Here is a 461,373-nt window from a genome sequence, read left to right on the forward strand (position 1 = left end):
TAACAACCGCCGACCTCGAAGAGGTCGCATATTTGTAGAAAGGAAAAGGCCCTGCCAAACCCGACCTCGAAGAGGTCGCACATGATAATGTAATATCCTTTCAACCAATAAATAAAATCAAGAAATCATTTTTTAAAATTCCAGCGGAACTGTGAATTTTTTTCAAGAACTATTTATGAATAGGAAACCACTTTCAAATTAGCAACTTTCTTAACAACCGCCGACCTCGAAGAGGTCGCACACTTGCAGAAAGGAAAAAACTCTGCAGAGCCCGACCTCGAAGAGGTCGCACATGATAACGTAATATCCTTTCATCCAATAAATAAAATCAAGAAGTCATTTTTTAAAATTCCAGCGGAACTGTGAATTTTTTTCAAGAACTATTAATGAATAGGAAACCACTTTCAAATTAGCAACTTTCTTAACAACCGCCGACCTCGAAGAGGTCGCACATTTGTAGAAAGGAAAAAGCCCAACCGAACCCGACCTCGAAGAGGTCGCACATGATAATGTAATATCCTTTCATCTAATAAATAAAATCAAGAAATCATTTTTTACAATTCCAGCGGAACTGTGAATTTTTTCCTAGAACTTTTATGAATAGGAAACCACTTTCAAATTAGCAACTTTCTTAACAACCGCCGACCTCGAAGAGGTCGCATATTTGTAGAAAGGAAAAGGCCCTGCTAAACCCGACCTCGAAGAGGTCGCACATGATAACGTAATATCCTTTCATCTTAGAAATAAAATCAAGAAATCAATCTTTACAAAGAGAATTAAAGTTAATTTCACCCATGCATTACAACATCCTCTTCGACCGCGTCCAAAACCTCATCCAGTCATACGATTTCTCACAACCATTTTCTCTTTACCTCAAAGAAATATTCAGGAATAATCCCAAGATGGGTGCTCGCGACAGGCGAGAGACCCGTGATTATTGCTATCATTTTTTACGTTTAGGAAGAAATCTGGAGAATGAAAATTTTAAAACCAAATTAGCTGTTGCAAGTTTTATTTGCTCTTCAACAACAAGCCAATCACTGGAAACGTTGCTGACTGAAAATTCAAAATTGTCTGTGAACTGATCTGGGCTCAGATACAAATGAAAAAATCGAAATTGTAAAAAAGCAATTTCCGGAATTCAGTATAGAAAAGATTTTCGCAGATATGGATTTGCTGAGTGATGATATAGACAAAAATGCATTCGCTCTTTCATTTCTAATTCAACCAAGGGTCTATATTCGCATTCGCAGAAATTTTATTAAAGAAGTTGTTGCTGAATTAGAAGAACTAAAAATACCTTTCGAAAAAACATCAACTGAAACTGTTTTATCTTTTGCACCAATGCAAAAGTTAGAACACATGAAGACTTACATAGAAGGGTATTTTGAAATTCAGGATATCAACTCGCAACGGATCACAGATTTTTACTCGCCACAAAAAGATGAGAAGTGGTGGGATGCATGTGCAGCAAGCGGTGGGAAAAGTCTGGCTCTGATCGATAAGGAAGAAGCAGTATTTTTACTCGCCACTGATCTGCGGGAAAATATCCTGAAGAATTATTCCATGCGAATGAAGAAAGTTGGCTTCAAGGGATTTAATACTCAAGCAATTGATCTTACCAAAAATTCTATCGATCCAAGTGACCGGTTTGATGGGATTTTAGCCGATGTTCCATGCTCCGGATCCGGGACTTGGTCAAGAAGTCCGGAAAACCTGCACAAAAATCCTAAAACAAAGGTTAAGGAAGTCTATCAGCCGCTTCAGCGAAAGATCGTTGCAAATTGTGTTAAGAACTTACGACTTGGCGGGACATTGGTTTATAGCACCTGTTCAGTCTTTAGTGCTGAAAACCAAGACAATATTGCATATTTTCAGGAAAAACTTCCATTGAAATTAATTGAAAGTGCACTGATTTCTGGTTATGAAATGAAGGCCGATAGTCTTTTCGTGGCCAGATTCGAGAAAGTTTCAGATAAATGATTTAATTTCTCAAATTTGCCGGCCCTTAACGGGTGTATTCCGGAAACAAAAAAGGCTTTTTCGGAGTATAATTATATTAATAAAGCAACAAAAAGTGAATCACCCATACGTCGGAAAATTTTTCCGGCTTCTCCTGTTATCTTTTCTTATATGTTTTTCAGTAACTGCCCAACAATCAGCTTCTTCTGAAGATGAATTGAAGAAGCAGGCTGAGAAAGCGTTCGTTGCCGAAAATTATGAAGAAGCACTATCCCCTTATTCGCAGTTATTAAGTCTTTATCCGAGAAACGCTACTTACAATTATCGTTATGGTGTTGCTTTACTCAAAGCAGGAAAAATAAGACAAATGCAGTAAGTTATCTTGAAGCCGCTGCTAAAGATGCTACCAATCCGGAAGAAGTCTGGATCTATCTCGGACAAGCCTACATGATCATCGGAAAGTTTGATGATGCTTTGGGAAGTTTTCGAAAATTTGAAGCAATTGTCAATTCGACTAAACTGAAGAAATTTAATTCAGAAGAACTTAAGGCGAATTGTATGAATGCAATCGAACTTTTGAAAACGAGAAAGAATATTGTTATAGTTAGTTCGAAAGAAGTTTCGGTAAATGAATTCTATAAATTTTTCAGCTGGACAAATGCAAATGGAAAAATTGTTCCTGCGGCAGAACAATTTTTAACCTCTATGGACAAGGATAAACAAAAGGATCCTGTCATGTTCATTGCAAACGATAAGCAAACGATCTATCTATCGAGCTATGGTAAGAAAGGGGAGAATGGAAAAGATCTTTACATCGTCAGAAAAATGCCGAATGGTCAATGGTCGGAACCTGAAAATTTAGGACCGACAATTAATTCGGAGACGAATGAAGATTTTCCTTATCTCGACCGTGATGGAAGAACTTTATATTTTTCTGCAAAGTCAAAAAAGAGTATCGGTGGCTATGATATTTTCAAATCAAACTTTGATTTTAATTCCGGAAAATGGTCTGCACCCGAAAATTTAGGCTGGCCGATCAATACTATCAGCGATGATTACTTGTATGTTCCAATTATCGGAACACAGGATGCATATTATGCAACAGGAATCAACACATCTAAAAATGAAATTGAGATCCGGAGAATTCAATTACCGGATCAGGGTGAAGCTCTTGTAACGATTACCGGATATTATGCACCGACAGATCAAAAAGTTCGGCGTGATGCAAGGATCACCATCTTGCGCGGCGATGGTGAAGGCATTGTTACTTCAGTTTATACTGATCCTTTCACGGGAAAGTATGATGTTACATTAGAGCCCGGACAAGATTATATCATCGTTGTAGAAGGGGGCGGATATTTACCGCATTCGGAAAGTTTTTCACTACCGTCGCAACTGAACAATTCAGAGCTCAAGCAAATTGTAAAGGTTACACGTGAAAACACGAATGAGAATCTGACGCTTGAAAATTATTTTTATCCTGCAACTGCTGTCCGTGATGTTCCTTCTGAAGTTAAGTCTGCAACTTATGATGTAAATGCGGATACGTCTTCAATGATGGCAGTTCAGATAAACAATCAGACTGTAATGGTTACTAAACCAGGCTCAGGAAAACCGGAAGAACAAACTGATGTAGAGTCGGCGAAAGGCGAGAATCTGGTAACTATCGAGAAGAAGGATGAATATGATCCAACTCTTGAGAAAGGTCCAACAGCTGATGAAATAAAACAAAAAAGTGAAGAAGAAGCAAGAGCGAAAGATCTTGTCAATGATTCAAAGAAGTCTGATAATTACGATATCACAATTGGGAATGAAGAATTGGCAGCCATAGCAATTATGGATGCTAAATCAGCGCGGGCAGAAGCAGATAGTTTATTGTTAGAAGTAGAGCGATTGAAGATAGGTGCCATTGAAAGAGACAGTCTTTCTGCTCAGGCAATGTCAAAGGCAGAAACGGCAAGCGAACAGGATAAGCCAACGTATCTTAATGAAGCTTATACCATGAAAGCTGATGCAGATAATATGCGTCGCCAGGCTTCTGATCTGACGATTGCTGCTATAGCAAAGGATACTGAAGCAAAAGCTTCTGAAGAAGATGCAGGTGAGTTGTTAGCTACAATTGGTGGTGATAAAGGAAAAAAGGATTCGAAAGTTATTGCTAAAAATGAAAATAAATCTGATCCGGCAAAGTCAAATCAGGAAAAAGCAGGTCAGGAGAAATCAGATTCCGGTTTAGCTCAAAATATTAATTCAAAAACGAATGCTTCATCGGAAGAAATAAAAGAACTTTCTCCTTCGTAACGATCAGAATTCAACTACAAAATCTTCTGAAGAACAGGTAAATCAGGTTTCAGAATCGAATGAAAAAAGTAAAGTTGAGGAGAAAACAAATTCTGAGCAAATAGCAAAACAGGAAACTAATTCTGAGAAAGAAGTTGCTACTTCGGAAGGATCACAGAAGAAAAGTGACGGTCAGACATCACCTGCTCTTGCAATTCAGGATTCAGTAAAATTAACTGCTGATGAAAAGATTCAACAGTCCGCTCAGGGATCAACGACAAATCCGGATTCAGAACTTGCAGAAACTCAAAATGAAAAAAGTAAGGAAGATAAATCAGCAGATGAAGTAGCAGCTTCACAGACTATTGCAGAAACTGCAGACAACAAAGCTGGGATTCAGAATTCTGATTCTATTCGTAATGAAGTTGCAATAAAAGAAAATACGGCAAAGGAAAGTCCGGCGAATATTAGTACGGAAAAAACTTCCGATGATAGTCAAAAACCAGTAGTCGAAAATAACAATGCTGAAGACTCATCCAATCAGAGTGATCAGGTCGCAGCGAATGATAGAGCTGAAAGCATAGATAATGCAAAGGGAGCTCTAAAAATTAATACACAAGAGCAGGTTGCAGAAGATAAGAAAACTGAAACTCCTGCGAATACTACAGCTCCGGAAAATTCAATTGCTGAAAAAAAATCATCAATAGAATCTACGAAATCTGAAACAGAACAAACAGCAAAAGTTGAGACTGATGAAACGATTACTTCAAAAGATACTGTTCCGGATTTTGTAAAAGAGAATATAACTTCAGATGATGTTGCTTCCGCTGCTTCTGAAAACAAGCCAAATGAAGAGATCGCTGAAGATGTAAAAACACAAGTGATCGATTCATCAAATGCACAATCGTCAAAAAGCAATAGTCAGGAACCAATCGTTGTTGACAATGCAAATAAGAAATCTACTGATATAGCTCCGACTCAGGAAAGTGTTGATGAGAAAATTGCAATAAATTCAATTGACAATTCAAAGAACACAAATTCAGATTCAACTGTTTCAGATAATAGTACATCAACTGAGCACACATCGAAAGTTGAATTAAAACCACCTTTTAAAGTTCCTGTTGAAGAAGAAAAACCTTTTCCACCGGATATAAACAATTTGAAAGTTAATCCTGTAAATGAAGAAGCAAGAATTGCATATCAGGCATTCAAAACGAAATACAGAAATGCAAAACAACTTTCTGATCAATCTGTAGAATTGCAGAATAGAATTGTTAATTCCAATGATTCTCCGGAGAAGGACAGTCTGATCTACATTTCAAACAATCTTACAGAACAATCTACATTAATCTATGCTGAAGCGCAGGATCAATTAAAAGCTGCACAAGCTATCGATCCTGATGTGAAGAATAAAATGGAAGTCAATGAGCAGATCATTGCTTACAATTCTTCTATGCCAACTAACAATGCAAATAACAGCACCAGCCCGACATTAAATGCACCGGATCAACAGAAGCCTGATACAAAATCCAAAATTGAAACCGTTACCGGAACAGAAGTTCACTGTAACAGGAACTGTAACAGGAACTGATACAGTAACAGATAACTCAGCTATAACAGAAACGAAATCGGGTAAAGAAGACCAACCTGTTGTAAGTACAACTGCTGAAACTTCAGGAGATGTAGTTGAAAAGGCTCCAGAAGAAGTTGTTGCTGAAAAACCGGCAGACAATCTTGCTGTAGTTGCACCGGTAGTTAATGAATATGAACTGACTCCGGAAGAAGCAAAAGCAGTTGATGAAGCAACGACTTTTACAGTTGAAACTCCAAATGGAAAAGAAGTTGTGAAAATTGATACTGTTGGTATCAATACACGTCATCCCGAATTTCAGAAATATGTAGAAGTAAATAAAGAGATCACAAATAAGCAAGTCGAAACTATCGATGTGTTTGCAGATGCAGTCAATCAGCAGAAACTTGCTGTTGAACAAAAGCAGGAGCAGAATAAGTTGATGGACAAAGCAGAAGTAGAGCAGGACCGTCCAACGAAAGCTCAGATTTTTATTAAGGCCGATGCTTATCGCGATTCATCGAAGAAGAATGAAGCAGAAGCAGCAGAAAAATTTGCAATTGCGCAAAGTAAAACTTCCGAAGTAAAGAACAAGACTGCAGAAATGCAGGAGATCCGTCAACGGATTGCGATTCCGGGAAGAGAGTTACCAAAGCAGGCAACAAATTCAAAGATCAATCCACAAGGGTTAACGCAGGAAGAATTGACTGCTATGTCGCAACCGAAAGCGGACGATGTACCTGCGAATACATCTGAAAGTAACAATAGAACTTCAACTGAGTCTTCAAGCAATGTTACACGTCAGTCAACAGCGGTATCAACACCGGCTACAACTTTCGCTCCTGAAAAAGTTCAGGAATTTGCAAAGCAATCGTTTAGTATTGCAAGCGCTCCGGTTTACAATAAAGAGAATCCGATTCCTATGAATCCGCCGATACCTGATGGACTTGTCTTCAAAGTACAGATCGGAGCATTCAGAAATGAAATTCCTGCGGAGAAATTCCAGGGAGTTCAGCCGATCACTGCTGAAACAACTCGTCCGGGTTGGGTTCGTTATTGTGTAGGATTGTTCCAGACATTTGAACCTGCTGTAGTAGTTAAGAAAGAAATGCAACAACGTGGATTTAAAGATGCATTTGTTGTTGCGTATCTGAATGGAAAACGAATCGGACTCGATGAAGCGTATGCAATGATCGCAAAGAACAAATCGAAACCTGATAATAATTATGTTGCCAGTTCACAAACTGAAATGGCGTTACTGAGAGCAAACAATATTCGTCCTGAGAACATTTCATCTATCAGAAATAATGTGATGGATACCGATGAAAAAACTTTCTATGGTGAAAATGCTTCGAGTGTCAAGAAATCACTTGCTGTTGTAGAATATGCAGTTCAGGTTGGAGTCTATAAAACGCAAACAACACCACGCGGATTGCAAACGCTTACTCCATTATTTACTGAGAAGATCAGAAACAATCTATATCGTTTCACGAGTGATCACTTTGTAAGTTATGCATCTGCTGATTCAATGAAACGAATTGCAAGAAGAGAAGGAGTAAAGGATGCATTTATTGTTGTGTATAGAAACGGTGTTCAGTCTGCTTTATCATCTGTTCCGGTAGCGGAAAGAAGAACAACGCCTTCATCTGCATTACCTGTGAGAACAACTCCAAGTCAACCGGCAGAAACAACACCAGTTGTTTCAAATCCTGTCGTTAGTCCGAAGTCAACATTGCCAACAGCTGTTGAAGGTGGAGAAAAAATAATTTATCGCGTTCAATTGGGAGCATTCAAAAATAACATTCCATTTACTGCTGTCGTTTCATTCCTGAATGTTGCTGATAAAGGTATCACCCAACAAACAGACGATCGTGGATTGCATATTTTCTATGCAGGAACATTCGGTAAATTCTCTGAAGCAGCGGCACTAAAAGCTGAGATCGTATCGAAAGGGGTTGCTGATGCTTTTGTTGTGGCATTGCAAGGTGGGAAAAGAGTAGTGCTCACGGATGCTATGAAGAATGAAGAGAAATGAAGTAGAATGAAGTGAAATGAAGTGGAATGAAGTGAAAAGTGGAAAGTGAAAAGTGAAAAGTTGCTTTGCCGCAAATCAATTGTAACGATAAGCGCTAACATCCGAAAGACGGAAAAAGAAAAAAGAAAAAAGAAAAAAGCAAAAAGCAAGAAGCAAAAAGTTTCCTACTTAATCACTGCTGAAAGTCCACGGTCAATAAGCGCATCTTTCATTGGTTTCAGATTTGCAAATGAATCAGACTTTACTGTGCATTGGCCGTTGTAGTGAATGATGTAGGTACATTGTTCAGCCTGGATGATATCATGTTTGCAGATCTCCACCAGACATTCAATTACAAAATCGAAAGTATTTTCATCGTCATTATAAAGTATCAGATCACGAACACGGGCTTCTTTGACCTCTTCAATTACAACTTCTTCTGCTTCCGGGTTGAGGGTGTTAAATAGCGATTTCATTTTCTTTTCTGAATTATTCCTTTACAGGTACAAAAGTAGGAATTATTTTGTTCCCAAGCAGGGGATTTTTAGCTAGTTTTTTAGGGATTAGGGGTTTACAGGCGATTTTCAGGTCCTTTTTTTAGTCTAAGGGTAAATTAAACACAAGGACACTAAGGTCACAATAAGAACACGGAAATCTTAGTGGTCTTCTTGTGAACTTAGTGCCCTTTGTGTTAAAAAAAAATCAGGGAAAATTGTTTCCACCATTTCCTTACCCTTTCCTAAGCACAAAAATTCCCCCGAAAAACCATTACATTTGGCACGATATTTCACCACACAAATTCTATGAGAACACATAAAATCAAGGCACTCAGTATAGCATTGCTCTTTACTGCCTGCAGCACAGTTCCAATTTCGAACAGAAAACAAATGAACCTTTTGCCTGAAAGCCAAATGGTATCGATGAGTTTAACGAGTTACCAGGATTTCTTAAAACAGCATCCGCCGGTTACAGGCACACCGGAAGCGCAAATGGTTAAAAACATTGGTGCGAAAATTCAGTCTGCTGTTGTTACTTACCTTGGACAACACAAAATGGGTGACCGTGTTGCCGGATATAAATGGGAATACAATCTGGTAAATTCTCCGGAAGTAAATGCATGGTGTATGCCGGGTGGCAAGGTTGTCGTTTATTCAGGCATCTTACCGCTCACACAAGATGAAGCAAGTCTGGCAATAGTTATGGGTCATGAAATTGCTCACGCTGTGGCTCGCCACGGAAACGAACGGATGAGTCAGATGTTGATGCAACAAGCCGGAGGAATGGCATTGGATGTGGCACTTTCAACAAAGACTGCCGAAACAAAGAACATGTTCATGACAGCCTACGGAGCCGGTTCCACTTTAGGAATTCTGAAATACTCCCGTACTCATGAAACAGAAGCCGATAAATTAGGTTTGATCTTCGCAGCAATGGCCGGTTACGATCCACAAAAGCAGTTTCATTCTGGCAAAGAATGGGTCAGCAAGGCGGTTCGAAGCCACCGGAGTTTTTAAGTACCCATCCAAGTGATGCGACACGAATCAAAGACCTTCAGTCATTTATGCCTACAGCCTTAAAGTATTACAAAGGCAAGAAATAATCGCTTCACAAATCCTTTGCAGGAATCATTTTTAATCTATCTTTGCGGCCTCGTTTTTGAATCAAAACAGCGATTCTAAGCGTTTCTAAAATATTATTGCACCCGTAGCTTAACTGGATAGAGCATCTGACTACGGATCAGAAGGTTAGGGGTTCGACTCCCTTCGGGTGCACTTGGAGTGTCAGTCACAGTTTCAGAGTCAGTTGCCAGTTTTACTGCAGACTGACTTTGGTATTCTGAGTGACACTTTTTTATTTCACAGAAGTTTATTTTTTGTTTCTTTAGAAATACTTTCTACTCAGATTTTATATGAAAATTATCTTTCTGATCTTTCTTTACTCTGTGGCTAGGTTTTCAACTCAAGCTCAAACTTCCATTTATCATGAGTTTCCGGATTCAAATGCTGTTTGGAATATTGACGAAAGTGCATATTGTTTTATGTTGCCGTTTGCTACTCTCAGATATTCAATTGTTATGGATGGTGATACGCTAATTGGAGGAAGTAATTATCATAAACTCAATATTCCTTACGTAGATACTACTTCAGCTCCTTGTTATACGGGTTATCCTCAGTATGCTGGTTCGATACGTGAAGATGTTGCGCTGAAAATGGTTTACATCATTCCACCGGATGACTCGGTTGAACAAGTGCTTTATGATTTCAATTTAGAAGTTGGTGATACTGTTCACGGATATCTGGGGTCTTGGTTGTTTCCGAATAATCTTGATACAGTAACTGCAATCGATTCAATTCTGGTAGGAAACAGTTATCGAAAGCGATGGTCCATTTGTCCGAATTATGATATTTTTATAATCGAAGGAGTAGGGTCAACTTTTGGTTTAATTGAATATTCACCCGGTTCTATGTCTGCTGATTTTACTCAATACACCGTAAGGTGTTTCAAACAAAACGACACTTTGCTTTATCCTTACTGGAATACAACTTGTGATTTGATCAATACTGCTGATAAAATCAATCAATCCGCTTTTAAAACTTCGGTTTTTCCAAATCCTTTTACAATGGAATCAACACTCACAATCGATCCTTCAATAGAATTATCAGATCTAAATCTATCAATATATAATTCACTTGGAATCTTGACCCGCAATCATAAAATTGTCGACCATTCTACAACTATCCGGAAAGATGACCTGCCAAATGGGTTATATTATTTAAAAATTTTGAAGGATGGATTAATCATCGGAAGCGGAAAAATAATTATTAAATAAAACTATTCGATAAAGTGACATATCTGCCTAATAAGTCTTCTGTTATACTAAGTATTATTTGTGTTTTAATAATTTGCGCTTGTTTTTATCTTGCAGAAATAATAAAGTTAGAAATTGTCAGAACTATATTGTACATAATAATTTTTTGTGTTATTTATTATTTGAGAAGCAAACTAAAAGTCAGAGTATGATCTTAACATCCGAAAACTCTAATAGATATTACTCACTTAATCACCACAAACTTCTCCTGATAAACCACATCCGGATTTTTCACAACCAATAAATATACTCCATTCATTAAAGAACTCACATCAAGTTTTGTGAAGCTTTCTTTTGTGGTAAGTTTTATTTTTTCTTTTCCTTGCAGGTCTACAACCATTATTTCCGAGACTGAATTTTTCGAAAGAGAAATGTTCAATTCATTTGATGTTGGGTTAGGGGAAATAGATAATGATGAAATATGATTTTCAATAATGCCTACGGGGCTACTGATGTAGATCGTATCGATTAGAGTGTTGTATTGCAATTGATAACCTCCCCATGAAATTGCATTGGAATAAACTGACAAGTAAAAAGTATCAGTTCCGGAATAAGTTGGTGGGACTAGCATAGAAATGGTTGCTATAGTGTCACCCGCAACCTGTGCATTAATGTGATTGGTTCGGCATATAACTACGGAATTTAAATTAAAGTTACCTGGATTGAAATTGAAATATGAATATAGATCTGTCAACGGGTTACCAAATGAAGTTGTATTGACTTCAAGCGAACTACTGGTCAGATTCAGATGAATTCCTTGAGCAGTGGGACCAATGAATGTGTTAAAAGATAATCCGTAGATAGAATCAAAAGGAACGGACGAACTTCCGGCTATAACATCTAAAACCAGCGTATCGGCTGCATGAATAGAATTATTTCTGAATTCGAATCTTAAATCAGGAAGTGTCGGAGAAGATTGCTGTTGTCTTTGCCAATCTGGCCCTAGATTCCGGGGATAAAAATGATACAATAATGGTAATAGATCCGTTGAGTCTATCTGCCCATTTCCATCTACATCTGAAAACTTGTAATTAATTCCTGATTGGAATCTGTCTGTCCAGTTTTTTGAATATACTACGTTTTGCGTCCATCCCTTTACGAGAGAATCATGCGCTGGACCGGAAGTGCCCATTGCAGCAGCAACATAAACGGCATCATCTGCGAATCCTAAAACAGAATTATTATTTGCATTTCCCGGATAAAAATAACTCGTAGAATCAAGAACACTATTTCCATTGCTGTCAAGACGAGCTATAAACGGTGAATATCCGGTTTGCTGATAAACGAAGAACCATGTTCGCCACCCTCCACCGACAATGTATGATCCGGGTATGATTTCTTTAATAGCATGAAATCCGAATTGCGGGAATAAGGAGGTCTTCGTCCATTCTAAATTTCCATTGAGATCATATTTGTTGATCTCGGCATTGTTTACACTATCCTGAAATGTTGTTATAAATCCACCATCAGAAGTAGGAGCAGAGTAAAATGCATGTATCGGTAAGTCCCATATAACATTTCCATTTTGAAGACCGATTTTCATTACTCTTGCATTCGATTGAGCAAAAATATAAAGTGAGTCGAAGGAGATGATCTGGAATAAGCCTGAAACATTTAGATTCCACATTGGGTTGCCTGCAAAATCTTCTTTTTTAATTGTATCTGTTTTTATATTAAGTATTGCACTATCAGTTGTCGCAGTGAGATTACCTGTAAATGGATATCTGTTTCGGATAAAATTACCATTTATGTCAAGTTCTACCAGTGAATCAAAAAACTGAAGAAGATATGTATTAGTAACTGTCGGTTGGAATGAGATTACATTCATAGTTGGGGTAGGGCCGTTGTAAGTCTTAGACCACTCAACAGTTCCATTTGAATCTCTTTTCTGAACAACATCTGTAACACCGGAGCCCATATGCCTGAAGACAAAACAACAGCCATCGTCATCTGTAACGTGGAAGCTAAAGCAATACTCAATATATATTCCACCAGATTGTGCAATACCTAAATCCCATATTATTCTTCCGGAAGAATCTGTTTTCACCAGATCGGTACGGTCACCTTTGGTCATTTGATATAAACCGAGAATATTCTTTGTTGATGTTATGCCTAAGGCAATTGGACCAACACTAACACTATCATTATTTTGGGATGGGAGCAAATAGTCAATGTTCAGAGTCTGAGACCAGGTTGATGATTGGCTGATTACGGATTTCGGAAAAAATAAAATTAGGAAGATTGCACTAAGAAGAGAGTTTTTCATGCACAAGTAATTATTAGATTTCAAATCTATCGTTTACTTTCATCTCAAATTTTAAATTTTCGCCAATGGAGGAATTTTGTAGGTGAAATTCGCTTGGAATTTTCAATACTTATTCTCCGGGGCTCTCAAATCTGTAGTATCTTTCAATTCCCCCGTTACCGTATTATCACCTTTAGCAGCACTATCCGGTTCCGCCATTTTCGAACTGTCAGGCAGATGCATGTTTTCAGTGTTGCTGTTGATCTGATCTTTATCGTAACCACCGTCGTTTGTATTTCTGTTGTCGCAGGCTGTTAAGGCGAAGAAGGTTATGAGCGAAAGGAGTGAAGCTATTTTTTTCATGTTAATTTTTTATTCAGAGAAGGAAAATAACGTACCATACAAATTCAAGCATTGCATATTTGGGCTTGAAATTATTTGATAAAAAGTTGCACTTTCCCTTGTTAAGTAAGCGAACATTCACTTATATTTGCGGCTGATTAAAGTCATAAGATGCGGTTAAGGGATAATTTAAAGGAAGATATTGTAAGGGAAGAAGCTATCAAAATGCTTGCTAATGAGGGATTTGACGGGTTTTCCATGAATAAACTGGCGAAGGTCAGCAACGTGTCTGTGGCGACTTTATACATCTATTATAAGGACAAAGAAACCTTGCTCAAAGTGATCGGGACAGAGATCGGACGGTCGTTTATGCAGAATACATTGAAAGACTTTTCTGCTAAAATGCCTTTTGCGGAAGGACTTAAAAAACAATGGGAGAACCGGTCTGATTTCGCAATTCAGTTTCCACTTGAAGTTGCCTGTTACGAGATCCTCAGACATTCAAATCACGGCGAATATATCAATGAAGAAAGTTTCAAGGATTTTAAAACCACAATGCAGGAATTTACTCATAATGCTATCGAAAGAAAAGAACTGATACCACTTTCAATTGAGGCTTTCTGGAGTGTTGCATACGGACCACTTTATACTTTACTGCGTTTTCATAATGAAGGTAAAAGTATTGGCGGAAGAAAATTTATATTCAATAAAAAAGTAATGGACGAAGCGTTTCAACTTACTATCAAAGCACTGACTCCATGATCTTAGAAATAGAAAAACCGACAGTTATGTCAATCGATTATAATCAGATCCTCCTTTTTAAAACGAACATCCGGTCTGAGGATGATAAAAAATGTATTGAACCAATTCTCAATTCACATAAGAAGATCAGTGAATGGAATGTGGATACAGAAGATGTGGATTGTGTGCTGCGAATTGTTTCGCATTCATTGACACATGATCATATCATCAGTGAAATAAAAAAACTTGGATTTCAGTGTAACGAATTAATTTAATTTTTAAATGAATCAACCAAAATCTCCGGCAGTTAAATTTACCGGATATCAGAAATTTGTAATTGCTTTACTTGCTCTTACTCAGTTTACAGTCATACTTGATTTTATGGTCATGTCACCTCTTGGTGATCTGCTTATGAAATCACTCGACATGAATCCATCCAATTTCGGTATTGCTGTTGCAGCTTATGCATTCAGCGCCGGGATCTCAGGATTGCTTACTGCAGGATTCGCAGATAAATACGACAGAAAAAAATTGTTCTTGTTTTTTTATGTTGGGTTTATTTTAGGAACGATCATGTGCGGACTTGCAAATTCGTACCATGTCCTGGTTGCAGCAAGGATCATCACAGGAATATTTGGCGGAGTGATCGGTTCCATTTCTATGGCAATCGTTGCTGATCTATTTTCAATTCAGCAACGCGGACGTGTTATGGGATTTATGACGATGGGTTTTGGAGCGAGTCAGGTATTGGGAATTCCTATCGGACTTTATCTTGCAAATATCTGGGGCTGGCATGCGCCATTTTTCTGGGTAGCTGGAATGGCAGTAGCTGTAGCAGGACTTATTGCCTGGAAATTAAATCCGTTGACGGCGCATCTTGCATTACAAAGTGATAAGACTGCAGTAAAACATCTCTTGCATACGATTGCAAAAAAAGAATACAGGATCGGTTTCTCCGCAACGGCTTTACTTTCTATCGGCGGTTTTATGATGATGCCTTTTGGTAGTGCGTTTGCTGTAAACAATCTGAAGATAACTCAGGAGCAATTACCAATTCTATTTATGGTTGCAGGTATCAGTACGTTGATCATAATGCCCATCATAGGTAAGATCAGCGACATGTACGACAAATTCAGGATCTTTGCATTGGCATCTTTATGGATGGTAATGGTCGTACTATTTTATACTAATCTTGGTCCTTCACCATTCTGGTTAGTAATGGTATTCAACGTCCTGATGATGGCCGGTATCATGGGAAGAATGGTTCCATCTGTTGCTCTCACAAGTGCAATTCCAGATATGTCGGACAGAGGTGCGTTTATGAGTATAAATGCTTCCTTACAACAAATTGCCGGCGGTTTCGCAGCTGCAATAGGAGGAATGATCGTAGTGCAAAAAGATAAATTCAGTCCGTTGGAACATTATAATACGCTTGGGTATATTGTAGCTATTATTTCGCTGATTGCAATTTTTATGATTTACAGGGTAAGTGAAATGGTCAAACGACGTAGTGGTTATAAAAAAGTGATCAACGAACCGGTTTTGGTTGGAGAATGATTTAGTACTTGAAGAGAGATTAATAATTAATAATGTTATGGAAGTTATCTAAGGTCGTTTCAGTAATGTAAGATTTTTTTTAACACTAAGATCACTCAGTTTTTAGCACAAGTTCACAAGTGAAGTTTCAATTACGTGTTCTTGTGACAATTTTTAGTGGTCTTAGTGTTTAATTTTTTAAGCATAATATTATTTAAAAACCGAATCATCGACACCTTTATTGATCAGGTAATCCATCATCACCACAGTAATCCGTCCTTGCTTTTCTTTTGTTTCTTCTTTGGCTTTGGTGTTATTGATATCTGCAGCTACACTTTTTGGGATCTTGAATTTTTTTATGTCGACAGTGAAAATGATCTTATCGGGTAATCCATAGGCAGACTGTGCGCCATAAAAATATTCTGTCAGAATGGTTCCGTTTGTTTTAGTTGTCATCTGCGCTTTATGCACCAATGAAGTTTTTTCATCGATCCAGAGTCTGCCAAGAATGAGATCACTCGTATCTGCCAAAGGAATAATACTGACAATTGTAACAGGCAATTCTTTGAAAACCTCTTTTGCCTGGATCATTGCTGTGAATGAATTGGTATCAGCCAGCATTTTTGTCAACTGATCAAAATTTTGCCGGGGTAAAATTGCAATACTTTTTGAATCGACTTTAAATTTATCATTCTTCTTGAAATAAACATTTGCATTGATCGGAAGCATTTTCAAAAAAGGAAGATCAACACGGATATTTGCTTTTGCGGAATAATTATCTGCTTTCTGAATTTTCTGATAAACACTCCGGAGTATCGAATTAGCAGACTCATTCTGTGCAGACAGATCGATTGAAATGATGCATAGAACTATGAGTATAAATTGAATCCGGATTCTCATGACAAAATATCTTTTTTGTTGAATTTGTAGATAGCAATACCAAGTAATCCGAAAATGTGAACAACTAATACAATTATTGATGTACGAATCTGCTCAACAGGTATTGGATCTTCGAAGAAACTTCGCCACGAAGCCATGTGCGTTGTAAACAGGAGCGGAGTTATATTTTCAAATACGGGTACGTCCAGTGTACCTATGATCGTGAAGAGAATTATAAGACCCATTGTCGATACTATTGGACCAATCGAATTATCAGAGAAGCAAGAGAAAGTTAATGAAAGTGTTGCTATCATTATCAAAGCCAGATATGCAACCAGAAATCCATAGAAGAACCGCATTCCGACATCACCGGCCTGAATAATATTCAGTCCATCGCTTTTTAAAACCATGAGATCGCCTGGACCAAACAAAAACTTACTTACGAATATTGCCAGCAATGCCATCCAAAGTAAAACTATGAGTGTATAAAAGCATCCGGCAAGATATTTTGAAAGTAAAATACCTGTTCTTGAAATTGGTTTAGTAAGCAGTAAACGAATCGTACCCATTGCGCCTTCACCGGAAATAAGATCACCGGTAACGAATGCTATCAGCAACGGCACATGAATGATGAGCATATTCAGAATGATGAATGCCATCAGATTTCCGTTCAGAATATTTCCTGTAAACGAAAGTGATTGTTCGAAAGGAGCAGTGATGAATGAAATGTATGTCATTCCATCCAGTCGCATGGCAAACAATATCACACAAATGATCAGAGTGATCGCTGCAATACCAATGTAACTTCTCGGTTTGCTGGCGATCTTCAGGATCTCATTGTATGTGCTTTTTAAAAACATCAGCTATTGATTAACTTTAAAAAATAATCTTCGAGTTTTCTTTTTGATTCAATGCTATAAACAGATATTCCCGAATCAGTCAATAATTTATTGCACGCAGGAATTTCATCTTTTGACAGATGAAGAAGAATCTGATCATTCGAAGTTGATTGTATAGCATTTGGAAATGCTTTTTGCAAAATGACGATCGCTTTATTCTGATCATTTACTGCGAAGGAAACGAGTAGAACTTTTTCATCAAGCAGTTCACGCACATTTCCCTGCACCAGAGTTTTCCCTTTGCTGATGATGACCATTCTATTAGCGATCAATTCAATTTCTGAAAGAATGTGAGAGGAGAGGAGTACTGTTTTATTCCTTTCATTTTTTAATTGAAGGATCAGATTCCGGATATCAAGTATTCCCTGTGGATCGAGTCCTGTAGTTGGCTCATCTAAAATGATAAGTTTGGGATCATGAATCAAAGTCTGTGCAATGCCAAGCCGTTGCCGCATTCCATGTGAAAAGCCATTCACTTTATCGTTTTCCCGGCCTTTTAATCCGACAAACTCAATTACTTCAGCGATCTTACTTTTAGAAACATTTTTTCCGGAAACTCTAGCAAAGATCTCCAGATTTTTTTGCGCTGACAGATATTTATAGAAGTCAGGTTTTTCAACAATACAACCGATCTCAGCTAAGATCTCTTTTCTGTTTGCATTCAATTCTTTCCCGAAAATTTTGATTTCACCTGATGTCGCGCTGATAAGAGTCAACATCGTTCTGATAGTGGTACTTTTTCCTGCACCATTCGGTCCTAAAAATCCAAACACATCGCCCTGAAAAACATCAAATGAAACATCATCAACTGCCCTGAACTTTCCGTAATCTTTAACCAGATTTTTTACTTCAATAATTTTTTCCACTTGCGACATTGACTGATGAACAAACGAGACGGGTACAAGTTTCTTTTGGTAAGTAGTAATTAGTGATTAGTAAGTAGCACTGATTACATTTTTACAAAACTAGCTCTTATTCATCATTAATGAACCATTTTGCTGATATAGTGCATCTGTTCTCCAATTTTGCACAATGTGCTACTCACAACTTACCACTCACTACTTACTATTCTCTAAATTGCAGATATTCAACTAGTTACGTATAATTACCTGATAAGCAAGCAATTTGCAACAATTAATTTGCTATTGAAGTATAAATAGTCGTACATTTGTATACTTCTCAAGAAGATTGTATTCCGCGTAGTTTGTAATTTCATTAAATCACAAGTCGAGTTTTCACATTTTTCTTAGTAGTTCAACCTTGGATGTTTAACAATGAATTTTCGAGGAAAAACAACACTTATTAATAATTAATGACATTTACAAAATTAGGTCTCAACCAACCCTTGGTTGAAGCTTTAATTACCAAAGGGTACCTTACTCCAACGCCTATTCAATTACAATCGATCCCTCTTATATTAGAAGGAAAAGATATTTTCGGATGTGCACAGACAGGAACAGGGAAGACAGCGGCATTCGCACTTCCAATTTTACAATTTCTTAACGACAAGAAAGATCCTTCTCAGAAACGTACGATCAAAGCATTAGTGCTTGCTCCGACACGTGAACTTGCGCAGCAGATTCATGATAGCTTCCGGATTTATGGTTCTAATTATAAGATAAACAGTGCCGTAGTTTTCGGTGGTGTTTCTCAGGTTGCTCAGGTTTCTACCATTAAAAATGGTGTGGATATACTGGTTGCAACACCGGGACGTTTATTAGATCTAATGAACCAGGGTTATATTAAATTGAATACTATTGAGTATTTCGTTTTAGATGAAGCGGATCGCATGCTTGACATGGGATTCATTAATGATATCAAAAAAGTTATCGCTAAACTTCCAAAAGAACGCCAGACTTTATTCTTCTCAGCAACTGTTTCTCCGGAAATTAAGACGCTTGCCAATTCAATTTTGGTTCGACCGGCTCACGTTTCTGTGACTCCTGTTTCATCGACTGCAGAAACTGTTAAACAAACGGTTTACTACGTAAAGAAAGAAGACAAACGGAATTTGCTGAAGCACGTTCTTACTAATAATGCAATTGAACACGCTTTGGTCTTTACAAGAACTAAACGTGGCGCTGATCGTGTTGCAAAAGACCTGAATAAAGACGGAATTAAGGCCGAAGCTATTCATGGTGATAAGTCGCAAGGTGCCCGTGAAAGAGCACTTAAAGGCTTTAAAAATCGTTCAATCCGTATTTTAGTGGCAACTGATATCGCTTCCCGTGGTATCGATGTGGACAAATTGTCACATGTGATCAACTATGAAATCCCTGAGCAGGCCGAAACGTATGTACACCGGATCGGAAGAACCGGAAGAGCAGGAAGTGAAGGAATTGCATTATCTTTTTGTACACAAGAAGAAGTTTCTTATATTCGAGACATAAATAAGCTGATCAAAAAAAATATTGAGATCGTAAAATCTCATCCTTATTCTTAAGAACAAACCCAATAACAACTAATAACCAATTAAATAACAAAACAATGAAAAACGGAGTAGTAAAATTCTTCAACGAGCAAAAAGGTTTCGGATTTATTAAAGACGAAAATGGACAAGAAATTTTTGTTCACGTAACAGGTCTAACACAAAAAATTCGCGAGAATGATAACGTAACGTTTGACGTTCAAGACGGTAAAAAAGGCTTGAATGCAGTCAACGTAAAGCTTGCATAATTGAAAACCAAAAAAACCTTGAGGGTTGCTGAGCTAATCGGCAACCCTCTTTTTTTTGTCTGCGATTTTTGACCTGGATTAAATTGATTAATGGATTACCGGGAAAATTTTGAAATGGATTTTTGGATTTCATTTTCAATATTTTTTGCGAAGAAATTTCACTTCAATTTTAAGGGAGTTTTCTTCGCAAAAATTCACACATATCAGCGAGTAATCTAATAATCCATTAAAATGCACATTAATAAATATACCCGGTAATCCAGAAATCCATTAAATCCCGGTAAAAAATCCCGGCAAAAAATCAGCTTCACAGTTCAGATCGCAATTTCAACAGTTCACAGAAAAGTAGTTTGATACAAAGTACATCCTGATTAATCTTGTATCAAAATTCAAGCAATGAAAAATATTCTCTTCACCGGATTAATCATTCTCACAACTGCACTTTTTGCTGGTGCCCAGATCAGCTCTCAAAATTTACGAGGTGTAATTGTCGACAAGCAATCGCAGTCGCCCATTCCCGGTGTCACAGTTATTATTCTTGATTCAACAAAAAATGTTGGAACTACAACAGACATCAATGGAAATTTCCTGATCAAAGATATTCCTATTGGACGAGTTTCCATAAAAGCGATATTGATGGGTTATTCACCTGTAATTTTGCGCAACCTAATTTTAGATTCAGGTAAAGAGCTCGTTGTAAATTTAGAAATGGAAGAACAGGTTGCAGACCTGAAAGAAGTTGTGATCTCTGCCGGTCAGGATAAACGTGTTGCAATAAATGAAATGGCTACTGTCAGTGCCCGCTCTTTCTCTGTTGAAGAAACGAATCGGTATGCAGGTTCGTTAGGTGATCCTTCTCGGATGGCTGCAAACTTTGCCGGTGTATCAGTTGCAGGAGATTCCAGGAATGATGTTGTGATCAGAGGTAATAGTCCGACAGGATTATTATGGCGTCTCGATGGTGTAAACATTCCTAACCCTAATCATTTTGGATCATTAGGTACAACCGGTGGACCGGTAAGTATTCTGAATAACAATCTTCTCGACAATTCTGATTTTATGACCGGTGCTTTTCCGGCGGAGTATGGAAATGCACTCAGTGGAGCATTCGATCTAAAAATGCGTAGAGGTAATAGTGAGAAAAATGAATTCATGGGTCAGATCGGTTTCAACGGTTTTGAAGTTGGAGCTGAAGGTCCGATCGGTAAAAAGAAAAAATCATCTTATCTCGCCAATTACAGATATTCAACACTGGGTTTGTTGAACGATCTTGGAATTAAATTCGGTTATAGTTCTATTCCGCAGTATCAGGATCTGTCATTCAAAATAGATATTCCCACAGGAATTAAATATGGCCGTTTTTCTATCTTCGGAATCGGAGGTAAAAGTTATATTGAATTACTTGATAAAGATAAAAAGGAAGGCGATTTTACTGTCAGCGGTTTTGCTGAAGATACTTATTTCAGATCTAATATGGGTGTAATAGGAGTTTCACACAAATTATTTTTCAACGAGAATACAAGTCAGACAATAAACTTATCTGTATCGGGCACAGAAAATATTGTTTCGGTTGACAGTTTATACAGCAATAAAGAAAGTAAAATTCTTCGCTATGGAAATAATTCTTCTGAAGCTAAATATTCTCTATCGTACAATATCAATAAAAAATTCAGTTCGAAAAATACTGTCAGCTTTGGATTTATCTCTGATGCAATTGGTTCTAATTATTCAGATAGTCTTCTTGAGAATTCGACATACTATAGAAAACTGACTAATATATCCGGTACTAGTGCATTGATTCAGGGCTACGGTAAATGGCAACATAAATTTTCAGACAAGTTCGTACTGAATTCAGGAATTCATTACCAGCAATTTCTTTATAATAATACCTATGCAGTTGAGCCACGCTTAGGATTAAAATGGAATTTTACAGAGAATCAATCCTTCAGTGCAGCTGCTGGAATGCATAGTCAGATTCAGACAATGAGTTTATACTTTTATGAGACTGAATTGCCAGGTAATAATTATATCAGAACAAATAAAGAAATGGATATGACACATAGTAATCACTATGTAATTGCATATGACAATCAGTTTTCACAGAATTGGCGAATTAAAGTTGAAGCATACTATCAGCAATTAAGCAACGTTCCTGTGGAATTGAATTCAAGTACCTATTCTACATTGAACATTGGTGCAGATTATGTCACACCAAATGAAGATAGTCTGGTCAATACAGGAACCGGGAAAAATCTTGGCGTAGAATTCACCCTGGAAAAATTTTTTGCCAAAAACTATTATTTCCTTCTTACAACTTCAGTCTTTGATTCAAAATATAAAGGCAGTGACGGGATAGAACGTAATACAGCTTTCAATGGAAATTATACAGCAAATTTACTGGCCGGTGCAGAATTCAATCTTGATCCGAATAAAAGGAAAGTTCTTACATTGAACGGAAAATTTACAGTGGCCGGTGGTAAGCGCTATGTACCTATTGATCTGGAGCGTTCTATTTCAAATAATGAAGCCGAATACAACTATGATGAAGCTTACAAAAATAAGTACAGTGATTATTCCCGGCTGGATGCTAAAATTGGTTTCAAATTGAATGGCAAAAAAGTTACGCAGGAATGGGCATTTGATATTCAAAACATTTTAGCAACGAAAAATGTTTTTCAGAAAGTTTATAATCCTACAACAAGAAGTATTCAGACTGAATATCAACTTGGCTTTTTTCCAATGATGACTTACAGAATATTATTCTAACATTGATTTAATCTGTCAGAAGTGAAAAAGATTTTGAGGAGCCGGTTCTTTTACATGATCATTGTCGGGGTCATTATTCATCTTTTGCTGGGATTATTGTCTGCAGCAGAAGAATGGAATGATCAGCTGATCGGGACTTTTATTTCTATTTTCATAACAATTATCGTATGGGAAGGAAGTGTTCAGATTGACAGGTACATGAACAAAAAGATACCATGGGAATCATCGCCTTCGAGACGTGTTATGCTTCAGGCATTTTTTAGTTTGGTGTACAGTGCCGGAACTATCTATGTATTACTTCTTTTCTACAATTATGTTCTCTGCAAAGTACCGGCGAGTAAATCAGATGCAATGGTGTCAGCATCGCTGATAATCGGAGTACTTGTCACATTGGTTTTAGTTACTGTACAGGTAAGTGTACATTTTTTCCATCGACTAAAAGTTTCATTGGTAGAAATTGAAATGCACAAAAAGGAAAGTCTGCAAGCTCAATTGGAAAACCTGAGAAACCAGATCAATCCGCATTTTTTATTCAATAATTTATCAGTCCTTTCATCGCTAGTCTATAAAGATCAGGATAAAGCAGTAGATTTTATTGATCAGTTGTCAAAAGTCTATCGCTATGTCCTGGAGAATAAGGAAAAGGAATTAGTCGACTTAAAATCAGAATTGAAATTTATTGAATCCTATTGTTTTTTATTAAGAATTCGTTTCGGAGAAAATATTAAGTTTGATTTTAAGGTGACAGCTTTAGAATCAGAGTTGTTTATTGCACCAATGGCTTTACAACTTCTGATAGAAAATGCGATCAAACACAATGAAATTTCAGAAGAACTGCCATTGGAAGTGAAAGTTTTTATTGAGGGGAAGTATCTTGTTGTTTCGAATGTGATACAATTGAGAAAGGGATTTGTTGAAAGTTCAAAAACAGGATTGAAAAATATTATTGCCAGATATGATTATTTCACAGAGCTACCGGTTGTAATTTCCGATGCTGACAATAATTTTGTTGTTAAAATTCCGCTGCTGGAAACTGAATTTATCCGGGAATGATTAAAATATCAATGAAATCATGAAAGTACTTATAGTTGAAGATGAAAAACTTTCTGCTGAGCACCTGGCACTCTTGCTTTCGAGATTAGAGCCGGATTATGAAGTGGTGCATATCTCTGAATCTGTGAAACGCACAATTGCATTTCTTGAATCAGGAATGAAGGTTGATCTTATCTTCATGGATATTCATCTGGCTGATGGAATCAGTTTTGATATTTTTGAAAAAGTGAAAGAGACAGCACCAATTATTTTCACAACTGCATTTGATGAATATGCTATCAAGGCCTTTAAGGTGAATAGTGTTGATTATCTTTTAAAGCCAATTGGCAAAGCTGAATTAAGAGCTTCGATTGATAAGTTTAAGATAATGAGCGATAATGTAAAGTCAGATCAATCGGAAAAACTGGAAGAAACTTTTAACATAATAAACCGTCGGTACAAAAACCGTTTTATGGTTCGTAGCGGAGAACAGATCCAGTCTATTCCCGTTGAAGAAATTTCGTTTTTAATTTCTGAAGACGGAATTGTAATTCTTGTCACGAAAGCAGGAAGTCGTTTTGCCCTGGATCAGAGTCTGGATACGAATGAGGTCTTATTGAATCCGGAACAGTTTTTCAGGATCAGTCGCAAAGTGATCATAAATTTTGAGAGCATTAACAAAATCGTTTCACACCTGAACAGCAGATTGAAAATTTACGCCAACCACTTGAATGAAGACGATGGAATTGTCAGTCGGGAGCGAGTAGGTGATTTTAAGTTGTGGCTGGATCGGTAATTCGATCCTACTGATCTCGAATACCAGCAAAATGTTGATTTTCAGAATAAAAATCGTTTAAGTATTCGGTTAATAAATCTACAGGAAGACCTCTGAAAACGGGCTTAAATGCTGAAAAATCGCTTATCTTTGCAGAAAATAAAAATAAGCTTTGGCACTAATAAAATCAATTTCCGGAATCAGAGGAACTATTGGCGGGAAACCCGGTGATGGATTGACTCCGGTGGACATCGTAAAATATACAGCGGCATACGGAACATGGATGTTACGTAGAAAAACATTTACTAAAAAACCTGTTGTAGCAATAGGACGCGACGCCCGGATCTCCGGCGAAATGGTTCAGAATCTTGTAGCAGGAACTTTGAAAGGACTGGGTATAGATGTTATCTATCTTGGATTATCTACAACGCCAACTGTTGAAATGGCTGTTACAGACATGCAGGCTGATGGTGGTATCATTTTAACTGCTTCGCATAATCCTAAACAATGGAATGCATTGAAGTTACTCAATGAAAAAGGAGAATTTATTTCTGCTGCTGATGGAGCAGAAGTTCTTCGTTTGGCAAATGAAGATGATTTTCAATTTGCTGAAGTAAGTAAGCTGGGAAAATTCGTCAGCGAACCTAACTATCATCATAAGCACATCGATAAAATTCTTGCTTTACCGTTGGTTGATGTAAATGCAATCAAAGCAAAAAATTTCAAGATCGTAATTGACTGTGTAAATTCTTCAGGAGGAATTGTCGTTCCTGCATTGCTTCGTGCACTTGGAGTCGACGATATCATTGAATTGTATTGCGAACCGAATGGTCAGTTCCCGCATAATCCTGAACCTTTACCTGAGCACCTTGGAGATATTTCAAAGGAAGTGAAGAAAAGAAATGCTCACCTTGGAATAGTTGTTGATCCTGATGTTGATCGTTTAGCATTGGTTTGTGAAGATGGCGAAATGTTTGGTGAAGAATACACATTGGTAGCTGTTGCCGATTATGTTTTGAAAAACAAAAAAGGAAATACAGTTTCAAATCTTTCTTCAACCAGAGCACTTCGTGATGTAACAGAAAAAGCCGGTGGAAAATATTTCGCTGCTGCAGTTGGTGAAGTGAATGTAGTAGAAGCAATGAAAGCAAATGATGCTGTTATTGGTGGTGAAGGAAATGGCGGAATTATTTATCCTGAACTTCACTATGGCCGCGATGCTTTAGTCGGTATAGCATTATTTCTTACTCATCTTGCAAAATATGGAAAGAATGCTTCTATGTTAAGAGCAACTTATCCGAATTATTATATTTCAAAAAATAAAATTGAACTGACTGCAGAAATTAACGTCGATAAAATTCTTGAGGGAATTCAGACTAAATATCAGCGTCAGCCTATAAATACGATCGATGGAGTGAAAATCGAATTCGATCGTGAATGGGTTCACTTGCGCAAAAGCAATACTGAACCTATCATCCGGATCTATGCAGAAAGTCAGTCACAGACAACTGCGCAAAATCTGGCAGAGAAGATCATCTTTGATATCAAAGATATGATCAACGAAAAAATGATGAAAAATTAATTGCAACAAAGATCAGTCATGAAAATTTATCTTGATAATGCTGCTACAACTCCAATGGATCCGGAAGTTGTTGATGCTATGATTCCGGTGATGAAAAATCAGTTCGGAAATCCTTCATCTATTCATTCATGGGGTCGCGAGGTAAAGACTGCTATTGAGAATGCAAGAAAAAATGTTGCTAAATGTCTGAATGTTGCTCCTGCTGAGATCTTTTTTACAAGCGGTGGTACGGAAGCGAACAACACTGCTATCTTTTGTTCTGTAAGAGATCTGGGAGTAAAGCATGCTATTACTTCCAGGATCGAACATCATGCTGTGCTTCATACTCTGGAAGAACTTGAAAAAGAAGGTAAGATCAAATTAAGTTTTGTGAATCTGACTGACAAAGGACATATAGATCTAAAGCATCTTGAAGAATTATTGCAAGGATCAAAAGAGAAGACTCTGGTAAGTTTAATGCATGCCAACAATGAACTTGGAAATCTTTTGCCAATAAAAGAAGTGGGCGAGATCTGTGATAAGTATAATGCCATCTTTCATTCCGACACTGTGCAAACAATGGCACATTATGCATTTGATCTGAAAGATATTAAAGTACATTTTATTACCTGTGCGGCACATAAATTTCATGGACCGAAAGGCGTTGGTTTCTTGTACATAAATAACAAAGTAAAGATCAATCCATTCATTTTCGGTGGGGCACAGGAGCGTAATATGCGTGGTGGAACTGAGAATGTTTATGGTATCGTCGGTTTATCAAAGGCGCTGGACATTGCTTTCAGAGATCTGGAGGGACATCAAAAACATATACAGGAACTGAAAAGCTACATGGCCGATCAGTTGAAAAAAAAATATTCCCGGACTTGAGTTCAATGGCGATACGATTGGAAACAGTCTGTACACCGTTTTAAATGTTTGTTTCCCGCCAACAGAAAATTCTGAGATGTTATTATTCAACATGGACATAGCAGGAATCGCATGTTCAGGAGGCTCTGCCTGTAGCAGTGGAAGCAATGCAGGATCACACGTTTTAAAAGCTCTTTATGGAAATGCTGATCGTCCTTCTATTCGTTTTTCATTCAGTAAGTACAATACGAAAGAGGAGATTGATGTTGTTGTGGAAAAGCTGAAAGAGCTGTACTCGGTTGAAGTAAAAAATTCTTAATTTATAACTAATAGTGAATAACGAATAACGGGCAGTCTGGAGAGTACTTTCTAGATTGCCCGTTATTCGTTATTCGTTATTAGTTATTCCTCCGTTCCTGCTTCCGTTCCCGGATCATTTCCAAAAGTTTCTTCTTAAAGGCTTCTTCAGCACGATAAAGTTTTGCAACTTTTTGCATTGGTAAAACTTTTTTGAATTGGGGATGAAATTTTTTCTGGATATCCAATTCATTCTGATGAAAAATTATTTCTGAATCTACCAGTTTCTCAAGTTCAGAATCCGACATTGAATTTAAATCTGTCTGGTCATTCAAAATGTTCTGACGACGGCCTTTGCGAAGCACTTCCATTTCGTCCTGATATTTATTGTAGACCGGCCAGAATTCTTTTGCTTCTTCACTTGAAAGATCAAGGTAGTCTGTTATGAAACCGATCTTCATAGCTTCTACTTTTTCCTTTCTGGGACGGTTCTCCATCCGGCCTCCGCCCGGTTGAGCGATTGCGTTTTCAATTAGGAGTATATTGAAAAGAAGGAAAGTTAACAGGATGTATTTTTTCATAGGTTTTTTTCTAATTGAGAAATGTCAATGTCATGATCAAGAAGATACTGATCATATTCATCAGTCTGGCTATCATCTGATTGATTTGCTAAATATTCAATCATATCGATATCATCTAATGATTGAAGATATTGCGAATCGTCAATATCGTTTTCAGTGAATGTGTCATTGTTCAAATTAAAAGTTTGTGTTCTTGTGAAATAGAAATAACTACCAACGAAAAGCAAGATTGAAAATGTAGCCGGAATCAACCGTGAAGGATTGAAAAACCATTTCCATATTGAAAACTTATTCTCTTTCGCGGAAGTAATTCTATTGTTTATGATCTCAGGTAGTTTCTCAAAATAATCTGCAGGAACTGAAAACGGTTGCGTGACCGGTTGTTTTTCAAAATCAGGTAATGCATTAATAGAGTTCATGACCTTTTCAGATAGACCATCAAAGTAACCGTCAGGAACATTAAACGACGAATTGGAACTGCTGTTTTTTAGCATTTCCTTTAATTTGTCATCTGAAAACTCTTCATTTTTCATTGCATAACTTGGATAATTGCAGTGCCCATAGGTTTAACTGCCGGTAATGTATTTTTCGATCTTTTTAACGGCATGATGGTAATTTGCCTTTAAACCGCCTACTGAAGTATTGAGTATTTCAGCGATTTCCTCGTATTTCAGGCCATCAAAGTATTTCATATTAAATACTAATCGCTGTTGTGGCGGAAGTGTTAAAATGGCTTGCTGTAGCTTTAATTGGATCTTGTCACCGGTAAATAATGGGTCACTGATCATTTTATCAGCAAGTTCGTGCTCTACATCATCCAGAGAAATCGCAAACCTTTTCTTTTTACTGTTCAGAAAAGTAATTGATTCATTTGTTTCAATACGGTAAAGCCAGGTATAAAGCTGTGAGTCGCTTCTGAAACCATCCAGTGCTTTCCAGACTTTTATAAAAACATTCTGGATGATATCGTTTGTGTCTTCGTGATCAATTACGATCCGCCGGATATGCCAATATAATCTTTGCTGATATTTCTTTACCAGCAAATTGAATGCATAATGTCGGCTTCCTTCTTCACGAAATTTTTCGAGGAGCTCCTGATCACTGAATTCTTCAGTCATAGTTAAAATTTAGCTCCGCAATTATTTTTAAGAATGAATCATCTGACTTTTACGACTCATGACTTTCTCAACTGCCAGAACAATGTTTTCGGCTTCAAGACCGTATTTTTGCATCAATTGCTCCGGTGTACCACTTTCTCCGAATGAATCTTTAATTCCTACAAATTCCTGTGGCACCGGATGATGTTGCGATAACACGTGTGAGATTGCATCTCCTAATCCACCTGCGATCTGATGCTCTTCTGCACTTACAACACATTGTGTCTTGCGAACACTTTTTAAGACTGCCTCAACATCCAATGGTTTAATCGTATGAATATTGATGATCTCTGCGTCGATTCCTTTTGCAGCTAATAGTTCGCCTGCTTCAATTGCTTTCCAGACCAGATGTCCGGTTGCGAAAATACTTACATCAGCACCTTCATTAAAAATTACAGCCTTACCGATTTCAAATTTCTGATCAGCAGGAGTGAAGATAGGTACGACAGGTCTGCCGAAACGCAGATAAACGGGACCATCATGTTCAGCGATTGCAAGTGTTGCCGCTTTTGTTTGATTGTAATCGCACGGATTGATCACAGTCATACCAGGTAGCATTCGCATCATTCCAATATCCTCAAGTATCTGATGAGTAGCACCATCTTCACCAAGAGTAATACCTGCATGTGATGCACAAATTTTTACATTCTTACCTGAGTAGGCAATACTCTGACGAATCTGATCATATACACGTCCTGTAGAAAAATTTGCAAAAGTTCCTGTGAAAGGAATTTTTCCACCAATAGTAAGTCCGGCAGCAATTCCCATCATATTTGCTTCAGCAATTCCTATCTGAAAAAATCTTTCAGGAAACTCTTTTTCGAATGCATCCATCTTCAATGATCCTGTAAGATCAGCACATAGAGCGACAACATTCGGATTGCTTCTTCCTAATTCAACAAGTCCTGCTCCAAATCCGGAACGGGTATCTTTTTTTTCAGTGTAAGTATATTTTTTCATGGAATATGTTTTTCAGTTTAGTGGAACAATACTTGACTCGCCGGAGACAACAGAAAATTCTTTTTCAATTGTGTAAATACTTTCTCTTGAATTTTTAGGACGATAGATCACTTTGTATTTTCCCGGTTGAAGTACTATTGTTTGTTTAGTTAGATCATTATTCAAATTTATGACCCACTTCAGATTTGAATGGTCATAAGTATAAATGCTGCCATATCCCTGATTGTTGGTCAGCAGGGTAACAATACCGGGATGCGGAATACTCACTGTTGTAAGTTTGCTCTGAGAAATATCTACATTCTCAAGATTTATTCTTGGTGTTGTTAATATTTCAAGATCGTATTTGCCAACAATATATCTTTCCGTTGAATTCTCATCCTGCAAATTCAGCGTTTGCATTTTTCCATGCTGACGAACGATATATTGAACTTTTTTGTATTCACTTCTTCCATCAAATTTAAGGATGAGATCACCTTGCGGAGCATCAATTCCAATGATGGTATGTTTACCCGGTATTAAAATTACAGAATCTTTTGATACAGGAGGAATTGTATGAGCAACAATTTTATAGACTGGTAGTGGATCAATTACCAATGTATCCGGATTTCCTTTGGAATTAAGTGTGTGTATGTAATTGTACTTGTCTTGTCCGGTGAACATATCATAAAACGTCATGTTCACATTTGTTTCTGTCGGATTGCGATTGATATCCAGTAGATTTACCTGCAGCGTTGTATTGTTCAATGCTTGTGAGATCACAATATTCAAAGCGTCTCGGAACATTGTTTCATTTGTAGCATCAAAATATCTTCCTACACATTCAAATGTTTTTTTCAACGATTCATCAAGACCTAAACCGATCACAAAAGGTTTCAGGAATATTCCTTTTTTCTGTAATGCCAGTGAAATTGCACATGGGTCACCGCCACATTCTTCAATTCCATCAGTAATAAGGATGATAATATTTCGCGACGGACTTTGCGGAAAATCATTGCCGCAAAGTTCAAGTGATTTTGCAATTGGAGTAGTGCCACGTGGAACAAGGTCTTTCAACACTTGTTGAATTGTAGAAATGTTTCCTTTTGAAAAAGGAACTTCCAGTTTACTGTCATCGCAATCCTGAGGCGGAAAATTTTTCTGATGACCGTATACACGCAGAGCAACTTCAAGGTTTTTTACATAACGAAGGCTGTCCATTAATTGCTTCATCAGTAATTTTGCGACATCGATCTTTGCTCCGCTCTGCCACCGGCCGTACATAGACTGTGAAGCATCAAATAAAAATTCAATTCTGGTCAGCTGCGGACTATCAACTTTTTTATTCTGTGCAAAGGAAGAACTATTGCAGAATAAAAAAATCAAGAGAAGTATTCTTCCTGCTATTGATATTTTTGTTTTGATAAATTTATGTTTTGAAGACTTCAATTTAGAAATCACCTAAAGTTTCTTCCAGTTGAGAAAGTGCTTTTTCAGTTTGCTCAGCATTTGGTGCTATACCATGCCATTTGTGTGAACCCATCATAAAGTCTACTCCCTGACCCATTTCAGTTTTCATCAATATGACAACCGGTTTTCCTTTTCCTGTCAACGACTTTGCTTTTTCCAGTACTTCAACGGTTTCAGACATGTTGTTGCCGTCCATATTCAGAACAGTCCAGCCGAAACTTTCGAACTTCGGCCGCAGATCACCATAAGGTAATACATGATTTACTGAGCCGTCAATCTGTTGCTCATTAACGTCAATTGTAGCAATGATATTGTCAACTTTTTTAGCACCCGCATACATGATTGCTTCCCAGTTCTGACCTTCCTGCATTTCACCATCACCGCAAAGGCAATAAACAAGATGATCGTCCTTCAAAAGTCTTTTTGAAAGAGCGGCACCTATAGAAACGCTCAATCCTTGTCCAAGTGAGCCACTTGCAACTCTGACTCCCGGTAGATGTTCATGAGTAGTAGGATGCCCTTGCAAGCGTGAATTTATTTTTCTGAATGTTGCCATTTCATTAACCGGAAAATATCCGGCCCGTGAGAGCACACTATAGAATGCCGGAGAAATATGTCCATTACTCAGGAAGAACAGGTCTTCACCGTTTCCATCCATATTGAACTTATCGGATTTTATGGTCATCTGTTTAAAATACAGAGCAACCAGAAAATCAGCGCACCCTAATGATCCGCCGGGATGACCGGAATTAGCAAGATGGACCTGACGGACAATATCTCTTCTGACCTGAGATGCTATTTTTTCGAGTTCTTTTACGCTTTTCATAGGATTTTGCTGGAAATTGTGATTGGTTAAAAGTACAGGAATTGGGTTTAGTCAGGACGAATGACATCTGTTTTTTTCAACAAATAAATAAGTAATAGATCGTCAGAATCAGGAATTCCGGGCTATTCGGAAAGTTCGTCAAAAAAGTCATCCAAGGCCCTTCGGTCAAATTTTGTCGGCCGTCCGGTTCCAGGATCTCTGTAAATACCAGATCTTGCAATTCTGGTTTTAAAAGCTTCAATGTCAGCAAGAGGAGTAAGATCTTCGCAGTATTCTGAAACCAGCTTAGCAGGCAACCGATTCGTGGTCAGTTGTATCACTTTTAAAGTGCGTGTAAGTCCGGTTCTTTTGACAGAAATTGTATCACCCAAACGAACAATTCTTGATGCTTTTGCAGGCTGATCGTTAATCAGTATTTTTCCCTGATCACATGCGGTTGTGGCAATCGAACGCGTTTTATATTGCCTGACTGCCCATAAATATTTATCGATCCTTAATTTATTGTCGTCTTTCTCCATCTGTGCTAAGGTAAAAAGAAACTTAATAAAAATAGAGTGAGAACTGCGGAAGAGAAAATTACGTTTAAATTATTTCCCGCAGATCTCACACAACCCCGCAGATTTTAGCGCAGAAAATTATATTGCTAATTGATTTCTTGATCTGCGAGATTTGCGAGATCTTCGGGAGATTTTTTAGCGTAATTTTTTTTCCCGCAGATCACACAGATCCCGCAGATTTAGCGCAGAAATTTGTTTTCTTACTGATTCTTTTTATCTGCGAGATTTGCGAGATCTGGGGGGAGATTTTTTGGCGTAATTTTTTTCCCACAGATCCCACAGATCACGCAGATTTTGCGAAGAAATTATATTGCAATTGATTTCTTGATCTGCGAGATTTGCGAGATCTGCGGGAGATTTTTTAGCGTAATTTTTTTCCCGCAGATCTCACAGATCACGCAGATTTAGCGCAGAAATTTGTTTTCTTACTGATTCTTTTATCTGCGAGATTTGCGAGATCTGCGGGAGATTTTTTTGGCGTAATTTTTTTCCCGCAGATCCCACAGATCACGCAGATTTTGCGAAGAAATTATATTGCAATTGATTTCTTGATCTGCGAGATTTGCGAGATCTTCGGGAGATTTTTTAGCGTAATTTTTTTCCCGCAGATCACACAGATCCCGCAGATTTTTGCGCAGAAAAATATATTTCTAATTTTTTTTTATCTGCGAGATTTGCGAGATCTGCGGGAGATATTTTAGCGTAATTTTTCCCGCAGATCCCGCAGATTTAGCGCAGCTATAGTTCTTTAAATTGGAAATAAAGATTAGTTTTACAAAATCAATAACCCAGTTCACCTATATGAATGCAGAAGAATATAACCAGAAGTTTGCCAGAAGATTTGTGATCATTTCACTTTTGTTTTGTCTTGTGTTATTCTATTTCACACTGAATATTTTCTTAGACGGATTTCTTGGAGCAATCATTTTATATGTGCTTTTCAGACCAATGATGCGCAGACTGGTTGAAGTAAAGAAATGGAGAAAGTCCATGTCGGCGTTGGCAATTCTTGGAATTTCGTTTTTTATCGTACTGATTCCTGTTTATGTTATTGCTTCGCTGATCATTCCCAGAATTTACATGATCTTTTCAAATGGATCATTGACAATGGACGCCTTGATGAAGGCCGATGCACAATTTAAGCAGCTTACCGGTTTCAATATGCTGACAGAAGATAATCTTGCGTCATTACAAAGTTCAGCAACAGGTTTCATCACTAATTTTCTGGGTGAGTCGCTGAATATGCTTACTGACATTGCGCTGTTATATCTCTTTTTCTATTACCTCTTGGTGAATACAGGCTACATTGAAAGATCCCTCACTAAATTGATTCCGTTTACACAGGAAAAGATCGACAGATTTGCAAAAGAACTGGAAGATCAAACAAAAAGTAATGCATTGGGAATACCTTTACTTGCAATCTGTCAGGGAATTTTGCTGCTGTTGGTTATTGGATCTTTGGAGTGCCTGAACCTTTCTTCTGGGGATTAATGACCGGTTTCTTTCATTGCTGCCAATGATTGGTTCAGCACTGATCTGGATTCCCGCAGGAATATTTAAGTTGTCAGAAGGTGCAACCTGGCAAGGCGTTGCGATATTGATCTACGGAGTTGTTGTGATCGGTATGGTTGACAATGTTTTCGATTACTGTTTCAGAAAAAGTTTGCTGATATCCATCCATTGATCACGATTGTTTGGGGTAATCGTCGGACTTCAATTGTTTGGTATACCGGGATTGATATTCGGACCTCTTCTGATCAGTTATTTTATACTGCTTATAAAGATCTTCAGGGAAGAATTTTTGAAAAATTAATTTCTGAAAATATCTTCTTTGGTTTTAGGTCTCTTGTCTTCAAACCATGAAAAGCCTTTAAGACGAAGTTCATTTAAGGAAAGTTCTTTAATAGGGTAGAGGGTGCCGTCCGGCTGATTGAGAAGTGAGATCCCTTTGACTTTATTCTCTTCTATATAAATTGTAAGGTCACTGCAATCAGCTCGGTTTACTCCAAAGTTTTTTTCATTCTTATTTTTTGCATAATAGATCGTCTGACCATTTCCTGTAACATCAATTCTGTAAAGTTTATTATCAGAAAGTACACCTACCATATTTTTACCTCTTATCTGATTAAACCGTAATGAATCTAAAATTTCAACTGCGACACTATCTGCTTTTGAAGCTATGAATGAATTCCCGGTCAAATAAATGAATGTAATTTCAGAATTCGATGTCTGAAGTGTAATGCTGTCTGCGAAAAGTTGATTCGTACCGGACCAGATAACAGGGTCAGTATACAGGCGGATAGTAGAATCTGAGGCCAGGTATACTAATGAATCACATGATCCTTGCAGATCGTCTTTGAACAGTTTTACATGATGGAATGCAAAAATATTTTTTTTACGGTTTGTTGAATCAATTTTATTTTCACCAATAGCAAGTAGTGTGTCACCATGTAAAAATAAAGAATCGCCATCAATGATCTGTGTCATCATTGCCTGACCTGTTACCCAGCTACTGTCTGTCAGTTCATGATATTCACCATAATCACCGCTGATAATAATTCTGTTTACAGTATCAGTTATTGCTACATTACCAAAAACTTTTCCAATGCCTTTTAACCGGTCATAGAATACAGAGTCGCCCTGCAGACGTTGTTCTTTCGTTTGCAGATAAGAATTCTTGTTGAAATTTGATTTCTGAGTTTCGGTGTTGTACCAACCGCTTTCACAATAAATAATATTGTCTTTTGAAATGATCTGCGTTGGTCCAAGAAAAAATGCTGTTTTGTTTACTGTATTATATCGAAGAGTATCACAGGTCATTGTATATTTCGGATTGACTAATCTAACATCTCTTCTGAAGAAAAGGTCATGAGTAGAACTAAAAAAATATCCAAGTTTGCTGGTCAATACATTTTCACCATCCACAATATGTGCACTGTCAGAATAAGATGCAACATCTGATTCAAGGTTGTAATCAAGTTGCGATGTATTCAAAGTCATCTTTCGATCTGACATTATAACATTATCAATTACATGGGCGACTTTTGAATTACCATCGTAATTCAGCCTCTTTCCTGTAAGAGTAATGCTATCGCCTTGTGTTATACGAATGTTATTGTAAGCTTCCAGTCGGTTCTCATCCCGGAAAAGATATGCACTGTCGCAATACATAAAAGCATTCTGATGTTTAAAAGCAACATTACCGATCAAACGCGTTGCTTTTGCATTTAAGGACTGGTCAAATTCGCTCACGTCAGCATGAATCAATTCAATTTTATCACTTTTCTGTGCAGTGATTGAATCACAAATAAATATTGAGACCAGGCTCAAAAGGATCCTGATAAATGCGTTTAATTTCACGGATGCGAAAATACAAAAAAGGACCGGGATAGGCGGGATTTAAAAGTGATTTCTGGTTTAGCGGGCAGCCATAAAATCGTATACCTGCTTACTAATCGAATTAAGGACAGTTTTCAATTTCTGCTGATCGGAACCTCTGGTCATCACAGTGATCAGATAGGGTTTATTAGCAGTATAGATTATTGCCGTTTCATGCAATTGTTGTTCAATCGGATTGAACTTTTCTCCAAACTTATGTGCAATAGAAATTGTTTCCGGAAGAAGTTTGGTTAAGCCGTCGTGAAATTTTGATTTAGTCAAGAGATTCATCGCATATTCTGAATTTTGGGATTCAAGATATGATGAATTGAAGATTACGCGTAAAAATCTGCTGCACTCAGATGAAGTAATCGGATAATCAACTTGCTCTTTGGTAGGTACAGAAAGGTTAAGCGATCTGCACAAATCAAAATAAGTATTGGCGTTCATTCTCTGACTCAGAAGCATTGTAGCATCATTATCTGAATCAATGATCATGGCTTCCATCAATTCTTTTACAGTGTAAAATCTTCCTGAAGTTAAATGACCCGAAACAATTGATTGAACCGGCATTTCACTATAAGTTGCTTTGAACTGGATTCGTTGATTTAAAAGGTCAGGGTTATGTTCAGAGTCTTTCAGATAGGTGATCAGTGTAGCGATCTTCATCATACTGCCCGGACTGAATGTTTCTGAAGGATTTATAGAGAACCATTTACCTTGATCAAATTCACGGACATAAACTGAAGCTGACTTTAATGCACCGTTTGATTTTTCTGAATCCAGATATCCATTCAGATTTGACTTCAGGACATTATATATTTCATCCTCACAGTTTCTATCACCAAGAATTAATGGTCGGATAAACTTATAATTAGAATTTCTAATTATTTGAAAATCACAAGCATCTTTTAATTCAACTTGTTCGATTACTTTTACAGGATGAAGCTTTTGATAAAGTATGATTCCTCCGGCTATGAATATTGTTAAAAATAAAATATAGGCAGGAACACTTTTAGTAAGTAATTTCATGACGTTAATTAGGGACGACTAAATTATCTATTTTTCGATGAGCATCTTAATATTTGAGGTCAATTTCATGTAAAATTAATGCAATTAACATATTGAATATCAATAATATATATATAGAAGTACTTTTGCCCATCCCATTCGGTGGACTTTTCACCTACAAGGTACCTCTTGAAATGGCCGCCGGTGTTGCACCCGGAAAGCGCGTCATTGTGCCCTTTGGAAAGCAGAAGGTTTATTCTGCACTGATCAAAACATTATTCACGAACACACTTCACCGGAAAGTCTGAAAGAAATTCATTCTGTGCTTGATGATGCGCCGCTTGTAAATGAATTCAATTCAAACTTTGGGAATGGATGTCGGAGTACTATATGTGTTCTCAAGGAGAAGTGATGAACAGCGCACTTCCTTCAGCACTTAAACTTGCCAGTGAAACGAAAGTGATTCTTTCTCCCGATGCAGATCTCGAAAGTGAAGATCTGAATGCCAATGAAGAATTGTTTATAGCCGCACTTTCCAAAAAGCCCATGAACTAACGATCAGTGAAATTGCAGGGCTTTTAAAAAGTCGAGTGTTCATCAGATCCTGAAAGCGGTAGAAAAAAACTGATCATCATCAGCGAAGAGATCAATGCGCGATATAAACCAAAACTTGAAGCACGCCTTCGATTGGCTGAAGTTTATAAGAGTGATTCAGAAATGGAAAATCTTTTTCTGCAACTGGAAGAAGATCAACGGAAGAAAAAGCAACAGGAAGCATTAATGATATTTTTAAAATATCTGTATGAAGAATCTAATCGCGATTCTATTAAAAAAAATCTTGTCACTTCTCACCCTGATATTTCAAAAAGTTCACTTCAGACTCTCATTTCTAATGGAATCCTTATTGAATTCCATGTGCAGGTCGACAGAATTCTGATGCATCAGACGATGTTGTTCCGCCTGCACCCTTATCCGGTATTCAACTTAAAGCGCTACAAGAAATAAAAACGTCCTATGAAAAACACGATGTCACTTTATTGCATGGTGTAACTTCAAGCGGAAAAACAGAACTTTATATTCACCTCATCGAAGAAGCTGTTCAGGCAGGAAAACAAGTACTTTATCTTTTGCCTGAAATCGCATTGACTACTCAAATGATCACTTTAGGTTACAAAAGCATTTTGGAAAAGTGTTGGTGTTTATCATAGCAGATATACAGGTAATGAAAGAGTAGAAGTGTGGAACCATGTTTTGAATTTCCGGTCGGATGTAAATGGAAAACAATCGCAGATCATCCTCGGTGCAAGGTCGTCGTTGTTTCTTCCATATTCAAATCTTGGATTGATCATTGTTGATGAAGAGCACGATTCCAGCTACAAACAAAATGATCCTGCACCAAGATATAATGGAAGAGATACTGCAATGGTGCTTGCAAAAATTCATGGAGCAAAAAACGTTATTGGGATCCGCCACGCCTGCTTTAAAGTTATTACAATGCCGAACATGACCGATATGGAAAAGTAGAATTGAACGAGCGACATGGAGGAGTAGAGATGCCTGCAATTGTCGTAGCGGACATGGCTGAAGCAAAAAGAAAGAAGCTGATGAAGTCGATCTTTACACCTGTGTTGATCGATGGAATCCGCGAAGCTCTGCACAATAAAGAACAGGTAATTTTATTTCAGAACCGCCGTGGCTTTTCACCTTTTATTGAATGTCGTCAATGCAACTGGATTCCCCATTGCAAGAATTGTTCAGTGACTCACGTATCATAAAAACAGTAAAGCATTAAAGTGCCATTACTGCGGGTATCTGGAAAACCTTCCTGCATTTTGTCCGAATTGTTCAGATTACCATCTGGAAGAAAAGGATTTGGAACAGAAAAGATTGAAGAAGAGATTGCGATCTTTTTCCTTTGGCGCGTGTTGCAAGAATGGATCTTGATGCTACTCGTACCAGATCATCTTTTATGAAACTGATCACAGATTTTGAAGACCGTCAGATCGATATTCTGGTTGGGACGCAAATGGTAACCAAAGGTCTTGATTTCGATAATGTAAGTACTGTCGGAATAATAAATGCTGATCAGCTTTTGAACTTTCCGGATTTTCGGGCCTTTGAAAGAAGTTTTCAATTAATGCTTCAGGTTAGTGGACGCTCTGGCAGAAAGTTAAAACGCGGAAAGGTTATTATTCAAACCACTCAGCCGAACCATTGGGTGATTACTGAAGTTGTCAGGAATAATTACAAAGGATTTTATGTCCGTGATTTACATGAAAGGGAACGCTTCGGATATCCACCGCACAGCAGACTTATTGAAATTAATATGCGTCACAAAGAACTTGAATTGATTCAGGACGCGAGCAATCACTTTGGAGTTTTGTTAAGGGAAAGTCTTGGACCACGGTTAACCGGTCCGCATCTTCCAATCGTTTCTCGAATCAGAAATCAATACTAGGAATTTTTTAATTAAAGTCGAACGCGGAGGAGTGTAGTAGAAATAAAAAATGATCAAGGTCGCAATGACCAGATTCTATTCTAACAAAACGTATCATGGGGTGCAGATCATTCCGGATGTTGATCCGCAATAATTTTTGAACAGGTTTAAAATGTTTAAGGGGCTTAAAGTGTTGCTATGTACACCTTAAACCCCTTAAACATTTTACTATAATGAAATATTCCGTGTTCTTATTGTGAACTTGTGTTCTCAGTGTTTTTTAATAGGGCTTTGGATTCTACGTTTACTTTCTTATCAACTCAAGGAAACCGTGAAGCTGCCCCGAACGAGTATCCATGATCCAATAGTAAACTCCTTCTGATGCTTCTGTTCCGCCTTCGGTTCTACCATCCCATTTGAATCCGGGATTATTGGACTCATACATTTTTTTACCCCAACGATTGAAGATGATGATTCTGAATTGTTCGAAATAACACAGTGATTTCATTTCATAAAAATCATTGACGTTATCACCATTAGGAGTAAAGACGTTTGGAATACTATCAAGATCATCGAGGCAAGGACAATAATCGATCAGTACTGAATCGAATGCTGCACAGCCTTGTGTTCCATATCCAACAGCCACTGTAAATACTGACTGAAACCGGAAGTAGTAAGATTGAATCCTTCACTACCTGCCAGATCAGTTCCGTCTGATACAAAAGATGCAGGATTCCATGAATATGTGTAAGGACCAAATGTCGGATCGTCAACATAAACCTGAACTGAAGATTCACCACCATCGGTAATACATATCAAGGAAGAATCGATAGTAGCAACAATGTCTGATGTAACTGTAATTGTTCCTGCTGTATCTACAGGTATATAACAGAAACTATTTGTCAATTGAAAACCCAAATAGAATTGTGGCGTGTATGTTCCTTCGTTATAGTAAGTGTGACTTACATTTAATTGTGAGGAACCATTAATAACATTACCATCTGTAAAATCCCATGCGAATGATGATGATCCCGACGCTACTCCTGTAAAATCAACCGTTAAAGGCGAACAACCAAAATTTGGTGTAAAGCTAAATGACCCGGTTGGTCCGGCAACGACTACAGCTCCTGTTTGTGTAACAGTATCAGTGCAACCTAAACTATTAGTAAGTATCAAAGTTGCGTCATAGCTTCCAGGAGCTACATTATATGCATAAAAAATCTGGCGACGACCAACCCGAATCCCTCGCTACAGTAAGATCCCAATTATAATTAACAGCATATAAATTGTCATCTACATGGAAATTTGCATATACCAAAGCTTTTTTTATTCCATATTGATCAGTTACACATGTATCTCTTGTAGAAATTGTAAAATCTGCAGGAGTCGTGTAAACATAAACATCTTTGGTAATAGAATCTCGGCAACCATTAGCATCAACTAACAATAAATAAACAGGATACAATCCATTCGCTGAATAACTATGAGTTGCTGTAGCGCTTCCAATAATTGAAACCGGCGTAGTGCCGTCACCAAAATCCCACGTAAAATTAGTAGGGGTTGCCGCTGATCCAACACCTGCAGTAAAAATTTCATTTACATTATTACATAGTGTATCTGCAAATATAGATGCGGTGGGTCTTGAAGGATTGATATAGTTCGGTGCAATGTAAGTAGATGAGCAACCATTAACATCAGTAACAGTCAATGTGATTGTATATAATCCTGGATTGGTGTAGGCGTGGGTAACTGGAACTACAGGATTTAAAGTGTCTGGAATACCTCCGCCAAAATTCCAAACCCATGAATTAATCGCACCGCCTTCTGTAAGTGAAGTGTCTGTAAATGTTACATTGATAGGAGCACATCCACCACGTGGATTAGCAGAAAATCCTGCCGTTGGTCCGAGAATATGAACTTCTACAGAATCGGTAACAATACAACCATTTACATCAGTAACATTTAAATTTACAGTATAATATCCCGGACGTTGGTACAAGTGAAGCGTATCAGCAGTGGTGGATGTATCAAGAACGCCTGCAATTCCTTCGCCGAATGTCCATTGTAATGTTGTATAATCAACAGAACCTGCTGATGAAAACTGAATAGAGTTTCCTTTACATATTGCTGTATCGCTGGCTGTTATTAGAGCTGAAGGGACTCTGATCTGAATTGGGATAACTGAATCAACAACACAACCGGAAGTTGTACTTGTTGCAGTTAATGTGACATTGTAATCTCCTGAACCCGGAAAAGTATGCGTTGGATTTGTAGTAGTTTCTGTTGGAGACCCATCACCAAAATTCCATGTATAACTTGTAGCTCCCCCACTTAAATTTGTGAAAGGGACTGTTAATGGTGCATCGCAATCAATTATAAATGCAAAATTAGGAATTGGACCATTTACAACTATCAAATCTGATATAGTCGTATCATCCGGACAACCATTATAATAAACCGTCAACATTACATCAAAAGGATCTGCTATGGTTGAAGTATCATTATTGTAAATATGTGGTGGATTATCCCGCTCATTATCACCATCGCCGTCTCCAAATGACCAAGACCATCCTGTTATTGGTGGTGGTGTTGAGAGGTCAGTAAAAAATACTGTATCCTTAAAACAAATTGTCAGTGGACTAGCAGAGAAATTCGCAATTGGTTCTGTACCCACTCGAATGAATCCGGGTTTTGTAATCGTTGCAGTACAGCCATCAGTAGTTGTAATAGTTAAAGTAACATCAAATATTCCAACAGTATTAAATTGATGTGCAATGCTAGATGAAGATCCCACAATGTTTCCGGTACCATCTCCGAAATTCCAGATGTAACTTGCAATATTTTGATTTGCCGGTGAACTTACTATTGGGGTAAAATTGAAAGTTGATCCTACACAACCACTGTCCGGTTGAGTAAAATTCACAACGGGAGGAGTAAGAAGAATATAATTGAATTCAGTTACAGAATCAGAACAGCCATAAATATCAACTACAACTAACTTGACATTGAAGTACGGAGTTCCGAAGGCTGTATAAGTATGACTCGGATTTTGCAAGGTTGATGTACTTCCATCACCGAAATCCCATAACCATGATGCAATATTTGAAACAGTATCAGTAAAGTTTACCGTAAATGGTATTTCACAAGAAGTTACATCGTCAGCTGTAAAATCAGTTAACGGACTCGGCCTTACTAAAATGTTCATTGTTTGTGAACTTGTACAGCCACCATTTGATATAGTTAAAGTAACAGCATAAGTTCTTGGAGTGGTAAAAAAATGTGAAGGGTTTGGTAGTGTTGAAGTATTATTTATTCCACTTGATGGATCATCGAAATTCCATAAAAGTGTTGCTGTTGTAGGAATAGAAGTGTTCGTGAAATTTACCGAAGTAAATCGACAAATTGTCGAATCGCTTGCGGTGAAAGATGCAACAGTTGGATTGATGCTGACAACAATTGAGTCACTTGAGAGACATCCCGGTACTCCTGCTTCCAATACAACTGTATAATCTCCGGCTGTATTAAAAATATGAGATGGAGCAATATCAGTCGAAGTATTATTAACACCACTTGCCGGATCTCCGAAATCCCAATTATAAATATTTGTTCCGCTTGAAGTATTTGTAAAAGTTACTGTTGAAGGTGGGTTACAAGATGAAATTGAACCGATACCAAAGACAGCATTTGGTGCAGGGAAGACGTAAACTGAATTGCTGATCGTACTATTACATCCATTGGCATCACTTATTAAGTACCGGATCAAAACCGAAGTGCTTGCGATCCATTGTTGAATATATGATTATTAGAAGCATTGCCATGACAGGCGGATTACCATCATTGAAAGTCCATGTATAATCTGTGATGGCGGCATCTCCCGGCATGGATGTACTTGTTAAAGTGACTTATGTACCAGAACAAAATTGTATCCGCACAATATCAAAGTGCGCTACCGGACCCTGCAAATACTGTTATATAATTATTTTTTACAATTGAATTGGTAGTTGCACTGCACCAATCGTCAGAGTTACAGTGTATTGTCCCGGAGTTGTAAAGTTGTGTTGTGGCGATTGAAGTGTAGAATTACCGCTTCCATCTCCGAAATTCCAATCCCAAGATGATGGATTTCCTGTAGATGCATCTGTAAATACAACAAGCAAAGGGGCACATCCTGAAACATTGTCGGCAGTAAAGTTTGCTACTAATTGCGCCTTACTTTCTGAAGCACACATTAATAGAAAACCAAGGACAAAAATTGTTCTTGTGTAAATTAAATTCATGGGAAATGAGGGTTAGTTTTGAGACGTTTCAAATGTAAAAGAAAAATTCAAAACTGCCTTATTTTTTGGCCAAAAACTGATAATATTCTCCGAAAACTGTGCGTAAAAGTTGTTATTATAATTTAGGTTTTTATGTCGTTTCTCCAAGCAAAATGGTTAAAATGCAGTTCGTAAGATTAATCCGGGTAATTTGTTAAGGACTGAATAGTAATATGATGGTCAACGCTTTAGCAGTACCGTTTATCATGAAGACACACGAAGTATGAGAAAAAAAATAATTGCCGGTAACTGGAAAATGAACCTTTCTTTTGCTGAAGCCATGGCTCTGGCCGATAACCTCCTTGATGAAAACAAGGAGATCGAAGATGTTCAGGTCATCCTTGCTTCGCCGTATATCTTTCTTCATCCACTCATCAACCGGGTTCAAAGCAATCCGAATTTCTCAATTGCTGCTCAGAACTGTTCCGAAAAAGTCAAAGGTGCATTTACCGGTGAAATCGCTGCCTCAATGCTTGCCTCAATTGGAATCGAACATGTAATTCTTGGTCATTCTGAAAGAAGACAATTTTATGGCGATACACATTCTGTTATCACTGCAAAAGTAGATCGTGCACTTGAAAATGGAATTTGTCCCATATTTTGTTGCGGTGAAATGTTGACAGAAAGAAATTCGAATGAACATTTTAATGTCGTAAAAAAACAACTGGAAGATTCACTTTTTCATCTATCAATTCAGCAAATAAGTGATTGCATTATTGCTTATGAACCGGTCTGGGCAATTGGTACCGGTGTAACAGCATCTGTTCAGGCACAGGAAATGCATGCTTTTATCCGGAAAACAATTTCTGATAAATATTCAAAAAGTACTTCTGAAGAAATTTCTATCCTTTATGGAGGAAGTGTAACTCCTGCAAATGCATCTGAACTATTTGATGGCGAAGATATCGATGGCGGATTGGTAGGCGGTGCTTCTTTGAAAGAAGAAGATTTCTCTATGATCATTAAAGCAATGATCTCTAAACTTTAAGCGTAAAATGAATTATATTGAAATAAATTTTACCAATGCGCCCGAACTCAACGATGTGATCGTTGTTTTTTAAGTGATACCGATTTTGAAATGTTTGAAGAAAAGGAATCAGGCTTGAGTGCTTATATTCCTGAAGAAAAGTTTATCGAGATCGATCTTAAAGCAATCGTTTCTCAGATCCCGGGAAGTGAAAATATACACTTCGACATTGCGTTGATAAAAGGGAAAAACTGGAACAAAGAATGGGAAAGTAATTTTGAACCGGTGTTAATTGCAGAAAAGGTATTTATCAGGGCTCCGTTTCACGAAACAAATTCTCAACATATACATGAGATCATCATAGAGCCAAAAATGTCTTTCGAACAGGACATCATTCAACAACAGCTCTGATGATCGAACTGATGCTGGAAACAGACCTTCAGAATAAATCGGTTCTCGACATGGGTTGTGGTAGCGGTGTACTGGCAATTCTCGCGCATCAGCTGAAGGCAGATCCGATTCTTGCTGTTGATTTTGACGAATGGGCCTATGAGAATACAATTGAAAACTGCGCCCGGAATAATGCGTCTTCAATTGAAGTGTTAAAGGGTAATGTCAGTCAGATAACAGGTCGTAAATTTGATGTCATTCTTGCAAACATCAACCGGAATATTCTTCTGGCCGATACAGAAAAGTATTCTCAATGTATGAATGAAAATGGAACCCTGATGCAAAGCGGATTCTTAAAAGACGATGAAGAAGTATTGATCAAAAATGCTTTTTCATTTGATCTCAAACATATTAAAACATTGCGTCATGAAAAATGGTCTGCAATGTTATTCGTAAAAAATTCTTAAAATGAAAATGGTCTCTAGAATTCTCCTGATAGTTATTTCACTCGTATCATTCACCCTAAAAGGTAATGCACAAGTACTTAAAAACTTTACTCCCGACCCGGTAAAATTTGCAGAAGAAATGCAGAAATTCCTGGAAGAAACAGACAAGAAGGAGGGAAGCAAGATCATGGAAGAATTTATCATCGAATGGAATGGAGGCAAGTTCAATCCGACACAGCAGGATGCTATTTACAAAACTTCCAATTCTATGCTTCGAAAACGGATGAAAGCATTTCCGGATTTCAAAAATTATATCATCGCGCTGACTTCGTTTGCCAGAAGTAAGCAGACTCAACAAAGTTTTACTGCATGGCAGGCAAGTCTTGACAAATTACTTTTAATGCCGCCAAAGTATTTTGCGAATTATATTGTCACATGTAATAATTTATTCAAAGACAATTCACTTTATCAATCTGCTTCTACAAACTGGCATAGCGATAACAGCACTTACTCTTTTGAATTTGATTCACTGCCGAAAATTGTTTTTCCTGCAATGAATCTGATCTCTACTTCTAAAGGTGATTCATCAGTTATTTATAATACAAAAGGTTATCTTTATCCTACACAGCAGAAATTTTATGGAAGTGGTGGAAATGTGGACTGGACTAGAGCCGGATGGGATAAAAATACTGTCAGTGCTAAACTAAAAAAGTACGTCATTGATGTTACAGGAAGTGATTTTTCCGCTGATTCTGCTGAGTTCACGAATACTACTTACTTTTCAAAATCACTGATTGGTGTATATAGTGACAAAATTCTCGCAAATATTTCTCCTGAGAATGCATCTTATCCCCGGTTTACTTCCTATACAAATGGTATTCAGATAAAAAATATTGTACCCGATGTTGATTACTCCGGAGGATTTTCAATGATCGGTAATCGAATGATCGGTTCAGGTTCTGCAGAAGAAAATGCAAATATTATCTTCTATCGTGAGAAAAAACCATTTCTTATTCTCGGATCGAAAAGTTTTGCGATCAGAAAAGAAAGGATCACTTCTGATAATGCTTCTGTGACAATGCATTTTGAGAATGATTCAACGCATGATTCAATTTACCATCCGAGTGTTACCTTTAAATATATTGTAAAAGACAGAGAGATCGCTCTCATTCGTGGTGAAGAAGGAAAATCTAAAAGTCCATACTTCGATTCGTATCACCAGATCGATATGTATTTTGATGGTTTGTACTGGAAGATCGATGAACCGATCATCAATATGAAAATGATAAGCGGTGAAGGTGAAAGTAAAGCAACTTTTGAATCAAGTAATTATTTCAGAAAGTTGCGCTTTCTGCGATTGCAAGGTTTGAGTCAGGTCCATCCTCTTTTTGCAGTAAAAGAATATACTATTAAGCATGACACCAAAGAAATTTATGTAGAAGATTTTGCAAAAGAATCCAAATTACCTCCTACGGAAGTAAGGAATATGTTTATCCGTTTCTCTGACGAAGGATTGGTAACTTACGATGGGCCGAATGACAAGATCATTGTTAAAGATCGTTTGTTTTATTACCTTCTTGCTAACGTTGGAAAAACTGATTATGATGTAATTCAATTTGAATCAATCATCGATAAATTACCAAATGCTTCAATCAACTTACTGAATTTTGAGATCACGATGCGCGGACTGGCTCCGATTAATTTAAGTGATTCGCAAAATGTAGTTATTTATCCAAATGATCAGGAAGTAAAAATTCAGAAAGACAGAAATTTTACTTTTGGTGGAAGAGTGAAAGCAGGACGATTTGATTTTTTCGGAAAACAATTTTCATTCGATTACCAGAATTTCAAGATCAATCTTGATAACGTCGATTCATTAAGATTAAAAGTTGAATCCAGTGATCCTTCAGAAGTTGATGATTATGGTCGTCGTAAGTTAGTACCTGTACGAAGTGTACTTGAAAATATTACCGGTGATTTGCTTATCGACTTTCAGGGCAATAAATCCGGATTGCACGATTATCCGAAGTATCCGATCTTCAATTCGAAGAAAGACTCGTATGTTAACTATGATAAACCCTTCATACAAAATGGAGTTTATTCGCGTGACAGATTTTATTTTCACCTTGATCCGTTTACGATTGATTCACTTGATAATTTTTCCAGAGCGGGTTTGCGATTTGATGGAGAGTTTGTATCAGCAGGAATTTTTCCTGATTTCAGAGATACATTACGACTGCAACCGGATCTTTCACTTGGACTTACACGAAATACCGGTCCTGATGGTTGGGTTACTTATGGCGGTAAAGGAAAATTCACCAATAAAATTGATCTGAGTAACCTTGGATTACACGGTGACGGAACGCTTGATTACTTAACATCAACATCTAAGTCGGCAGATTTTCTTTTCCTTCCTGATTCAATGAATTCAAATGTCGATCAGTTCGTCAATAAAAAATCTGTTTTGGCAAGTGTAGAATTTCCTGAAGTCAACGGAACGGATGTATATATTCATTGGGAGCCATTGAATGATGTTATGTACGTCAACAAGCGTGAGAAGGATCTTTCAATGTATGAAACTCAATCAGTACTCAATGGAAATCTTCAGTTGAAACCTTCGGGGATGACCGGTGACGGAATTATGTCCTTTACTTCAAGTGAACTGGAGTCTGATCTCTTCCGTTTCAAGAGTAATGTATTCGATGCAGATACGGCAGATTTCAGATTGGCCTCTGATAACACAGCTGCACTTGCATTTTCTACAAAGAATGTGAATTCACATATTGACTTTGTAAAACGTGTAGGTGAATTTAAATCTAACGGTGGTGGATCATATGTGAGTTTCCCATTGAATCAGTATATCTGTTATATCGATCAATTCAAATGGTTCATGGATCAGGCTGAGATCGAACTTTCTTCGAATGATAATCAAGCCAACAATACAACTGCCGATTCACTTGCAAGCAGTTTGAATCTGACCGGATCTGAATTCATTTCTGTTGAGCCGCGTCAGGACTCGCTTTCTTTTAAAGCACCATTTGCACGATATTCACTTAAAGATTATCTGATCAAAGCGGAAAAAGTTGCTTTGATTCGCAGTGCTGATGCATCAATCATTCCTGACAGCGGAAAAGTTGTTGTTGAACGGTATGCAAAAATGCGCACGCTTAATGATGCAAGGATCATTGCCAATACGACAACAAAATATCATACGATCTACAATGCAACAGTGAATATTCTCGGCAGGAAAAAGTATGAAGGTAGCGGCGATTATGATTACATCGATGAGAATAAAGTAAAACATAATTTCCATTTCAATTCAATTGCTGTCGATACAACTTATCAGACATACGCTGATGGTGAATTGACAGACACATTAGGTTTCCCAATGAGTCCGCAATTTTTGTTTAAAGGTGGAACGCATTTAGCAGCAGCTCAGGAATTCCTTACATTCTCCGGATATGCAAAGCCGAATTTCCATTGTGAAAAAGTAGAACGAAACTGGATCCGTTTCAGTGGTCCTGTTAATCCTGCGAATGTATCCATTCCGGTTTCTTCACCTGTTACAGATGGCGGCGTGAAACTGGCATCAGCAGTTGCTCAAACAAGTGATTCAACAGGAATCTATGCAGCCTTCATGATGCCGAAAAGAAAACCTTCAGATCTGGAGATCATTTCTGCAGATGGAGTTCTCTTCTACGATAAAGCTACATCTCAATTCAGAATTACTACAGCAGAGAAACTTGACAAGCCCGGATCTGCAGGTAATTTCCTTAGTCTTGATGATAAAAACTGTATGGTATACGGTGAAGGAAAATTGAATTTCGGTTCTGATCTTGGACAATTGCAATTGCAGACTGTTGGAACAGTAATTAATAATCTGAATAACGACAGTACATCTTTCGATATCCTTGGCGCAATTGATTTCTTCTTTAACGAAGATGCAATGAAGATCATGACAGATTATCTTTCAACCAATGCTGCATTAAAAGCAACGCAGGATGTAGGTCGACAAACTTATGAGAGAGGTTTGACAGAATTAGCCGGAAAAGAAAAGGCCGATAAGTTGATCGCAGAATTAAATTTGTATGGATCATTCAAAAAAATTCCTGAAGAGCTCCGGCATACTTTCTTCATCACTGAACTGAAAATGACATGGAATAATGAGAGTAGAAGTTACCGTTCAGTTGGACCAATTGGAATTGGAAGTATGGATAAAACAAATGTTAACCGCAGAGTAAATGGTATTGTTGAAATTGTACATAAACGGACAGGTGATGCTTTGAATATTTACCTGGAACCTGAAAATCAGCAATGGTACTATTTCAGTTATACAAGAGGATTGCTACAGGCCATTTCTTCAAATTCATTATTTAATGAAGCTATTACAAAGGTTAAACCGGAAAAACGAGTCAACAAAGTTAAAGATAAACCTGATTTTGAATACATGTTATCGACGGATCGGGCCGTAAAAAACTTCTTGCGCAAAATGCAACCTGTTCAGGAGGAGGGAGAAAGATAACAGAAGTTGATAATTAACATCCTAATGGTTATGATTGCGGGCTGAAAATTCCGAATTTTCAGCCCGCTGTTTTAAAAACAAACTGATTGCTCACATTTGCAAATATCTTTGGCCTCTTAATGGGCTATTTAGTAGGAAGTATTCCTTCTGCCGTTTGGGTTGGTAAGACCTTTTACGGTATTGATGTCCGTGAGTATGGAAGTGGAAATGCCGGTGCAACAAACACCTTCCGCGTTCTTGGAAAAAAGCCGGGAATTGCTGTCCTTATAATGGACGTGTTAAAAGGTTTTTTTGCTGTTAAACTTGCTTATGTACTTGGGGACTACGATTCACATTCTCCGGAATTCATCGATTTCGAACTTGCATTGGCCGTTTGCGGATTACTTGGACATATATTTCCTGTCTATGTTGGCTTCAGAGGCGGAAAAGGTGTTGCCACTATGTTAGGAATTCTGGTAGCCATTCATCCTGAAGCAGCATTAGTATGCGCACTTACTTTTATCATTACACTTTTCTTTACCGGTTATGTCAGTTTAAGCAGTATGGTTAGCGGTGTAACCTTTCCCGTCGTGATCATGGTCTTCTATAGCACTAATTCCAGCATAAACATTTTTTCCCTGGCTGTAGCAATTCTGATACTCGTCACTCACCAAAGAAACATTGAACGTATAATTAATAAGGAAGAGTCGAGGGTGAAGTGGTATAAAAAACGCTTCTAAAAAAATTAATAATTAAAATAATAACAGTTCCGCCGCAAACCTTCCTCAACATTAAGTTTCGGATTCAGTTCTTTGGCTTTTGTATAGTCGTGACAAGCGCGCCAATGACGGCCCACATATGAAATTGCAAGCGCCCGGTGAAAATAGGCATCAGCGAAATTGGGGTCAAGTTTGATTGCCCGGTTGAAATCCTTTACTGCATTATAGGCAACGTCTGAATTGAGTTCAAGTCTGGTGAGTTTAAAATATCCACGCGCATGATAAACCAGAGGAGCATCCGGATTCAGATCCAGACTTTGATTATATAACTGCAATGCTTCATCGTTTTGTTTTTCTTTTTGAGCAACTTTTGCAAGTAAAAAAAGTTCGTTTGCCCGGTCTTTATCAATTGATTTGTCTTTATATCTATCGATATACATATCGGCAACGTCGCTGTGGAGTTCTGTATACTTTCTTCTGATATAATCTTCATAAAAACTTGCCTTATAGAAATTATGATATTGACGTGGAGACATAAATGCGGCACTGCTTAAAAGCACACTTATGATGACCCATAAAGTCATCTGCGACCAGCCATATTTTCCCTTCAGGAAATAAATAATTGAAAAAATTATCCAGCAGATCCAGAAAGTCAATGCAAATCGTAAGGGTGGAATCCAGTATTGTAATTGAGCAAGGACAATTAGAAAAAAGACGGAGAAAATCGTAGATAAAGTGACTTGTAAGGTGTTATTATGATTCTTTGATATCGAACTTCTTATCAGTTCAATTCCTAACAAAACAGTTGCAGGAAAGGTAAGCAGGATGCTAAGCCCGATTCCTGCCTTTTTCAGGATCAATCCAATGATAAATGTGGTTATCTGTACTTTTCTCCTGGCGCTGCGGTTCATTCCTTGCGAAAATAATATTAGTCCCAATGTAAGCGAAATTTATTTCATCTTTTCAACGTTAAAGTTGTTAAGAACAATAACAATGATTCAGAATCTCAGTACAAGCGAGGAGTATTTTTACAAAACTGAAGAAATTGTTTATCAATGAGATTAATCCGAATCAAAGTGGTTTTGTTAGTGATGGTTTTTACATCATTTTGCAAAACTAATTACGCTCAAACACTTCCACCATTTATAACTCCCGAAGCGGAATTGTGGGCTGACTCTGTAATGAAAACGCTTACGCCTGATGAAAGGATCTCTCAGCTCATCATGGTTGCTGCATGGAGTAATAAAGATTCTGTTCACATTAAAGAGATCAGAAAACTGATTCAGGATTGGGGGATAGGCGGACTTTGTTTTTTTCAAGGTGGTCCTGTTCGTGAAGCTTTATTGACGAATGATTATCAGGCATTATCAAAAGTTCCTCTGATGATCGGTATGGATGCAGAATGGGGACTTGCAATGCGGCTCGATAGTACTGTTCGCTTTCCACGACAAATGACATTAGCAGCAATCAAAGACACCGGTTTGATCTATGAAATGGGAAAAGAGATTGCCCGCGAATCTAAGTTGATGGGCATTCATGTGAATTTTGCTCCTGATGCAGATGTAAATAATAATCCATTGAATCCTGTGATCGGTAGCAGATCGTTTGGCGATAATCCTGTTGATGTAACTGAAAAATCTTTGTTATACATGCGTGGTATGCAGGATCAGAATGTTCTTGCTACCGGCAAGCATTTTCCCGGCCATGGTAATGCTGATACCGATTCGCATTTTTCATTACCGTTGATCCTGCAAAACAGAGCTGCACTCGATTCTGTTGAATTGTATCCATTCAGAAGACTGATTGATGCAGGAATTGGAAGTATGATGGTTGCTCACTTGAACGTTCCGGCACTGGACACAACTCCGGGTTTGCCTTCAACATTATCTTCAAGTATCGTAACAGGTCTTTTAAAAAATGAAATGGGATTCAAAGGACTGATCTTTACAGATGCTTTGAATATGAAAGGTGTCAGTTCATTGTATAAACCCGGTGAAGTCGACAAACTTGCATTGTTAAGTGGTAACGATATGCTTCTCTATACTGAAGATGTGCACAAAGCTGTTGATGAAATTCATCTTGCTGTGCAGAATTGTGAGATCACTCAGGAAGAAGTCGATGAACGGACAAAGAAAGTTCTGATGGTAAAATACTGGACAGGTCTTAACAAATTTCAACCTCTTGATACAACTGATCTGTACAATAAGATAAATTCTCCGGAAGCATTACTTCTGCAAAGAAAAATTTATAATCAGACAGTAACAGTACTTGCAAATGAAGATTCGTTGATTCCTTTTCACACAAAAGATACTCTTCGGATCGCTTCTGTTGTTATCGGTGATAAAAAAGACAATACATTTCAACAACAATTGAAAATGTATGCAAATGTTGAATGTTTTGCAGAAGATAAAGATGCACCTTTGTCAATGTATACTGCTTTATTCAGTTACCTGGCAAATTATGATTACATCATTCTGAGTCTGCATGGAACGACTATGAAAGCAGCAACAAACTTTGGCATACCTACTATTGTCTCAAGATTTGTTGACAGTGTTTTGATGACATATAAAACAGTTTTCGTTGACTTTGGAAACAGTTATACGTTAAGCAGATTTCAGAATCTGAAAAAAGCAAAAGCAGTTGTTCTTGGCTATGAAGACTTTTATCTCACACATCAAATCGTAGCTCAATCGATTTTCGGCGGGATAACCAGTACAGGAAAATTACCCGTAAATGTTTTGCCTGAGTTCAGCAGATATCAGGGCTTGAATACAACTTCTCCGATCCGTTTTGAATATTCACTGCCTGAAGCAGCAGGAATGTCATCGAAGAAATTAACTGCAATTGATTCAATAGTTAACGGTGCAATTTCGCTAGGAGCATTTCCGGGATGTCAGGTACTGGTAGCCAGAAAAGGAAAAGTTATTTACAACAAAGCGTTCGGTACAAAGACTTATGGAAGTACTGATACCGTAACAACAACCGATCTCTACGATATAGCATCAATTACAAAGATCGCAGGAACGGCGCTTGCTACAATGAAGTTGTATGATATGAAAAAGCTAAATCTTAATCATCCGCTTTCAAAATATTATTCTAAACTTAAATCAACGAATAAAAAAGCACTTCTAGTAAAGGAGATTCTTGCACATCAGGCAGGACTTGCTTCATGGATTCCTTTTTACAAACAATCGATGAAGGACTCTACATATCTCGATGGAATTTACAATAAATTTAAAACAGACCATTACAGTATTCGCGTTGCTGATTCATTATACATGAATCAAAATTATACTGACAGTATTCTGAAGTGGATCTACACTTCTCCGGTTACTGCAACCGGAAAATATGTTTACAGTGATCTTGGACCAATTCTGATGAAGTTGACAACAGAAAAAATTACCGGTCAGCCATTCGATCAGTTTCTTTACAGGAATTTCTACAAGCCTTTAGGTTTATCAAGTCTTACTTTTAAACCCCGCGATAATTATAATCTTAAAACTATTGTTCCGACGGAAGATGATAAAGTATTCCGTAAGCAATTAATTCGTGGTGATGTTCACGATCCAGCAGCAGCGATGATGGGTGGAGTTTCAGGTAATGCCGGACTTTTTGGAACTGCAAATGATCTTGCTGTGATCATGCAATTGTTACTGAATAAAGGATCTTATGGCGGCGTTACTTATCTTAATCCTGCAACCGTTGATCTTTTTACAAAACAACAATTTCCTCATAACAATAACAGACGTGGTTTGTTATTCGATAAACCGGAGCCTGATCCTCAAAAAAACAGTCCTTGCGCAAAAGAGGCATCTTTATCGACCTTCGGACATCAGGGATTTACGGGAACCTGTGCCTGGGCTGATCCGGAAAATGAGCTGATCTATATTTTCCTTTCAAATAGGGTGAATCCGGATGCAGGCAATGATAAAATGATGAAATTGAATGTCAGAACCAATATTCAATCGGCAATTTATCAGTCTATTATAGAATAATTGCTTTTCTGAATCGTCTGGTGAAACAATTGACCTGTTCCTGATAACTATAAAGTCAAAAAAAAGGAATAAGTTTGTCTTTCTTATGAAAATCGGAATTCTTTGTTATCCAACTTTTGGCGGAAGTGGAGTAATCGCTACTGAACTTGGTAAAGCTCTTGCTGAAAAAGGTCATAGTGTACATTTTATTACCTATAGCCAGCCGGTACGATTAGAGCATTTTACAGAAAATGTTTTTTATCATGAAGTGAGTATTGCCGACTATCCACTTTTTGAATATGCTCCATATGAAACTGCTCTTACCAGTAAATTAGTCGATGTAGCACGTTTTGAAAAACTTGATATTGTTCACGTACATTATGCAATTCCCCATGCTTCTGTTGCCTATATGGCAAAAAAAATCATGGAATCGCAGGGACTGAAATTACCTTTCATTACAACTCTCCACGGAACTGATATAACTTTGGTTGGAAAAAATGAAAGTTATAATCCTGTTGTAACATTTGCAATAAATCAAAGTGATGCCGTTACTTCTGTTTCTGAATCATTGAAACAGGAAACATACGATAACTTTAAGATCTGTAAAGAAATTGAAGTCATACCGAATTTCATTGATCTCCGTCGTTTCAACAAACAGCGCAGGGATCATTTCAAAAGAGCTATTGCACCAAACAATGAACGCTTGATCGTTCATGCATCAAATTTTCGCCCTGTAAAAAGAGTCAGTGATGTGATCAAGGTCTTTAATAAAATTGCAGAAAAGATCCCAAGTAAGCTACTTATGATCGGTGATGGTCCGGAAAGAAACCGTGCAGAAAAAGAATGTCGCGAAATTGCAAATGGTGAACATATCAGATTTTTAGGAAAGATGGATGTAGTGGAAGAGATCCTTTCCATTTGTGATCTGTTTATCCTGCCATCAGAAACAGAAAGTTTCGGATTAGCTGCTCTTGAAGCAATGGCTTGTCAGGTTCCTGTGATCAGTACGAATACCGGTGGGTTACCGGAAGTGAATGTTAACGACTATTGTGGGTTCATGAGTAACGTAGGTGACATTGATGATATGGCAAAAAATTCTATTTATATTCTGGAAGACAGTGATCGCCTGATGCAGTTCAAGAAAAATGCTCTTGAACATGCAAAAGTTTTTGATATCCAGAAGATCCTTCCGATCTATGAAAGGCTCTACGAAAAAGTTTTAGCCGAACAAAACTGATTGAATGCTCTACATAAAAGCTCTGCATATTATTTTTGTAGTTACCTGGTTCGCCGGACTTTTTTATCTGGTAAGATTGTTTGTTTATCATTCTGAAGCAAACGAAAAAGCGGAACCTGAAAGAAGTATTCTTACCAAACATTTTCAACTTGCAGAAAAAAGATTGTGGTATGGAATCACTGTGCCTTCAGCCTACGGGACGATCTTATTCGGTTCGTGGCTGCTGTATGAATTGTATGGAAGCAATATTCCGGCGTGGATGTATTTGAAAATCGCTTTCGTCGCAGGACTTTTGATCTATCATCTCATCTGCGGAAGAATTGTTTCTCAGCTAAAGAATGGAATCGTAAAATACTCAAGTATGCAAATGCGCTTCTGGAATGAAGTCGCAACTATTTTTCTTATCTCCATCGTTTTCATCGTCATCCTCCGTGATACTTTCTCATGGATCAAAGGATTGGCAGGGCTGATTGCTTTTTCACTTGTGTTGGTGGGAGCAATTCGGTTGTATAAGCGTATGCGGAGTTAATTTAGTTCAAAGTTCAAAGTTCAAGGTTCAAGGTTGGCTTCGTAGGTACCTACGAAGCCAACTTTGCTTGAACCTTGAAACTTGAACTTTGAACTTTGAACTTTGAACTTTAAACATTGATGAACTTTGAGCTTTGAACTTTGACCTTGTCCTAACTACCCGCCCGCCTTCTTCACCTTATACCCCGCCGTCTGTAACAACATAACAATTCGGTCCCTGTGATCGCCTTGAATCAGAATCTCACCATCTTTCACAGTTCCGCCGACGCCGCATTTGGATTTTAATTCTTTGCCAAGTTTTTCGAGATCGGATTCTTTACCGATAAAACCGGTAATTAGAGTAACAGTTTTTCCGCCACGACTTTTTTTATCCAGAAAAATGCGAAGATCCTGCTGATTGGGTTTTAATGTTTCAGTTCCTGCCGGACTGTTCACATTATATTTAAAATCGGGATTGGTGGAGTAAACAACTCCTTCAATGTGCTTTGTTTTTTTTGACATAACAGATCAGCTGAAAATTTTCGGGAGAAAAATAATGCATCCAATAATAGCAGAAACAAGCGACACAACCAAAACAGCTGCGGCTGCAAGGTCTTTTGCATTGCCGGCTCTTTCGTTTCTTTCTGGCATTGCCAGATCAACATTTATTTCAATAGATGTATTGATCAGTTCTGCTGATATCACAGAACTGATGCAGAATAATAATACACACAATTCAAGTAATGATACATGTAAGATGAATGCAGTAACAAGTACAACTACTGCTGCAAAGAAATGAAATCGCATATTAAACTGGCTCCGGAAGGAATATGCTATTCCTTTTAAAGCAAACGAGAAACTTCTTGCGAATTTTTTAACTGCCACTGATTTTTATTTTGAGGTAACTATATTTAATGAAAGAGGTTTTACCTTGATCTCAATGTCTCCTTCCAGTTCAACGGGCTCTCCATCTATGTGCCCTTTAACGATCGTTTCATTTCTAACCAGAATTTCTTTCGCATTCAGGCGATCAAAGAACCGTGAGTTATGAATTGAATTGTTCATCATTCTATATACAAGGTGTGGCGCAACATATGCCGGAAATTTTTGCAGCATTGATATATCAATGATACCATCTTTCACATCAGCAAACGGTGCGATGACGGCATTATTTCCGAATTGTGAGGAATTAGCAAATGTAAGGAGGAAGCAGTTGAGATGATATTCTTTCTTGTCTGCAAAAATCTTAAAAAATATTGGTTTGTATTTGGAAAATTCCGCCAATACCAATTTTACATAGGTAGAATATCCTCTTGTCCCGGCGCCGGCAAACAAATGCGCAATATGTGCATCAAATCCGATCCCGAACGTTCCAATACATGGCCTGTTGTTAACTGTTAAAGTATCAACTAACTCATTTGTTCCGGTATTCAATAATGCAACTGCTTTCTGAAAATGAATTGGAATTTTCATATGCCGGGCCATTCCATTTCCTGAACCCGTCGGAATAATTCCTAACGCTGTTTTTGTTCCAATCAGTCCGGCTCCGGTTTCGTTGACAGACCCATCGCCGCCCACTGCAACAACTATGTCAAAATTATTTTCCGCCGCATCACGGGCCAAGGCTGTAGCATGGTGCGGAGCTGTAGTATGTGTGATCTCACATTCAAAAATTGATCTGTCAATATTGGAATTGATCCAATCAGTAAAACTATGCTTATCTGTTGCGCCTGATTTTGGATTGATTATAAATCTGATTTTTCTCATGCTGAAAATTTATCTGACCTGCATTTTATTATTGATCATTGCTGCATTATAATTCTGGATGAAAGCATTCAACTTTCTATGCATTATAGATGAATCCGGTGCAAGCTGACCGGGAATCGTATCATCCTTGAAGCGGTAATATTCATCTTTCTCCTGAAAATCGGTAAAATAAGTATAATTGTTTTCAATCAGCTGGTACGTTTCATTGAGATAAGTGATCGCAAAACCTTGTTTAGAAGTATCGAAAGTATTTTGTCCGAATGCAAAATAGGATTCATCATAATGCAGATAGCCCATGATCGATGGAAGAATATCGATATGCTGACTGGTCCTGGAACTTTTTCCCTTTAAATTATCACCGGGCATAAAAAACACAAGTGGTACTGCATACATGCCTTGACGGTTCTGATAGGCAGGCTGATCAGAAGTAGCAGTATGATCTGCAGTTAGGACAAACAGTGTATTCTTGTACCATTCCTGAGTTGATGCAAATTCGAAAAACTTTTTCAGAGAATAATCTGCGTACCGGATACTTTTATGAATAGGCATCGTACCTTCTGCAAATACTCCTTTATATTTTTCAGGAATTGAATAGGGGTGATGTGATGATAGAGTAAAGATAGTTGCAAAGAACGGTTTTGAAATTTTCGTCAATTCAGTAGCTGAACGATGTAAAAATGGTTCATCAAAGATTCCCCATGTTTTGTCAAAATCAATGTCATTGTTATACTCTGTGCGACCAAAGTAGGTGTTGTATCCGCATGCTCTTGCAAAATTATCGAAACTCATTGTGCCGTTTGTTCCGCCATGGAAAAAGATCGTTTCGTAGTTTTTTTTCTTTAATAAAGATGCAATTGTCGTCATTGAATTGCCTGAATAGGCTGAAGTAATAACGGGTTCAGAAAGCAACGGTGGTATTCCGGCAATGATGGCAGGAATTCCTTCTATGCTTCTTTTACCATTTGCATATGCTTGCGAACAATCATACGAAACACTGATCAGTGAGTCCAGAAAAGGAGTATAGCCTTTGCCGTTGTTGTAATAACCAATATATTCTTTACTGAAACTTTCTAAGATAAGTAGTACGACATTCAGCGGACGAAATGCTGAGTCTGCCGGTAAATGAATAGTAGGAGCGAGGATGTCAGCAGAATCCTGTGACATAAATACTTTTGCCTCAAGTTCATTTTTACCAAATGTTTTTACATAGGTAAATGGTGTGTTAAGTATTAAGGGAACTATGTTTGGTGGACCAAACTTTGAAGCACTGATGATGGTAAGCGGTTTGAATTGGGTTCCACCTCTGAATCCAACAATATAAAGCCCGGTGAAAATGAGTAGAAAAACAATTCTTCCCAACCATGATCTACTGAATTTTGTATTGAAGAACAGGTTTAATTTTTCAAATGGTTTTGTCGGATAAAAGCGATTCAGTAAAAACCAGAATGCAATAAGAATCAGTAAAACGTACCAGAAATCACCAACCATTTTCGGAACTGTATTGATGAAATCATTGCCGTAGGAAATTACTTTAAAGACATCTGCCGTTGCTCTTTTACCTGTGAATTGAAATAGTCCGAAGTCAATGGCATTCAGAAATAACATTATGCCATTAACGATCACGAACAGACTCTTTGTTAAGACAACAGTAACTTTTTTGTGAAAGATATTGTCCGGGAGAAAATGCAGGAGAATGACAGGGGTATTCGTAATGATAATTGCAGTGAGATCAAAGCGAAGTCCGAAGAAAAAACTCAGCAGGATTTCACCCGTAGTAGCAGAATTGAAGTACGATAAATTGAAAAAATAAAAGAGCAGTCTGCAAAGCGAATAGAATATCAGAACGAATCCCAATCTTTTTACTAAAAGCGCATAACCTGAACTTTGCTCACCCATACCGGCGAAAGTAGTACGTTATTGACAATAAAAAAAGCCATCCCGGAAGGAATGGCTTTTTCTTAAATCGAAATAATATTATTGTTTTGTCCAGTTTGTTGTGATCAGAACTGTTTGACCAGCACAAATGTTATTATCATTATACATTAAAACAAAACTTGCAGGAGTACCTGTGTAGCTTGTACTTGTGAATGTATGGTCAGCAACTTGACAAGGAAGCACACCAGCACCAATATCAGTAGCAGTTTGAGCAGGAATCTCAAGACTTCCGTTTCCTATTTTAGTTGCATAAATATTAGTGTTATTATCGTAATCTGCAAAAAGATCAAAATGAACACGATTATTCACTGCTGGATCAACCGTAATTACATTCACGAATGGATATGGATCTGACAGGATCGTAACATCAACTACATCATATGTACCTGCGAAGTCTTCAGCATCATTTTTTTACTCTAACTGTACGAACCGCTGTTCCAACATTTCCTGCTGCATCAGTTGCTGTATAAGTGATTGTGTATGTACCGATTTGATTAACATTCGGATTTGTTGAACTAGCATCAGAAGTTGCAGTTACAACACCATCTTCTTCGTCATTTGCAGTTGCACCCGGATCTGTGTAAGCTGCGCTGTTCAAAGATAATGTAACACTTGCATCTCCATTTAGAGTTACGACCGGAGCCGTAGTATCATCTTTCGAGCAACCTGTAGTTAAAACTACGGCTGACCCAACTGTAAGTGCAAAAAATAGAATAATTGCGTTCTTTTTCATTTTTATTGGTTTTTGAGTTTGTTTTTTCGAGATTAATGCAAAAGTACTTTTTTAATTGAAAACTGTTGCTGTATTCAAATAAAAATTACTTATTGCCGAACAAAATAAGAAAACCATTCCAATGAAAAAATACTCTCGTTATTAGTAATTGCAGGATTTACTGCATTAGTTGCATGTGGACCGAGCGCTGAAGAAAAAGCTGCTGCTGAAAAAATGCGTCAGGACTCAATTCAGGCTGTAATGGACAAAATGGCTGCTGATTCAGTGGCTGCTGTTCAAGCTGAAACTGAAAAAATGATGCAGGATTCAATGGCTGCTATGACTGCGAAAGCTGATTCTATGGCTGCTGCTGCTGTTAAACCGGCTAAAAAGCCAGTAAAACCTAAAACTGCAGAAGAAAAGAAAGAAGAAAAAGTGAAAGAAGTGACCGGCGGTCGCGGACGTAAGTAATTCAACTTAAGTTATTCACAATTTATTTGTTAACATATTTTTGAATAATATTTTTTATTATTCAAAAATATGTTACTTTTGCGCCCATTAAATAAACAAACCTAAAAAAATACAATGAAAAAAGTTCTCTCTATTTTGTTAGCTGCTGGTTTCGTAGCTATCGTTGCTTGCGGTCCTAGCGCAGAAGAAAAAGCTGCTGCTGAAAAAGCGGTTCAAGATTCAATCGCTGCTGCTGAACAAGCTGCTGCTGCAACTCAATCAGCAATGATGGATTCTGCTGCTGCTATGGCAACTGACACTTCAGCTATGATGGCTGATACTACAAAGAAATAATTCTTTTAGTCAGAAAAAATTAAAGAGGCTTTTCCACAGAAGTAGCCTCTTTTTTTATGCCTTGTATTTTTTGTAATGAGAACTTTATTCCCCTTTTCAGGACTTTTTACCCACAACATCACACTTCTCACATCCTGCCTGCTTTTTACCCTTCATCTGTAAATAAACTCTCCGGCTCATATAAAAAAGAGAAGCGGCAAATACTAAAATCACTACCCACAACTGAATGTCCATAACAAGAATTCTTTTTACAAAGATAGAAAGCAATTTTGGATAATTTTGCCATCACAAATTTGACATTATGAATTTCAACAGAAAAGGCATTTCCGACGAAACGCTTAAGAATATATACTACGAACTGCTTAAACCACGATTAATTGAAGAGAAGATGCTTGTTCTTCTTCGTCAGGGAAAGATCGCTAAATGGTTTTCAGGGATCGGGCAGGAGGCAATTTCTGTTGGATGCGGACTTGCTTTGAATAAAGACGAGTACATTCTTCCTATGCATCGCAACCTGGGTGTCTTCACGACTCGTCAGATCCCTCTCAATCGATTATTCTCGCAATGGCAGGGAAAGCTTGGTGGATTTACCAAAGGTCGTGACAGGTCGTTCCACTTCGGTACACAGGAATTCAAGATCATTGGTATGATCTCGCATCTTGGTCCGCAACTCGGTGTTGCCGATGGTATCGCTCTCGCTAACCTCATCCGAAATGAGAAAAAAGTCACGGCAGTATTTTCAGGTGATGGTGGAAGCAGCGAAGGTGATTTCCATGAAAGTCTGAATGTCGCAGCTGTATGGAACTTACCGGTCATCTTTGTAATTGAAAATAACGGCTACGGCCTTTCAACTCCTTCCAACGAACAATTCAAGATGAAGCAATTCATCGATAAAGGAATTGGATATGGAATGGAAGCTGTGCAGATCGATGGAAATAATATCCTGGAAACATATTCTACTTTTCTAAAACTTGCCGAATCGATCCGCGAGAATCCAAGACCGGTTTTACTGGAATGTCTGACGTTCAGAATGCGTGGACATGAAGAAGCTTCAGGAACAAAATATGTCCCGCAGGAACTGTTTGATATGTGGGGAAAGAAAGATCCGGTCAACAATTACGAGAATTTTCTGCTTAAAGAAAAAGTGATCGATGAAGCATTTATCGCATTGACTCGTAGAGATATAAAGTCTGAGATCGAGAAAAACCTTGAGATCACTTTTGCTGAATCTAATCCGGAAGCGCATACAGAAATTGAAGTTCAGGATCTGTTTGATCAACGTCCGGTTCAGGCTTTTGAGCCTGGTGAAAAAGTAAAAGAGATCCGTTACCTGGATGCAATTACTGAAGGAATGAAACAGGCCATGCAGCGTCATCATAACCTTGTGATCATGGGACAAGACATTGCAGATTACGGCGGAGTGTTCAAAGCTACTCAAGGTTTTCTGGAAGAATTCGGAAGAGCGCGTGTGAGGAATACGCCTTTGTGTGAATCAGCAATTGTTGGAGCAGCACAAGGACTTGCTATCAATGGAATGAAAGCAATTGTTGAAATGCAGTTTGCAGATTTCGTAACGTGTGGTTTCAACCAGATCGTAAATAATTTAGCCAAGACTCATTACCGCTGGGGACAAAATGTTGATGTTGTTGTACGAATGCCGACCGGTGCCGCTGTAAATGCAGGTCCGTTTCATAGTCAGTCGAACGAAGCCTGGTTTGTTCACACACCAGGTTTGAAAGTAGTTTATCCGGCCTTTCCTGATGATGCCAAAGGTCTTATCGCAGCATCCATCGAAGATCCGAATCCTGTCATGTTCTTCGAACACAAAGCACTCTACAGAAGCATTACCGGAATGGTCCCTGAAAATTATTATACGACAGAGATCGGTAAAGCGAAACTCATTCAGGAAGGAAACGATATTTCAATTATCACTTACGGCCTGGGAGTTCATTGGGCAATGGAAGTTTTGAAAGAAGAAAATATTTCCGCTGACCTGATCGACCTTCGTACACTTTTACCATGGGACAAAGAAGCAGTAGAGAAGTCAGTCCGTAAAACCGGCAAAGCAATCGTCCTTCACGAAGACACTCTCACAGGTGGAATCGGCGGAGAGATCGCCGCTCACATAGCGGAACATTGCTTCGAACATCTCGATGCACCGATCATTCGTTCAGCAAGTCTTGATACGCCTGTGCCAATGAATCTTGAACTGGAGTGGAATTTTTTACCGAAGAAAAGGTTTAAGGAGCAGTTGCATAAATTGCTTGGGTATTGAGGAAGATGAAAAGTGAAAAGTGAAAAGTGAAAAGTGAAAAGTGAAAAGTGAAGAATCACTCCGGGGGTAGCGAGGGTAGTGCAACGAAATCTTATTCTTTAATAAAATTAGTGGTTAGACTATGAAAATATTTTTAACTGTACTTACTTGCTTGTTGTCATCTTCAACATTTTGTCAGAATCCTATTGTTGATACTTCACAAATCAAAAACATTTCTCTTACAGATATTGTAATCTCAGTCAACAAAACCGAAGAATCCAAAAAACAGACCGCTCAACAAATTAAGATTCTCGATCAAAAGGAAATTGAAAATTACCAAGCGCAAACTACGGCGGATCTGATTGCTAATAGTGGAAGTGCAACGGTTCAGAAAAGCCAATTGGGAGGCGGCAGTGTGACCCTTAGGGGTTTTGAAGCTAACCGGAACGTATTGGTAATTGATGGTGTCAGAATGAATAATCTGATCTATCGTGCCGGACATTTGCAGAATATTCTGACTACTGATAATAATTCGCTTGAACGGATTGAGGTACTTTATGGTCCTTCATCAACCATCTATGGAAGTGATGCATTGGGTGGTGTAATTCATCTCTTTACTAAAAAGCCGGTTCTTGCAACAGGCGAACAAAAGAATGCTATTAAGGTCACTGCTTTTAGCAGATATGGAAGTGCTGCAAATGAATTTGCTAATCATCTGGATTTTAATTTCGGATTGAAAAAATTTGCCTCATTTACTTCATTTACTTATTCCGATTTCGGTGATTTGAGAGGCGGTGCGAATAAGAATCCATTTTATTCCGGAAATTATGGCGAACGGGAATATTATGTAGAAAGAATTGCAGGTCAGGATTCAATGATCAGAAACAGTGATAAATATCTGCAGGTTCAAAGTGGCTATTCTCAATATGACCTGATGCAGAAATTTTTATTTCAGGCAAATGCTAAAACAACGCATTCACTGAACATTCAATTTTCGAATTCTACAGATGTTCCAAGATATGACCGATTGACTGAATTTGCTGGAAGTGAATTGCGATTTGCTGAATGGTACTACGGTCCTCAAACGAGATTGCTGACTGCTTACGATCTCAATTATAAGAATACAGAAGGAAAAATCCAAAATGTACACCTGGGATTGAATTTTCAGGATGTAACAGAAAGTCGTCATTCCAGAAGATTCGGAAATAATAATTTGTCACATAGAAATGAAAATGTGAATGTGTACGGATTGAATCTCGACATGCAGAGAATTGTCAAGAATCATAATATTCGTTTTGGTCTCGATGGACAGTTCAATACTCTAAAGTCGACTGCTAACAATGAAAACATAGCAACAGGTGAAACAGAACCACTTGATACACGCTATCCCGATGGTGATAACACAATGTTGAATGCTGCAGCATACATTTCGCATACTTGGAATATCAACGATCACTTAATTCTTGTAGATGGTTTGAGAGTAGGATTTTCAACACTACATGCAGAGTTTTCGGATTCTTCATTCTTTCATCTGCCATATAATGTTGCCGACCAGAATAATCCGGTTTATTCAGGAAGTCTTGGATTGATCAACAACACTTCGAATGACTGGAAATTCTCAGTACTCGTTTCAACAGGTTATAGAGTTCCAAACATGGATGATCTGAGTAAAGTATTTGAATCTTCATTAGGTGCTTTAATTGTGCCAAACTCAGACCTTAAACCTGAAAAAACAATTAATGGAGAACTTGGAATTTCTAAAGTGTTTAACAAAAAAACAAGTCTGGAAAATTCAATTTTTTATACACGATTTTTTGATGCAATTGTAACTGATAAGTTCACATTCAATGGAGAGGATTCTGTTCTATACGATGGCATTATGAGTCAGGTCTATGCGAATCAAAACAAGCAGAGTGCTTTTATCTATGGTTTTTCAGCTAATTTGAAATCTCAACTTTCAAATAGATTCTTACTGTCGATCGGAGTTACTTATACTTACGGCCGCATAAACACAGATAGCATAGATTATCCTTTAGATCATATCCCACCAATCAGTTCACGTTTGTCCCTCGCTTATTCGCATAAGAAAATTTTCACAGAGATATCCGCAAATTTCAACGGAAAGAAAAAGTTGAAAGATTATTATCTGAATGGTGAAGACAATGAACAATATGCAACCTCAGAAGGAATGCCTGCATGGCTAATATTGAATTTTAAAGCTTCTTACAAAGTACACAAATGGATCTCATTAAATGCCGGTGTTGAGAATATTCTTGATACACAATACAGAACATTTGCAAGTGGGATCAATGGTTCGGGAAGAAATCTCTACCTTTCGTTAAGGTTTAATTATTAATACTGTTCGAAAATTTGGTATGAAGTATATTTCAAAAACTGTCTGGATATTATCTGCAGTAAGTTTACTTACTGATGTAGCCAGTGAAATGCTTTATCCAATCATGCCAATTTATTTAAAGTCAATTGGGTTTTCAATAGTGTTGATTGGTATACTGGAAGGAGTGGCAGAAGCAACAGCTGGAATCAGCAAAAGCTATTTCGGAAAACTTTCTGACAACTCGGGTAAAAGAGTTCCTTTTGTGAAAATAGGATATGCTCTGAGTTCTATATCAAAACCAATGATGGCTGTTTTTGTTTTTCCATTATGGGTATTCTTTGCCAGAACAATTGATCGTTTTGGCAAAGGAATCAGAACAGGAGCAAGGGATGCAATCATTTCACAAGAGGCGACTTCATCAACTAAAGCAAGAGTATTTGGTTTTCATCGGTCAATGGATACTATAGGAGCTGTGTTAGGTCCTGTTTTAGCATTAGTATTTCTTTATTATTATCCCGGTAACTATAAAACACTTTTTATTATTGCATTTTTTCCTGGTCTGATTGCTATTCTTTTAACCTTTAAACTTAAAGACAAAGAATTAGTACCTAAGCAAAAACGTACTGCATCTTTTTTTTCAATTTTTAGCTATTGGAAACAAAGCACTACTGAATACAGGAAATTACTTATTGGTTTATTGGCATTTGCTTTAATAAACAGCTCAGACATATTTTTATTACTTAAAGCAAAAGAATCCGGTATTGATGACCTGACATTAATTCAAGTTTATATTTTCTATAACCTGATCTATGCACTCTCGAGTTATCCAATAGGAATATTAGCTGATAAGGTTGGGCTAAAGAAAATCTTTTTATTTGGCCTTCTTTTATTCGCAGGGGTTTATTTTGGAATGAGTTTCAATAGCAATAGCGTTGTCTTCTTTGGGTTGTTTTTCATCTACGGAGTCTATGCCGCCGCCACAGAAGGAATCGCAAAGGCCTGGATCAGTAATGTTTCAGACAGTAAAGACACAGCTACTGCAATTGGCACCTATTCCGGGCTTCAAAGTATTTGTACGATGATTGCTAGTTCCGCTACAGGAATAATTTGGTATGCTTTCGGAAGTTCTGTTGCTTTGTCAATCATTGCAATATTGACTATGGTAATTTTGGTTTATATTTATTTCGCAGTACCAAAAACAAATAAAGTGAAAAGTGAAAAGTAAAAAATGAAAAACCATCTCTTTTTAAGTATGTACTTACAGACCGCTATTTTCACTTTTCACTTTTCACTTTTCACTTTTCACTTTTCGTTATTCTTCTTCTTCTTCCAGGTTGTAATAAGCCTTCCGCATTTCACGCGGTTGAAGATCCGACATCTTTTTCAATAGAGTATCAAACGCCATTGCATTCTCTTTCAGGAAAACTGAATTAGCAACACTTACTTTTTCACGTGTTGTTAAATGCCAGCTTAGTGAAATGTCTTGTTCCTTCGTTGGTAATTCAAACTTGATAAAATCAAACTGACTGCCGAACCAACCCTTTGCATATTCATAGGCTTCATCCTGGTTGTAATCCTGTATCGTTAAAAGGTTGTTGTAAATATTTCCCAGTGGAGCAAAGAAGTTTTGAATGATTGTTTGTTGCGGTTTGTTTTCAATCGGACGACTCTTATGCGAATCTCTGATGTCAACGAAGATAACACCACTCGTATTTTCTTCTATCCATTTTCTGAAGACATAAAGAACCTCAGAGATGTTTTCAATCCGGTGTTATCCCGAATACCTGCATCCATTACATACGTTACAGGCTCGCTTGGTAAACTCACCGGAGGAAGAATGTAAGGGAAGGTTGCATTCATTCTCAACACTGATGTGAACCGAATGTTATTGGCACGTTGATCTTTGTACAATCGCTGGAATTCAATTTCATCGATTGTAGTTTCAAAATTGAAAGAAGAATCTGCAGCATGGTCAGTCAGATAACTGACATGTTGTGGTGAAATGAGTAATCTCCGGCCGTCATTTACAATAGTAGGCGAGAAGATCATCATTGGAATCAATCCACTTGCTTCTGCCTCTTTGTATGATGATAACGGTTTGCTTAATACGTAACCCGTATTTTCATTCAACTGTTGCTCGAATGCATACGCACGGTCTTTGTTGAATTTAGTTTCACCTTCTTTGAATTTCTGAATGTTGAAAAACAAATCACTTACCGTAATACTAAAGGCGATCGGATTCAAAAGATCTTTTCCGACATTCGTAATGCTTTTTGTATTGCTGACCTTCTGATGTATACCTAGTCTTTTCTGTAAATATAATTCACGGTAGTAAGCAGCACCGATCATGCCTCCGGATGCACCAGAAATTAATTGTGTTGAATTAATAAACTCATTATTGGTCAGACTGTCTGCCATTTCCATGATACGGAATGCCCATATAGAAGCTCTTAATCCACCACCCGAACAATTGATGAAGATCATCTTCGGTTTCTCTTTCTTCGTAATGAATTTATCTTTCCATTTCTCCAGAAGTACAATCGTTGAATCGTAATCTGATTTTACAATGTCAGGATTTGAATTCGTATTGAAAGCGTCAATGCTGTATTTCGATCTTCCTTTATTGTATTCCATTCCATATGCTTTATTATCGGAATAGAAGACACCATATTGTGAAATGAAATTGATGATCAATATGAAAAGGATCAGAACAGAAGTGGACCAGGCTTTTAACCAAAACCGGAAAGCGCTGCTGAGCATGATGAACATTGAAAAGATCAGGATCACTGAAGCACCTGCAGGAATTTTGAACAGAGAATAATCTTTGAACAATCCCATCAGAATGAAAAATGCAAATACAATAATTTCAACTATCGCTGCATTGAGATGGTTTTGTCTGAAAACAGATTCAACCATTTCAGGCGAATAATGTCCTGTTTCACGTACAAGTTTTACTTTGTATGGATTCGATAAATAAGTATCGACTCGCCATGCACGCTCATTCGATTGTGACCGACTGAAAGCTTTCCGTCTCATTCCGCCATCATCATCACGGATGTGCTTTGCAAATGGAGCGTTCGGATCTGAATCTGATGACTCCATTCCAAACATCAGAATTACATCTTTGTTTGTCCTGAAGAAATAGGTCAGGGTAACCATGATCATCAAAGCCAGTCCGATCAGAAACCCTAAGATCTGTGAAAATATATTCCACACACCCTGATACTCATTGTTGATCTGGAAATAAATAATGTTGATCATGTATGTCAACACAAATAAAGCCGGAACAATAAAATTGTTGACAGTATATTTTAAGAAAGGTCTTGAGAGAGTTGCTATGAAAGGAAACCTGAAACCATTCATGATGTAACTGGAAATATTGAACACCATAATAAAACTTCCCGTTGCAAATCCAATGATGAGGAAAGATGTAAATCCAACTGATCCCATATACTCAGGATCCAGGAACAAATATGGGATACCGAAAGTTTGTGATGAACTATTCGTAACCCATCCGAAAAGTATGATCCAATAGAGCAGGAGCAAATGGTTTTTCTTCAGCAGAACTATCAGCAGCTGAATTGGAAATGAATAGAAAAATCGTTGTCTTACCTTCGATGAAATCATACTTAGGGTCAGGGCAGATTTAGTTGTTATCTGCCAGTATTAATATACGAAGAGAATGAGTTTTAGTTGTCACAATTTATACGCAACTTCTTACATTTCTTGAGTTTAAACTGCTTATTCTGATATTTTATTGTCTACGATCTGAAGGATTTCTTTTTCCATGTTTTCGGCAGCAGCTTTCAATGCTTCCGCTTCTTTCATTGTTTTTTCCATGTAAGCTTTGTCTTTCAATCCAGACCCATTGACTTTTACGTTCAAATAAGCTCCGATTATTGCAGATCGCGCACACAAAGCTCCAACACCGGCGTCGGTCACTGAATTCGGAGTACCTTCTTTGACCATTTCTTTGATAATTGTCATTGACTCCAGACAGATCTTCATTGTCTTCAAAGGAACTTCGATAGCATTCAAAGTCGCTGCCTGTATGGCTTCACTGCGACTTACCTTCTCCTGATCGGTTCCTTTCGGTAAACCAAATGCATTCATGATCTGGTTAAAAGCACGAGTGTCTTCATCAACCAGAGCAATGAGATTTTTCTTAATGACCTGACCTTTATCAGCCCATTCTGAAAATTCTTTCCACCGATCGTCCCAGCCTTTTTTATGTGATGACAAATTTGCAACCATTGTTGCCAGAGAAATTCCTAAGGCGCCCATGTATGCAGAAACAGATCCACCACCCGGAGCAGGAGATTCTGATGCAGTCTCATCTGCAAAATCGATCAACGACATACTTACCAGTCGTTCATCAGCTTTATCACGCAACTGATATTCTATGATTCTTTCTTCAGGTTTAAATGGCGATAATTCATCAAGTCCAAGTGACTTTATTGCAATTCTCACTAATTCCTTTTCAGAAACACCTGTCGAACGATTTTGTTTTTCAAGAAAATATTTTCCTGCATCTGTAAGCGATTTCAACGGAACCAGTCCGACCAGTTCAGAACCTGTTACACGCATGCCTCTGTTGTAAGCACTCTTCACACATTCATCAAATGCAATGTGCAGGGGAGTGATATTGATATTTGTCAGATTCATACTGACCTGAGCAATTCCGTATTCTTCAATGAACCAGCCGATGGCTTTTACAGACTTGCATGTTCCGGGTTGAACAACATCTTCACCTTTTTCATTTTTGATCTTTCTTCCGTTCTCTCTGATATCAAACGCAACCGAATTTGCACGACGAACAGAAGTCGTATTCAGATTCGCATTATAAGCTATCAGAAAATCCCGGGCACCGATTACTGTTGCACCACTTTTTGCAGAGTATTCAGAAGGACCAAAATCAGGTTTCCATTCGGCCTGTTTTATTTTTGTGAAAAAACCTTCGTATTCTCCGGCGCGGATGATTGATAAATTTTTTCTTGCAGGATTACTTTGTGCAGATTCATATAAATATACCGGAAGGTTCAATAGTTTTCCGACTTTCTCGCCTAATTTTTTTGCAAACACAACCGTTTCTTCCATTGTAATTCCTGAAATTGGAATCAACGGGCAAACATCTGTTGCGCCCATCCGTGGATGTTCGCCTTTGTGCTTACTCATATCGATCAACTCAGCAGCTTTTTCAATTCCTCTGAAAGCCGCTTCAATTACTGCATCCGGTTCGCCTACAAATGTTACTACAGTTCGATTAGTAGCATTTCCCGGATCTACATTCAACAATTTAATTCCTTCAACACTTTCAATTCTGTCTGTGATCTGACGGATAATATTCAGATCTCTTCCTTCACTAAAATTGGGTACGCATTCAATTAATTGCTTCATTGGTGATATTTCTTTTTAGATTTTTTTACCATTCAGAACGATCGTATCAATCAATACACTTCCGAATGAATAGGGTATAAAATTATAACTTGGAATCTCTTTTGTAACGAACATATTGGCTTTTTTACCAACTGCAATACTGCCATGTGTTTTGCTTAATCCCATAGCATATGCAGAATTAGTTGTTGATGCTATGATCGCTTCTTCAGGTGTCATTTTATAAAGTATGCATGCTAAAGAAATCATCTGATTCATATTGCCGCTGGGACAACTGCCGGGATTGAAATCGCTGGAAATTGCAACCGGTAATCCTGCATCGATCATTTGTCGTACTGCCGGTTTTTGCAAACTCAGAAAAAATTGCGCTCCCGGAAGAATGACAGGCATTGTATTTGAACTTTTCAAAGCAGCGATATCATTGACATTGATAAACTCCAGATGATCTACACTGATCGCTCCTGATTTTACACCAGCCTGAATTCCGCCGCTGTGAGAAAGTTGTTCTGCATGAACTTTCGGAATTAATCCGTACTTATTCGAAGCTTCAAATAATTGAATCGCTTCTTCGGCGGTAAAATAATTTTGTTCGCAGAATATGTCACAATAATCTGCAAGCTTTTCTGAAGCGATTGCAGGAAGCATTTCATCAATGAGTAACTTCAAATATCCTGCTTTATTTCCTTTGTATTCGGAAGGAACAGCATGAGCTCCGAGAAATGTTGCTTTCACATCAATAGGAACGGTTTCTTTGATGTGCTTAATTACACGCAACATTTTAAGTTCGCTCTCTAAGGTTAATCCATAGCCACTTTTATCTCAACACAACCGGTACCTTGACTAATGATCTCATTTATTCTGACCATTGCCTGGACATAAAGTTCTTCCTCCGTAGCAACTCTTAACTTATTTGCTGAATTCAAAATTCCACCACCACGACTGAAGATTTCTTCATACGATAATCCTTTGATCCTGTCAACGAATTCCTGTTCGCGATTTCCTGCGTAAACAATGTGTGTATGTGAATCGCACCATGATGGAAAAACATGTTTTCCTGTAGCATCTATTGTTGTTTCGATTTCTGTTCGATCCAACTGAAGGAACTGAGGCGAGTCCATCTTCCCAAAAGATGAGATCTTATCGTCTTTGCAATGCACAAAAGCGTTATCAATCGTTTGAATGGCAGCCATTTCCGCACCTGAGTACTTCAGATGAATTTCTGATTCTGTGTGGACCAGGGTCCTGATATTCTTTATTAAAAGGCTCATGAAATCTGCGTAGATTCGCCTTCGAAAATAAGAATAATACCATCAACTCAACCACTTCATACTTTGATGTTATCATCGTCGGTGCCGGACCTGCAGGGAGTACATGTGCGCTGACTTTATCAGGTCATGGACTGAAGGTTGCAGTCTTCGAAAAGTGCACATTTCCAAGGGATAAGGTCTGTGGAGATGCAATCGGAAGCAGGGTTCGGAATGTGCTGAAAAAGCTGGATCCGCAATTAACAATTGAGTTAGAACAATTTGAAAAGAAAGCCTATTCACGCGGATGGAAACTGATTACTCCTTCAAAAGAAGAGATCAAATTGAATTTTGTGAATCACGGTTATGTTTCTGCAAGAATTGATTTTGATAATTTTTTGTTTCAGAAAATAAAAGCAAAACCTGACCTGACTGTTTTTGAAAATAATGTTATAAAAACAGGTGGTCAGAAGTGAAGGATTAATTCTATGTACAAATAATTCCGGTGAAGTTTTTACAACTAAACTGATCATTGCTTGTGATGGTGCACATAGCGTAGTAAATAAATTATCAGCTGACCATTTCGTGGATCATGATCATTATTCGGGAGCTGTGCGGGCTTATTATAAAAACATTTCCGGAATTGAAAAAGACATTATCGAGATTCATCTGAGTAAAAATTTTCTTCCCGGATATTTCTGGATCTTTCCTGTAAGCGATACTGTTTCTAACGTAGGTTTTGGAATGCTTTCGTCCGATATAAGCAAGAGAAAGATCGATCTGAAAAAATCACTTCACAGAATTATTGAAGAGGATGAAACGTTGTCAAAGCGATTTATAGATTCAGAAATGCTTGGTGAAGTAAAAGGTTTTGGATTGCCATTAGGCGGCAAAAAAAGGTCGCTGTCAGGAAATAATTACATGCTTTGTGGTGATGCAGCTTCTCTAATTGATGCACTCAATGGTGAAGGAATAGGTAATGCAATGTTAAGCGGATTTCATGCCGGAAAAATTGCAATTAATGCCGTCCGCGCAAACAATTTTTCTGCAGAATACCTCATGCAATATGACATCGAACTCAATGCCAGACTTCTTCCTGAATTAAAACAGAAATTATTTTTCCAGAAACTCTTCAACCGGCCATGGCTGATCAATACTCTTGTATATATTGGAAACAGGAATCGGTTTTTGAGGGAATGGCTTGGGAGAAAGTTGTAGGTTGCTTTAAGAATCTATTTAGTAAGATTCAAAATAGGTTGTTGTTCTCAGAACCTAACCTGTCAAAAGTGGTTTTTTGACTTATAACTTCTGCTTCCGATACCTATCCCAAAGGCCTTAACTGTAGAGAAAAATCAAAAGAATTGTATCTCTATCTGTTGACGTGAGATTATTTCAAAAAAAGTATTTTATGTTAGACTTGATTGCTGTCAGCAAATGCTTAATATCATTTGTTTAAGATGAATGAAATATTCGTTGTGCCTTATAGATAATCAGGCCCGTTAGGGCCATACTTTTGGTAACACAAGAACGCATAAGTGCGCTGAGCCCTTTAGGGGCGTACTCTTTAAACACATTGCTTTTTTTTGACAACGAAAGTATAATTGGATATCAGGAACATGCCGAATGCAACTACTAAGTGCTGGAACTTTTGTCTAGGTGAATTAATGGAAACATGCATTATGTTTAAAGAGTGCGCCCCTAAAGGGGCTTGACTTTCTCGTGTAGTCTAGTGTTGCAAAGTATGGCCCTAAGGGGCCTGTCTCTTCTAAATATATATCCATAATATTAAATCTTTAGTTTAGCTTAATGACATTGAGCTAATGCAGATTTGACTTTATTCTTAACATCCAACCGTTAATTTAATACTAAAACCGTCTGCAAACCCATTCATCTCTTTGCCTACCTTCGACCAATGGCAGGAAATACATTTGGAACTCTATTCAGATTGACAACTTTTGGTGAATCGCACGGACCGGCAATTGGTGGCATCATTGATGGCTGTCCTGCCGGATTAAAGATCGATGCAGATATCATTCTTCATGATCTGAGTCGTCGCAGACCGGGACAATCCGTCATCACAACCCAACGAAACGAACCGGACGATTTTGAGATTTTATCAGGTATATATAAGGGTGTGACTACAGGCAGTCCTATTGCATTTGTGATCAGGAATAAAGATCAACGACCTGATGATTATGCTGCAATGAAAACTGCATATCGACCGTCGCATGCTGACTTTACATACGACCAGAAGTATGGTCATCGCGATCACCGTGGAAGCGGAAGGGCAAGCGCAAGAGAAACGGCATCAAGGGTTTTTGGTGGGGCAATTGCACGTCAGTTATTGTCAGGTTTTGGAATCAAATTAGACGCTTATGTATCTGCCGTCGGACCATTAAAAATGGGTGATAATTATGAACATGTTGATTTCTCCAAAATTGAATCCAATATTGTTCGTTGTCCGGATGTGGAACTGGCAAAAAAGATGATTGAATATCTTGAAGAATTAAAGAAAGCCGGCGACACAACAGGTGGAGTCATGACTTGTGTCATAAAAGATGTTCCTGCCGGATTAGGCGAGCCCGTTTTTGATAAGCTTCACGCGGATCTTGGAAAATCGATTCTGAGCATCAACGCTGTACATGGCTTTGAATACGGAAGTGGTTTTGCCGGGGCTGCAATGAAAGGATCTGAACATAACGATCTGTTTAAAAAAGAAGGAAAGAAGATCGTTACTTCCTCAAACAATTCAGGTGGTATACAAGGTGGAATTTCAAATGGAATGGACATATTTTTCAGAGTAGCATTCAAACCTGTATCAACTTTGATGATCGAACAGAAAACAGTCGATAATGAGGGCAAGGATATTGCCTTAAAGGCTGAAGGGCGACATGATCCCTGTGTGGTTCCCAGAGCAGTTCCAATAGTTGAAGCAATGGCAGCTCTCACTTTAGCAGATCATTTATTAAGAAACCGCAACAGCAAATTAGTATAATAAAAAAACGAGTTAAACATCACATTCAAAATGAAAAAATTATTCAAATTTATTGCAATCTTCATTGTCATTTTACTGGTAATCCTGATTTCCGTACCATTTATTTTTAAAGGGAAAATTGTGGCAATGGTTAAGGAAGAGACTAACAAAAGTATCAATGCAAAAGTGGACTTTGGAGATTTTGATCTTTCATTGATCAGAAATTTTCCTAATTTCTCTCTGCGGGTAAATAATTTATCTGTAATAAATATTGCTCCATTTGAAGGAGACACTTTGATCTTTGCAAAACAACTCGATCTCACAATCGATGTTATGAGTGTGATAAAAGGCGAACAGATCAGTATCAGAAAAGTTGGTATCGATTCTCCTGTTATGTATTTTCTTGTGAATGAAGCGGGAAAAGCGAATTGGGATATTGCAAAGCCTAGTGTCGAACCGGCAGGAGCAGAGAAGCCTTCAACATTTAAAGCTTCATTGCAGAAATATTCTATTTCAAACGGACTTATCGTTTATGATGATAAGACAATGCCCTTCTTCCTGAAACTCGACAATGTAAACCATTCGGGAAGCGGCGATTTTACTCAGGATCTTTTTGAATTAAGAACTACCACTGAAGTTGGTAAAACAGACATGGCATATGGTGGAGTAAATTATATTAATAAAGCCAGAACAAAGATTGATGCTGATCTTGACATGAATATGAAAGAGATGCGTTTCACTTTTAAGAATAATAAAATTCAACTGAATGAATTGTTCCTTGATTTCTCAGGATGGGTCATGATGCCGGATACTAATATCGACATGGATCTGAAATTTGCAGCAGCGCAATCTGAATTCAAGAATTTTATTTCGATGATACCTGCTGTTTATTCTACTGAATTCAAAGACCTGAAATCTTCCGGTACGATGGCTTTAGGTGGTTTCATTAAAGGACGTTTCAATGGCAAATCGATGCCGGGCTTCGGACTTGATCTGAAAATTAATAATGGAATGTTCAAGTATCCATCGTTGCCTTCTTCTGTAAATAATGTAAACGTTGATCTTGCAATCAAGAATCCGGATGGTATTCCTGATCATACTTCAATCAATCTTTCAAAATTCCATGTAGAAGTCAACAACGATCCGTTTGATGCACGTTTATCTTTAACAACTCCTATCAGCGATCCGAATATTGATGCCTTTATGAAAGGTAAAATCGATCTTTCAGGAATTCAAAAGATCGTTCCGCTTGAAAAAGGTACTTCACTTACAGGCATAATTACTGCAGACGTTACTGCTAAAGGCAGAATGTCTGCAATTGAACAAAAGAAATTTGATCAGTTCGCTGCATCCGGAAATTTTGCAATTGCAAATATGAATTACGGAAATCCGACAATGAAAGAACCATTGCAGATAAATACACTTCGTCTGGCATTTAATCCTGCAAAAGTTGCTTTGGAAGCATTCAATGCAAAAATAGGTAAGAGTGATTTTAATGCCACAGGTTCACTTGAAAATTTCCTTGCATATGCATTAAAGGATGAAACAATTGTCGGTTCAATAAATATGAAATCATCTCAGATCGATCTGAATGAGTTTATGTCTGAAGGAACAACCGCTTCAGGCGCTCCTGATACAAATGCAATGACTGTGCTGGATATTCCTAAAAATATAAATTTTGTTCTGACTGCAGGTGTAGGCAAATTGATTTATCAGGATCTTACAATTTCAAATGTTTCCGGAAAAATTGTAATTAAAGATAAAGGGATAAATATGCAGGATGTATTCATGCAGCTCATGGGCGGAAGCATGAAATTATCAGGAAATTATTCCAGTGCAGTTTTAAACAAACTAACTTTTGATTTCGCTATCGACCTGAAAGATTTTGATATTGCGCAAACATCAAAGTCATTTGTTACTGTTGAGAAACTAGCTCCGATCACAAAAAATTGTTCAGGGAAATTCTCTACAGTTATGACTGTAAAAGGCGATCTTGACAGTAAGATGTCTCCTGTGATGAATTCACTTACCGGAGCCGGAAAACTTTCAACATCCGTTATAACAGTAGATAACTTCCCTGCATTTGTGAAAATTGCTGATGCATTGAAATTATCATCATGGAAAAAATTAACTGTTCCACCGGTAGCTCCTTCGTTTAAATTCGTTAACGGAAGAGTGTTCGTTGATCCATTTGATGTTACGATCAATAATATTAAATCAACTGTTGCCGGTTCCAATGGCTTTGATCAATCGATCGATTATACAATGGCTTCGCAAATTCCACGCGCTGCTCTTGGAAGTGCTGCTAATAGTGTGATCTCAGGGTTACTTGCAACAGCAAATTCCAAAGGCGCAAATCTTAGCGTTGGTGATGTGATTCCGGTAAATATTAAAATTACCGGAACGATCGATTCACCTAAGATTGGAACTGATCTCGGCAAAGCCGGTTCAAATGCAATGAACGATCTGAAAGCAAAAGCTAATGAGGAATTCAATAAAAAGAAAGATGAACTTGAAGCCAAAGCTCGTGAGGAAGCAGAGAAATTAAAAAATGATGCAGCTGCAAAAGTAAATGAACAAAAAGCGAAAGCATCTGCAGAAGCTGACAGGATCAAGAAAGAACAGGAAGCAAAAGCAAAGGCATATGCAGATAGTTTGAAAAAAGCAGCAGATAAAAAAGCAAAAGATGAACTCAATAAGTTGAATCCGTTTAAGAAATAATTGGTCTGCACTAAAATTGTTATGAGGTCAAGGAATAAAGGTCAAGGGTCAATGCATTCTACAGGAAAAAAAATGCCATATTTATTTGTAACATTTATTGTATTCAGTGTCATTTTTCAGAGTAATGCTCAGGAAACTCATTGTTCTGTTTCCCAGGATAAAAAAGCGCTAAAGTTTTTCGATGAAGCTAAAACTTTATTTAAAAGCCGCAAGTATGAGGATGCAAAAAATACAATCGGAAAAGCAATTGACGCTGATCCGGAATTTGGAGATGCATACCTTTTGCAAGGTGAGATCGCTTTGAAGAAAAAAGACGACAATCTGATGATTGAAAGCTTTAAAAAAGTGATTGAAATTTGCCCGGATGCCGATCCTGAATCTTATTTTCAAGTAGGTGCATTTTATTATGATACAAAAAATGGAAAGATGCGGAAACGTATCTGAAGAAATTTCTGGAGTTTGACAAGATAAATGAGGTTCATGGTTCAAAGGCTGAGTTGATGTTACTCCGTTCTGCATTATATGCACACCCTGTTGCATTTAATCCTGTTCCGGTCAAAGATATTTCATCACCTGATCCGGAGTATTTACCTTATATCAGTCCTGACAATGAACTTGCATTTTTTACTCGCCGGTATGAATTGCAGGCAAAAGGAATGCTGACTCCGCAAAGCGCTGAGAAGTTTATGATCGCCTATCTTCAGCCTAATGGATTATATGAAAGAGGAAAACCAATGGAAGATCCTTTCAACAGATCAACCAGCAACAATGAAGGTGGAGCTACTATTACAATTGATAACAAACATTTATTCTTTACAGTAAATACAAAAGGTAATTTCGATATCTGTACTTCTGATTTCGTTGATGGAAAATGGACAGAGATCACCAACCTTGGCCCTAACGTAAATGACCCCAAGCAGTGGGATAGTCAGCCATCAGTTTCGTCTGATGGGAAGACTTTATATTTTGCATCTGCCAGAGATTCTATGTCACGGATAGATATCTACAAAACAACGCGCGATGAAACCGGTAACTGGAAGAAGGCTGTGAAACTTTCTTCAAAGATCAATACTAATGGCAATGACAAATCACCATTCATCCATAGTGATAGCAGAACGCTTTACTTTTCATCAGATAGCTTACCGGGTCTTGGTGGCTACGATATTTTTAAATGTCAGATGGATGAAAATGGTAACTGGGGTAAACCTGTAAATATCGGTTATCCTATCAATACTGATGCCGATGAAGTTAGTTTTTTTGTCAGCACGAATGGTCGCACCGGTTATTTTGCAAGTAATAAACTTAATAACGGTGTCGGTGGATTTGATATTTATTCATTTGATCTTTACACAGAAGCTCGTCCTGATAATGTCTATTTTCAAAAGGGTGATATGAATGGAAAAGAAAATACAGAAATTGTAAACGCAACGATAGAAGTAAAGGATGCAATCACAAAGAAGTTAACCAAGATCGATGTTGATTCTGTAACCGGTGAATATGCATTCATTGTCAATTTTAAAAATGATCTTCTTATCAGTGTGAAAAAAGAAGGTTATGCCTTTGAATCAAATTACGTTCATTCACAGGATACCCAAAACTTGAAAGTGCAGAAAGTCGATATAGAACTTAAGAAACTCGAAGTTGGGGGACAATATACTTTGCATGATATCCTTTTCGCAACAAACAGTTTTGAATTAAATGATACAATTAAAACAGTATTAGATGAATTTTCCGATTATCTGATGCAGAATAAAAAACTTCAGGTTGCTCTTCACGGACATACAGATAATGTCGGAAATCCGTCGGATAATCTTATACTTTCTAACAACAGAGCAAAAGCAGTATTTGATTACCTTTCAACAAAAGGAATAGAAAAAACCAGAATGAGCTTCAAAGGCTTCGGTGAAACAAAACCTATTTCATCCAACAACACCGAAGAAGGCAGAGCGAAGAACAGGAGGACGGTGTTTGTGGTGAATAGCAAATAGTTATTCGTTATTAGTTAAAGTTTGGTCTTATATTTGTTAAGTCGCTTCCAAAACCAACAAATTCCATGAAAAAACTAATTTTTGGCCTGCTATTATGCAGTAATTTAATAGCTCAGGCAGACAATCAACGTGTAAATTTAAGTTCTGATGTAAACGGTGTTAAAGTGTTTCTTTCTGGTGCTCAGGTGATCAGAACTGCTAAGGGCAGTGTTGATGCCGGCTCTACTGAAGTAGCAATTGAAGGACTTTCATCGCAAGTAAATCCGAGTTCAATTATCGTTTCAGGTACCGGCGATGCAATGATAATGGGTGTTAGTTATACTTTAGACTATTTACGTGATAAGAAAAAGACGCCTGAGTTAGTTAGACTGGAAGATTCTCTTGAAACTTTAAAAGCTATTCTGGTAAGATATAACATGAATGAAAGTGTTTACAATGATGAAATGGCATTGTTGAATGCAAACAAAAATACAAGCGGCAGTAATGTTGGTGTTAATGCAGAGAATTTAAAAAAGGTTGCTGACTTTTATCGTGCCCGTTCAATTGAATTGAAAACTAAATTGATCGAAATCGCAGAATTGAAAGTAAAGGTCAATGAAAAGATTGCAAAACTCTCTGCTCAGATCAATGAGACGAATGGTAAACTAGATCAACCTTCCGGAACAATTTTAGTTTCAATTGAAGCAAAGCAAAGAACTAATATCGCTTTGAATGTTTCATATTACGTTCCTGCTGCATCATGGGAGCCATTGTATGAATTGCATGGTAAGGATGTAAAAAGTCCGGTAGAGTTAATTTATAAAGCATCAGTGAGACAATCGTCTGGTGAGAACTGGACAAAAGTACCTTTTACACTTTCTACAGGAAATCCACAGTTAAATAATACAAAACCTAACCTTGTTCCTTGGTTTGTTGATTTTATCAGATTCAGAAAACAATATGAGCTAAAAGAAATGCAAAGTGCTGCTCCTATGATGAACAAAGCTAGTACAGACAACTACATGATTCAAGGCGCAGCAGATTCTGCAATGGAGGAAATCGCAGTTTCACAGAATGAAACTGCTGTTAGTGTAGAATTCGAGATCAAACAAAGTTATTCTGTTGCAACAGATGGAAAAGATGTGATCATGACTATTGAGAAACATGAACTTCCTTCTCAATTTGCATATTATGCTGCACCACGAATCGATAAAACTGCATATTTAATGGCATCGATCACGGGTTGGGAACAATTAAATTTATTGCCGGGAAGAGCGAATGTATATTTTGAAAACAGTTATGTTGGCGAATCTTATATTAATCCAACATCAACGGCTGATACATTACGTCTGTCGATGGGCAGAGATGCACGAATCGTGATCAAAAGAACAAAGGTGAAAGATCTTTCCGGAGCAAAATTCCTTGGAAGCAATACGATTAAAGATTTCACTTTCGATATTTCTGTCCGTAACAATAGGAGCGAAGTTGTTGATCTGGTTTTAGAAGATCAGGTGCCGCTGACAAAAAACGAATCTATCAAGATCACTATCAATGAAACATCCGGTGCAGACTATAATTCTGAAATTGGAATGCTCACATGGAGAATGAATCTGAAGAATGGCGAAACAAAAAAATTCCGTGTTGCTTATACGGTGAAGTTTCCGAAGGATCAGAATGTGAGTGGACTGGAGTAGTTATTTGTTTACTGAATAGACTCTTTAGGTAAAGGGTCAAAGGTCAAAGGTCACGCAGCTTACTTGCATGCAGCGTGACCTCTGACCTTTGACCTTTGACCTAATCTAAGAGTAAATGAAATTTAACTTGCCCCGTAGCTGCTTTTGCTTTTTTTTGTAATAACTCATGAAATTCGAAACAAGCCGTTATTACGGGCTTTTATTAACTTTTACATTGATTTTTGTTGAATGTGTTCGTTCTTTCGGACAATGTTCAGCAGTGATCAATACTTTTCCTTATCGTGAGAGTTTCGAAACTGGTATGGCAAATTGGACCACAATTGGAACAAACAACGACTGGGTTTGGGGTACTCCTTCAAAACCTGTGATCAGTTCTGCAGGTGATGGAACAAAATGCTGGATCACCGGTGGTACATCTGCTTCTTTCTACAATTATGGAGAGAAGTCATGGGTGCAAAGTCCTTGTTTTGATTTTACGACCCTCAATAAACCCTTCATATCTGTTCTGGTTTTTTGGGATACGGAATTAACTTATGATGGTGCCAATCTTCAGTATTCTCTTAATGGTGGAAATTCATGGAGCACAATTGGCGCTGCAGGGGATTCTGTAAATTGTAACGTTTCAAACTGGTATAACAATTCCGGCATAACAAATTTAAACGGACTTGGTGGTTCTACTGCCGGTTGGTCAGGAACTACTCAGGCAACCAGCGGTTCCTGTAATGGTGGAAGAGGATCTGCTACCTGGCTTCGGGCAACCCACTGTGTTCCGCAAGTGGCTAATCAGCCACAGGTGATCTTCAGATTTACGTTTGGTAGCGGTACTACCTGTAACGACTATGATGGTTTTGCTTTCGATGACTTCTATGTTGGAATTGCACCGACAACTGCTCCGGTTGATTTTACATTTAATTGTATCGGTAATTCGACATACAATTTCAGTACTGTTCTTTCAAATTGCATTGATACTTACAATTGGAATTTCGGAGATCCGGGCTCGACTGATAATACTTCTGCAGCTCCATCACAAAATCATTCGTTTTCAACCTTCGGTACTTTCAATGTTACTTTAACCGGCGGTGGTGATTGTGCTAACGACACTTTAATTACCAAACAAGTGAAAATTATTGACGCAGCAATTTCTTCTACTGATGTGACGTGTCAGGGCGATAGTAATGGAACTGCAATGGTTGTTCTTCAAGGTCACGGACCTTCAACAATTGTTGAATGGAATACATCTCCTGTACAAACTGCTCCCGGAATAAGGAATTTACCGGTAGGTGAGTATACTGCATTAATTAGTGATACCGCTGCCTGTGGACTTTCAGTTACCACGGTAGTAGGAGAAGGACCTGATGCCAGGCCAACAGTAGATATAGGTAGCGACTTGTTAATTTGTCCCGGTTCAACAATTCCATTACTGATCAGGAATTTTTCAACTTACCAATGGCAGGATGGTTCTACGGATTCTTTATATCTGATCACAGCTTCAGGAAATATTTTCCTGACTGTTACAAATGCAGCCGGTTGTCGTACAACAGATTCATTGATCGTTGAAGAAGATTGTCTGAGTGATATACTTTTTCCGAATGCTTTCACTCCGAATGAAGATGGAATTAATGAAATTTTTTCAGGTGTTGGATCAGAGCCTGAAAATTTCAAGCTCAGGATTTTTGATCGTTGGGGCGAATTAATTTTTGAATCAAACAGTATATTGAACGGTTGGGATGGTAAATACAATGGACATTCAGTACATGATGGTGTATATGTTTACCAGTCAATATTTACAATTGCAAAAAATAATGAAATAGAAAAAACGGGGAAAGTTGTTTTGATCCGCTAATTTTATATGAAGAGATTTCTGTTATTTATAATTGTTGTGTTTTGTTGTGTAGAGTTTTCGCATGCCAGAAATAAACTTTCTTTCTTCGAAAAAAGTCCTGTCCCTGACACCTGCAGAATTCGTTTACTGAACTATTCCACTGCAGCTTTATATCCGATAAGTATGTCGTGGCTGTATACACAATGGTACCGTGATTATCCACAGAGTTCATTCCATTTATTCAATGATAATTCTGAATGGCTTCAAATGGATAAGTATGCACATTTTTTTGATGCCTATAGTATTGCCAAGCCTTTGACACATCTATATCAGTGGGCCGGATACGACAATAAGAGATCAACACTTTATGGCTGTGGAATTGCATTTTTATTTCAGACAACTGTTGAGGTCTTTGATGGTTTTTCATCTGAATGGGGATTCAGTACCGGTGACCTTGCTTGTAACACCGGTGGCGTGTTGCTCTTTGGAGCACAACAGTTAGGATGGAAAGAGCAACGCATTATCCTGAAGTATTCATTTCATCAGACCGAATTTTCTAAATATCGTCCGGATGTATTAGGGAGTAATCTACCTGAAAATATTTTGAAAGACTATAATGGATTGACAAGCTGGGTTTGTATTAACCCGGCGTCATTTATGAGTGAAAGTTTCAGGTTTCCAAAATGGTTGAATCTTGCAGTAGGCTTCGGTGCAGAAGGAATGACCGGCGGTGATTTCAATCCAAAGGAAGTAGATGGAAGAACATTGCCTGAATTCGAACGATACCGTCAATATTATCTGGCATTTGATATTGAATTGTCTAAGATTCAAACGCGCTCATCTTTTTTAAAAGGAGCATTTAAACTTATAAATATCATTCATCTGCCATTGCCGACATTAGAATTTTCACCCGGAAGAAAAACGATTGGTAGGTTGGCTTATTTTTAAAATAAAATAGTTCAAAAAAGAGTATTATCTTAGGGAATAATACTCTTTGTAGAATAATTTAATAAGAGGTCAATGAAGGATCGATCTCCCTGGCATAGGCTAATATGCCGCCTTTAAGATTGTAGAGATTAGTAAAACCAATTTTTTCAAGCTCATTAACAATTGCTCCGCTGCGTCCACCGGATTTGCAATGAATGATTACAGTTTTGTCTTTTGAGATCTTTTCAGTTTCATTTAAAATAATTCCCATTGGAATCAATTCACCATCGAGATTACAAATTTCATATTCGAATGGTTCTCTTACATCGATCAATTGAAAATCTTCACTATTGTCGAGTTTCTGTTTTAATTCTTGTACTGTGATTTCTTTCATAGGCGTGGGTTATGAATATTATTTTAGTGTGGGTACACAAATTTAAGATATTTTTGGATTTTATGCAGTTACTGTAAGCATTTTTGCGAACTTTTTAACAGCAATAAATAATCATTATACCTAATTAATTACATATTTTTATTCTTACCTTGATTTTGTTCAATATTGAATGAATATACCAAAAGCGAAGCAATATAAATCCGGTTAAAAATTTCAAAACCGGACCATGTTCGGAATTTGTAAAACTGATTTTTATAAAATAAGTTTCACTTGGAATTATTTCATAAATAAAAGACGTATGGATATTAGAATAGTGCATTTCACTCCAAATTTTAAAGATGACTTTTACACGTTGAATGCTCAATGGTTGAATCATTATTATTTTATTACTCCGGAAGACGAAGTATTACTAAGAAATCCGGAGAAAATTATTGAAAAAGGAGGCGGGGTATTTTTTGCCCTTAATGGTAATATCGCTGTCGGGACGTGCGCTATCGTTCCTGAATCGAGTTCAATCTTTGAACTGATAAAAATGGGAGTTGATCCAAATGTGCAAGGAAATGGTATTGGTTCACTTTTGATGAAAGCTTGTATCGAGTTTGCAAAAGAAAGAAAAGCTGATCTGATCACACTTGAAACGGCTGTCCCATTGAAAGCCGCAATTCATCTCTACGAAAAATTCGGCTTCGTTAAAACTTCTGAAGAATACACTCATCCTGTTTTTAAGCGTGTAACTTTTAAGATGCAGCTTTTATTGCAATAGTAATATGAGGAGTTTATTTTTATTTACAGTCACTTTTCACTTCATTTCACTTCATTTCACTTCATTTCACTTCATTTCACTTCATTCCACTTCATTCCACTTCATTCCACTTCATTCCACTTCATTCCACTTACATTCTTTTCTCCAACTCAAACATCTCATCCCGTAGCCTTGCCGCTTCAACAAAGTCGAGTTCTTTTGCGGCTTTCTCCATTTCTTTTTTCGTCAGACTGATCATTTTTTTGATTTCATCTTTGCTGAGATATTGTAACAAAGGATCAGCTGCCAGATTTTTTTGCTCTGATTCAATGTAAGCCTTCGCTTCAGCAATCTTTTTATCAGCAACTTTTGTCTGTCCGATAATACTCTCCATCGTCCGGTTGATCTGAACAGGAACCAATCCATGTTCCTGATTATATTTATGCTGAATTTCTCTTCTTCGATTTGTTTCGTCGATTGTCTTCTGCATACTCTCAGTCATCTTGTCTGCATAAAAAATAACTTTGCCATTTACATTTCTGGCTGCACGACCGGCAGTTTGAGTTAACGAACGATTGCTTCTTAAAAAACCTTCTTTGTCTGCATCAAGAATTGCAACCAATGAAACTTCAGGAAGATCCAATCCTTCCCGGAGCAAGTTAATTCCAATCAATACATCAAAATTTCCCAGACGCAGATCACGTAAAATTTCAACTCTCTCTAATGTATCTACTTCAGAGTGGATATACCTGCAATTAATATTTAACCTTGTCAGATATTTTGCAAGCTCTTCTGCCATACGTTTAGTAAGTGTCGTTACAAGCACCCGTGAACCACTTGCAATAGTTTTGTGAATTTCTTCAAGCAGATCATCTACTTGATTGATACTTGGTCTGACTTCTATGACAGGATCGAGTAACCCCGTCGGACGAATGACCTGTTCCACGACAACTCCTTCACTTTGCTGAAGTTCATATTCAGCCGGCGTAGCACTTACAGAAATTACCTGTGGAAGAAGAACTTCAAACTCGTCAAACTTTACAGGGCGATTATCAAGTGCAGAAGGTAAACGAAAACCATATTCAACAAGATTCTGTTTTCTGCTTCTGTCACCGCCATACATTGCTCTGACTTGTGGAACAGTTACATGGCTTTCATCAATGACCATTAAAAAGTTGTCAGGAAAATAATCAATCAGACAAAACGGTCTTGCACCAATTTGTCTGCCGTCAAAGTACCGCGAATAATTTTCAATTCCCGAACAATAACCCAATTCCCGGATCATTTCCAGATCATAGGTAACTCTGTCTTCAAGTCTTTTTGCTTCCAGATTCATTCCAAGCGAACGCAGATAATCAGTTTGCTTGACCATATCTTCCTGGATCATCCAGATTGCTTCGAGTTGTCTGTCGGCATTGGTAACAAAAATGTTAGCAGGATAAATAGTAACTGCATTATTTTTTTCTATTGTCTTTCCTGATACAGGATCAATTGTAGTTATCTCCTCAATTTCATCTCCAAAGAAACTGAAACGATAGGCTATATCACCATAGGCAACAAACACATCTACAGTTTCACCTTTCACACGGAATTTACTTCTGGTGAATTCAGTTTCTGTCCGTGAGTATAATGAAGTAACAAGTTGATGTAAAAATTTATTCCTGCTGATCTTATCACCTTCTTTTACTCTGATCGTATTGCTTTTAAAATCTGCAGGATTTCCAATACCATAAATACAGGAAACGGAACTTACAACTATCACATCTTCCCGTCCTGAAAGTAGGGCAGTGGTAGTACTTAAACGAAGTTTTTCAATTTCATCATTGATGGCCAGATCTTTTTCTATGTAAGTATTAGTTGAAGGAATAAAAGCTTCCGGCTGGTAGTAATCGTAATAAGAAACAAAATATTCAACTGCATTGTTTGGAAAAAACTGTTTGAATTCTCCATACAATTGTGCAGCCAGAGTTTTATTATGCGAAAGTATCAGCGTTGGTTTCTTAACCCTGTCGATTACGTTTGCAACAGTAAACGTTTTACCTGAACCGGTAACACCGAGTAATGTCTGCGCCTGATCCCCTCGTAAAATTCCCTGTACGAGTTGATCAATTGCCTGTGGCTGATCGCCTGTAGGCAGAAATTCGGAAGTAAGTGAAAAGGCCATGGAAAGGATTTGAGAGATACAAAAATAAAAAAAAGGTTGCCGAACTTAACGACAACCTTTTTTTATTTCAATTATTTAAATTGATCATTGTGCGTATGCCGGTTCGTTCCAGATTTCCCATGATTTCTCTGCTTGTAGTCGAAGCATTCTGAAACCATTGTGGATAAATGCACCTGCATCTTTCGACTTTTCCAGGAATAATGTTTGCGCCGGATTATAGATCAGGTCAAAACAAAGATTCTTGTGAGTCAGAAATTCATACGGGATGTTAGGACATTCGTTTACTTTAGGGAACATTCCAAGTGGTGTAGTATTTACAATGATTTGGAAAGCCTTCATAGTATTGTTATTCAAGTCTGCATAAGTATAGTGAAATCTTGAATCTTCTCTTGTTACAAAGAAATGCTCAATGTTCAACTTTCTGAATACATAACTTACCGCTTTTGCTGAACCACCTGTTCCTAAAATCAACGCCCGACGATGATGTGGACGAAGGATAGGGCGGATAGCCAATTCAAATCCCCAGGCATCTGTGTTGTAGCCATGAAGTTCAAATTTAGTTTGATCCTGACGAATGATCTTGATGGTATTCACAGCTCCGATCTTCTGTGAAATATCATCTAAATTGTCAAGCATTGGAATAATGTCCTGTTTAAACGGGATAGTGATATTGAGTCCCATCAATTCCGGATTTTCACGAACGATCTTTTTGAGGTCGTAAATATTCTCAGTTTCAAAATTTTCATAGACACAATCGTTTCGACCTTCCCGTTGAAATTTCTCAGTAAAGAATTTCTTGGAGTACGATTGTTCTAAAGGAGTACCGAACAAGCCAAATTTTTTCATTTTTTTCCTTTTTTTAATTGTTTAATTGCGCAGATTAACTTTACTGTATTTTGATTTTAAAAATCCGATGATAACCGGCAATACCGAAACTCCGATAATTCCCAGCGTTACTAAAGAAAAATGGGATTTGACCCATTCATTGCTACCCAGTAGGTAACCGGCAATTGTGAAGAGAAAGATCCAGATCACATTGCCTGCTATGCAGAAAAGTAAAAAACGACGATATAACATACTTCCTAAGCCCGCGACAAACGGTGCAAAAGTTCTTACAATTGGAATAAAACGAGCCAGAATTACTGTCTTGCCACCATGCTTTTCATAAAATGCATGAGTCCGGTCCAGATAGGCTTGCTTAATTAATTTTCTTTTTGAATTGACTAATTTGTCCCCGATAAAATTCCCGACAGCAAAATTCAGATTGTCACCTACAAATGCGGCGATAAATAAGATCGGAATTAAGATCCACAAATTTAATAGGCCTGCACCTGCCAATGCTCCTGCTGCGAACAGTAAAGAATCACCCGGTAAAAACGGCATGACAACTAATCCAGTCTCGCAGAAGATGATCAATGCAAGAATTAAATAAGTTGCTTTGTGATACTCTTTGACAATTGCTTCCAGATGTTTGTCAATATGCAGAACAAAGTCAATGAATTGTTCAAAAATTTCCATACGGCTTAAAAGATTCGAAGCTCAACACCAATGTGGTTACTCGCAGTTTTTTCTCTTGGTGTAAAGGTAATAATTTTGGAATAAATAGTATTAATTTTGATATTATTTCATACATCTTTTTTGTTTACAAGATTTGGAAAAATACCTTAACAAACTGTTCACTAAAAGGATGATTTAGGTAACTTGCATTTGTCATAATTGTGTCAGAATGAAGCTAAATATAGGCGATAAAGTCCGCTTTTTGAACGAATCAATAGAAGGAACAATAGCCAGTGTTTTATCGCACGGTCGTGTTGAAGTGAGGGATAGTCATGGCTTTACACATGTATCGGAAGAACGATATCTGGTCAGAATTGAGTTGACTCTTGAAGAGGTGCAGAATGATCTAAACGAATCATCCTCAGTTCCTAAATCCAGTTCACCTCCACCGGTTCAAAAGAGTTCCATCCCGATAATTTCTTCCCTTGAAGATGATAATACGATCTATGCTGCCATCAGACTTTTAGATGAAAAAAATCCTTTAACGACTGATGTTGAGATTTTCCTGCTGAATAATACGGATTATTCAATTTGTTTCACTTGCCTTAAACGTTTGGGGAATTTCCGTGCAGGAATTCATTCAGGAGTGTTAAATTCTAACCACGAAAGTTTGATCGGAGTATTTTCTCAGGACGAAATCTACCGGTTTGACGGTTTCGAATTTCAATTTCTTTTCTTTAAAAAGGAAGAGTTCAAACCTAAAAATCCGGATACGAAACTACTTCAATTCAATTCTTCTGATTTCATGAATGCAGATTTGAGAAAGAAGTTCTATGACAGAGATGATACAATTCTTCTTTTGCCTTTACATGAGGTCAAACAAATGACAGAAGTTGATATCGTTGGGCTACTCGATAAGTATAAAGATAAAAAAGAAGCAGAAGCCAGAAATTTAAATGCGAAAACGAAAAACAAATCCAGCCGCTTTGTTGTTTTAACCCGCCAGAAAGTTGTCGATTTGCATATTGAAGAATTGATCAAAGATTATTCTTCAATGTCAAATGCACAGATCATTTCATATCAGATCAATTTTTTCATGCAGGAAATGGACAAGGCTCTGATCGACAAATTACATAAAATTGTTTTTATCCATGGTGTTGGTGCCGGAGTTTTGCGAAGTTCTATCCGGGAAGAACTTAAGCGGTTTCCAAATATCCGTTATACCGATGCTCCAATTGAGAAATATGGGAACGGTGCTACGGAAGTTGAATTTATATGATCACGAAGACTCATCATTTTGAATTTAAAAAAAAGATCCGGATCATGCGCCGGGTACTTTTTGCAGGAGCACTACTTACCATACTGAAATTTTTTGCATATCACCTGACGCATTCAAATGCAATTTTGACGGATGCTTTGGAGTCGATCATTAATATTGTTGCTGCCGGTTTCGGACTTTTTACGCTAGTGTATGCTTCACGACCAAAAGATGAAAATCATCCGTATGGTCACGGAAAGATGGAATTCTTTGCTGTCGGATTTGAAGGCGCACTGATCTGTTTCGCCGGAATTGGTATGATCTATCAGGCAATCAAATCATTTTCTTCTCCGGTAGAAATCCATCAACTCGACATTGGACTTGCAATAACCACCGGCGCTGCAATTCTAAATTATCTGATGGGTCGATATATGATCAGTCAAGGAAAAAAATTACATTCAACAACATTAATCGCCGATGGTCAGCATCTTGTATCTGATACCGTTTCGTCTATTGTACTCCTGATCGGTTTAGGTTTGATCATACTTACCGGCTATAAAATAATCGACTCTATTCTGACAATTGCACTTGGAATTTATATTCTGTTTGTTGGATATCGTTTACTGAGAAATTCAATGGCCGGATTAATGGATGAGACTGATTTTGATAAAGTGCTGGAACTTGTCGACGTTTTGAATCAAGGGCGACGACCTGCGTGGATAGATATTCATAATCTCCGCGTTGTGAAATACGGATCATCTTTACATGTTGATCTCCATTTGACTTTACCCTGGTACGACAATCTCCAGAAATCTCATGAAGAAGTTAAAGCACTTGAAGTCCTGGTAAATAAACAATTCGAAAACCGGGTCGAATTCTTTATCCATACCGATCCTTGCTTACCTACCGGCTGTCCAATTTGCGCCGTAGAAAATTGTCCGGTCAGACAACATGATTTCAAAAAGAAACTTGAGTGGGATCTTCCTTTAATAATGAAAAACAAACCACACCAGATTTAATTAATAATTTTATAATAGTACTTTCACTTCCATCTTTGATTTTTTCCCTTTTAAAAAATTTTTAAACAACAAAAAAAAACAAAAATCAAATTCAATAATTTTAGTTGAAAATTCATAATTTTTAAATTAATTGTTCGCAGAATAAATTTCTAGCAAGCCTCCACATTTTCTTGACATACATCTTTTTGAATCAAAGAAAAAGCAGTTCTTGTGCGAGGGAGTCCACGCGCTGCGCGAAATCATTTGAAAAGTTGAATCAGGGCTGTACCCAATAATAAGATTTCAAATGATTTGGTGCGCGTGGTCGCCTTTTTTTGTTTCTTTTTTTGGCCAAACAAAAAAATAAAATTGAAAGAATTGGCTTCGATGTGAGAAATTACTTTCAAATGAAAATAATTTTTTCTGACAGGAGTAATTTGTTATTAGTTAATAAATCCAGTTGCAAATAAATCCCGTTTATCTATTCAAACAGATCAATAACATTCTAAAAAACTTATTAAACAACAATTCTATGAAAAAGAAAATTCTTTTTGCAGCTATGGCTGTGACGCTAAATGCGGGTGTAATTTTTGCTCAGACAGGTAACACAATGGTAGGTGGTGAATCAATGTATCCTGCTAAAAACATTATTGAAAATGCAGTCAATTCAAAAGATCACACAACATTGGTGGCTGCAGTGAAAGCAGCAGGACTGGTTGAAACTCTGCAAGGTAAAGGACCTTTTACAGTTTTAGCACCTACTAATGATGCATTTGAAAATTTACCACAAGGAACAGTTGAATCCTTACTTCAACCTGAAAATAAATCGAAATTATCAGGAGTTCTCACGTATCATGTATTGGCAGGTAAGTATGACTTTAATACAATTTCTAAAGCTATAAAAGATGGCAAAGGTACTGTATCAATGAAAACTGTTGCAGGTGGTTCTCTTACGTTTATGATGAATGGAAGTCATAACATTTCTGTTAAAGATGAAAATGGTGGAGTAGCAAATATTTCAACGTATGATGTGTATCAAAGCAATGGCGTAATTCATGTTTTAGATAAAGTGCTTTTACCAAAAATGTAATTTGTATTTTAATGTGTAAGCGAAACGGTCGGTATTAAATTCCGGCCGTTTTTTTTCATTTAATAAACAGAATTGGATTATTTCAGGATAAATTCGCTCTGAAATCGGATTTATATCAACTATTTTTATTTCAACTTTTGCACTTTGGTAAAAAAAATTAGATTTGTAAAGCATCCCTGCGATATGCTATAAAAGGATTGAACTTTCCTGCTGAAAGATTCTTTCATTTAAAATTAATTATGCTTTCAATTAATAATCGGTTGTCGGAATTTCTTATTCAATTATTGAAATATTTTTTCAAAAAAAGAAAAGCTTGCAATTCTTTTGTTCGTACTTTTTATTTTCAGAAGCGATGATTCAATCAGCCAATCCATAAAAATATTGTTTGATGCTTCAAAGGCAGAAGCTGCGGGAAATGCAGACTGGGTGATTGATGCAAGCTCAAGAAATTTAGGATTTTCTACTGGCCCCGCTATTTTAAACGGAGGAAATGAATCCAATGCACAAAGAATTCCTTCACCGGCACAGTCGGGGATTACTGCATCAACAGCTGAGACATACTGGGATGGCGGACTTTCTTATTGGGGAATTGATTGTGTAAACCGGAATTACATTGTTGAATCGTTGCCTTATAACGGCTCAATTACTTATGGCAATTCTTCAAATTTGCAGGACTTGTCGAACTATGATGTCTTTATCGTTTGTGAACCGAATATACTTTTTACTGCGGCACAGAAAACTGCTATACTAACCTTTGTACAAAATGGGGGCGGACTATTCATGGTAGCTGATCATACAATTTCTGATAGAAATAATGATGGCGAAGATTCTCCTTTTATCTGGAATGATCTGATGACAAATAATACCGTTCAGAATAATCCATTTGGAATGTCATTCGATTTAGTTGATTTTTCACAAACAACTTCTAATATACCCAATCTGCCCAACGATTCTATACTTCATGGACCGGCAGGTAACGTTACTCAAGTACAATTTGCAGGAGGAACTTCATTAACTCTTTCACCTGCTCAAAATTCAAGCGTTAAAGGTGTTGTCTACAAAACAGGATCTTCTTTTGGAAATACAAATGTAATGTGTGCTTATGCAAGGTTCGGAAGCGGGAAAGTTGCAGCAATAGGTGATAGCTCACCTTGCGATGACGGAACCGGTGATCCGAATGACGGATTATTTTTCGGCTACACTCAGGATGCAGGAGGAAATCATAGAAAACTTTTAATGAATATGACGATCTGGCTTGCGACTCAGAATACAATTTCTCCACCAACGGCTGATTTTTTTGCAAGTCCATTGACTGTATGCACCGGACAAGCTACAACGTTTACTGATAATTCAACTTCAGGAAATACGTCTTACGCATGGAATTTTGGGTCAGGTGCAACTCCTGCTACTGCATCAACTGTAGGTCCGCATTCAGTTTCATATACTACTGCTGGTACAAAAACTATTTCTTTATCAGTTACCAACTCTGCAGGGACAAATTCAATTACAAAATCAAATTATATTACTGTTGATGGAAATTGTAATACCCCTGATCTGGGTGTAATAAATTTACTTTCTCCTTCAACTAATATTTGCCCGACATTAAATTCTGAACTGAAAGTTAGAATTCAAAATTTCGGTTTGTCCTCAATTAATTTTTCTAATACTCCTGCTACAATAAATATGCAGGTAACAGATCCTGCTTCAGCAAATTTTCCTTTTAGTCAAGTGATCAATTCGGGAATTTTATCAGCCGGAGCAACTTTGGATGTTACTTTCTCATCTACTTACAATATGATGCTGCCCGGAAATTATTTATTCAATGCAAACTCAGTTTTGTCCGGAGATATCAATCCCTCCAATAATGCTATGCCTGCAACTTCAATAATTATCAATGCTGGCTTGCAATCAGAAGTTGTATTAGTCGATGAAAGCATAGGAACAGTTGCAGCAACAACATCAATCGCATCACACGAAACCAACAATGGTTTCGATAATGATAATTTAACAATGTCCGGTACGGCTGATATAAGAATCACAACTTCCTCAAACGGATATGCTACTGCATCCGGTGGAGCTAATGTTTTTTTTACTGCCAGTGGAAGAAATTTTATTATCTCAGGAATTAATACTTCCGCCAACTTCAATACTGAATTGTCATTTGGCGTTTTAAAAAGTGTTGCTTCCTCTGATGGAAGTGATTTGCTGATCCAGGTAAGTACTGATGGAACAAATTACTCTGATCTTACAATGCCGGCATTGCCATTGAATTCTTCCTGGAATTATACAACCCTTACGGGAACGATTCCATCTTCTCCGAATTTGTCGATAAAATTTACAACAACCAATACAACTCAATATAGAATTGATGATATTCGATTGATTGACCATATGGCTCAGGCGGAAATATGCGGTAATAGTATTGATGATAATTGTAATGGTTTGGTTGATGAAAATTGCTCTGTTACACTGAATTTAAATGTACTGATTGAAGGATTTTATCAGTCGAATGGTAAAATGGCTGCAGCGATCGATTCAGTAATTTCACCTCTCTTGTGCGATTCCATTACCATTGAACTTCACTCAGCAGCAAGTCCATATTCTACAGTTTATACTGATAAAAAAACAATTGATAGATTTGGAAATGGAGTATTTATTTTTCCTTCAAATCTTCTTGGTCAAACTTTATACCTGGTGGTGAAACATAGAAATTCAATACAGACATGGAGTGCATCGCCGGTATTATTTAATAGTTTGTCAGTCACGTATTCATTTTCGGATAATGCTTTAAAAGCATTTGGCAATAATCTGAAAAATCTGGGAAATGGATTCTTTGCAATTTATAGTGGAGATATCGATCAGAATGGAGTAGTAGATACATCAGACCTTTCCATCGTTGAAAATAATATGCAGCAATTCTTAACCGGCTATTTACCGTCAGATGTTACCGGAAATAAAATTTCAGAATCGTCGGATGGAAGTGTGGTGGAAAACAATTACGGAAAAATGATCTCGAAACCGTAATTCATATTTCGTAATTCAATGGGTGCTGTTGCAGGCGTTTGTTTGAAAATCGTTATACGAGATTTATAATTCGTAAATCGAATTAGTCTCTGATCTAAGGTTGTTTTCTAATTTTTAGATGTTTTTCTATTATTTCAATTTTGGAAATTTGTTCCAATTAAACAATCAATCAATTTACAGGTCGCCCCTACGGGGCTAATTCGTAATGGGTATGTTTCGTTCTACAAACAGGTCGCCCCTGACGGGGCTATGCTTTGTACGGATACTGCGTAATTGATAAAAGTAATATATATGCTTAGGTTAAAACCAATATTTTAAAATGTAAATGTATGTTAGCCCCAGAGGGCGACCTGTGATTTAATCGATTGTTTCCAATTATTAAATACCAATTTTACATTCAAAAAATCCATTCTTCCTATCATTTAAATTACATTTAATCACAGGTCGTTCCTACGGGACTAATTCGTAATGCGTATGTTTCGTTCTATAACAGTTCGTTTCTGACGGGGATATGCTTTGTACGGATACTGTGTAATTGATATAAGATAGATATAAGCTTAGGTTAAAACCAATATTTTGAAATGTAAATGTATGTTAGCCCCAGAGGGGCGACCTGTTTGTAGAAAAAACAATACACCTGCCTAATAGCCCCGTAGGGGCGACCTGTGATTTAATCGATTGTTTCCAATTATTAAATACCAATTTTACATTTAAAAATTCCAGTCTTCCTATGATTGAAATTACATTTAATCAAAAAAAAATTATCCATTTTAAATTAACATATCCAAAATTTCAATTAATGAAACGCCAAATTAAATTTAATAATACATTGCTAACCGTTTTTCTCAAAATACATTTACATGTACTAAACAATTAGGCTTAGATGACTTTTAAAGAGAACCTTAATATCGAAAATAATGCGAGCCTTTATGACTTCTAATTTCTGACTTCTGATTTCAAGCAACAGGTTCCCACAACTCAATCCGATTTCCCTCCGGATCATAGATCCATCCGAATTTTCCATAATCGTATGTTTCCATATTTTCATCAACTTCAATTTCCGAAGAGCGTAATTCTTTTAGTAATTCTTCAAGATGTTTCACTCTGAAATTAAGCATAAAATCTTTTGATGATCTGCCGAAATATTTTGAGTCTTGCGAAAAAAATGACAAGTAAGTATTCTCAATTACGTCAGGCTGATTTAAATCGCGCCATTGCATATCGTAGTAGGACGTTGTGAAATCCATTCCAAAATTTTTACTGTAAAATTCTACTGATTGCTGAACATCACTACACTTAAGGAAAATTCCACCAAGTCCTGTTACGTGTCCAAATAATTCCAAAGGCTTATGGTAATCATCGAATGCCCGGTCAACCGGTTCCCATAATTCAATTTTATTTCCATCACAATCTATTGCCCAGCCAAACCTACCGTAATCGTAGCTTTCAACTTTATCGTCGACTTCAACTCCGTTCTGCATTAAGCGAATACGTAAATTATCAAGATCCGCTACACGTAGGTTGATCATTGAATCTGATGTTCCCGGATAAAAATAATCTGTGTTCTCAGGGAAGAAAGAAAAAACTGTATAACCAATGTCATTCGTCTGCACCAGATTACGCCACTTGAAACTAAAGTATATTCCCGTCCCAAAACCAATACCCAGATTGTCTTCATACCATCTTGCGAGGTATTTCGGGTCGTTTGCTTTTATGAATATGCCGCCTATCATTCGGAAGTAGTAAGAGGTTATTAGAAATTGTAAGTTGTTGTTGTAAGTGGTAAGTTGTGAGTGGTGAGTAGCACTGCATGATAAATTGGAAATGGTTTCTTTTATTTAACATTTAGCAAAATGTCAATAAATGTAGCCACTTGAAGTATGTATGTAGTGCTACTCACCACTTACTACTCACTACTTACCATTAGTGGCAGTATGTAATTGTTGTAAGCACTTGAGGTAAGCAAACAGTGCTACTTACCACTTACCACTTACTACTCACCACTAGTAACCAAGTATCTTCATCATCGAAATCGCGCTTTGTTCCTTCGCAAACAATCGTGTGGTGATTTCGCCATCTTCATCGCGGTCTATGATAACCATCTTCGGTGCAGGAACCAGACAATGTTGTATTCCGCCATAACCACCTATACTTTCCTGATAGGCTCCCGTATGGAAGAATCCGATATACAATGGTTCACCTTCGAGTTTTTCTTCTGAAGGCAGGTAGACCTGATTAACATGCGATTCTGTATTGTAATAATCGTCGCTGTCGCAGGTTAATCCTCCTATGTTTACTCGCTTATGTTCTTTTTCCCAATGATTGATCGCAAGTAAAATAAATTTCTGCTTGATTCCCCACGTATCAGGAAGCGTTGTAATGAACGAACTATCGATCATGTACCACAACTCATTATCGTTTTGCTGTTTTTGGTCTACGATGGATAGGAGCGTGGCACCACTTTCAGCAACGGTGAAACTACCAAACTCTGTAAAGATATTCGGCTCTTCTACACCTTGTGCGCGACAAGTCGTCTGAATCTGTTTGATGATCTGCTCGGCCATGTAATCGTAATCGTATTCAAAGCCCAGCGATTTTCTGATCGGCCAACCACCGCCGATATCCAGAGAATCAAGAGTCGGACAGATCTTCTTTAACTCACAATAAACGTTCACACATTTTGAAAGTTCAGACCAGTAATAAGCTGTGTCTTTGATGCCGGTATTGATAAAGAAGTGTAGCATTTTCAGTTCAAAGCGCTTGTTCTTCTTCAGATTTTTAATGTAAAAGTCACGGATCTCATCATAACGAATACCTAATCTGGATGTATAGAATTCGAAATTCGGCTCTTCGCCGGAAGCGATCCTGATCCCAACTTTCACTTTTTTACGGCCTTTTATCCGCTTATCATATTGTGACAGTTCGTTCATGCTATCCAGAACAGGGATAACGTTCTCAAAACCATCATTTAACAGTCCGATAATATTCTCAATGTATTGAGGTCTTTTGTAGCCGTTACAGATGATAAAAATGCTTTTATCTATCTTTTTGTCAGCATGTAAAGCCCTAATCAGCGGAATATCAAATGCTGATGAAGTTTCCAGATGAATATCATGTTTCAAAGCTTCGTGCAAAACATAAGAAAAATGGGAACTTTTAGTGCAATAGCAGTAGGTATATGTACCTTTGTAATCTGCCTTTGCAATGGCAACATTGAATATTCGCTTGGCTTTCTTAATTTGCGAACCTATTTTAGGAAGATAGGTGATTTTCAACGGAGTACCGTATTGCTTGATGATCTCCATCAAATCGATGCCGTAAAAATGCAGGTTGTTGTCGATTACTTCAAAGCCTTCCTGGGGAAAGTAAAAAGTTTGTTCGATCAGATCGCGATAGGTATTCTTCATTCTAAACCGTTGAGTTTAATTGGGGATGAGGATTAGTGATAAATGCGGGTGACTTGGATTGAAAGATTTTTGCTAAAGTAAGTAACTTACTTTTATTACTTACGTTAGGGAAAAGATTTTTCGGATAAATAAATCAGAGTATGAAAAAGATAAAGATCGTAGAAGTGAAATCAGAGATCGGTGCCGGAACACGAGGCGCTTCAATGGGTCCTGATGCAATTAAGATTGCAGCGCTCGACTACGGTAGCAATCTGTTTAAGAAGATTGATTCAATTGAAGTTCAAACGGAAAATAATCTGCTGTTTGAATCTCCCGGTAGTCCGTATGCAAAGAGAATAAAAGGCATGTATGTCGTTCTTGAAAGGACTGCGAATGCGGTCAGAAATTCTCTCAAGAATAATGAATTCCCGATCGTCCTTGCCGGTGATCATAGCACTGCTGCCGGAACTATTTCAGGTATCCGCATGGCTTACCCGAAGCAGCGTATCGGTGTAATATGGGTGGATGCACATGCGGATCTTCATTCTCCATGGACGAGTCCTTCAGGTAACATGCATGGAATGCCACTGGCTGCCGTCTTGAATGAAGATAATGCCACTAACAAAATGAACAAACCCGATAAGGAAACTTTAGACCTTTGGGGCAAGATCAAAAAGTTGGGTGGAATTGCTCCGAAGATCGAATACAGCGATGTTGTTTATATCGGATTGCGCGATGTTGAACCTGAAGAATCTTATTTGCTTAAGAAACATAAAGTGAAAATTTTCAGCACGAGCGAAGTGAAGCGTAACGGTGTTGAGAAAATTGCACGTGATACATTGGCGCATCTAAGCCGCTGCTCCCATATCTACATTTCATTCGATGTGGATTCAATGGATTCTTCTATTTCTAAAGGAACAGGTACTCCGGTTCGTAATGGAATTACTGAGAAAGAAGCCGGCAGTTTACTAGTCCGACTTATTCAGAATGAAAAGGTATGTTGCTTCGAGATCTCGGAAGTGAATCCGACACTCGATAAAGAAAATTTAATGGCCGAAAACACATTTGAGATCCTTCAGCGTGTCGTAAGTCAGTTAACGAATTGATCCCTCTCCCGGAATGAATCTAAGATTTGAATCGCAATTAAAAAATATAATTGCATCAGGAATACAAAGCCTCTACCAACTGAATGTAGAGGCTTCGTCTATTCTGTTGCAGGAAACAAAGAAGGAATTTGAAGGCGATGTAACGCTGGTTGTTTTTCCATACACAAAAGCTGCCGGTAAAGGACCTGAGCAAACTGCACAGGAAATAGGTGAGTACATCAGTAAGTCTGATTTTCCATTGGAGTCATTCAATGTTGTGAAAGGTTTTTTGAATTTAAGTATCAATAAAACATTCTGGAAAAATTTTCTGATCACAATCAATTCAGATCAGGATAATTTATTTGACCCAAAGAAAAATTCCGATGAAAATTCGAAACCATTAAAATTGATGGTTGAATATTCTTCGCCGAATACCAACAAGCCTTTGCATCTTGGTCATATCAGAAATAATTTGTTGGGATTTGCAGTTTCAAATGTTCTGAAAGCAGGTGGACATGAAGTTATCATGGTAAACCTTGTGAACGACAGAGGAATTCATATCTGTAAATCAATGCTTGCCTGGATGAAATTCGGTAATGGTGAAACTCCGGAATCGACTCACATGAAGGGTGATCATTTTGTCGGTAAGTATTATGTACTGTATGACAAAAAATATAAAGCCCAGGTAGAAGAACTGGAGAACGACGGTTTGTCGAAAGAAGAAGCAGAGAGAAAAGCTCCACTGCATCTGGAGATCCAGGAAATGCTCCGTAAATGGGAAGCAAATGATCCTGAGACCCGCGCTCTTTGGAAAAAGATGAACGACTGGGTCTATGCAGGATTTGCTGTAACGTATAAAAAACTTGGTGTTACATTCGATAAAATCTATTATGAAAGCGAGACTTATCTGAAAGGAAAAGAGATCGTAGAGAATGGAGTAAAGGATAATATTTTTATTAAAGAAGCTGATAACTCCATCTGGGTCGATCTGACTGATGAAGGTCTTGATAAAAAAGTTCTGTTAAGAAGTGATGGAACAAGTGTTTACATTACTCAGGATCTGGGAACAGCAATTTTACGGTTTAAGGATTATCCCGGACTTGAAAAGTTGATCTACGTTGTAGGTAATGAGCAGGATTACCATTTTAAAGTGTTAAAGAAGATCATCGAGAACCGGATGAAACTTGACAATGTTGAATTGTTCCATCTTTCTTATGGAATGGTGGATCTTCCTTCGGGTAAAATGAAGTCCCGTGAAGGAACCGTTGTTGATGCTGACGATCTGATCAAAGAGATCGTTGAAGAAGCGGAGATGGCAACAAAAGCACAAGGTAAACTCGATGATTTTGATTCGCCGGAAGCGAAAGAACTTTATCACAATCTCGGAATGTCAGCTTTGAAATATTTTATTCTCAAAGTTGATCCGAAGAAACGAATGTTATTCAATCCTGCTGAGAGTATTGATATGAATGGTAATACAGGTCCATTCATCAGTTATACTTATGCGAGGATCCGTTCTGTACTTCGTAAAGGCGGTGCAATGAAATTAGCGAACGATCAATTCACTGCACATGATCCATCTAAAGAAGAAAAACTGCTGATCAAATTGATCTATCAATATCCTGCTATAATAAAGGCTGCTTCTGATGCATACAATCCTGCATTGGTTGCCGGTTATTCATATGATCTTGCAAAAGCGTATAATCACTTTTACCATGAGCATATTGTCGTAGACGCTGAACAAAAAGAAACGACATCCTTCCGTTTGCATTTAAGTGAAATGACTTCTTTAGTTATTTCAAAATGTATGGCTATGATCGGAATCACGGTTCCTGAAAGAATGTAAGATGAGCAAATTCGGAAATTATCTTTTGATAACACTTGTTTTCGTGACGATCAGTTTTTGTTCGATCTCGGAATTATCTGTCTTTAACAGATCAGAAGCAAGTTCAAAAACTTCCGGAATAAAAATTCCTGCAGAAAAATTATTACCCGGAGATATTGTACTTCGGGAAGGCAAAAGTTTCGTTTCGCATGCGCTGCGTTCGTTCTCTCAGACTGACAAGCATTATTCACATGCCGGCATGATCTTTATCAGGAATGGAGAAACTTTTGTTTGCCATGTAATGGCAGCAGAAGGGAAGCGAAGTAATAAAATCCGTCTTGAGCCATTGGCATCGTTTTGCAATAAGTCCGACAATTCCTCAATTGCTGTTTACCGTTCGGGGGTTGATCCGATGAAAATTGATTCTGTTATAATGGATTTCTTTTCGAAAGGAATTTCTTTTGACAACGATTTCGACCTGAATTCGGATCAGCAAATGTACTGTACAGAATTAGTGTATAAAGTTCTGACAGCAGCTAATGGAAATGAAAAATTCATAAATTTGTCACATGGAAATGGGATTGATTATGTTGCCTGCGACAATCTTTACCTGAATCCTCAAACTCGTTTAATCTACTCTTATAATTATTGATATGCTAAAATTATCACGTTTCATTCCGGTGCTTGCACTTACTGTTTTACTTTTTGCCTGTGGAAAAAGCGATTCACCTTCATCTATCACTGAAAAATTTCTTGCAGCAATTGCAAAAGCCGATTACGATGCAGCAAAAACTTTTGGTACAGCCGACACAGACCGTCTGTTAAATATGATGAGTGGTTTCAAGAAAATGGGAGCAGAGCCTTTTATGTCAGATGCCAAATTCGATGTTGTCGATGAATCCATCACCGGCGACGAAGCCAAAGTAACCGTAAAAGTCGACGGTAAGCCAAAAGAAATGATCTTTAATCTCCAGAAAGAAAATGGCAAATGGAAAGTAGCCATGAACAAGGAGACGATCAATGAATCGGATGCTAATATTTTTAATCTGGGAGCCACTAATACTGATACGACGTCTGTAAAGTAGTTTTTAGGTCAAGGTCAAAGGTCAGAGGTCACGCTGCTCGCAAGGATGCAGCGTGACCTCCTGACCTCTGACCTCTGACCTTTGACCTCATACCTTTACCAAACCCGCCACCTTACTCCCAATTAACTCAATCGACCGCATCAACTTCTCATGCGGCAACTTCGCATTATCCATCTGAAAGGTAAACCTTGAAATTCCTCCAAGCGCTTCACTGTGGTGAATGATCTTTGCTGCGATTTCTTCCGGTTCGCCAACAAGTAATGCACCACGTGGACCATTCTGTGCATCGAAATGCGGACGAGTCACCGGAGGCCAGCCGCGTTCTCTTCCGATTCTTGTAAATGTTTCTGCATAGCCCGGATAGTAATCATTCAATGCCTGCTCTCTTGATTCAGCGACATATCCTAGTGAATGCAATCCGACTTTTAGTTTTTCAGGAGCATGTCCTGCGCGTTTACCGGCTTCTCTGTACAGATCTACCAATGGCCTGAAACGATGTGTTTCGCCGCCGATCACTGCAACCATCAATGGCAATCCGAGTGTTCCTGCACGGACAAATGATTCAGGAGTTCCACCAACGCCCAACCAGATAGGCAGATGCTTTTTCAAAGGCCGCGGATAAACAGGTTGGTTATTCAACTCCGGACGAAACTTTCCTTTCCATGTCACGAATTCATTGTCACGGATCTTTAAAAGGAGATCCAGTTTTTCTGAAAACAATTGATCATAGTCTTGCAGACTATATCCAAACAAGGGAAAGGCGTCAGTAAAAGAACCTCGACCAACAACCATTTCCGCACGACCTTTTGAGATCAGATCAAGCGTAGCAAAATTCTGAAACACTCTTACAGGATCAGATGCACTTAACACAGTAACTGCGCTCGTCAGAATAATGTTTTTCGTTCTTGCAGCAGCTGCAGCCAATATCATTGTCGGTGCAGAATCCAAAAACTCCCTGCGATGATGTTCCCCGATCCCAAAAAGATCCAATCCAACCTTATCCGCCATTTCAATCCGCTCCAGCAACTGTTCCAACGCCAGCATGCTTTTCGTTCCGGTTTCCCCATCATTCCCCACACTTGCTGCAGCAAAACTATCTATCCCTATTTCCATAATTTCTTTTTCTTTTCACTTTTCATTCTTCACTTTTCACTTTCATTTCAATCCTGATAATCCCTGCAATCCCTAAAATCCCGGTCAAAAATCCCGGTCAAAAATATCGGTCACCATTCCCGGTCAGCAATCCAATAATCCATAAATCCCAAAATCCCGGTTCTGACAATTGCCGCAGCCTTCAATCCAACTTCACAATCCTCTTCCTGAAAACATTTTCAGAACCAATATTTTCTATCACATAATTCCCCGATGGAAGAAAAGCCAAATCGAGACTTTGATTTCCTGAAACCTGTTTTGAGAAAACAATATTTCCTAGTTTATTGTAAACTTTCAACATTCCATCGATTTGACTTATGGATTGAAAGGTTATAGTTTTGAGGAATGGATTTGGAAAAACTTCAATGTGTATCTCTTCGGCGATTCTTTCATCAACAGAATTTAAAAGCGAGTCGCAAGCACTGCCAATAACCGGACCTAATTGATAATCCGGATTACTCGGTAAACCATAATATGTTCTTTTCCCTCCGAGATAAAAACTGAATGGTTGAAAGTCGCATGCTGCACCGGGTTGATCGGGATTATTAATTACACTTAAATTCATGTTGATGTAATTGTACATTGTGTCAGCATATGGAAAACTATTATGCCCAGGACTCTCATAGGCACGAGAGTAATATATTTTCCCATCAGGTGCAAGTCTTATCGCACCGGGACCAACAGGCGCAAGACTGCTATCAAGGGTATCGGCACTTGCAGATACAGGATTTACTGAAAGATCATACTGAATTAGGTATGATTGATCAACTCCTGTCCACCTGCTTGTTGACACATAAAATAAATTTCCATCAGGGCTGTAACTACCTTCCCAAAATAATCTATTTAAAGAAGGGGTTGTGATTTCAGGATAAATAACTTGAGGATTATTTATAACTCCGGAACATCTGTCAAAATCATACTCACACATGAAACCATTTAATCTAAGTGACATAATTTTTGACCCTTCTGGATTAATAATGATTTTTTGAAAATCTATATCCTTTGCATCATTAAAGTCATAATTTATTTCCTGCGAAATTCCACTTGGAGAAATTAAGTAAACGATGAATCTGTTATATGAGGTGAAAGGAGAACTAGATAGTTTAGATATAATCCACCAATCTCTTCCATTTGCATGCTTCACTACTTGTATACAATCTGCAATTCTATTATTATTAATTGTAACAGATTTTAAGACGACGGCGCCTCGACCCTGATCCAATCCCATGTCAATTAATGAATAGTAAATTCCATCAAAGTAAGTATGTGCACCTGTATGAAAAAGATAAAACAAATGATTGTTTCCGGGAAAAGGAATAATCTGCAGTTCGTTGTAAAGACCATCACCTATTATTGAATCAGCACCGTTATACATTGTGTCATGCATACTATTCCATACTATTGTCTTTGCCAGACTGACATATGTTTCTGTATAAAACAAAAGGTTCCCGGAAGAATCAGAAATTGAAGCACAACTCCCTCTACCGTCCATTCCACTATTAAATGGGATAGGGGCGGAAGGATTCCTAAAATCTATTCCCGCACTATCACCAAAACACCAAATAGAATTGCGATTTTGTGCATTTGTGAGAGAAAAAGAGAAAATGAAGATTATAGAAAAAAATAATTTCATAACGAAAGATAGGGAAATTTTACCTGATGAGAAATTGTTAACTTTTTACTTTCTCGCGTAGAAACCGTATAGGTCCTTCCAGGATGACCCTGGTAGACACCATATATAAACTGACTTGTCATCCTGAAAGGACCTTTTTGGTTATTAAGCTTTAAAGCTTCATTTTTAGAATTAGGTAATACAATTTATTTCTTTTATCGGACGGGAATACCTTTGACCTAAATCAAAGAACCTTCACCTCAAGCAACTTCTGTCCCTCAAGATAACACTCCAATAAATCATCCACCTTCACCTGCCCAACACCACTCGGCGTCCCAGTATAGATCAAGTCTCCTTTACGCAAAGTAATAAACTGCGAAACATAACTGATCACCTTCGCAAAATTGAAAAGCATCAGATTGCTGTTTCCGGTCTGAACAGTTTTGCCGTTAATATCTAAATGAAATTGAATGTTGTCTTTATCTTTCAGTTTTGAAAGTTCTATGAAGTCGCCGCAAGGAGCAGAGTGGTCAAAGGCTTTTGCAGGTTCCCAGGGTAAGCCTTTTTCTTTTTGCTTTTGCTGGATATCTCGCGCAGTGAAATCGATTCCGACAGTGATCTGATCGAAATACCGGTGTGCAAATTCTTCTGCAATCTTTTTCCTTCTTTGGAGATCTTCAGCACTAATTCAATTTCGTGGTGAATGTCTTTTGAAAAATCCGGGAGATAAAATGCTCTGTCGCGGGGAAGAATTGCTGTATCCGGTTTCAGAAAAAAAACAGGTTCGCCCGGAACTGCATTGTTCAGTTCCTTTGCATGTTCAACATAATTCCTTCCTATGCAGATTATTTTCATCTGTTATTTGTTGAACATTTTTAAACGTAATGCTGTGATCACATTTTTTGTATTCGTTGGAAAATCGCCTTTCATCATCCAGTCGTAATACGACGTATCTGATTTGAAAACATCAACAACCAATCTGCCTTTGTATTTACCGAAATTAAAACACTCTTCGTTTTTATCGTTGAAGACAATTCTTCCTGCTAGATCGACATTTTTTGTAATAGCACTGAATGTTGCCAGAAAATCGACATCGTTCTTCAATGATTCGTATTTATCCAGTTGAGAAAGCATCACTTCATAGGTTGCTAGAGTATCTGCTTCTGCAGAATGCGCATTCACCAGATCTTTATCGCAATAGAACTTATAAGCTGCTGCAAGCGTCCGTTGTTCCATCTTGTGAAAGATATTCTGTACATCGATCAGCTTTCTGGTAAGGATGTCAAAATCGATATTACAACGAGTGAATTCTTCTATCAGTAAAGGTACATCAAACTTGTTTGAATTATATCCAGCTAGATCACAACCGCCCAAAAACGTATTCAGTTCAGCAGACAAATCTTTGAAAGTAGGAGCGTCCTTAACATCTGCATCATAGATTCCATGGATCTTTGATGTCTCCAGTGGAATTGGAATTGTCGGATTTACTTTATAACATCTTGAATCTTTTGTACCATTAGGAAAAATTTTCAATAAAGCAATTTCAACAATTCTGTCTGCCCCAACGTTCGTTCCTGTAGTTTCCAGATCAAGAAAAACGATCGGACGTTTTAAATTTAATTCCATAATTTCTATTTAGTGGTTTTAACAGACACATTGTGTACGATCTCTTTGGTTGGAGAATCTGCTTCAATGGTCAACTCTTCATTGTATGGTTCAAAGTTATATCCTTCAACATGTAAAGTATATTTTCCGGGCATTACCGGTAATATAAAATCAGTAAAAGCAGAAGTAGGGGCAAATAAAATAGTTTTACCTGTTTCTTTATTTTCAACTGTTACTTTTGTGATCTCTGTTTTTCCACCTGTACTGGATGTCACAACACCCGATAAAAAATAGGTGAACGGATGATTTGATTCATCAGCGAATTCTACTTTGTAAATATCCTTGTCACCTAAACCTTCGGGTCTTACAGTTGACATATACGCAGTCTTGCCATCGCCCGTGAAGGAAATAAAAGTGTTATCATCCATGTCGTTCAACGGATATCCGATATTTTTTGCTTCGCCCCAGCTACTTGTACTTTCATTCCAGTCGGAACGGAAAATATCAAATCCACCCATACTGCTCCAGCCTTTGGAAGCAAAGTAAAGCGACTTTCCATCGATCGTCAGATATGGATAGTCCTCAGCATATTTTGTATTGATCGTACTGCCAAGATTCACTGCAGTCGACCATTCACCGTTCTTTTCTTTCTTGATCATATAAAGATCTGTTTCACCCAAACTACCTTTTACATCTGAAGAAAAGATCATGGTTGTTCCATCAAGAGATAGTGTAACTCCACCTTCAAGTGATTTTGAATTCAGATTCGTCGGCATCATTGCAGGACGTTGCCACATTTTACCTTTTAACATGGAAGCTCCAACATCACCGTAAAATTCAGCATTGTCAAAATAAATAAACACAAGGTCTCCTGTTGCTGAAAGTCCGACTGCTTCTTCATCCCATTCTGTATTCACCATTCCGCCGGCACCTTTTGCTTTTGTCCAGATGGTATCTCTCCAGAACGACGAATAAATATCTGCCGTATAGATTCCAAGGTCAGCAATAAATCCACCAACGTTCCCTTTTCTTCGTGAAGTGAAAACTAGCTGTTTTCCATCTGCTGAAATGAACGGATTGTATTCTTCGTAAATAGTGTTGACCGTCTTGCCCAGATTTGTAAAAGTTACATTCACGGGAGAAGCGACATGCAATTTACCATTGCCGCACATTTCAATTAAACGTTCGGCAGGAGTAAATTCTTTCGATAATTTCTGTTTGGAATCTCTAAAGTCTGTGAATGCTTTTATTGCTTCATCAAATTTCTCATTGTACATATAAGCTAATCCCAGTTGATAAGACCATTCTTTTTTTGCTGATGGAGAGCTACATGCATACTCAAGGTAGGGGAGAGCAGCTTTTTTATTTGCTGAAGTTTCCAGATAACAATAACCAAGTTTGTAATTGTAATCTACATTCTTTGGATCAGCTTTTACAAGATCTTTGTATGATAAAAGGGCACCGGAATAATCGCCGGTTGCAAACATCGTTGCTGCATCTTTCTTTACCAGTTTTGCTTCATCCATTGTCAGGACATGTGCTTTTGCTTTCTGACATTTTCCAATAGCAGGAAAAAAAGCAAAACAAACTATTACCAGCAATGCTCTGATACCGGTTGTATTCATAGTGGGAGAGAATTCTAAATTAAAATTGAATTAAATTGTTCGGTTGATATCAAATTGCTCCAGATAATCAGCGATGCGACGAATAAAACTACCGCCAAGTGAACCATCAACAACACGATGATCATATGAAAGTGAAAGGAACATCATGTGACGAATTCCGATCGAATCACCTTCCGGAGTTTCAATAACAGCAGGCTTTTTTCGGATAGCGCCAACAGCAAGTATTGCAACCTGCGGTTGATTGATGATCGGTGTGCCCATTACATTTCCAAATGAACCAACATTGGTAATAGTAAATGTTCCGTCCTGAATTTCATCAGGCTTAAGTTTATTGGTTCTTGCTCGATTGGCTAGATCATTTACGCTTTTTGTAATGCCAATCAGATTCAGATGATCTGCATTTTTAATTACAGGAACGATAAGATTTCCTGAAGGCAATGCAGTAGCCATTCCGATATTTATGTATTTTTTTACGATGATCTTTGTTCCATCAACTGAAACATTGACCATTGGGAAATCTCGGATCGCTTTGGCAACTGCTTCAATGAAGAGTGGAGTAAAGGTGATCTTTTCATTCTCGCGCTTCTCGAAAGTATTTTTCACTTTGTCTCTCCACTTCACCATATTCGTTACATCGGCTTCAACGTAAGAAGTAACATGCGGTGAAGTTTGTTTCGACATGACCATGTGATCAGCGATCAGCTTGCGCATGCGATCCATTTCAATGATCTCAACATTTCCTGAAACGGAAACTGCGGGAGCAGAGTAGGCCGGTTTATCTTTCGCAGGAGCCTGAATTGAAGGCTGCGAAGTAGACGGTGTTGATATTGCAGGTTGTGACCCACGATTTGTAATATGCTGAAGAAGATCTTGCTTTGTAAGTCTGTTATTTGCTCCACTGCCTTTGATGTTCTCCAGTTCATTCATCGGAACACCTTCCTGCTTTGCAATATTTCTTACCAAAGGAGAATAAAATCTTCCGCTTGCAGAATTTTTTTCAATCGTGACTTCAGTAGTATTATGTGAACTGCCATTTGATGAAGCAGTATTTTCAACTTTAACGGCTTGTGGTATCGCAACCGGTGCTGCTGTTTGTGCAGGTGCTGCTGAAACTTGTCCGCCAACCTCAGAAATTTCTGCGATCACTTCACCAACTTTTACAACCTGGCCTTCTTCAAATAATCGTTTGCCCATAATTCCGGCTGTAGGAGATGGAACTTCCGAATCAACTTTATCTGTTGCAATCTCTAAGATCGGCTCATCAGCTTCAATCGGATCACCTTCTTTTTTTAACCATTTTAAAATTGTTGCCTCAGCAACACTTTCGCCCATTTTGGGCATGATCAGTTGGACCATGGAGTTTGTTCGTATTTGATTTTGTTAACTAGTTGTCCATCGACCGGACTGTACAAATTTAGAAAATATCAGCCTCATCAGACTGCTTTTCTCCCTAAATTTCTCCACCCTTTCCGGATGATCTGCAAGTCTGTGTAAACTCTGTAATCTTTTGCATATAAAGAGTTTAGACGATTCGTCGTAAGTTGTTCTTTAGGGATGTTGTTCAATGCATCAATAGGGTTCAAAATTCCGGGTCTGATTCTCGGCAACATATTGTCGGATCGTTCCTGTTTTGAATATCCAACCCAGGAAATTTTTCCACTGAGGACTCTGAAAATATTTGCCATAAATCCTGCGGGATTTTTCTGTAACAAAACCATCACAGGCGATAAAATAAAAAATCCGACACTCAATAAAAGATCTATGAAACGTTTATTTCTTTTGTTCACACTCTTGTTGATGTTGTTTATGTCGATCACATAAAGTTCACCCGGATCTTCTACTGAATTGCTTCCGATAATAAATAAACTTTCAGGTGGCGCTATCTTAAATTCAAGTTCAGGTCGCTTTACCTGCGACATCACATCAATGATCTGCTGCGAAGAAATATCTTTTCCGCAAAAAATAATTTCATCAACTTTAAAGACTTCAGTTATCTCTGCTAAACGGTTAAAGTTCCCAAGGAAATATTTTTCGTATTCACTTGCTGTTGTTGCTGACATACTTTTGGCTTCAGGCTGAACGAAGCCAATAAAATTATGGGAGGTGTCTGATAATTTCAGTAGCGTCAAAACCCTGTGACTTTCTTCTTCCAATCCGACAATGATCAGTCGCTTTCTGTAATCGCCTGTCAGATTAAAGTCCCGACGACGGATCACATTCATCAGGAATCTGAATGCAACAATACTCAATGTAGCCCATACAGCACCAAGAAGAATAAGTGCTCTTGAGAATCGATAGGTTTCCGGAAGCAAGGCATAAATAACAAGGATCAGAAGTGTTCCGATGAAAATACCACGAACAATGCGGCTAAGTTTGATCGGCTGATCATAACCTCCGCTAAAGAAGATAGAAGTGATCCAGATCACACCATATGCAGGAACTGCAAAGCGCATGAATTCATCAGGATACCGGATCATAAAATTTGTTCCCCAATAATTTTTCAGAAGAAAAATTCCAATAATAACTAATGAAAGATCACAGATCGGCAGAAAGAAATTATCGATAAAGCGCGAAACGATTGCCGCTCCGGCTCTGAGATAGATTGCAATTTTTATGAAAAGGAAAACAGTGAAGCATTCGATTTTGAGAAATGTTTTTTGTCAAAAATGATCATTGCATTATAGAATACAAAAACATAATTGACGCTGCTTCTTTTTGTGCTTTCTCCTTTGTAATGAATGATTCTTGTTTTCGGGAAATAGTAATTTTTATAACCGGCTTTAATTATTCTGTATGAAAGATCGATGTCTTCACCATACATGGAAAAAATCTTCGTCGAGTAATCCAATCTAATCAAGAACACTTTTTCGCATCAACATAAATGCACCTGCAAGAATTTCTACGGGATGAGTTTCATTCTCATCAAGAAATCCCAGATGGTAGCGACCGAAAGTTTTTGACTTTGGAAATAATTTAGATAAACCGAAAATTTTATAGAATGCAACATCATAAGTCGGTAATCCGCGCTTTGACTCCGGCAGAAACTTGCCACTGCCATCGATCATTTTTACACCCAAACCACCGGCATCAGGATGTTCATCCATGAAGGTGACGATCTTTTCAAAAGTATCTTCTTCGACAACTGTATCAGGATTTAACAGAAGAACATATTCACCCTTTGATTCACGGATTGCCTGATTATTTGCTTTTGAAAAACCGCGGTTATCTTTATTGGCAATTAGCTTTACGGAAGGAAATTTTTTCTCAACCATTTCCACACTGCCGTCAACAGAATTATTGTCAACTACCCAGATCTCAGTTTCCACTTTCTGCGCAGACTTCAGAGCAGAATGCAGGCATTGCTCAAGAAAGTACTTAACGTTATAATTAACTATGATAACTGATAACTTCACAAGTGGTTTTTGAAGGTTCAAACATAAAAAAACAATTGAATTAAATCCGGCTAATTGATTTATTTCATCAACGAGTTTTCATAAGGAACTCTTTGAAGGATTGACCGTCCCAATGTAACCTCGTCAGCAAATTCCAGGTCACCGCCTACAGAGATCCCTCTGGCAATTGTCGAGAATTTCAATTCCGGACGATCGATCTGATTGATCTTCTTGAATATGAAAAAGGATGTAGTATCACCCTCCATTGTAGCAGGTAATGCTATAATGATCTCTGTGATCGAATTGTTTTTTATTCGTTCAAGAAGTGTTGGAATATTCAGATCATTTGGACCGATTCCATCCATCGGTGAGATGATCCCGCCTAAAATATGATAATGACCTTTGTACTGCTGGGTATTTTCAATTGCAATAACATCGCGGATATCTTCTACAATACACAGATATTGTTTGTCCCTTTTTGGATCCGAACATACTTCACAAACCTCTTTTTCAGAGATATTGTGACAAATTGAACAGTATTTTACTTCGTGATGCAACCTGACAAGTGCTTCCCCTAGACGCTCAGAGTCTTCCTTTGATGCTTTTAACAAATGCAACACCAACCGGAGTGCCGTTCGCTTACCGATTCCGGGAAGCCGACTCAATTCGGAAACCGTTTCTTCTAATATTCTTGATGAAAAAAGTACTCAATGTATTGTTGATAATTTTGAATGAACGACCTGCCCATTCGCTCGCTAAATTACTTACTTCGGGGCTTATTGGCAAGTAATATGAAGTGCTGATAAATTATTGGCAAAGATGTCTGAACTGCACTAAGTCTTGTCAAATTGCTCTTCATACAGTACTAATAAACGAACAATGTCTCCAGCACTAATCTTAAGTTGTGTCATAGCGTATTCAGCTTTACTTTTTTACGTCGTATGGAAGTCGAGCCGGAATGCAGACAATGAATCCTACTTTATCGGTAACAAATCATCGAAATGGTATCTGGTGGCTTATGGAATGATCGGGGCTTCGCTTTCCGGAGTAACTTTTATGTCTGTACCTGGACTGGTTGGAACAACAAGCTTTTCCTATATGGTATTGGTATTCGGATATTTCTTCGGGTATGCCATCATAGCTTTGGTTCTTTTGCCGCTTTATTACAAAATGAATCTCACTTCAATTTATACTTACCTGGAGCGGAGATTTGGATTCTGGAGCTATAAAACCGGAGCATTTTTCTTTATCGTATCAAGAACTATCGGTGCTGCCTTTAGATTATACATCGTTGTAAACGTACTTCAGTTGTTCATATTTGATGCATGGGGAGTTCCTTTCTGGGTAACTGTTCTAGCTTTTATTCTTCTGATCCTGCTTTATACTTATGAAGGCGGTGTCAAGACGATCGTGCTAACGGATACACTACAGACTACTTTCATGTTACTGGCTATTGTGATCTCTGTATTCTATATCTCGAACGAACTTGATATGGGGATCTTCGATCTCTTTAGTGCAATTCATGCGAAAGGCTATGACAAAATGTTCAATATGGACTGGCATTCTAAATCCTATTTTCTCAAACAGTTTTTTGGTGGAATGTTCATTGCTGTGGCCATGACCGGACTTGATCAGGAAATGATGCAAAAAAATATTAGTGTAAGAACGCTCGGAGATTCGCAGAAAAACATTTTTTCCTTCAGTTTCGTTTTGGTCTTCATTAATCTGTTGTTCTTGTGTCTTGGAGCATTGCTGTTTTTATATTCTACAGCAAAAGGAATTCCACTTCCGGAAAAGTCTGACGACCTGTTTCCGATCATAGCACTGAATCATCTTGGCGGATTAGTCGGAATAGTATTTATCATCGGACTGATATCAGCAGCTTATCCAAGTGCCGATGGTGCACTGACGGCTCTCACATCATCTTTCTGTATCGACTTCCTGAACTTTAAAAATCAGCGTGGACTGAAGAGCACAAGAAGAAGATTCGTTACATCGTCCATTTCTCATTTGCAGCTTTGTTGCTCTTAGTCATAATAATTTTCAGGGCCATCAACGATGATGCGGTAATCAGCAAATTGTTTACTGTAGCCAGTTACACCTATGGACCGCTTCTTGGACTTTTTGCCTATGGAATCCTTGCAAAACGCGAGATACGCGACAAATTTGTTCCGGTGATCTGTTTACTATCTCCTGCAATTTGTTATGTCCTAAATGAAAATTCTGTTCAATGGTTCAGCAATTATAAATTCGGTTTTGAATTGCTTATTGTAAATGGCTTGATTACGTATGGTGGGCTGTGGATGATTTCGAAGAAAAGCGTAATCAGTGCTTAGAGAGCTTAAAGAATTTCGAAGTTTCTGCGGATATTCTGCGTATTCTGCGCAATTCTGCGGGAAATAATCTAGTATCCAAAAGTTCAAATTCAAGCAAATTTTTGTTGAAAACAATGTTCACACTACGGCACGATTTTTAGGATTGTCGGCAGGTCAAATCCATAGATTTACAGAATGAAAAAAATGAAGGTATTATTTGTTCTCTTCTTTGCGTTAAATCTTGTTTTTGCACAGACAGAGAATTTACCTAAACAATCGATTGATGGTAAAACAGTATTTGTTTACAAAATTGCAGCAGGGGATGGCTGGTATTCAATTGCCAGAAAATTCAAAGTAACATATGCTGAATTAAAACTAGCCAATAAAAAAACTGACAAGCTGAAGGTTGGTGAAAAACTTTTTATACCATCTAAGCTGAAATCAAATGATCCTTATTTCGAAAAAAATAAGATCGATGAAACGGTTTCGCCATCTAAGTCCACCGATAAAAAAATCAGTCATAAAGTAAAGTCTTCAGAAACACTTTTTGCTATTGCAAAAAAGTATAATGTCTCCGTTGACCAGATAAAAAAACTGAACAAGCTAAAATCTACCTCTATAAAAAAAGGCCAGATACTTGTTATTTCTGAAAGCAATTCAGGAAAAGAAACAGTGACTGCAAAATCAGATGAGGTTAAGATCCATGAAGAGACCATTCAACCAATTGAAAAATTACCCAAGCCTGAGAAAATTGAAACGGAAAAAGTAACAAGTGTTTCTGTAGAAAAAGCTGAACCGGAACCAAAAGAAATCAAAGGGAAAGCCGAACATGGAATTGATGACAAGAAAATTGTATTTGCCAATGGTCGTCAGGAAGTAAATGAAACCGGAGTTGCTTCATGGATCGAAGACGAGACTTCAGGCAAAAATAAATACTATGCTTTGCATCGTACTGCTCCTCCGGGAACAATCATAAAGATCACCAACAGAATGAACTCACGTTCTATCTATGTAAAAGTTGTTGGTTTACTCCCTGATACAGGTGATAACGAAGGACTAATAATCAAAGTGTCAAAATCCGGCGCTGAAAAACTAGGTGTCATTGATCCGTTTCGCACTTTTGGGATCGTTCTGTTCGTTTGGTTCTTTCTATTAACCTTTAAATCTTGTTCAGATATCGCCCCCATCTTCTTTACGCCCGCGCGCTCATTTGAAAGGTGCAGGTGTCCATAATCGGGGGGGCGGGTGGCCTTTTGTTTCTGGCCAACAAAAAGATTGATCGCCGTTTCAGGCATCAAATGAAAAATAATTTAATCAGACAGATGTAATATTTTATATAAAGTCAAGATGCAGTATTCTGCATCTTGACTTTATTATTATTTTCTGAATTTCGAAGCAACAACAACCTCTTTACTTCCTTCAGTATATTCATAAAATCCAGTCTTACTTTTCACTCCCAGATTTCCTGCCATAACCATATTTACTAAAAGTGGGCAAGGAGCATATTTCGGATTTCCAAAACCATCGTGCAATGCACGCATGATGGATAAACAAACGTCAAGTCCAATCAAGTCGGCACGCTATAAAGGCCCCCTTGGATGCGCCATTCCAAATCGCATAAATGTATAAATCTCTTCAACTCCTGCAACTCCTTCATATAGTGAATAGATCGCTTCATTGATCATTGGCATTAAGATCCGGTTTGCAACAAATCCGGGGTAATCGTTTACTTCAACAGGAATCTTTTCAAGTTTACGTGAAAGATCGAAAACTGTTTTTGTTACTTCATCACTTGTTGCATACCCGCGAATTACTTCCACTAATTTCATGACCGGAACCGGATTCATGAAATGCATTCCGATAATTTTATCAGGTCGTTTTGTCTGAGCCGCAATTTTTGTAATTGAAATGGATGAAGTATTTGTGGATAAGATTGTATTTGAATCACAGAAAGCATCAAGGTCTCTGAAAATTTTACATTTCAGATCTATATTTTCTGTAGCTGCTTCAACAACCAGTCCGCAACCTTTTACACCTTCTTCCATTGAAGTAAAAGTTGAAAGATTAGCAATAGTAGAATCCTTTTGTTCTGCAGTTAATTTTCCTTTAGTAACCATCCGGTCAAGATTTTTACCAATGGTATCAGTTGCACGTTTCAAAGCATCAGCAGAAACATCGATCATATTTACTTTGAATCCATATTGAGCAAATACATGTGAAATTCCATTCCCCATTGTTCCTGCTCCGATAACTGCAACTTTCATAGTTAGTTTTTAAATTAAAGAATTATTTTCCTTTGTGTTTGATAATGATCATCGCTGTATAGATCATGATCTTGAAATCGACAGCTAAAGACATGTTCTCAATATAAATAAGATCGTATTTCAACCGCTCAATCATTTGATCAACATTCTCTGCGTATCCAAATTTTACCTGACCCCAGGAAGTAATTCCCGGACGAACTTTATGTAAATGGCGATAGTGTGGTGCCTGTTCCATGATCTTGTCTATGAAAAACTGACGTTCAGGACGAGGACCGACGATGGACATGTCACCTTTCAATACATTGTAAAACTGAGGAATTTCATCCAGGCGAATTTTACGCATCCACCGGCCGAATTTTGTAATACGGCTGTCAGTAGAGCTTGACAATTGTGGTCCGCTGTTTTCTGCATTCGAATACATTGAACGAAACTTATAGATCTTGAATGGTTTTCCATGCAGACCGATCCGTTCGTGACTGTAGAACAATCCTCCGGGTGATGATAATAAAACTCCAATTCCAGTAAAAATGTATAATGGAGAAAAGAAGATCATTACTATTACTGAGATCGTAATATCAATTATACGTTTGATAGATTGTTGCCAGACAGGCATTAGATTCGGCGAGATCTCAATTAAAGGAGCTCCGAAGATGGAATTCATCTTCACTGAACCTGACAATATATCGTACATGTCAGGAATGATCTTTACAATTACAGGAGTATCCTCAAGTTCATTGATGATGTTCCCGATGCTTTCGTGTTGAGAAGATTCAAGTGCAATTACTGCTTCTTCGATTTTATATTTGGTAATGATCTCTTTCAGATTTTTTATTCCGCCGAGATTTGACATTCTTTGCTCCAGTAAATGATCGTTATTTCCTGCAACATGTACAAAGCCTACAAATTTATTTCCCGCAGCTCTGAATTCTTTTTCCATCTGTTGCAGGAGATTTAAAGCTTTAGTATTACTGCCGATCATAATCGTGTTAAAGCCTATCTTCTTATTATAAATATCTCTGTTGATCTTTGTAGATAATAAAAATCTGAATAGAGCAGTGATCAGAAAATGCAATGTAAAGAGAGTGAAAAAGGTATGATAATATGATTTGTAGGAAATTACTGCATCATCAAGAAGTAAGAAAAAGAAAATGATAAGTACTCCTAATATCGATAGAAAAAGAGTTTGTCCCAGTTCTTTCAAACGACTTTTTCTGTAAATGTTCTGATAACTTCCAATCAATGCATATGTGATCGTCCATGCAATTGGTATGATCAGAATTCCATAATAGAATTTTTGATCCTTTAAAAAAATATCCTGAGAGTAGGGTTGACCTTCAATTACAGTTTTACGGTAAAGAAAAAACAAACCCCATGCAAGACAGGCAGAAAGCCAGTCAGCAAAAATAAATTTAAAGGTTTGTAATCGTTTATTCATTAATAAACTACTTTGAAATTATCGAAATATAAATTCGCTGAAACCAATGCTGAAGGTTTTTCAGCGTGTATATAGAATTTATATGAAGTTCCTTCATTGGTTACACCACCAAGATCGTTTACATTTATATAGATTTTTTTCCAATCACCGGATGCTCTGATATTTAACAGGTCTTGTTTAACAATTGTAAATGTTGTTATGAAAGTCCCGATAGTAAAATCGACATCAGATTTGTAATTCAGTTCTATATAGGTCAGTGAATTTAATGGTAGAGTGAAAGGTATAACAGAAGCAACTTCAAAGATCGTATTTGAATCTGCCAGAGTTACCATCCCCGAATTTCCTTCGAAAACATTTGGATCCGGTGCAGTAATAATTGTTAATGGGGTATTGCCTGTAGTTGTACTTACAAGGTCAAGACTTGCATCTTCAAAATCTTCCTTATTGGGATATGTGTTGAAAGAATTGTAAAATATTTTAGGTAATACGTTATAGGTTTCTCCGACATTCATAGTCATGGTGGTGTCGAAAGAATCATATTTTACATACGAAGTTCTCAGACTTGAAATACCGTTCTCAATAATCCCTGCGCGGATTGTAATACTGTGCTGTCCACCATCGGCAATTGGAATTTTACATGGTATCGGAAAAGTTCCAAGATAAACTCCGTCAACTATTACCCAGGCATCAGTGATCTTGTTTGAGTTACTTCCTGAAACAGCAAAATCAGAAGTTACCCTGAAACTGTCAATTTGAAGATAAGTAGGTGATGGACCGGCAGGCTCAATAATAGAACAAGAAGAAAATAATACCACTGAAATGAAAAGTGTGGCTAGCAGTGAGGAAAAAATAGTTGAGTTAACTTTCATATACTTATTATGCTAAAACATTCAATGAAGAATTGATCTTATCCATTATCTGATGTGCAACAACAAGTGCCTGGTAACCTTCATCTATTGTAACGGCGGTTGTACTGTCTGTCTGAATAGCATCGATAAATTGTTCCAGTTCCATTTTAATTGCATTTGACTCTTCAACTTTTGGTTGATCAAAGTAGATGATCTTTGAACCTTTATTATTTCCCAGATCGATTGTAATATCTAATGGTCCTGGTTCTCCAACCAGATTCTTCAAACGAACAACTTCGGTTTTTCTTTTGAGAAAATCTACTGATATATACGCATCCCGCTGAAAGAATCTGCTCTTTCTCATATTCTTTAAAGAGATCCTGCTTGCTGTTAAATTTGCAACACAACCATTGTCGAATTCTATTCTTGCATTGGCAATGTCTGCGGTATCACTTACAACTGCAACGCCACTGGCATTGATCTTTTTTATCGGTGATTTAACTGCACTCAGAATAATGTCAATGTCATGGATCATCAGATCATGTACAACTGACACATCAGTTCCCCGTGGATTGAATTCCGCCAGTCTGTGAGTCTCGATGAACAATGGTTGATTCAGATAATCTTTAGCAGCCAGAAAGGCCGGATTGAATCGTTCAACATGACCTACCTGTGCTTTTACTCCGGCTTCAGTCACAAGTGAAACCAGTTTCTTTCCTTCGTTTACAGTGTGCGTAATAGGTTTCTCTATAAACACATGCCTGGAAGCTCTAAGTGCTTTAGATGCGCATTCAAAATGAGCTACAGTAGGTGTAACAATGTCAATTGCATCAGACAACTCTATTAACTCGTCATAACTCTCGATAAATGGAATTCCTGATTCCAGGCTGTAAGCCCGGCCGTACTCAATATTTGAGTCATAAAAGCCAACAAGCTCTGCTTGTGGAATCTCCTTTAAGAGTCGCATATGGATCTTTCCTAAATGTCCGGCTCCGATCACTCCAATTTTCAACATCTTCGAGGTTTCAGTTTTTATAAAGTGTCGCGAAATTAACAAATATTACTGCCTTAAACCAACTTACTTCAAAGGTTTTGATACATGACTTTGTTAATATTTCCATAAATTTAATGAAAATAGAAGCAATCGTTAATGTTACTTTGTAGAATATGATTCGTTTACCGGAAGACAATTTCAAGCATCAAGGGATGCGGAAAAAACTTATTGACCTAATTAAGTCAAAAGGCATTGAAAATGAGGATGTTCTGAATGCTATGATGCGCGTTCCCCGTCATTTTTTTCTTGAACAGGCATTTTTAAATCAGGCTTATTCTGATCATGCTTTTCAGATCGGGGCCGGACAAACCATTTCTCAGCCATACACTGTTGCTTATCAAACGGCTTTGTTAAATATTAAGAAAGGTGATAAAGTTCTGGAGATTGGGACCGGAAGCGGATATCAGACCAGCGTTTTGGTAGAACTAGGTGCTAAGGTATTTTCAATTGAACGACAAAAAGAACTTTTTGACAGAACCAAAGAGCTGTTACCTGCAATGGGCTATTCTCCAAAATTATTTTATGGTGATGGTTATAAAGGCTTACCCGGATACGCACCATTCGACAAAATTCTGATCACATGCGGAGCACCTTTTATACCTGAAGAATTGATCAAACAATTAAAAGTAGGAGGGATCATGGTCATTCCTGTTGGAGCGGGAGAAGTACAGGTCATGAATCTCATCACAAAAATTTCCGAAACCGATATCGAAAAAAAGGAACTGAAGAATTTTAAATTTGTTCCGATGCTCGAAAATAAAGAATGGGGGAAACATTAATTAATAATTATAATGAATAATAAGGTCCTGCTTCAGCGGGACTTTTTTTTGGCTGAGTATATCCTGTGTTGAATTTTTAAACATGGAGAACATAAAAGAAATAAAGGAGAAAAAAGAGTCATCTCCTTTTTCTCCCTTTTTCCCTCAATTTTCTCCGTGTTAAAAAAATTCCGTATTTTATTTTTAACGAATAACAAAAACGAATAATGAAAACGAAAAAAGGCAGTCTGGTAAATTTTCTCCGGACTGCCTTTTTTCATTATTAATTATTAATTAATCAACATCCCACCACAAACGAGTTTCCTGTAGATCAGGGCCCTGATTTGAAATGGCAGCATTATAGTTTCCACTATTCAATGTTTGTTCATCAAGCGGATACTTGATACGTAGTGGAATTCCTGAACCATCAAGAACACCATCAGCAGGCATTTGAAGAATACCGAAATCAAGTCTTCTCCATTCTGTCCAACCTTGTGTTCCCTGATTGAAAAGAGCCATCCATTTTTGTTTACCGATTACTCTCTCCCATGTAGAATCCGCTGTTGCAAAATCCACAGATGGTTGAGCAAGGTAGGTACTAATTTCTGTAGGGGTTGCCGGAGTACCATTAAGTGTAGTCCAGAATTCAATACTAGCAGAAACACCTGCATCATAATGCGACCTCGCATCTCCGCCCGGTACTGCCCAATTTCTTGATGCAGCTTCAGCAAGCATAAACTCTACTTGAGCATAATCAAGATAAATTCCCGGGAGATCGGCTGAAAGTGTAAGGTCTGATCTTTGTGAAACTTGTGAGTTAGGAGTTGCTGCAGCATTTCCTTCGCTCAGACCATAAACTTCACCAACATAATTTCCTGTTGCGGTAGCAGGTAGAAACCATGTAGGAAGACGCGGATCGTTCTGTGCAAGCAAAATGTCAATCAAAACATTGCTACCTGCATAATCATTACGATTATCGATATACCTATTACCGTAGATTGGGTTGGCGTCTGTTCCTTCACCATAAGGGAATAATGCATTATCTGCATTTGAAGTAAATGCACCATTTGCTGCTGCTGCTTCAAACTCAGTTCTAGCAGTGGCTGCAACACTTGGTACATCTGCCATGCGTAGGGCTACACGCATCTTTACTGAATTTCCAAACTTTCTCCAAAGATCCATATCACCACCATAGATAAGATCGTTTACCGGTCCGGCTTCACCTGTGTTGATCAATGCAATTGCCTCATTGATCTCAGACATTAGTCCTGAATAAATTTCAGACTGAGAATCATATTTAGGTGCGCGGAATTCATCAGGTTTCAATGCTTGAGAATAAGGAATGTCACCCCAGGCATCTGTCATGTTCTGAATAATCCAGACACGAAGAATTGTCGCAGCAGCAATTTGATTTGCTGGAAATCCGGAGACAGAACTTCCTGCCGGATCTGATTGACATTTCTGAATGATTGTATTCAATTCATTCAATCCGCCAACTAATAATCCGTCTCCCGGATCATTTAAGCCACCGGAATAAAACAGTCCCCAATATGCATTTGTAATTGCTGTACGGAACTGGTAACGGCTTTCAGAAGAGTATTGATTCGATGACCAATATTGTGCAAGCTGGTTGCCCATGTTGGCACCCCACCATACATCAACTGAATTGTCCATGATCCCTCTTTGTGCTCCAACTAATAAATAGCTATTAGGAACTTCACGCGGATTATTCGGATCATCATTGTATGTGTCAAAATTCTTTTCACACGAACTTAGCACTAAAGCAAGGCCCGTCAGAAGAACTGCTGATCTTTTATATATGATTTTTTTCATTTTTCTGTTTTTAAAGTTCTTGATTAGAATCTAACGTTTAATGTTACTCCATAAGTTCTTTCTGTAGGAAGCTGAGCACCTTCCAGACCTTGAACGTTGCTTGTAGAAACAGCTGATTCAGGATCGATGTTCGGAACATTTTTGTGAAGGATAGCCAGATTTCTTCCAACTAAAGAAACTGAAACTCCCTGGATAGATGATTTCAGGAATAATTTTTTTGGAAGTGCATAAGTCAATGAGAGTTCACGGAACTTGATGAATGAAGCATCATAAACATCAGCTGCAGTGATCACATATCCACCATCAAGGAAGAAGTGGTCAATAGCTGCGATAGAAGTTGTGTTTGGTGTTCCATTTGATATAGGATTTCCTAGATCATCTACTCCTGTTTGTTCTACACCTTCAAGGATCAGTCCGTTTTCACGAATTCCACCCTCTGCTGTTTCTTTCAAAGTACCTGAGTATTTACCCCACATGTTTGTCATTGAGAATAGCTTTCCACCATCCTGGAAATCGATCAATCCAAATAAACGGAAGCCTTTGTATTCAAACCATGTACTTACACCACCTGTAAAGTTTGGAAGCACTGATCCAAGCGGTTGAACTTTTGCAGTTCTTGCATAAGCACCACCATCAATGATGTGATTTCCGTTTGCATCATAAGCATAATCATAACCTACGATCTGACCAAATGCCATACCCGGACGAGCTTCGAATGTTGCGGAGAAAGGAGCGTTTTGAATACGTAGACTTTGTGTTTCATTACCGTTCTCATCAGTGAATAATTTTTCAACCATGTTTGTGTTTTTAGCGTAGTTAACTCCAACGCCCCAAACAAAACCTGATTTAGTTTTGATCACCTGACCATCGATCTGTAACTCTATACCTTTGTTGCTGATCTCAGCTGCATTATAGAATTTAGAAGTGTATCCTGTAGAAAGAGATTGCTGTACTGCGAAGATTACATCTTTAGAAGTCGTGTTATAATATGTGAAGTCTAAATTGATTCTTCCTTCTAAGAAGATTAACTGTGTTCCGATTTCAATTGAACTTGTTTTTTCAGGTTGTAATTCGGAATTATTTGCAATATTTGGAACAATTGCAGTAGCAAAACCTGCAAAGTTACTGGAAACCACAGGACGTGTTGCGGTTGATGCATATGGAACCGGATCGATAGCAGTATTTGCCCATCCTAATCTTAGTTTACCCAGACTTAACCATTTTGCTTTGATGAATTCAGAATAAAGGAAACTTGCAGTTGCAGAAGGATAGAAGTAAGAGTTATTATCTGCTGGTAACGTTGAACTCCAGTCATTTCTTCCTGTTAAATCAAGATATAAGAATGATTTGTAAGCAAATGAAGCACTTGCATAAAGTGAATTTCTGCGAAGTCTTGATTTAAGTGGAGTTGAAAGTAGATTTCCAACTGAATTAGTTAAATTATAATATTCAGGAACATTTAGACCGCCTTGTGTTTCAATATAATTATTTTCAGATTTTCTGTCCTGTCTGTTTGCACCAACGAAAGCTGTCAGGTTAAGTGAAGAACTAAGCTCTGTTTTATAATTCAACTTCATTTCATAGTTGTTTTCATTGAAGAAAATGTTTTGTTCCAGATATTCTGATGTATTTACACCACCTTTAGCAATACGCTCCTGACGGTTATCATTGTAATAGTCAGTTTTGATTGCTCCTGATAATGATAATTTTGGAGTGAACTCGTAATTTAATGCAGCAGCACCATAAACACGGTTACGCTGATCTGTTTCATAATTTTCATAAGCTACCCAATATGGATTATCCCAGTAGAGTGGAGTAAGATCAGTTTCAGAATTCATATTCCATGTACGCTGACTTCCATCCGGATTAGTGTAGTCTTTCAATTGTTCCATGTCTAACTGACGTTCCCACCATTGTGTGAAATTTGAAGTAAGGTTATTGTAACCTGTTTGCGGACGACCTTTGCCATTTGCTCCAACATAATTTACACTCAAGGTACTTGAGATCTTTGGAGTGAATTTGTTAGACCCGTTAAAGCTGAAAATATTTCTGTTGATCTTTGAATTAGGAACTGTTCCTGTTTGATTAAAGTTTGTATAAGACAAACGATATTTTGTAAGTTCATTACCACCATCAACTGAAACGTTATTGTTTGTTGTAACACCTGTTTCGAAGAAGTCTTTGATGTTATCCGGATGAGCTACCCAAGGTGTAAGTTTTCCATAGTTCGGCATACTTGGATAGTAGCTATCCCACTGACGTACTAACTGGCCTTCTAATTTCGGGCCCCAGCTTCCATCATATTCAAAATTCGAACGAAGTTGAGTCGGATCAAGATCACTAACGATAAAGTCAGGACTTGCACCACCACCATAAAGATCCTGATATTCAGGTAATACGGCTACTTTACTGAAAGTGATACCTGAAGATAGAGATACTCCGATTGGATTTTTTCCGCCAGCGACACGTGTACTTCCTTTTTTAGTTGTGATAATTACCACACCATTGGCTCCCTGAGAGCCATAAAGTGCAGTTGCAGAAGCACCTTTAAGTACGTTAATGGTTTCAATGTCGTCAGGATTGATATCCTGAGCAGCATTACCATAATCGTAACCTAATGCACCACGAGCCTGATCAAGTGTTGTAAAATTTCCATTGTTTACAGGAACTCCATCAACAACGAAAAGTGGTTGATTCTCATAAGAGATCGAACGAACTCCACGAAGTAGAATTCTTGAGGAACCACCAATATTGGAAGATCCTGAAATTGTTACACCGGCAACACGACCTTGAAGTGAATTGATGAAGTTTCCTTCTTTTGCAACGGAAATGTCATCACCTTTTACTTGCTGTGTAGCATAACCTAATGACTTCTGCTCTCTGGTAACTCCAAGGGCAGTTACTACCACTTGATTCAATTGTTGAATGTTTGGTTCAAGTGTAACGTTCACAACATCCGATGCAGTAAGATCAAATGTTTTTGTCATAAAGCCAATTCCGGAGATTTGAATTTGCTTCGCATCGGCGGGTACACCAACTTTGAAATTCCCATCAATATCAGTTGTGGTTCCGACGGTTGTCCCGACGACCAGAACAGTCACACCGGGTATACCTAGATTATCTTGCGAGGAGATAACCTTTCCGGTGATTTGTCTTTCTTGCGCATGCACTTGCAGACTAAAGAATGCAAGCATTAGCGCGAATAGCGTAAGTGCTTTTCTCATAGAGGTTAGATTTGGTTAAACGAATTCCTTAAATTTTGTCTAATTTAAAGAATTACTAATTAGATTAACAAAATTTAACCTAAATTCTTTATTAACAATTTTATAATGTTCTGATATTAAATTTATTCATTTCATTAATGTTAATGAAATTTGTGCTTTAAAAGTGACAATTATCGGTTGATTTGAGTTTTTTCAATAAAAACTGTAAGGAATTTACAATATTTGAAACATTTAACCGACAAATGAGATTAACAGGATGTAAGAATGGATTTGTTAAATTAGTTTAAAGTGGAATTTTATACTACTGACTACAAGCCTAATGAACATGCGCTAGTTCAAAACTAATCTGAATACTTGACTAGTGTTACAATCCCCGCTTAAATTTGCCCTCAATATTTACCAATTAAACCAAAAAAACACAGAAAAATGAAAAAATGATTATTTCTGCAGCACTAGTTTGCCTTGCCGGTGTAACTTATGCTCAAAAACCAGTTGCCGGAGATGTTACCGGTGAAGTACAGTTGAATTTTCAAACAGGAGTAGCTCCTATCGGAATTTTTTCTCCTGATTTTAAAGCACGTTATTTCTTAGCCGACGACATGGCTCTTCGCCTGAATCTTGGAATTACAACAAGCAGCACTTCAAGTGACTATGCTGAAAATTCAACAGATACTGCTGAGATCGGAACTTTAGACAGAAGTAGCTCTACTTTCAAAATCGGAGTAGGAATTGAAAAGCATTTCGCTGGAACAACTCGTCTTTCTCCTTACGTGGGTGCTGCGATTTCATTCTCTACTAGCTCTAACAGTGCAGATGAAACAAACGTTGCTCAAGATCCATTTACACTTCAGTACGGTTATGCTCAAGGTGTAACTACAACTGTGGATGGTCCTTCTTCAACAACTTTCGGTATTGGTATCCTTGCAGGTGCTGATTACTATTTTGTTGATCATATTTATCTTGGAATAGAAGGCGGTTTAGGTTTTTCAACAACTAGTGATGGTGAAAGAACATCAACAACTGTTGTTGCTCAACCGGGGGTTCCAACAACAACTACTACTTCAATCACACGTGGTGGAAGTGAATCAGGAATTGGTCACAACTACAATGCAGGTCTTCGTTTAGGATTTGTATTCTAGTCCATACTCAATAATTTAAAAAGCGGGTTGGTACATGTACCGACCCGCTTTTTTTTTAACTAATAAATGGATAGTGAATAACGAATAATGGCGTTACGGAAAGTATTAGCTTTCTGAAACGCCATTATTCGTTATTCGTTATTAGTTACTCGTTATTCACTATTCGTTAAAGTCAGCGGCTGACACGCGCGATCTCCCTCTGCTGATCCTTCTTCTTAATGTCTTCCCGCTTATCAAAAGTCTTCTTTCCTCTCGCTAATGCAATCTCTAATTTAGCAAGTCCGCGCTCATTGAAGAATAACTGTATAGGAATGATCGTAACCCCTTTTTCTTTTAACTTAGACTGAATCTTCACCAACTCTGTTTTGTTCAGCAGAAGCTTGCGTAATCGCTTTGGCTCGTGATTATTATATGATCCTTGCTTGTACTCGGAGATATGCATATTCTTAACCCAAAGATCGCCGTTTGCTAAAATGCAAAATGAATCACTCAGTGTAGCTTTACCTTCACGAATAGCTTTTACTTCTGTGCCTGTCAGCATGATACCTGCTGTAAACGAAAGTATAAAACTATATTCGAATGCTGCTTTTTTATTCTTAATATTGATCTGCTCCCTGGTCATATGCGCCCGTAAAAGTACAAATTGATTCGGGTTCTTCTAATTTCTGACAATCAATAGCGGTATTCCGATCTTGTGACGAACAGCATCGACAGTTGTTCCGAAGATAAAATCTTTAAAACCTTTGTGCCCATGCGCTCCCATCACCAACAGATCTGAATTGAATTCTTTTACCAAAGCAGGAATTGCCTTTTTTGGATTTCCATAGCCAAGTTTGATCGTCGTTTTATAGCCATCTGCATTCAACTCATCTGAATACCGATTCAGATTCTTTACATCGGTCATAAATTCATAATCCCGTATTTCATTTTTCATGAATAAAGCTCCGGCTGACTCTATTACGTGAATTAACACATAATCAGCATCTTTTCCACCTTGAGCTAAAGCATTACTTATGTTCAAATGATCACTGCTTGAAAAGTCTACCGCAATAGCAATGCGTTGGTAGGGCTGAATTTTTTCCGGCTTGATTGAACGAATCGGTGCATGAACCGGAATGATCTCATCTTTCTCTTTCACTTTAAATAGTGGCCTGAATGTTATATAAAGTAAAAGCATAGCTGCAGCCATTACCAATGGAATTACTAAAAACGTAATCAGCATCGGATTCTCAGAAGTTGCCAGCCAGTCTGAGATCTGTTCGAATACCAGTTTTACATTCAAGCTCACAATAATTCCCGCAACTAACCAGGAAAGAACTCTAACATACATCGGAATAACAAATTCTTTCATCTTCGTTTTGTCACTTACGAAATGGATCAATGGTATCACTGCAAAACCTAATTGCATACTTAAAATTACCTGAGAAAGAATCAACAATTTCCCTGTTGCAGCTTCTCCAAAATAATAAATTGCAATCAATGCCGGAATGATCGCCAGAGAACGCGTTAGTAACCGACGGATCCATGGAGCAATTCTCAATTTCAGATATCCTTCCATTACGATCTGACCTGCTAATGTTCCTGTAATCGTTGAACTCTGTCCGGCGGCAATCAAAGCAATCGCAAAGAGTTTAGGTGCCAGATCAGACCCCAGCAATGGCGCAAGAAAATTGTGCGCATCCTGAATTTCTGAAACTTCATACATACCATTCTTGAAAAAAGCGGATGCAGCTAAGATCAGAATAGTTGCATTGACAAAGAAAGCCAGATTCAATGCAATTACAGAATCAAAGATGTTATACTTAATTGCCTTCCTGATCTCAACCGGAGTTCGTTTAAACTTTCTTGTTTGAACCAAAGAAGAATGCAGGTACAAATTGTGAGGCATCACTGTTGCTCCAATGATTCCAATTGCTATGTACAGAGCTGTACTATCCGGTAACGATGGAATAAAACCTGTACTTATTTCTGCAAGTGATGGTTTTGCTAAAATCATTTCTGCTAAAAATGCCATCCCAATAATTGATACTAATCCAAGAATAAAAGCTTCCATTCTTCTGATCCCATAGTTGATCAGAAACAAAAGGAGGAAGGTGTCAAGTACTGTGATCAACACGCCCCACATCAACGGAATGTCGAAAAGCAGTTGAAGTCCGATCGCCATTCCAAGCACCTCTGCCAGATCACAAGATGCAATTGCAATCTCTGCCAGAAAATACAAGGCAAGATTTACCGGACGCGAATACGTTTCTCTTGACGCCTGTGCAAGATCACGGCCTCTGACAATTCCAAGTCGTGCACTCAGACTTTGTAAAAGAATTGCCATCAGATTCGACATAAGTAAAACCCAGATCAATGCATATCCGAATTTACTTCCACCTGCAATATCTGTTGCCCAGTTTCCCGGATCCATATAGCCGACACTTACAAGATATGCAGGTCCCAGGAAGGCAAATAATTTCCTGAACCGTCCTGTCTTTTGAGTAGTATCTATACTTTCATGAACTTCTGAAAGTGAATTATCATTGAACGCCATTATTAAAATTATTAAGTCTTTTAAATTAAATTAACCATAATGCTTTTTGCAGCATCGTGACTGATGTGAACAGGATTTCTATTTCCTTCAATGGTGATGTCCATTGATTTGTCAAATGATATGACTTCTAAAATGTTTAACCTTTTGCCGATGTTCAATCCGATCTTCTGCAGATATTGTAAAAAATCAGGTCGGTGATCTGAAACTCCAATTACTACAGCCTCCTTTTTAGGATCAACTACAGCCAGCGGTATTGCATTCAGGTCCGGAAAAACTCCATCTTCATCAGGTATAGGGTCTCCATGTGGATCAGTCTTTGGCTTATCAAGGAAATCATATAATTTCTGCACAAGTACATCGGATTGAATGTGCTCTAATTGTTCAGCGATCTCATGAACTTCATCCCAATTGAAACCCAGTTTTTCGTACAGAAAGAGCTCCCATAACCGATGCTTCCGGACAACATTTACTGCTTTCTTTTTACCGCTGGCTGTCAGACTTACACCATAATATTTCAGGTAGTTAACCATCTTCTTTGCTGACAGTTTCTGTAACATATCAGAGACAGTTGCAGGTGTAGTGGATAATCTTTCAGCAATTGAATTGGTGCTGATCTTACCTTTTTCATCTTCCTGAAGCTGAAAAATCGCCTTTAAATAATTTTCCTCTGTATACGTGAGCATGAAATTAAAATTTAGGCAAATCTAAATATTTTGTTTTGAATTGCCAAATTGCCGTTGTTTAAAGGGCCAAAGGTCAGGGTCAAAGGTCATTCGGTTGACCTTTGACCTTTGAACCTTGACCTTCAAAAAGTTACTTTTTGTAGCATTGACAAATCATTCAATCGACCAACTTCAAAAAACCGTACTTTCGCCGCAATGAGCTTTTATACTTCAATCATCCGTCCGGTTCTTTTCCGTTTCGCTCCGGAAACAGTACATCACTTTACATTTTCATTTTTGAGAATTGCATTTAAGATTCCTTTGGTAAGATCTATCGTAAGTTCTACCTACAGTTCAGATAAAAGTATTTCCAGAAAACTGATGGGAATTGATTTTCCTAATCCAATTGGACTTGCAGCCGGGTTTGACAAGGACGCAAAGTTATATTCTGAATTGTCTGCACTTGGGTTTGGATTTATTGAAGTAGGAACGATCACTCCAAAACCTCAACCCGGAAATGATAAACCCCGGTTATTCAGATTGCCCAAAGATTCTGCGATCATTAACCGTATGGGATTTAATAACCATGGAGTAGAACAGATGGTGATCAATCTGAAAAAGAATAACAGCAGAGTTATCATAGGTGGGAATATTGGGAAAAATAAAAATACTCCTAATGAAAATGCTGTTAAGGATTACATCATCTGCTTTGAATCCTTGTTTAATGTTGTGGATTATTTTGTAGTCAATGTTTCTTCGCCGAATACTCCGGGACTTCGTGCACTTCAGGAAAAAGAACCATTATTAAAAATTTTAAATGCCTTACAAATATTGAATAATCAACTGGCGATCGAATACTCAAAGAAACGCAAACCGGTATTATTAAAAATTGCTCCTGATCTGACAAATGAACAACTGGATGAGATCGTTGAAGTATTACATGCTTCCGGACTTGATGGAGTGATTGCAACCAATACAACTATCTCAAGAGAAAATCTAAATTCAGATGCTCAGGAAATTGCCCGGATAGGAGCAGGAGGACTCAGTGGTAAACCACTCGCAAAAAGAAGTACGGAAGTGATCAAATATCTGGCAGAAAGATCTGACAAGAAATTTATAATTATTGGCGTAGGTGGAATACACTCTGAAACAGACGCAATTGAAAAATTAAATGCAGGTGCAGATCTTATTCAACTCTATACCGGATTTATTTATGAAGGACCTGCCTTAATTCAAAGAATAAAAAAAAGATTGAAAGTTCTGAATTAATTATGGTTTACATTTTCTCTTTCTCTGCAACGTGCTTTAACACCTTTGCTTCAAGGTAGAAAATAATTTCTTCCGCAACATTTTTTACCTGGTCACCGGTTCTTTCAAGCTTTCTTACAGCAGAAATAATATGCAATGACTGACTGATGTTCTGCTCATGTGTACGGATATATGTTTCAATTACTCCATTGGCATTTTCATTGATCTCATCCAGCAGATCATCTTTCTGAAAGATCCCACGCGCTAATTTTGTGTCTTCCGCATCAAATGCTTTCTGTACATCTGAAAGCATCTTTACAGCCATGTCAAACATTTCATTTACCCTTGTAACATCAATAAGCTCTTTGTCAAAAGCATTCCCCGTTCCAATTACATACCGGCTGATTCCATCAGCGATATCACCGATCCTTTCAAGGTTACTATTTATCTTTAAGACTGCAGCACGAAGCGCAGATCAATTGCAACCGGATTGAAAAGTGCAAAAATATTTTCGCAATCCTTATCGATCTTCAACTCAAGAGCGTTAACTCTCTTCTCATTAAAATTAACTTCTCTTGCAATTTCTCTGTCAAATCCAATGAACGCTAACTGTGACTTTTTCATCTGGTGTGTTACCAGTTCAAACATCTCCACTGTTTCAGCTTTCAATCGTTTTAATTCTACATCTAAATGCGTCATTTTTTTTTAATTAACAATTTACAATTAATAATTAATAATGAATAATCAACAATTAATAATCAGCCAAATCTTCCTGTTACATAACTCTGAGTCTTAGGGTCAGAAGGATTTGTAAAGATAATGTTCGTATCATTGAATTCTATCAGATCACCAAGATAGAAGAAGGCTGTCTTGTCGCTTACTCGTCCGGCTTGTTGCATGTTATGTGTAACGATAATGATCGTATACTTATTTTTCAGTTCATAAATCAGATCTTCAATTTTTGCAGTTGAGATCGGATCAAGAGCAGAAGCAGGCTCGTCCATTAAGAGTACAGAAGGTTCGATAGCCAAAGCTCTTGCAATACAAAGTCGTTGTTGTTGTCCACCGGAAAGTGCAAAAGCGGATTTTTTCAGTTTGTCTTTTACTTCTTCCCAAAGAGCCGCCTGTCGTAATGAAGTTTCAACTCTTTCTTCAACAAATGAAGGATGATTCATTCCATTCACACGAAGACCATAAGCTACGTTCTCAAATATACTTTTTGGAAACGGATTTGGTTTCTGAAATACCATTCCAACCTTTTTCCGGAGTTCGTCAATACGAAGTCCTTTGCTGTTGTAAATATCCTTTTCATCCAGCAATACATCTCCATCGATCTTTACTCCGGGTATCAGATCATTCATACGGTTAAACAACCGGAGGTATGTAGACTTCCCACAGCCTGAAGGACCGATCAGTGCTGTTACGGTATTTGCTTTTACTGACATTGAAATTCCTTTCAGTGCATGAAAAGTACCGTAGTATAAATTTAAATTCTTTGTTTCAATTTTATTCATAGTGTGATCAATTCATTTTTACTTTGTTTCCAAGATACTTTCTTAATGCATTGGCAAGAAGATTTAATACCAGAACAAACAATACTAATACTAACGCAGTTCCATAAGCCATATCTCTTGATTCAGCTACTTTTGTTCCACTTGTTGAAATTACATAAAGATGATACGGAAGTGCCATAACCTGATCAAAAATACTCGTTGGTAATTTAGGAAGGAAGTAAGCAGCCACAGTGAATAGAATAGGAGCTGTTTCACCGGATACACGACCAATCGAAAGGATCAATCCGGTAATGATGTTCGGCATAGCCATTGGTAAAATTACTTTGCGTACTGTCTGAAGTTTTGTAGCACCTAATGCATAACTTCCATGACGGAATGAATCATCAATTGCGATCAATGCTTCTTCAGTTACCCGGATCACTACAGGAAGTGCAAGCAATCCTAAAGTAAGTGAACCTGCCACAATACTATCCCCGAATTCCATATAATTTACAAAAAGCGCCATACCAAAAAGACCAAAAACGATTGAAGGAATTCCTGCGAGATTATTTGTCATCAGTTTTATGAAGCGCTTGAAAAATGAATCGACAGTATATTCATGAATGTAGATTCCTGCCATTACACCCAGCGGAAATGCAACAAGCATAGAACCGGCAACCAGATAGAGTGTACCGATGATCGCAGGATAGATCCCACCTTTTGTCATTCCATCTTCCGGCATTTTGGTAAAGAAATCCCAGCTAAGCATATGCCAGCCACGTACAAAAATAAATTCCAGGATCCAGAATAAGATCAGGAGAACTCCTAAACTCAATAATCTGAAGATCCAGAATGCAATTTTCTCTTTTAAATTTTTCGACATGTTATTTGTTCATTTTTCTGCGGGCAGAAATTGATTGTACCCAAATATTTATAGCCATTGTGATCAGAAATAAAATACATCCCAATGCAAACAAGGCCTGATAATGTACTCCACCCGCAGGCGCTTCTCCTAACTCTGCAGCAATTGTTGCAGGAATTGTTCTTACAGGTTGAAGTAAACTTCAGGGCATTACCGCTGCATTACCTGTCACCATAAGTACTGCCATTGTTTCTCCGATCGCTCTTCCGATTCCGAGAATGGCTGCAGCTGATATCCCTGACATAGAATAGGGGATAACTACTCTGTATATAGTCTGCCATTTATTTGCACCCAATGCCAATGATGCTTCTTTCATACTTCTTGGAGTATTACGGATAGCATCTTCAGAAACTGTGATGATAGTTGGAAGCGCCATGATCCCAAGTACAATACTTCCTGCTAAGGCAGTCTCACCAACCGGTAAGTGAAACACATCATGGATCATCGGAACAATAACGATCAAACCGAAGAAACCATATACCACTGACGGTATCCCTGCAAGTAATTCGATGATCGGTTTTAATATTTTTCTCAATCGTTCATCAGCAACTTCTGCCATATATATAGCTGTTGCAAGTCCGATCGGTAAAGCAAATAATATCGCAAAAAAGGAAACAAGCAAGGTTCCTAATATCAATGGTGCCACACCCAGCTGAACAGCAGGCTCAGCAGTAGGAAACCACTGTGTTCCTCCAATAAAATCCGGAATATTGTTTTTGTCTACATCAACAATTTTCCCGCGAAGATTTTTTGAAAGATATTTGTCTGTGTACACTGCAAGCATTGTTGGATTTGAATCAACAAGCGTATTAAGTTTTTCAGGCAGAAATTCAAATTCTGCTCCGACTTCTTCATCAGAAAAATAATTTGAAAGATCATTAATTGTAAAAAGTATAATCGAATCATCTTTCCCGCCCAGATCTTTCCAGTTGGTAATTTCCTGATCAAATATGGCTTTGATCTGTGATGCGTTCAGGTTATTAACCGGATTGCTTTTGTTGACAACTATGACATTGTGATTTTCGAGCGGGGAAGTATTAAAAAGCGAAAATCCTTCCCTGAAAAGAAAGACAACAATAAGTAAGACTGCAAGAGTAGATATGCTACTGCTTATCATCAATGCACCCTCTATGATTTTTTCAATTAACCGTTTTATTCTCATTTCTTTTTATGTTGCCTGACCTCCAAGCGTAATATTAGCCGATCCATTTCTGAACCGGCTAATTTAAACCAAAAGTACTTAAATAAAGCGATTACTTTAATCCGATATAACCAACTTGATCAACAATTTTCTGACCTTCTGTTGACATAATAAAATCAAGATAAGGTTTTATTGCAGCTTCTTTGGAAGTTGGATAGTAGAAGTAAAGTGGACGTACAACAGGATATGTCTTGTTCTTTGCGTTTTCAATTGTTGCAAGTACGAATGTTTTTCCGTCATAACTTACTGCAATGTCTTTTACTTCTTTTGTAACATACGCTAATCCAACATAACCAATTGCACCTTTTGTCTGAGAAACCGATTGAATGATCGCTCCGGTAGCCGGCATGTTTAGAACTGAAGATGCATAATTCTTACGATTCATTACGTGTTCTTTAAAGAACTCATATGTACCTGAACTTGTTTCGCGGGAATAAACAACGATCTGAAGATCATCGCCCCCAACTTCTTTCCAGTTCTTAATTTTCCCTGTGAAAATTCCTTCAAGTTGAGCTCTTGTAAGGTTACTTACTTTATTTCCCGGATTAACGATTACCGATAATGCATCATTTGCAATGATCACTTCTTTGTATGCACGTCCGGCGTCCTGTAATTTCATCCGTTCGTCCATCTTGATCTTTCTCGATGACATAGCTATGTCTGTTGAATTATCAAGTAGTGCAGAAATACCAACTCCACTTCCGCCACCAATTACTGTAACACTTTTTACCGGCGTTCTTCTTCATGAAGACTTCAGCCTCTTTCTGTGCTAGTGGAAGTACTGTATCACTTCCTTTGATAACGATCTTTTGTGCATTTGTAAAAATTGCACTTCCCATCATTACTACTGCCAAAATAATTTTTTTCATTTCTTTGTTTTTTTGTTGTTAATTTTTTTTAGAATTTCACCTGCATTCGAAGTGTAAATGAATTATCTTTTAGATCTTTTGTATAGCCTGATAATTTATTTGATGTTTCATTTGTTACCATATCGTAGTATGCTGTTAATTTTACATTCGCATCCCAACGATAAGCAAGACCTAATCCGATTGTTGTATATTTTAAATCGGTTGCATTGGTTTTGACAAGGCCATTTACAACAGTTGTGCCAATTTCATTACCGGTTACATCTGTATTTGGATCGTACCAGTCATACTTAGCAATTACTTGCCACGGCGATTGCATTATTGACTGAAGGAAATAAAAGTAAGCACCGTTGAAATTTCTGTTATATAAATTAGAAGTAATTGCCTGATTTGAATTGGGACTTGCCGATGATGATCTAGATGCCGGTTGTTCCCCTTGAATATATTCTGCACGTAAAACAGTCATTCCCGGTTTCCAGTCAATGTTTAACTGTCCGTCAGCTCCTATATATTGTCTCTTAGTATACTCCCGTGTTCCAATTCCGATCAAATCTATTGTATGGGTAATATTAGCAAGCATATATCCCATATTTCCCGCAGCATCAGTGGAAATGTTATAAATTGAATCAACATCAATTCTGTAACCACCTGAATAATATGAAACCCCTAATCCGTATTTCACAGTTTCTGATTTATTATTTCTTATTGCAGAAATATGTCCGATGAAATCTTTTTGCTTATCAAAATCTGCAACACTTGCACCTGCGCCGGGAGCACCATTTCCATTAAATAATCCTGCTTCTAATTTCAACCAATTCCAATTGGATGTCTTTGGTCCCTGAATCGTTATCATAGCACCAAGATCTCTTTCACCCGGAAATAAGATCTGCGACATTCTTCCTCTTTCAGGTGATTCACGAAGACTTGATGAATAAGGAATTTCAAAACCAAACGGACGATTCTGCATTCCTGCTGTTAATGAAAACCAACCGATCCATTTGTCTGTAAGCTTTGCATATGCATCTTTTATTGTAAGACCTTTTTCTGTAACATCAAACTGAAGAACATATTGCGATGTGCTTATTCCCTTATCATTTAACGGAGCATCATATTGAAATTTAACCCGACCTCTTCTGATCATGAAACGTTTATCTATACCTGCTCCAAATGCACCACCTGAATAAACTGCTGATCCCGTTGAATCTCCATATTGAAATTGAGTCTGCAGATATCCTGTAACTTTTATGCGTTTCAAAACATCAAGTTCCTGACGGATAATTGCAACAGTTGCCGGAATTGTATCTTCTACCGGAACTTCCTGTGCATAAATTGAACCGTTTGACATCAAACCTGTCATCAATAATAAACCAAGTATCTGTTTTTTCATGTGAGATTATTTTTTTGTAAATGAACGCTCGACAGGTTACAGAATCGTTGATTTAATATTAAGCTAATGTTAAGGATTTCATTAAATTCTTTGTTTTTGACCTGAAAACGATGATTGTTGTGTTAACACAGAAATTCTGCTTTTCCAAATCATCATTTCATTGTTAACTCTTTTCTTTTTCTGTTAACTCTTTGATAATACTGACAAGGATGGATGGCTTAATTGGTTTGGTTATAAAATGACTTCCACCCGCATCAAATGCATTCATAGTTGTATACTCATCTGAATCTGCAGTGAGGAAGAGAATTGGTGTCTCAGCGAATTTTTCGTTTTCACGTAAAGTTCTGCAGGCTTCTATTCCTGTCATTCCGGGCATACGGATATCCAGTATAATCATATCCGGATTGTTTGCATTTGCAGAAGTAATACATTCTTCACCACTATACGCCTTAAAAACAGTAAACTTTTCTTTCTCAAGATTGTATTTCAGTATCTCTACAATATCCGGTTCGTCATCAACAACCAGAATTTTTATATTTTTATTTTCCATTGTTATCTTTTTGTAAAATTACCCTTTCAATGTAAAGAGATTGTTAAGTCAACATCACTATAACATTAGCAGGGTTTTCTAGATAAAACTAAACACGTAATCCTCAGGAGTTAAGCGAAAAGTATTCGCATAGTCCGTAAAGCTGTTTTCAGTTTCCCTTATGATTCGTTCTTCTTCATCAACATCGTTGGTCAGGAGCGAAGTTCCTTTACTGAAACAAGTTGAGTGGACATTTACTTCCAGATAGTTGTTTATGCTATAAATATTTATTTGAACCATCCGCAATGATTCATGGTTAGTATAAGCTACGATCATACTTCTATCCCCGTTATGCTGGGTAATTTCGTAATTTCGTTGGATGAGGATTTCAGAAAGCTTTTGAATAGCTTCGGAAATTGTTACATGGAGTAGGTAAGTTGTCATCTGAGTAGAATTTGTCTCAAATGTCGCATCCTTTTGTTGAGAAATAATTAAGGCAATCTTATCGTTTGTTGAAATCGCGCGGTATTTTCGTACCGGATTTGTTATGGCAAAAAAGAAACTAATTTTCAAAATAGTATGGGGAACGGTATTGGCACTTCTCCTGATCGTCTCAGTGATGGGTATACTGATCTATAAGAAGATCTATACACCTAATATATTTTCATCTAAAACCGCTTCTCCGTTTTTGTTTATTCTAACAGGAACTGATTTTGAAGGACTCATTGATATATTGGAAAAAGACGATCTTTTGTTAGATGAGAAATCCTTTCGGTGGACAGCTCATCAAATGAAATATGATACCAAGGTTAAGCCAGGGAAATACAAGCTCTTGCCAAAAATGTCGAATAAGGATCTCATTACCTTATTGCGTTCAGGAAAACAAACACCGGTAAATGTTATCTTCAATAACATTCGTACAAAAGATCAGCTTGCTGAAAGGATCAGTGAACAAATTGAAGCTCCGGGAAATTCTGTTTTGAATCTATTGAATGATTATGATTATACAGCGAAACTTGGATTTACTCCAGATAATATTCTTTCAATGTTCATCCCCAATACGTATGAATTTTACTGGAATACCAGTGCTGATAAATTTATACAGAGAATGAAAAAAGAACATGATAAGTTCTGGACTCCTGAGAAATTAGCGAAAGCAAAGAAAATTGATTTTACTCCTGTGCAGGTCTCTGTTATTGCTTCAATTGTGCAGATGGAATCGAATAAGGAAGATGAAAAGTCCATCATTGCCGGAGTATATATTAATCGTTATAAAAAAGACTGGAAACTGGAAGCAGATCCTACCTTGGTATATGCCTTGGGTGATTTTACGATCAACAGAGTTTTGAATGTATATAAAGAAGTTGAGTCTCCCTACAATACATATAAATACAAAGGTCTGCCACCGGGTCCCATCTGTCTTCCTACTATTAATTCGTTGAATGCCGTTTTGAATTATACGAATCATACCTACATGTATTTCTGCGCGAAAGAAGACTTTTCAGGTTACCATTCGTTTGCTGCAACATACAGCAAACATCTTGAGAATGCCCGTAGGTTTCAGAAAGCCCTGGATCGCCGGGGAATTCGATCCTGATCCATTCAATGTTTCGGATCGATTTATCCTTTTCTCTGAAAAAAATAGGATGAGAACTCTCATTTTTAGCAAAAAGAAGTTATTTTCGCACTACATTTCTTACTCCGGTCAGGCCGGATAAATAAAACAATTATGACTAAAATAAAATTTGGAACCGATGGCTGGAGAGCGATCATTGCCCGTGAATTTACAGTAGAGAACGTAGCAAGAGTTGCAGAAGCTACCGCTACCTGGTTAATTAAAAACAGTAAATCTCCTTCTGTAGTTGTAGGACATGACTGTAGATTTGGCGGTGAACTTTTCGCTGAAACAGTAGCTAAAGTTATGTCGGCAAAAGGTGTGAAGACATTTTTAGCTAAAGGATTTGTTTCTACTCCAATGATCTCTCTGGGAACTGTTGCACATAAAGCCGATGCAGGAATTATAATCACTGCATCACATAATCCGCCTTCATACAATGGATTTAAACTCAAAGGTTCTTACGGTGGCCCAATGACGCCTTCAAAAGTTCAGGAAATTGAAGACATCATTGCTGAACGTTCTTCAGTTAATCTGGATGAATTCACTATTGATGATCTGATAAAAAAGGAACGGTTCAGATCATTGATCTGGAAGGTGAATATATAAAAGCAGTTGAAGCTAATTTTGATCTGAATGCAATTCGTAATTCAGGATTGAATCTTGCTTACGATGCTATGTTTGGCTCAGGACAAAACGTTATCAAAAGACTTTTTCCTGAGATTACTATGTTGCATTGTGATGATAATCCGGGTTTCCATGGACAAGCTCCTGAACCGATCCATAAAAATCTACTCGAGTTTTCCGAGCTTATCAAGAAAAGCGGAAAGATCGATAGTGGACTTGTGACAGACGGCGATGCTGACAGAATTGGAATGTATGACAACAAAGGAAATTTTGTTGATTCACATCATATTATTTTGCTGTTGATTCATTACATGGTAAAATACAAAGGAGTCAAAGGAAAAGTTTGTACAGCATTCAGTACAACTCCTAAAGTTGAAAAACTTTGTAAGCACTACGGACTTCCAATAGAAACTGTAAAAATCGGTTTCAAATATATCTGCGAGATCATGCTCAATGAAGACGTTTTAGTAGGTGGTGAAGAAAGTGGTGGTATCGCAATAAAAGGTCACATTCCTGAACGTGATGGAATCTGGATCGGATTGATCATCTGGGAATTTATGGCAAAGAGCGGGAAGAAAATTCCTGATCTGATAGAAGAGATCAATCAGATTGTTGGTGCATTTTCTTTTGAAAGAAATGATCTGCACTTAAAAGAAGAAGTAAAACAAAAGATCGTTACAAATACAGCTAACAATGCTTACACTGCTTTTGGAAAATATAAGGTGAAAAGAATTGAAGATCTGGATGGGTATAAATATTTCTTTGATGATAATAACGATGAATGGTTATTGATCAGAGCCTCTGGTACAGAACCGGTGCTGAGAACATATGCTGAATCTTCGACAAAAGAAGGTGCATTTGAAATTCTCAAAGCGGCAGAAAATACATTGTTGAACGGTAATTAAAAAAAATATTTCATGGCACACGAAATCGATTATAAAATATTTGGCGACGACATGCAAGCCGTCGAGATTGAATTGGATCCGAATGAGGCTGTCAGAGCCGAAATAGGAGCAATGCTCTATATGGAAGATGGAATTGAAATGCAGACAGGAACAGAGGGTGGAATTTTTTCAGGATTGAAACGTATTATTTCCGGAGAAAACTTTTTCATTACAAGTTTTCTCAATACCGGAAATGGTAAACGAAACGTAACATTCGCTGCACCTTATCCCGGGAAGATCATACCTATTCATCTCAATGAAGTAGGTGGTACTTTCCTTTGTCAGCGCGACGGATTTTTATGTGCAGCGCAAGGAACAGATATCAGTGTGGAATTTACGAAACGAATTGGCGCAGGATTGTTCGGCGGAGAAGGATTTATTTTGCAACGTCTCAGCGGTGATGGAAAAGTGTTTATTCATGCCGGTGGAACTGTCATCAAAAAAGAATTGAAGCCTAACGAACATTTACGCGTAGATACCGGATGTCTTGTTGCATTTCAACCAACAGTTGATTATGATATAAAATTCATTGGTGGTTTTAAAAATGTACTTTTCGGTGGAGAAGGATTATTTTATGCTTCACTCACAGGACCTGGAATCGTTTATCTGCAAACCCTGCCATTCTCACGTTTAGCAGACAGAATTATTTCTGCAAGCAAATGGGGTGGTGGTAAAGATGAAAGCAGTGGAATTGGAGGAATGTTGGGTGGGTTGATTAGTGGGAGAACTTAATAACGAATAATGCAGGAGTTGAATTAGAGTTTACAGGATGCGAACTATTTTTCTTGTAAAAGTGCTCAACATAATACTCCCAACTCAACGAGTTCTCTGCGGATTTTCTGCGCAAATCCGCGAAACTCTGCGGGAAATAAAAACTTCCCTGTCAAAGCATCGCTTTGTCAAATGAAAATTGTTGATTTAAGATCAAGAACATCTCCTTATGTTCTCTTTTTAGTCCATTCATCCCAAATCAAATTATTTGCCTTTAAAAATTCTCGCTAAGAGAATTCTTTCAATAGTATAGAGACTCAAGCTATTACAAGTAGAGTCAAAATGTTTTCATCAACTTTTATTTTTCAATATCGCTTTTTCCTATCCAAATCAATCAAATCTTACAAATGAGATATATGTGCTGTTTAGACATGATCTTTAATTCTTACATGGGCGTTAAAGTATTCAGTTATCACACATCACACATTGTCCCCACACACAAACAAAAGAGATTTGATAACTTTTTCAAACAATCCCGTAAGATTGATATATCCCAAATTCAACCCCGTAAGGTTGAAAAAGAAAAACCTAGCCCCGTAAGGCTAGGTTTCATTTTTTTATTAGAACTGACGAATTTTGTTAATTCGAAAACAAGGTAATCACCCTGGTAAAATTGAATTTAATTCTGCGCAAAAAGATTTGCGAGATCTGCGGGAGACAAAAACACAGAATTTTTTTTCCCGCAGATCTCGCAAATCCCGCAGATATTGCGCAGACGCAGATAATAAATATTTTATTCCGATACTTTAAGCAACAACTTTATTGTTTTTCAATACCACCAGATGGTACACTGAAAACATAACTCCGTTGAAAAACAAATCACCTATGATCTGATTGGAAAAAAATGGCAATGCCATAGTGTAGCTCATGATTGTACCTTGAAGATTCATCGGATAAAGATGCTGGTCAAGATACCAGAATGGAAGATTCGTAACCAGAAAAAATACTACTGACGATATGATAGAAGAACCACTAACATTCAGTACATTTTGTTTCGATGAAATTCGTGTTCCCATCCACACTGTAAATGCAAAACATGCATATACCGGTAAGATCGAGAAGTGAAATCCAGGAAAAGGTCCGTTATTAGCATAACAGCTATCGGCATCAGGAAGGCAAATCTCTTGTCCTTAAAATTTGCACCGGAAAATAAGGCCATTGCACCAACAGCAGTAAAGTTGAAAGGATGCGGGATGAAACGGGTAATTGCTGCCAGTATGATTAATAAAACAACCGGTAAAAACGTGTTTTTTATTGATTTTTGATCCATTTTGTCAATTAGCTTATCCGCCAAATGTAACTTTTTCTAATGAATTTTGAAAGGATTTCTCTTTTGCCATTCCTCTCCCATAGATTTTTGAAAATTGGTCCCAAACCAATCGGCTGCTTTAATAGCAATTTTACTGTTCAATTTCATGTAATCGTTGAAGTAAACGGCCTTACACCCTAAATTGGCTTTCGCCTCTCTTGCAGTTCTTCCTAATTCCAGTAATTGTTTTTGACCATCAATGGCCATTGCAGTACTATCAAACAAAATATTAAAATACAGATTGTACTTTTCATTGAGTTCATAGTCCATTCCAATATAATGCACCTCGAGTAATTGATCTCTGTCAATATATGTACAAAAAGCAATCAGTTTATTTTTTTCAAAATATCCGATCACTTTAAATTTTTCAGGAAAGGCATGCTTAAACTCTTCGAAATAATTTTTATCGATAAGTCCCATTGCTATCGTTTGCTTTGCTGAAACTTTTTTGAAGAGATGAAATAGCTCGTCACGAAAACTTTTTATTTCAGAAAGAGATAATTCCCGTCTGGTAATAGTAACCCCGGCCGTTGTTATCTTATCAAATCTCTTTCGGTACTTTTTTGAGAGCGAATTTTTATAATCCTCTAATGTCTTCCATTCAGGATTTACATCCAGACACATTGTTAAATCAGCAGTGTAATTCTGAAAGCCCATTGAATAAAGTGTTGTACTTGACGGATCAATCTCAAAATCTTTTAACAGAATTGCATCACTCTTTTCCAGAAGAGTGTACTGTTCTACAATTTTATAAAGCTCAAGCTCTGATAACTTTTCTGAATCAAAGGCAAAAGGTCTGAAGTTTACTGCAAATAAATTTCCACAGATCAGAACTTTAAAAGTGCAGACTTTTAGAGCAAGATCGACAATTAACGAAATGAATGGTTTGTTTTTCAGGTGAACATTTTTTCCCGAAAATCTGAGAAGCTGAAAATAGATTATTCCGCAAAATTCATTTCTTGAATTCGTTATTGTTATATAGCGAAATTGCAGATCGGAGGGATTAGACCTTTCTAAAACTTTCAGGTAATCAACGGAAAGGAAGTCTGATTTGAACATATTCCATCCTTCCTGACAATCATCGATTGAAGGTGAAATAGTAACTGTATAATCTGAGTATTTGAATTCTCTTTTTGTCAATCCGGATTAAAACGAAATTTTAAAGCTCAAAGAAACGAATTATTTGATATAAAATTTCTTTGTGACGAAATCCACATCGCTTTGGATTCTGACATAGTAAATACCGGATGCCGGATCATTCATTGGCAATTCATATTCTGAAAATCCTGGACGTGCATCTAAACTCGTATTTGACAATTGCTTTCCGTTTGTATCAAATACGACGATTTGAAGTGATTTATATTCTTCAGTATCTATGAAAAGTTTAGGAATATTTCCATTTGATACAACAGATGCTGTTAAGTGAGATGTTTTGCAGCTTTGAACTGCGATCGGACCGTATATAGTTTCCTTTCGGTCAAAATCAACTTGTATCAAACGATAATAGCTGATGTCTCCTAAGGGATCGTTATCAATGTATGAATAGTCGCTGACTGTAGAAGTATTACCGCGACCGCTAACAATTGCGATTTCATGGAATACTATTCCATCCTGACTTCTCTGAATACTAAAATGATCGTTATTGGTTTCACTGGCAGTAGACCATTTTAAGTTTACCTCACCTTCAAAACATTCACCGGTAAAACTGAGTAACTCAACCGGTAATGGCGAATTATTTCCACTTAATGTCCACCAGTTCATAATGGATGATAAACCACTGGTCGTATTACCATTTGCATTACTTATCTGTACACCCGGAATGGGATTCGTCCAGGCAATAAATGGTGCAATCCATCTCTGTGCCTGAAGTGCAGTAATTCCCCCGATCTCCGTTGGGGTAGCAGTAAAGGTCAGTGTTGCATTGTATGTAGTTGAATTAACTAAGTTGATATACCAGAATCTGTCAACTGTATTGGAACTGTTATCCAGGCCAAGATTATTTCTCACATGTGTGACAGTAGGAGGGTAAGGGAGGTTTGGATTTCCGGTATGATAAGTTGATGCATAAACACTTCCTGATGTCCCTGAAACCTGATGGTAAGTGAAAGGAATATATTCTGTAGAACTATATCCAAAATGAAAAATATGTGCCCCGACAGTAGAATTCATGATCCATTTTACCATTGCACTGCCATCTTCAACTTCACTGCGAATATAGCCTGCAGTTCTTTGCATCGCAGTGGTCACAGGACTTTCAAGTGAGATCTTTCTTCCGCCACCGTTGGATGGATTATGATCATCGTCAAGATTAAATTCACCATTAGTCAACATCAGATTAGTTCTGATATACACACATGAATCATTTGGTACATTCGATGGATATACATAATTGATATTTGGCGTTCCTTGAAAATTTATATCCAGTATTCCATATTTGTGATTGAATGTAAGCGCTCTGCCGATTCCGATTCCTGTTACGATCTGATTAGCTGTTCCATTATATTCAATTACTGAGCTGGGAGTCAGATAAAATTCAAGATTGTCAGTAAGTGTAGTTGAAAATGTTGCATTCGTGGTTGCATTGTACAATCCATTCGGGTGGGAAGTTTTTAATCTGCCCAAAACAGTAATTCCTGAATTTGTATTCAATGCATTTGAATAAATTTTTGCCGAATGTGCATTTAATATTGCGCCTGAATTTACCCAGAGAAATTCCGGAGGAGTTGAAATGCTATTGTTGGAAGCAATCTGAAAATCGCCGGATATAACATCCAAAGTACAATTCGTCTGTACAGTTTGCTTCGCCTGCTGTATCGAATGATTTCCTGAACGATTGAAATTGATCAGTCCGTTTCTGGCAAAATTTAAATTCCCAAAAACCAATCCTGTTCCCGGTTTTGTCATAGTAACTATACCCGAACCACTTATTGTATAATTTGGAGACTTTATGTTTATGATCAGATTCAGCGTTGCAGGTGTTGTAAGGCAATTATCAAAATTTATTGTTCCTGCACTTTGAACGAAATCACCATTGTTATCGTCGTTTGAATTGATATTTACTGTGATCGTTGATGATGCAGGTAATTCATCGGTAGATGATTTATGCAGATAAAATTCTCCTCCTGTCATTGTGTAACCACCCAGAATGTTGAAAGTCGTAGTAGTACAGTCGCCTCCTTTAACTGCAAGTGAGCCTCCGGTAATAAGCAGGTTACCATTGAGAATTCCTGTGAATGATTGTGAGAAGCCGGACAAGTATGTGTTTCCACCATTTACTGTTAAATTCCCGGCGATAGTCATTACAACATTGTGACCATTTGGTGTTGACGAACCACTCACTGAATTGAAACTATTATTTCCTTCGGAGATAGTCAATGAACTAAGAGAGATCGTTTCACTCCCTAAAGAACGGCTGGAAACAAATGTCCCTGTTACACCTGAAATTGTAAACGCACCGGTAATACTCAAAGTCAATGAAAGGTTGTTCAGATCAAATCCTGTTGCTGCCAATCCGATGAAAGTAAATTCGTCGCTGGTATTCGTATAGTTAATTGAACACGCTCCATTGATTGTAACTATTCCAACACTTCCGGAATTGTTTGAATTATGATAACAGGAAAAAATACCGCCGTTAAATTCGATACTCCCTGAAATAAATGATAGTCCACCGGCATTGGAGAAAAAAGTATTTTCGTTTCCTCTGAATATACCGCCTGACATTGTTAATGCGCCTGTACAATTGAAAGTTAAATTTCCGCTACCGGATAATATACCGGTAAATTTTCCGCCATTGATAGTGAATTGAGTTGTTGAAAAGCTAAGATTTCCTGCACCGGAATCTACTAATGCAACACCTTGTCCGGAAGCAGTTCCACTGTTTAAAACAGTAAAAGTTGAAGACGTAACTATTGTATTTCCTGCGGATCTGTTAGCTCTGAAAAAATCTGTTGGTACTGATGAATTAAATATAAACGCTGTTCCGATTATTAATGAATCAACCGCAGTATTCAGCATATAATTCTGACCAGAAAATTTACCCTGAGTGTGAGTCAGATTTCTTCCGACTTTTAAAGTAAATGCTCCGCTTGTATATGCTCCGTTTACGCTTGTATTTCCTGCAATATTTAAATCTCTGGTAATTGCTATTCTGATCTTACCCAAACTTGAATCGCCATATGCAAAATACAATGAACTTGATCCGGCCAGACTCATGTCATTGGTGATCGTAAATGTTCCTATACCTTTATATTGTTGACCGGATGTTGGTGAGCCTAATAAATAATTGTTAGAACCTGCCTGCAAATTAAAATTAGCTGCTGAAAATGTTAATGCGCCGTTTCCACCTTCAATAAAACTCATACTTCCGAGACCGGCAGTATTATTAATATTTGCATTACCCGTCACTGTTAAGCGTAAGGGTGCATCAGCTTTGTTAACCAGACAAACATTTCCTTTTGAATAATTCAGATCACCATTAACAGTAATCCTGATATCAGCACCAGTGCTGTAATTTCCGGAATTGACAGCACTAAAATCATGACTCAGATTCAGATTGCCATTGATCGTCCAGTTTAAAATACCATATGACGTATCTAAAATTACGGTTGGAGCTGCAGGGGCGTTGCTATTTAAATTGAATGATCCTGTGGTTAAAGTAAGATTTCTGTTGCTGCCTCGTTGAAATATAATGTTAGCGAAATTATTAACGGTTACATTTTGTAATACCAGTGATGTAGTATTGCCTGAACCATCATCCATTACAATTGTTCCTGAATTTACTGTCAAATTTCCTTTGACTCTTGCAGCAGTAGGCAAAGAAAAGTAACCATCCTGATCCCATTGTCCACCGGGAACATTTGCTTCTAAAATAAGATTTCCAAAGTTGCTTGTCTGTACTCTTGAAGGATCCCCAAGAGGGATAGATCCATTAAACCATTTTTTTATTTGAAGAGTAGAGGTTGTAGAAAAACTTTCATTGCAATTGTAAAAAATGCTTTCATCACTTAAGACATTGCTGAATGGATTATGTATATAAACTCCTGTACCCAGAATCGTAAAACTACTGGCAGGAGTATTTATATGAATACCACCATTATTTTCTAAGATAGAGTTTCCATTGATAGTTATGTTTCCGGCAATATTCAGATCTGAAGTTGCGTCCGAATTGATTATTAATGTACCATTAACAATCAGGTCAGAGATCATGACCGTTGTTACATCTACATAAACTGTAACACCTGCAGGAATGGTTACTGTTTGTCCTGCAGTTGGTGCTGCAGGTGACCAGATCAAAGGAGAAGACCAGTTACCGGAAACACTTGAAGTTGCCTGTCCGTTACTCAAAAATGGTAACAGAAATATTAACAGAATCGATAAAACAAGATTTCTGAAAGAATTCAATATGTGTGTTTCTCGGCTATACAAAATTATATTTTCAGTGCATGTGGGATTTTGCAAATATACAGTTCATTCTGAAACCCTTGCAGGACAAGGCTTTCAGAAAGTACACGGACTTTTCAACATAGCAATTTAACCCTGATTTTAGGCGAAAAGCAATAAATATGAGTTAAGGCCAATGAATTAATTGGCTAAAGGGTTAATTTACTTGGTAAAAAAAAATGAAGAAATTACTTTAAGCTAAGGATGTAGCACAGTCCTTATGGTCTGAGTTTTATTTTCCATGAAACTATAGTCAGAAGATTCTAAAATCCCATCGCCATTTACATCAGTTGAGATATAACCGGTAAAGAATCCTATTCCCAATGTGTTATCGACAGTCACGAAATCTGTTGCGTTAATAATTCCATCCTGATTTATGTCTCCGGAATGAATTGCAAACACACCCGGTTCAACCTGTACCTGATTGTTTCCAAAAGCCTTGTTCGCAGCATTAGAAAAGTCATAGATTGTATCCGGAGCATTAAAAGCAAATGTTCCCTGGCTCCAGGTCTCTAATGAATTTCTGTGTTTAACTACGATATAATACGAAGCTCCTAAGGCTGGTTGCGGAAATAATGCATTGGCAGTTCCTGTTGTATTTAAAAGAGTTTTAGTACTCCATAAGATCTGTTTGGTCGCCGGTGAAGCCAATGATACTGTGATAGAATCGCTGATCGTATCATTGGGATTGAACACAGCTTGCATTGTCTGATTTGATGTATACATTGCCTCAACAAATACTTTTACCCGTAGTGCATAATCAAAAGGCTCTGTTGCAAATGTACTTATAAAACAACTTTGTGATGATCCCGCTGTATTGTTAGCTCTCACTTGCCAGTAATAACTCTCGCCTTGATTTAACAAACCGGTAGCGGCTGATGTATCTGTTGTATTGATCAAAACCTGAATCGGTGGATTTACAATATCCATGTAAACAGTATATGAATTCGCATTAGCTACAGGTGACCATTTTAATGTAGTTCCGACATGATTGATGTCTGACGTTGGACTTACAGGAATTGTATTTCCCGGACAAGCAGGGACTGTTGTGGAAACATTGATAGAAAACAATCCTGTTCCACCACCAACGCCGGCATGATATACTCTGATAAAATACAATTGAGTCTTCACTAAATTATTTGCTGTAAGAACTTCTGTTTGTCCGTTACCCAGATTGTTTACGCATTGAATTGATGTTAATCCACCGCATGCGCCTGAAAATAATTGTACCACTGCATTGAAGCCGGTTCCTCCGACAACAGTAATAATTTCTGTTGTATTTGTTGCAATAAATGAATACCAGACATCATCGTCAGCAAATGTTCCTGCGACAGAGCAAGCAGGGACTGATGGAGATGTGGTAGCAGCTACAGTTTGGCTTCCTGTAGTAAATACTCCTGTAACTACCGGCAAAGATATGGCGGCAGCACAATTATCATTTACCGGAGGTATTGGTGTAGCGCTTACACATACAGAAAACTGACCGCTTCCCGAACCGGATCCACTTTGATTGTGGTAAATCCGTAAAAAATATTGTTGCCCCGCAACCAGAGTAGTGGGTGCTAAAGTTTCAGTGAGTCCAAGACCTGTGACATTAGTGCAAAGTAATATCGTATTGGATGAATTATATAATTCAACGGCTGCATCATAATTTCCGCCACTGAGTACTTTAATAGTTGTGTTCGGATTTGTAGCTGTAAACTCAAACCAAACATCATCATCTGCATTTCCTGAGCTACATGCCGGCATTCCCGGTGTGGGTGTTGCGTTTGCTGAACTGTAATATGTTCCACATAATTCTATACAGGCTGATGTGTTAACATCAAGATGTTGCGGTGAGGTCTTCTGATCATTAACAGGTGGAAGTGTAGCTAAAACAAAAGGAATGTAAGCGCCCGGTGTAAATTTGAGGGAAGTATTACAGGTCGGTACTTCGACTAGCTGCGACGTTGCACTGTTCCCAAAATTTCTTGTGTTTGCATTTATCTGATGAATATATTCTGCATTGAGAACCGGTATACTTAAATTTACTCCATTCAATCCTACGGAATAGGAGTAGAAGTAATTTGTGGTACCGTTAAAGCCTTCCATTGTTCCGTAAACAAAATCGATATCCCCGGTAGCTTCGTAAAGTTTCACCTGAAAATTTAAATTTGGACCGGCATGATTAAAGATTTCCATTCCTGTCCATTCAACAGTCAGAATTCTGCTTCCTGCAACACCGCTAACTGCATATTTCATTGAGTTATTTAAACTCGTCTGTGATCCTGAGTTTCCTTGACAAATAAGATCCTCATAGAAGGGAGCAACTATCAAAGTTCCACCTGTATCATTTAAGCTATTGGTATAACTATAATCACCGTTTCCGCCGCCGGTATTTGAAGTTCCTACATTGAATGTAATAAAACCATTTGTTGAAAGTGAAAAATTACTGTAGGTCGTTCCCTGATATGGAAAATTGAATCCTATAGGTTGAGAATTACTTAAATTGTCATCTGTATTCGTTCCGTTTCTCCAACCACTCGCAGAAGTTCCTGTACCTATAATTGAAGAATAGGATATGCCTGTTGTGCGGTTTACATTATAATTTATGGCAGTCGCAGTAGTAAATTGATTTACGGAGCAGCCACTTGCAGATCCGGCTGAATTCTTGGGAACAATTTTGTAAAAATAAGTTGTGTTATAGTTGAGTACACCGGGATTATATGTAGTCGTCAGATGAGATGGAGAAACTAAAGGTGGATTTGCAGAGGTTCCGAAATATACATCATAAGAAGTCGGATTTCCTGCGCCTGGAGTCCAGTTAAATTGTACTGCATTTGAATTTCCTGATCCTGTCGGAGTAGAGGTTGCAGTACAAGCCGGAGGAAGAACCGGTGGAGTAAAAATTACTGAAGTGCCGGATGTAATTGCAGTAATATTTGTATTGGTCTCTGTAATTTTACTGAATGAAGGTGAAGCTCCTCCCGGAGATACACTTATAAAATCTGTTGTTGCAGCAGCTAATCCAACTGAATAACCATTGTTGTTTACATTCATTCCTGTATTGTAAACAAATTGAATAACATTGGTTGTTTCAAATAACCACACTTGTACCCGACCTGTATTTGCAGAATTTTTTGGAACAGCAATCAGCCATTCTATTGAAAGTTTTCTGTTAGGTGCTACACCAACTAATTTAGCTCCGCAATATCCTGCCGCCGCTGTATTTACATCATCCCAATACGGTGCTATTTTAGGAAAGTCAGAGTTAACTGTTAATTGATTTATTGCATTATTTGAAATTAATGTTGATCCTAATCTCATCAAACCATTTGAGTTGACAGAATATTGTGAATAGACAACATTGTTATAGGTAAAATTAAATCCAATGTTCTGTAATGTACTTACTGAATTATCCTGACCGGAACCGATCAACAGACTAAATCCATTCATGTCTTCAGTTGCAACTCCGGAGCCGATTGTAACATCATAAAGATTAACCTGACCATTTGATCTGGATACATTCAAAAGAAGCAGGATGAAAGCCGACAAAATGATTGGTAACTTTCGTTTACTAAGTAGTGATCTATTCATGTGGTGTAATTGGATGCAGGATGAACATGATTGATCCAGTTCATCGATTCAGGATTTTTGGTTAAAGCAATTTCTTAGTGTGCTCACTGAAGAGTACGCAGGTGTTATTTAAAGAGAATCAGGAGTTTATAAACCAAAGATAAGTTTTGAACTTTGATTTTACAAGTGGTTTTAAAGTTTAATATTTATTTAAATTTGCGGAATACCAGATATCCAATATGCCCAATTTTATAAGCTCCAAACTTCCTCTTGAAAACACGGGAAGCTTTGAAAAAACAATAATTTCATACATAAACGGGCATAATTCTCTTAAAAAGTTGTATGATTTCGAACCGGATCTGGCGGGTCTTGGAAAAAGAATTGAGGCCGGAACTAATAAGGAGCTAGACAGGGCGCTGCTGGTAAAAGTCCTGAGATCGCAATATCAAGGATTTGATCTTTTACCGGATTCCCCTGTAAAAATCAATATAGAATCTTTCGCTTCTCAATCTACTTTTCTGTAACGACAGGCCATCAGCTAAATATTTTTAGCGGACCACTTTATGTTTTATTCAAACTCATTTCAACGATCAACCTTTCTGAAAAATTAAAGAAAGAATTTCCGGAAAACAATTTTGTTCCTGTGTACTGGATGGCAACAGAGGATCATGATATTGCAGAGATCAATAACCTGAACCTTTTTTCTAAGAAGTTTGAGTTTGAAACTTCCTACAAAGGAAAATCCGGCGAACTAATGTTGAATGAATTTGTGAAATTCAAAGAAAATATTTTTGAAGTTTTAGGTGATTCAGGTTTTGCCAAAGAGATCATTCAACTTATTTCTGATTCTTACAAGGAATCTAATGATCTTGCAACTGCAACCAGATTATGGACTCATAATTTACTTGGTAAATTCGGATTGGTTGTATTCGATGCTGATAATGCTGAATTGAAAAAACTCTTTGCTCCAGTTGCAGAGAAAGAATTGAAGGAAGAATTTGTTTCTCCTTCTGTAAAAAAAGCAACATAGATCTTAAAGGACGAATTCATTGTTCAGGTTAATCCCAGAGAGATCAATCTTTTTTATATTCATGAAGACACCAGAAACAGAATAGTAAGAAGTGAAAATTCATATCAGATTCTCAATACTGAATTATCATTTACACAAACTGAAATTTTAGCAGAATTAAAGCTTCATCCGGAACGATTTAGTCCCAATGTTCTGATGCGTCCCCTTTATCAGGAAATAATACTTCCAAACCTGGCGTACATCGGGGGACCGTCTGAAATTACTTATTGGCTTGAATTGAAGTTCGTATTCGAAAAACTGAATCTGACAATGCCGGTCTTATTGCTGAGAAATTGTGCCATGATTGCCGAACGGCCATCATTGAATAAATGGTCGAAACTTGGTTTTCAGATCACTGATATCTTCAGACCGGAAAATGAATTGATACGGGAATACCTCGATAAAAAGGAGGGACATTTTTCTTTGAAACAATATTCAGAAAAAATCTCTTCAATCTTCGATCAGATCACAATTGAAATTTCAGCGATCGATCAATCACTAAAAGCTACTGCTGAATCTGAAAAACATAAATCTGTCAATTCTATTTCTATGCTGGAGGAAAAAGTTTTACGTGCATTTAAACGTAAAGAAGAAGCAGAGATCAATCAGATTAAAAAGATCCGAGATAAATTTTTGCCCGGAGGAGTGTTACAGGAACGTAGTGAAACACTCTTACCCTTTTACATGAAATGGGGAAGTGATTTTATTGACGATATCAAAAAATCCTTCGACCCATTAGATTCCAGGTTTACAATATTTGAAGAAAAGGAATAATTTCTAAGTGAAATTTATTCAACAATAAATTTACCTGATGTGATCATTGACCGCTCACCCGAAATCCTGTAAAAATATATTCCTTTCTTAAGTTCGGATCCATTTAATGGAATGGAACGCGTATCGGATTTTACAAAATAGTATTCTTCATCAACAGCATTTCCAAGAATGTCGAAAACCTGTAGTTTGACATTTCCACTATAGCTTAGTTTATTATCGAATGAAACAATAGAACTGCTCCTCACAGGATTTGGAAAAACCTTACTGGAGATATCAGTTGTAAGGGTTTTTATATTGGTTGGATTAAACCAGATCTCTTCAATAGGCTTTGCCGTTACACTATTCGCTATGTATGGTAAACCGTACATATCCTGAATCGTTCGTAGCATGTCGTAATGATCATATCCAGTTATAGCATAGTTACCGGGTGTAACCATTGGTCCAACAAAAATACAAGGAACATGATTTGAAGAATAATTGTCATCTTCATCAAAGAGTACGATCAGTAAACTATTGTTGTTCATAGCCCAATTTACGTAGGGTGAGAGCACATCACTTACAAATCGATCACCTGTTTCAATTCTGGTTGGATCCACACCATCATGCATGGCATTATCAAGATTTGGAATTACAAAAGACAGATCAGGAAGTTGATTAAAGTCTGCCGGAAAATTATCAAGTGTCTGGTTACAACTTGCTGGAATTTGATTAGTTCCAGTACCTTGCCAGTGAACCCATGGACTATGCTTTCTTGCATATCCACCAGAAACTTCTACCAAAGATCCTACAGAAGGAAGATCTTCAGAATATCCGATAAAAGTAAAACCTGAGTAAAGCAATGATGCACCAAGATTTGGAGTAGAAAACGGCGTACCTACCGGAACATTATTTGAAGTTACACCTTGACTTTCTCCTGAAAACAATTTTATATAATTCGTCTGCGAAGGATGACTTAAGCCATAATACTCAACCATATTTGCACCGATCGTTGAAAGGTGATTTATATATGGAGCAGAAGACGACCCGATTATTTGCTGGTATGCATGGTGTTCTAAAACACAGATCACGACATGATCTGGTCGTGGAACCTCTGAATAAACCTTTGCGCTATTAATAAATAAAAGCGCGATAAGAGCAAATGCATTACGGTAATTCTTAACAGATACAGACATAGTTGGTTGTTGTTTAATAGTAAAATCATTGTATTTTTATTTACTTCGACAAAGGAACCTGCACAATCTGGTGGAAGTATGAACTGCTGAAAACCATGTTGTTGGAATAATTCAGTATTGCTTCAATTGCGTTTTATTGTGACACATTTTCTGGATTTTCAATCGATTCTTACACCTGATGATTGTTATCATTTCCAGTGAATATCATGTAATCCCCTAAATTCAAAACATTGTTCAAAAGTGACTCAGTAAAATTGATAAAATCTTTCAAATGACATAAAATGGATTCTTTATTGACAAAAAATAACAATATTTTTGTCCATGCATCAGAAAATTCTAATCGCCGATTTTGGTTCGCAGTATACCCAACTTATAGCCCGAAGAATAAGGGAATTAAATGTTTATTGTGAAATCCATCCTTTTCATCATTTTCCGGCACTAACATCTGATGTACAGGGTGTGATCATTTCCGGAAGTCCTTCTTCTGTAAGAGAAGAGAATCATCCGGAAATGAATATCGATGCAATTCGGGGAAAAGTTCCTGTTTTAGGAGTGTGTTATGGTGCACAACTTCTGGCATTTAAAAATGGGGGAGAAGTGCTACCTTCAAAAATAAGAGAATACGGACGAGCTCATTTAATTTCCATTGAAAAGAATGAACTCTTTGAAAATATTCCTCTCAATAGCACTGTCTGGATGTCGCATGGTGATACAATAGCTAAAATTCCTGAAAAGTTTCAGATCATTGCTCAGACGTCTGATGTAAAAGTTGCAGCATTCAAAATAGCTGATGAACTTACTTATGGAATCCAATTTCATCCGGAAGTGACGCATTCATCAGATGGAAAAGCTTTGATAAAAAATTTCATCGTCAACATTTGTAAATGTAAACAGGATTGGACACCTGCGGCATTTGTTTCTGAAACAATTGAAAACCTGAAATCGAAATTGCAAAACGATGTTGTCGTTTTAGGTTTATCAGGAGGAGTGGATAGCAGTGTTGCTGCAGTATTACTTCACCAGGCAATCGGAAAGAATCTTCATTGTATTTTTGTTGATAATGGATTGCTGAGAAAAAATGAATATTCACAAGTCCTGGAGTCGTATCAGCATATGGGATTGAATATAAAAGGTGTTGATGCAAAAGAGAAATTCTATACTGAACTGAAAGGCCTGACAGATCCTGAAGCAAAACGTAAAGCGATCGGAAAAGTTTTTATCGATGTTTTCGATGAAGAAGCACATCGCATCACCAATGTAAAATGGTTAGCACAAGGAACGATCTATCCTGATATAATCGAATCAGTAAGTGTAAAAGGCCCAAGTGCAACAATCAAGTCGCATCATAATGTCGGTGGATTACCCGAAAAAATGAATTTGAAAGTAGTCGAACCATTGAATACACTTTTTAAAGATGAAGTCCGTTCAGTAGGAAGGCAATTAAACATCGATCCATTGATTCTTAACCGACATCCATTTCCTGGTCCGGGTCTTGCAATTAGAATTCTGGGAGATATTACTCCTGAAAAAGTTGACATTGTTCAGCAGGCCGATGAAATTTTTATTACATCATTGAAAAACGAAGGTCTATATAACGATGTCTGGCAGGCAGGTGTGATTCTATTGCCTGTCCAATCTGTCGGAGTTATGGGTGATGAAAGAACTTATGAAAAAGCTGTCGTGCTAAGAGCAGTTCAGTCGATCGATGGAATGACAGCAGACTGGTGCCATCTGCCACATACATTTCTGGCAAAGGTCTCTAACGAAATCATTAATAAAGTGAAAGGAATAAACAGAGTTGTGTATGATATAAGTTCAAAACCACCGGCAACTATCGAATGGGAATAATATTTGTATCTTATCATTAAAAAAGGAAATTAAAATTACCACTTGCAATTCTTAAAAATCGAAATTGTGCTTCTAAAAAAAATTCTTTTATTGATCGGAATAGTTCTTACTCAGATTTCTTATGGGCAGACTTTGACTAAAAAAGATACTGCTGATATCAGATTTCTGAATTCCAGAAAATTCTATATCTATAAGGTTGAAAAAGGCGAGACGCTTTTTAGCATATCTCAGAAGTTTAATATACCTCAGGAAGAGATCATTCAATTCAACAAGGATATAAATCAGCAGGGGTTGAAGGCCAAAACAAAATTATGGGTTCCGGCATATTCCTGGTTGAAAAAAGATGCAAAGGCTGAAACTGAGACCGAAGAAGTTGAAGAAATTAATCCGGAGAAAAAACTTTACAAAATTGCAATTATCGCTACACTGAATTTACCGAAGATGTATATGCCTGATACTACAGCTTTGGATTCATCATATGTTGACGAGGCAATTGAAAGAGATATTGTCAATAGTTTGTCTTTTATAGAAGGTGCTATCAGAAGCGCAGAAATTCTGAAATCGGATGGGTTCAAATCCCAGATCGTTATTATCGATTCAGAACAAGACTCAACAAAACTCAATTCCAAACTTAAAACACATTCACCTGATCTTATTATTACGAATGAAAACGGAAGCATACTTAAATACCTGACTCACTTTTCCGATCATAAGAACATCCGGCTATTGTCCTGCGGTATTAATACTACGGAACTCATAAAGGAATCTAAAAATTCAGTAGCACTTTTTCCATCTTCTTTGAGTCAGTGTGAAGAGATGGGTTATTTTAATGCAAAATATTTTCCGGGTGCTGTTGCAATAACTATCAGAACAACTCAGGCAAAAGAAAATGAAAGAAGTATAGCATTCAAGAATGGCTGGAAAACAGGTGGTGGCGGGAAATCGCTGTATCTTGATTATTCAAAAGGTGGAGCTAAAGCGATGGCAGATAGTTTATCCAAAAATAAAAACAATGTAATATTTATTTCATCCTCTAATGAAGATATGGTTTCAACCATTCTGGGAGAATTGAAGGAGCATGTTTTGGAAAAAACAATTACAGTAGCAGGTTTACCAACATGGCAATATTTTGAAACGATCGATCAGAATCTGATGGACAAGTGCAATGTGTATATTTTCAGTTCAGGATTTATTCAGTATGGAAATTCTACTGTGGAAAATTTCAGAAAATATTATCGTGAAACGTTTAGTGGTGAACCCTCAGAATTTGCTTTTCAAGGGTATGATGCAATGCTTTTCGCTGGAAAGAATCTTATGAAATACGGGAAAAAATTTATTTCCACCGGGAAAACAATGTCTGTAGCAGGGATTTTTTCTGAATATGAAATCGAAGTTGATGCAAAGGAAAATAAAGTTATCCATGTTTATCAGCCTACAAAAGATGATCAGATTGATTACTTCAAAAAGATAACGAAGAAGTAATGCCGATCGACAAGGAAATAATTGCTGAATGGTTCAGGGGACTTCAGGACAGAATCTGTGCAGGGCTTGAAGTGGGCGATGGAAAAGGAAAATTTATAGAAGATAAATGGATCCGTGAAGAAGGCGGTGGCGGTCGGACGCGGATATTGCAAAATGGAAACGTCATCGAAAAAGGCGGAGTAAATTTTTCCGCAGTTCATGGCAAAGCTCCTGAGTTTTTGATTCAGCAACTTAAAGCAGATCAGGATGCACAGTTTTTTGCAACAGGAGTTTCAATTGTAATTCATCCGGAAAATCCACATGTGCCGATCATCCATATGAATGTACGGTATTTCGAAATGTCCGGCGGAATTTCCTGGTTTGGCGGTGGAATCGATCTGACTCCACATTATGTTAAGCAGGATGATGGGGAATTTTTTCATGGGATGCTGAAACAAGCTTGTGATAAGCATCATTCGGGATATTATCCTGAATTTAAAAAATGGGCTGATAATTACTTCTATATAAAACACAGAAAAGAAACCCGTGGTATTGGTGGAATATTTTTCGATCACTTAAAACCAACTCCTGAAATTTCTATGAATGACCGGTGGAATTTTGTAAAAGAAATCGGCGAAACTTTTTTACCGGTCTATACAGAGCTGATCAAAAGAAACAGAAATGAAAAATTTTCTGAAGCTGAAAAAGAATGGCAGTTTTTAAGACGTGGACGATATGTCGAATTTAATCTGGTATATGACCGGGGAACTAAATTTGGTTTAGAAACTGACGGGCGAACAGAATCTATTTTAATGAGTCTGCCAAAGATGGCTTCATGGGAATATAATTACATTCCCAAAACCGGTAGCCGCGAAGAAAATACAATGTCGTTGTTAAAAAAAGACATTGACTGGGTCAAATGAAAATGTTTGGAGATTCTGTATTTGAATTTTTGAAAGACCTGAAACCTAAATTCAGTTTATCCAATGGAATTTCCTGTTTATTACCATTTGAAAATCCAGAGGTTATTGAAGTGAATAAAACTTTTTACAAAACTTTCTATAATGATAAAATTCCAAGGCAGATGATTCTTGGAATTAATCCCGGCAGATTTGGTTCAGGTATTACCGGCATTTCATTTACAGACCCGATAAAACTTGAAACAGAACTTAGAATTAAAAACTCATTTGTAAAACGCGCTGAGTTGTCAAGTGATTTTATCTATCAGGTCATCCGGCAATATGGCGGTCCGGAGATATTCTTTAAACGATTTTATATTTCTGCAGTTTGTCCGATAGGTTTTTTAAAAGACTCGAAAAATATTAATTATTATGACGATAAAGTTCTTTTAGCTTCAGTCCATCAGTTTATCATACAAAACATAGAATTGCAACTTACTTTTGGAATTGACAGGACCATTGCATATTGTTTAGGTGAAGGAGAAAACTTCAAGTATCTGAATCGGCTTAATCAGGAATTTGATTTCTTTGAAAAGATCGTTCCTTTACCGCATCCACGATTTATAATGCAATACAGGCGGAAATTTATTCCTGATTATGCAGGAAGGTATTTAGAGGCTTTTAAGAGCAACTAATCGTTAAAAAGTGAGTAAAATGTGTTTAAATCTGCTTAAAGATTCACAATAAATTATCATATTTGTCAACCTAAATTAAAGAACAATGTCGGAAAATCATCATTCAGGTTCAGAAACTAAAAAAGGACTTTGGTATACATATTTCGGTAAAGGCGGCGCTGCTGTTTTTGCTTTCCTTTGGATCCTCTTGCTTTTAAGCTGGGTATTCTATGTGTTAAAATGGGGTTGATCAAACCAAACTCCATAAAAAAAGTGCATTCCTCACGGTCTGCACTTTTTTGCGTTTGAAGCTTTTGTTCGTGTATAATATCAGATCTGAATTATCGATTTTGTTTTAAAGAAAGCATTGCTGATTTCTACGTATTAATGACTACTCACTTATTTCGACATCGACTTGATCTTAGCAATATAAGCCGGGTCTTCAGCGTAATTCTCACCAAGGAATGTCAGGTAGCGTTCTGTTAACTTGAACGACTGGTCTTGCCAGTATTTATAGTCCTTTACACAATCCTGCCAGTTTTCATATACTGCATAATGATTTTGTGTACGGTATTTCTTAAGTTCCTGTTGAGTTCCTTTGATGATCAGATTTGACTCAGGTAAGTATATACCAACAGCAGAAGTTTTTCTCTTGAATGGAAAACGCATTCCTAACAGATTGTTAGCACGTTTTGACAAGTAAGAGTTTAAGTGACCGGATTCGATCATGATCTGAGCATAGACTTGTTCCTGGCAAATGATATGATTTGAATCCAGTTCTCGTCTTAGATTTTCTTCTGTCAATGGTAAGATGTTTTTCTTTGATGTCTTAGTCAGATCCGACGCAGTAACTGGACCATTATAAGAGAAATCATCGAACGATAAAACGAAGAAGAACAGGAAGAAGAAAAATGCGAAGATGTTATTCCACATTTTCGATGTCGCCTTTGACACAGTTGGCAGCATGAAGTTTTCGCATTCTTCATTCATGCATAACACGTAGTCTTTTTGTACGTGTACTTTTTTCGAATGACAACAGCTTGTTTTCATGTTTTTTAAGTTTTGATTTAAGCGCGTTTGGTTTGCTCATGGCTGTGTCTCTTGAACGGTACAAAAGTATGCCTTTGGCCGGACAGGAATGAAGTCTATTTGGTCAAACGGTTAACCCGGTTTGGCAAAACCATGAAAAGGCAGGGTAAAAATTCAAATGCTTGAAAATGAGCTGTAAAGGCTAAAATCACGGTAAAAACTTCAAATTTTTGCAAAAAATGCGGTCGGTGAGCTATGGAAAGAAGACTGAAAGTTAAAAATCAGTAATTGGCTCTAATTAAATAATCCGGGTAAAAATGAATCTATGGAATGTTGATAATTTTTATTTTAAATTTTTAAAATAGAAGTAAAGGAACAACGAATTTTAAAAATTAAATGTTCGTTGAGGTATTAGAAGGTACACAGATAGAGTAATTGCGATTAACATAAGATCATATATGGGACATAAACAAACACATAAATTGACTCAATTTAGAAGATTGATTTTTAGCCCTTTTGTCCCATAATTAATATTATGTTAAGTAGCATTAATCTGTTTCCAGCCCACTTTCGGGCTTTTCTGATTCTTACTCGTTTTTAAATGACTTTCCAGGTCGACTGTCAACTGACTTAAATAAAAATATTATTGCATAAAAAAGCCCGGAAAATCCGGGCTCCTTTTTCGTTTCTTAGAAAACTATTCCAATGTCTTTAACTGCTCTGACACCTTTGTGTATTTTTCAGTTTCCCCTGTTCTGATGTACAATTGTTTTAATGATGTCAAAGTTCCTTTGTAAGTATCTTTGTCATCAGCTGACTTGTTCGGATTTGTTTCCAATGACTTCTCCAGATATGGTTGCGCCTCTTTGAACTTCAGTTCATACTTTGCTTTAGCTTTGTCAAATTCAACATTTGATTTTAACAAGTTAGCTCCATTTATCATCTCTACAGCCTGATTAAAATATAAAGCACCAAGATTATAGTTTAGTACATAGTTTGATGGATCAATTGCAATACCATCTTTATATGCTTTTTCTGCTCTGGAGATATAATCTGTGTATTGTTCCGGCTTCAACGCTTCCTTAGCTTCTTTGTCACGAGGATTTGCCAGATTATCAAAGGTTGCTCCTAAAGCAAGATACAAACTTGGATTCTTTGAGTCGTGAGCGATCGCTGCATCTAATGCTGCTGTTGCTTCCTTTTGTTTTCCGCTCGATAAAAGAATGTTGATCTCATTTAACATCAAACCCAGACTATCCGGATATGCTGCACGACCTTCACGGATAGTTTTAAGTGCATTCACAGTATCTTTTTCTTTCATATAGATCTCGCTCAACGAAAGGAAAATCTTGTCGTCGTTGAATTTATATGAAATAAGCTGATTGTAATATTGTTTAGCTTTCGTCATGTCACCTGCATGTTCTGCTGAGTACGCAGAATTCAGGATCACCGATGTATCTCCCGGTGACATGATCAGAACTTTTTCAAATTCCACTAATGCAGTTTTGAAATCTTTCGATTCATATGCCTTAACACCATTCTTGAAAACATCGTTTACAACAAGTGGAATTCTGACAGTTGTAATCTCATCGGCCCAGTCATTTTTGGGATCCAATTGATTGGCTTTAGCAAATGACTCATAAGCCACCCAAAGACAATTATCACAAAGACCTTTATATTTTTCACTATTGTACAATGCGGCATATATTAACCCCTTGTAATACCAGGTCTTTGCCATTCCTGATGTTGACTCATGCACGGATGCTTCGTCTATGGCCTCCTTTGCTTTGTCATATTGCTGATATGGTTCTTTATAAAAGTTCCATGCTGTCTGAACCTTTGGTTTCTGTGAGAAAGCTAAAGTTACAGATAAACAACTTGTTAGGACGATTAAGCTAATTCTTTTCATATTCCTTTTTTGCTAAATATTATGTTAAGTTAGAGTTGGTCCGGCGTCGGTTCATCTGACTCCGGTTCTGATGGTGATTCACTTTGATCTGATGATTCTTCGATAGTTCCGGTAACAGGCTCTGTTCCTGCTGCCAGTTCCATCGCTGCTTTCTTTTCTTCTTCGTCGATCTCAACTTTTGCAACCGATGCAATTTCATCATCATCATCCAAACGGATCAGGCGAACACCTTGTGTCGCTCTTCCCATTATCCTTAACTCACCAATACTCATCCTGATGGTCACACCTGATTTATTGATGATCATAAGATCATCGCTGTCATCAACAACTTTTACCGCAATTAAATTACCGGTTTTCTCTGTAATGTTAATGGTCTTTACTCCTTTTCCACCACGATTCGTAATTCGATATTCTTCTACTTCCGAACGTTTTCCATAACCCTTTTCTGAAACAACCATTAATGATTCTTTTTCAGGGTCGGTTACACAAACCATTCCAATTACAACATCGTCAGGACCATCTAAAGTAACTCCTTTTACACCGATAGAATTTCTTCCCATCGGACGAACAGTTTGTTCTTTAAAACGAACAAGTTTACCTTTTTTGGTGGCAAGCATGATCTCATTCTTACCATTGGTCAATCGAGCTTCCAGAAGTACATCATCATCCTCAATTGTTATCGCATTGATACCACTCATACGCGGACGGGAATAAGCTTCAAGTGATGTCTTTTTGATCGTACCATTTTTAGTACACATCACAATGAAATTATTGTTGATGTACTCTTCATTTTCAAGATCCTTGATATTGATGAAAGCTTTCACTTTGTCATCCGGACTCAGGCTGATCAGGTTCTGAATCGCTCTTCCTTTGGAAGTTTTATTTCCTTCAGGAATTCCATAAATGCTTCTGTAATATTCAATAAGTTTCATTAACTCATTGTATTCATCACGGATCTTATCTCTTTCAAGTCCGGTCAGTCTTTGTAAACGCATTTCCAGAATTGCCTTCGACTGAATCTCAGACAATCCGAATGTTGTCATCAATCCTTCCTGAGCAATCGGTGGAGTCTGTGATGCTCTGATCAATTTGATCACTTCATCCAGATGGTCTAATGCGATCAGTAAACCTTCTAAAATGTGTGCTCTCTTTTCTGCTTCAGCAAGATCATATTTCGTACGGCGGATCACAACTTCATGGCGGTGATTGACAAAATGTACGATCATGTCTTTCAGGTTAAGTAACATTGGACGGCCATTTACCAGAGCAACGTTATTCACACTGAATGAAGATTGAAGTGCTGTATATTTGTAAAGATTATTCAGTACGACATTTGATACGGCATCTCTGCGTAATTCATAAACTACACGGATACCATCGCGATTTGATTCATCACGGATATCTGTAATACCATCGATTTTCTTTTCATTGATCAGATCAGCAGTCCGCTTGATCATCTCCGCTTTATTTACCTGGAATGGAACTTCAGTTACGATGATCCTGTCTTTACCACTTGCTGTAGTTTCAATAGTAGCACGGGCTCTTAATACGATCTTTCCGCGACCGGTCATCAAAGCTTCTTTAACACCGCTATACCCGTAAATGATACCTGAAGTTGGAAAATCAGGAGCCTTCACAATCTTGATCAGGTCTTCAATTGGAATATCTTTATTGTCGATATATGCAATTGTTCCATCGATAACTTCAGTTAAATTATGCGGTGGCATATTGGTTGCCATTCCTACTGCAATTCCGGAAGCACCATTGATCAATAGGTTGGGAACTTTTGCCGGTAATACGGTTGGCTCTTCAAGACTATCGTCGAAGTTCAGTGTGAAATCGACAGTATCTTTTTCTATATCGGATAATAATTCTTCTGCAATCTTTCTCAGACGAGCTTCAGTATATCGCATAGCTGCCGGACTATCGCCATCCATTGAACCGTAGTTACCTTGTCCATCTACTAATGGATATCGTAAACTCCAGTCCTGAGCCATACGTACCATTGCGTCATAAACAGAACCATCTCCATGCGGATGGTATTTACCTAAAACTTCACCGACGATACGGGCTGATTTCTTATGTGGTTTATTACTGGCCACACCAAGATCAAGCATTCCGTAAAGTACTCTTCTATGAACCGGTTTCAAACCATCGCGCACATCGGGTAAAGCACGGGAAACAATTACTGACATCGAATAATCGATGTAGGCAGTTTTCATTTCTTCTTCAATGTTAATCGGAATTATTTTCTCTCCTTCTGACATATTTATTTTGCTAAAAATCTTTTATTAAATTTTCTTATGATAATTATTGCTTAAAATAATTTGATGGTATGTAAAATTACGTTTCAATGAAAACGTTATCAATACCGGAAATAGTGTATAGAAATATCAACAGAAATTTGGCTATCGATAAACTAAAAACACCCCTCCCCCGTCTTTATTTTAAGTGGCCCGAATTTACAAAAAATCCCTGAAAAAGATGTAATTCTAACAAACAGATTTTTGTTGAAAAGTTACCCTGACCATATGACAGTTTACCGTCATTTGCACGTTAATTGCAGTACGAACAAAGTAATCGCTAAATTTGTTCATATCTTACAAATCCTCTAGCGAACCTTAAAATCAAGTAAATCGTAATACTGTTAAACACTCAATAAATGGAAGCTAAATTCTCTCCCCGCGTAAAAGACGTGATTACCTTTAGTCGCGAAGAAGCCTTACGCCTGGGTCACGACTATATAGGCACAGAACATTTACTTTTAGGTCTCATTCGCGAAGGCGAAGGAATGGCCATAAAGATTCTCAAGTCCCTGGGTATTAACCTGGCTGAGCTGCGCAAATCAGTCGAAAACTCTGTAAAAGGCAGTGCAACTTCAATCAATAACCTCAACAATATTCCTCTTACCAAACAGGCTGAAAAGGCTTTGAAAATCACTTATTTGGAAGCGAAAGTTTTCAAAAGTGATGTAATTGGTACTGAGCATTTGTTGCTTTCTATTCTTAAGGATGAAGATAATATTGCAACTCAGATCTTAAACCAATACGGTATCAACTATGAGATCGTGAAGGAAGAACTGGATGTGATCAAATCAAACTTCCGTTCTGAAGCTCCTCAAAATCCATCTGATGATGATCCTTATGCAAAAGATGATGAAGGTGGCAGCGGAATGACAAGTAAAAAAGGTACTGATTCAAAATCTAAAACTCCTGTTTTGGACAATTTTGGTCGTGACCTTACAAAAGCCGCAGAAGACGGACGATTGGACCCTATCGTAGGTCGTGAAAAAGAAATAGAACGTGTTTCTCAGATTCTTTCCCGTCGTAAGAAAAATAATCCTATTCTGATTGGAGAACCGGGTGTTGGTAAATCAGCAATCGCTGAAGGACTGGCGCTTCGTATTGTTCAACGTAAAGTATCCCGCGTACTTTTCAATAAGCGAATTGTTACTCTTGATCTTGCTTCATTAGTTGCCGGTACCAAATACCGTGGTCAATTCGAAGAAAGAATGAAAGCCGTAATGAATGAGCTTGAAAAATCACCTGATGTAATTCTATTCATCGATGAAATTCATACGATCATTGGTGCCGGTGGCGCTTCAGGATCTCTGGACGCATCGAATATGTTCAAACCTGCTCTTGCGCGTGGTGAAATCCAATGTATCGGTGCCACTACACTCGATGAGTATCGTCAGTACATTGAAAAAGACGGTGCATTAGACAGACGTTTCCAACGTGTGCTTGTTGAACCGGCTTCTGTTGATGAATCTATGGAGATCCTTAAAAACATTAAAGACCGCTATGAAGAACATCACAATGTAAATTATACACCGGAAGCAATTAAAGCTTGTGTTACTCTTACTGCACGTTATATCACTGACCGTTTTCTTCCGGATAAAGCTATCGATGCTTTAGATGAAGCAGGATCTCGTGTCCATATTACAAATATCCATGTACCAAAAAACATTCTTGAATTAGAAAGTAAGGTTGCAGATATTAAGAATGAAAAGAATCGTGTTGTCAGAAGTCAGAAGTATGAGGAAGCTGCAAAACTTCGTGATACTGAAAAACAACTTCTTGAGCAATTAGAGTCTGCTAAGAAGATCTGGGAAGAAGAAACAAAATCGCATCGCTATACAGTAAATGAACAAGATGTTGCTGAAGTTGTTGCCATGATGACAGGAATTCCTGTTACTCGTGTAGCACAAACTGAAAGTCACCGCCTGGTTAAAATGGCAGATGAGTTAAAGGTAAAGTGATCGGACAGGATGAAGCTATTGCAAAAGTTGTAAGAGCTATCCAGCGTAACCGTGCCGGACTAAAAGATCCGAATAAACCAATCGGAACATTTATCTTCCTTGGTCCTACCGGAGTTGGTAAAACTGAATTGGCTAAAGTAATTGCCCGTTACCTCTTCGATTCTGAAGATGCTCTGATTCGTATTGATATGAGTGAGTACATGGAGAAATTTGCAGTTTCCCGTCTTATCGGTGCTCCTCCGGGATATGTAGGTTACGAAGAAGGTGGTCAGTTGACTGAAAAAGTTCGTCGTAAACCATATTCGGTTGTACTTCTTGATGAGATTGAAAAAGCGCATCCGGATGTATTCAATTTACTACTTCAGGTTTTAGATGAAGGTATGCTTACAGATAGTCTTGGTCGTAAAGTTGACTTCAAGAATACGATCATGATCATGACTTCTAATATCGGATCTCGTCAGTTGAAAGATTTCGGACAAGGTGTTGGATTCTCTACAAACGCTAAACTTACCGGTGCTGATGAACATTCACGCGGTGTAATTGAAAGCGCATTGAAGAAAGCCTTTGCTCCTGAATTCCTGAATCGTATTGATGATGTTGTTATGTTCAACTCACTTGAAAAAGCACACATCCATAAGATCATCGATGTTGAATTGGTTCACTTGTACAAACGCATTACTGAACTCGGTTATAAAATTAAATTGACTGATGAAGCGAAAGACTTTATCGCCGACCGTGGATTTGACAGCAGTTATGGTGCCCGTCCACTGAAACGTTCTATACAGAAGTATCTGGAAGATCCGTTGGCAGAAGAGATCATTAAAGCTGAATTAGCTGAAGGTGACATTCTCGAAGTCAATTTCGACAAGGAAACATCGACACTGAAAATAAATGTTGTAAAAGCAAACGCTTCTCCAACTCCACCTCCTGCAAAATCCAGTGGGTCGACAAGGAAGAAGAAAGAAGAATAATCAATAGTGACATTAACAAAAAAGCCGGAAATATTTCCGGCTTTTTTGTTTTTTACCACTTTCTCTTTTAGGTCAAGTGAAGGGTCAAGGGTAAATACTATTTTACCTTTGACCCTTCACCTTTGACCTGATATGAATTACTTACTTTGAAACATCTCCATCACCTCATTACTGATACCGGTAGTAGCATACCCTCCATCATGATAAAGATTCTGCATTGTTACCATTCTGGTCAGATCACTGAATAAAGTAACGCAGTAATCTGCACATGCATCTGCACTTGCATTTCCAAGTGGTGAAAGTGAATCTGCAAAATTGTAGAAATCTTCAAAGCCTTTAATTCCTGATCCTGCTGTAGTCTTTGTAGGTGATTGTGAAATGGTATTTACACGTACCTTTTTTGCTTTACCATAGTGATATCCAAAACTTCTTGAAATAGATTCAAGCATGGCTTTAATGTCTGCCATATCAGTATAAAAAGGATAAGTTCTTTGTGCAGCAATATATGTCAGAGCAACAACACTTCCCCATTCGTTTATAGCATCCATTTTCATGGCAACGCTTAACATTTTATGGAGTGAGAGAGCTGATACATCAATTCCCTTCTGATAATAATCGTAATTACTTTCTACATAAGAAATGTTCTTACGGATGTTCACTGACATACCAATCGAATGTAAAACAAAATCTACCTTACCGCCCATGATATCCATCGATCTTGAATACAGATTAGTCAGATCTTCAATAGACGTTGCATCAGCCGGTATGATCTCTGATTTAGTTTCATCTGCAAGTTTCTTGATTTCGCCCATACGCATTGCTATAGGTGCGTTTGTGAGTACGATCTGTGCACCTTCCTCATGACAACGTTGTGCAACTTTCCAGGCGATAGAATTCGAGTCTAATGCCCCGCTGATAATTCCTCTTTTGCCTTTTAAAAGATTGTTTGACATAATTATTTTGTTTGTGGTAAATATAGTTAAATTTAATTTCCTAAAAGTTCCTTTGCATTCTGCATAGCAATCGCTGTTGGTTTGTCTCCGCTCAACATCCTTGCTACTTCAACAATTCTTTCTTCAGCACTTAATCTTGAAACTTTTGTAAATGTTCTCTTTCCTATTACTTCTTTGTAAACGAAAAAGTGGACATCGCCTCTGCTTGCAATTTGTGGAAGGTGAGTAATAGCAAGTAACTGAAGTGATGATGAAAGATCATTCATCACATTTCCGATCTTATATGCAGTTTCTCCACTAACACCGGTATCAATTTCATCGAAGACTACCGTAGGCAGATCTATTAATTTTGCTACGATCGCTTTCAGACAAAGCATCAGTCGGCTTAGTTCACCACCGGAAGCTACTTTACTAATTTCAGAATAAGCTACACCTTTGTTTGCAGAAAATAAAAATCTGATAGAATCTTTTCCTGTTAAATTCAATTCATTGTTTCCCAGTGATTCCTGTTCAATTTTCAGGATAGCATTCGGCATTCCTAATTCGGAAAGCATTTTTTTTACTTTGGTTTCAATTCCCGGAATAACTTTTGCGCGGGATGCTGATATTTTATCAGCTTTCATTAAAAGCGTTGCAAAAAGTTTTTCCTTTTCCTTTTCCAGCCCTTCAATTCTTTCATCCATTGAATTGATGTTCTCAAGTTTCTTTTCAAAATCATTTTTGAGAGCGATCAGTTCCTGTGTGGAATTGACTCTGTGCTTTTGTTCAAGTCTGTTCAGAATATTCAACCTGTCATTCACAATTTCCAGACGTTGAGGATCCAACTGTACTTCGTCTGAAATACTGGTACTTTCCTGAGAAATATCTTTTAATTCGATCTGAACTGATTTCAGACGTTCTGCAACGACTTCTAATTTAGAATTGTACTTACTCAATTGCTGAACGATCTGAACAGCACTCGAAATGGATGTCAGCAGATCTGTTTCACCACCGGAAATCACTTCGTCAAGTTTAGACAAACCCACTCTGATCTCTTCACTATGCGATAAGGTTTTCAATTCTTCATCCAACTTCTCTTTTGTTTCGCCGGTTTCAAGGGCAGCTTCTTCCAGTTCGTTGAATTGAAAAGTGATATAGTCCTGTTCAGATTTAGATTTTGCTTCATCAGCTTTTAATTCATTGAGCTGAACCAATAATTTCTTGTAATCTGAAAATTTTTGTTGGTAGTCTGTTAATTCATTATCAATACCGGCAAATGAATCTACAACTGATAACTGAAATCCTGATTTATTCAGCAGTAAAGTTTCATGCTGAGAATGAATGTCTACAAGCAGATTTCCAAGTTCTTTTAATTGTGAAATGCTGACAGGCGTATCATTGATAAATGCTCTTGATTTGCCTTCTTTGGATATTTCACTCCTGATTATGATCCTTGATTCCGGGTCTAGTTCATTGGATGAAAAGAATTCATCAATGAATTTATTCTTTGAATCAAATTCACCTTCAACTATGCACTTTTTAGTTTTATCTAAAAGCGAATTTGAATCAGCTCTTTGTCCGAGTAACAAGCCTAAGGCCCCAAGTAAAATTGATTTCCCTGCTCCTGTCTCTCCTGTAATTATATTTAATTTTTTACCGAATTGTAACTGAAGCTCGTCTATTAAGGCGTAATTTTTAACTGCGAGTGATGTCAACATATAAGTTGAAAGCTTTTTGAATTAGAGAATTATTCTTTGGGTACACCCATAAAATTTGACATATCCATGATCTGATAATCTGCAGGAACTTTAAAAAGATCATCTGATAAATTATCTTCAAGATCTACTTTTGTTGCGACCATTTTATAGGATTTACCATCTTGCGCAGATTCAAATTCCATCATAAGACCATTAAGTCCATTGATCTTTGTATCATAAGAATAATTTCCTTTGATGTCATTTGTAAACCAGACATCATAAACCTTGGTGTCGTCTTTATAGTTTGAAGTGATAATAGCTTTGTAACACGTATACCCTGCTATTACTTTTGATTCTCTGGTGATCTGTACTTTCGGTTCAGTTGCAACACCATTTTTTTTCATCATTGCATCCCGATTCATTTTCATAGCCATCTTATTTCCGGAATTTTCCATCAATAAGTATCCTGTATTAGCCAGATTGTCAGAGATCATTACTGTCGTTCCTTTATCCGATTGCATTTCCACCCTTGACATGTCTTTTTTTATGTATAAAATATATTCAAGTGGTTTTGAAGCAATATTTTTGTCTGAAACAGAAGTGATCTTATACGCAATCTTAGCAGAAGAAACAGTGTGTTTAGTGTTCTGGGAAAATGCACTTCCACATACGAATATGACTAAAATAAATAGCGTTGTTCTGATAGTTCTCATTGTATTGCTGATTTCGAGTTTTAGCAAATGTAGTCAATCAATTTTTAAAACTACACACCCTTTTTGATGGTTTTTTTAATGGCTGAGTGGACTGTAAGATTTGAATAGATTCCATTAAAAAATTTAAATACTGATTTACAATAAAATCAGGCACTTTCAGGTTGATATTGAGAGTAATTTCTATGGAAAACCTTGTTCATATCTTTTAAAACAAAGGCGGGGCGCATGTTTCAGGTAGTTCTAACTTTAAATCCACTATAAAATAAAGTATTTCCATGGCGAATAAGCTAAAAAGCGACACTGACGAGGTAGTAAAAGAGAAGAAGGAGAAGTCGAAAAAGAGTACGAATAAAGTAACATTAAAAGACAGGTTTGCATCATTCCGTTCATTCTTTGCTGATGAAAGGACACATAAGATCTTTGGATTATTTCTGTTGATGCTATCATTTTTCATGGTAGTTGCATTCATTTCAAATTTGTTTACATGGAAAGAGGACCAGGCCATAGCCGGTATCGATTCAATCTGGAAACTGATCACTACAGAAGTTGAAGTGAAAAACTGGCTCGGTAAATTCGGTGCTCTTACTGCCTTGAAATTTGAGAACCAATGGTTCGGAATATGTGCATTTGTATTTCCGTTTCTTTTTGTCCTCGCCGGGATTCGGATCATCTGGGAAGTAAATTTACTACCTGTAGGAAAAACGCTACGATATTCACTCTTTGCTACGATATGGATAAGTACTTTTCTTGGGTACATTTTCCATAACAATTCCTCTTTGCTGATGTTGGCCGGTGGATATGGTTACAGAATGAGTCAAAGTCTGAATGCTATCATCGGATTTATCGGAACAGGTACATTACTTGTTTTTTCATTCGTCGGATTCTTAGTTGCTGCATTCAATATTCCGTTAAAACGTAAGATGGAAGAATCGTTAAGTCCGGTGTCTGATGCCATCAATGAAGTTGTTGCTGTTGATGAACCTATTAAGGTGAACAAACCCAAAAAGGAAAGTATGGCCGGCGTTGTTGAACTTGAATTAGGACATGAAGAAGAGGAAGAACTAGAAGAAGAAGAAGAAGAACTTGAAGAAGAAGGCGACTTTATCAACTTAGATGAGGAAGAAGAAGAAGAAGAAATAGAAGTTTTAGTTGAAGAAGATATTCTTGAGTTAACGCCGGTAGTTACTGCTCCTACAAAAACAATTGGTGATGGCGATTTGACGCTGGAAGTTCTGGATATTCCTGAAGAAGTTCCTGTCATCGATGGTTCGGAAGAATTACCGCATGCACAAGGTGACTATGATCCGACACTTGATCTTTCATCATACCGCTACCCTACTCTGGATCTACTGGAAAACTACGGTGATAAGAAAGTAGAAGTTAATAAAGAAGAACTTGAAGCTAATAAAAATAAAATTGTTGAGACATTAAGTCATTACAATATTGGAATTGATAAGATCAAAGCTACGATCGGGCCCACAGTTACTTTGTTTGAAATTGTACCTCAGGCCGGAATCAGGATCTCGAAAATTAAAAATCTGGAAGATGATATCGCACTAAGCTTAGCGGCTCTTGGGATTCGTATCATCGCTCCTATTCCTGGAAAAGGAACGATCGGTATTGAGGTTCCAAACCTGAAACCGGAGATCGTAGCGATGAAGTCAATTCTTGGTTCAGAAAAATTTGTGAATACAGATTACGAACTTCCGATTGGTTTCGGGAAAACGATCAGCAATGAAGTATTTGTTGCCGATCTGACAAAGATGCCCCATCTATTAATGGCCGGTGCTACGGGTCAGGGTAAGTCTGTCGGATTAAATGCGATTCTTGTTTCACTACTCTACCGTAAGCATCCTGCTCAGGTAAAATTTGTGTTAGTTGATCCGAAAAAAGTGGAATTGACATTGTTCAAAACAATTGAACGACATTTCCTTGCTAAACTTCCTGGTGAAGCTGAGGCTATTATCACAGATACAAAAAAAGTGATAAACACTTTGAATTCACTTTGTATGGAAATGGATCAGCGTTACGAATTGCTCAAAGATGCACAGGTAAGAAATATAAAAGAATACAATGCAAAGTTCATCGCAAGAAAACTGAATCCGGGTAATGGTCATAAGTTTTTACCGTACATCATTCTGGTTGTCGATGAGTTTGCAGATTTGATCATGACTGCAGGAAAAGAAGTTGAAACTCCGATAGCACGTCTTGCGCAGTTAGCCAGAGCAATTGGAATTCACCTGATCATTGCTACACAGAGACCTTCTGTTAACATTATAACAGGAACGATCAAAGCCAACTTCCCGGCACGGATTGCCTTCAGAGTAACTTCTAAAATTGATTCAAGAACAATTCTTGATACAGGCGGTGCTGATCAATTGATCGGACGTGGAGATATGTTATTCTCAACAGGAGCTGACTTGATTCGTCTGCAATGCGCTTTCGTGGATACTCCTGAAGTAGAAAAGATCACTGACTTTATCGGTAGTCAACGAGGTTATTCTGATGCTCACTTATTACCTGAATATCATGACGAGAGCGGCGATGGTTCACGATCAGATATCAGCATGGATGACAGGGATCCTTTATTTGAAGACGCTGCGCAGATCATTGTGCAGAATCAGCAAGGTTCTGCATCACTTTTGCAAAGAAGGCTGAAACTTGGATATAATCGCGCCGGTCGGATCATTGATCAATTGGAAGCTGCCAAGATCATTGGTCAATTTGAAGGCTCTAAGGCGAGAGAAGTGTTAGTGAAAGATCCTATTTCACTAGAACACATCCTTGGCAACCTGCGAAGCAAGGATAACTAATTGCATTTGAGCGATATATGAGAATGAAGGGCAGGCATAATAGCCTGCCCTTTTTTATGGAATGCTTTTTGATTTAGAGGTAAAGAATTACCTTCGCAGCTATAAAGAAAGTAGATCAACTCACGATATGAAAGCCAGAATTTTTGCCCTCTTATTACTTATTTCTCCTATGCTTACTTATGCACAGCAAGATGCAAAAGCACAGGAAATCCTGAAATCTGTCAGCACAAAATTTAAATCCTATAAATCTTACAAAGCAAATTTCAGTATTATAATTGAAAACAGCAGAGATAAATCGAGAGAAGTTCAGAAAGGTATTATTTACATCAAAGGAAATAAATATCGTTTGGAAATTGCAGGTCAAGACGTGATCAGTGATGGTAAGACCCGTTGGACATACGTTAAAGATGCTAACGAAGTTCAGATCGATGTTCAGAAAACAGACGAGAATACCATCTCCCCTACTAACATTTTTACAATTTATGAAAAAGGATGGCAATCAAAATATACAGGTGATGCCAAGGACAAAACAATTACTTATGCTCAGATTGAACTAGTGCCGAGCGAAGGAAAAAATAAAAACATTTTTAAGATAAAATTATCGATAAACAAATCTGATAAATCTATTTCATCAGCAAAAATGTTAGATAAGAACGGTGGAACTCAAACGATCAATGTAGAAAAGATAAGTCCTGATGGTGGTGCAGATGATGCAATATATGTTTTTAATAAAGCCAAGTATCCCGATGCTGAAATCGTTGATCTGAGATAAAAAATTAAAAAGTCCTTTATAGGACTTTTTTTTGTGTAATAAATATTTATCCTAAATACTTAATACTATGAAAAAAGCACTACTCACAATCTTACTGCTCGGACCTTTCATTGTAAGGTCACAAACTATTACAACTGCTGATTTGCCAACTGCAGGGCTTGCATGGATCACTGGAAATGATTCAACCTACTCCCAGGCAATTCCTTCAGGTGGTACTGGACAAACCTGGGATTATAGTACTCTGCAGAATTTAGAGAATGACACAGCTGGATTTATTAACGCTGCCGGAACTCCTTATGCTTCCAGTTTTCCAAATTCAAATCTGGCTGGTTATGATTCGCAATCAGGAATCTATTCTTATTTCACAACAAATACTTCCGGAATTTACCTGGACGGAATTATTGGACCATCCATTCAATATATTTATGAAAATAGCCAACTTTATATTCCTGTACCCTTTACATATGGTGATGTAAGAAATACATTTTCCAGAATCCAGATTGATAGTGTTTACCTTGGGTTCAACTCGCGATTTGTCTTAAGAACAAATTCAACATTCACAGCAGATGGATCAGGAAATTTGACTCTGCCTTCTGGTCAATTTAACAACGCATTAAGAATTAAAGAAATCGCTATTACCTATGATACATTGTCTATTGATACCGGCGGTGGAAATTATATTACGATATCCAACTCTGCTTCCCAGATTACCAGATATAATTTTGTAATGCCGGGTAATCCTGTTGCTCTGGTGATGGGAATTGAAGCAGATAGTCTCGGTCAGTTTGCAACAAGCTCGCAGTATTTTACAGGAGCATTTGTAAACTCAGTTCCGGTCGTACAACGCTCAGCTAAAGTAAAAACATATCCTAATCCTGCGAATGAATCTGTAAATCTGGATCTGACAACAATAAATGATATTTCGCTAATTGAGATATTTGATTTGAATGGAAGTCTGATCAAGACGATACAACCTGATGCAAGTGGAATTACAACAATCCCGGCGTCTGAATTGTCAAATGGAGTATATCACTATTCGATCTCGGGAAAAGGAAAAATGGTATCAGGAACATTCCAGGTGCAGCATTAAAAGTGAATTGCAACTTATTTGCTATTGCGTAAAAATTTAACATTAGGGAAGACTTCGGTTTTCCCTTTTTTTGTATCTTGTGGTATGAGAAACCTGGTGATCTTAACTTTCTTACTTTTTGCTTCTTTCAAATCTGTAAATGCGCAGGATTCGGTTGCAGTTAAAAAGAGTGACTATCAGATTTTTTTATCTCAGCCGGCAAAGCAAATAAAACATATTATGTATGAGAAAGATTTTCTTCCGATACAGGGCGAATTATCTGAAGATAAAAAATCTGTCATCATGAAAAATTATAAGACAGGAACCAAAGTCAGAGTAAAAGTTGAATACGAAGATGGAACTGTTGAAGAAATTATTAAAAGCCCTTGCTTTATCGATCCTGTAATCAGTTGATCGAATTATTTTGCTGGAACTCCAAATAAGTCGAATTCACCCGCATCAGTAATTCTGATATCTGCAAAATCACCAATTCGTACATAATTATCTTTTGCCTCAAGTAAAACTTCATTATCAACTTCAGGTGAATCGAATTCTGTTCTTCCGACAAAGTATCCGCCTTCTTTACGGTCAAAAGTACTTTAAATGTTTGGCCGATCTTCGCTTCATTTTTTCCAGAGGAAATAACTTGTTGGATGGCCATTATCTCTGCACATCGTTCTCTTTTCACTTCATCGGAAACATTATCATCAAGCAGATAAGCGTGTGTGTTCTCCTCGTGTGAGTAGGCAAAAATTCCTAATCGATCGAAGCGACTTTCTTTCACCCACGATTTCATTTCTTCGAAATCAGATTCAGTTTCGCCGGGATATCCGCCGATCAACGTTGTTCTTAGTGCAATGCCGGGAACCTTTGAACGTATTTCTGAGATCAGATCATTCGTCTTTTGTCTGGTTGTGCCGCGACGCATACTCCTGAGCATATTATCTGAAATATGCTGCAATGGCATATCAAGATATTTACAGATATTTTCACGTTCATTCATTACATCCAGAATATCCATTGGGAAACCTGAAGGAAAAGCATAATGAAGCCGGATCCACTCTATTCCATTCACATCAGAAAGATGTTTTAATAATTCAGACAAGTTTCTTTTTTTGTAAATATCAAGTCCGTAGTATGTCAGATCCTGGGCAATAAGGATCAATTCTTTTACACCTTTTGTTGCTAATGTTTTTGCCTGAGAAACCAGTTCTTCAATCGGTGTGCTGATATGAGTTCCTCTCATCAAAGGAATAGCGCAAAAAGAACAAGGTCGGTCACAACCTTCAGAGATCTTCAGGTATGCATAATGTTTTGGTGTAGTAAGATGTCTTTCCCCTATTAATTCATGTTTGTAATCAGCTCCTAATGATTTTAACAAGAGAGGAAGATCACGGGTTCCGAAAAATTCATCAACATTTTTTATTTCGCGGGAAAGTTCAGGTTTGTATCGCTCACTCAAACAACCGGTCACAATCAGTTTATCGATCTTACCTGCTTCTTTTGCCTGAGCAAATTCAAGAATGGTATCGATACTTTCCTGCTTTGCATTATCAATAAATCCGCAGGTATTAATGATCACAATTCCGGAATCATCATCAGTAGATTCATGTGCTACATCAAATTTGTTTGCACGTAATTGTCCCATTAAGACTTCGCTGTCGTATACATTCTTCGAGCAGCCAAGTGTTATAACGTTGATCTTATTTTTTTTGAATGATTTTGTTTTCATTATTCACACCTACATTTCCCCAAATAAAGAATCAACAAATTCGTTTTTATTGAATGCCTGGAGATCTTCCATTTTTTCACCCACTCCGATATACTTGACGGGAATTTTGAATTCATCAGAGATTCCAATTACAACACCACCTTTAGCTGTCCCGTCCAGTTTAGTAAGTGCAAGCGCATTCACTTCTGTTGCCAGCGTAAATTGTTTGGCTTGTTCAATTGCATTCTGTCCGGTGCTTGCATCCAGAACCAGAAGAATTTCATGTGGCGCATCCGGAATTACTTTTTGTACTACACGTTTGATCTTTGAAAGTTCATTCATCAGATTCACTTTATTATGCAATCTGCCCGCTGTATCAATTATAAGAACATCCATATTCTGAGAAACGGCAGTCTGTACCGATTCAAATGCAACTGATGCCGGATCTGATCCCATTGCTTGTTTCACAATTGGAACACCAACACGTTTACTCCAGATATCCAATTGGTCAACCGCTGCAGCCCTGAACGTATCTGCGGCACCAAGCATAACCTTTAATCCGGCTTTCTTAAACTGGTGAGATAGTTTTCCGATCGTTGTGGTTTTTCCGACACCATTGACTCCAACGACCATGATAACATAAGGTCGGTTACCGGGAGGAAGAGAAAAATCTTCGAGTGAATCAGATTTATTTTCACTGAGTAATTCAGTTACTTCTGATTTTAAAAGTTTATTGAGTTCGTCGGTGCTAACGTATTTATCTTTTGCGACTCTATCTTCCAGACGTTTAATAATTTTCAGAGTTGTGCTTACTCCTACGTCAGAAGATACAAGGATCTCTTCCAGGTTATCCAAAACCTCTGCATCAACAGTTGATTTTCCAACAACTGCTTTAGCAATCCTGGAAAACAAACTGGTCTTTGTTTTTTCCAGACCTTTATCGAGACTTTCTTTTTTCTCTTTTGAAAAAAAACTGAATATTCCCATCGGTGGTTTTGATTTAAAATTTCAAATAAATAAAAAAGCTCCTTTCAGAGTGAAAGAAGCTCAGTTATATATTTAATACAATTGTATTATTTGTTTTTAAGAAAATCTTTCACGTGATCATTGTGAACTACTTCTTCTTTGAATTGATAAGAACCGTTATCAGTTTTTACCATCTTGATCACTTTAGAAAATTCTTTACCTTTTCCACTCTTTAGAGTTGCGACAACTTTCTTTGCCATAGCTTAATCCTTTTGAACTATTTTAATTAGGAATTATTTAATTTCTTTATGAACAGTCATTTTCTTAAGGATAGAATTGTATTTCTTCACCTCAAGACGTTCTGTTGTATTCTTTTTATTTTTCGTTGTGATGTAACGAGACATTCCCGGCATTCCGCTCGTCTTATGCTCTGTACATTCTAGAATCACCTGGATTCTGTTACCTTTCTTTGCCATGATAAAATTCCTTTTTTTTAATGTTTCCCGCCGCTTCGGCTCACGGATTATTTACGGGGCTGCAAATATAGGTATTCTTGTGAAATAAAAAAGCTTTTTACCTGATTTTTATGTTCTTTTCACCAATTATTTGTTCATATCTGCCTTTTGACTTTTCAGATTTTCAATTTCTTTGATCGTTCTGGGCGCTGATTCCGATAAATTTTCCGGTCCTTTGTCAGTTATCAGGATGTCATCTTCTATTCTAACCCCAATATTCCACCATTTTGGGTCACAATCGCTATTTTCTTCAATATAGATACCCGGCTCTACTGTAATGACCGACCCACTTTTCAATGGGCCTCTTGAACCCGGGTCATGAACGTCTAAACCCAGATAATGGGAAGTTCCATGCATAAAGTATTTATCAGATTCTGAAAGTGATTTTGTAATTCCAAGTTTGACAAGTCCTTCAGCTATAACAGCCGTAGCCGCTTTGTGTACATCAGTAAATGGATTTCCTTTTACACATGCCGCTATTCCCGCTTCCTGTGCTTTCAGGACAAGCTCATAAATTATGCTTTGTTCAGTGGTGAATTTATTTCCAATTGGAATTGTCCGGGTTACATCGGCAGTATAACCATGGTATTCGGCGCCCATATCCAAAAGAATCAGATCGGAATCATTCATCGTTCTTCTGTTGGAAGTATAATGCAGAATGACAGAGTTTTCATGACTTCCACAAATACTGGAGTATCCAAAAGTTTCTGCGCCGGACTTTTTAAATTCATATTCACCGATTGCCTGGATCTGATATTCCGTCATGCCCGGACTTGCATTTTTCATCATTGATAAAAACCCTTTACAGGTCATTGTTACAGCCTGCTTCATCAGTCGAAGTTCTTCATCAGTTTTTACTTCTCTTAAATCCTGCATGATCTTATTCAAGGTAAAACCATCTCCCCGGTCAGTCTTACTATCGATCACATTTTTGAATGCTTCGTCAAGTTCAAACAAGTCTGCATTGTCATTCTTATCGTTAACAATTCCTTTATGCATTTTCAAATGCAGTATTCTTATAGATGTATCAGAAAAAAGTGAAGATCTTTTCAGAAAATCTTCCGCATAAAAAACGGTGGAAACACCGGAAATAATTTTAGCACCTTCTATTCCGGCTCTGCGACCATTCCAGATCTCTTTTGATTTTTCCCGAACAGGAACGAAAAGAATTTCATGTATGAATTTATCACTGACTGAAATAGAATCTTTATAAATCAACAACACAGAATTGGGTTCATTGAAACCGGTGAGGTAATAAAAATTCGGGTCCTGATGATAATCGTAATCAACATCATTGGATCGGTTGCGTTCAGGATTAGCAAAAAAAATCGCAACAGAATTCATCGGCATTTTATTTCTTACTGCTGCTCTTCTTTCCTGATGAAATGACGCAGGAAGAAAATCTTTTTCATACCGGTAATATGAAAAATCCTGTCCGGAAGAAATGTATGCAATCAGTAAGAAGAAAATAGTATTTATAGCTCTGCGCATGAATTCAAAATTAGGCAAAAAAAAAGCCGGTACGAATACCGGCTTAGTTATATTATCTTAAGAGAATCAAATTGTTCCTTTGCGAATAGCTTTTTCTATTGCAGCGCTGATTCCTAATTTGTCAATTGTACGCAATGCAGAAGTTGAAACTTTCAACGTGATCCACTCACCTAATTCAGGTACGAAGAATTTCTTAGTCTGCAGATTCGGGTTGAACTTGCGTTTAGTTTTCTTATTTGAGAAGGAAACACTGTTTCCTGTCATTGCCTTTTTTCCTGTTAAATCACAAATACGTGCCATTTCAATCGTTTTTTAAGAGGCGCAAAGATAGCTTTTTTTATTAATCTCCAACATATTTATTCAGAATTCTGCACATAAAATTGTTCATTTCGTGGCCAGGAGCTCTTTTCGGAGTCCATTCAAGGCATGTAATGCTGTTTCTGTAATGACTCTCAGCCTGTTAGAGCCTAATTGCACTTTCCAGGCTTTTGTTTTTTCAGGTCCTGCAATGACGATCCAGACCGTTCCAACAGGTTTTAGATCTGAGCCACCTGAAGGACCTGCAATACCGGAAGTAGCAATTGCATAATCTGTTTTCAGCATTTTACGGGCTAATTCTGCCATTTGGGTAACGACTTCCTGACTTACTGCGCCATGTTTCGCAATCAATTCGGGATCCACTTTTAGTAAACCGGTTTTCAGATCATTTGAATATGGAAGAACCGAACCCATGTAATAACGTGAACTCCCCGGAACTGAAGTGATCTTATGAGCAATAAATCCGCCGGTACAGCTTTCTGCGGTCGACAGAGTTTTATTTTTTTGGACGAGTAATTCACCTATCAGACTTTCAAGTTGATCTGTTTCATAACCGAAGATATATTCAGGAATTAATTTTTTCAGTTCTTCAGTTTGTGACTCTACTTCTTTTCTTAATACATCTGCATCTTTACCACTTGCTGTGATTCTTAAGCGTACAGTGCCTGCTGACGGCAGGTAAGCGAGCTTCATGTAAACAGGAAGGGCCAACTCCCACTTCTCTATTAAGTCAGAAAGAAAGGATTCTCCGATACCTTGTGTGAGAATTGTTTTATGAACGATCGGAGCCAGATTGAATTTTGATTTTAGCTGTGGAATCACCAGTGTTTCCATCAAACCTTTCATTTCATTTGGTACTCCGGGCATTGAAACAATAATTTTCTTTCCATCATTGAACCACATTCCGGGTGCAGTTCCATTTTTATTGACCAGGACCTCACAGTTAGCAGGAACATAAGCTTGAAGACGATTTGTTTCTGTAATTGTCCTTCCCCTTGAATTAAAGATTTCTTCAATCACTTTAAAAGATGGTTCATGAAAAACCAGTTCAGAGTCAAAATAATCACACAGAGTTTTTTTTGTGATGTCATCTTTCGTTGGTCCAAGTCCGCCAGTGATCAGAATTACATCTGCTCTTTTTTTAGCCTCTTCCAAAGTGGTTAAAATGTGCATTTTATCATCGCTGATTGAAGTGATCTGTTTGACTTTTATACCAATTTCATTCAGTTTTTGACCCATCCAGGCGCTATTCGTGTCTATTACCTGACCAATCAGCAATTCATCTCCAATAGTAATTATTTCAGCTAGGATCATATGGAATTCTTTATTTTGCGAAGGTAATATGAATTACAATTAAGTGTGAATTTTGTATTCAATAAAATATTGTTTTCTGCTACTCGTCTATTGATTCAGTATGCAAGAACTGAGACACACAGCACTTGAAATGACCAAAAGCCAGAACGACTCCATAGGGGAAGTTATACAAGACAACGGAAAAAGGCTTTTCGACTTCATTCGAAACCGGGTTCGGGAAGAGGAAGAAGCAGAAGATATTTTTCAGGACGTCATGATTGAATTAACTCAATCATACCGTATGATGCAGCCTATTGAAAAAATGGCAGCATGGTTATTCCGGGTTGCAAGAAATAAGATAACAGATAATTACCGTAAGAAAAGACCTGTTCTGCTTGATGACCAGTTTTCTTATCGTGGTAATGATGAAGATGAGCCACTTTATATTCAGGATCTGATCAAATCAAGTGGAAAAAGTCCTGATAGTCATTTCGACCGGGCTTTGATCTATGATGCTATTGAAATGGCATTAGAAGAACTTCCTCCTGAACAAAGAGTAGTCTTTGTACAACATGAACTAGAAGGAAAGAGTTTCAAGGAAATGGCTGAGGAGACGGGTTTATCACAGAACACATTACTTTCCAGAAAAAGATATGCTGTGATGGCATTAAGAGATAAGTTGCAATTCCTTTATACAGAATTAATGGAAGGAAAGAATTATTAAAATAAAAATGATGAAGAATACCTGGAAATTAAAAATGGCATTATTTGCATTGGTTGCAGTAGCAGCAATGGCAGCAGTTGTAATGTGGCTATGGAATTGGTTAATCCCTACTCTGTTTCATGGTCCGGAAATCGATTATTTGCAATCAATGGGCTTGATGCTTTTATCCCGAATACTTTTCAGAGGATTCATTGGCGGACCAAAAGGAATGTGTCAGGGTGGACAAGGTGGAGAAAACTGGAAGGGCAAATGGTCGAACCTGACACCGGAAGAAAAAGAAAAAATGCGTGATCTATGGAAAAAAAGATGTGGCAGTTTCGATTGCAACGATTCAGATTCTGATAAATCGAAAAAACCTGAATGATCTTTGATCATCAGCAGCTTATAAAAAAACTCCGGATAACCTTCCGGAGTTTTTTTATGTTCAATCCGAAGTGCGAACATGGCTTTGGCGCTATCTTTGTATATTTGAACAATAAAATAACAGATATGCTTCGCAAACTAATTTTCATTTCACTGGTGGCTTTTTTACCGGGCTGCTCCAAAGGACAATTTAATTTAAATAATATTGGCAAAGAGATCGACAAAACTCTTAATACAGGTGGATTAACGAATCAGGAAATTATTGATGGCTTAAAGCAGGCTTTATCTATCGGAAGTAATAATGCAGGAAGTTCTGCTTCTAAAACTGACGGGTATTTTAAAAATACTTTGATCAAAATTCCTTTTCCTCAGGAAGCAAAAAAAGTAGAAAATAAATTGCGTTCTCTGGGAATGAACAAAGCGGTAGATGACTTTATTCTTACTATGAACAGAGCTGCTGAAGAAGCAGCAAAAGAAGCTGCACCGATCTTTGTAGATGCCGTCAAGACAATGACAATTACTGATGGTGTAAATATTCTGAAAGGCAATGATTCTGCAGCCACTCATTATCTGAGAGAAAAGACTTCTAATTCGTTGCATGCAAAATTCAAACCTATCATTAAGTCGGCAACTCAAAAAGTGAACGTAACAAAATACTGGAATCCTCTTATCACTACATACAACAATATTCCAATGGTCGACAAAATGAATCCGGATCTGGAAGAATACATTACTCAAAGAGCATTGAATGGATTGTTTATTCTGGTAGCACAGGAAGAAACCAAGATCAGAAAAGACCCGGCTGCGAGGGTGACGGATTTGTTGAAGAAAGTTTTTGGCAAGAAATAAGTAATAACTAATAACGAAAAAAGGGCAATCCGGTAAGTACTCACCGGATTGCCCTTTTTTCGTTATAAATTATTTTTAGTAGCCGACAGAAATTTTATCCCCATCACCTTCCAATGGCCGGATGCTCATTACGGGGATTTTTGAATGATTGATTATTTGTTGTGCTGCATTTCCCATAAAGATCCCAGAACCTTCCTGATCAGTCATGATCATAATAAGATCGGCATTTACTTGTGCAGCAAATTCAGAAATTGTAGCGGCTGTATTTTCAGTTTTGAAAACTTTTACTGTGTGTGCAATTTCATGTTCTTCGAAATAGTCACGTACCTGATGAACTTTTACTTCAAATCTTCTTTGCAGATCAACATCAGACATGGTCATTAGACCGGCAATGTGGATCACAGAATTATAATGACGTGCAATTTCTGCTGCGTGCTTAACTTTTTGTCTCGAAGATTGAGAGTTATCTACAGCGAAAACGATATTCTTGAAACCAACTTTCTTTGCATGTGCCTGAACAGAAATTACCGGACAAGGTGCATTCATCACTACTTTGTAAGTGTTGCTTCCAACTACGAATTCCTGAAATCCGCTTGAACCATGTGTACCCATTACGATGATATCGCATGCGGCATCTTCGGCAACGAAATTTATTTTTTTATAGATCTTTCCGTTTTCAGTACGGGGAATTACTTTCATGCCACTATCATGATGTAATTTTTCAGATAGTTCTTTTAGTTTCTCACCGGCAGAAGATTTGATCTTCGTTTCAAATTCCGACTGAGATTTTCCAAATGCAGAACTGATCGCTGAAGCGAAAGAGAAAGATTCAACAACGTGCAACAGAATTATCTCTGCTTTGTGAAGCTTGGCCATAAAAACGGCGTGTTCCAGTGCTAGTTCGGCAGTTTCAGAAAAATCATATGGAATCAGAATTCTGCCGATTTGGAATTTTTTGCTCATGTGGTGTATGGTTTGTTGTTAGTACTGAAATACAGATGCAGTTGTGTCTTTTTTCTCCTTAGGGCGGATAGAAAGAACCGGAATCTCTGATTCGTTAATGAGCTGTTGAGCCGAAGAACTAATGAACATAATATCAGTCCAAGTTAACTCTTCTTGCGTCATGATCATGATCAAATCTGCTTTAATTTTCTTTGAATAACCAACAATTTCTTCGGAAATTTCACTTCCGTGTAAAAACTCGATTGTACAAGGAATATTGTGTTCTACGATGAATTCGTGAACTTGGTTCATTTGACGCTTCAATTTATTCACAATAAATTCGTCGTCAGTTGTCAGAACAGACACCAAATTGATCGTAGATCCAAACAAATTTGCAATTTCAATGGCTTTACTCACCTTTTCCTTGGTTTCTTTTGTCAGATCCAGTGGTAAAATGATGTTCTTACATCCCGTACGGTGCTTTTTACCTTTAATAGTTATTACCGGACAAGGCGCTTCCCGAATTACACGTAAAGCATTGGAACCAATGAACTTCTTGAAGCCTACACTTCCATTTGTTCCCATCACTATAAAAGAACATTTTAGTTTTTTCGCTGCTTTTTGAACTTCCTCATAAACCTTACCTTTTACTGTAAGAGTATTAACATTAATTCCGGCTTCCAGTGAAGTTTCTTCGGCCAGCTTTTCAAGAGCTTTTTGGATTTTCTTTTCCATTGTTTTATCTTCCTTCGCTGAAAAGAAAGGCATTTGAAAAGATTCATCGATCACATTGATCAATGTGAGATCTGCTTTTGTTAACCGAGCCAGATTATAGGATTGCTTCAAAGCAATTTGTGATTGGTCTGAAAAGTCAACAGGAACCAAAATGTGGTTTTTAAAAGCTGCCATAAGCAAAAAATTAGTTTTAATATTGTCGCAAATTTAATCGAATCATTAACATGAACAAAATACCCGAATCAGAACTTATCCTCAATTCCGATAATAGTGTTTACCATTTAAATCTGCTGCCGCATGAAATTGCAGACACAATAATCAATGTCGGTGACCCAGATCGTGTTGCTTTGGTATCCAAATTTTTTCAATCCATCGAAGTAAAAAAACAAAAACGTGAATTCGTTACTCACACTGGAGTTTATAAAGGTAAGCGTATCACTGTGTTATCGACAGGTATCGGAACAGATAATATCGATATAGTTTACAATGAACTCGATGCATTAGTTAATATAGATCTTGAAAAAAGGACTATAAAAGATAAACTGAGTTCACTTAATCTGATCCGTATCGGTACTTCGGGATCATTACAAAAAGATATTCCGGTCGATAGTTTTGTGTTTTCTAAATTTGGTCTCGGTCTGGATGGTTTGTTGAATTTTTACAAATTGCCAAATGATGCTGAAGAAAAAACGATAGTTGAGGCCTTCCGTTTACATTATCCGAACGAAGGAATTTTGTCATTGCCTTATCTGGCCCGTTGTTCTTCAAAACTGGAAGACAAACTTAGTGAAGGAATGTTTAAAGGTATTACTGCAAGTTGCTCAGGATTCTATGCACCACAAGGAAGGATTCTTCGATATGAACTTGCCCGTCCAAATTTTATTGACACCCTCCACTCCTTTTCAAACGGTACCAACCGAATTACCAATTTCGAAATGGAAACCGGAGCCATGTATGGTCTTGCAAAAATTTCTGCTGGAGGTTACTGATATCAATATTTGTTTCTTTTCTGTTTATTTTTCCTTTTAGAACAACTTTTGACAATGCATCATAAATGAGATAACTTCCATTTTCTAAGGTTGATGAAACAACTAGGTTGTCAGAAGATGGATTCGGATAAACCGTAAAGATGCTTTTATCTACATCTGAAATACCTGCACCAATTGGTACCAGCTTTACATGTATAGTATCGAGAACACCATTTGTCAGATTGAAATTCCATGTTTGAGAAATATATCCTGCTTTTGAAAATGAAACAGAATAGGTTCCTGCATCTGCGTAACCGGTATGAAATTTACCAAGTGGATTGGTAAGTGTTGTTATGCCGATGCCTTGAATTACTACATCTACTCCATTTAAAGAAATACCTGTTACTGAATCGACAACTGTTCCTTCAAGATAGCATGCACGCTGATATGTAGGTGCAAAAATGTAGAAGATACCTGTCATGTCTGTTGCAAGAATCTTACCGGAAGTAGTATATGGATCTGCATCCCAGCAAACGTAAGTGCCTGTTGCGTAATTTGCGATTTCAACAAGATTACCCGGACGGACAGCATCTACAATTGTCAACTGGCTTCCATAACTCCGGGCAGATCAGATAATCATTCAGGACCCGAACATTATGAACTTCATTGGCAGAAAAATTACCATTGAAAAAAGTATCGAGAAGAGAAATGTTTCCCAGATCAGAAATGTCGAAACTGGCCAGTGGTTCACCCATACTTTCGTCTGCAGCATAGATCGTGTTGCCATCATCACTCAACCATGTATTATGGTTGAATAAACCCGGTGTCAACTGTGTGGCTTCTAAAACTGGTGATGACTGATTCGTTATATTATAGACGGAAAATTGTCCGGCATAAATATCACTGGTAAAAATATAATTGTCTCTTACATAAGAATCATGACAGTAATTATTATTGATCGATCCTGTGAAAACAGGATTCCAGGGATCTGAAACGTTCAGAAAAATTACGCCATTACCGAGAGCCCCGATGTTATGTCCATTTATGAAAACAGTTTCACCGGCAGCCGTTACAGTATGTGCAGTGTTTAGCTGATTTACAATTACACCATCACCTGTATAAAATTTAGTTGGCGCACTGTCAGGTAAGTACCGAAGATCAATTATTTGTAATCCATTTAAAATGTTATTCGAATCAAAACCTTCACTTACAGCATAGGCATAATCACCAAGTACTTTTACCTCATGCCAGATGCTTGTTACACCCGGAAACTGCATTAGTAAATTTGCAGCCGTGGGATTTGTTATATCAATGATACAGATACCTCGTTCAGCTCCTACAATTGCATATTCAGATCCGCTTGCATGTCTGTAATGCCAGACGCCGGCGAGTGGTTGCCCAATGTTTAATGTATCCATTATGGTCAGATTTTTTGGGCCTTGAGCTTTTAATTCTGAACCGGAGATTAATGTAATACCAAACGCCAGTGCGATAAGAAATAAATATTTTTTCATATTGATCAGTTGATGACAAATTTACCTCTTGAAACTACTGTTGACTTTGCCGAAATGCTGTATTGATAAATTCCTGCTGCAAGATTTCCTTTATGGATTTCGGTTTTATTTCCAAAGAAACTAATCTCAGAAACAATTGCCCCGGCAATATCTGTGATCACCAAAGAATATTTCTCCGAACTTTCATTCTCTATACTAATTGTCGCACTCTGATTAAAAGGATTCGGATAAACGATTGAGGATTTAAGTCCGGCAAGTTCATTTACACTAATGAGCGAGTCGTAACGAACTACAGTATTATTTCTCTGTGAATTATTAGTTCCTTCTGTATAACCACAAACCCATAAAGAACTTCCTCGTATTGCCAAACCATTAGGAGAATCATCAGTTCCATTTGGACCGTCATAATTGGAGATAGCCAGTTGAGAACCTGAAGTACTATATACAAGCGTTAACCAGTTTTTGTTAATTCGTCCTCCACTTGAATCGTTTTCTGAGGTACCTATTACATAAACATCACCATTAGGAGAAACAATAAGATCTGCAGGTTCATCATCCTGATTTATTGGAGAATCATATTGAGGTGGAGTTGCCCATACCGGATTTAATCCGGAATCAAATTTCATAGTTAAAAAATTGAAATTGCTGGTCAATGGATCAGGATCTACATCAGTCCGGAATGCAACGAAAATATTTCCTGTTAGATCATGAGAAATAGCAACAGGCTCATCTTCCCCTAGAGCTACATAACTATAGAAGCCCTGGATGTTTCCACTGTCATCATATTTTATCACAACAGGATCTTCATTAGCCGGAGCGCTTCCGGTTTGACTATATCCACATACATAAATATTATTGCTTGCATCTATTGTCATATTTGTAGCACGATCATCATTTGCAAACGGTCCGCCATAAATAGCAGGTTGAGCCCACACGGGATTTCCGGTTGAAGCTTCGTATTTCAACAAAATAAAATCATCATCATGAACATTTTCAGTTCGTCCACAAATTAAAATTTCACCATTTCCATTGATCAGGATCTTCGAAGGTTCGTCGCGCATATTGCCTGAACCATTATATCGCTGGATCCATTGCTGATTTCCGTTCGAATCATATTTAATAGTAACAATATCATTATTGTCTACAGAATCCAATGGCGAACTATCGCTTCTTCCTGAAACATAAATATTACCGGCAGCATCTACAGCAAGAAATTCAGCCTTATCACTTTGTCCAATGTAATCATATGTTCTTGTCCAGAGAGTGTCACATGTAGTCGGATCATATTTTACAAGTAAAAAATTACTTTTCTGACCTGATACTTTTGTATACCCTATTGCATAGATTCTTCCATTGGGAGAAAGAGCAAGGTCATAAAATTCATCATCATCGTTTTTAATTCCATTGAATGTGTAAGTACAGGTAGTAGTACCACCCGGACTTGTTTGAACGATACTTGCATTTCTGTTCTCATCCTGATGAAATACATAACCGGCTGTATAAGAGATATCATTTGAATCAATAATGATTGAACGCGCACTTTCGTCGAAATCACCATCACCGTTGAATTGTTTAACGAAAACTTCAGAACCGGCAGCATCGTACTTTATAACAGCAGCGTCCTTCTGACTTCCTGTATTCTCTAAACTACCCACGACTAATATGTCTGAACCGGAAAGTATTAATCCGCCGGGCGTATCACCATTTCCGGTACTTGTTCCGTTTTTGAACTGAGTCCATAAAAGAGTTCCACCGGTATTGTACATAACTGTCATCCAATCATTGTCATCTGTTGTACCAGGATCCTGATCACTTTTACCTGTTATGAATATATTTCCGGAACCATCAATTTTTAAAGAAGCAGGGATATCATCCTGTATAAAAATAGAGCCTGTTAATTTCGACCATTGTTGTGTTCCTGCTGAATTATATTTTACAGTAGCGAAATCATAATTTATAGATGATGAATTATCTATATCTGATTGTCCGGTAACATAAATATTATTTGTTGCATCTACACCTATTGCAAGCGCTCTGTCATCCTGATTAGCGGGAGCATTATAAAATTTACTCCATAATAATGAACCGGCTCCACTGTATTTTACTGTTCTGAAGTCATCATTATTTGCACTTTTACTTCTTCCTGTTACGATGACATCACCTGCATTATCAAGAATTATTGCTGCTGCGCGGTCGTTTCCATTACCGCTGTTGTAAACTTGCAGCCATAACTGAGAACCATTCGCGCCTGAATATTTTATTGTAGCAAAATCATCATCTACTAAAGAAGCAGAGCGACCTGTGACATAAACATCACCACTTCCATCAACAACTAAACCTGTCATTTCATGCTTAGCTCCTGTTCTGGAAAATTCTGTTGCCCACAAAAGAGATCCTGCAGGAGAATATTTAAGAGTGACATAATGGTTACTCCCTGAAACAGTATCAGGTTCTGCATTACCACCAATAATAATGTTCCCGCTTGGATCCATTGCCATTGCAACCGGGATATCGTCAAAGTATGCAGGAGAATTCCAAGTTGTATCGAATAACCGGTTACCGCTGGCATCGTATTTTAATAGCAAGATATCGAGATTGGAATTTCCGCCATCCGACGATCCGACAACAAAGATGTTTCCTGAACCATCTACAACAGCAGATACAGCTTCATCGTCACCGGCATTTTTTCCATTTTTTGTTCTTGTCCAAATGGTATCACCATTGGCGTCCATCTTGACAACTAAAAAATCTCTGTAGTTTCCTGCCCGGATGGTATAACCAACAGCAACAAAGTTTCCGGATCCGTCGGAGATAATTGAATTATATCTGTCGGAATTATCACCGGTACCGGCATAAAACGATGACCAGATTGGAGTAATGCTGTGAACAAAAGCATTATTTACGAATAAAATACTTAAAGTTAAGAGTAGTGATTTTAAATTTAGCATAGGTTAAATTCTAATTTGAGAGGGTTATTTCATTAAGTTTCACAAAGGTAAGAAGTTAATTCTTGCTTTTGCCATTGATTGGTAAAACGTTTCAACATCAATATGTGTTTTTTGTTTAAAACTGCCATATTTTGAAAGGTTACGCTTTATCGAATGTTAAAGTTCAAACAAAATTCTGTTGAAAATTTGAAGTTAAATGAAGTATCTTTTTTCAGCAAAGGGTTGTTAAAGGAGACCTATGAAAACATTAAATCGCACTGAAGTAGATGCATTGATCAGATTGTTGGATGATTCTGACCAGGAAATTTATAACCATATTCAAACCCGTTTAGTAGATTACGGAAAGGATGTTATTCCAATTCTGGAAAATGCCTGGAGTAGTTCTATGGATGCAATAATGCAGGAACGAATTGAAAATGTTATTCATAAAATTCAGTTTGATGACCTGAAGCATGAATTACATGTTTGGGCACATTCCGGTTCGCATGATCTGATTAAAGGTGCTATCCTCCTTGCCCGCTATCAATATCCGGAATTGCAGGAAGAACAAATTCAGAAACAACTGGATAAGGTTCGTAAAGATGCCTGGCTGGAGATGAACGATAACCTGACTGCTTTAGAACAGGTGAAAGTTCTGAATAAGATTTTCTTTGAGATCCATGGTTATTCCGGAAATACTCAAAATTACCATGCTCCTCAAAATAGTTTTATCAATATAGCACTTGAAACTAAGAAAGGTAATCCATTAATGTTGTCGCTGCTCTACTTAGAGATCGCTCGTTCAGCCGGCATCCCAATTTACGGAGTTAATTTACCGGAGCATTTCATTCTTTGCTATAAAGATGAGTTGAATGACCCTGTTTCAATCGATGATCATTCTAAAATTCTATTCTATATAAATCCTTTTAGTAAAGGTGATATCTTTAATAAAAAAGAGATCGATAATTTCCTTGTCCAGTTAAAGATCCCTCAGGAAAAAAGTTTTTATGAGCCTTGTTCAAACCGTGATATGATTCAACGTCTGATCCGTAATCTTATGAATTCATATCATAAGCTTGGATTCATGGATAAAGTTGATGAATTGACTTTGTTGATGCGGGCGGTGATTTGATTTTTTTTTCGTCTTTAGTATTTAGTAATTACTGATTAGAAAAACTGAAAGTCAAATTAAAGTTAACATCTCTCTGGGTAAATAATAATTCGTTATTAATTATCACTACTGTCTGATATAAATATTTTCATTTGAAAATATTTTCCCAGATTCAATCCGTTACTTTCAATTTTTCTTTTTTTGTTTGGCCAAAAAGCCGCGCACCAAATCATTTGAAATCTTCATTATTGGTTACATCCCGATTCTTTTCAAAAGATTTGGGGGGGGGGGGGGGCCGCCCCCAGACGCTTTATCTCGATCCAAAGATGTATGTCAACAAAATGAGGGGCTTGATAGAAATTTATTCTGCGAACTGTTGATTTAAAAAATAATTTTCGACCTAAATTACAAAGTTTAATTTTTATCGGACAGTAGTTATTAGTTATTTTTTATTCGTTTAAAAGTTCATTTCCCACTAAACTGGATATCATACAACTCCCTATAAAGCCCTTCCTTTTTAAGTAGTTCCTGGTGATTGCCTTGTTCGATCACTTTTCCATGATCCAGAACAATGATCTTATCCGCATTCTGAATTGTTGCCAATCTGTGGGCTATGACTATGGACGTCCTGTTTTTTGTGAGTGTGGTTGTTGCTTTCTGGATGAGCTCTTCACTTTCACTGTCAATTGAGGAAGTAGCTTCATCGAGAATCAGAATTGATGGATTAAAAACGTAGGCACGAATAAATGAGATCAGTTGTCTCTGGCCAACAGAAAGCATGGCACCACGTTCCATTACATTAAAATCATACTTGCCCGGTAACCTATCGATGAATAGATCAGCTCCAACGGCTTTCGAAGCTGCAACGACTTGCGCTTTACTGATCGAAGTATCATTCAAAGTAATGTTATTGGCGATTGAATCTGAAAAAAGAAAAACGTCCTGAAGAACGACGGCAATTTGTTTCCTTAATTCAGACAATTCAAATTCTCTGATGTCAGTATCGTCAATAGTAATTTTTCCTTTCTGAAATTCATACATTCTACTGACCAGATTTATTATTGACGATTTTCCGGCACCCGTAGCGCCGATCAATGCCAGAGTTTCTCCGGATCTGATCTCAAAGCTTACATCTTTAAGGATCCATTCAGTATCATCAGGATTTAATGAATCGTTATAGGCAAACCAGACATTTTCAAAACGAATATTTCCTTTAATTTCTTTTTGACTGTTCCATTATTCTCAATAAATTCATTTGTATCCAGAACTTTCATAACTCTTTCACTGCTGACCATACCCATTTGAAGAGTGTTGAATTTATCGGCAAGTTCACGGATAGGCCGGAAAAGTAAGTTTATGTACATTATAAAAGCCATGATGTTCCCAAGAGAAACTTCATGAACAATTACTCCACTTGAACCCCACCAGATCAGTAAACCAAGAGATGTTGTCGATAATAATTCCACTACAGGAAAGAAAATACTATAATACCAGACTGACCTGATATTCGCTTTCATATGCTCTTTATTGATCTTTTTGAAGCGGTTCATTTCTTCAGCTTCTCTGTTAAAGATCTGAACTACACTTATGCCTGTTATGTGTTCCTGGACAAATGTATTGAGAGCTGCAACCTGATTTCTTACCTCTCTGAAAGTTTTATTTATTCCATACTGAAAGATCCGGGTTGCAATCATTAATACCGTAATTGTACTTAAACTGATAAGTGCAAGTCGCCAGTCGATGTAGAACATTGCTAAAACTATCAACAGCAGCATTAGCAGATCGCCAATAATAACTATCAGACCTTCACTGAAAATATCTGCAATTGTCTCCAGATCACTTACAGTTCTTGTAACGAGAGTTCCAATCGGTGTATGGTCGAAAAACTTCAAACGTAAACCAGAACTATGCCGGAACAATTTTACACGCAGATCCTTCACAACAGATTGTCCAAGCCAATTTGTTAAATATGTATGGATGTATTGTATTATCGTTTGAAATAGCAATAGACCTACCATGAGCAACATCATGTATCCAAGTCCATTTGCATCTAAATGAATAATATAATTATCGACTGTATACTGGATCAGATATGGTCGTAAAATTGCTACAAAGGCAAGGACTAATGTAAGTCCTACACTCAGGTAAAATTTCTTTTTGTAAGGTTTGGTAAATGCATAGATCCTCCTGAGGATCTTCATATCAAACGCTTTCCCAACAACATTTTCTTTTGACATTATAATAAAGGAAAAGGATATTCTATTTTCGTTAAAAATAAACCATGTGCTGGCACAGAAACACCGGCTTCACTTCTGTTCTTACTTTCAAGTATTTTGCGGAATTGTTCTTCAGATAAGTTCTTTTCAGCAGACATGATGAGTGTTCCCACAATTGCACGAACCATATTCCTTAAGAAACGATCGGCTTTAATAGTGAAAATCTTTTTCCCATTTGCATCAAGTGACCATCCCGCTTCCATGATTCTGCAATTATTTGTATACGTCTGAGTATTTGATTTACTGAAACTGGTAAAGTCAACATATTCTTTGAGAACATCTACAAACTTATTTAGTTCTGCTATCTCCGGAATATTTAAATTATACCAGGCTCTATTGATAAGGAATGGATCTTTATAATTGATAATATGATACTCATATGTTCTGCTTGTAGCTGAGAAACGAGCGTGATAATCCGGTGGTACCTTGAAAATCGAATGCACAGCAATTTCCATAGGCAAAATCGAATTCAATTTATGAATCAGGTCAGAAACATCAGTTATCTCTTCTGTTTCAAAATGCGCAAAAAAATGAAGAGCATGAACTCCAGTATCAGTACGACCACAACCTGTGGTTTCGATCGGTTTTCTGAATAGGATTTCTAATGCCTTATTCAATTCTCCTTGTACAGAATTTGCATTTTGCTGCACCTGCCAGCCATGAAACTTCGTGCCATCAAACGATAAGCGGATAAAATATCTATATAAAACGGATGAACTCATTTATATTAATGTGGATATTCAATCCGGATATGATAAATTGACATTAACATTTTTTTAAACAACTTTTTGATTTCGCTGATATCTTTCAGGGTAATTGGTGCATTGTCAAATTGCTTTTGAGTGATCTGATTATCGATAATAGAATCAACAAGATTGCTAATTGATTCGGCATCGGCATTTTTCAGACTTCTTGAAGCAGCTTCAACAGAGTCAGCCATCATGAGTACCGCTGTTTCTTTTGAGAATGGTAAAGGACCGGGATAACGGAATAGAATTTCGTCAGGTACCATTTCCGGAAAATTTTTCAGAAACGACTGATAGAAATATTGCAAGCGAACAGTTCCATGATGGGTTCTGATAAAATCAATGATCTGTTCAGGAAGTTTATGTTTTCTTGCTTTTTCGATTCCTCTTATAACATGACTTTTTATGATACGGGCACTTTCTTCAAATGAAAGATCATCGTGTGGATTACTGTGTGTATTTTGATTTTCTATAAAATACATTGGCATATCCGTTTTACCGATATCATGATACATTGCTCCGGCGCGAATCAACAATGGATTGCCGCCTATATGAAAAATGGCAGCTTCTGCTAAATTGGCAACCTGCAAACTGTGTTGAAATGACCCGGGAGCTTTCATGGAAAGTTCTCGCATCAAGGGCGCATTTGAATCTGATAATTCCATCAGAGAAACATCAGAAAGAAATCCGAATGCCTTTTCAAAGATAAAGATCAATGGAAATGCGAACAATGTAATTACTGAATTTCCAAGGAACCATTTTAAATTCATCCACTCAATACTCTTGAAATTGGCTTCATGCAGAATTGATACTCCTACAAAAGATATTGTATATGAAAGGAAAATCATCAACACAGAAATGAAAAATTGGACCCTTCTGCTCATATTAAGAATCGTAAAAATAGAGACCATCCCCGCAATTGTCTGAATGAACATAAATTCAAATCCGCTTGGGGCCTCAAATCCTATAATCAAGAGTGTTACTATGTGTGTAAAGAGCGCTGTCCGTGTATCAAAGAATGCTCTGACAATTATTGGCAAAATGCAAACAGGTACCAGATACATGTCGAAGAGATTGATCTTTCTTGCCCAAAGAAAAAGGTAAGTGATGAGTACGATCAGGAGCATTAACAAAAGCATTCTTCTGTTATCGTCAAAAATATCTTTTCGGAAAAGAAAAAGGAACATCACCAGCATTGTCATTGCAAGAGAAACCAGAATAAAATGCCCCATTAGCATAAGCCATCTTGCGCTATTGGTGAACTCCTGATTTTTCATTTCAGCTTTCAATGATTCCAGTTTCTGAAAACGGATATCATCGATGATCTCTCCTTTGAGAATCACTACTTCGTCTTTCTGAACCAGGCCGTGTGACAGACTTATTTTATCAATGAGTTGTTTGGTCCACTGGCGTGTGGCCTGATCATCGTATAATATATTATGTGACAATGCATTTTCGAGCAAAGGAGCCAGCAATGACTGATCAGCAGCAGATATATTTTCAAGTTGCGACTGAATGAAAGAAAATGCTGTTTGTATTGTATAATAATCATTTAGATTATGTTCTTCAGCAATATTATCTTTTACAATCGTTATAATTCCATCCGGATTAATATTTTTTGTTTTATCGTTGATCAGAATTATTCCCTTATCATAGATCATCTTCAATACCTGAACACCTATTGTTTCCTGAACTTGTTTCAGTTTATCCTGCTGTTCAATTTCTTTATAGTTTTTAGCCGAGGTTCTGAAGCGTTTATTCCATACATCAGAAAGTTCGTTCTTAAATAAGTAGATCTTCTGCTCTGAAAGTTTATCATCGAAACGGTAAAACGGATGACTGTTTTTCATGACAGAAGCTTTCTCTTCGTTGAGTTCTGCTTCGGTTTTATTGATGGCAAAATCGAAAGGAGCCATCAAATTCTCAAATGCCCAGGGCTTACCTTTCTGAAAAGTATAATTAAATTGAGTTTCCTTCGGAAGAGCTATCACGATCATCAACACTGTGACGATGATCAATGCGATCTTTGAAATTCTTTCGTGTTGATTGGAAAGGCGGACGAAATAATTCTTCATTTTTTATAGAATGGCAGCAATTTACAACTTTAAACAGAGACATGATTCAATTGTATGGATGATTGATGAACAATGGAATCTTCACAAACCGCTTCCTATTCAAACCATGGTTTTATTGTTCTCACTGATAGAGATAAAACCTGAATTTTCTTTTAAAATATTTGATAATCACACACTTCCCTTCAGAATCGGCTCATAACTCAGAAAGGCTTTTTTTAAGTACATTTGCGGCTTAATTCTAACAATGTTTATGAAAGAGGTATATATCATTTCAACCGCACGTACTCCAATTGGAAGTTTCGGAGGTTCACTATCTGCATTAACCGCTACACAATTAGGTGCACATGCAATAAAATCAGCTTTGGAAAAAGTGAAATTGGATCCCAAGGAAATTCAGGAAGTGTATATGGGAAATGTTTTATCGGCAGGAGTTGGTCAAGCACCTGTGACACAGGCTTCAATCTGGTCAGGTATTCCGGACACTACTCCCGGAACGACAGTAAATAAAGTTTGCGCTTCAGGAATGAAAGCTATCATGCTGGGTGCTGAATCAATAATGCTTGGATTGAATGATTGTGTTGTAGCTGGAGGAATGGAAAGTATGAGTAATGTTCCATACTACCTCGATAAAGCGAGAAACGGATATAAACTCGGCCATGGGTCGATCACTGACGGATTAGTCAAAGATGGTTTATGGGATGTTTACAAAGATTACCATATGGGAAATGCTGCTGAACTCTGCGCAACTGAATGTAAAATTTCCCGTGAAGATCAGGATGCATATGCATTGGAATCATATAAGCGTTCCCGCGATGCATACGCTGCAGGAATGTTCAAGGATGAAATTTCACCGGTAAGTGTTCCTGTAAGAGGGAAAGATCCTATCATTGTTTCTGAAGACGAAGAATATAAAAATCTTAGAGCAGATAAAGTTGCAGGACTTAAACCGGCATTTCAGAAAGACGGTACTGTTACGGCAGCCAATGCATCCAAATTGAATGACGGTGCTGCTGCTGTTATTCTGATGAGTAAAGAAAAAGCTGATAAACTCGGATTAAAACCTATAGCAAAGATCAGAGGATTTGCTGATGCTCAACAAGCTCCGGAATGGTTCACTACTACTCCATCAAAAGCAATGCCTAAGGCAGCTGAAAGAGCGGGATTGAAACTTGAGAATGTAGATTACTTTGAGATCAATGAAGCATTTTCTGTTGTATCAATAGCTAACAATCAGTTGATGAAACTTAATCCTGAAAAAGTAAATGTTTTCGGTGGTGCTGTTTCACTTGGGCATCCATTAGGTGCCTCAGGGGCAAGAATTGTTGTGACTCTACTGAATGTTCTGAAACAAAAAGGCGGGAAGATCGGTGCAGCCGGAATTTGTAATGGTGGCGGTGGTGCAAGTGCAATAATTGTAGAATTAGTATAACATTGCCTTACAAAAACCGTTAAGCAACTGATATGTTTGCAATTTGTAATCTTAGTTTAGTGCCTGTCAGGAAAGAATTTTCAGACAAGAGTGAAATGGTCACTCAATTATTATTTGGAGACCTTATTGAGATTCTTGACAAACATAAAAACTGGTATAAGATCAGGATCATTGCAGACGAATATCAAGGCTGGATCGATCAGAAACAAGTTTCAGTTATCAGCGACGAAGAAAAAGAAGAGTACCATTCAAATTCTTCTTTTTTATCGAATGATATTCTTCAGATCGCTATCTTAAATAATTCAGAGATGTGTACTATCGTAATGGGTAGTACACTTCCCTTCTATTCCAATAAAAGTTTGTCATTTGGTGGCAATAAATATTCTTTCGAAGGGAACACAGTTTTAGCGTCTGCCAAACGACCTGAAAATATCACACTACAAGCCCAGCTTTATTTGAATTCGCCTTATCTATGGGGTGGTAAATCGCCTTTTGGGATCGATTGTTCCGGACTAACACAAATAGTTTATAAGATGTGTGGATACCAGTTACGTCGTGATGCAAATCAGCAGGCAGAACAGGGCGAAACGATCAGTTTTTTAGAAGAATGTAAACCCGGGGACTTAGCATTTTTTGATAATGAAGATGGAAAGATCATTCATGTTGGAATAATAACTCACGGAAACAACATTATTCATGCAAGCGGAAAAGTTCGTTTAGATAAACTGGATCATCAGGGTATTTTTAACGGGGAAACAAAAAAGTACTCGCATAACCTGAGACTTTTAAAAAGAATCGTTTAATATTATTTTTGTTTTACGTATTTCCAATTCCTGATCTTTCCTTCCGACACCCACTCCAACATTGTTTCAAGTCTTTTAATTCTTGTCGTTTCTGTTTTTGCTTCTTCGATCCATTCAACATATTCTTTCTGCTGACTGTTTGAAAATGCATAGAAATTTGTATTTACTTTTTTATTCTTCTTTATTGCTGTTAAAATATAATCAGGAATTTTTACATCAACAATTGATTTTGGTTTAGAATGGGTTGGAGATTTGACACCTTCATCATTCAATTTCATCGCTTTCTTTATGATCGTTGCCAAAACTTTATCTGAAGGAAGATCCTTAAGATCCGAGATCCGGCCAAGCTGACCCATCGCTGAACTGTCCTCTATTTTCTGCAACTCCGGGATCAATGAACCTTTCCAGAATCCAATAGCACAATGTCCGGAAAATGAAGCCATACTGCACATGATCCCTTTATACTGGAAATGAGGGAAACCCCACTTTAGTGTTTCTTCAGTTTCAGGGCAATGTGTATGGACTAATGACCTGAAATGTTTTAAAATGGGCTGAGCAAACTCTTTTGATTGCTTAATATATTGGTCGATAGCCTTGTCCTTTTTCATTTATTTGTCATTTATGATGTTAATTTAGAATAAAAAGGACAAAAAATTGGGTATTGTCCTGAAAAATTAACAATTTTGGCATGAAAATTACGAAGGGTATTTTAACAAAATACTAAATTTTATGAAAAAGATCTACATTCTGTTCCTTATACTAGTTACTGCCTCACTATCAATTTCTTCTGCCCAGAATACTGAAAATTCAATTCCGCTATCACAGGAGAAAATGAGCGTCTTTTATTCAGGTAATGAGGATAATATACATTTAAGTTACACGATTGCTCATGCTTCACCTATCGAGATCAAAATAGTTGACATCACCGGTAAAGAAATAAGGACTGTTCAGTTACCTCTTCAGTTCCCCGGAAATTACTCTGAAATTCTTGATCGTAATTCATTACGCGACGGTATTTATATAATGCAACTTAATTGGGGTGGAAAAAGATTTATAAAGCGATTTATCATTTCATAATTTCCAAACAACTAAAAAATATCAGCGAACTTCAACCGGTTCGCTTTTTTTTTGCCTAACTTGGAGAATGTTACTAGCGACACTTTGTCTACGTTTTTGAAAAATGACTGTCATTCTGTACTGACTTTTATCAAATCAGTCATTTGGCAATTGTTTTGACCTTCCTTGCAGAAGAATAGATTTTTTATTTTAATTATAAAACAACTGAAATGAATCAAAATAATTTAACTCTCAAATCTCAGGAAGCAGTTCAGGCTGCTCAGCAATTTGCTGAAAGCAATTCGCAACAAGCATTGGAGACTTCGCATCTTTTGAAAGGAATTTTTTCAGTAGATGAAAATGTTCTTCCTTTCATTTTAAAAAAGTGTAATGTCAATATTGATAAATTAAAAGACGAAAACGATAAGCTGATTGAAGCTCTTCCAAAGGTCGAAGGCGGTAGGATCTATTTGTCTGACGATTTTAATAAAACTTTCCAGAAAGCAGCTTCCAATGCTAAGGACATGGGAGATGATTTTATTTCTCTTGAGCATTTATTCCTTGCTATGATCAATGGAAAGGATAAGACTTCTGCTCTATTAAAAAATTCCGGGATCAGTGAGAAAGATGTAAAATCTGCTATCAAAGAATTGAGAAAAGGAAGTAAAGTAACAAGTGCCAGTGCTGAAGAGACCTACAATTCATTAAATAAGTTTGCGAAAAATCTTAATGAGCTTGCCCGAAATGGGAAGCTTGATCCGGTAATCGGTCGCGATGAAGAGATAAGACGCGTATTGCAGATACTTTCCCGCCGTACTAAAAACAATCCGATTTTGATCGGTGAACCCGGAGTTGGAAAGACAGCTATTGCTGAAGGTCTGGCGCACAGGATAATTGATGGTGATGTTCCTGAAAACTTAAAGCAGAAACAAATTTTTTCTCTCGATATGGGAGCCTTGATTGCAGGTGCAAAATATAAAGGAGAATTTGAAGAACGACTTAAGTCTGTTATAAAAGAAGTTATCTCTGCGGAAGGCGATATTGTATTGTTTATCGATGAGATTCACACCCTCGTTGGTGCTGGCGGTGGTGATGGTGCAATGGATGCCGCTAACATCCTGAAGCCTGCATTGGCAAGAGGTGAATTAAGAGCGATCGGTGCCACTACTCTTTCAGAATATCAGAAGTATGTGGAGAAGGATAAAGCACTTGAAAGAAGGTTTCAGAAAGTCATGGTTGAAGAACCAAGTACTGAAGATGCAATTTCTATTTTGAGAGGACTCAAAGAGCGTTATGAAACGCATCACAAAGTAAGGATCAAGGATGAAGCTATTATTGCTGCTGTTGAACTTAGTGAACGCTATATTTCTGATCGCTTTCTACCGGATAAAGCTATTGATCTTGTTGATGAAGCTGCAGCAAAATTACGTCTTGAAATCGATTCTGTTCCGGAAGAGCTTGATGAAATGAATCGCAGGATCATGCAATTGGAAATTGAAAGAGAAGCTATCAAAAGAGAGAAAGATGAACGGAAGTTGAATGATCTGAATGAAGAAATCGCTAATCTAAATGAAGACAGAAATCAACTGAAAGCAAAATGGGAATCTGAAAAGCAGATCGTTCAGGGAATTCAATCATCAAAAGAAAAAATTGAAGCATTAAAGTTAGAAGCTGAACAAGCTGAGCGTTCAGGTGATTATGGCCGCGTTGCAGAGATCAGGTATGGAAAAATAGGTGAAGTTGAAGGAAAGTTAAAGGAACTTGAAGTTCAGCTTGGAACAATGCAAATTGAAAAAGCATTGATAAAGGAAGAAGTAGATTCTGAAGATATTGCTGAAGTCGTTTCACGATGGACAGGCATTCCTGTAAACAGAATGTTACAAAGCGAAAGAGAAAAGCTTTTGCATCTTGAAGAAGAATTGCACAAAAGAGTAATCGGTCAGGAAGAAGCAATCAGTGCCTTGAGTGATGCTGTCAGAAGAAGTCGTGCCGGACTGCAGGATGCAAAAAAACCGATCGGTTCATTTATCTTTCTTGGGACAACCGGTGTTGGAAAAACAGAACTTGCTAAAGCACTGGCAGAATTTTTATTCAATGATGAAAATTCAATGACAAGAATCGACATGAGCGAATATCAGGAAAGGCATACTGTATCCAGATTAATAGGTGCCCCTCCGGGATATGTTGGCTACGATGAAGGGGGGCAGCTTACAGAAGCTGTTAGACGACGTCCCTACTCTGTCATTCTTTTAGATGAAATAGAAAAAGCTCACCCGGATGTTTTCAATATCCTGTTGCAAGTTCTTGATGATGGAAGATTAACTGATAACAAAGGCCGGACAGCCAGTTTCAAGAATACGATCATTATTATGACTTCAAATATCGGTTCACATCTGATCCAGGAAAGTTTTGAGGATTTGAATGCATTCAATCATGAAGAGACAGTAAGTAAAACTAAAGTGAAAGTTTTCGATCTGCTTAAAAAAACCATTCGTCCGGAATTTTTAAATAGAATTGATGAGATCATAATGTTCCAGCCTTTGACAAGAGAGGAAGTGAAACAAATTGTAAGAATACAATTTCAATCACTGCAAAATTTGTTGAAGCAAAATGAAATGAAGATCACTGCAAGTGAAGAGGCTATCGAGTGGTTGTCACAATTAGGTTTTGATCCACAATTCGGTGCTCGTCCTTTGAAAAGAGTGATTCAGAAAAAAGTTTTGAATGAACTTTCAAAACAAATTCTAGCGGGAAATATTACTAAGGATGCAGATATTGAATTGAAATTAAATTCTAAAAATGAATTTGAATTTGTAAATATTCATAAGTCAGTTGAAGTGTAATCAAAACACGATTAATAAATTCAATTTAAGTCAAAAAAACCGGTTTTTTACACCGGTTTTTTCATTTTTTAGCATAATATCAATTTTTCTATTGTATTTTTGTTACAAGAAAAAACACTATGAAAAATACAATGCTGTTACTGGCAATTCTGTTTGGATTTAATGTGGCAAAAGGCCAGTCATGTTGTAAAATGACTTCAAACCAATCTTTTGCTCAACTTGCAATGAACGATCAATTTGCTGCTGCTCATTTAGACCCACTTCCATTTGCTGGTGAAAAAGAAAAAGGCAAAGTGATTCAATTTCCGGCAAAAGATAATGCTACGGCGAATGGCTATTTTTTACAAGCAGAGTCACCAACAAAAAACTGGCTTTTCATATACCATGAATGGTGGGGCTTGAACCAGTATATTAAACAGGAAGCAGATAAATTCCGGAAAGAGTTTGGAAACTGTAACATCCTTGCTATCGATCTTTATGATGGTGCTGTTGCCACAGATGCAAAGAAAGCACAGGAATTGTCGTCAAGTATGAAATCTGAGAGAGCAATAAGTATAATTGAAGGAGCTATTGCCTATGCAGGAGGAGATGCTAAAATAGTTTCTCTGGGTTGGTGTTTGGGTGGTGGCTGGTCATTGCAGTCTGCTATGCTTGCTTCAGAACAGGCTAATGGATGCGTTGTTTATTATGGAATGCCGGAAAGCAATGAACAAAAGATAGTAAAATTTCCTTGTGATATTCTAGGTATTTATGGGAAGTATGATAAATTCATTACGTCAGAAATGATAATTGATTTTGAAAGCAAATTAAATGCATCCGGGATTCCGCATAATTTTAAATTTTATAATGCCGAACATGCTTTTGCTAATCCAAGTAATCCTAAGCATAATGTAGAAGCAACTAAAGATGCTTACGCTCTCACCTTGGAATATCTGCGTACAAAATTTAATGAACAGTAACTAATTTTTCGCGAGGATTTTAATATTCCATGCTATAAAGAAATCAGTTGAAGTTATGATCCGAAGCGTTAAAATAATCTTGCTGTTATTAATTACAAAAGCAACCTATGGTCAACCGGCGTCGTTTGTAATTTATCCGGGCTCACCCTTTTTGGTCAATCATGCACATGGGGTACATCAGGCAGCGTCAGGATCCATATTTCTTTCGGGATACGGTGAAGATGTCGGTGGAGTTTTTTCACTTATTTCCTTTACGAAATTTGATGAAAACGGATCACGCTTATTTGTAAAATATTTCGGTGATTCCACTCATCATTTTATGATGATGCGGATGCTTGTATTGGACGACAATAATTATATACTTGCCGGAAGCAAATATTTACCGGGAGGAAACTCTTCTCCTTATGCAGTGAAGATAGATTCAACGGGTACTATCATTTGGGAAAAGAATGTCAATACAAATTATAACTCCTACTATACCGGTGTCAGCAGATTTTCAAATGGAAATCTGGTATTTGCCGGAGCAGCATCTGATTCTATTAACAGTGATTTGAATTTAATGGGTGTGATCACCGATAGTCTGGGACACGACCTTCACAGTTTTTCATTTGGTGAACCGGTGATAAATGAAACAGCAGAAAATTGTGTTGTTTCTGATAATGGACTAATAGCTGTATGCGGCGACCGGTTAATCAATACTACGATTGTGAACCCTTATGTAGTTGCATTTGACAGCACCGGAAATTTTCTGTGGGAGATGGGAATTTCTTCACATAACAATTCCGGGAGTAAAAATCTCTATCTCGACAAAGAAGGCAAATTATTGGTCGTCGGAGAAAGTGCTACAACTTCCAGTCCTCAGTTCGATGTGCAGTTAACCAAGATTGATATTGGTTCTGTCACAACGATCTGGCAAAAACTGATTCCGGGAACGAATATGAGTGATGCCGGATTTGCAATCAGCGAGACCATTGATGGAAATTATTCTTTGGCCGGTTATGGTCATGATAGTATCTCTAATTCGAAAAAGGTTCTTTTTCTCATTACTGACACAAGCGGAAATGAATTGTCGAAAAAGTATTTTGGTAATTCATCGATAAATATTGGATATGCGATCTCTCCATCTGTCTATGGGGGATTTCTTATTGCAGGGGCGGATTTTGTCTCTGACAGACAGATTTTGATCTATCAGAAAGAATTGGGTATTGATGTATCTGAATTGCAAAATGAGCATATGTCCATTTATCCAAATCCGGTTTTGACAAATTCAATGATACGTTTCCAACAACCTGTTTTAAGTGTTCGTGTAACAGATTTGCAAGGGAGACCAGTTCTGCAGATAGAGAAGAAACAATCTTTCACTACAACAACAATTCCATTTTTGAACAGTGGTTTATACTTCATTGAATGTAGTTCTGAAACAAAGCACTTCTATTCCACATTAATTGTTTGTGAATGAAGAATAAGATTCAACAGATATTAAATCAATACTGGGGACATACTTCTTTCAGACCATTACAGGAAGATATTATTTTTTCTATTTTAGAGGGGCATGACACACTTGCTTTGTTACCGACAGGTGGTGGAAAGTCAATTTGTTTTCAGGTTCCGGCCCTTGCAAATGATGGCATTTGCATTGTGATTTCACCATTGATTGCCCTCATGAAAGATCAGGTAAGTAATCTGAGAAATAAAGGTATTCCTGCAGTATCTATTGTTTCAGGTATGAGCCGGGATGAAATTGATATTGCACTTGACAATTGTATCTACGGAAAAGAAAAATTTCTTTACGTTTCACCTGAGCGACTGACTTCGGAATTATTTCTGGAACGATTAAAGTTAATGAAAGTAAATTTGCTTGCGATCGATGAAGCTCATTGTATTTCTCAATGGGGTTATGATTTCAGGCCGTCTTATCTGCAGATAGCATCGATCAGGGAACATTTACCAAATGTTCCTGTACTGGCTCTTACTGCAACTGCAACTAAAAATGTTGAACTGGACATACAGGAAAAACTTGCATTCAAAAACCAGAATGTCTTCAAGAAAAGTTTTGAAAGGAAAAATCTGGCTTACATCGTACTTTACGAAGAAGACAAGTTCGGACGGTTATTGAAGATTACAAAAAGTTTAAATGGCATCGGAGTTGTTTATGTACGTACACGAAAAAAGACAAAGGAAATAGCTGACTTTCTGAAACGAAATAAAGTTTCTGCTGAAGCATACAATGCCGGAATGACCAGTGCAGAAAGAACAAAAGTTCAGGACAACTGGATGAAAGAAAAGACCAGAGTTGTTGTTGCAACGAATGCATTTGGTATGGGTATCGACAAAGGCAACGTTCGTTTTGTCGTTCATGTTGATTCACCTGAAAGTCTGGAAGCCTATTATCAGGAAGCAGGACGTGCAGGAAGAGATGAACAGAAAGCCTTTGGAATTTTATTATTCAATAAGAATGATCGCGAAGAACTTGAACAGCGTGTAGATCTGACCTTCCCTGATATCCAAAAGATAAAAGCAGTATATCAGGCTCTGGGAAACTACTATCAATTGCCGGTTGAATCCGGAAAGGGTGTCAGCTTTAATTTCGACCTCTATAATTTTTGCAATAATTATAATTTCAATATGTCTGAAACTTATAATTGTCTGAAGGTTCTTGAACTGCAGGGTATGATTGCAATGAATGACTCTGTTGCACTTCAGTCAAGATTGCATTTTACGATCAGAGCAAATGATCTTTATGAATTTCAAGTCAAGAATCCCCGTTTCGACGTTTTTATTAAAGTGATTCTACGACTATACGAAGGTGTTTTTGATGAATTTGTTTCTATCAATGAATCTGAAATTGCGTTACGGGCAACGATCTCTTTAGAAGATACAAAATCATTTTTGCAGTCATTGCATAAACTTCAGATCTTAAATTACATTCCATTTACTGATAAACCTCAATTGACTTTTACCGAAGCCCGGTTAGATCAAAAACATCTTTTGATTGACAAAGAAAATCTGGTAGAACGAAAAAACAGATTTATTGAAAGGGCAAGATCATTTCTGCATTATTCCGAAACTCAAAACCGCTGCAGAAGTCAGATGCTAGTTGCCTACTTTGGGGAGATCAATACAGAAAGATGTGGTGTTTGTGATTACTGTCTGGAAAGAAACAAAGCCGGAGTTTCAGATCTTGAGTTTGGTGAAATTTCAATACGGATCAAAAACCTGCTTAAAGAAAATGAGATCGGTTTATCGGACCTGATTGTCAGGTTAAGACCGGCCACAGAGGAAAATACACTAAAAGTTGTTGAGTGGCTGGTTGATAATGAACAGATCTTTTACAAAGAAGGTGAAATTCTTGGTGTAAAACCATAATCATCCTCTTTATTTGAGTGATCTTCCCTCCTTTCCATTGCTAAATAATTGTACTTTTGGCGCATATGAAAAATTATGCGAAAGTAATATTGCAGCCTAAAAAGGACCGGTCTCTGCGACTGTTTCATCCTTGGGTCTTTTCAGGTGCAATTGCGAAAGTAATCGGTGATCCGAAAGAAGGTGAAATTGTAGAAGTCTTTTCAAATGAAAATGAATACATGGCTACCGGTCATTTTCATGAAGGTTCCATCAAAGTCAGATTGTTCTCATTTATTGAAACAGATTGTGGTGAAGAATTCTGGTATTCAAAATTCAGGAAAGCATATGATAACAGAGAGCGACTTGGGCTGATAGGAAATACATCAACAAATATATATCGGTTGATCCATGCAGAAGGCGATGGTTTACCGGGACTGATCATTGACATTTATGGTTCTGTTGCAGTTATACAAACTCATACTGTAGGAATGCATGAACAGAAAAATCATTTTGTTTCTGCTTTGAAAAAAATCTATGGAACTCCATTAGAAGCGATATTTGATAAAAGTTCTGAAACAATGAGTAAGCAGAATTCTATGCAGATGGAAAACTCTTTTCTGTATGGCTCCCAATCTGAATCGGAAGTTTTTGAAAATGATGTTAAGTTTTATGTGAATTGGGTCGAAGGTCAGAAAACAGGGTTTTTCATCGACCAACGTGAAAACAGAAAATTACTTGCGCAGTATTCTCATGGTAAAAAGATCCTGAATACTTTTTCTTATTCAGGAGGTTTCTCAATGTATGCCTTAGCAGGCGGAGCTTCTGAAGTTCACTCCGTTGATAGTTCAAAGAAAGCCGGTGAACTTGCTGTCAGAAATGCCGAATTAAATGCAGTAACTAACCGGCATAAATTTCATGCAATGGATGCATTTGATTTTTTAAAATCCACGAAAGACCAATACGATATTGTAATTCTCGATCCGCCTGCATTTGCTAAACATTTATCTTCTGTCGACAAAGCAATGGTGGGTTACAGAAATCTTAACACCGAAGGATTTAATAAAGTTAAACCCGGTGGATTGCTGTTCACATTTTCCTGTTCACAAGTGATAGACAAAATTCTTTTCAGAAAGATCGTATTTCAGGCAGCAGCTCAATCGAAAAGAAATGTCAGGATCCTCTATCAACTTACGCAAGGACCTGATCATGCTATCAGCATCTATCATCCGGAAGGTGAATATCTGAAAGGACTTGTTCTCCAAGTGGATTGATATATGGCAGTAGGAACCACTTATAAGGAAATCACAAAGCTTGCTATGCCCGTAATTTTCGGGGCGTTGTCGATGACTTTAATAAACATTACCGATACTGCATTTCTTGGACGTATAGGTGAAACGGAATTGGGAGCAGCTGCTGTAGGTGGCGTTCTATATTTCGTATTTGCAATGATCGGAACTTCGATCGGGACGGGAACACAAATTATTATTTCAAGGCGAAAGGGAGAAGAAAATAATTCTTCAATTGGACAAATATTCGATCAAAGTATTGGCATCCTTCTCCTGACCGGATTTTTATTATTTGCAATTTTAAAATGGATCGCTCCCCCATTACTTCCGTTGATCCTCAATGAACCTGAACTGATTGATGCTACAACAGAATTTCTTGCTTATCGGTCTTATGGAATATTTTTTGTTTTAATAGCAACTGCATTCCGATCATTATATGTCGGTATTGCAACGCCAAGGATCTATGGATTCTATTCATTTCTTATGGCAGCAATTAATATTGTATTGGGTTATGGAATGATCTTCGGAAATCTTGGTTTTCCAAAACTTGGAATTGCCGGTGCCGGACTTGCTTCTTCAATTGCTGAGTTACTTGCGCTACTTTTTATCTGGTCTTATACATTCTTGAAGAAGGATCTTGTTAAATATCGTCTCTTCAAATTCACGACATTTAAAAAAGAACTTACCGCAAAAATATTCCAGCTATCATCGCCGATCATAGTACAGAATTTACTCTCAATGGGTGCATGGTTTGTGTTTTTTGTTTTTATCGAAAAAATCGGAAAACATGAGCTTGCAATTTCAAACATAGTAAGAGGAGCATACATGATCAGCATGACACCCTTCTGGGGTTTTTCTGTTGCGGCAAATAGTATGGTAAGTAATATTATAGGACAAGGTAAAAAGGAAGAGGTACTGGGATTAGTAAACAATATTATTAAATTAACATTGTTCGTTTCAATTGCCATGATTGCGATCAATCTGATCTTCCCTATTCAGATACTCTCTATTTTTACAAATGACACCAAACTCATACATGATTCCATGGCATGTTTACAGATCGTAGACATTGCTTTGATCTTTTTCGGATTTGCAATCGTTTCCATTAATGCAGTAAGCGGAACCGGTGCTACAAAAGTTGCTCTGTATATTGAGATCGCTGCTATTTTTATCTACATGCTTTATAATTACCTGGCAACTTTTGTGTTTAAAGGATCAGTTGAAATCGTATGGTTCTCAGAGGTGCTATATTGGTTATTTACAGGTGTTGTTTGTTATTGGTATATCAGATCCGGGGTTTGGAAGAAGTTGAAGAATATTTAGGATTTGATTTGATTGAAGGGATTAAGATAACAGCATAGAATCATTTTTTTTGCACTGCCCTTAAGGACCGTGCAAAAAAATGATTATGCCTAGCAATTAAATGATCTAATCAAGCTTTCCTTTTTAAGACATAAAAAATCCAGATTTTAAGCCAACAACTATAAAAACCAAATAAGAATTCACAATCTGCTTTAATAACTATTATGAATTTTTATTTCCCATAGTTCATTCATAGCTATCTTTGCAGGTATGTCGAACAAACCCAAAATTGTTTTTCTCGGAACTCCCGAATTTGCTGTTCCTGCTTTGGCGATCCTGGTTGAAAACGGATATCCAATTTCTGCAGTAGTCACTGTTCCTGATAAACCTGCCGGTCGTGGGCAGAAAATACTTTCTTCGCCTGTAAAGCAATATGCAGAAACTCATGGCTTAAAAATTCTGCAGCCTTCTAATTTGAAAGATGAGACATTTGTGAATGAACTCAAGTCACTAAATGCTGACTTGCAGATCGTAGTAGCTTTCCGGATGTTGCCGGAAGTGGTTTGGAATATGCCCCGATTAGGAACATTTAATCTGCATGGTTCACTCCTTCCACAATATCGGGGAGCAGCGCCGATCAACTGGGCAATAATTAACGGAGAAAAAACTACCGGTGTTACAACATTCTTTTTAAAGCAGGAGATCGATACAGGGAATATTATTTTTAAACAGGAAGTGGAAATCGGTGACGACGACAATGCTGAATCTATCCATGATAAGCTCATGCACGTCGGTTCACAATTGGTTCTAAAGACGGTACAAGCGATTGAATCAGGAAAGATTAAATCTGTTGATCAGAGTACTTTAAGTAATGTAACTTTGAATAATGCTCCAAAGCTTAACAGAGAAAATACCCGGCTTTCATTATCAAAATCTCCGGAGGCATTGCGGAATTTTATCCGCGGACTTTCACCTTATCCCGCAGCGCATACTGAATTTTTCAATGACAACGGAATTGGGTTTTCTGTAAAGATCTTTGACGTTGATGCTGTTTCGGAAATTCATGAATTTGCAAATGGTAAAATTCTGACTGACAATAAAAGCTATTTGAGAATCTATCTTTCAGGTGGTTATGTTTCAGTAAATGAACTTCAACTTTCAGGAAGAAATAAAATGAAGATCAAGGATTTTTTGAATGGAGTGAAATTTGAAGGTAACTGGAAGGCTCATTAGCAATTAATAATTAATAATGAAGAGTGAAAAATGAAAAGAGTTGTTGTTCTTAGTGGTGCGGGGATTAGTGCTGAAAGTGGATTGAAAACTTTTCGGGACAGTGATGGACTATGGGAGAATTACAGAATTGAGGATGTTGCTACACCTCAAGCGTGGAAAAAAGACAGAAATCTTGTTTTGCAATTTTATAATGAAAGAAGAAAACAGGTGATCTCTGCAAAGCCAAATGCTGCTCATATTGCATTGGCAGAGTTGGAAACTAAGTTTGATGTGCATATTGTAACACAAAATATTGATGATCTGCACGAACGTGCCGGATCTCAGAAAATTTTGCATTTGCATGGTGAAATTCTAAAGTCAAGAAGTACAGTGGATCCGCACCTGATTTACACTATCAATGGTGATGTAATCAATGAAGGAGATAAATGTGAGTTAGGCTCTCAACTCCGGCCGCATATAGTATGGTTCGGAGAAATGGTTCCGGCCCTTGAAGATGCAGCTTATATTGTTTCAAAAGCTGACATTCTCATTGTAGTTGGTACTTCACTTGCAGTATATCCTGCTGCAGGATTAATCAATTATGCCTCTCCTGAGGCAGAAAAATTTCTTGTTAATCCGGATCCCGGTGCAGGAAATATTAAAGGGTTTAAATTTATTAATGCAAATGCCGGTACAGGAATTCCTTTACTGGTCAAAGAAATATTAAACAGATAATGGATCATCCTTATTTCAGCACAGAAGTTTTTAAATGGGTCGTGCTCCCTTTCCTGATTTTTATTGCCAGAACAATTGATGTTTCTCTTGGCACCTTACGAAGTGTTTTTGTATCAAAAGGTTTCAGACAGATCGTACCTTTTATTGGTTTCATTGAAGTACTGATCTGGTTGATCTCAATCCGGCAGGTCATGCAACACCTGGATAATCCTGTATGCTATATTGGTTTTGCAGGAGGTTTCGCCATGGGTACTTATGTTGGATTATTGATCGAGAGCAGACTTGCTTTGGGACTACAAGTTTTACGTCTGATCGTTTCGTCAGACTGGCAGCCATTGATAACAGAATTACAAAAAGAGAAACTTGGGTTGACAATTATGGATGGACATGGAGCAAAGGGTCCGGTGAAAATTATTTTTACTATTGTGAATCGAAAAGATATTGCACGCGTTAGAAACCTCATTAAAAAGGTAAATCCTCAGGCATTTTATTCAATTGAAGATATCCGGGTTGCTAATCAAGGTGTTTTCCCGGATCATGGAACTATCAATTCCAAGATGGATTACATCAGAAATGTTCTCCCCGATGTGAAAGAGAAATAAACTTTTGATTGTCAATAAGTCGTTCAGATTTCCTGAATGCGTACCCTTTAAAGAGGTAGTTTTGAATTAATTCAACCATAAAAACCATATACAAAAAATCATGAAAACTAAAGCAATTTTAGCATTCGTTATTGCCGGAGCGATGAGCTTCACTGCATGCACAAAGAAAGTTGATCCAAAAATCGTTGCTGATGTAAATCAATTCGGAACAGACTGGACAGCATTAGGCGAAAAAGCTACTAACTGGAGCAATGAGCTGACTGCTACTACTACTCAAGCAAAAGAATTCGTTGCTAAACAAACTGAGAGAATGAACAGCATCACTTCTCCGAAAGAAGAAGCGGTAAAAACTCAATTAGCAGCTTCAATTCAAACTGCAACTGATAATGCTACAAAATTAGAAGTTATGCAATCAGAATTCAACACGTTCAAAGCTACGTGGGATGAGACTACAAAGCAATTTGGCGAGTGGAAAGACAAAGTTATGAAAGGCGAAGTTAATCCGGAAGAAGCTACTAAAGGCTTAGCTGATTTCCAATCTAAAATGGCTGCTTCTCAAGCACAAGTTGAAGGATGGAATGCACAATATGCAGAAATCAAAACTGCTAACGAGCAAAATATGGCAAGTGCTGAAACAGTTGTTAATCCTGCTGAATCAACTCCAAAGAAATAATTGAAATTTCTTCAATACAAAAAAAGGTCTGAGAAATCAGACCTTTTTTATTTGGTGTAAATCGTTAAGTTCTTTGATGAGCTTCGTTGAAAAATTATTGAAATACCTTTTCGTTCTGAATGCCCCTACCCATCGTAAACCGTGGATCACATCGCTGAGAAATATTTCATCGGCTTTTAAGAGATCATCAACAGTAATTCCTTTTTCAATGACAGTCTTACCTTGTTTTTTCAAATGTGCAATAAGCACTTCCCTCATAACTCCTGCAACACATGCTTCATCGAGTGAAGGTGTATAGAAAATACCATCGTCGAGCAGGAAAATATTGGAGCTGATCGCTTCGGCAATTCTGCCATCTGTGTTCAGAACCAGACAATCGCCGCTGTTCGATTTATTTTTGTACAAACCGGCCATTACGTAATACAAAGCATTGGAAGATTTCAGATTGGAAAGTCGACTCACCGGTTTCTTAATATCTGTATAAAGGTCTATTTTCAATCCTGTTTCATTCAATCTGAAATTCCGGTTCGATAATGCGGAGACTTCAATCAGATAGGATACATTATTGGTTTGCGGAGTGTACAATCCCCCATCATTCCTGAAAACTTCCAGTCGTATACGTCCATTTCCTTTCAGATTATTCACCTGATCTAAATGCCGGATCGAAAGATACAGATTGTGAAATGTGAGATCATCATGACCATTCATTCCCAATAGTTCCATGGAACTTGCTAAACGCGCCAGATGTTTTTCGAAGAAAAGTATCTCGCCATTCATCAATCGGATAGTTTCAAAGACAGCATCGCCATATCTGAATGCCCTGTTACTGGCAGTAAAGATCGGTTGTCCGGCCTCAATAATATTCCCGTTAAAGTTGACGAAATTGTTTTGCATCTGAATGATACAAAGGTAGCAAGTATTTCCGTCGGTTATTTTACAGAATGAAAAAGTTTAACAACAACTGGCGGTTAATTAACTTTTCGATTTAAGAGTAAGCAGATGTTTAATCTTTAAACAATTCAAAAGCCTGAAAGATCAATTAGTCTTAAGTCAGAATTAGGCTCTATCAAAACAGTCTTTACTCCCGCTTTTCTTCCGGCAATTATATCTCTTTCTGTATCACCAATAAAAAAACTTTTCTCAGGATCAATGTTGAATCGCGCAATTGCTTTCTCTAACAGTTGCGAATCCGGTTTACGGCATATACAATTACTTGTTGTTGGATGATGCGGACAATAATAGTATTCAGCGATCTCAATTCCACTCATACCAAGACTTCTGGAAATGTGGAGATGTAAATAGTCTGCTTCTTGTTTTGTATAAAGATTTTTTCCAATTCCACCCTGATTTGAAATGACAATAAGTAAATATCCTTCCTTCGAAAAATTGAGGAGTGCTTCAGGAACTCCCGGATTTATTTTGAGATCTTCCAGGAGCCAGGTATAATCTCCACGTTCATTGATAAGAACTCCATCCCTGTCCAGAAAGATCGCTTTCTTTTTTTCAGAAGACATTTCCAAAATCCATTAATTTCTGAAAGAATGAAATGAGAAGATCCGGTTTTAGAATCACCGTAAATACAAATCCGAAAATTGCACCCCACATATGCGCATCGTGGTTAACATTGTCTCCACCTTTTTTACCCATATAATAGCAGTAAAACAAATAAGCAACTCCAAATATTATAGAAGGCAGACAAAGTAATCCGTAGAGACAAATTTTCTGCATTGGTTCAAGTAAAATAAATGAAAAGATAACTGCAGATACAGCCCCTGAAGCGCCAAGGGCATTATAATAAATGTTGTCTTTGTTTTTTTTGAACGTTGGAATAACAGAAGCCACCATTCCACCAAAGTATAATAAAACATAATAATACCCGGCGCGATTGTCGAAGTATGCTGCAAAATATTGTTCAATGATTCCACCAAATGAAAACAATACAAACATATTCACAGCAAGGTGAATAAAATCGGCATGAATGAAACCGCTGCTGATGAAACGATACCATTGCTTATGCTTATCGATCATGTAGGGATTAAAGATCAGTTTATTCATATACTCATTTCGTGAGAATGCCAGTAAACTGATTCCAATTGTTGCTACGACCAATATGGTTGATATCATTCAGAATTTTATTTAAACATTAAAACGGAAATGCATCACATCTCCATCGCCAACCAGATATTCTTTTCCTTCAATACTTAATTTACCGGCATCACGACAAGCAGATTCAGAACCAAAAGTTAAAAAGTCATTGTAACGAATTACCTCTGCCTTAATAAAACCTTTTTCGAAATCGGTATGGATAACAGCGGCTGCCTGCGGTGCAAGCATTCCTTTTGTAATAGTCCAGGCACGAACTTCTTTAACTCCCGCTGTGAAATAAGTATAAAGACTCAATAAACGATACGCAGCTTTGATAAGTTTAGCAACTCCTGATTCTTCCAAACCGAGGTCACTTAAAAATGCTTTTCTGTCTTCGAAACTTTCAAGCTGAGTGATCTCTGCTTCTATTGCGGCTGCAATGACAAGCACTTCAGCGTTTTCATCTTTCACTTCTTCTTTCAGCAGGTCAACATATTTGTTACCGTTAACAACAGAACCTTCATCGACATTGCAAACATAAAGTACAGGTTTTGCAGTGAGTAAAAAGATGTCATCGATGAAACGTTTGTCTTCGGGAGCAACGGGTGCACTTCGAGCAGACAATCCTTTTTCAAGATGGTTTTTATAAATAGTCAGAACTTCCATGCATTTCTTTGCATCTTTATCTGTTCCTATTTTTGCCATTTTTTCAGTACGGCCTAACTTGCGGTCCACACTTTCAAGATCTTTCAACTGCAATTCAGTATCGATTGTTCCTTTATCACGCACCGGATTCACCGATCCATCGACATGGACAACATTCGGATCTTCGAAGCAACGTACTACGTGAATGATTGCATCGCACTCTCTGATGTTACTCAGGAATTGATTTCCTAAACCTTCACCTCTGCTTGCACCTTTCACCAAACCGGCAATGTCAACTATTTCAATAGTTGTCGGAACCACTCTTTCAGGTTTTACTAACTTTTCTAATTCATTCAATCGTTCATCCGGAACTGTGATCACACCGACATTCGGTTCTATTGTACAAAACGGAAAATTCGCAGCTTGCGCTTTTGCATTCGAAAGACAATTAAATAATGTCGATTTACCAACATTCGGCAATCCAACAATACCACATTTTAAGGCCATAATACTTAGTACTTATTTTTTTTTATAATTGATGTTTTAAGGTTAGTGAACATGTTTAAGGTTAACAGGTTTGCAGGTTTCAGGATAGCAGTACGTTTTTTCTATCTAATAATCTACTGACTTTATTTACCCAATTCTCCTTTCAAAATTGCTTCACTTTTCATTCTTCACTTTTCACTACTTATTCTTCGTTATTAGTTATCCGATAAAAATTATTTACCCCCGCCCGGTAACGTCGAAGCTGAAAGTATAGTCTGATACTTCAATGTATTGGCCGGATCGATCTGTGAAAGTATTGGGACAAGTTCACTTTTTTCTGCAGGTAAGGCAGCCGTGTAAATGTTTACGATCTCATCAGCTTTAGCTGTAAAGAATGATTGCATCAGAAATGAATTTGGTTTGTCCTGGTAAACTTTACGCAGGCTCTTCAGACTTTCTGTAACAACTGCTCTTGCATCAGGAAAATTCTCTTCGAATTTATCCATACCAAATCTGTGATAAGAATAAAATACATCCCGCATAGGACGGAATGAAATATTCAGAAGATTCTCAATTAACCAATATCTGTTTCGTGAATTTTCAAATGCTTTCCATCCGCGATCAGGCAGGTTCTGTGCATTGTTTGCAACAGTCTGCGCCTTTGTAAAATATGGTGTACCTCCTAACGGAGAAAATGAATCGTAGTCAAGTCCAATGATTATGTATGCATAGTACCCTAATACAGCTGTAAGATTCGAAGTGATACTACCTTCATCAAATTCTATTGTCTGATCCTGCACATACCGGAATGTAAAATCTTTATCCTGGTGATTGAATAGAGGCGAATTATAAGAACTATGATAAACAGGTCTACGTGATGATATCTGAATGTTTCCTGTAAACTCATCCGTAGACACCCGTTCTGAGATCGTGATCACAATTGAACATTCTATTCTTTCCTGATTCAGAAATTCATCCGTTGTCCACTTGTGATTATTCATGAACTCGCGGAGATCTGTTTGAAGTTTGTCGTAAATGGTCTTATCGCTTGCCTGGATCTGTGGTGTCTGAACAGAGATCTGACAATTCAATTCCTGTGCAAATAAATTATTCACACAAAAAAATGCAATAAGAAAAGACAGAATTGATTTTGAGCTAGCTATCATTAGACCGTTGTATTAGTAATATTGGTAATAATCAGATTGACGAGATCTTTTGCAACTTCCTGTTTTGATTTTAAACCGAAATTATACTCGCTTCCTTTTTTATCTATGATTGTGATCTTATTCGTATCGTGATTAAATCCGGCACCTTCATCTTTCAGAGAATTCAGGACAACCAGATCAAGATTCTTTTTTTGCAATTTGCCTTTTGCATTTTCAAGTTCATTCTCTGTCTCCAAAGCAAATCCAACAATGAACTGCTTCTTCCCTTTTTTCTCGCCCATGAGCGCAAGAATGTCCTGTGTTGGTATTAACGGCAAAGGCATTTCATTATTTTTCTTTTTCAGTTTTTCAGAAGCTACATCTGCAGGTTTATAATCTGCAACTGCCGCTGACATAACGATGATGTCCTTTTCTGAAAAATCTTTCATACATGCATTGAGCATTTCTTCAGCGGATTCGATATCCACTCTTGTGATCCGGGAGTTGATCACTGATAAGTTACCTGGTCCGCTTACAAGCAGAACATCTGCACCTTGCGTCGCTAACTCTTCTGCTATTGCATAACCCATTTTGCCTGAAGAACGGTTTCCGATAAACCGGACAGGATCTATTGCTTCAAATGTTGGTCCAGCCGTGACTAATGCTTTCTTTCCTTTTAAGGGTAAGTCTGCATTGAAATATTTTTCAAGTGCATCGATTATTAGTTCCGGTTCTTCCATTCTGCCTTCACCATGAAGTCCGCTGGCCAGTTCTCCGGAAGTAGCCGAGATCAATTGGTTTCCGAATGATACTAACCTTGCAATGTTCTCCTGTGTAGCAGGATGCTTATGCATATCGAGATCCATTGCCGGGGCGAAAAAGACTTTGCATTTAGCAGAAAGATAAACCGCTAAGAGCAAATTGTCGCACACACCATTGGCCATCTTTGAAATTGTATTTGCCGATGCAGGTGCAATGACAAAAGCATCTGCCCATAATCCCAGTTCGACGTGATTACTCCATTCGCCGGTTTCCTGATTTGCATACTCAGAGTAAACAGGGTTTTTGGAAAGTGTAGATAAGGTCAGCGGCGTGATAAAATCAATTGCCGCTTTTGTCATCACCACTTTCACCTCCGCTCCTGCTTTTACCAATAGCCGGACCAGCAAAGCAGATTTATAGGCTGCTATACTTCCGGTTATTCCAAGTAGGATCTTTTTTCCTCTCATTCGTATCGAGGTATAGAAATGAAAAAATCCAAAACTCCAGGGTCTTGGATTGTTTCAATCTTTAAATGAACGATAATTATTTTTCGCTTTGGTTTTCTTTCGAAGGATTGCGGAAATAAATTTTATCTTCATTGAATTCCTGAATAGCAATCAAAGTCGGCTTAGGAAGTCTTTCATAGTATTTTGAAATTTCGATCTGCTCGCGGTTTTCAAATACTTCTTCCAGATTGTCAGTAGTTGAATTGAATTCTGAAAGTTTTGCATTCAACTCCTCCTTCATTTCAGTAGAAATCTGATTTGCACGTTTAGCGATCACTACCAATGATTCATAAACGTTTCCCGTTTTCTTATCGTATTCAGGAACATTTCTTGTAATTGTAGTGGTAACTTCTGATTTATAGCTCATGAGTATATATTTGTAAAATTATTGTATCTGATTTTTATTGAATTTATCAATTCGCTTTTTAGTCGTTTCGAAATAATCCAGGGCTTTATTTTTGTATTTGCTTTCAGGATATGCAGCATTGAATTCTCCATACGCTATAAGCGTTTCACCGTAACGTTCCATTAATTTAGATTCTATACTATTCTCAGCAAGAAGATATGCTGAACGAACTATTTTAAACAACGCTTCTTCCCTGTATTTTGTTGTAGGAAAATCGTTGATCAGATTTTTATAGGTAGTTATTGCGGATTTGTATGAAGCTACATTGAAATATAATTCTGCATACTGAAATTCTTTTTCTTCCAGTTTTTCCCTTAACTGATCGATGAGCTTATTACACTCTTCGATTTTTTTACTTTGCGGATAACGATCTGCAAAAAGTTGCAATTCATTTATCGCTTTGTATGTGTTTGTTTGATCCAATGAATACAAAGGTGAACTCTGGTAAAAACAGTAAGCATGCATAAAAGCACATTCTTCTGCAAACTCACTGTTCGGATATGTTTTTGCGAAATTCTCGAAATCGTAAGCTGCGGTTTCGTAATCGCCGATCCTGTAATTTGTGTATGAATAATAGTAATAAGTTTGTTCGGCTTTTTTCGTTCCGCGATATACAGTGATCAATTCTTCAAATAGTGGTAATGCTTTGAAATAATCACCTCTATTGTACAATTTGATTGCATATTCGCTTTTGGCATCCATGTCCCGCGTTTTCAGCATTTTTGAATAATCGCTGCACGAAGTCATGACCAAAAGAAACAGGAAAAAGATCGGGAGAACTCTGATTTTCATAAGTCTGCGAAGATAGTTTTTTATATTGGAAAATGAAAGCTGAAATCTGCTTTTTATCGGCATTTTGGCACTATTGTAATGCGTGCGATTTTTTGAATTTATTAGCTCTAAATCTTGTTTTTTTCAGTTAATTGGTTGATTTAATGAGGAATTTTAGTTTGCATTCAACTCATTCCAAAAAATAAACCGATAGTTGATATGTTGGGGTTGAGTCTGCAGACTACACCCCAACATATCAACTATCGGTTTATGGGGGTAAAATATTTTACTGTTTTACGATTTTATGGACAAAGCGATCACTACCATTTGAAAGTTCAACCATGTAAATTCCTGCTGACAATTCTGCCCCAATCCGGATTGATCCTTTGGAAGGAATTCCATTCTTTTCAGAAACTATATTACCCAAAATATCTCTTACAATCAATTTAATTGAACCATTATAAGAGCTTAATTTATAGTCGACTGAAGTCGAGTTATTAAATGGATTTGGATATGCATTTATCGATGAAATCATCGTTTTTTCAGAAACAGAATTTACCAACAGACCGGTGATTTCAAATTTATCCAGCGCTCCTTCAACGATGTTTCCCGGAGAATTGTCTTCTACTTCAACTGAGAAGGTCATAGTATTTGTAACGGCCAATAATGAACTTAATAAAACCGAATGTTGTACCCAGTTACCATTGGTTCCGTCATTTGGTCCGACAGTTTCAACTCTCACAGTTGTCGATCCATTGCTAACAGAGATTCTCATTGTATCGTTTGGAGAACCTGTTCCATTGATACACAAATACCGGCGGAAATAGTTCAATGTCGGTGCCTGATAAATGGTACCATCAAAAACAGGCGAAGTCAGAATTGTATTTCCATTGTCAACATCAGAACCATTGTAAGGTGCTCCACCGTTATCAGTGATGAAACAAGTATCGCTGCAATCTGAGTTTACATCGAAGTCAGGATTGATCTCTGTTGAACTTCCATCATATGTTCCTATTGGTTCGCCACGTTCCCAGCTATTTCCTGATGTTCCGGTAACATTCCATCCATTATCGAATGTAAAATCGTCGTAATACCCGGGAGCGATTGTGGCTACAATTGGGTTTCCTACAACGAGCGTTTGTGCCGAACAACTTGTTCTGTAGCCCCACTTTCCAGCGTAAACAGTATAGTCGTCAGGGACAACTGCAGGGAAGTTAAATGCACCACTTACATCTGTTGTCACAGAATATTTCAAACCATTAACAGATGAAATCGAAACCAAAGCATTCGGAACATTTAGTCCCGTTAAGCTATCCGTTACCGAACCTGTAAATGCAAAGGTCTGGAATGGACTCAATGCAACATCAAGAGTAGTTAAAACTCCATTTGTGAGTACAACGCCTGTAATAGTTTTAGAATAGTAACCGGCTTTTGAAATGCGCACGTCATATGTTCCTGCAACAGATGTTCCGGTTTTGTATTCGCCCAGTGCATTTGAATTTTTTGTTAATGTTGTTGAAAGCACTTCGATCAACGCACCATTTAACACAGTGTTTGAAACGGAGTCGGTGATTATTCCTTCGAGATAACATCCTCTGATGTAAGTCGGAGTAAGCACATACAAACCATTATTGATATCCGATGCAACGATTGTTCCTGATGGTAAGAAAGGATAAACACCCCAGCAACCTGCAAATCCATCGCCTGAACCTTGTGCATAGGTATCATAATGTCCAACTTCAATTGGATTCTGCGGACGGGCAACATCTGTTATCACTACTCCTTCTTTATACCAGCTTGTAATTGCATAATCATTCAGAATATGTGTGTTATGAATGATTGCTCCTGATCCGGGAGCGGTTTGAAAACGTGCACTTTCTTTGATATTACCCAGATCGGAAATATCATAAACACCAAAAAGCTTCCTGAATTTTCATCTGTTGTGAAAAGTGTTTTATGATCATTACTTATCCACGTATTATGTGAAGTTCGTTGGCGTTTGTTGTGTTGCCAATAAAATTGGATTTGATTTATTGGTGACATCTACAACAGTAAAAAATCCGGAGTAGATATGTGACTCATACATGGTATCGTTTTCTACATAACCATCATGAACGTAATTGTCATTTTGACTTCCACCATAAACATATTCTCCGGCATAAGTTGGATTTATCGGATCAGAAAGATTCAGAAAAAGTGTATTTCCATCTCCGATATTGCTTCCATACAGATAAAGAAATCCTTTTGCTGTATCGCAATGAAGTGCATGAATACTGCTCAATTGTCCATTGATAGGACCATCGCCCATATAATAAGTTGTATTTACTGATGATGGTAAATTAGTCATGTCAACGATCTGTAATCCACCACCACCTTCAGTTGTTACATATGCTACATTTCTGTAAGTTTTAACTTCTCTCCAGGCTGAATTCGGTCCATTCACCGTTACTTTAATTACCGGGTTATCCGGATCAGTAACATCCACTATTGAAAGTCCGAAATCGGTTCCAACCAATGCATATTCGTTGCCCAACGGATCGGTATAACCACCGATGTTTGCAAGTTCAGACGGACTATAAGGAAGATTCGCACGGAACTGTATATTCTGAGCTGAGGCATTGAGAATCAGTGTCAAAAAAGCGGTGAGTACTAATTTAAATTTCATTTAGAATTTGATTTAGGATGCCAAAAGTGTACTTAATTTATGAATTTTCAATGTTTTTCGCCTACTTTTTCGGATATTGTCTTTGAAATATGACACTGTTCGTAGATTAGTCCTGAAACTCAAATCTAATGAACAATTACCTGTGGGAAAATATTCTTGGTTTTTAATTCAAAATAGTTACTTTTGCCTTGAACAGGAGCTAAAACGAAGCATTTTTGAAGTTTACAGAAAAGTTTATTTTTAGAATCACCTGAGTCGTTTCATCAAATATTAAATTTAACAAAAGTGGATTTATTCGAAAAATTAAAGAAGAACCGTGGTCCGATCGGACAACATGCAAAAGACTCTCATGGCTATTTTACTTTTCCAAAACTGGAAGGTGATATTGGAACGCGCATGGTTTTTCGCGGTAAGGAACGTTTGATTTGGTCTTTGAATAATTATTTAGGACTTGCTAATCATCCGGAAGTAAGAAAAGCTGATAATGAAGGCGCAGTAAAATATGGCTTCGCTTCACCAATGGGTGCTCGTATGATGTCTGGAAATACAAATCAGCATGAGCAGTTGGAAAATGAACTTTCTTCTTTTATGGGTAAGGAAGACATCATTCTACTTAACTTCGGTTATCAAGGGATGGTTTCTGCAATTGATTGTCTGGTCGACCGACATGATGTTATCGTTTACGATAGCGAAAGTCATGCATGTATCATTGATGGAGTTCGCTTACATATGGGAAAACGTTTTGTATTCCCACACAATGATATTACAAATTGCGAAAAACAACTGGAACGTGCGACACGCATCGTTGAAGAATCAGGTGGATCGATTTTGCTGATCACTGAAGGTGTGTTTGGAATGAGTGGAGATATGGGTCGTTTGAAAGATATCGTTGAATTGAAGAAGAAATTCCAATTCCGGTTATTTGTTGACGATGCTCATGGGTTCGGAACAATGGGAAAAACCGGTTCAGGAACAGGTGAAGAACAAGGTGTAAACGAAGAGATCGATATTTACTTCGGAACATTTGCAAAAAGTATGGCTATGATCGGCGGATTTATTTCCAGTCGTGAAGACATCGTAGAATATCTGCGTTACAATATGCGCTCACAGATCTTTGCTAAATCAATGCCATCAGCATTGGTTATCGGTGCGTTGAAGCGTCTTGAATTGCTTCGCTCTAAGCCGGAATTGAAAGATAATCTGTGGAAGATCGTAAATGCACTTCAATCAGGATTGAAAGATGCCGGATTCAACATTGGAAAAACACAATCCCCTGTTACACCGGTATTCATGAATGGTACGATCGGAGAAGCAACGAATCTGATCTACGATATGCGTGAGAACTATGATATCTTCTGTTCAATGGTTGTTTATCCTGTTGTACCGAAAGGCATCATTATTCTTCGTCTAATCCCAACTTCCGTACACACACTGGAAGATGTGAATTATACGATCGACGCTTTCCGTAAAGCTTATGTTAAACTGAAAGCCGGAGAATATGCATCAGACAAGATTGCAGCATTTTAATCCACACTTAAAGCGATTTTAACAAACAAACCCTCCATAAACTAACACTTTAAAAACAAACACAATGAAAGAATACGAAAACATCAAACAACTAGTATCTGCCATTGAAGAAGATGTAATCAAATTTTCTGAAAAAGGTAACGCAGCTGCCGGAACACGTGTACGTAAAGGTTTACAAGAAATCAAACGTGCTTGTCAGGATATGCGCGATGCAATCCAGGACGCAAAGAAAACTGAAGAGAGCAATTAATTTATTGCTTGTTGTTTATTAGAAATTTGACAGCCCTTTCGATTTGGAAGGGCTGTTTTTGATTAGGATTATTAGGATTATTGGATTATAGGATTTTTTAAATATGTTTTGTGTTTAGATAGTTATCGTATATGCATTAACTTAATTATTATAATCACTATTGAAGTTAAGTGAGACGTGGCCTGCTTTATTGCTATCAGCTTTAGCTCAATTTCATTAAGGCTAAACTCAAGAATTTATAATCAGTATAGTAGTGCGGCCCGTTGGGCCTGAGCCGTCAAGCACCTTGGGCGCTCCTTTAACCCATGCAGTGTCCATTAATCCCGGTAGTTCCAGCATAGTGGTTTCCGCCTGTTCCTCTTTCGATTGTGTTTAAAGAGTGCGCCCCTAAGGTGCTTAGCGTTCTTGTACAGGTCTAGTATTACCAAAAGTATGGCCCTAACGGGCCTGATGTTCTATAAATTAACAACGAATATTTTTTCGCTTTGACCAAATGACATTAAGCTTTAGCTGACAGCAATAAATGCTAATTTAAAAAAATATTTTTTATAAATATCTCATTTCAACAAAACGAAATACTATTCATTCATTATTTATCATAGGTTAACGTCTATGCAATAGCTCTCGTGATCGTGACGAATTTAAGTGATCTTGTGTTTGATTTTTTAAACGTGATTATTCTTTTATCCATTTAAAGACTTCACTTTTCGATTCTGTCCTGATGACACAGAAATATAAACCACTTTCGAGATCTTTAATATTCACTTTTTTGAAATCAACATTTGATTCTGTATTCAATAAAATTAATTTTCCTTGTACATCATAGAATGTAATTTCTCCATGTGATTTTACGATCAGGTAATCTTCGGATGGAACAGGATAAATAACAACATTCGCTGAAGAATTCTCATCGATATAAGTACATGCATCAATGCGTACCAATTGGTTTGCAGAATTCGAACAGCCTGTTGAATTTGTATAGCGGTAATCAATCAGATGGTTGCCGACGGTAAGAATAGCAGGATTCAGTTGGAACGAAGGCTGTACTATTCCATCTATAAATAATTGTCCACCGGGCGGTGAAATATTTACATACGTTACCGGATCAGAACTACAAAAAACAGAATCCAGTCCGATGATGCTTACTGTCGGTGCCGGAATAAATTCTACATATGTCGGATCAGATACCTGTGGCAATCCTGACGAATTAGTAACAGTAACAAAATAATTTCCGGGAGTAGTTATAATGATTGCGCACGTATCATTTCCATAATTTGAACCATTGAGATTCCATTGGTAATGAAAACCATTTCCGGCCGGGGTTTGTAAAACTGCTGTACTGCCAATGCAAAATTTTGTTGTGTCTGTGTCAGAGATCCATGCTATGTGATGTGATGTTGAATCATAGATCCTGTATAGTTCTCCTCCAGTAAAACTGCCAACCAATAAATCGCCCCATTGATCTTCGCCAAAGGAAACTGATCCGGATGCAAAATTGCTGATGTAAGTTGTATCTGAAAACGAGTTTCCATTTCGCACTACTCCTCTTAATGTTGAGGAACACAAGTCGGAATAAAAATATCTGCCGAACATGGTATGATAGGAAGACCCTCTGTAAACAAATCCGCCTGTCACAGAGCAACCGTTGCTATGCGAGTACTGAACAACAGGTTCAACATATGCAGTGCTTGCAGCGCAATCTGTGGTGATGTACGGAGCAATACCTTCATAGCAACGCCAGCCATAATTTTCTCCACCACGGCTTCTTGCAGATTGAAAATCTATTTCTTCATTTGACACTTGTCCGACATCACCGATCCACATATCGCCGGTCATTTTATCAAAACTCCAGCGCCATGGATTTCTGAAACCGACAGACCAGATCTCATCGGGAAATGGAGAAAGTAAAAATGGATTGTTGTGTGGGATAGTATATCCACCCGCAGTAGTATCACTGACATCTAAGCGGAGAAATTTTCCAAGCAATAATGTAGTATCCTGTGCATGGTTTGAAGGATCACCTTCTCCACCTCCATCGCCAAGTCCAATGTATAAATAACCATCTTTACCAAAGGCCATATCGCCGCCATAATGACTTCCAACAGGCTGAGGAATAGTTATGATGACTTGTTCGCTGGATGTGTCAGCCAACTGCGGATCGGATGAAACTTTGAAACGTGAGATCCGTGAATCAGTTCCTCCTAGTGGTACATAATAAATATAGAAATATCCGGACTGCAAATAGTCATCAGAAAAAACTACACTTAATAATCCTTTTTCCAGTCCTGCAGCATTGACTCTGCTGGTCAGATCAAGAAATGGAACAGGATTCTGCATGCCGGAAGAATCAAGCATTACGATCTGTCCGGGTTTAAGAACAACGAAGATCCGTTCATCGCCACATGAGGCAATATCAGACAAATTATTTAGTCCGGTTGCAATTCGTGCGTAAGAGATCTGTGAATTTGAATTTTGCATCATGCTGAGGAGCATGATTAAAGAGAGAAATAGTTTTTTCATTGGTGTCAGTTTAGGGTTCCTGAATCAATAGTCTACGCAAGGTATTTAAATAACTGAAATCGAGAAATAATTTTTACCACATTTTTATGCAGGAGATAAAGGGAATCCCGATAGCTATTGCGTTCGCGTCAACTTAAGATAAAAATAAATGAAAAGTATTTCCTTCTCTTGACATGATATTATTTACAAAAAAAATAGTTTGCAAATTAGACTTTATTACCATCAGCTAAAGCTTAATGTCATTTGGTAAAGACGAATGAGATATTTGTTGTCAATTTTATAGATTATTAGGCCTGTTAAGGCCATAACTCTTGGTAACTTTTGGACTATACAAGTTCGCTAAGCACCTTTAGGGGCGCAAACTCTTCACAACGAAAGCACAATTGTAAATCAGGAATAAGCCAAATGCAACCAATATATACTGGAACTTTGATGTAATTGAATTAATGGACACATGCATTGTGTTTAAAGAGTGCGCCCCTAAAGGGGCTTGACTGTCTCGTGTAGTCTAGTATTACCAAAAGTTACGGCCCTAACGGGCCTGTCACTTCTAAATACATACATATACTTATTATGAATACTTGAGCTTAACTTAATCACATTGAATTAAAGCTGACTGCAATAAATTAAGTGATAACTCACTTAATTTCCATAGATAAAAATATAATTAAGTTGACGCCTATGAGATAGCTCTCAGATTGCTAATTCTCATGGCTTAATGTCTACCTCCCTCACATCTGGCCTGGAATTTTAATCGCTTCTAATTATGGAAACTAAAGACCCAAATAACTATTATATCACCCAGGAAATGATTGTCCGGGCAGAACAAAACCATTATTGGGAACATATCCGGGAAAATGGAAAAAATACCATTGCAGCAGGCGGAAAAGTGGTTGTCGGGGTGACAGATTTTGAAAAACCGAACGAATTTGACAATTGGCTGGCGAAGGCAAAAGAGCAGGGAAAATAATTTTTTTTAAAATTTTATTTGCAGTGTAAAATATAATGACTATATTATAATCATTCAAATTGATTGTTATGCAAACATTAAACGTAAACGTATTATTAGATACATCGCTGAACTACGGTTACAGCAAAGAATCATTCATGGTAGCAGATGAACTGGACAAAGTAAAAATCTCCAAAGGTGAAAGCTGGTTCATAGTAGAGAATGATCCCAAAACAAAACGCGCAAGAGCATCACGCAAAGCAATTGCATTTGCAGAAAGTACATTCGAGACTTTTGCAGGAGCTAGTGTTTGTCTGAAACAATTTATGAATTGGCTGCAGGAAGTAATAGAGATTGACATGCAAAAAAATGTTAGAATGGAATAAATTTAGTTATTAATTGCTTTTCTTTACGAAGGTGAAATATAGCCAGGTGCATTAAAAAAAAAGATACAGGAAATTGACCCTAATGTACCAGATGCTTCGAACAACTATTCAACTTTGATGAGACAAATAAATAATTTTTATTCTTATATGTTTTACCGGTTGACTAAACCTGCTCTGACAGAAGAAAGCGGCAATGAAATTAATGGGATTGTATGGGTAACATTTAGTCAAGTCATGATTCTCGTAAATTTTTTAAGTATATTCCTCTATTGCTTTTTTGAAAATCCGTTACGAAAAGAATTATTTAACTATTCTAAGATTTTAGTTGTCATCATTTATTTTCTTCTTTCAATCAGGAATTATAAAATTTTCTATAACAACTATGTAAATTTTAGAGAAAAATGGAAAGATGAAGACAGAAAGATTAGAAATGTAAAGATCCATTTGTTCTATTGGCTATTAGTGTTACCTTTACTTGGTCCAATAACTTCTTGATATTTAAACCATAACCAGAACGAATAAGTTGTAATTAGTAATTTGAATAAATTCAACTTTGCATTTTTGATTTTGAACTTTTAAATATGTAGAAACTTAATTTGCAGTGAAATTGATTGAAAAGAAATTTGCAAAAAGAAAGAAATTTCGGATATTTGCAGCCCCTAAAAAAAATGGCGAGGTAGCTCAGATGGTTAGAGCGCAGGATTCATAACCCTGAGGTCGGGGGTTCGATCCCCCCTTTCGCTACTAATCCCTTGATTTGCATTCATTTCAAGGGATTTTTGTATCAAAATTTTTTATTATAATTAGCTTCTGTCCTCTTCTTTCAACACACTCGTATAATGCTTCAACGAGCGGAGAATGATGGTGATAACTGTTGTGATGATCAACATGATACATAAATTTTTTCCTAGACTAATCGTATGCCACTTTTTATAGCCAATTAAAAGGTCTACAAATACGAACCCTATTACTGTTGCCAGTACTCCGGAATACTCTCTTCTCAACACACTTTTCATCGAAAATGGTATTGAACTTTTCTGAAATGAACTGAATCTTGGAATGAAAGCCGGAACTCCTTTTGCCCAATCCAGATACGACTGACCAAATTTACGTTCGAGAAAACGTTCTTCTGCAAACATGATTCGCTCGTAATACAACCAGTACATCAAACTAACAATGATGGTGAATTCAATGTTTTTTGTGAACAGAACTATTCCTATCCACATTAGGTAATTTCCCAAATATAATGGATGTCGGACCGTTGAATAGATTCCACTATGGTTGAGCTGCTCAGCGACCTGCTCCTCTGTATTGCGACCGGAAGTCCCTCGGGGAGTCGTACCTATCGTATAACTCCGCACCCAAAATCCAAGAATGGAAAGAATATAAGCCGAATAATTAAAGGCTTTTACCTGCACCGGAGTGAGGTCATCATACGAAGTCGAAAAAACAGCGGGAATTGCCAGAATGAATAAGATCAACGGAAGTTGTCCCCTGTGCTTAAACAGCCAATTTCCTTCTTTTTCCAGTGAATGCAGTAGTGCCATAGTCGTTGCGAAGGTATTATCATTTTTGAGGTTTTCAATAAAAAAATGACTATCTTCGCTTCCCCTGAAAATCAGGAAGTAATTAATTTTAAGTAATATAACGTGAAGCAGGAAATCAAAACGAAGAAAAAAGTAAAATTTTCACTGGAATTCGAAATCAAATCGTCTACAAAAATATTGTTCAATTACCTCAGTAATGCTAGTAGCCTCGAAGAATGGTTTGCCGATAAAGTAACTATCCGTGAAGGTGATTACGTTTTTCATTGGGAAGGTTCAGAACAAAGAGCTCAGATCGTTTCAAAAAAAGATAATCAGATGATCCGTTACAAATGGGTCACTGATGAAAAAAAAGACGACACCTATTTTCAGTTTGAAATAATACAGGATGAGATCACTTCAGATATTGCTTTAGTTGTGACAGACTTTACTGATGAAGATGAGAAAGAAGAAAACGAACTTTTGTGGAATAGTCAGATCCATACTCTGATGCACATTCTGGGCTGTTAATCTTTTAACAATCCAAGGAATAGTTTCAACGTCTCCTTCCCTACCTGAATTACACTTTTGTATTCTGAGATCGAAAGCTTTCGCGTAAGTTTCACAAAATCTTTTGCAGATAAAATCTGCAGTGCAAGTTCTAAGTTCTTCTGAGAATTCAGCAATAGATAATTATCGGTTCCAAGATGATACTGCCACGGACTTTCATTCACGCAAAAGTAAATATCACTTTCGGTCAGCCTTTCTAAATTACGGATCAGTTTTGGTTTGAAATATTCCCAGGCATTTCCCTGAATATGGAGCGTGAATGTAAATTCATTTCCCCACCAGAACATCGAACGAAATGCGAAGACGGATTGTTTGTTGAACATCCTGGGACAATCGAGCAAAACGTAAGGAAATAGTTTGTAGTTCTCACCACGAAAGATCTTTCCTGAAGAAGAATTCAATCCTTCGACATTCAATGCGGCCTCTGAAAAAACAGATTTCAATTCCACTTCCAGCATTCCGAAAAGTTCGATCATTTTCGCTGTAGATGAATGTTTTAATTCGAAGAATTTCTTATCGACTAAAACCTGCATTTCCTCGTTACTAAAGTTCAAAATATTATCTTGCATCCGCTTTAACTGAGCAACAAATATAGCGTGAAGAAATTAACTCTCCTTGTTTTAAGATCATTTGCCGGCCCCATGCTGGTAACTTTCCTGATCTCTTTGTTTGTGCTTTTAATGCAGTTTTTGTGGAAATACATTGATGACCTGGTAGGAAAAGGTCTGGAATGGTACATAATCATCAAACTGATGGTATACGTAGCCGTAACTTTAGTTCCACTCGCTTTACCACTGGCATTACTTCTTGCCTCGATCATGACTTTCGGAAACCTGGCAGAGCATTTCGAATTAACGGCATTTAAATCTGCAGGTGTTTCTTTGCAAAGAGTGATGCGGCCACTGATCATCACAGCATTCCTTATTTGCGGTTCAGCTTTTATTTTCAGTAACTACATTTTACCGATCGCCAATCTGAAAATGAATGCTCTTCTGTATGATGTCCGCCAGCAAAAACCTGCCCTCTTGATACAGGAAGGAATTTTTTATAATGGTATTGACGGCTATTCGATCAAGATCGGAAAAAAATCGGAAGACGGACAAACGCTGAATAACCTGATGATCTATGATCATACAATGAATCAAGGTAATACCAAGGTAATTTTAGCAGAACGCGGCAAGATGGCAATGTCGGATGATGAACGATATCTCATTCTGAATTTATACAAAGGTTTTTCATACGAAGAAAAAGAAAGTCGTCCGGGAAAAAATTCTCATCCGATGATGCGTACTGAATTTGAAGAAGAAACTATCCGGATGGATCTGAGTTCATTTAAAATGACCAGAACCAATGAGCAATTGTTTCGCGACAATTATCAGATGCTGAATCTGAAACAACTTTCGTATGCTTCAGATTCTATCGAAAGAAAGATCAATGAAAGGAAGGATAATTTTTACAGGGTTATATTGCCTACACTGAATGTTGATTCTGTTCCCTCAAAAGAACTACGTAAAGTACTCTTCACACATAAAAAGTTCATTGATAATTTTCCTCAGGATAAAAAGATCGCAATTACTACAAGTGCTCTATTTGCAGCACGGAATATGAAGAGTATGACCAACGATACTTTCCGTGATGTAGATATGAAGTCCAGAACCCTCGCCCGGCATAATATCGAATGGCAAAGAAAATTTACACTTTCTTTTGCTTGTCTGATCCTGTTTTTCATAGGAGCACCACTTGGAGCGATTATAAAAAAAGGCGGACTCGGAATGCCAATGGTAGTTTCAATTTTATTCTTTGTGATCTTTCACATTCTTTCTATCACCGGTGAAAAATTTGCCCGTGAAGAAGTGTTGAAACCATTCGAAGGAATGTGGTTGTCAAGTCTGGTCTTACTACCAATCGGATTGTTTCTGATCTTTAAAGCTACAACTGATTCAGCATTATTTGATGGAGATGCTTATAAGAAATTTTTCAGGAGATTTCTTGGAACAAAAAAACAACACACGTGAAAATTCTTCAGATCTGCCATAGAGTGCCATTTCCAGCAGTAGATGGAGGAAATATTGCAATGATGAACATGGCTTTGTCCTTGGCTCAATCCGGACACGAAGTTCATCAATTCAGTTTGAATACTTCCAGACATTTCATCGACATGAAAACTATTCCTGTTGAATTGAAAGATAAGTTACACATGTCTGCTTCATATATCGATACAAGGATAAAAGCCGCAGATGCATTTCTGAATTTGTTTTCGCACCATTCTTATAATATGGTCCGTTTCTTTTCAATGCATGTTGCCAATGATCTTTCCAAATTACTGGAGAAAAATAAATTCGATATTATTCAACTCGAAACTCTTTTCTGCACACCATACATTGAAACTATCCGGAAGTATTCAAAAGCAAAAATAGTTCTGAGGTCGCATAATGTTGAACATATTATCTGGGAACGTTTAGCAGTCTCTGAAAAAAAAATTCTCAAAAAGAAATACCTCAATTTATTAGCCGGCCGGTTGAAACAATATGAATTGAAAACCCTTTCTGCAATCGATGGTATTATATCAATTACATCTGTTGATGAAAATATTTTTAAGTCCCTTGGATTCAAAGGACCGATTCTGTCAATACCATTAGGCATTGATGTAAATGATTACGTGAATAGTACTTCTGAAAAAAGTGAAATGGTATTGTACCATCTCGGTTCAATGGACTGGCTTCCGAATCTTGAAGGTGTCGAATGGTTTTTGAAAGAATGCTGGACAAAGATCCATCAATACAATCCGCAAGCAAAGCTTTTTCTTGCCGGAAGAGATTTCCCGCAACATATTATTGACGCACATTATCCGAATGTTACATGCGATGGACTTGTTGCCGATGCCGCAGCATATACGATGAATAAGCAGATCATGATCGTTCCGTTATTAAGTGGCAGTGGTATGCGGGTTAAAATTATTCAGGGACTTGCAGCAGGAAAAACGATCATCTCTACCTCTATCGGCGCTGAAGGAATTGAAGTGGAACACGAAAAAAATATTCTTATCGCCAATACCCCACCTGAATTTGCAGCAATGATAAAACGATGCATGGAAAACGAAAACTGGTGCAGACAAATCGGGAATAATGGAAGGAAGCTGGCGGAAGAAAAGTATTCTCTTCAGTGTACCGGGGAGATGGTGGGGAAGTTTTATAAAAACTACTCGATTGAATTGAAGTGTGGTTTTAAGTTCAAAGTTCAAAGTTCAAAGTTGGCTTCGTAGTCACCTATGAAACCAACTTTGAACCTTGAACCTTGAACTTTGAACTTTGATCAAAAGGATTACTTCCCAATCCGTATCGTATGCCCCATCTTATCCCTCTTAGTGGTAAGATACCCTTCGTTATGTTTATTACCTACAACTTCGATTGGAACAACTTCGGTGATCTCCAGACCATAGCCTATTAATCCTGCGCGTTTTTTTGGATTGTTGGTCATCAAACGCATTTTGGTAATGCCAAGATCACGGATGATCTGTGCTCCTACGCCATAATCACGTTCGTCGCTTTCGAAACCCAATTTTATATTCGCTTCAACAGTATCGAGTCCTTGTTCCTGTAATTTATATGCGCGTAATTTATTCAGCAGTCCAATTCCACGGCCCTCCTGATTCATATAAACGATCACGCCTTTGCCTTCTTTTTCGATCATGTCCATTGCAGCATGTAACTGCGGACCACAATCGCAGCGGCATGAACCAAAAATATCGCCGGTGATACAAGATGAGTGAACACGAACCAGTACAGGTTCATCTTTTTCCCACGAACCTTTGAACAAAGCCAGATGATCTTGTCCGGTTGTGATCTGTTTATAAGCAACTAATTCAAAAGTTCCGTGATCTGTTGGAAGTTTAACATCGATCTGTCGTTCGATCAGACTTTCTTTTTGCAAACGATAAGCGATGAGATCTTCAATTGAAACAATTGACAGGTCAAACTTTTTTGCGATCTGCATTAAGTCAGGAAGACGAGCCATCGTTCCATCTTCATTCATGATCTCTACAAGTGCACCTGCGGGAGAAGCTCCTGCAAGACGTGCCAGATCTATTGTTGCTTCTGTATGTCCGGTACGACGTAATACGCCGCCTTTCTTAGCACGCAATGGAAAGATATGTCCGGGTCTGCCTAACTCTTCCGGTTTAGTTGTAGGATTGATCAGAGCACGAATTGTCTTTGAACGATCAGAAGTTGAAATACCTGTTGTAGTTCCGTAACCGATCAGATCGACAGAAACAGTGAATTGTGTTTCGTGAGAAGAAGTATTATTTGAAACCATCAAAGGCAGATTTAATTCTGCGCATCTTTCTTCAGTCAAAGCCACGCAAATCAATCCGCGGCCATGGGTTGCCATAAAATTTACGATCTCAGGAGTAGCATTTTCAGCAGTAGTGATAAAATCGCCTTCGTTTTCACGGTTAGCATCATCAACAACGATGATCACTTTCCCGTTTTTGAGGTCTTTGATCGCCTGATCGATGGTATTTAGCTTGTACATAGATAGATTCTTTCCGGGTGCAAAGTTAATAAACTTCAGTGAATGGGGATTATTCCTGAAAATAGATGGATTTCAGTGATTAAAGTCACTTTTCTTACAGTGAAATTCAGTGGTGATGAAAAAAATATTGCCATTTAACATTCCAATTCACCTTTGCTGGCACACAAATTAAATAAAGCTTTCACATGTAAGAACTGGTCTATTAGTGGAACACGGCTGCTATCAGAAGCCCCTATATTGCACTCATAACCTAAACAGCATATGGTTTAACTCCAGCCCCGTAAGGCTGACTTCAAACGCTGATAAGCCCCGTAAGGCTTTCAGCGTTTGTTTATTTATACCTTTTTTATATCGCAGTATTCATTCTTCATTGACCACTGACTCTCATTGCAGGATCAAACATGCCTGTTAAAATCAGCAACCATAAAAGTATTCCTATAGCGATCAAGGCGACCTGACGGCCGGTAAACTGATCGAGATAAATTACTTTAATGTCTGAACTATTTTCTTTCGCATAATTAAATGCTCTGAAGGCAGGGATCAGAAAAGTGAAATTCATCAATCCGATCAGGTAATAGGGCTCCGATAAACGGGAGAACATGCTGAAGACTATATAACCGATAAACATTCCGGTAACTGAATAATCTTTTCCATAACCTTTTGACGAAGCATAGCCAAGAATGCGGGTCAGTAATCCATGAAGGAAGAACAAAGTGAATATTGCCCTTGCGGCCGGAATGATATCCAGGTTTTCTCTTTCCTTGAAGAACTTCCACGCTTTATATTTCCACCAGACCTGATACATTCCAAGGCTGATGAAACATAAGAACATAAATTTATTCTCACTGATCAGAAACTCTTCTGTCCTGGAACTATCATTACCGGTAAAATCACTATCTAAGATATCTTTATTCTGATCCATCGCCATTCATTAGAATGGCGAATATAGATTTTTTTCTATCAGAATTACAGCTTGGACCTTAAAGAAGTCCAGCCGCCCCCATTGTAAACTTCAGAATAACCGTTAGACTTCAGAATACTTTTTGCTGAAGCACTTCTCATTCCGGATGCACAACAGGTTATTATAGTTTTGCTTTTATCAGGAAATTTGCTGAGGTTTTTTGCAAGCTGATCAACAGAAACATTTACAGAACCTTTTATATGTCCTGAAGCATATTCATTCTTTGTACGAACATCCAGAATGATCGCACCTTGCTGAACTAAATCAGCGTAATTAACTTTGGCACCAAGCCCAAGCATGTTTTTTATCGTATTTAACATAATTTAATTATTTGCAGTTTGTGAAATTACATATTTAACGTCAGCCCATGATCCGGCATTGTGACAATCGACTCCAAGTTGTTTCAGGTACATATACGCCTGACCACTTCTGCCACCTGAAGCACAACATAGGATCAATGGTGCCTTCAGGGCTTTGATCTCTTCCATCCTGGATGGTAATTCATGCAGGGGAATGTTCAATGAACCTTTAACATGACCACCGGAAAATTCCATTTCAGATCTGACATCGACAATCGTCCCTTGATTTTCTTTGATTAATTTTTCAATATTCATTTTATTCTGTTTTTGATTTTTTCTTTTGAAATATATTGAAGAACAATCCGCCCATTAATCCACCATAAAGCGTACTGTTCAACGGTTTTGAAGTTATTGCGCAAGTTCCGGATAAGCATCCTACATAAGTGTAATACAGATATCCTGCTATTGCACCGATCAGAATACCTGCCAGTGTTAAAAAATTATTTTTAAGAAAGTTCATTTGAAATATTTATTGATAAAGTTATTTTTGAAACCACATTTTAACGGCGATCACTACAAGCATTGATGCGAATATTTTCTTCAGTATTTCCTGCGGAACCTGAGTTGCATATTTTGCCCCAAAGTAACCACCTACAAAGAAGAATGCTGCAAGGATCAATGATGCTTTGATATCTACGAATCCTTTCTGGTAATATTGAAATGCAGCCAGAGCTCCAACCGGAAGAACCATCATGATGAGCGCTGTTCCTTGTGCCATTTGCTGAGAGTAACCCAGAAACATTATCAATGCTGGAATAATAATGATCGCACCACCTAAACCGAGCATTCCACCAAGGATCCCAGATAGAATTCCAATTAGCGCAATCAAGATAACTGAATGTGGTGTCATTTCTTTGATTTTAATGCATCAAAGGTCATTCATTTAAGCACACTGCACAGTTACATTTGTTACATAAAGAAAAGTTTTGTTCAGTTTACTAAAGTAATCTTATTCCGTCCCAACTCAACCAAGCCTTCTTCTTCCATTTGTTTGAGGAGTCTGGAAATTACAACGCGGACAGTACCTAATTCATTTGCCAGTTGTTCATGGGTAACATTGATCACTTTATTGTTCGTCATTTCAGATTTCTTCTTTATAAATGCTAACAATCGTTCATCCATTTTTTTAAAGGCCACTGCATTTACAACTTCCAGTAATTCTTCGAAACGACGATGATATAAACGGAAAATATAATCAAGCCACTCAGGATATTCCCGGATCAGTTCATTTACTTTATCGATTGGAATAAACAAAATTTCTGTTGGTTCTTCTGCAATAGCTATTACTTTACTTGTATCATTATGGATACCACCAAGAAAAGACATAATACAACTTTCTCCGGGCCTTATATAATACAACAGAATCTCTCTCCCATCCTCATCGGTTCGCATAACTTTGATGCTTCCGTTTATAACAATTGGAATAGCTTTGATATATGCATTCTCATTCAGTATGATATCATCTTCGGAAAACTTCTTTGTGATACCATATTTTTTAAGTTTTTCCCGGATCTCAGGAGTTGATTTAAATTCAACGAGGTCATTCATTTCCATTCAGTAAAACTAAGCAATTTATTGTTGTCAGAAAAAAGGAATTGTCATCATAAATGAACACTTCTACTGCCTCGTCTTTAAAATTGAATCTATTTTCGAAGCCAATTCGAAATCTTTTAAACTAACTCCACCGGCATCGTGCGTACTGAGAGCAATCTTAACTTTGTTATATACGTTTTCCCAATTCGGATGATGATTCATTTTTTCTGCTTCTGCAGCAATAGCAGTCATAAATGAAAATGCCTGTAAGAAATCTTTGAATTGAAATTCTTTTTTAATAAAATCTCCTTCATGCGACCAGCCTGAATCGATCAGGTCGAGGTTTTCCTGGATTTCGGGTTTTGTGAGTTTTTCCATGTTCAATAATTATTTAGATTAAGTAGAATTTATTTATGTGACGTGAACCTGACAACTTTCATTTTATGTTGGATTATATTTATTCATTGTAATATTTTAAAACCATACGAAAATGAAAACAACTGTCTTACTCAAAAGAACCCGTTTTATTGTTTCCCTCCTGTTATTTATATTCATTAACACAAGTTATGCAAAAAATAAGGTTACGATTACAGTAGTTGAAAAAGAAACCGGAACACGGATTCCATTTGCTGTTGTTTCAATTGTTGGTAAGGCAAATAACAAGCCAGTAGGAATGACTGATCTTAGTGGGGTTTTGACAACTGTTGATATCGAACATGGTCAAAAAATAGCTGTAAGTTCACTGGGTTACTCGCCTTGTGAATTATCTATCACGGAGAAAAATAATAATTATACAATTGAATTGAAAAAGGTGTAGAACTTAAAGAAGTGGTAATTTTAGGTAAAAGTGTACCGCTTATATCATGTGGTATATCCTGCGGGTACATTGTGCTTGAATGTCCGGCTGATTTAATACATGTTTCAGATCAGAAAGTTTTTCCCGAGGTTTTAAAAAATAATTCAAACAAAGTATCTATCTATCCTAATCCTGCAAGAAGTGTTACTAGAGTTAGCACAGGATTAGAAAATTATTTACTTGAAATTTTTGATTGTACAGGTAAACTGGTTCTCAGTTTTGAAAACATGAATGATGATCAGTCAATTGACATAGAAAAACTTAAGGCAGGAGTTTACTTCTGCAGGATATCCAAAGACAACTTCATTCAGACAAGCAGACTTGTTGTCAATTGACTTTCTCAACAACTACTGCGGTGCCATATGCCAAAACTTCCGTGAGTCCGCTCATGACTTCATTAGCATCGTATCGCATGTTGATGATTGCATTTGCTCCCATTTCTTGTCCGTGCTTGATCATTAGTTGCAACGCTTCTTCGCGGGTCTTTTCGCAGAGTTCTGTATAAATGGTGCTTCTGCCACCGAAGATGGTCATAAAGCCGCCTGCCAGATTGCCAAGCACGCTTCTGGAGCGCACGGTGATCCCTCTGACTAATCCTAATTGCTTAACTACTTTGTAGCCTTCTAAGGAAGTACTTGTAGTGATCATTGTAAGTTGATTCATATTATTTATTGATTAATTCGATTGCTTTTTGCAAAACTTCATCTTTACCGGCCTTTATTCCGGCAATAGTTGGTTTAACCTCAATGTCAGGTATCATTCCGATCCGTTGAGTTTCTCTTCCATCAGGATAATATACTCCCATTCCTGTCATAAACGTTTTATAGTTACCCGGAAGAATGATCGATGAAACATTGCCATCTGCGCCTGCAGTTTGACTGCCGACCGAAAGTACATCAGGGGCAGTTTGTAAAGCCATTATTGTAAATTCAGCATGACTTTGACTGGTTTCATCAAAGAGCAGGACTACTTTTCCCTTATAGTAATTCTCATTTGAACTACCACAATAATAGATAGGACCTCTCATCATCACGCCAGGGTAAGAAAGATCAGGATCCATAAATTTCGCAAATGTTTTTTTTTTTTGTTCAGGAAATTTGCTATTTTATACATTGTTCCTTTCGGATAATTCCTGACATCAAAAATTATGGCTTTAGTTGATGAAAGATCTTTCATCATTCTTTTTACTTCTTTAGTTTCCAGCTGACCCAAATTCACATAACCAATGTTTCCATCCAGTATCTTAAATGCTTTTTCCTCAGGAATTGTCTTTTCGTATGTTTTGAAGTCTGTGAAAAGATACCTCTTCAATATTTTACTGGAAATTATTCCATTTCTTTCAAACTTAACTTCAACTGAATCTGTATTTCCGTTGAAGATGGCATAATAGAAATTTCTGAGTCTGGTTGGTTCATTAGAAGCTCCTATGAATCTGGATTTTTTTCTGATAATACTTTCTATCGTTTCTCCACCAACTTCCAGAAACACATCGCCTATGAGTATATCATTGATCTTACATAATGAATCGTTATAAAAATCTTTTACGACAGCCTTATTATCAATTATCTTAAATTTAAAAGGAACCCACTTAAATCCGAAATATTGATTTGTATATCTGGTGGTGAAACCTGCATGACTATCATTTATTTTTGCTGTCAATTCACGCATTGCCATATGATATGAGATCGTATCAGGAGCCGATCTGAATTCAGGAATCATTTCTGAAAGTACGTTATTCCAGTTTTGACCAATAAGATATTTGTATGGAAAGAAATACTCAATAATATTCCAATATCTTGCTAAAGATAAAAGTCGCATACCGGAAGCAGGATATACCGAATCGCTGTACACTTTCTCCCCACTATATTTTGTATTCTTTGAAAAAAAGTGATACTGCACATAAGCATTTCCTGATGGATTTCGATTTGAAAGGATCTTGTTAAACATTACTTTCAATTCCTTTGAGAAAGTAACTGAATCATTTATCCATTCCAGATCAAGATTATATTTCAAACTGTCGGAAACTTTTTCAAAACAGTTTTTACATTCATCAATTTTTCCCAGACTTTCTATCCACTTCAGGTAAAAAATATTTGCGTCAGCATTATTCTCAATTTTTGAAACGCTATCGATATTGTTTAAAAATTCACCATCCCAATTCATATCTCCGCTTCCGGCAGATGGATGATAATATTTCAAAAACCCCCAGACTTTAATAAAAGTTTTAATTCTTTTTCCTTCACTGTCATCAAGAGCGCAATAACATTTGTTATTGAAATTCAGTAGTAACAGAAGAGTAAATAAAACAAATCTCATAATTCAATGTTAAAGCGAATATAATAATTTTTCAATTCTTTACGTCTATTCCTTTATTAAAACTGACATATTTGAATTTTCCGGGTGATTCCTCTTCATCATCCGGTTTTCCGACTCTGATAAACAATGATTCTTTAGGTGTGATGTAAGCATAAACAAAAGACACCCAGAAAATAAACGGAATCAGACAAAATAAGATCGGATAAAACCAGAATCCGTAAAAAGAATTCACCACTGCCCCTTCAGGATCTGAAGGCTGATAGATCATTTCCACCGTATCGTTGTAGGTAACATTAAGGTCTTTTAGTCCATCAACTTTGTATTCAATTCCATTTGCTTCAAATTTTATAAGAGGATAGATCTTCAGATTTCTGCTGGTGTTTTTTGTAAAACCTACTACTGTTCCTGTTGCTGTTTCACTGCCAGAATAAAAAAGAAATCTGTTCAGGAATAAATAAAAAACTATTACTGCAATTCCAATTAAGAAAACCTTGTGGTTGTTGAGTTTTACTTTCATAGTATAAAAAACAAATTAGGCAAAAAATTTATGGGACAATTGTTTGAGGTTTCTCTTCCTTCTTTTCTTTCTTACGCCATAATCTGAACAGATCGCCCAGGTTGTTGGATTCTTTTCTGTAAAAGACTCCTAATCCTTCAGTATATGGTGACTGAGAATAACTGATAATGTTATCGGCATTTGAACGACGGAAGCCACGTACTCTGAAACGGCCGTCTTCGCTGACTTTATATTCAGCATTAAAATCACCAACTACATTGCTGTTGGAATAGCTCTGTGTAGTTGTGTAATATCCCACGTTACCTTCTACAGTAAGTCTGTCATTGAAAATTGATTTACTCACCATTAAAACAATTTCATCGCTGGAATAAGTATCCTTCGCTCTGTAGTTGAATCCCAGATTGACATCTTTACTCAATTGCCCCAGCCAATTACTTACCTGATTACTTAAAAGTTCACTGGCACTCGCTCCTGCTCCTGCTCCTGCATCTAACCTTCCGACTTGTCCGGGTCCGGTTTGTGGTATAAACTGGTTGAAGACAAGCAGACCAAACATTTGCTTGCTGATCTCCTGTTCCGAATTTAATATTGTTCTAACAATACCTTCAGCAGTCGGATCCAATCCACGGACTTTAATATCATAGTTGATCGTTGGATTCATTAATTTGTTGGTCAACAATAACCTTAACTCCACAGGTAATCGTCTTTTATAACTACTGTCGGCAAGAAGGTTGTATAGTGACGACGTATTCACAATATATACCGCTGATAGATCTACATTGGCTTCATACGGATCTCCGGCCCATGTTATACGACTACCATCATCAATCGTAAATTTTTTATTGATCAGATTCTGAAGTGTGAAAAGATAATCTCCTTTTTCAATAGTGTACGTTCCGTACATATTGAAATTACCTGCTGTATTGATATCAAGCCGTAAACTTCCTGTTCCACTTCCTGAGATAACGTCGCCGATCTTTTCATCGAAGATGATATTTATCAAGGCATTTCTGTTCATGTCAAGATTCATGTTGAGTTTTACACCCGACAAGTCGACCTTGTTTGCGGATATTGCTCTTGCTGTGGAATCCTTCGACTTATCAATAAAGGTAATGTAATCACTACGGCTAAGATCACTGGCTGTATTCAAGGGGATATTTACAACTGTTCCCCGCGCCGGACTTAAAGAAATATCCATGTTCATGTTCTCTATTGGTCCATAGAATTCAGCATATCCTGATCCATTTGCAACACCGTAATACAAAGAATTGTCCTTTGCAGTAGTATTGAGGATCTGAAATCTGTCGGCATTCATCCGGACATCAAATCTGAAGTCGCTGAAATAATTATGAGTAACTTTTCCATTTAATACCGCTTCGCTGTTATTATCATCAACAAGTGTCAGGTCATTAATGAGTATAATATTATCCTTCACTTTTACTGATGATGTGAAGCTGTAATGTGTCTGCAGATAATCGATGAGCAAACTCACTTTATTCAGATCTATTGAACCGTTGAATAAAGGTTTTGAAAACGTTCCCTTCAGTTCAAGGTTTGCTGATACTTTTCCATAAACATCTTTCAAAATACCTTCTATGTATTTTTCTATCGGATGAATGTATAGATTATCAAGGCGAATCACATAATCGATGTTATCCGTTTCTTTACTCAGGAAGTAATCGCCTTTGATATCGATGATCTTTGCTGTTCCGCGGATTGCATTGACAGATGAACTGACAACATTCTTTTCGCTATTGTATGAAGAACGTATCGACATGTTTCCTATTGTATCGCCATATACCCTGAAGGAAGAAATCGACAATTCTGTTTCCAGCTGAGGTTTGTTATATAGGTCGGATACATGTACTTCTCCATTCATGATCCCGGCAAGAAAGTTCTTGTCCAGCTTGAAAATTGTATTGATATGATTAATGTCGAAGTTTTGCAGACCGAGGTTCAACCTGTCAGTTTCTTTTTTACTTACTGAACCTTCAATGGACACAGATTCAGTGCCATTATTAAAAAATAAATTCTTAGCAATTACAGTTGAAGAATCAATGCCAATAAAATTTCCATCATCAAGATTCCATTGCTGATTTTCTATAACAAGTAATGAACTGTCAACGTGCATTGAAAATCTGGAAGCACTCCAAAAATCAAAATTCCCTGCTATTCGTGCTCTGTTCGCAAAAGTATCTCTGTCTGCAAGTGTCAGCGAATACTTCACTTTATTGTTTCTTGCTACAGCATTCAATGCAGGAATTTCTATTATTGTGACAGAGTCTTCTCCAAGTATCCGAAGTGAAGAGGCTGTCAGATTCATCCGTTCTCTGTCTGCGTCAGCACCAATCTGTAAATTCTCAAAGGTGAAAGTCTTATATCTGACATAAGGTGTTTTCAATGCAAGTTCAAAATCGTATTGATTACTATTAAAGTTTCCTGACAAAGTTGTGTTCGGTGCAAAATCCCAGGATGGCAGAAAATTTTCAGTGATCACATTTAAATTTTTCAAACGAATGTCGTAAGTAAAATTCTGATTGCTCTTAAATGATTTTTGAGGAAGTATGACCGATGGTAGATATCTAGGTAAAATTTCTTTGAAGGCATCACCGATCGTTGCAAATTCGAATACTCCCCTGCAATGCGCATCGAGATTATCGGATAAGATATCAACTGTCCGGATGTCGTTCTCTGTTTCTGAATCAATATTGATTGCATTGATGTGATACATCTTCTTTCCTGCACGGAAATTTGTATTTAAGATATCGATACTTCCAACAATGTTATCAGGTCTGTCACCTTTAAATTGCGTATTGATGTATGTCTCAAGAACTGTTTCTCCGGAAATTCTGAATAGATTCAATGTATCAAGCTGAGCCCGTTTGATATCTGCCGTAAAATTAAATTCCGGCAATGCTTTACGGTAATCAATGGTACCAATAAAATCAAAGATCACATTTGGTTCATCGACTGATAATTTTCCGTTGAATAATTTTTTTGCAAAAACACCATCAACTTCGATCTGCCTGTATGTGTAGTTTTTATATTCTAAGGCCTCAATTTTTCCGTTCAACACGGCATTCACATTATCAAAGCGCATTCCGCTTCCTTTTACGTCAAGACTTAATGTTACTTTACCCAGATCAGGTAATTTCGCAATTACTCCGGCATCAAATTGAGAGGAAGATAAATGCCCGCTATATGCGGTAGTATTTCTCTTCTTATCGTATTTTAAATTCAGATCGGAAGAAAGATTTCCCAAAGCTGTAGAAATAGTTCCATAAGCAACAAAGTCATTGTAAAATCCTGTGAAGCGGCCTTTGAACTTCACTATTCCAAGTGCTTCAAGATTTTCCGGAATTTCAATATGATAAGCTGAGTCAAATGGTGGAATTGGAATAGTCTCCAGATCTTTTCGTGAACTTTTGATCTCATTCGCAGTTAACTCGATATATGTGTCTTCGATCTTCGGTAATCCATTCATGACAATATTTCCCTTGAAAGAAGTGTTCTTCCCATAATTAATAGTGACTTCTTTCCCTTTGAAGCTGTTTACCTTTCCTTTAAAATTTCCATCAATAATTAAAGTGTCATCCATTCCCCAAAGGTCATCAGTGAAATAGGCAATGTCTTTGAATGAAATTTTTGAATGATCAAAATCTGATTTCCAGCTGACTTGCGATGTGAATTCATCGAAAGCAGCCATGCTGTCAAACTGAAATGTCAGATCAGTTTTGATTTCAGTGTATGGTGATCTGATCACAAGATGTTCAACTCTGATTTCTGTATCAGAGAGTTTTGCATCACCCGAAAAATCATTTATTGTGAATCCGGATTTCTCATTGAAACGCAAATTTTTTATATCGGCAAAAATCGAATCGTTGATCACATGAACGTCGTTAAATTTACCATAGATCGAACTCACATCGAGATTTTCGAAATTGACTCCACGCACCTGAAAAGTATCGTTTTCATTCTTCCGGCGAAAATGCATATTGTCTAATTCAAGACTTTTCAGTTGCACATTCCATGGTGCCGATGCTGATGTATCGGAAGAAGCGAAATAGCTGGTAAGAAAATTAAGATTGTCGTGTTCTTCGCCTTTGTACCGATTCAGATTGAAAATTCCTTGCGACAGTAAAAGATTGCTGATAGTAATATTTCTGTCTTTCGATGAAAACTTGCTTACAGCAACGTTGATCTCTTTTGCATAAACCAATGTATCGCCATGAAGATCTTTTATCAAAACTCCTTTTAATACTACACTTTTTACCAAACGAAAACTCAAACGTTCAATTGAAATTTCTGCATCCAGCTCAGAAGCCAGATAAGACGTTGCAGCTTTGCCTAACCAGGTCTGAACAGTATCGACCTGTAAGATCAAAAAGACGGACAAGAGCAGAAAGAGTAGAATACTCAAGGTCCAATACAGAAAACGTCTTACTTTTTTGATATTTTTGTCTTTTTAAAAGTCATTTCCCCCGACAACATTCATACCATGGAAAAGGTCTTCATACTAGGAATAGAATCTTCTTGCGATGAGACATCTGCAGCAGTCATCTGTAATGAAATGGTGCTTTCAAATGTCATTGCCGGACAGGAACTTGTTCACCGTTTTTATGGTGGTGTTGTTCCGGAACTTGCGTCCAGGGCGCATCAGCAGAAGATCATACCTGTTGTAGAAGAAGCTCTTCGGAAGGCAAATATAACCAAAAACGAACTTCATGCTGTAGCTTTTACACGTGGACCCGGATTAATGGGAGCATTATTGGTAGGCGTTTCTTTTGCAAAATCATTTGCTATGGGATTGAACATCCCTTTGATCGATGTTAACCATATGCATGGACATATTCTTGCTCATTTTTTACAACCTTCAGTTCAGCATCCTTCTGAATATAAGCAAGTTCCGACATATCCGTTTCTTTGTCTCACAGTTTCCGGCGGACATTCGCAGATCGTGAAGGTCAGAAGTCCGTTTGATCTGGAATATCTTGGACAAACGATTGACGATGCAGCCGGAGAAGCTTTTGATAAGACGGCGAAGATCCTCGGTCTACCTTATCCGGGCGGACCGTTGATCGATAAGTATGCAAAACTTGGTGATCCGAAGCGGTTCAAGTTTCCGATACCACATTCTGAAGGTTTGAATTTTAGTTTCAGCGGATTGAAAACAGCTATACTCTATTTCATCAGAGATGAGAAAATAAAAGATATTGATTTTGTAGAAAAAAATCTGAATGATATCTGTGCCTCCGTACAAAAAACGATTGTTGAAATATTGATGAAAAAAATTAATCTTGCTATCGAACAAACAGGCATAAAAGAAATTGCAATCGCCGGTGGCGTTAGTGCAAACAGCGGATTGAGAAATGGAATAATGGATCTGAAAAATAAAGGTTGTAATGTGTACATTCCGGCATTTGAATATTGTACTGATAATGCAGCGATGATTGCTATTGCGGGGTATTATAAGTTTCTCAGAGGGGAGTTTGCGGGGATGGATGTGACGCCGGTGGCCAGGTATTAACGAATAACGAAAAGTGAAAAGTGAAAAGTGAAATGAAGAGAAATGAAGAGAAATGAAGAGAAATGAAGTGAAATGAAGTGAAATGAAGTGAAATGAAAAATACAGTGGACTGGGACTTAAAGTTTCACAAATGGTTCATTAATTAAAAAAATAAACAAATGATAAAATATATTAATCACTCTGTTCCGTTTTTATTTGTGTTGTTTATTTATTCTTGCAGTGGGGATGCGAAGCGACCTGCCGGGGAGATTGAAACGGGAGTGGCTGTAAATGATACAACACAGATCATACATAGTTTTGTTTGCGGACTTTGGAGTCTGGACAGTCAGAATATTCTGAACAACGAAGGATATTTTTTCAAACCTGATGGCACAGTTGATTTTGTTGCCAGTGAATATCAGGGTAACTGGGAACTTGTCGGAACAGATTCTATCAAATTAAAGTATGCATTTTTTGATTCTGATTATGAACAAGGTTTTCATATTGATTCACTCTCAGAAGCACGCATGGTGTTATCTGATTCTGATGGAACGCATCTTTTCAGAAAAGTTCCTTTTGGAATAAATACAGAAGAGACAGTGATCTCAGGTTATAGTGGGACGTTGAATCCCGGATTTCCGAAACAATATTCGTTTACTATTCCATCCGCAAAAAAACTGAGGATTGCATTAAGTACTAATTCAGAAAATGTAAAGCTGAAGATCTATGATTCTTACGGCGAATTAACTTCTACTCCAGTCAAAGACTGGCAATCGATCATGGTGCGCAGTGGAGAGTATAAGATTGTTGTCGATTATGTTGAGCCTGCTAAGGGTACGCCGGAGGAGTTTTCGTTGAAGGTGTTTGGAAATTAGTAAGTAGTAAGTAGTAATTAGCACAGCAAAAGTAATGTAACTACTTACAATTTCATAGTTGTAATGCAGTTGACAAACTTTAGTGGTGCTACTTACTACTCACCAATTACTACTTACCAAATTTTTACTCTCGAATCCGGCGATCTCCACATCTTATCACCTTCTTTGATTCCGAAGGCTTCGAAGAATTCAGGCATGTTGCTCATTGGACCGTTTACGCGTAAGAAATTCGGAGCATGGACATCTGTCATTACCTGATTGGCTAGTGATTGATCACGTGCATGACCTAACCAACCGATCGTGTAACCCATGAAATAACGTTGTGTAGGAGTCAGACTATCGATCTTCTCCCCTTTTTTATACTGCTCAGTTTTCTTGAACGCATCCAATCCGATCACAAGTCCGCCGAGATCAGCGATGTTTTCACCCAAAGTGGCTGCACCATTGATGTGCAAACTATCAAGCACAACGTAATCGTTGAATTGCTTCTCAAGTAAAGTAGCTCGCTTACCAAAGTTTACAGAATCTTCGGCAGTCCACCAGTTGGAAAGATTTCCATTAGCATCAAACTGGCGGCCCTGATCATCAAAACCATGTGTCAATTCATGTCCTATTGTACTTGCTGCTGCATAACCATAGATCACAGCGTCATCAGCAAGAGAATCAGGTAATCCGGGAATAAGGAATATCGCTGCAGGAAGAACGATCTCATTGTTCGACGGATTGTAATATGCATTGTAAGTTTGTGGCGTCATTTCCCATTCAGTGCGGTCAACAGGCTTACTTAATTTGTCGACATAATATCTGAATTGCCATGCACGACAACGCATTACATTTTGTGCATAAGAAGAACGATCAATTTCCATTGTTGAATAATCTTTCCATTTGTCAGGGAAACAAACCTTGTAAGTAATTTTCTTTAGTTTTTCAACTGCTTTTTCTTTCGTCTCCTTGCTCATCCAATCCAGATTCTCAATGTGAATTTTGAATTCAGAAATCATCGCTTCAGTCAGTTTTGTATAGCGATCACGCATTGTCGATGAAACATAGTTGTCGACATACAATTGTCCAAGTGCATCACCAAGATAATTTTCCTGCTCGTCTAATATTTTTTTCCAGCGTGGACGTTGAGTAGTTGTACCTGTTAATACAGTTCCAAAAACTTAAAATTCTGATTTACGAATTTCGAACTTAATTCAGATGCATAATTGTCGATCAGATTCCAGCGCATATAACTTTTCCAGTCTTCAATACTAACTGTGTTTATACTCTTTTCAAGCTGAGCAAAAAATTCCGGTTGACCGATGATCACTGTATCGATACCTTTTATTTCCATTCTGTTCAAAAGATTCGACCAGTTTATACTTGGCGTTGTCTTTGAAAAATCAGCAAGCGACATTTTGTTATAGTTAGCATACGGATCACGGAGGTCTTCCAGCTTACGTGAAGCTTTTGCCAGATCTTCTTCAATCTTGTAAACTGCAGCTGCATCAGCAGAAGCTTTCTTTTCATCTTCACCCATCAGAATGAACATTTGTTTTAAATGATCTTTGTATTCCTTTCTGATATTTGTGGTACGTGAATCAGTGTTGAAGTAATAATCTCTATCAGGCAATCCAATTCCACCTTGATAAAAATGCAGCGTATATTTAGTGCTGTTCATTTCATCCTGATAAATAGCAGCGGCAAACATTGGTGAACCAATGTTGATCTGGAAAAGAGCCATTGTATTAAGAACATCTTCTTTTGATTTGATCGAATTGATCATTTCTAATTGAGCAGTCAAAGGTGTGAGTCCTTGTGTTTCAATGGTCGCACTGTCCATACCCGTCGACCAGAAATCACCGATACGCTGAGTATTACTTCCCTTCTCAGCTTTATTGTCAGCAGCAGCTTCGTTACTGATTTTAAGTAGTTTGTCGTAGATATCGTTCTGAACTAAATTAGAAACAGCCCACCGTCTTTCACTCGACGGAATTGGATTTTGTTTCATCCATGTGCCTGTGGCAAATTTGAAGAAGTCTTCACCCGGACTTACCGAACTGTCAATATATTGAAAAATAAAATCGTCTTCTTTTACATTAGACAGATCGGCTTTTGAATTTCCTGAACAACTCCAAAGCATAAATGCCGGAGCGGTTAACAGGATTAATTTTTTGAAAGAGAGCATTGTATGTTGATTTTTAGTTGATTATATCCTTAGTAAACGGCAACAAAGCTATTTAAAATCCGACGGCGGCAAAATCATTGCTGAAATTTAACACAGATTAAGAAATTGGCAGTTTATAGTTGATGTTTAGAATTGCAATTGGGTGACATTTTGATGTGGGGGAAGGTGTTTCTTAGCTCATTAGAATTGTTTGCAGGTTTGCGAATAGTGCGAATGTAAATGGTGAAGTAATAATAATCTATCTGCGGATATTCTGCGCATTCTGCGTAATCTGCGGGAAACAAAACGAAGAATTATGAAAAAATTATTATTCATATTGATTTCGGGGGGGCTTATTTATAATTCAAATCAGGTGCTTGCTCAGGGACAACCCGTGAAGCAGAAAGCAGATACAACTGTTCATTTTCCTGATGAAAAACATCTGACAAATATTCGTCAGCTTACCTTTGGTGGTGACAATGCAGAAGCCTATTTCAGTTTTGACAGTAAGAGCATCGTTTTCCAAATGACGAATCCGGATTTTAATGCGCCTTGCGATCAGATCTTTGCTTCGACATTGCAAAAATTTAATCCGAAAATGGTAAGTACCGGTATGGGAAGAACGACCTGCTCCTATTTCCTACCCGGTGATTCATTGATGCTTTACGCAAGTACACATCTTGGATCAAAAGATTGTCCGCCGAAACCTGCTCCGCGGGCAGATCATAAATACGTTTGGCCACTCTATTCTACCTTCGATATTTTTGTTGCTGACAAAAACGGAAAGGTTGTTAATCAGCTAACCAAAGATGATGGTTACGATGCTGAAGCAACTGTAAGTCCGAAAGGAGACCTGATCGTTTTTACCAGTACACGTAGTGGCGATCTGGAATTGTATACAATGAATATTGATGGCAGCAATGTGAAACAAGTTACTAAAGAGCTTGGCTACGATGGTGGTGCATTCTTTTCTCCTGATGGAAAAAAACTGATCTTCCGCGCTTCACGTCCGAAGACAGAAGAAGATGTTAAAACATATAAAGACCTGCTTGCACAAGGATTGGTTATGCCCACAAATATGGAATTGTACACTTGCAATATCGATGGCTCCGATCTTAAACAAGCGACGAATTTAGGTTCGGCAAACTGGGCACCGTTCTTTACTCCGGATGGCAAAAAAGTAATTTTCTCCAGCAACCATAAACAAAAAGGCTATCATTTTAATTTATGGATGTGCAAACTCGACGGCAGCGAACTGGAACAAATTAGTTTTGATCCGACGTTCGATGCATTCCCTGTTTTTTCTCCTGATGGAAAACATCTGATCTTTTCTTCCAACAGAAATAATGGCGGTGGACATGATACTAATTTGTTTTATGCGGAGTGGAAGGATTAAAGAATAACTCAGAGCGAGGAACGAAAAATTTCTGATTTGGAATTGAATGAATTCAAAATGAAGTAATTTATTTATTGAAATATTTTAACAGAAATAATAATAATAATAATTCATATTAAATGAATGATATTTTAATTTATCTGAGTTTCAACTTGCTCAAATAGTCCGTTAAATGACTCATTTTTTTTGAATTAGTCGATATTATCGATGTTATTTAAATGTTGACAGTTGGCTTTACCACTCTCTTAACCTTAAACTATTTTCAATTATCTTTGTCGTATTAATTCGGCGGTGCTTTTTTTGAAGCGTTGACCATTATCATTCAAATCATTTATATGAAAACAGGAAGACTGCTTTTGATTTTGTCTTTAGTATTAATTGGTGTCACTATCTATTTTAAGAAATGCAATAGTTCCGATAAAGCTGCAACTCCGGATTCTGCAAAAGGTAAGCAGGCACTTAATGTCAGCGCTGTTGTTCTTTCTGTAAAGCCACTGGAATATAAATTGTATTCTTCAGGAACTGTGATGGCGAATGAAGAAGTACAATTAAGAAATGAAGTTCAAGGACGAATTATTGCAATTAATTTTAAGGAAGGTACTAAAGTTAAAAAAGGGGACCTGCTGATAAAATTATTTGATGACGATCTGAAAGCCCAGTTGAAAAAACTTCAACTTCAAAAAGAACTTGCAGAAAAATCTGAAAGTCGTCAGAGGGATCTGCTCGATGCAAAAGGAATCAGTCAGCAGGATTTTGAGATCGCACAAAACAATCTCAATAGTATTAAGGCAGATATCGACATTGTTCAGTCTTCTATTTCCAAAACAGAAATCAGAGCTCCGTTCGATGGTTCAATTGGTTTGAAATCGGTTTCACTCGGAGCATTTATTGCTGCCAATACGATAATCGCCTCAATACAAGACATCGATCCATTGAAAGTAGAATTCACTGTACCGGAAAGATTCCGTGATCAGATCGCAAATAATAGTGAGATCACATTTACTTCTGAATCTGCCTCAGGAATCTTTAAAGGAAAGATCTATGCATTCGAACCGCGACTTAATGTTACTACCAGAAGTTTTATGGTAAGAGCAATTTGTCCGAACAGCGATCAGAGAATATTCCCGGGCGCATTTGCACATGTTACCATTCCACTTAAAGTGATCGATGATGCAATACAGGTTCCAACGCAGGCAGTAATTCCTGAACTCAAAGGTCAAAGCGTATATATCAGCGAAAATGGTCTTGCAAAAAAGACAATGGTAGAAACAGGCATAAGAAGTGATTCGTCAATACAGATCACCAGTGGAGTTCAGGCCGGCGATACAGTGCTTATCACGGGCATGATGCAGGTTAGACCAAAGGTTCCATTAAAGATTACAGTGGTAAATTAATTTTTTCATCAATCCGAATCAGATTTTATGTCAATAAGTTCACTTAGTTTAAAAAGACCTGTAATGGCAATGGTATTCTCCATTGTCATTATCCTCTTTGGTCTGATCGGTTTTGATTTTTTAGGTGTCCGTGAGTATCCTTCTATCGATCCTCCAATAATTACTGTCCGTACTGCATATACCGGTGCTGCCTCAGAAGTTGTCGAATCGCAGATCACTGAGCCATTAGAAAAAGCCATCAATGGTATTGCCGGGATCAAAACGATATCATCGTCCTCCAACCAGGGAAGCAGTAGTATTACCGTTGAATTCGATCTGGAGATCGATCTGGAAGCTGCTGCCAATGATGTACGTGATAAAGTTTCGCAGGCAATCCGTCAGTTGCCGCAGGATATCGATGCACCACCTGTAGTGAACAAGTCTGATGCAAACAGCGATGCAATCGTTTCGATGACGCTTGAAAGCAATGTCCGGAATCATATGCAGATCAGTGATTACGCTTCGAATGTCATTTTAGAAAGACTGCAGACTATTCCGGGTGTAAGTACAATTCAGGTCTGGGGCGAAAAGAAATACGCAATGCGTATCTGGATCGAACCCAACAAACTTTCTTCTTTCGACCTCACTCCAATTGATATTCAGAATGCTCTTGATAAAGAGAATGTCGAACTTCCGGGTGGAAAGATCGTCGGCGATGCAACGGAACTTACTATCAATACAATGGGTAAGCTAGAGACGGTTGATGATTTCAATAATCTTATCATCTCTTCTGTGAATGGCTCAGTTGTCAGATTGCAGGATGTAGCAACTGTTCAACTTGGTCCGGAGAACGACGAAACAATTTTGAAACAATCGGGTACGCCAATGATCGGACTGGCCATTGTTCCGCAACCCGGATCTAACTACATTGAAATTGCCGATGAATTTTATCGCCGTTTTGATCAACTGAAAAAGGATCTTCCGAAAGATTTCAAACTTGATATAGCATTAGATAACACCAAATTTATCAGACGATCAATCGGTGAAGTTGAAGAAACATTACTTATTGCCTTTCTGCTTGTTGTGGTGATCATCTTCCTATTTTTCCGGGACTGGCTTATCGCAATCAGGCCGCTGATCGATATTCCTGTTTCCCTGATCGGAGCTTTCTTTATTATGTATGTAGCAGGATTCAGTGTAAACATCCTGACCTTGCTTGCCATTGTACTCGCCACCGGTTTGGTTGTCGATGATGGGATTGTTGTGACCGAAAATATTTACAAGAAGATCGAAGAAGGTATGGAGCCGGCTGAAGCAGCTGAAAAAGGTTCTAATGAGATCTTCTTTGCCGTCGTTTCTACTTCACTTACTCTTACAGCAGTTTTTTTACCGATCATTTTCCTTGAAGGATTTGTCGGGAGGCTGTTCCGGGAATTTGGAATTGTCATGGCCGGGGCCATTTTGATCTCGGCGTTTGTATCACTTACATTAACACCCGTACTGAACGTAAAATTAGCACGGAAGAATCATAAGCATTCAAAATTTTACGAGAGAACAGAGCCATTTTTTGTCGCAATGACAGAAGGTTATCGCAAGTCACTTGCAGCATTTATTAAAGTCCGCAATTGGGCATGGGTGATTCTTTTAGCAACACTCGGATTGGTGTATGTAGTGGGTTCATCACTTCAATCAGAACTTGCACCACTTGAGGACAGGAATTTAATCCGCCTGCAAGTAAGTGCCCCTGAAGGAACTGCGTTTGGTTACATGGACAACTTTATGAATCGTCTTGTTGAATTTGTGAACGATTCAATTCCAGAAAAGCGAATAGCATTGAGTGTTACTGCTCCTGGTTTTACCGGTTCCGGTGCACCTAATACCGGTTTTGTAAGGATTGGTTTAGTAGACGCTGACAAGCGTCAAAGAAGTCAGCAGCAGGTCGCAGACTACGTTACTAAAAACATGAAAGCCTTTCCTGAAGGAAGAGTCTTTGCATTGCAGGAGCAAACGATTGGCGTTGGAGGTTCATCCCGATCCGGCCTGCCTGTTCAATTTGTTTTACAAGGTCCTAATTTTGAAAAGTTGAAAGCTGTGCTTCCGAAGTTTATGGAAGAAGCAGGAAAGAATCCAACTTTCCAGGGTGTGGATGTCAATCTGAAATTCAACAAACCGGAATTAAATATTACCATTAACAGAGACCGGGCTTCGGCATTGGGAGTTTCGATCAGCGATGTAGCACAAACACTTCAGTTTTCTTATAGCGGAAGAAGGATGTCGTATTTCACTATGAATGGCCGGCAATATCAGGTCATTGCTCAGGTCGACAGAGAAAACCGTGATGAGCCGATTGATCTGAAATCACTTTACGTAAGGAATAAATCCGGAGAAATGATTCAGATGGAAAACCTCGTAGATGTAGTCGAAGAAAGCAGTCCACCTCAACTCTACCATTACAACCGATACAAATCTGCTACTGTTTCAGCAGGACTTGCACCCGGGAAAACGATCGGTGATGGTATCGCTGCCATGAATGAAATTGCAGACAAAGTTCTTGATGATTCGTTCTCAACAGAACTTACAGGTCCATCACGAGATTTTGCTGAATCGGGATCGAATATACTTTTCGCTTTCATACTTGCATTGATCCTCATTTATCTGATCCTCGCTGCTCAGTTCGAAAGTTTTATTGATCCATTTATTATCATGGTTACCGTTCCACTGGCATTAGGAGGTGCTGTGATCTCTTTGTGGATGTTCAACCAAACGTTGAATATCTTCAGTCAGATCGGAATTATAATGCTCATTGGACTCGTTACCAAAAATGGAATTCTTATCGTTGAATTTGCGAACCAACGTAAACTTGCAGGACTATCGGTAAGAGACGCTGCTATTGATGCATCGACTTCCCGCTTACGTCCCATCCTAATGACAACTATTGCAACGATCTTAGGAGCAATGCCGATTGCAATTGGTTTGGGTAATGGTGCTCAAAGCAGAATTCCAATGGGAATTGTTGTTGTTGGCGGATTATTATTTTCACTGGTCCTTACACTTTATGTTATACCTGCTGTATATACATTCATTTCAAAAGAGAATAGAAATGAAAAAAAATAAATTTGCTCTCCTCCTGCTCCTTCTGTTTTCAGGCGCCGTTTGTGCTCAGGAAAATAAACTCACAATTGAAAATGCAGTGAAGAATGCCCTGGAAAAAAACTATGATGTTCTCATCTATTCGAATTTATCTCAGATAGAAGACAACAACAATACCATAGGCAATGCAGGAATGCTTCCGAATATTGATGTGAATGGTTCTTATACTAATTCAACAAATGACCTGAAGCAGGAATATAACACAGGTGCTGAGGTAAACAGAGATGCTTCAGGTTCATCGAATACTAATCTTGATGCAGGACTTGTCTGGACAGTTTTTGATGGCATGAAAATGTTTCATACTAAAAAGAAACTCGATGGATTGTTTTATCAGTCGGAACAACAGCTAAAGATCCAGATGGAAATCACGATCAAAGATGTTGTGAAAGCTTATTACTCTATCATAATAAATCAGCAACTCTTAAAAGCGACTCAGCAGGAAATCAAATTGCTTGAAGAACGACTGCAACTGGCAGACAGAAAATTGAATAATGGATCAGGATCAAAACTTGATCAGTTGCAGGCTAAACTGGAATATAATCGCCAGAAATCAATTGAACTTGCAACAATTTCATTGATTGAAGAATCCAAACTGACACTGAACCGGCTGATGGCCAGGGCTCTCGACTCACCTGTTGTTACCGAAGACACAATAATTATTTCATTCAGACCATCACTCGAAGAATTAAAAAAATGCTGCCGGAAAATAATAATCTCCGGTATTACGAAATGAATCAGCGCCTTGCTGAACTAAGTCTGAAAGAAAATCAATCGCTCCGGTATCCGAGAATCAATCTTGGAACACATTACATCTTCAATCGTTCCACCAATGAAGCAGGATTTACATTGCTGAACCAATCGCAAGGATATAATTATGGCGCGACAATATCATTCCCGATATTTCATGGTTTCAATATTAACCGCCAGATCAAAAATGCAAAGCTGGATGTACTGAATGCAAAATTACAATTGAGTTCATGGAATGATATTGTGAATGCTGACTTGCTGAATACTTTCCGGAATTTTAATAACAGTATTGAGATCATGAAGACAGAAGAAGATAATATTTTGTTAGCTCAGGAAGTTTTAGCCATTGCACAGGAAAGATACAGGATCGGAATCAGCAATGCCATTGAGTTGCAAGACGCATTCCGTTCGTTTGAAGAATCAATGACGCGACTTGTCAATTCCCGTTTCGATGCTAAAACGAATGAGACAGAACTGAGACGTCTCTCGGGCAGATTGATCTCTGATTTCAGATGATTCACTTTTTTCTGATGAAAACTGTATATTTGACTTTTTACAATAATGAAATCAATAACACTTATTCAACATCGTCTGACTGATGCTTTCAGAAAGTTCACGAGTTCACAAAAGATCTCGGGTATACTTCTGCTCATTGTTTCTGTTGTTTCGCTGATACTTGCCAATAGCGGATTCTCATCATCGTATATACATTTCTGGGAATCTCCGATATACCATAATGGTGATGTTCATATCAGCCTGCTTCATTTTATCAATGATGGCCTGATGACAATTTTTTTCCTGCTTGTGGGATTAGAGATCAAGCGGGAATTAATAGCCGGCGAGTTGAAAGGCTTTCAAAGAGCTTCTATCCCTGTTGCAGCTGCCATTGGTGGAATGCTGGTTCCGGCAGTGTTGTATTCACTGTTTAACAGCGGTCTGGATTCAGCCAGCGGCTGGGGAATTCCTATGGCAACGGATATTGCATTTGCAATTGGAATTATTTCTATTCTGGGAAAAAGAGTTTCAGACGCCGGAAAAATTCTGATCACCGCTATTGCTGTTGTTGATGATCTTGGAGCAGTGATAGTGATCGCTCTTTTTTATTCTGCATCGATCAGTATTTTTTATCTGGCTCTCGCCGGACTGACAACTGTACTGTTATCCTACTTCAACTATAAACGATTAAGTAATATCTGGCTCTATATAATTCCGGGTATCTTTCTCTGGTACTGTATTTTTCAGTCGGGTATACACTCTACCATTGCAGGTGTGATCCTGGCAGCAACAATTCCTTTTCACAAGAGTGAAACTTCCTTGCTGATGCGAATGGAATCCGGTTTGCATACAGTAGTCAATTTTGCGATCATGCCGATATTTGCAATGGCAAACACAGCTATTTTTATCGATGGTGATATTATGAGCCACTTAACAACACCGGAGAGTTTTGGTATCAGCCTCGGATTGATCCTGGGAAAACCTATTGGCATTTTAATGATGGTTACTTTAATGGTTTCATTGAAAATAAGTTCTCTTCCAAAGGAGATCTCTTTTACCCAATTGCTTGGATTAGGATTTCTAGGTGGAATTGGTTTTACGATGTCCATTTTTATTTCTATGCTTGCTTTCACTGACATAAATTTCATTACCAATGCAAAAATTGCAATTGTATTTTCAAGTCTGGCAGCAGGAATTATTGGTTATTCAATTCTGAAATTCTCAAAAACAACTACGGTATGATGGAAATGAAAGAACTGGCTGAACAATTGCGTAAGCCACATGGTGAAAATTCAAAATTAGTTACTGACCTGATGGCGATAAGTAACAGACCACTCTATGAATTTACTTATAAGAAACTCGATCTTTTTCCTGAAGCAAATATTCTAGAGGTTGGTCCGGCTGATGGTCATTTTGTCCATGACCTGTTTAAAATTGAAAACTCTGTTTCTTATACAGGGGTAGATCTTTCTGAAGATATGATCAAAGCAGCTGATCAGACAAATTCTGACCTGGTCAAAAATGAAAAAGCCAGATTCACCAAAGGTGATATTTTAGAACTTCCTTTCGATGAAAATTCATTCGACAGGATTTTTACGATCAATACGCTCTACTTCTGGTCTGATCCTGAAAAAGGAATTCGTGTTTTAAACCGGATACTTAAACCTTCCGGAAAATTGTTTATCGTGATCCGTTCAAAAGAATCAATGGAGAAAATGCCATTTACACAATATGGTTTTACTATGTATTCGAAAGATGAATTGATCCAACTCCTGACTGAAAACGGGTTTTCAGCAGTTTCAGTTCTTTTAATTTCCGAAACTGCAGAACTTCCAAGTGGTGGAAAAGCCGATATGATATCCTTTTGTGCAATTGCAGAAAAGAAGTAATTTTGAGTGGAAAATCCACATGATATGAAAGTGAACTTTACTTTATTTATCTGCCTGCTAAGTTTGTCACCTTCAACCAATGCACAAAAGGTCTCTAAACTGACAATTACCGACAATTTGAATATGACAGGCCGGTTTACTTTAGGAAAACCTAAGCCTGAAGCTCCAAAAGATACTTTCTATTTATTGACTGAAAAAGGCACACAAGTACTTTTTTATGCAGAACTTCAAAACACTGACAGTGTTTCACTTGTTCATCCTGCATTGAAGTTTACAGCATATAAGGACCAGAATGGAAAATCTGAATGGGTCGTCGATAAAATTATTGATGTGAAACAGGACGCAACGTATGTTATGACTGCTTTCAATTTTTTCACGACCGGAGCATTCAAGATCATTATTACTCCGGAAGAGTCTAAAGATGTATTGGCTCAGGGAGATTTTACAATAACGAAGTAATTATTTTCAGAACGATACATTAAGTATGTTTAAATTTCGTTGAGTAATAAGTGATCATTATCCTGTTCTTAAAATAAGTTAAATGAAGCTCATGAAAATTTATTCATTCGTATTTTTGCTGATGTCATTATCAGCTTGCGGACAAACTAAAAAAAATCAACCAATTCCAATTGCCATGACAGATACAAAAGCAACGAATATAGATACTGCCACAGTTGGTGGCGGATGTTTCTGGTGTACAGAAGCACAATTTCAGATACTTGATGGAGTAATTTCTGTTCAGTCGGGGTTTTCAGGCGGTACCATAAAAAATCCATCGTACCGCGAAGTTTGTATGGGAATTACAGGTCATGCTGAAGTAGTACAGGTTGCTTACGACAGGACTAAACTCAATTATGCAGATGTACTGAAAGCATTCTTTGAATCACATGATCCGACACAACTGAACCGCCAGGGAAATGATGTGGGAACTCAATATCGGTCTGTGATCTTTTATCATTCTCCGGAACAGAAAAAAGTTGCAGAAGAAATTAAAGCAGAACTTGATAAATCGGGTGCGTATTCATCAAAAGTAGTGACTGAAATTTCTCCGTATACCGTTTTTTATAAGGCCGATGATAGTCATCAGAATTATTTCAATGAAAATAAAGAAGCTTCTTATTGTCAGTTTGTGATTGCACCGAAACTGGAGAAATTCAAAAAAGTTTTCAAAGGAAAACTAAAAGGTGCTGAGCACTGATCCGGTAAAAAAATAAAGGAGCCAACTATCCACATTGACTCCTTCCCACCACATCCAATAAATATTTTTATTGTCTTACGACAAATAATTATCTTCAAGCTTCTGCTCTTACGAGACAGTAATTCGTATGAAATTATTGAGGGGAACCGAAATCAAACGGCACTGCATTTCAGCTTAGAAAAAGAATAGATTCTTATAAACTTTAAAGGTCCACATCCTTTTTATCCCTCCGATAAATTAACCGGATAATTACACACATATGCTTTAACGCCCCTGTTTTCGAAAGGTTATGTTGCTAAAGTAGAATCTTGAAAATGTGTAAGAAAGTAACTGTTTTTCTCATTTCTGTGAACAGTAAATTCTTATAGGGCGAAATTCGCAATAAATCCAATACTACTCTGCATGCTCGATATCCCAGGCATCAAAAAGTATTTTCAGAAATACATTTTCCTGCTGACTCACATTATCATCGGCGCTGACGATCTTAACTGCGAAATCCATAAAATGAATCCGTTCTTCTGAAGTTGAATCCTGATAAAAATCGTCCATGCATTTCTGAAAATGGAGAACGTAATCTTCCTTTTTCAAGACTGAGATCTTTTCCATTGCACCATCAAGACTAACATGAAATGGATAGTTTTCTACGAGATAATTTTTTATGATAAGATCTTCATTGACTGAAAATGAATCATCGACCATAGAAAGGAGCTGAAGCATGTGATAACCGGCTTCTGCTTTGTTTAGTTTTCTTTCAGACATAACAAGTGAATATTTACATGTCAAATTAGGACATTAAAGGCTAATAGAAAAGGAATTTTCGATGAATTATTGACAATTTTTTATGATATTTTTAAAAATAGTTTCAAAGGTGAAAATTAAGTGCTTAATAATGAGTAAATGATTGGATTACAGCCGAAAGTTGGTGCTAAAATATTATGGATCTTTTAATAAAATCCTGACATTTACGATTAATTTTGTGGAAATTTCAGGCTTGTCGAAAGGAACTCTTCTGATTTGGATCTAACTACTTTAACAGCAGGATTGGTGTATGACGGATATTATTAAATTATTACCGGAAACGGTTGCGAATCAGATTGCCGCCGGTGAAGTAATTCAACGGCCTGCTTCCGCAGTTAAAGAACTTTTGGAAAATGCTGTTGATGCTAAAAGCACCAACATCGAATTATTCATCAAAGAGTCCGGTAAAACGTTGATTCGGATCGTGGATAATGGTTCGGGAATGACACCCTCCGACGCACGACTTTCATTTGCACGGCATGCAACTTCAAAGATAAGTTCTGCCGACGAACTATTTTCTATCCGGACAAAAGGATTTCGTGGAGAAGCCCTTGCCTCTATTGCTGCTATTTCACAGGTAGAAATGAAATCGATGAAAGCCGGAGAAGAGATCGGTACTCTGATCGAGATCGAAGGCAATGAATTCAAAGATCAGCAACCTGTAGGGATGCAGTCCGGTACTTCTATCTCAGTAAAAAATCTTTTCTATAATGTTCCTGCACGCAGAAATTTTCTGAAATCAAATCCTATCGAAGCTCGTCACATCATCGATGAATTCGAACGCGTTGCTCTTGCCCATCCGGAGATTGCATTTTCATTGAACATGAATAACATTGAGCATTTCAGATTGCCCATCAGTAATATGCGGCAACGAATTGTAAATATTTATGGAAACAATTACAATGAACGCCTGGTTCCGATTTCAGAAGATACAACTCTGCTTTCAATCAATGGATTTGTAGGAAAGCCGGAATACAGTCGTAAGACCCGTGGTGAGCAATTCTTTTTTGTAAACAGAAGATTTATAAAAGACAACTATCTGCATCATGCAGTAAGCGGAGCTTTTGAAGAGCTTTTACCGAAAGACAGCTATGCATCGTATTGGTTGTACATAGATATTGATCCATCAAAGATCGACGTTAATATTCACCCTACAAAAACTGAAATAAAATTTGAAGACGAACGGTCTGTATATGCAATTGTACGGTCTGCAGTAAAGCGTTCTCTTGGACAATACAACGTTGTTCCAGCTCTGGATTTTGAGAGAGAACAAACTTTTGATGTACCACATTCAATGCGGTATCAACCGGTACAGATGCCAACAGTTTTGGTGAATCCCGGCTATAACCCATTCCGGAATGAAAGCCGGCCTATGGCTGCTGCAGGATGGGATAAAGTTTATGATGATATCCGTAAGGTGCAACTTCCGGCTGCAGATCAAACTTCAACCGGTACTCCTATTGAATTTGAAGAGATCATCATTAACAGTGATAACTTTTTTCAGATCGGCCCTTTTATCATTGCCAAGAATTCCGATAAACTATTACTGATCGATGCTACCGCTGCTCATGAACGGATCATCTACAATCAACTGATCAATAAAATAAATGGTCAGCCAATCAGTTCACAGAGAATGTTGTTTCCACAAACTATTCAGTTAAATTCTTCCGATCTTCAGATCATAAAAGAAATTGAAGAAGAGATCCGTGAATTTGGATTTGATATCAGTGAATTTGGCGTTAATACATATGTCCTGAATGCCGCTCCTGTCGGAATTCCAAGTGGCAGAGAAAAAGGGATCCTGGAAGACATAATTGAACAATACAAACATAATTCATCGGAATTGAGTTCAGGCATTGCTGAGAAACTGGCGTATTCTATGTCGAAAAGTATGGCTGTCCGCCGGGGTGATGCATTATCAGGTGAAGAAATCCAGTCACTCATCATGGAACTGATGAAATCTGACAAAAAAGATCGCGGAATCGATGGTCGCCCGTGTATGAAAGTGTTGAAAACCGCCGACCTTTCCGACTATTTCAAGTGAAAAAAATTTTGATATTGAAAGCAGGTATTTTAACACTTACCGCCTTCTGAAAAACTATGAGTTATCCAAACTTCCGGCCACAGGGATTTGCTATTCCTGAGGTAGTAAAAAATATCCTTATCATCAATGTACTGATGTACTTTGCTACAACAGTTATGGAAAGCAGAGGCGTCGACCTTACTGATGCACTGGGATTACATTATTTTCTATCGGAAAAATTCAAGGTGTGGCAGTTTATTACGTACATGTTCATGCACGGTAGTTTCATGCATATCCTTTTTAACATGTTTGCAGTATTTATGTTTGGGGCAGCAATTGAATCTGTATGGGGTCCCAAAAAATTTCTGACTTATTATATCCTCACAGGTTTAGGTGCAGCAGTTGCGCATTATGCAATCGTGTACTATCAGATGCAACCTGCCATGGCCTTTATCAATGATTACATTGATGCTCCATCTATAGAAAAATTACAGAGTCTCATCAGCTCAGATGCGTTCAAGAATTTTTCTTCACAGGAAATGCTGGAACATTATAATTCCTTTTCTGCAACATTCAATGAGATGGCGAATTCCGATCCTGCCGGAGCAATGAAATACAGTGTTGATTTTGTAAAGGAATTTAAAGCCGATATCTATAATGCTCCTGTTGTTGTGGGAGCCAGTGGAGCTGTATTCGGATTACTCCTTGCTTATGGTATGACTTATCCAAACAGTATCATTTATATCTATTTTGCAATTCCATTAAAAGCAAAGTATTTCGTAATTCTGTATGGATTGATTGAATTGTTTTCCGGGGTTGCAAATGTTCCCGGAGACAATGTAGCACATTTTGCACATTTAGGTGGATTGGTGACCGGATTAATTATTATCCAGTTCTGGAAAAATAATAATCGGAGACGGCAAAAGATTATTTTAATTGAACCATTCCCGCTATGTCATCACTCAGTAATAAACTCAACTCTACTTTAAAAAGCGGCAATGCCCTGCAACGATTATTGCTGGTTAATGTGGGACTATTTCTGATCATCAGAATTACTTTTGCAGTTACTTCGTTATTCAATGTACCTGTTTTCAGTTTTCATGATGTTTCTTCATGGATAGCAATACCTTCCAATACATCACAACTGTTGCTGAGACCATGGTCAGTTTTTACCTATATGTTCTATCACTGGGATTTCCTCCATCTGCTATTTAATATGCTTTGGTTATATTGGATGGGAGCCATCATTCTTGAATATCTTGGAGCAAAAAAGTTGTTCGGAATCTATATCATGGGTGGTTTATTCGGAGCCTTAGCTTATGTCATTGCGTTTAATTCCTTTCCGATCTTTGCAAATAGTGTCAACGTTTCATTTGCACTAGGTGCCTCTGCAAGTGTTCTTGCAATTACCGTTGCTGCTGCTACTCTCCTGCCCGATTATCCGGTTTCACTGATGTTCATTGGGAATGTAGCTTTGAAATGGATAGCTGTTGTGTCGGTGTTACTTGATGTGATCAACATTTCCGGTGACAATGCCGGTGGACATATTGCGCACTTAGGTGGAGCATTATTCGGTTTTATCTATATCAGGTCTCTTCGTAATGGAACTAATTTAACCAAGTGGATGGAAATTCTCAGTGACCGTTTTTCAGGTAAGCGCGGAAAAATGTCCGTAGCATACACCAGAAAAAAATCGGACGAAGATTTTGCTTTACATAAAAAAGCAAAGCAGGAACAAATGGATGAGATCCTTGATAAGATCAACAAATCCGGTTATGGTAGTCTTTCCCAAAGTGAAAAAGATTTTTTGTTTCAAATGAGTAAGGAAGATCAGAAATGACTTCATCGTCTCCGGCCAAATCTGAAAAGACGAATTTATTTACCCGGATCGTATGGGTATTAAATATTTTTGCCCTCATCGGTCTCGCTTTCTCTTATCTGGCTGCTTATGTTAGTCCGAGAACCATCTGGTGGCTTGCTTTATTCGGACTTGGATATGAGTTCATGCTTGTCATCAATCTGATCTTTGTTGCCTATTGGGCTCTCACACGAAACCGGAAATTGTGGTTTTCGTTGATCTTTGTATTGATTGGAATTGGAAAAATTTTCGGTATCATTCAGTTCAATCCGGAATCTGCTGATGAAAAAACTTTGGCAGAACAAGGCCATGTAAAAGTAATGTCATGGAATGTGCGACTCTTTGATCTTTATAATTGGTTTCATAACAATGAAACACGTCATAATATCTTTAATTTTTTAAAAGAAGAATCCCCGGGTATTATTTGCTTTCAGGAATTTTATTCTACTGACAGAAAGAAACCGGATTACAGAAATGCAGATACTGTTCATCATTATCTTAATTCTAAATATTCACATATCGAATATACTGTGACTTTGCGGAAAACTGACCATTGGGGTATTGCAACTTTCAGCAAATATCCGATCGTAAAAAAACAGGCTGTTCATTTTGCCAAGAAAGGTGGAAATATTTTTATTATGTCTGATATCAAGATTGGAAAAGATACAATCCGGGTTTTTAATACGCATCTGGAAAGTATTCATTTCGGATGGAACAGTTATAAGTTCATAGAGAATCTGAATAACGACGATATTCAACAAGATGAATTCAGTGGCGGTATTACTATTTTACGACAACTGAAAAAAGCGTTTGTAAAGAGAGCTACTCAGGTTGAAATATTGCATGATTCAATTGATGCAAGTCCATATCCGGTTCTGATTTGTGGTGACTTTAATGACACCCCTTCTTCCTATTCTTATGAAATTCTTTCCGATGATCTGGAAGATGCTTATAAATTGAGTGGTCATGGATTAGGAAAAACGTATAGCGGACCATTTCCATCTTTCCGTATTGATTATATTTTTCATGACAGTAAAATTAAATCAAAAGGCTTTAGAACGATACATGAGAACTTATCTGATCACTATCCTGTCAGTTGCATGATAAAGATTGATAATTGAGACCAAAACTGCCTTTTTTAATTATAAATCGTTGGGAATAACATTGCCTGAGAACGCAGTTTTCCGTATTTTCGCGCGATGATTTCCGGTGCAACAGTTTCATTTCACACCTTAGGCTGCAAATTGAATTTTGCAGAGACTTCTACGATTGCCAGACAATTGAAAGAGGCCGGTTTCCGAAAGGTGGAATTCGAAACAGGGGCTGACGTTGTTGTGATCAATACCTGTTCAGTAACTGAAAACGCCGACAAGGAATGCAAGACAATTGTCAGACGGGCGCAACAGGCAAATCCTGAAGCTTTCATAGCTATTATCGGTTGTTATGCACAGCTAAAACCTGAAGAGATCTCGGCGATTCCCGGAGTAGATCTTGTTTTAGGAGCAACAGAGAAATTCAATCTACCCGTTTATCTCAATAACCTTAAGAAAAAGGAACTCGCAGAAATTCATTCCTGTGAGATCGGTGATGCAAATACTTTTACATCTGCTTATTCATTCGGTGACAGAACCGGGCTTTTCTTAAAGTACAGGATGGCTGTGATTATTCATGTTCCTACTGTACCATTCCACTTGCCCGTGGAAACAGTCGAAGTGATACTGTATCGAATGTTCTTAAAAATGTAAAAGCTATTGCTGAAAGAGATGTAAAAGAGATCGTACTTACCGGTGTTAATCTGGGGGATTATGGGATCTTCGACACTCATTCTAAAAATCGTGAAACTGATTTTTTCTCATTGGTAAAAGAACTTGACAAAGTTGATGGTATCGAGCGATTCAGAATCTCATCCATTGAACCGAATCTGCTGACTGATGAAATTATTACTTTCGTTTCTACGTCGGAAAAATTTGTTCCTCACTTTCATATTCCATTACAATCAGGTTCTGATAAGATCTTAGGATTGATGCGACGTCGTTACAAACGGAATCTGTATGTGGAACGCATTAACAAAATAAAATCTGTTATGCCCGATGCCTGCATAGGTGTTGATGTTATCGTCGGATTTCCCGGAGAGACTGAATCAGATTTTATGGACACCTATAAATTCCTGACAGATCTGGACATCTCCTATCTTCACGTATTTACTTATTCAGAAAGAGAAAATACGGATGCTGCATTATTGAAGGATGTCGTTCCCATGCACGAAAGAAAACGCAGAAATAAAATGTTGCGGATCCTTTCAGAAAAAAAGAAAAATCATTTTTATTCTCAGTTTATTGACCGGGAATTTCCTGTGTTAATTGAAGAAGAAAACAAAGATGGATTTATTTCCGGATTCACATCCAATTATATCCGGATTGCAATTCCTTATGATCCGGCTTTGGTCAATACTCTTGTAAAAGTTAAATTGGTTTCATTTGACGGTGGTTCAAGTGTAAACTCTGAGTTTATAGAAGCATTAAACACACGAATACCTGAATACGCCAAATAATTTTGAAATCAAATTCGATATACTTACTTATCATTCAATCTAACATAAACTAAATGTACGCAGGATTCACTGATCTATTGAATGATCTTTTCGGAACACATTTCACCTACTCATTTCCACCGATGTTTGGATTGCTTGTAGCCACTTCATTTTTACTGGCTGCATGGACGATGGCTATGGAATTGAAAAGGAAAGAATCGCTGGGTCTACTCCATCCTGTTACCAGAACGATGACAGTAGGAAAACCTGCAGGAATGGATGAGTATTTCTGGAATGCTGTCTTTGGTTTTATTCTTGGCTCGAAGATCTTTTATGCAATCTTTAACAGCGAGGAATTCTTTACTGATCCACAAGCTGCATTATTATCTCTTAAAGGAAGTTTAGCCGGAGGAATCATCTGGGCTGCTGTTGCCATTGGATGGAAATACTACGAAAGCAAAAAACAACTTTTAAAAGAGCCCAAAGAAGTTGAGCTAAAAGTTTATCCGCATCAGATGGTTGCTGAGATCACTATGGCTGCTGCAGTCGGTGGTTTACTTGGTGCAAAAGTTTTTCATTTACTTGAATACTGGAATGACTTCATGGCCGATCCGGCGGGAATGTTTTTCAGCGGCAGTGGACTTACAATGTATGGCGGCTTGATCGTTGGCGGCGCTACCGTTTTATGGTATGGTAAAAAGAATAATATAGCTCCACTACATCTGTGCGATGCTACAGCACCCGGATTAATGCTTGCATATGGAACAGGTCGATTAGGTTGCCAGCTTGCAGGTGATGGCGACTGGGGAATCGTAAATACTTCGCCTAAACCTTCTTTACTTTCATGGATCCCTGACTGGATGTGGTCATACACCTATCCCAATAATGTTGTCGGTGAAGGTATTCCTATTGAAGGTTGTGTTGGAAATCATTGCAATGAATTAGCTCAGGGTGTTTACCCGACTCCGCTTTATGAAAGTATAATGTGTATTTCGCTCTTCTTTTTGTTGTGGGCAATGCGTAAAAAGATCAGTACTCCCGGACGATTATTCTCCTGGTATTTGGTGTTCAATGGAATTGAAAGATTTTTAATTGAACATATCCGTGTAAACTCTCAATATCATATCGGAAACCTTGGCTTTACTCAGGCCCAGTTGATCTCTTTGTTATTAGCATTAGTAGGTGTTCTGGGATTGTTTTATTTCAGGGATAAAAAACAACTTGCCTGAATGGAAATACAGGAACTGCAAAAACTTTGTATCGATGTAACTCTTCTGACTAAAGAAGTCGGCCATTTTATTTTAGAAGAAAGAAAAACATTTTCTCAGAGTCAAATTGAGAAAAAAGGACATAACGATCTTGTATCCTATGTCGACAAAACTGCTGAAGAGCGAATTGTACTAAAATTAAAATCACTTCTTCCTGAGGCCGGATTCTATACGGAAGAAGCAACAGATAATTCCAAAGGTGAAAAGTACAACTGGATCATTGACCCGTTAGATGGTACAACTAATTTTATTCATGGGATTCCATGTTTTTGTATTTCAATCGCCTTACTTGAAAATGACGAACTGATTCTGGGTGTTGTTCACGAGTTAAATCTGGATGAATGCTTTTATGCATGGAAATCCGGAGGTGCATTTATGAATGGCAAAAGTATATCGGTCTCTTCAATCAATAAACTTTCTGATTCTTTGATCGCCACAGGATTTCCTTACCACAATTACGATAGAATGATTCCGTATATGCAAGTCTTCGACTGGTGTATGCGGAATACTCATGGATTACGTCGCTTAGGTTCAGCTGCTGCAGATCTTGCTTATGTAGCCTGCGGAAGGTTTGAAGCGTTCTATGAATATGGACTGAATGCCTGGGATGTTGCAGGTGGTGCAATCATTGTCAAAGAAGCCGGCGGCCATGTTACAGATTTTAACGGAGGCAGCAATTTTATTTTCGGCGGAGAATTGATCGCAGCAAATAAAAAAGTTCATACTGAAATGTACAATGTTATCAGTACTGAGTTTCAAAAAAATTGAACTTGTCATTACCAAAATTTTTTCAAAGATGAAACCAACTATTCTATTCGAAGAAAGTCAGCGTTTCAGCCAGAAATTATTCCGGATAATTTTATTCCTTGTTTCAGCTCTATTCGTCTACGCATTTATACAACAAGTTGTAATGGGTCAGCCATTTGGTAATAAACCTATGAGCAATAAAGGAATTATTGCAGCAATTTCATTTCTTTCCATTTTCAATCTGTTATTTTACAGCATGCAATTAGTAACTACAATTGACGAAGATGCGATCTCTGTGCGATTCTATCCTTTTCACTTTTTTCCAAAGCGTTTTGAATGGAGCCAGCTTCAGGATGTCATTATAAGGGAGTATAATCCAATGAAAGAATATGGCGGCTGGGGCTTGCGGGGTTTTGGAAACAAAAAAACAATGACGGTTTCCGGTAACTGGCTTGTTGAAGTTGTATTTGTAAATGGTCAAAGTCTGTTGATCGGAACAAAACAGCCTGAAGAAATGAAAGCAGCTTTAGCCTTAACGAAATTCAGGAAAACAATCTAGCTCTTATCATTTTTCATTCATTTTGATCTTTTTGATAATGTCGCCCATCATCTCTATCTGAACTTTTTGGATTTCTATTAATTCCTGCTGTTGATGCAGAATCAAATGATCAATTTTTTCATGGAGCATCCGGATCTCCAGCTCTGATTTCAGATTGATCATATAATCTTTCTTTGCACGTTCACGGTCTTTTTCTTCCTGGCGATTTTGACTCATCATAATTACCGGTGCCTGCAATGCTGCAATACACGACAAAATGAGATTAAGTAAAATAAATGGATAAGGGTCATAGCCTTTATTCGTGAACCATGCTACGTTAATAGTGATCCAGATAAGTATAAACAGACCAAATGAAATAATGAATTTCCAGCTTCCGCCAAAAGTTGCAACTGAATCAGCTAACTTCTGTGCTGAAGTCAATTTAACTTCTGTTTCTTCGACGGAATGTACAAGTAACTCACTGTTTTTTACTGATGCAATAACAGTATTTTCCAGTTCCGATAATTCTCCGATTTCACTTTGCAGATAATTTGAAATATACTTTTCCCTATACTCATTCAGTTCTGAAACTGAAATACATGAATCCACTGTGATCTCCGGATGGTCAGTTTTAATTAAAGAAAAGATCCTTGAATTGATTGTCGCAACCTGCACTTTTTCTTCAGGAGAAAATGAAGCCTTTGAAATGTCGCTGATAAATTTCTTTTCCATTTGATTAATGTTGAATATAATATTTGGGCTCTGCAGTGATCCCCCATAAATAAAAAACCTGCGCATTTACCTCAGAATCTTTTACTTCCTTTGCTGAATACCATGAAGCTAGATTACATTTACCGGATAAATGTACTATCTTTTTATCACTGATAGAAAGCATTTCAAGCGAAGCCCTTTGACAGTTTTCAATTCTCAATGAAGGCAGATCAGCGAGTGTAAAAATGAGCATAATTGTAAATATGTAAAATCCCATGTACCTGATCTTTGCAGGTGAATTTGATAAAGCATCAATTAATGATAATGTCGTTCTGGTAAAAATTACAATTAATATTAAAATTACGGGAATAAAATTATCTCTTCGGATGATATTAGGACGAAATTCATAATAGCCGTCTAATGGTAAAACTAACAGATACATACCACAGAATAAACCAAACCACTTCAGAAATTTTAAATTGAAAGCAGGGCTTATTTTTTTCAGGATGATACTATTTATAGTTATTAAGACCATTAAGATCCATAGTCCCGGTTTTCCGAACAGGATGTTTTTCAATCCGGCAGGAATCTTTGCGATTCTTTCAATGAAAGACAATCCGGAAAGATTTCTTTCTGAATTATACAAACTCATGAAATATGAATAGCTGCAAAGGAAAATAAAGAGAATCAGCACAGATAAATATTTTTTATCGGCTTTTATGACAGCAACTATCTTAGAAAGTTCAACTTTAAATATCATTGAACCTGCTAATGCAGTCAGAAATATTGAAATGATCAGAAGCGGGACTTGATTTCCCATGAATGGAATAATAATAGCCAACATGAAATAAAATAAAATACTAAACACGCCCGGCTTTATTTCTCTTTTGAATCCAAAATTCATGATCAAAGGGTAAAGCAGAATCAATACCAAGCCAACGGAAAGAGAATAGTAAACTGTATAGGAAACAGTAGCATCAATTATTCCCATTGTGGAACTATATCCACCTACTTGAAAGAAAATAGTTGCTAAAGCAATAGAGGTTATAAATAAATCATTTTTGAAACCAATCCTGCCTGATGAATATAACCCTATCATCACTACGATCAGTATTTGTATAAATATTTTCAGGAAAGCTGCAGAAAAATATACCGAACTTATCGGAGACAAAAATGATTGTGAGATTAAAGGAACAGTTCTGAAATATTCGTAGATCAATGCCAGCGCAAAAAACCGATTTGGTTCAGAGTAGGTTGTATCGGAAGCGATCATTTCAATGCCACATGGATCCTTCAATACAGCTTTGTATTTTGCTGTCGGAAGAACAATTGAAGTCACATCACCATCAATTGGTGAATTGTAATATTGATTGAAAGAAATTCCAAGATCTGCAACGATAAAAAGTATAAGGAAAAACCTGAGCTTTCCTGAAAGAAAAGGATTATTTGGCGAGCTTAGCATAAATATTCAAGTCGATAAATTTACCATTTTTATATTCGCATTCGCGCCTGCAGCCTTCAAAAACAAATCCGGTCTTTTCAAGTAATTTTATGCACTGTAGATTTTCCGTTTCTGCCACTGCCTCCATTCTATGAAGATTCCAGTTACTGACTGCATATTGAAAAACTAATGGAATCAATTCATTCAAAATGCCTTGTCCCCAGAATTGCGGTAACAGCCAGAATCCCATTTCTGCACAGTAATGCTGCGATTGAAAATGATTGAATCCAATTCCTCCTGCAAAACTATTATCTGACTTTAATCGAATTGCCCACCATTGTCCGGTCCTGTTCTTTTCAAGGTCAATGAACCAATCCATCTGGGCTTTTGTTTCCTCAAGTGACTGGTAACTGATCCCATAGTAACGGATAACCTGCGGATCAGAAAGACCTTTAAAAACATCATTGATATCTTCGGGTCTGAAACTCCGCAATTCGAACTTTTCTGTCTTAAGAATGGTTTCCATTATCAAATAATCAGATAGCAGGAAGAATGTTTAGCTGATATTCTTGATCAGATAATCAGTTCCGTTAAAAGAAACAGTCTCCTTTTTTTTCGCATTCATCATTGCTTTTGCAAGAGGTGCAATAGCTGATATTACCATTATATCGGAATTTTTGATCGTGATCTTTCCCAGAGGGATCGATAGAAATAACATTCCTTTATTTGTTTCAACCAATGCACCTGTACGCACTGACTTTACTTCTTCATCCGGATTGATCGATGCCAGAATTTCAAGTTGTCTGTCGGCTTCATTAAATTGAGTGATCAGCTTTTCCTGTTCGATCTGCATCATAGCTCTTGCCGTTTCATGCTTATCTCCGGCAGAACTCTTAGAGTCATTCTCTGCATCAGATACCAGTTCATTCAATTTATCTTTAAAAGAGTGTACTTTCTCTGTTAAGACTTGCTTGCAATGAATTAAAATTTCGTTTTTTATACTCACGTCTTCTTCTTTAAACCCAACAAATTAAATTTTACTTATTATTTTACCCTACGCATTTTGAAAAAATCTTTCTTGTATCCGTTCGCAGTCGGACCTTCGATAAAAGCGACAAGAGAATCTTTATGCGGGTTTGTATATACTATTTTTTTTGGAAAATCATGTTCCTGGTTTTCAAATGTAAATTCTCCATTCTTAGCTCCTGTAAAAGCAAAATAAACAGGCTCTCCATCATTCTGATTCTGAATACTGGGAATATAAAAGATCTTTCCGTTTTTTATTCTTAATGATATTTCTTCGTAAAAGATCGTATCTATTCCGGCCATATAGATGCTGCTTCCAACAAGAGAACTATCATCGATCCGATTCCAGATCTCAATCATTTTCCCATCAGAAGTACTGTCCATCCATTCTCCTTCCAGCCAGCTGAATTGAGTCAGTCCGTTTTGCTGTTTTGCTTTATTAGTGTCGCAAGACAACATTCCAAGAAAGAAGATAATTGATAGTAGATATTTCATTAAAATTATTTCAAAACAAATGGTATTGATTTCAGGAAGCCTTCCCTGGAAGTAATGTTAACAAAATAAAATCCATCCTGCAAATTCTGTACATCAACTTTAAAATCGGAAGTCGTATCAATTTTTGAATTGAGAACAACTTCTCCCAATAAGTTTACTATTTGCAGTGTGCAATTTGTATGCCCTTGAGGTATTCCATTGATCTCTATAAAATCTGTCGCAGGATTTGGATATAGAACTATTCCATTTATATCAGATAATTGTTGTATATCAGTATTTGTAACATTCACAATCATAACATTCGTATCTGAATAAGAACAATTGTAAGAAACTAATGCAACATCGTACAATCCAACACCGGAAAAATAATGAATAGGATCTTTTAGTGTTGAGTAACTTCCATCATTAAAGTCCCACCGATAACTAACCGAATTAGAGGAGACATTCTCAAATGTAACTGCATTTCCACCAAGGTTCATATAATTATAATTTGACTTTGGATCATAATTTCCAATAAACCAATCTGACATATTATTAAAAACAATATCTTTTGCTGCCTGACGAATCCAATCGACTTTTGGTTGATGAATTCCAAAATCATATGTTATTGTTGTCGGATCCTTTCTGAAAATGCTGGCATAAAAACAACATGCTGCAGCGTAGGATCCTTCAACTGATGGATGACTTTCATCAATCTGATATAATTCTATAGTAGGATAGTTCATGCGAATGTGATTCCATAAAGCTCCAACCGGCGACACGATTGCATTATTATTGAATGCCATTTCGAGATAACGAAGCCGAAGCAAACTATCCATTCCTTCATATGTACATACCGGCGGCCACGATGAACAATTGCTTGCATCTCCGAATTCTCTACCCCATGTCATATAGAAAACCGTTTCAGCACAAGGATTATTCAATGTTATCAGACTATCAAGTTGTCGGGCATAGGGATAAACAGAAATCTGAACTTGTCCCAATGGAAAAGATGGCAACTGACTCTGTTCCTGTAATACAACAAAATCCCAACTTCCCTGATTGATCAATGAGATAGATATAGGATCTGTAAAATGATTTTGCAATGTATGTCCACCCGGTGTATACGACAAATAAGAAAGTGAATCCCCGTTTGATGATGCAATGTTCGAAATTATCTGAGGCAGATCATTTACTTCTGTATAACTGTTTCCTAAAAAAAGCACCCTGAAGGTTGTTGCATTCACACCTTGGTTCAGGCATAATAGTGACAACAATGTTATCACTAACTTAGGAAATTTCATTAATGGGAGATTTTAATGTGGAAGCCAAATATATAAAATTCCCGATACAAAAACAGAAATGTTGATCGTTCTTAATAAGTTATAATTTACTGAATATCAACAGCTCGCAAATTTATTTAATTAGTTAGCTCCTATCAGCTGAATTGTTCCTTTATAAATTATCCCGCTGTCATTCACAACATAATAATAAACTCCATCGCTCGCTTTGGTTCCTTTCTCATCAAAACCTGTCCAGAATCTTTTTTTCGTTCCGGAACTAAACATCTGAATTCCCCAGCGGTTAAAAATGCTGATCTTTGCAGTGACGGGCAGATTTTCAATTTCGAAAATATCATTCTTTCCATCGCCATCCGGAGTGAAGACATTTGGAATTACGTATGGAACAACAGGACATTCACTTCCAACTGTGATCTCTTTCGTGATCGATGCTGATCCATCGGAATTTGTAACTGCTAATGTAACATTGAATTTTCCTTTTGATGGGAAACATATATTTTCCGGATTCTGAAGAATTGAAAATGTAGAATCTGCATTTGAAAATGTCCAGTACCATGAAATTGGTTGATTCAACGACAGATCTGTGAATGAAACACACTGCGAAGTACAGATCGTGTCTTCTGTAAATGTGAAATCTGGAATTGGAAAGATCTGCTGACAGGCAGTTTTGTCTGTGATCAGATTAAGTGGTTCATTTATTAAAGAATCGATTGGCACACTGTTATTATTAGTGATCAAAAGAGTCGGAATAATTTCAGTCAATGTGTCCTGATAGGCTGTGAAAATTACTGTATCCAGATAGCAGGTTATTTCTCCAAAATTGGTTGTCCGGATCAACGCAGCATCACGATAATAGGCTGGCGGGCGGATATCTCCTGTATAGACAAATGCCTGATCTGAAGTTTTGATTATGTCGTATGGATAGTTTGTAAAATTCGGTGAAAAAGGATAACGTCTGCTCCAACGAATACTTCCATCAGAGTTAATTCGCATCATGGCAATATCTCTTTCATCCCAGCCACCAACATCACCTAAGAGCAATGTACTTCCATCGTCATAAGCAATTCCGGTGCGCATAACCTCTCCATTAGAAGTGCCGGCATCATATAATTTTTGGTATTGAATGGTTCCTGTTTTATCTAATTTGAGATGAAACACATCCCACTCTCTTGCGATTGAATATGCACGACCGCTGATAAAAAGTTCTCCTGCGGAATTTGTTGTGAGCACATTGCATTCATCGTCGTAATATGTCTGAAATACTTTCGACCAAATTTCATTACAGGAAGAATCCAGATAACACACAGCAATATCATAGAAGAAGATCGGACTATAACCAACACAATTTCCGGCTATACAAATGTTACCATCAATTGATTCGACGATTGACCATGGATGGATGCCATAGGGTAAAAACAGACTTTTGGACCATCGGATTGAACCATCTTCTTCGAGCCTGACAATATTTGCCTTTGAATAGCTTCCTAAATTATAGTCACCGATTGAACACATGATAAATCCACCGGATGCAGCTTTGAGCAACTTTACCGGACGATCATTTGCTGATAACCTGTATTCTTTTGACCAGAGATCATTTCCTGCTGAATCTGTTTTCAGCAAAAACAAAAAATCATCATTGCCATTTAATGTCGGATTATAGTTTGCGCTTCCAAAGATCAGTATTCCGGAATCTCTTGTTTCGATGACAGTCTGTGGATAGGAATAATTTCCGACTTGTTTATTTTTACTCCATTGTAAAGCTCCATTTACATCGGTTTTTACGAGACATGCCTGAAGATTGATAGTGTTCGTACTTGAAGCTACCGCCAAAATAATTCCTTTGTCAAAACTTTCAACAAGAGAAGTTCCCATATCGCTGTGGATGTTTCCAAAAGTTTTTACAAATGTGCTTTGAGAAAATGATTTGAATGAAAAAAAGAATAGGATTAGGGTGAGTATTCTCTTCATAGTTTTAGCAGTGGTAATCTGGTAGAATTTAAACACTAAGATCACTTAGTTTTCAGCACAAGAGCACAAGAGAAGCTTCACTTATGTGTTCTTGTGACGATTTTTAGTGAACTTAGCGTTTTTAAAAATTAAAGGTAATAATATTTCCAATCAGAAATCCATCATAAATATTCTTACAAAAAAATGACAATTTCCCTTCGAGATGAATTTCAGAATTCCACGACCTCCCCGATCACCGGAATTTCAACCCGTAAATTTAAATCCGTAGCTGATTTTCTGATCCTTTCGACCGGTTCATTCCACGAATGATTCGCCAGTTTAAATTTCCCCCAATGCACGGGAATGAGATATTTTGCTTTCAGATCAATTGCAGCTTGAGTTGTTTGTTCAGGTACCATATGAATATACGGCCAGGCAGTACCGTACTGCGCACAATCCAAAAGAGCAAATTCAAACGGACCGAATTTTTCTCCGATATTTTTAAACTGACTGTCATATCCCGAATCACCACCGAGAAAAATTTTCTTATCTCCGAGATTCAGTACAAACGAACTCCACAACGTATTCGCACGTTTTGTAGTCCTCCCCGAAAAATGCCGTGATGGCGTCGATGTGAATTCAATATTTTCAGTCACACGAAAATTTTCCCACCAATCCAGTTCGACGATTTTGTTTTCTTCAATTCCCCAATATTCTAAATGCGATCCTACACCAAGTGAAGTAATCAATTTTCTTGAATTTTCCTTTCAGCTTTAGAATTGTTTCGTAATCCAGATGATCATAGTGGTCATGAGTGATCAATAAAATATCAATTTGTGGAATGTCTTCAGCCTTGTAAATATCTGCTCCGTCAAACGCTTTCACCATCGATGAAAACGGCGAAGCATGTCCGCTGAAAACAGGATCAACCAGAATTTTAAATCCTTTGTGATTGATGTAGTAAGAAGAATGTCCGAACCAGACCAATGAACTTTTCTCATCTGAAAGTGTGTTGAGATCAGTTTTAACAGACTGTATAGGTGCTGGCGGATACAAGTCTTTTACCTTGCTGAAGAAAAAATCCACCATTATTTTCCGCATTGAAGCACCTTTTAGAATTGCTTCTGTGGGTTCGATGTTTTTGAAGGAGCCATCTTTGTAATTCGGAGAGTTATGGATTCTTTGGAGGCGATTGCCGGATGGGGCTTTGCCGAAGGTTTTTAGCATATGTAGGGGCTGACGGATTTTGGGGCAATTTATTTTATTAGTAAAGACTGCAACTGAAAATTAAAATCCGTTTATCTATAATAATTTTCAGATTAGTATAAAATTGTTCGTTGATTGTCTATCGTAATTACCTTTAAACCACTCCAATTTTGAAATGGAATTCTTAATTGATTTAGCCCTTCATTTGCTCCTTGTGACACATTAATAACCTCTCTTCCCAAAATATCTGTAAGAACAATGGAAATATTCTTCTTTCTATCAGAATAAAAATTCACAATTAAGTCGTTTTCTAAAATTGTTGCACTAAAGAATTTAATATTTTCATTAAGTTCCACATTCGATCCTGCATCAATTAATTTTGTAAGCCAAATATCTTTATCACCATAATTGATATTAAAGTCCCCATCACTAGAAAGAGAACTGGATACTAATACACAAGAGTTAGGTTCATTTTTCAGCACAGCTTTCGCAATATCATTTTCACTTCCTCCTAGCGACTTTCCCCATAATAAATTTCCATAACTGTCTATTTCTGCAACCCATGCATCGTAGCCACCGTGATTTCCTACAACATATATACTGTCATTGCTCACTGACCATCCAGTGAAAATTATTCCATCATTATCGGTCTTATTTGCATTAAAAGAATAATCCAAACCACTACCACCATAACATTTATCCCAAAGAATATTTCCGCTCAAATCAGATTTAAATATCCATATATCACTAAATCCCATAGCACCGTGCACATCACCATCATTTGAATTGCTTGTACCTACGACATAAAAAGTTTCGTTTAAACCAGCTATTACTTTACATGCTTGATCAACTCCAGATCCGCCAAATGATTTTGTCCATAGTACAGAACCAGATGTTGATATTTTCGCTACTGCAATATCGGAACCTCCATGATAGTTTGTAAATGAAGTTTGAGAAACTCCTGCCAATAAAAAACTGGAATCATCCAACTGACAACAACTATAACCATCATCGAATAAAGAACTTCCAATACACACGTTCCAGTCAATATTCCCTATTGAATCTAATTTAACCGCCCAATAGTCAATATCACCATGGAATCCAGACACATCCCCATCATTGCTTTCAGTTTTTCCAATTACTAGATAACCTCCATCAAATGTTTGAATAGCATCTCTCATCTCATCGTATTCTGTACCACCTAAACATTTTTGCCAGATAATATTTAAATTTGAGTCGACTTCTACAATCCAGAAATCGCGTGTTCCGACTAAGGGATTCTGAGGCCACACATGATTTCCTGAAACATGACCATCTATTGAAGAAGTAGATCCAGTGAATACAATGTTGCCATTATCCTTTTGAAATATTCTACAACCATATTCACCAGATGTTCCTCCAAAACTTTTGTCCCAAATTTTATTTCCCAAACTATCTGTTTTTACAATCCAGATATTTAGAGAACCAGGTGCACCTATATGACCTGAAATATCACCATCATTAGAGGTTTCCGTTCCCATAATGAAGTATCCATCCATATATGATTTATCTTTAATTAGTGATGTTGGATAGTCTTCATTGCTTCCACCAAAATGCGTGCTCCAGTCAATATTATATACTTGAGAATATAAGTTGTTTAGGAAGAGAAATTGCAGTGCAAAGACAATTATTGTTTTCATTACTCTAATTTAATAAAATTTACGTCTGTTGTTTTCGGTTTTTAAAAATATTTCCCAAGTTTCAGACTTCTTATTAATTTCAATTGAGGTTCCAGAATAAAAAAATTCAAATACTTTTTTTTACCTAACAAATCGAGAAATTTCTTGAAATTTTGTATCTGCTTTTTACAATGATTTGAATTACTCCTTGTTCAGGTGCGACCTCTCCGAGGTCGGGGTTTACGGCGTATTCTTTTTTCTACCAAGATGTGACCCTTCCAGGGTCAGCGGTCCACAAATTGCAAAATTATTTGCGATTGTTTATTAATTTACAAAGAATCAAATAAAATGAAATCGGACTTCAATTTTTTATGTTGATGTCAAAATATTACATAAGCATGTGCTACCTCTACGAGGTCGAGGTTTTCGGCGTATTCTTTATTTTTCCAATTTGTGACCCTTCCAGGGTCAGCGGTCCACAAATTGCAAAATTATTTGCGATTGTTTATTAATTTACAAAGAATCAAATAAAATGAAATCGGACTTCAATTTTTTATGTTGCTGTCAAAATATTACATAAGCATGTGCTACCTCTCTGAGGTCGGGGTCTACGGCGTATTCTTTTTTCTACCAATGTGTGACCCTTCCAGGGTCAGCTATTTAGAAGATGCTTGCTAATTTGCAAGTTAGTGTTGAATAAATTCTTTTTGAGGTGATTCTTTGCTATCAAATAAGTTGGGGTGTAGTCTGTAGACTACACCCCAACTTATTTATACTCTGCACCAACTTGTTTATTTCAAAACTGAATTTCTCCCCGCTCTATCTGCTGCACTATCGATTCAATCGTTTTATCATCGCCGATCGGGTCGTATTTGCCTTTAAGATCATGTCCGAAAAGTTTGGCCATTCCTTGAGCGAAGAATGCATTCATGGAACCTTTGAGGTCTTTTATTAATTCATAGGAACTGTGACCGGTTTCTCTGTCGATGAGTTTGATGAGTACTTTTCCCTGGTTGACGCTTAATTTTTTTAATTGATCTTCGAAATCTTTGCGGACTTGTTCTTCTACTCCTTTTCTGTATTTTCTTTTCTCTCTGTCGGTTTTCATAGTCGACATCTTCGAATTCATTTCATTCAGTTTGACAGCTGCTAATCGCGCATATGGATAAACTTTGATGACATTAAAACGCAAACGATAATAGGCCTGGAGATTCTTTAAATAATCGGGGCCCTCTGCTTCTACTGTTACTAAATGTAAATTGACCACATAAATAGTGTCTTCCTCTTCAATGATGTAAGGCAACATTTTTCCTTTTAGCGTGTCTTGTGAAAAAGCGGAAACTGAAGCAAGGATGCTAAGTAGAAAGATTATAAAAACGCCTGATTTTTTCATTTTTCGGAGTATTCCAACAAACGTGCCTAATCGTTATTTCTCAGACGGTTTTGTTTCCACATGGAAACGGATTGAGTGGCTGTTTGATTGTTTGCAGTGGCTTTTATTCCTTTCTGCATCGTTTTTACGGCCAATAAAGCAGCTATTTTCATTTCATCTTCAGCCGATGCTTTCGCTGAACCGGGAACAAAATATTTTTTTACAAAATGCGTATCAAAATTTCCACTGATAAATGCTTCATGATTCATTACAAACCGGCAAAAAGGCAAAGTCGTTTTTACTCCACTGATCTGATAGTCGTCGATCGCACGGATCATTCTGTCGATCGACTCTTTTCTGTCTTTGCCGTATGTGATCAACTTAGCAATCATCGGATCATAATAGATCGGAATTTCCATTCCTTCTTCATAGGCATCATCACATCGTACGCCCGGACCTTGTGGAGCTTTGTAAGATTGCAGTGTTCCGATATCAGGTAAAAAATTATTTTCAGGATCTTCTGCATACACACGGATCTCCATTGCATGTCCTAAAATTTTCAGGTCTTCCTGTTTGAATGAAAGTTTCTCTCCTCTTGCAACCTTGATCTGTTCTTTTACAAGATCAAGTCCTGTGATATATTCTGTGACCGGATGTTCTACCTGCAAGCGGGTATTCATTTCAAGAAAATAAAAATTCAGATTTTCATCTAATAAAAATTCAACTGTTCCTGCACCGAAATATTTACAAGCCTTAGCAACCTGCACAGCACAGCGACCCATTTCTTCGCGGATCTTTTCGGTCAGAACCGATGAAGGTGCTTCTTCAATTACTTTCTGATGTCGACGCTGTACACTGCATTCTCTTTCGAAAAGATGTACAACATTTCCGTGTGTATCACCTAACACCTGGATCTCTATATGTCGTGGTGAGCCCACATATCTTTCTATGAAAACTGCACCATCACCAAAACTTGAGATCGCTTCGCTGACAGCAAGTTTCATCTGCTCTTCAAACTCTTCTTTATTCTGAACGATGCGCATACCTTTTCCACCACCGCCCGCAGATGCTTTAATCAAAATCGGAAAACCAATTTTCTCTGCGATCAACTTTGCTTCATTCACATCATCAATTGCTTTTGCAGTGCCCGGTACTAATGGAATATTATGCGATTCTGCCGTTGCTTTTGCAGCGAGTTTACTTCCCATCATGCGCATTGAATCACCCGTCGGACCAACAAAAATAATTCCCGAAGCTTTTACCAGATCAGCGAATGCTGCATTCTCAGAAAGAAAACCATAACCGGGATGAATGGCATCAGCACCTGTATCTTTAGCGGCTTTGATAATATTCTCCATCACCAGATAACTCTGCGATGAAGGCGCCGGACCAATACAAACCGCTTCATCAGCATACCGAACATGCAATGCATTTCTATCTGCTTCCGAAAAAACAGCAACCGTCTTAATCCCCATCTCCCGCGCTGAACGCATTACCCGGATGGCGATCTCGCCGCGGTTAGCTATTAGTAGTTTTTTCATTTTTATCTAGTTGGTGAGTGGTAATTAGTGAGTAGTGAGTAGCACTGTTTTCAATCCTTTCAACTGGATGCTTCGATCGACTGTATTGGTGAGTATTAATTGGTAAGTAGTAATTAGTGAGTGGTGAATAGCAAAGTATACGAGATGTTAGAACGGTTATTATGCTTGACCTTTGACCTCTGACCTTTGACCTATTTTTTTACTTCCTTGAAACTTCATTTACTTCTTAACAGAATGATACCCTATCAACCGATACACAAGTTTCGCCAACGTAGACTCCGACAGAATGCTTCCTTCAATCGGTGCACATTTCAGAACATCAAATCCGATCACTTCTCTTTCTGCGAAAACTCTGCGGAGAAATTGTAAAGTCTCAGACCAGAATAATCCGTTTGGTTCTGCTGTACCTACTGCAGGCATGATAGACGGATCAAATCCATCGGCATCAATTGAAAGGTACACATGTTTTGGTAAACATGCAATTGCTTTATCCATCCACTTGTCGTCTTTACGGATCTGATGTGCGTAAAAAGTATTGATGATATCTGACGACTTGATAAGATCTGCTTCTTCTTTGCATTGAGCGCGGATACCGATCTGTACCAGTGGAACAGTCATATCGTGCACACGTTTCATCACTGAAGCGTGAGAATAAATATTATCGTGATACGATTCACGGAGATCAGAGTGTGCATCGATCTGCAGCACTGCCATTTCCGGATATTTTCTTCTGTGCGCACGGACAAAACCATTTGTTACCGTATGTTCAGCTCCCAATGAAACAACATATTTTCCGGCATTGATGTGCTTTGTTGTTTCTTCATCGATCAGGATCATTGCTGCTTCATCGACCTTCGTACCGAAATCCATTTCTTCCATCGTCACAATTCCTCCATTACGATAGCTTTCAGCATCGAGCTCTTCATCATAGAATTCAACAAAATGAGAAGCACTCACAATTGCTGCAGGACCTTTTGCTGATCCTTCAAGGTAAGAGGAAGTATGTTCGTATGGTACTTGCTGGATGACGTACTTTGCAGTTTGATAGTCGGTTTCGTCCGGAAGGGCCAGAAAGCCGTCTGCGGCGGGGAGTTGGTTCATTATTTTCAGGTCAAGGGTCAAAGGTCAAGGGTTAGTTTGGCCGGTACTTATTTTGATATTTTATTTTATAGGTAACTTTTTTATGGTAGTAAGGTCAAAGATCAAGGGTCAAAGATCATTCGTGTTTTCTGACCTTTGACCCTTGACCTTTGACCTCTAAAAATTTACTTCTTAAGTACTGTATTCACCAGATCCGCTGCTTCTTTCAACTGTATAGCTGAGAAAACTTTCAATCCACTTTCGTCGATGATCTTTTTGGCTTCAACTGCATTTGTTCCCTGTAATCTTACGATGATTGGAACCGGAATTTCTCCGATATTTTTATAAGCATCAACAATTCCCTGCGCAACTCTGTCGCAACGAACGATACCACCAAAGATGTTCACTAATATTGCTTTTACATTCGGATCTTTCAGAATGATCCGGAATGCCTGCTCAACACGTGCTGCATTTGCTGTACCACCTACGTCTAGAAAGTTAGCAGGCTCTCCGCCGGCAAGCTTGATGATATCCATCGTAGCCATTGCAAGTCCGGCGCCATTCACCATGCAACCGACATTACCGTCCAGTTTTACATAGTTCAGATTATGCTCGCCTGCTTCTACTTCTGTTGCATCTTCTTCGGTAACATCACGCATTGCAAGGTAATCAGGATGACGGAACAATCCGTTTTCGTCAAAGTTTACTTTTGCATCAACTGCAATGATCTTATCATCTGAAGTTTTAAGAACAGGATTGATCTCAAACATCGATGCATCAATTGAATCGTATGCTTTATAAAGTGAAGCAATGAATTTTGTCATTTGCTTAAAAGCTTCTCCACTCAGGCCAAGATTGAAAGCGATCTTTCTTGTTTGAAATCCCTGAAGCCCTACAGAAGGATCGATCTCTTCTTTGTGAATCAGATGCGGATTGTGTTCTGCAACTTCTTCTATGTCCATTCCACCTTCTGTCGAATACATGATGATATTTCTACCAGTCTGACGATTCAGAAGTACGCTTACATAAAACTCTTTCGTTGGAGATGCACCCGGATAATAAACATCCTGAGCTACTAATACTTTGTTTACTTTCTTTCCCTGCGGACCGGTTTGCGGAGTGATGAGATTCATTCCGATAATATTGGTCGCTCTTTCTTTTACTTCATCAAGACTTTTGGCAAGCTTCACGCCACCGCCTTTTCCACGGCCACCAGCATGGATCTGAGCTTTGATCACCCACCAGTTGGTTCCGGTAGTTTTTGTTAACTCTTTCGCGGCTTCAACTGCTTGTTCAGGAGTATCTGCAACGATTCCTTCCTGAATGCCTACACCAAATGATTTTAAAATCGATTTTCCTTGATATTCGTGAATATTCATGTGATAGTATTAGTAAACAATGTCAACATGGCATTGCGGCCACAAAAATAAAATTTTTAAGCTATCGGAGGGGAAATATTTAAGAAATGTGGATATATTATTAAGATTGGAGGATTTTAGGATTGAAGGATTAAGAGTTGTCTAGGTTATCGGTTTTATGGGGTTAGGGTGTTTCATATTATCTGGCACTACTTAAACACTTTAAACCAAAATTCTTCCAAGCCTCAAACTTTACTGATTTAAGTAAGTCTTTTTAATAAACTTCACATGGTGACGTTCATGAACCAGCACCATATAGATCAAAGCCCTGATGCTTACTTCTGCTCCATTTGCAATTCCTACATCATCCAGGCTGTTCTGATCCATATTCATGATCATATGAACCGTTGATTGCCGGACAGCATACAATTCTTCTCCAATATCCTTTAATGTTCTTGTTGAATAATTGCTGTTTCTGACGTAATCATTTTCTTCAAATCCGGGCAATGCTTGCCTCTCACCACGCATAAAACATAAGATCCGGTATGTTAGAATTCGTTCAGTATCCAGGATATGCCCCAGCACTTCCTTAACAGACCATTTTCCTTCCTGATACCGGTTATCACCTTGCTTTTCGGGAAGCGATTTTATAAATTGGTGGGTAAGTTCACCTTGTGCTACCAGTCCTTTGAACATATCATTTTCCATGATATGCTGGCGGTAAGATTCATAGTAATCGCTGATAGTACCTTGTGCTGGTGGAAGAATTGGTGTGGCCATGTTGTAACTTTTGTTGATGCAATATAGCTTAAATATTTTTCTGCTGAGACTCTTAACTTTTCATTAACCGCAAATATATCGGCAGTTTATTACGTTTGTCTATCTACTCGAAAAACAGATGCATAAGTATCTTTTGCTACTTGCCATTTTATTTTTTTCATATTCTTCGCAAGGAGAAACAGTTCCTAAAACATATCAGGCAACTGCAGCATCCGGAGAAATTAAGATCGACGGTGAGCAAAATGATGAAGCATGGAGTTCTGCAATTATTGCCGGTGATTTCATACAACTCGAACCAGTGGAAGGAGCTCCGGTTACCCAGACAACAGAGGTTAAAGTAATTTATGACAATACTGCTGTCTACGTATTTGCTCAGATGCACGACTCGCACCCTGATAGTATCTTACATGAATTAGGAAACCGCGATGAAGGGCTCGATCTGAATGCAGACGGATTTCGGTTTGCTATCGATCCATACAATAAACGTCAGAGTGGTTATGTTTTTGTTGTTACTGCCTCAGGTGTACAGACAGAATATCTGGATGATGATATTACTTTCGATGCTGTATGGCAAAGTGCTGTGAAGATCACTTCTACCGGTTGGACAGCAGAGATGAAAATTCCTTATTCTGCAATTCGTTTTCCGTCTACACAAAGTCAGACATGGGGATTGCAATTTGCCAGATCGATCCGAAGAAATCGTGAATACGATCAGTGGACATTAACTCCGAAAGAGATCCAGAATAAAATGTTGTACTGGGGAACGATGACGGGAATTCATGATATAAAGCCTCCGGTTCGATTAACACTGACTCCTTATTTTTCTGTCTATGCCGACAGAGCTCCCAGATTTGAAAATGGATTTCAGACAGGTTACGACAATTCATTTGGATATGCCGGTGGTGCTGATCTGAAATATGGTATTGATGAAAGGTTTACTGTCGACATGACCTTACTTCCGGATTTCAGTCAGGTTCAAAGTGACAATAAGGTCAAAAATCTTTCCGCTTTTGAAACGATCTATGATGAAAAGAGGCCGTTCTTTAAGGAAGGAACTACTCTTTTTTCCAAAGGAAATTTATTCTATTCCAGAAGGATCGGTGAAACTCCCGGACTCTTTTATGATGTTCCATACTTACTCGAAGAAGGAGAAGTTCTTGAAAAGAATCCCGATAAGGCCCGGCTGGTCAATGCAACTAAATTATCAGGTAGAACTGATAAAGGATTGGGAATAGGTATTTTAAATGCTGTTACCGCAAACACTTATGCACGCATAAAAAAGGCTGATGGAACCTATAGGGAGTTAATTACTGAACCGCTGACGAACTTTAATATTGTCGTTCTGGATCAGCAATTGAAGCATAATAGCAATGTTTCATTGATAAATACAAATGTAACCAGAGAGGGAAAAGCAAGAGATGGAAATGTTACAGCATTGCGGGGAGCTTTTCAGGACAAGAAAAATACTTTTCAGATCTCGGGAGCAGGAAACCTGACTCATATTACTCAATGGTCACAGACTAAAAATGTGAAAGACGGGTATCTATATTTTGTTGGTTTCGATAAGATCAAAGGCGTTTCTCAATACGGTATTTCTTATGAGGGAGCCAATAAGAATTTTGACAAAAATGATCTGGGCTATAATTTTTATAGTGATTATACTTCATTGAATGCCTACTGGACAGTTCAGGCTTTTAATCCATTCTGGAAATATTTTAAGCAAGGCAACATTACACCTTTCATCAATCGAAGCGGACGTTTGAGTTTAAATAACAAGATGACCGACATAACTCTTGGAATGAATTTCTTCTTACTCTTCAATAATAACTGGTCTATCTATAGTGAATTTGGTACTGCCCTGGCTGATGCATTTGACTATTATGAGCCACGGGTTGAGGGTCGTTTTTGCAGAGTACCCGGATCACATTATGGAAGTATAAACTGGACTACCAACTACAATAAAAAACTTGCATTTGATTTTGGTGGCAGATTTAATTTCATTGATGAATGGAATTACGCTTCTGCAGGATATTATGTTAACCCAATTATCCGGGTGAGTGATAAAATGTCTATCCGTATAGAACATTATCTCGATGTTTATGAAAACGACAGAGGCTTCATCGATTACAACACTGATGAAAACAGTATCTTCTATGGTGGTCGTGATATCATTACCATCACGAATGCAATTACAAGTCGATACTTGTTCAAGAATGATATGAGCCTTTCACTAACCGGCCGTCACTACTGGTCAGAAGGAAAGTATAAAGATTACTTTCAGTTAATGGGCGATGGCGAACTAATTCCAAGAGAACATAATGAGCTGACAGACTATGATTTTAACAGCAATTACTTTACTGTAGATGTCGTGTATAACTGGCAATTTGCTCCGGGCAGTTCTTTCATTGCAACATTTAAAAACATCATCCTGCTCGATGACAATCAGACACATTATGATTACTTCCGGAACTTCAACAGAACGCTTTCCTCTCCACAAACAAATTCTATTTCGTTGAAGTTTTTGTACTATCTGGATTATCAGTATTTTGTTAAAAATAAGTTCAAGGTTCAAAGTTCAAGGTTCAAAGTTGGCTTCGTAGCAACCTACGAAGCCAACTTTAAACCTTGAACTTTGAACCTTGAACTAATTAAAATTGCTACCTTCGCGACGACAAATAAATTTTAACTTTCAAATGGACGATCATCCATGGTTACCGCTGAAGAGAAAGAATTGCTGGCTGAAAGGCTGGTTTCGGGCAATTTATATAAGCTGAAGCATTTAAGTGCCATGGTTCAGCCTGAGGAATTGGCTGAACTGATCAATGATTCCAAAGAAATAGATTTTATTAAAATTTTTCAGGTTCTGGATGCCGAAAAGGCCATCAAGACCTTTGAGAACCTTGACTTCGACAAACAAATGGAGCTCCTACGCTCCTATTCTGTTGAGCAAGTCGCAGCTACGTTAAATCAGATCAGTCCTGATGACCGGACAGCACTCTTCGAAAAACTTCCCGAAGAAACCTTGCAGCATTATCTGTCGCTTCTGACAGACGAAGAGCGCAAGACAACAAAAGCACTTTTACTTTATCCGGAAGACAGTATCGGGCGTCTGATGACTCCTGATTTCATTTCTGTGAAAGAAGACTGGACTGTTCAACAAGTGCTCGATTATATCCGCAAAAATGGAAACGACAGCGAGACGATCAGTAATATTTATGTGACCGATGCAAAAGGTTTTCTGATCGATGATATAAAAGTCCGTGATTTTTTACTTGCACCACTCGACAAAAAAGTCAGCGATCTGATGGACCGCCAGTATGTAAATCTGAATGCCCGCGACGATCAGGAGGTTGCCATTGATATATTCAAGCAAACAAATAGAATGGCTTTGCCCGTGACAGATTTCAACGGCTTGCTGATTGGAATAATTACGATCGATGACGTTGTCGATGTCATTGAAGAAGAAGATACAGAAGATATCCAGAAGTTCGGAGGTACAGAAGCTCTCGATGAACCTTATCTGAAAGTTTCGCTACCAAAAATGATCCGCAAAAGAGCAGGCTGGTTAGTTGTTCTCTTCTTTGGAGAAATGCTCACTGCAAGTGCAATGGGCTTCTTTAATGATGAATTGAATAAAGCAGTTGTACTTACTCTCTTTGTACCATTGATCATTTCCAGTGGCGGTAATAGCGGTTCACAGGCTGCAACACTTATCATTCGCGCAATGGCATTGGGAGAAGTTACCTGGCTAAACTGGTGGCAGGTCATTCGCCGGGAAGTGATGTCAGGATTAGCACTTGGTTCTATTCTGGCTGTGATCGGTTTCCTTCGGATTTCTATCTGGTCCACATTCACTGATATATACGGCCCCTACTGGTTTCTGATCGGACTTACCGTTTCATTTACATTGATCGGAGTTGTTCTCTGGGGAACATTAGCCGGCTCCATGATCCCAATGCTTTTGAAAAAACTCGGAAGAGATCCTGCTGTTTCTTCTGCACCATTCATCGCAACGTTAGTCGATGTAACGGGGTTGATACTTTATTTTTCGCTGGCGTATTTGTTGTTGAAAGGGACTTTGCTATAGGTTTAGCAGAAAAAAAAACACCTAGGACACAAGTTCACAAAGACCATGGAATTTTATGTCAATTTTCGACGAATTCATTTACGAAATACGTTTTAAGATCTAAAAATATTCCGTGCACTTTTGTGAATGAAGGGTTAAAAGGGGGGGCCCCCCCCCCCCCTAAATTTTTTTTTTCTGGAAAAATTGTTAAAAAATACGGGGCCGCGGCAACCGCCCGGGGGCGCGGGGGGGAAAACCCGCCCGGGCTCCTCCCCCCTCTTGTAAAAAAAAACTTCCCCGGGGGCTCTGGGGACGGTTTGTGGCGGGGGCGACCCTTTTTGCGCGGGCAGTGGGGGGGGGCGTGGGGCGGGGGGGGAAAAGGGGGGGGGGGGGGGGGGGGGGGGGTGGGGCGCCGGGGGGGGGGGGGGGGGGGGCGGGTGGGGGGGGGGGGCCGGGGGGCGGGGGGGGGGGGGGGGGGGGGGGGAGGGGGGGGGGGGCCCCGAGGAGGGGGGGGGGGGCCGGCCCCCGGCGGGGGGGGGCGGGTGGGGAAATTAAAATTAAAGGGGGGGGCGGGGGGGGGGGAAGGGGGGGCCCCCCCGGCGTTTGTCTGGTTGGGCTGTGGGTGAGGCCGCGGGGGGGGGGGGGGGGGGGGGGGGGGGGGGGGGGGGGGGGGGGGGGGGGGGGATGGGGGGGGGGGGGGGGGGGGGGGGGGGGGGGGGGGGGGGGGGGGGGGGGGGGAGGGGGGGGGGGGGGGGGGGGGGGGGGGGCCCCGGGGGGGGGGGGGGGGGGGGTGGGGGGGGGGGAGGGCCGGGGGGCGGGGCCCCCCGCCCCGGGGGGGGGGGCCCGGGCGCGGGGGGGGGGGGGGGCCCGCCGCGGGGCGCGGGGGGGGAGGCGGGCCCGGGGGGGGGGGGGGGGGTTGGGGGGGGGCGGGGGGGGGGGGGGGGGGGGGGGGGGGGGGGGGGGCGGCGGGGGCCCCGCGAAGGGGGGGGGGGGGGGGGGGGAAGGGGGGGGGGGGCTTGGGCCACTTGTGTTGTATTTTGTGTATTTGCTAAACAACTTGAACTTGAACTATTTCAAAACCACCCCACTCATCTCCAACTTCACCTCAGCCATCACCGGGTCATTCAGAAATACATTGATCGTGCGACTGTCTTTTCCTTCTTTTCCGAAAGAATCAAATTCAACATGTACAATTCCGGTTTCGCCGGGTGCAATTTCGCTTTTCGTAGCACTTGCTTTGATACAACCACATGTGGATTTAACTTTACGGATGATGAGCGGCTTTACTCCATCATTTGAAATCAGGAAATCGTGATTCGATTTTTGTCCGGCTGTGATTGAACCATAGGAAAAAATGGTTTCGGGAATTCTTGCTTTTGGTAAAAGTGAATCTGTAGGAGAAAAATATTCCTGAATAGTTGCACTTACATTGATATTCTTTTGCGGCTGATCGGTATCGTTGGTATTGATCAGAATTCTGTCTAAGATAAATCCGTAGTCGTCGCGTTTTGCAAAATTGTAGCTTATAATTATTGTCCCCGATTCTTCAGGCGCCAGTTTGTTTTTACTTATTGTAACTGCAGAATAATTATTCTTACCATGAACATCGAGAGTCATTGGAACTTTTCCGGTATTGAGAATGCGGATCGTATCTTGCCGGCTTTCATTGGTCAGTACTTTTCCAAAATTAATTGTCGATTGAGATAATCTCAGGTTACCAATCTTTTTTGCATACTGATCGTTGATCGTTGGCGGTGCACTGATGGTTTGAGCAAAACCAAGATCGCATACAAAAATTGAAAGTAGTACAACGAAGAATATTTTTCTTTTGATCATAAATGAACTTCCTGGTTTGATTGAATTAATTGCGCTGTAAGATTTTCCAGATTCATTCCATCAAATGTTCCTGAGCTCATCATCAGGAAAACTGATTTGCCTTTTGAATATGTCTGAATATCTTTCTGCAAGATAGCAGAATCTGTGTAAACTTTAATATCAGGATTCGAAAAAGCTTTTTTTACCATTTCAGGGGTAATTTCCTTCAGTTTTTTATGTGCTATCGTCTGCGGATTGAAATAAACGATCTTCACATCGGCATCGTCCATACTGCCTGAATATTGCGCAAGAAAATCTTCGTTCAACGAACTGAACGTATGTAATTCCATGCAGGCTATCAGTTTTCTTTCAGGAAATTGTGAACGTACTGCATGTGTAGTTGCTTTTAATTTAGATGGCGAATGCGCGAAGTCTTTGTACACTGCAACATTCTCATTTCTTCCAAGCAATTCAAGTCTGCGGGCAGCACCTTTAAAATCTGCTATTGCATTGTAAAATGTTTTTTTGTCGATGCCGATCTGTTCGCATACATTCCTGGCGCCTTCCAGATTCTGCAGATTATGTTCACCGAAAACTGAAATAGCAATTTTTCCTGAGTCTGTGAGCAGATAAGTTATACCATTCACAATTTCATGCGGAGGAATTGAATACGGAATTTTCTTCGCATGAACAGAACCTGATTCTGCAACTTTTTTTACTTCGCTATCATTGTTGCAATAGATCAACTTTCCGTTTGCAGGAATCTGATCAGCAAAGATCCGGAATTGTTCAACGTACATATCGTAAGTTGGAAAAACGTTGATGTGATCCCAGGCAATTCCGCTTATCAATCCGATCTCTGCTTTGTACAAATGAAATTTCGGTCTGCGATCGACCGGTGAAGAAAGATATTCATCGCCTTCCAATATAATAAGCGGCGCATTACTCAATCGAACCATCGTATCAAATCCTTCCAGCTTTGCTCCTACCATGTAATCGAAATCTTTGTTCAACGACTTTAATACATGCAGGATCATTGCAGTGATGGTCGTCTTGCCGTGCGAACCGCCTATTACTACTCTGGTTTTGTCTTTCGAATGCTCGTATAAATATTCAGGATAAGAATAAACGGGCAGTCCGATCTGCTGAGCTTTCAGCAACTCCGGATTATCGGCACGAGCATGCATACCTAAGATCACGCCATCAAGTTCATTAGAAATTTTTTCCGGAAACCAGCCGATGCTTTGTGGTAAAATTCCGGCAGCAGACAACCTGCTTTTCGATGGCTCATTGATCTCATCATCAGATCCACTAACCTGAAATCCCTTTTGATGTAAAGCCAGCGCCAGATTGTGCATAGCAGCACCACCAATGGCTATGAAATGAATACGTTTTGACATTCAATAAAGGTAGAGATTGTGGAGGTTTTTAGGGACTTTGTTATTGGAGGGATTTGCACAGGTTACTAACAGGAGAAAGGTTCGGTAGGTTAACAGGTTTGCAGGTTGGTGGTTAACCTGCAAACCTGCAACCTTTAACCTGTAACGTCCTTTCTAAATCCGATATAATTTCTACTTTTGAATCTCCAAAATAAATGAAATGAACTTATTCACGATTAACACCGGCTTCTTCAAACTCGATGGCGGCGCTATGTTTGGCGTTGTCCCTAAATCGATGTGGAAAAAGATCAATCCGCCGGATGAAAATAATATGTGCAACTGGGCAATGCGGTGCCTGCTTGTTGAAGATGGCGACCGGCTTATCCTTATTGATAATGGAATTGGGAATAAGCAGGACGATAAATTTTTTGGTTACTATTTTTTGAATGGTGATGATACGCTATCAAAATCACTTGCCACTCTTGGTTTTCATGAAGATGATATTACAGATATGTTTCTGACGCATTTGCATTTTGATCATTGCGGCGGAAGTATCAAATGGAATTCAGCAAAAGATAAACTTGAACCTGCCTTTAAGAATGCAACTTACTGGAGCAATGAGAAGCATTGGGAATGGGCAACAAAACCAAATCCACGGGAGAAAGCGAGTTTTCTGAAAGAGAATATTTTACCGATCCAGGAATCCGGTCAGTTGAAGTTTATCAACGATGGCGACAAATTGACCGACAATTTTAAGGTTCGAACAGTCAGCGGACATACTGAATCGATGATGCTACCGATCATTGATTACAAAGGAAAAAAAATTGCGTATTGCGCTGACCTCATTCCTTCTGCCGGCCATACTCCGGTTCCCTATGTGATGGCGTATGATACAAGACCATTGCTTTCATTGCAGGAGAAAACAGATTTTTTGAATGATGCAGTTAAAGAAAATTACGTTTTGTTTTTTGAACATGATCCGGTCAACGAATGTGGAATTATGGAAATGACAGAGCGTGGACCAAAGCTTAAGGAAACTTTACCGCTTTCGGGTATTTAGTTTTCTTCTTGTAGTTTGAATTTACAAGCATGGAAGTCTTTCCTGAAACAAGATACTTATCGAAAACAAGATTTGAAGAATCGCTCAGATCGAACTCGATGCGGTTCTTTCTGTTCAATTTATAGTATGCATGCATTTCATCTGAAAATTTTCTTGCTCTTAAAGAATCACCCGGATAAAAATACAAGGCTGTACTCTGCCCATTTATTATTTCATATACCGGCTCTTTGAATGATTTGTACTCTATGATTTCTTGTCGTTTACTATTTTCAATTGAAGTTATTGTTTTTGAAATAAGGAATAACATAAAAAATAGTAGTGAAATTCTTAACTTCTGTATGGACTTCTCATAAAAATAAAAGATCATGAACAGAATGATCAGATCCAGTAAAACCATTTCAGCAAAACTCAGATAAAGATCTTCAGTTACAGCAAACGGAAGATCCTTGATTTCTATAGCAAGGAAATTCAGAAATTGAATTATTTTATTCAGACAAAAGCCAAGTTTTACCAGCAGCCATTCAAAGGGAGCAATGAAAAATAAAGCAAGTCCACCGAAAATAGCTATTGTCGAAACCGGAATAATAAGCAGGTTAGCCGGGATAAAATAATTGGGAAACTGATGAAAATAGTAAAGACTGATCGGGAAAGTTGCAAGTTGAGCTGCTATGGAAACAGCTATTAATGACCAGATGCTTGACAAGAACTTGTTACGGATATAAAACCAGTGATTGATCGAAGGATAAATAAAAGCAATGCCTGCAACAGCAAAATAACTGAGCTGGAAACCCGGTTCAAACAGAATCAAGGGATCGAATGCAACGCAGATGACGAGAATCGAAGCAGCCAGAGTATTGTAGATATTTGAATTCCTGTTGATGGACTTGCCGATTAGAATAAATGTAAACATCATCGCTGAACGTATCACTGAGGGTGACATGCCGGTCAGGATGGCATAGAACCAGATGATCAATACCATTGAAATTAAACGCACCAGCCACCAGACTTTTTTATTTTCCATCTTCCTGAACAGAAATGCCAGAGCAGCAAAAACGATTCCGACATGCATTCCACTCACGGAAAGGATGTGCAATGTGCCTGAAGCAGAAAATGCCGCCATGATCTCCTTATTGATCTCGTCATCATATCCAAGTACCAATGCAGATAGCACTGCATACTCTTGTCCGTATATTCCTGCTTTGTGAAAACTGCTCAACAATTGATCACGCAGTGATTTACTTGAATTGAGTAATGAGAAAGAATGATTCTTTGAAAGAATTTTCCAATCGCTTTTAGTCAACCTGCATTGATAAGAGATGCGTTTTATAGCTGCATACTTCTTGAAATTAAACTGTCCGGGATTTAAAGGTTCTTCGATTTCTTTGATCTTATTCGGCATTAAAATCAGATCGCCCACATTTACTTCAGGTGAAATCGAATCGTAATAATAAAAGTATGCTTTGAAATTGGCAGGGAACCATTCTAAACTATCGCAATAGGCAGTAATCATTATTTCTGCGCGCTGCATTTTACCTGCAAGGACAGGAATAGAGATAATCTTCCCGATGACATACTTCGATTCCGCTTTGAAATCATTTTTAACTGAACATGAATCGGATTTCAAAGAATTGAGAATCCAACCAACACAGAAAAAACCTGTTAATAATAGTACAGGATTGATAAACCTGAATTTATATTGATTTTTGTATTGCGTCCGGATCCAGATCTGAAAAATTATCAAAACCGCTACAAGCAATGATATAAAAAATGATTTACTGCCAATATTCTGAAATGAAAGCACAACACCTGCGATAAATGCCGGTAAGACACGGATGAAAGGTGCACTGGAGAAAATGTTCACCAGGCAAAAGTAAACTACATTTTTATGCGAAAAATAAAAAGGAATAACATCCCGCTTTTATGCGACTTATTTTAGTGAAGTCATAAGAAAAAAGCCAAAATCTAAAAGCTAAAATCAAAAAAGAAAAAAGAAAAAAGAAAAAAGAAAAAAATTAAGGAACGAGGGGGCGAGATCTATTTGTAATTTTCAAATTCAAATTGAAATTGTTGATTAATTACTACATATTAGCAATTACTATCTTAGCCGCCTTTTCCGAAGCTCCGCTCCCGCCGAGTTTTGTCCGGAGTTCTGAATAATCTGACAAAAGTTTTTTTCTATGATCAGGAGAAAGGACTTTTTTTAATTCATTAAAAATTGTTGACTCGTTGAGTTCATCCTGAATTAGTTCTTTTACAACTTCTCTATCCATGATAAGATTCACCAGGGAAATATATTTTATGTCAACGATCCGCTTTGCAATATGATAACTGATCTTTCCACCTTTATAACACACTACTTCGGGAATGTTCAACAAAGCAGTTTCTAATGTAGCAGTTCCTGAAGTCACAAGTGCGGCTTGTGAAGCAGATAAAAGTGAATATGTCTCATCGGCAATTACCGGAATGTTTCTATCACCCGTAAAAGATTTGTAATATGTCAGAGGTTGTGATGGCGCAGCAGCAATTACAAACTGATAATCCGGTAGCTTATCTACTACAGTAAGCATTAAAGGCAGGATCTTGCTGATCTCCTGTGTCCTGCTTCCAGGCAACAGGGCTATCATCGGCTTTTCACTTAATCCGAATTTTTTCTTCCACGAATTCACTGCCTGGAGTTTTTCCTTTTGCTGCTCTATTGCATCAAGCAATGGATGTCCGACAAAATCTACATCATAGTCGAACTTTTTGTAAAAATCCTTTTCAAAAGGAAGGATCACCATCATTTTATCGACCACTTTGCGGATCTTTTTAACCCTGGATTGTTTCCATGCCCAGACTTGTGGCGAGATGTAATAAAATACTTTGATCTTATTTTCATGTGCGAATTCTGCGATCCTCAGATTAAATCCGGGATAGTCGACAAGAATTATTGCATCAGGTTTAAACTTCAGAATATCTTCTTTGCAGAATGAAATATTCCTTAAGATGGTCCGCAGGTTCATGATCACTTCTGCAAAACCCATAAAAGCCAGATCACGATAATGCTTAACGATCTCTGCTCCTTGTTCCTGAATCAGTTCACCACCCCACGCTCTGACATTAGCCTGCGAGTCGATTTTTTTCAACTCACGGAGCAGATTCGAACCATGGAGGTCACCTGAAGCTTCGCCGGCGATGAGATAGTATTTCATTTTAGTGCCATGATTATTAAAACTACGAAAACATAAATGAAACTTGCGCCAATTATTCCCTGTGCAACTCTTTCTTTCCTGCTATTCAGAAAAAGATAAAATACAGGAAGGTTAGCAATTACCGATAAACTGATGACGTGTGTGAGTACGCTTCCTTTTCTGTAAAATACCAATGAATCGATGATCGTCCGATCGGGGTAATTTATCAATGAAAATACCGAAAACGCAATTGCAGGCGCCAGAAGTCCGATGATAAAACCTGTAACAATATGATCTGAATATTTATTCATTAGGAATTTCTCATTTTTTGATAGAAGAAAAAATAAGTGAATACTGCTAAGGCGACAATGAAAAAATATCCTTTGCCTATCTTCTCTTTTTCGAAATTGACCATTATGATCCGGAAGAGAATGATTGAGAACATGAGAGATATTAGTTGTACAGCCGGTGGCGGATACAGATATTGATCCCCTTTGTAACTTACATATAAAGTTCTGATACCTTCAGCGGCAAAATAAGTTGCAGGCAAAACAATAAATGCAAGTATTACTCCGGTCAGGTAATTATCTTTTAACCTATCCTTTAACTTCATAATCTAATTCATTGAGGAAAGGAATTGCATGATGTGCCGTGAAATCAAATTGAACCGGCACTACTGAAATATAACCGTTTGCCAAAGCCCATTCATCTGTATCCTGACCTTTGTCGTGATTATTGAATTTTCCTGTCAGCCAGTAATATTTTCTTTTGTTCGGGTCCAGACGCTCATCGAACTCTTCTTCCCATTTAGCCATTGCCTGCCGACAAACTTTCACACCTTTGATCTCTCCTGCAGGCAGATCAGGAATATTTACATTGATAAGTGTACCTTGAGGTAAACCATGTTCTAAAATATTTTGCGCGATCTTTCTGATGTATTTTTTACTGGATTCAAAATTTGCATCCAGAGAATGGTTCAGCAGAGAAAATCCAGCGCTTGGAATACCTTCAATTGCACCTTCCATTGCTGCAGACATTGTTCCTGAATAGATCACATTGATCGAAGAGTTAGAGCCATGGTTAATTCCTGAGACACATAGGTCAGGCTGACGATGTAGGATCTTATCTATAGCAAGCTTTACACAATCAACCGGTGTTCCGGAACATTGATACCAGTTCTCACCATGTACTTCAACTTTATCGAGGCGAAGCAGATTATTGATCGTTATTGCATGACCCATTCCGGATTGCGGACTGTCGGGTGCAACAACAAATACATCACCCAGATCTTTTACAGCATCTACTAAGGCATGTAGTCCGGGAGCGGTAATTCCGTCATCATTCGTAACAAGTATAACGGGACGTTCGGTTTTTGACATTCAACAAGATTTTTGGCAAAAGTAACGAAAACCTTAGACAGAAAACGAAGATTTGAAGTTACTATTAAAATAAAAAGCCCCGCAATTGCAGGGCTTTTTAACACATAATCTAATCACAAATTAGATTAACCACACACACTATTATGAAATCTTTATTTCATGAGCAGCTTTTTGTTTTGCTTCTTCCTTTTTAGGAATTGAAAGTTTCAACACACCGTTTGTGTATTCAGCGGTAATACTTTCTGCCTGCACATGCTCAGGTAATGTAAAGCTTCTGCTGAATGATGAATAAGAAAATTCTTTTCTTGTAAAACGAGATGTTTCATCTTTCACTTCGCTTTTCTTTTCAGCACTGATCGACAGCACACCATTTTCCACTTCTACTTTAAAATCAGATTTTTCAAGTCCGGGTACTGCTAATTCTACATTGAATTTATCAGCTGTTTCACTGATATTTACTGCCGGAGCAGATTTGAAAAAGTTTTTGTTGATCAATTCATCATTGATGAAGTTACTGAAAAAATCACCGATGAAAGATGGTGTTGATGTTTGACGGTCTAAGCCTTTGTTTTTAAATTGAACTAGTGTCATTTTATTTTCCTCCTGTTTTTTTATTGGTTTAACTAAGATGTAAACCGAAGGTCAAGTTATGTACCAAAAAAAAGTGCAGACAACTTGTCCGCACTTATTAATTCTTAAAGTCAAATCGTCAGACTAAAAATATTCTGCCGGAAATTCTGACATATTTTATTTCAATTCGGCTCTGAAATTTTTCAATTCCTGCTGGAATGTTAATTCAGTCATACTGTTATCGTTTTTAAAATAAAAGACTCCGCCCCAATTGTAAACTACTTTCTGATAGTTTAAAGCACTACCGTCTTTTTTCACAACGGTACGATAAATCGTTCTGTTATTTTCTTGTATTGTTTCATCAGTTACAGCTTCTTTATAATCAGATTCAATTATTTTAGGGACTGATGCTGCGACCGGGGCGGGTTTATCTTCTGTTTTGTTTGGAGCTTTTCCAAGCATTTTTTTCTTCGCTTCGATTTCAGCATACGCCTTTGCCTGACGATCGGCAATTTCTTTATCCTGAAGAGCTTTATTCGCAGCAGAAATTGAATCCTGACGATTCTTTTCAGCTAATGCAAGGCTTGCTTTTTCCTGGTCAGCTTTAGCCTTGGCCTCTGCTTCAGCTTTCACTTTAGCATCTGCATCTGCTTTTTGTTGTGCCAGAGCTGCTGCTGCTAATGAATCTTTACGATTTTTTTCTTTCAATACTTCAGCTTGTTTAGCTTCAGCATCGGCCTTTGCTTTTGCATCTGCATCTGCTTTCAATTTCGCATCTGCAAGTTCTTTTGCACGTGCTGCTTCTATTGCATACTTTACGAGCATTTTCAGCAGCAAGGGCATCTGCATCTGCTTTTGCTTTTGCAGCAGCATCTGCTTTCTCTTTTGCAAGAGCTTCGGCTTTTAATCGTGCTGCTTCAGCAAGTGCAATTGAATCTTGTTTTTCTTTTTCCTTGGCAGCAGCTAGTTCCTGCTGACGAGCAGCTTCTGCTGTTGCTCTGGCAATTGAATCCTGTCGTTCTTTTTCTTTTGCTTCTGCTAATGACTGTGCTTTTGCATTGGCCATTTCAGTACTGTCGCGTTTATTTTTTTCACGTTCAGCTAAAGAAGCTGCGGCTGCAGCATTTGCATTAGCGCGGACAATTGAATCCTGACGGTTTTTTTCTTTCTCTGCATTGATACGGTCTTGCTCAGCTTTCTGTGCCATTAATTCCGCTTCACGAGATTTTGTTTTGGCTAAGGAGTCGTTCCAGACTTTATTCAATGAATCCAGACGTGCTCTTTCCTGTTGTTTATTGATATCGTCAGCAATCTTTCTTGCTGCTTCCTGTTCTCCTAAAATTTGTTTGCTATAATTCTGGTCATACTCAAAATCTTCGTAAGTCACATTGTATGAAAATTTAGCAACTGCTTTGTTCATTGCTTTTTCCTGAGAAACTCCGGCTATATCTGCGAAGAGATCAATATTAAATTCTTTCTGAAAAATAATATCCAATTGATCACCGGGGACAGTTGTATTGAATTCAACAACCTTTGTAACCAATCCATTTTTCATGAATTTTATGGAGTAATTTTTCTGAAGATCAAGATTGAATGTAAAATTTCCATTGTCTTTAGAAGCTACAGTCTGAGATGCAGCACCGGGAGCAACAATTTGAATAGAAACGCCTGATTCAGGTTTATTATCCTTCCGGATCTTACCTGTGATCTGCAAATACCCTGATTTTTGTGCTATTGAACTGATAGAAGCTGTTAAAAGGAGAGCCAGTATCAAATAGCACTTTTTAAATTGTTTTTTACTGAATAAATTCATCATTATAGTTAAACGGGGTTGAATTTCTTTTATTGGAACTTATAATTTACTCTTAAAACTGGTTTTTGTTCTGTAATCAGGTGTGAAAAATCTCATTTGCTATTTTAAACGAATTCTCCCATTCTTTCTCACTCAAATTCAGTGCCGAAATTCCACCAAAAAAGGATACAAGATTTTCGGTGGCCAGATTACCTACCAGATCATTTTTCGCCATTGGACAACCACCAATTCCTTTCAATGCAGAATCAAATCTGACGCAGCCACTTTGTCGGGCGGCATCGACTTTCTCAAACCATGTCAAAGAATCTGAATGCAGATGTGCCCCGAATTCAACATCCGGAAATTCGGGAATAAGGTGCGAAAAAAGATAGGTTATATTTTCACGAGTGCTTACTCCAACAGTATCAGACAGTGCAATTATTCTGATCCCTTCATCGTGCAATTTGTTTACCCAATGAATGACAATATCTTTATTCCACTCTTCTCCATATGGATTTCCAAATCCCATGGAGATATAGATCACTAATTCCTTTCCGGAATTTTTACAAATCTGTTGAATTTCCCGAACTCTTTCAAGCGATTCTTCAATCGTTGAATTGGTATTTAATCTTTGAAACTCTTCACTGACTGAAAATGGAAATCCAAGATAACTGATTTCTTTATAGTGCGAAGCCTCTTCTGCGCCTCTTACATTAGCCACAATAGCCAATAGTTTTGTTTTCGTTTTAGAAAGATCCAGACCGGCCAGAACTTCTTTTGTATCTCTTAATTGCGGAATCGCTTTGGCGGAAACGAATGATCCAAAGTCAAGCGTATCAAAACCTACCATGAGCAGTGAATTCAGCTACCTGATCTTTGTTTCTGTTGGAATCCATTCATCCCAGCCTTGCATAGCGTCACGGGGACATTCAACGAGTTTGATTTTCCTTTCCATCTTTATCGGACAGCAACACCTTTTGCTTCAAACACCAACTCCAGTTCAGGTTTCGTAATTGCTGCAATTTCTTCCGGACCGGCACCTTCATCTTTTGCATAGTCCTGAAGCTTTTCAACTGACAAAGTATCATAATGCGCCTGACCAGCGATAAAAGCGAATTTACCTTCTATATTTTCAGTGACTGTAAAAGAGTGATCACTCATTCTGACCATTAGAGGTTCATCTTCTCCAAGGTCCAGCTTTAGCCAACACCCTTCAGCTTTACAGACATTTACAATTTTGCCGGAAATAGTGGTATTCAAAGTTGCCTGGTCACCCATTGAATTGGCAAGTTCGGTTGCGGGAATGGCTTTGGTTGTATCAACTGCCCCGCCGAAGTTTTGTACAGAATTATTGTCCGATCCACAACCGGAGAGAATTACAAAAACTGCCAAAATAGCAGAAAAACTAACATTTTTTATATTCATTCAAGGGAGATTTGAGGTGTTAAAGTTAAAAATAAATCATCGTCCGAAACATGAGGAGGTCATAAATGTTTGGCGGATGACATCTCTGGAATATTTGCCCTTACATTATAAACTGTTGCAGGTTTCAAGTTACAGGTTTCAGGTTGCCAACCTGCAACCTGAAACCTGTCAACCAATCTGACCCGTTTTTAACAATCGTTGGCTTAAAAGAACCCGAAATTCCTTAAAAAGTCTTGCCAAATTGGTAAAAAAATATAATTTTGCGACCTCTTAAAAAATCACAGGTCAGAAAATGGCAGAAAATCAACAGGAACAGGACTTTGTAGTTGCAGATGCAATTGGAAAGACTGAAAGTTTCATCACTCAAAACAAAAAAAGTCTGGGAATTATTTTCGGGGCTGTATTGGTAGCAATTGGTGGATATATCTTTTACCAGAATGTATATGTAGCTAACAAAGAAAAGGAAGCTCAGGAAGTTCTTTTCCATGCTGAACAATATCTTTTTGCAGATTCATTGAAGCTTGCTATTAATGGTGACGGAAAAAATCCGGGACTGGAAGAGATCGTAAACGATTACAGTGTTAGTCAATCAGGTAATCTTGCCCGCTATTATTTAGGTATGGCTTATTTAAAAAATAAGGAATACGACAAAGCGATAGAAGCACTAAAAAGTTACGATGCTAAGGATGAAATGACAGGTTCATTAGTTGCCGGAGCCATTGGTGATGCATATTCAGAATTGAAAAATGTTGATGAAGCAATTTCTTTCTATGAAAAAGCTTCTAAAGATCATCCGAATTCTTTCTCTACTCCTATCATGCTTATGAAATTAGGAATTGCAAATGAAGTAAAAGGAAACTGGGATGGCGCTAAATCTGCTTACGAAAAAATAAAGAAAGACTATCCAAGTTCTAATGAAGGAACGCAGGTTGAGAAATACATTGCACGCGCGGATGCGATGATGGCGAAATAATTAATAATGAATAATTAATAATGAATAATGAAGCCGGGTTTTTTATCCGGCTTTCTTTTTTAAAACACACTATGTCTTCAGCGCAACAAAATTTATCTACGGTAAAGGATCTTCCGAATGGTGAAGGACTACGGTTCAGTATAGTTGTTTCCGAATGGAATGAGGAGATCACAGGATCGTTATACGATGCTTGTCATCAGACTCTATTAGCTGCCGGATGTAAGCAAGAAGATATCATCCGCACCAACGTTCCCGGAAGCTTCGAATTACCTTTAGGCGCTAAACGTGCACTTGATTCAGCGAGATTTGATGGAGTGATCTGTCTTGGTTGTGTGATACAAGGAGACACACGACATTTCGATTTTATCTGTGATGCAGTTGCAAATGGAATTATGCGTCTCAATCTCGATCATAAAATACCGGTGATCTTCGGAGTACTTACTCCTGAAAATATGCAACAAGCCATTGATCGCGCCGGTGGAAAACATGGAAACAAAGGAGTTGAAGCAGCTATGACGGCTTTGAAAATGGCACGAATGGATGGGGATCGGAAAAGGGTTGCAGGTTTTTCTTCTTAGTTTAAAAATTTAAGTTCAAGGTTCAAAGTTCAATTTTCAAGGTAAAAGGTTGCCACGAACTTTGAACTTTGAAGATAAAACTAATTTATAATAAACCCTTTTTCCCCTATAATACCTTTCTCATTTCTTACTCTCAAAAAATAATTCCCCGACTGCAAATTATACTTTTCAAGATCAATCTTTTTGATCGTTAATTCACCGGTTGTATTTTTTTCTTCTTGTTCTGATGTGATAAGAGTACCTGATGCAGAATATATTTCAATGAAAAAATTTCCTTTGGATAACACATTGTATTTTACAAAGAGTTCTTTCGAAACAGGATTTGGAAACAATGTGATCTCTGATATAGCTGATGTAATTTCAGAAGTCGCTGTTGTCTGCATAGAATCCAGGTAAGAAATTCCTGTAACGATACCACCTACAGCTGTATTGACCTGAAGAACAGGGACACCTTTTCCGGGTGACAACCATTTATATTCAACTGTTTCAATGGGAGGTGTTGCAAATCCAAAGCCTAATGAATCGATGTAGAAACTATCTACTTCAACTATAGTCGACATCACTCTCAATGCATCGAAGGTTCCATAAGGTGTTGTAACTGTTCCCCAGCCATCAACTAAATTAGAGCGGGTCTTTTCTACACTGTAATAAATTCCCAGTGTTGTTGTGAGATCAAGAGTATAGCCTGAAAGCGAAACATTCGTGGAATTGTATGTGAGTGGAAACTGGTAAATAATATCTTTTGGAGTAAAAGCAATTGGCAATGGAGCTCCGTTTACAATAGCACCGTATCCCGGTTGTGCAAATGATGCAGAACTGTTATAGAAAAAATCCCAAACATCACTGACGTTCACCTGACCTGCAGAAAAACTATTGCCATGACGACATTGATTAGAACGATTCGGATTAAAGCCATTGTCGATGAAATACAAAGATAGCAATGAACCTGTTGAAGCTTCATCGAAGATCGTATCGATTGTTTGTGATGAAGATGTCAGTAAGGAATAATCCCAAACATAATTTGCACCCGTCAAAGCCGGATCCATTCCGCTGAAAGCAGTACCTGTAGATATAACAAATTGATCTCCGGAATTTGTTAAATCTGATGAGTTAATGGTTATCTGGCCATTTGAAATTGTTGTAATAGTTATCAGAACAATTATTGTAAGTATATTTTTCATGTCGAATTTTTGAAGATTACAAATATAGAAGAATTGATGGGATAGGCAAATGTAGCATAGGAGAAAAAAAAAATCACTAACTCTTTTTTAGTTTAAAAACTACTTTATGTTCTCCCTTTTTTTCTCCTTTTTCTCCGTGTTAAACTTTTTCAAACTATCTTTACACTATGAAAAATCCAATTTATATCAATAAAATTACATTGCTTTTGGTTCTTGGTTTTGCTTTTGCATTTCAATCCTGCAAAAAGAAAACTGACGAAGAACCGGTTGCACCGACTTATAATCTTGTGTTCAAGTATCACTTTGACAGCACTCAGGTTCGTCTGAATAACTTCGGACAGCCAACAGGAGTTCCTGCAGGACATGGCGCTCAATCGCCGCGATTCAATTTGATGAGCTCCCACTACATCGAACTAGCCCCGGATAGTCTGACTTTGCTTGGGAATGGCGAAATACTTTACCGCGCACCTGAAACTTCTATCGGGGGAAGTCCGGCAATTGATTTTTCACAATCTGTAAAGGCCGGCGAAGGACAATCGTTTTTTACTATCCCTTTGAAGAGTCTGCAGGCAGGAACCTATAAATGGCTGCGTATTTCTCTGGCCTATCAGAATTATGATATTCGTTTACGTGCTGCAGGATTTGATCTGAATGGTACACTGGCATCATTTATCGGATTCAACACCTACATCACCAGCTTTGCTCCACGTGATTCCAATGTGGTTGTGAATGGAAACAGGTTACAAGGATACTGGGCATTTGAAATCGACACGTTAGGATTCACTAACGTATATACAGGACAGGCAACAGGAACAACAGTTCCGAATCCACTGAGTTTGACCTCGCCTGTCCCTGCCGGTTCTTGCGTTGTAACAGGAGCTTTTGATCAACCATTAGTGATCACAGGAAATGAAACAAAAGATATTGTCATCAATGTTTCGCTTTCAGTAAATAATAGTTTTGAATGGATCGACGTTGCCGGTGATAACGTTTACGAACCTGCGGTTGATGCTGTGGTGGATATGGGGGTGCGCGGTGTAATTCCGTATGTGCTTTACTAGTAGTACATGCTATAAATTTACTCTTAAACTTAGACTTACTCTAAAATCAGTGTAAGTATAAATTTAAGTTTACAGTGGGTTTAAGTGTAAGTTTAAGAGTAAGTCTATAGAAAAAAACTAACTACCTTCCCACCATCACCTCAAACTTATTGATCGCCGAACGGTTCACAGCAGTCAGCGGTAAGCGAACATGTTCCGAGCAAATTCCCATCGCTGTCATAAGTCCTTTGACACCGGAAGGATTTCCATCTATGAAAATTGCATGCATGATCTCTAAAAGTTTATAGTGCAGTTTTCTTGATTTCTCGAAATTGCCATCAAGTGCTATCCGGATCATTTCAGAAAAATCTTTTGGGTAAGCATTTGAAATTACTGAAATCACACCATCTGCACCACAGGCGATCATTGGAAGCGAGATCACATCATCACCGCTGATCACAAGAAAATCTTTTGGTTTATTTTTGATGATCTTCATTGCTTTCTCAAGATTTCCGGATGCTTCTTTAATACCTATGATATTTTTGACTTCGTTTGCTAATTGCAAGGTCGTGTCAGCATCCATATTACTACCTGTTCTTGATGGAACATTATAGAGGATCAATGGAACCGGACATGCATTACCGATCATCTTGTAATGCTGTATTATTCCCCTTTGTGAAGGTCGATTGTAATAAGGAGAAACTGAAAGTACAGCATCAATACCATCAAAGTCGAATTCTTCCATTGTATTGAGAATTTCCTGAGTATTATTTCCTCCTAATCCAAGCACAACAGGTATGCGTTTTTCATTTATTTCTAAAACAAAATCTACAATTGCTCTTTTTTCATTTTCAGTTAAAGTTGCTGCTTCACCGGTTGTACCAAGTGGTACCAGGTATTCAACCTTGCCGTCAATACATCTTTCAATTATTTTTCTGAACGATTTGAAATCGATACTACCGTCTTTATGAAAAGGTGTAACCAATGCAACTCCTGTTCCCTTTAGTTTATTCAGATTCATTCTGCTTTTTTTAATTGTTTCAAGAAATGTTCGATCTCATCTATTACCACTTTCATTGCCGGTTCTCCTTTTATCTGAACCATCATATCATACGAATCAGTGGCATTACGTAAATATCTGCCAACCCGGAACCGGGCATGCGACATGGCAGCGATATATTGCAAAGGAAAACATTTCCCTGAATTAAGATTAATTAATATGTCGAATTTCTCTTTGATAAAATTCTGTACTATTGGATTTACCGGAATCATTTTAAAGTTAAGGTCCTTTCTTGTGAAAAAATCAAGACCATATTGTGCATACTGTGAAGCCGGCAAAACTTTTTTATCGACATAACCCATAGCAAGAATATCTTTTTTCAAATTACCTCTTACATTTTTGACATAAGCTTTTACGACTTCATAGTCCTTTTCATCGGTAGCATCATACAGTAAACCGATCTTTCCGGCTTCATTAAATCCAACAACATCTCTTTTGAACTGAACTTTTTTCAATTCCTTCATGAAATGCATATGCCCTAATTTCGCCCTGATTGCTTTTCTTAATTTCATTTACTGTTTAGCATTTTTTCAAAATCATTTTCGGAAATAACTTTTACATTCAACTTCTGAGCTTTTTCAAGTTTGGAGTCACCGGCTTTTTCACCTGCTAACAAAAATGTAGTCTTAGCAGATACTCCACTTTGATTTTTTCCGCCATGTTGCTCAATAACAACTTTTATTTCATCCCGGCTGAAATTACTGAAAGTCCCCGAAACAACAAATGACATTCCATCAAATTTACTGCTTAATCTGGCCGGCATTCTGTCCAAAGCAATTTCCATATTTAAGCCTGCTTTTTCCAGATCCTTTACCAGATTAATATTAGCTTTAATACTGAAAAAGTCAACAATACTTGAAGCAATTTTATCGCCGATTTCTTCAGCACCGATCAGTTCTTCTGCTTTTGCATTTCTGATTGCCTCGATCGACTTAAAATGCAGTGCAAGTTTTTTTGCCACAGTTTCGCCGACATATCTGATTCCGATGGCATACAAAACTCTTTCAAAAGGTACAGATTTCGACTCTTCAATTCCATTCAGAATTTTCTGCACCGATTTTTCCTGCAGACTGATCTTTTTCGATTTTCCGCCATCTTCACTGTCAATTATCTTCTCAAGACCGATCAGATCATCGTACTTCAGTTTATACAGATCAGCCGGAGTATGTATAAGATCATTGTCTAAGAGCATTTCAATCTTACCTTCACCAAGGCTATCGATATTCATTGCACGACGACTGATAAAATGTTCGATGCGACCTTTGATCTGCGGTGGACATCCGGTAATATTCAGACAGTAATGTTGAGCTTCTCCTTCTTTCCTTTCCAGTTTAGTACCACAAACCGGACATTTCTTAATGTAGATAACCGGTTCTGAATTTTTTTTTCTCTTCTTAAGATCTACTCCTGTAATTTTAGGAATGACTTCTCCACCTTTTTCTACAAAAACTGTGTCGCCAATTCGCAAGTCAAGTTTTTCTATCTGATCAGCATTGTGCAATGTTGCACGACGAACTGTTGAACCTGCAAGAAATACTGCTTTCAGATTTGCAACCGGAGTAATTGCTCCTGTTCTGCCAACCTGATAGGTTATATCTTCAAGAACTGTCGATACACTTTCAGATTTGAATTTATATGCAATTGCCCAGCGCGGTGATTTTGCAGTGAAGCCAAGTTCATTTTGCTGATCAATGGAATTTATTTTAATTACAACTCCATCTGTATCGTAAGGCAGATCAAAACGCGCAGTATTCCATTTTTCTAAAAATGCAATTACATCATCGATAGTTTTACACTTTTTTGTATGCTCGCTGATTTTAAAACCCCAGGTTTGAGCGGCTTTTAATGCATCCAAGTGGGTGGTGTACGACATCTTTCCATAAATAGCTTACGCCATCAAATTTTAATTCACACACATATTCATATTCATGATCCAGACCTTTACGGATCCGTTCATCAAATTCACGCAGATCATCTTCAGAATAAGTATTTCCAAGAGAAAGCATCGGATATTTATGCTTTACTGATTTAAATTCTTTTGTAATAGCCCCACCTACTCTTTGCGATGGAGAATCTTCTGATGCGTATTCCGGATTTTCTTTCTCCAGTCTGATCAGTTCTTCAAGCATCATATCAAAATCATAATCTGACAAAGATGGATTAGCCTGAACGTAATATTTATGATTATGCTCTTCGATCTCTTTTCGCAATTGTTCGATGCGACGAAAAACTTTTGATTCACTCATAATTTAAAGAGAATAATTACCGGTAATTTTATTTCCGGTAAATTTTAGAATTGAATTAACAGCTGTAAATGTAATAAAATCATTTCAGCCGAAAATAATACTATGGATTTGTTGCAGAGATCATCCTGAAACGATCATTAAGATCTTTTTTCACTCTAATCTCATGAAAACCTTGTAGTTCTAATAGTTCAGCCGTTTCATTACTCAACTTTTCATTGATTTCAAGGTAAATTTTTCCGGACTTCTTTAATGATTTTTTTGCCAGAATTGCCAGTCGTTTATAAAAGATCAATGGATCATCATCTGATACAAAAAGCGCCAGATGTGGTTCGTAATCGATGACATTCGATTTCATTTCTATAACTTCACTTGCTTTGACATATGGCGGATTGCTCACAATAATATCTATGTCCGTTTGAATTAAATCTGTTTTAAGAATATCAGATTGAAGAAATTCAATTTCAAGCAAATTTGTTAAAGCATTTTCAGAAGCAACCAATAGAGCTTTCTCAGAAATATCAATTGCAATCACCTGAGAATTGATGATGCTTTTTTTTTAATCCCAATGCAATACAACCACTACCTGTACACAGATCTAAGATCAACGGATTCTGTTTCTTATTTTCTTTGACAATCCAATCTACAAGTTCCTCTGTTTCCTGTCGTGGAATCAAAACATCGGGAGTTACTTTCAATTTCATTCCGGCAAACCATGAAAATCCTAAAATGTATTGAACAGGTTCATTCTTAATAAGCCGCTTTGTAATCTCTTCGAATTGGTTTAAAATTTCTTTTGAAAGAGCAAGATCTCCTTTCATTCTAAGATCTATCTTACTCAATCCTGTTAATGCCTCAAAAATTGTCGCAATGATCTGGTCCCTTTCTTCGATTGAATAAAGGACGCCCAATTCTTTCTTAAATTTTTCAATAGATGCAATAACAGTCATGTCAGCTTTAAAAGCAAGCTGAAAAATACAATTTATTATCTGATAACAGACCTAGTCGTTATCTCCTAAACTGTAAAAATTATTCTCTTCATCTTCACTACCGATATCTTCAGCAGCATCATCTAATTCAGAGCCGGGAACATCCAGATCAGTGCCAATTGAGTTTGTGAAGAAATCTTTTTCCTCAGGAACTTCATTGTCTGAATATTCGATACTTTGTTTTTTCATAGAAGTGTTTTCCGGATCAATGTCCGATTCTTCCTTGAATTTGTTGTAAACATCCTGGCTTTTTGGATATGCAGGATAACCCGGAAGTTCGCCATCAGCATTTAATTCCGATGGATTTTGATTGTCGGTTTTTTTACTTAGATCTTTCATGGTAGATGTTTTTCATTTTCTATTAAAAAACAATACCAATTGGCGTAGTATTTCCATTTGAAATAAAAACGAAGTATAAGACAAGAGTTCACAATATATGACAATTGCGAAATTGTTAATTTTCCCGACAAGGCAAGGCGCGCCCCGGGGATTAAATTTGAATCGCCCAAATTAGAAACTGATACTGATGATGATAAATTTTCTGAATTGAGGCTGCCGAAGCCCGCCCCCTGCAAGTTTATTCCCCATGATTTTTCCAACTTTCTTGACATGAGATTATTTATAAAAAAATATTTTTTTGCAAATCAGCCTATAATGCCGTCAGCTAAAGCTTAAAGTCAATTGGTTTAGGCGAATGATGCATTCGCTGTTAATTTATAGATTATTAGGCCCGTTAGGGCCCTACTCTTGGTAACTCGGAGACTTGACAAGAGCGCCAAGCCCGATTAGGGGCGCACTCTTTAAACACACAGCTTTTTTCGGGAACGAAAGCATACTGTGCTTACCTTCCAGATAATGTAACATCAAAAATTGAATCGTTTGTATAAAAATAAATCGTTCGTCAAAATCAACCTCAAAGAGTTGAAGAAACTTTCGGTACTCAGTGAAGGAGATTTTCTTATGATGTTCTTTTTGGTTTTGAATATATTTAATCACATTCATCAAATCGGGTTTACTATAAGAAAAGGCTCCATATCCACCTTGCCAATGAAATCTATCTTTCATAAATCCACGTTTATTTATCCACTTATGCTGGAACTTCTAGGCAGTTGAATTAATGGACACATGCATTGTGTTTAAAGAGTGCGCCCCTAAAGGGGCTTGACTTTCTCGTGTAGTCTAGTGTTACCAAAAGTATGGCCCTAACGGGCCTAGGCTTGCCCTCTAGTCGAGAATTACAAACTGTACTGCAATAACAGACCTGTCACTTCTAAATTCAATTACTTATTAAGAATTCTTGAGTGTAAAAAAAATGACATTGAGTTAAAAAAGCGGGCCATAAAGTTAGCGACCTCACACTTAATTAATATACGAATAAATATAATTAAGTTGACGCCTATGCTATAGTTATCGGTATTGTGATAAATTCTAGTGGTCTTAGTGTTTAATTTTATTCCACATAAAGTTTCATCAACACTCTACCTAGTTCTTAGGAATTCGCTTCAACGTCTCCAAAAAATAACCCCAAAATTTCTGTACAGAACTGATCTGAACTTTCTCATCAGGTGAATGGGCACCATGAATATTCGGACCAAAAGAGATCATTTGCATTCCGGGATAATTTGCTCCGAGAATACCACACTCAAGTCCGGCATGACATGCATTAACTAATGCTTCACCCTTATACATCTCTTTATAAAGGTCATTCATGATCTTTATAATTGGAGCATCCGGGTTTGGTGTCCATCCGGGATATGAACCTTTGAATTCTACTTTAGCACCTATTAATTCGAAAGTATGGCGTAATGTATTTGCAAGATCCATCTTTTCGCTGTCGACAGAACTTCTTGTCAGACATTGAATAGAATATTCACCTTCATTTACAACTACCCGTGCAAGGTTATTGGATGTCTGAACCAGATGTTCTATATCCGGACTCATCCGATATATACCATTGGCGCAGGCATACAAACTTTTCATCAACTTCAACTGAAAGCCTTTTTGCAAAACTCTCTTTTTTATTTCCAGAGGTTTAGCAGTAACAGAGAAATTAGGATCAGTTGTTTTATATTCAAATTCCAGTTCATCGGAAATTTTTCTGATGAAAATTTCAAAATCATTTATCTTACTTTCTTCTAATGCAATTTCTGCAACCGATTCTCTCGGAATTGCATTACGTAAACTTCCACCATCAATAGTTGCAATCTGAAAACCGAATTTTTCAAAAGCTGAAAGCAAAACACGGTTCATGATCTTATTGGAATTACCACGACCTTTGTAGATATCCATTCCTGAATGTCCGCCGGTCAAACCTTTCACATATATTCCATAAAACACACTGTTGGGCGGCGCAGCTTCATGAGTAAAACTACCGGTTGCAGTTACATCTATACCTCCGGCACATCCTATTGTCAGTTCTTTATCATCTTCTGTATCCAGATTCAAAAGGATCTTTCCTTTTAATACACCTGCTTTCAAATTCAATGCACCTGTCATTCCGGTCTCTTCATCGATTGTAAACAAAGCTTCTATAGCAGGATGTTCTATTGTCGTAGAAGCCAGAACTGTCATGATAGATGCAACTCCGATTCCATTATCCGCTCCAAGCGTCGTTCCATTTGCTTTCACCCAATCCCCATCAACAAGCATTTCTATTCCCTGGGTATTGAAATCAAATTTCGTATTGGCATTTTTCTGATGAACCATGTCGAGGTGACTTTGCAGCACAATTGTCTGCCGGTTTTCCATTCCTTTAGATGCCGGTTTTTTGATGATCACATTTCCTACATCATCTTTTGTAGTTTCTAATCCCACCTTCTTTCCAAACTGCATCATGAATTCGATAATCCGTTCTTCTTTTTTCGAAGGACGAGGAACAGCATTTATTTCTGAGAAATTAGTCCAGAGCTCTTTCGGCTCCAGGGATGTTATTGATTTTGACATATTTTTTAATTGAAGTATAAGGAGGTAATAGATCGTAATTCGAGTTTCGACGACTTTGATCAAAGTTGATGGAATTACGATTCTCGAAGTACAATCTTGAAACCGGAGTAAAGGTATTCATTTTCCAATTGATTGTTAAACACGAAAATTCTTTACCTTGCTGCTGCCTTTTATGACGGAAAAAAAATATTTACATCGTTGTTTTCAACTTGCACTCAATGGAATAGGTAATGTAGCTCCTAATCCGATGGTAGGTGCAGTAATCGTTTATGAAGATGCAATTATCGGTGAAGGATTTCATCAGAAATATGGCCAGGCGCATGCAGAGGTGAATGCAATTAGTAATGCCATAGAAAATGGCTTTGAAAATTTGCTTTCGAAATCCACAATTTATGTAAACCTTGAACCATGTTCACATTACGGGAAAACGCCTCCTTGCTGTGATCTGATCATTAAACATCGTTTTAAAAAAGTTGTGATCAGTAATCAGGATCCATTTCCGGAAGTTGCAGGAAATGGAATTCGGAAAATGATGGAAGCAGGAATAGATGTTGCGACATCTGTTTTAGAATTGGAAGGTCGCGTGGTCAATAAACGTTTCTTTACTTTTTATGAAAAGAAACGACCCTACATCATTCTGAAATTTGCTCAATCGACTGACGGATTTATTGCACCTGAAAACCCGGACCCGGAAAACCGGAAAATCAGCAATGAATTAAGTAACAAGCTTGTTCATCAATGGCGAAGTGAAGAAAGTGCTATTCTTGTCGGAACTAGAACTGCTTCAATCGACAATCCTGCACTAACAGTAAGAAATTATTCCGGAAAAAATCCGGTTAGAATGGTCATTGACAAAGAATGTAAATTGCCCTTGACAAATTCTATATTTAATAATGAAGCGCAAACTTTGATCTTCAATGATAAAAAAAATCAAGTACTTGAAAATCTTGAATTCATTAAAATTGATTTTAACATAGAAATTCTAAATCAGATCAATCAAATTGCATTTGATAAAAAAATATTATCTATTCTTGTTGAAGGTGGAAGTAAAATTCATCAACAATATATTGATATGTCACTTTGGGATGAAATCCGGACCATCACTGCTCCACTTGAATTAATTAGCGGTACAAAATCTGCATCATTCACAGGGAATTTAAAAGACAAATTTCATCTCGGAAAAGATCTTATCAAAATCTTCACTCTAAACTCTTAATATTTTACATTATATATATGTATAAACTCAAACAATTGGAATTACTGAAAACACTTTGCGCAATTCATTCACCATCAGGGAATGAGGACAATATACATTCATTTCTGTTGAATTATATCAATGAAAATTCAAAAACATGGAAGGTCAGGCCGGAAATTTTTTCAGGCGATGATTTTCAGAATTGCATTGTATTGGTCTTTGGAAAACCGCGTACTGCAGTTTATGCTCATATTGATAACATTGGATTTACAGTTCGTTATGGAAATCAGATCGTAAAAGTTGGCGGACCGAAAACGGAAGATGGTTATTTGCTGACAGGTAAAGATGATGAAGGTGAAATTGAATGTACACTTAGAAAAAGTGAAGAAGGTGAGCTGACTTATCAATATTACCGGGAGATCGAAAGAGGAACTGATCTTTCATTCAAACACAAATGGCGGGAGGATGAAGAAAGTGTTCAATGTTGTTATATGGATAACCGGCTGGGTGTGTGGAATGCTTTGCAACTTTGTGAAACCATTACAGATGGTGCAATTGTATTCTCATGCTGGGAAGAGCATGGTGGTGGCAGTGTTGCTTTTCTTGCAAAATTTCTATGGGATAACTATCAGATCAGAAAAGCTTTGATCTCAGACATCACATGGATCACAGAAGGTGTTCATCCGGGAAAAGGAGTTGTAATCTCCATGCGTGACAGTGGAATTCCACGTCAGAAATTTGTACGCGAGATAATTGAACTTGCAAAGAAAAGTAATATTCCATTCCAGCTGGAAGTAGAAAATGCCGGTGGCAGCGACGGAACCGAAATCCAGAAACAGCCCTACCCGATTGATTGGTGTTTCATTGGTGCAGCCGAAGAAAATGTGCATTCTCCTGATGAAAAAGTAAATAAGGTTGACATTGAAAGTATGGTTAAGATGTACAAATATTTGATTGAAACACTTTAATTTAAAAAATTTCGGATTGCGATTTCGGATTTCGGATTGTGTTAATGCTCAGCAGCATTCAATTTCGTATTTCATTTCTTCGTCTTCATAACTTCAGACTCATAATTACCGCTTAAGCGCTAACACGCAATCCGAAATCAACTCAAAACTGATTTCATCTTTGCAGGCATAATCGTTGGTCGATTCGTCGTTCTATCGATAAATACCAAAGTTGTTTCCGCTTTATTTAAAAGTGTTCCTGATTCGTTAAATGTTTCATAATGAAATCTGATTCTTGCGCCATCATTGTATTCAAGAGTAGTCTTGATCGTCAGCAGATCGTCATAGAAAGCAGGTTTGAAATATTTTATTGAGAACTCAAAAACGGGCAGCATTATTCCCTCCTCTTCCAGTTTTTTATAGGTAAATCCGACCGATCGTAAAAGTTCAACACGGGCAACTTCGAAATAAGTGGCGTAGTTTCCGTAATATACATAACCCATTTGATCTGTTTCTGCATAACGGACTCTTACCTTAATTTCATTTGTGATCATAACAAAATATTTTTTGTGTGAAGATACAATTTGCAATAAATTTTATATCATTGCTACCCTTTAAATTTATCTGATGAAATCACGGCTGCGAATTTTGTTTTTCTTAACTACTGCTCTGCTTTCCTGCAAAACATCATTTCAGATCTCAAAAAAAAGAATCCGGTCAGTATAAGTTTTCAGACTCAACCAACACAGAAATTGATTCTTCAATTTACAGTGAAATAGCTCCGTACAGAGAGAAAATGCAGTCAGCCATGAATGAAGTTCTTGCTGTCAGCACTACTTCTCTGGAACGCGGATTACCTGAAAGTAAGTTAGGAAATTTTTTATCGGATGCATGTATGTCTTCTGCAAAAGAAAAAAATATGCAAGCTGATTTTGCAGTATTCAATACCGGCGGACTTCGTCGTCCATTGCCATCAGGTAATATTACAAGAGGTGATGTTTTTGAATTAATGCCATTTGAAAATACATTGGTTATTTTATCTATGAATGGCGGAGATGTCAAAAAATTGGTTAACTTCATCGCTACAAAGGGCGGAGCACCTGTTTCAGGAATACAACTGCGAATACAGGATAGTGTTGCAACAAATGTTTTCATTAATAATGTTGCATTGGATACAACTAAAATATACAGAGTACTCACGTCTGATTATCTGGCAAATGGCGGAGATGCTTTTCCTTTTGTCACAGATAAAAACTGGGATGCCGTAAATCTGAAAGTAAGAGATGCATTGATCGAATATCTTATTTCGCAGACAAAAGCAGGAAAAAAAATTAATGTTGATTTAGACGGACGAATCACTTATGGCCGATAGAAGGGAATTTATAAAAGGAATTTTTGGTGGAATAGCATTGGCAGGATTAAGTTCATTGCCAATAGATCTTTTTGCGAAAGAAGATATGACCAGGCTCACAATCCTTCATACTAATGATGTACATTCCCGAATTGACCCATTTCCTCCCAATGACCCCAAATACCCCAATATGGGCGGAGTTGCCCGCAGAGCAGCATTGATAAAAAAAATCAGGTCGACTGAAAAAAATGTTTTGTTGCTGGATGCAGGAGATATTTTTCAAGGAACACCTTATTTCAATTTATATGGAGGAGAACTGGAATTTAAGTTAATGAGTGAGATGGGATATGATGCTTCTACTTTAGGTAATCATGATTTTGACAATGGTATTGACGGACTTGTGAAACAAATGCCCAATATGAATTTTCCTTTTCTCAATGCAAATTATTCTTTCAACGATACGTTACTTGAAAATAAAGTTAATGAATATAAAATATTTCGTCGCGGAAATTTGAAGATCGGTGTCTTTGGCATTGGAATTGAACTGAGAGGTTTAGTCGATCCAAAACTTACAGGAAATATTTTATATAACGATCCGCTTGTTAATGCAAATAGAATTTCTACCTTGCTGAAAAATGAGGAGAAATGTGATTTAGTAATTTGTCTCTCTCATCTCGGTTATAAGTATAACGATAAAAAAGTTTCCGATTCTGTTCTTGCAAAAGAAAGTTCTAATATTGATCTTATCATCGGTGGCCACACACACACTTTCCTCGATGAACCAACACTAATCATCAATAAAGACGGCAAAGAAGTTTTAATTGCACAAGTCGGTTGGGCAGGAATCAAACTCGGACGAATTGATTACTACTTTGATTCAAAAAAAAGAAAAAAAGATTTAATGTTGTCTACTGTAAAAATTAGTGAAAATACAATAGGCCTTTAATTTTTTTTTTATTTTTTTTTACAGAATATTTGTATCAGAAATCAGAAGAGTAAAATTTGAATTTTCTGAATGCAATTACAACGACGAATAACACCTGAAAATAATTAATTAGTTAACCAACAAAACCCTTTTCTTGAAAACCACTATTGAGAAAACTTGCGAGAGTATTTGGACAAAATGCCTGCAGATCATCAAAGACAACGTTAGTCCTCAGAGTTTCAAAACCTGGTTCGAGCCAATCAAGCCAATCAAGCTTGATGGTAAGGTCCTTACGATTGAAGTTCCAAGCCAGTTCTTTTATGAATGGCTTGAAGAACACTACATTACTCTTTTGAGAAAAACAATTCGTCAACAACTTGGTACAGACGGCAGACTTGAATACAGCATTGTAATGGAAAACGCAACTGCTGATTCAAAATCTTACACTGTAAAAATCCCAACCCGCTCTCATTCGGATCTGAAAAACTCTCCCGTTAATGTTCCGTTGAATTCTACTGCAAATACCATTCGTAATCCATTCATTATACCCGGGTTAAAGAAGGTAAATGTTGAATCACAACTCAATCCGAATTACACATTCGAAAATTTTATCGAAGGTGATTGCAATCGTCTGGCACGTTCTGCCGGCTATGCAGTGTCGAATAAGCCCGGTGGAACTTCTTTCAATCCCCTGCTGATCTATGGCGGTGTCGGAATGGGAAAAACTCACCTTGCGCATTCTATTGGTATTGAGATCAAAAATTCTCATCCGGGAAAAACTGTTCTTTATGTTTCTTCAGAGAAATTTACACATCAGTTCATCGATGCTGTAAGAAACAATGAACAAAATGATTTCGTTCACTTTTATCAGATGATCGATGTATTGATCATCGATGATATTCAATTCTTCGCAGGAAAAGAAAAAACACAAGATGTATTTTTCCACATCTTCAACCACTTACATCAAACAGGTAAACAATTAATTCTAACCTCTGATAAAGCTCCTGTGGATCTTCAGGGAATGGAACAACGTTTACTTAGCCGATTCAAATGGGGCTTAGCTGCTGACCTTCAGATGCCTGATCTCGAAACACGAATCGCTATTTTAAATAAGAAGATGTATATCGATGGTATTGAGCTTCCTAAAGAGATTGTTGAATATATCGCTTATAGCATCACTTCCAATGTTCGTGAACTTGAAGGTGCTTTGATCTCAATTCTTGCTCAGGCTTCTTTAAATAAGAAAGCAGTTACGCTCGAACTTGCTAAGCAAATGATAGATAAATTCGTGAAGAATACAACTCATGAAGTTTCTATCGATTACATCCAGAAGATCGTTTGTGATTACTTCGACCTTCCTATCGAAATGCTGAAATCTAAAACACGTAAGCGTCAGGTAGTTCAGGCTCGTCAGATAGCAATGTACTTCGCTAAAAGTATGACGAAGTCTTCCTTAAGTTCAATTGGTGCTCATTGTGGTGGGAAAGACCACGCAACCGTACTGCACGCTTGTCGTACAGTGAATAACCTCATCGAAACAGATAAGAAGTTCAAAGCCAGTGTGCTTGAATTACAAAAGAAAATTAGTATCAGCGGAAAGTAATACTTCAAGTGAAATTAAAAAAAACCACCGGATAGTTCATTCGGTGGTTTTTTTATTCGGATGTTTGTAAGAGTAAAATTGCAAAATGGGTTTAAAGGGTTCAATGCGACATTTATCAACTAATTTAAAACGTTGTAATGAAAGTAACAGAAGTTCAGTCAGAAAATGATGCCCGGGAGTTCTTACTTCTTCCTGTGAACATTTATAGTGACGATCCGAATTGGATCCGGCCGCTGGATAAAGATATAGAAGTTGTTTTCGATAGAAAGAAAAACAAATTTTTCAGACATGGTAATCGTACCCGGTTTCTTCTCAAGAATGATCAGGGAAGAACTATTGGAAGAATTGCGGCCTTTTATAATGAACGTACTTCCAAAAAAGAATCCCAGCCGACAGGTGGTATCGGTTTTTTTGAATGTCCGAATGATCAGAATGCAGCAAACCTGCTTTTTGATACCGCAAAGCAATGGTTAATTGCCAATAATCAAGAAGCAATGGATGGACCCATTAACTTCGGTGAACGTGATAGCTGGTGGGGCCTGATCGTACAAGGTTTTGATCCTGTTCCTTATAAAATGAATTTCAATAAACCGTATTATAAGCAACTTTTTGAAAACTACGGATTCAAGACCTACTTTGAACAATGGTGCTTTTCTTTGAAAGTTCATGATAAGCTCCAGGATAAATTTCATATCCGGCACGCACAAATAACTGCGGATCCGAATTACTCTTCAAAATATTTTAAGAAATCACAACTTGAGAAATTCGCAGAAGATTTTCGCACCATTTATAATAAAGCCTGGGCCAAACATGGCGGCGGGAAAGAACTGGACAAAAATCAAGTACTTCGCCTGTTTAATTCCATGAAACCGGTTATTGATGAAAAACTGATCTGGTATGTCTATTATAAGAATGAACCGGTTGGAATGTGGGTCAATTTACCGGATATCAATCAGATCTTTAAAAAATTTAATGGTAAATTCGGATTGCTGCAGAAACTCCAGTTCATCATTGAATTGAAGCGCAGACGAATTAAAAAAATGTATGGACTCGTGTTTGGACTAGTTCCTGAACATCAGGGCAAAGGTGTCGATGCTTATATGATCCTTGAAGGTGCGACCATGATGCGAAAGGAAAATATTTATCATGATTACGAAATGCAGTGGATTGGCGACTTTAACCCGAAAATGGTTGCTATTGCTGAGAATCTTGGGACTTACAAAAGTCGTGTATTGATCACTTACAGATACCTGTTTGACAGAAATAAAGAATTTTTAAGACACCCCATTATTCATTGAAAGATACCCATTTTTATTAATAATTATTAGAAAAATCCTGTTAATAAAAACGTGAAGTAAAAAAATGCTTTACTGTCTAAAATCATACTTTTAACATACACAATTACACACACATTTAAATGGAATTTCACACACAGATTATCAGTTCAATTTTTTTAAATAATTCAAAGAAAAATGTCGTTGTCGAACCCATTAAAAGTGTTGATTCTGGAGGAGAATCAATCTGAGATCAAACTTTTTGAGAGTATCTTAAAAGATTCAAATATTGATTTTGAATCCAAGTCTGCCAAAACAGAAAGCGATTTTATTAAGTATATAAATCGCTTTAAGCCTGATATTATCTTAGCCGGCACCAATCTGACAAAGTACAGTGTTCATGAAGCATTGGCTTTCCTGAAAGAGCAAGGTCATCTTATTCCTTTTATCCTGATCACCGGAACTATTCCGGAAGAACTTGCAAAAGACTATTTGAAATATGGTGTAGATGAATATCTGACCAAATATAATCTTCTCTCCTTGCCTGCTGTTATCACTAAAAGCATTGGTATAAAAAATACAATTAAGGAAAAAAAGGAAAGTGAGGAATTAAACAAGGAAAATGAAGCAAAACTTCAAACCTTTTTTAACAATAATCCGGAATCGATTTTCGAAATTGGATTCAACCATGAATTTATAAATATAAATAATGCAGCTCAGGAATTACTTGAAATTTCTGATTCCAGATTGACCTCAAAAAAATTAAAGATCCTTGACTTTATTGATCCTTCCAAACTAAAAGAATTTAAAGAAGTTCACGCAAATGCATGCAGAGGACATAAAAGAAATATTTCATTACAGATAAAACGAGCTAAAAACAATGACCTCTGGTTAGATTGCAAACTTCTGCCATTATTCGATTCAAATCAGACAGTAAGCTCAATATTGATAATCGGAATAAATGTAACTGAAAAAGAAAAAGTAAAAACTGAACTTTCAAAAACTAAAGGTAATTATGAGAGCCTGGTAGCTTCAATCGATGAAGCACTTTGGTCAGTTGACAGAAATTACAGAATCGTAGAATTCAATGAAGTTGCCTCGAAGATGTTTAATAAACTGAGAGGAATAAATGTAAGGGTCAACATGCCTTTGAAAGAATTTGCTACTATTCCTGAGAGATATGAAATGTGGATTGAACGGTACAATAGATCTTTAGGTGGTGAAAAATTCACTGTTGAAGACATATTCGATACCGAAAACGGAAAATTTCACGCACAAATTACTCTGTATCCGATTTTTGCAAATGATGAGATCGTAGGGGTTTCTATTTTAGGCAGAGATGTTACTGCATTTAAAAAAGCCGAAGAGGAATTGAAACAAAGTGAACAGATCTTCCGGACTTTGTCTGAAAATGCACCGGTGGGTATCTTTAAACTTGATAAAGCCGGGAATTGCATTTATGCAAATGATTTTATTCCAAAATTACTACGCACTTCACCCGGGAAAATTAAAGACCGGGATTGGATTGACTTTATCTATAAAGAGGATCTGAATAATTTTATTGCAAAGTTTGAGAATTTCCTTATTCTGGAAAACAGTATAGAAACAAAAATTCGTTTTTCAGATAAAGACGGCCGTATTATCTGGACTAAAATATGTGTTTCTTTTATAGAAAACGAATCAGAAAAGATCGCCATTGGTACGATCACTAATATTTCTAAACTCAAAAAAGCATACGATGAATTGTTAGAAAAACAAACGATCATTGATGCAGTCGAGAACAATTCAAAGATCGGTTTTTGGATTCGCGACTTTCGAAATGATCGTGAAGCACTTTGGTCTGATGCTATTTATAAGATATTTGATCAGGAAAAATCAAAAGGCCCGATGTCCAGAACAGAAATCAATAACATCATTCATCCTGATGACAGAGATAATTTCAAAAGATCGATTGAAAGTGTTCAGAATGGTCATTACATGAATATTGAATACCGGATACAATTGAGATCCGGTATAACAAAGGCCGTCTTAGTTTCTGCATATCCTATTTACGACTCTCAGCATAAAGTAATCAAGATGAGTGGAACTATTTTGGATCTGACAGATATTTACACAAGAGAACGTGAATTAAAAAGCCAGAAAAGATTAATGTCGAATGCTTTTGAAATTGCAAATATCGGTCTATGGGAACACAATGTAAAAGATAGAACGACCAGTTGGTCAAAAGAAACAAAACGGATGTTCGGCCTGAAGGAGATCTACCCTCCTCTTTCTCTTGAAGTTCAGGCTGCGATTATGCATCCCGACGATAGACAAGGCTTTCTGGATTTTTATAATGCTCAGGTTATTTCAGGAAAATCTACATCCTATGAGTATCGGGTTTATGTTCACGGAGCGCTCAGAACACACCAGATTTACTCTTATCCATTTTTAAGTAAAGATCATGAAGTAGAACGTCTTACCGGAATTATTATTGATAAAACAAGCACCAGGAAGACTGAGGAAAAACTTGTTGCATCTGAAAATTTGTTCAATTCGTTTTTTGAAAATGTTCCTGATGCAATTTTTATTGAAGATAATTACGGAACAATTTTAAATGTAAATAAAAAAGCCTGCGAACTTCAGGGAATTTCCAAAAAGCAATTGATAGGAAAAAATATTTCTGAACTTATTCCTGAAGCTGATAAAAGTAAATTGATGGCCGATTTTAAAAAATTATTCAATGGCGAAATCACAGAGCACATCAGCACGTATTACAAAATCACCGGCGAACCTGCAGATATTGAGATCAAAGCGATGCGGATTTCTTATAAAGATGTTCCGGCGGTTTTATTAAACGTAAGAGAAGTCTAGTTTTAATAAATTACTAATAACTACTAACGAATAACTGGCAGTCCGGAGATTACTTTCCAGACTGCAGTTATTAGTTATTAGTTATTAGTTATTAGTTATTAGTTATTAGTTATTCGTTATTAGTTATTAGTTAGTTATTAGTTATTAGTTATTCGTTATTAGTTATTCAACAACCAATCGAATTGTTTGAGAAACAAGTTCATCAGTTTTCAGACTTAGCATGTAGATCCCTTTTGCAAGATTGCCAAGATCGAGATCTTTCGTGTTACTTCCTTCACCGGCAGAAATGATTTCATTCATAACTGATTTTCCGGTAATATCTGTGATAGTTAAAATAACATTCGTTTCAGTTTCAGAATTAAATTCAATTATCACTTTTCCGGAAGTCGGATTTGGATAAGCACTTAATTCCCCTTTCAGCAGTTGAGAATCATTACCGGCAGTTCTGCAGAATAAATTCACATTCACAATTACAGTTCCCGGTTGTGATGCACCGCAAGCATTGATTGCGTTTACACGGACAATAGCTGAACTACTTGTTGCTGTCGTATAATTAACAGAAGCTGATGTACCGGAAGGCGAAATAATGCCACCACCGGTAACTGACCAGGAGTATGAAGTAGCTGTTGGAACTGCAGGGAATGAATATGCCACTGCTGTTTGAGATTTACAGACTGTAGTCGGACCGGTTAATGCAGGTGTTGCCGGTCGTGCACTCACGGTAAAACAACGTTGAGTACTTACGCCGCAATTGTTAGTCGCCGTTACACAAATATTTCCTGCTCCGGTAAATGCACCAGTAAAGTCGACAACTATTGATAGACCATCAGGAGCAACAGATTGTATATCGATACCCGGAACAGTTGTTGTCCAGCTATAAGAAATGGCAGTTGGTACCGGTGCAATTGAATAGGTCACTCCGCTTACACCGCACAATGCTGTATTAGGTCCGGAAATACTTCCCGGTTGACTAGGCACTGATTGAACAACGAAGGATCTTGGATAACTTCCACAAGTATTGCTGACAGTAATTGTTATCGTTCCGGAAGTAAATGCAGAGCCGAAATTAAAATTAGCTACTGAATTTACCGAATTCTGGAATGAAGAAACTAATGATATATCTCCGGTTGTTGTCCATACATAATTCTGCGCACCAGCCACTAATGGCATTGTATAGGTCACATTGTTATTTGCACAAACAAAATTTGGTCCTATAACAGCATTTGAGTGAATGGGAATTCCTGTCAGTGTCATACCACGAACGAGGCCATTTCCCAGACAATTTACTCCATTCACCTGTATTGAACCCTGACCGAATCCAACCGGAATATTTACAGTAACTGTATTCGTTCCCTGTCCGCTGATGATAAATACTCCCGTACCTGTAACTTTCCAGAAATAACTAAGAGCATTTGTTGATGTTGTAGAATAGGTTCCAATAGTACCACCGCAGATAATAGATGGTCCGACGATAGGAGTTGCTTGTGAAGGTTTAGTAGTTATTACCGGGATATTCATGCAACTTTGGGAACTGGTACCGCAGACATTCACTGCTTCAACACAGATAAATCCACCCATATAACCTGAGCTTACAGCTATAGTTATTGAATTGGTTGTTGAGGTGCCTGATATTCCAGATGGCAAATACCAATTGTATGATGTAGCTCCAGGAACACTTGCAACAGAATAAACAACTCCTGTTTGATTTCTACATAGTCCTGCTGGTCCACTGATAGTACCCGGAGTTCCAGGAGTTGTTCCTCCATTTGCAACAGTTGCAGAAAGATAACCGATACATCCATTACTGTCAGTAATTGTTACCGAATATGTACCGCTTGCAAGATTTGTCGCTGTCTGAGTTGTTTGTCCATCGGACCATAAATAAGTGTAAATACCGGTACCGCCTGTTGCATTAACTGTTGCTGAACCGTCATTACCTGCACAAGATGTTGAAACCGAACTGGTCGATCCTTCGACTTTCATCGGTTGACTTAAAGTGACAGTCAGAATTGATGTACATCCATTAAAATCACTGACTGTGTAATTCATTGTTCCTGCAAATTGATTTATCGAACCTGTTCCTGTATAAGGAGCTGTTCCACCAACAGCAGAAACTGTTACTGTCGTAGATGCACCATAACAATTTATCGGAGCTGCTGAATACGACGGAACCAAAACATCCGGCTGTGTAATTGTTATTGATGTAGTTGTTGAACATCCATTTGCATCCGAAACAGAATAAACATGTGTGCCTGCCAATACTTCATACGTATCCGGTCCTACATATGGTCCTACTCCACCTGTTGCACTCACTGTAACTATCGAAGTTCCGCCACTACAAAGTATTGCAGTTGCAGATGATGAAGCCACCAATGCAGTTGGTTCAGTGATCGTAATTGCTGTTGAAGAAGTACAACCGTTTGCATCCGTTACCGTGTACGAATATGTTCCTGCTGTTTCTGTAAATGTTCCTGTTCCTGAATACGGAGCAGTTCCACCAGTTGCGCTTACTGTAACAGTAGCTGAACCACCGTTACAAAGTATTGCAGTTGCAGATGATAAAGCCACCAATGCAGTTGGCTCTGTGATCGTGATTGTTGTTGTAGATGTACAACCGTTTGCATCCGTCACCGTGTATGTATACGTTCCTGCTGTTTCTGAGAATGATCCTGTTCCGGAATATGGAGCTGTTCCACCTGTTGCAGATACTGTAACTGTAGATGAACCACTATTACAAAGTATCGCAGTAGCAGATGAAGAAGCTACTAATGCAGTTGGTTCAGTGATCGTAATTGAAGTTGTAGAAGTACAACCGTTTGCATCCGTCACTGTGTAAGAATAGGTTCCTGCTGTTTCTGTAAATGATCCTGTTCCGGAATATGGAGCTGTTCCACCTGTTGCTGAAACAGTCACCGTTGAACTTCCACCGTTACAAAGTATTGCAGTTGCAGACGATGAAGCTACTAATGCAGTTGGTTCAGTGATCGTAATTGAAGTTGTAGAAGTACAACCGTTTGCATCCGTCACTGTGTAAGAATAGGTTCCTGCTGTTTCTGTAAATGATCCTGTTCCTGAATAAGGAGCAGTTCCACCTGTTGCAGAAACTGTAACTGTAGATGAACCACCATTACAAAGTATCGCAGTTGCTGATGAAGAAGCAACCAATGCAGTTGGTTCTGTGATCGTAATTGTTGTTGTAGATGTACAACCGTTTGCATCAGTCACCGTGTATGAATAGGTTCCTGCTGTTTCTGTAAATGATCCTGTTCCTGAATAAGGAGCAGTTCCACCTGTTGCAGATACTGTAACTGTAGATGAAGCACCGCTACAAAGTATCGCTGTTGCAGATGATGAAGCCACCAATGCAGTTGGTTCAGTGATCGTAATTGCTGTTGAAGAAGTACAACCGTTTGCATCCGTTACCGTGTACGAATATGTTCCTGCTGTTTCTGTAAATGTTCCTGTTCCTGAATACGGAGCAGTTCCACCAGTTGCGCTTACAGTAACTGTAGATGAACCACCGTTACAAAGTATCGCTGTTGAAGATGAAGAAGCAACTAATGCAGTTGGCTCTGTGATCGTGATTGTTGTTGTAGATGTACAACCGTTTGCATCCGTCACCGTGTATGTATACGTTCCTGCTGTTTCTGTAAATGATCCTGTTCCAGAATAAGGAGCTGTTCCGCCTGTTGCGCTTACTGTAACAGTAGCTGAACCACCGTTACAAAGTATTGCTGTTGCAGATGACGAAGCAACCAATGCCGTAGATTCAGTGATCGTAATTGTTGTTGACGATGTACAACCGTTTGCATCCGTCACCGTGTATGAATAGGTTCCTGCAGTTTCAGTAAATGATCCTGTTCCTGAATAAGGAGCAGTTCCACCTGTCGCTGAAACTGTCACAGTGGAATTTCCACCGTTACAAAGAATTGCAGTTGCAGATGAAGAAGCTACTAATGCAGTTGGTTCAGTGATCGTGATTGTTGTTGTAGAAGTACAACCGTTTGCATCCGTCACCGTGTACGAATACGTTCCTGCTGTTTCTGTAAATGATCCTGTTCCTGAATACGGAGCTGTACCACCTGTTGCAGATACCGTCACTGTTGAGCTTTCGCCATTACAAAGAATTGTTGTTGCAGATGATGAAGCCACCAATGCAGTTGGTTCAGTGATCGTAATTGAAGTTGTAGAAGTACAACCATTCGCATCCGTCACCGTGTATGAATAGGTTCCTGCTGTTTCTGTAAATGATCCTGTTCCTGAATAAGGAGCAGTTCCACCTGTTGCAGATACTGTAACTGTAGATGAACCACCATTACAAAGTATCGCAGTAGCAGATGAAGAAGCTACTAATGCAGTTGGTTCTGTGATCGTAATTGTTGTTGTAGATGTACAACCGTTTGCATCCGTCACCGTGTATGAATAGGTTCCTGCTGTTTCTGTAAATGTTCCTGTTCCGGAATAAGGAGCTGTTCCACCTGTTGCACTTACAGTAACTGTAGATGAACCACCATTACAAAGTATCGCAGTTGCAGACGATGAAGCCACCAATGCAGTTGGCTCTGTGATCGTAATTGTTGTTGTAGATGTACAACCATTTGCATCCGTCACCGTGTACGAATAAATTCCTGCTGTTTCTGTAAATGATCCTGTTCCTGAATACGGAGCTGTACCACCTGTTGCAGATACCGTCACTGTTGAGCTTTCGCCATTACAAAGAATTGTTGTTGCAGATGATGAAGCCACCAATGCAGTTGGTTCAGTGATCGTAATTGAAGTTGTAGAAGTACAACCATTCGCATCCGTCACCGTGTATGAATAGGTTCCTGCAGTTTCAGTAAATGATCCTGTTCCTGAATAAGGAGCAGTTCCACCTGTTGCAGATACTGTAACTGTAGATGAACCACCATTACAAAGTATCGCAGTTGCTGATGAAGAAGCAACCAATGCAGTTGGTTCTGTGATCGTAATTGTTGTTGTAGATGTACAACCGTTTGCATCCGTCACTGTGTACGAATAGGTTCCAGCTATTTCAGTGAAAGTTCCTGTTCCTGAATACGGAGCAGTTCCGCCTGTTGCAGATACCGTCACCGTTGAACTTCCACCGTTACAAAGTATCGCAGTTGCTGATGAAGAAGCAACCAATGCAGTTGGCTCTGTGATCGTAATTGTTGTTGTAGATGTACAACCGTTTGCATCCGTCACCGTGTATGAATATGTTCCTGCTGTTTCTGTAAATGTTCCTGTTCCTGAATACGGAGCAGTTCCACCAGTTGCGCTTACTGTAACAGTAGCTGAACCACCTTTACAAAGTATTGCAGTTGCAGACGATGAAGCAACCAATCCAGTTGGCTCTGTGATCGTAATTGTTGTTGTAGATGTACAACCGTTTGCATCCGTCACCGTGTATGAATAGGTCCCGGCTGTTTCTGTAAATGTTCCTGTTCCGGAATAAGGAGCTGTTCCACCTGTTGCAGATACCGTCTCCGTTGAGCTTCCACCGTTACAAAGAATTGCTGTTGCAGATGACGAAGCAACCAATGCCGTAGGTTCAGTGATCGTAATTGTTGTTGACGATGAACAACCATTTGCATCCGTCACCGTGTATGAATAGGTTCCTGCAGTTTCAGTAAATGTTCCTGTTCCGGAATATGGAGCTGTTCCACCAGTTGCAGATACAGTCACCGTTGAATTTCCACCGTTGCAAAGTATAGCAGTTGCAGAAGATGACGCAACCAATGCAGTAGGTTCAGTGATCGTAATTGTTGTTATAGATGTACAACCGTTTGCATCCGTCACCGTGTACGAATAAGTTCCAGCTGTTTCTGTAAATGTTCCTGTGCCTGAATACGGAGCTGTTCCGCCTGTTGCGCTTACTGTAACAGTAGCTGAACCACCGTTACAAAGTATTGCTGTTGCAGATGATGAAGCAACCAATGCCGTAGGTTCTGTTATCGTGATTGTGGTTGAAGAAGTACAACCGTCTGCATCAGTCACCGTGTACGAATACGTTCCTGCTGTTTCTGTAAATGATCCTGTTCCTGAATACGGAGCTGTTCCGCCTGTTGCAGATACTGTAACTGTTGAATTTCCACCGTTACAAAAAATTGCTGTTGCAGATGATGAAGCAACCAATGCCGTAGGTTCTGTGATCGTAATTGTTGTTGAAGAAGTACAACCGTTTGCATCCGTCACCGTGTACGAATACGTTCCTGCTGTTTCTGTAAATGATCCTGTTCCTGAATACGGAGCTGTTCCGCCTGTTGCGCTTACTGTAACAGTAGCTGAACCACCATTACAAAGTATTGCAGTTGCAGATGATGAAGCTACCAATGCAGTAGGTTCTGTGATCGTAATTGTTGTTGTAGATGTACAACCGTTTGCATCCGTCACCGTGTATGAATAGGTTCCGGCTGTTTCTGTAAATGTTCCTGTTCCGGAATAAGGTGCTGTTCCACCTGTTGCACTTACAGTAACTGTAGATGAACCACCATTACAAAGTATTGCAGTTGCAGATGAAGAAGCAACCAATGCCGTTGGTTCAGTGATCGTAATTGTTGTTGAAGAAGTACAACCGTTTGCATCCGTCACCGTGTATGAATAGGTTCCTGCAGTTTCAGCAAATGATCCTGTTCCTGAATAAGGAGCAGTTCCACCTGTTGCAGATACCGTAACCGTTGAACTTCCACCATTACAAAGTATTGCAGTTGCAGATGATGAAGCTACTAATGCAGTAGGTTCAGTGATCGTAATTGTTGTTGTAGATGTACAACCGTTTGCATCCGTCACCGTGTATGAATATGTTCCTGCTGTTTCTGTAAATGTTCCTGTTCCTGAATACGGAGCAGTTCCACCTGTTGCAGATACTGTAACCGTAGATGAACCACCATTACAAAGCATCGCAGTTGCTGATGAAGAAGCAACCAATGCAGTTGGCTCTGTGATCGTATTTGTTGTTGTAGATGTACAACCGTTTGCATCAGTTACTGTAAAAGAATGCGTTCCCGCAGTAACACTAAATGTTCCGATTCCTGAATATGGTCCAACTCCACCACTTGCACCAACGGTCACTGTTGAATTCCCTCCATTGCAAATGATTGTTGTCGCCGAAGAGGTAGCTACTAATGCTGTAGGCTGAGTTACTGTTACAGAGGTTTTCTTTGTACATCCATTTGCATCTGTTATAGTATATGCATGAGTTCCCGCTGAAACTGTAAAAGTTCCTGTACCTGAATAAGGCGCAGTTCCACCTGTTGCACTTACTGTTACATTCGATGATCCACCATTACAAAGAATTGCCGTTGCAGAAGAACTTGCAACCAATAGAGTCGGTTCAGTAACGGTAACAGAGGTAGTTTTAGAACATCCATTCGCATCGGTTACTGTATAAGAATGTGTTCCGGCAGATACTGTAAACGTACCTGTTCCGCTATATGGAGCCACTCCACCACTTGCACTCACTGTTACTGTTGAATTTCCACCGTTACACAAAATCGGTGTTGCCGAAGATGAAGCAGCCAATAATGACGGCTGTGTAATTGTTACTGATGTGATCTTTGAACAACCGTTTGCATCGGTAACCGTAAAACTATGTGTACCGGCCGTAACTGAAAATGTCCCTGTCCCTGAATATGGTGCCACTCCACCACTTGCACTCACCGTCACAGTTGAGTTTCCTCCATTACATAATATTGGCGTTGCCGAAGATGAAGCTACCAATATTGACGGCTGAGTTACAGTCACAGAAGTTTTTTTTGAACAACCATTTGCATCAATTACGGTATAATTATGTGTACCTGCTGTAACCGTGAAAGTTCCTGTTCCTGTATATGGCGCAGTTCCTCCTGTTGCACTGACAGTAACTGTTGATGTTCCACCATTACATACAATCGCTGTTGCTGATGAAGATGCCACTAACATCGATGGCTGTGTCAACGTCACATTCAATGAAGAAGTGTATCCATATCCATCAGTAACAACTACTGTATATGTTCCTGCTCCAAGTCCTGACCTGTCCTGTGTAGTTGCTCCACCGGGACTCCACAAATAAGTATATCCGGTTTTTGTGCATGTAAAACTACCTTCCGTAGGTGTTAAATTAATTGAACCATTTGTACTGCCAAAACATGATGGATTGACCTGAGTTGCAGTAAGCGTCGGTTTCGTTGAAACCTGATTTCCTAATCTGAGATAGAAATGTGGTTGATCATTGCTGAAACCTGCAGTGAATTTTATCTGTGCAGTAATTGTGATATTATGATTTCCTGCCTGGTATTCAAATAACGGTTCTACAACTGTATTCGAATTCGATGAGTAGATTCCAAAATTAGTTCCGTTGATTGTAAAATTCTTTACATACATCATAGCGCCATTTGAAGAAGCTCCTTGAATATTCAACCAGATTGCATTGAAACCTTTTCCGGCCAATGTCGGAGAATTTGACGTTACCCTTTCCTGTGAATCATTGAAATCTGAGTCTCCGTTGTAATCAATTTCCCATTTGGATTGTCCTGTTGAAGCAGTATACGTGAATTTTACATCGTAAAATGTCCATGCTACCCATGACGGATTTCCGGATGGATTTAACTGTAATCCGGATGGTGATCCTGGAGTAAACAAGATGCCTTCGTATGCACTATAACCATACCTTGCTCTAGCGTCAATGACAGCAGTGCTTGGGATTGTTCCTGTTGTTTCTTCATAGTCTGAACATCCAGTCGCTGAACCAGTTTGCGGAATCAGGAGTGTTGCGGCTAAAAATATTAAGAAGGAGAAGTAATAAACTGAATTGGTACGATTTCCTAAATGCAGGAAAGTTAATTTTTCATTTTTTTCATGCCTGAAACTTTGTGGGGAGTTTTTTGTGTTCATGGTTATAGGTGTGTTTGTGGATTTTTTTTGGTGCCGGAAAATCGCCTTTTAGGGAGTGACGGTTTATTAAAAAATAAATTATGTCCGGAAAATAAATAATTGTATACAATTAAACAATTTAAATACAGAGAAGTAAAAAAAGAACTTGTGTATTTTTAAATAATTCGTTGTTGATTTTATTTAAAAATAAAAATTATTATATACAAGTTTAATAATTTAATGACAATGTATAAAACATATTCAAATATTACAATAAATGAAATAATAAATCTGATAAAACGGAATTTCAAAGATCATTTCTAACAATTTTACTTGAAATTAAAGGTAAAATGCATAAATATATAATTAATTAAATATTATAATAAAACTTATTAATTTATGGAATAAATCAGAAAATAGATAATTTTATCTTAAGTATGGCGGACATATCAGCGAAACCAAATAAATATGGCAAAAAAACTATGTCATTTATTTTATCGCAAAGATTTGATTATTCATCAAAATTTATAATCAAAAAAGGCTATAGATCATAAATTGACCTATAGCCTTTTTTAAAAAAATTATTAAAGATTATTCAACAACCAACCGTATCGATTCAGAAACAGATTTATCAGATCTAAGATTTAGCATATAAATACCTTTAGACAGATTATTAAGTTCTATTTCCTTGCTGTTACTTCCTTGAATCGCTTCAATGATATTACTGACAACTATTTTTCCTGTAAGATCTGATACAGTTAATAATACTTCTGTATCTATTTCAGAAGAGAAATCAACAGTAACATTTCCGGATGTCGGATTAGGATAGGCTTTAATTTCTCCACTCAACATAGTTTCAGAATCTTCTGCTGCCGTTCTGCAGAATAGATTCACATTTACAATTACAGTTCCGGGTTGTGATGCACCGCAACCATTGATAGCGTTTACACGGACAATGGCAGAACTACTAGTTGCAGTTGTGTAATTTACTAAAGCTGATGTTCCTGATGGTGAAATGGTTGCTCCACCGGTAACCGACCACGTATATGAACTAGCTGTAGGAATAATCGGAATTGAATAACCGACTGCAGATTGCGATTTACATACGGATGTAGGGCCTGTTACAACCGGAGTTGCAGGACGTGCACTTACAATAAAACATCGTTGTGTACTTGCACCACAACCATTATTTGCGGTTACACAAATGGTTCCAGTATTTGTAAATGAAGGTAAGAAGTCAACTACAACAGAAAGTCCGTCAGGAGCTACTGATTGGATAGCTATTTCCGGAGTTGCTGTCCATGTATATGATGTTGCTGTACCTACGGCACCAATAGAATATGTAACACCTGAAACACCACATAGAGCTGTAGATGGTCCTGTCATACCACCTGGTTGACTTGGCGTAGAACGAACTACAAATGAACGGGCGTAACTTCCACATAAATTGCTAACTGTAATTGTAATCGTTCCTGAAGTAAATGCAGGTCCGAAATTAAATTGAGCTACACTGTTAACTGAATTCTGACTTGATGTGATCAATGAAATTGCACCGGTTGAAGTCCAAGTATATGTTGTAGCACCACTCACTAATGGCATCGTATAAGTAGCATTATTATTTGCACAAATATAATTTGGTCCGATCACGGCATTCGAGTGACTAGGTATTCCTGTCAGTGTCATTCCACGAACCACGCTATTACCAATGCAGTTTACGCCATTAACCTGAATTGAACCTTGGCCAAATCCGATTGGAATACTAACAGTAACTGTATTTGTTCCTTGTCCTGTCAATATGGATACACCTGTACCGGTCACCTTCCAGAAGTAGCTCAATGCATTAGTGGATGTTGCAGAATAAGTAGCAACATTTCCACCGCATATAATCGAAGGTCCTGAGATCGGTGTAGGCTGAGATGGAATTATTGTGAGCACAGGAATATTCATACAGCTTTGCATACTTGTTCCGCATACGTTGCTTGCTGCGACACAGATGAATCCACCGGCATACGACGGACCAAAGGAAACAGAAATTGAATTTGTAGTTGATGATCCTGTTGCACCTGCCGGTAATTGCCAGATGTATGAAGTTGCCCCCGGTACAATTGCAATTGAATAAACCAGTCCCGTCTGATTAGGGCATGCTCCAGCCGGTCCGCTGATACTTCCCGGTGTAGATGGAGTTGATCCGCCGCTGACTACAATAGCTGTTGCAGAACCGGTACAACCATTACCATCAGTAATGATAACTGTATATGTTCCCGCAGATAAACCTGTAGCAGTTTGAGTTGTTTGTCCGCCGGTCCATAAGTAGGTGTATGTTCCTGTTCCTCCTGTCGGACTAACAGTAGCACTTCCGTCATTTCCTGCGCAGGTTGTGCCCACTGTTGTTGTCGTACCTTCCACTTTCATTGGCTGAGTGAGAGTCACAGATACTGAAGCTGTACAACTGTTTGCATCAGAAATAGAATAGCTCATTGTACCAACAAATTGATTCATCGGTCCGGTTCCTGAATAAGGTGCAGTTCCACCCGTTCCTGAAATAGTAACTACAGTAGACCCACCGTAACATAAGATCGGAGGTGCAGAATAAGTTGCAACAAGCTGAGTTGGCTGAGTAACTGTGATCGATGTTGAAGAAGTACATCCATTGGCATCAGTTACAACATATGTATAAGTTCCTGCAGAAACTGTAAATGTTCCAAGTCCGCTATATGGAGATGTTCCACCACTTGCTGAAATAGTGACAGTAGTAGTTCCCCAAAACAAAGTATTGATGCTCCTTGAGAGATGATGAAGCAACAACTGCAGATGGTTGTGTTATTGTAATTGAAGTTGAAGCAGTACATCCATTCGCATCTGTAACAACATAAGTATATGTTCCTGCAACTTCATTGAATGATCCAGTCCCTGTAACAGTTGATGGTGCTATTACAACCTGTTGCGCTGAAAGGTTCCGTTAACTTAGGTAGTTGAAGACAACCCACCATTACAAGCTATTGGTGTTGATGATGAACTTGCAACTAGTGCAGAAGGTTCAGTAACGGTGATTGTTGTAGAATTTGTACATCCATTAGCATCTGTTACTGTGTAAGTATAAGTTCCCGCTGTTACTGTTACAGGACCAATTCCTGTATAAGGAGCTGTGCCACCTGTTGCAGATATTGTTACAGTTGTTGTTCCTCCATTGCATGAAATAGTGCCTGCTGTAGATGAAGCAACTAATGCTGTAGGCTCAGTAACAGTTATTGTTGTTGAATTTGTACAACCATTTGCATCTGTTACTGTGTAAGTATACGTTCCGGCTGTTACTGTTACCGGCCCGACACCTGTATAAGGTGCAGTTCCGCCTGTAGCAGTAATTGTCACTGTAGATGTGCCTCCATTACATGCAATTGCTGTTGCAGATGAGGATGCAACTAAAACAGCAGGTTCAGTAACTGTTATAGTTGTTGTTGCTGAACATCCGTTGATATCATTTACAGTATAAGTATATGTTCCTGCTGTTACTGTAAATGTTCCTGTACCAGTATATGATCCTGTTCCACCACTTGCACTTACCGTTACCGTTGCTGTTCCACCATTACATGCAATTGCTGTTGATGATGATGAGGCTACTAAGGCACATGGAGCTGAACATCCCGCTGCCGGTTGGAAACCATCGTTAGCATTTCCACCTAAGTCTGTTCCACCTGTCAAATATGGTGTATAAACAAAGTTCGCTGAAGCTGCTCCTAAGATATCCGGTTGTCCGCCCGGTGCTACTGCTGATCCGCCATATGCTACAGGGATCTGTGCTGAATAACCCGGCTCAGCACTGTTTGATGTGCTTACTACAGGAGGTGTTACTCCGTACCAGTTACATGTGAAGTTTTTCAGATTGCTTCCTGCTGCAGGTAATGATCCACCTGTCTGACGATCTACGATCTGTCCATACCAGTTGCCACTGATGTCGTTGTTATTAAAGCTACTGTTGATTGCACTCTGAACAGGAATGTTCGTTCCTGAACTTGCATCAAGGAATAATACTCCGACTGTCCAGTTGTCTGAAATGAAATTGTTCGTCAAAGTTGTATTGTCTGTCTGATTACGGAAGATCAATCCTGTACGATTGAAGTGAATGTTGTTGTTATGGATATTATTTCCATTACTGTTATTCACATCGATTCCCGTACGCATTCCTGTGATCTCACAATACCGTACTTCTGCTGAAGCTGTCAATCCCTGAACTGCAATACCTGCTGAATTTAATCCGGCATTGTTCCAGTCTGTTGTGTTGTTTCCATCACGAGTGATCGTGAATCCATCGATAACAACATTGCTCGAGGCGATCTGGAATGTAGCTCCACCACCACCGATCGGACCACTTACAATAGATGAACCGATTCCGGCTCCCGTAATGGTCAACTGCTTGTTGACTGTTACATCTTCATTGTATGTTCCTGCATCCACTGTGATCGAATGTCCGTTCAAGGTAGTTCCTGCATTGATCGCTGACTGGATCGTACAATAATTTAATCCTGTGTTTGTATTATGAACAGGACCTGCAAGACTCGCAGATACCGTAGCACTTGCTGTTGCAGTACATCCATTCACGTCCGTTACAGTTACTGTATAAGTACCAACAGTCAATGCTGTCGCAGTTGATCCTGTCTGACCATTTGACCATAGATAAGTATACGGTGATGTTCCACCACTTGCCGTAACTGTTGCAGTTCCGTTGTTATAAGATGGACATGTTGCAATAGTAGTTGTATTTGAGGCTGACATTGCAATCGGTTCAGTAACTGTTGTAGTTGTTGTTGCGGAACATCCGTTGAATCATTTACAGTATAAGTATATATTCCTGCTGTTACTGTAAATGTTCCATCGGTATAAGATCCTGTTCGCTTGCTACAATTACTGTTGCTGATCCACCATTACATGCAATTGCTGTTGATGATGATGAAGCGATCAATGCACAAGGAGCTGAACATGCCGCTGCCGGTTGGAAACCATCGTTAGCATTTCCACCTAAGTCTGTTCCACCTGTCAAATATGGTGTATAAACAAAGTTCGCTGAAGCTGCTCCTAAGATATCCGGTTGTCCGCCCGGTGCTACTGCTGATCCGCCATAAGCTACAGGGATCTGTGCTGAATAACCCGGCTCAGCACTGTTTGATGTGCTTACTACAGGAGATATTACTCCGTACCAGTTACATGTGAAGTTTTTCAGATTGCTTCCTGCTGCAGGTAATGATCCACCTGTCTGACGATCTACGATCTGACCATACCAGTTGCCACTGATGTCGTTATTATTAAAACTACTGTTGATCGCACTCTGAACAGGAATGTTCGTTCCTGAACTTGCATCAAGGAATAAAACTCCTACTGTCCAGTTGTCTGAAATGAAGTTATTCGTCAATGTTGTATTGTCCGTCTGATTACGGAAGATCAATCCTGTACGGTTGAAGTGAATGTTATTGTTATGGAAATTATTTCCGTTACTGTTATTCACATCAATTCCCGTACGCATTCCTGTGATCTCACAATACCGTACTTCTGCTGAAGCTGTCAATCCCTGAACTGCAATACCTGCTGAATTTAATCCGGCATTATTCCAGTCAGTTGTATTGTTTCCATCACGAGTGATCGTGAATCCATCGATCACAACATTACTTGCTGAAACCTGGAATGTCGATCCACCGCCACCGATCGGACCACTTACAATAGATGAACCGATGCCCGCTCCTGTAATTGTCAATTGTTTATTTACTATTACGTCTTCATTGTATGTACCTGCATCAACAGTGATCGAATGTCCGTTCAAAGTTTGAACAGCATTGATCGCTGCCTGAATCGTACAATAGTTCAAGCCGGTATTTGTGTTGTGAACCGGACCTGCAAGACTTGCAGATACTGTTACACTTGCTGTTGCTGTACATCCATTAACATCGGTTACTGTAACTGTATACGTTCCTGCTGATAGACCACTCAACGATGATGTTGTTGCTCCATTTGACCAGGAATAAGTATATGGCGATACACCACCACTTGTGATACTTACAGATGCTGTTCCATTGTTGAATGACGGACATGTTCCATCGGTTGATGTTGCTGATACAATTAGTGCACATGGTGCTGAACAAGATGCTGACGGTTGGAATCCATCACTTGGATCGCCACCTAAGTCTGCTCCACCTGTTAAGTATGGAGTATAAACAAAGTTTGCTGATGCAGCTCCTAAGATATCCGGTTGTCCACCCGGTGCTACTGCTGATCCTCCATAAGCTACCGGGATCTGTGCTGAATAGCCAGGCTCTGCACTATTTGCTGTGCTCACTACAGGAGTTATTGCTCCGTACCAGTTACATGTGAAGTTTTTCAGATTCGCTCCCGGCGTTGGTAAAGCACCACCCGTTTGACGATCGACGATCTGTCCATACCAGTTGCCACTGATGTCGTTATTGTTGAACGTACAGTTTGCTGCTGTCTGAACTGGAACATTCGTTCCTGAACTTGCATCCAGGAATAAGACTCCCACTGTCCAGTTGTCACTGATGAAGTTATTCATCACACTTGTATTATCCGTTTGATTACGGAAAATTAATCCGGTACGGTTGAAGTGTATGTTATTGTTATGGAAATTATTTCCATTGCTGTTGTTTACATCGATCGCTGTGCGCATACCTGTGATCTCACAATAACGAACTTCTGCTGAACTTGTCATTCCTTGAATAGCAATACCTGCTGAATTCAATCCTGAATTATTCCAGTCAGTTGTATTGTTTCCATCACGAGTGATCGTAAATCCATCGATCACAACATTGCTTGCTGAAACCTGGAATGTCGATCCACCGCCACCGATCGGACCACTTACAATAGATGAACCGATACCCGCTCCTGTAATTGTCAATTGTTTATTTACTGTTACATCTTCATTGTATGTACCTGCATCAACAGTGATCGAATGTCCGTTCAAGGTAGTTCCTGCATTGATCGCTGACTGGATCGTACAATAATTTAATCCTGTGTTTGTATTATGAACAGGACCTGCAAGACTCGCAGATACCGTCACAGTAACAGATGCAGTACATCCATTTACATCAGTAACTACTACAGTGTAATTTCCTGCAGTTAATCCACCTGTTGTTGATAATGTAGCTCCATTTGACCATAAAAATGTATAAGGAGAAATTCCACCACCTGTAACGATTACAGATGCTGTACCATTGTTATTAGAAGGACAAGTGGCATCTGTAGTTGATCCTGAAACTGTCAAAGCACATGGAGCAGAACAAACCGCCAGTGGCTGGAATCCAATACTGATGTTATTATCCGTTCCATCATTCAAATATGGAATGTAACTCAAACTACCTGAAATTCCCGAAGCTACTGTTGCCGGTGACGTACTTCCCCACCAGTTACAAGTCATATCGATAGTAAATGTACCGGCACCTGAAGCACCTACTCCTTTTTCAACATTGTATGGAGAATTAGATGTGATAGAATTATTATGTGCATTTAATGTTAATGTCTGAGATGCCTGAGATTCAAGATAGAATCCGTCACCTGCATTATTTACAACATAATTATTATTAAAGTCGACAGAAACATTTGAACTGCCAAATCCAAACAGACTTGTTGTTACATACATTCCTGTACTGTTAACTTTGTTCTGTCCATCAACTACGTTTCCGGAGAAGGTTGTTGTAACAGCTGCATTTTGTCCGGCTGCAGTCAAACCGACATCAACATTATTAACTGTGTTATTCGTTACCTGAACTGCACGATAAGGTGCAAAAACCCAGATGCCATATCCGTTCAGATTACTGTTTTGCACTAGATTATCTGTAATGATATCTGCAATTCCACCTGAACCACCATTATTATCTGAATGAATTCCACTTCCAGAATTACTTACCGTATTTCCTGAGAAGACAGTTCCAGTAGACCAGTTCGAAGCAATGGCGTCATTACAATTGCTGACAATATTATTTGTCATTGCTCCTGCTCCACCGAAATTGAACATTCCGATTGAAGCAGCATTTGCCTGAACATTATTGATCGTATTATCATGGAAATTATACGAACCACCTGTAGAAGCATATATACCTCGCAGATAAATATTCTGTACAGTAGTGTTATAAACTTCAAGATTTTGATAAACACCAAGTATATGATCAGTAATAATTCCTGTACGTGCATCCAGATCAGCTCCGCCTGCAATAGTTCCACTTGTAAGCGATGTATTGTCTCCATCAATGGTCATGTCATGAATAGTAACATTATTTGCCTGCACTAAGAAAATATTACTTCCACCTGCGCAAATTGATCCGCCACCTGCACCACCACAATTTGGATTGCTTGTTGCCGGATAAACAATTGTAATACCCTGACCCTGGCCGGAAACATTTACTTCTTTATTGACAAGAACATTATCGTCAAAACTTCCCGGGCCAACATTAACTGTATGACCGTTAGAAGCAGCATTTACACCGCGTTGAATTTTTGCTGTTGTAGATAATGGTGATGCAAAGCTATTAACTGTAACATAGTCATTGTTTGCTTTCACACGTACAAAACCAAGACCGCTTGCATCAATTGAATGTTGAATTCTATCTTCGAGTGAAAACAAATTGCTCAAACTCATTGCAGAAGGCAATTGTAATCCTGATCCAACATCAAAATTATTATTTGTTGCATCAACATCTACAGCCCAAAGTCCCATTGTTGTTAAAGCTCCTGCTCCTGCCCCTATCAAAGAGGTATATGCAGGGAAAGTTGAACCTGAACTTGTTCCTGACTGATGATCCAGATAGATCACTTTACCAATATTGGCATTAAAATCATTTTCATTACCGGCACCACCAATAACAAAAGTACCATAGCTGGCATTGTCGTTATCGTGATTATGGAATGATATAGCAGTACCTCCTGAAACACCTGAACCGTTAAAAGTATTGTTGGTTACGATTGCTCCTAACGTTACCTGTACGATCGTATTTGAATTCGTACTGATCGACTTATTGTTGATTGCAATGTGATGATAAGAAATTGAACCGCTAAGTGGTGTAAATGTATTATTATCGATCGTAAGGCTATTGTAGTTTGCACTACTTATCGCCCATTCATGATTCGAGAAAGTGTTTCCGCTTACGTTGGTAGTTTTTGAATTGTAATTATTCTGAAGACGTAAAACAGCTGTTCCCGGTGCAGATGAATTTGCAAATGTTGCATCGAAGATATTATTCGATACTGTCAGAATTCCTGCTCCTGCATTCATATCATCAAGTTCAACTCCGCCACCATTAAAGTTGTTGCCGCTAATTGTAATATTTCCATTACTTCCAAAACGGACTACTACATCGTGATTAATTGTCTGAAGTGTATTGTTGTGAAAGTTCCTCCAGACTCATCCGTTGCCAATACCTGCACGGAAGAAGCTTTGTGGAAGAATTCCATTTACAGTGTTGTTGTCAAATGTAATGCTGTTCACACCACCTGTTGCAACACGGTAATTTGTATTTCCCGTATAATTAATGCTCACTGCATTGCGATCTGAATAAGTACCCGCAGCCGGTGTTCCGTATGCATCAATAATATTATTCTGAATTATGATATTATCAATAGCCGCACCACTTGCAATGATTGCACTTTTCAATTTTGAAAGATCAACATTGAAATGTATGTTGTCGATCGTTACATTGTTTGCAGAGATATCAAACAAGGCTGGTTTACCACTTACTGTTCCTGTAAAATCAACTGTAGGCTGAGTAGATGATGCCTGGATTGTCAGACTTTTATTAACCAGAACCTGCTCATTGTATGTTCCCGGATCGATTGTAATTGTATGACCGTTCAAAGTTGTAACAGCACTAATCGCTGCCTGGATCGTGCAATAATTTAATCCTGTATTTAAATTATGTACAGGTCCCGCTAAACTTGCGGTTACTGCAATACTTGATGAAGCTGTACATCCATTTACATCCGTAACTGTCACTGTGTAAGTACCTGCGGTAAGTCCTGAGATTGTTGATGTCGTTGCAGCATTTGACCATAAATATGTATATGGTGAAACTCCACCACTCGATATCGTTACTGTCGCCGTGCCATTATTATTTGATGGGCATGTAGTATTTGTAGATGAAGTCGAAACGATCAACGCACAAGGAGCTGAACATGCCGCTGCCGGTTGGAAACCATCGTTAGCATTTCCACCTAAGTCTGTTCCACCTGTCAAATATGGTGTATAAACAAAGTTCGCTGAAGCTGCTCCTAAGATATCCGGTTGGCCACCCGGTGCTACTGCTGATCCGCCATAAGCTACCGGGATCTGCGCTGAATAACCCGGCTCAGCACTATTTGATGTGCTTACTACAGGAGATATTACTCCGTACCAATTACATGTGAAGTTTTTCAGATTGCTTCCTGCTGCAGGTAATGATCCACCTGTCTGACGATCTACGATCTGACCATACCAGTTGCCACTGATGTCGTTATTATTAAAACTACTGTTGATTGCACTCTGAACAGGAATGTTCGTTCCTGAACTTGCATCAAGGAATAATACTCCGACTGTCCAGTTGTCGCTGATGAAGTTATTCGTCAATGTTGTATTGTCCGTCTGATTACGGAAGATCAATCCTGTACGGTTGAAGTGAATGTTATTGTTATGGAAATTATTTCCATTACTGTTATTCACATCAATTGCTGTACGCATACCCGTGATCTCACAATACCGTACTTCTGCTGAAGCTGTCAATCCCTGAATAGCAATACCTGCTGAATTCAATCCTGAATTATTCCAGTCAGTTGTATTGTTTCCATCACGAGTGATCGTGAATCCATCGATCACAACATTACTTGCTGAAACCTGGAATGTCGATCCACCGCCACCGATCGGACCACTTACAATAGATGAACCGATACCCGCTCCTGTAATTGTCAATTGTTTATTTACTGTTACATCTTCATTGTATGTACCTGCATCAACAGTGATCGAATGTCCGTTCAAAGTTTGAACAGCATTGATCGCTGCCTGAATCGTACAATAGTTCAAGCCGGTATTTGTGTTGTGCACAGGTGTAGCAAAGCTTGCTGTAACCGTAGTTGTTGCAGAAGCTGAGCAGCTATTGGCATCAGTAACAGTGTAAGTATAAGTTCCGGCACCAACAGTGAAAGTCCCTTCACCAGAATATGGTGATTGTCCTCCTACTGCTGAAACATTAATGGAAACAGAACTAACGTTACAATCCAATGCACCTGTTACTACAACATTTGCAAAAATTTGTGAATAGGTAAAGTTATCCCAATATATATCATATGTTACTCCGGCAAGGGTATTGTGCCCTTGTAAGATCACATTGGCAAGTCTAACGCTGGCATCAGGAGCACTTGTTGAAGTTTCGGCCTGAAGATCATTTACACTATAGCGGAATTCACCACTTGGCAATACATCAATTTTTAACGTCACCCAAGAATCATAAGTAAATCCTGAAGGTAAGCCCATATCAATCCACGTTCCTGTTCCTGTTTCGTAGGCGCGGAATCTTGGATTGCTAAGATCACTTGTGAATTCAAGGATTGGAAAACCGGAAACAGCATCACTTATATCAAATGCTGTTGCCCAGAATCCTGCCATACGTTTTCCTGAAGTTGACCATGCAGATGGGATATATAAGTCAATTTGTGATGATCTTGTACCGGCAGGAAGATCAAACTTTCTTCCTTGTGTATTATAAAAAGCCGTATTAAATCCAACTCTGCAGGTTTCACAATCAGATGCACTGATACTTTGTTGTAAACGTGCATCACCACCAAAAACAACCGGTGAAACAAATCCTGCCGGAGCAAAACGATCTGTATACCATGTATTCGAGGCTGCAGTTGCACCAATTGTTACCGCGGAGCTGAAATCATTATCAGTTGAACAAGGCAGACCAGTACAACTTGCAGAAGGTTGGAATCCCGGATTAACAGAACCATCAGCTCCTCCAATTAAGTATGGAGTATATGAAGCGATGTTAGAATGTAATCCGGCAATAACTGAATTGTTTGTAGTGTTATACCAATTGCAACTGATATTGATACCAGTGTTTGAAGTAGTATTAAGTACTGCATTATTTGAATAGCTATTTCCAAAATCATTATTTGTAACGGTAATTCCGGTTGGTGAAGAGTTTACTTTATTGAATTCACCAATACGTAATCCATTTACAGGTCCACTGATATAATTATTCATCATTACAAATCCTGAAAGGGACGCCGGATCAGTGTTATATGAAGGACTGTCGTCACGTGCTTTAATCGCTAATGCTGATGGATTATTAATTGCTGAAGCAGTTCCCATTGATCCACAATTTGTAATTGTAGAATTCTGAATGGTGATATCTGAATAAGAATCATATTTAAGATTGATATCGATACCATTATTAAATCCATAATTCGGATCAACTCCGGAATTGTCAATTACTACATTGTCGATCAATGCATGTCTCAATTTCTCGAAGTACATTCCTTTCTCAAGGTTGTTACTGAAATCAGAATTCTTAATTGTAATATAATCGAATGTATTTGCTGCCGGTGTTCCTGCAGCGATGAAAATTCCAAAACCATTTAATGTTGTTCCATTGCTTTTAACTTCTGAACTATCCATTAAAACGTTGCTTACATTATCGCCTGTTCCTGCTCTCCAGCCGCCAACATTATTGTTATTGAATTTACACTTAATAATTGAAAGACCATTCGTTCCATTTCCGGTATTTATACCATACTGGCAATTTGAATTGCTTTCTACATTATATAAATTAATAGTTGAAGATGAAGTACGTATTCCGTAATTAAATCCGGTTACCGCAAGATTCGAAATATTTACATTTGCGACACCTATTGAAATACCATCACCTGTACATGCTACAGTTGGTGTCAAAATTGTCGACGCCGGACCACTTCCAATTAAAGTAAGGGCTTTAGTGATGACAATGTTTTCATTGAAGGAACCTGCATCCACATAAATAGTATCTCCTGCAACACAAGCAGCGATAGCTTGAGAAATCGTTGAGAACGGACACGTAGCAGTTCCTGTATTTCCTGCGTTTCCAACTGCTGTTGTAAATACGTCAGCTGACAAACTGTTATCATTTACATACCATTTTGTTCCTGTATGTGCAGGAGCTCCTGAAATAATTATTGAAGCTGTATTTGAACAACTGTTATTATCAGTCACAGTATATGTATGAGTTCCTGCTCCAACGTTGAAAGTACCTTCACCTGAATACGGTGCTTCTCCTCCAACTGCGGATACAGTAACATTTACTGATCCTGTTGTACATGTAAGTGAACCTGCAGAAACTACATTTGCATATATAGGTGAGTACGTAAAATTATCCCAATAAATATCATAAGTCACTCCTGCAAGTGTGTTGTGTCCTTGTAAAATTACATTTCCCAATTGAACACTTGCGTCAGGAGCACTAGTTGAAGTTTCAGCACGAAGATCATTTACACTGTAACGGAATTCGCCGCTTGGCAATAAATCAATTCTCAATGTAACCCATGTATCGTAGCTGAAACCGGTAGGTAATCCCATATCGATCCACGTTCCAGTTCCTGTTTCGTAGGCACGGAATCTTGGATCGCTAAGGTCACTTGTAAATTCTAATATCGGGAAGGCAGAAACGGCATTACCTGCATCAAATGCTGTAGCCCAAAATCCTGCCATGCGTTTATTTGTTGTTGCCCAAGCAGAAGGAACATAAAGGTCGATCTGAGAACTGATAGTACTGGCAGGAAGATCGAACTTACGACCTTGTGTATTATAGAATGCTCCGTTGAATCCACCACGGCATGTTTCGCAATCTGCTGCATCAATATTTACTTGTAAGCGGTCATCTCCACCAAATACAACTGGTGAAGTAAATCCTGAAGGGGCAAATCGATCGGTATACCAAGTGTTTGCAGCAGAAACCGGTCCGGTTGTTACGGCAGCACTGAAATCATTGGTAACACCACAAGCAGGTGCACATACTGTTGTTGAAACTGCTGCGCTTCCTGACATTGATGCAGTACATGATGTGGTAGAATTGGTTGCCACCACAGTGTAGGTTCCTGCAGTTGTCTGATCTCCGAAATTAATTGCCAGACCTGTACCTGCTTCAGGTGATCCAACATTCGTTACTCCGTCAAGTATCAATTGATAATTAACTCCCGTTTCAGAGCTTGCCAGTCCAACAGCTACTCCGCTGCCACCTGTACAATATGACCCGCCGCCGGTTACTGCAAATGAAGTTGGGCTTGTACATGCTGTACCGGTTACTGTAAAGTTATCTACACGGTTTGTTCCGCCGGTTCCAAATGAACCTGAGATCGCATTGGTAGAATTGCAAACTAACCTGAAATATGCTGACGATAGTCCGTTAAGTTCTGTGACTGCGCTCAAATCAAAAGAATGTTTCGAAGCACTCTTAGGTGTAGTAGCAGACCAGCTATCGTTTGTGATATTAAAATTCGACACCACTGTAAAATTTACACCATCGGGACTATAACTGAAAATAAAATTATTTGGTCCGGTGTTGCTACCTGTTTGCTCAAATGAAACTCCGATGCTATGGAAATTTGATGTGTTGACTTGGAATTGATAGTAATCATTCAGAGCCCAATGATCTGATGTTGCACATCGAACAGATCCGTTCCCTGCATTCGCTGCCCATACTGTAGCTGAGCTTGCATGTAAGGCACTGAACTCTGAACCTGAAGTTTGTAATCCTTCTTCAGCTAATGCAGAACCAACTGTAAAAATAGCTGTAGGACCCGGTGTGGCAATTGTGCTTGCATCGAATGTCCATTTAGCGATTGGGTAAATTACTACAATTGAACCACTGGTGATCTGACTGAACGCTCCTGAATTTGCATTCAGAGTATATGTATCAGCAGCATCTAATTTAATGTCATTGAATGTTGCAACTCCTGCAAAAGCATTTTTTGTAAGTGTTCCAAGCAATGTACCCGAACCGGTTGCAATACTAATTACAACGCTTCCTGTAAATGTATTATCAAGAGAATTGTCTGCTCGGAGAGCTTCAACTGTAAATGAATTCAAATATGAGTTGGTTACACCGTCAGTTGGAGTATTGACAAAGACAATATGATCTGCTGCCGGTGCCGGTATATTAAATGGATCCGAAGAAACTGAAACTAACCCGGGACTTGTAAAATCAATTGTTGCGCCTGTTACTGAACTAAGACTTGTTGCTGTTAAACCACTAAATGTAGCTGTACCACTTACGCCATTGGCAGTAGTACTTCCTCCCGGAGTCCATGCTCCGGAACCTGTATTTGCAGTAACTGTAGCAGTACTTGCAGTTGCATTTCCGTATTGATCCTGAATAAATACACTTGGTTGATCTACCAATACACCGCCGTTGAGTGCAGGTGCAGTTGGTTGAATATTTATAGCAAGTTGATAGTCTGCTCCAGCTCCAATTGTTTGCATAACTGATGCATCATCATAGCCAAGTGCTGAAACTGTCACCGTTTCAGTTCCTGCAACATGTAATGCAGTATTTCCACCTGTTGGTTTCAAAGTTAATATCCCTGCAGAAAGTGAATAATCTGTTCCTGGTGTTAAAACTGCAGCACCATACGTTACCGATGTTACAGCAGCTCTCCATGAAGCATCATCAGAAAATGTAATGTCAAAGTCTGCGTCAACTGTTGCAGTTGCGGCTACCAATGTTGGAGGTGTTAAGCCTGCCGGTGCCGGAATATTAAATGATGCTGATGAAACAGAAACTAAACCGGGCGATGTGAAACTAATTGTTGCACCAATTACCGCTGCCGCACTTGTTGCTGATAGTCCACTGAAAGTAGCAGTACCACTAACTCCGGTTGCAGTTGTCGACCCTGTCGGTGTCCATGATCCAGAACCGGTGTTCGCTGTAACAATTGCTGTACTTGTTGTTGCATTTCCATATTGATCCTGAATAAATACGCTTGGCTGAACTGCTAATGCTGCACCATTTGAAGCTGGTGCAGTCGGCTCAACATCCATTGCAAGTTGAAAGTCAGCTCCGGCACCGATTGGTTGGCTAACTGTTGCATCTGTATATCCTGTTGCAATAACAGTGACTGTTTCAGTTCCTGCTATGTGTAATGCTCCATTGCCTCCTGTTGGTTTTAAAGTTAAAATACCTGCAGCGAATGAATAATCTGTTCCTAATGTCAATGTTGTTGCTCCGTATTTAACAGAAGTAACTGCCGCTCTCCAAGCCGGATCATCAGTAAAAGTGATATCAAAATCTGCATCTACTGTTCCTGTGCCGGCAGTGAGTGTTGGTGTTACTGTTGCAGATGTAGAAGTAACAGAAATATTATCAATTGAAATTTTAGGTTGAGAACCTGAAGGTGATGGTAAACCACCTGTAGAAGTACTATGTTCATAAAATCTCAATCTTGCTGTAGCTGAATTATTGAATGCAACCGGTAAAGCAATACTTGTTATACTTGCGCTTCCACTGACATTGTTCCTTGCAGCATAAGGCAGGTTTGTTCCTGTCAATTCCGTAAAAATTGTTCCGTCCGTCGAATAGAACAACTTCAGTTTTGAGTCTCGATTTCCGGTAGAATTAAATACTGTTGCAGCGTCGAAACTGATCGTACCGGCATTTCTTCCCGTGAAATCCAGAAATAGATCAATTGCGCATGAGTTTGCTGTACTGGTTGAAAGCAAAACAATCGTGGCAGAACCTCTTTGAACTCCACCGCCGGAACCTGATGCAAATGTAGCTGTACTTGTTGAGGTTTTCACTCCATCTCCGACTGTTCCGGTAGAATTAACAAGAACAGAACTCCATTCAACACAATCTGTTCCATTAAATCCATTTGGCCAGTTGGTAGAATTGGATATATTTAAAAAATCTTCAGAATAATTTCCACCGGACATTATATAAGGTGTTTGTCCCCAGCTTTTCTCTAGCCCTGTTGCAAAAAATAAAATCGACAGTACTATAATAGCGAATGTCGGTTTTCTGAAATGAAATACATTTTGTAAGTCTGTGTTTGCAGCGTTTGCATTTTGACCTTTAAGTGTGTAGTTCTTAGGATTCATGTTATGTTTGTTTTGTTTGTTTTAAAGGGAAGGAGAGAATGCCCGGTATCGGAGCTTAAAAATAATTATTTTGTAAATTGATGTTGAAAGACTTTATTATTGTAAAGTCTTTCGCAATCGTCTCAATTTGTCGTGTTGCGGAACAGATTTTAAAAAACTGAACACTACAAATTCATGTACTAAAAAATCCTTGCTTTTGTAGTTTGGGAAATTCGTTCCTGATTTGCTTAAAATAAATTTAGCACGTAATAAAACAGAAGTGAAAAATAAAAACAACTTCGAATTAATTAAATGTTGTGTTTTCATCATATATGTGTTCATTATTGACCATATAATACAAAAACCAAAAGGCAAACCAATCCTATCTCAAGACTGAGTCACGTTACTATCAAGAATAAATGAGTGTTTCGAATTTCAAGACAATTTTCGTGGGTTAACTAGAATAATTCTGAGTGAGTTCAGAAGTGCGGTTTGTGTTTGATTTAAGTGTGTTTGTTAGTAATATGCTGTATAGTTGTTATCAAGAATTAAATTTCATTGAATCATTTTGAAATAAATTTATTTTCTCGTCTATTAAAATAAATTAATGCAATCTAAATGATTCATGAATTATTTAGTGCCGATATTGATCTGGTAAAAAGTCAAAAAAGGCAAATAATAAATCAATGCTATAAACTTCTAATTCCAAACTTAAACAACAGTCTAACTTCATTATTGAAATTAAAATTTATTGCTTGTTTCTGATTGAAATACTTTTATAATTTTTTTATCAGGGGCACTAAATTAGAAATAATATTTAAAGAACAAAATGATTTTAATATTAACCTTTCATGTAAACTCAGTAAAGACAGGTTGTTTGGGGCATAATATCCGCTTTTAATAAAAAAAACAAAACATATGAGCCAATAATTCATGTTCAATTACTTTTCAACAATAAATATTTATATGGCATTTTATGTACCTATCTCAAAAAAATCGACTCGAAATATTTTTCAATTTATAGATGGAGTAATATTAAATGAGTGAAAATAATGTTAAAAGTAACTGACACGAAATAATCTCAACCTGAAATGGAATTAAGACTTGATAATTATCCTGCATCCTTTAAGAAGATCCAAAATTGTTTATTGAAAATATTTTAATGGCTCGGTACTATTCGGATCTATCTGACCAAACCTGTTTTTATAAATTGAAATTAAAAATCCGGTGAACTTTAAATCGTTCGAGTCCAGCCTATCAGTTAGATAAGAGGAGTATGAACCATGATCAAATATTTCAATATACCAACGGAATGGATCTAAGCAATAAAATAAATTTGAATCTCTGGGTAAACGGTTGAAAATGATTTTTAAATTAAAAAGAAGACATAAATATCAGGTACGAAAAAACCCCTGTAATCTAGTGATTATCAGGGGTTTAGTTTGCGATGTGATCCCGCTGGGACTCGAACCCAGGGCCCATACATTAAAAGTGTATTGCTCTACCAACTGAGCTACGGAATCAGTACTTGTTTCTTTAAGCGGCTGCAAAAATAGAATTAATCAGCGTAATACCTCGTCTTGTTGAAAAATAATTGAGGAAAAAGTGCATTTTTTTCAGAAGAAATCACCATTTTGAGCGTTTTAATCTGTAAATACCTTAAAATGAAGGTTAAAGAAATCACACTAATTTAGAAGAAAATTATCCACTTATGAACATTCAATCAGCCAATTCAGACGAATCGATCGAAAAGTGTTTTTTGGTCATGAAAACGCTTCGTCCGCATTTAGAAAAAAACTCCTTTGTTGACATAATTAAAGATATGGCAACACGAGGATATAAACTGATCTTCATTGAAGAAAATGGAATTGCTCTGGCAGCTTCCGGATATCGTTTTGCAGAACACTTACATTGGGGAAAAGCAATTTACATTGATGATCTCACAACACTCCCTGAAGCACGCGGAAAAGGCTACGCTTCTGCTCTGTTGGATCACATTACCTCTGTCGCAAAAGAAAACGGTTGCGCTCAGGTTCATCTGGATTCAGGATGCAATCCCGCACGTTATGATGCACATCGACTCTATCTGAAACATGGGTTTAATATTACATCTTTTCATTTTGCAAAAGCGGTAATTAGCGAGTAGTAATTAATCCTACCTGCCTGCATTTGTCTTACCGCGCACAGGAAACATTAATCATGAATTCAAAAACGCACTGGACAAAAGTTCATTTGAGTGTTATTCGATGTTCAAAGTTCAAAGTTGGCTTCATAGCATACTACGAAGCCAACTTTGAACTTTGAACATTGAACATTGAACTTTGACCTAATTTAGATTCGGATCTTCCGGAAAATCATTCAGAATTCCATAAACGTGTCCCATACGTTGTAGTACATTTCCCCACATAACTGTAGGCTCTTCAATTAAAATATCGTAAGCATCCGCTTCAGTGATCCACCAGTTATCTGTCTTTAATTCTTCCTGCAGATCTTTTTTATGCCATGCAGAATAGCCGGCAAGAAATTTTATCTGTTCCGGTTTGATCTCTTCAGCTTCGATCATCAGTTTTAATTGTTGGTAATCTCCACCCCAATACAAACCTTCCGAAATCTTATGCGCTCCTTTTAAATGTGGAATGGAATGTATGTAATAGATCGAATCAAGTTTGATCGATCCACCCCAGTAAATGCAAGCATCAAACTCCGGAAAATCGTCCAGCGCTTCACATACTTTCAATTGCGTTGGTTTGTTGATGATGAATCCAATTGAACCTTTGCCGGTATGCTGACTGATCAACACAACGGAACGCTTAAAAGTAGGCTCAGGATTAAATGGCTCTGAGATCAAAAGTGCTCCTACAAATGGCTTAGGTAAAGTTTTGGCTTTCTTTTTCATACCGGATTCGGCTCGTACCATTTTTAACTCCGAAGGTTTAAAAATGTTTCCGGCATTTTAAGCCATTTTTTTCAAAAAAAACCAGTTGTTTATCCCTATTTACAACTATTTATTTTCCTATTTATCAGTACTTTATCGCCTGAAAGGGTTAGCAAATAAACGCCGGCACTTACATTGGGACTCAAACCCAATTCAATCATATTTTCGCCATTTTCGTAAAACGAAGGCTGTACTTCCGAAATTAACTTTCCTGTCATATCACTGATCGAAAGTTTCAATTCCTCACGTTTCAAAAGATTGAAGCGCACGACAGATCGCTCTGTCACCGGATTTGGAAAAACTTCCATAGAACTTACTGAAGTATTCAGTTCATCAATTCCAATCGTCCGGCCAAATTTGAGGATCATTTCCACAGGCAAGTGATCGGAACAATTGTAAAGTGCCATTGCTATGTTAGAAGGAACAGCAGCATTTGGTCCATTATTGATCGCCCGGTCAAAGTGATTTCCATCGTTACCAATATTGTTAAAAGTTCCCGGCTCATAATAAACCCCATCCGGAAGTGCTACACCATTTGAATAAAGGATCATATCAAACCTGTCATTCATACCGCCCGTTGAACCACCGCCTACTGAATTCAGTCGGGTCGATTGCGTATGGTGCCGTGCATATCCGGAATAATTCCAGGTGCCACTTATATTTATCGGATCAATAAAATTTCCATCGTTGATTCCATTATCATACAACAAAGCTGCATACCCCGGTTCGAAGGAACTGTAGAAATTAAAATCACCTGCTACAAGAAAATTTGTTCCTTCAGGAAAAGCATTGGTAACATCCCTCAGTAATAATACTTCATCGCGACGATTTGTTTCAAATCCCTGACTCGCTTTTAAATGAACTGCAAAAATATGAATAGTATCTCCTGTTCCGATAAACTTCAGTGTATAATGACTTATATCCCGCAGTGCAGTTATGATTGGCACATTCGATATAAATTCAAAAAGTGAATCGTTATAATAAATTGCATTATCTGAATCATAACCATTAATGTATGTTCCTTGCGCAAAGTGACCTTGTCCGGAGTTCATAACATTCGATAAAAACCAACCTGCTCCTGTAGCAGAAGTGTTCTCCATTGTCACCACCAGATCCGGATTGGAATATTGCATTACTTTTCTGTATTCAGGAAAACGCAAAGCTGAATCAGCAGTAGGATTTGAATTTGGAAAATTCAGGATATTCCACGACAAAAATTTAACAGGATAGTTTACTGATATCTGAGCAAAAGAATTTCCCTGTAAAATAAAGAAGAGGAATGATATGATCATTCCTCTTAAAGTTAGTTTGAACATTCGTAATTTATTTAGCTGCAATTTTCATTTTTTCAAATGTATTTCCATTGATAGCATCAATCGCTTTCTTTAATGCATTATTCAAATCATTTATCACTTCAAAATATGCATTTGTATCCCAGAGATTTCTGGCAAGTAATGCTTTCAGTTGAATTCTCAATGCAGCTTCGGAAGTTTTTAATCCGGCATCATCTTTCTTCACACCGGCTTTTTCACCGGCAGCAAGAAATTCACCGAATAACTTATCATCAAGAACAAAAGTGCTTTTGAAAGCTTCAATGTTCGGATACTTCTTAAGTAATTCTGCACGGTGATTATCTGTATAAGTCAAACTAAAATCACCTAAAACTCCTTTTCGTAACAAGTCAGTATAGAAGGTTGAATTGTTACTCGTATCTAAAGGTACGAAAAGATCCGGCATAATACCACCGCCACCTTTCACAAGCCTTTTTGAATTGGTATAATAGTTTGTTGAATCCTCAAATTTCACACTGTCAGCACTGAATAATTCACCACTTTTAACCCGATTTGAGAAATCCAGTTCGTATTCGTCTTCTTCACCCAACTTATACGGTTTCTGAATATTTCTACCTGAAGGTGTGTAATAATGTGCAACCGTTAAACGGATTGCAGAACCATCAGGCAATTGAAATGGTTTTTGAACAAGACCTTTTCCGAATGAACGTCGACCTATAATCAGTCCTCTATCCCAATCCTGAACTGCTCCTGAAACGATTTCACTCGCTGAAGCTGAAGATTCATCTACAAGAATGGCAAGCTTTCCTTTTTCCCAGCCACCGATCACTGATGAATTATAATCTTCCGGCGGACTTGTACGACCACGGGTGAAAACTATCTTTTTTCCTTCCGATAAAAATTCATCAGACAGTTCTACTGCTCTGTTCAGATATCCGCCACCGTTTCCTTGTAGATCAAGAATAAGACTTTCAAGCCCACTCTTCTTAAGTTTTGCAAGTGCTGCTTTGAATTCATCAACTGTAGAATCAGCAAATCTGGAAATTTTTATATAACCTATTGTTGGTGTTACCATATATGCAGCGTCAAGTGAAAAAATTGGAATCTGATCGCGTGTAATTGTATAATCGATCAAGTCTGTAAGACCACGACGATAAATACTCACAATAACCTTTGTACCTTTATCACCTCTGAGTTTTTTGAAGACATCATTATTAGTGATCTTAACATTGGCAACACCTTTTCCATCGATCTTGACAATTCTGTCTCCGGCACGAATGCCTAATTTTTCAGAAGGACCACCGGGAATAGGTTGAGTTACAAGAATTGTATCCTCATGGATATTGAACTGAACTCCGATGCCCTCAAACCTTCCCACCAAAGGCTCATTCATTTCCCGCATTTCTTCAACAGGAATATAAACTGAAGGCGGATCAAGATCTTTAACCATTGCTCTTAATGCATCCTCAGTAAGTCTTTTAGAATCTACCGTGTCGACGTATGCATATTTAATCAACTCCAGTGCATAATTGAACTTGTCTTGCGGTGGAGCTAACTGAGCTGTTATCTGAGACGATAAAAAATACCGCCAAGAAGAAACGAACTAATTTTATTGATTGAATTTTTCAACATACTTAATTTTTATTATGTAACACAAAGATAAGGGCAAATGATGTTAAGAAAACGCTAAATCCTCGGGAAATATTAAATGAAATGTCACAAATCATCGTGGTTTTACTCAAATCAATTCAAAATTCATCCTTTCAACATTTTTGACTCCCTTTTCACTCCTATTTCCCAAGTCCGAAAGGAACATGCAATTGAACTGATACATTTCTTCCCATATCCTCAACTCCATTTGTACCCAGATTGCGAAGCAAAGAATATTGATTGTAGAAATTAGTATTCAAAACGTTATTTGCAGAGATCGTCAGGTCAAAAAATTGATTTCCCCAACGGAAACTTCCACCTAAATGAAAATCCATTAGTAAATAACTTTCACTCGTTTTTTCAGTTGATGCAATGTTGGTTCTTTCTGAATAATTTCTTGCTGCCAGGGTTAAAAATGGTTTGTACAGATAATTCATCTTTTCACTTTTGATTGTAAGAGCAGCAGTTAATTTGTTGGAAGGAATTTCGGGTAAATATCCTGCACCATCAAATTTTCCTTCCAACATGCTATATGAAAGCTGAAGTTTTATCCATTTTGCAGCTGGTGGATTTATCGTAACTCCAATTTCTACTCCGTTGATCGAAGCATCTGCCTGATCATATCTGAATATATTAAACGTATCAACCTGATTTGAATCTATCGGGAGAATTGTATCAATACCTGAATCAAATGCATAAATGTAATCTTTGATCATGTTTGAAAATCCTTTCATCTCTATTGCAATAGCAGGAAATTCCAGCTTTATATTCAGATCATATTGCAGATTTGATTCTTGTTTCAAAGACAGATCTCCTATCTCAAATCTATTCTTTCTCGTATGTAATGAATAATTCGCGAGCTGAAGATAATTTGGTGTTTCAGATCCTGACGCGGCTCCGATCTTGAAAGTTAAAAACTTCAAAGGCTGATAGGAAATTGAACCTGATGAATTGATTGATAAATAATCGTCCTTAAAATTTATTGCTGAGCGTGATGAAGATGTATCGTTTAAACCTTTATATGTTTTCAATTCAACATTTTTCATTATTGCCTGCGCCGAACCTTGAATTAAAAATCTCTTCCATGTATAATTTATATTAGCAAAGCCTCTTTGTCCCGATTCCTTTGCATCAGGAATCCGGCTGAAGGTACCTTTGTTGTTAACTTCTTTCATGTTCCCTCCAGCACCTATATTGAAAGCAAATTTCTTTAACGGATTGCTTGCATACCGGATGTTGTAATTTATCGCTGCAAGATCGAGCCCATCAGTATTCTCAATTACGTTTTCAAAATTGTTCATGAATGTTTTATTTTCATTCATCTGATAGGAAAGATCAATTGCAATCAAAGATTTTTTTACAAAGAGAGTTGTAGTAGACCTGAACAGATTATTTTGCACTTCCTGATATGGAGTTGAAATTTTCCGATCTCTTTCTATTCCGTCTGCCAGGTTCTGAGCTTCTTCAGGTATTTCTATTATTCCATTTTTATGTGTCAGAGATGATAAAGTAATTTTACTCATTCCCCATTTTTTATTTAAACCGATTGTTGCTTTTACATCAGAAGAATTGAATTTGCTGTTAGAGGCAAAGGCACGCTCTTCCGTGTTGACCACCTTTGTTGAATCTCCACCTTGAATATAACTTGTCTCTGATTGAAAGCCAAATCTCAAAGAGTAAAACAGCCCTTTTGCCGACGAACCCTTAAAACCTGCCTGTCCGTCTAAACCAACAGTATTCGAATTGAAACGAAGTTTTACATCTCCTGTTTTCTTCCCTGTAATCGGTGTTCGCTCATCCTGCAGAATGACAACACCAAAAGATCCTGAACCGAGTATGGAAGAAGCTGCACTACTTACAACTTCAATATTTTCTATTCCGTTGAAATTAATTCCGGGTGAATAATAATCATCCCAAAAATTACTTTCCAGCATAGTTCCTTCTACAAAATATCCTACACGATTTATTCCGGAGCCGTGGATGGACAAATGTGTATTTCCATTTCCGTCTGAGATCACTTCTGATTCGGGATTATATGCCAGTGAACTTATCACATCGATCGAGCCATGTTTTGAAAGTTCTTTAGTTGAATATACGGCAACAGGTAAAATAGAATTCATAGGCAGCTGGTTATGAAAACTAGTCTGCGTAGTTACTTCCGGAGAAAGAATGGATCTAACAAGTTCAACGTTAATTACGACAGCACTGTCGGAAGTTGAAATCGTTCTTACTTCAGTCTGATAACCTTCTTTCGAAAATCGTATGTGCACAGTACCGATACCGACATTGGTTAAAATATACGTACCACCTTCTTTTGAAATATCGGATTTGTTTAACTCCGGTATATATACTGTAACACCTTCATGCAAAAGTGTTACATCTGCTTTGTCAGAAACTATACCACTGACAGTATGTTGTGCATTAGCAAAATTGGATATTGTGAATAGTATAATCAGTATTGGTACAATTCTTCTCATCATTCTTAAATAAATTCGGTATCAGTTTGCTTTCCATTGTTTTGAAATCTACTTCTGATAAGTCTATTCCGCCACAAGTCACAAATTCTTCTTTGAAAGTTGTTTTTCCCTTAACCTCATACTGATCATTCACGAGCGTATTCACTATTCGGTTTAAAGTATCCTTCGAAATATTTCCGATGATCTGTTCGCCGTCAATTTTCAATTTGTATAATATATATTCCCATAATCGTTTAGGCAATTCAATTTCATTGAGTCTGAAAAGTGTTCGCTTTGGATATTTTGCTTTCACTTGTAGAATGAGGTCTCTCACATCCCCTTCCTTTTTATTGATCCAGTTGACTGCAACTGAAAATTCATATTTCATTGCTGCTAATTGCCGTGCTGCGAATGAACTTAGTTTAAGTACGGCCGGACCGCTGATTCCCCAATGGGTTATCAATAACGGACCACTATATTCCAGTTTTGTACCAACGATCTTTACCTGCGCGTCCGGTACACTTATGCCCATTAATGCTGAAATTGTTTTATCCCTGAAATTAAATGTAAAGAGCGACGGAACAGGATCAACAATACTGTGATTTGTTGAAAACATCCAATTGAAACCGGATTTATTCGGATGTCCACCGGTTGCGATAAGTACAGCATCGAAGAGCTCTGAATCATCGTTGTCAAAAGTCAGTTCAATCTGATTGTTTTTGCCGGCTATCTTTTTTATGTTGCTTCCAAGTGAAAACTGAACACCTGAAGTTTCTGCTTCCTCCATCAGGCAATCAATAATGGTCTGTGAATCATTTGTGACCGGAAACATGCGGCCATCCGATTCTGTTTTCAATTCTACTCCTCGATCGAAGAACCAGTTTACTGTATCTCCACAAGCAAACTGCATGAATGCCTGACGAAGTTCTTTTGATCCACGAGGATAATTCTTTATCAATTGAGATACTTCAAAGCACGAGTGAGTAACATTGCATCTTCCGCCACCACTGACTTTTACTTTTGCAAGCATTTTGTTGCTCTTTTCAAAGACGATGACTGTGGCATGTGGCAACAGACTTTTCATTCTGATGGCACCAAAAAATCCGGCAGCTCCGGCACCTATGACAGCGATTTTTTTTCTCAAGACAGGGAGGGATTGGGGACCAAGATAAGAGGAAAAGTTGGTTAACAGTTAACAGGTTTTCAGGTTTACAGGTTTACAGGTTGGCAACCTGCAAACCTGTAAACCTGTCAACCTGCAAACATTCTAAAATAGGCGTTTATCAATCGAAGAAATTTTGAAATAAGAAACTATCTTTGTGGCGCAAAAAGTGCAGATTTAGAATGAACATTTCAGGAACAGATACATTACAATTATTTGAGTTTGACAAGATAAGAGAACATGTTCTTGAATATTGCCGTTGCCGCAGGTCTAAAGAAAAGGCTGAACTGCTTGCACCGGAAACCAGCAGGGATTTGCTGACGATCATGCTCAAGCAGACTGATGAATACAAGCAGACTCTTGCAATTCGCGGATATTTTCCGGATACTTTTTTTGAAGACTTTGAACAGGAAGCTGATCTTTTGGTGATCTCCAATTCTGTTCTTAGTGAAATTCAGTTTAGCAGAATCCGTTCGGCTTCTGTTACGGTAAACAGTATCCTTGAATTTTTCGAAGAACGGATCGATTCATTTGTCACTTTAAAAACCCTTGCTGAAAAAGTTTACATCACAAATGCTGTCATCGAAATGATCAGTGAGATCATTGATGCACATGGGATGATGAAGAACAATGCATCTCCGGAGTTGCAGGAGATCCGTTCGGCGCTATTTTCAAAACGCCGGGAAGCTGATAAAAGATTTCGTTCGTTCATCAATGAAATGAAAAAGAAAGGCTGGCTGCGTGACAATGAAGAAAATTTTTATAATAACCGCAGGGTTTTAGCAGTCCCATCAGAATACAGACGCGATGTAAAAGGCCTGGTACATGGAAAAAGTGATACAGGAAAAACAACTTTCATAGAGCCCGATGAACTCGTAGAACTAAACAACGACATCTCTGAACTCGAACAAGACGAACGGAATGAGATCCGGCGATTGTTGCGTGAACTCACAGACAATCTACGAACACATTCATTTCTGATAAAAAACTATCACAACTTTTTAAGTGAGCTGGATTTTGTAAGAGCAAAAGCCCTTTTTGCAATTGACATAAACGGCAATTTGCCACAACTAAGTAAAAACAGCATTGTTGAATTATACAATGCAGTACATCCACTGCTCTATCTTCAGAATAAGGCACAGTTAAAACCGGTTGTACCACTTACTCTCAAGCTTGATCAGGAAAAAAGAATTCTGATCATCAGCGGACCAAATGCAGGGGGAAAATCGATCACATTAAAAACACTTGGCTTGTTGCAATTGATGCTTCAAAGCGGCTTACTTATTTCTGCAGAAGAAAAATCGCAGATGTGTTTCTTCAATCATTTTCTTGCTGATATTGGCGACAGTCAGTCGATAGAATATGCATTAAGTACATACAGCTCCCGGTTGATCCGCATGAATCAATTTTTGCGGATTGCCAATAATCGCTCGCTTATTCTCATCGATGAATTCGGTACAGGAACTGATCCTGAACTTGGTGGTGCAATTGCCGAGACAGTTTTGGAAGAATTGAATAAACGTAAAGCATTCGGAATTTTCACTACTCATTATACAAACATCAAACTTTTAGCAGATCAGCTTGATGGCGTTTTTAACGGTTCTATGCTCTTTGACCCGGAGACATTGATGCCAAAATATAAATTGCTCGTCGGACAGCCGGGAAGTTCATACACTTTTGAAGTTGCTGAAAAGATCGGTCTTCCTAAACATGTGATCGATCGTGCCCGGAAAAAAATTCAGAAGGACAAATTGAAATTAAACAATATGTTGTCTGAACTGCACCAGCAGAAAAATCAGCTGGAAGAAGAACTGAAAGCACTAAAAGACAGTCGTGAAAAATCGGAAGCTGCTACAGGAAAATACAATTTACTTTCAGATAAGATGAAAGAGAAATTGGAAAAGGACAATGAGAAGCGCGAAGAGATCCGGAAGCTTGTTGAACTTGGCAGAAAGACTCAAGCCTTAGCACTTGAATGGGAAAAAACGAAAGACAAAAAGGAGATCATTAAAAAGTTCGTCGGTTCAATGACGGCTGAAAAAAAGAAGCGTGCTGCAGATAATACCCCTGAAAAGATCTCGAAACGAAAAAAAGAACTCATCGAAAAACTTTCAGCAGAAATTAAAGTCGGTTCAAAAGTAAGAATGCTCCGCAGTAAAAACGTCGGCACTGTCGAAAAGATAAAAAAGAATATTGTTTATGTAAATTTTGGGAATATTATGGCGGAGGTTAATATTGTGAATCTGGAAGTAGCTGAAAAATAATTCCCTTTTTTTATTTTCGGATTTTTGTACTTATGCTAAAAGCTTCGTGAACTCGTAGGATAGTTATATAAGGGATGATATTTTTAACACTTAGAGCACAAAGTTCACAAAAGAGCACGGAAAAATTCCGTGTACTTTTGTGAACTTTGTGCTCTAAGTATTTATTTTTTTATTTTCGGATTTTGTACTTATGCTTAAAGCTTCGTGACCCCGTAGGATAGTTCTATAAGGGATGATATTTTTAACACTAAGAGCACAAAGTTCACAAAAGAGCACGGAAAAATTCCGTGTACTTTTGTGAACTTTGTGCTCTTAGTGTTTATTTTTTCTAAAATAAATTCGCAATGATCTTCTCAATCGTTACACCATCCGCCTCGGCACGATAATTCCGAACGATACGATGACGAAGAATAGGAACTGCAACTGCTTTTACATCTTCTATATCCGGTGAGAATTTTCCATTTAATGCAGCATGACACTTAGCTCCAATTACAAGGTATTGCGATGCCCGCGGGCCTGCTCCCCAAGCTAAGTAGTTATTGATCTCTGCACTGGCGGAAGGCGTATTCGGACGAGTTTTTGTTGCAAGAGTTACGGCATACTTGAGAACGTTATCAGGAATAGGAATTCTTCTTACCAATTCCTGAAAATATAATATTTCCTGAGCACTGATAACCTTCTCAAGCTTCGGCCGGAAATCTGATGTCGTGTTTTTAACTACTTCTAATTCCTGCTCAAACTCCGGGTACGTTAAAAACACGTTGAACATAAAACGATCCAGCTGTGCTTCCGGTAAAGGATAAGTTCCCTCCTGCTCAATTGGATTCTGAGTTGCTAATACAAAGAACGGCTGATCTAATGCATATCTCTTTCCTGCCGCTGTTACTGCATACTCTTGCATTGATTCCAGCAAAGCAGATTGTGTTTTCGGCGGCGTCCGGTTGATCTCATCTGCTAAAATTATATTCGCAAACAAAGGCCCCTTAATGAATTTGAATTGTCTTGACTCATCAAGAATTTCTGTTCCAATAATATCTGATGGCATCAGATCCGGTGTAAACTGGATCCGGTTATAGGTAAGACCTAAAGTCTGGGCAATGGTATTTACAAGTAATGTCTTTGCCAACCCCGGTACACCGACCAGAAGACAATGTCCACGACTGAAAATAGAGATGAGAACATCGCGAACGACTTCGTCCTGACCGATAATTACTTTACCGATCTCAGCTCTTAACTTTTTATATTTCTGGACAAGATCCTGAACTGCTTCGACGTCGGAATTGTAGTTTGACATACTTTTTAATTAATAATTAATAATGAATAATTAATTGACTGTTTTTTTCCAGTGATTCAGGAGGGCACAATCTTCATGACCTTCGTTAAGTTGGATGTATGTAGATTTGATCTTTTTAGAAACCCACTCGCTCAATGCTTTGTTTTGTTTCTCACTGGTTGCAACTTCCTGGATCTTTGTGTAATCGTCTTTCAGATTTGCTTTGTGTGGCTGAGTTCTGCTTTTCAGCATCACCAGTCGATATGCTGTTTTGCCATCGGTATTATTCATTACCAAAGGTGAAGAAACTCTACCGATCTGCATAGAATCTACCTGAAAGAATAACAATCTGTCAATTTTATCCGGTGAAAGTTTTGTTGTATTAGTCTCTGGATTGATCAATAGGCCACCGTTATTCTTTGTCTCTTCATCATCAGAAAACTTCTGTGCGGCTTCTTCAAACGTTATTGTTCCTGCAATGATCTGTGATTTAAGACTGTCCAGTTGACTTACGCAACTCATTAATGCTGCATCATCAGTTGTAGGTTGTAATAATATGTGACGGATATTGATCTGATCGCCTCTTCTTTCTATCAGTTGCAAAATATGAAATCCGAATTTTGTTTCTATAACAGGAGAAATATCACCCGGCTTTAAAGTAAAAGCTGCAGCTTCAAATTCCGGAACCATTGTACCGCGGTCAAAAAATCCTAACTCGCCACCTTTTTTTGCTGATGAAGGATCTTTAGAATAAAGCGCCGCATAAACAGCAAAATCGGCTTCGCCGGAAAGGATCTTTCTTCTGTATTCTTCAAGTTCTGTGCGGACAGCTAGTTTTTGGGCTTTAGTAACAGATGGTTTGCGGACGATCTGCCCTATTTCCATTTCTGCATCCATGTATGGTAAACTATCAGACGGAATACTTTCAAAATAAATTCTTACATCACTTGGTGAGGCAGTAACATCTTTTGTAATTTTTGATTGCATCGTCTGAACTAATAATTGTTCCTGAATTACTTCTCGGAATTCAGACTTTAGCTGACGGATACTCGTCTTGAAATATTCTTCCAGTTTTTCTTCTGAACCGATCTGCTTCACGTAATAACGCATCCTGCGGTCAAGCTCACCTTCTACCTGAGAGTCAGCTACAGTAACAGAATCAATATCGGCCTGATTGATCATCAGTTTTTGTAATAACAACTGATCGAGAATTGTACAACGGATATTCGACGTTCCCGCCCCGCCTTGTGCAATATACTGTACGTATTGTTTTTCAACATCAGAATGCAGAATGATCTTGTTTCCTACAACAGCGTCAACTTTATCAATTATTTCCTGAGAAAAAGCCTGAGTACTTAATCCAATGATGCCGGCAATTGCAATCGACTTAATTACGCTATAATTTGTTTTCATATTCGGGTGCAAAGTTAACAGATTAAAAGACTTCTACATCATTGCTTTTTAAGGCATCTTCATAAGCCTGTTTCTCCATTTGTTCAATTAATTTGAGCTTCCGCTGATTAGTAATGATCATTCTGATGTTATTCCTTTCAAAGCTCAAGGGTGAGACGCTATTCTTCACCATAAAGCCTTTAATATTTACCAGGTAGATCGTACTGGAGTCCTCAATTTCAACTACGCGGTTATTTTGCAGAAATTGTTCTTTATCGTAGGTCTTGATCGGAATCTCTTTCAACAGATCATCAAATAAAAGCCAGGTATTGTCATCAAGAAAGTAATTTAAGGCATATTGATGGCAATAATCTTCCAGTAATTGTCTGTCTTTTTTTGAATTGCTTTTATACCACTCTTTAACTTTGTTCAGTTTGGGTGACTTCTTATTTAATCTGAGATAAATTACTTTGATGATATTATCCTTTAACTCAAAATTGTCGGGATTATTCTTATAAAATGCAGCAATTTCTTCTTCACTGATCACAGTATCCAGTTTTTGTCTGATCAATTCGGTTTCGTACTGATAAGTCAGAAGTGAATTCCGGTATTCTTCCAGTTTCTTCTCTACATTCTTTTTCTCATCGGCCAGATTACGTTCAGCTTTCCTTAAAACAGCTTTCTGTCGAAACCAGTTGTCGATGTAATTTTTGATGATTGTTACGCTGTCTTCTCTGCTTGCTCCAGCCGGAACTAATCCTTGAATATCTTCCGGATAAAGAAAATAATCGAATGCCCTTGCAACAGCATCCCGCCCTTCATTCTCATCGCGACGAAAATAATTGCAGGCTGAAAGCTGCAAAACGAGAAGAAATAAAACGATCAGTTGCTTCAAATTTCTATATTCAATTGATTCCTTAAAATTAATAAACTTCGAAGGATTCATAAAAGCTATGAATCCTCCGAAGTTGAAATTTAATATCTATTAACTAAATTATTTCGTTGCAATAGAATCTACGACATCCTGTTTTATTTCTACAGGATATTTTGCTCGCAACGATTCTATCCATTCTTTTTCAAGTTGGTTCTGATAATCGGCAGTGATCAATCCTTTTGCCTCATCAAGTTGCTTAGGAGCTGCAGGAATAAGTTTTTTGATATTCACAAACACTACCTGATTGTTCAGATTGATATTCGGACTCATTCCAACTTTGTGATTTACTTTATCGACTGCATCATTTTCGCCTTTGCTGAATTTGCCGGATTTAACCTGGAGATTCAACTGTGAACTTTTGTTGACACGAGCCATAAGAGTATCATCATCGTCGATCTTTTTCATCAGCTTACGGACTTCAGCTGCTACTTCCTCGTTTGCGCAAGTATACACAGTTGCTTCAACGCGATCACCCCACATGTAATTGTTTTTATGCTTGTCGTAGAATTCGCGAAGACCAATACTGTCTTTCACTGCTTTCGACCATACTTTTTTGTCTGTAAGTTCAAAAAGCAAAATTCCATCACGATATTCCTGCATCAGATTTCTGAAATCAGGATATAGTGAATCAAGTTTTGATTCTTCATACGCTAAAGTTGCATCATTTACCCACTCATTATAGAAAGTGTTAGCCATAACTTTAGCAGGAATTCCACTTTCACGTTTCACCTGGTGCTCGCTTACATATGTTGCAAAATCTTTTTGCGTATATGTTTTATTACCGATAGTGAACATAGTGTTGTTCAATTTAGCAGCTTTGTCAACTGTCCATGTACCGGAAGACAAAGTCGAGTCGATAGTAGTCATAAACTCTTCCTTCGCCTTTGGCATTTCTTTCATATTGTATTTCGTTCTGACACGAGCAATCAAAGAAGTTCTGCTCAATTCAGAACGGGAATCCTTCTGAACTTTTTGTTTCAGATCAGCCTGTAGGTCTTCATACTTCCCGATTGGTTTTGTTTCCATCAGTTTAAGTATGTGCCAGCCGTAAGATGTTTTGATCGGTAAAGAATAATCGCCCGGATATTTCAATGCAAATGCTGCTTTCTCAAATTCAGGAACCATTCTTCCTGTTCCGAAAGATGGCAATAGTCCACCTGTCTTAGCTGTTGATTGGTCTTCTGAAAATTGTTTAGCAAGTTCTTCGAAATTATCGCCTGCTTTCAGTTTAGCATAGATCTCATTGATCTTTGCAACTGCCTTTACAGAATCTTCACCTTTGATTCCGGCACCGGCTTTGATCATGATATGTTCAACTTTCACTTCACCTTGTGCAGGACGACTGTCGGTCAATTTTATAATGTGATAACCGAAACGAGTACGAACAGGCATTGACATTTCATCTTTCTTCAGATTGTATGCAGCATTTTCAAATGGATAAACCATTTGAAGTGCTGAAAAGAAACCAAGATCTCCGCCATTGTCTTTTGCAGAAGGATCGTCAGAAGAACGACGGGCTACAGCTGCGAAGTCACCGCCTTTTGACAATTCTGTACGGATCTTCATTGCTTTGTTGTAAGCAGCAAGTGTGTCAGACGGCAAAGCATTCTGATCACATTTGACCAGGATATGACTTGCACGAACATCAGTTTTCATGTGTTCGTATGCTTCACGTAAAAGCGTTTCGCTCACTTGCTTGTCGACCAGATAAGGTTGAGCAAGTTGTTTGCGATAGCCGCCTAGTTCATCGTTGAATGATTTTGCAGTATCCATTCCAAGTTCCAAAGCTTCTTTCACTTTCAACTTGTAATTGATATAAAGCTGCAAATATTCATTCACGGCTTTTTTATCGAATGTAGTTTCTTTCGAATTGTTTTTCTTGAAAACTCTTTCGAATTCACTCTTCGAAATAGGTTCATTTGCAATTTTTAGAATAACAGGATCATTGTTCACCTGCGCAAGCATACTTGCATTTAAGCCGACAATCAGTGCGGCTGATAAAAAGATTTTTCTCTTCATTGAGGTAGTTCTTGGGTTAAGAGGAGCGCAAATTTAGTAATCAATTGCTGGTATCAAAACTTCGCAAATTTGAAAAAAATCAAAGATTGGGAAATGATGGTTTAGTGAAATTGGAATGATTGTTCAGTAAATTACACTTCAATGATTTTCAACTACTTATCAATTTAATCAATATGCCAAATTGAAAAAATGACATTTGAATCTTTGAAAATAATCAGAAAAAGTTATGAGCATTTGGTTAATTGTGCCTTGGAAAGAAGATTTTCGAATTGAATTGAAGTTTCAAAATTGATTTAATGCGCTACAATCAAACGTTTAATAATTGTCTTATCGCTAAATTTTACTTTTAAAAGATAAAGTCCACATTCAAAATTGGAAATTTCTAAAGAGTATTTTCTCGTTGAGCTCTGAAAATCTTTTTCAAAAAGTATTACTCCTGTAAAACTCACAATACTTAATGATTGCATATCCAATTCAGAAACAATATTTGATTCGTTTATTGCAGGATTGGGAGAAATTGACAAAGTATTTGAATCTTCAATCTCTTTTACTGGGAGGGAAACATAACCACGCCAAGGAGCAAAGCCCATATATAAAAGGAAATCCTGTTTGGCATTGTTTCCAAAGAAGTTTTCTAAAATAAAACTATCCGGTTTCTGACAGTAGTTTATTGGTTCGTTAACAACAGTATCAGTAATCAAAACTGTTTCATATCCACAATCAATATAATTCGAACCGTAAAACCAGCTTATTATTCCTTGAGCTTTTGGAGTTGCAGTTTGATTTGGGTAAGGTAGTGGAGATATAGAATCAGAATAAAATACAGATATATCGTAATGTAATGTTATGGGAGGATAAACATTATTTATATTAATAGGAAAAAGGTAGCCGTCTGGATATAAATAGAACATCGCTTCACTAAAAACTATTACTTTCATTGCAGAATCCGGTGGTGGAAAATAACCGGAAAAAACCTGTAATGAAACTGTATCAACTGCAAAACCTTGTTCGCCAAACCTGAAATCTTGTTGATCGGGAAAGGGTAGAGCTCTAGAGTCATAACCAATATAAATTGTATCCTTTTGGCCAATTGCATCTTCAAAAAAAATAGGAAATAACCAACTTGGTTGTTCTGGTGCCCATGAAACTGAATATGTATTCTGGCAAGATAAATAGTTGGATTGTGATAGTAAAAAAAATAAAATAACGTATATGCTTTTCATAATAATATATTTAATTCAGTTTTATTTGAAATTCTGAAACTAATTATACAAGAAAGATTATACCTTTCATACTGGGAATATTTTAAATCAGTTCTTCAAATATAACACACTTTTTCAATATACTAATATCCTAAAGGATCTAGAACTATTTGAAGTTAATAGCTGAATAAAATAAATTCCCGAAGAATAATTCACCATTGAAATACCCCCTATCAACTCTTGCCCTTCACCTTTCATCATTATTCTACCAACTTCATCATACAATAAGAAACTTTCAATCTTTACAGAACTATTGAAATGAAAACTCAATCGTTCATTTACAGGAATCGGCCAAAGAACTATATCTGAAAAATTAACACCTCCAAATTCATCAACTGAGTTTAAAATCGTATCGCATAGGCTAATAATTCCTGTTTCATATTGTAGAAGTGAATCACTATAGCATCTTAATAACGGTATATCAAAATCCAACCAATCATATATATACGGGAACAACCCACCAAAGCTACCAATATCTTCTATGATCGGGTTCAAGAAATACCAGTCATTTGAATCCGAATGAACATACATCACTTTCTTTGCAATTCCTGAAATAGTTATAGTAGAAATGGAATCAACTACTACCTCTACAATTGTATCAGGCGGATTACCTAAAAGAGAAAAGGGAGATGGATAAGGTGCAATTGTTTGCCAGGAATCGCCGGCATTTAAACTGAAGTCATACAATATATAGAACGAACCATTTCTATAATGAAAAACTCGACCACTATCTGAGTACATTATTAAGGTATCCACCAAAGTAATCTGGCCTGAAGAATTCACATGGACTGACTCTAACAAGTTGCAATCAATGGAATTCAAAACTGTATCTCCAATTGAATTGGTTCTGACGTAACCTTGATTCGGGGATGAAATATTTTCTACTATGCCGGTGTACCAGGTTGCGCCATTGGGTGCCCATTGACTGAATGAATAATTTTTTGATAGTAAAAGAAAAGTGAATAAAAAGAGAAATTTGTTTTTCATGAAGTAATATTAAGAAAAACTAAACATCTCGCTAAATTTCTTTCCCGCAGATTTGCGCAGAATACGCAGAAAATTCGCAGAATTCCTGCGGAATGGGAACTAATAATTTTCAAAGAAAATTATCTGCGGATTTTCTGCGTATTCTGCGAAAATCTGCGGGAGATTTTTAAGCATTATTTATTTCCAAAAAATCCGAAGAAAGGAATCCTTGACCTGATTTTATTCTTCCTAAAAATCACCTGTGATAATTCGGCGCCTCTTTCACAATAGCAACATCATGCGGATGACTTTCCCGAACACCTGCCGAAGTGATCCTGATGAATGATGCTTTCTGAAGTTCGGAAATTGATTCGGCTCCGCAGTAACCCATGCTTGCACGTAAACCTCCGACAAGTTGGTATAACTCCTCACCTACCAAGCCTTTATAAGGGACTTGTCCAACAATTCCTTCAGGGACTAATTTCTTTACATCATCTGTCTGAGCTTGAAAATACCGGTCTTTTGATCCTTCGCGCATGGCTTCAATCGAACCCATACCACGGTAGGATTTGAACTTTCTTCCTTCGTAGATGATTGTTTCACCTGGCGATTCTTCTGTTCCGGCTAACAATGAACCCAGCATGACTGTGTTTGCTCCTGCAGCAAGTGCTTTTGCAACATCGCCACTGAAACGGATCCCGCCATCGGCAATGACACATACTTTGGTATTCTTCAATGCCTGAGCAACATCAAATACAGCAGTGAATTGTGGAACACCAATTCCGGCAATAACTCTGGTCGTACAGATAGAACCCGGACCAATTCCAACTTTTACTGCATCGGCTCCTGCCTTTGCCAAATAAACTGCTGCTGCTGCGGTTGCAATATTTCCTACTATGATCTGTAATTTCGGGAATTCATTTTTTATTTTTCAAGAACATCCACTACTCCTTTTGTATGTCCGTGTGCTGTGTCTATCGTAATGATGTCGACACCTGCCTCTACTAATGCTCTTGCTCTTTCAACACTGTCTTTCGTTACACCAATTGCAGCACCAACTCTTAGCCGGCCAAATTCATCTTTACATGCATTGGGTCTCGATTTTACTTTCAGAATATCTTTGTAAGTGATCAGTCCGATAAGTTTTCCTTTCTTATCGATGACCGGTAATTTTTCGATCTTATAATTCTGTAAAATACTTTCTGCTTCTTTGAGATCTTTCACGCCTGTAGTAGTGATCAGATTATCTTTCGTCATGATCTCTGAAACAAGTCGTTCGTGATTTTTCTCAAAACGCAGATCACGGTTAGTACAAATTCCGATAAGAATATGGTTATTGTTCACAACAGGAATCCCGCCGATCTTGTAATCACGCATGATCTTCAAAGCATCTCTTACTCTTGCATCCTTTTGCAAAGTGATAGGATCATGGATCATTCCGCTTTCACTGCGCTTAACTTTCCGGACTTCCGCTGCTTGCTGGTCGATGGACATGTTCTTGTGAAGCATTCCGATTCCGCCTTCCTGTGCAATAGCAATGGCCATTTCAGACTCCGTTACTGTATCCATTGCGGCTGAAAGAATTGGAATGTTCAGAGAAATGGAATTAGTAAGTTTAGTGCTGACTTTCACCTCATTAGGTAAAACTTCGGAGTAGGCCGGGACTAATAATACATCATCGTATGTGAGAGCTTCGCCGAGGAACCGGCTTTTTGCAACTGCCATAATTTTTTAGTGGTTTGGAAAAAGTTGCGCGCAAAGATAGGATTAAAATCGAGATTTTAGGTTAGGTTTAAAGGGGAGTTTTTTTAAACACAGAGAAAAAGGAGGAAAAAAGGGAGAGCATAGAGACTTTATGATCTCCCTTTTTTTCTCCTTTTTCTCCGTGTTTTAAATTATTTATTGCTTAACAATCTTCACCCTAGTCCCCATCTGATCAGACTTCGAAAACAGCGACAAAATATAAATTCCCTTTGCAAGTGTTGAAGTATTTAATTCATACAGCTTACCGGTAAAATTTTCTTTCAGTACTTCCCTCCCGGCAATATCATGAATACGCAAATCGTATTCTGTTGCAAGATCGGTCTTCACCTCGAGATTGTCGGAGAAAGGATTTGGAAAAAGTTGAATATTTACTTGTTGATTTTCCGGAATTGCATCGATCAGACTTACGTTGATGCAAAAATTTCGGACTGCTGAAGCTGTGTAAGGACAAGAACTATCCGTCACACGAAGACTGAAACAATGCGGATTGCTTAGCGAATCATTTGATGAAGGTGTCCAGCAGACAGTTGCTGAATCAGAATTACCACCAGTGTGAGTGAAACTAAGTCCGCCTAAGGATGACTCCAGTGAAATTATTGTATTCTGTCCAACATCAACATCGCTAGCTGCAAGTACGAAGCACGACTGAATGCCCGGTAAAATTGTAGTACTGTAATTTGCAGTTCCATCAAAACCGCTTATATCCGGAGCATTGTTCATGCAATCTCGTGCAATCAAAGAAAGATCCCGCTCTACTTGTCCAATGAGAACACCGTTTCTGAATTCATTAACAAGTAAAGCATAAACTGAAAAATCCGATTGTGTTGGATTTACGCTTACGATACCATTTGTAGTATTAATCGACATAGCAGGATTTGAAATCAACGGCTGTGTACCTGAGTATCCTGAGAAGTAAGACACAATTGAACCCGCTGCACGTAATGGAGTAATCATTTGTACAGTCAATGAATCACCTTCGCTGTCAAATAATCCCTGGTCGATAGCGAATGGACGGTTCAGACAAAGATAAACACCGGGCTCATTAAGGAATACCGGAGAGTTATTTGAAACACCAAAATTATTGATCAGACAATACACATAAAGATCATCAGACCCTGCACCTGAAATTGTTGTCAGCGAAGAAGAACGTGATGACTCAGCATGGCTTACTATCCAATTTGCACACGCGCCGGTCAGAACGATGGTATCACTGTAAACATACTTTTCAATTCCCATGTGAATGCCACCGGCACAGGTTGTAGGATTGTCATCAGGACAAACCGGAACGAGTGCTAAAGGAGTTGTCACTTGTGGAATTGAAAAACTTTGCGGCGGGAATCCGCATGAATTTGAAATGTTGATCATCACAGTACTCGCAGGAAAGATGCCGGAGCAGTCTCTGTACAAAGTGTAAGTGATAATATATCTGTTAGCGTCAAGATTTGTATAAGTCAGCTGTGCTCCGAATGCATGTGTTGCATTTGCAGAATGCGGAGAAATAAATTGGATAATAAAGAAAATAAAGAAAATTGATCTGCTTAATGACCTCATTTATTGGAATTAATAAGGAGTAAATGTAAAAACACCCTTAATTAATGACTGCAAAGTGATTTTTATTAATTAACAGGATATTTTGAAGAAATGTTAAGAACTACGTTTTTGTTATAAGCCTTAAGATAGTGCGTTTAAGGAGCAAAAGAAGTAAACTTAATAGAGAAAATCTCATTGATACTAATTTACCTTCATCATTCTCTGATAAAATACCTGATTCGTTTCCAATGCTGCAATCGATACGACATACATTCCATTTTCCAATTGCTGAAAATCATGAACTGATTCAATTGAGTCAATAATTTTTGAAACAATTTTTCTTCCTTGTATATCGAAAATCGATAATTCTGATTTTCCTGAATGCTCTATTCTTATTGTTATTTCAGAATTGAATGGGTTTGGAAAGATGGAGATACCATCGGAATTTAATTCAGTAATGTCTACAGGTAATTGCACATTGATACAATAACTTCTGGCCTGATACCCGAACACTGCGCAAAAATCGTCTTTTACTGAAACAGTAAAGCAATGCGGATTTCTGATTGTATCTGCAAGCGTTGGTGTCCAGCAAAAAAATCCTGTATCTCTTCCTGAACCAGCTACATAAGAAGACATTCCGGGAATAAAACAATTTATATCCATTGTAGTTTGGTCATTTGCATTTACATCAAATGATGGAATTTGAAAACAATTTTGCTGATTTGCGAATATGTTTATTGAAAAATCAGATGTGCCAAAAAAACCTGTTACATCAGGATTTGTGTTCGTTGAAGATTGAATTAAAAAATTCATATCCCTTTCTATTTGCCCGACTAAAATTCCGTTTCTGTATTCACTAATTAGAATTGCATAAATAGAAGACTCTTCAAGCGTAGGAACTCCTTCGATAAGTCCTGTATTCGATTCAATAGTGATTGGCGAACTGGAAATAAAAGGTCGGTTATAAAAATAACCAGGGAGAAAAACAACTGTATCATATAAATTTGGACCTGTTCTTGGAACGATCATTTCAAATACGAGTGAATCGCCATCAAAATCATATACTGAGTTGTCAATAGATAAACGCTGATTCACATAATAAATTATCACCGGATCACTGAAAAATTGAGGGGAGCTATTTACAATTCCATTCATATTATTTATAACTGCATAGGTATACAAATTATCAATTCCAGCTGCGGTAATAGTTGAGATTGATGCATTTCTGGCATTCTCACTGTGACCAATTTGCCAATCACTACATGGTCCTGCTAATGTAACAGTACTTCTAAAAATCCATTTTTGTCTTCCAGCCATTATTCCCCCGTGGCATTCTGTAAGTGCACCCGGACAAAGAGTTTCAATATCAGATTCTATTCCTACCTGTGGTAAGAAAATGGTTTGTGAAGGATATCCGCAACTATTTGTGATGATAATATCCATTGAACTTGAAGGTTCAATCCCATGGCAATCCCTGTAAAATGTATATGTAATTTCGTATGTATTCGGACCAACAATAACATAAGAAAACTCAGCTCCGGTGGCGTGGGATGCAATTAAGGGGCTTGTTTTAAATGTTAAAAACAAAAATGGTAAGAAGAATGCTGAAAGTAACTTTAAGTTTTTCATGATTAATGAATAAGAATATTTCAATGAAATTACGGACAATTTTTAAATGTGGAATTGAATCAGGATTAATTTACTTTAAGAATCCTCTTATAATAATTCCCAAGCATAATAGTAGATAAAACTTTTTGAATACAGAATTCATGAGTAATGATTTGAAATTAATTTAAAATGACAGCTGAAATGTATGGAATAAAATCAAAGGAAGCTTAGAAAAAAAATTAAATGAAATTATATGAATGTCAATTCAAAATTTTAAAAAATATCGGCTTTAATTACCTGATAAGCGTAACAGAACCTTTCCGCAATATCTCAGACCCATCCGCCTGCACAGCCTGCAATAAATAAACATATACCGCCTCCGGAGCATATCTTCCATTGGTAGTTCCATCCCAGCCTACTTTTGGATCTGTTGTTTCAAAGATCATTTCGCCCCAGCGGTTGAAGATTCTCAGGCTGTAATTTTCAGTTGATACGAATGCATTTGACGGAGTGAAAATTTCATTCAGAAAACCTCCGGGATGAAATGCATTTGGAATAAAAATATTGGGTTCCTGAATCAGACAAACTTCATTTGAACGAGCAGTGTCCTGGAAAAATATGGATTGCCCGGAGCTTCTACTGCTTCTATAACATAACAGAAATTTCCATCTGAATAAAAACTGTTCAACACTGATTGAATATAAGTTGAATCACCCGGAAGAAATGTTGCAATCGGAATGGGACTTGTTACACCGTTTACTGTCAGATATAAATTGTACTCTCCTACTCCTGCCGGCCATTGGGAATAATTCGTCCACTCTAAGCTATTCACGTATTGCTCCGGTGAAATTCCGGTCAATAAAATCGTCTGGCTCACTTGTGATTCGAATGACTTCACTCCACATGAATCGTATGTATAAACTTCGTAATAGTAAGGACCTTCTGATGTGTTTACATTGTCATTAAAAGTTACAGATGAAACACCATTCGTTAATATACTTCCAACCTGACTAAATACTCCGGTCGGAGAATCAGAACGAAACAAACGATAACCACTTACTGTGGAAACCGGATCTACATAAACAACAATTTCGACATTGCTCTCTGATGTTACACTAACACTTCTGATGTAAGAAAAAGCAGGCGGTGGCGGAAAAACAGGAACCTGACAGGACACGTTTGAAGTTGATGTTCTTCTGACAACTGAACCCTGATCTATCGCCCTTACCCTATAACAAAAAGTCGACCCGCTGATGAGATTAGTATCCGTGAAATTTGTTGCTGTCGTAGTTCCAATAACTACTTCAGGTGCACCATTTATACTCAGAAGTATATCATATTCCGGCAAAACTGTCCAAAACGAATACGCATTCCAGTTCAAAGAAACAGATTTGCTGCAAAGGTCGAATGATGTTGTGAGATAAATAGTAGAATGATCAATACCACGACCACTCGGATTATTGCAACTATCAATTGCTATTACAGAAAATGTTTCTGACTGCGATGTCGCTTGAATAGATGAATTATAAATTGTAGATCCTCTTCCGGTTACTGTATCCAATGGCTGCCAGATGGCACCTATACTTTGTAACACAGAATAAACTTTTGTATCCACTGATGGATTTATGAGCCAGCTAACAATGACTGTCCCTGTAATGTCAACAGAAACTGAATCAAGTACGGGAATAGTTGGTGTGACAAGGTCCCTGAACCGATCGCCCTTCACAGGAGAAATTGACCGGCAGCCACTTTGATCCATTACTTCTATTCTGTATTTGATCGTATCATCGCATATTGAAATCAGATCTTCATACAACATGGGTGATGGTGCAACGGATGCATCAACTGAATCGATGAGCGTAAAAATTGTTGCCGGATACTCTCTGTAGATCTTATACCAAACACTATTTGTTGGAATCAGTGGAGATCGTGTTGGGTTCCATCCCAGACTTGCATAGCCACTTCCGGGATTACTGACTATAAGTCCCAAAGCGCGGATGCTGTCTGATAACTGGTCGGGACTTCCGTTGTTAAACTTAAAAGCTACATAGTAATATGCAGGATTGTTAGAAGCATTGGCTCCAACATGGACCTCACTGGTATCATTATAAAAAAACACACTGTCGACAGCCGTAAAAGGTCCCGTTGCTGATGTAGAATGATATAAGTACCAACACCTGAAATTTGCTCCTGTGGTAAGACCTCTGTCCCAGGTAACTGTAACGTCTCCATTTGCCCCAACAGATACACAACGCATTCCAATGGCCTGTGATTCGATAAAAATCATCGAAAGCAGGAAAGAAACCACTGTGAATCGCAGAAATCCGGGTATTTTAAACATTATTCCGTAAAATTAAGATTTCAAACCTTGCAAGGCAATTATTTACGGCCAACGACCAATTCCAGGAAGTGGGCAGGGTCTAAATACTTCCGGGAAAGCTCCAGGATCTCATCGGGACCTATCGTTCGTAATTTATCAACGTACCTTTCATAGTAAGAGTAATCGAGTTCTGACAAGTAAATTGATTTGAAACGCTCAGCAAGTTGAAATGCTCCGTCAATTCCCTTTAAGAAGGTTCCCAGCATATAGTTTTTTACCATTTCCAGTTCTTCTTCTTCTACCAGTTCATTTCTCATAATGTCTACCTCATTATAAATTTCCCTGATAGCATCATTTGTGACATCCGCTCCTACTTCTGTCGAAATAAAATAATAGCCTTCCTGTTTCATAGAAACTATTACAGAACCGATTCCATATGTATAGCCTTTATCTTCTCTGATGTTTGACATTAGTCGTGATCCAAAGTATCCGCCAAACAGTGTATTCATCACTGCTGTCCCTGCATAATCGGGATGCTTACGATTGAAAAATGGCATTCCTATTCTGATCGCTGATTGAATGGCTCCTTCTTTTTCGATGTAATGTTGTTTTTGAGTCGAAGTAACAAACTTCGGATTAACGGTTTTGATCTTTTCGCCTGAAGCTTTTCTTTGCCCAAGAAAACGATTCAGAATTTTAATTGTCTCGTCAGTTACCAATCCTGAAACAATTATCATGCAATTTGAAGAAGAATATTTTTTTGCATGAAATGCTTTCAGATCATCCGAGGTAAGCGAATCATAATTCTCAGGTTTTATAAAATAGCCATAAGGATGTTCACTTCCAAAAATGATCTCGCCAAATTTCTTTCTTGCGATCGAACCGACTTTTTCATTATCGACATTTAAACGTTGCTTGTTATTCTGCTTGAAAATTGCAAGTTCTTTTTCAGGAAAAACCGGTTCATCTAAAACAGCACTGACAAATGGCAAAGTATCTTTCAGGTATTTATTCAAAGAATATAAAATGATCGAACAAAAATCAGAATTTTCATCAGTTTCATAAAATGATCCATAGTAGTCGATCATATCTGCTATCTGCTGAGCTGAAAAATTTTTAGTTCCCTCAGACATCATTCGGTTTGTTGCAGAATTCAAGAGTGGCTTAGCCGGATCAAAGTCAACATTGTTAAAAAGCAATTCAACTTTCACCAATTCCTGAAAACCTGCATTGATAGCATAAACTTCAATACCATTATCAAGTGTATATTTTTTTGCCTGCGGAACATTCATTTTCTGAATTCCTATTCTCGCAGGTTGATTGATTCTATCTATTATCAATGTCATAATTCTAGTTCTTACGGTTAGATAAATAATATAAAGTTGAGCAATTCTCTTTTCTGAAAATCTCCTGTGCACTTGCCTTGATTTCTTCGGCAGTCACTTTCCGGTACAAACCAAGTTCGGTATTTACAAGATTTGCATCTCCCATATATTCAGCAATTGCAAGATTCAAAGCACGACCTGAAAGATCCATTTCAGAAAATTCCATCGTCGATTCAACTTTGTTCTTTACTTTTTCAAGTTCTTCTTTTGTTACGAGTTCTGAACAGATTTTACTCAACTCTGCATCGATGGCTTTCTCTGCATCTGCCATTTCTACTCCTTTAACTAATTTCCCTTCAATGATCATTAATCCTCTGTCAAAATCAGCTGTAGAATATGCATTGATCTCTGAAAATAATTTTTTCTCCTTCACAAGTGTATTGTAAAGCCGGGATGATCTCCCTCTGCTCATTATGTCAGACAAAAGATCTATCGAATAAAATTGTTCGTCAAGCCGCGAACACATATGATAGGCGCGATACAACGAGCTATAAGGTATGTCCCGCTCTACTGTCAACTCTCTGTATTCAGTTTGTTTTGGTTCTGCGGGATATGGCATTCTTGAAGGAGTTGCTCTTTGAATCTCACCAAACCATTTTTCAGCCAGTGCAAATATTTCATCAGCCTTTACTCCTCCTGCCACGGTCATGATGGCATTGTCAGGACAATAATATCTGAAGAAAAAGTCACGCACATCTTCTAAAGTCGCATTTGTAATATGTTCAATTTCTTTTCCGATAGTTGCCCATTGATACGGATGGACTTTGTACGCTAATGGACGAAGTAACAACCACACATCACCATAAGGCTGGTTGAGATATCGTTGTTTAAATTCTTCCACAACTACATTTCGCTGGACTTCCAGACTTTTTTCCGAGAATGCAAGACTTAGCATTCTGTCACTCTCAAGCCAGAAACCTGTTTCAATATTATTTGCAGGTAATGTGAGATAATAGTTTGTAATGTCGTTGTTCGTAAATGCATTGTTGTCGCCACCAGCCAATTGCAATGGAGAATCATATTCAGGAATATTTACTGATCCGCCGAACATAAGATGTTCGAAGAGATGAGCAAAGCCGGTCTTGTCAGGGGATTCATCACGGGCACCAACACTATACAAAATATTTAATGTAGCAAGCGGTGTTGAAGGATCTTCATGTACTAAGACTTTCAGACCATTGGATAATGTTTTTGAAGAATATTTTATCAAGTGAATTAGTTTTTTCGGTTTAGATTCAATTTATACTATGCAATTAATAACTTCCTGCTCGCTTTCGGAGGAACCATTCAAGACTTAAAAGACCCAGAAGTATAAAAAATATTGCTTTTACATCAACCAGATCCCGCAATTTGTAATGCGAATAGGATACAGTTTTCATATCGTCGCGTTTAAGTAGCTGCGCCTTTAATTCATCCAGTTGATTCGGATAAAACATTGCTCCGCCATTTTTTTGTGCGAGTGCATTCAATAATGCATGATCTGCTACACTTTCTGTTTGTTCAGCCTGAAGTAAAGTGACCGTAAATTGTCCGGCAGAAGTATATACTTTATCAGAAACTTTAACGGAGGCTTTATACTTATAATCTCCGGCAGACATAAACCCAGCATTCAGATTATATGCACGTTCTGTTTTTGAAAATACATACGGGAAATTTTTTCCTGCAGAATTAGTGATCACCATACTCACATCCGGAGTATTGATCAGCTCATAGTTATCATTATAAACTTCGGCATCAAATACAACCTGTTCATTCTCGTCGATATTGTTTTTTGAGATCAGACGGAAATGTGTTTTATTTTCTTTTACACTCAGGTTCTGAACAGACTTAAGTAACCATTCATTGAAGACATCGAAGTTTCCATTTGCTGAATAATCACTAAGTCGCCATTTCCAGATACCTTCTCCGGCCAACACTCCTATTCTCTGCGATGTTGACTGATTAACAAGCTGCAACGGTTGATCGGTTACTATTGAACCAATTTGCTGATTCAATAAAACTGCATTGTTCGCAGTAGAACGAAACTTTCCAAAAGGTGTCAGCAATTCAGGAAATGAACTGATCTTTTGTTCCATATCGGAGCTGATCGTAAACAAAGAAAAGTTAGTATTCACTTTTGCTTCGACAGGATTTGATTTATCGATATTGTCTCTGATCTCCAATCCGGTTGCTAAAGTATTAAACAAAGGTACCGATACTTGCGTTCCCAAAATATACCATACAGGAATTGCAGCAGTATTTACTTTTGTTATAATATCTTTCACAGGATGTGCGACTGACGGCAGATTATGAAACACAACTAAATTGTATTCATTTACACTGCCTTCGAATTGTTCTGCAGTCACTACTTTTACAGTATAATTCTGGCTGCTTTCCAGTGCTAATTTAATAGCACCCAGATCAGGATGCGGAGAATTACCTATTACAAGAATTTTTTGTTTGCTTTCAATCACTTCAACATATATGTCACGAACATTATTTGCAGTAGAAATCTCTCCGGAAACAGATGACAATTCAATTTTATAATGAACAATACCTGTCTTCTTAGCATCAAGTACCACCGGAATCAATTGATTAAAATTATTTCCTGAAATTGAAATTTGTTTGGTAAATAAAGTCGACGAATCCTGCTTCACGGTTAGCGTTGTTGAAGAACCACTAAGTCGTCTTGCATCAATTGTGATCTCGATCGGAAAAGAATTTCCAAGATATACCGTCTTATTATAATTTACTTTTGAGATCAGGAGATCCTTTTGTACAGTTGTATCTCCCAAGGCAATAGTAAAATATGGAACTTTCAGAATTTCTTCATCATAAATCGGGCTGCTTCCACGGTTATAAAGACCATCACCGGCAATTACAATAGCCCCAATGTTTCTGTCCTCATACCTGTCATTGATGATAGAAAACAAAGCAGAAAAATCAGTTTGTTTTTCAGTAAAAGAAAAATCAATCCCATCACTTACCTTATCCCCCCAGTTTAATTCCTTGACCTCAAATTTTTCCTTTAATCCATTTGCAAAATCAGTCAATTGCTTTTTGTATTCATTTCTGTAAAAGGATGAGTCTTTATTGATGACAATGCTTTGTGAATTATCCTGTGCAATGATGATAACCGGTTTTTCTTTTTCACGTGTCAACGTTTTTAGCAATGGAGTCAACAACAGAACTGCCAGAAAAAACACCAGAATTCCACGTAAAGCAAAAAGTGCCTTGCGCAACCATGGATGGATTGAATCAAATGCACTATCTTTTCTGTAAAGGAGAAAAGCATATAGAAAACCGGCAGCTAAGCAAATCAAAACCCACCAGGTCGGCAATTCGGTAAGAAACTGTATATTCATAAGGAAGGGTTAAAGATATGGTTTTTGTTCAGGTGATTCATTGAGAAAACGTGACTTATTCAGACTTAATTTGTTAATAAAACCGGTGTGATTTCGGATTGCGGAATCCGGATTGCGGATTTGTGCTCTGCTTAGGCAGTATGCCAATCCGAATTCCGATTTTTTTTAAATTATGTCAAATGTCAACAACATCGTCGTAACAAACATCAGAATCAAACCGATGAGAAAAATTGTATCTGCAATTCTTTCATAATATTTTGCACGGTTAGATTCACTTCTCAATGACAGAAATGAAAATATGCTGCTGGCCATCAAGGCCAGGATCGTAAAGGCAGTCAATTCATCGATGATCGTTGTATCGCTAACCTTGAGCAATTTCAATGATGTCAGAACAACGAAACAAATCCCAAGTAAATTGGATGAAGCGTTTAAAATGTGGGGGGATTTGTCGGTTTTCATTCGTTGGATTGTCTGATAAAGATTGCGGATTGCGGATTGCGGATTGGCGAGCTGCCTAAGCATTATGGTAATCCGAAATCCGAAATTTTCATTAAATATAAATTTAGAATTCCTAACAACAAAAAGCGCCCCGATATTCCAGGGCGCTCTTCATTTTCGTGTCATTGAATGGTAAGCCGGGTTCTGTTCCTACGAATGCAGGATCCATCATTTATCTGGGATAATGTTCGCACATTACCTCTATCGACCTCCCCATCATGGTTTCCCGAAGGAGTACGGACGTGCAGCCCTTGTACCATGACTTATTTGGTCTTTCAGCTCCTGAGGTTTACCCGTTACAACTATTGCTAATTATAACCGTGAGCTCTTACCTCACATTTTCACCCTTTCCGCCTCTTCGGCGGATAGTTATTTTCTGTGGCACTCGCTGTCTCCCGAATAAACGGGATCCTTCCTGTTAGGAAGCAAGATGCACTGCGCTGCCCGGACTTTCCTCCCCTTGTCTTACAAAGAGGCGATGGATCAGCAATGACGGGGTGAAGGTAGGTTTTTTCAGGGATTTAATATGTGGGCAATTCCATAAAAAAGTGAAAAATGAAAAGTGAAAAAAACATCATTTATTTGCACCGTTAATAAATTTTGACAATGCTGAAAACTTTGTAAAACTTAATCTGTCATTAAGAAATATTAACATAATCATTCCATCCAAATTATTGTACTTTTGCGGCGCTAAAACAAACGTTCATTCACCGAAAAACTATAATCAGAATAAATATATTTATGAAAAACTTTTTTGTACTTATTACCTGCTTACTATTGTTATCAAGCCGGCTTTCGGCGCAAAAAAATTTTACTATCAGTGGATATGTAAAAGAAGAATCAACCGGAGAATCTCTTTTAGGTGCTAACGTATTTGTCAAAGAAACCCGAAAAGGTACAGTGACCAATCAGTATGGATTTTTCTCACTAACAATTCCTGAAGGGAATTACACTTTAGTCTTTTCATACATCGGTTTTGTAACTCAGGAATTTCCGATTTCCCTGACTGAAGATCTCAGAAAAAGTGCCAGCCTTTCTTCAAATGCAATCGAAACAAAGGAAGTCATTATTACCGGTGAAAAACAAGATCGTAATGTGCAAAGTACGGAAATGGGTCGTGAGAAAATTGAAATGGAAAAGATCAAAACCCTGCCTGCATTTATGGGTGAAGTCGACATTCTCAAAACCATTCAACTTTTACCCGGAGTTTCTTCAGCCGGTGAAGGCAATAGCGGATTCTACGTCCGCGGCGGTGGTCCGGATCAGAATCTGATCTTGCTTGATGAAGCGAATGTATATAATGCAGCACATCTCTTTGGCTTCTTTTCTGTCTTCAATTCTGATGCAGTTCAGAATATTACACTGACAAAAGGAAATATGCCGGCGAACTATGGCGGCCGGTTGTCGTCCGTACTCGATATTCAGATGAAAGAAGGTAATAACAAACGATTCGGAGCTCAGGGCGGAATTGGATTTGTTTCATCACGACTTACAATTGAAGGGCCTATTAAAAAAGATACTTCTTCGTTCATTATCTCTGCAAGAAGAACATTTCTTGATCTTTTGCTTGGTCCGCCATTCGTAAGTAAAGAGTCAGAGATCAGTGGAAATAAATATTATTTCTATGATCTGAATGCCAAAGTAAATTACAGATTAAGCGACAAAGACCGGTTATTCATCAGTGGTTACTTCGGTCGTGATGTATTTAAATTCAAAAGTCCTGATTCAGATTTCAGTCTGAGTATTCCCTGGGGAAATGCGACTGCTACCGCCCGCTGGAATCACTTATTTTCAAATAAATTGTTCCTGAATACTTCTCTCATTTATACAAGCTACGATTTTCAATTTGAAGGTGGACAAGAACAATTCAGTTTCAAATTGTTTTCCGGTATTACCGACTACAATGTAAAGACCGATTTTACCTGGGTACCTAGTCCGAAACATAATATCAAGTTCGGTGCAAACTATATTTATCATGTATTTGTTCCAAGTAATGCAAGCGCACGTTCAGGTGATGTTAATTTTAATTTAGGTGATATTGTAAGACAATATGCTCACGACGGCGCAGTTTATTTTAATGATGAATTTGAGTTGAATGCGAAGTGGCTTTTTAATGGCGGACTAAGACTTACAATGTTTCAACAAGTTGGTCCATTCGACCGGTTCATCAATGATCCCATTACTAATTTGCCTACTGATACCATTCACTATGATGCCGGTGAAGACGTAAAAACATATGCCAATGTTGAACCCCGTTTTGCTGTGCGTTATGCAGTGAATGAAAGTTCATCGGTCAAAGCATCGTACTCCCAGAATTATCAGTACATCCATCTGGCATCATTATCGGGAATTTCATTACCGACAGATACATGGGTGCCATCATCAGACAGAGTGAAACCACAATTCGGTACACAATATGCTTTGGGCTATTTCAAGAACTTCAAGAATAATACCTATGAAACCTCGCTTGAAGTTTATTATAAAACGATGGAAAACCAGATTGAATACGAAGAAGGATTTTTACCCGAAAATCAGGTCAACGGAAATCTGGATAACTTCTTCGTGTTTGGAAAAGGATGGAGTTATGGTGCTGAACTTTTCCTGAAGAAATCGAAAGGTAAATTCAGTGGCTGGATCGGTTATACTCTTGCATGGACAAAAAGAGAATTCGCTGATCTGAATCTGGGCAGAGAATTTTATCCGAAGTACGATCGCCGTCACGATGTTTCTGTTGTTATGACATTCGAAGCAAGTAAAAAAGTTACGATTGGCGCTACATGGGTTTATGCAACAGGAAATCTGAACACATTTCCCGAAAGATTGTATGTGTTGAGCAATGGGGATATTGTTGAAGATTATGGCGGACAAAGAAATAATTACCGCATCGCACCTTATCATCGTGCTGATATCAGTGTAACCTTGAAAGGAAAAGAACATAAACGTTTTGAATCAAGCTGGAACTTTAGTGTATTCAATGTTTACAATCGATACAATCCTTATATCATTTACTTCGACAACAAAGTTGAGAACGGCGTGGTAACTATTCAGGCAAAACAGATTTCCCTCTTCCCTATTATTCCAAGTGTTACTTACAATTTTAAATTCTGATCATGAAAAAAAGAACAATATTATCACTGTCAATATTCACTCTTGTGATTTCTGTATTCTATTCATGTGAAAAGAATGTTACAGTTGACATTCCTGAAACGGAAGAAAAAATAGTTGTAGAAGGGTATATTGAAACCGGAACGCCACCTTTTGTCCTACTTACAAAATCGCTTCCGTTTTTCGGAGAGATCAACGTTAATAATCTTATTCAAGGAAGTATTCAAGGTGCAACTGTAATCATTGATAATGGAACAATTACTGATACCATGATTCAGATTCCCGGGTTCGGAATTTATACTTCGCCGGCAATGATTGGAGAAACAGGTAAAACATATAAACTAACAGTACTGGCAGAAGGAAAAACACTTACTTCGGAAACAAATATTCCACAACCAATTTCACTGGATAGTATCTGGTGGAAGGTTGATGGACAAAGAGATTCATTGGGATTTCTTTGGTCACACTTAACGGATCCTGATACACTGGGAAACTGTTATCGTTTTTTTGCAAGAAGGATCAATCAATATACTTTTGGAGATGAAATTGGTAAGCAGAAAGATTCTACTTTTTATCCGCCGATCGGCGGATCAGTATTTGAGGACAGATATATCAATGGTAAAAGTTTCGATCTGAGTTTTCCGCGCGGAACATTTGCAGGTTCCGATAAAGAAGATGATGACAACGATGAAAGAATTTATTTCAAAAGAGGTGATACAATTGTTGTAAAATTCTGTACGATCGATCGCTCCCATTTTGAATTCTGGAGAACGGAAGAATCTCAGGTCTCATCCAACGGAAATCCGTTTGGTTCACCACAACCGGTTCATTCGAATATAAACGGCGGATTAGGTGTTTGGGGTGGTTATTCAACATCTTTCGATACGGTCATTGCCCAATAAGAATTTCTTAATAAGTTTTGTATTTTTTGCGGACAAAATTGAATTTTACGATGAATAAGAAATAGTATATTGCATTCGAATTACACCTAAAGGTATATGAAAGCACACACAAAAGAAACGCAGGATATACTCACCCCCGGGCATGCACTCGAGATCTTAAAGGAAGGCAATGAACGTTTTGTAAATAATATCAAAGCGCACAGAGATCTTTTAGAACAGGTCAACGTAACTTCTTCCGGACAATTTCCTTTTGCTGCAATTCTAAGTTGCATCGATTCCCGTACATCGGCAGAGTTGATCTTTGATCAGGGTCTTGGCGACATTTTCAGCATCCGTATTGCAGGAAATATTCTCAACGAAGATATTTTAGGAAGTATGGAATTTGCCTGCAAGATCGCAGGATCAAAACTCATTGTTGTTTTAGGACATACTAAATGTGGTGCCATTGAATATGCATGCAACGATATTGTATTAGGTAATATCACAAATCTGCTCAACAAAATAAAGCCTGCTATTCAACTCGAGACAGAAACGAAAGCAGAAAGAAATGGAAATAACAGAGTGTTCATGAATAATGTGACTACTAACAATGTTCATCTGACCGTAAAAAAAATCAAAGAACAAAGTACACTCCTTGCCGAACTAGAAGCTTCCGGAGAGATCAAGATCATCGGAGGATTGTATGATCTGGATACGGGGCTTGTTACTTTTTTTGAATAGGACAATTTCAGTTCAAAGTTCAAAGTTCAAAGTTATCTTCGTAGCCACCGACGAAGCCAACTTTGAACTTTGAACTTTGAACTTTGAACTTTGAACTTTGAACAATTTAATATTCCCCTCCAACCTTCCTTCGGTTCAACAATTCATTATCCTCAAACTCCGGTAATTTTACAGGGATTTCATTTAATGTGATCGTATCATTTAATGATTCAAGAAATACTTTCAGTTGAAATTTTTCTGTAGGTGTCAGATTAAGTGGTTCATCCGATAAAGTTTGATTTTCCACAGCGATCCCCAACCCTTTTCCACCGCCTCTGTCATAGAAATCGATTACCTCATCAAGTGATTTAAAAACTCCATTGTGCATGTAAGGCGCAGTTAGTGCAATGTTTCTTAGTCCCGGGGTTTTGAATGCATTCTTAAAAATATCGACCGGAATAATTTCATATCTGCCAATGTCTCCGTCAAGTTCACGTGGGTTTGAAAGTTTTGCAGATGGCACACCTATTACTTCCCATTCTGTTTCAACATATACCGGCGGAACAAGGCTATTGAAGAGCGGTAAAAAATGACATGACCCACAAGCAGCTTTCCCCATGAAGATATTGAAACCTGCGATCTCATCATTACTCAAATCATTCTCACGGTTGCTTATCGCTTTATCGAATCTGGTGTTCATACCGATCAACGTTCTTTCATATTCTGCAATTGCAATCAGGACAGAGCGGCCGGTTATAGATGTGTCTTCCGTTCCTTCAAATGCAGATCTGAATCTTTTTCTGTATTCTGCTGAATGTACTAGTTTACTTGCAACAGTCTGAAAATCGTTATGCATTTCAAGCGGGTTACTCATTACCCTGCCTGCCTGATCTTCAAATGAAAAAGCACGACCATCATGAAACAATCTTCTTTGAAGAACTGAATTAATTATTGTCGGAGCATTTCGTGTGAGAAATTTTCCCGGTTCAAACGATTGACTTAATGGAAGTCCGTCTGTAAATGCTTTCTCGGGCTGATGACAAGAAGCACATGCACGTAAGCTATTTGCAGACAAAGCAGGATCAAAGAAAAGAATGCGGCCGAGTTCAGCGACTTCCTTCTGATTAGCATGTGTCTTACCTGGAAGAAAGAAATAACTGTTGAATGCATGTGGATCAAAAATGGAGCGGTTTTGAAAATTTATTGCCGTTGTGAAGTATTGATTCTTCTCACTTAACATAATATCCCGCAATTTTGACAAACTTCCACTTAAGTCATTATAATACTCGCTATAGAATTGGAAATAATCTACAGAGCCTTTGGAGTATTGTTTCAACTTGTTTGTTGAACGCTCTATTTCTGAAAAAAAGAAATTCAGATCTGCTTTTTTGTTTTCACCGGCATCATGATAAAGTGTTTTTATCAATTCATCAAATCCCAAAAGTACATGAATTGATTCCTCTACTCCATTCTTGCTGTCTGGAGTCTCAAACTCAGCGAAACCAAGTATGAATTGCCTGACCAGTTGCATTTGCATTGCTTCCCACACACTTCTTTCATCGAAGACGAATTGCTCATATGCATTTGGTAAATTACTGATAAGTGAATAACATTCATCGATTGCATTATTCAGTTGTTTCCGTTGGAATGCCAGACTATCGGAATACAACATGCTTTCGATAAATTGAAAGCCACTGTATGGAACCGGAGGTGAGATCTCATCATCTTCTTCAATAGCCGGGATCACAGGTTTGTTGAGTCGAAATGCTTCTCCGGGAAAAAAGTAAATCAGAATGGCCTCTATTCTTTTGTACCTGTTTCGGCAAACCGTTAAAAGTTGTTTGGATTTTTCAATATCAAATTGCTTTACAGAACAAAGTTTTGACAACAAAGCAACATCCGTCAACAGGCTATCAGTCTGAACAGACATTTCTTTTCTTATTCTCAAATTGAAAGAATCCTCTTCACTTTCAATAAAAGCAAAAAGAACAATTGAAACAAAAATCAACACCCCAATCCGAAGTACCCGCATACTTTTAAGCCATCTCAAGTTTCTCTGCCTTATAATTTCTCCTCATTTCCCTCATAGCCGCAGAATGATCGTAAGGTACGTTTTTTAGTTTTGATTTGAACCAGGGGGTGAAGGGGATTAGATTTGGACTTCTGAAATCAAAATAACTATCATTCTTATATGTATTGAATGTCTCAAAATCAATTTTGATTTGGGTAGAAGCGAGTTTATAATTAAATCCATTTCTTGTCAAATTAGAAAGGACTTTAACTATGAATTTAAATTCTTTTCTTAAAACTGAATTATTTCCTTTTGAATCTAAGAACTTTCTTAAATTCTCTAAATGACTTTCTATCAAAGTAATTTTATCCATTTCCACAAAACAAAGTATCATCAATAACCTAATACATAAATTCCAATCTATAAACTTTTTATCAATCTTGACTATGCTGGTCAAATAATTAAGACACTTTTTAAATTCCCCATCTATAAATGAAGTAACTGCATAATAGTATGAAAGTCTATCATTATGCAATTCCGTTGATTCAAACTCATCATTATCTTCAACAATCTTAGAAAGATGGTTTGTCGCAGACGTGATTTCGCCAATTGACAAGAAACAAAGAAATTTCATTTCGTTTATTATATCCAAATTGAACTTATTTACTATTTTCAAATTATCAATTTCTTCAAAGTAAGAAATTGCTTTTTTAAATTCAAATGTCTTTATTTCAAATTCACAAATATTAAGTAAGCAATTTAACAAATCATTATTCTTATTTATTTTTGAAGAGGATCGCTTCAAGTGTGCATAAAAAGAATGAAAATTTATTTTTGCTTTTTCATACTGTTTTTCATTGGAAAGTAAAATTCCTTTTAAATAAAATAATGAGGATTTTATCCTTGTTGATTTTATAATAATAGACTCCTCTTCTAATTTTTCTATTTCAATTTGTAGACGATCTTTCATTATAGAATCTTCACCACTATTTTTTAAACTGGTGAAATAACCTAATAAATAGGAAGATTTATTTAATGCTAAATTACATCTATTATAATAAGCTATTTCATCATTAAGCTTATTAAAACTTTTAATTCCTGACCTTCTACTCAATCTTATTAGCTTTGTATTTAAAGCGATCAATAAATAATCAAAATATTCAAGATCTTTACATCCCTTTATAATCTGATTAAGATTAATTAACGCCAAGCTATTTAAACCATGAATTGAAAGTACATCGTAATATAGAAATCTTCGTTTAATTTGAAATAATTCTCTGTGTCGCTCTGAATGCAATGATTCATTTGATAAGAGATCCTTTGAGATCAAACAATCTAATATTTTTTCTGCTAGTCGTTGACATAATTTTTTAAATGCAACATGATTATCATAACCATATAAATTTAAAACACAAAATTTATAATCGAAATTAGAATTTCTAAGAATTATTCTTAATAACAATAACATTTGAGAATCGGTGTTTCCTGAAACAAGTTGATTAAATGTTTTTCTTAGAAATTTTATTTCAACTTTTGAAAGTGCTAATACTAATTCTCTTAATTTAATAAACTCATTCATTCATTTTCAAATTTTCTTAAGTTCAAAAATAGTTTATTTTTTTAGAAATAAAAGCAAATATCTTAATTTATGAGGTTTAATTCTAATTGAAATCTTGTCCCATATTCATCTTTCTTTTCCTAATTAATTAATTGGTCTGCTAGTATAATTGCATAATCAAACCCATATAAAATGAAAAACAATAGCAGAATCAAAGACGAACTTTTATACGACTTAGGTTGTACTTTTAGACAACTCCGATTAAGAAAGGGGTTTAAATCCGCAGAGGTATTTAGTTATGAAAATGAATTAAATCGAACAGCATATTGGAGGTGGGAAAACGGCGAAAACATTACGATGAAAAATTTTCTGAAACTTTGTAGTATTCACAACCTAACTCCAAAAGAAATTTTTATTATGCTTGATAATAAAAGAAATCATATCAAAAACGAAAATTTATTAAATGAGCCTGGCAGTGTCCTATATAAAAACAAAAGAACAAAGAAGTAAATGGATTAAGCGGAAATTTTATTTCGAACCCAATCCTCAAAGTTAATTAACTCTGGGGATTTGATCTGCCAGCTATAATTGTCAGATTTCAAAATTGCTAAATATTTAAACAAGAGTTTATTTTTAACTTTTATTCTATTCCAGTCTACACTTTCTCGGACAATTACAAGGCAAATTTTCATGATAACCAAAAATCGAGGATTTAGATAATTAGTTTTAGACAACCTTTTCAAATATTTTTGCATATTTCCTATTGATAAATCCAAAGAATCAAATTGACCCAATTCAATTCTACTTAAAATAATTAATATTCTTCTTGAAATATTCCAACCTTCTTTATCCTTTTCAATTTCTTTATATTGCTCTAAAAGTGAAATACATTTCAAGTAATTTCCTTTTTTGAACTCAATACATGCCTGATAGAAATTGAACTTACTGAATAAAATTTCTGTCGATATATTCCTATTAAAAGAATTATCAAATGACAAATATTTCTCGCATGCATCAAAATTATTTTGATAAAAATATGCATAGAAAATAGTTTCATCAACTATTTTCTGAGTTAAATATATACCTTTAAAAAATTTTCTTGAATTTTCTGCATTCACGATTGATTGATTATATTCCCTAAGAAGTAAAAAGTTATTAGCAATATTTAAAAGTATAGTGCCATATCTATTATCAGTATAAACGGATTCGTTAGTTTTCACTAATCTTTCCAATTCAAGAAGCAATAAGTTAGAACTGGAGTAATTATTTGAGATTTGAGCTTGTTCAATTTCCAAGCTTATTAAGTAATACCTTACTAGTGAAGATTTCGTTTTATTGTAGTATTCTTTAATAGCAATAATTGCAGAATCAAGATCTTTTTTATAATAATTAAATTCCGAATGCCGGCTAATTGTATTTAATATTGTTTGATAAATTCTTTGTGACCTAGACAATCCTAACCATTTTATTTCGGCAAGACTAATTTCATTTTTAATATTTTCAATCAGTGTTTCCTTTCCAAAAGAGGAAACAAATCTTAACTTAGAATTTAAAGCTTGGATTAAAATATCATAAAATTCAAAAGAATACGATTTTGAAATTACTGAGTTATATATTTGCATTAAATCATCATTCATTCCCCTCAGCTGAATGATATCGGCTTGAATAACTTTTTTTCGAAGTTCAAAAGAAAGATTATTTCTTCTGGAGTAGCCCGAACTTTGAATTGAACTATCTAAAAGAAGGACGTCATAGATAAGATCTTTGAATCTATTGCAAAGTTTATTAAATGCGAGGTAATTTAATTTTCCATAAATATTATTTTTGAATTTCACTAGATGATATTTCCTTATTAGTTTTTAAAAGTTTTAGAAGCATCAAACTTTTGGATCCTGCATGTGTAATTTCTGAACTGTCAATTTGCTTTTTCAACAAATTGATTTCTCTAGTACTAAGTTTAGAAACTAACCTCTTAAGCGAATTAATATTATTCATTTCAATTCCATTTGTAAGAAAGCACAACAATTAGTCAAATCATGTAGTTCAAGCAGATATAGATTTGCTTCAAACATAAACCTTATAAACATGCTTGAAACACTCATTGCCATTTTATTGAGTTTAGGACTCAATTTCACTAAAACTGATGATGGAAGAATTCAGTTAGATAGTGGAGCATTATCTAAACTTGAATCTTCAACGGAGTATCAAAAGACCTTTTCGTCTGGAGAATCACCCATTGTGATCGTTCCAGACATTGATCCAGAAGAATCTCCAATTGTAATTGTTCCAGATATTGATCCAAAAGAATAATTATCTGTTCTGACTAATATTTGTCATATATGGACAATAATTCAATGTCTCAATTGGTAAAATTGCAGGATTTATTTCAATTTCACAATTTTTCTCTTTCAATTTATATAAATTACTTATTGTGAGAGATTTAAATTAAGGAGGACCGCCATAGAAAAAAACAACGCAACACACACTTTTTAGCGAAACTGCGAATTTCGACTAAATGATGATATAGGGTTAGGCCGAGGTGGCTTAACCCTATGTCTATTTATTTTCATTATGTCCCTTTTTTGGGGAGGAGAACCACTCTACATTTGAAGAGTAATTAGAAATAAGCATCTCTCTCCTCAGAATGTCAACCGAAAAAGTCCATAACTATCCATTCTCGGAATCGTCTCAACCACGACACCGCTTTGAGAACATCGTCCTGATCGACGATGATACTGTGGATCTTTTTATCAATGAGACTATCCTAAGAGCTGCCGGAATTTCCAAAAACGTAAAAGTGCTTTCCAGTCCGGCTGATTTCATAAATCAACTCCTCAATACAGAACGTTTAAGTGATGTGCCTGAACTGATTTTCTTGAATCTGCAAATGAGAGGACTTCAGAATTTCGATTTCATGACTGAATTCAATTCACTTTCTGACTTTATCAGAAACAAATGCAAGATCGTTGTCATCACTACTCATCCAATCGTAAAACTTATTTCTAATACCAGCATCGTCCGGTATCTGCAAAAACCGCTCGATGTATTCCAATTAAAAGAATTTCTGCCGTAAAATTCTACCCCTACTAACCCATAAAAATCTAACCCATGGAAATCATTCACAACCAAAACACCGCTCGCAAAAACGCATTCTCACATGTACGTGGCGGAAAAGACACTTCAGACATCCTGCGCGATGGAGAAAAAGATCTTCTTGGTCAAATGGCTCTTGCATTGACCGTGATCTACGGAGGCGAAATCAAAAGCCGCCGGGGATTAACAGCTTAACAATTCTGACGAAACTGTTCTTGATCGACTAACACGAAACACAACAAAAACAAAAAAACGTCATGGAAAAAACTAAAATCAATATCCGCAGAAGTAAATTCGCATACTCAGTAATCGACTTCACTCTGCTTTTCGTTTTCATTCTTCTACTAATAAGAATGATCGAATAATAAAAATAGTGTGGGTTTCAAACTATGAAAACCAGGAGCCGGGTGAGGTGTGGGTCCTTTTACCCCGGCTTTTTTTTCTTTTTTCTTTTTTCTTTTCACTTTTCACTTTTCACTTTTCACTTTTCACTTTTCACTTTTTATTGATTTACCTACAATCGCCACCTTAATCTCATTCAGGATAGTAGGATCATCTATATTGGAAAGAACTACATAATCAACGCCATTTGCAATATTTCTGATCACCGTAGTATCTTTCCTGATCGATTTTTGCTAATAATAGCTTAATTTCGAATATAAATATTCTTGATTAGCAAGAATTAGTTTTCCAGTATTACTTGAATTGATAAATTCGTAGAATATTAATTCTACCATGTCATACCCCTATCAAATAAGATCACTTGATCAATACCATTCTGCCTACAAGAAGAGCATTGAAAATCCTGAAAAGTTTTGGGAAGAAATTGCTGAAACTTTTTATTGGACAAAAAAATGGAACAATGTTCTTGAATGGAATTTTTCAGAACCAAAAATTAAGTGGTTTGAAGGAGGACAATTAAATATTACTGAAAACTGTCTTGACAGACATATAGAAAAGTTAGGTAATACTCCGGCAATCATATGGGAACCGAACGATCCTGAAGAACATCATCGTGTTCTTACTTACAAAGAACTACTTTTCAAAGTAAAACAATTTTCGAATGTTCTGAAAAATAATGGTGTTCAGAAAGGTGATCGTGTCTGCATTTATATGGGAATGATCCCAGAACTTGCAATTGCTGTTTTAGCCTGTGCCCGGATCGGAGCGATTCATTCAGTTGTATTTGGAGGTTTCTCAGCGCAATCGATTGCAGACCAGGTTACTCGATGCAAAAGCAGAATATATTGTTACCTGTGACGGTGCTTATCGCGGTGCAAAAGACATTCCTCTCAAGAATGTGATCGATGATGCATTGATCGCCTGTCGGTTCGTCAAAAGAGTTATTGTCTGTACCCGCACCCGCACACCGGTTTCGATGATCAAAGGCCGCGATGTATGGTGGGAAGATGAGATAAAGAAAGTAGAAACACAAGGCAATCCCGATTGTAAGGCCGAAGTGATGGATGCTGAAGACATCTTGTTCATACTTTATACATCCGGATCAACAGGAAAACCTAAAGGTGTTGTTCATACTACAGCAGGATATATGATCTGGGCAAACTACACGTTTGTAAATGTTTTCCAATATCAACCGGGCCAAATTCATTTCTGCACTGCAGATATTGGATGGATCACAGGACATAGTTACATTTTGTATGGTCCCTTAAGTGCAGGTGGAACTACGTTGATGTTTGAAGGTATTCCTACATGGCCTGATGCCGGAAGGTTCTGGGATATTATTGACAAATACAAAGTAGACATTCTTTATACTGCTCCTACTGCCATTCGTAGTCTGATGGCATACGGATTGGATTTTGTGAATGGAAAAGATCTTTCATCATTAAAAGTTCTTGGAACTGTCGGCGAACCTATTAACGAAGAAGCGTGGCATTGGTATCATCAGAATATCGGAAAAGAAAAATGTCCGATCGTTGATACATGGTGGCAAACAGAGACCGGAGGCGTATTAATTTCTAATCTTGCCGGTGTTACTCCACACAAGCCTGCACACGCAACATTACCACTTCCGGGAGTACAACCGATTCTAGTAGACGAGAATGGAAATGAAGTATTGGGGAATGGTGTCGGCGGAAATTTATGTATGAAATTCCCTTGGCCGGGAATTCTAAGAACGACCTATGGCGATCATGAGCGTTGCAAACTCAACTATTTTGCTACCTATGAAAATTTATATTTTACAGGAGACGGATGTTTGCGCGATGAAGATGGAAATTACAGAATCACCGGACGTGTTGATGATGTATTAAACGTAAGTGGACACAGAATAGGAACCGCTGAAGTTGAAAATGCAATTAACATGCACGCCGGTGTAGTTGAAAGCGCTGTTGTTGGTTATCCTCATGATATCAAAGGTCAGGGCATATATGCTTACGTGATCTATAATGGACATCATGGCGACATCAATCTTGCGCGACAGGATATCATACAAACAGTGAATCGCATTATCGGACCAATTGCTAAACCCGATAAAATTCAATTCGTATCAGGCTTACCAAAAACAAGAAGCGGAAAGATCATGCGTCGGATTCTCAGAAAAATTGCAGAAGGAGAAACTTCGAATTTAGGTGACACTTCTACTCTGCTTGATCCGGGTGTTGTGGAAGAAATAAAAGTCGGGAAAGTTTAACTTTCTTTATTTACTTATTTATAATTCTCAAATATTCCACAAGGACCAACTTCTTCTTTGTATTGAGTTTGATGAAACCCGATTAATTTGCGATAGATGATTCAGATCATGTGCAACCCATGTAGCTAATAAATTTCGTAATGTTACCCTACCGAACTTTGGATGAATTCCTTCTTTTTCCAGGTTTGATTCGTTGATCTTCTTTGATCGTAGAAATTCAAGATTCTTTTTCCGGGCAACATTGAATTCTTCTAATAACTGATTCATTGTTTTTCCTTTACTTTCTTCAAGTTGAGCAAAGCGATCGAATGGTTAAACGTTTTATTTCCGGAATCAGGATAAAATTATTTCTATTCTGGCTATCCAATCTGTATTCTCTCCATGCAAAAAGATGACCTAAAGTTACATCAAACGGAGACCATGTTTCTTGTCCTTCATTGGCATGAATCCATTTTCTGAAAGATCTTTGAACTGCAATTTCAAAATCAAAGGTGTCTTTTTCAAGAATTTGAATTGCTTCCTCTAAATTATATTTCATAATTCAAACAAATTAAAGTTTCAAAGTGGAAACTGCACCCCAGCTGAGAGTATAAATTCTGCAGTATAAAATGAATGGTTAGCTCTTCCTGTTCCTATAGTAAGTACATTAGTATAATTTGCGTAAGTTCCTTTAACCATACCTTCAGCAAAAAAATACTTTCCATATTCATATCTTAATCCCATTTCCATTCCTGTCACATATCCGGCAACGTGAAAAACATTATCTAACCGCTCGCCAAATAAGGTTACGTCAGTCTTAGGAATCACAACTCCCCCGCCTATCTTGCCCACTAAACTAAACACATGATTATTACTTTTTGAAGTGTGAAACCGATGCTTCTTCAGAAAATTGATCATAAGAAAATTTGCACCATTGGTATGTTCAAACCTTAAAAAACCGGGAGTGATCAGAGTATCTACATCATAATATTGTTCATGGATAAATCCGGTCAAATGTGCTACCTGATAATCATGCATGACATATTTTGTATGATCAAAATTTATTTCAATTCCGAGATCATTTGCATCGTTAAAATAATAACCTAGTCTGTAAACATACTGCGGAATGGAAATATCTGAATTAAGTATCTGATCATAACCGGGACGATCAGATGCTTCTACACCGTACAAAGTGAAATCATAATTGTCAGTGCCGGCATCCTTAAAATGAAGATCACTTTTTGAAAAATAATCTTTATTATAGCCCCAGGCAAAATAAAATCTGCCTTTCGTTTTTTCTTTTACAAATTCCTGAGCATTTGCATTCAATGCAAAACTTATAATACTAAGAAATACTAATTTGAACTTATTCATATAATCTGGGCAATTAATTCTGCCACGCAAAGAAACAAAAAATATAGTCTTTAGTCAGACCTATTTCGCAAATTCATTTAAACATTATTAAGTGCGAATGCGCCCTTTTTCAATCAGTTTTGACAAATTTTGCTAAATAACTAGATTTAGTTGTTGTGATTTTCATCACATACCAGCCAGAAATCAGATCGCTGATATAAATAACATTATTTAGGTGAATATCGTTTTTTATGATCTTGCCATCGATTGAGTATATCTGAATAGATAGAATCTCATTTAACGGTAAAGCTATCTCTAAAAAATCCTTTGCCGGATTCGGATAAACAGAAATTACCGAGAAGAATTCTTCAACAGAATTTGGAGGACAATTTTGCAAAACCCCGTTCAGTCGATTGAAACTTCCTTTGTATGCCTGTAAAAAAATGTTTGCAAGAGTATCGTCGTGAATGATGAGAACATTTTCATCGTTCTTTGTTTCTGCAGCTGTAGTCCAGTTATGTGTTCCGACTTCTACAACAGGATCAGAATTTGGATCACATGCATCTACGATCATATACTTACTATGGAAAATAGAATCAGGATGTGTAAATACCTTGAGATCATTTCCCATTACCGGTGAAAGTATCGTGTGTGCATTGAATCCAATGCTATACTGATCCATGATTCCGGTGACCTTAACGCCCTGATTGATCTTGTAAACAATTGTATCAGCAATATCAGGACGGGTAAATGTATAAACACCAAAATTGAGGTCGTTGTCGGCAGAATTAATAACATTGATCAAGTGCGAATTCGTATTATCGGAAGGACTAAAATATAATTCAACTGTCTTCCCTTCCACCTGAAAATAATGTTGCGTATTATTCGTCTTAAAGGGGCCAAACCTTGAGGCACTTGTATCAGGTGTCATTCCTGTACTTCCCCACATCTCATTAAACTCTTCCAGATAAGTCTGAGCAAGTGGTTGATCATTTATGATCACAAGATTATTTTCATCTTCATTTATCTGATCAGCATTCCAGTTAGCAGAACCTGTAAATACCATGGCATCTGCAGGATCAGATGAATTAGCATCGAAGATCACAAATTTGTGATGCATAATAGCATACAATGCAGACGTTGGTGATGCTAAAGTCGGAATCGAACTATTTAACAAGGACAGACCGGTATTTCCAACACCACCGCAATAGATCCATCGAACCTGCCTGCCATTTGCCTGAGCCTGATTTACTGCATTTGCAATGTTCGACATCTGACCATATTGATCGTAACTGAAAACAGCTATGTCAATTGAGTACTTTGCTCTCTGAATGTAAGCGATCAAGGTGTCATCATATGACCGATCCAGATAAACTGCATTCACTCCGGTTGAAATAGTCGTATCGACCGGTTGAGTCGAATAGACTTTAATTTTATTTTGCCCGGATACGACTATAGGAAACAATAGGATCAGTAAAAGTATATTTTTCATTCTTATGCAAAGAAAAGAAATATTTGCAACCGCATTTAATAAAGATATTAAAAGATAAAATTTATGCATTTGCAATTGAAATATTCTTTTATATATTCACATCTGTTATTTTTACAAAAAAAAATAGCAAATCATAAAACACACCACACATGAAAAAAATCACTTACTTACTCTCAATCGTTATCCTTTTTGTTGGCTGTAATCCTGAAGAAACAACTGTTTCACCGGAGTTACAAACCGGTCCTTTACTTGTCCAAAAACAAATCACTTCTGAAATTCCCTCCGGAGAGCCTTATACCCAAAAAGAGATCGATAAATATATGTACGATAAAGTTCAGACAACAGCAGACTTTTCATGGGAAAATAGCGATCTGAAAATTCTGACCAGTGCTGCAAAGATCACAAATCTTGTTGCCATCGGATATCAACCTGCCGGAAAAAAAGATGTGAGGAATGAACTTCACCGAACAAATATAAAATCAAAGGAGTGGAAAGCTGTTCACGATGCCATTATCGAACTTGTAGTGATGGATCTGAGAAAAGCGGGAAATGAAAATGTGACACCTGAAAATATAGTTTCAGAAGATGACAATACGCTTCCGATAATTGTCTTCAAAATTTCTGACAAATCTATTCTTACAAAATTGTATAATCTCGAAAACGTACGTTACATTGAACCTTTCGGTTACTGGCCTACTACTTATATAAACGAACGAGTTGCTTCTTCTTCCGGTTGTTCGGGTTCCAGTCAGGCTTTGAATGCAAGTGATTATACTACGATAACACCGGGATGTAAAATGTCATGGAATTTCAACAACGTTAATGTTCCTGCAGCCTGGAATATTGCCCAGGGATTAGGAATTACTGTTGGCGTTATTGATGCCGGTATCAGTTCGAGCCAGACATTACTTGGAAGTAATTTCAACAATGGCGAATCTAATGTCGGAAGAACATTAACCACTGATTACACTTACGGATCTACGGCTTTCACAAGCTGTACACATGGAACAAGCATGAGTGGAATTGTTGCCGGTCCGAGAAATAACCTTGGTGGCCCAACCGGTGTTGCTTACAAAGCTAATCTGCATTTTATCCGTGGTTGCAGTGATGTTGTACTCGACGAATCCGCTGAGTTAAGTGGCGTCAGAAATGCTTTGGTAAGAATGGGAAATATGATTCCGTTAAAGATCATCAGCATGTCAGTCGGAACTCCATTTAGCAGTAGTACTCTACTTGATGGAGTATCTTATGCTTCAGGAAAAGGCAAACTGCTTTTTGCAGCAGCTGGAACATCTTTTAGCTGGACTTCGTGGTGGGGAGTAATTTATCCTGCTAACTATTCACAATGTGTTGCAGTGACGGGAGTAAAAGAAAATGGAAATACCTGCAACGATTGTCATGATGGTAGTCAGGTTGACCTTACAATTCCAATGGCAAGAAATACAAACAGTTCAAGAACTACTTTGTCTTTACCAATGAGTGGTTATAATCCAAGCTACGTAGGCGGTTCATCTTGCGCAACTGCAATGACAGCCGGTGTTGCTGCATTGGTCTGGTCAGTGAATCCCAGTCTTACATCTTCACAAGTCCTGTCTTGCCTAAAAGGTACTGCACAATTCTACCCCAACTTATCCGGCAGTAAAGGCTATGGAAATGTCAATGCCTACGCGGCGGTGATGATGGCAAGCGGGTTGTAAATAGTGATAATTGAATAGTTGAATAATTAATAGTGAATAATGGGCTTCGTGGGAAGATAATTACAAGTTGTAAGTAGTTTCCTACGTAGCCAATTTTTCACTTTTCACTTTTCACTTTTCACCTTTCACCTTTCGCTCAATAATCAATCAACTCCGGCCCCGATTCCTGAGGCGTTGTTTTCTGATTCTTACGTTTTGAGAAAAGGCTGTTGTCCGCCTTACCGATTTTATAGGAAAAATTTAGCATTGCAACACGGGATTCACGGCTCCGGGAACCTTCTGTCCGGTAATATTCACCGAAGTTAATGTATTCAAATTTTCGCATTGCGAAGACATCGTTTACATTCAGACTCAATGAAGCTTTACCATTCCATAGATCTTGTTTCAATCCGACATCAATACCACTCATACCTTTGATCTCACCATTTACGGTAGTCATCGGTGCTAAATAATTTCCTGTTAACTGAAAGGACGTATTCTTTGCAACCCGCAGACTAACATTCAAACGTGAGGACCATTGAGTAGAATTTGTCTGGTAATCTGAATTTACGTTTGTACCATTAATTTTACTTTGGTAAATATTAAAACTTCCCATCACGGAACCAAGTTTCTCGAAAGAATAACGCACGATCAATTCACCACCCGTATTTTCCGAAGAAGAAAAATTTGTTGTTGTCATTGTTCCCACTCCTGTATTTGCATCTACTGTACGGTATCTGCTGATAAGATCATCTGTTCTTCTGTAAAAAACAGATGTCGTAATATTCCAGGATTTTACATTCAGGCTATTAGATAATTCAAGAGCATTCGTAAATTCAGGTCTGAGAAATGGATTTCCCTGACGGATATTCAATGAGTCTGAGTAATCAACAAATGGATTCAGTGAACGGGAATCCGGACGATTTACCCGACGACTGTAACTCAACTGCAGATCACTTTTCGAAGACAATGGATATTTAAAAAACGCACTGGGAAAAAATGAGATATAATCATTCTTATATGTTTCCAATATTGTTTGTGATTCAATTGATGCAAATGTTTGTTCAGCCCTAAGGCCAAAATTATAATCAAGTTTTTTAATTTTACTTGTAAACATTGCATATCCGGCTGCTATCTGTTCATTGTATACAAAGTGGTCTGAGTTAAGATTGTTTCTTTCATACAGGCCGCTATTAAAATTGAGGTCAGAGTAATTCAATTCATTGTCGAGAAAGCGGTTTGAACTTTTTAATCCTGCTTCAAGTTTGCTGGTTTTATTTATTGGCTGAACTAAATCTGCCTGTGCAATAATATTCTGATAAGTATTTTCATTATTATTGATCTGATAATGCAGATCAAAAGCAGAATAAAGACTGCTGCTATATTCATTATCTGATTCCCTTAAGCTGGAAGAATAAGATAAGTTAGCAGTAAATTCTCTGCTTGTTGAATCCCATGTTCTTCGGTAATCAGCATTCAGATCATAATTGAAATTATTATTTGACTCGATGTTATCACGGTAATATGTATCAAATGTAATTTCCTCCGGAGTGAAAAAACGATATTGAATTTGTTCCGGTCTATTATCATCTCTGAACGACACAGAGCCACTCACACCAATTGTATTGAATTTATTTACAAAAAAATCTGCCCCAAGTTTTCCTACGTGATTATCATTCTTAGAAGTTCCCTGTGAACTGGAACTGTAGTAATATGGAGATTGTCCGGAAAAAAAATTATATTGTGTACTCATTCCTTTGTTACTGCGGCTTTCATGTCTGTAATTATAATTTGCATAAAGATTCACTCTTGGCGAACGGTCGTTCCCGCCTATTCCGAAATTGTATTTATCATTTGTTCCTACTCCAAGAGTGACATTTCCATTCATGCCCTTCATCTTCTCTTTTTTGGTCTTGATATTTATTATTCCTGCCATACCATCAGCATCAAATTTTGCAGAAGGATTTGTTATGATCTCTATTTGTTCAATTGCTCCGGCCGGGATCTGTTGTAGTACAGCTTTTCTATCTCCACCCAGCATACCCGAAGGTTTACCGTCTATCAGAATCGTCACATTTGCGCTTCCTCTCAATGCAACATTCCCATCAATATCAACTGCAACGGAAGGAATTGTTTGAAGTACATCCGTTACAGTTCCTCCCGTATTGACAATATTTTTATCCATGTTATAGATCTTTCTATCGATCGAATTCACATAGTCTGCTTTCTCTCCTGTAATAGTCACTGCATCTAAATTAGTAATAGAGCTTGACATTTTTATTACTCCGGCATCCACTTCTACATTTTGCATGGAAAGTGAAATCGGTCTGGAAAAAGATGTTTTGTAACCTATGAATGATGCTTTGATGATAATATTCCCCAACGGCAGATCTTCAGCTAGAAAATTTCCGCTTTCATTGGTTTGAACACCGCCCACTAATGATGAATCTCTTGCAGATAGAAAAGCAACTGCTGCAAAACTTACAGGTTCGTTTGTTTTAGCATCCCGCAGACTTCCTATAATCTTTCCGATTTTGGGTGCATTCCTTCTCAAAGAATCCGGTCGGGTTCCGGAAAATTCTCTCTGTTGTGCAAATAGTATTGTTTGAAATAGAAGAAAAATGAGAATTAAAGATGATCTTTTCATAAGTAGAATTGAAGTACAAAAATAGTACTTAATAGTTAGATTTATGACAGATTTAGGTAAGATAGGTTTAGTGTTATGCGTATATTTACCAAATATTAACATCTATGATTCCTTTAGCTGAACGAATGCGACCCACTACTCTTGATCAATACATTGGTCAATCGCATTTGGTTGGAAACGATGCCATTCTGCGTAAAACTTTGGCCAGAAATGTTATTCCTTCCATTATTTTCTGGGGTCCGCCGGGAGTCGGTAAAACCACACTTGCCGGGATTATTGCCAAAGAAATCCGGCGTCCTTTTTACGTACTTTCAGCTGTAAGCTCAGGCGTTAAAGATGTGCGTGAAGTAATTGAAAAAGCTCAGCGCTATCAATTCGAATTGAAAGAAGTTGAAGGTAGTCCTATATTATTTATTGATGAGATCCATCGTTTCAGCAAATCGCAACAAGATTCTCTTCTCAATGCAGTTGAAAAAGGAATTGTTACACTGATAGGTGCTACAACTGAGAATCCATCTTTCGAAGTTATCTCTCCTTTACTTTCCCGTTGTCAGGTCTATGTTTTAAAAGAACTTTCTAAAGATGATCTTGTTGCAATTGTCAGGCAAGCAATTAAGGAAGATGTCGTTCTTAAAAAAAGAAACATTTCTCTTAAAGAATCAGAAGCGTTACTACGTCTGTCTGGTGGCGATGCAAGAAAATTACTCAACCTGCTTGAACTTGTTGTGAATTCATTTTTGCCCGACGCAGAAATTGAAATTACCAATGAAAAAGTTCAGGAGATCGTTCAGGACAAAATAGCCATTTACGATAAGAATGGTGAACAACATTATGACATAATAAGTGCCTTCATTAAATCAATGCGTGGGTCTGATCCGAATGCGGCTGTTTATTGGCTTGCGAGAATGATCCGTGGCGGAGAAGATCTTAAATTCATCGCACGCAGGATGGTAATATTTGCTGCAGAAGATATCGGGAATGCGAACCCGACTGCATTGGTAATGGCAAATACTTGTTTTGAAGCAGTAAGTAAAATAGGTAATCCGGAAGGACGTATTATCCTTTCACAAGTTGTCGTTTATCTGGCAACTTCTACAAAAAGCAATGCAGGTTATATGGCAATAGAAAAAGCATTAGCAGCAGTAGATGAACATGGCGACCTACCGGTTCCACTCAACATCCGAAATGCTCCAACCAAACTTATGAAGGAGTTGGGATACGGAGAAGGTTATCATTATGATCATTCAAGTAAAAATAGTTTTGCCGGAAATGAGTTTTTACCCGACTCGATCAGTGGTTCAAAATTTTATGAACCGGGATCAAATGCCCGTGAACTTGAAATCCGCAATTTTTTGAAATCACTATGGCGGGAGAAATATGATTATTAACAACTCAAGCGTATAATTTCCCGAAAATCCTGGTGTCAATACTCACTTCTTTTTCTCATATTTACAACGAATGAAAGGTCTAACCCTACTTATTATCCTATTTGCTTCTCTGTTTGTTTCTTGCAAAAAAGAAAATGATAATCCACAATGGAATGTCAATTTTCTTGGTCCTCTTGCAAAAGCAACACTTGGAATTGAAAACCTCATCGGTGATTCTTCTCTTTCAATAAATTCAAATGGAGCAGTGAGTCTGATTATTGATACGACTTTTTCAAACTTTAAACTTGATTCGATCTATACAATTCCTGATACTACTATCCTGACCACACAGATTTTTCCGCCAGCTCCGTTTCCCATACCTCCAGGTACGGTTTTTACTCCCGGAAATAGTAATGTTGTGTTAGGAGTTTCAGGTGTGCAATTAAAATCTGCAAATCTTCAGGAAGGATCAATAAAAATTGAAATTAAAAATACACTACAATCCAAGATTCTGTACACTTACAAAATTCCAAGGGCAATAAAAAATGGAGTTCCATTTGAAGTGAATTTTACTATTGATTCCGCATCCATTACTGATCCTAAGTTTTTTACACAGAGTTACGATTTCTCCGGCTATACTATTGATCTGACGGGCTCAACAGGTGGGTCATTTAATACATTGGCTTATGATGTACTTGCAAAATCAGATCCTGCCGGCGATACATTTAATTTGGCAGGCAGTGATACTCTGATAAATATAAAAACTTCACTCTTAGGAATTGCTCCAAATTATGTTCGCGGTTATCTTGGACAGACAGATCTGTCAGAAAACAAAAGCATCAGTTTTGGTTTCGGTAACCTGATTTCTGATGGAACAATTGCCTTAGACAGCGTTGATATGAAATTTGAAGTGACGAATTACATCGGTGTTGACATTCAGGCATACATCAATAGTTTAACATCGGTTAATAACAGGACAGGACAAACCGTCCCGTTAAACAATTCAAATCTTATTCAACATAATCTGAATATTAATCGCGCAACAGAAAATTCGCTTGCAAGTTATAATGTGATTCCTTACGTCTATTCTGTTTCCTTGAATAAAAACAACAGTAACATCAAACAGATCATGGAAAGTTTGCCGGATAGTCTCCGGTATGATCTGTCATTCCAACTGAATCCACTTGGAAATATTTCAGGGAGCTCCGATTTTATCTATAGCGATAAACTCATCGACACAAGAATCCAGGTGAAAATGCCTCTGTCTTTTGCTGCAAATCAATTGACGTTATCCGATACGATTGATTTTAATATTGAAGATGCTACTGATCTTGATCCAATTGGCCCAAGTGTTATCACACTTCATGCAATGAATGGATTTCCGTTTGATATGAACATGCAATTATTATTACTTGATGAAAATAATAATGTGATCGATTCCCTACTTGTTCCCGGATTAATTGCTTCCGGTCAGTTAGACATCAATAATCTCGTCACTTCGTCTACTCAGACAAAGATCCCAATCCCTATCGACGATAACAGAAAACAAAAACTTACCAATACAAAACGGATAAAAGTCCGTGCTGCATTTACAACACCGAATTATCCGCAGTTAGTTCAATTGTATAACTCTTATCACCTCGATCTCAAATTTATTGGAGATGGTGAATATCTTATCCGCTAGTCTGTGAAAAGAATTTTATTCGCCATAATCTCTATTTTATTCAGTCAGGCCGTTTTTGCATATAAACATCAACCTGATACTTCCAAAGCTGATTCAACCAGAAGTGGTTCCTATTGGTCTGATGACCTTTCAAATTATATAAAATCTAAAGTTACAATTGAATCAGAATACTTCTTTGGTTCAAATGCTCTCACAATTGATCTTGCATCTACATATTTTATGAATGGTTTTATAAATAATGGGATGAAGGATGTTGTATCAAGGAAACTTGATGGATCAAATCGATTTGGAGCCGGTTTCAAATATGAATTTAGTTACCGTCATCAACCTGATTCATTTTTGTTTGGACTAAGAAATTCATTTTATCAGATTGGATTCAGAGATGTTTTTCATCTTGATTCGAAATTCAATATTGATGTTTTTGAATTATATTTCCGGGGGAATAAAAAATATGCAGGGAAGACTGCTGACATTGGGAATTTTGAATTCAACCAACTTTTTTACCAACAGCTCTATTTCATGTTTGGACATTCATTTATCAGGTCGGAAAATAAATTCGAATATTCTATTGGTTTAAATTTTAACAAAGGACATAAGTTACTTATTATTGAAGCTACAGATGCATCCATTTATACTCAAGAAGATGGCGAATATCTTGACCTGGATGCAAGTTTGGAAATTCACAGAAATGATTCTGCAAAAAATGAAAAGTTGGCATTCAACGGGATTGGCGGCTCGATAGATTTCAATTTTAAATGGACTGATAAAAAGAACAGATCACTGGAATTCAAAACTCAGAATCTAGGAATGATAGCATGGAACAATCAATCTGCTTTCATCGAGGCCGACACAGCATTCAAATTTGAAGGTGTTGACATTTCAGAATTATTCGACTTTTCGGATTCAGTTACAAATTCTATTTCATTGGATTCATCATTAGTAGAGCCCTATCTCACAAAAAGAATTAAAAAAGAACATACAACACCTTTGCCTGCATTAATTCAATTCAAGTATTCAATTCCAATTGAAAAATATAAAACAATAGCTTCAACTGAGGTTGGTTATTTGCTTTTTGCTAATTGTAAGCCTTATGTCCGACAGAGTTTTCAGTACAAAATTAATTATGTTCATTCAATTGGTTTAAGTTTGAGCTACGGTGGTTATTCTAATTTCGATGTTGGATTAAACTATGAACTTAAATTTAAAAGCTACAAATTTAAACTCAAAAGTGATGCAATTACAGGCTTCTTCATGAAAGATGCTACGAGTCAAGGTGCTTTTGTATCTTTGTCAAAATCTTTCTAAATAATTCAATTCCGAAAACTCTAATTCGAATTACCTATCACGAACAACAAGAAAATGCTCTCAAAGATCCCCCACATAAAAAACACCGACTCCGGAAATTTCTTTCTCCTGGCCGGTCCTTGCGTTGTTGAAAGCGAAGAAATGACAATGGGTATTGCAAAACGCGTTCAGGAAATTACTGACCGCTTGAAAATACCTTTCATCTTTAAAGCGAGCTACCGTAAAGCAAATCGAAGTCGTATAGATTCGTTCACAGGCATTGGCGACGAAAATGCATTAAACATTCTTGCAAAAGTCCGTGAAACTTTTAAAGTACCGATTGTAACCGATATTCATGAAAGTGATGATGCTGCAATTGCCGCTAAATATGTAGATGTATTACAGATCCCTGCATTTCTTTGTCGCCAGACTGAACTTTTATTAGCAGCAGCTGCAACCGGCAAGGTTGTGAATATCAAGAAAGGCCAATTTCTCTCCGGAGATTCAATGAAATTTGCTGTAGATAAAGTCCGGAATGCAGGAAATGAAAATGTTATGCTTACAGAAAGAGGAAGTATGTTTGGCTATCAGGATCTGATCGTCGATTACCGACAAGTAGTTGACATGAAGAAGAACAATGTTCCAGTCATACTTGATATCACCCATTCCTTGCAACAACCAAATCAAACCACAGGAGTTACCGGAGGTCGCCCGGATATGATAGAACTTATTGCGAAAGCTGGTATTGCAGTTGGCTTTGACGGACTATTTGTAGAAACACATCCTGATCCTAAAAATGCAAAATCGGATGGTGCGAATATGTTGCATCTGGATCATTTGGAAGGGATGCTTGAAAAGTTGATTCGAATACGCAAGGCGATTTAAACACAGAGAGCATTAAGAAAAAAAGGGAGAAAAAAAGAATTTACTTTCTTTTCTCCCTTTTTTTCTTTGTGCCCTCTGTGTTAAAAAAAATCATTTTTCTATCGTTTATTTAGAATTAGTAAAGATCTAAAAACCGATATCAAAAATATTTTTATATTTATCGGATAAATTTTAGATCAATATGACTGACATATATTTGAATAGAAAATTATATTTATTTTTTTTAGTTTTATTTATATCCAATGAATGTTTTTCCCAAGATACAATCGTTAAAGTAAACAAAGATACCATCCAGGCTAAAATACTTGAAGTTGGGATATCTGAAATTAAATATAAAAGGTTCGACAATCCCGAAGGGCCAATATTTGTTATTCCGAAATCAGATATTTTATTGATACGATATGTTAACGGAGGAACAGACAATTTCAATGTTGAAAAAGATAACTCTCCGATACCGGCATCACAAATTGAATTCAAAAATCCGGAAGGATTAACTGCTGAAGAATTAAAGTTAAAGGGTCAAAAAGATGCGACAAGACATTATGATGGATATAAAGGTGCGGGAACAGGAACGTTAGTCACAAGTTTAATTTCTCCGGCTTTAGGATTAATTCCTGCTATTGCATGTGCTTCAACAAAACCAAAACCTGTTAATTTGAATTATCCGGATCCACAATTAATGAACAATTATTCCTACAAAGCCGGCTATGTAACACGTGCTAAAAAAATTAAACAAGGAAAAGTTTGGACAAACTGGTCAATAGGCTTTGCTGTCAATGTAGTTATTGTATTAGCATTGATTAGGTAAATTATCAACCTTAAAAAACAGATTGATTAGGGTAAAAAAAGTTCATCTCAAGCAATATTACAAGATTATTATCCTGAATGTATTTGTAGTATTGATTTTCTGTACGTGAAGAAAATAAATTCCTGCGCTCAATTTTGAGAAATCATGTTGCTCTTTCAAATTCCCACTTGATATAAGTTCTCCATTCGAAGATATTAATTGGTAGTAATCAGACAGTCCATAATTTGAAATTGAAAAATTCCCATTTCCGGGATTTGGAAATATTTTCAAATTATTAATCTCATTTCGTTCAATCAAACTACTTAAAGTATTACACGGATCGCTCAAGTCCGCAACTGAAAATGGAATCGATGAAATATTTCCTTCATTTCCAATTGGCACAAAAACCGAATATTCACCTGTAGTATTTATTGCAATTGTTTGAGTGGTTTCACCTGTATTCCAAAGGTATTCCGGATACGTGGCGCCGGCATCAAGATAACCAATCCCTCCTGCTTCATAACAAGAAATTTCCGGCCGAAGAAATTGAAACGGTAATGAACTAAAGTTAAATGCCCGGTAACTTAAAAGGGTGTCAACAAATGTTACCTCAAAAACTTTTTGTCCGACTACATCAATAACTTCAAATGCAGGTTGCGAAATATTTACATTCAAATTACCAAAATCTATCAAGGTATTTCCATTTTCTAACCGCTGAACATTTCCGGTTGATAAACTGAATATGGTAGAATCTTTTACATAAGACCAAACAAGTTCTGCAGTGAGATTGATTTCATCGAGAAGATATTCTTTTGCAGCAGCAGGATGACCGGGCGCACCGTTATCGAACAAGGTAAGGTTTCCATTTGCAATTCGCCGACAATCGTGCTGACCTGTAAACATGCCTGGATCATTCAGGAAATTAAACTGGTTAGCATTACCACCCATTCGCCACATGACATCACCGGTTGTGCGGTTGATCTTTGTTATCTCATTGAAATGTCTGGAAGAAAGTAGAATATTCCCATCTGAATCTTCTGCGACAGCATTTGAATGCGTCCAATCAACTGTGTTCGGGTTATTCAAGCGGGCAGTGTCAACATCAGTAAACGAAAAATAGTCTTTTGAATGCCATTCAAATATTACATTCTTATTTACATCCTGAATCTGGATCACAACAGCCTTGACACTCGCTGTTGAACTACCCGGAGAACCGTTGTTGTTGAATAAATAATAAGAGCTCAGATCCATGACAACATTTTCACTTCCCATTAGTAAGTACTCACCATTAGCCGTGATTTGCATATCATGCCCATCGTGTTGAATTCCATTTTTACAATTTACTGAATCGAGAATAGTAAAAGAACTATCCATCAGATAGTATTTATTCAAATAAGTATAGGTCATAAGACCATTACTTAACAATTTAAAATCACCTGTATTTAATCCGCTGACAAATTCCTTGTAGTAAACAACATTCCCAACACTATCAAGAATCATATGGTAGGGATTAAAATTAGCACCCTGCGGACCCATTTTTATAGGGACTAAAAAATAATAACCGGTTCCGGAACTATCATAAATTGTAGTATTGAATTGCGGATAATTTTGTGCATGAACGCTAATTGACAAAACAATAAATAAAACTAAATATTTCAACATCATTTAAATTGTTTTATGATTGAATTCTCTGACAATTTATTAATAAATAAGTTTAATGCGAAATTTTTATTAATATCACAAAATAATTATCTGGCTATTTTTCCGGATTTCAGCTGTTCTTACTCCATCCAATTACTATAGCATCAATTTGCTATTAGACCTGGTCGATTGGAATTGAATTGTAAGATAAGTAATCTGATGAACTGAAAAATGAAAATAAATTTATTGGATTTGTTTCTGATAAATGAAAACCAAAAAAATATATTAACTGAAAATCAGCTTTGAGATGAATACAACTCAACAAATAGCAAAACACTTTCGCGAAGTTTATTTCGGAGGAAACTGGACTTACTCTAATCTTAGAGACAACCTCAAAGGAATAACAGTTGAACAAGCCAACAAACAAATTGGTACAATAAATACTATTGCAACATTAGTTTTTCACTTGCATTACTACGTCAGAACAGTGACTAAAGTATTGAATGGTGAACCTCTGAATTCAAGCGACAAACAGAGCTTTGAACATCCTGCTTTTAATTCACAAAAGGACTGGGATGATTTTCTGGAAACTGTATGGAAGGAAGCAGAAGAGTTTGCAGTGTTAGTTGAAAAATTACCAGACAGTAAGCTAACAGAAAATATCGCCGATCCAAAATATGGTATCTACTACAGAAACCTGCATGGAATAATTGAACACACGCATTATCATTTGGGGCAGATCGCTGTATTGAAGAAGTTGATCTCTCTTTAGGTCAAGGGTCAAAAGTCAAGGGTTAAAGGTCAGAGGTCACGCTGTTTATAAGCAAGCAGCGTGACCTCTGACCTCTGACCTTTGACCTTAAACTTTAATCTTTGACCTTAGACTTTACCCATACAACCCACTCACTGATCCACCTTCGTTATCAAAAACTCCGTCCTCCTGTTCTGCGCACGACCGGCGTCAGTTGAATTTTCTGCTATCGGTTTAGTGTCGCCATAACCTTTGGAAGTTAACCGGACTGCAGGAATGCCTGCTGTGATCAGATATTCGTATACGGTCTTTGCTCGCTTCTCTGAAAGAGTTTGATTATATGGCTTGCTACCGACATTATCTGTATGTCCACTGATCTCGAAATGTGCTTTTGGATTTTTGTTGATGAAATCAAGCAGTTTTTTCAACTCCGACTTTGACTCCTGTTTCAAATCAAATTTATCTGTATCGTAAAAAATATTCTTCAATACAATTGATTGTCCGGCTTTGATTGGTTTCATAGGAACATCCTTCAGAACAGGATCCTTTGAAGACTTTGCACTCTTTAATTCAAAATTATCTGAATAGAAAAGATAACCATCCTTGGAAACATTCAAAGCATAGCTTTTTCCTGCTGGAAGACATACGATGAATTGACCCGTAACAGAATTTGAAGTTGACCTCACAATTATTTTTCCTGTTGCTAGATCAATAAGTTCAAATGAGGCAGCCAATGGAAGCTTTGTATCATCATCGAATACTTTTCCTTTCATGTAAGTTACAGGTTGAGGACGGGCTTTTTCGTAGAGATCAAACTGGTAAAGATCTTCTCCACCTTTTCCGCCCGGACGATCAGAAGAAAAGAAACCTATTTTTCCATCAGGACTTACAAGTAATGAAGCTTCATCACTGGGTGTGTTTATCGGATAACCAATATTAATAGGTTCGCTCCATTCCCCGCTACTATCGCGTTTACTGTAAAAAATATCTTGTCCACCCATTCCTGTATGGCCATTTGAAGAAAAATATAGTGTCTGATCATCAGGATGAATAAATACGGATAATTCATCAGCTGATGTATTGATCTTACTACTTACTGAAACCGGATCTGACCAACGTGCATCATCTCCTATTCTGCTCATAAATATGTCGTGTTGACTTACATTATTGGAACCTTTAACAGCTCTCACAAAATAGAGTGTTCTTCCATCTGAACTAAATGAAGGCTGACTCTCCCAAGCTCCTGTATTTACAGGCAGATCAAGATTTCTTGGGTTTGCATATTTATCACCTGTTTTCTTAGCGATGAAAATATCGCAGCTGCCATTTGTTTTCCTTTGATTGGAGGAATGATACATTTCTTCACAAGCTGTAAAAAACAAATATTGACCGTCAGCAGAAAGTGATGGAGCACCTTCGTTACCATCAGAATTAATTTCAGTCACCGGTTGTGCTGTCCGCCAACCTTTCGCACTCATCGAACTGATATAAAAATCTTCCTGTTCAGTTTTCCTGCCATCTGAAGGTGTAGATTTTACACGACGGGTAAACAGAAATGTTTTTCCATCACCGGTAATTGCAGGAAAATATTCTTCGAAAGCAGTATTTATACTATCTCCCATATTGATGGGATTAAATGGAACCGGATTCTTCACTGCCTCTTCTGCAAAGGTGCAATTAACGATCATCGATTTTGCCTTTGCACTTAATGCAGGTGAAACTTTCGGAAATGAAATGAACTTTTCAAAATCGGCTTTTGCTTCTGAATAATGTCCTCCTAAATATTCCACTGTCGCAAGTCCATAAAAATTATTAATAAAAAAATCCGGATTGATTGCAATTGCAGATCTGAATGAAGCAATTGCTTTTTCATAATCCCTTATATCTGAATAAATATTTGCTTTCAGCATATGAGCTTCGATGAATTTCGGATCAGCTCCTATTGCTTCATCTAATGCTTCGAGCGCTTTTTCATTCAGTCGCGAATCATAAAATTTCAAAGCAGCTTCAAAACTTCTTGTAGCTTTTGGAACAGACGAAGTATATTCTCTTTGTGCAGAGGCAGAAAAAACAATTAAATTAAAAATCAGAATGAGTAGCTTTGTATAGCGCATAATACTTTTTTTTCGAAGCAATGATTTTTTCACTTAAATATTTATGGAATCTGCATTACTTTATGAGTCTGTATCGAGATCCGCCATTTCGGATTTTGCTTCACGTAGTCAACGATCAACGGCATCACTTTATTGAAAACAGAATGTTCAGGCTGTAAGAACAGAACACAATCTGCATGCACTTTTGATGCATGCTCTTCTGCCCATTCAAAATCAGATTGATTATATACGATCACCTTCAATTCGTCGGCCACTTGCAAAGACTCTGCCAATGGAGCTTTGAACTTTTTCGGAGAAACGCAGATCCATTCCCATTCACCGGTGATCGGATGCGCACCACTTGTTTCCAGCCAGCACGACATAAATTTTGCATGCAATGAATGCGTTAGCGGCAACAAGTCATACATACAAGGTTCGCCACCGGTAATAACTACCATTTCTGCCTTTGCTTTTTCAATACGGGAAATCATTTCTGAGATAGAAACCTTCGGATGATTCTCAGCAGGCCAGGATTCTTTTACATCACACCAAACACAACCCACATCACATCCACCCAGACGTAAAAAGTATGCGGCCTTCCCTGTATTGAATCCTTCGCCCTGAATGGTATAAAAATCCTCCATCAGAGGATAAGTAATATTTAAATCGTAATTCATTTATAGGAAATCATGTGTGTAAATTTAGAAACTGATTTCCTTCTTTGCAGCACGTAATGTATTTTTTAATAAACCGATGATTGTCATTAACCCAACACCTCCCGGTACCGGCGTGATCCAGGAACATTTCGGTGAAACATTTTCAAAATCGACATCACCGGCAAGCTTATATCCACTCTTTGTTTTATCAGAAGTTATTCTTGTAATTCCAACATCAATTACAATTGCTCCTTCTTTTACCATCTCAGCTTTGAGGAAATATGGTTTACCCAGAGCTGCAATGATTATGTCCGACGTTTTTGATATCTGAGAAATGTCTTTTGTCTTACTATGACAAAGTGTAACAGTACAATTTCCCGGTTCGTTGTTTCTTCCCATCAAAACACTCATTGGCATTCCGACAATATTACTTCTTCCAATTATCGCACAATTTTTTCCTGAAGTACTGATTCCGTAATGTTCCAGCATTAAAAGAATTCCATATGGAGTTGCAGGAATATAACAATCCAGATTCTGCATCATTCTTCCGCTATTGATCGGATGAAAACCGTCAACATCCTTTGATGGAGCGATCGTTTCTGTAACTTTCTGAACGTTGATTTGAGCAGGTAAAGGAAGTTGTACTATCAATCCATCAATCGAATCATCATGATTGATATCTCTTATTTTTTGCAGAAGATCTGCCTCAGAAATTGAATCTTCAAAACGTACCAAGGTTGATTGAAACCCAACCTCACCGCAATTTTTTACTTTGCTGGCTACATACGTTTCCGAAGCACCGTTGTTCCCAACCAGACTTGCACACAAATGCGGCGGTCGCTGTCCGCTGGAAACCATCTGCTGAACTTCTTCAGTCATCTTTCGTTTCCATTCAGCACTGGCAACTTTTCCGTCGAGGAGATTCATTTTTTATTGGTAAGTAGTAAGTGGTAATTGGTGAGTAGCACTGCAATTCGTAATTTGAGGTTCAGACTTTGGAGGATAAGGTTGTAAGTTAAAAGTAATTAATTCGCCAATTAATGAACTGGCTTGCTACTTACCAATCACTACTTACTACTCACTATCTTCGCATCCCTGGCATATTCCGCATCATCTTCGCCGCCTGATCCTTATTAGAGAATACCTTCATCATCTTCCGCATTTCATCGAATTGTTTAATGAGTTTATTAACGTCTTGAATCGTAGTGCCGCTACCGGATGCAATGCGCTGGCGACGGCTACCATTTATAATTGCGGGATTTTTTCTTTCTTCGACAGTCATTGAATGAATCATCGCTTCAATGTGTTTGAACGAATCATTGCTGATATCAACATCACGAACTGCTTTACCTACACCGGGAATCATACCTAAAAGGTCTTTCATATTTCCCATCTTCTTGATCTGTTGAATTTGTCCAAGAAAATCATCAAAGCCAAACTGATTTTTCTGGATCTTCTTCTGAAGCTTTGCAGCCTCTTCTCCATCAAACTGCTCTTGTGCTTTCTCAACAAGGGAAACGATATCACCCATGCCGAGAATCCTGTCAGCCATACGACTCGGATAGAATACATCCAGTGCATCCAGTTTCTCACCGGTACCAACAAACTTGATTGGTTTGTTTACGACAGCTTTAATTGAAAGCGCCGCTCCACCGCGTGTATCTCCATCTAATTTCGTAAGTACAACTCCATCGAAATTCAATCGGTCATTGAAGGTCTTTGCAGTATTGACAGCATCCTGACCTGTCATTGCATCCACAACAAACAAGATCTCATTCGGATTGATCGCTTTTTTGATCGCTTCAATCTCCTTCATCATTTCCTCGTCGATCGCAAGACGACCGGCAGTATCAATGATTACAAGATTGTGATTGAATTCTTTTGCGAAAGCGATACCATTTTTAGCGATCTCAATCGGATTCTTATTTCCCTCTTCACTATAAACAGGAACACCTATTTGTTCTCCCAATACTTTCAACTGATCGATGGCAGCCGGACGATAAACGTCACATGCAACCAAAAGCGGCAACTTCTGACGTTTTGATTTGAGGAACATGGCAAGCTTTCCTGACAAAGTCGTTTTACCTGAACCTTGCAAACCGGACATTAAAATAATCGACGGATTCGAATCGATATTGATATCGACCTTATCACCACCCATCAGGTTGACCAGTTCATCATGCGCGATCTTTACCATTAACTGACCCGGTGAAACAGCAGTCAATACATTCTGGCCAAGTGCTTTCTCTTTAACAGTATCAGTAAATTGCTTTGCAACCTTAAAGTTAACATCGGCATCCAACAATGCCTTCCGAACCTCTTTCAGCGTTTCCGCTACATTGATCTCAGTGATCTTTCCTTCGCCTTTCAGTACCTTAAAGGCCCTTTCGAGTTTGTCCGATAAATTTTCAAACATAAAATTCCGCTTTTTTAGTCGTGCGAAATTAGCAAACTTTGGTCAATAATGGTTGTTGGCTATGGCTAAAGTTCACAGTTATTTGGAAGTTCAAAAAGGTGTCTACCGACCCAACGTATCGACCCAAGTCCCGTCAGGGACACCCTATCGGTAACAGTTGAACCAAGCACAACAGACTGTAAGCTGCCCAAAACCTGCAAAACGACCAGCCCAAGTCCCGTCAGGGACGCCCTATCGGTAAAGGTGATAGATGCACAACACTCTGTTTCAATTCCCCAACCCTCGCAGAGAGGTACCAGCCCAAGTCCCGTCAGGGACGCCCTATAACTGCCGAAGCCGTATCCCATCGCAAGACTCCTCAGTACAAGTTCAAATATAAGAGTATAAACAATCTGGAAACTTTTAAAAAGGTGTCTGATAGTGTTTTATGCTAAATACCTAAATAAACGATATAGCTAATTCAAAAACTATTCTGATCTCACTACTAACCCATCATAAGCCAAACGGATATTCTGAGGCAATGATTTTTCCACTTCCTCATGCTTTCCCAACTGATGTGAAATATGTGTCAGATAGGTTGTCTTAGGCTTAAGTTCATTGACTAATTCAATAGCCTCTTCCAGATTAAAATGAGAAACATGTTTTTCAACCCGCAATGCGTTTAATACCAGCACCTCTGAATTCGCAAGCAATTTCTTTGATTCGTCTGAAATATAATTTGCATCAGTGATGTAAGAAAAATTTCCAATTCTGAAGCCCAGAACCGGTAGCTGCATATGCATTACAGGAATTGGTGTAAAAGTTATTCTGCCGGCTTCAAATGGCTGCTCATCAATTGTATGCAGACTGATCTTTGGAATTCCGGGATAATTATGTCCGTTAAAAATATAAAAAAACTCTCTCCTCAGTGCTTCCTGAACCTGAAGACTTGCATAAACATCTATCGGTTTTTTATGTAAATAGTTGAATGCACGTACATCATCTAATCCTGCGATATGATCCTTGTGTTCATGAGTAAAAACAATTCCATCCAGACTATCCACTTTTTCCCTGAGCATTTGTTGCCGAAAATCGGGCCCGGAATCGATCACAACACGATGTGATTCTGACTCAACCATCAAGGAAGAACGTAAACGCTTGTCTTTGAAGTCAGTCGAACTACATATAGCACATTTACATCCGATCATCGGAACACCCTGAGAAGTTCCTGTTCCTAAAAAGGTGAATTTCATAGTGAAATTTACTCCGGAAAATTAAGATGCAGAAGAGAAATTGATCTCTGTCTGTCGAATTTCCATGAGAAGTTTTATATTCTTTTCGTCGAGCAAAGATTCATCCAGATTGAGACCTTGAATGGCTTCAATAAGATAGGAAACTTTCGCTTCCACTGGGGCGAACTTATTCAGGACAATTATTTTAGAGTTTTCGATCTGACAACTGCCTGATTTAAAATTACCTTTTTCATTGCGGACTTTGTATCCGGCCATGGTCAAAAGATCTTCGATCTTGTCGAGAGTATGTTGAGTTAATTTCATCATAAGTAGTGCAAAGATAATCCTTTCATTAAACTGAAGCTCAGGATAATTGTATGATAAACCAAAATTAATTGTTTTATTTGCGCAATTATATTTTTCAAGCAAAAACAGTCTAAGTGAAAGTAAACGTTCACAAAGAAAAGAATGATTTCGAACGCCGCGTGGCATTGACACCGGAAGTAACTCAATCCCTGATTAAAGCCGGTTTTGAAGTAAATATCGAAAAAGATGCCGGTTTAAATTCTTACTTCGACAATTCTGCGTATGAAAAGGCCGGCGCAAAAATTATTGATGATGCAAAAGCAATCTATAGTGATGCCGATGTAATTCTGAAAGTGAATGCTCCTACGCCTGCGGAAATTGCTTTAATGAAAAGCGATAGCGTACTCATTTCCATGATGTACGCTCAAACAAACCAACCATTAGTTGAAGCTTGTCAGTCTGCCGGAATCACTGCATTTTCAATGGATGCAATTCCCCGTATCTCCCGTGCTCAGAAAATGGATGTGTTAAGTTCGCAAGCTAATCTGGCAGGATATAAAGCGGTGTTGATCGGCGCAGCGGCTTTAGGAAAAATATTTCCTCTACTTATGACTGCTGCCGGAACCATCAAACCATCAAAGGTTGTGATCATGGGTGCCGGAGTTGCCGGCTTGCAAGCAATTGCGACTGCAAAACGTCTGGGTGCAATAGTTGAAGTTTCTGACATCCGACCTGAAACAAAAGAACAAGTTGAATCACTGGGTGGAAAATTCATTGAAGTAAAAGGCGATGCATCTGTAAAACTTGAAGGCGGTTATGTTAAAGGTGTCTCAGATGAATTTCTTAAAAACCAACAAGCACTCATAGGTAAACATATTTCTGAAGCCGATCTTGTAATTACAACTGCATTGATTCCCGGAAGGAAAGCTCCTGTACTTGTTACAGATGATATGGTTAAGAGTATGAAAATGGGTTCTGTGATCGTTGATATGGCTGTTGGACAAGGTGGAAATTGTACAATGAGTGAAGTGAACAAAACAGTAGTAAAACACGGTGTCACTATTATCGGCGAGTCCAATTTACCTAGCCTTCTTCCACTGAATGCTTCTGAATTATATGCGAAAAACATACAAGCCTTTCTTCTCCATCTTGCAAGTAATGAAGGATTCAAATGGGAAATGGAAGAAGAAATTACAAAAGGCTCATTAATAGTACACAAAGGCAAAGCTGTTCATCCATCTTTAAATTTTGCTGTAAACGCCTGATCTATATTCAATCCACACATGAAAGATCTCAATTTTAAAAACTGGACAGAATCGTTCGCACAATCGATTTTGTTGTCTGCTCTTGAAACCGATGAAAACCATATCGATGTTTTCCTGAATAAAAAACTTCGTTCATCAGTTCTTTCGCTTGAAGAAGCTTCTGCGAAAATACATAGCTGTAAAAATCCTAATGACTTTTACTACTTCCTTTGTGTTTTCATTCAGGAAGCAAAAAACTGTATGTATTGGTATGAGCGGTCTTTAGAATACGAAAAAGTTAATCTTAATAATAGTCATATGATCATCAATCAAGGTAAAAGCATGATTGAAGTTCTGGAAGCTACCCTGCGAGTTATAAAATTCCAGGAAAATTTAAACTAGAAAATGAACGAATTCATCTCTTTCATCGGCGAACATATCGATAAAATTTATGTTCTTATCCTGTCCATCTTTGTAGGTGTTGAAGTAATCGGAAAAGTACCTTCGGTTCTCCATACTCCACTTATGTCGGGAGCAAATGCCATACATGGTGTTGTAGTGGTCGGATCAATCATTGTAATGCTGAACACTGAAGCTGATCAGACTCTCCTCTTAAGCCTTGGATTTGTTGCTGTCATTCTTGGTACACTGAATGTTGTCGGTGGATTTGTTGTGACAGACAGAATGTTGGAAATGTTTAAGAAGAAAGATAAAAAATAATTTTCTGCGGAATTATGACTACTAAAAATATACTCGACATCATTTATCTTTTTGCTTCTGTCACTTTTGTGATAGGACTAAAAATGTTAAGTGGTCCTCAAACTGCCAGAAGAGGAAATCTCTGGGCTGCTTTTGGAATGACGCTGGCTGTTGCCGGAACTATTTTTTTACATGATGGTGAAGTTGCTTCTATCATTTACATACTTATCGGACTTGCATTGGCAATCGGTAGTATTATTGGATTTGTAGCTGCGAAAAAAGTAAAGATGACATCAATGCCGGAGATGGTTTCTCTCTTCAATGGTATGGGTGGAGCTTGTGCTGCATTGATATCATTACTGGAATTTCATCACAATGTCGGAGAGACAAGCAGAATTGCCATCATCATGGTAGGACTGGTGATCGGATCTGTTTCTTTTTCGGGAAGTATCATTGCCTTTATGAAACTGAATGGTACATTAAGTAAATCTATACGACTCCCGAATTATAATTTCATCAACCTGATAATGATGATCGTTACGATAGGTGTTGCTGTTTATGTAACAGTGTCAGGAACGGACAGTAATGTTCTTCTTTATGGAACTTTTGCTTTAGCATTATTATACGGAGTATTATTTGTTGTTCCAATTGGTGGAGCAGATATGCCGGTTGTTATTTCATTGCTGAACTCTTTCACAGGATTAGCAGCAGCATTCGGCGGATTTCTTATATGACAATCAGGTTATGTTGACTGGTGGTATCCTTGTCGGATCTGCAGGTACGATCCTTACACTTGAAATGTGCCGTGCAATGAATCGTCCGCTGTTCAATGTGATCTTCGGTGCATTCGGAGAAAGTGCTGCAACAGGTGCAAGCGCAGCAATGAGTGGCACAATTAAAGACATTTCAATCAGCGATGCTGCTGTACTATTAAACTACTCGAAAAAAGTGATCATCGTTCCGGGCTATGGATTAGCAGTTGCTCAGGCACAACATATCATTCACGAACTTGAAATGGTACTTGAAGAACGTGGTGTACAGGTAAAATATGCAATTCATCCTGTTGCCGGTCGTATGCCGGGACACATGAACGTATTGCTTGCCGAAAGTAATGTTGACTACGGAAAACTTTCTGAAATGGATGAGATCAATCCTGAATTTGCTACTACCGATGTAGTCCTTGTTGTCGGAGCAAATGATGTTGTAAATCCTGCAGCAAAAACTGACCCTGCCTCTCCTATTTATGGAATGCCTATTCTTGATGTCGAAGCTGCAAAACATATTATCATCAATAAAAGAAGTATGAATGCCGGTTATGCAGGAATTGAAAACCAGTTATTTTATGATCCGAAGACTTCAATGCTTTTTGGTGATGCGAAAGCTGCGCTTAACAAAACTTGTTACGGAGATAAAATCGCTCTGAAAAGTGAAAAGTGAAAGAAAAAAAGAAAAAAGAAAAAAAACAACTAGAAATAAATTAAGATTATGACAAACAGAACATTTACGATGATCAAACCGGATGGAGTTGCAAACAACTACATTGGTGCTATCCTCGCAAAGATCAACGAAGCGGGTTTCCGTATCGTTGCAATGAAATATACTCAGCTAACTCCTGAGCGTGCAGGTGAATTTTATGCAGTTCACAAAGAGCGTCCATTCTACAATGACTTAGTAAAATATATGTCATCAGGTCCGATCGTAGCTTGTATCCTTGAGAAATCAAATGCAATCGAAGACTTCCGCAAACTGATCGGCGCGACAGATCCTGCTAAAGCAGAAAAAGGAACCATCCGTAATCTCTATGCAAAATCAATCGAAGCCAATGCGGTTCACGGTTCGGATAGCGATGAGAATGCAGCAATTGAAGGGAACTTCTTTTTTGCTGGAACAGAACGGTTTTAACGAATAGTGAATAACGAATAGTGAAAAGTGAAAAGTGAAAAACAGGCGTTGTATTAAAGTATCTTCTTTGCTAAAACGCTTGTTTTTCTTTTTTCACTTTTCACTTTTCACTTTTCACTTTTTCATTACTCGTTATTCGTCATTCAATAAATTAGTTATTTGAATACTATCTCCGAAAGCACATCCGCCTTCACTTCCTCATTCAGCGATGAAATAATTTTTTCTTTTGCCATAAAAAGTTCCTGGCGCAGGGAGGCTGATGAGAGCGTTACAAAAAGTGTTTTATCAATTACTTTGATTTCAATTGTTCTATGGGCTACTGCAGGTCCCATCACTTTCTCCCACGCATTGATGATCCGCACATGATTCATCTTATCTTCTAACCGATACGATTTGATCATTGCTTCCAGAGCTTCTTTCATGCTCAGGTCGTTGGATTTGCGGTAGGATTTCATTGGTTCGAAGGTAGCACTTTTGGGAAATTGTATTGATTGTTTTGCAACAAAGTACATGGTTCATCATCAAGGTTAAAGGTCAGAGGTCACGCTACTTACTTTCAGGCCGCGTGACCTCTGACCTGTGACCTTTGACCTTTTTAAAGAACTGCCACCGCCATCCCTTCAACCTCAAAACACCTAACCTCTTCCCCTATCCTTTTGAAAATTTCCAGAACTCTGTCAAGATGTGTATCGGTAATAAAGATCTGTCCGAAATTATGTTTGCTTACGAGCTCCATCAGTTTTGAGATACGGCTGTCGTCGAGCTTTTCGTAGATATCGTCGAGGAGCAAAATCGGTTTCATGTTTTTCAACTGTGCCATGAAGTCGAATTGCGCAAGTTTCATTGCGATCAGAAATGATTTCTGCTGACCTTGTGAGGCAAACTTTTTCACAGGAAAACCATTGATCATAAAGATCAGATCGTCTCTATGTGTTCCTGATGTTGTGTATTGAAGTACTTTGTCTTTCTCTAAAGATTTCTGCAATAATTCTGCAAATGAATTTTCGTTTAAATCGGAATCGTATTTTATATCGATGGTCTCCTTACCTCCTGAAATAAAATCATAGTATCGTGCAAAGATGGGAATCAGTTCTTCTATGAATTTTTGCCGGACTGAGTGAATTCTATTTCCGAGTGGAATCAACTGTTCATCCCAGATAGACAGCGAATCACTATCAAATTTTCTGCTCTGATACGCTTGCTTGAGATATGCATTCCGTTGGGAGATTACGCGACCGTAACTGATCAGATCCTCCAGATAGACACGATCAAATTGAGAAACGATACTGTCAAGAAAACGACGTCGGTCTTCACTTCCATCTGTAATCAGACTCACATCAGTCGGTGAGATCATTACAACAGGAATAAAACCTATATGATCAGCCAAACGATCGTACTCTTTCTGATTCCGCTTCAGCACCTTCTTCTGACCTTTTTTAAATCCGCATGAAATTGTTTCATCTACGCCATTGAGATCGAAAATTCCCTGCAATACAAACATTTCTTCGCCTCTTTTAACATTCTGGAGATCGGCAGAATTGAAATAACTTTTGCACATAGCCAGATAATGGATAGCATCCAGCAAATTCGTCTTTCCTTCACCGTTTCCACCTGTAAAAGCATTAACACCGCCGGAAAGCTCAATATCGACTGTCTCGTAATTCTTAAAATTTACCAGTGAAAGTTTTTTCAGGAACATAAGCGCCGAAGGTACGCAGCAGGTTGTAATTTCTGGTTCGAAACATTTAAAAAAGAGGTCTGATTTTCAGAATGTCATGATCTGAGTACCTACCTCACAACAGATTATACCGCCTAAATTCATTAATTAACCCAAATATGTGGAAAAGTAGGCCATTTATGAGGAAAATCTGTGGATTTATGATTATCTTTGGTCTACCAATCTTTTTCAGGACCTAATTTTTTTAAATGGAAGAAGAAGAATTCTTAAATAATGACGATCAGCAAAAGCAGATACGTTATTCCATAGAGCGATACGAAGAAATGATTCGCAACAAAGATGCATACTTCTTTGATGTTGATGCATTCGTGAATATTGTTGACTATTACATTGAACGGAATGACCCTGTAAAAGCACTTCAGGTAATCGAATATGCAAAAGACCAGCATCCGGATTCTGTTGAATTCCTGCTCAGGGAAGCTCAGCTGCTTGCTATGGTAGAGCGTTTTGATGACGCTCTGTATATTCTTGGAAAAGCTGAGAAGATTACTCCACTTGATCCGGATCTGTATATGATCCGCGGAAGTATTTATTCGCAGCAGCAGCAGTTTGAAAAAGCAATTGAGAGTTTCAATAAAGCCATTCCTTTAGCTGAAGAGCTTGATATGCTTTATCTGAACCTCGCTTATGTTTATGAAAGCTGGGGCGATTATAACAAAGCTATTGACTATTTAAAGCTAAGTCTGGAAAATAATCCTGAGAACGAAATCGCACTATACGAGATCGCTTTCTGTTTTGAATTCACTGAACGGTTTGAGGACAGTATTGACTTCTATAACCGGTTCATCGATATTCAACCATACAGTTTTCCGGCTTGGTACAATCTGGGGAATGTTTATAACAGACAGAATCGTTTTGAAGATGCTCTTGAGGCGTATGATTATTGTCTTGCCATTAAGGATGATTTTTCATCTGCCTATTTCAATAAAGGAAATACGCTTGCGAATCTGAATCGTTATAAAGATGCAATCGATTGTTATAAAAAGACCTTTGAATTTGAAGCACCGGATGCATTGACGTATTATAACATCGGAGAATGCTACGAACAACTTGAGGATGCACAAAGAGCACGCGATTACTATAAGAAAGCGACAAAACTGGATCCAAACCTTGCTGAAGCCTGGTTAGGAATTGGTATTACTCTGCAAAATGAGGAACGATGGTTTGAGGCTACTCACTACATAAAAAAAGCTATTGAACTCGACGATAAAAACGCTGAATTCTGGTTTGCTATGGGTGATGCTGAATATCATCTCGACAATTATGTTGCTGCCGAAGGTCATTACAAAAAAGTTATTGATCTGGAACCCGATAATCAGGATATCTGGTTAGAATACTCTCATCTTTTGATGGCAGATAACCGTGCTGATGAGGCTCTGGAATTAATTAAAAAAGGGATGATTTTTCTCCCTAATTCTGCCGAATTAATTTACCGTCTTGCATGTTATTACTACTCAATAGGTAATATTCAGGAATCTTACAATGTACTTGCCTCTGCATTGGATAAAAATGTACAACTTTGTCATACGGTCTTCGAGTATTCTCCGGCCATGGAAAACGATCGGCATATACTCGAAATAATTGACCTATATAAAAACCGCATATGAATTTCTTACTCGATAATATACCTCAGCGGACGTCCAAACCGCGTGGATCAGGATTGACCATGATCATGGACAAAGGGCTAAGTACCCGACAAGCTGAAGATATGCTTGATGTTTCTGCCCCCTATATTGACATTGTGAAATTAGGTTTCGGAAGTTCTTACGTTACGCCTAATCTTGAAAAGAAAATTGAAGTCTATCGCTCAGCGAATATACCGGTCTATTTCGGTGGAACTTTGCTGGAAGCTTTCATTGTCAGGAAAAAGTTTGACGACTATATTCGTTTACTTGAAAAATACAAGCTCACACATGCTGAAGTAAGCGACGGATCTATTCAACTGGATCACGGAAAGAAACTTGATTTTATCCGTAAACTGAGTAAGCATTGTACAGTTATCACTGAAGTGGGCTCGAAAGAAGAAGGTATAATCATTCATCCATCGAAATGGATCGATATGATTGAAAGTGAAATCCAGGCCGGTGCCTGGAAAGTAATTGCTGAAGCACGTGAAAGCGGAACTGTTGGTATCTATAGACCTAATGGAAAGGCACACGTTGTTCTGATCAATAAAATTCTGGCAAGAGTCAAAGCTGAAAATATTATCTGGGAAACTCCGAATAAAAGTGGACAGGTTTATTTTATTAAGTTAATCGGTGCAGATGTAAACCTGGGAAACATTTCGCCTACAGAAGTTATTGCACTTGAATCGCTTCGAATAGGTTTGCGAAGTGATACATTCTTTCAGTTTCTCGATAAAAAAATGAACGCTCCAATTTAAAATATACACCCGGTTCTGCCGGGTGTTTTTGATTATTGCAATGACAAAATTGATTTATCTGCTAGTTATTCTCCTTTGCTCTTCTTGTCTGACCAGAAAGAATATTGATTTTAAATCAATAGAAAATGTTACATATGCTTCAGAGAATAATTCTCCTGTAATTAAATTCGATCTCAAAATTCATAATCCGAATAACTGGGGTCTGAGAGTTACAGATGTAAACACAAATGTATCGATAGATAATAAAATGATCGGGTCTACACTTCTTCCTGAGACAATTAAAATTGCCAGGAAGTCAGATATTCTCATTCCGATGCAATTAAATCTTTCCCTGGCTGACTTGCTTACATTTTTGCCGCAAGGACTTAGCCTTTTCACAGGTAATAAAACAACGATCAATACCTCTGTTGATGGCGGGATTACATTAAAGAAATTTTTATTCAGAAAACGTATTGCAATAAATCTGAAGCAAGAACTTGATTTGAACCGGTAGTTGAATAAACAACCAGCATTGTATCATGAACTACACACAAAAATTATCTGAAATAACAGCAACAGTTGAAAATGAATTCGGAAATCTGAGTGAAGAAAAACTGAACATGAAGGCAAACCCTGAATCATGGAGCATTGCACAATGTATAGAACATCTGATCATATCAAACTCCAAATATTTTCCTGCATTTGAAGCGGTATTATCAGGAAAACATAAAATGACTTTCTGGGAGAGAAACAATCCATTAACAACTTACACCGGAAAGCAGATGGTCAAAACTCTTGGACCTGTTGTAGTAAAGAAATTTCAGGCACCAAAACTTTTTCTCCCCTCCCGTTCTACAATTAAAGTCTCAATCATTAAAGACTTTATAGTTCATCAGGAAAAACTTTGTTCACTTTTAAAAAAACTAAACACTCCTCAATTTGAAAAAATTGTGATCACCTCTCCTGTTGCTGCTCTTCTCACTCTTAAACTCACCGATGCAATGGAAATCTTAGTTGCTCATGAAGAACGACACTTGAATCAAATGCTTCGTATTAATTAATAAAGGAAAAGTTGTTTCCGGGAAGAGAATTTTTTTGGGGGGGCCCCCCCCATTAATAATTAATTATTTTCATTTTTGTCCGACCCAAAAAAACCCCTTTTATTTGGTGGTAAATAAAAAATAAATCCCCCCCCCCCCCCCCCCAACCCCCCCCCCCCCCCCCCCTCCCGTCGCCCTCCCCCTTCGGGGGGGGGGGGAGGCCGGGCCCGGCGGGGCCCCCCCCCCCCCAACAAAAAAAAATTGGGGGAGGGGGGGGGGCGGCCCCCCCCCAAACCCCCACGATTGGGGGGGGGCGCGGGGGGCCCCGGGGTTTTTTTTTGTCCCCAAAGGAAAAAAAAACACAAAAAAACGGGAGGAAGCGGCTTCAAAAGGGGAAATTCATATCGGACGCTAGTGATTAGTAATTATTAATTATTAATTAAAAAAAATCCCGCCGGTATTAAGAGCGGGATCAACCTAAAGAAAATACACTAACCTGATACTAATTATACTATTTTTCTTTTTGTCTTTTATAGATGAAAATTTGTCTGCCATTTTCTTTAATGATCACTTTCTCTAATTCCGGTGCGCTTTCACCTTTGTCACCGAATACGATAATGTGATCTTCATTATCCAGACTGTCAGGAATATTAAGATCATCATGATCATACTTTTTTATGATCTTAGTCCTCTTGCCATTTTTGTCAATATTGATCTCAACGTGTTCTTTGTCTGAAGATGGGGATTCAGAAGGTGTCGGTGGAGATGGCGGCACTGGATGATTCGGATGATTGCCATGGAAATTTATATCAATATCATCATCCTCAAAGTGCATTTCAAATTTAAGATTTGCCATAGAAGCTTCAAGGTCTTGCATCACATCTTCCAATTCACGCATCGATTTATCAATTTCAATGTGGATATCCGCTGATTCACCTTTCTTTTTGTCACCGGACTTCTTTTTATCTCCGGAGCTGATATGCATACTGTAGGATAAACCTTTCTGATCCTTTCCACTTTCACTTTTTCTATTCTTCAGCATCGATAAATTCAAGTCATGTTTGTCACTTATGCCTTGCATTACACTGTAAAACTCTTCATCATTGTCAACATTGAAAGTTGTGTCAATACTTTGACTATTCTTTTTATCCGTACTTTTATATTTGAACTTTACTTCACCATTATCTTTACGGATCAACGAAACTGATTGGGCAAAGGTAACAGACAATGTCAGCAGGATTATGGCTACTCCGAGTACGATCCAGGCTAATACAATACGTGAGGGAAATTTATTGATCATAATGGTGCCGTTTAATGAACCAAAGATAACTCCGGAAGAACAGAACAGGGTTAATGCGCCGTTAATCTCTGTTAAAGATTGGTTAAAGTCGACCTTTAAATGTTAACAGATTTGTATTTTTGCATGTAATGAATAAGAAAAGTATCAGAGGTATAATTGCACTGATGAGTATCGCTTTGATTGGTGTGATCGGCCTTCAGCTTTACTGGATCTTTCATGATATCCGTTTAAAAGAACAGCAATTCGAGCAGTCTGTTAATCAGGCAATGAATTCTATTGTTGACCGGATAGAAACCAATGAGGCAATGAATATTCTCCACGAAAGAGTATTCAATTTTGACCCGCAAAGAGTAACTCAACTTATCATCCGCGACACGACAAATTTCAATCCGGTCACAATAACTGATACGAGTATTGAAATTCCCAACTTACCCGGTCATCCGCCACCAATCATGGAAGACCTTGACAATGCGGATATCAACATAGAATTCCATCGTCCGGGGAGCAATAGGTCCTTTTTACGTGTCCAAAAGAGGAATTATTTTCACAAAGACTCGGTAAGTCAGCACACGATCCATAGTTCGCAGATTACAAGGGTTTTCGGTGATTCAGCGGAAATAACGATTCGTCAAAACGAGGAGAAAATCAAGGCCAGACTTGAAAAGCTCAATGATGTAATGCAGAAAGTGGCCGTTGAATTCGCCGGTCCGGAGGGCGATGTTTTATCACGGATTGACTCAACTCGACTGGATTCTCTGATTAATATGGAATTGAAAAACCGCGGCATAGATATTGACGTAAATTACGGGGTATTGAATGGCCTGTCTAACTCATTTCTTATTCAAAAAAGTAAGATAGACCAAAAAGAACTGCAGAATTCAAAATTCCGGATTCTCTTGTTTCCAAACGACATTGTTTCGAAACCGGATTACCTGATCCTGCATTTCCCCAATACCATTAAATATGTGTTGGCATCTATGTGGTTTATGCTCGCCAGTTCAACACTCTTTACATTCATTATCCTGTTCGGTTTTGCATATACCATTCAGGTCATTTATAAACAGAAAAAATTGTCCGACATAAAAAGCGATTTCATAAACAATATGACGCATGAGTTTAAAACTCCAATTGCAACAATATCTCTGGCTGTTGACTCTATAAAGAATCCAAAGGTTCAGAATGACAAGGAAAAGATGGAATACTTCACGCGAATTATCAGAGAAGAAAATAAAAGAATGAACAGTCAGGTTGAAAATGTATTACAAATGGCACAGCTCGAAAAAGGTGAATTACATCTCCGGAAAGAGCAGTTGAATCTTCATTCTATCATTCTCAATGCAGTTGATTTAATTGATCTGCAAGTACAAAGTAAAGAAGGCAAAATTGATCTTGCACTTGATGCAACTATTCCAATGACAATTGGTGATCCGATACATCTGTCGAATGTCATTTTTAATCTGCTCGATAATGCGAATAAGTATTCCCCGGAGAAGCCGGTTATCATGATTTCAACTTACAATAATAATGAAGGATTATTCGTTACTGTAAAGGATAAAGGTGCCGGAATGTCAAAAGAAACGCAGAAAAAGATCTTTGAAAAATTCTATAGAGTACCAACCGGAAATATTCACGATATTAAAGGATTCGGACTTGGATTAAGTTATGTAAAAGAAATCGTGGAATTACATAAAGGCACTATCAAGGTAGATAGTGAACCCGGTGCAGGAAGTACTTTTGAAATATATTTACCATTCTCATTTCATTGAAAACCCTAAATACAATGACAGCAAAAACAAAAATTTTACTTGTAGAAGACGATCCCAACTTCGGTTCAGTTCTTAAAAATTATCTGGAACTGAATGACTATGAAGTTAAGCTTTGTACAGACGGATTCGCAGGTTACGACCAGTTTGTCGCTGGCAAATTTGATATCTGTATTCTTGATGTGATGATGCCGCGGAAAGATGGATTTACTTTAGCAAAAGAAATCCGTGAAAAAGACGAACATGTTCCTGTCATCTTTCTAACAGCAAAAACTATGAAAGAAGATATGCTTGCCGGTTTCCGCGTAGGCGCAGATGATTATGTTACAAAACCATTCGATTCAGAAGTTTTGCTTTTGAAGCTAAAAGCTATTTTGAAGAGAAAATATCTGAAAGAAGATTCTTCCTTAGATATTATTAATATTCATGGAAAAGGGTTTCGGTTAATCGATAATGCTTAGTACTTTTGGTCGATTACCAAACTTAACTTAAAGACCCTTATTTGTGGATAGAAGGAATTTTATCAAGAGCTCATGTACTTTTTGTCTGGCCGCAACCGGTGTTGCTGCGATTACAACTCTTCTGGAAAGTTGTGGGACAATGCATGTTTTTAATGGTAGCATTAATGATAATTCTATTACGATTCCGATAGCTGAACTTACAGAAAAAGAATCTCTGATCGTTAAAGCGAAAAACACTTCTGCTGATATTGCATTGATCAAAATGAAGTCAGGTGAATGGAAAGCTATTCTAATGCTCTGTACTCATGCGTCTAATCCGGTAACTTTTTATGGGAGTGGATTCCGTTGCAATGTTCACTTCAGTGAATTCAATCTGGCCGGAGTTCCTCAAAGCGGACCGGCCCAGAAACCTTTAAAAGTTCTGACTACTGAACAGACGGCTGATTCAATTGTAGTCAGATTACTTTAAAGCTACTATTTAAACAACGTCAATTTTCGATTTGCCATAAATTCAATCCAGTTGTTACTTGTTGACTAAAACACGTTTGTTTATTAATCTACCATTCAGGTCAAACTGAATAATATAAAGTCCATTACTTAACTCTGATATATCAAGTTGTGAAAAATATGCTGAAATATCACCTTCTTTCTTCAGAACAACTTGCCCTGTCAGATCGAACAGTTTGACAGAGAATTGCGAATTCAAAATGTTCGAATTAATTTTTATAATTCCTGTTGTCGGATTCGGATAAATAAATAATTCAGAAGATTCTAATTCTTCTACCCCGACTTGAAAATCAATTCCTAAATTGACATTATAGAAATCACCATAATCTGCTACATTGGTTATTATTGTTGCAGCACTTCCATTATAAATACGAAAATATCCATTGCCATTGTAGCAACAAATACCATCACCATAAGTATCGTAAACTGTTACTGAATAACAGCCGTCAGATAAATATATAGTGTCGGTATATAGAGTAAGAGGCGAAGTAAAATTATTTCTTGAAAATAAGACTGTACCCTGTGCATCCTTAACAGTCCATGAAACTTCTTCAGGCGATGAATCTGTTTTGGTCAATATCCTCAAAAAATTAGTATTGTAAATATTAACCGGATTAAATGAAGAACGCAGAGTATCATCAAATAAATATTCATCGTTATTGGAATTTGGTTGATCAATATATGCTGTGAAAGTATGATTTCCTGAACCAAAAGTTATAGCCGGTAATGTTACAGTTGTACTATCCATCAAATTCAGTGAGCCTGTCCACACATACGATTGCACAGAGCCGTTGTCCACAAAATAATGTATGTTCAGACTAGTCAACGTTGCGCTTCCATTATTTTTAATTACTATTTGTGGCTCTAAGCCATCACAGCCCGGATTTCTTCTTCTGTATTCATAAGCATTTGTAGGAGCAGCAATTCTTTCAATTGATGCATTGTTAGTATAATTAATTGCTTTGTATTCTATGGCATGAGATTGAATTGCATATTCAGGATGATAAAATCCTGAAGGCCCACCCGTAACAGTATAAGGTACCATATTGTAATCAACTGCCAGCGTTCCACCGGGTGAAATAAAAGGAGTGGCATTATAATCCTGAGGGGTTACATAAGATCCGGGACACCAGTTTGCACGTTTATAGAACCATGTACTTGTATAACCCGGGGCCCCTTGCGGATATAGAGGATTAGATCCACAATCTGCACGCCATATTCTTTGATCAAAATCTGTTCCGGCAATATTCAAAGTATGGGTAACATCAAAAAATTCAGCTACATTTTGATTCGGGTAACCTCCAAAACCATGTCCGGTTGTAATCAATCTGATCTTTTCATAAACTGTATTGGTATCTACAGGAATTGAAATCATAGATAAATGATTTTCGATAGGGTCAGCAGCATTTCCATATTGCCATGTCCCATTCCATAAGTTAGTAATTTTAAAAGCATCCATTGGTGGCGTTCCTTCAATAAAATAAAACTCATTCGTCACCAACCAGCCATTGCTATACCCGCATACATTCGAAACAAATGTTACACTGTCTTGCAATAATGTTCTGTAATCTGTTACATCATACCACAGATCTACTGCCATTCCATAAGGAGTAACTGCACGCGCAATTTCAATTTGCTCCTTTACATTGAAGTTAACATAAAATGAATCATACTCGAGATAAAGTGATACGTCCGGATTAACAAAAACCGAATCTGTTGCATTTCCCAGACTATCGAAAACATAATTATTGTAATAAGCCGGCCATACAGTAACCTGATAAGTTACTGTCGCAGGATTGAGCGAATCAGAATAAAAGCTGACTACAAATGTGGGGTTTTCAACTGAATCAATTGATGATGTAGTAGTATCGTAAGAATAGGAATAGGAAGGCAATGTCATATATTGAATTGTATCAACAATATTTCCATCTACAGTAAAAGAAGGAAAAGCTGTTAAAGTTGAATCAACTTCACCTGTTTCTCTTTCAACTTTTAATGTTGCAATGCGGTCATAAATATCGCATCCGAATCCGGGACAAGTCAGTTTGTATTTTAATAATATCCGGTAATAAGAAAGTGAATCAGAGGGAAAAAGAAAAGTCCCTTTTCCTGTGTTGCAATTCTGATGCAGAAGTCCCGAAAAACCATTCACAATGGTTGTATCACCGGTTGCTGCATTTGCAGAATCGGGCTTCAGCATGGAAGTCAGAACAATAACTGTCAGAATTATTGTTGTAATATGTTTTAATTGTTTCATCTTTCTTTAAATTTACCGGGGATTCAAATATAATAATATTCTGTAAAACATGTCATTTTATATTGCCATCATTCTCTTTATTATCTCTGTTATAGCGGGATTAATAGTTAGTATAATCGGAAAAAATACACCAAAAGAGAAATTTTTCCTTTATGCTGCAATACATGGAATGTTTCTGTTTGCATTCATAGCATCGTTGATACTTCGGAAAGATCCAAACGCATTTAATTATTTCTTTCTGACATATATTTGTAGTGGACTGGTTTTGTCCGGACTTGCCTGGCGGAGTAATACAAATTTCGGATTAAAGATCTATTTCAGCATTTTTGTAATTACAATAGCTATGTTTATCCTTTCTCCATCACGTCTGGTTAATTTTCTGCTTACGACAAAATATCAGGACACATTGGGAGAATCATTTCAAGTTAAAGAAAACTTTTTCCTCGAACGACAAAGCTCTTCAATGCGCTCTGAAAATATTCCATTATATAAATTGATCAGAAAACGCGGGATCTTCCATTCAACAATTGCCCGTGACCTTAATTTCAACGGACAAATTGATTCAATCAGAGTGCTTGATTTTGACAAATCAAATCTTTCACTGATCAGAGGATACACAAGCAAATCAACTTATGTAAGTACAACGATCGATAGTGCTGATGTAGAAATTTTAATGAAGAAAAAAACACAAGACGGCTTAGAATATAAACTATGAGCAAGAATTTACTTTTCACCAAACTATTTGTTATCATAACAGTGATAACTTGTGCAGGTCAATTGCCCGACACAGACATCTTTCTTTTTAAAGCCAGATCAACAGGTAAATCACATTCTTTCGGTGAAGCAAAAAACATCACTAATCGAATTGGTTATGATAACCAGCCCTGCTTTTCTCCTGACAGCAAAGAACTGCTATTTGTTGCTGTAGAAGATAGTGGACAATCAGAGATCTGGAAATATAATATCAAAGACAAAACCAAAACACAAATTACAACTTCTGAAGAAAGTGAATACTCCCCTACTTTCATTCGCGGCGGAACAAAAATTTCAACTGTAAGGGTTGATAAAGATGGTGGACAGCGGTTCTATGTATTGGATTATCCGGAAACAACAAAGTCAGAGTTGGTCAAAAATTCAGACAGCATCGGATATTCATGTTGGGTAAATGATTCAATGATTACGATGTTCGTTGTAGAAGATACCAGTTCATTACAAGTTCTGGATCTGAAAACAGGACAGCGAACGTTTGTATTAACAAATCCCGGAAGGTGTATGAAGATACATCCGAAGAATAAAGAACTTTACTTTATTGATAAAAATGATTCCGCACACTGGTATCTTTCTACATACAACTTCAAATCAAAAAAAGTAAAACAAATTATCGAGACGCTTCCCGGTTCAGAAGATTTTGCATTTTTTTCTGATGGCACATTGATCTGCGGTTTTAAAGGTGGTGTTTTTGAATTGCAAGGTAAATCATGGGTTGCAATTGGAAGACCGATTGTATCTATGGACAATGATTTCTATCGAATTGCTATCAGCCCCGATGACCAGTACATTGCAGTCGTGTCCTTCAAAGGCAAAAAACCATGATGTACGATTACCTTATCGTAGGACAAGGAATTGCCGGATCGACACTTGCTTATATGCTGCGAAAAAAAGGTAAGAGAGTTTTTATCATCGATAAATTTTCCCCGAACAGTTCGTCGCAGGTTGCTGCAGGGCTTGTGAACCCGATCACAGGCAGAAGGATTGTAAAAAGCTGGATGGCTGATGTTGCGCTTCCCTTCGCTTTTCGATTTTATTCAGACTATAAGAATGAAATCGGTACTGAAGTTTTCCATCAGATGGATGCTCTTGAGGTGACAGGTACAATCCATGAGTTCAACGAATGGACGCGAAGAATGGATGAACAAAATCTAACCAATTATTTTCGAGACGATGCGCCCAATGAATTGTATCGTGGAAAGATCCGTGACTTTATAAAATTGGTTCGCATTACTTCTTCCGGATGGATGGATATACCTCTTTTTGTTTCCGCTATCAGAAACATTTTCGAAAGTGAAAATTGTTTCAGGAATGAACTATTTGAAATTGGAGATCTCATTGTTTCAGAAAAAGAAGTAACCTACAACGACATCAAAGCAATTAAGATCATTTTTTGTGAAGGTTATAAAGGTCCTGAGAACGAATTCTGGAATTTCATTCCTTTGATTCCTGCCAAAGGTGAAATTGTAGTGATCAGATGCAATGAATTACCACAAGATTTTATTCTTCTTTCAGGAATGTTCATTGTTCCGATCGGCGATCATAAATTCAAATGCGGTGCTACGTATGAATGGAAATTTAAAAATGAATTACCAACTGAATCAGGAAAAACAAAATTACTTGAAATGCTCAATGAAGTACTTAAAGTCGATTTTGAAGTTATTGAACATACTTCCGGTGTGCGACCAACAGTGAAAGACAGACGACCCGTCATAGGAATGCATCCTGAATTTTCCAACGTTGGAATATTTAATGGATTGGGAACAAAAGGCGTTTCGCTGGCTCCGTATTTTGCGAATCAATTTGTGGAGTATCTGGAGAATGGTGGAAGCTTGAACATTGAAGTTGATGTAAGGAGATTTCAAGTGAAAAAATAAACACAGAAGTGGCAATAAGGTTAAAAATGAGACCGCTCTTTTTATCCGTGCACTCTTATGTTCTTAGTGTTAAAAAAATCGAAGAACGTAGTTTGTCATGATTAATCTCTACCTTGAATTACATCCTATAATTTGGAAATTCTATTCTTCGCTTCGAGAAATTCCTCCCAGACTTCCTTCACAATCTCACCTGCCGGAATTATTTTATGTACTTCAGCAGCAACCTGTCCAATTTCCAATTCACCTTCTTCCATATCTCCTTCAAACATTCCTTTCTTAGCCCGTGCACGACCGAGGATCAATTTCAATTCATCAGCGCTTGATCCTCTTCCTTCAGCTTCGGCTATTTGATTGAAAAATTTATTCCGCATCATACGAACAGGTGTCAGTTGTTTTAATACAAGCATTGTCTCCCCTTCCTGGCTTTCAACAACTTTGTTTTTAAAAGATGAATGTCCTGATGATTCTAATGATGCCACAAAACGTGTTCCCATTTGCACTGCTTCTGCACCTAATGCAAAACAAGCAAGCATAGAACTTCCCGAAGCAATTCCGCCTGCAGCGATCAACGGTAACTTTGTAGCTTCTCTGATGATTGGGATCAATACAAGAGTTGTAGTCTCTTCCCTTCCATTATGTCCGCCGGCTTCAAAACCTTCTGCAACGATTGCATCAACTCCGGCTTCTTCACATTTCAATGCAAACTTTTTATTAGCGATCACATGAACAACCTTTATTCCATGTTCCTTAAGCTTTGATGTCCACGTTTTAGGATTACCTGCTGAAGTAAAAACGATGGGTACTTTTTCTTCTATTATGATCTGCATGATCTCTTCAATGTTCGGATAAAGCAGTGGAACATTCACTCCAAACGGTTTTGAAGTTGCTTTTTTGCATTTCTGAATATGCTGCCTTAAAACATCCGGATACATCGATCCGGCACCAATTAGTCCCAATCCACCGGCATTACTTACCGCAGATGCCAGTTCCCATCCGCTACACCAGATCATACCTGCTTGAATTATAGGATATTCTATGCCGAAAAGTGAAGTGATTCTATTGTTCATATTGTGCACAATTAAGCCTTAGAAAGCAGCTTAATATGCGCCAAAAATAATACTTTTACCGACCGGAATCAGCACAAACCAATTTAATATTATGAAAGCAATTATTCCTGTTGCAGGGATCGGTAGTAAACTAAGGCCGCATACGCATACACAGCCAAAAGCTCTTGTACCCGTTGCCGGTAAACCGATCTTATCACATATCGTCGATAAACTGGTTTCCAATGGAGTAACTGATTTTATTTTTATCATTGGATACCTGGGTGATAAAATCGAAGAATATATCAAGTCTAACTACCCTGCGCTTAAAACAAGTTTTGTTCTTCAGGATCCCCGTGAAGGTACGGGACAAGCAGTCTGGCTTAGCAAAGATCTGATCAGTCCGGATGAAGAATTGATAATAGCATTAGGAGATACAATTTTCGATGTTGACCTGAAAGAGATTATCGAATCCAGCGGTTCAATGTTAGGTGTAAAAAAAGTTCTTGACCCAAGAAATTTTGGCGTTGCAGAATTAGATGAGAATGGGATCATAAGAAACGTTGTAGAAAAACCACCTATACCTAAATCAAATTTAGCATTGGTTGGGATCTATAAGATCAAAGAAACGAAACAACTTTATGATGCACTGGAACACATCATCACGAAAAATCAACGGACGCAAGGAGAATTTCATCTTACGGATGCAATAATGCTGATGATATCGGATGGTGTCATCTTCAAAACTTTTCCTGTCGAGAACTGGTATGATTGCGGCGTAAAGGACAACCTCCTGGAGACGAATGCAATGTTACTTAAGAAAAACTGTAAACCGGTAGAAGCAGATAAATATCCAAATACTATAATTATACCACCCGTAAGTATTGCCGAATCCTGTCAGATCAGTAATAGTATTATCGGTCCAAATGTTTCAATCGGCGACAATACTATTATCAACTACTCAATCCTGAAAGACGCTATCATTGGCTCTTATTCAGAACTGGAAAATGCAGTTTTACATCATTCTGTAATCGGCAGTGATGCTTCTTTGCATGGATTAAGTCAATCATTGAACCTGGGTGACAGCACAGAAATTGATTTTGGCTGATCAACTCGAATACATTTAATTTCAAGAAAACAATAAACCATAATATGGAAAAAGATACAGAGATCTTCAGTCTCATCAATAAAGAAAAGAAACGTCAGCAGCATGGAATTGAATTGATCGCTTCTGAAAATTTTGTAAGTAAACAAGTAATGCAGGCAATGGGCTCTTGTCTGACGAATAAATATGCTGAAGGACTACCGGGAAAAAGATATTACGGCGGATGTGAAATTGTAGATCAGGTTGAGCAGATCGCTATTGATCGTGCAAAGACATTATTCAATGCAGCATGGGTTAATGTTCAACCGCATTCAGGAGCGCAGGCAAATGCTGCTGTTATGCTTGGCGTGATTCAACCGGGAGATACAATTCTTGGTTTTGATCTTTCTCATGGTGGCCATTTAACTCATGGTTCATCTGTAAACTTTTCCGGCAAACTTTATCGCCCAACATTCTATGGTGTTCGTCAGGAAACCGGTCAGGTAGACTATGATGCAATGGAAGTTACAGCAAGAAAAGAAAAACCGAAATTGATAATTGCAGGTGCTTCGTCTTATTCGCGTGACTGGGATTTTATCAGAATGAGACAAATTGCTGACGAAGTTGGCGCATTGCTTATGGCAGATATTGCACATCCTGCCGGATTGATCGCACGTGGTTTGCTGAATGATCCGCTTCCTTATTGTCACATTGTTACAACTACAACACATAAAACACTTCGCGGACCAAGAGGCGGAATAATCATGATGGGCAAGGATTTTGAAAATCCAATGGGACACAAAACTCCTAAAGGAGAAATCAAAATGATGAGTGCTGTACTTGATGGCGCTGTTTTTCCGGGAACACAAGGTGGACCACTGGAACATGTTATTGCAGCAAAGGCTGTAGCATTTGGAGAAGATCTTACTGATGAATATTTCAAATATTGTGTTCAGATGGTTAAGAATGCAAAAGCTATGGCAAATGCCTTTATCGCTTTAGGATATAAGATCATTAGTGATGGCACCGACAATCATTCAATGCTTATCGATCTGAGAAGTAAAAATGTTACCGGAAAATTAGCTGAAAATATTTTAGTGAAAGCAGATATCACTGTAAACAAAAACATGGTTCCTTTCGATGACAAATCACCTTTCATTACATCCGGGATCCGTGTCGGTACTCCTGCAATGACCACCCGGGGCATTAAAGAAAAAGATTGTGAAAAAATCGTAAAGCTTATCGACGAAGTCCTGATGAATCACGACAATGAAACGAAAGTTGCTGGTGTTAAGAAGAAAGTGAATACGATGATGGAGCGGTTTCCACTATATTAGTTCAAGGTTCAAAGTTCAAAGTTGGCTTCGTAGTTTCCTACGCAGCCAACTTTGAACTTTGAACTTTGAACTTTGAACCTTGAACTAACTTCTATCCAACTCCCAAAATAATCCTCCGACATAATTGCCAGGCCTTGTTTGGTTATTGAAAGTGGCCTGAAGGTATCGACCATTACTGCTAATTCTTTTGTTTCTTTTTGACCGATACTTTTTTCAACAGTGCCCGGATGCGGACCATGCGGAATTCCTGCCGGATGCAATGTGATCATACCACGGGTTACTTTTTTTCTGCTCATAAAATCTCCATCAACATAATAGAGAACTTCATCCGAATCAATGTTACTATGATGGTAAGGAGCAGGAATGCTTAATGGATGATAATCGTATAGGCGCGGAACAAATGAGCAGATCACAAAATTATTCGCTTCGAATGTCTGATGTATTGGTGGCGGCAGATGCAATCTTCCTGTGATCGGTTCGAAGTCATGAATTGATAAGATGTAGGGATATAAATTTCCATCCCATCCGATGGCATCAAAAGGATGCGTTGCATAAATGTAAGGATAAACAATACCCTGTTTTTTGATCATGATCTTGAATTCACCTTTCTGATCAATCGTCTCCAGCTTTTCAGGTTTGCGGATGTCTCTCTCACAGAATGGAGAATGCTCTTCTAATTGACCGTAAGCATTTCTGTATCTTTTCGGAAACTCAATTGCAGTAAAAGATTCAACGATGAAAAGTCTGTTGTTGCTATCAGTAAAATGCAATTGGTAGACCGTTCCTCTTGGAACAACTAAATAGTCACCATATTTAAATTCAAGCTGACCATAAATAGTTTTTATTGTTCCACTTCCTTCGTGAATAAAGATCACTTCATCGGCATCGGCATTCTTGAAAAAATAATCTTTCATTGATGCCTGTGGTGAAGCGAGTGTAATATGTACATCCGAATTCACTAATACCGGAACTCTGCTACGCAAATAATCTGATGTCGGAATAACATTGAAGCCTTCGAAGCTCTGATGTTTCAAAGATTTTTCAAATGCTATTTCCGGCGCAACTGAAAAAGATTCTCCAATGGATTTTACCATTGTAGGCGGATAACAATGATAGATCAGTGAGTAGACATTCGAAAAGCCGTGAGTTGAAACCAATTCTTCTGCATATAATTCCTGATTTGGTTTTCTGAATTGTGTATGTGGCTTAGGAGGAAGACTGCGCAGTTTGTGGTGTTGAGCCATAAGATATTTTTTACACGTCAAATTTAACCATTTCCTGCCAAATCAAACCTTAATTTTTATCATGAAAAAATCTATTTTTAAAAATTAAGTGATAGAAATCATGGAAATTTTAAGAATAATCGAATCAAAACCCATTTTCAACTGCTCCTTCTATAAATATTGAATACCAAATGCCACTCTTCTTACAACTGTAAGTCTTTGCCGTCATTCTAAAAACTTAGCCGCTTCAAATGCGATTAACTTGCTAAGCGGATACCATGTATTGTGTCCGTACCATTTGATTAAATAATGAACACATGAAAAAATCGAAATTACAGGTTATGATAGAATTTTTATCGCACCTGTCTCAACTAAAAAGAGCTTCTAAAAGCGGTATTAAAGTACCGACTGTAAAAAACGGACGCCAGTTGAGTGTTGTTCTTGTATTGTTCCTGCTATTTTCAACAAACATGTTTGCTGTCACTTATTATTCCCGGACATCCGGAGGTAATTGGAACGTAGCTTCAACATGGTCAACTGTTGGATATGGTAATGCAACAAATTCCGGAACATTCCCATCTGCAGGTGACGTAGCAAATATTGGTGATGGTTATACTGTCATGATCAATGCTGCTGTCAATGTTGGTACTATTAATATAGGTCAAGGTGTATCAGGAACACTTGAATTCAGATCAACATCCAATTACACTGTCAATGTAAGCGGAAGTGTAACTGTAAATACAGGTGCACGGTTCTATTACAATTCAGCAGTGATCCGGACACATCAGGTGAACGTTTCAAAAAACTTTACTAATTATGGTCAGGTTGATTTTTATGTTGGCGCAGGTCAGCTTGTCAATCTTTCATTTAATACAAATTCTAATAGCATTGTTTCCGGAACCGGTACATGGGATCTTAACAATGTCACTTTAAATAAAACATTATCTACTGCCTTCACATTAAATGTTCAGACAAGTACGTTTGAATCAGGTATACGTAGTTTCATTGGAACGTATGGAACTTACATTCATAACAACTCAGGAACTTACCTGATAAATCCTACAGCAGCAACTTTCACGATTGGGCCTAACATGAAATACCAGATTCCATTAGGAACTATGTGGTTTGCATCGAATGCAGACAACGTTGTGATTCAAGGGGAAATGTACATAACAGGCGGAACAGTAAAAATAGGTAAAACAAATGGTATACAAGGATTAAGATATGATCAGAATGGAGCAACTATTCCAAAGTTAGATATCTCTGCAGGTTCACTTGAAGTACATGGTGGAATTACTTATGGAACGGCATCCAGTACCGAACCCTTTCATTTCCGAATGACAGGTGGAGCAGTTACTATTAATTCAGGAAGTACAGGCTCAAATCGTCAGTTATTATATCTGAATGATGTTGCTACCAGTACTTTTTACATGAATGCCGGAACTATAACATTCCAGCGTCCAAATACCAACGGAGCACTTACAGTAGATTTTGCAGTACCGGGAACAAATGGTAGCGTAACTTCTAATGGTGGTATTCTTCAATTTGGTAATGCGTCAACTGCTGCAGGTGCTGTATTTAATTTCAGACCTTATGCAAACGTAACGCAACCGCATTTCAGAGTATCAGGAAGCGCAGGTAATGCCATCACTCTGGCAACTTCATATGGATCAACTACAAATTTCAGAATTCTAAGTTTATACATTGATGTAAATAAAACATTTGACATTCGTTCAATTGGCGGTGCTGTTGGAGACTCAAAAACGATGACCCTCATGACTACCTGCAATGGTGTCGAAGCATTGTACAATGCCGGTACATTCCAGCAACGATTGAGTACAGTTACATTCAATACATCAGGAGCACAGGCAATTGGTGGACCGAATACAACTACTTTCTATAATCTAAGCATAAACAACGCAAGTCATATCACGCTTAACAAGCCAACAAATGTTACTAATTTCCTCACGATGGTGAATGGTAAATTATTAACTACAAATGCAAACGTACTAACTTGTACATCTACCGCATCTGCTACGATCGGTTCGAGCACGAGTTATGTTGATGGTCCTATGGTCCATACTGTTGCATCAGCTGCACTTACTGCAAGAACTTTCCCTGTTGGAAAAGGTTCAGCATATCGTCCTGTTGTTTTAACTGTAACTCATAACAATGCTCTTTCAGTTACTTACAGAGCAGAAGTAAATAATTCACCGGCAACTGCATTGCCTTACACATATCCACCAACAATTGCAAACGTTTCAGCGGTACGTTATACACGTATCATTCGCTCAGCAGTAAGTAATTTCACAAGCGGAAGAATTCAGATGTATTACAATACAGATGATGTTGTAGGCGATAAAAACACTCTTACTGTTGCGCATGATGACGGCGTTTCTCAATGGAGAAATATTGGCGGAACTGCTACGGCAAACTGGGTAGGAAATATTACATCAGGACTGTTTACCAGCTTCAATACTTATTTTGCTCTGGCTAATCCTCCGGGTGGTGGTAATGCTCTTCCGGTTTCACTTACTTCATTCACTGCTGCCTTTGAAGGAAAAAATGTTGCGGTAAAATGGACAACTGAATCAGAGATCAATAACGATTTCTTTACTCTTGAAAGATCTACTGACAACATCCATTATTCTGAAATTACTCAGGTCGATGGAGCGGGAAATTCAACAACATCAAAAAGTTACTCATACACAGATCAGCAAGCATTACGTGGAATTTCATACTACCGTCTGAAACAAACAGACTTTGATGGAAATTTTGAATACTTCCCTGCTGCTGTTGTACAAAATAAAAACAAAGGATCATTTGTGATCTATCCTAATCCTGCTAGTACAAGTATCGTTCACCTTTCAGGTGAAACAAATCTTGAGAATGCAGTAGTTGTTGTTCAGGATATAACAGGACGTACAATTCCTGCAACTTACAGAACAACAGAAAATGGTTCAGTCGAAATTCAAATTGATGAGTATTACTTAAAAACCGGTGCTGTATTTTTTATAAATGCAACAGACGGCGAAACAGTGATCAGAGAAAAATTACTCATCAACTAAAAATATTTTTCATGGTTTAGTTAGGAATATTGGTTAGGCAAAAGAGGCTCCTTAGGTGGGGCCTTTTTTGTTTTCAATTATCTCCCGCAGAGTTGCGCAGAATACGCAGAAAATCCGCAGAGATCCCTTCGGGATGGATAATTATATTCATATCAGATTGTTCTAAAAATAATATTTGTGGTCCTTTTTAGAAAAGAACATAATTAAATATTTTTTTCTGCTCCCGTAGGGAGCTCTGCGGATTTTCTGCGTATTCTGCGCAACTCTGCGGGAAATAAACCACCAAAACACTTGCCCCTTTAACCCTTAATTTTAGTATATTTGCACTACTAAAAAAAACGGGATGAAATTAGTTAGTTACCTGGCCAACAATGGTGAACATTTAGGCCTTTTTGTTGAAAATACTATTTACAATCTACCGGAAAATGCCGGTCTGATCGGAAAACAGTTGCCTGATTCAATGGCTGCTTTTTTAAACGGCGGAAGTGATGCAATGAAAATTGCTCATGAAGTCAACACCGGTATCATAAATAAGTCGATCAAAGCTATAGCTGCAAACGTCAATAGCGATGCGTTACTTGCCCCTGTTCCCCACCCGACTTCATGCCGCGACGGATATGCATTCAGACAGCATGTTGAAGCTGCTCGCAGAAACCGCAAGGTTCCTATGATAACAGAATTTGACCAATACCCTATTTTCTATTTTACTAATCATAATGCTGTACAAGGTCCCGGTGATGTTGTATGCATGCCCGATCATTTTCAGAAACTTGATTTCGAACTGGAAGTTTCAATAGTGATCGGTAAAAAAGGACGCAATGTAAAAGCAGCTGATGCTGATTCATACATTGCCGGATACATGATCATGAACGACATGAGTGCCCGTACTCTGCAAATGGAAGAAATGGCGTTGAATCTGGGACCTGCCAAAGGAAAAGATTTTTCAACCGTGATTGGTCCATGGTTAGTTACTCCCGATGAACTTGAACAATATAAAGTTCCTGCTAAACCGGGTCATGTTGGTAATGCTTATGATCTTCCAATGACTTGCAAAGTAAATGGTAAAGTAGTTTCTCAGGGTAATATGAAAGAGATGGACTGGACATTTGCTGAGATCATCGAACGTTGTGCTTATGGTGTGGATATTCTTCCTGGTGATGTGATCGGTTCTGGAACTGTTGGTACAGGTTGTTTTCTTGAACTAAATGGAACCGGACTTTTAAATGATCCGAATTACAAAGTGCAATGGTTGCAACCAAATGATGTTGTTGAAATGGATGTAAAAGGACTTGGCCATTTATCCAATACTATCAAAAAAGATAATTCAGATTTTTCAATTCTCGCATTGAAAAAATTCAGTGAAACTACAGCGTAAGCGCATTTCATTTTTATGGCTGAACAACTTCCCACAATAAACACTGCAGAAGCTGAAAAGGATATGATCCTTAAAGCTTATCGTGCTTTATTGCGTGCTTTAAAACCATCTCTCGGTAAAGGTGATAAGAAGACCATCCGCCAGGCATTCGATATGTCGATGGAAGCGCATAAAGATATGCGCCGCAAGACGGGTGAGCCATACATTTTACATCCATTAGCCGTTGCGCAGATCTGTGCTGAAGAGATCGGATTAGGTCCGCTTGCAATTGTTTGTGCATTGCTGCATGATACAGTTGAAGATACTCATATGACTCTTGAAGATATCAAGAGTAACTTTGGAGAAAAAGCTGCATCAATTGTTGATGGATTAACAAAAATTGCAGGAGTATTCGATAAAGGAACTTCATTACAGGCTGAGAATTTCAGGAAGATGTTATTGACTCTTTCTGATGATGTGCGTGTGATCTTAATTAAACTTGCCGATCGTTTGCACAACATGCGTACTCTTGAAAGTATGCGCCGCGATAAGCAATTGAAGATAGCATCAGAGACGGCATACTTGTATGCACCTCTTGCACATAGATTAGGATTATATTCTATCAAGACAGAGCTTGAAGATCTTTCGATGAAGTTCACTGAACCGGAGATCTATAATAACATTTACGATAAAGTACAACAAACCAGAAAAGAAAGAAATCGTTTCATAAATGAATTCTCTGAACCGATAAAGAATGAACTTATCAAACAGGATTTTAAGTTTGACATCAAAGGGCGTTCGAAATCTATTCATTCTATCTGGAGTAAAATGAAACGTCAGGGTGTTTCTTTTGAAGAGATCTACGATCTTTTTGCAATCCGTATCATCATTGATACCGATGAAGAAAATGAAAAACCAATGTGCTGGAAAGCATATTCGATCATAACGGATTTTTATCATCCTAATCCTGACCGCTTGCGTGACTGGATCTCTACTCCAAAAGCTAACGGTTACGAATCATTGCATACCACCGTCATGGGCCCCAATGGAAAATGGGTGGAAGTTCAGATCCGGTCAAGAAGAATGGATGAGATCGCTGAAAAAGGTTATGCTGCGCACTGGAAATACAAAGAGTCATCAGCAGAATCTGCTATCGATGAGTGGATAGAAAAAATCCGCGAATTGCTCGAAAGTCCGGAGACAAATGCACTCGATTTCATTGACGACTTCAAACTGAATTTGTTTTCTGATGAGATCTTTGTTTTTACTCCGGGTGGTGATATGAAAACACTTCCTTCCGGAGCAACAGCATTGGATTTTGCCTTTGAAATTCATACTGACCTTGGAAGTAAATGTATTGGTGCAAAAGTAAATCATAAACTTGTTCCTCTTTCTCATAAACTGAGAAGTGGTGATCAGGCAGAAATTCTTACGTCCAACAAACAAACTCCTAAAGAAGACTGGCTTTCGTATGTCGTTACTGCAAAAGCAAAATCGAAAATAAAAACGGCATTAAAGGAAGAGAAGAAAAAATTCGGTGAAGACGGAAAAGAAATTCTCATGCGGAAATTCCGTCATCTGAAGATCGATTTCAATAATGACAATATCAATGAACTCCTCGCCTACTACAAGATTCCAAGCAGTCTCGAATTATATTACAGAATTGCAAAAGGTGTAATTGATATTTCCGACCTGAAAGAATTCGTCGATGAAAAAGGTGTGATCAAAGCAAAGACACCACAACGCATCGAACCGAAGTCGCTGGAACAAATGGTCCAGAACATCCGTGGATCCAGCGACATGCTTGTTATCGGAGAGAATCTGGATAAGATCGATTACAAACTTATCTCCTTGTTGTAGTCCGATTCCCGGTGATGACGTTTTTGGATTTATTACGATCAACGACGGGATCAAAATTCATCGTATCAATTGTCCAAATGCAATTCAGCTTATGTCGAATTATGCCTATCGAATCGTAAAAGCAAAATGGACGAATCAGCATCAGATCGCTTTCCTTGCTGGAGTACGAATGACAGGAATCGATGAAGTTGGTGTTGTAAATAAAATCTCGAAAGTGATTTCGAGTGAATTAAAAGTAAACATGAGAAGCATCAGTATTGAATCAAACGACGGGATCTTCGAAGGAACGATCATGTTGTTTGTTCACGATACTCATCATCTCGATAAGTTGATCCAGAAACTCAAGGAGATTCATGGGATTCTTACAGTGTCGAGGATTGATGGGAAACAGTAAGGTTAATGTTCAAGGTTCAAGATTCAAAGTTCAAAGTTCAAAGTTCAAAGTTCAAAGTTCAAAGTTCAAAGTTGGCTTAAGCAGCTCAAAGTTCGAAGCCAACTTTGAACTTTGAACCTTGAACTTTGAACTAAAAAAATAAATTATGTTACAAGCCGCCAACGTACAAGAATCAGTAAAAAAAATCTTCACAGAATATCTGGAGAAGAAAAGTCACAGAAAGACTGATGAGCGATATAATATTCTGGAGGAAGTATACAATCTGGATGACCACTTTGATGTTGAATCGCTTTTTCTGCATATGAAATCGAAAGGTCATAGCATCAGCAGGGCAACGATCTATAATACGATTGAACTCTTGCTGGATTGTCAGTTGCTGACACGACATCAGTTTGGAAAAAATACAGCACGGTTTGAAAGGTCATTTTCTTCCCGTCAGCATGATCATCTGATCTGTCAGGATTGTGAACATGTATTTGAATTCTGTGACCCCCGGATTCAGCAGATCCAATCGATGATGGGCGAGATCTTAAATTTCAAGATCACTAATCACTCTCTGAATCTCTTCGGAAAATGTCGTGAATTAGAGGATAAAGGTGCATGTAAGCACCGAAAAACCGCATGAGTTAAGGGATTCGGAGGAATTCCTTTTGAAAATGTACTAACAAAGGATTGTTTATTACCTGCTTTTTCAAGTAAAATTCTTCTTTGCAGAGAAATTTATTACCATTAAATTCACGCCATGGAATTTAATTATACAATCAGTAACAAAGGCTCTTATGCCGTTGTCGAAATGAGCGGAAATCTGATCGATAAAAATCAGGCAACTCCCCTGCTCGATGAAATTCAGGAATACATTAACAAAGGTGTTAATAGTTTTGTTATTTCAATGGAGGCATTCAAATATCTAGATAGTAACGGACTGAATGTTCTTGTCAATATTCTGACAAAGAGTCGCAAAAACGGTGGCGATACTACCATATGTTGCATCAGCGATAAGATCAAAGAACTATTGATCATCACGAAACTCAATACAGTTTTCACAATTACAGATGATCTTCCTGCAGCAATCAAACAATTTCAAAATTAGTTTCTGAAAATGAAGGAATCAAAAGATCATCCTGTCTTAACTATAGGATGATTTTTTATTTTCAATAAAACCAACTTCTTTAAACAAAGTAATTCAATCTATAATGTCAGTCGATGTATTATTAGGTCTCCAATGGGGCGATGAAGGGAAAGGAAAGATCGTAGATGTTTTAACTCCCGAATATAATGTTGTTGCCCGTTTTCAAGGTGGACCAAATGCCGGTCATACTCTGGAATTCGAAGGTATCAAACATGTACTTCACACTATACCATCAGGAATTTTCAGAAAAGGAATTACAAATATTGTAGGAAACGGAGTCGTGATCGATCCGGTTACGTTGAAGAAAGAAATTGATGCTTTGAAAAAGATGAATGTCGATATCAACGCTTCACTTTTTATTTCCAGAAAAGCGCATATCATCATTCCAACTCACCGCCTTCTTGATGCTGCTTCCGAGTCGCATAAAGGAAAAGAAAAGATCGGTTCTACATTACGTGGTATCGGTCCAACTTATATGGATAAGACCGGAAGAAACGGTTTACGTGTTGGTGATATTGAATCACCTGATTTTAAAAACAGATATGAGAAACTGAAAAATAAACATCTTCAGATTCTCGATCAGATGAATCACGACAAAGACCTGAGTGAACTGGAAGGTCCGTTCTTTGAGGGCATTGAACTGATGCGCACATTGAACTTCGTTGACAGCGAACATGTGATCAATCAGTCTATCCTACAGAACAAAACTATTTTAGCTGAAGGTGCTCAAGGCTCATTGCTGGATATCGATTTCGGCTCCTACCCTTTTGTAACCTCATCCAATACAATTACAGCAGGTGCCTGCACAGGACTTGGTGTTGCTCCGAAACACATTGGAAAAGTATTTGGCATCTTCAAAGCATATTGTACCCGCGTTGGTAGTGGTCCGTTTCCAACAGAGTTGAATGATGAAACCGGTGAAGCTCTCCGCAAAGCAGGAAATGAATTCGGTGCTACAACAGGTCGTCCGCGTCGTTGCGGCTGGCTGGATCTTCCGGCACTTAAATATGCAATCATGATCAATGGCGTAACTGATCTGATCATGACCAAACCGGATGTACTCAGCGGATTTCCGACACTAAAAGTTTGTACGCATTATATTGTGAATGGTAAAAAAATGGATTACATGCCATTCGATATTGTAAATGAACCAGCAGAACCAGTTTATATCGATCTGCCGGGCTGGCAAAAAGATCTTACCGGAATTGTAAACGAAAAAGATTTTCCTGATGAACTCTCGCAATACATTGTATACCTTGAAAAAGAATTGAATGTTCCTGTTAGTATTGTTTCTGTTGGTCCCGACCGAAAACAAACTATCAGAAGAATGGATCTTGTTATTAGTTGAAAAAGAAACTGAGTAATTCTGAACTGAAAGATTTTTTAGAGGAAAAATATCACCTCTATAACCGTAAAGATTTTATTTCTTCAGATCCGATTTCTATTCCGCATCAGTTCTCAACTCAAGAGGATATAGAAATCGCAGGATTTCTTGCTGCAACAATTGCCTGGGGACAACGCACAACTATCCTGAAAAATGCCGGCGACATTCTGAAAAAGATGGATTTCGCACCCCATCAGTTTGTACTCGACTTTAAGAAAAATGATCTGGCTGTATTTGACGGCTTTGTTCACAGGACTTTTAATCAGGAAGATCTGAAGGTCTTTCTTTTTTCACTGCAAAGAATTTTCCGGAAGTACGGAACGTTAGAGAATTTACTAAGTCAATTTCTCAATTCCGACGATATCGATCTCAGCACAGCCATCTCAAAATGGCGGACAGAATTCTTCAAAATTGACCACAATCCCAGAACTTTGAAACATTTTTCAGATCCCTTGAATGGCTCAGCCACGAAAAGAATCAATATGTTTTTAAGGTGGATGGTCAGAAAAGATGAATACGGAGTCGACTTTGGGCTTTGGAAATCAATTAGTAGTGAGATTCTTACCTGTCCGCTCGATGTGCATTCCGGAAGAGTTGCCCGTAAACTCGGACTACTTAAAAGGACTCAGGATGACTGGAAAGCTGCTGCTGAACTCACTAAAAAGTTAAAAACATTTGACCCTTCTGACCCGGTAAAATATGATTTCGCTCTGTTCGGTTTAGGTGTGTTTGAGAAATTTTGATTGCTTATATTTGGACACTCATGCAATTTATCTATCCGGAATTCCTTTTCGCCCTCTCGGTCCTGGCTATACCGATCATCATCCATCTTTTCAATTTCCGCCGGTTCAAAAAGATCTATTTTACAAATGTAAGGTTTCTTAAAGAGATCAAACAGGACACACAGTCGAAATCGAAATTAAAACATCTGCTTGTTCTGCTGTCACGCCTACTTGCGCTTACATTTCTAGTTCTGGCATTTGCCCAACCTTTTATTCCGGCAAAGACAAATAAAGTTCAGACAGGTACGAAACGCGTGAGTATTTATGTAGACAATTCATTCAGCATGGATGCTCTTGGTAAAAATGGCAGCTTACTTGAGACTGCGAAAAAGAAAGCCCGCGAGATCGCAAATGCTTATAAGCCGTCTGATGAATTTCAATTACTGACCTCGTCTTTTGAAGGCCGGCATCAGAGGCTTGTTAACAGAGATGAATTCATCAGAATACTTGATGAAATTAAACCTACTTCATCTGTACATTCCATTTCCGAAATTTTGCAACGTCAGCAAGATGCGCTTTTCAGTGAAGGGAAATCAAAAACATCCAAGACTGCATACATCATTTCTGATTTTCAGCAAAGCACTTTCAATCTCGAAAGCGCAAAGATCGATTCAGCACTTCAGGTATCTTTAGTGCCGGTTGCAGCTTCTGCTCTGAATAATCTTTTCATTGATACCTGCTTTCTCGCTACTCCATTTGTTCAATTGAATACTCCGAATGAACTGGTAGTAAAGATCAGAAATACAGGTGGTACCGATGTTGAAAATATTCCGCTCAAATTACTGATCAACAATTCACAGAAAGCTATTGCAAGTATTTCTGTAAATTCAAATTCAAGCATAGAAACCAAATTGAGTTTTACAATTTCTGCAGGAGGATGGCAACGTGCTCAATTGAATATTACAGATTACCCCATCACATTTGATGATAATTTCTTTTTCAATTTCAATGTCCGGAATAATCTTCAGGTTCTATGCATCAATGGCGATCAACCTTCGCCTGCACTGAATGCAATTTTTGGAAATGATCCATACTTCAGTCTGAAAAACAGCAATCACAATCAGGTTGATTACTCTGCTTTTTCATCAATGCAATTGATCATTCTGAATGAAGTGAATGACTATTCCTCAGGTCTGATTCAGGAGTTGAAAAAATTTGTCACCAAAGGCGGATCTGTATTTGTGATTCCTTCTACAAATGCAAATATCAGCAACTACAATAATCTGTTTTCAGAACTGGAGATAAATTCTTTCGGAACAAAAGTTCAACAGCAGGAAAAGGTAGATAAGATCGAAGTCAGACATCCATTATTCACCGGAGTTTTTGAAAAAGGAAAAAGCCTTCCGGAAAACATGGACCTTCCAATTGTAAATTCTTACTATTCTGTTTTAAGAAACAGCAAAACAATTTCCGAAACAGTAATGAAATTATCGGGGGGAAACACATACCTGAGTTCTAATCAATCAGGCCGAGGAGTTGTTTATGTACTAGCCTCTTCATTACAACCTGAAGATGGAAACTTTTCCCGACATGCTCTTTTCGTTCCTGTTCTTTTGAGAGCAGCATTACGCGGGTCTTCCGAAATAAACAAACCGCTGATCATCGGTGAAGATCATGATTTTGGAATCAGCGATACACTCATATCAGCTGACAATGTTTTTCATCTGATCAATACAAAAGAAAAGTTCGACATCATTCCTGAAAGTAAAATTTACAATAATGCAACGATCTTGTCTGTGCATGATCAGATCAAAAATGCAGAGAACTATGATCTGAATGCCGGCAATGCATTGGTAGCTGTGGAATCATTCAACTTCAACAGAAAGGAATCGGATCTGAGTGTCTACTCTCCTACAGAGTTGACAGAGATAAGTTCGAAATATGGAAATTCAAAAATAAATGTGATAGAGACTGAAGGAAAAGATCTTTCTCACAGTATTGCTCAACTCAATGAAGGCAAAAGATTATGGAAATACTGTATCATACTTGTACTGGTATTTTTAGCAATAGAAATTTTGCTGATCCGATTTTTCAGAAAATAAAAAATAACACCAATGAAGATCATTCTTAAAAATGTGCATGTTTTATCACCGGGAAGTAAACATCATATGAAGGTGAAAGATCTCCTGATCAATTCGGGAACGATTGAAAAAATATCAGATGCCAATACTATTTCTGAAAAAGATGCACAAATTATCGAAGGAAAAAATAATTACGTCAGTGCCGGTTGGTTTGACCTCCATGTGAATTTCCGGGAGCCCGGACATGAGTACAAAGAAGGATTATCGAATGGCTGCAAAGCCGCAGCCAATGGGGGTTTTACAGGTGTTTTACTAATGCCATCGACTGAGCCTGCCATTGCCTCGAAAGCTTCAATTGAATACGTTACTCAAAAAACAAAAACGGAGATTGTTGATGTTATTCCGGCAGGAACTTTATCAGTGAACCGTGATGGCAAAGACTTAAGTGAAATGTATGATATGTCACTTGCCGGAACAAAAGTTTTCACTGACGATAAAAGATCTATCTCCGATTCCGGATTGTTGATCCGTGCATTACAATACTCACACAATTTCAAAGGCAAGATCTTTTCTTTTGCAGAAGACAAATACATCGCCGGAAAAGGCCAGATGAATGAAGGGATCACTTCAACTCAATCAGGATTGAAAGGCTCACCGGCTTTAGCAGAAGAAGTAAATATCAACCGCGACCTTTTCATAGCGGAATATTGCAACTGTCCGATTCACTTCTCTACGATCTCCAGTGCCGGTAGCGTTGCTCTTATCAGAGCTGCCAAAGCGAAAGGCATTAAAGTTACCTGCGATGTAGCAGTTGTCAATCTGATGTTCAATGAAGAAAAACTTTCAGGTTTCGATACAAACTTCAAGGTTAAACCGCCATTACGAACAGAAGAAGACCGGCTAGCTCTTATCGATGGATTAGTAGATGGCACAATTGATTGCATTACTTCAGATCATTGTCCTGACGATGTAGAAAACAAACTAAAAGAATTTGAACTGGCCAACTTCGGAATCTCAAGTATCGACACAGCATTTGCAGTTGCAAGAACTGCAACAAAAGACAAACTGAATCTGGCTGAACTCGTTTCTAAATTCACCACTCATCCAAGATGTTGCGCCGGACAAAAAACGATCTTGATTGAAGAAGGCAATCCGGCAAACATAACTGTCTTTGATCCTGACATAAAATGGACGGTGCAGTTAAGTGATATAAAATCTGCTTCTAAGAATACTCCGTTTATTGGAATGAAACTTATCGGAAAACCGGTTTGTGTGATTAATAAGGGGATGGTTTCGCTCTAGTTTGGAGAGGCCTGTCTTTCTAAGTCAAGAATGAGCGGCCGATAAACGTAGGTCAAAGGTTAAAGGTCAAAGGTCAAAGGTCAAGCGGATGGATAAGCCGGGACTTTTAATTCGAAAGCCAAAATAAAAAGAAAAAAGAAAAAAATATTTCTGCGAATGTTCTGCGAAAATCTGCGACACTCTGCGGGAAATAAAAAACATTTGAATGATAAAAGTACTCATGGTTTGTCTGGGAAATATTTGCCGCTCACCAATGGCAGAAGGAATATTGCGTAAGAAAATCGAACAAAATAAATTAGACATCTTTGTTGATTCTGCGGGGACTGCAAATTTTCATGTAGGTGAATGTCCGGATGCACGGGCAATTAAAACGGCTAAGAAATTTGGTGTAGATATTTCTCCATTGCGCGGACGACAATTTTCAGAAACTGACTTCGATGAATTCGATCATATCTTTGTAATGGATGATTCCAACCGTTCGAATGTCCTGAAATTGGCGCGGAACGAAAATGACAGGAAAAAAGTAAGGTTGTTTCTCGACCTTACTGATGAATTTCGTTCCAAAGATGTTCCTGATCCGTGGTTTGGTGGTGATGAAGGATTTGTTGAAGTATATGAAATGCTCGATAAGGCATGTGAGAATTTTCTCATTCGTGAATTAAAGACCAACTGATGTCCGCAATTATTTATCTGATTCCTACTTTTCTTTCCGATGAGCAAACGGATGTGCTAACTGCTTCATCGTTGGCTGTTGTCCGTGAAATCGATGAGTTTGTAGTGGAGAATGAAAAAACGGCACGAGCATTTTTGAAAAAGATAGGCAGTAAGATCAGTCAGTCGAATTTTATTTTTCATGAACTGAATGAACATACCGATCCGAAATCCATTTCTGAATTAGCTACAATATTTAAAAAGAATAAATCAATAGGAGTTTTGAGTGAAGCCGGTTGTCCTGCAATAGCGGACCCCGGAAGTGAATTTGTAAAACTAGCACATCAGAACAATGTAAAAGTTATTCCATTGATCGGTCCTGCTTCTATGCTTCTTGCATTGATGGCAAGTGGAATGAATGGTCAATCGTTTTGTTTTCATGGCTATTTACCTAGAGAAAGCGGACCAAGTAAGCAGAAACTGAAAGACCTGGAAAAAGATGCTCAGAAAAAAGATCAGTCGCAATTATTCATTGAAACGCCCTACAGAAATCAGCAGATGCTGGGTGATATACTTGTTTCTTTAAATGATCAGACTCGACTTTGCATAGCTTTTGACATAACCGGAAAGGGAGAGTTTATCAGGACATTGAATATCGCTGACTGGAAAAAGCAGAAAATAGATTTTCATAAGAAGCCTGCAGTTTTTATTATTGGAAAATGAAATTGATAAAATGAACATTCGTCCTGCAACCATTGATGATGTCAAACAGATCTTTGAATTTGTAAAGATCATTGCAGTAAAGGAAACGAATAACGTTATTTCGTTACCTGAAGAATTCAGTTCTACAATTGCCGATCAGGAAAAGTGGATCAGATACTATTCAGAAAACGAAAATGCACTTTTACTTGTAGCTGAAACAGAAGGAAAGATAGTAGGTGTTCTCGATTTCAAAACGCATCCCAAGATCAGAATGTCGCACAGTGGTGAATTCGGAATCAGTATTCTTCCCGAATACCAGAATCAAAAGATCGGCAGTAAGATGATAGAATTTCTATTGCAATGGACCACTACCCGACCGAAAATAAAAAAGATCAATCTCTGTGTCTTCCATCCGAATACAAGAGCCATTCATGTCTATAAAAAATTAGGTTTTGAAATTGAAGGGGTTCAAGTTGGTGCGGTGCAGATCTCTGAGGGGGAGTTTATTGATTTGGTGATGATGGCGAGGGTTGTTTGAATCTCCTCCTTCATCAAATAAAACTTAGCAAAGCACTCACACGCTAGGCGGAATGTTAAGCGCAAGCTAGTATCCATTTTCAAAACGTAAGACATCAAGCGTCATTCGCTGGGAATTTAGGTACACGTTTGTAAAAATCCAATTGTAAAACTGATCGATGGAATTTTATTCGAAATAATTATGCCTGAAATATTTTGCTTTTAACAAGCATTGTCCGTTACCCCGGCAGGAATGTCGCTTGAGCATTTACTAATTTGAAAGTGCTTTCTTAATTTCCGCTCAACATTCCGCCTAGCGTATAGCGTATTTACCAATTCGTTATGCGGTGAAAGTTAACTCATCAATCCGCCTGGCACTGCATATAATACTTAGCTTCACTTGTGCTCTTGTGCTAAAAACTAAGTGATCTTAGAGTTAAAATATTCTTTATAATTCTTTATAGCAAATCACCGCTTCATAAAAGTCACTTCCTCATCCGAATTATCATCATCATAAAATTCAACTTTTGTTGATGACTCGGAACGGATGTGCCAGCGTTTGCTGAGCTTAACGAGGGGTTCAACGTTACCGAGAGCAATTCGGAATTCGTCGGTGCCGTCGTCGTCGTCTTCGGCATACCAGGAACCTACTGTAGTACCATAGATACATGTCGCAGTCAACTCACCATTGGTATTGAAAACAAATGTGTACTCTTCAAAATGATAGGTTTCATCATCGCCATCTTCCAGAAATTTACTGACATACCAGGTACCGGTTGTTAAAACACCTTGTGCCGGTATACCTGCTCCTTTCTCCTTTTTACATGCAAAAGAAAATAGTATAAGTAAAAGTAATAATGCTCTCAACTTCATCCGTGCTATCTTTTTCCCTTCAAGATTCCTTACTCAAAACTAAACTTTTCAGGTCCAATTTCATAAATGTAGTGTCTAAATAGGGATAATTGTATGCTGAAATGGTACAATCCATGTCTAAAATAGTGAATAAATAGTACATATTTGATCAATTTCAGGAATTTAACTTCTTACATGCCACTAACTGCCGGGACATCTTCCACTGTCAAGATCTTGATATCAAACACAAGAGCTTTATATGGTGGCACAATAAAAGTTCCATTTTTCGGATTGCGGATTCCTTCTTCGCCATAACCAAGTGAGGATGGAACGATCAATGTAAATTTACTTCCGGCATTAAGATCTTTCATTGCAAGCTCCCACCCTTTGATCACCCGGTGTGTACCACTTACAAATGTGTATGGTCGACCGCCTGCTTTCGTTCCATCAAAAATTTTCCCATCGGTGAAACGACCTTCGTATTCAAGTGTCACAATTTTTCCACTGTCAATAGTTGCTCCTTTACCTTGTTCATGAACTATCAGATAGTATCCTTCTTCCGCCGGTTTTACTTTTATATTCTGATCAAACAAATATTTATTCAACTCTGCTTTCTCTTTTTTTTCCGCCTCACTCAACTTCATGATGATCTCTTCTTCTGCCTGTTGCGCAGATTGAATATTCACTACTTTTATGTCAAACTTCACAAGTGTGCCTGGTGTAAATCCGGTTTCTGATTGCGGAATAACTATTCCGGATCTTCCCGTAAATAAATACGCATAAAGTGAATCTGCAGGAACATAGAATGTTGCACTGTCATTCTTTGCAAGATTCAAAAGACCATCTTCAAAACTTCCTTTAAACGGAATTTTATCTAACTGAAATCTCAGAGGTAAAGCAGAATTCCTTGAATCAAACAAAATAGAATCTTTATCATTCTTATAGACCATGATCAAGGTAACATAATCACCAAGTTGAATTTTAGGTCCTTCTGACTTAGTATAGATTACATACTTAAACCCCGAATCCGTTTTCTTTTCTTCACCATTCTTTAAATTGCAACCAAACATTGTTGTAGCAATAAAAAGAACCAGACTTACTTTTTTCATTAGTTTACTTTTAATAATGTAACGTCAATATATAATGCAGCCCCCGGTGGGATTTTATCTTCATCACCACTTAAGCGGTATGCAAGATGATTCGGAATGATCAGTCTTGCGCTTTCACCGGGAATCATTTTCATTATTCCTTCTTCCAGACCACGGATCTGCATTCCTTCTCCCAGCTTGAATGCAATTGGATTAGTTGTATCTGTTTCATAACAAAGTGTACCATCGAGCAGAAAAACTTTGCATATGATCTGAACTTCTTCGTGTTCAGCAGGTGGAACTCCGTTCTTTGCTCTTTTATAGATCTGTATCCGTAAACCGGTACCTGTTCGTTCTGTAGTAAATTGTCGTTGCCTGATAAACTCTTCTATTTCTTGCGACTCTTTCTGCACACGATTCTTATTCGCATTCGTCAGTCTGTCGTTCACTTCCTGCTCAGATATGGGAGTCTTCTCCGAATCATTATTACGATTACACGAAGAAAAAATTACAATAATTATTAATAGAAAGATATTTTTCATCCGACAGCGTTCAATTCATTCTTATATACAGGCAATAGATCAAGGAACTTTTTAACTGTTTCTGACAATGAAAGTTCTGATCTGCCACCGGAAGCATTTTTATGTCCGCCGCCGCTAAAATATTTTCCGGAAAATTCTTTCACGGAAAAATCACCTTTCGACCGGAATGAAATTTTTATCAAGCCATCTTTCTCTGAGAAAAATGCAGCAAATTTAATTCCGTTTATACTCAAAGCGTAATTTACCAATCCTTCAGTATCTCCGCTTTTATGATTGAACATTTCAAGTTCTGCCTGTGACAATGCCAGATAAGCAGTATTGTATTCAGGCAAAACGATCAGTTTTTCTTTTAATGAATAACCAAGCAACCGCAGCCTGTTTTCTGTACTTGTGTCATACACTCTTTCGTGTATTCTGTAATTCTCTGCTCCGGCTTCCATTAATCTTGCAATGATCCTGTGTACATCAGCTTTCATTGAAGAATAGCGAAACGAATTTGTATCGGTCATAATGCCACAATACAAACATTCGGCAATATCCTTATTGATCTTTTCTGAATCTCCCAAAGCATCAATGAAACGATAGATCAATTCACAGGTTGAACAGGCTTCTGTAAATGAAAAAACATGATCGTAAACATTTTCAGGATCAAGATGATGATCGATCAAGACTTTCTTTGCTGTAGAACTTCGAAGATCACTTTCCATTATATCAACTCTGCTTAGCCAGTTGAAATCAAGACAGAATATTAGGTCCGCTTTACTGATCAGTTCCTTTGCCTGTTTAGTTGAATATTCAAAATTGACAACAATGTTATTCGAAGGTAACCAATATAGAAAATCAGGATAATCACTTGGAGTTACAACATTGACATTACATCCAAGTAATTTCAGATAATTATATAATCCCAATGAAGATCCCATGGCGTCACCATCAGGCCGATGATGAGTCGTAATCACTATGTTCTTTGAATCCTTGATCAGTTTTTTTACTGCAGTGACCTCTGCCGGTGGGAATTGCATCTTGTGTTCTTGTGTTTATTTTTTTTCTCAATCAATCTTCTCAAACCTCTTCGTACAACTTCCTTTCACACTCTCAATTTTCACAAAGTACATTCCTGCTTTTAAGTCGCGAACAGAAATGACAGAATGTTTTCCATTCAATTTCACATCTTTTACCTTTCTTCCCAGCAAATCTGTTATTGTTACATTCGGATTTAAAATGTCTTCGCTCAGCAACAATGAAAATTCTGTGCTTGTCGGATTCGGATATAAATGAACTGACAAATTCTCTTCTATTTCAGATGTAAAAACAAAGCCGCAATTTGTCAGTGTATTGAAGGCATCCGCTTTTCCATAACCCCATGCATTATTTGGCACA

The 461,373-nt window shown here is 37.8% G+C and carries 368 protein-coding genes, 3 tRNA genes, 1 other RNA gene and 23 pseudogenes (1 of these 395 only partly in view); 186 read left to right on the forward strand and 209 right to left on the reverse strand.

The genetic code is table 11. The features are described from left to right. The first annotated feature begins 1,167 nt into the window (after positions 1-1,167). From IPL24_00750 to IPL24_00760, 3 genes are all read left to right on the forward strand, one after another. Positions 1,168-1,983, forward strand: a complete 816-nt coding sequence (locus IPL24_00750; protein ID MBK8362245.1) for an RsmB/NOP family class I SAM-dependent RNA methyltransferase — start codon at positions 1,168-1,170, stop codon at positions 1,981-1,983. A gap of 94 nt (positions 1,984-2,077) precedes the next feature. Next, a complete protein-coding gene (locus IPL24_00755) occupies positions 2,078-2,338 on the forward strand; it encodes a hypothetical protein (protein ID MBK8362246.1) in 261 nt (86 codons plus the stop codon). A gap of 71 nt (positions 2,339-2,409) precedes the next feature. Next, entirely contained in the window at positions 2,410-4,263 is a 1,854-nt protein-coding gene (locus IPL24_00760; GenBank protein ID MBK8362247.1) for a hypothetical protein, read from the forward strand. Positions 4,264-4,400: 137 nt separating this feature from the next. Here IPL24_00760 and IPL24_00765 read toward each other — a convergent pair whose 3' ends face one another. After that, complete coding sequence (locus IPL24_00765) at positions 4,401-4,601, reverse strand: hypothetical protein (protein MBK8362248.1); 201 nt, start codon at positions 4,599-4,601, stop codon at positions 4,401-4,403. 190 nt (positions 4,602-4,791) lie between these two features. After that, positions 4,792-5,160 carry a hypothetical protein gene (locus tag IPL24_00770; GenBank protein MBK8362249.1) on the reverse strand — a complete coding sequence of 123 codons (369 nt, stop codon included), beginning with the start codon at positions 5,158-5,160 and terminating at the stop codon, positions 4,792-4,794. Between IPL24_00770 and IPL24_00775 the strand changes: the two genes are divergently transcribed. Both IPL24_00775 and IPL24_00780 read left to right on the forward strand, forming a co-directional pair. Next, entirely contained in the window at positions 5,123-5,833 is a 711-nt protein-coding gene (locus tag IPL24_00775) for a hypothetical protein (GenBank protein ID MBK8362250.1), read from the forward strand. The two genes, IPL24_00770 and IPL24_00775, sit on opposite strands and share 38 nt — an antisense overlap. Continuing rightward, positions 5,778-7,847 (forward strand): SPOR domain-containing protein, encoded by a 2,070-nt coding sequence (locus IPL24_00780; protein ID MBK8362251.1) that lies wholly within the window; start codon positions 5,778-5,780, stop codon positions 7,845-7,847. The genes IPL24_00775 and IPL24_00780 overlap by 56 nt, the downstream gene beginning before the upstream one ends. A gap of 164 nt (positions 7,848-8,011) precedes the next feature. Here the strand turns inward: IPL24_00780 and IPL24_00785 are convergent, their stop codons facing one another. Further along, the gene (locus IPL24_00785) at positions 8,012-8,302 is read right to left on the reverse strand and encodes an ATP-dependent Clp protease adaptor ClpS (protein MBK8362252.1); all 291 of its coding nucleotides are present in this window, start codon (positions 8,300-8,302) and stop codon (positions 8,012-8,014) included. A gap of 327 nt (positions 8,303-8,629) precedes the next feature. Here IPL24_00785 and IPL24_00790 point away from each other — a divergent pair. The 3 genes and pseudogenes from IPL24_00790 to IPL24_00800 all read left to right on the forward strand — a co-directional run bounded on the left by IPL24_00790 (position 8,630) and on the right by IPL24_00800 (position 10,656). Continuing rightward, positions 8,630-9,426: pseudogene (locus IPL24_00790) on the forward strand (M48 family metallopeptidase). Positions 9,427-9,524: 98 nt separating this feature from the next. Next, positions 9,525-9,598 (forward strand) — tRNA-Arg (locus IPL24_00795). Between the two features lie 137 nt (positions 9,599-9,735). After that, a complete protein-coding gene (locus IPL24_00800) occupies positions 9,736-10,656 on the forward strand; it encodes a T9SS type A sorting domain-containing protein (protein MBK8362253.1) in 921 nt (306 codons plus the stop codon). A gap of 223 nt (positions 10,657-10,879) precedes the next feature. Here IPL24_00800 and IPL24_00805 read toward each other — a convergent pair whose 3' ends face one another. Together IPL24_00805 and IPL24_00810 are read right to left on the reverse strand one after the other, a co-directional pair. Beyond that, positions 10,880-12,859, reverse strand: a complete 1,980-nt coding sequence (locus IPL24_00805) for a T9SS type A sorting domain-containing protein (protein MBK8362254.1) — start codon at positions 12,857-12,859, stop codon at positions 10,880-10,882. Between the two features lie 204 nt (positions 12,860-13,063). Beyond that, positions 13,064-13,303 (reverse strand): hypothetical protein, encoded by a 240-nt coding sequence (locus IPL24_00810; GenBank protein ID MBK8362255.1) that lies wholly within the window; start codon positions 13,301-13,303, stop codon positions 13,064-13,066. Positions 13,304-13,453: 150 nt separating this feature from the next. Here IPL24_00810 and IPL24_00815 point away from each other — a divergent pair, with 150 nt between their 5' ends. The 3 genes from IPL24_00815 to IPL24_00825 are packed head-to-tail and all read left to right on the forward strand — an operon-like array spanning position 13,454 to position 15,580. Beyond that, the gene (locus IPL24_00815; protein MBK8362256.1) at positions 13,454-14,044 is read left to right on the forward strand and encodes a TetR/AcrR family transcriptional regulator; all 591 of its coding nucleotides are present in this window, start codon (positions 13,454-13,456) and stop codon (positions 14,042-14,044) included. Then, positions 14,041-14,298 (forward strand): hypothetical protein, encoded by a 258-nt coding sequence (locus tag IPL24_00820; protein MBK8362257.1) that lies wholly within the window; start codon positions 14,041-14,043, stop codon positions 14,296-14,298. The genes IPL24_00815 and IPL24_00820 overlap by 4 nt, the downstream gene beginning before the upstream one ends. Before the next feature lie 7 nt (positions 14,299-14,305). Further along, complete coding sequence (locus tag IPL24_00825) at positions 14,306-15,580, forward strand: MFS transporter (GenBank protein MBK8362258.1); 1,275 nt, start codon at positions 14,306-14,308, stop codon at positions 15,578-15,580. 189 nt (positions 15,581-15,769) lie between these two features. Here the strand turns inward: IPL24_00825 and IPL24_00830 are convergent, their stop codons facing one another. From IPL24_00830 to IPL24_00840, 3 genes are read right to left on the reverse strand one after another with little or no spacing between them, the layout of a single operon-like run. After that, the gene (locus tag IPL24_00830) at positions 15,770-16,459 is read right to left on the reverse strand and encodes a hypothetical protein (protein ID MBK8362259.1); all 690 of its coding nucleotides are present in this window, start codon (positions 16,457-16,459) and stop codon (positions 15,770-15,772) included. Further along, entirely contained in the window at positions 16,456-17,298 is an 843-nt protein-coding gene (locus tag IPL24_00835; GenBank protein MBK8362260.1) for an ABC transporter permease subunit, read from the reverse strand. Before IPL24_00835 ends, IPL24_00830 begins: the two co-directional genes overlap by 4 nt. After that, entirely contained in the window at positions 17,298-18,212 is a 915-nt protein-coding gene (locus tag IPL24_00840) for an ABC transporter ATP-binding protein (protein MBK8362261.1), read from the reverse strand. The genes IPL24_00835 and IPL24_00840 overlap by 1 nt, the downstream gene beginning before the upstream one ends. 437 nt (positions 18,213-18,649) lie before the next feature. Here IPL24_00840 and IPL24_00845 point away from each other — a divergent pair, with 437 nt between their 5' ends. The 7 genes and pseudogenes from IPL24_00845 to IPL24_00875 all read left to right on the forward strand — a co-directional run bounded on the left by IPL24_00845 (position 18,650) and on the right by IPL24_00875 (position 27,333). After that, a complete protein-coding gene (locus IPL24_00845; protein MBK8362262.1) occupies positions 18,650-19,780 on the forward strand; it encodes a DEAD/DEAH box helicase in 1,131 nt (376 codons plus the stop codon). A 44-nt stretch (positions 19,781-19,824) separates the two neighbouring features. Further along, the gene (locus tag IPL24_00850) at positions 19,825-20,013 is read left to right on the forward strand and encodes a cold shock domain-containing protein (protein MBK8362263.1); all 189 of its coding nucleotides are present in this window, start codon (positions 19,825-19,827) and stop codon (positions 20,011-20,013) included. A 396-nt stretch (positions 20,014-20,409) separates the two neighbouring features. Continuing rightward, complete coding sequence (locus IPL24_00855) at positions 20,410-22,779, forward strand: TonB-dependent receptor (GenBank protein MBK8362264.1); 2,370 nt, start codon at positions 20,410-20,412, stop codon at positions 22,777-22,779. A gap of 21 nt (positions 22,780-22,800) precedes the next feature. Next, positions 22,801-23,832, forward strand: a complete 1,032-nt coding sequence (locus tag IPL24_00860) for a sensor histidine kinase (GenBank protein ID MBK8362265.1) — start codon at positions 22,801-22,803, stop codon at positions 23,830-23,832. A 19-nt stretch (positions 23,833-23,851) separates the two neighbouring features. Continuing rightward, complete coding sequence (locus IPL24_00865) at positions 23,852-24,607, forward strand: response regulator transcription factor (GenBank protein MBK8362266.1); 756 nt, start codon at positions 23,852-23,854, stop codon at positions 24,605-24,607. Between the two features lie 151 nt (positions 24,608-24,758). After that, a complete protein-coding gene (gene glmM / locus IPL24_00870) occupies positions 24,759-26,168 on the forward strand; it encodes a phosphoglucosamine mutase (protein ID MBK8362267.1) in 1,410 nt (469 codons plus the stop codon). Positions 26,169-26,186: 18 nt separating this feature from the next. Beyond that, positions 26,187-27,333: pseudogene (locus IPL24_00875) on the forward strand (cysteine desulfurase). A gap of 79 nt (positions 27,334-27,412) precedes the next feature. Here IPL24_00875 and IPL24_00880 read toward each other — a convergent pair. The 7 genes from IPL24_00880 to IPL24_00910 form a co-directional block, all read right to left on the reverse strand. Further along, positions 27,413-27,892 (reverse strand): hypothetical protein, encoded by a 480-nt coding sequence (locus tag IPL24_00880; GenBank protein ID MBK8362268.1) that lies wholly within the window; start codon positions 27,890-27,892, stop codon positions 27,413-27,415. Beyond that, positions 27,889-28,425: a hypothetical protein gene (locus tag IPL24_00885; GenBank protein MBK8362269.1), complete on the reverse strand. Its 537-nt coding sequence runs from the start codon at positions 28,423-28,425 to the stop codon at positions 27,889-27,891. Before IPL24_00885 ends, IPL24_00880 begins: the two co-directional genes overlap by 4 nt. A gap of 33 nt (positions 28,426-28,458) precedes the next feature. Beyond that, positions 28,459-29,010 (reverse strand): sigma-70 family RNA polymerase sigma factor, encoded by a 552-nt coding sequence (locus IPL24_00890; GenBank protein ID MBK8362270.1) that lies wholly within the window; start codon positions 29,008-29,010, stop codon positions 28,459-28,461. Positions 29,011-29,037: 27 nt separating this feature from the next. Beyond that, entirely contained in the window at positions 29,038-30,009 is a 972-nt protein-coding gene (locus IPL24_00895) for a transketolase family protein (GenBank protein ID MBK8362271.1), read from the reverse strand. Positions 30,010-30,021: 12 nt separating this feature from the next. Beyond that, the gene (locus tag IPL24_00900; GenBank protein ID MBK8362272.1) at positions 30,022-31,434 is read right to left on the reverse strand and encodes a VWA domain-containing protein; all 1,413 of its coding nucleotides are present in this window, start codon (positions 31,432-31,434) and stop codon (positions 30,022-30,024) included. A gap of 1 nt (position 31,435) precedes the next feature. Continuing rightward, a complete protein-coding gene (locus tag IPL24_00905; GenBank protein MBK8362273.1) occupies positions 31,436-32,281 on the reverse strand; it encodes a transketolase in 846 nt (281 codons plus the stop codon). A gap of 122 nt (positions 32,282-32,403) precedes the next feature. After that, positions 32,404-32,799: an RNA-binding S4 domain-containing protein gene (locus IPL24_00910; protein ID MBK8362274.1), complete on the reverse strand. Its 396-nt coding sequence runs from the start codon at positions 32,797-32,799 to the stop codon at positions 32,404-32,406. A gap of 840 nt (positions 32,800-33,639) precedes the next feature. On the opposite strand from IPL24_00910, the gene IPL24_00915 reads away from it, so the two are divergent. Next, the gene (locus tag IPL24_00915; GenBank protein MBK8362275.1) at positions 33,640-34,329 is read left to right on the forward strand and encodes an AI-2E family transporter; all 690 of its coding nucleotides are present in this window, start codon (positions 33,640-33,642) and stop codon (positions 34,327-34,329) included. A gap of 25 nt (positions 34,330-34,354) precedes the next feature. After that, on the forward strand, positions 34,355-34,522 hold the full coding sequence (locus IPL24_00920; GenBank protein ID MBK8362276.1) for a hypothetical protein: 168 nt from the start codon (positions 34,355-34,357) through the stop codon (positions 34,520-34,522). Positions 34,523-34,647: 125 nt separating this feature from the next. Here the strand turns inward: IPL24_00920 and IPL24_00925 are convergent, their stop codons facing one another. Further along, complete coding sequence (locus tag IPL24_00925; GenBank protein MBK8362277.1) at positions 34,648-36,198, reverse strand: organic solvent tolerance protein OstA; 1,551 nt, start codon at positions 36,196-36,198, stop codon at positions 34,648-34,650. Between the two features lie 57 nt (positions 36,199-36,255). Further along, entirely contained in the window at positions 36,256-37,248 is a 993-nt protein-coding gene (locus IPL24_00930) for a serine hydrolase (protein ID MBK8362278.1), read from the reverse strand. Between the two features lie 92 nt (positions 37,249-37,340). On the opposite strand from IPL24_00930, the gene IPL24_00935 reads away from it, so the two are divergent. From IPL24_00935 to IPL24_00970, 8 genes and pseudogenes are all read left to right on the forward strand, one after another. After that, the gene (locus IPL24_00935) at positions 37,341-37,535 is read left to right on the forward strand and encodes a hypothetical protein (GenBank protein MBK8362279.1); all 195 of its coding nucleotides are present in this window, start codon (positions 37,341-37,343) and stop codon (positions 37,533-37,535) included. A 67-nt stretch (positions 37,536-37,602) separates the two neighbouring features. Continuing rightward, positions 37,603-37,782, forward strand: coding sequence for a hypothetical protein (locus IPL24_00940; GenBank protein ID MBK8362280.1), 180 nt, complete (start codon positions 37,603-37,605; stop codon positions 37,780-37,782). Positions 37,783-37,944: 162 nt separating this feature from the next. Beyond that, positions 37,945-38,232: a hypothetical protein gene (locus IPL24_00945; protein MBK8362281.1), complete on the forward strand. Its 288-nt coding sequence runs from the start codon at positions 37,945-37,947 to the stop codon at positions 38,230-38,232. Next, on the forward strand, positions 38,136-38,435 hold the full coding sequence (locus tag IPL24_00950; GenBank protein MBK8362282.1) for a DEAD/DEAH box helicase family protein: 300 nt from the start codon (positions 38,136-38,138) through the stop codon (positions 38,433-38,435). The genes IPL24_00945 and IPL24_00950 overlap by 97 nt, the downstream gene beginning before the upstream one ends. A 28-nt stretch (positions 38,436-38,463) precedes the next feature. Then, on the forward strand, positions 38,464-38,751 hold the full coding sequence (locus IPL24_00955) for a hypothetical protein (GenBank protein MBK8362283.1): 288 nt from the start codon (positions 38,464-38,466) through the stop codon (positions 38,749-38,751). 2 nt (positions 38,752-38,753) lie between these two features. Further along, a complete protein-coding gene (locus tag IPL24_00960) occupies positions 38,754-39,002 on the forward strand; it encodes a hypothetical protein (protein MBK8362284.1) in 249 nt (82 codons plus the stop codon). Further along, positions 38,992-39,171: pseudogene (locus tag IPL24_00965) on the forward strand (hypothetical protein). The gene IPL24_00960 and the pseudogene IPL24_00965 overlap by 11 nt, the downstream one beginning before the upstream one ends. Beyond that, a complete protein-coding gene (locus IPL24_00970; GenBank protein ID MBK8362285.1) occupies positions 39,143-39,685 on the forward strand; it encodes a hypothetical protein in 543 nt (180 codons plus the stop codon). Before IPL24_00965 ends, IPL24_00970 begins: the two are co-directional and overlap by 29 nt. Before the next feature lie 283 nt (positions 39,686-39,968). On the opposite strand, the gene IPL24_00975 is transcribed toward IPL24_00970, so the two are convergent. The 5 genes from IPL24_00975 to IPL24_00995 form a co-directional block, all read right to left on the reverse strand. Next, positions 39,969-40,310: a gliding motility-associated C-terminal domain-containing protein gene (locus IPL24_00975; protein ID MBK8362286.1), complete on the reverse strand. Its 342-nt coding sequence runs from the start codon at positions 40,308-40,310 to the stop codon at positions 39,969-39,971. Next, positions 40,259-40,840, reverse strand: a complete 582-nt coding sequence (locus IPL24_00980) for a PKD domain-containing protein (GenBank protein MBK8362287.1) — start codon at positions 40,838-40,840, stop codon at positions 40,259-40,261. The genes IPL24_00975 and IPL24_00980 overlap by 52 nt, the downstream gene beginning before the upstream one ends. A 28-nt stretch (positions 40,841-40,868) precedes the next feature. Next, positions 40,869-43,427 (reverse strand): PKD domain-containing protein, encoded by a 2,559-nt coding sequence (locus IPL24_00985; protein ID MBK8362288.1) that lies wholly within the window; start codon positions 43,425-43,427, stop codon positions 40,869-40,871. Then, complete coding sequence (locus IPL24_00990) at positions 43,405-43,545, reverse strand: hypothetical protein (protein MBK8362289.1); 141 nt, start codon at positions 43,543-43,545, stop codon at positions 43,405-43,407. Before IPL24_00990 ends, IPL24_00985 begins: the two co-directional genes overlap by 23 nt. A gap of 102 nt (positions 43,546-43,647) precedes the next feature. After that, positions 43,648-43,941, reverse strand: a complete 294-nt coding sequence (locus IPL24_00995; protein MBK8362290.1) for a PKD domain-containing protein — start codon at positions 43,939-43,941, stop codon at positions 43,648-43,650. 262 nt (positions 43,942-44,203) lie between these two features. Here IPL24_00995 and IPL24_01000 point away from each other — a divergent pair, with 262 nt between their 5' ends. The 5 genes from IPL24_01000 to plsY all read left to right on the forward strand — a co-directional run bounded on the left by IPL24_01000 (position 44,204) and on the right by plsY (position 51,024). Beyond that, a complete protein-coding gene (locus IPL24_01000; GenBank protein MBK8362291.1) occupies positions 44,204-44,968 on the forward strand; it encodes a triose-phosphate isomerase in 765 nt (254 codons plus the stop codon). Positions 44,969-45,058: 90 nt separating this feature from the next. Further along, the gene (locus IPL24_01005; protein ID MBK8362292.1) at positions 45,059-45,358 is read left to right on the forward strand and encodes a 50S ribosomal protein L11 methyltransferase; all 300 of its coding nucleotides are present in this window, start codon (positions 45,059-45,061) and stop codon (positions 45,356-45,358) included. Beyond that, positions 45,358-45,804 (forward strand): 50S ribosomal protein L11 methyltransferase, encoded by a 447-nt coding sequence (locus tag IPL24_01010; GenBank protein MBK8362293.1) that lies wholly within the window; start codon positions 45,358-45,360, stop codon positions 45,802-45,804. Before IPL24_01005 ends, IPL24_01010 begins: the two co-directional genes overlap by 1 nt. Positions 45,805-45,811: 7 nt before the next feature. After that, complete coding sequence (locus IPL24_01015) at positions 45,812-50,305, forward strand: hypothetical protein (protein ID MBK8362294.1); 4,494 nt, start codon at positions 45,812-45,814, stop codon at positions 50,303-50,305. An 86-nt stretch (positions 50,306-50,391) separates the two neighbouring features. Next, the gene (gene plsY, locus IPL24_01020; protein MBK8362295.1) at positions 50,392-51,024 is read left to right on the forward strand and encodes a glycerol-3-phosphate 1-O-acyltransferase PlsY; all 633 of its coding nucleotides are present in this window, start codon (positions 50,392-50,394) and stop codon (positions 51,022-51,024) included. Between the two features lie 5 nt (positions 51,025-51,029). Here the strand turns inward: plsY and IPL24_01025 are convergent, their stop codons facing one another. Beyond that, a complete protein-coding gene (locus IPL24_01025) occupies positions 51,030-51,914 on the reverse strand; it encodes a hypothetical protein (GenBank protein MBK8362296.1) in 885 nt (294 codons plus the stop codon). A 144-nt stretch (positions 51,915-52,058) separates the two neighbouring features. Here IPL24_01025 and IPL24_01030 point away from each other — a divergent pair, with 144 nt between their 5' ends. The 3 genes from IPL24_01030 to IPL24_01040 all read left to right on the forward strand — a co-directional run bounded on the left by IPL24_01030 (position 52,059) and on the right by IPL24_01040 (position 56,743). Then, positions 52,059-54,998 (forward strand): serine hydrolase, encoded by a 2,940-nt coding sequence (locus IPL24_01030; GenBank protein ID MBK8362297.1) that lies wholly within the window; start codon positions 52,059-52,061, stop codon positions 54,996-54,998. A gap of 85 nt (positions 54,999-55,083) precedes the next feature. After that, positions 55,084-56,214 carry an N-acetyl-alpha-D-glucosaminyl L-malate synthase BshA gene (bshA, locus tag IPL24_01035; protein ID MBK8362298.1) on the forward strand — a complete coding sequence of 377 codons (1,131 nt, stop codon included), beginning with the start codon at positions 55,084-55,086 and terminating at the stop codon, positions 56,212-56,214. A gap of 4 nt (positions 56,215-56,218) precedes the next feature. Further along, positions 56,219-56,743 (forward strand): CopD family protein, encoded by a 525-nt coding sequence (locus IPL24_01040; GenBank protein MBK8362299.1) that lies wholly within the window; start codon positions 56,219-56,221, stop codon positions 56,741-56,743. 155 nt (positions 56,744-56,898) lie between these two features. Here IPL24_01040 and IPL24_01045 read toward each other — a convergent pair whose 3' ends face one another. The 6 genes from IPL24_01045 to IPL24_01070 form a co-directional block, all read right to left on the reverse strand. Beyond that, complete coding sequence (locus IPL24_01045) at positions 56,899-57,243, reverse strand: translation initiation factor (protein ID MBK8362300.1); 345 nt, start codon at positions 57,241-57,243, stop codon at positions 56,899-56,901. 6 nt (positions 57,244-57,249) lie between these two features. Continuing rightward, positions 57,250-57,606, reverse strand: a complete 357-nt coding sequence (locus IPL24_01050; protein MBK8362301.1) for a diacylglycerol kinase family protein — start codon at positions 57,604-57,606, stop codon at positions 57,250-57,252. 6 nt (positions 57,607-57,612) lie between these two features. Next, a complete protein-coding gene (locus IPL24_01055) occupies positions 57,613-58,488 on the reverse strand; it encodes a diacylglycerol kinase family lipid kinase (protein MBK8362302.1) in 876 nt (291 codons plus the stop codon). 9 nt (positions 58,489-58,497) lie between these two features. Next, positions 58,498-60,384 carry a sulfatase-like hydrolase/transferase gene (locus tag IPL24_01060; GenBank protein MBK8362303.1) on the reverse strand — a complete coding sequence of 629 codons (1,887 nt, stop codon included), beginning with the start codon at positions 60,382-60,384 and terminating at the stop codon, positions 58,498-58,500. 78 nt (positions 60,385-60,462) lie between these two features. Next, positions 60,463-60,759, reverse strand: coding sequence for a hypothetical protein (locus tag IPL24_01065; protein ID MBK8362304.1), 297 nt, complete (start codon positions 60,757-60,759; stop codon positions 60,463-60,465). Positions 60,760-60,826: 67 nt separating this feature from the next. Beyond that, the gene (locus IPL24_01070) at positions 60,827-61,156 is read right to left on the reverse strand and encodes a DUF5011 domain-containing protein (protein ID MBK8362305.1); all 330 of its coding nucleotides are present in this window, start codon (positions 61,154-61,156) and stop codon (positions 60,827-60,829) included. Between the two features lie 213 nt (positions 61,157-61,369). Between IPL24_01070 and IPL24_01075 the strand changes: the two genes are divergently transcribed. From IPL24_01075 to IPL24_01095, 5 genes are all read left to right on the forward strand, one after another. Further along, complete coding sequence (locus tag IPL24_01075; protein ID MBK8362306.1) at positions 61,370-61,606, forward strand: hypothetical protein; 237 nt, start codon at positions 61,370-61,372, stop codon at positions 61,604-61,606. Positions 61,607-61,720: 114 nt separating this feature from the next. Beyond that, a complete protein-coding gene (locus tag IPL24_01080; GenBank protein MBK8362307.1) occupies positions 61,721-61,939 on the forward strand; it encodes a hypothetical protein in 219 nt (72 codons plus the stop codon). A 301-nt stretch (positions 61,940-62,240) separates the two neighbouring features. After that, on the forward strand, positions 62,241-64,214 hold the full coding sequence (locus IPL24_01085; protein MBK8362308.1) for a dehydrogenase E1 component subunit alpha/beta: 1,974 nt from the start codon (positions 62,241-62,243) through the stop codon (positions 64,212-64,214). A 121-nt stretch (positions 64,215-64,335) separates the two neighbouring features. Beyond that, positions 64,336-66,549, forward strand: coding sequence for a TonB-dependent receptor (locus tag IPL24_01090; protein ID MBK8362309.1), 2,214 nt, complete (start codon positions 64,336-64,338; stop codon positions 66,547-66,549). Positions 66,550-66,568: 19 nt separating this feature from the next. Beyond that, a complete protein-coding gene (locus tag IPL24_01095; protein ID MBK8362310.1) occupies positions 66,569-67,753 on the forward strand; it encodes an MFS transporter in 1,185 nt (394 codons plus the stop codon). Positions 67,754-68,247: 494 nt separating this feature from the next. Here the strand turns inward: IPL24_01095 and IPL24_01100 are convergent, their stop codons facing one another. The 3 genes and pseudogenes from IPL24_01100 to IPL24_01110 form a co-directional block, all read right to left on the reverse strand. Beyond that, positions 68,248-70,155, reverse strand: a complete 1,908-nt coding sequence (locus tag IPL24_01100) for a patatin-like phospholipase family protein (GenBank protein ID MBK8362311.1) — start codon at positions 70,153-70,155, stop codon at positions 68,248-68,250. A gap of 114 nt (positions 70,156-70,269) precedes the next feature. After that, positions 70,270-71,925 (reverse strand): glutamate formimidoyltransferase, encoded by a 1,656-nt coding sequence (gene ftcD, locus IPL24_01105; GenBank protein MBK8362312.1) that lies wholly within the window; start codon positions 71,923-71,925, stop codon positions 70,270-70,272. 15 nt (positions 71,926-71,940) lie between these two features. Continuing rightward, positions 71,941-73,190 (reverse strand): annotated as a pseudogene (locus tag IPL24_01110) (imidazolonepropionase). Between the two features lie 5 nt (positions 73,191-73,195). Here IPL24_01110 and IPL24_01115 point away from each other — a divergent pair. The 9 genes from IPL24_01115 to IPL24_01155 all read left to right on the forward strand — a co-directional run bounded on the left by IPL24_01115 (position 73,196) and on the right by IPL24_01155 (position 85,292). After that, the gene (locus IPL24_01115; protein MBK8362313.1) at positions 73,196-73,642 is read left to right on the forward strand and encodes an NAD(P)-binding protein; all 447 of its coding nucleotides are present in this window, start codon (positions 73,196-73,198) and stop codon (positions 73,640-73,642) included. Next, entirely contained in the window at positions 73,629-74,384 is a 756-nt protein-coding gene (locus IPL24_01120; protein MBK8362314.1) for an NAD(P)/FAD-dependent oxidoreductase, read from the forward strand. Before IPL24_01115 ends, IPL24_01120 begins: the two co-directional genes overlap by 14 nt. A gap of 694 nt (positions 74,385-75,078) precedes the next feature. Further along, positions 75,079-76,161: a chorismate synthase gene (aroC, locus tag IPL24_01125; protein ID MBK8362315.1), complete on the forward strand. Its 1,083-nt coding sequence runs from the start codon at positions 75,079-75,081 to the stop codon at positions 76,159-76,161. Positions 76,162-76,191: 30 nt separating this feature from the next. Further along, entirely contained in the window at positions 76,192-78,861 is a 2,670-nt protein-coding gene (locus tag IPL24_01130; protein ID MBK8362316.1) for a membrane assembly protein AsmA, read from the forward strand. Positions 78,862-78,933: 72 nt separating this feature from the next. Further along, positions 78,934-79,305, forward strand: coding sequence for a hypothetical protein (locus IPL24_01135; GenBank protein MBK8362317.1), 372 nt, complete (start codon positions 78,934-78,936; stop codon positions 79,303-79,305). 56 nt (positions 79,306-79,361) lie between these two features. Then, positions 79,362-80,849 (forward strand): OmpA family protein, encoded by a 1,488-nt coding sequence (locus IPL24_01140; GenBank protein MBK8362318.1) that lies wholly within the window; start codon positions 79,362-79,364, stop codon positions 80,847-80,849. Between the two features lie 65 nt (positions 80,850-80,914). Continuing rightward, complete coding sequence (locus IPL24_01145; protein ID MBK8362319.1) at positions 80,915-82,522, forward strand: DUF4139 domain-containing protein; 1,608 nt, start codon at positions 80,915-80,917, stop codon at positions 82,520-82,522. Positions 82,523-82,688: 166 nt separating this feature from the next. Continuing rightward, entirely contained in the window at positions 82,689-84,365 is a 1,677-nt protein-coding gene (locus IPL24_01150) for a gliding motility-associated C-terminal domain-containing protein (GenBank protein MBK8362320.1), read from the forward strand. Positions 84,366-84,371: 6 nt separating this feature from the next. Further along, positions 84,372-85,292, forward strand: a complete 921-nt coding sequence (locus IPL24_01155; GenBank protein MBK8362321.1) for a DUF2279 domain-containing protein — start codon at positions 84,372-84,374, stop codon at positions 85,290-85,292. Between the two features lie 58 nt (positions 85,293-85,350). Here IPL24_01155 and IPL24_01160 read toward each other — a convergent pair whose 3' ends face one another. Next, a complete protein-coding gene (locus IPL24_01160) occupies positions 85,351-85,665 on the reverse strand; it encodes a rhodanese-like domain-containing protein (GenBank protein MBK8362322.1) in 315 nt (104 codons plus the stop codon). Between the two features lie 298 nt (positions 85,666-85,963). Here IPL24_01160 and IPL24_01165 point away from each other — a divergent pair, with 298 nt between their 5' ends. Beyond that, a complete protein-coding gene (locus IPL24_01165) occupies positions 85,964-86,428 on the forward strand; it encodes a GNAT family N-acetyltransferase (protein MBK8362323.1) in 465 nt (154 codons plus the stop codon). A 130-nt stretch (positions 86,429-86,558) separates the two neighbouring features. On the opposite strand, the gene uvrB is transcribed toward IPL24_01165, so the two are convergent. The 3 genes from uvrB to IPL24_01180 form a co-directional block, all read right to left on the reverse strand. After that, positions 86,559-88,571, reverse strand: a complete 2,013-nt coding sequence (uvrB, locus tag IPL24_01170) for an excinuclease ABC subunit UvrB (protein MBK8362324.1) — start codon at positions 88,569-88,571, stop codon at positions 86,559-86,561. Between the two features lie 84 nt (positions 88,572-88,655). Continuing rightward, entirely contained in the window at positions 88,656-89,417 is a 762-nt protein-coding gene (locus IPL24_01175; protein ID MBK8362325.1) for a shikimate dehydrogenase, read from the reverse strand. A gap of 21 nt (positions 89,418-89,438) precedes the next feature. Further along, a complete protein-coding gene (locus tag IPL24_01180) occupies positions 89,439-90,089 on the reverse strand; it encodes a DedA family protein (protein ID MBK8362326.1) in 651 nt (216 codons plus the stop codon). A gap of 208 nt (positions 90,090-90,297) precedes the next feature. Here IPL24_01180 and IPL24_01185 point away from each other — a divergent pair, with 208 nt between their 5' ends. The 4 genes from IPL24_01185 (at position 90,298) to IPL24_01200 (ending at position 96,438) form a co-directional block, all read left to right on the forward strand. Beyond that, positions 90,298-91,347: a DUF2027 domain-containing protein gene (locus IPL24_01185; protein MBK8362327.1), complete on the forward strand. Its 1,050-nt coding sequence runs from the start codon at positions 90,298-90,300 to the stop codon at positions 91,345-91,347. Between the two features lie 44 nt (positions 91,348-91,391). After that, complete coding sequence (locus IPL24_01190; protein MBK8362328.1) at positions 91,392-92,345, forward strand: cation transporter; 954 nt, start codon at positions 91,392-91,394, stop codon at positions 92,343-92,345. Between the two features lie 511 nt (positions 92,346-92,856). Next, positions 92,857-93,414 (forward strand): fasciclin domain-containing protein, encoded by a 558-nt coding sequence (locus IPL24_01195; GenBank protein MBK8362329.1) that lies wholly within the window; start codon positions 92,857-92,859, stop codon positions 93,412-93,414. A gap of 324 nt (positions 93,415-93,738) precedes the next feature. After that, on the forward strand, positions 93,739-96,438 hold the full coding sequence (locus IPL24_01200; GenBank protein MBK8362330.1) for a hypothetical protein: 2,700 nt from the start codon (positions 93,739-93,741) through the stop codon (positions 96,436-96,438). Positions 96,439-97,394: 956 nt separating this feature from the next. Here the strand turns inward: IPL24_01200 and IPL24_01205 are convergent. Both IPL24_01205 and IPL24_01210 read right to left on the reverse strand, forming a co-directional pair. Continuing rightward, complete coding sequence (locus IPL24_01205; GenBank protein MBK8362331.1) at positions 97,395-97,919, reverse strand: VOC family protein; 525 nt, start codon at positions 97,917-97,919, stop codon at positions 97,395-97,397. Between the two features lie 522 nt (positions 97,920-98,441). Beyond that, the gene (locus tag IPL24_01210) at positions 98,442-99,845 is read right to left on the reverse strand and encodes an arginine decarboxylase (GenBank protein ID MBK8362332.1); all 1,404 of its coding nucleotides are present in this window, start codon (positions 99,843-99,845) and stop codon (positions 98,442-98,444) included. A gap of 140 nt (positions 99,846-99,985) precedes the next feature. Here IPL24_01210 and rocF point away from each other — a divergent pair, with 140 nt between their 5' ends. Genes rocF through IPL24_01230 form a run of 4 tightly spaced genes read left to right on the forward strand, consistent with a single transcriptional unit; the run spans position 99,986 to position 103,819 of the window. Further along, positions 99,986-100,930, forward strand: coding sequence for an arginase (rocF, locus tag IPL24_01215; GenBank protein MBK8362333.1), 945 nt, complete (start codon positions 99,986-99,988; stop codon positions 100,928-100,930). Positions 100,931-100,943: 13 nt separating this feature from the next. Then, entirely contained in the window at positions 100,944-102,755 is a 1,812-nt protein-coding gene (locus IPL24_01220) for an arginine--tRNA ligase (protein MBK8362334.1), read from the forward strand. A 1-nt stretch (position 102,756) separates the two neighbouring features. Next, complete coding sequence (locus IPL24_01225; GenBank protein MBK8362335.1) at positions 102,757-103,386, forward strand: hypothetical protein; 630 nt, start codon at positions 102,757-102,759, stop codon at positions 103,384-103,386. Position 103,387: 1 nt separating this feature from the next. Next, positions 103,388-103,819 carry a DUF4878 domain-containing protein gene (locus tag IPL24_01230; protein ID MBK8362336.1) on the forward strand — a complete coding sequence of 144 codons (432 nt, stop codon included), beginning with the start codon at positions 103,388-103,390 and terminating at the stop codon, positions 103,817-103,819. Between the two features lie 87 nt (positions 103,820-103,906). Here the strand turns inward: IPL24_01230 and IPL24_01235 are convergent, their stop codons facing one another. The 9 genes and pseudogenes from IPL24_01235 to recR all read right to left on the reverse strand — a co-directional run bounded on the left by IPL24_01235 (position 103,907) and on the right by recR (position 113,894). Continuing rightward, positions 103,907-104,932, reverse strand: a complete 1,026-nt coding sequence (locus IPL24_01235; GenBank protein MBK8362337.1) for an LLM class flavin-dependent oxidoreductase — start codon at positions 104,930-104,932, stop codon at positions 103,907-103,909. Positions 104,933-105,113: 181 nt separating this feature from the next. Further along, complete coding sequence (locus IPL24_01240; GenBank protein MBK8362338.1) at positions 105,114-106,463, reverse strand: T9SS type A sorting domain-containing protein; 1,350 nt, start codon at positions 106,461-106,463, stop codon at positions 105,114-105,116. A 364-nt stretch (positions 106,464-106,827) separates the two neighbouring features. Next, a pseudogene (locus IPL24_01245) lies at positions 106,828-107,438 on the reverse strand (fumarylacetoacetate hydrolase family protein). Positions 107,439-107,441: 3 nt separating this feature from the next. Beyond that, positions 107,442-108,209, reverse strand: a complete 768-nt coding sequence (locus tag IPL24_01250; GenBank protein ID MBK8362339.1) for a 3'-5' exonuclease — start codon at positions 108,207-108,209, stop codon at positions 107,442-107,444. A gap of 5 nt (positions 108,210-108,214) precedes the next feature. Then, positions 108,215-109,813 carry a PD40 domain-containing protein gene (locus IPL24_01255; GenBank protein ID MBK8362340.1) on the reverse strand — a complete coding sequence of 533 codons (1,599 nt, stop codon included), beginning with the start codon at positions 109,811-109,813 and terminating at the stop codon, positions 108,215-108,217. Positions 109,814-109,843: 30 nt separating this feature from the next. After that, entirely contained in the window at positions 109,844-111,169 is a 1,326-nt protein-coding gene (locus IPL24_01260; protein MBK8362341.1) for a 2-oxo acid dehydrogenase subunit E2, read from the reverse strand. Between the two features lie 77 nt (positions 111,170-111,246). Further along, positions 111,247-112,290, reverse strand: a complete 1,044-nt coding sequence (locus IPL24_01265; protein MBK8362342.1) for a hypothetical protein — start codon at positions 112,288-112,290, stop codon at positions 111,247-111,249. A 134-nt stretch (positions 112,291-112,424) separates the two neighbouring features. Beyond that, positions 112,425-113,226: pseudogene (locus tag IPL24_01270) on the reverse strand (glycosyltransferase family 2 protein). Positions 113,227-113,285: 59 nt separating this feature from the next. Next, positions 113,286-113,894, reverse strand: a complete 609-nt coding sequence (recR, locus tag IPL24_01275) for a recombination protein RecR (GenBank protein MBK8362343.1) — start codon at positions 113,892-113,894, stop codon at positions 113,286-113,288. A gap of 190 nt (positions 113,895-114,084) precedes the next feature. Between recR and IPL24_01280 the strand changes: the two are divergent. After that, positions 114,085-115,541 (forward strand): annotated as a pseudogene (locus IPL24_01280) (sodium:solute symporter). A 183-nt stretch (positions 115,542-115,724) separates the two neighbouring features. Beyond that, a complete protein-coding gene (locus IPL24_01285; GenBank protein ID MBK8362344.1) occupies positions 115,725-116,753 on the forward strand; it encodes a LysM peptidoglycan-binding domain-containing protein in 1,029 nt (342 codons plus the stop codon). Between the two features lie 143 nt (positions 116,754-116,896). On the opposite strand, the pseudogene IPL24_01290 reads toward IPL24_01285, so the two are convergent. The 4 genes and pseudogenes from IPL24_01290 to IPL24_01305 all read right to left on the reverse strand — a co-directional run bounded on the left by IPL24_01290 (position 116,897) and on the right by IPL24_01305 (position 121,082). Beyond that, positions 116,897-117,784, reverse strand: a pseudogene (locus IPL24_01290) (3-hydroxybutyryl-CoA dehydrogenase). A 22-nt stretch (positions 117,785-117,806) separates the two neighbouring features. Then, positions 117,807-119,219 (reverse strand): sugar transferase, encoded by a 1,413-nt coding sequence (locus IPL24_01295; GenBank protein MBK8362345.1) that lies wholly within the window; start codon positions 119,217-119,219, stop codon positions 117,807-117,809. Beyond that, a complete protein-coding gene (locus IPL24_01300) occupies positions 119,219-120,088 on the reverse strand; it encodes a hypothetical protein (protein ID MBK8362346.1) in 870 nt (289 codons plus the stop codon). The genes IPL24_01295 and IPL24_01300 overlap by 1 nt, the downstream gene beginning before the upstream one ends. A 7-nt stretch (positions 120,089-120,095) precedes the next feature. After that, positions 120,096-121,082, reverse strand: coding sequence for a Gfo/Idh/MocA family oxidoreductase (locus IPL24_01305; protein MBK8362347.1), 987 nt, complete (start codon positions 121,080-121,082; stop codon positions 120,096-120,098). A gap of 152 nt (positions 121,083-121,234) precedes the next feature. Between IPL24_01305 and IPL24_01310 the strand changes: the two genes are divergently transcribed. After that, positions 121,235-121,900, forward strand: a complete 666-nt coding sequence (locus IPL24_01310; GenBank protein ID MBK8362348.1) for a protein-L-isoaspartate(D-aspartate) O-methyltransferase — start codon at positions 121,235-121,237, stop codon at positions 121,898-121,900. Between the two features lie 273 nt (positions 121,901-122,173). Here IPL24_01310 and IPL24_01315 read toward each other — a convergent pair whose 3' ends face one another. Continuing rightward, positions 122,174-123,712, reverse strand: a complete 1,539-nt coding sequence (locus tag IPL24_01315; protein MBK8362349.1) for a SusD/RagB family nutrient-binding outer membrane lipoprotein — start codon at positions 123,710-123,712, stop codon at positions 122,174-122,176. A gap of 23 nt (positions 123,713-123,735) precedes the next feature. Next, the gene (locus IPL24_01320) at positions 123,736-126,936 is read right to left on the reverse strand and encodes a SusC/RagA family TonB-linked outer membrane protein (protein ID MBK8362350.1); all 3,201 of its coding nucleotides are present in this window, start codon (positions 126,934-126,936) and stop codon (positions 123,736-123,738) included. Positions 126,937-127,370: 434 nt separating this feature from the next. On the opposite strand from IPL24_01320, the gene IPL24_01325 reads away from it, so the two are divergent. Continuing rightward, positions 127,371-128,075 (forward strand): hypothetical protein, encoded by a 705-nt coding sequence (locus IPL24_01325; protein ID MBK8362351.1) that lies wholly within the window; start codon positions 127,371-127,373, stop codon positions 128,073-128,075. Between the two features lie 172 nt (positions 128,076-128,247). Here IPL24_01325 and smpB read toward each other — a convergent pair whose 3' ends face one another. From smpB to IPL24_01340, 3 genes are read right to left on the reverse strand one after another with little or no spacing between them, the layout of a single operon-like run. After that, positions 128,248-128,697 carry an SsrA-binding protein SmpB gene (smpB, locus tag IPL24_01330; GenBank protein ID MBK8362352.1) on the reverse strand — a complete coding sequence of 150 codons (450 nt, stop codon included), beginning with the start codon at positions 128,695-128,697 and terminating at the stop codon, positions 128,248-128,250. Between the two features lie 36 nt (positions 128,698-128,733). Beyond that, positions 128,734-130,611, reverse strand: coding sequence for an Nramp family divalent metal transporter (locus IPL24_01335; GenBank protein ID MBK8362353.1), 1,878 nt, complete (start codon positions 130,609-130,611; stop codon positions 128,734-128,736). Between the two features lie 20 nt (positions 130,612-130,631). Next, positions 130,632-131,294: a metal-dependent transcriptional regulator gene (locus IPL24_01340; GenBank protein ID MBK8362354.1), complete on the reverse strand. Its 663-nt coding sequence runs from the start codon at positions 131,292-131,294 to the stop codon at positions 130,632-130,634. 195 nt (positions 131,295-131,489) lie between these two features. Here IPL24_01340 and IPL24_01345 point away from each other — a divergent pair, with 195 nt between their 5' ends. Beyond that, a complete protein-coding gene (locus IPL24_01345; GenBank protein MBK8362355.1) occupies positions 131,490-132,542 on the forward strand; it encodes a quinone-dependent dihydroorotate dehydrogenase in 1,053 nt (350 codons plus the stop codon). 7 nt (positions 132,543-132,549) lie between these two features. Here IPL24_01345 and phoU read toward each other — a convergent pair. The 8 genes and pseudogenes from phoU to IPL24_01385 form a co-directional block, all read right to left on the reverse strand. Then, positions 132,550-133,220 (reverse strand): annotated as a pseudogene (gene phoU / locus IPL24_01350) (phosphate signaling complex protein PhoU). Between the two features lie 59 nt (positions 133,221-133,279). Continuing rightward, positions 133,280-134,035: a phosphate ABC transporter ATP-binding protein gene (locus tag IPL24_01355; protein ID MBK8362356.1), complete on the reverse strand. Its 756-nt coding sequence runs from the start codon at positions 134,033-134,035 to the stop codon at positions 133,280-133,282. Positions 134,036-134,042: 7 nt separating this feature from the next. Continuing rightward, positions 134,043-134,897 carry a phosphate ABC transporter permease PstA gene (gene pstA / locus IPL24_01360; GenBank protein MBK8362357.1) on the reverse strand — a complete coding sequence of 285 codons (855 nt, stop codon included), beginning with the start codon at positions 134,895-134,897 and terminating at the stop codon, positions 134,043-134,045. A gap of 1 nt (position 134,898) precedes the next feature. Beyond that, positions 134,899-136,092 (reverse strand): annotated as a pseudogene (pstC, locus tag IPL24_01365) (phosphate ABC transporter permease subunit PstC). A gap of 97 nt (positions 136,093-136,189) precedes the next feature. Beyond that, positions 136,190-137,006, reverse strand: a pseudogene (locus IPL24_01370) (PstS family phosphate ABC transporter substrate-binding protein). Between the two features lie 28 nt (positions 137,007-137,034). Beyond that, on the reverse strand, positions 137,035-138,390 hold the full coding sequence (locus tag IPL24_01375) for a porin (GenBank protein MBK8362358.1): 1,356 nt from the start codon (positions 138,388-138,390) through the stop codon (positions 137,035-137,037). Positions 138,391-138,553: 163 nt separating this feature from the next. Then, positions 138,554-138,940: a response regulator gene (locus tag IPL24_01380; GenBank protein ID MBK8362359.1), complete on the reverse strand. Its 387-nt coding sequence runs from the start codon at positions 138,938-138,940 to the stop codon at positions 138,554-138,556. Positions 138,941-139,018: 78 nt separating this feature from the next. Continuing rightward, positions 139,019-139,363: a hypothetical protein gene (locus IPL24_01385; protein MBK8362360.1), complete on the reverse strand. Its 345-nt coding sequence runs from the start codon at positions 139,361-139,363 to the stop codon at positions 139,019-139,021. Positions 139,364-139,466: 103 nt separating this feature from the next. Here IPL24_01385 and mltG point away from each other — a divergent pair, with 103 nt between their 5' ends. The 3 genes and pseudogenes from mltG (at position 139,467) to IPL24_01400 (ending at position 142,837) form a co-directional block, all read left to right on the forward strand. Continuing rightward, complete coding sequence (gene mltG, locus IPL24_01390; GenBank protein MBK8362361.1) at positions 139,467-140,516, forward strand: endolytic transglycosylase MltG; 1,050 nt, start codon at positions 139,467-139,469, stop codon at positions 140,514-140,516. Positions 140,517-140,648: 132 nt separating this feature from the next. Continuing rightward, positions 140,649-142,066 (forward strand): annotated as a pseudogene (locus IPL24_01395) (phosphoglucomutase/phosphomannomutase family protein). 12 nt (positions 142,067-142,078) lie between these two features. Further along, positions 142,079-142,837 (forward strand): TIGR00266 family protein, encoded by a 759-nt coding sequence (locus IPL24_01400; GenBank protein ID MBK8362362.1) that lies wholly within the window; start codon positions 142,079-142,081, stop codon positions 142,835-142,837. A gap of 785 nt (positions 142,838-143,622) precedes the next feature. Here IPL24_01400 and IPL24_01405 read toward each other — a convergent pair. From IPL24_01405 to IPL24_01420, 4 genes are all read right to left on the reverse strand, one after another. Further along, complete coding sequence (locus IPL24_01405) at positions 143,623-143,892, reverse strand: hypothetical protein (GenBank protein ID MBK8362363.1); 270 nt, start codon at positions 143,890-143,892, stop codon at positions 143,623-143,625. A 290-nt stretch (positions 143,893-144,182) separates the two neighbouring features. After that, on the reverse strand, positions 144,183-145,325 hold the full coding sequence (locus IPL24_01410) for a hypothetical protein (protein MBK8362364.1): 1,143 nt from the start codon (positions 145,323-145,325) through the stop codon (positions 144,183-144,185). A 39-nt stretch (positions 145,326-145,364) separates the two neighbouring features. Next, entirely contained in the window at positions 145,365-149,528 is a 4,164-nt protein-coding gene (locus tag IPL24_01415; protein MBK8362365.1) for a T9SS type A sorting domain-containing protein, read from the reverse strand. 294 nt (positions 149,529-149,822) lie between these two features. Continuing rightward, positions 149,823-153,200 (reverse strand): hypothetical protein, encoded by a 3,378-nt coding sequence (locus IPL24_01420; protein MBK8362366.1) that lies wholly within the window; start codon positions 153,198-153,200, stop codon positions 149,823-149,825. A gap of 218 nt (positions 153,201-153,418) precedes the next feature. On the opposite strand from IPL24_01420, the gene bshC (IPL24_01425) reads away from it, so the two are divergent. The 3 genes from bshC (IPL24_01425) to bshC (IPL24_01435) are packed head-to-tail and all read left to right on the forward strand — an operon-like array spanning position 153,419 to position 155,022. Further along, positions 153,419-153,703: a bacillithiol biosynthesis BshC gene (bshC, locus tag IPL24_01425; protein ID MBK8362367.1), complete on the forward strand. Its 285-nt coding sequence runs from the start codon at positions 153,419-153,421 to the stop codon at positions 153,701-153,703. Further along, a complete protein-coding gene (bshC, locus tag IPL24_01430; protein MBK8362368.1) occupies positions 153,673-154,209 on the forward strand; it encodes a bacillithiol biosynthesis BshC in 537 nt (178 codons plus the stop codon). The genes bshC (IPL24_01425) and bshC (IPL24_01430) overlap by 31 nt, the downstream gene beginning before the upstream one ends. Beyond that, positions 154,210-155,022, forward strand: coding sequence for a bacillithiol biosynthesis BshC (gene bshC, locus IPL24_01435; GenBank protein ID MBK8362369.1), 813 nt, complete (start codon positions 154,210-154,212; stop codon positions 155,020-155,022). A gap of 14 nt (positions 155,023-155,036) precedes the next feature. Here the strand turns inward: bshC (IPL24_01435) and IPL24_01440 are convergent, their stop codons facing one another. Then, positions 155,037-156,194 carry a T9SS type A sorting domain-containing protein gene (locus IPL24_01440; GenBank protein MBK8362370.1) on the reverse strand — a complete coding sequence of 386 codons (1,158 nt, stop codon included), beginning with the start codon at positions 156,192-156,194 and terminating at the stop codon, positions 155,037-155,039. 321 nt (positions 156,195-156,515) lie between these two features. Between IPL24_01440 and guaA the strand changes: the two genes are divergently transcribed. From guaA to IPL24_01465, 5 genes are all read left to right on the forward strand, one after another. After that, positions 156,516-158,042, forward strand: coding sequence for a glutamine-hydrolyzing GMP synthase (gene guaA, locus IPL24_01445; protein ID MBK8362371.1), 1,527 nt, complete (start codon positions 156,516-156,518; stop codon positions 158,040-158,042). A 66-nt stretch (positions 158,043-158,108) separates the two neighbouring features. Then, positions 158,109-159,524 carry a LysM peptidoglycan-binding domain-containing protein gene (locus IPL24_01450; GenBank protein MBK8362372.1) on the forward strand — a complete coding sequence of 472 codons (1,416 nt, stop codon included), beginning with the start codon at positions 158,109-158,111 and terminating at the stop codon, positions 159,522-159,524. Then, entirely contained in the window at positions 159,524-160,426 is a 903-nt protein-coding gene (gene hemF / locus IPL24_01455; GenBank protein ID MBK8362373.1) for an oxygen-dependent coproporphyrinogen oxidase, read from the forward strand. The genes IPL24_01450 and hemF overlap by 1 nt, the downstream gene beginning before the upstream one ends. Before the next feature lie 2 nt (positions 160,427-160,428). Beyond that, the gene (locus tag IPL24_01460; protein MBK8362374.1) at positions 160,429-161,097 is read left to right on the forward strand and encodes a DUF4918 family protein; all 669 of its coding nucleotides are present in this window, start codon (positions 160,429-160,431) and stop codon (positions 161,095-161,097) included. An 85-nt stretch (positions 161,098-161,182) separates the two neighbouring features. After that, positions 161,183-161,326, forward strand: coding sequence for a hypothetical protein (locus IPL24_01465; protein MBK8362375.1), 144 nt, complete (start codon positions 161,183-161,185; stop codon positions 161,324-161,326). Between the two features lie 149 nt (positions 161,327-161,475). Here the strand turns inward: IPL24_01465 and IPL24_01470 are convergent, their stop codons facing one another. From IPL24_01470 to IPL24_01480, 3 genes are all read right to left on the reverse strand, one after another. After that, positions 161,476-162,126 carry a glucosaminidase domain-containing protein gene (locus IPL24_01470; protein ID MBK8362376.1) on the reverse strand — a complete coding sequence of 217 codons (651 nt, stop codon included), beginning with the start codon at positions 162,124-162,126 and terminating at the stop codon, positions 161,476-161,478. 676 nt (positions 162,127-162,802) lie between these two features. After that, on the reverse strand, positions 162,803-164,014 hold the full coding sequence (locus tag IPL24_01475) for a hypothetical protein (protein ID MBK8362377.1): 1,212 nt from the start codon (positions 164,012-164,014) through the stop codon (positions 162,803-162,805). A gap of 29 nt (positions 164,015-164,043) precedes the next feature. Beyond that, on the reverse strand, positions 164,044-166,281 hold the full coding sequence (locus tag IPL24_01480) for a DNA gyrase subunit A (GenBank protein MBK8362378.1): 2,238 nt from the start codon (positions 166,279-166,281) through the stop codon (positions 164,044-164,046). A 395-nt stretch (positions 166,282-166,676) separates the two neighbouring features. Here IPL24_01480 and IPL24_01485 point away from each other — a divergent pair. Beyond that, positions 166,677-169,246, forward strand: a pseudogene (locus tag IPL24_01485) (ATP-dependent Clp protease ATP-binding subunit). A gap of 137 nt (positions 169,247-169,383) precedes the next feature. On the opposite strand, the gene IPL24_01490 reads toward IPL24_01485, so the two are convergent. From IPL24_01490 to IPL24_01500, 3 genes are read right to left on the reverse strand one after another with little or no spacing between them, the layout of a single operon-like run. Beyond that, positions 169,384-170,199 carry an SDR family oxidoreductase gene (locus IPL24_01490; protein MBK8362379.1) on the reverse strand — a complete coding sequence of 272 codons (816 nt, stop codon included), beginning with the start codon at positions 170,197-170,199 and terminating at the stop codon, positions 169,384-169,386. 32 nt (positions 170,200-170,231) lie between these two features. Beyond that, a complete protein-coding gene (gene recN, locus IPL24_01495; protein MBK8362380.1) occupies positions 170,232-171,896 on the reverse strand; it encodes a DNA repair protein RecN in 1,665 nt (554 codons plus the stop codon). A 29-nt stretch (positions 171,897-171,925) separates the two neighbouring features. Continuing rightward, positions 171,926-172,588 (reverse strand): GLPGLI family protein, encoded by a 663-nt coding sequence (locus tag IPL24_01500; protein MBK8362381.1) that lies wholly within the window; start codon positions 172,586-172,588, stop codon positions 171,926-171,928. Between the two features lie 275 nt (positions 172,589-172,863). Between IPL24_01500 and IPL24_01505 the strand changes: the two genes are divergently transcribed. From IPL24_01505 to IPL24_01520, 4 genes are all read left to right on the forward strand, one after another. After that, positions 172,864-175,401: a DNA translocase FtsK 4TM domain-containing protein gene (locus IPL24_01505; protein MBK8362382.1), complete on the forward strand. Its 2,538-nt coding sequence runs from the start codon at positions 172,864-172,866 to the stop codon at positions 175,399-175,401. Between the two features lie 127 nt (positions 175,402-175,528). Beyond that, the gene (locus IPL24_01510) at positions 175,529-176,173 is read left to right on the forward strand and encodes an outer membrane lipoprotein carrier protein LolA (GenBank protein MBK8362383.1); all 645 of its coding nucleotides are present in this window, start codon (positions 175,529-175,531) and stop codon (positions 176,171-176,173) included. Positions 176,174-176,240: 67 nt separating this feature from the next. Continuing rightward, positions 176,241-177,263, forward strand: a complete 1,023-nt coding sequence (locus IPL24_01515; GenBank protein ID MBK8362384.1) for a T9SS type A sorting domain-containing protein — start codon at positions 176,241-176,243, stop codon at positions 177,261-177,263. 96 nt (positions 177,264-177,359) lie between these two features. After that, the gene (locus IPL24_01520; protein ID MBK8362385.1) at positions 177,360-177,656 is read left to right on the forward strand and encodes a hypothetical protein; all 297 of its coding nucleotides are present in this window, start codon (positions 177,360-177,362) and stop codon (positions 177,654-177,656) included. A gap of 5 nt (positions 177,657-177,661) precedes the next feature. On the opposite strand, the pseudogene rimO reads toward IPL24_01520, so the two are convergent. From rimO to IPL24_01555, 7 genes and pseudogenes are all read right to left on the reverse strand, one after another. After that, positions 177,662-178,974, reverse strand: a pseudogene (gene rimO, locus IPL24_01525) (30S ribosomal protein S12 methylthiotransferase RimO). Between the two features lie 9 nt (positions 178,975-178,983). Beyond that, positions 178,984-179,940 (reverse strand): signal recognition particle-docking protein FtsY, encoded by a 957-nt coding sequence (ftsY, locus tag IPL24_01530; protein ID MBK8362386.1) that lies wholly within the window; start codon positions 179,938-179,940, stop codon positions 178,984-178,986. An 86-nt stretch (positions 179,941-180,026) separates the two neighbouring features. Beyond that, positions 180,027-180,179: a DUF4295 domain-containing protein gene (locus IPL24_01535; GenBank protein ID MBK8362387.1), complete on the reverse strand. Its 153-nt coding sequence runs from the start codon at positions 180,177-180,179 to the stop codon at positions 180,027-180,029. Between the two features lie 33 nt (positions 180,180-180,212). Next, positions 180,213-180,395 (reverse strand): 50S ribosomal protein L33, encoded by a 183-nt coding sequence (rpmG, locus tag IPL24_01540; GenBank protein MBK8362388.1) that lies wholly within the window; start codon positions 180,393-180,395, stop codon positions 180,213-180,215. Positions 180,396-180,521: 126 nt separating this feature from the next. After that, positions 180,522-181,925 (reverse strand): aminopeptidase P N-terminal domain-containing protein, encoded by a 1,404-nt coding sequence (locus IPL24_01545; GenBank protein ID MBK8362389.1) that lies wholly within the window; start codon positions 181,923-181,925, stop codon positions 180,522-180,524. 66 nt (positions 181,926-181,991) lie between these two features. Further along, positions 181,992-182,225, reverse strand: coding sequence for a 50S ribosomal protein L28 (locus IPL24_01550; GenBank protein ID MBK8362390.1), 234 nt, complete (start codon positions 182,223-182,225; stop codon positions 181,992-181,994). Positions 182,226-182,309: 84 nt separating this feature from the next. Beyond that, the gene (locus tag IPL24_01555; protein MBK8362391.1) at positions 182,310-183,557 is read right to left on the reverse strand and encodes a competence/damage-inducible protein A; all 1,248 of its coding nucleotides are present in this window, start codon (positions 183,555-183,557) and stop codon (positions 182,310-182,312) included. A gap of 130 nt (positions 183,558-183,687) precedes the next feature. Here IPL24_01555 and IPL24_01560 point away from each other — a divergent pair, with 130 nt between their 5' ends. The 3 genes from IPL24_01560 to IPL24_01570 all read left to right on the forward strand — a co-directional run bounded on the left by IPL24_01560 (position 183,688) and on the right by IPL24_01570 (position 185,472). Beyond that, entirely contained in the window at positions 183,688-184,260 is a 573-nt protein-coding gene (locus tag IPL24_01560; protein ID MBK8362392.1) for a sigma-70 family RNA polymerase sigma factor, read from the forward strand. A gap of 7 nt (positions 184,261-184,267) precedes the next feature. Next, the gene (locus tag IPL24_01565; GenBank protein MBK8362393.1) at positions 184,268-184,624 is read left to right on the forward strand and encodes a hypothetical protein; all 357 of its coding nucleotides are present in this window, start codon (positions 184,268-184,270) and stop codon (positions 184,622-184,624) included. A 125-nt stretch (positions 184,625-184,749) separates the two neighbouring features. After that, positions 184,750-185,472: a DUF4197 domain-containing protein gene (locus IPL24_01570; protein ID MBK8362394.1), complete on the forward strand. Its 723-nt coding sequence runs from the start codon at positions 184,750-184,752 to the stop codon at positions 185,470-185,472. A gap of 75 nt (positions 185,473-185,547) precedes the next feature. Here IPL24_01570 and IPL24_01575 read toward each other — a convergent pair whose 3' ends face one another. Then, positions 185,548-186,435, reverse strand: coding sequence for a universal stress protein (locus IPL24_01575; GenBank protein MBK8362395.1), 888 nt, complete (start codon positions 186,433-186,435; stop codon positions 185,548-185,550). Positions 186,436-186,453: 18 nt separating this feature from the next. Continuing rightward, positions 186,454-187,323, reverse strand: coding sequence for a universal stress protein (locus tag IPL24_01580; protein ID MBK8362396.1), 870 nt, complete (start codon positions 187,321-187,323; stop codon positions 186,454-186,456). A gap of 50 nt (positions 187,324-187,373) precedes the next feature. Between IPL24_01580 and IPL24_01585 the strand changes: the two genes are divergently transcribed. After that, the gene (locus tag IPL24_01585; protein MBK8362397.1) at positions 187,374-188,138 is read left to right on the forward strand and encodes a nucleoside phosphorylase; all 765 of its coding nucleotides are present in this window, start codon (positions 187,374-187,376) and stop codon (positions 188,136-188,138) included. On the opposite strand, the gene IPL24_01590 is transcribed toward IPL24_01585, so the two are convergent. Genes IPL24_01590 through IPL24_01600 form a run of 3 tightly spaced genes read right to left on the reverse strand, consistent with a single transcriptional unit; the run spans position 188,071 to position 192,579 of the window. Beyond that, entirely contained in the window at positions 188,071-188,721 is a 651-nt protein-coding gene (locus IPL24_01590) for a carboxypeptidase regulatory-like domain-containing protein (GenBank protein MBK8362398.1), read from the reverse strand. The genes IPL24_01585 and IPL24_01590 overlap by 68 nt on opposite strands. Continuing rightward, positions 188,690-189,631, reverse strand: a complete 942-nt coding sequence (locus tag IPL24_01595; GenBank protein ID MBK8362399.1) for a hypothetical protein — start codon at positions 189,629-189,631, stop codon at positions 188,690-188,692. The genes IPL24_01590 and IPL24_01595 overlap by 32 nt, the downstream gene beginning before the upstream one ends. Before the next feature lie 5 nt (positions 189,632-189,636). Then, positions 189,637-192,579 carry a T9SS type A sorting domain-containing protein gene (locus IPL24_01600; protein ID MBK8362400.1) on the reverse strand — a complete coding sequence of 981 codons (2,943 nt, stop codon included), beginning with the start codon at positions 192,577-192,579 and terminating at the stop codon, positions 189,637-189,639. Positions 192,580-192,817: 238 nt separating this feature from the next. Here IPL24_01600 and IPL24_01605 point away from each other — a divergent pair, with 238 nt between their 5' ends. Continuing rightward, on the forward strand, positions 192,818-193,690 hold the full coding sequence (locus IPL24_01605; GenBank protein MBK8362401.1) for a transglutaminase family protein: 873 nt from the start codon (positions 192,818-192,820) through the stop codon (positions 193,688-193,690). A gap of 444 nt (positions 193,691-194,134) precedes the next feature. Here IPL24_01605 and IPL24_01610 read toward each other — a convergent pair. From IPL24_01610 to IPL24_01620, 3 genes and pseudogenes are all read right to left on the reverse strand, one after another. Beyond that, positions 194,135-195,906: pseudogene (locus IPL24_01610) on the reverse strand (ABC transporter ATP-binding protein). Then, complete coding sequence (gene truA / locus IPL24_01615; GenBank protein ID MBK8362402.1) at positions 195,906-196,667, reverse strand: tRNA pseudouridine(38-40) synthase TruA; 762 nt, start codon at positions 196,665-196,667, stop codon at positions 195,906-195,908. The pseudogene IPL24_01610 and the gene truA overlap by 1 nt, the downstream one beginning before the upstream one ends. 5 nt (positions 196,668-196,672) lie before the next feature. After that, a complete protein-coding gene (locus tag IPL24_01620) occupies positions 196,673-198,766 on the reverse strand; it encodes an HDIG domain-containing protein (GenBank protein MBK8362403.1) in 2,094 nt (697 codons plus the stop codon). Positions 198,767-199,016: 250 nt separating this feature from the next. Here IPL24_01620 and IPL24_01625 point away from each other — a divergent pair, with 250 nt between their 5' ends. Together IPL24_01625 and IPL24_01630 are read left to right on the forward strand one after the other, a co-directional pair. After that, positions 199,017-200,195 carry an acetyl-CoA C-acyltransferase gene (locus tag IPL24_01625; protein ID MBK8362404.1) on the forward strand — a complete coding sequence of 393 codons (1,179 nt, stop codon included), beginning with the start codon at positions 199,017-199,019 and terminating at the stop codon, positions 200,193-200,195. Positions 200,196-200,227: 32 nt separating this feature from the next. Further along, positions 200,228-200,998 (forward strand): C40 family peptidase, encoded by a 771-nt coding sequence (locus IPL24_01630; protein MBK8362405.1) that lies wholly within the window; start codon positions 200,228-200,230, stop codon positions 200,996-200,998. Positions 200,999-201,000: 2 nt separating this feature from the next. Here the strand turns inward: IPL24_01630 and IPL24_01635 are convergent, their stop codons facing one another. Continuing rightward, on the reverse strand, positions 201,001-201,606 hold the full coding sequence (locus IPL24_01635) for a YdeI/OmpD-associated family protein (GenBank protein ID MBK8362406.1): 606 nt from the start codon (positions 201,604-201,606) through the stop codon (positions 201,001-201,003). A 121-nt stretch (positions 201,607-201,727) separates the two neighbouring features. Between IPL24_01635 and IPL24_01640 the strand changes: the two genes are divergently transcribed. The 11 genes from IPL24_01640 to IPL24_01690 all read left to right on the forward strand — a co-directional run bounded on the left by IPL24_01640 (position 201,728) and on the right by IPL24_01690 (position 215,011). Then, complete coding sequence (locus IPL24_01640; GenBank protein MBK8362407.1) at positions 201,728-202,075, forward strand: T9SS type A sorting domain-containing protein; 348 nt, start codon at positions 201,728-201,730, stop codon at positions 202,073-202,075. 209 nt (positions 202,076-202,284) lie between these two features. Further along, entirely contained in the window at positions 202,285-204,897 is a 2,613-nt protein-coding gene (gene clpB / locus IPL24_01645; protein ID MBK8362408.1) for an ATP-dependent chaperone ClpB, read from the forward strand. Positions 204,898-205,016: 119 nt separating this feature from the next. Beyond that, entirely contained in the window at positions 205,017-205,856 is an 840-nt protein-coding gene (locus tag IPL24_01650) for a dienelactone hydrolase family protein (GenBank protein MBK8362409.1), read from the forward strand. Between the two features lie 79 nt (positions 205,857-205,935). Continuing rightward, the gene (locus IPL24_01655; GenBank protein ID MBK8362410.1) at positions 205,936-207,315 is read left to right on the forward strand and encodes a T9SS type A sorting domain-containing protein; all 1,380 of its coding nucleotides are present in this window, start codon (positions 205,936-205,938) and stop codon (positions 207,313-207,315) included. Beyond that, entirely contained in the window at positions 207,312-209,222 is a 1,911-nt protein-coding gene (locus IPL24_01660; protein ID MBK8362411.1) for a RecQ family ATP-dependent DNA helicase, read from the forward strand. Before IPL24_01655 ends, IPL24_01660 begins: the two co-directional genes overlap by 4 nt. 65 nt (positions 209,223-209,287) lie before the next feature. After that, positions 209,288-210,472, forward strand: a complete 1,185-nt coding sequence (locus tag IPL24_01665) for a class I SAM-dependent rRNA methyltransferase (protein MBK8362412.1) — start codon at positions 209,288-209,290, stop codon at positions 210,470-210,472. A gap of 3 nt (positions 210,473-210,475) precedes the next feature. After that, the gene (locus IPL24_01670; GenBank protein MBK8362413.1) at positions 210,476-211,810 is read left to right on the forward strand and encodes an MATE family efflux transporter; all 1,335 of its coding nucleotides are present in this window, start codon (positions 210,476-210,478) and stop codon (positions 211,808-211,810) included. Between the two features lie 249 nt (positions 211,811-212,059). Continuing rightward, entirely contained in the window at positions 212,060-213,022 is a 963-nt protein-coding gene (locus tag IPL24_01675; protein MBK8362414.1) for a methionyl-tRNA formyltransferase, read from the forward strand. A 30-nt stretch (positions 213,023-213,052) separates the two neighbouring features. Then, the gene (locus IPL24_01680; protein ID MBK8362415.1) at positions 213,053-213,736 is read left to right on the forward strand and encodes an NAD-dependent deacylase; all 684 of its coding nucleotides are present in this window, start codon (positions 213,053-213,055) and stop codon (positions 213,734-213,736) included. 41 nt (positions 213,737-213,777) lie between these two features. Then, complete coding sequence (locus IPL24_01685) at positions 213,778-214,338, forward strand: DUF2179 domain-containing protein (GenBank protein ID MBK8362416.1); 561 nt, start codon at positions 213,778-213,780, stop codon at positions 214,336-214,338. A gap of 100 nt (positions 214,339-214,438) precedes the next feature. Next, positions 214,439-215,011 (forward strand): hypothetical protein, encoded by a 573-nt coding sequence (locus tag IPL24_01690; protein ID MBK8362417.1) that lies wholly within the window; start codon positions 214,439-214,441, stop codon positions 215,009-215,011. Positions 215,012-215,047: 36 nt separating this feature from the next. Here the strand turns inward: IPL24_01690 and IPL24_01695 are convergent, their stop codons facing one another. The 10 genes from IPL24_01695 to IPL24_01740 all read right to left on the reverse strand — a co-directional run bounded on the left by IPL24_01695 (position 215,048) and on the right by IPL24_01740 (position 224,482). Continuing rightward, a complete protein-coding gene (locus tag IPL24_01695) occupies positions 215,048-215,905 on the reverse strand; it encodes an aminotransferase class IV (protein ID MBK8362418.1) in 858 nt (285 codons plus the stop codon). Positions 215,906-216,030: 125 nt separating this feature from the next. Then, the gene (locus IPL24_01700) at positions 216,031-216,525 is read right to left on the reverse strand and encodes an HAD family hydrolase (protein ID MBK8362419.1); all 495 of its coding nucleotides are present in this window, start codon (positions 216,523-216,525) and stop codon (positions 216,031-216,033) included. Beyond that, positions 216,515-217,135: a rhomboid family intramembrane serine protease gene (locus tag IPL24_01705; GenBank protein MBK8362420.1), complete on the reverse strand. Its 621-nt coding sequence runs from the start codon at positions 217,133-217,135 to the stop codon at positions 216,515-216,517. Before IPL24_01705 ends, IPL24_01700 begins: the two co-directional genes overlap by 11 nt. Positions 217,136-217,147: 12 nt before the next feature. Next, positions 217,148-218,248, reverse strand: coding sequence for a redox-regulated ATPase YchF (gene ychF / locus IPL24_01710; protein ID MBK8362421.1), 1,101 nt, complete (start codon positions 218,246-218,248; stop codon positions 217,148-217,150). Between the two features lie 212 nt (positions 218,249-218,460). Continuing rightward, the gene (locus IPL24_01715) at positions 218,461-219,393 is read right to left on the reverse strand and encodes a DUF4835 family protein (protein ID MBK8362422.1); all 933 of its coding nucleotides are present in this window, start codon (positions 219,391-219,393) and stop codon (positions 218,461-218,463) included. Next, positions 219,393-220,601 (reverse strand): bifunctional phosphopantothenoylcysteine decarboxylase/phosphopantothenate--cysteine ligase CoaBC, encoded by a 1,209-nt coding sequence (gene coaBC / locus IPL24_01720; protein ID MBK8362423.1) that lies wholly within the window; start codon positions 220,599-220,601, stop codon positions 219,393-219,395. The genes IPL24_01715 and coaBC overlap by 1 nt, the downstream gene beginning before the upstream one ends. A 76-nt stretch (positions 220,602-220,677) precedes the next feature. Beyond that, positions 220,678-221,007, reverse strand: a complete 330-nt coding sequence (locus IPL24_01725; protein MBK8362424.1) for a DNA-directed RNA polymerase subunit omega — start codon at positions 221,005-221,007, stop codon at positions 220,678-220,680. 18 nt (positions 221,008-221,025) lie between these two features. Then, positions 221,026-221,838: an outer membrane protein assembly factor BamD gene (gene bamD / locus IPL24_01730; GenBank protein MBK8362425.1), complete on the reverse strand. Its 813-nt coding sequence runs from the start codon at positions 221,836-221,838 to the stop codon at positions 221,026-221,028. Positions 221,839-222,103: 265 nt separating this feature from the next. Beyond that, a complete protein-coding gene (locus IPL24_01735) occupies positions 222,104-223,594 on the reverse strand; it encodes a carboxypeptidase regulatory-like domain-containing protein (GenBank protein ID MBK8362426.1) in 1,491 nt (496 codons plus the stop codon). 201 nt (positions 223,595-223,795) lie between these two features. Further along, a complete protein-coding gene (locus IPL24_01740) occupies positions 223,796-224,482 on the reverse strand; it encodes a choice-of-anchor B family protein (protein MBK8362427.1) in 687 nt (228 codons plus the stop codon). A 285-nt stretch (positions 224,483-224,767) separates the two neighbouring features. Here IPL24_01740 and IPL24_01745 point away from each other — a divergent pair, with 285 nt between their 5' ends. Both IPL24_01745 and IPL24_01750 read left to right on the forward strand, forming a co-directional pair. Continuing rightward, entirely contained in the window at positions 224,768-226,009 is a 1,242-nt protein-coding gene (locus IPL24_01745; GenBank protein MBK8362428.1) for an aminotransferase class I/II-fold pyridoxal phosphate-dependent enzyme, read from the forward strand. A gap of 64 nt (positions 226,010-226,073) precedes the next feature. Beyond that, positions 226,074-226,259 (forward strand): histone H1, encoded by a 186-nt coding sequence (locus tag IPL24_01750; GenBank protein MBK8362429.1) that lies wholly within the window; start codon positions 226,074-226,076, stop codon positions 226,257-226,259. Between the two features lie 675 nt (positions 226,260-226,934). Here IPL24_01750 and IPL24_01755 read toward each other — a convergent pair. Then, positions 226,935-228,779, reverse strand: coding sequence for a PQQ-dependent sugar dehydrogenase (locus tag IPL24_01755; protein MBK8362430.1), 1,845 nt, complete (start codon positions 228,777-228,779; stop codon positions 226,935-226,937). 766 nt (positions 228,780-229,545) lie between these two features. Between IPL24_01755 and IPL24_01760 the strand changes: the two genes are divergently transcribed. The 3 genes from IPL24_01760 (at position 229,546) to IPL24_01770 (ending at position 230,858) form a co-directional block, all read left to right on the forward strand. Next, the gene (locus tag IPL24_01760; GenBank protein MBK8362431.1) at positions 229,546-229,749 is read left to right on the forward strand and encodes a hypothetical protein; all 204 of its coding nucleotides are present in this window, start codon (positions 229,546-229,548) and stop codon (positions 229,747-229,749) included. 68 nt (positions 229,750-229,817) lie between these two features. Next, a complete protein-coding gene (locus IPL24_01765; GenBank protein MBK8362432.1) occupies positions 229,818-230,114 on the forward strand; it encodes a hypothetical protein in 297 nt (98 codons plus the stop codon). 670 nt (positions 230,115-230,784) lie between these two features. Then, positions 230,785-230,858 (forward strand) — tRNA-Met (locus tag IPL24_01770). Between the two features lie 59 nt (positions 230,859-230,917). On the opposite strand, the gene IPL24_01775 is transcribed toward IPL24_01770, so the two are convergent. Next, complete coding sequence (locus IPL24_01775; protein ID MBK8362433.1) at positions 230,918-231,661, reverse strand: DUF1295 domain-containing protein; 744 nt, start codon at positions 231,659-231,661, stop codon at positions 230,918-230,920. Positions 231,662-231,763: 102 nt separating this feature from the next. Here IPL24_01775 and IPL24_01780 point away from each other — a divergent pair, with 102 nt between their 5' ends. Next, positions 231,764-232,168, forward strand: a complete 405-nt coding sequence (locus IPL24_01780; protein ID MBK8362434.1) for a hypothetical protein — start codon at positions 231,764-231,766, stop codon at positions 232,166-232,168. On the opposite strand, the gene IPL24_01785 is transcribed toward IPL24_01780, so the two are convergent. Then, entirely contained in the window at positions 232,165-232,776 is a 612-nt protein-coding gene (locus IPL24_01785; GenBank protein ID MBK8362435.1) for a hypothetical protein, read from the reverse strand. The genes IPL24_01780 and IPL24_01785 overlap by 4 nt on opposite strands. Before the next feature lie 72 nt (positions 232,777-232,848). Here IPL24_01785 and IPL24_01790 point away from each other — a divergent pair, with 72 nt between their 5' ends. Beyond that, positions 232,849-234,222: an LptF/LptG family permease gene (locus IPL24_01790; protein ID MBK8362436.1), complete on the forward strand. Its 1,374-nt coding sequence runs from the start codon at positions 232,849-232,851 to the stop codon at positions 234,220-234,222. Next, positions 234,219-235,469 carry a glycosyltransferase gene (locus IPL24_01795; GenBank protein ID MBK8362437.1) on the forward strand — a complete coding sequence of 417 codons (1,251 nt, stop codon included), beginning with the start codon at positions 234,219-234,221 and terminating at the stop codon, positions 235,467-235,469. The genes IPL24_01790 and IPL24_01795 overlap by 4 nt, the downstream gene beginning before the upstream one ends. A 59-nt stretch (positions 235,470-235,528) precedes the next feature. Here the strand turns inward: IPL24_01795 and IPL24_01800 are convergent, their stop codons facing one another. The 8 genes from IPL24_01800 to IPL24_01835 form a co-directional block, all read right to left on the reverse strand. After that, a complete protein-coding gene (locus IPL24_01800; GenBank protein MBK8362438.1) occupies positions 235,529-236,740 on the reverse strand; it encodes a bifunctional 3,4-dihydroxy-2-butanone-4-phosphate synthase/GTP cyclohydrolase II in 1,212 nt (403 codons plus the stop codon). 367 nt (positions 236,741-237,107) lie between these two features. Then, positions 237,108-237,662, reverse strand: a complete 555-nt coding sequence (locus IPL24_01805; protein ID MBK8362439.1) for a hypothetical protein — start codon at positions 237,660-237,662, stop codon at positions 237,108-237,110. A gap of 44 nt (positions 237,663-237,706) precedes the next feature. After that, on the reverse strand, positions 237,707-238,021 hold the full coding sequence (locus IPL24_01810) for a rhodanese-like domain-containing protein (GenBank protein ID MBK8362440.1): 315 nt from the start codon (positions 238,019-238,021) through the stop codon (positions 237,707-237,709). A gap of 3 nt (positions 238,022-238,024) precedes the next feature. Then, positions 238,025-238,315, reverse strand: a complete 291-nt coding sequence (locus tag IPL24_01815) for a rhodanese-like domain-containing protein (GenBank protein MBK8362441.1) — start codon at positions 238,313-238,315, stop codon at positions 238,025-238,027. 1 nt (position 238,316) lies between these two features. Further along, the gene (locus IPL24_01820) at positions 238,317-238,520 is read right to left on the reverse strand and encodes a hypothetical protein (protein MBK8362442.1); all 204 of its coding nucleotides are present in this window, start codon (positions 238,518-238,520) and stop codon (positions 238,317-238,319) included. A 21-nt stretch (positions 238,521-238,541) separates the two neighbouring features. Beyond that, positions 238,542-238,910, reverse strand: a complete 369-nt coding sequence (locus IPL24_01825) for a sulfite exporter TauE/SafE family protein (GenBank protein ID MBK8362443.1) — start codon at positions 238,908-238,910, stop codon at positions 238,542-238,544. An 80-nt stretch (positions 238,911-238,990) separates the two neighbouring features. Further along, positions 238,991-239,614 carry a Crp/Fnr family transcriptional regulator gene (locus IPL24_01830; protein MBK8362444.1) on the reverse strand — a complete coding sequence of 208 codons (624 nt, stop codon included), beginning with the start codon at positions 239,612-239,614 and terminating at the stop codon, positions 238,991-238,993. A 63-nt stretch (positions 239,615-239,677) separates the two neighbouring features. Further along, positions 239,678-239,971 (reverse strand): 4a-hydroxytetrahydrobiopterin dehydratase, encoded by a 294-nt coding sequence (locus tag IPL24_01835; GenBank protein MBK8362445.1) that lies wholly within the window; start codon positions 239,969-239,971, stop codon positions 239,678-239,680. Between the two features lie 112 nt (positions 239,972-240,083). Between IPL24_01835 and IPL24_01840 the strand changes: the two genes are divergently transcribed. Together IPL24_01840 and IPL24_01845 are read left to right on the forward strand one after the other, a co-directional pair. Further along, positions 240,084-240,410: a hypothetical protein gene (locus IPL24_01840; GenBank protein ID MBK8362446.1), complete on the forward strand. Its 327-nt coding sequence runs from the start codon at positions 240,084-240,086 to the stop codon at positions 240,408-240,410. An 11-nt stretch (positions 240,411-240,421) separates the two neighbouring features. Continuing rightward, positions 240,422-240,784: a T9SS type A sorting domain-containing protein gene (locus IPL24_01845; GenBank protein MBK8362447.1), complete on the forward strand. Its 363-nt coding sequence runs from the start codon at positions 240,422-240,424 to the stop codon at positions 240,782-240,784. On the opposite strand, the gene IPL24_01850 is transcribed toward IPL24_01845, so the two are convergent. From IPL24_01850 to IPL24_01870, 5 genes are read right to left on the reverse strand one after another with little or no spacing between them, the layout of a single operon-like run. Next, positions 240,777-241,112, reverse strand: coding sequence for a YbjQ family protein (locus IPL24_01850; GenBank protein MBK8362448.1), 336 nt, complete (start codon positions 241,110-241,112; stop codon positions 240,777-240,779). The two genes, IPL24_01845 and IPL24_01850, sit on opposite strands and share 8 nt — an antisense overlap. Position 241,113: 1 nt before the next feature. Beyond that, a complete protein-coding gene (locus tag IPL24_01855) occupies positions 241,114-241,509 on the reverse strand; it encodes a hypothetical protein (GenBank protein ID MBK8362449.1) in 396 nt (131 codons plus the stop codon). After that, positions 241,479-242,765, reverse strand: a complete 1,287-nt coding sequence (locus tag IPL24_01860) for a hypothetical protein (GenBank protein ID MBK8362450.1) — start codon at positions 242,763-242,765, stop codon at positions 241,479-241,481. The genes IPL24_01855 and IPL24_01860 overlap by 31 nt, the downstream gene beginning before the upstream one ends. A 31-nt stretch (positions 242,766-242,796) precedes the next feature. Further along, a complete protein-coding gene (locus tag IPL24_01865; protein MBK8362451.1) occupies positions 242,797-243,282 on the reverse strand; it encodes a hypothetical protein in 486 nt (161 codons plus the stop codon). A gap of 28 nt (positions 243,283-243,310) precedes the next feature. After that, complete coding sequence (locus tag IPL24_01870; GenBank protein MBK8362452.1) at positions 243,311-247,702, reverse strand: translocation/assembly module TamB; 4,392 nt, start codon at positions 247,700-247,702, stop codon at positions 243,311-243,313. A 78-nt stretch (positions 247,703-247,780) separates the two neighbouring features. On the opposite strand from IPL24_01870, the gene tsaD reads away from it, so the two are divergent. Next, positions 247,781-248,809 (forward strand): tRNA (adenosine(37)-N6)-threonylcarbamoyltransferase complex transferase subunit TsaD, encoded by a 1,029-nt coding sequence (gene tsaD, locus IPL24_01875; GenBank protein MBK8362453.1) that lies wholly within the window; start codon positions 247,781-247,783, stop codon positions 248,807-248,809. Positions 248,810-248,967: 158 nt separating this feature from the next. Further along, entirely contained in the window at positions 248,968-249,663 is a 696-nt protein-coding gene (locus tag IPL24_01880) for a hypothetical protein (GenBank protein MBK8362454.1), read from the forward strand. Positions 249,664-249,776: 113 nt separating this feature from the next. Here IPL24_01880 and IPL24_01885 read toward each other — a convergent pair whose 3' ends face one another. Next, positions 249,777-250,727 carry a M13 family metallopeptidase gene (locus IPL24_01885; GenBank protein ID MBK8362455.1) on the reverse strand — a complete coding sequence of 317 codons (951 nt, stop codon included), beginning with the start codon at positions 250,725-250,727 and terminating at the stop codon, positions 249,777-249,779. An 80-nt stretch (positions 250,728-250,807) separates the two neighbouring features. Continuing rightward, positions 250,808-251,833, reverse strand: a complete 1,026-nt coding sequence (locus tag IPL24_01890) for a hypothetical protein (GenBank protein MBK8362456.1) — start codon at positions 251,831-251,833, stop codon at positions 250,808-250,810. A 295-nt stretch (positions 251,834-252,128) separates the two neighbouring features. Between IPL24_01890 and IPL24_01895 the strand changes: the two genes are divergently transcribed. The 9 genes from IPL24_01895 (at position 252,129) to msrA (ending at position 262,060) form a co-directional block, all read left to right on the forward strand. Then, the gene (locus IPL24_01895; GenBank protein ID MBK8362457.1) at positions 252,129-253,208 is read left to right on the forward strand and encodes a PD40 domain-containing protein; all 1,080 of its coding nucleotides are present in this window, start codon (positions 252,129-252,131) and stop codon (positions 253,206-253,208) included. 335 nt (positions 253,209-253,543) lie between these two features. After that, positions 253,544-254,602: an efflux RND transporter periplasmic adaptor subunit gene (locus IPL24_01900; protein MBK8362458.1), complete on the forward strand. Its 1,059-nt coding sequence runs from the start codon at positions 253,544-253,546 to the stop codon at positions 254,600-254,602. Positions 254,603-254,629: 27 nt separating this feature from the next. Further along, positions 254,630-257,695 carry an efflux RND transporter permease subunit gene (locus tag IPL24_01905; protein ID MBK8362459.1) on the forward strand — a complete coding sequence of 1,022 codons (3,066 nt, stop codon included), beginning with the start codon at positions 254,630-254,632 and terminating at the stop codon, positions 257,693-257,695. Next, a complete protein-coding gene (locus IPL24_01910; protein MBK8362460.1) occupies positions 257,682-258,464 on the forward strand; it encodes a TolC family protein in 783 nt (260 codons plus the stop codon). Before IPL24_01905 ends, IPL24_01910 begins: the two co-directional genes overlap by 14 nt. Further along, positions 258,461-258,994, forward strand: a complete 534-nt coding sequence (locus tag IPL24_01915; GenBank protein ID MBK8362461.1) for a TolC family protein — start codon at positions 258,461-258,463, stop codon at positions 258,992-258,994. Before IPL24_01910 ends, IPL24_01915 begins: the two co-directional genes overlap by 4 nt. Positions 258,995-259,039: 45 nt before the next feature. Next, positions 259,040-260,215 (forward strand): Na+/H+ antiporter NhaA, encoded by a 1,176-nt coding sequence (nhaA, locus tag IPL24_01920; GenBank protein MBK8362462.1) that lies wholly within the window; start codon positions 259,040-259,042, stop codon positions 260,213-260,215. A gap of 5 nt (positions 260,216-260,220) precedes the next feature. Then, a complete protein-coding gene (locus IPL24_01925; GenBank protein MBK8362463.1) occupies positions 260,221-260,862 on the forward strand; it encodes a class I SAM-dependent methyltransferase in 642 nt (213 codons plus the stop codon). A gap of 6 nt (positions 260,863-260,868) precedes the next feature. Then, positions 260,869-261,321, forward strand: a complete 453-nt coding sequence (locus tag IPL24_01930) for a hypothetical protein (GenBank protein ID MBK8362464.1) — start codon at positions 260,869-260,871, stop codon at positions 261,319-261,321. A 121-nt stretch (positions 261,322-261,442) separates the two neighbouring features. Next, a complete protein-coding gene (msrA, locus tag IPL24_01935; GenBank protein MBK8362465.1) occupies positions 261,443-262,060 on the forward strand; it encodes a peptide-methionine (S)-S-oxide reductase MsrA in 618 nt (205 codons plus the stop codon). A 393-nt stretch (positions 262,061-262,453) separates the two neighbouring features. Here the strand turns inward: msrA and IPL24_01940 are convergent, their stop codons facing one another. Continuing rightward, positions 262,454-262,819: a TerB family tellurite resistance protein gene (locus tag IPL24_01940; protein ID MBK8362466.1), complete on the reverse strand. Its 366-nt coding sequence runs from the start codon at positions 262,817-262,819 to the stop codon at positions 262,454-262,456. Positions 262,820-263,108: 289 nt separating this feature from the next. Between IPL24_01940 and mutL the strand changes: the two genes are divergently transcribed. The 8 genes and pseudogenes from mutL to IPL24_01980 all read left to right on the forward strand — a co-directional run bounded on the left by mutL (position 263,109) and on the right by IPL24_01980 (position 271,843). Then, positions 263,109-264,902 (forward strand): DNA mismatch repair endonuclease MutL, encoded by a 1,794-nt coding sequence (gene mutL / locus IPL24_01945; protein MBK8362467.1) that lies wholly within the window; start codon positions 263,109-263,111, stop codon positions 264,900-264,902. A gap of 56 nt (positions 264,903-264,958) precedes the next feature. Further along, complete coding sequence (locus IPL24_01950; protein MBK8362468.1) at positions 264,959-265,870, forward strand: rhomboid family intramembrane serine protease; 912 nt, start codon at positions 264,959-264,961, stop codon at positions 265,868-265,870. Further along, positions 265,834-266,721, forward strand: a complete 888-nt coding sequence (locus IPL24_01955) for a rhomboid family intramembrane serine protease (protein MBK8362469.1) — start codon at positions 265,834-265,836, stop codon at positions 266,719-266,721. The genes IPL24_01950 and IPL24_01955 overlap by 37 nt, the downstream gene beginning before the upstream one ends. Continuing rightward, positions 266,718-267,860, forward strand: coding sequence for an endonuclease/exonuclease/phosphatase family protein (locus tag IPL24_01960; GenBank protein MBK8362470.1), 1,143 nt, complete (start codon positions 266,718-266,720; stop codon positions 267,858-267,860). Before IPL24_01955 ends, IPL24_01960 begins: the two co-directional genes overlap by 4 nt. Before the next feature lie 78 nt (positions 267,861-267,938). Continuing rightward, positions 267,939-269,290 (forward strand): annotated as a pseudogene (mtaB, locus tag IPL24_01965) (tRNA (N(6)-L-threonylcarbamoyladenosine(37)-C(2))-methylthiotransferase MtaB). Positions 269,291-269,343: 53 nt separating this feature from the next. Further along, positions 269,344-270,498 carry a prolipoprotein diacylglyceryl transferase gene (locus IPL24_01970; GenBank protein MBK8362471.1) on the forward strand — a complete coding sequence of 385 codons (1,155 nt, stop codon included), beginning with the start codon at positions 269,344-269,346 and terminating at the stop codon, positions 270,496-270,498. Further along, complete coding sequence (locus IPL24_01975; GenBank protein ID MBK8362472.1) at positions 270,499-271,305, forward strand: inositol monophosphatase; 807 nt, start codon at positions 270,499-270,501, stop codon at positions 271,303-271,305. A gap of 28 nt (positions 271,306-271,333) precedes the next feature. Further along, the gene (locus tag IPL24_01980; GenBank protein ID MBK8362473.1) at positions 271,334-271,843 is read left to right on the forward strand and encodes a hypothetical protein; all 510 of its coding nucleotides are present in this window, start codon (positions 271,334-271,336) and stop codon (positions 271,841-271,843) included. 6 nt (positions 271,844-271,849) lie between these two features. On the opposite strand, the gene IPL24_01985 is transcribed toward IPL24_01980, so the two are convergent. The 14 genes and pseudogenes from IPL24_01985 to IPL24_02050 all read right to left on the reverse strand — a co-directional run bounded on the left by IPL24_01985 (position 271,850) and on the right by IPL24_02050 (position 287,717). After that, on the reverse strand, positions 271,850-272,554 hold the full coding sequence (locus IPL24_01985; GenBank protein ID MBK8362474.1) for a DUF1003 domain-containing protein: 705 nt from the start codon (positions 272,552-272,554) through the stop codon (positions 271,850-271,852). Positions 272,555-272,558: 4 nt separating this feature from the next. After that, positions 272,559-273,995, reverse strand: a complete 1,437-nt coding sequence (locus tag IPL24_01990; GenBank protein ID MBK8362475.1) for a hypothetical protein — start codon at positions 273,993-273,995, stop codon at positions 272,559-272,561. Further along, entirely contained in the window at positions 273,976-274,500 is a 525-nt protein-coding gene (locus tag IPL24_01995) for a GNAT family N-acetyltransferase (GenBank protein ID MBK8362476.1), read from the reverse strand. Before IPL24_01995 ends, IPL24_01990 begins: the two co-directional genes overlap by 20 nt. 30 nt (positions 274,501-274,530) lie before the next feature. Next, positions 274,531-274,980, reverse strand: a complete 450-nt coding sequence (locus IPL24_02000) for a hypothetical protein (protein ID MBK8362477.1) — start codon at positions 274,978-274,980, stop codon at positions 274,531-274,533. A 38-nt stretch (positions 274,981-275,018) separates the two neighbouring features. Further along, on the reverse strand, positions 275,019-275,495 hold the full coding sequence (locus IPL24_02005; protein ID MBK8362478.1) for a hypothetical protein: 477 nt from the start codon (positions 275,493-275,495) through the stop codon (positions 275,019-275,021). Between the two features lie 5 nt (positions 275,496-275,500). Next, positions 275,501-276,778 (reverse strand): T9SS type A sorting domain-containing protein, encoded by a 1,278-nt coding sequence (locus IPL24_02010; GenBank protein MBK8362479.1) that lies wholly within the window; start codon positions 276,776-276,778, stop codon positions 275,501-275,503. A 120-nt stretch (positions 276,779-276,898) separates the two neighbouring features. After that, positions 276,899-278,743, reverse strand: a complete 1,845-nt coding sequence (locus IPL24_02015; GenBank protein MBK8362480.1) for a gliding motility-associated C-terminal domain-containing protein — start codon at positions 278,741-278,743, stop codon at positions 276,899-276,901. Positions 278,744-278,952: 209 nt separating this feature from the next. Next, positions 278,953-279,949, reverse strand: a pseudogene (locus IPL24_02020) (MBL fold metallo-hydrolase). A 92-nt stretch (positions 279,950-280,041) separates the two neighbouring features. Then, positions 280,042-281,607 (reverse strand): hypothetical protein, encoded by a 1,566-nt coding sequence (locus IPL24_02025; protein MBK8362481.1) that lies wholly within the window; start codon positions 281,605-281,607, stop codon positions 280,042-280,044. A gap of 775 nt (positions 281,608-282,382) precedes the next feature. Then, positions 282,383-282,979 (reverse strand): DUF4294 domain-containing protein, encoded by a 597-nt coding sequence (locus IPL24_02030; protein MBK8362482.1) that lies wholly within the window; start codon positions 282,977-282,979, stop codon positions 282,383-282,385. A gap of 26 nt (positions 282,980-283,005) precedes the next feature. Further along, positions 283,006-284,499, reverse strand: coding sequence for an acetyl-CoA carboxylase biotin carboxylase subunit (accC, locus tag IPL24_02035; protein ID MBK8362483.1), 1,494 nt, complete (start codon positions 284,497-284,499; stop codon positions 283,006-283,008). A gap of 219 nt (positions 284,500-284,718) precedes the next feature. After that, complete coding sequence (gene speB / locus IPL24_02040; protein ID MBK8362484.1) at positions 284,719-285,600, reverse strand: agmatinase; 882 nt, start codon at positions 285,598-285,600, stop codon at positions 284,719-284,721. A 164-nt stretch (positions 285,601-285,764) separates the two neighbouring features. Beyond that, a complete protein-coding gene (gene sucC / locus IPL24_02045; GenBank protein ID MBK8362485.1) occupies positions 285,765-286,958 on the reverse strand; it encodes an ADP-forming succinate--CoA ligase subunit beta in 1,194 nt (397 codons plus the stop codon). Positions 286,959-287,189: 231 nt separating this feature from the next. Next, positions 287,190-287,717: a DinB family protein gene (locus IPL24_02050; GenBank protein MBK8362486.1), complete on the reverse strand. Its 528-nt coding sequence runs from the start codon at positions 287,715-287,717 to the stop codon at positions 287,190-287,192. A gap of 118 nt (positions 287,718-287,835) precedes the next feature. Here IPL24_02050 and IPL24_02055 point away from each other — a divergent pair, with 118 nt between their 5' ends. Continuing rightward, positions 287,836-290,346: a carbohydrate binding family 9 domain-containing protein gene (locus IPL24_02055; GenBank protein MBK8362487.1), complete on the forward strand. Its 2,511-nt coding sequence runs from the start codon at positions 287,836-287,838 to the stop codon at positions 290,344-290,346. 78 nt (positions 290,347-290,424) lie between these two features. Next, positions 290,425-291,804, forward strand: a complete 1,380-nt coding sequence (gene mgtE / locus IPL24_02060) for a magnesium transporter (GenBank protein MBK8362488.1) — start codon at positions 290,425-290,427, stop codon at positions 291,802-291,804. Between the two features lie 1,047 nt (positions 291,805-292,851). Here the strand turns inward: mgtE and IPL24_02065 are convergent. After that, the gene (locus IPL24_02065) at positions 292,852-293,619 is read right to left on the reverse strand and encodes a DUF1573 domain-containing protein (protein ID MBK8362489.1); all 768 of its coding nucleotides are present in this window, start codon (positions 293,617-293,619) and stop codon (positions 292,852-292,854) included. Then, positions 293,616-294,998 carry a peptidoglycan synthetase gene (locus IPL24_02070; GenBank protein MBK8362490.1) on the reverse strand — a complete coding sequence of 461 codons (1,383 nt, stop codon included), beginning with the start codon at positions 294,996-294,998 and terminating at the stop codon, positions 293,616-293,618. The genes IPL24_02065 and IPL24_02070 overlap by 4 nt, the downstream gene beginning before the upstream one ends. A gap of 199 nt (positions 294,999-295,197) precedes the next feature. On the opposite strand from IPL24_02070, the gene IPL24_02075 reads away from it, so the two are divergent. Beyond that, entirely contained in the window at positions 295,198-296,037 is an 840-nt protein-coding gene (locus IPL24_02075; GenBank protein ID MBK8362491.1) for an MBL fold metallo-hydrolase, read from the forward strand. Here IPL24_02075 and IPL24_02080 read toward each other — a convergent pair. The 10 genes and pseudogenes from IPL24_02080 to IPL24_02125 all read right to left on the reverse strand — a co-directional run bounded on the left by IPL24_02080 (position 296,006) and on the right by IPL24_02125 (position 304,373). Further along, positions 296,006-297,898, reverse strand: coding sequence for a ComEC/Rec2 family competence protein (locus tag IPL24_02080; protein MBK8362492.1), 1,893 nt, complete (start codon positions 297,896-297,898; stop codon positions 296,006-296,008). The two genes, IPL24_02075 and IPL24_02080, sit on opposite strands and share 32 nt — an antisense overlap. 217 nt (positions 297,899-298,115) lie before the next feature. Next, entirely contained in the window at positions 298,116-299,228 is a 1,113-nt protein-coding gene (gene lpxB, locus IPL24_02085; protein MBK8362493.1) for a lipid-A-disaccharide synthase, read from the reverse strand. After that, positions 299,225-299,518 (reverse strand): hypothetical protein, encoded by a 294-nt coding sequence (locus tag IPL24_02090; protein ID MBK8362494.1) that lies wholly within the window; start codon positions 299,516-299,518, stop codon positions 299,225-299,227. Before IPL24_02090 ends, lpxB begins: the two co-directional genes overlap by 4 nt. Further along, a complete protein-coding gene (locus tag IPL24_02095; GenBank protein ID MBK8362495.1) occupies positions 299,518-299,820 on the reverse strand; it encodes a hypothetical protein in 303 nt (100 codons plus the stop codon). The genes IPL24_02090 and IPL24_02095 overlap by 1 nt, the downstream gene beginning before the upstream one ends. Then, positions 299,804-300,586: a 5'/3'-nucleotidase SurE gene (gene surE / locus IPL24_02100; GenBank protein MBK8362496.1), complete on the reverse strand. Its 783-nt coding sequence runs from the start codon at positions 300,584-300,586 to the stop codon at positions 299,804-299,806. The genes IPL24_02095 and surE overlap by 17 nt, the downstream gene beginning before the upstream one ends. A gap of 141 nt (positions 300,587-300,727) precedes the next feature. Further along, complete coding sequence (locus IPL24_02105) at positions 300,728-301,177, reverse strand: Hsp20/alpha crystallin family protein (GenBank protein MBK8362497.1); 450 nt, start codon at positions 301,175-301,177, stop codon at positions 300,728-300,730. A gap of 156 nt (positions 301,178-301,333) precedes the next feature. Next, positions 301,334-301,981, reverse strand: coding sequence for a hypothetical protein (locus IPL24_02110; protein MBK8362498.1), 648 nt, complete (start codon positions 301,979-301,981; stop codon positions 301,334-301,336). After that, positions 301,884-302,930 carry a hypothetical protein gene (locus IPL24_02115; GenBank protein ID MBK8362499.1) on the reverse strand — a complete coding sequence of 349 codons (1,047 nt, stop codon included), beginning with the start codon at positions 302,928-302,930 and terminating at the stop codon, positions 301,884-301,886. The genes IPL24_02110 and IPL24_02115 overlap by 98 nt, the downstream gene beginning before the upstream one ends. Positions 302,931-303,045: 115 nt before the next feature. Continuing rightward, a pseudogene (locus IPL24_02120) lies at positions 303,046-303,903 on the reverse strand (hydroxymethylglutaryl-CoA lyase). A 2-nt stretch (positions 303,904-303,905) separates the two neighbouring features. Next, a complete protein-coding gene (locus tag IPL24_02125) occupies positions 303,906-304,373 on the reverse strand; it encodes a DUF4920 domain-containing protein (GenBank protein MBK8362500.1) in 468 nt (155 codons plus the stop codon). A gap of 292 nt (positions 304,374-304,665) precedes the next feature. Between IPL24_02125 and IPL24_02130 the strand changes: the two genes are divergently transcribed. Together IPL24_02130 and IPL24_02135 are read left to right on the forward strand one after the other, a co-directional pair. Beyond that, a complete protein-coding gene (locus IPL24_02130) occupies positions 304,666-305,346 on the forward strand; it encodes a tetratricopeptide repeat protein (protein ID MBK8362501.1) in 681 nt (226 codons plus the stop codon). Positions 305,347-305,417: 71 nt separating this feature from the next. Beyond that, a complete protein-coding gene (locus IPL24_02135) occupies positions 305,418-305,924 on the forward strand; it encodes a 6,7-dimethyl-8-ribityllumazine synthase (protein ID MBK8362502.1) in 507 nt (168 codons plus the stop codon). Positions 305,925-306,004: 80 nt separating this feature from the next. On the opposite strand, the gene IPL24_02140 is transcribed toward IPL24_02135, so the two are convergent. After that, positions 306,005-307,105: a T9SS type A sorting domain-containing protein gene (locus IPL24_02140; GenBank protein ID MBK8362503.1), complete on the reverse strand. Its 1,101-nt coding sequence runs from the start codon at positions 307,103-307,105 to the stop codon at positions 306,005-306,007. 185 nt (positions 307,106-307,290) lie between these two features. Here IPL24_02140 and IPL24_02145 point away from each other — a divergent pair, with 185 nt between their 5' ends. Beyond that, positions 307,291-308,166, forward strand: a complete 876-nt coding sequence (locus IPL24_02145; protein ID MBK8362504.1) for a hypothetical protein — start codon at positions 307,291-307,293, stop codon at positions 308,164-308,166. Positions 308,167-308,287: 121 nt separating this feature from the next. On the opposite strand, the gene IPL24_02150 is transcribed toward IPL24_02145, so the two are convergent. From IPL24_02150 to IPL24_02185, 8 genes and pseudogenes are all read right to left on the reverse strand, one after another. Then, a complete protein-coding gene (locus IPL24_02150) occupies positions 308,288-309,166 on the reverse strand; it encodes a 4-hydroxy-tetrahydrodipicolinate synthase (GenBank protein MBK8362505.1) in 879 nt (292 codons plus the stop codon). Beyond that, the gene (locus IPL24_02155) at positions 309,163-309,717 is read right to left on the reverse strand and encodes a hypothetical protein (protein ID MBK8362506.1); all 555 of its coding nucleotides are present in this window, start codon (positions 309,715-309,717) and stop codon (positions 309,163-309,165) included. The genes IPL24_02150 and IPL24_02155 overlap by 4 nt, the downstream gene beginning before the upstream one ends. Continuing rightward, positions 309,714-311,451 (reverse strand): annotated as a pseudogene (ligA, locus tag IPL24_02160) (NAD-dependent DNA ligase LigA). The gene IPL24_02155 and the pseudogene ligA overlap by 4 nt, the downstream one beginning before the upstream one ends. Before the next feature lie 100 nt (positions 311,452-311,551). Next, positions 311,552-311,983, reverse strand: a complete 432-nt coding sequence (locus tag IPL24_02165) for a methyltransferase (GenBank protein ID MBK8362507.1) — start codon at positions 311,981-311,983, stop codon at positions 311,552-311,554. After that, complete coding sequence (locus tag IPL24_02170) at positions 311,970-312,398, reverse strand: hypothetical protein (GenBank protein MBK8362508.1); 429 nt, start codon at positions 312,396-312,398, stop codon at positions 311,970-311,972. The genes IPL24_02165 and IPL24_02170 overlap by 14 nt, the downstream gene beginning before the upstream one ends. Before the next feature lie 51 nt (positions 312,399-312,449). After that, positions 312,450-312,776 carry a hypothetical protein gene (locus IPL24_02175; GenBank protein MBK8362509.1) on the reverse strand — a complete coding sequence of 109 codons (327 nt, stop codon included), beginning with the start codon at positions 312,774-312,776 and terminating at the stop codon, positions 312,450-312,452. A 402-nt stretch (positions 312,777-313,178) separates the two neighbouring features. Next, a complete protein-coding gene (locus tag IPL24_02180; GenBank protein ID MBK8362510.1) occupies positions 313,179-313,502 on the reverse strand; it encodes a hypothetical protein in 324 nt (107 codons plus the stop codon). Between the two features lie 417 nt (positions 313,503-313,919). Further along, positions 313,920-315,380 (reverse strand): aminoacyl-histidine dipeptidase, encoded by a 1,461-nt coding sequence (locus IPL24_02185; GenBank protein ID MBK8362511.1) that lies wholly within the window; start codon positions 315,378-315,380, stop codon positions 313,920-313,922. 172 nt (positions 315,381-315,552) lie between these two features. Between IPL24_02185 and ribD the strand changes: the two genes are divergently transcribed. Continuing rightward, a complete protein-coding gene (ribD, locus tag IPL24_02190; GenBank protein MBK8362512.1) occupies positions 315,553-316,596 on the forward strand; it encodes a bifunctional diaminohydroxyphosphoribosylaminopyrimidine deaminase/5-amino-6-(5-phosphoribosylamino)uracil reductase RibD in 1,044 nt (347 codons plus the stop codon). A 35-nt stretch (positions 316,597-316,631) separates the two neighbouring features. Next, positions 316,632-317,543 (forward strand): M20/M25/M40 family metallo-hydrolase, encoded by a 912-nt coding sequence (locus IPL24_02195; GenBank protein ID MBK8362513.1) that lies wholly within the window; start codon positions 316,632-316,634, stop codon positions 317,541-317,543. Positions 317,544-317,680: 137 nt separating this feature from the next. On the opposite strand, the gene IPL24_02200 is transcribed toward IPL24_02195, so the two are convergent. Beyond that, positions 317,681-318,076, reverse strand: a complete 396-nt coding sequence (locus IPL24_02200; GenBank protein ID MBK8362514.1) for an acyl-CoA thioesterase — start codon at positions 318,074-318,076, stop codon at positions 317,681-317,683. A 242-nt stretch (positions 318,077-318,318) separates the two neighbouring features. On the opposite strand from IPL24_02200, the gene IPL24_02205 reads away from it, so the two are divergent. From IPL24_02205 to IPL24_02225, 5 genes are all read left to right on the forward strand, one after another. After that, the gene (locus IPL24_02205) at positions 318,319-318,894 is read left to right on the forward strand and encodes a 5'-nucleotidase C-terminal domain-containing protein (GenBank protein ID MBK8362515.1); all 576 of its coding nucleotides are present in this window, start codon (positions 318,319-318,321) and stop codon (positions 318,892-318,894) included. Next, positions 318,884-319,819: a metallophosphatase gene (locus IPL24_02210; protein MBK8362516.1), complete on the forward strand. Its 936-nt coding sequence runs from the start codon at positions 318,884-318,886 to the stop codon at positions 319,817-319,819. The genes IPL24_02205 and IPL24_02210 overlap by 11 nt, the downstream gene beginning before the upstream one ends. 145 nt (positions 319,820-319,964) lie before the next feature. Continuing rightward, on the forward strand, positions 319,965-321,401 hold the full coding sequence (gene dnaA / locus IPL24_02215; GenBank protein ID MBK8362517.1) for a chromosomal replication initiator protein DnaA: 1,437 nt from the start codon (positions 319,965-319,967) through the stop codon (positions 321,399-321,401). 137 nt (positions 321,402-321,538) lie between these two features. Then, positions 321,539-322,699, forward strand: coding sequence for a hypothetical protein (locus IPL24_02220; protein ID MBK8362518.1), 1,161 nt, complete (start codon positions 321,539-321,541; stop codon positions 322,697-322,699). A gap of 174 nt (positions 322,700-322,873) precedes the next feature. After that, positions 322,874-325,528: a PAS domain S-box protein gene (locus IPL24_02225; protein ID MBK8362519.1), complete on the forward strand. Its 2,655-nt coding sequence runs from the start codon at positions 322,874-322,876 to the stop codon at positions 325,526-325,528. A 162-nt stretch (positions 325,529-325,690) separates the two neighbouring features. On the opposite strand, the gene IPL24_02230 is transcribed toward IPL24_02225, so the two are convergent. The 6 genes from IPL24_02230 to IPL24_02255 form a co-directional block, all read right to left on the reverse strand. Continuing rightward, entirely contained in the window at positions 325,691-334,399 is an 8,709-nt protein-coding gene (locus IPL24_02230) for a T9SS type A sorting domain-containing protein (GenBank protein ID MBK8362520.1), read from the reverse strand. 570 nt (positions 334,400-334,969) lie between these two features. Next, complete coding sequence (locus tag IPL24_02235) at positions 334,970-337,147, reverse strand: T9SS type A sorting domain-containing protein (protein MBK8362521.1); 2,178 nt, start codon at positions 337,145-337,147, stop codon at positions 334,970-334,972. A gap of 195 nt (positions 337,148-337,342) precedes the next feature. Further along, positions 337,343-339,148 carry a hypothetical protein gene (locus IPL24_02240; GenBank protein MBK8362522.1) on the reverse strand — a complete coding sequence of 602 codons (1,806 nt, stop codon included), beginning with the start codon at positions 339,146-339,148 and terminating at the stop codon, positions 337,343-337,345. Between the two features lie 82 nt (positions 339,149-339,230). Beyond that, on the reverse strand, positions 339,231-343,643 hold the full coding sequence (locus IPL24_02245) for a hypothetical protein (GenBank protein ID MBK8362523.1): 4,413 nt from the start codon (positions 343,641-343,643) through the stop codon (positions 339,231-339,233). 129 nt (positions 343,644-343,772) lie between these two features. After that, positions 343,773-351,464 (reverse strand): hypothetical protein, encoded by a 7,692-nt coding sequence (locus IPL24_02250; protein MBK8362524.1) that lies wholly within the window; start codon positions 351,462-351,464, stop codon positions 343,773-343,775. Positions 351,465-352,893: 1,429 nt separating this feature from the next. After that, a tRNA-Lys gene (locus tag IPL24_02255) sits at positions 352,894-352,966 on the reverse strand. 188 nt (positions 352,967-353,154) lie between these two features. On the opposite strand from IPL24_02255, the gene IPL24_02260 reads away from it, so the two are divergent. Beyond that, positions 353,155-353,589 carry a GNAT family N-acetyltransferase gene (locus IPL24_02260; GenBank protein MBK8362525.1) on the forward strand — a complete coding sequence of 145 codons (435 nt, stop codon included), beginning with the start codon at positions 353,155-353,157 and terminating at the stop codon, positions 353,587-353,589. Positions 353,590-353,769: 180 nt separating this feature from the next. Here IPL24_02260 and IPL24_02265 read toward each other — a convergent pair whose 3' ends face one another. The 5 genes from IPL24_02265 to IPL24_02285 all read right to left on the reverse strand — a co-directional run bounded on the left by IPL24_02265 (position 353,770) and on the right by IPL24_02285 (position 360,920). Continuing rightward, positions 353,770-354,360, reverse strand: a complete 591-nt coding sequence (locus tag IPL24_02265) for a YqgE/AlgH family protein (GenBank protein MBK8362526.1) — start codon at positions 354,358-354,360, stop codon at positions 353,770-353,772. Between the two features lie 74 nt (positions 354,361-354,434). Next, the gene (locus IPL24_02270; GenBank protein MBK8362527.1) at positions 354,435-355,694 is read right to left on the reverse strand and encodes a T9SS type A sorting domain-containing protein; all 1,260 of its coding nucleotides are present in this window, start codon (positions 355,692-355,694) and stop codon (positions 354,435-354,437) included. Positions 355,695-355,701: 7 nt separating this feature from the next. Then, on the reverse strand, positions 355,702-357,186 hold the full coding sequence (locus tag IPL24_02275; protein MBK8362528.1) for a S41 family peptidase: 1,485 nt from the start codon (positions 357,184-357,186) through the stop codon (positions 355,702-355,704). 274 nt (positions 357,187-357,460) lie between these two features. After that, a complete protein-coding gene (locus IPL24_02280; protein ID MBK8362529.1) occupies positions 357,461-359,797 on the reverse strand; it encodes a TonB-dependent receptor in 2,337 nt (778 codons plus the stop codon). After that, positions 359,742-360,920, reverse strand: coding sequence for an aminoacetone oxidase family FAD-binding enzyme (locus IPL24_02285; GenBank protein ID MBK8362530.1), 1,179 nt, complete (start codon positions 360,918-360,920; stop codon positions 359,742-359,744). The genes IPL24_02280 and IPL24_02285 overlap by 56 nt, the downstream gene beginning before the upstream one ends. Before the next feature lie 200 nt (positions 360,921-361,120). Here IPL24_02285 and IPL24_02290 point away from each other — a divergent pair, with 200 nt between their 5' ends. Then, the gene (locus IPL24_02290) at positions 361,121-363,202 is read left to right on the forward strand and encodes a DNA mismatch repair protein MutS (GenBank protein MBK8362531.1); all 2,082 of its coding nucleotides are present in this window, start codon (positions 361,121-361,123) and stop codon (positions 363,200-363,202) included. A 328-nt stretch (positions 363,203-363,530) separates the two neighbouring features. On the opposite strand, the gene IPL24_02295 is transcribed toward IPL24_02290, so the two are convergent. From IPL24_02295 to rnpB, 17 genes are all read right to left on the reverse strand, one after another. Next, positions 363,531-364,496 (reverse strand): AAA family ATPase, encoded by a 966-nt coding sequence (locus IPL24_02295; protein ID MBK8362532.1) that lies wholly within the window; start codon positions 364,494-364,496, stop codon positions 363,531-363,533. 30 nt (positions 364,497-364,526) lie between these two features. Beyond that, positions 364,527-365,888 carry a peptidylprolyl isomerase gene (locus IPL24_02300; GenBank protein ID MBK8362533.1) on the reverse strand — a complete coding sequence of 454 codons (1,362 nt, stop codon included), beginning with the start codon at positions 365,886-365,888 and terminating at the stop codon, positions 364,527-364,529. A gap of 22 nt (positions 365,889-365,910) precedes the next feature. After that, positions 365,911-366,813: a hypothetical protein gene (locus IPL24_02305; GenBank protein ID MBK8362534.1), complete on the reverse strand. Its 903-nt coding sequence runs from the start codon at positions 366,811-366,813 to the stop codon at positions 365,911-365,913. A 48-nt stretch (positions 366,814-366,861) separates the two neighbouring features. Further along, the gene (locus tag IPL24_02310) at positions 366,862-368,820 is read right to left on the reverse strand and encodes a peptidylprolyl isomerase (protein ID MBK8362535.1); all 1,959 of its coding nucleotides are present in this window, start codon (positions 368,818-368,820) and stop codon (positions 366,862-366,864) included. 293 nt (positions 368,821-369,113) lie between these two features. Then, positions 369,114-370,043 carry a T9SS type A sorting domain-containing protein gene (locus tag IPL24_02315; GenBank protein ID MBK8362536.1) on the reverse strand — a complete coding sequence of 310 codons (930 nt, stop codon included), beginning with the start codon at positions 370,041-370,043 and terminating at the stop codon, positions 369,114-369,116. Between the two features lie 114 nt (positions 370,044-370,157). Beyond that, positions 370,158-371,069 (reverse strand): T9SS type A sorting domain-containing protein, encoded by a 912-nt coding sequence (locus tag IPL24_02320; protein ID MBK8362537.1) that lies wholly within the window; start codon positions 371,067-371,069, stop codon positions 370,158-370,160. Positions 371,070-371,304: 235 nt separating this feature from the next. Beyond that, positions 371,305-371,976 carry an IMP dehydrogenase gene (locus tag IPL24_02325; protein ID MBK8362538.1) on the reverse strand — a complete coding sequence of 224 codons (672 nt, stop codon included), beginning with the start codon at positions 371,974-371,976 and terminating at the stop codon, positions 371,305-371,307. Further along, complete coding sequence (locus IPL24_02330) at positions 371,973-372,773, reverse strand: IMP dehydrogenase (GenBank protein ID MBK8362539.1); 801 nt, start codon at positions 372,771-372,773, stop codon at positions 371,973-371,975. Before IPL24_02330 ends, IPL24_02325 begins: the two co-directional genes overlap by 4 nt. Before the next feature lie 174 nt (positions 372,774-372,947). Further along, positions 372,948-374,363 (reverse strand): T9SS type A sorting domain-containing protein, encoded by a 1,416-nt coding sequence (locus IPL24_02335; GenBank protein ID MBK8362540.1) that lies wholly within the window; start codon positions 374,361-374,363, stop codon positions 372,948-372,950. Between the two features lie 180 nt (positions 374,364-374,543). Further along, positions 374,544-375,971 carry a T9SS type A sorting domain-containing protein gene (locus tag IPL24_02340; protein ID MBK8362541.1) on the reverse strand — a complete coding sequence of 476 codons (1,428 nt, stop codon included), beginning with the start codon at positions 375,969-375,971 and terminating at the stop codon, positions 374,544-374,546. Between the two features lie 272 nt (positions 375,972-376,243). Continuing rightward, a complete protein-coding gene (locus tag IPL24_02345) occupies positions 376,244-376,645 on the reverse strand; it encodes a gliding motility-associated C-terminal domain-containing protein (protein ID MBK8362542.1) in 402 nt (133 codons plus the stop codon). Further along, complete coding sequence (locus tag IPL24_02350) at positions 376,528-378,291, reverse strand: hypothetical protein (protein ID MBK8362543.1); 1,764 nt, start codon at positions 378,289-378,291, stop codon at positions 376,528-376,530. Before IPL24_02350 ends, IPL24_02345 begins: the two co-directional genes overlap by 118 nt. Before the next feature lie 38 nt (positions 378,292-378,329). Then, the gene (locus tag IPL24_02355; GenBank protein MBK8362544.1) at positions 378,330-379,616 is read right to left on the reverse strand and encodes an insulinase family protein; all 1,287 of its coding nucleotides are present in this window, start codon (positions 379,614-379,616) and stop codon (positions 378,330-378,332) included. Positions 379,617-379,620: 4 nt separating this feature from the next. Further along, a complete protein-coding gene (locus tag IPL24_02360; protein MBK8362545.1) occupies positions 379,621-380,865 on the reverse strand; it encodes an insulinase family protein in 1,245 nt (414 codons plus the stop codon). Between the two features lie 43 nt (positions 380,866-380,908). Further along, entirely contained in the window at positions 380,909-382,999 is a 2,091-nt protein-coding gene (locus tag IPL24_02365; GenBank protein ID MBK8362546.1) for a hypothetical protein, read from the reverse strand. A 165-nt stretch (positions 383,000-383,164) separates the two neighbouring features. Beyond that, positions 383,165-383,458, reverse strand: coding sequence for a hypothetical protein (locus IPL24_02370; GenBank protein MBK8362547.1), 294 nt, complete (start codon positions 383,456-383,458; stop codon positions 383,165-383,167). 156 nt (positions 383,459-383,614) lie between these two features. Continuing rightward, an RNA gene (rnpB, locus tag IPL24_02375) (RNase P RNA component class A) lies at positions 383,615-383,991 on the reverse strand. 247 nt (positions 383,992-384,238) lie between these two features. On the opposite strand from rnpB, the gene IPL24_02380 reads away from it, so the two are divergent. The 3 genes from IPL24_02380 (at position 384,239) to IPL24_02390 (ending at position 388,224) form a co-directional block, all read left to right on the forward strand. Further along, positions 384,239-386,605 (forward strand): TonB-dependent receptor, encoded by a 2,367-nt coding sequence (locus tag IPL24_02380; GenBank protein ID MBK8362548.1) that lies wholly within the window; start codon positions 384,239-384,241, stop codon positions 386,603-386,605. Between the two features lie 2 nt (positions 386,606-386,607). Next, entirely contained in the window at positions 386,608-387,504 is an 897-nt protein-coding gene (locus IPL24_02385) for a DUF4249 domain-containing protein (protein MBK8362549.1), read from the forward strand. 96 nt (positions 387,505-387,600) lie between these two features. Then, the gene (locus IPL24_02390) at positions 387,601-388,224 is read left to right on the forward strand and encodes a carbonic anhydrase (GenBank protein MBK8362550.1); all 624 of its coding nucleotides are present in this window, start codon (positions 387,601-387,603) and stop codon (positions 388,222-388,224) included. 106 nt (positions 388,225-388,330) lie between these two features. Here IPL24_02390 and IPL24_02395 read toward each other — a convergent pair whose 3' ends face one another. Together IPL24_02395 and IPL24_02400 are read right to left on the reverse strand one after the other, a co-directional pair. Continuing rightward, positions 388,331-390,133 carry a hypothetical protein gene (locus IPL24_02395; protein ID MBK8362551.1) on the reverse strand — a complete coding sequence of 601 codons (1,803 nt, stop codon included), beginning with the start codon at positions 390,131-390,133 and terminating at the stop codon, positions 388,331-388,333. Between the two features lie 106 nt (positions 390,134-390,239). Then, positions 390,240-391,793 (reverse strand): hypothetical protein, encoded by a 1,554-nt coding sequence (locus tag IPL24_02400; protein ID MBK8362552.1) that lies wholly within the window; start codon positions 391,791-391,793, stop codon positions 390,240-390,242. Positions 391,794-391,964: 171 nt separating this feature from the next. Here IPL24_02400 and IPL24_02405 point away from each other — a divergent pair, with 171 nt between their 5' ends. Beyond that, complete coding sequence (locus IPL24_02405; protein ID MBK8362553.1) at positions 391,965-392,282, forward strand: hypothetical protein; 318 nt, start codon at positions 391,965-391,967, stop codon at positions 392,280-392,282. A 5-nt stretch (positions 392,283-392,287) separates the two neighbouring features. Here the strand turns inward: IPL24_02405 and IPL24_02410 are convergent, their stop codons facing one another. Continuing rightward, positions 392,288-393,607 (reverse strand): hypothetical protein, encoded by a 1,320-nt coding sequence (locus tag IPL24_02410; GenBank protein ID MBK8362554.1) that lies wholly within the window; start codon positions 393,605-393,607, stop codon positions 392,288-392,290. A gap of 250 nt (positions 393,608-393,857) precedes the next feature. Here IPL24_02410 and IPL24_02415 point away from each other — a divergent pair, with 250 nt between their 5' ends. The 4 genes and pseudogenes from IPL24_02415 (at position 393,858) to acs (ending at position 397,515) form a co-directional block, all read left to right on the forward strand. Continuing rightward, positions 393,858-394,082: a hypothetical protein gene (locus IPL24_02415; protein ID MBK8362555.1), complete on the forward strand. Its 225-nt coding sequence runs from the start codon at positions 393,858-393,860 to the stop codon at positions 394,080-394,082. A gap of 334 nt (positions 394,083-394,416) precedes the next feature. Further along, on the forward strand, positions 394,417-394,845 hold the full coding sequence (locus IPL24_02420; protein MBK8362556.1) for a hypothetical protein: 429 nt from the start codon (positions 394,417-394,419) through the stop codon (positions 394,843-394,845). A gap of 35 nt (positions 394,846-394,880) precedes the next feature. Further along, positions 394,881-395,060 carry a hypothetical protein gene (locus tag IPL24_02425; GenBank protein ID MBK8362557.1) on the forward strand — a complete coding sequence of 60 codons (180 nt, stop codon included), beginning with the start codon at positions 394,881-394,883 and terminating at the stop codon, positions 395,058-395,060. Between the two features lie 540 nt (positions 395,061-395,600). Then, positions 395,601-397,515: pseudogene (acs, locus tag IPL24_02430) on the forward strand (acetate--CoA ligase). Positions 397,516-397,525: 10 nt separating this feature from the next. Here acs and IPL24_02435 read toward each other — a convergent pair. From IPL24_02435 to IPL24_02445, 3 genes and pseudogenes are all read right to left on the reverse strand, one after another. After that, a pseudogene (locus IPL24_02435) lies at positions 397,526-398,053 on the reverse strand (DinB family protein). 20 nt (positions 398,054-398,073) lie between these two features. Next, entirely contained in the window at positions 398,074-398,868 is a 795-nt protein-coding gene (locus tag IPL24_02440) for a hypothetical protein (protein ID MBK8362558.1), read from the reverse strand. A 109-nt stretch (positions 398,869-398,977) separates the two neighbouring features. Further along, the gene (locus tag IPL24_02445) at positions 398,978-400,339 is read right to left on the reverse strand and encodes a T9SS type A sorting domain-containing protein (protein MBK8362559.1); all 1,362 of its coding nucleotides are present in this window, start codon (positions 400,337-400,339) and stop codon (positions 398,978-398,980) included. Positions 400,340-400,488: 149 nt separating this feature from the next. On the opposite strand from IPL24_02445, the gene IPL24_02450 reads away from it, so the two are divergent. Beyond that, positions 400,489-402,036 carry a S8 family serine peptidase gene (locus IPL24_02450; protein MBK8362560.1) on the forward strand — a complete coding sequence of 516 codons (1,548 nt, stop codon included), beginning with the start codon at positions 400,489-400,491 and terminating at the stop codon, positions 402,034-402,036. Positions 402,037-402,172: 136 nt separating this feature from the next. On the opposite strand, the gene IPL24_02455 is transcribed toward IPL24_02450, so the two are convergent. Next, positions 402,173-404,662, reverse strand: a complete 2,490-nt coding sequence (locus IPL24_02455; GenBank protein MBK8362561.1) for a TonB-dependent receptor — start codon at positions 404,660-404,662, stop codon at positions 402,173-402,175. 104 nt (positions 404,663-404,766) lie between these two features. On the opposite strand from IPL24_02455, the gene IPL24_02460 reads away from it, so the two are divergent. The 5 genes from IPL24_02460 (at position 404,767) to IPL24_02480 (ending at position 410,690) form a co-directional block, all read left to right on the forward strand. Further along, entirely contained in the window at positions 404,767-406,050 is a 1,284-nt protein-coding gene (locus tag IPL24_02460) for a replication-associated recombination protein A (protein MBK8362562.1), read from the forward strand. Positions 406,051-406,120: 70 nt separating this feature from the next. Then, positions 406,121-407,713, forward strand: coding sequence for a hypothetical protein (locus IPL24_02465; GenBank protein MBK8362563.1), 1,593 nt, complete (start codon positions 406,121-406,123; stop codon positions 407,711-407,713). 3 nt (positions 407,714-407,716) lie between these two features. Further along, on the forward strand, positions 407,717-409,018 hold the full coding sequence (locus tag IPL24_02470; protein MBK8362564.1) for a hypothetical protein: 1,302 nt from the start codon (positions 407,717-407,719) through the stop codon (positions 409,016-409,018). Between the two features lie 54 nt (positions 409,019-409,072). Then, positions 409,073-409,882 (forward strand): 3-deoxy-8-phosphooctulonate synthase, encoded by an 810-nt coding sequence (gene kdsA, locus IPL24_02475; GenBank protein ID MBK8362565.1) that lies wholly within the window; start codon positions 409,073-409,075, stop codon positions 409,880-409,882. Positions 409,883-410,078: 196 nt separating this feature from the next. Then, complete coding sequence (locus IPL24_02480) at positions 410,079-410,690, forward strand: hypothetical protein (protein ID MBK8362566.1); 612 nt, start codon at positions 410,079-410,081, stop codon at positions 410,688-410,690. Between the two features lie 57 nt (positions 410,691-410,747). On the opposite strand, the gene IPL24_02485 is transcribed toward IPL24_02480, so the two are convergent. After that, on the reverse strand, positions 410,748-412,331 hold the full coding sequence (locus tag IPL24_02485; GenBank protein MBK8362567.1) for an aryl-sulfate sulfotransferase: 1,584 nt from the start codon (positions 412,329-412,331) through the stop codon (positions 410,748-410,750). A gap of 286 nt (positions 412,332-412,617) precedes the next feature. Between IPL24_02485 and IPL24_02490 the strand changes: the two genes are divergently transcribed. Next, positions 412,618-413,082 (forward strand): DinB family protein, encoded by a 465-nt coding sequence (locus IPL24_02490; protein MBK8362568.1) that lies wholly within the window; start codon positions 412,618-412,620, stop codon positions 413,080-413,082. A gap of 131 nt (positions 413,083-413,213) precedes the next feature. On the opposite strand, the gene IPL24_02495 is transcribed toward IPL24_02490, so the two are convergent. From IPL24_02495 to IPL24_02520, 6 genes are all read right to left on the reverse strand, one after another. Further along, entirely contained in the window at positions 413,214-415,175 is a 1,962-nt protein-coding gene (locus tag IPL24_02495) for a PD40 domain-containing protein (protein MBK8362569.1), read from the reverse strand. 41 nt (positions 415,176-415,216) lie between these two features. Beyond that, positions 415,217-415,831, reverse strand: a complete 615-nt coding sequence (locus IPL24_02500) for a 4Fe-4S cluster-binding domain-containing protein (protein ID MBK8362570.1) — start codon at positions 415,829-415,831, stop codon at positions 415,217-415,219. A gap of 24 nt (positions 415,832-415,855) precedes the next feature. Then, positions 415,856-416,737 (reverse strand): bifunctional 5,10-methylene-tetrahydrofolate dehydrogenase/5,10-methylene-tetrahydrofolate cyclohydrolase, encoded by an 882-nt coding sequence (locus tag IPL24_02505; GenBank protein MBK8362571.1) that lies wholly within the window; start codon positions 416,735-416,737, stop codon positions 415,856-415,858. A gap of 154 nt (positions 416,738-416,891) precedes the next feature. After that, positions 416,892-418,226 (reverse strand): signal recognition particle protein, encoded by a 1,335-nt coding sequence (gene ffh / locus IPL24_02510; GenBank protein MBK8362572.1) that lies wholly within the window; start codon positions 418,224-418,226, stop codon positions 416,892-416,894. Positions 418,227-418,693: 467 nt separating this feature from the next. After that, positions 418,694-419,458, reverse strand: coding sequence for an MBL fold metallo-hydrolase (locus IPL24_02515; GenBank protein ID MBK8362573.1), 765 nt, complete (start codon positions 419,456-419,458; stop codon positions 418,694-418,696). 21 nt (positions 419,459-419,479) lie between these two features. Next, positions 419,480-419,764, reverse strand: coding sequence for a hypothetical protein (locus IPL24_02520; GenBank protein MBK8362574.1), 285 nt, complete (start codon positions 419,762-419,764; stop codon positions 419,480-419,482). A gap of 113 nt (positions 419,765-419,877) precedes the next feature. On the opposite strand from IPL24_02520, the gene IPL24_02525 reads away from it, so the two are divergent. The 5 genes and pseudogenes from IPL24_02525 (at position 419,878) to IPL24_02545 (ending at position 423,588) form a co-directional block, all read left to right on the forward strand. Continuing rightward, the gene (locus tag IPL24_02525; GenBank protein ID MBK8362575.1) at positions 419,878-421,008 is read left to right on the forward strand and encodes a Re/Si-specific NAD(P)(+) transhydrogenase subunit alpha; all 1,131 of its coding nucleotides are present in this window, start codon (positions 419,878-419,880) and stop codon (positions 421,006-421,008) included. A gap of 18 nt (positions 421,009-421,026) precedes the next feature. Then, the gene (locus IPL24_02530; GenBank protein ID MBK8362576.1) at positions 421,027-421,389 is read left to right on the forward strand and encodes a hypothetical protein; all 363 of its coding nucleotides are present in this window, start codon (positions 421,027-421,029) and stop codon (positions 421,387-421,389) included. Between the two features lie 3 nt (positions 421,390-421,392). Then, the gene (locus IPL24_02535) at positions 421,393-421,707 is read left to right on the forward strand and encodes an NAD(P) transhydrogenase subunit alpha (protein ID MBK8362577.1); all 315 of its coding nucleotides are present in this window, start codon (positions 421,393-421,395) and stop codon (positions 421,705-421,707) included. Positions 421,708-421,721: 14 nt separating this feature from the next. Next, positions 421,722-423,123 (forward strand): annotated as a pseudogene (locus tag IPL24_02540) (NAD(P)(+) transhydrogenase (Re/Si-specific) subunit beta). A 45-nt stretch (positions 423,124-423,168) separates the two neighbouring features. Continuing rightward, a complete protein-coding gene (locus tag IPL24_02545) occupies positions 423,169-423,588 on the forward strand; it encodes a nucleoside-diphosphate kinase (protein MBK8362578.1) in 420 nt (139 codons plus the stop codon). Positions 423,589-423,743: 155 nt separating this feature from the next. Here the strand turns inward: IPL24_02545 and IPL24_02550 are convergent, their stop codons facing one another. After that, complete coding sequence (locus tag IPL24_02550) at positions 423,744-424,043, reverse strand: DUF721 domain-containing protein (protein MBK8362579.1); 300 nt, start codon at positions 424,041-424,043, stop codon at positions 423,744-423,746. Between the two features lie 140 nt (positions 424,044-424,183). Then, entirely contained in the window at positions 424,184-425,287 is a 1,104-nt protein-coding gene (recF, locus tag IPL24_02555; protein ID MBK8362580.1) for a DNA replication/repair protein RecF, read from the reverse strand. A 227-nt stretch (positions 425,288-425,514) separates the two neighbouring features. Between recF and IPL24_02560 the strand changes: the two genes are divergently transcribed. From IPL24_02560 to IPL24_02575, 4 genes are read left to right on the forward strand one after another with little or no spacing between them, the layout of a single operon-like run. Further along, positions 425,515-426,933 carry a tetratricopeptide repeat protein gene (locus IPL24_02560; protein ID MBK8362581.1) on the forward strand — a complete coding sequence of 473 codons (1,419 nt, stop codon included), beginning with the start codon at positions 425,515-425,517 and terminating at the stop codon, positions 426,931-426,933. Beyond that, the gene (locus IPL24_02565; protein MBK8362582.1) at positions 426,930-427,709 is read left to right on the forward strand and encodes a phosphosulfolactate synthase; all 780 of its coding nucleotides are present in this window, start codon (positions 426,930-426,932) and stop codon (positions 427,707-427,709) included. Before IPL24_02560 ends, IPL24_02565 begins: the two co-directional genes overlap by 4 nt. A 40-nt stretch (positions 427,710-427,749) precedes the next feature. After that, positions 427,750-428,202, forward strand: coding sequence for an LEA type 2 family protein (locus IPL24_02570; protein ID MBK8362583.1), 453 nt, complete (start codon positions 427,750-427,752; stop codon positions 428,200-428,202). Positions 428,203-428,227: 25 nt separating this feature from the next. Continuing rightward, the gene (locus IPL24_02575; protein MBK8362584.1) at positions 428,228-428,749 is read left to right on the forward strand and encodes a DinB family protein; all 522 of its coding nucleotides are present in this window, start codon (positions 428,228-428,230) and stop codon (positions 428,747-428,749) included. A gap of 490 nt (positions 428,750-429,239) precedes the next feature. Here IPL24_02575 and IPL24_02580 read toward each other — a convergent pair whose 3' ends face one another. Next, positions 429,240-430,028 carry a hypothetical protein gene (locus tag IPL24_02580; protein ID MBK8362585.1) on the reverse strand — a complete coding sequence of 263 codons (789 nt, stop codon included), beginning with the start codon at positions 430,026-430,028 and terminating at the stop codon, positions 429,240-429,242. A 128-nt stretch (positions 430,029-430,156) separates the two neighbouring features. On the opposite strand from IPL24_02580, the gene IPL24_02585 reads away from it, so the two are divergent. Genes IPL24_02585 through IPL24_02595 form a run of 3 tightly spaced genes read left to right on the forward strand, consistent with a single transcriptional unit; the run spans position 430,157 to position 432,721 of the window. After that, on the forward strand, positions 430,157-431,794 hold the full coding sequence (locus IPL24_02585) for a HAMP domain-containing histidine kinase (protein ID MBK8362586.1): 1,638 nt from the start codon (positions 430,157-430,159) through the stop codon (positions 431,792-431,794). Positions 431,795-431,808: 14 nt separating this feature from the next. Beyond that, positions 431,809-432,252 carry a response regulator gene (locus IPL24_02590; GenBank protein MBK8362587.1) on the forward strand — a complete coding sequence of 148 codons (444 nt, stop codon included), beginning with the start codon at positions 431,809-431,811 and terminating at the stop codon, positions 432,250-432,252. 43 nt (positions 432,253-432,295) lie between these two features. After that, entirely contained in the window at positions 432,296-432,721 is a 426-nt protein-coding gene (locus tag IPL24_02595) for a Rieske 2Fe-2S domain-containing protein (GenBank protein MBK8362588.1), read from the forward strand. A 54-nt stretch (positions 432,722-432,775) separates the two neighbouring features. Here the strand turns inward: IPL24_02595 and IPL24_02600 are convergent, their stop codons facing one another. Beyond that, positions 432,776-435,016: a T9SS type A sorting domain-containing protein gene (locus tag IPL24_02600; GenBank protein MBK8362589.1), complete on the reverse strand. Its 2,241-nt coding sequence runs from the start codon at positions 435,014-435,016 to the stop codon at positions 432,776-432,778. Between the two features lie 49 nt (positions 435,017-435,065). On the opposite strand from IPL24_02600, the gene IPL24_02605 reads away from it, so the two are divergent. From IPL24_02605 to IPL24_02615, 3 genes are read left to right on the forward strand one after another with little or no spacing between them, the layout of a single operon-like run. Next, positions 435,066-435,731, forward strand: coding sequence for a hypothetical protein (locus tag IPL24_02605; protein ID MBK8362590.1), 666 nt, complete (start codon positions 435,066-435,068; stop codon positions 435,729-435,731). Beyond that, complete coding sequence (locus IPL24_02610; protein MBK8362591.1) at positions 435,728-436,609, forward strand: PD40 domain-containing protein; 882 nt, start codon at positions 435,728-435,730, stop codon at positions 436,607-436,609. The genes IPL24_02605 and IPL24_02610 overlap by 4 nt, the downstream gene beginning before the upstream one ends. Further along, the gene (locus IPL24_02615) at positions 436,609-437,661 is read left to right on the forward strand and encodes an FAD-binding oxidoreductase (GenBank protein ID MBK8362592.1); all 1,053 of its coding nucleotides are present in this window, start codon (positions 436,609-436,611) and stop codon (positions 437,659-437,661) included. Before IPL24_02610 ends, IPL24_02615 begins: the two co-directional genes overlap by 1 nt. 125 nt (positions 437,662-437,786) lie before the next feature. Here IPL24_02615 and IPL24_02620 read toward each other — a convergent pair whose 3' ends face one another. Next, a complete protein-coding gene (locus IPL24_02620) occupies positions 437,787-438,728 on the reverse strand; it encodes a nitronate monooxygenase (GenBank protein ID MBK8362593.1) in 942 nt (313 codons plus the stop codon). Positions 438,729-438,819: 91 nt separating this feature from the next. Here IPL24_02620 and IPL24_02625 point away from each other — a divergent pair, with 91 nt between their 5' ends. Next, entirely contained in the window at positions 438,820-439,812 is a 993-nt protein-coding gene (locus tag IPL24_02625; GenBank protein MBK8362594.1) for an NTP transferase domain-containing protein, read from the forward strand. Between the two features lie 44 nt (positions 439,813-439,856). Beyond that, entirely contained in the window at positions 439,857-441,125 is a 1,269-nt protein-coding gene (locus IPL24_02630) for a serine hydroxymethyltransferase (GenBank protein MBK8362595.1), read from the forward strand. Between the two features lie 8 nt (positions 441,126-441,133). On the opposite strand, the gene IPL24_02635 is transcribed toward IPL24_02630, so the two are convergent. Beyond that, complete coding sequence (locus tag IPL24_02635) at positions 441,134-442,369, reverse strand: homogentisate 1,2-dioxygenase (protein MBK8362596.1); 1,236 nt, start codon at positions 442,367-442,369, stop codon at positions 441,134-441,136. Positions 442,370-442,665: 296 nt separating this feature from the next. Here IPL24_02635 and IPL24_02640 point away from each other — a divergent pair, with 296 nt between their 5' ends. The 12 genes and pseudogenes from IPL24_02640 (at position 442,666) to IPL24_02695 (ending at position 457,533) form a co-directional block, all read left to right on the forward strand. After that, positions 442,666-445,416, forward strand: a complete 2,751-nt coding sequence (locus IPL24_02640; protein MBK8362597.1) for a T9SS type A sorting domain-containing protein — start codon at positions 442,666-442,668, stop codon at positions 445,414-445,416. Between the two features lie 343 nt (positions 445,417-445,759). Continuing rightward, positions 445,760-446,791, forward strand: coding sequence for a fumarylacetoacetate hydrolase family protein (locus tag IPL24_02645; protein MBK8362598.1), 1,032 nt, complete (start codon positions 445,760-445,762; stop codon positions 446,789-446,791). Positions 446,792-446,806: 15 nt separating this feature from the next. Next, positions 446,807-449,024, forward strand: a pseudogene (locus IPL24_02650) (bifunctional (p)ppGpp synthetase/guanosine-3',5'-bis(diphosphate) 3'-pyrophosphohydrolase). Positions 449,025-449,169: 145 nt separating this feature from the next. Beyond that, positions 449,170-449,649: a transcriptional repressor gene (locus tag IPL24_02655; GenBank protein ID MBK8362599.1), complete on the forward strand. Its 480-nt coding sequence runs from the start codon at positions 449,170-449,172 to the stop codon at positions 449,647-449,649. A gap of 117 nt (positions 449,650-449,766) precedes the next feature. Beyond that, positions 449,767-450,114, forward strand: a complete 348-nt coding sequence (locus IPL24_02660) for an STAS domain-containing protein (GenBank protein MBK8362600.1) — start codon at positions 449,767-449,769, stop codon at positions 450,112-450,114. A 103-nt stretch (positions 450,115-450,217) separates the two neighbouring features. Then, positions 450,218-451,501, forward strand: coding sequence for an adenylosuccinate synthase (locus IPL24_02665; protein ID MBK8362601.1), 1,284 nt, complete (start codon positions 450,218-450,220; stop codon positions 451,499-451,501). 8 nt (positions 451,502-451,509) lie between these two features. Beyond that, positions 451,510-452,280 (forward strand): TIGR02757 family protein, encoded by a 771-nt coding sequence (locus IPL24_02670; GenBank protein ID MBK8362602.1) that lies wholly within the window; start codon positions 451,510-451,512, stop codon positions 452,278-452,280. A gap of 20 nt (positions 452,281-452,300) precedes the next feature. Then, the gene (locus IPL24_02675) at positions 452,301-454,361 is read left to right on the forward strand and encodes a BatA and WFA domain-containing protein (protein MBK8362603.1); all 2,061 of its coding nucleotides are present in this window, start codon (positions 452,301-452,303) and stop codon (positions 454,359-454,361) included. 12 nt (positions 454,362-454,373) lie between these two features. Continuing rightward, positions 454,374-455,642, forward strand: coding sequence for a dihydroorotase (locus IPL24_02680; GenBank protein ID MBK8362604.1), 1,269 nt, complete (start codon positions 454,374-454,376; stop codon positions 455,640-455,642). 205 nt (positions 455,643-455,847) lie between these two features. Next, positions 455,848-456,315, forward strand: a complete 468-nt coding sequence (locus IPL24_02685; GenBank protein ID MBK8362605.1) for a low molecular weight phosphotyrosine protein phosphatase — start codon at positions 455,848-455,850, stop codon at positions 456,313-456,315. After that, positions 456,315-457,016, forward strand: coding sequence for an SAM-dependent methyltransferase (locus IPL24_02690; protein ID MBK8362606.1), 702 nt, complete (start codon positions 456,315-456,317; stop codon positions 457,014-457,016). The genes IPL24_02685 and IPL24_02690 overlap by 1 nt, the downstream gene beginning before the upstream one ends. Before the next feature lie 10 nt (positions 457,017-457,026). Continuing rightward, positions 457,027-457,533, forward strand: coding sequence for a GNAT family N-acetyltransferase (locus tag IPL24_02695; protein MBK8362607.1), 507 nt, complete (start codon positions 457,027-457,029; stop codon positions 457,531-457,533). Positions 457,534-457,979: 446 nt separating this feature from the next. On the opposite strand, the gene IPL24_02700 is transcribed toward IPL24_02695, so the two are convergent. The 5 genes from IPL24_02700 to IPL24_02720 form a co-directional block, all read right to left on the reverse strand. Next, positions 457,980-458,384: a hypothetical protein gene (locus IPL24_02700; protein MBK8362608.1), complete on the reverse strand. Its 405-nt coding sequence runs from the start codon at positions 458,382-458,384 to the stop codon at positions 457,980-457,982. 170 nt (positions 458,385-458,554) lie between these two features. Then, a complete protein-coding gene (locus tag IPL24_02705) occupies positions 458,555-459,472 on the reverse strand; it encodes an FKBP-type peptidyl-prolyl cis-trans isomerase (protein MBK8362609.1) in 918 nt (305 codons plus the stop codon). Then, positions 459,472-459,993 (reverse strand): FKBP-type peptidyl-prolyl cis-trans isomerase, encoded by a 522-nt coding sequence (locus IPL24_02710; GenBank protein ID MBK8362610.1) that lies wholly within the window; start codon positions 459,991-459,993, stop codon positions 459,472-459,474. Before IPL24_02710 ends, IPL24_02705 begins: the two co-directional genes overlap by 1 nt. Then, complete coding sequence (locus tag IPL24_02715; GenBank protein MBK8362611.1) at positions 459,990-461,015, reverse strand: bifunctional oligoribonuclease/PAP phosphatase NrnA; 1,026 nt, start codon at positions 461,013-461,015, stop codon at positions 459,990-459,992. Before IPL24_02715 ends, IPL24_02710 begins: the two co-directional genes overlap by 4 nt. Positions 461,016-461,042: 27 nt before the next feature. After that, positions 461,043-461,373 carry the final stretch of a S8 family peptidase gene (locus IPL24_02720; GenBank protein MBK8362612.1) on the reverse strand. It continues 1,817 nt past the right edge of the window, so only the last 331 of its 2,148 coding nucleotides appear in the window; its start codon lies off the right edge, out of view; the stop codon is at positions 461,043-461,045.

The sequence above is a fragment of the Bacteroidota bacterium genome (genome assembly GCA_016711505.1).
Lineage (GTDB): Bacteria > Bacteroidota > Bacteroidia > AKYH767-A > 2013-40CM-41-45 > JADKIH01.

Coding starts and splice junctions, on each gene's coding strand:
- IPL24_00865 (MBK8362266.1), top strand. CDS start 23,852: ATGAAAGTACTTATAGTTGAAGATGAAAAACTTTCTGCTGAGCACCTG.
- IPL24_01220 (MBK8362334.1), top strand. CDS start 100,944: ATGAATCTAAGATTTGAATCGCAATTAAAAAATATAATTGCATCAGGA.
- IPL24_01650 (MBK8362409.1), top strand. CDS start 205,017: ATGAAAAATACAATGCTGTTACTGGCAATTCTGTTTGGATTTAATGTG.
- IPL24_01545 (MBK8362389.1), bottom strand. CDS start 181,925: ATGCGCAGAGCTATAAATACTATTTTCTTCTTACTGATTGCATACATT.
- clpB (MBK8362408.1), top strand. CDS start 202,285: ATGAATCAAAATAATTTAACTCTCAAATCTCAGGAAGCAGTTCAGGCT.
- IPL24_00825 (MBK8362258.1), top strand. CDS start 14,306: ATGAATCAACCAAAATCTCCGGCAGTTAAATTTACCGGATATCAGAAA.
- IPL24_02385 (MBK8362549.1), top strand. CDS start 386,608: ATGAAAAAAAGAACAATATTATCACTGTCAATATTCACTCTTGTGATT.
- surE (MBK8362496.1), bottom strand. CDS start 300,586: ATGTCAAAAACCGAACGTCCCGTTATACTTGTTACGAATGATGACGGA.
- IPL24_01570 (MBK8362394.1), top strand. CDS start 184,750: ATGCTTCGCAAACTAATTTTCATTTCACTGGTGGCTTTTTTACCGGGC.
- IPL24_01205 (MBK8362331.1), bottom strand. CDS start 97,919: ATGCAGAACGGAGTTGAAGTCGACGATAAAGTTGAAAGCTACGATTAC.
- IPL24_00800 (MBK8362253.1), top strand. CDS start 9,736: ATGAAAATTATCTTTCTGATCTTTCTTTACTCTGTGGCTAGGTTTTCA.
- IPL24_02125 (MBK8362500.1), bottom strand. CDS start 304,373: ATGAATATAAAAAATGTTAGTTTTTCTGCTATTTTGGCAGTTTTTGTA.
- IPL24_01310 (MBK8362348.1), top strand. CDS start 121,235: ATGATTCGTTTACCGGAAGACAATTTCAAGCATCAAGGGATGCGGAAA.
- IPL24_01295 (MBK8362345.1), bottom strand. CDS start 119,219: ATGAATAAACGATTACAAACCTTTAAATTTATTTTTGCTGACTGGCTT.
- IPL24_01160 (MBK8362322.1), bottom strand. CDS start 85,665: ATGAAAGAAATCACAGTACAAGAATTAAAACAGAAACTCGACAATAGT.
- IPL24_02615 (MBK8362592.1), top strand. CDS start 436,609: ATGTACGATTACCTTATCGTAGGACAAGGAATTGCCGGATCGACACTT.
- IPL24_01605 (MBK8362401.1), top strand. CDS start 192,818: ATGAAAACATTAAATCGCACTGAAGTAGATGCATTGATCAGATTGTTG.
- IPL24_02065 (MBK8362489.1), bottom strand. CDS start 293,619: ATGATCAAAAGAAAAATATTCTTCGTTGTACTACTTTCAATTTTTGTA.
- IPL24_02340 (MBK8362541.1), bottom strand. CDS start 375,971: ATGAAAAACTTAAAGTTACTTTCAGCATTCTTCTTACCATTTTTGTTT.
- IPL24_01830 (MBK8362444.1), bottom strand. CDS start 239,614: ATGGAAATGAATGACCTCGTTGAATTTAAATCAACTCCTGAGATCCGG.
- IPL24_01750 (MBK8362429.1), top strand. CDS start 226,074: ATGAAAGAATACGAAAACATCAAACAACTAGTATCTGCCATTGAAGAA.
- IPL24_01145 (MBK8362319.1), top strand. CDS start 80,915: ATGAAAAAACTAATTTTTGGCCTGCTATTATGCAGTAATTTAATAGCT.
- IPL24_01405 (MBK8362363.1), bottom strand. CDS start 143,892: ATGGGAACACGAATTTCATCGAAACAAAATGTACTGAATGTTAGTGGT.
- IPL24_02110 (MBK8362498.1), bottom strand. CDS start 301,981: ATGCTCGTAAAGTATGCAATAGAAGCAGCACGTGCAAAAGAACTTGCA.
- IPL24_01775 (MBK8362433.1), bottom strand. CDS start 231,661: ATGGCACTACTGCATTCACTGGAAAAAGAAGGAAATTGGCTGTTTAAG.
- IPL24_00930 (MBK8362278.1), bottom strand. CDS start 37,248: ATGAAATTACTTACTAAAAGTGTTCCTGCCTATATTTTATTTTTAACA.
- sucC (MBK8362485.1), bottom strand. CDS start 286,958: ATGAATATTCACGAATATCAAGGAAAATCGATTTTAAAATCATTTGGT.
- IPL24_01865 (MBK8362451.1), bottom strand. CDS start 243,282: ATGAAAGTAAAACTCAACAACCACAAGGTTTTCTTAATTGGAATTGCA.
- IPL24_01925 (MBK8362463.1), top strand. CDS start 260,221: ATGAAAGAACTGGCTGAACAATTGCGTAAGCCACATGGTGAAAATTCA.
- IPL24_02600 (MBK8362589.1), bottom strand. CDS start 435,016: ATGAAACAATTAAAACATATTACAACAATAATTCTGACAGTTATTGTT.
- IPL24_01135 (MBK8362317.1), top strand. CDS start 78,934: ATGCCATATTTATTTGTAACATTTATTGTATTCAGTGTCATTTTTCAG.
- tsaD (MBK8362453.1), top strand. CDS start 247,781: ATGGAAAAGGTCTTCATACTAGGAATAGAATCTTCTTGCGATGAGACA.
- IPL24_01230 (MBK8362336.1), top strand. CDS start 103,388: ATGCTAAAATTATCACGTTTCATTCCGGTGCTTGCACTTACTGTTTTA.
- IPL24_02210 (MBK8362516.1), top strand. CDS start 318,884: ATGGCCGATAGAAGGGAATTTATAAAAGGAATTTTTGGTGGAATAGCA.
- lpxB (MBK8362493.1), bottom strand. CDS start 299,228: ATGAAATACTATCTCATCGCCGGCGAAGCTTCAGGTGACCTCCATGGT.
- IPL24_02130 (MBK8362501.1), top strand. CDS start 304,666: ATGGCAGAAAATCAACAGGAACAGGACTTTGTAGTTGCAGATGCAATT.
- IPL24_01620 (MBK8362403.1), bottom strand. CDS start 198,766: ATGAAGAATTATTTCGTCCGCCTTTCCAATCAACACGAAAGAATTTCA.
- IPL24_02075 (MBK8362491.1), top strand. CDS start 295,198: ATGAACTTATTCACGATTAACACCGGCTTCTTCAAACTCGATGGCGGC.
- IPL24_00810 (MBK8362255.1), bottom strand. CDS start 13,303: ATGAAAAAAATAGCTTCACTCCTTTCGCTCATAACCTTCTTCGCCTTA.
- IPL24_02095 (MBK8362495.1), bottom strand. CDS start 299,820: ATGAAGTTAAAGGATAGGTTAAAAGATAATTACCTGACCGGAGTAATA.
- IPL24_02185 (MBK8362511.1), bottom strand. CDS start 315,380: ATGTCAAAATCAATAACATCCCTGGAGCCGAAAGAGCTCTGGACTAAT.
- IPL24_01815 (MBK8362441.1), bottom strand. CDS start 238,315: ATGAATATTGAAAAATTAATCAAAGAAAATCAAGGGACGATTGTCGAT.
- coaBC (MBK8362423.1), bottom strand. CDS start 220,601: ATGAGAGGAAAAAAGATCCTACTTGGAATAACCGGAAGTATAGCAGCC.
- IPL24_02140 (MBK8362503.1), bottom strand. CDS start 307,105: ATGAAAAATATACTTACAATAATTGTTCTGATAACTATTACAACAATT.
- IPL24_01265 (MBK8362342.1), bottom strand. CDS start 112,290: ATGATCCGGTATCCTGATGAATTCATGCGCTTTGCAGTTCCTGCATAT.
- IPL24_02090 (MBK8362494.1), bottom strand. CDS start 299,518: ATGAATAAATATTCAGATCATATTGTTACAGGTTTTATCATCGGACTT.
- IPL24_01600 (MBK8362400.1), bottom strand. CDS start 192,579: ATGCTAAATTTAAAATCACTACTCTTAACTTTAAGTATTTTATTCGTA.
- IPL24_01460 (MBK8362374.1), top strand. CDS start 160,429: ATGTTTGGAGATTCTGTATTTGAATTTTTGAAAGACCTGAAACCTAAA.
- IPL24_02580 (MBK8362585.1), bottom strand. CDS start 430,028: ATGATCAATAAATTTCCCTCACGTATTGTATTAGCCTGGATCGTACTC.
- IPL24_01705 (MBK8362420.1), bottom strand. CDS start 217,135: ATGATATCAACCATATTGGTCGTAGCAACAATTGGAATCAGTTTACTG.
- IPL24_00845 (MBK8362262.1), top strand. CDS start 18,650: ATGACATTTACAAAATTAGGTCTCAACCAACCCTTGGTTGAAGCTTTA.
- IPL24_00820 (MBK8362257.1), top strand. CDS start 14,041: ATGATCTTAGAAATAGAAAAACCGACAGTTATGTCAATCGATTATAAT.
- IPL24_02225 (MBK8362519.1), top strand. CDS start 322,874: ATGTCGTTGTCGAACCCATTAAAAGTGTTGATTCTGGAGGAGAATCAA.
- IPL24_01355 (MBK8362356.1), bottom strand. CDS start 134,035: ATGAATAAAATTGAAACAAAGAATTTAAATTTATACTACGGTACTTTT.
- IPL24_01660 (MBK8362411.1), top strand. CDS start 207,312: ATGAAGAATAAGATTCAACAGATATTAAATCAATACTGGGGACATACT.
- recF (MBK8362580.1), bottom strand. CDS start 425,287: ATGTTCCTGAAAAAACTTTCACTGGTAAATTTTAAGAATTACGAGACA.
- IPL24_00835 (MBK8362260.1), bottom strand. CDS start 17,298: ATGTTTTTAAAAAGCACATACAATGAGATCCTGAAGATCGCCAGCAAA.
- IPL24_00840 (MBK8362261.1), bottom strand. CDS start 18,212: ATGTCGCAAGTGGAAAAAATTATTGAAGTAAAAAATCTGGTTAAAGAT.
- IPL24_01010 (MBK8362293.1), top strand. CDS start 45,358: ATGATCGAACTGATGCTGGAAACAGACCTTCAGAATAAATCGGTTCTC.
- IPL24_02005 (MBK8362478.1), bottom strand. CDS start 275,495: ATGAAATATCTACTATCAATTATCTTCTTTCTTGGAATGTTGTCTTGC.
- IPL24_01140 (MBK8362318.1), top strand. CDS start 79,362: ATGTTACTCCGTTCTGCATTATATGCACACCCTGTTGCATTTAATCCT.
- IPL24_02500 (MBK8362570.1), bottom strand. CDS start 415,831: ATGAATTACGATTTAAATATTACTTATCCTCTGATGGAGGATTTTTAT.
- IPL24_02180 (MBK8362510.1), bottom strand. CDS start 313,502: ATGAAAGATAGATTTCATTGGCAAGGTGGATATGGAGCCTTTTCTTAT.
- IPL24_02170 (MBK8362508.1), bottom strand. CDS start 312,398: ATGACTGTTATTGCATCTATTGAAAAATTTAAGAAAGAATTGGGCGTC.
- IPL24_01755 (MBK8362430.1), bottom strand. CDS start 228,779: ATGAAAAAACTATTTCTCTCTTTAATCATGCTCCTCAGCATGATGCAA.
- IPL24_02680 (MBK8362604.1), top strand. CDS start 454,374: ATGAAGATCATTCTTAAAAATGTGCATGTTTTATCACCGGGAAGTAAA.
- IPL24_02015 (MBK8362480.1), bottom strand. CDS start 278,743: ATGAAGAGAATACTCACCCTAATCCTATTCTTTTTTTCATTCAAATCA.
- bshA (MBK8362298.1), top strand. CDS start 55,084: ATGAAAATCGGAATTCTTTGTTATCCAACTTTTGGCGGAAGTGGAGTA.
- IPL24_01070 (MBK8362305.1), bottom strand. CDS start 61,156: ATGAAAAAGAACGCAATTATTCTATTTTTTGCACTTACAGTTGGGTCA.
- IPL24_01465 (MBK8362375.1), top strand. CDS start 161,183: ATGTCGGAAAATCATCATTCAGGTTCAGAAACTAAAAAAGGACTTTGG.
- IPL24_02585 (MBK8362586.1), top strand. CDS start 430,157: ATGAATAAGAAAAGTATCAGAGGTATAATTGCACTGATGAGTATCGCT.
- IPL24_02605 (MBK8362590.1), top strand. CDS start 435,066: ATGTCATTTTATATTGCCATCATTCTCTTTATTATCTCTGTTATAGCG.
- IPL24_02055 (MBK8362487.1), top strand. CDS start 287,836: ATGCATAAGTATCTTTTGCTACTTGCCATTTTATTTTTTTCATATTCT.
- IPL24_01535 (MBK8362387.1), bottom strand. CDS start 180,179: ATGGCAAAGAAAGTTGTCGCAACTCTAAAGAGTGGAAAAGGTAAAGAA.
- IPL24_02460 (MBK8362562.1), top strand. CDS start 404,767: ATGATTCCTTTAGCTGAACGAATGCGACCCACTACTCTTGATCAATAC.
- IPL24_02705 (MBK8362609.1), bottom strand. CDS start 459,472: ATGAAAAAAGTAAGTCTGGTTCTTTTTATTGCTACAACAATGTTTGGT.
- IPL24_02575 (MBK8362584.1), top strand. CDS start 428,228: ATGAACTACACACAAAAATTATCTGAAATAACAGCAACAGTTGAAAAT.
- IPL24_01045 (MBK8362300.1), bottom strand. CDS start 57,243: ATGTCAAAAAAAACAAAGCACATTGAAGGAGTTGTTTACTCCACCAAT.
- IPL24_01325 (MBK8362351.1), top strand. CDS start 127,371: ATGATTATTTCTGCAGCACTAGTTTGCCTTGCCGGTGTAACTTATGCT.
- IPL24_00945 (MBK8362281.1), top strand. CDS start 37,945: ATGGAAAATCTTTTTCTGCAACTGGAAGAAGATCAACGGAAGAAAAAG.
- IPL24_01090 (MBK8362309.1), top strand. CDS start 64,336: ATGAAAATATTTTTAACTGTACTTACTTGCTTGTTGTCATCTTCAACA.
- mutL (MBK8362467.1), top strand. CDS start 263,109: ATGACGGATATTATTAAATTATTACCGGAAACGGTTGCGAATCAGATT.
- IPL24_02625 (MBK8362594.1), top strand. CDS start 438,820: ATGAAAGCAATTATTCCTGTTGCAGGGATCGGTAGTAAACTAAGGCCG.
- IPL24_01305 (MBK8362347.1), bottom strand. CDS start 121,082: ATGTTGAAAATTGGAGTGATCGGAGCCGGACATTTAGGAAAGATCCAT.
- IPL24_02030 (MBK8362482.1), bottom strand. CDS start 282,979: ATGAAAAAATCAGGCGTTTTTATAATCTTTCTACTTAGCATCCTTGCT.
- IPL24_00885 (MBK8362269.1), bottom strand. CDS start 28,425: ATGAAAAATGAAGAGTTTTCAGATGACAAATTAAAGGAAATGCTAAAA.
- IPL24_01500 (MBK8362381.1), bottom strand. CDS start 172,588: ATGAGAACTATCAGAACAACGCTATTTATTTTAGTCATATTCGTATGT.
- IPL24_01225 (MBK8362335.1), top strand. CDS start 102,757: ATGAGCAAATTCGGAAATTATCTTTTGATAACACTTGTTTTCGTGACG.
- IPL24_01420 (MBK8362366.1), bottom strand. CDS start 153,200: ATGAATAGATCACTACTTAGTAAACGAAAGTTACCAATCATTTTGTCG.
- IPL24_02320 (MBK8362537.1), bottom strand. CDS start 371,069: ATGAAAAACAAATTTCTCTTTTTATTCACTTTTCTTTTACTATCAAAA.
- IPL24_01725 (MBK8362424.1), bottom strand. CDS start 221,007: ATGAGCTATAAATCAGAAGTTACCACTACAATTACAAGAAATGTTCCT.
- IPL24_02150 (MBK8362505.1), bottom strand. CDS start 309,166: ATGAATCTGAATAAACTAAAGGGAACAGGAGTTGCATTGGTTACACCT.
- ribD (MBK8362512.1), top strand. CDS start 315,553: ATGACGGAAAAAAAATATTTACATCGTTGTTTTCAACTTGCACTCAAT.
- IPL24_01130 (MBK8362316.1), top strand. CDS start 76,192: ATGAAAAAATTATTCAAATTTATTGCAATCTTCATTGTCATTTTACTG.
- bshC (MBK8362367.1), top strand. CDS start 153,419: ATGCCCAATTTTATAAGCTCCAAACTTCCTCTTGAAAACACGGGAAGC.
- IPL24_02660 (MBK8362600.1), top strand. CDS start 449,767: ATGGAATTTAATTATACAATCAGTAACAAAGGCTCTTATGCCGTTGTC.
- smpB (MBK8362352.1), bottom strand. CDS start 128,697: ATGACCAGGGAGCAGATCAATATTAAGAATAAAAAAGCAGCATTCGAA.
- IPL24_02715 (MBK8362611.1), bottom strand. CDS start 461,015: ATGCAATTCCCACCGGCAGAGGTCACTGCAGTAAAAAAACTGATCAAG.
- IPL24_01665 (MBK8362412.1), top strand. CDS start 209,288: ATGAAAAATTATGCGAAAGTAATATTGCAGCCTAAAAAGGACCGGTCT.
- IPL24_01860 (MBK8362450.1), bottom strand. CDS start 242,765: ATGAGATTTGTTTTATTTACTCTTCTGTTACTACTGAATTTCAATAAC.
- IPL24_01955 (MBK8362469.1), top strand. CDS start 265,834: ATGTCATCACTCAGTAATAAACTCAACTCTACTTTAAAAAGCGGCAAT.
- IPL24_00895 (MBK8362271.1), bottom strand. CDS start 30,009: ATGAAAAAATATACTTACACTGAAAAAAAAGATACCCGTTCCGGATTT.
- IPL24_02695 (MBK8362607.1), top strand. CDS start 457,027: ATGAACATTCGTCCTGCAACCATTGATGATGTCAAACAGATCTTTGAA.
- IPL24_01585 (MBK8362397.1), top strand. CDS start 187,374: ATGAACAAAATACCCGAATCAGAACTTATCCTCAATTCCGATAATAGT.
- IPL24_01185 (MBK8362327.1), top strand. CDS start 90,298: ATGAAGCTAAATATAGGCGATAAAGTCCGCTTTTTGAACGAATCAATA.
- aroC (MBK8362315.1), top strand. CDS start 75,079: ATGGCAGGAAATACATTTGGAACTCTATTCAGATTGACAACTTTTGGT.
- IPL24_01180 (MBK8362326.1), bottom strand. CDS start 90,089: ATGGAAATTTTTGAACAATTCATTGACTTTGTTCTGCATATTGACAAA.
- IPL24_01805 (MBK8362439.1), bottom strand. CDS start 237,662: ATGGATCAGAATAAAGATATCTTAGATAGTGATTTTACCGGTAATGAT.
- IPL24_01095 (MBK8362310.1), top strand. CDS start 66,569: ATGAAGTATATTTCAAAAACTGTCTGGATATTATCTGCAGTAAGTTTA.
- pstA (MBK8362357.1), bottom strand. CDS start 134,897: ATGTCGAAAAATTTAAAAGAGAAAATTGCATTCTGGATCTTCAGATTA.
- IPL24_01475 (MBK8362377.1), bottom strand. CDS start 164,014: ATGAAAAGAATTAGCTTAATCGTCCTAACAAGTTGTTTATCTGTAACT.
- IPL24_01515 (MBK8362384.1), top strand. CDS start 176,241: ATGAAAAAAGCACTACTCACAATCTTACTGCTCGGACCTTTCATTGTA.
- IPL24_01060 (MBK8362303.1), bottom strand. CDS start 60,384: ATGGGTGAGCAAAGTTCAGGTTATGCGCTTTTAGTAAAAAGATTGGGA.
- IPL24_02300 (MBK8362533.1), bottom strand. CDS start 365,888: ATGAAAACAAATTATAGCGTAATTAAGTCGATTGCAATTGCCGGCATC.
- IPL24_01820 (MBK8362442.1), bottom strand. CDS start 238,520: ATGAACTTTCTTAAAAATAATTTTTTAACACTGGCAGGTATTCTGATC.
- IPL24_01980 (MBK8362473.1), top strand. CDS start 271,334: ATGAAACCAACTATTCTATTCGAAGAAAGTCAGCGTTTCAGCCAGAAA.
- IPL24_01510 (MBK8362383.1), top strand. CDS start 175,529: ATGAAAGCCAGAATTTTTGCCCTCTTATTACTTATTTCTCCTATGCTT.
- IPL24_02175 (MBK8362509.1), bottom strand. CDS start 312,776: ATGAAAGATCTAAGTAAAAAAACCGACAATCAAAATCCATCGGAATTA.
- IPL24_01970 (MBK8362471.1), top strand. CDS start 269,344: ATGTACGCAGGATTCACTGATCTATTGAATGATCTTTTCGGAACACAT.
- IPL24_02440 (MBK8362558.1), bottom strand. CDS start 398,868: ATGAATAAGTTCAAATTAGTATTTCTTAGTATTATAAGTTTTGCATTG.
- IPL24_01255 (MBK8362340.1), bottom strand. CDS start 109,813: ATGAATACAACCGGTATCAGAGCATTGCTGGTAATAGTTTGTTTTGCT.
- IPL24_01175 (MBK8362325.1), bottom strand. CDS start 89,417: ATGAAAAAATTTGGCTTGTTCGGTACTCCTTTAGAACAATCGTACTCC.
- IPL24_02490 (MBK8362568.1), top strand. CDS start 412,618: ATGAATACAACTCAACAAATAGCAAAACACTTTCGCGAAGTTTATTTC.
- IPL24_01000 (MBK8362291.1), top strand. CDS start 44,204: ATGAGAAAAAAAATAATTGCCGGTAACTGGAAAATGAACCTTTCTTTT.
- IPL24_01260 (MBK8362341.1), bottom strand. CDS start 111,169: ATGGTCCAACTGATCATGCCCAAAATGGGCGAAAGTGTTGCTGAGGCA.
- IPL24_01575 (MBK8362395.1), bottom strand. CDS start 186,435: ATGAGCAAAAAATTCCAAATCGGCAGAATTCTGATTCCATATGATTTT.
- IPL24_01555 (MBK8362391.1), bottom strand. CDS start 183,557: ATGATCCTAGCTGAAATAATTACTATTGGAGATGAATTGCTGATTGGT.
- IPL24_01985 (MBK8362474.1), bottom strand. CDS start 272,554: ATGGAAAAGAAATTTATCAGCGACATTTCAAAGGCTTCATTTTCTCCT.
- IPL24_02305 (MBK8362534.1), bottom strand. CDS start 366,813: ATGAATCCTTCGAAGTTTATTAATTTTAAGGAATCAATTGAATATAGA.
- IPL24_01740 (MBK8362427.1), bottom strand. CDS start 224,482: ATGAAATTTAAATTAGTACTCACCGCTTTTTTGACACTGATTCTCAAT.
- IPL24_01195 (MBK8362329.1), top strand. CDS start 92,857: ATGAAAAAGAAAATTCTTTTTGCAGCTATGGCTGTGACGCTAAATGCG.
- IPL24_02640 (MBK8362597.1), top strand. CDS start 442,666: ATGAAAAAATCGAAATTACAGGTTATGATAGAATTTTTATCGCACCTG.
- IPL24_02560 (MBK8362581.1), top strand. CDS start 425,515: ATGGAAGAAGAAGAATTCTTAAATAATGACGATCAGCAAAAGCAGATA.
- truA (MBK8362402.1), bottom strand. CDS start 196,667: ATGAGTTCATCCGTTTTATATAGATATTTTATCCGCTTATCGTTTGAT.
- ftcD (MBK8362312.1), bottom strand. CDS start 71,925: ATGAAGCAATTAATTGAATGCGTACCCAATTTTAGTGAAGGAAGAGAT.
- IPL24_02400 (MBK8362552.1), bottom strand. CDS start 391,793: ATGAATGAGTTTATTAAATTAAGAGAATTAGTATTAGCACTTTCAAAA.
- IPL24_02355 (MBK8362544.1), bottom strand. CDS start 379,616: ATGACATTGATAATAGATAGAATCAATCAACCTGCGAGAATAGGAATT.
- IPL24_01235 (MBK8362337.1), bottom strand. CDS start 104,932: ATGGAAATAGGGATAGATAGTTTTGCTGCAGCAAGTGTGGGGAATGAT.
- IPL24_02245 (MBK8362523.1), bottom strand. CDS start 343,643: ATGAATGCAGGAGCAGGAATTCTGACAGTATCGAATAATATCTTCGAT.
- IPL24_01030 (MBK8362297.1), top strand. CDS start 52,059: ATGAGATTAATCCGAATCAAAGTGGTTTTGTTAGTGATGGTTTTTACA.
- IPL24_01155 (MBK8362321.1), top strand. CDS start 84,372: ATGAAGAGATTTCTGTTATTTATAATTGTTGTGTTTTGTTGTGTAGAG.
- IPL24_00815 (MBK8362256.1), top strand. CDS start 13,454: ATGCGGTTAAGGGATAATTTAAAGGAAGATATTGTAAGGGAAGAAGCT.
- IPL24_01635 (MBK8362406.1), bottom strand. CDS start 201,606: ATGAAAAAGGACAAGGCTATCGACCAATATATTAAGCAATCAAAAGAG.
- IPL24_02155 (MBK8362506.1), bottom strand. CDS start 309,717: ATGAAATTAAGAAAAGCAATCAGGGCGAAATTAGGGCATATGCATTTC.
- IPL24_01835 (MBK8362445.1), bottom strand. CDS start 239,971: ATGGAAAAACTCACAAAACCCGAAATCCAGGAAAACCTCGACCTGATC.
- IPL24_02620 (MBK8362593.1), bottom strand. CDS start 438,728: ATGAACAATAGAATCACTTCACTTTTCGGCATAGAATATCCTATAATT.
- IPL24_01975 (MBK8362472.1), top strand. CDS start 270,499: ATGGAAATACAGGAACTGCAAAAACTTTGTATCGATGTAACTCTTCTG.
- IPL24_01765 (MBK8362432.1), top strand. CDS start 229,818: ATGCAAACATTAAACGTAAACGTATTATTAGATACATCGCTGAACTAC.
- rocF (MBK8362333.1), top strand. CDS start 99,986: ATGAAAAAGATAAAGATCGTAGAAGTGAAATCAGAGATCGGTGCCGGA.
- rpmG (MBK8362388.1), bottom strand. CDS start 180,395: ATGGCAAAGAAAGGTAACAGAATCCAGGTGATTCTAGAATGTACAGAG.
- IPL24_01715 (MBK8362422.1), bottom strand. CDS start 219,393: ATGATAGCTAGCTCAAAATCAATTCTGTCTTTTCTTATTGCATTTTTT.
- IPL24_00760 (MBK8362247.1), top strand. CDS start 2,410: ATGATCATCGGAAAGTTTGATGATGCTTTGGGAAGTTTTCGAAAATTT.
- IPL24_01240 (MBK8362338.1), bottom strand. CDS start 106,463: ATGGACGGTAGAGGGAGTTGTGCTTCAATTTCTGATTCTTCCGGGAAC.
- IPL24_01790 (MBK8362436.1), top strand. CDS start 232,849: ATGCTGGTAACTTTCCTGATCTCTTTGTTTGTGCTTTTAATGCAGTTT.
- IPL24_00855 (MBK8362264.1), top strand. CDS start 20,410: ATGAAAAATATTCTCTTCACCGGATTAATCATTCTCACAACTGCACTT.
- IPL24_02280 (MBK8362529.1), bottom strand. CDS start 359,797: ATGAGAAGAATTGTACCAATACTGATTATACTATTCACAATATCCAAT.
- bamD (MBK8362425.1), bottom strand. CDS start 221,838: ATGAAAATCAGAGTTCTCCCGATCTTTTTCCTGTTTCTTTTGGTCATG.
- IPL24_01905 (MBK8362459.1), top strand. CDS start 254,630: ATGTCAATAAGTTCACTTAGTTTAAAAAGACCTGTAATGGCAATGGTA.
- IPL24_01700 (MBK8362419.1), bottom strand. CDS start 216,525: ATGTCTTCTGAAAAAAAGAAAGCGATCTTTCTGGACAGGGATGGAGTT.
- IPL24_02070 (MBK8362490.1), bottom strand. CDS start 294,998: ATGTCAAAACGTATTCATTTCATAGCCATTGGTGGTGCTGCTATGCAC.
- IPL24_01300 (MBK8362346.1), bottom strand. CDS start 120,088: ATGAAAGTTAACTCAACTATTTTTTCCTCACTGCTAGCCACACTTTTC.
- IPL24_01565 (MBK8362393.1), top strand. CDS start 184,268: ATGATGAAGAATACCTGGAAATTAAAAATGGCATTATTTGCATTGGTT.
- IPL24_02260 (MBK8362525.1), top strand. CDS start 353,155: ATGAACATTCAATCAGCCAATTCAGACGAATCGATCGAAAAGTGTTTT.
- IPL24_02250 (MBK8362524.1), bottom strand. CDS start 351,464: ATGAATCCTAAGAACTACACACTTAAAGGTCAAAATGCAAACGCTGCA.
- IPL24_02495 (MBK8362569.1), bottom strand. CDS start 415,175: ATGCGCTATACAAAGCTACTCATTCTGATTTTTAATTTAATTGTTTTT.
- IPL24_01910 (MBK8362460.1), top strand. CDS start 257,682: ATGAAAAAAAATAAATTTGCTCTCCTCCTGCTCCTTCTGTTTTCAGGC.
- IPL24_00850 (MBK8362263.1), top strand. CDS start 19,825: ATGAAAAACGGAGTAGTAAAATTCTTCAACGAGCAAAAAGGTTTCGGA.
- IPL24_01025 (MBK8362296.1), bottom strand. CDS start 51,914: ATGAACCGCAGCGCCAGGAGAAAAGTACAGATAACCACATTTATCATT.
- IPL24_02295 (MBK8362532.1), bottom strand. CDS start 364,496: ATGTCAAACTACAATTCCGACGTCGAAGCAGTTCAGGATCTTGTCCAG.
- IPL24_02645 (MBK8362598.1), top strand. CDS start 445,760: ATGAAATTAGTTAGTTACCTGGCCAACAATGGTGAACATTTAGGCCTT.
- IPL24_02390 (MBK8362550.1), top strand. CDS start 387,601: ATGAAAGCACACACAAAAGAAACGCAGGATATACTCACCCCCGGGCAT.
- IPL24_02565 (MBK8362582.1), top strand. CDS start 426,930: ATGAATTTCTTACTCGATAATATACCTCAGCGGACGTCCAAACCGCGT.
- IPL24_02590 (MBK8362587.1), top strand. CDS start 431,809: ATGACAGCAAAAACAAAAATTTTACTTGTAGAAGACGATCCCAACTTC.
- IPL24_02010 (MBK8362479.1), bottom strand. CDS start 276,778: ATGAAATTTCCTAAGTTAGTGATAACATTGTTGTCACTATTATGCCTG.
- IPL24_00750 (MBK8362245.1), top strand. CDS start 1,168: ATGGATTTGCTGAGTGATGATATAGACAAAAATGCATTCGCTCTTTCA.
- IPL24_02690 (MBK8362606.1), top strand. CDS start 456,315: ATGTCCGCAATTATTTATCTGATTCCTACTTTTCTTTCCGATGAGCAA.
- IPL24_01210 (MBK8362332.1), bottom strand. CDS start 99,845: ATGAAGAATACCTATCGCGATCTGATCGAACAAACTTTTTACTTTCCC.
- IPL24_00940 (MBK8362280.1), top strand. CDS start 37,603: ATGTCGGAGTACTATATGTGTTCTCAAGGAGAAGTGATGAACAGCGCA.
- IPL24_00990 (MBK8362289.1), bottom strand. CDS start 43,545: ATGCCGGGAGATGCCGCCATCACAGATTATACATGGACTTTCAATGAT.
- IPL24_02700 (MBK8362608.1), bottom strand. CDS start 458,384: ATGAAGTTGAGAGCATTATTACTTTTACTTATACTATTTTCTTTTGCA.
- IPL24_01470 (MBK8362376.1), bottom strand. CDS start 162,126: ATGAAAACAAGCTGTTGTCATTCGAAAAAAGTACACGTACAAAAAGAC.
- IPL24_01915 (MBK8362461.1), top strand. CDS start 258,461: ATGAATCAGCGCCTTGCTGAACTAAGTCTGAAAGAAAATCAATCGCTC.
- IPL24_02330 (MBK8362539.1), bottom strand. CDS start 372,773: ATGGCAGTTGCAAAAAGCCGGTTCCTCGGCGAAGCTCTCACATACGAT.
- IPL24_00830 (MBK8362259.1), bottom strand. CDS start 16,459: ATGAGAATCCGGATTCAATTTATACTCATAGTTCTATGCATCATTTCA.
- IPL24_01855 (MBK8362449.1), bottom strand. CDS start 241,509: ATGGATCCTGATCTTTCTTACCCTGGCGTGATGATGAGAGGTCCTATC.
- IPL24_00890 (MBK8362270.1), bottom strand. CDS start 29,010: ATGACTGAAGAATTCAGTGATCAGGAGCTCCTCGAAAAATTTCGTGAA.
- IPL24_02530 (MBK8362576.1), top strand. CDS start 421,027: ATGAAAGATCTCAATTTTAAAAACTGGACAGAATCGTTCGCACAATCG.
- uvrB (MBK8362324.1), bottom strand. CDS start 88,571: ATGGCCTTTTCACTTACTTCCGAATTTCTGCCTACAGGCGATCAGCCA.
- IPL24_02270 (MBK8362527.1), bottom strand. CDS start 355,694: ATGTTCAAACTAACTTTAAGAGGAATGATCATATCATTCCTCTTCTTT.
- IPL24_02550 (MBK8362579.1), bottom strand. CDS start 424,043: ATGAAATCCTACCGCAAATCCAACGACCTGAGCATGAAAGAAGCTCTG.
- IPL24_02635 (MBK8362596.1), bottom strand. CDS start 442,369: ATGGCTCAACACCACAAACTGCGCAGTCTTCCTCCTAAGCCACATACA.
- mltG (MBK8362361.1), top strand. CDS start 139,467: ATGGCAAAAAAGAAACTAATTTTCAAAATAGTATGGGGAACGGTATTG.
- IPL24_02655 (MBK8362599.1), top strand. CDS start 449,170: ATGTTACAAGCCGCCAACGTACAAGAATCAGTAAAAAAAATCTTCACA.
- ychF (MBK8362421.1), bottom strand. CDS start 218,248: ATGGCCTTAAAATGTGGTATTGTTGGATTGCCGAATGTTGGTAAATCG.
- IPL24_02505 (MBK8362571.1), bottom strand. CDS start 416,737: ATGAATCTCCTCGACGGAAAAGTTGCCAGTGCTGAATGGAAACGAAAG.
- speB (MBK8362484.1), bottom strand. CDS start 285,600: ATGAACCAACTCCCCGCCGCAGACGGCTTTCTGGCCCTTCCGGACGAA.
- IPL24_02205 (MBK8362515.1), top strand. CDS start 318,319: ATGCAGTCAGCCATGAATGAAGTTCTTGCTGTCAGCACTACTTCTCTG.
- IPL24_02445 (MBK8362559.1), bottom strand. CDS start 400,339: ATGAAAAATATACTTTTACTGATCCTATTGTTTCCTATAGTCGTATCC.
- IPL24_01810 (MBK8362440.1), bottom strand. CDS start 238,021: ATGTTAAATACGATAAAAAACATGCTTGGGCTTGGTGCCAAAGTTAAT.
- IPL24_02370 (MBK8362547.1), bottom strand. CDS start 383,458: ATGAAAACCGACAAATCCCCCCACATTTTAAACGCTTCATCCAATTTA.
- nhaA (MBK8362462.1), top strand. CDS start 259,040: ATGAAATCAATAACACTTATTCAACATCGTCTGACTGATGCTTTCAGA.
- IPL24_01800 (MBK8362438.1), bottom strand. CDS start 236,740: ATGTACAAGCTAAATACCATCGATCAGGCGATCAAAGACCTCAAAAAC.
- IPL24_02230 (MBK8362520.1), bottom strand. CDS start 334,399: ATGAACACAAAAAACTCCCCACAAAGTTTCAGGCATGAAAAAAATGAA.
- msrA (MBK8362465.1), top strand. CDS start 261,443: ATGTCATTATCAGCTTGCGGACAAACTAAAAAAAATCAACCAATTCCA.
- IPL24_01675 (MBK8362414.1), top strand. CDS start 212,060: ATGTCGAACAAACCCAAAATTGTTTTTCTCGGAACTCCCGAATTTGCT.
- IPL24_01150 (MBK8362320.1), top strand. CDS start 82,689: ATGAAATTCGAAACAAGCCGTTATTACGGGCTTTTATTAACTTTTACA.
- IPL24_00905 (MBK8362273.1), bottom strand. CDS start 32,281: ATGAAAAGCGTAAAAGAACTCGAAAAAATAGCATCTCAGGTCAGAAGA.
- IPL24_02135 (MBK8362502.1), top strand. CDS start 305,418: ATGTCTTCAGCGCAACAAAATTTATCTACGGTAAAGGATCTTCCGAAT.
- IPL24_02315 (MBK8362536.1), bottom strand. CDS start 370,043: ATGAAAAGCATATACGTTATTTTATTTTTTTTACTATCACAATCCAAC.
- IPL24_01825 (MBK8362443.1), bottom strand. CDS start 238,910: ATGACACCACATTCAGTTATCTTGATTGCGCTAATTGGAATTCTATCT.
- IPL24_01550 (MBK8362390.1), bottom strand. CDS start 182,225: ATGGCACGTATTTGTGATTTAACAGGAAAAAAGGCAATGACAGGAAAC.
- IPL24_02365 (MBK8362546.1), bottom strand. CDS start 382,999: ATGAATATACAGTTTCTTACCGAATTGCCGACCTGGTGGGTTTTGATT.
- kdsA (MBK8362565.1), top strand. CDS start 409,073: ATGCTCTCAAAGATCCCCCACATAAAAAACACCGACTCCGGAAATTTC.
- IPL24_01760 (MBK8362431.1), top strand. CDS start 229,546: ATGGAAACTAAAGACCCAAATAACTATTATATCACCCAGGAAATGATT.
- IPL24_01505 (MBK8362382.1), top strand. CDS start 172,864: ATGGCGAATAAGCTAAAAAGCGACACTGACGAGGTAGTAAAAGAGAAG.
- IPL24_02450 (MBK8362560.1), top strand. CDS start 400,489: ATGAAAAAAATCACTTACTTACTCTCAATCGTTATCCTTTTTGTTGGC.
- IPL24_01990 (MBK8362475.1), bottom strand. CDS start 273,995: ATGCTAAGCTCGCCAAATAATCCTTTTCTTTCAGGAAAGCTCAGGTTT.
- IPL24_01895 (MBK8362457.1), top strand. CDS start 252,129: ATGAAAAAATTATTATTCATATTGATTTCGGGGGGGCTTATTTATAAT.
- IPL24_01695 (MBK8362418.1), bottom strand. CDS start 215,905: ATGCAAAACAATTTCGTCAACTTTAACGGGAATATTATTGAGGCCGGA.
- IPL24_00910 (MBK8362274.1), bottom strand. CDS start 32,799: ATGGAGAAAGACGACAATAAATTAAGGATCGATAAATATTTATGGGCA.
- IPL24_01075 (MBK8362306.1), top strand. CDS start 61,370: ATGCGTCAGGACTCAATTCAGGCTGTAATGGACAAAATGGCTGCTGAT.
- IPL24_01940 (MBK8362466.1), bottom strand. CDS start 262,819: ATGTCTGAAAGAAAACTAAACAAAGCAGAAGCCGGTTATCACATGCTT.
- IPL24_01680 (MBK8362415.1), top strand. CDS start 213,053: ATGAAAAGAGTTGTTGTTCTTAGTGGTGCGGGGATTAGTGCTGAAAGT.
- IPL24_01840 (MBK8362446.1), top strand. CDS start 240,084: ATGAAAACAACTGTCTTACTCAAAAGAACCCGTTTTATTGTTTCCCTC.
- IPL24_02350 (MBK8362543.1), bottom strand. CDS start 378,291: ATGTTTAAAATACCCGGATTTCTGCGATTCACAGTGGTTTCTTTCCTG.
- IPL24_01285 (MBK8362344.1), top strand. CDS start 115,725: ATGAAGGTATTATTTGTTCTCTTCTTTGCGTTAAATCTTGTTTTTGCA.
- IPL24_01995 (MBK8362476.1), bottom strand. CDS start 274,500: ATGGAAACCATTCTTAAGACAGAAAAGTTCGAATTGCGGAGTTTCAGA.
- IPL24_01950 (MBK8362468.1), top strand. CDS start 264,959: ATGAGTTATCCAAACTTCCGGCCACAGGGATTTGCTATTCCTGAGGTA.
- IPL24_02675 (MBK8362603.1), top strand. CDS start 452,301: ATGCAATTTATCTATCCGGAATTCCTTTTCGCCCTCTCGGTCCTGGCT.
- IPL24_01100 (MBK8362311.1), bottom strand. CDS start 70,155: ATGATTTCATCGAAGGTAAGACAACGATTTTTCTATTCATTTCCAATT.
- IPL24_00920 (MBK8362276.1), top strand. CDS start 34,355: ATGATTGGTTCAGCACTGATCTGGATTCCCGCAGGAATATTTAAGTTG.
- ftsY (MBK8362386.1), bottom strand. CDS start 179,940: ATGGGAATATTCAGTTTTTTTTCAAAAGAGAAAAAAGAAAGTCTCGAT.
- IPL24_02455 (MBK8362561.1), bottom strand. CDS start 404,662: ATGAAAAGATCATCTTTAATTCTCATTTTTCTTCTATTTCAAACAATA.
- IPL24_01400 (MBK8362362.1), top strand. CDS start 142,079: ATGGCACACGAAATCGATTATAAAATATTTGGCGACGACATGCAAGCC.
- IPL24_02520 (MBK8362574.1), bottom strand. CDS start 419,764: ATGATGAAATTAACTCAACATACTCTCGACAAGATCGAAGATCTTTTG.
- IPL24_02630 (MBK8362595.1), top strand. CDS start 439,857: ATGGAAAAAGATACAGAGATCTTCAGTCTCATCAATAAAGAAAAGAAA.
- IPL24_02105 (MBK8362497.1), bottom strand. CDS start 301,177: ATGACACTAGTTCAATTTAAAAACAAAGGCTTAGACCGTCAAACATCA.
- IPL24_01670 (MBK8362413.1), top strand. CDS start 210,476: ATGGCAGTAGGAACCACTTATAAGGAAATCACAAAGCTTGCTATGCCC.
- IPL24_01345 (MBK8362355.1), top strand. CDS start 131,490: ATGAGCTTTTATACTTCAATCATCCGTCCGGTTCTTTTCCGTTTCGCT.
- IPL24_00880 (MBK8362268.1), bottom strand. CDS start 27,892: ATGAAAAAATACATCCTGTTAACTTTCCTTCTTTTCAATATACTCCTA.
- IPL24_01785 (MBK8362435.1), bottom strand. CDS start 232,776: ATGCAAGATAATATTTTGAACTTTAGTAACGAGGAAATGCAGGTTTTA.
- IPL24_02485 (MBK8362567.1), bottom strand. CDS start 412,331: ATGTTGAAATATTTAGTTTTATTTATTGTTTTGTCAATTAGCGTTCAT.
- IPL24_01690 (MBK8362417.1), top strand. CDS start 214,439: ATGAAAACTAAAGCAATTTTAGCATTCGTTATTGCCGGAGCGATGAGC.
- IPL24_02240 (MBK8362522.1), bottom strand. CDS start 339,148: ATGTCAGCCTCAAATACAACTACTATTGCAACATGTCCATCTTATAAC.
- IPL24_01190 (MBK8362328.1), top strand. CDS start 91,392: ATGCGCCGGGTACTTTTTGCAGGAGCACTACTTACCATACTGAAATTT.
- IPL24_01630 (MBK8362405.1), top strand. CDS start 200,228: ATGTTTGCAATTTGTAATCTTAGTTTAGTGCCTGTCAGGAAAGAATTT.
- hemF (MBK8362373.1), top strand. CDS start 159,524: ATGCCGATCGACAAGGAAATAATTGCTGAATGGTTCAGGGGACTTCAG.
- IPL24_02290 (MBK8362531.1), top strand. CDS start 361,121: ATGAACATTTCAGGAACAGATACATTACAATTATTTGAGTTTGACAAG.
- IPL24_02665 (MBK8362601.1), top strand. CDS start 450,218: ATGTCAGTCGATGTATTATTAGGTCTCCAATGGGGCGATGAAGGGAAA.
- IPL24_01490 (MBK8362379.1), bottom strand. CDS start 170,199: ATGTCAAACAATCTTTTAAAAGGCAAAAGAGGAATTATCAGCGGGGCA.
- IPL24_00915 (MBK8362275.1), top strand. CDS start 33,640: ATGAATGCAGAAGAATATAACCAGAAGTTTGCCAGAAGATTTGTGATC.
- IPL24_01560 (MBK8362392.1), top strand. CDS start 183,688: ATGACCAAAAGCCAGAACGACTCCATAGGGGAAGTTATACAAGACAAC.
- IPL24_01320 (MBK8362350.1), bottom strand. CDS start 126,936: ATGAGAAAAGCACTTACGCTATTCGCGCTAATGCTTGCATTCTTTAGT.
- IPL24_01340 (MBK8362354.1), bottom strand. CDS start 131,294: ATGCTCACGTATACAGAGGAAAATTATTTAAAGGCGATTTTTCAGCTT.
- IPL24_01595 (MBK8362399.1), bottom strand. CDS start 189,631: ATGAAAAAATATTTATTTCTTATCGCACTGGCGTTTGGTATTACATTA.
- IPL24_02415 (MBK8362555.1), top strand. CDS start 393,858: ATGCTTGAAACACTCATTGCCATTTTATTGAGTTTAGGACTCAATTTC.
- IPL24_02380 (MBK8362548.1), top strand. CDS start 384,239: ATGAAAAACTTTTTTGTACTTATTACCTGCTTACTATTGTTATCAAGC.
- IPL24_02420 (MBK8362556.1), top strand. CDS start 394,417: ATGTCAACCGAAAAAGTCCATAACTATCCATTCTCGGAATCGTCTCAA.
- IPL24_01850 (MBK8362448.1), bottom strand. CDS start 241,112: ATGAATCAACTTACAATGATCACTACAAGTACTTCCTTAGAAGGCTAC.
- IPL24_01380 (MBK8362359.1), bottom strand. CDS start 138,940: ATGGAAAATAAAAATATAAAAATTCTGGTTGTTGATGACGAACCGGAT.
- IPL24_01625 (MBK8362404.1), top strand. CDS start 199,017: ATGAAAGAGGTATATATCATTTCAACCGCACGTACTCCAATTGGAAGT.
- IPL24_01580 (MBK8362396.1), bottom strand. CDS start 187,323: ATGGCAGCTTTTAAAAACCACATTTTGGTTCCTGTTGACTTTTCAGAC.
- IPL24_02515 (MBK8362573.1), bottom strand. CDS start 419,458: ATGAAATTCACCTTTTTAGGAACAGGAACTTCTCAGGGTGTTCCGATG.
- IPL24_02710 (MBK8362610.1), bottom strand. CDS start 459,993: ATGAAAAATATCTTTCTATTAATAATTATTGTAATTTTTTCTTCGTGT.
- IPL24_02335 (MBK8362540.1), bottom strand. CDS start 374,363: ATGAGGTCATTAAGCAGATCAATTTTCTTTATTTTCTTTATTATCCAA.
- IPL24_02405 (MBK8362553.1), top strand. CDS start 391,965: ATGAAAAACAATAGCAGAATCAAAGACGAACTTTTATACGACTTAGGT.
- guaA (MBK8362371.1), top strand. CDS start 156,516: ATGCATCAGAAAATTCTAATCGCCGATTTTGGTTCGCAGTATACCCAA.
- IPL24_02265 (MBK8362526.1), bottom strand. CDS start 354,360: ATGGTACGAGCCGAATCCGGTATGAAAAAGAAAGCCAAAACTTTACCT.
- recN (MBK8362380.1), bottom strand. CDS start 171,896: ATGTTGACATCACTCGCAGTTAAAAATTACGCCTTAATAGACGAGCTT.
- IPL24_01640 (MBK8362407.1), top strand. CDS start 201,728: ATGAAAAAGATCTACATTCTGTTCCTTATACTAGTTACTGCCTCACTA.
- mgtE (MBK8362488.1), top strand. CDS start 290,425: ATGGTTACCGCTGAAGAGAAAGAATTGCTGGCTGAAAGGCTGGTTTCG.
- IPL24_01165 (MBK8362323.1), top strand. CDS start 85,964: ATGGATATTAGAATAGTGCATTTCACTCCAAATTTTAAAGATGACTTT.
- IPL24_02425 (MBK8362557.1), top strand. CDS start 394,881: ATGGAAATCATTCACAACCAAAACACCGCTCGCAAAAACGCATTCTCA.
- IPL24_01480 (MBK8362378.1), bottom strand. CDS start 166,281: ATGTCAGAAGGAGAGAAAATAATTCCGATTAACATTGAAGAAGAAATG.
- IPL24_02395 (MBK8362551.1), bottom strand. CDS start 390,133: ATGTCTGTTCAGACTGATAGCCTGTTGACGGATGTTGCTTTGTTGTCA.
- IPL24_01375 (MBK8362358.1), bottom strand. CDS start 138,390: ATGAAAAAACAGATACTTGGTTTATTATTGATGACAGGTTTGATGTCA.
- IPL24_01335 (MBK8362353.1), bottom strand. CDS start 130,611: ATGGCGTTCAATGATAATTCACTTTCAGAAGTTCATGAAAGTATAGAT.
- IPL24_01080 (MBK8362307.1), top strand. CDS start 61,721: ATGAAAAAAGTTCTCTCTATTTTGTTAGCTGCTGGTTTCGTAGCTATC.
- IPL24_01085 (MBK8362308.1), top strand. CDS start 62,241: ATGAATTTCAACAGAAAAGGCATTTCCGACGAAACGCTTAAGAATATA.
- ffh (MBK8362572.1), bottom strand. CDS start 418,226: ATGTTTGAAAATTTATCGGACAAACTCGAAAGGGCCTTTAAGGTACTG.
- IPL24_02025 (MBK8362481.1), bottom strand. CDS start 281,607: ATGAAAACAATAATTGTCTTTGCACTGCAATTTCTCTTCCTAAACAAC.
- IPL24_01250 (MBK8362339.1), bottom strand. CDS start 108,209: ATGGAATTAAATTTAAAACGTCCGATCGTTTTTCTTGATCTGGAAACT.
- IPL24_00995 (MBK8362290.1), bottom strand. CDS start 43,941: ATGAATTTAATTTACACAAGAACAATTTTTGTCCTTGGTTTTCTATTA.
- IPL24_00785 (MBK8362252.1), bottom strand. CDS start 8,302: ATGAAATCGCTATTTAACACCCTCAACCCGGAAGCAGAAGAAGTTGTA.
- IPL24_02200 (MBK8362514.1), bottom strand. CDS start 318,076: ATGATCACAAATGAAATTAAGGTAAGAGTCCGTTATGCAGAAACAGAT.
- IPL24_01900 (MBK8362458.1), top strand. CDS start 253,544: ATGAAAACAGGAAGACTGCTTTTGATTTTGTCTTTAGTATTAATTGGT.
- IPL24_01960 (MBK8362470.1), top strand. CDS start 266,718: ATGACTTCATCGTCTCCGGCCAAATCTGAAAAGACGAATTTATTTACC.
- IPL24_02570 (MBK8362583.1), top strand. CDS start 427,750: ATGACAAAATTGATTTATCTGCTAGTTATTCTCCTTTGCTCTTCTTGT.
- IPL24_01880 (MBK8362454.1), top strand. CDS start 248,968: ATGATAAAATATATTAATCACTCTGTTCCGTTTTTATTTGTGTTGTTT.
- accC (MBK8362483.1), bottom strand. CDS start 284,499: ATGAAAAAACTACTAATAGCTAACCGCGGCGAGATCGCCATCCGGGTA.
- IPL24_01315 (MBK8362349.1), bottom strand. CDS start 123,712: ATGAAAAAAATCATATATAAAAGATCAGCAGTTCTTCTGACGGGCCTT.
- IPL24_02220 (MBK8362518.1), top strand. CDS start 321,539: ATGAAAGTAACAGAAGTTCAGTCAGAAAATGATGCCCGGGAGTTCTTA.
- IPL24_01040 (MBK8362299.1), top strand. CDS start 56,219: ATGCTCTACATAAAAGCTCTGCATATTATTTTTGTAGTTACCTGGTTC.
- IPL24_01440 (MBK8362370.1), bottom strand. CDS start 156,194: ATGTCTGTATCTGTTAAGAATTACCGTAATGCATTTGCTCTTATCGCG.
- IPL24_01015 (MBK8362294.1), top strand. CDS start 45,812: ATGGTCTCTAGAATTCTCCTGATAGTTATTTCACTCGTATCATTCACC.
- IPL24_01890 (MBK8362456.1), bottom strand. CDS start 251,833: ATGCTCTCTTTCAAAAAATTAATCCTGTTAACCGCTCCGGCATTTATG.
- IPL24_01005 (MBK8362292.1), top strand. CDS start 45,059: ATGTTTGAAGAAAAGGAATCAGGCTTGAGTGCTTATATTCCTGAAGAA.
- IPL24_01055 (MBK8362302.1), bottom strand. CDS start 58,488: ATGAGAAAAATCAGATTTATAATCAATCCAAAATCAGGCGCAACAGAT.
- IPL24_01385 (MBK8362360.1), bottom strand. CDS start 139,363: ATGACAACTTACCTACTCCATGTAACAATTTCCGAAGCTATTCAAAAG.
- IPL24_02685 (MBK8362605.1), top strand. CDS start 455,848: ATGATAAAAGTACTCATGGTTTGTCTGGGAAATATTTGCCGCTCACCA.
- IPL24_02050 (MBK8362486.1), bottom strand. CDS start 287,717: ATGGCCACACCAATTCTTCCACCAGCACAAGGTACTATCAGCGATTAC.
- IPL24_02610 (MBK8362591.1), top strand. CDS start 435,728: ATGAGCAAGAATTTACTTTTCACCAAACTATTTGTTATCATAACAGTG.
- IPL24_02465 (MBK8362563.1), top strand. CDS start 406,121: ATGAAAGGTCTAACCCTACTTATTATCCTATTTGCTTCTCTGTTTGTT.
- IPL24_02310 (MBK8362535.1), bottom strand. CDS start 368,820: ATGAAGAGAAAAATCTTTTTATCAGCCGCACTGATTGTCGGCTTAAAT.
- IPL24_02535 (MBK8362577.1), top strand. CDS start 421,393: ATGAACGAATTCATCTCTTTCATCGGCGAACATATCGATAAAATTTAT.